The sequence below is a fragment of the Pseudomonas sp. NPDC086581 genome (assembly GCF_044746165.1).
In the GTDB taxonomy this organism is placed as follows: Bacteria; Pseudomonadota; Gammaproteobacteria; order Pseudomonadales; family Pseudomonadaceae; genus Pseudomonas.
The window spans coordinates 1-344,268 of sequence record NZ_JBIVBR010000008.1 but is presented as its reverse complement, the minus strand read 5'-3'; the positions used below and the strand labels follow the sequence as shown (position 1 = coordinate 344,268).

Here is a 344,268-nt window from a genome sequence, read left to right as displayed (position 1 = left end):
GATCCCGACCGCCCCTACATCGCCCACGCCATCCACGACAGCCAGCACCCCGACCACGTCACCCTGAAGAACTACAAGCGCAACGTCCTGCGCACGCCGGCCAACAACAAGCTGCGTATGGATGACTCGCGCGGAAAAGAGCACATCAAGCTGTCCACCGAACACAGTGGCAAGAGCCAGCTCAACCTCGGGCACGTGGTGGATGCCCAGCGCGAACAGCGTGGTGAAGGCTTCGAGCTACGCACCGATGGCTGGGGCGCAGTAAGGGCCGGCAAAGGGCTGTTCATCAGCGCAGACGCGCAGCCCGGCGCACAGGGTCAAACGCTGGATATGCAGGCCGCCGTTCGCGAGTTGGAGCAGGCCCTGGAACAAGTCCGCAGCATGGCTCGCGACGCCGCCCACGCTGTCGCAATGGAGCCAGACAAGTATGCTCCGGAACAACTCAAGGCTGCCCTGGAGCTGCTCCGGGAACCCGGCATCCTCGCCTCGGCGCCTGACGGCATTGCCGCCACCAGTGGCAGTCACCTGCAACTGGCGGCCGGGCAGAACCTGATCGCCACCGCTGGCGCGAACATGGATATCAGCGTCGCCAAGCGTTTCACCGCAGCAGTCGGCGAAGGCATCGGCCTGTTCGCCGGGAAGCTGGGCATGAAGCTCTTCGCCAACCAGGGGCCGGTGAGCATCCAGGCGCAGAATGATCGGATGGAACTGCTCGCCCGCCACGGCCTGGAAATCACCAGCACCGAGGATGAAATCCGCATCACCGCCAAACGCAAAATCACCCTCAACGCAGGCGGCACGTACATCACCCTCGACCCACATCGTATCGAGTTGGGGACCAAGGGCGATTTCCTCATCAAGGCCGGACATTTTTCCCTGCTCCGGCCGGCCAAACAACCACCAGAGTTTTCCGCACTCCCAGCTCGGCTACCTGCCATGGCTCCCCCCGCCCTGCTCAAACAGGCTGATCTGTTCCGCAGTACCCGCGCCGGAGTATGCGAAATCTGTGAGGCGGCGCGGGATAGCCAAGGGAATGAAGCATGAGGGCCCTCTCGCAGGAAAGCGGCACTCTGCTGTTCGATGGTGCGCACACGCCGGACTCCTTCGCCTGGCTGAAACGCCGTTGGCCCCTGCAGAAGGCCTATCCCCTGCTCGGTGATACAGACTATGACGCCATTGCCGATACCGGCCCCATTCTCCTGGAGGCGCCAGAGGGCGGGGACATACATACGGCGTGGCGGCAAGGCATCGATTTTCCCGATGCCATCTGGTTGCAAACCAGCACGGGGGCGGACGAGCTCTGGCGGCATCTGCAGCGCCGCTTGCGAGTCATCAGTCCGGATGGGCGAGAGCTCTGGCTGCGCCTGGGCGATGCCCTGCCGCTGCGTCATGCCTGGCAGGCCGGCGCAGCATGGCCGGATGGCTTCTGGCATCGAATTTTCCGCGTTTGGGCGCTGCATGAACACCACCCCGTGTGCCTTTGGCACAACCCCACCCCAGCGCAGGATGCCGCACCGAAGGACGAGGGCCTGAGCGCCCAGATCACCCTCGATTGGCCCCTGCTGCGCGCCTTGGGCGCCAACCCAGTTCATCCGGAGTAAGCGCTGTGCCACAACCAGCACCCACCGATCTGAACGTCGCTGCATGTCCCTTGCTGACCGCTATCCTGCCCCTGCGCTATGCCATAGGGCCTAGTGAACAGACCCTGGATGTCAGCGCCTACAACTTGCCAACCCTGCAAGGCAGCTTCCCCGACCTCGGCCCGCGCCTGAAGCCGCAAGTGGAGGAAGACCGCAGCCTCGGCTATACCGCGCGTCTGCTACGCGATGGCTGGCTCTACGTCTGGCACAAGAGCGCCCTGGCCGAATACCGCGTCGAACGCGCCCAGTTGAGCCAGACCGACCGTGGTGGTCGCGCCATCGATACCCGCACCAAACCGTACCTGATCTGCTTTGCCGGGCACCCCGCTAGCCTGGTCTGGTCTCCCATCCAGTGGAGCGACAATCAGTTTCGCAACTCGCGGGAAAAGCCTGAAGTCCGGCAGCGCATCATGCGCGAGATAACACCCGGCGCAGCGCCTTACGGCGGCCAGGTTTCGGGCTTCAAGGAGAGCATTGGCGACTACCGCGAGCCGGAGTACTACGACTGGACCGACGCCGAACACTACCTGCCGGATTGGCCCAGGCTGCTCAAGAACATGCGCGAGTGCGAACAGCAGGCCTACGCCATCATCGACGATCCCTGGGGCGTACAGCTTGACCTCGCCAAGCTGATCCGCCTGAGCCAGCAGGCCTTCCAGGACATTCGCCAGGTTCGCGGAGAAGACTGGCACATCGCCGGGCTGATCCGTTCTCTTGCCGATAACGACGCGAAGACCGCCCGCGATCTGCCAGCGATGACGGACTACCCGCGCCTGGAACGCACCTGGGCCGAGCAGGAGCAGGCCGAGGACCGTCATGAAGCGGCGCTTCGCCACTTGAGCCCGTTGTGGGTGGACTGGTTCACCAGCCTGGCCCGGCAAGGGCCGCAATGCCTCGACAGCGCGTGCAGCCATTTCGACATCGTGCAGGAGGCCGCCCGCGACGATCTGCAAGCGCATTTCGCTACCGCTTGCCTGGGGCCGGCCTCCACCAGCCTGGGCCTCAAGGCCATCGTGCATGAACTGAGCCGCGAAGAAGAAGGGCGCGAGCCCTGGCTGCTCTGGGCCGTTCTGGGGGTAGGGCGGCGACTGGGCATCGGCGAGATCAACAACCTGCTGGGCCTGCTGGATGGCGCCATCGGCGACGGCGCCGAGCTGCTGGCAGACTTGCAGCGTTGGGCCGTTTCCCTCAACCAAGCCGCCGACCAGGTGGAGGCCCGCAGCAGCGACCGGCTGGGTGCCGCTGGCCAGGCGCTGCTCGATGCCCTGGGCACGGTCTTCGCGGTGGGCGCGCCACGTGCCGGCCAAACCGCCGGGGTGGAAACCCGCGCCGCCCAGCGCTACTTCAGCGCCGCCATGGCGCGTAGCGGCCAGCGCCTGGCGGTGGCCAGCGTCAGCGCCCAGCAGTATGGCGAATGGCTAAGCCACACCCTCGGCACCCGCATACCCGGCGCCAAGCTTCATTCTCCAGGCCGCCTGGGCGTCAACGTACCCAGGCCTACGAGCCTGCCGTTTGTCTATCCAATGGCGGCCAGTGTGGCCAAGAGCCTGCCGCCGCTGGCGCAACCTCTGGCGGGTAACCAGCCGCTGAGTCAGCTGCTGAATCTGGACAATCTCAAGAGTGCGCAGTTGAAGATTCTGTTGTTAGCAACGGCAGGTGTGAACTTCAGCTTTGTGGCTACGGAGTTCTTCGACGCACCATCTGCAAAGAAATTTGTAGGACTGCCAGGGAGCGGACTAGGTGTGGCTACCGCCACTTCTGCCGTGTTCCAGAAACTGGCGGAAAGTGATTGGGAAAAGATAACTGCAGCCAGTGGCAAGACATCAACTCCTGCTCAAGGCGCGCTGGGAAAAGCGTTGGGCCGAGGTGCCGCTACAGCCGCACTACAAGCAGCCACTTCCACCTTCGATGTGCTGCTCTATGGCCTGGAAGCTCTAGAGGCCTATCGATCGGGTGATTACGCCAGTGCCGGCGTCAGGGCTGGGCAGTCCGGCGCTTCAGCCCTGCTGGTGCGCAACAGCATGCAGCTGTTCCGCGAGTTGCGCGTAGCCCGCGCGGCGGCGTTGCTGGGTAACCTGGCCACTCTGGAGGCCGGCCTGCGCGTTGCTCCGCACTTGGCCGCCAAGGGCCTGGGATTGACCCTCATGGTCGTCAGCGGCATTTTCCTCGATTGGTACGTGCAGCACACGCCGCTGGAGGCCTGGCTGAAGCAGAACCGCTTCGGTCGCAACCCGGCCGACTGGGCGGCAGATGGCCCTGCCACCCTGGATCGGCTCTACAGCATCCTTTTCCCCATCACTCTCAGCCTGCACCGCCTCAATGAAACCCACCCCTACAGCGGCGACACTATTTCCTCCGTCTACCTGCTGCTCTACAGCGGCGGCAAGTTCCTGCCCGACGATGCCCAAGTGGAATTTTCCGGGGTAGAGGGCTGGGAATACCTGCCCGGCGTCAGCACCTTGGCGCGGCCAGTTATCTGGACCCTGAGCGACTTCAACGCCGTCATCAACAGCGGCATCAACTGGCAGCACCACAAGCCGCTCTATCGCCGTGTTTACCACAAAGAAGATGACCTCACCCTGGCTGCTCTCAAAGGCGTTTTGCACTACAGCCCCCAACCAGGCCTCGTCCTGCCGCCGGTCAATGTGGAGGAACGGCTATGGATCTGAATGCCCTGATGCAGCAAGCCTTGGCCCGCCACGGCAATGCACCGGGTGTGATCCTCAAGGCCAACGAGCCGACCGGGCAGCAGCCCTGGGAAATGTTCGTCACTGAGGAACATACCGAACAGTATCTGGCACTTAAGGCGGGGGGGGAGACCTATCTAGGAATGCCAACCGGGGCGATTGGTGGAGTGATGGTCATGATTTTCGCGGTTTCGATCATCTGGATGGCAGTTATTGGGAAGTGGGATGCTTTTGCCTATGTCATTACCCTTGTCATTCCGTTGCCGACTTTATTTATCTGGGAAATCAGCCAACCCCTTCCCTTACCCATCCTGCTCAATCGCCGTACCCGCGAAATCTATTACGACCATGAGGGCGAGCTGTACCACATGCCCTGGGATGAAGCGCAGGCCGTGGCCTGCCAGTTCATGAGCGTAGGGCCGCACAGCGGCGGCATGGACAACGCCACCCTGGAAACCGTGGTGCGCCGCTTCGGCGATGCCGAACAGGCGCTGTTCATTTCCCTGTCCCCGCCCATGGGCAAGAGTTTGGAAATGCAGTGCGGCTTCTGGGCTTGGCTGCAGGCCTACATGGACAACGGCCCCTGGTTCGATGAAAACGGCCAACACAGCGAATCGGAAGTCTACGTTAAGGAAATGGTCAAAGCCGGCCAGTTACGTCCGCGTGATTGGCATAAAAATACCTTGTGTAGCATCGCTGAAAAGCAGAAAGCCCGGCAGGATCGTCGCTATTTCGAGTGGATGGATATCGCAACTTTGACGGGTGAGATCATCTTCTATCCCATGCATTGGCTGCAGGACTTCACCTATGACGTAGCCAAACGCCGCTCTCGCGGTCAGTGGCCTCAATTGGTGAAAGAGCGCCTGCACCCAGACGGCCCCACCACGCGGCTGGCAGACTTAGAGCGAGCCTCAAGATTTAACTAGTTAAAAGTTTATATTAGGAATTAATTTAAGTTGCGGAGCGAGAGAAGTGCATTCAATTTACTACTCTGCTATTTTTGTATTTTTCTGTTTTTTCTTGATCAAATATCTTGCAGCCAAACTGGATGGCTGGATATGCATCAGTGATTTGCGTAAGCAGGGCGTGCCGATAAGAGAGATATCTGAGGCTGAGAGCGAGGCTGTTTCTTGCTTGATTCATCCTATAACACAGGCTAACGAGGAGCGTGCGCGCTTGATAAGGCCGGAAAGTAACAACGTGTATTTGATTGAAGGAAAATTCAAGGCCTCTCAAATAGCACCGACCAAGGAATTTGAGTCATGCGTGCTAGGTAAGTACCCAGTGAACGTGCACAGATCTTTGTGGATATCACATCAAGAAGAGAACTCTGCAGAAGTGGTGCTTTCCAAAAGGTCTGCGACGATATTGAAGCTCAATGGGAGAGAGATAGGTGATATTTCGGGGTACGCGAAAAGTGAGTCGCCTTGCAGAGCCGACTGGAACATTAAAAAATTCATTAATATCGGGATTTTCTATTCAGTTTTACTTTTGATTTTGTCGATTCACCTCTTGGTGGCAAGCGTTTTCTCTGCAAGACTTCTACCAGGATGGAGCGTTGCCTGTCTAATTATCATGATGGCTGTGGGTATTTTTGCATTGATGTTGGGTGGCGTGATCGAGGAGTGACTGTGAGCTTGGTTGGCGGCGGGGTTAGATACTTTGATAAGGCGACCGGGTATTTCCGAGATGAATATATCCCTGCCGTGGAAATAAAGAGCATTAAAGTGCGCAGAGGCTTGCTGTTTAAAAGCTTAGCAATCAATATAAAAGATTCCAATCAAAGATACTTTCTTTGCAATGCATTGATTGGAAGGGATTTTATACAGGCTGCGAATGATCTTATCCAGACTCATAATTCATAAGAGCGTACAGATAGACAGAATTAGCTGCCCCTATAATAGCGCCAGCCAAAAAACTCGAAAGCCGAAAAGGACTCCGCTATGAATTCTTGCCTCCGCACATAGCCTCGCCTGCTCCAATTCGTGGTCAAAGCAAAGGCTGCTTTTGTGGCACCGCTCGGGCGGCCAAGCCTGCTGCCCATCAGGACGCCAGGCAGTACATGGTGCTAGAGGTGGAGATTGTCGATATATCTCGCGCGTACTTGGGCGAGAACCAGGCCAAGGCGTGGGATGAGCTTTGGAAAGGCGCACGGGCCAGCGGTGGCATGGACGATGCCACACTGGAAACCGTGGTGCGCTGCTATGGCTATGCGGAACAGGCGCTGTTCATTTCCCTGTCCCCACCCATGGGCAAAAACCTGGAGATGCAATGCGGTTTCTGGTCCTGGTTGCAGGCCTATATGAACAACGGCCGCTGGTTTGATGAGGACGGTCAACGCAGCAGATCGGATATCTACGTCAAGGAAACGGTGGCGATAGGTGAGTTTCGCCTTTCCGATAACGTTGCGCGTTATTGGCGGATCGGCCCCACCACACGGCTGGTAGACCTGGAGCGAGCGCAGGGGCTGTACGTCTGACCATGCCATCCACCGTAGGGCGAATAACGCGGTACGCGTTATTCGCCACCACCCTCAATGAAACCCACCCCAACAGCGGAAAAAGGGAGACGAATTTACTCTTCAGATCTCCACCCACTAAAGTTTCTAAATAAATAAATTTTTCCTTTTTCGAGCCATAACCGCAGCCAGCGAGGCGGTGGCGTATCTGGTGACGACTTACGCGGAGCGGTTGGACTGAGCCCGCCCCAGTCACTGAATCCAGGCAATAAAAAAGGCCCGGCGGGTTCCCCCGCCGGGCCTTTCTCGTTTCAGCGCCCTACGATCAGCAGGTGCAGCACATCATGGGCATGCCGTTGCAGCTCATCATCATCGGCATGCCGCATTCCATCATCTTGTTCATCAGCATGCAGCAGTTCTTGAACATCTCCATGTTCATGCCCTGCATCGGCATCATCTTGCACATCATCATGTCGCCCTGCATGGAGCATTCCATCATGCACTTCATGCCGGGCATGCCCATGTTCATACCCATCATCGGCATCTGCATCATCGGGTTCATCATGCCCATCATCGGCATCATGGCCATGGCGGACTGGGACATGCCCATCATCATCATGTTGCCGCAGTGCATCATCATCGGCATGCCGCAGTTCATCATCATCGCCATCATCTCGGCGCTGTTGCGGAACATGGCCATTTCCATGCCCATGGCCGGCTTCATCTTGCACATCATGCCGTCGTCGAGCATCTCGCATTCCATGGTCGCCATCATCATGGGCATGCCCATCATCGGCATCATGGCGTTGGTGTTCATCGGCATCTGCATGGCGTTCATCATGGTGGAGCTCCCTGAATCGATTGGAATGAAGTGCTGCGAATGGGGCCGATTCTAGAAAGTTGCCGCGACGCGACAAGATGGCGGGGGAACGGCAGGTTTCGCAGTGTCGACCCGCGATTCGGATTCGATACCGGCAATGTTGTACGCAATGATTTCGATATGCTCGCTAAAGCGACCACATTCGAACTAAACGAATCCCTTTCAGCGATATGGATATCTCATCTAGTGCTTAGCAAAGAACCGTAGTGAATATTGAATCTAACCACAGCAGCAAATATCTCTCTTCGACTCAGATGCTCGACCTAGAGCGCTCGCGACCCTTTCGATAAAGCGCTGAAACGAGCATATAAGAATGCTTTTTCAGTATTTATGGAAATAACAGGGGCATCCTATAGTGGCGGTTTGGTTCAACTCTTATCACCGCAAGGAAGTCCCATGCTCCGCCATCTACTTGCCGCCAGCCTCGCCCTGGCGCTGTTCGGCTGCGCCACCCCGCCCGCTCCTTCCGTCCATACCACTGACCCCGCGACCTCGACCCTGCAGGGTGATCCGACCCGGCCGGCGCAGGCGCAGTGGTTGCGCACCGAGCTGTACTTCGCGCTGGGCCAGGAGAACGGCAAGGAGAAGATCAGCGAGCAGCGCTGGCGGCAGTTCCTCGACCAGGAGGTGACGCCGCGCTTCCCGGATGGTTTCACCGCCTATGACGCCTACGGCCAGTGGCGTGACCACGGCGCGCCGGAACCGGAGCGGCTGAGTACCAAGGTGATCGTGATCCTGCATGAAGACAGCGCCGCGCGCGGCAAGGACATCGAGGCGATACGCCTGGCGTGGAAGCGCATCACCGGCGACCTCTCCGTGCTGCGGCTGTCGCAACCGGCGCAGGTTTCCTTCTGATGGGCGAATTCCGCGAATCGCTGCATGACGGTTACGCGCAGGCGCTGACCGTTGATGAGCCGATCTACCAGGGCAACACCGGCCAGCAGGAGGTGCAGGTGTTCCGCAACCGCCGCTTCGGCCTCGTGCTGACGCTGGACGGCGTGGTGCAGATCACCGAGGCGGATGAGTTCGTCTACCACGAGATGCTCGCCCATGTGCCGATCCTCGCCCATGGCGCGGTGCGCCGCGTGCTGGTGATCGGCGTGGGCGACGGCGGCATCCTGCGGGAGATCGTCCGTCACGCCGGCATCGAGGAAATCATCGCGGTGGAGATCGATCCGCAGGTGGTCGAACTGTGCCGCGAGCTACTGCCGCAGCATTCGGCCGGCGCCTTGGAAGATTCGCGTCTGAAGCTGATCTACGCCGATGGCCTGGAATACCTTGCCAAAAGCCGCGAGACATTCGACCTGATCCTCTGCGATTCCACCGATCCAGGCGGCCCGGCGGCAAGCCTGTTCACCGACGCCTTCTACCGCAACTGCCAGCAGCGCCTGGGCAGCGGCGGCATCCTCGCCACGCAGAACGGCGTGCCCTTCCTCCAGCCGGAGGAGCTGGGCGGCACGGCGCGGCGGCTGGCAGACAGCTTCGCCGACTGGGGCTTCTTCCACGCCGCGGTGCCGACCTATATCGGCGGCAGCATGGCCTTCGGCTGGGCGTCGAACAGCGAGAAGGTGCGCCGCACCGACCTGGAAACCCTGCGCCAGCGCTTCGCGAAAAGTGGCCTGGTGACCCGCTACTACACCCCCGAGGTGCACCAGGCAGCGTTCGCCCTGCCGCGCTACATGCTCGACCTGATCGAGGCCGGGCTTCAGCGCGACAGCTGAGGGTTGTCCAGGCGCTGCGGCGTCCAGTCCGGGTCGCGGGCGCGAACCGGGCTGCTGACCTGCAGCACCGCCGTGCCGAAGCGCTGCTTGAAGTGCGCGCCGATATCCGTGAGTGCCTGGCGCGTATAGGGGTTGTCGGCGTGGATGAGGATCGGCATCCGCGACGGCAACTTCTCCGGCCCGCCGCTGGGGCCGCGCCACTGGCCGTGCAGGTCGAGCCAGCTCAGGCCATCGGGAAAGCGCGGCGTCACCTCGCGGGCGAGGAAGTCTTCCCACTGCGACAGCTCCACCGCTTCCAGGTACAGCTCGGTGCGCAGCATGCGCCTGGCGCTGGCTGACGGCTCGTTGAGCCACAGGCCGACCAGCGCGGCCAACAGCACAGCCACGGCGCCATTGCGCCAGAGTGCTTTTGCGCGCATCACACGCCCTCCTTCGACCAACCCTGCGCCTGCGCCGCTCGCGGGCGCAGGCGCAGTTGCAGCACCGCGCCCAGCGCCAGCACGGCCACGCCGAGCAACGCCCCCCAGCCGACATAGGCGACGCTGGAATACAGCATGTACAGGCACACCGCGAGGAAACCCAATGGCAGCCACGGATAGAGCGGCACGCGGATCGGCCGCGGCACTTCCGGGTGACGCCGGCGCAGGACGATCAGTGCCACGCTGCTCAGGCTGAGGAACAGCCAGTACACCGGGGTCATGTATTCGACCATGGTGTTGAAGCCGTGGCCGCTCCAGCCGCCGACCAGGATCAGCAGCAGCGCCACCACGCCCTCGGCCAGCAGCGCAGCACGCGGCACGCCGTGACGCACATCCCAGCGACCGAGCACGCCGAGGGCGGGAACGTCCCGTGCGGCGGCGTAGGTGGTGCGGCTGCCGACGATCAGCGTGGAGTTGATGCTGGCGACGGCAGAGACCACCACCACCGCCATGATCAGACCGACGCCCGGCGCGCCAAAGGCCAGCCCGAGCAACTCCAGCGCCGGCGCTCCGCTGGCGGCCAGGCCGTCGAAGCCCAACCCGCGAATGAACGCCCAGTTCAGCGCCAGGTAAATCAGCAGCAAGGCGGCGAGCGCGCCGAGCATGGCGGTGAAGATGCCCCGGCGGTTGTCGCGCAGCTCCGCCGACAGCGTGGCCGCATCGCTCCAGCCACCGAAGGCGAGGAAGACGTAGATCAGCGCAGCGGAGAAACCGGCGACGCCGACCTGCTCCGGTTCTACCGGCACTACTGCAGGCGGCACAAAGCCGCGCCACTCCAGCCACAGCCCGGCGCCGAAGATACCGAGGAAACCCGCCGCCACCAGCGCGACCAACCCGGCCTGGGTGCCGAGGCTGACCCGCCAGCCGATCAGGTTGAGCGCCACCAGCGCGCTGACCAGCCCGCCCGCCAGCAGCACGTTGCCGAGCTGGCCGAGGCCGAGCAAGGCGCTGAAGTGATCGGCGAAGAGGAACGCCATCAGCGCTATCCAGCCGGTGTGCAGGATGGCGAAGCGCGACCAGGCGAACAGGAAACCCACCCGCTGCCCGTAGGCACGTTCGAGGAAGTGGTAGTCGCCGCCGGGATGGGCGAAGGCCGAGGCCATCTCCACGTAGCACAGCGCGCCGACCATGGACAGCACGCCGCCAAGCACCCACACCAGGTAGAAATTTTCCTGGCCGACGTTGAGCGCCACGGTGGGCGCGGTTTTCAGGATGTCGCTGGTGATCACCATGCCCAGCGTCAGCAGCAGCGCATGGATGGCGCCCAGCTGCCGGCGCGGGCCGGCCGGCTTGTCAGCGTCGAAGTTGTCAGCCATGAATCGGCTCCGCAAAAGTAGCCGGGCCGCAAGGCGGCCCGGTCAGAACGACAGCGATTAGAACGAATAGCTCGCGCGGGCGTAGTAGTACGCACCGTTGGAGCCGATCGGCGAGAGCACGTCGTACGGCAGGTTGCCGCCGTAGTTGATCTCGGAGCTTGAGCGTTCCGGGTAGTTGTCGGTGAGGTTGTTGCCGCCCACCGCCAGGCTGAACTGCGGGGTGAACTTGTAGGCCACCTCGGCATCCAGCTGCCACACCGCGCCGTAGGTCTGCTCCGGGTGGTAGCCGTCGCCGAAGTCGAACACGCGGGTGGTTTCGCCCTGCCGGGTCAGGCGACCGAGCAGGTTCCACTGCGCATCGCTCCAGGTGGTGGTGAGGATGAAGCGGTCCTTGGGCGCAGCATCGGTGAGGGTGTTGCGTTCCTCCACACCCACCAGCGCGTCCTCGCCGATACCCAGGTTGGAGAGCTGCTGCGGCGTGCCCTTGGTGCTGCGCACCTTGGTGTGGTTGTAGGTGTAGGCGGTGGTCACGCCCAGTTGCCCGCCGACGAAGGGCTGGTGGTAGTTGAGCACCAGCTCGGCGCCATCGGTGCGGGTGTCGGCGGCGTTGGTGAAGAAGTTCACGTCATGCACGCCGGCCACGCCGAAGTTGTCCTGGATGAACTGCTCCATGGCGTCGCTGCCGATGCGCTGGGACAGGGTGATGCGGTCGTCGACGTCGATGCGGAACACGTCGAAGGACAGGTCGAAGCGATCGTTCAGCTGCGCGGTCAGGCCCAGGCTGAAGTTCTTCGAGGTTTCCGGGTCGAGCTTCTCGGCGCCCAGCGCGCGGGCGATCGGATCGTTCACCGAGAGCACGCGGATGTCGGTGAGCGTGCCGCCGTCGCCGAAGTTGCTGGTGGTGTTCTGGAAGCCCACCTGGGCCAGCGAGGGTGCGCGGAAGTTGGTGGACGCCGCGCCGCGCAGGGCCAGCACCGGAGTCAGCTGGTAGCGCCCGCTGAGCTTGCCGGTGAGCTTGCTGCCGGCGTCGTCGTAGCGCTCCCAGCGCGCGGCGGCATCGACGAAGAACTTGTCGGTGAGGTCGCCCGACAGGTCCACGTAGGTGCCGAAGACGTTGCGGTCGATGTCCACTTCTTCGCTCGGCCGCAGGCCGTTGGCGCCGTCCGCGCCGACGCCGTAGTAGGAGGCTTCGTCGCCGGCGGTGGTGATGTAGTTTTCGTAGCGGTACTCGCCACCGACCGCGAGCACGAAGGGCCGCCCGGCGAGGCTCAGCTCGCGACTGAGGTCGAGGTTGGCGACGCTCTGGCGCAGCTCGTAGTCGCCGGTGTCGAAGCGCGTCGGCGTGTCTTCGCCGAGCGAAGCGTTGAGGGTGCGCCGAGTGGAGGATTCGAAGCGGTTGCGGCCATGGGTGACGCTGGCGTCGTAGTCCCAGGTGTCGGCGATCAGGCCCTTGTAGCCGAGGGTGGCGGAAAGATCGGTGTTGTCGCCCAGGGACTGCGGCAGGTAGCCGTTGGGGTAGATCTCCGGGTGCTCGTCCGGGTAGCGGTAGAACTCCGCGCCAGTGGTGTGGCGCTCGTTGTACAGGCCGAAGGAGTAGAGCTTGCCGCCACCCAGCGCGAGGTCGCCGTTGAACCAGGCGTTGACGTCGCGCGCCAGGCCATCGCCCATCACGTAGTTGCGCTGCCCGGGGGTATCGGCAAAGCCGTCGTAGCCGGCGCGATTGGTTGGCTCACGGTTGATGAACTCGGCGCCGCCACGGACGAAGCCGTCCTCGCCCAGGCGCGTACCGGCCTTGGCGGCGGTATAGGAGTTCTGCCCGTCGGTGGTGGTCTTGTCGATGGCGTCCTGGTGGGTGTGGTACGCGCCATAGCTGGTGGTCACTTCGCCGCCCTCTGGAGCGTCGTCGAGGATGATGTTGATCACCCCGGCGATGGCGTCGGAGCCGTACTGCGCGCCGGCGCCGTCACGCAGCACTTCGATGCGTTTGATCGCGCTGATGGGGATCGAGTTGAAGTCCACCGGCGCGGTGCCGCGGCCAATCTTAGAAGAGTCGTTGACCAGCGCCGAGGTGTGCTGGCGCTTCCCATTGATCAGCACCAGCACCTGGTCCGGGCTCATGCCGCGCAGCTGGGCGGCGCGCACGTGGTCGGCGCCGCCGGAGTTGGACTGGCGCGGGAAGTTGAAGGACGGCAGCAGCGTCGCCAGGGCCTGGCCCAGCTCGCCGCCGACAGCGCCGGTGGATTTGAGATCCTGTGCGGTGAGCACATCCACCGGCACAGGGGAATCCAGCAGGGTACGGTTGTTACCGCGGGTGCCGGTGACCAGCACGGTTTCGAGTTTGGTGGTGGCCTCGGAGGTCGACGGGGTTTCGTCGGCGTGCGCGGCGGACTGGGCGATGACCGAGGCCACCGCAACGGCAATGAGGGAACGGGATAACACGCGAAGTACTCCTGTCTCGCTTAAAGAGCGCCACTCGCCGTTGGCGGCGAGTCCGGAACTCCGCTGATGTGTTTTTCTGATGGGCTCGAGCGGTTGGTGTCGGAAGTCCGGAAACCGCGAGCGACTGTCCTCCTCAGGGTGGAGAAAACAGTGCTCGGGAAAGCGCTCCAGGTGTCGGGGCCGGTCTCTCTTCGTGATGAGCGAAAAGGCACGGCTTTTCGGTATCGCCGGTCATCCCTGACCAGATGGGGAAGGTGTCATCCTAGCTAGTGGCAGAATGCTTTCAAACGAATAAAAAATGCTTTGGTTATAACCAGCTACCAATGTTTCCAGCGCAACAGTGGCTGCTGTTCCTGCAGCAACAGCGCGACACTCAATCGAACGCCTTGCGGGTCCATTCGTCCTCGGGAATAGCCAGCGCCTCGCCGGAAAAACGCTCCTCGCGGAACGGGTCGGCCTCGTTGTGGAAGCCGTTGCGCTCCCAGAATCCGGGGCGGTCGCTGTCGCTGAACTGCAGCTCGCGCAGCCACTTCGCGCTCTTCCAGAAATAGCGCCCGGCAATCACCAGCCGCAGCGGCCAGCCATGCACCGGGGTCAGCGGCTCACCGGCGTAGTGCGTGGCGAGCAGGCTGTCCGGGCGCAGCAGGTCCTGTAGCGGCAGGTTGGTCTCGTAGTCGTGGTCGGCATGGGCCATGACGAACTGCCCGGTGGGCTCCACGCCGTAATGCGCGAGCAGGTCGGACAGGTGCACGCCGCGCCAGGCGGTATCGAACTTCGACCAGCGCGTGACGCAATGGATATCGCAGACCAGCTCGCGCTGCGGCAGCGCCAGCAGGTCGTCCAGGCTCAGCTCCAGCGTTTTGGACAGTGCCCCGGACAGGCGCAGGCGCCAGGTCGCGCGGTCGTATTCGGGTACCTCGCCTTCGTGGAGGATCGGAAAGCGCTCGGTCAGCACCTGCCCCGGCGGCAGGCGTTCGCCATAACGCGGGTCGGCGGCTGGCGAACGCGCCTTCTTCAGGCGCCTGGCCTTGTCTTGCGTGGTCATCGTCAATTCGCCAGCGGGATCCACGGCGCCTGCGCAACCTTCTGCGCCTCGCCGAAGGCCGGCACCTTGCGCGCCAGGTCGCGGACGTTCCTCACGTCGAGGTCGAGCAATTGTTGGCGGGTGATCAGGGTCGGCGGGACCAGCACCTGCTCGCCCGGATTCTGCCCGGCGATGCGCAGCGCCAGGCTGCGCACGCTGATGGCGCCGGCCACTTCCGGATTGACCGCGGCGGTGGCGCTCCAGGCGCTGCCCTCTTCCTTCATGATCTGGATATCGGCCGTGGATATGTCGGCGCTATAGATCTTCACCTGCTTGCCCAGCCCGGCTTCGTCCACGGCGATCTTCACACCCTTGGCAAACTCGTCGAAGGGCGCGAAGAACACGGTGATGCCGGGGTTGGCGCGCAGCACCGCGCTGGCCTGGTCGGCCACCGAGTTGGCGATGGGCGCGTTGAGCGTCCCGAAGCGCGCCTTCTCGACGATGCCGGGATTTTCGGCCTTCACCTGGCGCCAGATTTCATCGCGACGCTCCATGGGGGTGAAGCCGTCGATGTACACGTAGCCAGCGTCGAACTGGTTGCCGTTGTCCTGCAACACCTGCTTGAGCGCCAGGCGCGCCAGCTCACGGTGGTCCTGCTCGACGCGGGTGATGCGCGGGTCGTTCACGTCGACGTCGAAGGTCACCACCTTGATGCCCTTGGCCAGCGCCTTGTCGATGGAGTCCTTGAGCGTTTCGGCAAGTCCGAGTTGGACGATGATGCCGTCCACCCCCAAGTCGATGGCCTGCTCCAGCATCTCGCGCTGGGTAGCCGCCTGCTGGCGGGCATCGAACACGCGCAACTTCACGTCCAGCGCATTGGCCTGCTTTTCCACCCCGCGCAGATAGGCCTCGGGGAAGTCGCCGGAGAACAGGTAACCGACGAGGGCGATCTGCACGCCGCCCTTGTCGAAGGGAGCGGGTGCGCCGGGCAGTCCGGCGGCGACGGCGCTGGCTGCGCCGGACAACAACAGCCCGGCGGCGAACAGCGCGCGCAGGGATTTGGCAGGGGTGAACTTCATCCGTTGAATCTCCGAAAAAGTAGCGATCAGCGCCCGCGCCGGGCCAGACCGAAAGTGAACATCAGGGCCGAGACCAGCACGGCGCCCTTGACGAAATCCTGCGCGTAGTAAGGCGCGTTGAGCATTGTCAGGCCGTTCAACAGGGTCGCTACCAGCACCGCGCCGACCAGGGTTCCGAAAGCGTTGGGCTTCTGCGCACCGAGCACGGCGAAGCCGATCAGCGCAGCGCCAAGGGCATCGAGCACCAGCCCGTTGCCGGAGCTGACGTCGCCACGTCCGAGGCGCGCAGCCAACAGCAATCCACCCAGCGAAGCGAGCAGCGCCGAGAGCACGTAAGCGAGCAGCTTGTAGCGCTCCACCGGCGCACCGGCGAGGCGTGCGGCCTGCTCGTTGCCGCCGATGGCGTAGAACAGCCGGCCCGGCCGCGTGCGCTCGAGGAACAGCCAGACCAGCAACGCGCAGCCGAGCATGATCGCCACCGGCACCGGCACGCGGTCCCACAACTGCGCGCGGCCGAGAGCGAGGAACCAGCTGGCGAAGGCGCCCGGTGCTTCATCGCCATTGGGCAGGGTCATGCCGACGGCGATGGAGCGACCGCCGGTGGGAATCAGTTGCACGCCGACCACCAGGAACATGCTGCCGAGGGTGGCGAGGATGTCCGGCACGCGCATGCGCACGATCAGCCAGCCGTTGAGCAACCCGACCAGGGTGCCGAGGCCGAGACTGATGAGGATCGCCGCGAGCGGGCCCCAGTCCAGTACCACCATCACGTAGCTGGCGGTCATCAGGCTCAGCGCGGCGACCGCGCCGATGGAAAGGTCCAGCCCGCCGACCGCCATACTCAGGGTCACGCTCAGGGCGAGCAGCGCGACGATGGACACCGACTGCAGCACCAGGAACAGGTTGCCGACCCGCAGGAAGGCCGGCTCCAGCAGGGCGAACACCAGCACCAGCAAGGCCAGCAGCAACAGCAGCGCGTAGTGGATGAGGAAGTCGAGCAAACGAGCGACGGGCGAGGTCGCCGGGCTGCCCACGGCAGTTCTAGACACGCACGGCTCCTTTCTAGATTCGCGCAGTTTCCTGGCGTGAAGGGTTGGATGGGGTGAGATGGGCGACGATTTCACTGCGCTGCAGGTCGTGCCGGGGCAACTCGGCAACCACCGCGCCGTCGCGCACGACGAGGATGCGGTCGGCGATTTCCAGGGCCTCGTCCGGGTCGCTGCAGATCACCAGCGTGGCGCGGCCGGCGGCACTGGCGCGCAGGCGCTGGCCGATGTCGCGGCGGGCGCGCACGTCGACGCCCTGGAAGGGTTCGTCGAGGATCAGCACGCGGCCCTGCCCCAGCAGCCAGCGGGCGAGGATGACCTTCTGCTGGTTGCCGCCGGAGAGCAGTTCAAGGGGATGCTCGGGGCCTGGGCCTTTGATGCCGAGCGCCTCGATCTGCTCGGCGACCCTGGCGCGCTCGGCGTTGCGGTCGATGAAGCCGAAACGCGTGAAGCTGCGCAGGAACGGCAAGGTCATGCTGGCTCGCACCGAGAAGCCCGGTACCCGCGAGTTGCGCGCGCGGTCCTCGGCGGCGAAGAACACGCCTGCGGAAATGGCTTCGCGCGGGGTGCGGGGCAACCAGTCGCGGCCATCCAGCCGGATGGTTCCGACGTAATGCCGGCGCAGACCGAACAGTACTTCGGCGATCTCGCTCTTGCCGGCGCCAAGCAGGCCGGTCAGGGCGACCACTTCGCCTTCGTGCAGGTCCAGGTCGAATGCTGCGCTGTGGGCTTCGAGTTGCCAGTCACGCAGGGACAGCACCGTCTCGCCGCGCTCCAGCGGCTGCAACTGCACTTCGCCCAGCGCGGCGCCGAGCATGGACTCGACGGCGGCAGCGAGGTCCAGCGGTGCGGCAAACTCGCCGACCAGACGGCCGTCACGCAGCACCAGCGCACGGTCCGCCACGCGCTGCAGATCGGACAACCGATGGGATATGTAGAGGATCGCCACGCCGCGTTCGCGCAGGTGGTCGATGAGATGGAACAGGCGCTCGGCCTCGACGGTCGACAGCGATGCCGTGGGTTCGTCGAGAATCAGCAGACGCGGTTTCAGCGCCAGCGCGCGGGACAGAATCACCAGTTGCCGTTCGGCGGTACCCAGGTTTTCGATGGGCGCTTGCAGTGGCAGATGCAGCTCCAGGCCGGCGGCGATTTCAGCCGCGCGCCTGAGCGCCTCGCGCGGACGGAAGATCAGGGAGCCGGCGGCGCCGCAGAGCTCGTCCAGCAGGAGGTTTTCGGCGACGCTCAGGCCGGGCACCACACCCTGCTCCACCTGCTGATGCACGGCAACTATGCCGTGGCGGCGGGCGTCGTGGGGCGAGGTGAAACGAACCTCATGGCCGTCGATCAGCAACTGCCCGGCGTCGTGGCCGTGGGAGCCTGCGATGATTTTCACGAGCGTCGATTTGCCTGCGCCGTTGGCGCCAAGCAGGGCGAGGACTTGGCCGGGACGAATCTCCAGGTCGAGATCAATCAGCACGCGATTTTCGGCAAAAGACTTGCCGACGCCTTCGAGGCGGAGAAATGCGGGAGCGGCGGACTGGGTGGACATGGGGCTCTCGAAAAGCGGCAGAGCGAAAGCGCCGTTTCAGAGCTTCGCCGTTGGACTGAGCGGCGATTCTTTTATAATCTCAAAGCATGCATCAACTAATTTTTAATATCGTTTATGCATATGCTAACAACCACCCGAGCAAAGCGTCGCGTACTGTTTGCTCAGCAACAGTGGTGCGTAAAGCGGCTGACGCGACACGAATCGGGCGAGTAGCATCCACAGCATTCAACCCACAAGGTGAGAACTCGAGATGGCGAACGATACCTACACTCCACCCCGTGTCTGGACTTGGGACAAGAGCAACGGCGGCGCCTTCGCCAGCATCAACCGGCCCATCGCCGGCCCGACCCATGACAAGGTACTGCCGCGCGGCAAGCATTCGCTGCAGCTGTATTCGCTGGCGACGCCCAACGGCGTCAAGGTCACCATCCTGCTCGAAGAACTGCTGGAGCTGGGCGTGAGCGCCGCGGAGTACGACGCTTGGCCGATCAGGATCAGCGATGGCGACCAGTTCGGTAGCGGCTTTGTCGACATCAACCCGAACTCGAAGATCCCGGCTCTGCTGGACACCAGCGTCGAACCTGCGCTGCGCATCTTCGAATCCGGCTCGATCCTGGTGTATCTCGCGGAAAAGTTCGGTCACTTCCTGCCAAAGGACCTGGCAAGGCGTACCGAGACGCTGAACTGGCTGTTCTGGCAGATGGGCAGTGCGCCTTTCCTTGGCGGCGGCTTCGGCCACTTCTACGCCTACGCGCCGGAGAAGTACGAGTACCCGATCAACCGCTACGCCATGGAGGTCAAGCGCCAGCTCGACGTGCTCGATCGTCAGCTCGCCGACAACCGCTACATTGCCGGCGACGAATACAGCATCGCCGACATGGCGATCTGGCCCTGGTACGGCGCACTACTGAACAACCAGGCCTATGAGGCGGCGGAGTTCCTCGACGTGGAGAGCTACACCCATGTACGCCGCTGGACCGACGAAATCGGCGCGCGTCCGGCGGTGCAACGTGGCCGCCGGGTCAACCGCACCTGGGGCGACGACGCCCTGCCGGAGCGGCACAGCGCCGACGACTTCAGCAAGTGATTCATTAGCCCTGGGGCGTGAGCTGGATCGCGTCCCGCACTCTGCCGCCCCTCCCGGCGAACGTTCTCGTAGGATGGCGTGGAGCGCAGCGATACCCATCAAATCCGGTGCGCCACCAGCATGGGTATCGCTGCGCTCCACCCATCCTACGGTCGTGCTTCGCCGCGGCCTCGATGTGAATGGAATCTACGGTCACGGAGAGGCTCCGCCTCCGCAGGAGAGCACCGTACGAACGCCAATAAAAAACCGGAGCCCCTTCCAGGGCTCCGGTTTTTCATTTCAGCGCGCGATTACTTGCCAGCAGTCAGGGTGCTGTAGGCAGTGATCAGGTTGCGGTAGTCCGGGATGTGGTTGGAGCACAGCGCGGCGAGGCCTTCAATATCGTTGCGCCAGTCGCGGTGCAGTTCACAGGCCACGCCGAACCAGGTCATCAGCTGCGCACCGGCCGCTTCCATCCGGCGCCAGGCGGCGTCGCGGGTCATCTCGTTGAAGGTGCCCGAAGCATCCGCCACCACGAACACATCGAAACCTTCCGCCAGCGCCGACAGCGCCGGGAACGCCACGCAAACCTCGGTTACCACGCCGGCGATGATCAGTTGCTTCTTGCCGGTGGCCTTCACTGCCTTCACGAAGTCTTCGTTGTCCCAGGCGTTGATCTGGCCGGGACGGGCGATGTACGGCGCGTCCGGGAACTGTGCCTTCAGCTCGGGAACCAGCGGGCCGTTGGGGCCGGTTTCGAAGCTGGTGGTGAGGATGGTCGGCAGGTTGAAGAATTTGGCCAGGTCACCCAGCGCCAGCACGTTGTTCTTGAACTTGTCCGGATCGATGTCGCGGACCAGCGAGAGCAGACCGGCCTGGTGGTCGACCAGCAGTACGGCGGCGTTGTCTTTGTCCAGGCGGTTGTAGGTGGGGTTGGCCATGGTGAAATCCTCGATTTGCTTTCAGTGGGGGCCGGCTGGGCCGGAAGGTTTGGACTCGTCTTGCAGTGCGTCACTGCATGGAACAAAGATTAAATTCGACACCCTTTGCGCACTAGACGGCAAAAATCGCTTCTAGCGTTCCATTATCAGAACGATATTCTACGAAGAAGCGCCGAGTGATCGGCCTAGCCCGCATGTCGCCAGGGGGATTCGCGCTCCACATCGAAAAAGCGCCGCTGCCAGCTCAGGGGCGTGACGCCTTCGATGCGGTAGAAGATCCGGCAGAAATGCGCCTGGTCGCAGAAGCCGCATTGCAGGCCGATTTCCGCCAGCGGGAAGGACGATTCACGCATCAGTTGCTTGGCCTTCTCCACCCGCTGAATCCGCATCCATGCCTGCGGCGAATGCCCGGTGGTGACCTTGAACTTGCGGGTGAAATCGCTGCGCGACAGCGCGCATGCGGCCGCCAGGTCGCTGACCGTGATGCCGCTGTCCAGATGCTTGAGCAGCAGTGCCAGGGCGCGCTCCTTCTGCCACGGGGCCAGGTCGCGCTTGGGGGCATCCACTGGAATCTGGCTGATGAGTCTCTGAAGCATGCTGGTCCCTCCCCTGCGATCTGGGACCCATTCTTTGTGGGCACAGGGGTACCGGCGAGTTAAAGCTGGTTAAACCGCATTAACCCGCAGCGGAGCGAAAGCAGCGCCTGGACGGCCGCGAGCGAAGATTTCCGGAGTCCGCGCGGCCGCTCGCCAATAGGGCGCAAGGGCTTGCAAGCAGCCGCCCTGCCTTACGCAGCGGGGCCTCAAGGGCAAATGACCAGACGACACGATGCAGCGATTTCGTCTCGTTGGGCAGCGCCGCTGCAGGCCCTGCGTTAATCGTTATTAAGCCCGCCGGCAAAACGCTGCACCCGGCGTAGGATGGCTCAACGCTGAGCCGTCGTTTACCCTGAATGTCGTTCACACAAGAAAGGCCAGTCGACCGGAGAGTCGATGGACCTGTGCCATCAGGGCTGACGCCAGGACCGGCACGCAATCTGCCCCCAGCGTGCGAAAGCGACGACCAGACAATGATTCCCGAGCCCGTGGCCACGGTCGAAACCGTGCTTCATTTCGGCCCCTACCAGGTCTACCCCGCATCCCGTGTGATCCTCGAGGCCGGCCGACCGCTGCGCCTGGGGCAACGCGCACTGGACATCCTGCTCGCGTTGCTTGAGCGCGCCGGCCAGGTGGTCAGCAAGCGCGAGCTGCTGGCCCGCGCCTGGCCCGGCCAGGACGTCGACGAAGGCAACCTGCGCGTACACATGACCGCCCTGCGCAAGGCGTTGGGTGACGGCCAGAATGGCCGGCGCTTCATCGTCACCATCGCGCTGCGCGGCTACAGCTTCGTCGAGCCACTGACGGCTTCGGCGCAGACGTCGCCCGCCCCCGATGACAGCCAGTCCGCGGACCACAACCTGCCGCCACGGCGCAATCGCCTGCTGGGCCGCGAGGCCGAGCTGGAACGCCTGATCACCGAATTGCCGAGACGGCGCTGCGTCAGCCTCGTGGGCTGCGGTGGCATCGGCAAGACCAGCCTCGCCCTGCAAGCAGCTGAGCGCTTCATCGGCGAGTATCCCCACGGCATCCGCATGCTCGACCTCACCCCATTGCAGGACGCGCGGCCGCTGAACAGCACGCTCGCCGGCGCGCTGGGCATTCCGGGGCTGGCCGGCGAGTCGCTGGAATACCTCTGCCGCCAGGTCGCCGACCGGCAGATGCTGCTGCTCATCGACAACTGCGAACACCTGATCGAGGCGGCCGCGCATCTGGTGGAATGCCTGCTGCGCCATGCCCCGCAGATCCACATCCTCGCCACCAGCCGCGAAAGCCTGCGCGCCATCGGCGAGTACATCCTGCCGCTGCGGCCGCTTGGTTGCCCGCCGGTGCAGCTCGGCAGCGTCGAGGACGCCCTCGCCTACCCCGCCGTCGCGCTGCTCATCGAGCGGACGAAGGAGACCCACGAGAACTTCGAACTGCTCCCCGAATACCTGCCCCGCGTCAGCGAAATCTGCCGGCGCCTGGAAGGTATTCCGCTGGCGCTGGAACTGGCCGCCGGCCATCTGGGCCAGGCCGACGGCAGCATCGACGCGCTGCTGCAGGGGGGCTACCTGGACTTGCCACTGCACTCGGAGGAATCGCCCAAACGCCACGAACACCTGCGCGCCATGCTCGACTGGAGCTACACGCTCCTGCGCCCGGCGGAGCAATCCTGCCTGCGTCGCCTGAGCGTGTTCCGCGGCAGCTTCACGCTGGGCTCCATCGCTGCCGTTCTGGGCCAGCCGGCGGACCTGGGCGCGGCCTTCGTGCTGGTGAACCAGCTGACCGCCAAATCGCTGCTGACCACCGATATTCGCAGCGATGAAGTCACCTACCGACTGCTCGAACCGACCCGCCTGCATGCGCTGGAGAAACTCCAGGGCGCCGGCGAACTTTACGAAGCCCGCGAACGCCATCTGCTGCTCTGCCAGAGCGCGATGCAGGCCGCGCAGAGCGAATGGGAAAGGTCCGCCTCACTGGGCTGGCTCCAGCAGCATTCGCCGTGGCTCGCGGAGGTTCGCGCAGCCCTCGACTGGGGCCTGCACGCGGACGTTCGGCACACCCAGGCGATCCACCTCGCGGCCTGCTCGGCGCCGCTGTGGCAGGAACTCTCACTGTTGCACGAATACGGTCCCTACGTGGGCGCGGCACTCGGCCTGCTCAGCGCCGAATCCGCTTCTTCGCTGCCCCTGGCCATGCGCCTGGAGCTGGCGCTGGGCAACACGACCTACCACGATGTGCGCAATCGCCAGGCGGATGAAGCCTTCCAGAACGCCCGCTACCTCGCCCAGCAGATCGGCGACCTCAACGGGGAACTCACCGCGCTGTCCGGCGGCCTGGCGGTGCTGCTGTGGGCCGGCCAATACCAGCAGGCGGCCGAGCAGAGCCGGCACTTCGACCGGCTGAGCGAAGGCCAGGGCGATATGCTCGCCATCAGCGCCCTGCGTCTGAAGGTACTGGCGCTGCATTACTCGGGAAACCAGGCAGACGCCCAGGCCGTCGGCGAAGAAGTGCTGCAGCGTCTGGAACAACAGCGCCGGGCCAACCGCTTCGCCCCTTGTCTGGGCGTGCAGTACGACCAGCAGGTCGCTTCCCTTGCCACCCAGGCGCGCACGCTGTGGCTGCGCGGCCTGCCCGAGCAGGCGGAGCGCATGGCGACACGGGCCATCGAGCTGGCCTGCGAGATCGACCACAGCGCCTCCATCGCCTACAGCCTGGCAGTGGCCGGCTGCGTCATCGCCTTCTACAACGGCGAGTTCGACAAGGCACGCAACCGCGTGCGGCAGATGATCGAGGTCGCCGAGCGCCATCGCGTGCCACTGTTCACCGACTGGGCGCGCCACTATGCGTGGGCCATGCAGCTCGACGACATGGCCGGCACCACGGCACCCGCCGTCGGGCTAGTGCGCGACATCGTGCAGACCTTAGGCGGCCGCCCCCTACCCGCCGATCAGGCGCAACTGATGCGCGCACGAACCGGCGCGGCAGGCTGGTGCGCACCGGAAATCCTGCGCAACGAGGCGGTCACTCTGCTCGCGCGCGGCGATCGCGAATCCTTGCTCGGCGGCGAAAACCTGCTGACCCGCGCCCTGACACTGGCGCAGGAGCAAGGCGCACTGGCCTGGGAGCTGCGCTCGGCCACCGCTCTCGCGGAGCTGTGGAGCGCACAAGGCAAGCAGGCGTCGGCGCGGCAGTTGCTGGCACCGGTATATCGACGCTTCACCGAGGGCTTCGATTCGCCGGACCAGCAGCGGGCACGGCGTTGCCTGGAGACCTGCGGCCACTGACAGCAGTACCGGCGCTCACCCCCGAATGATAGGGCCGCTCCTACCGGATAGTTCTGCGCTCGAGCCTGCCCTCACCCTAACCCTCTCCCTGAGGGAGAGGGAACCGTTCGGTGCAGGATGAAACTACAGCGTCAGCCGGCACTATCTGCTCCCTCTGAACGAGAGCTGGGGTGAGGGGGAAATGTCGGCACAAACATGCCGGAAAGAAGACCAGACCGTAGGGTGCATAACCCGGAACGGCTTATCCGCCGATGACCTCACGGCGGATAACGCTGACGCTCTGAGGGGCGAGGGAGCTATCCGTGCCGGCTGACACTGTGGTTTCAGCCGGCACGGAACCAGTCCCCTCTCCCTTCAGGGAGAGGGTGCCCGGCACGAACGTTCAGATGAGGACAATTGCTCCCCTGCTCCCCTGCGGGAGCGCTGGCCCTGAGAGGCGCAGGCGGCCGCGCTACTGCGGCTGAACGCTGACGGCGACGGCGGAGGTCACCCGCATCACCAGCTGGCGACCGACGTACTCGGGCTTCATCACCACGTCCGGGCGGACCTTGACCGTGTGCTGGCTGCCGTCGGCGAACTGCAAGGTGGCGGTACGCTTGGCGGTGTCGAGGGATTTGACGATGGCGGTGATCTCCACCGTGTCGGCCGCGAGCATGCCCGGCTTGTTGCCCGGCTGCGCTGTCGCCAGTAGCCCGGCGCCGCCGCTGCCGGTTTCCTGGCCCGGCTCGCGCAGGAAGACGAGGCGCTCCAGCGCGACGATGGCACGGACCTTGTCCCCCACCTTGAGCTGGTCGAAGTTGCGCATCTCCGGCGGCGCCTGGAGGGTGCGGCTGTTGCCGTGATCGTCCTTGAGGGTGAAGGTCCGCTTGCTCCGGTCGATGGCAGTGACGCTGGCCTGCATTTCCTCCGTTTCGGTCATCGCTCCGCCCGGCACACCTTTGGCGACCGACTCGGTGCTGTCGTACTGGTAACTCAGTTCATCGTTCTTCTGGCTCTGGCAGCCGACCAGCACGCCAGCGGCGAGGGACAGGCAGATCCAACGGGACACACTCATCAGGCGACTCCTTGCATCAGGGTGTTTGCGTTCGGGGTTTGCGGACAAGTACCGGGGCCCGCATGCCGCTCTTTCATGGCTGCGTGATTACAGCGAGCGTAGCAGCCGCCCGGCCATCCACCGTGCGGCACGTCGCGCTCTGGCGCTTTCAGTACTTGATGTCCCGCGCTGTCTCGCGCCCCTGCTGCTTGGTCTGGCGCTTGTTCTGCCGGCACTGGGCGTTGTACTGCTGGTCGGCGGCACGGCAATTCTGCTTGGTCTGGCGTGCGTCCTGGCGGGTTTCCTGGCGCACATCCCGCGCCTGGCGGCGCTGGTTGCCCTGCTCCGTGGCCCAGGCGCTACCGACCGAGGCAACGAGGAAGGTCGCCGCCACCAAAGCAGCGAACAGGGAACGGGTCATAACGTCACCTCCTGCAGCACAGGGATAGAGACTCTCCAGTACAGCCGATTTCCCGCGGGCTTGCCGAGGGCGGCGCAGGGTTCGCCGCACTCTTCGACGAAAGGCAGCCCCGGCCGCGACGACGGGCGCAAACAGCGCCCTGCGGCCGGCTGCGCAAACTCAGTGATCGCGTACCAGCAGCACCGGACGCTTGCTCGACTGCAACACGCCTTCGGCCACGCTGCCGAGCATCAGGCGGTGCACGCCACGGCGGCTATGGGTGCCCATGACGATGGCGTCGGCCTTGACTGCATCGGCCTCGGCTTCGATGCGGTCGGCGACTTCCTCACCGGCGGTTTCCATCGTGACGCGCTGGTAACTGGCGGCCACGGCGTACTCCTCGACCACCTCCCGCGCCTTGCTCAGGATGTCGTCGGCAGCCTTGAGCGCGGCGGCCTGCAGCGCCTCGGCGTCATAGTACTTGGCGTAATAAGGCAGATGTCCCAGCGGACGGTCGACGATGGTGATGACGTGCAGTTCACCGCCACTCATGCGGACCAGCCGTGCGCCTTCGGCCAGGGCTCGGAACGAAACGGGGCTGCCGTCGACGGCGGCCAGTACGTGCTCGTACATGCTGTGCTCCTCGTTGTTTGGGCAGTTCGACCTTAACTGCCCGGGCCAGGAACGCCCTTGTGCCGTGTCAATGTAATCGCCCCATGGCGCATCAGTGCGCCGGAGCGGCCTCTTCACGGCAGGCAGACGGGCTCAGCCCGGTCCAGCGCTTGAAAGCGCGGCGGAAACCGCGTACGTCACTGTAGCCAAGCGCCTCGGCAATGCGCTCGATGGGCATTTCCGGGTTGTTCAGCAGGCTCATGGCGCGGGCGTGGCGTACCTGATCCTGCAACGCATCGAAGGTGATGCCGTGCTCGCTCAGGCGACGGCGCAGCGTCCGGCTACTCATGTTCAGCTCGCTGGCGACCTTGTCGATCGGGCTGCCTTGGGCCAGGTCGCGGGCGATGGCGCGTTCCACCGTTTCCAGCAGGCCAGTCTTCTGCTGCACCGGGGCGGACTCTGCTTCCAGCAGGCTGAGCGCCTGGCGCAACGCGACGGGATGATGGCTGGGCAGTTGCACGTCCAGCCAGTGACTGGCAATGGTCACGCGATTGTGCAGGCAGCCGAACTGCAGGTCCGGCCCGAGCAGGCGGTGGTACTCGGCTTCATAGACCGGCGCGGCGTGGGTGAACTCGAAGCGCAGGGGCTGGAACTGGGAGCCGATCAGGGTGCGGTTGTAGACCAGCAGGCTGGCGAAGAACTCCTCCACGGCGAACACCTGGATGTCGACATAGGGCAACCGGCATTCGACCTCGATGAAACTCTCCTCCGGCCCCTCCACCAGGTTGCACAGCGCGATGCCACCGGTGGTGTGCTGGAAGCGCCGGCCCACCTCGAAAGCGTCGCGCAGGGTCTTGCACAGCGACAGCACGTGGCCGAGCAGTCCAAGAGTGCCAAGCACATTGCGATGCCCGACCCAAAGCCCCAGGCCGCGCTCGGGAAGCACCGCAAGGGCACGCTGGATCATCGCTACCGTCTGCCGGTAGCTGATGCGCTGCGCCGGGTCCTGCAGCTCCTCGGCGGTAAAACCAAGGCCACGGCACAGGCGTTCGCCGCTTACGCCCTGGTCGCTGACGACCTCGGCAAGCGTCTGCAGCATGAAGGGCGAAACCAGGGCCAGGTCCAATTGCGCATCGATACTGGGGCTGGGCATAGGGACTGCTCTCGAGCGAGGGCGCCGGCGATTCTTGTTATGGGGGGCGGCGCGCGATGGCCGCATCATAGCGCGTTCGCGGGCCTGCCAAGAGCTGGCGTAACAGAATATTACAGGGTGCTCACCGAAGCCTCCGATGGTGAGACGGCAAGGCCCTGCTCAGAACGATCTGCTATTCGTGCTCTGCTCAACTTGAAGAAACGTCAGCAATAACGGCCCTATCGGTTGCGCCAACCGCACAGCCCCACTTTTGCGCTGAGGAGCGATAAATTGCTCGGTTTCCCAGGAGGTTCAAGAGGTCGCCTTTCTCGAACCAGCGGATGATCTCGGTCTTGTCGATATGGTGATCAGAGAGCTGGTACACATGCCGGTAGCTGGCGTGCGACACGGTTGATCGCTGAAGTAAATCTGGAATTCGTCGTCGAGGATAAAGGTTTGCGAGTTAGGTAACGAATCCGCTCCATGGCAGAAAATTTACGGGTATAAATCATGCAATACCGCTCGAATTAATTTAACGAGTGTGACATACCGCTCATGATTCAGCGCAACGGCGTGTCAATTAATTTATTAATCTACTAATCGCGAAATCCCTAAAGTAGAAAGTCCCGACGAGAGCACACATCGGGCGATTTTAATTTTTTCGAATAACTTTACTTTATAAACCTCACCAAGCCCGAAGAAAGGCAATCAGACACATGCCACTAACTTTCAAGAATAAAAACACGAGCAGATATAGATAGATTATTCAATAATAATATTTTCTCACAACATCACCACTGACGATTATCGCCTCTGCCAGCTCCATATCTGACCCCTTAATACCAACATTCCTCAACAACCTTATCGCCTGCTCCAATAGCGCGCCGCGCAAACCACCGTCACTAGCCACAAAAACAAGCGCATCATCATGAGAAAGAAGAATGACTTTTCGGTCATCACTTGAAATATCGGACGTTTTACGTGAAGACCATTCAACAGACGCTATGGGTGAATAAAAAGTCCCTAGAGTGGAGAGTGTGGCTAAGCTTTTCTCATCCCAATTCCCTGGGCTCCCCAGGGAGAACCCATGATAAAACGCAAAAAACAATGCAACCAGAGCCTGCAAATTAATCTTCCTTGAGCAAACAGAAGAATTCATAACCATGAATAAAATTGACATACCACCTCGCATACTAGAATTAAACACCCGCACCTTTTGCCAACCCTTTGTCACTGAGACATGAAAAACAAGGCATAGCAAGGGGGATCATTGGCACTAATTAACTCTTCTTCCAAGATCAGATTCTTAGCACCGTCTTTTTTTCATAAGCTATACATTCATTGACCAACGGGCGTAATGGAAAGGGAAATCGCTGACCGCAGGCGGATCAGCGATATTCCTCGTCTTGCGGATAAAAGCCACGTTATCCGTGATCTGGGAAAGAGACTCCAGCGGCTCCGTGCGAGCGGCGGAAGTTCCGCCGCAACTGGCCAGCGTCAACGCCAGACCGCGCTTAAGCATCGCCGTGGAAGCTCCATTTCACTGCTTCCTGGGTGTAGGTGGTTTTGTCTCCGAGCGGCCAGGGTCGGGAGATGAAACGCTCCACTTCCCAGGTGGGCATGATGTCGCCCTCCTTGAACTGGCGGATGACTTCGGTTTTGACGACGCGGCGATCAGAGAGCCAAAGCACGCGCCAGTAGCCGGCGCGGGGACACGGCTGGCCGCTGTAGCAAAAATAGAATTCGTCGGCGCGGATAAAGGCTTGCGAGCCGGGCAGCGGTTTACCGGTGGCGGGGTCTAAGCCTTTGGCTTTGGCGAGTCGCTCAATCAGGGCTTCGCTGGGCTTTTGTGGCGAGATATTGGCTTTGCGCTCTTCCAACCATTTTAACTTGCCATCCCATGGTGGAAGTTTCGCTGGCGGTAGTGGAATTATTTCGTTGATTTCTGGAACTTTAGGAGAGGCATAGGAGTAGTTTGCGAGAATACGCCAAATTCTTTTGTAACGACTGACACGCTCCTTATCTTCCAACTGCCCCAAATAATACATCTGATCATCGGATCCTGGGCCATTAAATCCCTTCCACATTCTACCCGCAGCATTTTCATAACCAGCCGCCACTCCCATCTGCAGGGCTTCAAGCGCATCGCTATATTTTTTCTCATCTTGGAGATAAATGGAAAGCATGACGGCAGCCTCACCGTTGCCTTGAGCCGCTAAACAGAGACGCATTTGCCGAGCAATATCCGGCGCCAAGTCGCTTGGCGCTAATTTATCAGCGACATAAGCCTGAGCATTCGCGCTGCCCATATCCGCGGCTTTACGGTAGTAACGCAACGACTTTTCTTTGTCCTGTACCAATCCAGCCGCACCCTGATCGAGAAAAACGGCAACGAAGTAGTAACCGGTAGCTACGCCAGCGTCTATTAAGCGCTGACTGAAGCGCAATTGTTCGTAACTACTCAGCTTGTATTGGCCGCGTATGGCCCCGTTTTGCAAATTAACAGTCGCCTTGGCATGACCGTTCTCGGCGGCGATGCGGTAAAGCCGCTCACTTTGCACATCTACCGTTTTGTCTTGTTTGAGCTGATTATTCTTTTGCAGCCAGCGCGCGTACTTAAACAATATGTCGCTATCGATCGAGGACTCGGGGAATTTTTCGTGCTTACAGGTAAAAGCCAGGTTGGCCTTGATCTGGGCAAGGGAATCCAGCGGCGCCGGGTGGGCGGCGGAAGTGCCGCTGCAACTGGCCAGCGTCAAGCAGAGAGCCCCCGCCAGACCGCGCTTAAGCATCGCCGTAGAAGCTCCATTTCACTGCTTCCTGGGTGTAGGTGGTTTTGTCTCCGAGCGGCCAAGGACGCTCGAAGAAGCGCTCGACCTCCCAGGTGGGCATGATGTCGCCTTCCTTGAACTGGCGGATGACTTCGGTTTTGACGATACGGCGATCAGAGAGCCAGAGCACGCGCCAGTAGCCGGCGCGGGGACACGGTCGGCCGCTGTAGCAAAAATGGAACTCTTCAGCGCGGATAAAGGCCTGCGAGCCGGGCAGCGGTTTGCCAGTTGCGGGATCAAGGCCTTTAGCCTTGGCGAGTTGTTCGATCAGCGCTTCGCTCGGCTTTTGCGGTGGAATATTGGCTTTGCGCTCTTCCAGCCATTTGAGCTTCCCATCCCACGAGGGCAGCTTGGCGGGAGGCAGTGGAATGATGTCGTTTATTTCGGGGACTTTGGGGCTGGCATAAGAGTAATCCGCGAGAATACTCCAGATTCTTTCGTAACGATCAGCGCGTTCCAAGTCTTCCTGCTGCCCAAGATAGTAAAGCGCATTAGTTGATGATGGATTACGAAAAGCACCACTCAATATATTTGCAGAGGTTTCTTCGCCTGCTGCAACTCCTAACTGAAATGCTTCGAGAGACTCTTGAAACTGTTTTGTCAGCTTAAGACTGAAACCCAGATCAACCGCTGCCTCACCATTAGCCTGCTCAGCAGCACAATGACGCATCTGTCGAGCAACGTCTGGTGCCATGTCAGATGGTGCAAGTTTGTTCCCCACATATTGCTGCGCATTGGCATTACCTTCATCAGCTGCTTTGCGGAAGTACCGCAAGGCTTTATCTTTGTCCTGCACGACACCAGCCGAGCCCTGGTTAAGGAAGATACCAATAAAGTAATAACCGGCAGCCACGCCGGCATGCATCAGACGCTGACTGAAGCGCAATTGCTCATCGCCACTGAGTTTATATTGTCCACGCATGGCGCCATTTTGGAGATTGACACTAGCCTTTGCGTGGCCATTTTCAGCAGCGATGCGATACAGCCGCTCACTCTCTGCATCAACTATTTTGTCCTGCTTGAGCTGGTTGTTCTTTTGCAGCCAGCGGGCGTACTTAAATAATATATCGCTGTCTGCCGAAGGCTCGGGGTATCGCTCGTGTTGGCAGGTGAAAACCAGATTGGCCTTGACTTTGGAAAGGGAATCCACGGAAGTATCCTTCTTCGAATGAGCGGTACCGCCTGTGCCACAGGCGACCAATAACAGGCTGGTCATCAGCAGTAACCGGCGCATCAATCAAGGTCGCTCATGCTGGACTTATCGTAGTGAAACTCAATGATGGAAGCATATGGACCTATCAGAGCTTCGTTATTATCTTGTCTTGCTTTATTTTCCTTGAGGATCCCCTGCCAGGCAATAAATGCTTGCTTTGGATTATCCTGCGCCCCTAGCCCCGCCGTATGAATTTCCCACAATTTCCGCCGCATCGGCCGCGTCACTTCATGCCACTCATGGGCGATATTCAATTCGCTGTCCACCCGCATACTGCGGGTATTGATATTGGCCGAGCCATGGATGGTGAAGACATCATTGATGATCATCAACTTGGAGTGGATATAGACCGGCACCCAGTCTTTACCCGGCGGAGAATCCGGGGCGACCAGGGAGCAGATATGAACTTTCAGGCCCGGTATGTCTTGCGGGACCAGGGTTTCATTCTCGATCTCGGCGATCTGTCGATCATGTTCGCGCTGCCATTCTTCCAGTTCACGCCGCCCCTGCCTGTCGTTCGGGCCATCCGGCTGCGGTTTGGCCGGCATGGTTTTTTCTGCCTGATCCACCCGACGCTTCTTGGTCACCTCGGGAATGGTGTTGGCGCGGCCGAGGCATTCCAGCATGCGCTGGGTATTGAGAACGCCCATGCCGATACCGCCATCGGTGACGTTGGTGGTGACGAACAAATGCAAGGGACCGTGCTTTTCGAGGTCGCGCCCCGCGACTATCTGCGCAGCAATCGACTTGTTGATCAGCTCTGCCAGTGGCGGCCAGCGAAAGTACTGGTTTTCGATGTAGATGAATTGCGTGGCGTTATTCGCCGCCTGCAGGTAGGCGGTTTCGATATCGTGAACGCCCACTTGTGGTTGGGTGCGCAGCAATTGCGCGATGAGCTGGGTTCCTCCTTCGCCGCACTGCAGTTGTTTGCCGACCTCCTTGGCTTGGCGTGTGGTCAGCAGGTCCTCTCCGGTTTCCTTTTTCCAGGCATCGGCAAAGTTTCGATGCAGGTATTCCAGAATCGGCCCGGTGACCCGGCTGGAAATGTCCTGGCGGGGTAAGGCACCACGAGGGCCACGGTCGGGGTCATGGATACCCGGAGTGGGGTTGGGGTGCTTGGGGTCAGGGCGTTTATGTGCGGAATGCGCATCGGTGTCCCAATATTCGTCGAGCATGTTGTGCCCCATGACGAAACCAACCGCCTTGCCGGGCAGTTCATAATCGACCAGAACGCTTTTCTGATGATGGCTGGGCGCTGCCATCATGGCTGCCCGGGACTTCTTGCTGAGATCCCTGTCGGGCGCGTTACGTTTGACGTCTTCGCCTATCCGCTCGCGCTCCTCGATGCTGAATCCCCGGCTGACGAACACCGGAATCTTCTCGTGGACGAGCTGGGCGGCTTTGTCATCGGCGGCGCTGAAGCTCTTGAACCACCATTCGTCGTAGTTGTGCTGCACATCCGTGGCGGTTTGTCCGGCCCGGTGTTTCAAGTTGGGCGCCTTGCCCGGCACGTTCGCCTCGCCGGCCATCCCGGCAAGGTTCAGCGGCATTTCCCAACCCAGTACTCGTACCTGCACTCCAAGGCTGGCCTTCTGCTTGAGCAGCGCACCGATGGAAGGATGAGCGCCATCACGAATGAAGTACATCGATGGCTGGAAGCCCCAGCAGACGATATCGATGGATTTTTCGGCGGCTGCGATGGCTTCGTACACAGCCTTGAAAGCAACCTCGCCATTGATCAACGGTTCATAGCTGGCGAGGGTCGGCGAGTACTCCGCGTCCTGCACGAACCAGGGCGATGTGCAGGTACCTTCGTTGGTGTGCTGCAAGGCAATCGGGACGACGATTTCACACTGGCTCATGATGCATTTCCTTCATCCGGTTTCGCTCCCTGTAGCAAGGATGCATAGAGCCGGCGGAGTTCGTTGTGGGCGGCGGGTTGGTTGACCTCGGAATCGGCCTTGAAGGTGTTGTGGTGCAGCCCCTGATTAGCCAAACGTCCTTGCTCGGGGTTGCTGTAATCGCTCGGGATCGGAATCTGGTAGCTGACGCCATTGCTCATCACCAGGCGGTAGCTGCGGGTCACCACCTGATGGTCGAACGTGAGGTAACCGGTCGTGTCCAGCACGCCCTTCTGCAGCACCTGGTCGTCTGCATAGAGGGTGTAGGGCATGCCTGCCCAAGCGAGGTGGGGCGCGTTGGGCGCCTGCGGCACTTGCAGGCGCAGCCGCTGCACGGAATCGAGTTTGGGGTACTGCGGATGGGTCGCCGGCATGCTGGCCGGCCCTTGATAGGCGTAATGCGCTGACTTGATCAGGTAATCGCCCTGGGTGCCGTATTCGATGCTGTGCTGGTCCATACGCAGGTAGCTGCCGCCGGCGTTAATGACGATGCGTTTCTTGGCGGTGATGTGGATTTCGTTCTCGGTGCTGGTGACGTCCACGCCTTTGCGAGCGATCAGCTCCATGCGGTCGTTCTGCGCCTGGATTTGCACGGCGCCCTGGTTGGCGAAGAGCTTCAGGCCCAGCTTGCGCACGAACAAGCTCATTCCCTCACCGACGCCGATGAACAGGCGCTTGACCACGCTGGCGTCCATGTTGCCGCCAGCGTTGAGCATCAGGTTGCGCTCGGCTGCGAGCTGCAGGTGCTGGCCGCTGGTGAAGGCAATGCCCTGCGGCGCGCTGAGCAGGGCGACGGCGCCTCGCAACTGGTTGACCTCTTCATTCATCAGCGCTATCTGCGCCAGGAAGTCGGCCGGATCGGCGTTCGCGGTTTCGGCGTCGGTGGAAAGCTTCTGTATTTCGTCGCCGGCCTGTTGGAGACGAGCGACGGCTTCCTGCATGGCCAGCACCTGGCCTTGCGCGCCCGGCTGCACGTCCGCGCTGATGAACACGCCCTTCCCTGCTCGCACCGAGCCCCAGCCATCGGTACGCAGCTCGAAGCCTTCGCCGCGCTTCTGTCGCTGCGAGTCCACCAGGTGGCCGAGGTTGAGCTGGCTCTTGCCGCTGTACTCGGTGGACAGCTTGATGTGTTCCTGGCCGCGTGAGTCGTCCAGGCGCAGCTTGTTGTTGGCCGGTGTGCGCAGGACGTTGCGTTTGTAGTTCTTCAGCGTGACGTGGTCGGGGTGCTGCGAGTCATGGATGGCGTGGGCGATGTAAGGCCGGTCGGGGTCGCCGTTCTCGAAGGCGATGCGTACTTCGGTGCCCTGGATCAGTGGCAGGTGCAGGCCGTAGGTGTCGCCGGCGTAGGGACGCGCCAGGCGCAGCCACATACTCTCGCGCCCAGCCGGCCATGTGTCGCGGTCGAACAGGAAGTGGCATTTGTAGCGGCCTTCCATGTCGATATGGCCGTACAGATCGTTGGGCTCAGGACTGGTGACGCGGGCCGGGATGCTGCCGGCGATCACCGGCTTGGCGGGCACTTCGGGGCGGAAGCAGACCTGCTCGTCGTAGGGAATCGCCTCGAATTGCACTTCGAAGCTGCGGTCCCGCGCGGCGCTGCTATGGACGCGGACGATCACCGCGCCCGCTGCGAAGTTCCTGTCCACGCCTTCGAGCTTCAACACCTGGCCGGGAAGCAGGACGGGGCTGCTAGTGCTGCCGCTCAGGCGGATGCGGGCGTTGAGGTAGCGCTCGTGGGCGAGTCGTGCATAGAAGTAGCCGCTTTCGCTTTCCTGGTCTTCGTCACGGGCGTAGGCGTCGCCGAGTTTCTGGTGTGGCTCGCCGTAGTGGTAAGCCTCGCCGTAAGTGGTTTTCGGCGAGTTGAGGAGGTCGACATTGGCGTCCAATTGCGCGCCTGCGTCGCGGTATTGGTAAGCGCGGTTGCTGACCTGCTGCACGACGGCCTCGTGGCTGCTTTGCAGCCCCCACACGGCGTCCTGGCCGCTGGATTCCAGTGAGGACAGCGGGCGTAGTGGCAAGGGCGGCGCCGGCAGGTAGTGGCGCTGGTCGTCATGGAACTCCAGCACATCGATGCGCAGCCGCTCATCCATGCTAAAGCGGTACCAGATGCCGACCTCGGCCAGCAGGCGCTGGATGAACACAAGATCGTCCTCGCCGTATTGCATCACCTGTTCGCGCTGCGGGTAGTCGCGGGTCAGTTCGAAGAGGAAGTCCTGCCCTTCAAACTCATTGCGCCGCAGCACCTGCTCGACGATCTCCGGAACGCTCTGGTTCTGGTAAATGCGGTACTGCCGAGCTCGGTCCAGCAGCTTCAGGCGCGGGGCAAGGGTTACTTCGTAGCGCGCTTCATCCCGCGACAGGGACAGCAGGGCGAATTGGCTGATAGCGCCGTACAGCGTGCGCAGTGGTGGAGCGATGGGCGGCGTGTAGCCGGGTATGCCCAACTGCTCGGGCGGCGCGCGCAGGCTGAAGCTGGCGTCCTTCAGGAGGAAGGCATCGGCAGGAAGGTCGCGGTTGGTGCTAGTGAATTCGATGCGGTAGGTGAACGGCTGGCTGAGCGCTTCATCGCCGGTGAAGGCCAGCACATGGAGTGGCGTTTCAACGCCCCTGACCTTGAGGCTATGGCGACTATGATCGAAGAACAGGTGAGCAGCGTTGATGAGCATGGCAGGCGTCCGTTCCAGAGGAACGTCGATCCCACCAGTTAGGCCATGGCCCTGTCATTCAGACTCGTCTGGAAAGACCGTCTGATTGTTCATCAACAGCAACGAGATGCGGAACCGGCCGCACTTGAGCAGGTTGCCGCGACAGGAATGACCGCCGGCAGCCCCTACTCGGCACAATGCGCAAAAAGAAAAACCCCAGACCAAAGTCCTGGGGTTTTCAGTCAGGCGACGCCGCTCAGTTGTACACCGGCCACTGCTCGACAATGCGCCCTCCCCGTACCGCCAGCAGATCGCCGAACTGCAGGAGGATCGACTCGGACTGGGTCGGCCGCAGGAACATCTGGTCGTCCACCTTCAGGCCCACGGCGCTGGAGCCGTTGACCATCTCCTGGTTGGAGCTGCGCCCGTACAGGCCGTTGAATTGCAGGCCACGGGGCGATTCGGGCTCGGCCATCCAGTTGCCGCCGTAGACGAAGAAGGTCTCGCGCTGGTTCGGGTCCCACCAGGAGAACAGCTGCGACTTGTCGTCCAGCGCCGGAATCCGCACCGGGCCGGTGCTCTTGATCACCGGCGTGGCAATGAAGGCGGCGGGCTGGTGGTCCACCAGCGAAGGCAGGTCGTAGTGGGTCGGTTTGACCAGCGCCGAGCCCACCGAGACCTCGGTGCTGGTGCGCTCGTTCTCGTGCATCTTGTAGCTCGGGCTGCCCGCGGTGTTGAGCGTCAGGCCCGGCTTCCACAGCGTCGGGTGCTGGGTGCGGGCGTAGTCGACGAAGCCGTTATAGAGCGTCATCACCTTGGCGAAGAGTTCTTCCGAGGAGCCAAGGACCTCGGGCACGCCCATGCCGACGAAGGGGTCGTAGCCCATGAAGCCGGCGAACTCCAGGTGCTGCGGATTTGCGCCGATGATCGTGAGCATCCTGCCCAGGGTTTCGTGATCGGCCACACCGCCGCGGTGCAGGCCCACATCCAGCTCGATATTGATCCGCAACCGGGTATTGCGTCCCTGTGCCAGCGCCAGGTACTGCTGCAGGCGCTCAGGGGTATCGAGCAGCCATTGCAGCTGGGTGGTCGGGTCGAAGGGGCCGCGCAGGTTGTCGTAGAACTGCTGCGCCGAGCCCACCGGCAGCGGCTTGCCCAGCAGCAGGTCGGAGTCGGGGAAACGCTCGGCGTCGTGGTTGAGGAAGGGCTGGTGGAAGGACATCATCCGCCGGGTGCCGGCGCGCCTGACGATGTAGTCGAGCAGTTGCGGCGACGGCAGGGACTTCTCCACCACGCGCAGGTGCTTGCCGGTGCGGGCTACCGACTGCATTACCACGTCGACATTGTGATCCAACCGGTCGAGGTCGATCAGCATCACCGGGCGCATCGGCCCGTGCTCGCGCAGCTCGCGGTTGAGCCGGGCGAAGTAATCGTCATAGGGCGCGCCGTGGTCGCTCGGTCGCAGCCAGGCGCCCGCACCGGCGAACAGGACGCCCGCGCCCGCTGCGCCGACGATGAAATTGCGTCGCTTCATGGTGATTCTTCCTTGTCAGGCCACGCCCAGGATCGATGACAGGTGGGCATTGAGGAACTTGCCCTGCGGGTCCAGCTCGCGGCGCACCTCGGTGAATTCCTTCCAGCGCGGATACAGCGGTTGCAGCGTGCGCGCATTGAGCGTGTGCAGCTTGCCCCAGTGCGGGCGGCCGGCGTACTTCCAGAAGATCAGCTCGACCGCGGCGAAGAAGTTGTGGTGGTCCATGCTGTAGTGCTGGTGCACGGAGATGGAGCAGCTGTCGCGGCCCTCGAACATGCTCAGCGGGATGTCGTCGGCCTTCACGTAGCGGTACTCGATGGGGAACCAGGTGCGCAGGTCCTTGTCGTTGATCAGCTTGAGAATCTCGCGCAGGCAGGCCGGGCCGTGTTCGGCCGGGACCGAATACTCCATCTCGTTGAAACGCACGTTGCGCACATTGGCAAAGACGTCATAGGAGTCGCCGATGCGGTCGTCGAAGCTGGCGACGTGGCGCAGGCTGTTGAGCAGGAAGCGCCGCGCGGTAGGGAAATCACTGCCGTACTTGTCGAGGCCCTCGATGATGCTCACGTACTCGTTGCCGCCCTCCTTGGCCGGGTCCAGCGGCGGCGTGGCCGGGTCGGTGGTCTCGTTGAGGGCGATGGACAGCGCGTAGTCGGAATGGGTCAGCACCTGCATTTCCCAGTGCTGGTTCTCGCGGGTGTTCTTTTCCACGTCCTCCAGCAGCTCTTCGGTACGGGCGATCCACTGCCGCTCGTGCAGGCGGAAGGCCGCGCGATTCTGCAGACGCACGCGGGTGGCGATGCCGAAGGCGCCGAGGGACACCCGTGCGGCGTTGAACACCTCGGGATGGCGCTGGGCGTCGCAGTCCAGCACCTCGCCGCTGGCGGTCACCAGTTGCAGGCCGGTGACATGGGAGGAATAGGAGCCGAAGCCAACGCCGGTGCCGTGGGTCGAGGTGGAGATCGCCCCGGCCAGGGTCTGGTAGTCGATGTCCGACATGTTCGGCAGCGCCTGGCCGATCTCCTTCAGCGCCTGCCCCATGAGCGACATGGGCGTGCCGGCGGCGAACTCTGCCTGCAACGTATCGGCGTCGTGGCCAAGCAGGCCATTGAAATAGGCCAGCGAGACCAGCGTGCCGTCGGTGGGCACCAGGGCGCTGAAGGAATGCGCCGAGCCCACCGGGCGCACCTTGCCCTGGGCCTGGCGGATGACCTGGACCAGTTCGTCCAGGCTCTGTGGCGCCAGGCGCGCCGCCGGCAGGCAGCTCTGCCCGCCGGACCAGTTACGCCAGGGAATCAGTCGCGGAGCACGGGCCAGTTCGGCCGCCAGCGGGTTGCTCGACAGCGCCATGAATGCGCCGGCAATGCCCGCGTTCTGCAGCAGTTGACGGCGGGTGAGATGAATTGGCATCGAAGGAACCCCGCGCTTATTGGACCGACTGGCCGGACATGAAGGAAATCAGCGCGAGGAACTCCTCTTCCGAGCACTGCATGCACATGCCCATCGGCGGCATGCCCTTGAAGCCGTTGATGCTGTGGTCCAGCAGACTGTCGGCGCCCTGGGCGACGCGCGGCTGCCAGGCCTTCGCGTCACCGGTCTGCGGCGCTCCGGAGGCCGGGTTGGCGTGGCAGAGCTTGCAGCTGCTGTCATAGATCTTTGCCAGCGCGGGGTCAGCGGGCGCCAGGGCGGCGGCATTTCCGGGCGTGCTGGGTGGGGCGTCGTCACCGCAGCCGCCGAGCAGGCCGGTCAGGGCCAGCAGGGCTAGCGGCAGCCAGGGTGTTGCGGGTATTTGCATGGTGCTCCCCTTTTTCTTCCCGCGCGCGGCGACGGCGCGGATTCTTGTTGTCATGGGTAGCTGGCAGGTTAAGTCGGGGAGCGGCCAGGCCTGAGGGCTTTACCGGCCAATTAGGGGGCTCTGAGCGGACAAGTTGGCAGTTTCGGTCCCTTGTCGGTTTCAGGATACGCAGGGTCGTTCGAGTGCTATCCCTAATCCAGAGGGATGGCAATCTTTCCTACTGTCGAAGACCAGGCGCGCGCAGATGCCTGGCCGGACCGCAACACCCCATAAGAACGATGGCGCCCCGCAAAGCCACGCAGACCGTGACGTGGCCGGTACGCCGCCGCCGAAGGATTCCGGGTCGCCGCCCATCGCAGGCGCCCGCGATGTCGAGGTGCGCTGTATGCCTGATGATTCGCTTCACCTGCCCCTGATCCACGATGTGCTGGAACGTCTCAAGGCCACGCCCGGCGCCCTGCTGCCGGTGCTCCACGCCATTCAGGACTGCGTCGGCTACATCCCCGACGGTGCCCTTCCGGAAATCGCCCACGCCCTGAACCTCAGCGTCGCCGAGGTGCGCGGGGTGATCAGCTTCTACCACGACTTCCGCACCGCGCCGCCGGCGCGCCATACGCTGCGCCTGTGCCGCGCCGAGTCGTGCCAGAGCCGGGGCGCCGAAGCCCTGGCCGCGCAGTTGCGCGAGCAGCTCGAACTGGACGACCACGGCACCAGCGCCGACGGCCGCATCGCCTTGCGCCCGGTCTACTGCCTGGGCGCCTGCGCCTGCTCGCCGGCGCTGGAACTGGACGGCCGGGTGCACGCCCGCCTCACCGCCGAACGCCTGCGCGAGCTGGTGAACGGTTGCCGGGAGGACGCCGCATGCTGAAGCTGTTCGTTTCCTGCGATTCGGTGGCCCGCGCGGTGGGCGCCGACGAAGTGACCGACGCCCTGGTCGCCGAGGCCGAGCGCCGCCAGGTGCCGCTGGACATCCAGCGCACCAGCTCTCGCGGTCTCTACTGGCTGGAGCCGCTTTTGGAGCTGGACAGCGACACCGGCCGGTTGGGCTTCGGCCCGCTCACGGTCGACGACGTTCCAACCTTGCTCGATGCGCTTTCCAGCGCCCCGGCCAGCCATCCGCTGGCTCTCGGGTTGGTGGAACAACTGCCCTACCTGAAGAGCCAGCAACGCCTGCTCTTCGCCCGCGCCGGCATCACCCGGCCGCTGTCGCTGGACGATTACCGCGCCCACGGCGGCTTCGAGGGCCTCACCCGCGCCATCGGCATGGACGGCGCCGACGTCGTCGCCGCGGTGCTCGATTCCGGCCTGCGCGGCCGCGGCGGCGCGGCCTTCCCCGCCGGCATCAAGTGGCGCACGGTGCGCGACGCGACCGGTCCCCAGAAGTACGTGGTATGCAACGCCGACGAAGGCGACTCCGGCACCTTCGCCGACCGCATGCTGATGGAGGGCGATCCCTTCCTGCTGATCGAGGGCATGGCCATTGCCGGCCTCGCCGTCGGTGCGAGCGTGGGCTACATCTATGTGCGCTCCGAGTACCCGGATTCCATCACCGCCCTTAACCAGGCCATCCAGATCGCCCGCGACGCCGGCTACCTCGGTGAAGACGTCTGCGGCAACGGCCGCGCCTTCGACCTGGAAGTGCGGGTCGGCGCCGGCGCTTATATCTGCGGCGAGGAAACCGCCCTGCTGGACTCACTCGAAGGCAAGCGCGGCGTGGTCCGCGCCAAGCCGCCGCTGCCCGCGCTGCAAGGCCTGTTCGGTCTGCCGACGCTGGTACACAACGTACTCACCCTGGCCTCGGTGCCGATCATCCTGGCGAAGGGCGCGCAGTTCTACCGCGACTTCGGCATGGGCCGCTCGCTCGGCACCATGCCCTTCCAGCTGGCCGGCAATGTCCGCCACGGCGGCCTGGTGGAACGCGCCTTCGGCCTGACCCTGCGCGAGCTGGTGGAAGGCTACGGCGGCGGCACCGCCAGCGGCCGTCCGCTGAAGGCCGCGCAGGTTGGTGGCCCGCTGGGCGCCTGGGTGCCGCCGGCGCAGTTCGATACCCCGCTGGATTACGAAGCCTTCACCGCAGTCGGCGCCATGCTCGGCCACGGTGGCGTGGTGGTCGCCGACGACAGCCTGGACATGGCGCGCATGGCCCGCTTCGCCCTGCAGTTCTGCGCCGAGGAATCCTGCGGCAAGTGCACACCCTGCCGCATCGGCTCGACCCGCGGCGTGGAGGTGGTGGACCGGCTGATCGCCGCCACCGACATCAGCGCGCGCGAAGAACAGGCGCGACTGCTCACCGACCTCTGCGACACCCTGCAATACGGTTCGCTCTGCGCCCTCGGCGGGATGACCGCCTTCCCCGTGGCCAGCGCCCTCAAGCACTTCCCCGCCGACTTCGGTCTGGCGACTTCGGAGGCCGACCAGTGATCAACTACTTCGATCCCTCCACGTCCGCTGGCAACACCAGCGACATCGACTTCGGCACACCGGCGCGCGACAGCGACGTGCAGGTCAGCCTGAGCATCGACGGCCGCCAGATCAGCGTGCCCGCCGGCACCTCGGTGATGCGTGCCGCCGCCCTGCTCGGCACGACCATCCCGAAACTCTGCGCCACCGACAGCCTGGAGGCCTTCGGCTCGTGCCGCATGTGCCTGGTGGAAATCGATGGCATGCGCGGCTACCCGGCCTCCTGTACCACGCCGGTGAGCGAAGGCATGGTAGTGCGCACGCAGACGTCGAAACTGGCGGACCTGCGGCGCAATGTGATGGAGCTGTATATCTCCGACCACCCGCTGGACTGCCTGACCTGCTCGGCCAACGGCAACTGCGAGCTGCAGACGGTGGCCGGCCAGGTCGGCCTGCGCGAGGTGCGTTACGGCTACGAGGGCGCCAACCACCTGAAGGACCAGAAAGACGTCTCCAACCCCTACTTCGACTATGACCCGAGCAAGTGCATCGTCTGCAACCGCTGCGTGCGCGCCTGCGAGGAAACCCAGGGCACCTTCGCCCTGACCATCGAGGGGCGCGGCTTCGAGTCCCGCGTGGCGGCGGCCGGCGGCGAGAACTTCCTCGATTCTGAATGCGTCTCCTGCGGCGCCTGCGTGCAGGCCTGCCCCACCGCCACGCTGATGGAAAAGAGCGTGGTCGAGATCGGCCAGCCGGAACGCGCCGTCATCACCACCTGTGCCTACTGCGGCGTGGGCTGCTCCTTCCGCGCGGAAATGAAGGGCAACCAGCTGGTGCGCATGGTCCCGGACAAGAACGGCCAGGCCAACCACGGCCACTCCTGCGTCAAGGGCCGCTTCGCCTGGGGCTACGCCACGCACCCGGACCGCATCACCAAGCCGATGATCCGCAAGCACATCAGCGACCCCTGGCAGGAAGTCAGCTGGGACGAGGCCGTCACCTACGCCGCCAGCGAATTCCGCCGCATCCAGACGAAGTACGGACGCGACTCCATCGGCGGCATCACCTCCAGCCGCTGCACCAACGAAGAAACCTATCTGGTGCAGAAACTGGTGCGCGCGGCATTCGGCAACAACAACGTCGATACGTGTGCGCGGGTCTGCCACTCGCCCACCGGCTACGGCCTGAAGCAGACCCTGGGCGAATCCGCCGGCACCCAGAGCTTCGACTCGGTGATGCAGTCCGACGTGGTGCTGGTGATGGGCGCCAACCCCACCGACGCGCACCCGGTGTTCGGCTCGCAGCTCAAGCGCCGCCTGCGCCAGGGCGCGCAGCTGATCGTCATCGACCCGCGGCGCATCGACCTGGTCGACTCGCCCCACGCCCGCGCCGAGCTGCACCTGCAACTGCGTCCCGGCACCAACGTCGCGATGCTCAACGCGCTGGCCCATGTCATCGTCACCGAGGGTCTGGTCAAGCAGGACTTCGTCGACGCGCGCTGCGAGGCCGCTGACTTCGCCCGCTGGCGCGACTTCGTCAGCCTGCCGGAGAACGCCCCGGAAGTGCTCGGCCCGGTGTGCGGCGTACCCGCCGAAGAAATCCGCGCCGCCGCGCGCCTCTACGCCACCGGCGGCAACGCGGCGATCTACTACGGCCTGGGCGTCACCGAGCACAGCCAGGGCAGCACCGCGGTGATGGGCATCGCCAACCTCGCGATGGCCACCGGCAACGTCGGCCGCGAGGGCGTCGGGGTGAACCCGCTGCGCGGCCAGAACAACGTGCAGGGCTCGTGCGACATGGGCTCCTTCCCCCACGAGCTGCCCGGCTACCGGCACATTTCCAACGAGACCGTGCGCAGCCAGTTCGAACAGGCCTGGGGCGTGACCTTGCAGCCCGATCCCGGCCTGCGCATCCCCAACATGTTCGAAGCGGCGCTGGGCGGCACCTTCAAGGCGCTGTACTGCCAGGGCGAGGACATCGCCCAGAGCGACCCCAACACCCAGCACGTCACCGCTGCCCTCTCCGCCATGGAATGCGTGGTGGTGCAGGACATCTTCCTCAACGAAACCGCCAAGTTCGCCCACGTGTTCCTGCCGGGCAGCTCCTTCCTCGAGAAGGACGGCACCTTCACCAACGCCGAGCGGCGCATCTCTCGTGTGCGCAAGGTGATGGAGCCCCTCGGCGGCAAGGCCGACTGGGAAGGCACCGTGGCCCTGGCCAATGCCCTGGGCTACCCGATGAACTACACCCATCCGTCGCAGATCATGGACGAGATCGCCCGCCTGACGCCGACCTTCACCCGCGTCAGCTACGCCGAGCTGGACCGCCACGGCAGCCTGCAATGGCCCTGTAACGACGCCTCGCCGGACGGCACCCCGACCATGCACATCGAGCAGTTCGTGCGCGGCAAGGGGCGCTTCATGCTCACCGGCTACGTGCCCACCGAGGAGAAGGTCAACGCCCGCTACCCGCTGCTGCTCACCACCGGGCGCATCCTCAGCCAGTACAACGTCGGCGCGCAGACCCGGCGCACCGACAACGTCGCCTGGCACGAGGAAGACCGCCTGGAAATCCACCCCAGCGACGCCGAAAGCCGTGGCATCGGCGAGGGCGACTGGGTCGGCGTGGGCAGCCGCGCCGGGCAGACGGTGCTGCGCGCCAGGGTCAGCGAGCGCGTGGCGCCGGGGGTGGTCTACACAACCTTCCACTTCCCCGAATCGGGCGCCAACGTGATCACCACCGACAACTCCGACTGGGCCACCAACTGCCCGGAATACAAGGTCACGGCGGTGGAGGTGGTGCGCGTGTTCCAGCCTTCGGAATGGCAGAAGCGCTACCAGGCGTTCAGTGACGAACAGCGGCGCCTGCTCAAGGAGCGCCGCCACGCCCAAGGCGAGAAAGCCGAGAAAGCCGAGAAAGCCGAGGTCCGTCGATGAGCGTCGAGAACCTGATCAAGATGGCCAACCAGATCGGCCAATACTTCTCCACCGAATCGGACCATGCCCTGGCGGTCCACGGCGTGCAGCAGCACCTGCAGAACTTCTGGACGCCGGCCATGCGCCGCGACCTGAAGGCCTGGCTCGCCGAACACCCAGGCACCGAGCTACATGTACTGGTGCAGGCGGCACTGACGGAACCGGCACAGACCTGACCGACCATCCGCACCCAGCCCGGGCGCCGGGCTGGGTGCGGATGGTCTCAGGCATGCTTGCCCGAAGGTCTCTCGGCCGGCACCGCGTACTGTGGCTTGAGCTTGCCGTCCGTATCGAGCAGCCAGGCATCCATGATCTCGCGCACCACCGGCCCGGCCACACGGCCGCCGGCCTCGCCGTTCTCGATGGTTACCGAGACCACGATGGAAGGCTCAGCCGCCGGGGCGAAGCCGACGAACAGCGCGTTGTCGCGGTGGCGCTCCTTGGTCTTCAAGCGGTTGTAGCGCTCGCCCTGGCGGATGGCGACGATCTGCGCGGTGCCGCTCTTGCCAGCAATGCGGTATTGCGCGCCCTGCCCTGCGGCCCGCGCGCCGCCGCCCGGATCGTGCATCACCAGCTGCATGCCGTAGTTCACCGCCTCCCAGTCGTGGGGATTACTCAAGTGGATGTCGGGCATGGGGTTGGCATCGACGACGTCTTCGCCGCCCACCGACTCGGCCAGCCGCGGCCGGTGCCAGGCGCCCTTGCTGGCGATCAGCGAGGTCGTTTCGGCTAGCTGCAGCGGCGTCACCTGCATGTAGCCCTGGCCGATACCGAGGATCACCGTCTCGCCGGGGAACCAGGCTTGGCGCCGCGTCGCACGTTTCCATTCACGGGACGGCATCAGGCCGGGAGACTCCTCGGCCATGTCGATGGACACCTTGCTGCCCAGCCCGAAGCGAGTCAGGTAGTCGTGCATGCGGTCGATGCCGAGCTTGTGCGCGACGTCGTAGAAGTAGGTGTCGTTGGAGCGCTTGATGGCCGTGTCCAGGTCCACCCAGCCGTCGCCGCTGTGGTTCCAGTTGCGGTACTTATGGTCATAGTTGGGCAGTTGGAAGTAACCCGGATCGAAGACCCGCGTGGCCGGCGTGATGGTGCCGGTATCCAGCCCGGCGATGGCCACCACCGGCTTGATGGTGGAGCCCGGCGAATACAGCCCGCGCAGCGCCCGGTTGAACAACGGCCGGTCGATGGAGTCGCGCAGCTGCGCGTACTGCGCCGAGCTGATGCCGTTGACGAACAGGTTCGGGTCGAAGCTCGGGTTGCTGACCATCGCCAGCACCTGGCCGGTGTTCGGGTCCAGCGCCACCACCGAGCCACGGCGATCGCCCAGGGCCTTTTCGGCGGCGACCTGCAGGTCCACATCCAGGCCCAATACAATGTTCTCGCCGGCCACCGGCGGCACCTTCTTCAGCACGCGCATGACGCGGCCCTGGGCGTTGGTCTCGACTTCCTCGTAGCCGACGTGGCCGTGCAGCTGCGGCTCGTAGAAGTGCTCGATACCGGTCTTGCCGACGTACTCGGTGCCGCGGTACTCGGTGCTTTCGAGCCGCGCCGCCTCGCGCTCGTTGATCCGCCCGACGAAGCCGACCGAATGGGCGAAGTGCTCGCCGTAGGGATAGTGGCGGACGAACTCGGCATCCACATCGATACCCGGCAGCTTGTAGCGATTGACCTCGATGAGGGCGATCTGCTCCTCGCTCAGGTCATGCAGGATGGCGACCGGCTCGAAGGGATGGCGGCTCTTCTTCAGCGCCTTGTCGCACTGCAGGCGCTGCTCGGGGCTCAGGTGGAGGATATCGGTCACCTGGTCCAGCACCGCCTGTGAATTGCCGGCGCGCTCGCGGGTCAGGGTGAGGTTGAAGCTGGGCAGGTTCTCGGCGAGTACCTTGCCGTTGCGGTCGAAGATCAGTCCGCGTTCCGGGGGGATCGGCAGGACGTGGATGCGGTTGTTCTCGGAGACGGTGGCGTTGGTCGCATAGTCGGTGACCTGGAGGAAGTACATCCTTGCCACCAGGGTCACGCTCATCAGAGCCACGAGCGCGCCGCAGGCGATCAGGCGGCGGTTGACCAGCGTCGCCTCCTGCTGGTGGTCCTTGAGTTTGATCGGATCGTGCATCGGGATTCCAGAAGGCCCCATCGACCCTGGGGAAAACGCTGACGCCCTGCCGTGCAGGGGAGCTTTCCGATCGATGCGGCCTATTTGCAGCAGAGTGGGAACGAAAGGAAATCGGCAGCGCCAGGCGCGGGGCGATCACGCATCAACTGGCATACCGGCGCGGCATGGTACCAGACTGACGGGGCGGATTCTGACCGGTAGTCGAGGCGCTCCCCTGCACTCCCTCAGAGCCCGGCGATCCCCGCCTTGGCGACCTGCGCGTCCTGTTCCGCGCGGACGCCAGAAACGCCGACCGCGCCCACCACCTGCCCGCCCACGAGGATCGGCACGCCGCCTTCGAGGGAGGTCAGCAGCGGCGCGCTGAGGAAGGCCGTGCGGCCGCCATTGACCATGTTCTCGTACTCGCGGGTTTCGCGCCGGCCGATCGCCGCGCTGCGCGCCTTCTCGGCGGCGATGTAGGCGCTGGCCTGGGCGCAGCCGTCCAGGCGCACCAGCGCCAGCGGGTGGCCGCCGTCGTCGGCCACGGCGATGCACACCGCCCACCCTTGGCGCCGGGCCTCGTCGGTGGCGGAGGCGACAATGCGGGCGACGTCGGTCTGGTCGAGTACAGCTTTGTGTTGCATGCAATCTCTCTCGTGAAACGGCGCATCGCGCCGGGTGGGAAGCAGGGAAAATCAGACCACCGAGCCCTCCGGCGGCTGCTCCAGCACCGCCACGACCACGGCGCTGCCGACGATCAGCACGATACCGGCCAGCGACAGCAGGCTGAGCACCTCGCCCCAGATCACGTAGCCGAACAGGCTCGCCCAGATGATGCTGGTGTAGGTGTACGGCGCCAGCGTGGCGGCATGGGCGCGGCGCACGGCGATGGTGAACAGCAGCTGGCCGAGGGTCGCGAGCAGGCCGAGGGCGAGCATGAAGCCGAGGTCCGGCAGGCTCGGCGTGCTCCAGGAAAACGGCAGCGTGGCGCCAGTGACCAGGGTGCCGACCACGGTGAAATACAGCACCGTGGTGGTGGAATCGTCGGTCTCGCGGATGCGGCGGATCTGGATCATCGACAGCGCGCCGAAGAAGGCGCTGGCCACCAGCAGGCCCGGCCCGACCAGGCTGGCCTCGGCGTTATCCGGCTTGACCACCATCAGCACGCCGATGAAGCCCAGCACCGCCGCCAGCGCGTTGCGCGGCAGCAGGCGTTCGCCCAGCAGCAGCGGTGCCAGCACAATCACCAGCAACGCTTCGGAATAGGCGATGGAGATGGCCTCGCTCAGCGGCACGTAGGGCAGCCCGGCGAAGAACAGCGCCGAAGAGCCCAGCAGCGTTAGCGCACGAATACTCTGCCCGCGCACATCCAGTTGCCGCCAGCGCTCCGCCAGCGGCCGGCCGCGCAGGCAGAGGAGAAACGCCGGCAGCACGCCGAAGGCCATGCGGAAGAAGGTCACCTCGTTGGCCGGGTACTTCAGCGCCACCACCTTGGCCAGCGCGTCCACCACCGCGAAACAGAACATCGACAACAGCATCAGGCCCACGCTGCGCATGGCATGGCTGCGGGGGGCGACGAGGGTCAGCTGGGGCATGTCGTGATCTCCTGTTGTTCGGCGTGAAAGCCGGAGTGAATGCCAGTGCTTCAGCGAGAGCCGAAGCGGCTGGCGAGGAAGGGCGTCACCGGTACGCTGGTGACGACGTCACTGGCCTGCTCGGCGAGCAACTGGCCGGTGATAGCGCCGAGGGTCAGGCCGATGTGGCCGTGGCCGAAGTTGTAGAAGACCTGCGGCAGGCGCCGGGACGGGCCGAGTACCGGCATGCTGTCCGGCACCGAGGAACGGAAGCCCATCCACTGCGACACCGGCTCGTGCTGCAGGCGCAGGAAGCGCCGCGCGCCACGGGTCAGGTAGCGGTAGCGCGCCGGGCTCGGCAACGCTTCCAGCCCGGCGAATTCCACCGTACCGGCCACGCGCAGGCCCTGCGCCATGGGCGTCATGTAGAAGCCGCCGGCACCCCAGCACACCGGGCGGTTGAGCACCTGCCCGGCGTGACCGAAGAGCACGTGGTAACCGCGCTCGGTGTCCTGCGGCACGCTGTCGCCCAACTGGTCCACCAAAGTCCGCGACCAGGCGCCGGTGCAGAGCGCCACGCGGTCGGCCACCAGCCGCTCGCCGCTCGTCAGTTGCGCCTGCACCGCGTCCCTGCCCTGCCCGGCCGGTTCCAGGCCCAGCAGCTCGCCACGGCGGAACTCGCCGCCCATGGCAAGGAAGCGCTCGAACAGACGCAGGCTCAGCGCATAGGGATCGAGCGTGCGGCTCACGCCGGGCAGCTCAACCGCGCAACTTGCACGGGCGTTGAGCGCCGGTTCCAGCTCGCGCAGTTCGGAGCCCTCGACGAATCGGATCGGCACCTCGAAGCGCCGGTGGTAATCCACCATGGCTTGCGCATCGCTGCGCTCGTGGGCTTCGAAGATGTACAACGAGCCGTCGTGGCGGATCAGTTCATTGGCGCCGGCCTCGTCGAACAGCCCCTGCCACGCACCCATGCAGGGGCGCAGCAGGGTGTTGAGGTCGTGACCGATGGCTTCCACCCGATCACGCCGCGAGGCCGCCAGGAACTGCAGCAGCCAAGGCGCGATGCGCGGCAGGTAGGCCGGGCGGATCGCCAGCGGGCTGTCCGGGCGCAGCAGCATGCCCGGTGCCTTGCGCCAGATGCCGGGCGTGGCTACCGGCTCCACCGAGTAGGTGGCGAAGGTGCAGGCATTGCCGAACGAGGTGGCCAGCCCTGGCGGATTGCGGTCAAGCAGGGTCACGCGCATATCGCGGCGTTGCAGTTGCAGCGCGGTGGCCAGGCCGACCACGCCGGCGCCGACCACCAGGGCGTGGCGGCGCAGGTCGTTGGGCTGGGTCATTTGCCGCTCATCACGCGGGTCCACAGGCGGGTGCTCATGCGCATCCCGGACGGCGACAGGGTCTTGATCGGGAACAGGGTGTCGAGCACCTCCTGCGGCGGGTAGACGGCCGGGTTGTTGCGCAGCTCCGCGTCGACGTACTGGGTCGCGGCGGCGTTGCCGTTGGGGTACTGCACGGCATTACTGATGTTGGCGATCACTTCCGGCTGCAGCAGGTAGTTCATGTAGGCGTAGGCGTTGTCCAGGTGTGGCGCGCCCTTGGGAATGGTCACGGTGTCCACGGCGATGGTGCTGCCTTCGCGCGGCAGGCTGTAGCCGATCTTCACGTTGTTGCCGGCCTGCTTGGCGGTGGTCATGGCCTGCAGCACATCGCCGCTGAAGCCGATGGCGACGCAGATGTTGCCGTTGGCGAGGTCGCTGACGTACTTGGATTGGTGGAAGTAGCGGATCGACGGACGCACCGCCTGCAGCGCAGCCTCGGCGGCCTTGAAGTCGTCCGGGTTCTGGCTCGCCGGGTCGCGGCCGAGCACCTTGAGGGTGATGGGCACCATCTGGGTGGCGTTGTCGATCACCGCGATGCCGCACTGGGCGAGCTTCTCCGCGTTCTTCGGATCGAACAGCAGCTGCCAGCTGTGGGTGACGTCGGTGTTGCCGAAGATGGCCTTGATCTTGTCCTCGTTGTAGCCGATGCCGACGGTCACCCAGAGGTAGGGAATGGCGTAGCGGTTACCCGGATCGTTGGCCTCGAGGATCTTCATCAGCTTGGGGTCGAGGTTCTTCCAGTTGGGCAACTTGCTCTTGTCCAGTTCCTGGATGGCACCGGCCTTGATCAGGCGCGGCAGGAAGTGGTTGGACGGGCTGGCCAGGTCGTAGCCGCTGGCGCCGGTCATCAGCTTGGCTTCGGTGGTCTCGTTGCTGTCGACGAGGTCGTAGGTGGTCTGGATGCCGGTCTGTTTGGTGAAGTTCGCCAGGGTGTCTTCGGCGATGTAGCCGCTCCAGTTGGCGATGGTGACGGTCTGCGCCGCCTGGGCAGTACCAGCGATTGCTGCAAGTGCGAGGCCCGCCAGGGTGGAGCCGGCCAGAGTCTTGGAACGATTGATCATGCTGCCCTCGGATTTTTTGTTCTTGGGGATGGTGTTGGCGGATGGTCTTGATGGATCGCCGTGATGGATCGTTTGCGTGGGTAAACCGTTTATCAGGCCTCGGCGCGCGCGCGGCGCACTTCCCAGGCCATGCGCAAAGAGGCGCCGATATCGAAGAACGGGCTGGGCGGCAGGTAGCCGGGGCTGGCCTGCGCCAGCACGTCGGCCAGCACGGGCGAACTGTCGCCCGCGGCCATCTCCACCAGCAGGCGCCCCCATAGCGTGCCGCGCGCCACACCCGAGCCGTTGCAGCCGGCCACGGCGTGCAGGCCCTGGTCGACGCGGGCGAAGTACGGCTCGCCGGAGCGGGTACCGCTCAGGTGGCCGGTCCAGGTGTAGGCGATATCGGCTTCGACGATGCCGGGGAAGCGCTTCTGCAAACCGGCCAGATGACGGCGGCGGCGCTGGGCCAGCGCATTGTTGTCGAGGTCGCGATGGCGGTATTCGACGGTGTTGCGGATCAGCAGCCGGCGCCCCGGTAGCAAACGCACGGTGCCGCCGCCCGGCAACGGCGCGAGCACGCCCCACTGGCGCTCGCCGAACAGCGACTGCCAGCGCGGCTCGTCCAGCGGGCGGGTAATGCTGGCGCTCAGCTCCAGCGGGAAGGCGCCGCTGTCGTGCAGACCGGCGCGGGCAATGAAGGCGCCAAGGCAGACCAGCACCTGCGGTGCATGGACTTCGCCCTGCTCGGTACGCGCCACCCAGCCCTGGCCGCTACGGCGCAGGTCGGTCACGCCGCTCTGCTCGAAAACCTCCACCGACGCCGGCAGGTTCTCCGCCAGGCCCTTCACATAGCGCCCGGGTTGCAGCAGCGCGTTACCACCGGAGCAATGAATGGCCCGCGCGTAGAAGGCACTGCCGAGCCGCTGCTCCAGCGCTGCGCCTTCGTAGTAGCGTGCGTTGGCGCCGACCGAGGCCAGCGTGGCGAGGATGCCGTCGACATCACCCAGATGCTCGGGCCGGTGTGCAGCGAAGTGATAGCCGTCTTCGAAAAGCTCGCAGTCGATGCTCAGCCCGGCGATGCGCTGGCGGACTTCCTGCGCCGCCGCTATGCCAATGCGCGAGGCGATCTGGTACGCGGGGTGACCGGGTTGCCCGAGGCGTTCGCTGGCGGCAGGCAGCTCATGGGCCACGACGAACCCGGAGTTGCGCGCCGAGGCTCCCTGGGCAATGCGCTGGCGTTCCAGCACCACCACGCGTTGCTGCGGGAAACGCGCCGCCAGCGCATGGGCAGCGGAGAGCCCGGTGATGCCGCCACCGATGATCAGCCAGTCCGCCCGCTGGGTGCCGCTCAACGTCGGCCGCGCGGGCAGCTCGCCCGCCAGGGCGATCCAGCCACAGTGATTGTTCATTGCCCGGCACTCCTTCACAATCCATGCGCCGGGCGTATCCAAGCGATTTCCCCGATGGCGCGTCATGTCCAGAATCTACGGGCAGTTGCGCTGAGCGCACCAACGCTCATTTTTCATCCTGGTATTCCCATTTCGCATAGATTGCGCACGGAAGGGTCATGAACAAACTGCTTCGCGTTCCCTCCCTGCAGGCCCTGCAGGCCCTGGTACAGGTCGCCGACTCCGGTAGCTTCACGGCCGCCGCGAAACAGCTGCACCTGACCCAGAGCGCCATCAGCCGACAGGTGCAACAGCTGGAGGAGTATTACCGCGTGCCGCTGTTCGACCGCACCAGCCGCAAGGTGGCGCTGACCGACGCCGGCCGCGAAGTGCACGCGGTGGCCGAGGGCATGCTCCAGCAACTGCTGCGCCTGGAGGAACGCCTCGCGCCGCCCTCGGCAGAACGGCCCTTCCGCATCCGCATCTTCGTTTCGCTGGCGGTGCGTTGGCTGCTGCCGCGCCTGAGCTCCTTCTACTCGCGGCATCCGGAGCTTTGCCTGTCCATCGAGACGGTTGGCGGCGAAGTGGTGGACGACGGCGGCGACTGCGACGCCTACGTGCTCTACCTGCCCAGCGGCAGCGATCCGCAGGGCCGCACGCTGATGCCGCTGTACGACGAATACCTGATCCCGGTGTGCGCCCCGCGCCTGGATGACGGCCAGGCGCCTCCGCGCTCGCTGGAAGAGCTGGCGCGCCACCCGCTGATCCACGCCTCCAGCGGCGGCCTGGAATGGCCGCAGTGGCTGCGTTCCCAAGCCGCCCCGCCACCCGCGCCGTTCAAGCACATGCTGTTCAACCTCGACGACCTGGCGCTGGACGCCGCTGCCCGTGGCCTGGGAGTGGCCATGACCGACCGCCTGCTGGCCCACGACGCCCTGCTGCGCGGCGACCTCATCGTGCCCTTTGGCGAAGCCCTGAAAACCGGCGGCCGCTATGCCCTCTGGCTGCGCGACAGCGGCGCCGCCCACCCGGCCTGCCAGCCGGTGCTCGACTGGTTCGAGGAGCAGCGCAATCAGCTGGAAGGCTGACTGCGCTCAGCGCAGCGGGGCCGGAATCTCGCTGCACAAACCCTCTACCGCGCGCCAGGCCGCGTCCCGCGCACGAGTCAGTACCGCGTTCTTCCATTCGTCCGTGTCGATGTAGAAGGCATCGCGCAGCTGCTGCTTGATCCGCCGCACCTTGGTCGCCGGCGCATCGGGCGTGCGGTGCAGCCACAGGTCCGCGCGCAGTGCTTCGAGTACCTGCGGGCCAGGCACAGTACCGAACTCCAGGCTCATGGAGACCAGCAGCGCCTGCGGGCATTCATCGAACGCCGCGTGGACCAGCTTGCCGCTGAGCTTCACCGAGACGCTGTTGCCTTCCTCCGTCGAGCGCACGTCTTCGCCCCACCAGGCGCGGGCGCGGACCAGCGCTTCGGGGCGCGGGTCGCCCGAGTAGATGTACTCGCCATAGCCCTTCGGGCCGAGGCCGGTGTGCACATCGATCCAGGCCATTTCACGGCACTGCCGGCCATGCTGGCGCAACATTTCGCGCACGGTGCGGTTGCTCCAGGTCGGCTGCGTGCCGCAGAAGAACAACCCATCGGGATGGCTGGCCTGGCCTGACGAGATAGCCTTCTGCAGCTCCCATCGGCCGTGCCGCAACGCATAGCCGAGCAGCCGCAGGCGCCCCAGTGGGCTGGGCCAGCGACGGGGTGCGAGCACCGGGTCGAGCTGCGCGTAGCCTGGGTTCTGCGGCGCTGCCTGGGTGAAGTCACGGAAGTTGCGGTTGAGGTCAACGTTCTCCTGGGTCCAGCGGCGCCACCAGGAAAATCCGTAGGGGTTGGCGGCATGCAGGTAGAGCACCGCGCAGTCGTTGCGGCGCGCGTGCTCGCGCCAGGCCGTGTCCGCTAGCAGCGCACTCTGCACGCCGGAGCCGCAGAAGCCTTCGACGCCGTGGCAACCGCTGCTGATGATCAGCAGGCGCTTCGCCTCCAGCGGTCCTTCACGGGCGACGTCCACCGCCAATGTCTCGCCATCACGGCCGGTGAGCGGGTGGATGTGGGACTCCACCAGCAGACCGGCGGCCGCACAGGCGTCGAGGAACTTGCTGCGCGCCTGGGCGTAGCTCTGGGAGAAATACGACGATGCATTCATGGGGACTCCGGCCGTTTTCTGGGGCAGATGGCGGCCGGCAGGATGCATCAGGGCGAAAGCACGGAGTAATGATCTCTACACATGAGTATTAAGGCTGGTTATGCCTGCTCGGCACGGAAAGCGGCGACCATTTCCTCGGCCAACAACAGAGCTTCGCGGGTCATCAGCTCCCGCGGCCGGGTGACCAGCGAGATGCTCGCCACCGGCGTGGCCTCGGCGAGCTGCAAAGGCTCCAGTACATGGGCCACCATCGGCAGGCCGAGCATGCGCTGCGACCAGAAGCTCACTGCATCGGTGTTGGCCGCCAGCTCCAGGTAGAGCAGCGACGAGGAGCATTCGGTGATGCGCTTGGGTGGCGCAACCCCACGTTCGCGGAAGAACTGCCCGGCCAGCGCCACTTCCAGCGGGTCGGAGAGCAGCCATTCGAGGCCCAGCAGCTCATGCAGCGATTGCGCGCCTGCGAGGGGATGGCCCTTGCGCACGGCCAGCGCCGAGGGTTGCGGCGCCAGCTCGCACCAGACCTGCCCATCGCCCGCATCCGCCTCGGGCTGGGTGGTCAGCACCAGGTCCAGCCGGCCCTCCTTCAACCCTTCGAACAGCTGCACCGAACGCAGCTCGAATATCTGCAGCTGCACGTTGGGGTACAGCTCGCGGTAGCGCCTGAAGCAGTTGGCGAAGGCTCGATTGGGCGTCACCGGCGACACGCCGATGGCCACGCGGCCGGCCATCTCACCCTTGAGAGTGTCGATCTCGTCGCGCGCGCGGCGCACTTCCTCGGTGACCAGGCGGGCCATGCTGACCAGCCGTTCGCCATAGGCGGTGACCGTCACCCCACGATTGGAGCGCACCAGCAGCGGCACGCCCAACTCGCCCTCCAACTCCTTCACCGCCTTGGACAGCGATGGCTGGGTGACATCGAGCAGCCGCGAGGCTTCCTGGATACTGCCGCTCTCGGCGATGGTACGCAGGGCGCGCAATTGATGCAGTTTCATGGCGAGATCCGACCGGTTCCTCGAAGTCGCGCCACCTTAACCAGTATCGGGCCCGCATGAAAGAAGCCGGGCGATGCCCGGCTCCGCGAAGGCTGATGATCACTCCGCCATGTTCAGGTCCGGCAGCGGCTGCTGGAACATCCGCGTGGCGCTGGCCAGACAAACCAGGCCCAGGCACATCCAGGCGAATCCGATCATGAAGGACATCCCCGACAGGCTCGACCAGAGCCAGATGGTGCTGAGGAAGCCCACTGCCGGCAGTGCGCCGTAGCGCAGGTAGTTGCCCTTGCCGGTGAGGCGCTGGTCGACCAGGTAGTGCTTGATCACCGCCAGGTTCACCGCGGAGAAGGCGAACAGCGCGCCGAAGCTGATCATGTTGGCGACGGTGTCCAGGGAGACGAACAGCGCGATCAACGACAGCAGGCTGATGAGCATGATCGCGGTGGCCGGCACGCGCTTCTTCGTCACCAGCTTGCCGAATACGCGGGGCAGTGCGCCGTCTCGGCCCATGGCGAACAGCACGCGGGAAACGCTGGCCTGGGACACCATCGCCGAGGCGAAGCAACCGGCCACGTAGGTGGCAGTGAAGAAGGTCACCAACCACTCGCCACCAATGCGGCGCAGCACGTCCAGCGACGCCGAGTCGGCATCGGTGAGCGCCTGCCACTCGGGGAATACCAACTGGCCGAAGTAGGCCATGACGATGAACAGCACGCCGCCGATCAGGGTCACCAGCATGATCGCCGCCGGAATCTGCCGGCGCGGTTCGGGGGTCTCCTCGGCCATGGTCGAGACGGCGTCGAAGCCTAGGAACGACAGGCACAGCACCGCTGCGCCGGACATCACCAACGGCAGGCTGAAGTGCTCGTCATAGAAGGGCTGGACCAGGGACACGGGTTCAGCCTGAGCACCCAGGTGGCTCAGCGACAGCGCGATGAATACCACCACGAAGACCATCTGCGCGACGATCAGCACCCAGTTGACGCGGGTGATGGACTCGATGCCAACGAGATTGAGCAGGGTCACCAGCACGATGGAGCCGAGGATCCATACCGATAGCGGCACCGAAGGGAAATAGTCGGTCATGTAGATGCCGATCAGCAGGTAACTCAAGAGCGGCAGGAAAATGTAATCCAGCAGCAGCGTCCAGCCCGCCAGGAAGCCGAATGCCGCGCCGAACGTCTTGCGCGTATAGCTGTACACCGAGCCCGAATACGGATGCGCCTGCACCATCCGCCCGTAGCTGTAGGCGGTCAGCAGCATCGCGGCGAGCGTGAAGAGATAGGCCGTCGGCAGGTGGCCCTTGCTCATGCGGGTGACCAGGCCATAGGTGGTGAACACCGCCAGCGGCACCATGTAGGCCAGGCCGAACAGCACCAGCGCCGGAATGCCCAGCGATTTGCGGAAGGACCGCGTGGACGACTCGTGAGGTTGATGGGCAGGCAAGGAGGTATCAGAGACGTTTGTTGTTTTTTTCATGGCGGACTCTAGGACGGCAGGCGGCGGGCGCCCCATGGACTGGAACGACGTGAAGCACTCCCACGGGCCGCCTCGAAGGACGTTGTTGGTCGAATCGGGCCGCATGGTGCTTCAGCTCGCCGCCGAGGAAAATTAGTAAAAATATCTTCGCGGCCAAGAAAAAAAATGGCCGTCGACGACTGAGCCCCACTCCGGCGGCGCCCTCTTTGGCTGACGACGGGCAGACGCTGCGCCAGTCCGATTTCAGCGGAGAACGCCCCCGGCTGATGTACCATGCCGCGCCGAAACCTCCGGCGAACCTCCTGTCTGGCTGCCTATGTCCTCCAACGCGCTGTACACCGACCTGTCCTCCTACTACGACCTGATGTGCGCCGACATCGACTATCAGGCGCAGAGCCACTGCGTGCGCCGCCTGCACCAGCTGTTCGGCAACCAGGGGCGCCGGCACCTGGACCTCGCCTGCGGGACCGGTCCGCACGTACGTCACTTCCTCGACTTCGGCTACGCGAGCGCCGGCCTGGACATCAACCAGCCGATGCTGGACATCGCCCAGCAGCGCTGCCCAGAGGCAAGCTTCAGCTGCCACGACATGGCGAGTTTCAGCGTCGACGAGTCACTGGACCTGATCACCTGCTTCCTCTACTCGATCCACTACAACCCCGGCGTGGCAGAGCTTCAGGCGTGCCTGGCGAGCGTGCACGAGGCGCTCGCGGACGGCGGCGTGTTCTGCTTCAACAGCGTGGACAAGGCGCTGATCGACAACAGCTCCTTCGTGCGCCACTCGGTCGAACACGAGGGTAGCCAGTTCACCTTCGGCTCGGGCTGGTATTACGGCGGCGCGGGCGAGCGCCAGGCGCTGCGCCTGAGCATCGAGAAGACCAGCGCCGGCGAGACCCAGGCCTGGCAGGACGAGCACGCCATGGTCGCGCTGACCTTCGCCGAGCTGCAGCGCCTGCTGGAGCCGCTCTTCGAGGTGCAGGTCTTTGAGCACGACTACGAGCGAATCACCCCCTGGGCAGGAACCTCGGGCAACGCATTGTTCATCTGCGTGAAGCGCTGAAGCGCCCGCCCTGCTGCGCCGCCCTTCCCCTCAGCGAATCTTGCCCACCGGCGTGAAATTGCCGGTGAGATGCCCACCCACGGTGTTCTTCGGCTTGTACTGGGCGTCGTGCTTGAGGCGCTCCTCCACGCTCGGATCGATCGCCTCCTGGCCGAACGAGGTGTTGCCGATATCCCGGTAATGCGGCTGGGTGAACTGGCTGTAGGCGCCGCCGAGGAACTCCTTGTAGGAGTTGGTGATGGGAAGGGTCGTGGTAGGGAGGCTCAGGGTCTTGCGGGTGTCCACCGCCAGCCCGCACTCGATGGCCTTGTTGATCATCCACACCAGCGCGATATCCGACAGGCTGTTGTCCGCGTAGCCGCCGCCGACATTGGCGTGCGCGCCGGAGAACCACACCTGCTCGACCCGCTGGTTGGGCTTGCTCTTCGGGTCCCAGAGCGTGCACTGGTAATTCTTGCGCCACTCGTCGATGGCCAGTGCATGGAAGGCGTTGTGCACGATCGAGCTGAGTTCGGTGTCGTGGAATTCGTAATAGGCCTTGTTGAACCAGTCGAACGACTCCAGCGGCACGCCCAGCGCACCCACGGTGTCCCAGATACCGAGCATGTGGATGGTGATCTCCCGCGAGAAGCTCCCCCGGAACAGCTTGGCGCGCTCGGAGTCGGCGCCCTCGTCGCGAGTGCGGTAGAGGCCGTAGGCCTCGTTCGTCAGGTCGATGTGCTCAGGCTTGAGCAGCCCGGCATTGCGGATCAGCCCCACCAGGCTTCGGGCCGTGTAGGCGCCCCGGCTGAAGCCGAACACGTAGACCTGATCGCCCGCCTCGTAGGTACTGACCAGTTGCCGGTAGCCGTCGAGGATATTCTCAGAAAGCCCCACGCCGAATGCCCCGCCGGCCAGGCGGTCGTACCACGCAGTGCCGACGCCCTTGTCGTACCACTTGGCCTGCTGGGTGCCGTTGTTGTCCGAGGGAAGGATGGAAGCATGCAGCTTCCAGACATTGGTGCTCTTGCTGCCCTTGACCTCGGACTTCGCGTCCGGCGTATTCCAGGTCCCGTCAAAGGAAATGATGATTTTCTTGGGCATGCCCTTTCTCCAGGGTCAGTGGTTCTGACTACTCGAAAACTCCCGTTCCGTCCCTGCTTGCGCAGGCGAGGATCGAGACCGGAATCACGAGTGGAGGGGCTTTCGCAAGAATGCACAGCCAGAGAGATTCATTCTGAACAAAGGCCCGGATGCCCATCGCCGGTATCGCCCTGCCCAAGCAACTCTAGTTGCCCTTGTGCAGGCGTGCATCGCGGCGGAAAGTCGGGAAGACCTGTAGCCCGGCCATCGGAGAATATCCGTTACCGGCCGATTGCTGTCCCTGACAAGAGGTAGCTATCGACCCATTGCGGGCATCAGGGTATTCAGAAAGTTGAGTAGACTTGGTTCCTACGTCATCCATTTCGAATGCAAATGAACAGCGAGTTTTCCCGAAGCAAGGCATACGTCCGTGCTCAGGCACACGGTGCCGGGACTTTGTCTGTTGATGGCTATCAGCAGACTGTGGAGTTTTGCGGCCGCCTCCCCAATGGCTGGCTGTTCCGCTACCGGATCGTTTGTAGCTTGGACATCCCTGCACATGAGCAGGAGTTGTTTGCCGGCGCTGCAGGTTGCCTGGTCGCTGATGATGGGCAGGTCCATGATCTGTCGGGCCCGATGTTCATGGACGTGCTTCTCTCGCTGGCATAGCTCACGCGTCTGCTGCCAGGCTACTAGAAGATGCCGCGTTGACTCATGCCATCCTGAATGCAGGGCAGCACTAGGCACTAACCGTTATTGGTGCACGGCACCTCGCGATCAATTGTTTTGAATCGCTCCACTGCTCGTTATCGGATTTCCAAATGAGTGAACAGACATCCAAACGCTGGGTTGAGGCAGGAATAACTCTGGCGGGCGACTCAAAAACAAAAGTCAAATGTCCGGTGTGTGTAGCAGGAACGACCATCGAAAAGGCCGCCGTGCGCCTGGGCATGAGCAAGCGTACGCTGCAGCGCCGCCTCAAGGACGAAGGGGAAAGCTTTCGCGCTCTGGTCAATACCACCCGCGAAAGCCTGGCGCGCCACTATCCGGGGAAAACCGGCATGTCGGGTGGGGAGATCGCCTTCCTGCTCGGCTTCGAAGATCCCAATTCCTTCTACCGCGCATTCCAGGACTGGACTGGGCAGACTCCCGACAGCGCCCGACATGCCATGCACACCCGTTGAGGAACCACGAACATGCCCACACCTGAGGTTCAACGCAAAGCGCTGCTGGCCGGCGCAACGGGACTGGTGGGGGGCCAGATGCTCCAGATGCTGCTGGCGGACACGACCGTCTCCCAGGTGCATGCCCTGACTCGCAGGCCGTTGGGTATCAGCCACCCCAAGCTGCAGGTTCACATCGTCGACTTCACCCACCTGCCCGAGCTGCCACAGGTCGACGAGGTCTATCTGGCGCTCGGCACCACGATCAAGGTCGCCGGGAGCCAGGCAGCCTTCCGTGCAGTCGACCTGGACGCCAATCTCGCCGTGGCCGGGGCCGCTTTTGCCGCAGGAGCCCGGCGGGTAGGACTGGTCAGCGCTGTGGGAGCCAAGGCTGAATCCTCCGTGTTCTACAACCGGGTCAAGGGAGAACTGGAAGACGCCCTCAAGGCCATGGAGCTGAAGGCGCTGGTAATCGCGCAACCCTCGCTGTTGCTGGACCACAGGGACGGGCTGCAACAACCTCCTCGCCTGGGAGAGAAGCTGGCGATCCCGATTGCGAAACTGCTGGCGCCACTGATGCCCGGCGTCTATCGACCGGTGCATGCTCGGGCCGTCGCGCAGTCACTGGTCAGGACGCTACCGCAGGCTGAAGGCGTGGTCGTGCTGGCGTCCAATGTGCTCGTCAGGCTGGGGGAAGACTAGTGCGCGGAACGCCGGACAGCCCTGGCAAGCGACTGGCTGCAACGGCCCGGATGCATATCCAGCTGCACATCACTAGTGCAGACACGCGTCGCACAGCAGCGGAAGACTCCTGAGCTCATCGACCCGCTGCTCGTCCAGTCTCGCGGAGCAGGCCCACGTAAACAGCTCCCTCGCGGTGGAAGGGTCGGCAAAGGCTCGGGATCTCAAGGCCCGGAGGGCACATTCGCTGTCCTTGAACGCCAGCCATTTCTGCTGGGCGTCGTCGAACTGCTCAGTGTCTTTCTTCAACTTGTCGCGGACCCGTTTTACCTCTGACTCGAGCGCGCTGCCTGCCTGTTGCCGGAAGTAGTCCACGCAGCGGGCCACTTCCCCGTTGTCATTCAGGTTGAAGCAGTCATCGACGTGGTCGGCCGCGTGCTTGATCCCGCCGTCATCACTGAAATAGCCCGCCTGAACACCCAGCGAAACGCTCAACAGAGCCGACAAGCCGACGAACTTCATGCGCCCTCCTTCCTGGCCAAACCCGCAAGCGGATTCCAACTTATAGACGGGCCGGAAGATTCCAACCAATACTGGGGGACGAAACCTGGCAGCCGGGCATGACAGGCCCCTCTGGGCGCCCGCAGCACTCCACCGGATACGTCGGGCACACCAGAGGTCCGGCCCCTTGCCACGCCGTCACTGACGCGACCCCATGGTCACCACTGTCATCCTCAGCATGCTCTGTGTGCACCTGCGTTGCTTCAGCGTCATGTTCCTGCTGATCAGCACCCGGCTGAACGGCAAGAAAATGGGCATGGAAGTCTTCGCCCTGGGCAATTTCCTGCTGGGGCTCGCCTACATCCTGCAGCTGCTCGGCGGCCCGGCGCACTGGAAGGCGATGAGCGTCGTCAACCACACCATGACCCTCTGCGCCCCCGTCGCCTACGTCCTTGGCGCGCTGCGCTTCTTCGATCGACCGACCGCCGTGTGGCGGCCATTGCTCACGCTGGCGGTGCTCTACACGGCGGTCCTGCAACTGGCCGAACGCGCCCGCGCGGCGACCGAACAGAGCGAAGTACCGGGCGCGACGCCGGACCAGCCGATCCGCTGCACCGCCACCATCGGCGTCTCGGAAGCCTTCACCAGCACGCAGGCGCTCGACGCCTATATGCAGCAGGTCGATGGCGCGCTCTACCGTGGCAAGACGTCCGGGCGCAATCGCGTCGAGGGTGCTTTCGCTTAGCGGCGATCCGCCAGCCGGCAGCACGCAGGTTTGGCCAACCGGGGCGCCGCCGCTTGCGCCCGGACTCCATGCTGACGGTCAGAACCGCTCGTCGCGGATCGCGGGCAAGCTCAGCTCGCGCACGAACGAGGAAGCGGACAGGCGCAACAGCGCGTCGACCAGCGTGACCACGTCGTGCACCGGAATCAGTTGCCCCTCCCCACGGCTGGCGGCCTCGGCCAGCGACATGGCGAGCGGATCGTCGGTGTTGAGGTTGCCCAGTTGCAGCACGGTCACCGCCAGGCGCTGCTCACGAAAGCTTTCGCGCAGCGCATCGGCCATGCCGTTGAGGGCGAACTTGGAGGCGCCGAAGGCCACCTCAGGGCGGCCACTCTGACGCAGCGCGGAGGTCGAGCCGGTGAGGATCAGCTGTGGCCGCGCGGAGCCGAGCAGCCGCGGCACCAGGCGCTTGAGCAGCAGCAGGGTGGCGGTGATGTTGACGTCGACCAGCGTGCCGATGGATTCGTCGCTGTCGCCGAGGAACGAGTACTGATCGCTGAAGGCGTAGTCCTCCCAGATGCCGACGTTGCAGATCAGCACATCGAGTTCGGCCGGCGTTTGCACGTCGATCTGCGCGACCGCTTGCGCCGGCAGCGCGAGGTCCGCTTCGATCCACTGCAGATCGATGCCCGGCGCCAACGCCAAGGTATCCGGCCGCCGACGCGACACGCCGATCAGCGAATCCCCCGGCTGGCCAAGCCCTTCGAGCAGGGCGCGCCCCAGGCCCCGGCCCGCACCCACGATCAGCATTTTCACCGGTTTTCTTCCTGCATGCATGGTGCGTCAACTCCAGCGAAGGTTGAGGACGAGGAAGTTCAGCAGCACCCAGACGACCAGCACCAGGTGCGTCAGCTGCAGCCCTTCCTGGCGGATCCAGTAGCCGAACCAGAGCCCGCCCAGCAGCATGGCGAAGAGGAAGGCCAGTGCCGCGCTGAGGCCGAGGTTCAACCAGGGCCTAGCGGCGTCTAGACCGTCGCCCAGCAACAGCTCGTAGCAGCCGGTCCAGGCAGCCAGCACCGCGACAATCTGCAGCAGAACGACAACGATCAGTGCCAGACGATGCAGGGTCGGCGAGGACCGTGCGCGCCCGAGCAAGGGGAAGTCGATGATGGGCGGCTGGCGCAGCGGCGCCATCGTCATGGTCGCGCCAACCGCCGCGACCGAGCTGGAAAAGGCGTGCAGGTTGTTGATCAGCGCGATGCTCAGCCAGAGGCTGAAACCCAGGAAACAGGTGGCCTGGAAAATCATCAGTGAAGTGTGGGTGTCCATACCAGGTCCTTGTGCGGTCATGTTCCGAAAGTGCCTGCCCGCCGCCCAAGAACAACGGGGCAGGCAGGCTCGGACGGACTCTAGGACCTCAACCTAGGTTGAGGTCAACACGCGGAGCCGGCACTCGTAGCGAGCCGGTGTCAGAAGGAGCCATGCAGGGTGACCATGAAGTTGCGCGGGTCGCCGTAGAAGTTGCCCCAGCCGGGTGCCCCGATGGTCGAGTAGTACTTCTTGTCGAACAGGTTGTTGCCGTTGAGCGCGACGCTCCAGTGCGGATCGATCTGGTACTGCACGCGTCCGCTCCACAGGGTGTAGCCGGGCTGCTCGACGCGGACGCTCCCGGTGTTGCGGTAGTTCTCGCTCTGGCTGTTCACGCCGGCGCCCACCGTCCAGCGCTCCAGCTCGCCAGCCAGCTGGTAGTCGCCCCAGACCTTGAGCATGTGCCGGGGGATGAAGCTGGAGGTGAAGGTCAGCTCGGTCGGGTCGGTCTCGTTGATGGTTTCCAGGTACTTGGTCTGGGTGTAGGTGTAGCCCGCCAGCAGTTGCAGGCGCTCGATGGGCGAGCCGCTGACCTCGGCCTCGAAGCCCTGGGCACGGACCTTGCCGGTATCGGTGTAGCAGTAGCCGTCCCCCGAACCCAGGCAGGTATCGGCGTAGTCGGTTTCCGCGCGGTGCTCCTCGGTGGTGCGGAACAGGTTGAACGAGGTGTTCAGTGCTCCCTCGAACAATTCACCCTTGATGCCGAGTTCGTAGCTGGTGCCGGTCTTGGGCTGCAGCGCCTTGCCCTGGGAGTCCACCAGGTTGCTTTGCGGCTGGAAGATATCGGCGTAGCTGGCGTAGGCGGTCCACTGGTCGTTCAAGTCGTAGAGCACGGCGGCGAACGGGGTAACCTGGCCGTTTTCCTGGCTGCGGTTGTGCACCCAATAGTCGTAGGCCTGGGTGTAGGAGTCGCTGCTGTTGCGATACCAGCTCACGCGGGTGCCCAGCACCAGGGTCAGGGGCTCGGCCAGCTTCAGGCGCAGGTTGGCGTAGGTGCCGTACTGGGTGGTCTTGGAGTCCGTCGGTTCGCCGCCGCCGCGGATTGGGTTAGCCAGGTAATCGGCCTTGGAGGGATGCGGGAAGTTCGAGGAAGGATCGAAGGGGTCCTGGGTGCCGGAGAGTGACATCAGCGCGAAGTAGTCATGGGTCTTCTGCCGACTGGCGTTGGCGCCGACGATGATCTCGTGCTCCAGGCCGAAGGCTTCGAAATGGCCGTCGACGTAGCTGTCGAAGCCATAGTCGTCCTGGTCGTAGTCGAAGCGCCCGGCATAGCGGCGCATGCTGCCACTGCTCGCCCCGACCGGCACGGAACCCTCGGAATAGCCGTACTCGATGTTCTGGTTGTTGTGGGTGTAAATCGAGGCGAAGTTCAGCGACCAGTCCTCGTTGAAGCGGTGCTTTAGGTCGGCGAAGCCGGTGATGCGCTGGCTCTGCAGGTCGTTCCAGCTCGCGCCCAGGCAGGTGGAGCGTGACAGCTTGAGGTCGCTGCCATCGGCGTAGCGCGGCAGGCCGTGGTAACAGGGCGAGGCATCGACATCCTCGTAGGCCAGGCCGAAGCCCAGCGTGGTGTCGGGGGTGACGTCCCAGTCCAGCGCGCCGTAGACGACCTGGTCCTGGCGGTCGGCGTTGTCGTAGAAGTACTGGCGGTCCTGCAGAGTGGCCACGGCGCGGCCGCGCAGCGTGCCGGAGTCATTCAGCGGCCCGCCGACATCGACCTGGCCACGGTAGTTGTCCCATCTGCCGGCGGAGAGCGTCAGCTGGGTGCTGGGCTTGTCCTGGCCGCGCTTGCGCACGAAGTTGACGCCGCCAGCGGAACTGCCGGAGCCCTTGAGCATACCCGCCGCGCCCTTGAGCACCTCGACGCGGTCGTAGAAGGCCATGTCGCTGGAGAAGCTGTTGGCCTGTACGTAGTTGCCGCCTACGTCCAGCGGGACACCGTCGTACTGGTACTGGCCGTCCAGGTTGAAGCCGCGCGAATAGAAGTACTTGCCGCCCATGGGCGAGTCGTAAACGGTGATCCCCGGCGTTTTGTCCAGCACCTGTTCGAGGGTATTGAGATTCTGGTCGTCCATCAGCTTGCGGGTAATGACGGTCACCGACTGCGGCGTTTCGCGCAGAGTGTGCACGCCCTTGCCGATGGTCACCGCGCGGGCGGTATAGGAGTTGGTGCCCTCGGTAGTCGGGTCCAGCAGCTGGCTGGAGACGGTAGTGGCGTCCATCTCCAGCACCGCCTCCGACGGCGTGGGCACCAAGCCGTAGCCGCCGTTGTCCAGGCGCCGCACCGTCAGTTGCGTCCCGGACAGGATGCGGGCGAAGCCGTCGTCAATACCGTATTCACCGCTCAGGCCATCGCTGTGCTTGCCTTCGGTCAGGCCCGCATTCACCGAGATCGGGATGCCGGCGCGGCGGCCGAACTCGCCGAGCACCTGGTCCAGCGGGCCGGCGGGGATGGCGTACTGCAGGGTTCGGGTGGCGGTGAATTCAGCCTGCACCGGCATGGCCGGCAGCAGGGTGAGCATGGAGCAGGACAGCAGGGCGAGTCCAAGCGACTGGCGCAGGGCGCGGGTGATGGGGTGAAGCGTCATGGGCAGAGGGTCCGTTTCTCGTTGTTGGCCCGCGGGTGCGAGCAGGGATTTCTCCCTAGGCCAAGCGAGAAACGAAAACCTGCCGACTTTTCGAGAATTATTTTCATTAGCGCGATCTGGCGGCCTTACACACCTCAGCGCGGGCCCACCGTGACCCAGTAGCGGGTGCGTCGCTGGATGGTCACCGGCAGGCTGTCCTGCAGCAGGGCCAACACCTGGTCGGTGTCGCCCAGCGGGTAGGAACCGCTGAGGCGAAGACTTGCAACAGCGGGGTCGCAGCGCAGCAGGCCGGGGCGGTAGCGATCCAATTCGGTGAGGAAGTCCGCCAGCCGCATGCGCTCGGCCACCAGATAGCCATCGACCCAGGCGCCGTCGTTCACGTTCAGCGCCTGCGGAGCGCTGACGCCGGCCGAGCCGATGCGGGCCTGCGAGCCGGCTTCGATCATCCTCGCCTCGCCGCCAGCCAGCGAACTGGCGGCGACGCGGCCCTGGGTCACCGCCAGCAAGGTCCCGCGCCCGTCGTGCTCGCGGCGGACACGGAAGCGCGTGCCCAGCGGTTGCAGCACGGCGTCGCCGCTGACAACCCGAAGTGGCCGCCCTGCCCCGTCGAGGGCGGTGAGAATCTCCATCTCGCCGTAACGCAGGCGCAGTTCGCGAACGCTGTCGGTGTAGTGCAGGTCGACCGCCGTGGCCGTGTTCAGCCACAGGCGTGTGCCATCTGGCAGCGTGCGCTGCGTGCGCTCGCCGGTGCCGGTTCGGTAGTCGGCCAGGGCGCCCTCCACCCACGAGACATCGCGGCCCTGCCAGGCCAGGCCACCGAGCAGGCCGAAGCCAGCCAGCACCTTGAGCGCCTTGCGCCGGTCCATTTCGTTGTAGTGCCGGCGCCCGGCCAGTTGCCGAACCAGCGGGTCGGCCAACTGGCCGGCGTGGCGCTGCAGGCCGAGCGGGATGCTACTCAGGCGCTGCCAGGCGCGCTCGTGCTCGCTGCTGGCCTCACGCCAGACCAGCAACTGGCGCTGCTCGGCCTCGCTCATGCAGCCTGACTGGGCCAGGGTGAACCAGGCAATCGCCTGGTCGCGGACGACGGCGGAAATCGGCCGGGAATCGCTATCGCGGGACATGGCGCTCACTCGAACCGGCACGCGTAGCAGGCGGTGAACGCCTTGCTCATGGCCTTCTGCACCTGGTTGACGCTCAGTTCCAGGCGCAGCGCGATCTGCGGGTAGGTCAGGCCGTCTAGCTGCGACATCAGGAAGATTTCCCGCACTTGCGGCGTGAGGCCATGCAGGAGTTCGTCGATTTCCACCAGCGCTTCGATCAGCAGCAGGCGCTCTTCCTCCGAAGGCGCCACTGCCTCAGGCCGTGCGGCCAGCGCTTCCAGATAGGCCCGCTCGACCGCCTGGCGGCGCCAGCGGTTGATCAGCAGGCTGTTGGCAATGGTGGCGAGATAAGCCAGCGGCTGGCGCAGATCGGCGATGGCGCTGCGCGAGCGCATCACGCGCACGAAGGTGTCCTGCGCCAGGTCCTCGGCATCGGTGTGCTCGCCCAGGCGGCGGCGCAGCCAACCCTTCAGCCAGCCGTGGTGGGCAATGTAAAGCCGCTCAACATCCCTTTCGAATGCCCGCTCGCTATCCATGAACGTCCAGTTTTGTTAAACATGATAATCGTTCTCAACAATACTGGATTTGCCATGTCCTGCGCAATTGGGCTGAACGCTGCAGGGAATGACCGCGGCCGCAGGCGAAAGATCATTCCCTGCCCCACCTCAGGGCTTGATGGCGATCTTCAGCACGCCGTCGCGCTGGTGAGCGAACAGGTCGTAGGCCTCGACGATGTTGTCCAGGGCGTAGTGGTGCGTGACCAGTGAGCCGAAGTCGGCGCGGTTCGACTCGATGATGCTCATCAGCCGGCGCATGCGCTCCTTGCCGCCGGGGCACAGCGCAGTGTTGATGCGGTGGTCGCCCAGGCCGGCGGCGAAGGCGGAGAGCGGTATCTGCACGTCCTTGGAGTACACGCCCAGGCTGGAGAGGGTCCCACCCGGCTTGAGCACTTTCATCGCCTGCTCGAAGGTGCTCGGCAACCCCAGGCATTCGATGGACGAATCGGCGCCGCGCCCGCCGGTGAGCTTCATCACCTCCTCCACCACGTCGCACTGCGTGAAGTCCAGGGTGACGTCGGCGCCCATGTTGCGGGAGATATCCAGCCGGTGCGCGTTGCCATCCACCGCGATGATGGTCGAGGCGCCCAGCAGGCGTGCGCCGGCCGTCGCGCACAGGCCAATCGGCCCCTGGGCGAAGATGACCACGGTGTCACCAATGCGGATGTTGGCGTTCTCGGCGCCCTTGAAGCCGGTGGACATGATGTCCGGGCACATTAATACCTGCTCGTCGGTGAGGCTGTCGGGGATCGGCGCGAGGTTGCCTTCGGCGTCCGGCACGAGGACGTATTCGGCCTGGGTGCCATCGATCAGATTACCAAAGCGCCAGCCAGCGGTGGCCTTGTAGCCATGGCAGGCGCAACGGCCGCTCTCGATCAGGTAGCTGCCGTCCTGCGAGGGCACGCCGTCCTGCGCGGCATAGGAATTGAAGTTGGGGCAGATCGCGCCGGCGATGACCCGCTGGCCTTCGCGGTAGCCTTTTACCGCACTGCCGAGCTTCTCGATGATCCCCACCGGCTCGTGGCCGACGGTCAGCCCTTTGGCCACCGGGTATTCACCCTTGAGGATGTGCACGTCGGTGCCGCAGATGGTGGTCGTGGTGATACGGATCAGCGCATCGTTGGGGCCGATCTCCGGGATGGGCTTGTCCGCTAGTTCGATGCGGCCCGGCTCCACGAAAATCGCTGCCTTCATCATTGCCATCGTTCTCTCTCCTCGCTTGAAATGCACCATCGGTACAGATGGCCGGGGGCGAAGGTCGAATATTCATCGCGACCTGCCACCCTCGTCCGATTCGAACCAGTGTGCTGGGCCTCGGCGAAATCCCGTTGATGCATATCAACGTCGGGGAAGGCTCGGCTATCGCGCTACTCGCGCTACTCGCGCTCCAGACTGTAGCCCACCCCGTCCACCGAGCTGATCCTGTCGACGACCGGGTGATGGCGGCGAGCTTGCGACGTTCGCCGCAGACGGAGGTTACAATGGTGCCCAGACCAATTCCCCCGCATCGGCCAAGCCCGGAGCCAGCTTCAGATGTTCACCCTCGTATCCCTCGACACCTCGCCTCCCGAATCCCTGAAAAGCCAGGTGCTGCAGATGGTGGTGGACTACTTCAGCGACATCAGCCCGGTGCCGCTCACGCCAAGCAACCCGCTATTCCAGCTGTACCAGTACGTGATCGGCTTCGAGGTGCACCTGTACCTGCAGGCCATGGACGGTTCACCGGCCAGTCCCGCGCGCCTGATCCTCGCCCTGGACGACGAAGACCCGTCGCAGGTGCTCGGCTTCGCCCTCTACCTGCCGAGCCAGGACGACGCCGAGGCCTGCACCCTCGCCTACATTGCCGTCCAGACCAGCCACCGCCGCCACGGCATCGCCCGCGCCCTGCTACAGAAGATGACCGAGCATCGCCCCCACGCCGAACTGGCCTGTGCGGCGGGCAAGGTGCCGGTCTTCGAGACGCTGGGCTTCCAGGTACTGGCCGCTCAGGGGCCACACGTCCTGATGAACACCCGCGACCACCGCTCCGATGGCATGGTCGCCGTGCAGGACCTGGCGCCGATCTACCAGTCCAAGGAAGTGCGGCAGATCCACACCTACCTGGTGAAACAGAACGGCAGCAAGGCCATGCGCGAGGCAGAAAAGAAACGCGACCGCCTGCTCGACCAGATGACCTGGCAGGCGCAGGAGTTGGTGAAGGAGCACTTGCCCACTCTCCACTGAAGATCACTCTGACGGCAGCTATCGGCGCTGATCAGACGCCCACCACAGCGCAGTTTCCAAGCAACCCCACATCCCGTATAGTTGATAACGATTGTCGTTTGCAAACTGTTCTTAGGGGATTGCAATGCAGGGAGATTCGTCGCTGCAGGCGGTAGGGATGCTTTATCGCGACCATCATGGCTGGTTGCGCGGCTGGTTGCGCAAGCGTCTCAATGACTCCGCCGATGCCGCCGACCTGGCGCAGGACACCTTCGTCCGCGTGCTGATGGCCCGGAGCGCCGAGGCGATTCGAGAGCCCCGCCACTATCTGCAGACCATCGCCCGCGGCCTGGTCATCGACCTGTACCGCCGCCGTTCGCTGGAGCGCGCCTACCTGGAAGCGCTGGCGCTGCTTCCCCAGGCGGTTCAACCGTCCCTTGAGGAACAGGCGCTGCTGCTCGAAGCGCTGCTGGAAATCGACCGAATGCTCGATGGCCTGGGGCCGAAAGTCCGGCAGGCCTTCATCCTGTCCCAGCTCGAAGGGTTGACCTACAACCAGATCGCTGAGCGACTGGGTATCTCGCTGCGCACGGTGAACAAGTACATGGCCAAGGCCATGGAGCACTGCTGCCTGGCCATGGCGGGCGTCCTGTGAACGACGCCCTGCCACAAAATGAACGGCAAGCCATCGGCGAAGCGGCCCGCTGGTACGCACGCCTGGCCAACGCGGCACCGGGCGACCGCGACCAGCAGGCCTGGCAGCACTGGCTGGCGGCCGACCCGATCAACCAGCGCGCCTGGCAACGCATCGAATCGGTGAACCTGCAGATGGCGCGCGTGCCGGGTCGCCTGGCCGCTGCCACTCTGACCTCGGCTGGCCAATCGCGGCGCCAAGTGGTGCGCAGCATCGTACTGCTCGCTTCCATTGGCGGACTGGCGACCCTGGGTTGGCGCAGCGACGCACGCCAGCGCTACACAGCCGGCTACAGGACCGCGGTCGGCGAACGTCGCCACTTCACCCTGGCGGACGGCAGCCGGATGCAACTGGGCACGGACAGCGCCGTGGATGTGTTGTTCGATGCGAACCAGCGCCTGATCGTCCTGCGCGCCGGCGAGGTGCTGATCAGCACCGCAACCGATGCACTCGACAGACCCTTCCGCGTACGCAGCACCGACGCCACCGTGCGCGCGCTGGGCACGCGTTTCAGCGTGGGTATCCGGGGCAATGGAACCGAGGTGGCGGTGCTGGAAAAGGCCGTCGAAGTCTCGGTGCCCGGCCAGGGCAACCCGTTGCGCCTGGAAGCCGGCCAGCACACGCGGATCGTCTCCGGCGTCATCCAGCCTGTGCAGGCCAACGACACCTCGGTGGGCGCCTGGGGGCAAGGCAGCCTCATCGCCATCGACCGCCCCCTGGGCGAACTGCTGGAAGAGCTGGGGCGCTACCGCCACGGCTGGCTGAGATGCGACCCGCGCATCAGCGGCCTGCGCATTTCCGGCGCCTTCCCGGTGGATGACACCGATCTCGCACTCAGGGCCCTGGAGCGCAGCTTCCCTGTTACGGCGGTGTATCGCACGGGGTATTGGGTAACCGTGGTTCCGCGCGGCTGAGCCTGCATGAATGCCGGAAAAGATTTTTCCAGACACCGTGCACTTTCTTTGTCCCTGGTTCGGCTACTCCGGCATCAGTGACCCACTGGGTCACCACCACCGGGGAGAGACCATGCTGTATCCGTTCGTTCGCCATCGGCTCGCCATGCACGTGCAGGCCGCCCTCTTCAGTGTCGCCGTCGTCGCCGTGCCCGTCGCCCAGGCCGCAGAGCCGGCAAGCTCCGGCCCCGCGCAGAGCATCCGCCAGTACGACATCGCCGCCGGTTCGCTGACCGAGGTGATCAGCCGCTTCGCCAGCGAAGTCGGGGTTGCGCTCTCGTTCGATGCGAGCAGGACCGCCCATCTCCAGTCGGCCGGCCTGCATGGCAGCTATTCGCCGGAGGCGGGATTCGCCGCCCTCCTCTCCGGCACCGGCCTGCGCGCGGTGGACCAGGGCGGCAGCTATGTGCTGGAGGCAATACCGTCCGCGCTGGAAATGAGCGACACGGTGGTCACCGGCCAGGGTTTGGGGCCGACGACGGAAGACTCCGGCTCCTACACCTCCAGCGAAGCCACCATCGGCAAGTCGGCCCAGCGCCTGAAGGACATCCCCCAGTCGGTCACCGTCATCACCCGCAAGGCGATGGACGACCAGCGCCTCGACACCCTGGACCAGGTGCTGGAAAAAACCACCGGCATCACCACCTACCAGAGCCCGTCCGGCGGCAAGTACATCTACTCGCGCGGCTTCGAGGTGGAGACCATCCAGTACGACGGCGTTCCCCTCGACCGACGCTACTACGCCATCGGCAGCAGCTTCACCTCCGACACGCTGCTCTACGACCGCGTCGAAGTGCTGCGCGGCGCCAACGGCCTGCTGCAGGGCAGCGGCAACCCCGGCGCGGCGATCAACCTCGTGCGCAAGCGCCCGAAGGCCGAACCATCGCTTTCGCTGACCGCCAGCGCCGGCTCCTGGGACACCTACCGGCAGACGATCGATGGCAGCACTCCGCTCACCGCCGACGGCCGGCTGCGCGGCCGCGTAGTGGCCGCCCACGAGGATCGCGACTACTTCTACGACACCGCGGACAGCCGCAAGAACGTGCTCTACGGCATCCTGGAATACGGCCTCACCGACGACACCCGAGTGGCCGCCGGCGCCAGCGTGGAGGACCTGCACTCGACACCGTCCTTCGGCGGTCTACCACGCAACAAGGATGGCAGCGCAGTGCATGCGGGGCGCTCCACCTTCACCGGCGCGGACTGGAACAAGTGGAACAACAAGCAGACCACCTACTTCGCCGACATCACCCATGACTTCAACGATGACTGGCGCCTGAATGCCTCGGGCAGCTACATCCGCGAAACCAACGACATCCTCTACAGCTTCGGCCGTGGCGCGGTCGACCCGGCCAGCGGCGACGGCATGCAGTCGCGCGCCTACCTCTACGACTTCGAGAACATCAACAAAGGCGCCGACATCAACCTTGCCGGCAAGTGGCGTGCCTTCGACCTGGAGCACCAGGTGGTGGTCGGCGCCAACGCCAGCGACCTGAAGACCGACGACCTGCAAGGTGGCTTGCTCAACCTCGGGCCGATCAACATCTACGACCCGGTCTCCCCGCGCGAGCCAACCACGGAGGAGATGCTCAGCACCACCTACGCCGGCACCTCCAAGGGCCATATTCGCCAGAACGGCCTCTACGGCGTGGTGCGCTACAAGCTGGCCGAGCCGCTGACCCTGGTCCTGGGCGGGCGTACCAGCAACTACCAGTACGACTACGAACTCACCCGTTTGACCACCTCCTCGCCCGCCCCGGCCCATTCGAAGGAAACCGGCGAGTTCACTCCCTACGGCGGCCTGATCTACGAGCTGAACAGCCAGTGGTCGGTCTACGCCAGCTACACCGACATCTTCAAGCCGCAGACCGAGCTGACCCAGGACAGCGCTCCGCTCAAGCCCATCGAAGGCTCCAACTACGAGCTGGGCCTGAAAGGCGAGCTGATGGATGGGCGGGTGAACACCAGCTTCGCGATCTTCCGCGTGGACCAGGAGAACCGTGCGCAGTACGACTACGCCTCGGCGTGCGGGCAGAACGGCGAAGACAACTGCTACGTGGCCGGCGGCAAGGTTCGCGCCGAGGGCTTCGACGCGGAGATCAGCGGCGAAGTGCTGCGCGACCTGCAGCTGTTCGCCGGCTACACCTACACCTCGACCAAGTTCCTCAACGATCCGGGCGACGGCACCTCGTCCTCCGGCTCCACCTTCAACAGCTACACGCCGCGCCACCTGCTGCGCTTCTGGGCCGACTACAAGCTGCCGGGCGAGCTGAGCCAGTGGAGCGCCGGGGCCGGCGCCAACATCCAGAGCGAGAACTACAACACCAACTTCGGCGGCACCGGCGGCGTCGGCGATATCAAGCAATCCGGCTACGCCATCTGGAACGCCCGCCTGGGCTACCAGATCAACAAGAACCTCAGCGTCGCCCTGAACGGCAACAACCTGTTCGACAAGAAGTACTACTCCTCCATCGGCTGGCTGAACGCGAGCAACCAGTATGGAGACCCGCGCAACTACACCGTCACCCTGAAGGCTGACTTCTGAGGTGAGCATCCGATAGCACCGGTGAGGCTCATTCCGGGTGAAGTCGCAGTGGGAGGCCGAAGGCCGGGCCTCAGCCGCCCAGTGCGATGATGGCGAACAGCAGCGCCGTGCCCACCACGGCCAGCGCAAGTCCACCGGCAAAGGGCGAACCGCCGGAGTAACGAGCGAGTATCCAGCCGGAAATGAACAGCATCGCCAGCGCCACTGCATTCGAGGCGCGGATGGCCGGGCCGGTCTGGTCGATCAGCAGGAAGGGAATGACCAGCGGGAAGGTCGCCAGCACCACCAGCAGGAAAGTGGCCAGCGCGCCCTTGATGTCTTCCCAGCCAATCCGCGCCGGCCCCGAAGGCCCAGCGGCTTCCCGCAGCAAGTGCAGGCGCAGCATTTCCAGCCCGTCCACCCCTACCGCCGCGGAGAGACGCGGCGGCAGTTCGGCGGCGATCAAGCTTTGCCCATGGCGCGGGTCAGCGCTGCCCTGCAGGTTCTCCAGCAGGGTTCGGCTGCGGGTGCGCTCGGTCCAGGTACGCATCAGGAAGATCACGGCATCGGCCAGGCCCCAGGCGAGGTTGCAGCCCAGCGCGGCGATCAGCATGGTGCGCACCTCCTCCCGCCCCGAGGTCGCCACGCTCAGCGAGCCGATGAAGGTCATGGCCATCAGCAGGCCGAAGATCACTTCGGTGATGCGGTCGATCGGTTCCAGCACCCGCTGCCAGGTGCCCTTCTCGGCTTTGTCCATCGCTTCCCTCCTGATCGGCGAGCACGGCTCGTCGTCCCTCGTTCATGCCATTGACTGAGCGCTTGCAAGTGGTGATCGAAACAACGCGTCCGGCCGGGACTAACCCAGCCGGACGATGTCGACCGAAATCTCCACGGCAGTGACGCTGCCGCGGTTCTCCAGCCAGTGCGTGGTGTTGTGGTCCTCGGGCCAACCGACGCCCGGCCCGTAGTCAGTGGCGATACCGTCTCGATGGTCGGTGATGGTGCCCTGAAGGATGAACACCGTGCCGGGGCGGTCCACGTGGTCATGCACCGGCCCGAACACGCCGCCGGGCGCGATGGTCACCCGCCGCATGCGTAGCTGGCGGCCCGCCATGCCGTCGATCTCGGGGCCGAGGTCGACCGAGGACAGCAGCTCCACCGTCACGCCTCGTGTCTCGGGTGCCACCTCTACGCTGTTCATCACGCCGGCCTCACTGAGCGACAGGTTCTCTGTGCCAGTAAAGACGCTGCATGGCGCCGCCCGAAACGAGGCGACAAAGGGTCGTTCAGCCCCCGGCTGGCAGGCGCTCCAGGTCGCAGAGCGCAGTGGCGTCGAGCAGGCTTTTCTCGAAATCCTCCAGGCCCTCGTAGTGGCTTTGCAGCTCCGCGATGCGCCGGCTAAGTTCCTGCTTCTTCGCCGCAATCGCTTCGCGCACGAGGTCCCAGCGCGACAGCTCGTCGCCGCGCTGGAAGATCTCCTGCATCTCCTTGAGGCGAAAGCCCAACTGCTGGGCGCACTTGATGAACACCAGCAACTCGACCGTCTCCGGCGTGTAGACGCGGTACTTGCCCTCCCGACGCGGCGTGGGCAGCAAGCCGATTTCCTCATAGTGACGAATGCACTTGACCGTGGTGCCGGACAGTTCGGCAACCTTCCCGATATACATGTGAACCACTCCTGCACAGGCGGCGGCCAGCATGCGGCAGGTACGGCGAAAATCCCAGCCTGCGGATCATCCACCAGCGAGCGACTGCACCTGCCGCAGCCAGCCCTCACGGCGCTGCGGCGCCGAGTGGAGGATCGGCCCGAGCAGGAGCGTGCCGGTCGGCCGAATGCCACAGAATTCCAGGGTGGTCCTGCGCATCTGCTGCAGCGCGGGCATGCGCTGGAACCAGCGGAAATACCAGGGCGGCGTGTCCATGGTCGCCAGCAGGTGCGCGGTGCGACCCTTGAGCAGCTTTTCCGGAAAGGCCGAGCCCTTTCGATAACGGAAGGCGAAACCGGGCAGCAACGCCCGGTCAAGAAAGCCCTTGAGCAGCGCGGGCACCCCACCCCACCAGACCGGGAACACCAGCGCCAGGTGATCGGCCCAGGCAATCGCCTGCTGCGCCTGCAGCAGGTCCGGCTCCAGCGGTTGCTCGCGGTTGTAGCCGCTGCGCAACACCGGGTCGAAGTCCAGCTCGCCCAGGCGCAGCAGCCTGACTTCATGGCCGGCGCCGCTGGCGGCTTCCCGGTAGCGCTCGGCGATGGCGCCACAGAAGCTGTCGTCGCTGGGATGCCCGAGGATCAGGAGGATCCGTTTCTGTTGCATGGTGCTCGACTCCTTGTGTAAGCGCGTCGAGCCTAAAGCCTCCCCCTGGGGGGAGAGTCAACGCCAGGCAGTCACTCGAGGATCGCCACGGCGCGCACGAAACCGGCGGAGGCGTGGCGGATCTTGTAGGGGAAGCAGCTGACCAGGAAGCCGTGATCAGGCAATTGCTCGAGGTTGGCGAGCTTCTCCATCTGCCCGTAGCCGATGTCGCGCCCGGCCTTGTGGCCTTCCCAGATGATCGACGCATCGCCCGAGGCGGCGAAGCGCTCGCGGGTGTACTTGAAAGGTGCGTCCCAGCTCCAGGCATCGGTGCCCACCACCCGCACGCCGCGCTCCAGCAGGTAAAGCGTCGCCTCGCGACCCATGCCGACGCCGGCTTCGAGGTAGCCCGGCTGGCCGAACAGGCTGCCGGCGCGGGTGTTAACCAGCACGATGTCCAGCGGCTGCAGCGCATGGCCGATGCGCGCCAGTTCGGCCTCGACCTCGGCGGCAGTCACCACATGGCCGTCCGGGAGGTGACGAAAGTCCAGCTTCACGCCCGGTTGCAGGCACCAGTCCAGCGGCAGTTCGTCGATGCCGAAGGCCGGCTTGCCACCGTCGGTGGTGGACGCGTAGTGCCACGGTGCATCCATATGCGTGCCGCTGTGGGTGGTGATCTGCAGGCGCTCCGCCGCCCAGGATTCGTCGCCGGGCAGGTCCTCCTTGCGCAGGCCGGGGAACATCGCTGCCATTTCCGGCCAGCCCTGCTGGTGGTCCATGTAGTCGATCTTCGGCAGCAGCGGCGGCGGGTCGGTGTAGGGGTTGTTGTCCAGGGTCACGGACAGGTCCAGCAAGCGGCGTTGGTTCAGGCTCATGCGGAGATTCCTTTGCGGGCGGCGCGGCTGCGGCGCGGCGGAAGATCGAGGGCATTGCGCAGCAGCCCGGCCACCGTGCCGTCGTGGCAGAAGCCCAGCTCGCGGGCCTGCGGCGTGCGCAGTGGCGGATAGGCGCCGAACAGCGCTTCCAGTTGCGGATCGGGATCGAAGGCGATGCGCTCGCAGTTGGCTTCGCCGAAAAAGGCGGCGAGCCCGGCGAGCACCTGGGCAATCGACAGCTGCAGCACCGGCAATTGCCACACCCGTTGACTACCGGGCTCCCTGAGTTCGGCGGCGTGCAGCAGGTTGTCCACGCAGCAGCGCGCCGACATCCACCAGGCGCTGGCCTGCGGCGACACCGGGCAGGTGTAGCTGTCCCCCGCTGCACAGGCGTGCAGCAGGTCGCTCATGAAGGCCGAGCGCAAGCCGTTGGGTTCGCGCGGTCGGGCGACTATGCCCGGCAGGCGCAGCGCGCGGCCATCCACTTCGCCGCGCCGGGACAGGTCTTGCAGGGCGATCTCCACCATGCGCTTGTGCGCCGCGTAGGACAGTTGCGGCGCCGCCGGTTGTTCCTCGTCCATCCGCGCCGGCAATTCGCCGCCATAGACCGCCACGCTACTGGCATAAACCAGCACAGGCGGCCGCACGGCATTGCGCAGTTGCTGCAGCAGTTCCAGGCTGGCCTGCAGGTTGACCTGGTAGCCCAGTTCGTACTGCGCCTCAGCGGCGCCGCCGGGCACGCTCACCAGGTGGAACACTACGTCGACGCCATCGGCCAGGACGCGGCGTAGCAGGGCCGGATCGGTGACGCTGCCGTAATGCCGGCGCAGGCGAGAATCGTCGGGCAGGCCTTCGAGTTTCTGGTCCAGCAACAGCAAGGCTTCGATCCGCTTGCCGCGCAGCACGCCGGCTTCCAGCAGGCGCCGCACCAGCAGGCGGCCGACAAATCCATTGGCCCCGCTGACCATCACGCGCATGGCCAGCCCCCTTGAACCACGCACTGGTCGATGGCGCCGAAGAGCACCTCGCCGTCGCTGCCGCGAGCCTCCATACGCACGCGGTCGCCGAAGTGCATGAAAGCAGTGCGTGGCGCGCCGTGGGCGATAGTCTCGATGGCACGGCGCTCGGCAATGCAGGCCGAGCCGACGGAGCGGTCGGCGTTGGACACGGTGCCCGAACCGATCAGCGTGCCGGCGCTCAGGCGCCGGGTCAGGGCGGCATGGGCGATCAGGTCATGGAAGCCGAAGTGCATGGCGCCGCCGTGGGGATGGCCGAACCATTCGCCGTTCCACTCCACCGTCAGCGGCAGGTGCACGCGGCCATCGCGCCAGGCGCCGCCCAACTCGTCCGGGGTCACCGCCACCGGGGCGAAGCTGGACGCCGGCTTGGCCTGGAGGAAGCCGAAGCCGGTCTTCATCTCCCGTGGCGCCAGTGCGCGCAGGCTGACGTCGTTGAGCTGCAGAACCAGGCGCACATGTTTGAGCGCCTGCTCCGCCGGGCAGCCCATGGGCACCGCGTCGAGCAGCACGGCGAACTCGCCTTCGAAGTCGATACCGTGGGCTTCACTGGGCAGCGGGATATCCGCGCGCGGGCCGAGGAAGTCATCGCCAGCACCCTGGTAGATCAACGGAATGCGCTCGACGCCTTCGATGGGCTCCAGGTTGAAGGCCTTCTGCATCAGCTCGCCGTGGCTGAGGAAGCAGGAGCCGTCCAGCCATTGCCAGGCGCGTGGCAACGGCGCGGCGAGTTGCGCCGGATCGAGGTCGAAGGCGCCAGCGACGGCGTTGGCGTTGAGCCGCTGGTACAGCCTCTGCAGGTCGGACTCCAGCAGCTCCCAGTTGTCCAGAGCGGCCTGCAGGGTGGCGGCGATGCCGCTGGCATCCACCGCCCGCGTCAGGTCGCGGGAGACTACCAGCAGGCGGCCATCGCGGCTGCCGTCATCGAGGGTGGCGAGCTTCATGGCAGCAGCTCCTTCAACTCGGCCGCGTAACGGCCATCGAGAAGAATGAAGACCATCCGCGCCATCGCTTCGGTGCGGTTGCTCCACGCGTGGTTGGTACCACGCTGCACCACGATGTCGCCGCGCTTGAGGTGCACTTCGCCGTCGTCCAGCACCAGCCAGACCTCGCCCTCGGTAACGATGCCGTAGTCCAGGGTCTGGGTACGGTGCATCAGCTTGTGCTTCGAGTCGGCCTTGCCGGTGCCGGCGTGGGATTCACCGATTTCGGCGAAGACTGCTGCGGCGTCTTCGTCGCTGACCTGGTTCTGCACGCTGTCCGGCGGGATATCCACCACACGGATGACGCTGCCCTGTAGTCCGGGGCTGAGCTGAAGCGGCTGGGCGGTGGGGTCGTCGCCGTTGTCCAGCGGCGCGGGGCTGCCGAGGCTGTTCCACACCTCGTAGAACAGGGTGCCGGGCACCGCCTTGAGCGGGAAGTTGTTCGGCGTCGGGCCGCAACTGGCGACCACCGCCTGACCCTGAGCGTCGTGGCCGGTGACTACGCGTTTGAAGGTGGGAAGCTGTTGCATGGTGTCTCCTTTCAATTGCCGTCGCCGATGGTCGTGCCACCGTCGACGATAAGGTTCTGTCCGCTGATGAAGGCGCCACCGGGAGCCGCCAGCAGCAATGCCAGGGCCGCGACTTCTTCGGGCCGGCCGACCCGGCGTAACGGAGTGAGCGCCAGGCGGCGCTGCAGTACCTCCGGGTTGTCGGTGAGCGGGCGGGCGAATTCGGTGTGGATCACGCCGGGGCTGATGGCGTTGACGCGGATGTTCGCCGGGCCCCACTCCACCGCCAGGTTGCGCGCCAGCTGCGCCAGTCCGGCCTTGGACAGCCCGTACAGGCCCAGGCCCTTGTTGCCGCGCACGCCGGCGATGCTCGCCATCAGCACTACGCTGCCGCCGCCACCTTCGGCCATGGCCGGGAGCAAGGCGCTTGTCAGCCACAGCGCGCTGCGCAAGTTGACGGTGAAGGTCAGCTCCCAGTCGGCGTCGCTGGCCGTGCCGAGCGGCCCCATGTGTGGCGCGACTCCGGCATTGCAGACCAGTGCATCGAGCCGGCCGAGATGCTCCAGAGCCCGCTGCGCCAGTGCCTGCACGGCGTTCGCGTCACGTAGGTCGGCGGCCACGGCGATCACATCGATGCCCTCGTCCGCCAGCAACTTCACCGCTCGTGCACAGTCATCGGCACTTTCGCTGCTGATCACCAGACGCGCGCCAGCAAGACCGTACTCGCGGGCGATGGCCAGGCCGATGCCGCGGGTGGCGCCGGTGATCAGTGCAGCCTTGCCGGCCAGGGTAAACAGCGCGCTCATAACGCCCCCGCCACCGATGCCACGCGGCGACCGCGCAGCAGCACCAAGCACAGCGGCGCCAGTGCGAGCTGGGCCAGCGCCACCAGCAGCAGGGCATTCGGCAGCTGACTGGCGACGCCGCCGGTGAGCGCCAGCACCAGCAGCGGGCTGACGAATTCGCCGGCGAAGATCGATGCGGTGAAGCCACCGGTGGCGCGGCCGCGCTGGTCGAAGCCGACCTGCTGCATCACCTGGGTGATCAGCGTCGGCAGCAGCAGTCCCACGCCCAGCCCGTTCAACAGCACGGCGAGGACCACGAGCGCATGGCTGGACGACAGCGCCATCAGCCCGCCACCCAGGCCCGCCGTGGCGAAGCCCAGCGCCAGCAGGCGGCGCGCCGGCAACCCGGCAAGCAGGCGGAAGGTCAGCGCGCCGGCCAGCACGCCGAGCTGGTTGGCGCCCATGGTCAGGCCGATCTGCTGCGGGCCGTCGACGTGCAGCAGTTGCAGCAGGTAGCCCGCCTGCACCGGCACGATGAACAGGCTGACGCCGGCCAGCCCCGTGAGCAGGTACAGCGGCGCCAGGGCGGCCCAGGGGAAGCGCGAGGAACTGGCCGGCTCATGCTCGACGCGGCGTGCTTGCGGCTCCCAGAGCAAAGCGGCCATCAGCGGCAGACAGAGCACGCCCACGGCATAGAGCGCGAACGGGGTGCGCCAGCTGTTCTCTCCCAGCGCGCCGCCCAGCCCCATGAACAGCGCGGCGGAGAGCGAGGTGGCGACCATCTGCAGGGCGAACAGGCGCTCGCGGCGCTGGCCGTCGAAGTAGTCGCCCATCAGCGTGGTGCAGCAGGTCATGATCCCGGCTTCCGCCAGGCCGATGCCGGCACGGCTGGCGACGATCAGGCCGAGCGAATCCAGCCACAATGGCAGCAAGCCGCAGAGGCTGTAGAGCAGCATGCTGGCGAGCAGCAGGGAGCGCCGGCCCACGCGGTCGGCCAATACCCCGGCCAGCGGCGCGAGGAAGGCGATCACCAGCGCCGGCAGGGTCAATGCCACCGGCACCAGCACAGCGGCGCCTGGAGTCTCGGCGAAGTGCGCCTGCATGCGCGGCAGTACCGGCGCGATGAGCACCGCGCCAAGCACCGGCAGGCAGCTGCCGAACAACAACAACAGGGCTTGCGCACTACCGGCGGTGCGTTCAGCGCTCATCGCGCACCTCCACCAGCAGGCAATGGGTGGCGCCGTACTGGATCAGGCCGGCGCGCAGTTCGCGCCACAGGGTCTTCAAGCAGGGCATGGAGTCGTCCTCTTGTTGTCGTTGTGCGGACTCAGCGAGCCTGGCCGCAGGCCAGGGGCGTGGCGGCGTGCTGCTGGCAGCAGTCGCGGTCGTGATGGACTTCCTGCAGGTGGTGCGCCGCCACAGTCGGTTGCGCCTCCAGGCGGGCCTGGCGCTGCGGCAAAAGGAAATACGCCAGAGCCGGCAGCAGGATCAGCGCGCCGACCATGTTCCAGACGAACATGAAGGCCAGCAGCACGCCCATGTCGGCCTGGAACTTGATGGGCGAGAAGATCCAGGTGCCGACGCCGATGGCCAGGGTCACGCCGGTGAGCATCACCACCTTGCCGGTGAACAGCAGCGCGCGGTAATACGCCTCGGACAAACTCGCGCCCTGGCGCAGCTGCGCCAGCACGATGCTCATGACGTAGAGCGCGTAGTCCACGCCGATGCCCACGCCCAGAGCGATCACCGGCAGGGTCGCGACCTTCACGCCGATGCCCAGCGCCACCATCAGCGCCTCGCAGAGGATTGAGGTCAGCACCAGCGGCAGCACTGCGCAGAGCACCGCACGCCAAGAGCGGAAGGTCACCAGGCAGAGCAGGATGACCGCGCCGTAGACCCACCAGAGCATGTCACGATTGGCCTGTTTCACCACCTGGTTGGTGGCCGCCTCGATACCCGCGCTGCCGGCGGCGAGGAGGAACTTCGCCTGCTCGCTGTCGTTGTCGTGGGCGAAGGCCTGCACGCTGTCCACGACGCGCGCGAGGGTGTCGGCCTTGTGGTCGGTGAGGTAGGCGTAGAGCGTCAGCAGGCTGCAATCGTCGTTGTACAGGCCACGGGGCGCGTTGGCGGTGACCATGTTCAGGGTCGCCTGGTTGTTCACCAGCTCGTACCACTTCGGGCTGCCTTCGGAGAGGCCCACCAGAACACGGCGGTTGAGCAGCGCCAGCGAGTTGGTCGAGTCCACTCCCAGCAGGCCACGCAGTTGCCAGTCCAGGTCATCCACGCGCTTGAGGGTGTCGTAGGCCGAGCAGGCGCCGGGCGGGGTCTGCACCATCACAGCAAAGACGTCGCTGCTGGCGCCGTAGTGGGCAGTGACGAAGGCATTGTCGCGGTTGTAGCGCGAGTCCGGGCGCAGCTCGGGGGCGCCGGCATCGAGGTCGCCGACCTTCAGGTGCAGGCTCACCGCGTAGCCGCCAGCGGCCATCAGCGCGGCCACGGCGATGCACGCGGCGGCCCAGCGGCGCCGGGTGAACAGGTCGAGGAAGCGCCACATGGCGTGCTTGTCCGCCCCGCTCGCCTCGGCCTCTTCGGCGCGCAGGCTGCGGCGCGCCGCGCGGGCACTGACGCCCACGTAGGAGAGCAGCACCGGCAGCAGGATCAGGTTGGTGAAGATCAGCACCGCCACGCCCAGGCTGGCGATCACCGCCAGGTCCTGGATCACCTGGATACGGATGATCATCAGCACGGCGAAACCCACGGCGTCACAAAGCAGCGCGGTGAGCCCGGCGAGGAACAGCCGGCGGAAGGTGAAGCGCGCCGCCACCAGGCGATGCATGCCGCGGCCGATGTCCTGCATGATGCCGTTCATCTTCTGCGCGCCGTGGCTCATGCCGATGGCGAACACCAGGAACGGCACCAGCACCGAGTACGGGTCCAGCTCGTAACCCAGCAGCGGCAGCAGGCCGAGTTGCCAGACCACCGCCACCAGCGAGCAGATCACCACCAGCGCGGTGCTGCGCACGCAGCGGGTGTACCAGTAGAGCACCGCGGCGGTGATAGCGATGGCGGCGGCGAAGAACAGCAGGATCTGCTTCAGCCCGTCGATCAGGTCGCCCACCACCTTGGCGAAGCCGGTGATGTGGATGTCCACGCCCTGCCCCTGGAAGCGCGCGCGCAGGCTTTCCAGCTCATGGGCAAAGGCCGTGTAGTCCAGCGCCTGACCATCCGGGGTCTTCTCCAGCAACGGCACGTAGACGATGCTCGAGCGCTGGTCGAAGGCCACCAGCTGGCCGATCTCGTTGGAGCGCTCGACGTTGCGCTTGAGTTCTTCAAGTTTCGCGAGGCTGCCATCGTAGCCGTCTGGAATCACCGGGCCGCCTTCCAGGCCGTCCTCGGTCACACCGGTCCAGCGGGTCGAGGGCGTCCACAGCGACTTCATCGCCGCACGGTCGACGCCGGGCAGCAGATACACCGCATCGTTGAGCTGCTGCAGGCTGTGCAGGTAGTCCTTGTCGTAGAGGCTGCCGCGCGGGTTGGCCACGGCGATGCGCACGGCGTTGCCCAGCCCGGCCAGCTCCTGGCGGTGTTCCAGGTAGTTGTGGATGAAGGGGTGCTCGCGCGGGATCATCTTCTCGAAGCTGGCGTTGAGCGTCAGGCGGGTGGCCTGCCAGCCCAGCAGCAGGGTCGCCGCCAGGCACAGCAGCAGGACCAGGGCGCGGTGGTTGAACAGCGCGCGTTCCAGCAGCGAGCCGGAAGCACTGTCGAAGTCGTCGAGGCGGCCGCTGGACGGCTCAGGGGAAGTCGTGGCGTGCATGGCTCAGTCCGCGCGAAGGGGTTGGGAAGAAGGCGCCAGGCGGCGCGCACCGGCCATGCCGACGGCGACGATGGCACCGTCGGCAGCTGTGATCGCCGCGGCCAGCGGCAAGCCGTCGGAGACCGGTAGCGGCTGCGCAGCGAAGGCGTCCAGGCCGCCGCGCAGCAGCATCCCGGCCTGGTTGGCGAGCAGCAGCTGGCCGCCGGCGACGCGGATGCCGTTGATCGATGCGGGGATCGGATTGGCCAGCGGCTGGAAGCTTTCGCCGGCATCGTCGGAAGCGAACAGGGTGCCGCGCAGACCACCAATCAGCAGGCGCCCACTGGGGAGCACGGCGGCGGCGAAGTAGCTGCCGTCGTAGGGGCTCTGCAGGGCGTCGAAGTGCGCGCCGTCATCGCGGGAACGCAGCAGCAGGCCTTGCTCACCGGCGACGTACAGGTCACTGCCGGCGCGGGCCAGGGCGTACAGGTGAAGACCACGCTGGTTCGGCAGCCGGCCCATCGCGGACTGCCAGCTGCGACCGCCATCGGCAGTGCTCAGCGCCACGCCGTAAGCACCGACCACCAGACCGTGGCGGGTATCGGCGAAGCTCAGCGCCAGCAGCGGTTTGTCGGCGCCGTCGGCCACCAACCTTTGCGCGGCAGCGACGCGCGCAGCGTCACCGGAAGCTTCGGCGGCCTGCTGCTCCAGGGCAGCGCCACGCTTGCCATCGAGTTGCAGGGTCCAGTGCTCGCCGCCGTCCTCGCTGTGCAGCACCACGCCGGCGTGGCCGATGGCCCAGCCACTCTGCGCATCGATGAACTGTACGGCAGTCAGGCCGGCGCTCACCGGCACTGCCGTGGCCTGGCGCCAGGTAGTGCCGTTGTCGTCGGAGAGCAGCACCACGCCACGCTCCCCCACTGCCACCAGACGCTCGCCAGCGCGGGCCACATCCTGCAGCACCGCGCGCAGGGCCTGCGGGCCATGCACGGCGGGCTGCGCCAGGACATCCACGCTGCCATCGGCGAACGCCGCAGGCACCGCGCAACAGGCTGCCAGCAGCCAGGCGGAGAGACTCTTCTTCATCGCACGCAACCTTTCTTTTTTCTTGTAATCGCTACAACGGTTTCGCTACACAGCTCGCTGCAGGAGCTGGGCGAGGCCCGAGACGCCGGGCCTGCCCGCGGACGATCAGCGCACGCCCTCACCCGCCATGGCGTCGGCGGTGAACACCGAGTCCTTGTAGGGCGGCACGATGCGGTACTGCTCGCTCTTGCCGGCGAACAGGTCCCCGGCGAACCAGGCCCCGGAGAGCAGGTCGTAGAAGCCGTTGGTGAGGGTCACCACGCCGGGCAGGTCGGGCAGTACCACCGGCGAGGTCCAGACCACCTTGGCCAGCTGGTTGCGCGCGTCGTAGCGCTCGCCGAGCACGGCGGCCCAGGTGTCTTCGTCGAGGTAGTAGGTGCTCTTGGGCATGACGTGGCGCTGGCCGCTCTTCAGGCTCGCTTCCACCACCCAGACGCGGTGCAGCTCCCAGCGAATGGCGTCGGACTTCAGGTGGTGCGCATCGAGCAGCGCCTCGCCGTTTTCGGCGGTGAAGACCTTGTTGACGTTGTAGGGGATGTACATCTCCTTCTTGCCCACCAGCTTCCAGTCGAAGCGGTCGACGCGGCCGTTGAACACGTACAGCTCGTCGAAGCTCATGACCCCGGCAGTAGCCGGCGTCGGGGTGTCGCAGCAGGCGTTGGGCAGGCGACGCACGCGACGCTGACCGGGCAGGTAGGTCCACACCGCAGCCTTGTCGGCGTTGAGGTTTTCCAGGCCGGTGATGGCTTCGCCGGCGCGCAGCGGCGGGCCGTCGTTGGTCATGCGAATCGACCAGAACACGCCCTTCTCGCCGCTGCCGCCCGGCAGGTACCAGGGCATCTGCAGGTCGGCGCGGGAGTCGTTGGTCAGCACATGCTTGCCGTCGGCGGTGGTCAGGTACTGGTTGAAGCTCGCGTGCCAGGAGGCGCCGCGCCAGCGCAGCAGGTGGTTCCACATGGCTTCCACGCCGTTGGCCGGGATCGGGAACGGAATGCCCCCGGCGGCGCCTTCGGGCATCGGCCCGCCGGGGCCGTCCACCAGCTTGCCACTGGTGGCGTTGGCGAAGGTGGCGTCGTACACCGACTGCGGCGCGGCGGCGCTGCGGTGGGTCGGGTAGACCTCCAGTCGGTAGCTGTCCGGGTACTTCTTCAGCATCGCCTGGATGCCGGGGGTCAGCTTGTCGGCATACTGCGCCATGTTCTGCGCGGTGATGGTCAGCTGCGGCTTTTCGCTGGCGAAGGGATCGCCGCGTTTGCCGCCGTCCTTGTAGGCCGGGTCGACCTGGGTGTAGCCACCGGTCCAGGCCGGGATGCTGCCGTCGGCATTGCCGGCACGCTCGCCGCCCAGCGGGGTCAGGGTGGTTCTCAGTTTGCCCGCCTCCTCGGCGGAGACGGCGCCAGAGGCGCCATGGGCGAACAGCAGGGAGGCACTCAAGGCGGTGAGCAGGGAAACGACTTTCTTGTTGTGTTTCATCGGGCAGTCCTCGGTCAGAAGGTGCGGCTGACGGTGAAGGCGATGAAGTCGCGGTCTTTCAGCGACTGTTCGTAGGTGTAGTGATTGTCGGCGTCGAGGAAGGTGTTCTCCGGGCCGTAGTAGTGCGTGTAGGTCAGGCCCAGGTTCCAGGTGTTGAGGTAGTTGCCCTTCAGGCCGATGTTCAGGTCGCCGCCGTGGTCGGTGCCGAAGCCGGTGCCCAGCGCCTCGGAGGCGCCGTTGGTGTAGCTCGCGCCGATGGGTACCGAGAGGTCTAGGCCGGGGTAGATCTGCCGGTACATCGGCTCGAACACCAGGCGCAGGCTGGTGGCGTCGCGGTCGGCGTTGGGGTCGACCGCATCGGCGTTCTGGCTCACGCTCATCACCCGGTTCCAGGCGATCTCGCCGAGGAAGCTCGACTCGGCGGCGACGAAGTTCGGCTCCAGGCTCGCCAGCCAGGAGAAGTTGGCGTGCAGCGTGCGGCCGGTGGCGTAGACCGGGTCGTCGTCGTTGTCGATTGCCTCGCCCGGCGCCAGGGCGTGCTGGCTGGTGGAGGCCAACGGCTGGTTCCAGCGGGTGGACAGCTCGCCCGCCACGTTGAAGTTGCCCAGGGTGGTGGAGAAGCTCGCCCCCAGCGCCTCAATGCCTTCGGGATAGACCCAGTAGTACTCGCCGGCCTTGCCGGTCACCGGGTTGAGGTTGGCGAAGTCCGGGCGCACGTTGAGCTGCGGGCTCTTGTCGTGGAAGCGGATGGCGTAGACGCCCCAGTCCACCGTCTCGGTGCGCCAGCGCAGTTGCACGCCGCCCTGCCCCGAATCCTTGGCCTCCTTGTCGTTGCCGCGGTAGAAGGCCAGCGGCTGGCCGCCGGGCATCACCGGTGTGCCGACGAACATGCGCTCGCCGCCGTCGCCGAAGAAGTCGTCATTGGAGAAGTAACTGCCGGCAGCGGGCAGGCGGTTGGCTTCCCACTCGAACTGGTAATAGGCGCCCAGGGACACGTCCGGGGTCAGCTGCAGCTGGCCGGAGACCTGCTGTACTGGGCGGATCAGTTCCTTGAACTGGGTGTTGGGCACCGACAGGCCCTTGACCACGTCGACCGGTGCCATGCCGCCGGCGATGCCGTTCATGCCGTAGAACAGGCTCTCGCCCCACTGCATGGCGTAGCGGCCCAGGCGGCCGGACACCGGCATCTCGCCGATCTCGGTCTTGCCGAAGACGAAGGCATCCAGCAGCTCGCCCTTGCGCCCGTGGAGAGTGCGGGTGTCGTCGGTGAACTCGTCGTAGTCCACCGAGTAGCTGTTGGCGCGGCCGGGGGCGTTGTTATCGGTGCCGCGGTTGTAGACGTCGTCGTACCAGGCCGCGCCGCTGACCCGCGCACCGACGTTGCCGTAGGTGATGTCCAGCTCGGAGAGCAGGTCCAGGCGGTTGGAGATCAGGCCCTTGTCGAAGTTGCGATCGCCGTCGTCGAGGTTCAGCGCGGTCTGGCCTTCGGTGAGCTTGCTGCTCGCATCCTGTGTGCGCCAGGCGGCGCTGTACTTCAGGGTGTTGTCCCAGCGCGCCCGCAGGTCGGGGTTGCCGGTGTCGAATTCGAAGGCCTGGGCGTGGCTGGCGGCCAGCGCGAGAAGAGCCAGGGTAATGGGCTTGAGCGGCGGCAGCGGCCGCGCGGTTGCACGCGTGCGAGTCAACATCGGGGGTTTCCTCTTTCTTGTTCTTGTGCGTCGGTGTTGGCGGTGGTGAGCCGTGGCGCGCCATCAAGGCAGGGCGCGCCTGGCGCTGGATCAGATGGGGCGCGCGGTGACCTCCAGCATCTGCTTGACAAGGCCGATGCGGTCGAAGGACGGATCGCGCTGGATCTCCTTCTCGCCGGCCAGCAGGGACATCTCGCTGATGAACCTGCAGCGCTCGAAGCGGCGGCCCATGAAGCGCTGAAGCTGGTCTTCCAGATCGCCGCCAGCGGTGAGTTCCTCTGCCAGCACCACGGCGTCCTCGATGGCCATGCCGGCGCCCTGGCCCAGGTGCGGTGTGGTGGCGTGGGCGGCGTCGCCGATCAGCAACACGCGGCCGCGGTACCAGGGTTCGTCGACGAACACCGCTTCCAGCGGCTTGTAGACGACCTCGGCGCTGTCGCCGATCTGCCCGCGCAGCTCGCCGATCAGCCCGCCGAAACCGGCCAGGCGCTGGCGCAGGCCCTCGGCGAGGCTGGCTGGGTCCATCCACGGATTGCCCGGTTCGTGGGAGGTGGTGAAGAGGTACATCAGGTCATCGGCCAGCGGCACCAGGCCGGCGTTGCCCGCCGGGCCCTGGTAGTTGGCCAGGTGATCGATGCCAGCGGCGCGCGGGAAGTTGTGGCGCCACACCGACTGGCCGGTGAAGTGCGGCTGGTACTTATCGCCAAAGAGCAGGCCGCGCACCCTGGAGAACAGGCCGTCGGCACCCACCACCAGCGCGTAGCGCCCCTGGCTGCCATCGCTGAACAGCACGTCGACGCCGCTGGCGTCCTGCTCGAGGCTTTCCACCGAGGTGCCCAGGCGCACCTGGGTGCCCAGCTCGATGGCGGTCTCGCTCAGCACCTTGTGCAGGGCGCGACGGGAGATGCCGACGTTGGCCGGGTACTGCGGGCCGGCCAGGCGCTGGCCGGGAATGCGCGCCAGTTGCTCGCCCTGCGTGGTGTAGATGGCCACGTCCTCGAAGGCGTAGGCCGCATCCAGGTAGGCGTCGAGCAGGCCGAGGCGGTGCATCTCGCGCACCACGTTGCTCTGCTGGATGATGCCGACGCCGTAGACCGTCCATTCGGTCTTCAGCTCGACCAGATCGACCGCGACTCCCTTGCGGCGCAGGGCGATGGCGGCGCACAGCCCACCAATCCCACCACCCACGATCAGCACGTTGCTCACAGTATTCATGGCATCTCTCACGTCTTGTTCTTGTTGTCCGCCACGTCCTGCGCGGCGGCCGTTCTGCGTGCCCGGGGCACAGCTTCCCGGCGGGGCCGGGCTTTGACTAATCGAGTCCGCGGATGCGACCTATCGCGCGGCGCGATACCTCAGGCGTCCAGTTGCGCCAGCGGCAATAGCAGCCAACCGTCCGCCTCGCGGTGTTGCAGCGCCGGCAAAACTTCCCCGCGACAGGGGCCGTGCACGCAGGTGCCGTCCTCCGGGCGGAAGCGCGCGCCGTGGGCGTAGCAGATGACCCACTGGCCATCGGCGCTGAGGAAGCGGTTCTTGCGGTACTCCAGAGGCACCGACAGATGCGGGCAGCGATTGCGGTACACGCGCACCTGACCCTGGTGACGGAGAGCGAACAGGCTGTCCGCTCCCCTGCCCTGCGGGTCGAAGCCGCGCGACTGCCCCTCGCCCAGCTCATCGAGCCGGCACAGCGCCACGCAATCCACGGCTCAGCCCTGCTTGGGCGGCGGGCCGCTGGGCGCCCATTTCTCCCGCGAGGTGAAGAGGAACAGCTGCGAGTTGTCCGCCGACATCGGCGCCTGGCGTGCGGCCCAGGCGTCGTCGTGCTTGTCCATGTCGGCGTCGTACTCGATGTGGCAGCCCAGTGGGCTGTTGAAGTACCAGAACCAGTTGGAGCCCAGCAGGTGGCGGCCTGGCCCCCAGAAGCTGGTCCAGCCCTTCTGCTGGAAGCGCGTACCGGCCAGCAGCACTTCGGTGCCGCTGCCCATATGGAAGGTGAAGTGCTCGCAGCCCTGCATGTGCGGCGGGGTCTGGATCATGAAGAGGCAGTGGTGGTCGTCCATGCCGGCGCTGCGCATGAACGGGCCGACGCCGACGAAGCTGTCGGTGGTGACGAAGCCCAGGCGGTCGCGATAGAACGCCTCGCCCTTGGCGGCGTCGGGCACGAAGTAAACGACATGGGACAACGAGCGCGGCAATGCTGGCATGTCCGGGGTGATGCCCAGCTGGTTGAGTGGACGCTGCGGCGCACTGCCCGGGGCGTTGGTCAGGTCGGCCGGCGCCTCGAAGACGCGACGCCAGGACACCTGGAAGGCAATGGCGAAGCCCAGGTCGTCGACGCTGTGCAGCGCGCCGTTCTCGTCGCGGCGCACCTCGCGGTCACGTCCCAGCTCGTCGGCGATGGCTTCTAGGTCCGCGGTGGACGCCACTCCGTAGACGGTCTCGCGCAATGACGGGGTCGGCCCGAGCGCCGGCGGCAGGCTCGGATCATCGCCACGGCGAATGATGATCGCGGTGCCGTCCAGCGCCTCGAAGCGGCCTCCGTCGGCATCCAGTTGGGCGGCCGTGAGGCCGTAGTCACGCAGGCAATCGGCACAGGCCTGGATATCGTCGACGCCGAATACCAGCGCGTCGAGTCCAAGAATGTTCATGGCTACCACTCCATTGAAATTATGTTCGGCGCCGGGCAGCGGGTCGCCGGTGGTGGGTCGCCGCGGCTCGTCGGCCGCTCGACTGGAGCGCAGGTTGATGGCTCGCCCGGCGCCCTGACCAATCGCGAGTGGGGATGCGAGGCATCGGCAATCGCGATACCTGCCCGGCAGCCCATGACGCGGGGCGTTAGCCGCACAGCGATGGCGAAGTGGTATTGACGTAGCGGGAATGCAGCGGGAAGGTATCGCGAAAATAACTACAAGAACCGTGAGCCATCGCCATGCGTTTTCACCACCTGGACCTGAATCTGCTGGTGGCGCTGGATGTACTGCTCGAAGAGCAGAACATCACCCGCGCCGCCGAACGCCTGCACATGACCCAGTCGGCCACCAGCGGCGTACTGGGGCGCCTGCGCACCTTCTTCGAGGACGAACTGCTGGTGCAGGTCGGGCGCAAGATGCAGCCCACGCCCTACGCCCTGGAGCTGGCCACCCCGGTGCGCGAGGTGCTGCTGACCATCCGTTCCTCGATCACCGCCAAACCGGTGTTCGACCCCTCCACCAGCAAGCGCCACTTCCGCCTGGTGACCTCGGATTACCTGATCAGCGTGCTGTTCGCCCAGGTGATCCAGAAAATCCACCAGGAGGCGCCGCACATCACCTTCGAGATGGTCAGCCCCGGCGACAACAGCGCCGAGCTGCTGATGCGCGGCGAGGTGGACATGATGATCGTGCCCGAGCGCTACATCATCGACGGCCACCCGGCGCAGCTGCTGTTCGAGGAGGACCACGTCTGCGTGGTCTGGCGCGACAACCCCGCGGTCGGCGACTCCCTGACCCTGGAGCAGTACATGCAGATGGGCCACATCTCGGTGGGCTTCGGGCGCAACCGGCACCTGAGCATCGAGGACTGGTTCATGAACCAGTACGGCTTCAACCGTCGCCTGGAAGTGATCACCAACGACTTCAACACCCTGCCGCAACTGCTGGTCGGCACCCAGCGCGTGGCGACCATGCATCGGCGTCTGGCCGAGCTGTACGCGCGCTACCTGCCGCTGCGCATCCTGCCGCCGCCGGTGAAGATCCCAGTGATGCGCGAATTCATGCTCTGGCACCGCAGCATGGAGGGCGACCCCATGCACCGCTGGTTGCGCGAGCGCATCCGCGCGTTCATTCAGAGCGTCGACCAGCAGCCAGACGCCCTGCGCGCCAGCGCCTGACGCCAGTTATCGCCCCGACCGCCGCAACGGCGCCGGGGCATCGCGTTTCACGATACCTCGCATCCCCACTCGCGATTGGCCCCGCGCCACCCCGCCTGCGTACCTTGCCTTCGAACCGCGCCCTGCGTGCCTGCCGCTGTTTCCGGGCGCCGGACTCTACGACCGCAGAAGGACAAGAAGAATGTTCCGTTACTTCCCCACCAATTACGTCTGGAATCTCTCGGTGGACCTGGCCATCGAGATGGGCGCCCGCCTGGGCGAGATCGAGGAGATGTGCGCCCCGCTGCAGGAGGCCGCCAAGCAGCCCGATGCCGCCGGCACCCAGGCCTTCCGCGAGACCTGGGCGAAGATGGCCGACAAGCTCTGTGCCCTGGCCGAGGAAGACGAGGCTGCCGGCCGCCGCCTCTCCGCCGGCGAGAAATACAACCGCGCCGCCACCTACTACCTCACCTGCGAACGCCTGCAGGCCCACGGTGCACCTGGCCGCGAAGCGCTGTACCAGCGCTTCCTGGAAACCTTCGCGCGCGGCATCGACCTGTCGAAGGAGAACTGCGAGCGGGTGGAAATCCCCTATGAGGGCAAGCACCTCTCCGGCCTGCTGGTGCGCGCCGAGGGCGTCGACGGCCCGGCGCCACTGCTGGTGCAGGTCAACGGCCTGGATTCGACCAAGGAAATGAAGTACCGCGTCGGCCTGCCGGCCTGGCTGGCCAGGCGCGGCGTGTCCTCGCTGATCATCGACCAGCCCGGCACTGGCGAGGCACTGCGCCTGCACGGCCTGACCGCGCGCTACGACAGCGAGCACTGGGCGAGCCGCGTGGTGGACTGGCTGGAAACCCGCCCCGAAGTCGACCCGAAGCGCATCGGCCTGGAGGGCGTCTCCCTGGGCGGCTACTACTGCCCGCGCGCAGTGGCCTTCGAGCCGCGCTTCGCCTGCGGTGTGGTGTGGGGCGCCAACCACGACTGGCGCGACGTGCAGAAGCGCCGCCTGGAGAAGGAAGGCAACTTCCCGGTGCCGCACTATTGGGCGCACGTGCAGTGGGTCTGGGGCGCGAAGGACATGGACGAGTTCATGGCGATCGCCGAGAACGTGCACCTGGATGGCGTGCTGGACCGCATCCGCGTGCCCTTCCTGGTCACCCACGGCGAGAAGGACTCGCAGATTCCGCTCAAATGGGCGCACCGCACCTACGAGCAACTGGTGAACAGCCCGAAACGCGAGTTGAAGATCTTCACCGAGCGCGAAGGCGGCGTGCAGCATTCGAGCTTCGACAACAGCATCAACGCCGGCCACTACATCGCCGACTGGGTCGCCGAAACCCTGGGTGGCCGCACTGCCTGAAATCCCTTGCGCCGGTCACCCGGCGCTGCTCCTGCGGGGCGTCGCCCCGCCCTCCACGGCGCCCGTTGGCGCCGTTTTCTTGCTGCTCGCTCCCCGGCAGGAGCGCCCCAAGGGCGCGATCGCGGGCATGGCCCGCTCCTGCAGGTTCGCTACGACGCCGGCGACGGGTGTTCTTCGTAGGTTCAGGTCAGGCCGGCGCGCGGGTGCCATGGAACGACGCGATGCGCCACCCCTCCTCGCTCTTCACCCAGAGCTGCGTGGCAAAACCCTCGGCACGCACCGGCTCGCCGCCGCCGCGCTTCTGCAGCAGGTTGCACTGCGGGCCGCTCATCAGCGCCAGTCCATCGCCGAACAGACGAACCGCCAGCTCGCCACGCTCCACCGCCAGGTAGCGCACGGCGTGGCGGGCATAGTCCAGGTACTGCGCCTTGTCCTGCACCAGCCCGGTGGTGTGCACATACAGCAACTCATCGGCGAACAGTTCGTCCAGCCGCGTGTGGTCCTCCTCGACCAGGGCGCGCTGGCGTTCGGCTTCCAGGTTCAGCAACAGATCACGAATAGCCTTCATGGGATTTTCCCTTGGTGATTGATGGGCGGGCGCATCCTCGCCCTCGCCACGGCCGCAGGAAAAATCGCCGATCGCCATGCCAGGCATCGCCACTCCCGATACCCGTCCTGCAGCATCGCATCCTCCTATGAAGCGCAGGAAACACGTGGCCTGCGCCAGGTATCGACGGCATCGATGGGTGCCCATCGACCATATCTGATGGTGCCGGCCGGCACGCCCGCCCTAGCCTGCCGGCAAACAACAAGACGAGGAGAGTCCGACCATGGGCGCCCTGCACCTGCACTGCTCCACCCTGTTCGATGGCACCGGCCTGGAAACGCGCCAGCAACAGACACTGATCATCGAGAACGGCGTGATCCGCCACGTCGGGCCGACGGCCGAGGCGCCGCGCCCGGCAGCGAGGGACCGCGAAGTCCACGGCGACTTCGTCATGCCGGGGCTGGTCGACGTGCACACCCACCTGGCCTTCGGTAACGCCCAGAGCGAGGAAGACATCGATATCTGGACCAGCGACGAATTCCGCGCCCTGCGCGGGTTGTTCTTCGCCCAGCACGTGCTCGCCGCCGGCGTCACCTCCATGGTCTGTCCCGGCGACAGCGGCCAGCTCAGCATCGCCGTGCGCAACACGGTCAACGCCGGGCTCTTCGAGGGCCCGCGCATCGCCGCCAGCAGCCGCGTGATCACCAACCGGCAGAGCCTCAACGACTGGTTCCCCAGCCGCGTCGGCGCACCGGAATACTTCACCGCCGCACTGGTCACCAGCCGCACCGAGGCCATCGCCCAAATCCGCAAGCAGGCCAAGGACGGCGTCGACCTGATCAAGATCGCCATGGACGGCACGCACCGCCGGCCCAATGGCGAGATCATCGCCGCCTTCACCGCCGACGAAACCCGCGAGATGGTCGAGGAAGCCCATCGCCTGGGCTGCCGCGTGGCGACCCACGCCTACGGTCGCGAAGCGGTCATGTACGCGGCCAAGGCCGGCGTCGACCTGGTCTTCCACGCCTTCTACATGGACGACGCCTGTATCGAGGCGCTGCTCGAAGCCGGCAGCGTGCTCGCGCCGACCATGACCTTCCCGCAGAACACCGTGGACTTCTGCCAGCCCCACGACCCGGCCATCGCCACCGGCTACGCCGGCTACTGTGCGCGCACCCTGGAACTGGGCACGCCGGTACTCAAGCGCGCCAAGGCCGCCGGCGTCCCCTTCGCCTGCGGGAGCGACAGCGGTTTCGCCGTGACACCCTACGGCGAATGGCACGCCCGCGAGCTGGAACTGCTGGTGCGCCGGCTGGACTTCACCCCCGCCGAAGCGCTCTATGCCGCCACCAATGTCGGCTCGCGCCTGATGCCCCGCGGCGAAACCCTCGGCACCCTGGAGACGGGCAAGCAGGCCGACCTGCTGATCCTCGACGGCTCGCCGCTGGAAGACATCCGCATTCTTCAAGACCGTAACCGCCTGCAGGCCGTTTACAAGGCCGGCGAGCCGGTGCGCCTGCAACGCGCCCCCTACAACCCCAAGCAGGTATCGGACTTCAACTCGCTGAAATGGACCGATCTCTATACCCGTGACCGGGTCGCCCAACTGGGTAAATGGAGCCAGTGAACATGACCCATCTCGACTTCGAACTGGCCGCGCGCCTGGCTGCCGCCACCCTGCGTCACGCCCGCGCCGAGGGCGTGCGTCCGCTGGCCGCCGCCGTGCTGGATGCGGCCGGTCACCCGCTGGCCGTGCTGCGTGACGAGCAGGCCAGCTTCCTCCGCCCGCAGATCGCCACCGGCAAGGCGCGCGGCTGCCTGGGCATGGGCTTCGGCGGCCGCGAACTGGCGCGCCGCGCCCAGGCCATGCCGGCGTTCTTCGATGCAATCAACTGTCTCACCGCTGGCGAGGTGATTCCGGCGGCCGGCGGTATTCTCCTGCGCGATGGCGAGGGCCGGCTGTTGGGCGCCATCGGCGTCAGCGGCGATACCTCGGACAACGACGAGCGCTGCGCCCTGTTGGCCATCGACGAACTCGGCCTGCACGGCGAGACGGGCGATACTCAGTGCTGATCGAGTAACCCGGCCTGTTCCGCCAGCACCTGGCGGAGCCAGGCCAGTGCGGGGTCGAAAGCCTGCTGCGGGTGCCATTGCAGCACCTGCGCCGCCGCCGGGAACTCGATGGGCGCCGGCAGGACGCGTAGCGGATAGCGCCGCGCCAGCGCCTCGGCCTGGCGGCGGAACAGCGTGGCGATTCGTGGCGTGCCGACGACGAACTCGGCCATCAGGGCAAAGCTCTGCACCGCCACCGCGACCCGCCGCTCGATACCAATCTCGCGCAGGTGCTGGGTATCCAGCGACAGGTTCTGGCCATCGGTGAACTCGCGCACCACGTGCTCGGCCGCGCAATAACCGCCAAGGCTCAGCAGCTCATCGTGCGCCGAATGAGAGCAGACGATGCAGCACAGCTCATCGCTGAGCAGCGCCTCGTGGGGGTAGCGCGGGTTGATCCGCCGCTGCGGGACTATCACCAGGTCGCTGCGCCGGTACTCCAGCGCCTCGGCCACCACATCGCCGTCGCGCGGCAGCGGCAGGTCACGCAGCACCAGCGAAGCAGCCGGGGCCCGGCGCGCCAATTCACGGCTGACAGCCGGCAACAGGGTCGCAGCCACATAGTCCGAAGCCACCAGGGTGAACCGCCGATCACAGCGTGCGGGGTCGAAGGCGGCGGCAGTCTCCACCACCTCCCCGGCCAGGCTCAGCACCTCGCGCACCTTCGGCGCCAGCTGGCGCGCCAGTGCGGTCAACTCCAGGCCTCGGCCCAGGGGCACCAGCAACGGGTCCTGGAAATGCTCGCGCAGGCGGCCCAGCGCGGCGCTGGTCGCCGACTGGCCGAGGTTGAGACGCTGCGCCGCCCGGCTGACGCTGCCCTCTTCGAGCAGCACATCCAGGGCGACCAGCAGGTTGAGGTCCAGACGTCGGTAGCGCATGGGCGACTTATACCCAAGCGCTGCGCCGGCAAGTGGCGTATTTCGAGCTGGCAGGTATCGCATCGCGCGATACCTGCCAGCTCGGGGCTTACTGCCCCGCCGCCGGTTTCCAGTCCAGCAGGTGGTGGGTGAAGCCGTAGCTCGCCGACTGGTAGTAGCTGATCGCCCGATCCACCAGCGTGTCGCCGGTGTTCGCCGGCACTTCCGTGCTCGCGCCCAGCGCCTGGTTGTGCCGGCGCAGTTCGCCGCACGGGCTGAGGATCGCCAGGTCCTGGCCGTCGAACAGGCCCAGGTGCTGGTAGTTGCCAATCACCACGCGCGGCGGCAGGGCGTTCGGCACCATCAGGTCGCGCCCGTAGAAGGTCGAGGTGTAGCTCAGGTTGAGGATCGACAGCAGGCTCGGCGCCAGGTCCAGCTGGCTCGCCAGTTCGCTGCGCTCGCCAACCGGTAGCAGCTTGGGCGCGTAGATGAACAGCGGAATCTGGTAGTTCGCCACCGGCAGGTCTTCCTTGCCGGCGCTGCCTGCGGTGTGGTCGGCGACGAACACGAACAGGGTATTGTCGAACCAGGGCTTGGCCTTCGCCGCCTTGAGGAACTGGCCGATGGCATAGTCGGTGTACTTCACCGCACCGTCGCGGCCCTCGCCGGATGGAATGTCGATGCGGCCGTCCGGATAGGTGTAGGGGCGGTGGTTGGAGGTGGTCATCAGCTGCAGCAGGAACGGCTGCTGGCGCGCGTGATCTTCGTCCGCCAGCTTGATGGCCTGGGCGTAGAGGTCTTCGTCGCTCATGCCCCAGGCGTTCTTGAAGTGGATATCCGACTCCTGGACGCTGGACTGGTCGACGATGCGGTAGCCGTTGCCGCCGAAGAAGGCGTTCATGTTGTCGAAGTAGCCGCGGCCGCCGTACAGGAACACCGCGTCGTAACCGACGTTCTTCAGTTGCTGGCCGAGGCTGGCGAAGCCGCTCTCGCGGCCGACACGCTTGACGATGGATCGGCCCGGCGTCGGCGGGATCGACAGGGTGATAGCTTCCAGGCCGCGGTCGGTGCGGGTGCCGGTGGCGTAGAAATTGTTGAAGTAGAGGCTGTTGCGACGCAGCTCGTCGAGGTTGGGCGTGAGGTTGCGGCCGTCGCCATTGCTGCCCAGGTACTTGGCGCTCAGGCTTTCGATGGTCACCAGGACGATGTTGTAGCGCTTGGGCGCGCCTTCGCTGGCGATGACGCGGCGGATGTCCATCGGCTCGGTGCCGGTGAAGCGCGCGTTGGGTTCGGCCAGCTCGGCACGAATCTGCTGGCTCACCTGTTCCGCCGGCAGGGTGGCGTAGAACTGCGGGTAGTCCAGCTCGTTGTTACGGAAGGCGGCGAAGAACTGGTACGGACCGTTGCTCGCGAGTTCGCGGGCGTAGGTGTTGCCACCCTGGCCGCGCGGGGAATCCTGGTCCACCAGCAGGCCTGCCACCAGCGCCAGCACCACCAGGCCAACGCAGGCCAGCAGGCGGCGCGGCAGGGACGCCACCTTGGCGTTGCGCAGGCGGCCGACGACCTTGAACAGCGCGAGTGTCACGACCAGCGAAATGGCCGCCAGGATGCTCAACAGCAGGCCGATCGGATAGGACTCGAGGATGTTGTTCAGCACCTCGTCGGAGTAGACCAGGTAGTCGACTGCGATGAAGTTGAAGCGCACCCCGAACTCGTCCCAGAACAGCCATTCGGCCACTGCGGTGAAAAGCATCACGTAGACACTGACGAACAGCGTGGCCGTTAGCAACCAGCGCCAGGTAGCGCTGCGCCAGACCCGCGCGGGCATCAGCAGCAGGACCACGCCCATCGGCAACAGGGCATAGACCAGGAAGCTCAGGTCATAAAGCAGGCCGATGACGAAGACCCCGACATGACCGGCACCCACCTCGGACAGGTGGCTCACCAGAAGGACCAGGCGGGTCAGGAAGAAGACGATCAGCCAGAGCAAGGCAACCAGCGCCAGGAAGCGCGTAGGGGCCGAGCGGAAAAATTGCATGGGGTGTCCCTTGTAGTAGTCCGTTTTTGGGCGATGCAAGGCGGCGCGGGAACGTGCCGGGGCAGGCAGCCGATAGAACTCTACAAAGTGAAAGGAAAAGATTTCGTCAAAGGAGCAGGAAAATTCCGCATTCCGCCCGATAGCCGATAGCCGATAGCCGATAGCCGATAGCAATCACAGCCAGAATTGCCAACAAACGATCGATTAGCGCAACTGCCGCCGTCACAACGTCTTTTTCACAAGCCCTTGACGAGTCCTTGATCGCGCAACTCGACAATGACGGTAACTGACGAGTCCGCGCCCATGAACGACCACCAACGCCTGTTCGCTTCCGCCCCCCAACACAGTCGCGATACCCAGTCCGGCAGCTCGCTCGGCAGCGGTCTTTGCCAGCGGATTCGCCAGTGGCGACACAAGCGCTTGCTGCGTCTGGCCCTGCGCGTGGCGGAAGAGCCGATCCTGATACTGGAGGTATCGCAGTCGCCCGGCGCCGCCTGGCCCGTGCTGCTGGAGCACAGCAATCGCATCATCGTGGCGAGCTGTCCGTCCAGCGAATCGCTGAGCGAAGCCCACCAGCGGCTGCCCGAGGCGATGAAGCGGCGGATCAGGGACCTGCCCACCCCGCAGGAAAACGTCGAACTGCGCAAGGGCTCGGTCGACTGCCTGCTGCTCCCGGAAATCCCGCAAAGTGCATGCAACCGGCAGAACATCCGGCTGCTGAACCAGTGGATTCCCGTCACCCGCGACAGCGCGATCCTGTTCGCCCGCGTTGATCACACCAACGCCGCCGTCACCGCGAACCAGGCCTGCCCCTGCGGCCCCGATCCCCATCCCGGCGGCCCTGACTTTGCCAGCGCCCGCTCCCTGGAGCGCGAGTTCCAGCGCCTGGGTTTCTCGCAGATACGCCACTACAACGTCATCCCTGGCGTGGATGGCGTGCGGGTCTACATCCTGCGCAAGTAACCGTTTCACCATCCGTCGCTGGATCGGTGAACGCCGGGGCGCTCGCTATACTGCTCTTTTGCCATCACTGAAAATTCTCAGGGGGCCTCCCCGATGCAGAACAACACGGTAATGCGCTATTTCTGGTGGCTTGCCATGGCGCTGCTTGTGGGCAGTCTCGCCGGCTGGCAGCTCGGCAATATCATCGGGCTTAACGGTAACCGTTGGTTTGCCGAACCCGAATTCACCTTCGAGATTCTGGTGGCTCTAAGCGGCGCGTTCTGTGGCGCCCTGCTGTCCTACGCCAGCGAGCGGGGGCTGGTATGGCGAGCGCTTGGAGTGCTCGCAGGCACCTGCTTCATCGTCGCTGTCGTGGGTTATTGCCGGCACAGCCTCGGTGTCCCGTCTCCGGACATCGGCCTGATGGCGTATGCCCGGCCATTCATCCTGCAGACCTTCGGCATCTGGATTGCACCGGTATTCGGCGCGGCGCTGGTTTCGCTGCTGCGGGTGATTCTGCGCTGATCCTGCTGCCTTGATCGCGGCGCGGGAAAGCCCTGCGGATTGCTGCACAGCATGCAGCTATGTCCTGCAGCAGCCCCATCTGGTGCATTGCGGTCACATCTCTAGACTGGCGAACACCATTTCCAGTCAGGGGAAAACCATGCCCACTCGCGTATCACTGCCAGTCTTCGGCGGCCCGGAAGTCCTCCGTCTCGAACAGCCCCCGGTGCAACAACCCGGCCCCGGCGAAGTGTGGCTGGAACAGGCCGCCATTGGCGTCAATCCACTGGACCTGAGCCAACGCTCCGGCGCGGTGAAGGTGCCGCTGCCCTCTTCGCTCGGCCTGGAAGGCGCCGGCACCGTGGCCGCCGTGGGCGAAGGTGTGACCAACGTGCAGATCGGCGACCGCGTCGCCTACGCCACCGGGCCGCTAGGTGCCTATGCCAGCGCCCGCCTGTACCCGGCTGAGCGACTGGTGAAGCTGCCGGACTCCATCAGCTTCGAAGACGCCGCCGCCGTGCTGTTCAAGGGCATCACCGCGCAATACCTGCTCAAGACCACCTGGCCAGTCGGTCCCGGTTCCCGCGTGCTGATCTATGGCGCCGCCGGCGCGCTGGGCCAGTTGATGGTGCCCTGGGCCAGGCACCTGGGCGCCTTCGTCATCGGCGTGGTGTCGAAGCCGCAGAGCGTCGAACGCGCCCGTGCCGCAGGCTGCAATGAAGTGCTGGTGTTCGATGCTGCGACGCTGGCCGATCAGGTCCGCGAGATCACCGACGGGCACAAGGTCGACGTGGTCTACGACCCCATTGGCCGCGCCACTTTCGAAGCCTCGCTGGACTGCCTGCGCCCGCGCGGCCTGCTGGTGAGCTTCGGCATGGCCTCCGGCGCGCCGCCGGCCATGGAGGTCGCCACGCTGAACGCCAAGGGCTCGCTGTTCCTCACCCGCCCTTCCCTGGCCGCACACACCGCCACGGTCGAGGAATACCAGCAGCGCGCGCAGGACGTCCTGCAAGCCGTCGCAGGCGGTATCATCCAGCCTCGCGTGTGGCGCCGTTACCCGCTGGCGGAAGTCGCCCAGGCCCACACCGACCTGCAGGAAGGCCGCTCCGAAGGGGCCATCGTGCTCACGCCATGATCTACGCCACAAGCCGCCGTGCGGGTGGATTCGCCGAATTGGGAGCCCTATGGATCTATTCGATAGTCGCCAGGCCGACGAACTCGCCACCCTCCTGGCGCTGGCCGAGCATGGTTCCTTCGCCGCCGCCGGCCGCGCCCTGCAACGCCACCCCTCGGTGCTGTCGAAACGCCTCGGCGCGCTGGAGCAACGCCTGGGCGTGCGGCTGGTGGAACGCACCACCCGACAACTGCGTTTCACCGACGAAGGCCAGCGCCTGGTGGAGCGCCTGCGCCAGGCCGCCAGCCTGATCGCCGAAGCCCAGGACCAAGCCACCCGCAGCGCAGCTCAGGTCCAGGGCCGCCTGAGGCTCGCCGTGCCGGCCGCCATGGGTCGGCTGTGGCTGAGCCCGATCCTCTCGCGCTTCGTCCTGGCGTACCCGCAGGTGACGCTGGAGGTGGAGTACTCGGAGCGCTTCGTCGACATCGTCGCCGAGGGCTTCGACGCCGCCATCCGCATCGGCGAGCTCGCCGACAGCCGCCTGCTGGCCCGCCGGCTCTGCGACCTGCGGCGCATCCTGTGTGCAGCGCCCGACTACCTGGAGCGCCACGGCACTCCACGAACTCCGGCAGAACTTGCCGGCCACAACTGCCTGGGCTTCACCGGCCTACACTCCTGGCCGGACTGGAAGCTGGCCAACGGCAACCGGCAGCAGACCGTTCGTGTCAGCGGCAACCTGCACAGCAACGACAACGAGGCCCTGCTCTCGGCGGCGCGCCTTGGAGTGGGCATCCTCGCCGGCGGCGAATGGCTGATGAAGCACGACCTCGATGCCGGCCGCCTGGTGCGGGTGCTGGCGGGCTGGCAACTGGACGCCTCCGCCGGCATCTACTTCGTGCGTCCCTCGGCGCGCTACAGCTCGGCCACCAGCGAAGTGTTCAAGACCTGGATCGAGGAGCAGTTCGCCGACGGCGCACCTTGGGAGCGGCCACCGCTCTAATCGACCGCGCACAAAAAAGGGCACCGGGCATCGCAATGCCGGGCGCCCGTTTCCTGTCACCCGTCCTCAGACTGTGACGACGATCTTGCCCACCTGCTGGTTGGCTTCGAGGAAGCGGTGCGCGTCCTGGATCTGCTCCAGCGGGAAGGTCCGTGCGATTACCGGGCTCAGCGCGCCGGACTCCAGGCCACTGACGATGAACGCCTTGGCCCGCTGCAGGGCCGCCGGGTCGGCGACGATCTCGGCATAGAGATAGCCTTTCAGCGTCAGGCTCCTGCCCAGCACGGTGAACAGCGGGAATGGCGTCGGCTCCGGGCTCAGTGCGCCGTATTCCAGGAGAATGCCACCCCGCGCCATGGCCTGCGTCAGCACCTCGAAACCGGGCCCACCGATGGGGTCGAACACCACGCGGGCGCCCTGCCCACCGGTCAGCGCCATCACCTTCTCGACGATGTCCTCGTCGTCACTGACGATTACGTGATCGGCACCGGCCTCCAGCAGCGCCTGTTTCTTCGCCTGGGTGCGAGTCACGGCAATCGAGGTGGCGCCCACCATGCGGGCGATCTGGAACACCGCTAGACCGACGCTGCTGGATGCTGCGGTGACCAGCACGAAGTCGCCCCGCGACAACTTCGCCTGCTCCACCAGCGCGCCCCATGCGGTGACGTACTGCATCCAGGACGCGGCGGCCTGCTCGAAGCTGAGGTTCTGCGGGTGCTTCACCACCAGATGCGCCGGCACGTTCGCCACTTCGCCGTAGGTGCCCCAGCGGGCGATATCCAGCGGCGGGATCAGGCTCACCGCATCGCCCACCGCAACGTCCTTCACTGAACTGCCCACCGCGCTGACCAAGCCGGCGGCTTCGTACCCCAGGCGGCTGGGGAACTCGGCTTCCTGCAGGTAGGCATGGTTGCGGAACATCACTTCGGCGCGGTTCAGACCGAAGGCCCTGACCGCGATCTGCACCTCGTCCGCCGCCGGAGCGGGTACGTCCACCACCTCCAGCTTCAAAACGCCGGCGTCACCGTATTCGTGGATTCTGACAATGCGGGCCATGGAAACCTCTTCAAGCGGGACCGGCGCACAGAACGCCGGACGGAATGGGAGTGTAGATAGTCACGCCAGCCCTGCCAGACCGTTCTCGACGTGGGGAATCAGAGGGATTGACCGGGCCGGCGCAGCTTCTTCGACTTCGCCGACTGCACTCGGTCGTCCTGATCTCGGTCGACCGCGCGAGCACGCTGGCCACCCCTGCCAAGGAACGGCAGACTGTCCCGCCAGCATCGAGGATCCCGCCATGGACTGCCAACCCACACCCACCCTGCGCACTGCGCGCCTGTTGCTCACGCCAATCGAGCTGGCCGACGCCGAAGATATCCAGCGCCTTTTCCCGCACTGGGAAGTGGTGCGCTACCTCGACCGCCGCGTGCCCTGGCCCTACCCGGCCGACGGCGCGCTGACCTATGTGCGCGATGTGGTACTGCCGGCCATGGCCCGCGGCGAGGAATGGCACTGGATGATCCGCCTCGCCGGTGAGCCGGACGAAGCCATCGGTAACATCTCGCTGTTCGATCAACCTGGCAATCACCGCGGCTTCTGGCTGGGGCCCGCCTGGCAGGGGCGCGGCTACATGAGCGAGGCCTGCGAGGCGGTCAGCCGCTTCTGGTTCCAAACGCTGGGCCGCCCACTGATGCAGGTGCCCAAGGCCGTCCCCAATGAAGGTTCGCGGCGTGTCTCCGAACGCGAAGGCATGCGCCTGGTGGGCCGCGACGAAGGTCATTTCGTCAGCGGCGTGCTGCCACGGGAAACCTGGGAGCTGACGCGGGACGAGTGGCTGGCACGCCATGCAGACGACTGAGCAAGCCTGGCAGGGAGAGCTGTGGCTCGGCGCGGACTTCTGCCTCGTCGCCGGCACTACTGGCCACGCACGCAGCCACGCCCACTACGCCCACCAGTTGCTGATGGCCCGCGAAGGCGAGGTGAACGCGCTGATCGATGGGCAGCTGCAGCAAGCTGCGCTGCTGGTGATCGCTTCCAACCAGCGCCACGCGATCCTCGATAGCAACCAGCGCGCCGTCACCCTGTTCGCCGAGCCGCTGGCGTTCGAGCTGGCCGATCTCGAGCGGCTTTGCCGGCAGGTCGGACCGGACTTGGAAAGGCTCGCCTCAGGTCTGCGCGAACTGCCACGCCGACAGCTCGACCCGCGCCTGGAGAAAACCCTGCAACGCATCCGCGCACTGGACGACGGCGCCCTGCCCGCCCAGGCGCTGGCCGCGGAAGCCTCGCTCTCGCTGAGCCAGCTGGAACGGCTGTTCAGTGGCACGCTGGGCTTGTCGGTACGCCGTCTGGTGCTCTGGCAACGGCTGCGCCAGGCACTGCGGCTGGCGATGGCTGGCGATAGCCTGACCAGCGCCGCCATCGCCGCGGGCTTTGCCGATTCCGCGCATTTCTCGCGGAGTGTGCGCAGGCAGTTCGGCATCCGCGCCGACCTGACGTTGCGCCAGTTGAGGCTGCGCTTACTCGACTAGCAGGCGGCGCAGCGCTACCGGTAACGGTGCCGGCGGGTACGCGGACTCAAAGCGATGGAACGGCTCGGCAAGCTGATCGACATACGCCAGCGGATAATCCGGCCGGTCACCAATCCCCAGGTCATCTTCCGCCAGCGCGTAGTTCGGCAGGTGCAGCGCGGTGCCCAACAGGCGATCCCAGAAGCTGAAGAACAGGGCGAAGTTCACATCCCCCACCGTGCCGTATTTCAGGTGGTGCAGACGATGCAGTGGCGCCCAGGCGAACAGGTAGCGCAGCGCGCCGATGCGCATGTCGACGTTGCTGTGCTGCAGCAGCAACTGGATGGCGATGGCGAACGCCAGCAGTGCTGCGATTTCCACGGGCATGCCCAGCAACAGCAGCGGCAGCGTACCGCCGAGCGCTTCCAGCATCTGGTGCAGCGGATGCTTCATCAGTCCGTTGAAGCCATACATGCGCGTGACGCTGTGGTGCACCGCATGCAGGCGCCACAACAGCGGCGAACGGTGGCTGGCGTAGTGCACCAGGGTAATTCCGAGGTCGGCGATCAGCAGCGCCGCCAGCAGTTGCAGCGCCAGCGGCCAATCGCTTGGCCACAACCCGAAATGCGGTAGCCACAGGGCCAGCAGAGGAATCGCGGCAATGCCCAGCGCGTTCAGCGTCTCGTTGACCAGCGCATGGATCAGGTCGCGGGCGCCATCGCCGTGGCTCTCGTTCCAGCCCTCTCGATAGGGCCAGAATCGCTCGGCAAGAAAGGCCAGCAGGATCGCCAGTGGCAGCAACGCCGGCAGGCACAACAGCGATACGCCTTCACCGACCAGATACAGGGCGAGGCCGATGAAGCCGAAGAAGAACGCGGGGGCGTAGAGGTGTCGCATGGGGCAGCTCCAGTGCAGGAAGAGCCGCCAGTGTTCCCGCAGCGCCGTCAGTCAGGCTTGAACAATCCGCGCATTCGGCCGCGACATCGAACGCAGATTTCCGTACCCACTCGGGCAGCATCAGCGACTCTTTGAAATCACCCCGACCATGTACTGGTTCAGATCGCGCAGGTCATCGATGCTCCAGGCGTGCGGCGGTATTTTCACGCCGTTCTCGCGCAGGGTCCGGGGGATCAGACTGCCGTTGGGGCGCAGCACCACCGAAGAGACGATGACGCCCGGATAATCATTCAGCCGCTTCTTGAACGCGGGCGTCGTGAGGTCGGGCGTGGGCGGGTTGCTCTTGCGGGCCAGCGGCCCGGTCGCCCTGATGTCCGCGCCGTGGCAAACGGCGCAGCGCTGGGTAAAGAGGTTCTTGCCGTTGAGATTATCCGCGAGGGCTGGCGCTATCTGCGCGAGCGACAGAAATCCGGTCAAACCCATGAACAATGCTTTCACTTGCCTGCTTCCTTGCCATACGAATTAGTCCTGAATCACTCAGCGTCGCCAGGCGCAGCCCAGCGCGCTGAGCGCCAGTATCGCAGCCGCGCCCGCATAGGCCCAGAGCGCCGGCACCTGCGGCAGCAGCGCACCGGCCAGGATCGGCCCGAGCCCCGCGCCGATGTCGCGCCAAACCGCATTGCCCGCCAGCGCCTGGATGCGCGCCTGCGGGTTGCGCTGCGCCACCAGCGTGACCACCAGCGGCAGCTGCAACGCGCGCAGCACCAGCACGAAGAAGGCACCGACGAACAGCCAGTAGCTGCCGAACATCAGCAGCGCCAGCGAGGTGGCCAGCGACAGCACGACCAGCATGCGCAGCGCGCCGAAGCGGTCGGCCAGGCGCCCACCGAAGGGGCTGAAGAGCATCTCGCTGAGATACCGCACCGCCATCAGCACGCCCGCCACCAGCACGCCGGTGCCGCCCAAGTGGGTCTGCGCATAGAGCGACAGGCCGAAGATGAACAGACCGTCCAGGGTCACGCCTTCGATGAACGACCAGGTGGAGATGCTGTCGGGCAGGCGCAGCCGGCGGCCGCTGTTCGTGGGAATGTCGTGCGGCTTGTCAGGCAGCGCGCGGGCACGCCAGAGGCCGCACAGGGCGCTGACGCAGAGGACGAAGAAAACGCTGCGCGGGCCCAGCGCCTGGGCCATCAGCGCGCCCAGCGGGAGAAACAGCATCGGCCCGATGGACAGGGTCGCCCGCGAGCGCCCGGCGCGGCGCGCGGCACCCTGCGCCTCGGCGGTGGCGAGGGTCTGGGTGCTGAGGTTGAACGTGGCGAAGCACAGGCCCCAGACCAGCCTCAGCACCAGCAGCGCGGCGAAGCCGGAAAGGGTTGCGTTGCCCAGCGCACAGGCCGCCGCCGCAAAGGCCGCGAGGCTGCACGCGGCGCGGTCGCCGTGGCGGCCGTAGAAGCGCACCACCCAGCTGTAGCCGACGATTCGCACCAGCCGGTTGGCCGCCAGCAGGATACCCGCTTCTACCAGAGTCACACCGAAATCGGCGGCGTACATCGGCAGCAGCAGGTACAGCAGTACGTCGCTGGGCAGGCACAGGCTGAGCACCTGGGCTGAGTTGCGCGAATCTCGGTCGGCTCGCTGCAGGGCAGGCGCGAAAGCGGACGACATGACAGCCTCGTGACTACGACGAAGGCCGCAGGATAACCCGCGCCCCGCCCCGCACGACAAGCCTTACGCCGGCGCTGGCAGCTGTGCTATTGCGCGAGCGAGCGCAGGAAGGAGGCGATCACCTGGCTGCTGCGGCGCTCGGCGAGGTAGTACAGGTAGGTCTCGGTGCACACCGGGTCGCCGCTGATGCGGATGGTCTTCAGGCGCGGGTCGTCGATGTACTCCGCCTCGGATACCACGCCGATGCCGATGCCACGGATCGCCGCCTCGCGCAGCGCCTCGCGGCTGCCAATCTCCATGGCGATGCGAGGTGTCACGTCGGCCTTGTCCAGCTCGCGCTCCAGCGCCACGCGGGTAGTCGAGCCCTGCTCGCGGCGCAGCAGCGGCTGGCCCTGCAAGGCTTGCAGGCGGACCTCGGTGTTGCGTGCAAACGGATGATCGACGTGAGCAAAGAGGATCACCGGGTGCCGCGCGTACAACTGCGCGACGAACGCCGGATCGTCATGCAGCCCGGCGAGCACGCCGACATCGGTAACGTAGTTCTCCAGGTCGGCGAGCACCGAGGCAGAGTTGCCGATGCGGATCGATACGTCGATCTGCGGGTAGTCGCGACGGTACAGGTCGACCATCTCGATCACATGGAACGGCCCCACCGCGCCGACCTTCAGCTGGCCGCGGTTGAGCTGGCCGGAATCGCGCAGCAGGTTGGTCGCCTCGGATTCAAGCATCGACATCTGCTGGGCGATGGGCAGCAGCGCTCGGCCCACGGCGGTCAGCTCGATGCGCCGGCCACGGCGGTGGAACAGCTCGACGTTGAATTCGCGCTCCAGGCCCTGGATCTGCGTGGTCGCGGTCGGCTGGCTGAGGCCGATGGCCCTGGCCCCGGCGCTGAAGCTGGCGTGGCGGGCCACGGCGAGGAAGGTGCGCAGGCGGGCGGTGGACATCCATAGCTCCTATCAATGGATTAGTGCTTTAACCCATATTGATTTGATGGCGTGACTGTCACATGACAGCCCTAGCTTTGGCGCTACCGAACACAACCTCCGGGTAACGCCATGACTTCGCTGACCAGACTGTTCCGCTTCGCCGTGCTGCCGCTCGTCTTCGCCTCCGCCCTGGCCTCCACTGCCCAGGCGCAGGACGCCCTCACCGTCGGCCTGATTCCCTCCGAGGACTCCCAGGCCATGATCAAGAGCAGTCAGCTGGTGCTCGACCAGTTGCAGGAACGCCTGGGGATGCCGGTGAAGCCCTTCGTCGCCACCGACTACAACGGGGTGATCGAAGCGCTGCGCGCCGGCAAGCTCGACGTCGCCTACCTCGGCCCGTTCTCCTACGTGCTGGCGCACCAGGTCGCCGGCGCCGACGCCTTCGCCGTGGCGGTGACCAAGAAGACCGGCACCAGCGCCTACCACAGCCTGATCATCGCCCGTCAGGACAGCGGTATCCGCAGCCTCGTCGACCTCAAGGGCCACACCTTCGCCTTCGTCGATCCCAGCTCGGCCTCCGGCCACCTGTTCCCCAAGGCCGGCCTCGAGCAGTCCGGCCATGACCCGAAGGCGCTGTTCTCGCGGGTGATCTTCTCCGGTTCCCACGACGCCAGCATCCTCGCCGTGGCGAACCGCAAGGTGGACGCCGCCGCCGTGGCCGACCGCATCCTCGCCGGCGCGATCAGCTCGGGGCAGGTCAAGCAGGACGATATCCAGGTGGTCTGGAAGTCCGACGACATCCCCGAATCGCCCATGGTCTGGCGCAAGGACCTCGACCCGGAACTGCAGCAGAAACTGGTCGCCGCGTTCGCCTCGATCAAGGACGTGCCGTGGGGCGACCAGGGCCTGCTCAATGGCTTCCAGCCCACCAACGACGCCGCCTACAACGTCGTGCGCGACACCGCCAAGGTGCTCGACCTCGACCTGCGGAGCCTGAAATGATCCGCGTCGCCCAGCTGACCAAGGGCTACGGCGACAACCCGGTGCTGCGCGGGATCGACCTGCGCATCGAGGCCGGCGAGTTCGTGGTGATCCTCGGTCAGTCCGGCGCCGGCAAGTCCACCCTGCTGCGCTGCATGAACCGCCTGGCCCAGGCCGACAGCGGCGAATTGCAGGTGGCTGGCGTCGACGCCATGCAGGCGCGCGATACCCGCGAACTGCGGCGGCGCGTGGCGATGATCTTCCAGCACCACAATGTGGTGCCGCGCCTGTCGGTATTGAAGAACGTGCTCACCGGGCGCCTGGGCTGCGTCGGCACCCTCGCCTCGGTGCTGCAGCTGTTCAGCCGCGACGACGTCGCACTGGCCCGCGAATGCCTGCACCGGGTCGAGCTGGAGCACAAGGCCGAGGCCCGCACCGACTCGCTCTCCGGCGGGCAGATGCAGCGCGTCGGTATCGCCCGCGCGCTGGCCCAGCGGCCGCAAGTGATCCTCGCCGATGAACCGGTGGCCAGCCTCGACCCGAAGACCGCGCAACTGGTCATGCACTACCTGCGCGAGGCCACCCGCAAACTGGGCATCACCGTGGTGTGCAACCTGCACCAAGTGGACCTGGCGCGGGAGTTCGGCGACCGCATCGTCGGCCTCGCCAATGGCCGCCTGGTCTTCGACGGCAACCGCGAACAACTGGATGCCGCGGCCCTGCGGCGCATCTACCAGCAACGTCCGAGCAGCGAGGCAACTGCCTACCAGGCGGCCGCCCGCGCGGTCTACGCCAGCGAAACAGGAGCCGGAGCATGAACCTGCGCAGCCACCAGTGGATGGTCGAGACGCCGCACACCAAACGCGGCTGGCTAACCACCGGCGCCGCCGTGCTGGCGGTGCTCTACCTGCTGCACTGGAGCGCCGAGGGCGCACAGCTGAGCTGGAGCGAACTGGCCAGCGGCCTGCCGCAGATCGGCGACTTCCTCAGCCGCTCGCTGCCGCCGGACCTGAGCATCCTGCCGAGCCTCTGGGGCCCGGCGCTGGAGACCCTGCAGATCGCCCTCTGGGGCACCCTGCTGGGCATCGTGCTGGCCGTGCCGCTGGGCTTTCTCGCCGCGCGCAACCTGCACGGCAACCGCTGGCTGTACCTCGCCACGCGGCAGCTGCTCAACGTGATTCGCAGCATCAACGAACTGATCCTCGCCCTGGTGTTCGTCTCCGCCGTGGGCCTTGGGCCCTTCCCCGGCGTGCTGGCCCTGGCGCTGCACGGCGTAGGCATGCTCGGCAAGTTCTTCGCCGAGAGCATCGAGGAGATCGACCAGGGCCCCATCGAGGCGCTGCAGGCCACCGGTGCGCGGCCGTTGCAGGTGATTGTCTTCGGCGTGCTGCCGCAGGTGATCACCGCGTGGATCGCGGTGGTGCTCTACCGCTTCGAGGTCAACCTGCGCTCGGCCACCGTGCTCGGCATGGTCGGTGCCGGCGGTCTGGGCTTCGAACTGGTCAGCAGCCTGAAGCTGTTCAAGTACCAGGAGACCGCCACCTGCATCGTCGTCATCACCATCATGGTGGTGCTTGCCGACCTGCTCTCCAACCGCCTGCGCCACGCCATCCAGGGTGACGGGCGGCACTGACCGCTCACGCCCCAACCCCCTTTCCTTCCGCCTCAACCTCCTGCCACGTGCGCCTTCCGGGCGCGCGCCGGGCAGGCGCACGCCCGGAGTTTGCCCAAGATGCCCGCACCCACCGTTATCGGTCTGGCCGATGCCCACCTGCGATCAATCGATTGGAACGAAACCGACGAGGCCCCGAGCATGGCCGCACGTTCAAACAACAACAAGGAACTGCCCATGCCTGCCCGATTCCATAATCCGGTCGCCACCATTTTCGGCGGCGGCAGCCTGGACCGCATCGCCGAACTGTGCGAAGGCAAGGTCGCCCTGGTGACCTTCCCCGAAGCCGCGCAACTGGGGCTGATCGACCGCGTCCGCAGCCTGCTCGGCGAACGCCTCGCCTACGTCATCGACGACGTACAGCCCAACCCCGACGTGGCCTGGCTGCGCGATGTGCACGAACGCTTCTGGCGTGAAGCAGCCGACTGCAGCACCGTCTTCGCCCTCGGCGGTGGCAGCGCCATCGACACCGCCAAGGCGTTGATCGTCGGCACCGCATCCGGGCACTTCGACGAACTGCTCGACCTGCTGGCCGCCGGCAAGCCCTTCACTCCGGCGCGCAGCAGGACACTGATCGCCGCACCGACCACCGCCGGCACCGGCAGCGAAGTCACGCCCTGGGCGACGATTTGGGACGCGCAGCAGCAGAAGAAGTATTCCCTGCACCTGGACTGCACCTGGCCCAAGGTCGCGCTGATCGACCCGGACCTGATGCTCAGCGTGCCCGCCGGGGTGACGGTTTCCACCGGGCTGGACGCGCTGTCCCACGCGCTGGAATCGATCTGGAACCACAACGCCAACCCGATCTCCGACACCTTCGCCATCTCCGCCATCGAGGACATCCTCGACTGCCTGCCACGCCTGCAGCAGGACCTCTCCAACCGCGAACTGCGCTCGCGCATGGCCCTGGCCGCGCTGAAAGCCGGCATGGCCTTCTCCAACACCAAGACCGCGCTGGCCCACTCCATCTCCTACGAGATGACCCTGCGCCATGGCCTGCCCCACGGCATCGCCTGCTCCTTCACCCTGCCACTGGTGCTGGGCCTGGCCTGGGGCCGCGACGCCGACCGCGACCGCACCCTGCAACGGGTGTTCGGCCACGACCTTGCCGGCGCGCAGAAGCGCCTGCGTGAATTCCTCCATCGCCTCGGGGTCAAGACCGAGTTCGGCGACTACGGCGTGACGGCTGCCGAAGCCGAAGCGATGATCGACTTCGCCATGCAGGGTGCCCGCGGACGCAACTTCATCGGCTCGCAGGCCGCCTGACGCCGCTCTTCACCGGGCGGCCCTGGCGGTCGCCTTTTCCTGTTGCACCGATAAAGAGTGCCGACGCGCCGAGCTTCCAGCCGGCGCAAGCGAACAAGAAGGAAAACTCCATGAACCGTGCCCAAACCCTCTCGGGTCCCGTCACTGCCGTCACCCCGTTCCGCGTCGCCCAGTGGCGCATGCTGCTGGCCGCGATGTTCTGCTACCTGTTCTTCTACACCGGTCGCCAGACCTTCGGCTTCGCCATCCCCGGCATCCAGGCCGAGTTCGGCCTGAGCAAGGAAACCCTCGGCTGGGCCTCCAGCGCCATGCTGTGGATGTACGCCATCGGCCAGGCCATCAACGGCAATCTCGCCGACAAGTTCGGCGGCCGGCGCATCATGAGCCTCGGCGCAGCGCTGTCCTGCGGGGCCAACTGGGTCACCAGCTTCGCCGGCGGCTTCGTCAGCCTGGTGCTGCCCTGGGGCATCAACGGCTACTTCCAGGCCCTGGGCTGGGCGCCGGGCAGCCGCCTGCTGTCGAACTGGTGGAGCGCCGCCGAGCGCGGCAAGGTCTACGGCTTCTATGTGTTCGCCGCCGGCTGCGCGTCGGTGCTGTCCTACGTCACTTCGGTGGTAGTGATCGACGTGATGCACCTGGAGTGGCGCTGGATCTTCCGCCTGCCGGTGCTGCTGATGCTCGCTGGCGGCATCGTGTTCTACCTGGTGGCCCGAGAACGCCCGCAGGACATGGGCTTCGAGCCGCTGGCCGATACCGGCGTGGCGAATGCCGAGGACCGTTCCAGCGAAGCCGCCCACGGCGAGGAAGAAACCTCGACGCAACGTTATCTCGCCGTGCTGAAAAACCCACGCCTGCTGGTGGCAGCGCTGTCGCTGGGCTTCCAGAACGCCGCGCGCTACGGGCTGATCGTCTGGGTGCCGGTGCACTTCCTCGGCGCCGACTGGCAGAAGGGCCAGAGCTTCATCGACCCGAAATGGATCACCATCGCCCTGCCGGTCGGCATGGCCGTCGGCGCACTGAGCAACGGCTGGGTCTCCGACCGCCTGTTCGGCAGCAAGCGCTACCGCGCGATCATGCTCTACATGGTGCTGGGCGCCCTCACCAGCCTGTGGATGTGGAGCCTGCCGGCACACAGCGGCGTCGGCCTGCTAGCGCTGTTCCTCTGCGGCTTCTTCGTCTACGGCCCGGCGTCGAGCTTCTGGGCGCTCTGCCCGGACCTGGTCGGCGCGCGCCGCGCCGGTACCGCCACCGGGATCATGAACTTCTCCTCCTACCTCTTTGCGGGTCTGGCCGAACCCCTGATAGGTCGCATGCTGGATACAACCGGCAATACTTCCCTGATCTTCATCGTGGTCACCACGGCCTGCGTGTGTAGCGCGGTGGTGGCCCTGTTCGTCCGGCGCTGAGGGCACGGCCATGCGGCAAACCCTCGCGCCAGGCGTTCCCAATAAAAAGAGAAGCCATGTATCAGTACCACAAGTGGTTGCGCTCCTTTCATGCCGTGGCTCGCACCGGCAGCTTCACCCAGGCGGCGGCGCTGCTGAGCGTCGGCCAGCCGACCATCAGCGAGCAGGTCAGCGGCCTGGAGAAGCGCTTTTCGGTGGAGCTGTTCCACCGGCGCGGCCGCTTCATCGAGCTGAGCCCGGCCGGGGAGCAGCTCTACGCCATCACCCAGGGCCTGTTCGGCCAGGAGGACGAAGCCTTGCAATTGCTGCAGAGCTTCCAGCAGCGCAAGCAGGGCATGTTGCGCATCGGCGCGGTGTCGCCGCCGATCGCCATGAGCCTGACCTACTCGCTGATGCAGCGTTACCCGCACATCGATCTGGAGACCTCCTTCACCAGCGAGGCCGGCACCCTGGAGCGGCTGTACAACTTCGACATCGACGTGGCGATCCTCGCTCTCTCCGAGTTCGATCAGCGCCTGAGCACTCAGCTGTACCGCACCTGCCCGATCCTCGCGGTGGTACGCGACGACCACCCCTGGGCGCAGCAGGAAACCGTCAGCGTGCAGGAGATCGCCAGGGAGCGCGTGGTATTGCGCGAGCCGGCCTCGCGTACTCGCCAACTGGTCGAGGAAGGCTGCCGCCGGCACGGCGTGAAGCTGGACTGCGCAATGCAGCTGAACAGCCGCGAGGCCATCGTCCATGCGGTGGTGCACGGCATCGGCGTGGGCTTTGTCTCCTCGGTGGAATACGCCGACCGACCGGGCACGCGCTCCATCGCCTTCGCCGAGGACCCGTTCCACATCAGCTACTTCCTGTGCTGCCTGGGCATCCGCCGCAAGCGGCCGATCATCGCCGAGCTGTTCGACTCCACGGCCTGATCCTCACCCCTAACAACCCCTGACACCGCGAGCCTGCCCTCATGCCGGGCGGGCCGAACTCAGCCTCAAGAATCCCCTCACAGGAGCACCACCATGCATTACCAGCAACCCAAGCAACTGCAAGCCGCCATCCTCGACTGGGCCGGCACCGTGGTCGACTTCGGCTCCTTCGCGCCGACGCAGATCTTCGTCGAGGCCTTCGCCGAGTTCGGCGTCCAGGTCAGCCTGGAAGAAGCTCGCGGCCCGATGGGCATGGGCAAGTGGGATCACATCCGCACCCTGTGCGACCTCCCCGCCATCGGCGAACGCTACCGCGCCGCCTTCGGCCACCTGCCTACCGACGACGATGTCACCGCCATCTACGAGCGCTTCATGCCGCTGCAGATCGAGAAGATCGCCGAACACTCGGCGCTGATTCCCGGCGCGTTGGACGCCATCGCCGCACTGCGCAAGCAAGGGCTGAAGATCGGTTCCTGCTCCGGCTACCCGGCTGTCGTCATGGAAAAAGTGGTCGCCCTGGCCAAGACCAACGGCTACGCCGCCGACCACGTGGTGGCGACGGATGAAGTGCCTAACGGCCGCCCGCACCCAGCCCAAGCGCTGGCCAACGTGATCGCCCTGGGGATCAACGACGTAGCGGCCTGCGTGAAGGTCGACGACACCTGGCCGGGCATTCTCGAAGGCCGCAGCGCTGGCATGTGGACTGTGGCGCTGACCTGCTCGGGTAACGCCCTGGGCCTGACCTATGAGCAGTACAAGGCGCTGCCGGCCCAGAAGCTGGAGCAGGAGCGCCAGCGCATCGGCCAGATGTTCGAAGGCTCACGCCCGCACTACCTGATCGACACCATCGCCGAATTGCCGGCAGTGATCGTCGATATCAATGCACGCCTGGCGCGGGGAGAGATGCCGCAAAGCTGCTGATCTTTGGGATTAGCCATGAAAGCCCGCCTTGTGCGGGCTTTTTGCGCTCGAGGTGGATGCTCTCAAATGCCGAAAACCTTCGCCAAACTCCCCTGTAGCAGCGCCCTCGTGCCCCGTCCGGCCCCACCGCGGAAAGTGCAAACTGATATCACCGCAATGGCACTTCAGACCGTTCGTCAGAGCTTGGTAAAAATTCGGAACAAATTTTCCGTCTTTCATCTCGAACCGTCGGAACTGTCATATCCGCGTTACACATCCGAAAGCGGTGTATCAGCGGATTTACAGCGATTTGAACAGATTCACGGTCGGACTCAGGACCAGTCGTCATAATTCGACGAGCTTTTGCAAGATATTTCACAAGGATGCGAAATGGCTTTTCTCTCTTGCCCTAGAGAGCTGCCGGTGGATGCCGGCCCTGCTCCACGAGCCCCATGGATGGGCATCGATCTTCCCCTGCGCAGTGCGCTGCGCTTGGCCATCCTGGCCATGAGTGCCTGCAGCGGCGTCGCCCTCGCCGCCGATCCGTTACCCGCCCAGCAACTGCTGCAGCAGCAGGAACGCGACCGCGCGCTGCGCGAGCAGCTGGAACCGTCGCCGGACGTGCGCCTGAAGCTGCCGCCCAGCGGGCTGGAAGCCAATCGACTGGCGAAGGACGAAGCGCCTTGCTTCCCCATCCGCAAGATCACCCTGGTCGGCGACTCGGCCGAGCGCTTCCAGTGGGCACTGCGCGCCGCCGACCCGAAGGATGACCCGGCTACTGGCCAGTGCCTGGGCGCCAACGGCATCAACCTGACGATGAAGCGCATCCAGAACGCGATCATCGAGCGCGGCTTCGTCACTTCCCGCGTGCTGGCGCAGCCACAGGACCTCAAGAGCGGCACCCTGGAACTGACCCTGGTGCCCGGGCGCATTCGCTCGATCCGCTTTACCGAAGGCACCTCGCACCGCGCCAACGCCTGGAACACCGTACCGGCCAAACCCGGCGACCTGCTCAACCTGCGCGACATCGAACAGGCGCTGGAGAACTTCAAGCGGGTACCCACCGCCGATGCCGATATCCAGATCACCGCGGCCGAGGGCCCCGGCGCACAGCCCGGCGAGAGCGACCTGGTGATCGCCTGGCGGCAGAAATTCCCGATCCGCTTCAGCCTCTCGGTCGACGATTCGGGCACCGACGAGACAGGCAAGTACCTGGGCACCACGTCGGTGTCCTTCGACAATTTCCTGACCCTGAGCGATCTCTTCTACTTCAGCTACAACCACGACCTGGGCGGCGGCGATTCCGGCGATCGCGGCTCGCGCGGCCACACCCTGCACTACTCGGTGCCCTTCGGCTACTGGCTGCTCGGGGTGACCTCCAGCGAGTACGACTACCACCAGACCATCTCCGGGGCGAACCAAGACTACAGCTACAGCGGCGAGAGCAAGAACGACGAGATCACCCTCACCCGCATGCTCTACCGCGACGCCGTGCGCAAGACCACCGCCAGCCTCGGCGGCTGGAGCCGGCGCTCGAAAAACTGGATCGACGACACCGAGATCGAGATCCAGCGTCGGCGAATGGCCGGGTGGTCGTTCGGCCTGACGCACACCGAATTCATCGGTGCCTCCACCCTCTACCTGAGCACCGGCTACCGTCGCGGCACCGGCGCCCGCAACGCCATGGCGGCGCCGGAGGAGCCCTTCGACGAAGGCACCTCGCGCTCCAAGATCATCACCGCCGAAGCCCAGCTCAGCGTGCCCTTCGCCCTGGGCGACCAGCGCCTGCGCTACAGCAGCTCCTGGCGCGCGCAATGGAACCGCACGCCGCTGGTGCCCCAGGACCGTTTCACCATCGGCGGGCGCTACAGCGTGCGTGGCTTCGACGGCGAACAGATCCTCTCCGCCGACCGTGGCTGGCTGACCCGCAACGACCTGGGCCTGGCGCTGGGCCAGACCGGCCAGGAAGCCTACGTGGGCGTGGACTACGGCGAAGTCGGCGGGCAGTCGAGCAAGTACCTGATCGGCACACACCTGGCCGGTTACGTGCTGGGCCTGCGCGGCGGCTATCGCGGCGTCTCCTACGACGTCTTCGTCGGCCAGCCGATCAGCAAGCCCAGCGGCTTCGATACCGCCAATACCACCGGCGGTTTCAACCTGACCTGGTCCTTCTGAGGAGGCGCCATGCATATCGACGGATTCGACATCACCGCGCCGGGCTTCCTCGACGAGCCCTGGAGCGAGGCCGAGGTGCTCGGCTCGGCGGTCTGGCTGTGGCTGCACTCGGCGTCCCACCGCGACATCCCGCTGCACGCGCTCAATGCCCTGCTGCTGCCGGCGATCAGCCATCGCCAGTTCATCCTCGGGCGACAGAACGGCCGGCCGGTGTTCTACGTCGCCTTCAGCAACCTCAGTCTGGAAGCCGAGGCGCGCTACCTGAGCCAACCGGCGATCTGCATGCCGGCCGCCGACTGGAACAGCGGCGAGCGCATCTGGTTCAACGACTGGGTGGCGCCGTTCGGCCACTCCGTACCGGTGTCGCGCGTCCTGCAGCGGCACTTCTTCGCCAACCGCTGCGGCCGGGCGCTGTACCACCGTGGCGAACAACGCGGCCTGAGGATCAAGAAGTTCCAGGGTGTCGCGGTCATGCCCGCCGAAGCGCGCGCATGGTTCTCCGACCACCCGCTGGCCATCCAGCTCTGAGCGCACCCCGCGGCCTGCGCCCTGAACCGACAAAGGGATTTGTATGAACAAGCACCTCTACCGCATCGTTTTCAACAAGGCACGCGGCCAACTGATGGTCGTCGCCGAGAATGTCACCAGCCAGGGCAAGGCGCCGGGCACCACCGACGGCCCGCTGGGCGCGCTGGGCGCCTCGCTGCTGGTCAGCCTGCGCCCGCTGCGCTTCGCGCTGATGGCGACACTGGGGTTGGTCAGCCTGGCCGCCCCGCTGGCCCATGCCGACATCGTCGCCGACCGCGGCGCCCCACAGAACCAGCAGCCGGGCGTGATCAACTCCGCCAACGGCGTGCCTCAGGTGAACATCCAGACGCCCAGCGCCGCTGGCGTCTCGCGCAACACCTACAGCCAGTTCGACGTGAACCAGCAGGGCGCGATCCTCAATAACTCGCGCAACAGCGTACAGACCCAGCTTGGCGGCTGGATCGACGGTAACCAGGCGCTGGCCAACGGCACCGCGCGGGTCATCCTCAACGAGGTCAACGGCAGCAACCCCAGCCAGCTGCGCGGCTACGTCGAAGTCGCTGGCGACCGCGCCCAGGTGGTGATCGCCAACCCGGCGGGCATCGCCTGTGACGGCTGCGGCTTCATCAACGCCAACCGCGCGACCCTCACCACCGGCACCGCGCAGATCGTCGATGGCCAGCTGCAGGGCTACGAAGTCCGCGGCGGCCACATCGCAATCACCGGCAAGGGCCTGGATGCAAGCCAGACCGACTTCACCGACGTGATCGCCCGCTCAGTGGAAGTCAACGCCGGCGTCTGGGCCAAGGACCTGCGCGTCACCGCCGGGGCCAACCAGGTCAACGCCGACAACAACAGCGCACGAGCTATCGAAGGCAATGGCGAGAGGCCCTCGGTGGCCATCGACGTTGCCCAGCTCGGCGGCATGTACGCCGGCAAGATCATGCTGGTGGGCACCGAATCCGGCGTCGGCGTGCGCAATGCCGGGCAGATCGGCGCCAGCGCAGGCGACGTGGTGATCAGCGCCGACGGCCGCATCGGCAACAGCGGCCAGATCAACGCTACCGCCCATGTCCGCCTGGACAGCAATGGCGGCATCGACAACAGCGGCTCTCTGTATGCCAAGGGCGATACCGCGCTGAGCAGCCGCGGCGATATCCATAACAGCGGCATCGCCGCAGCGCAGCAGAACGTCAGCCTGAATGCCAACGGCATCGTCAACGACAGCAAGGCCACTCTCGCGGCCGGCGTGCAGGCCGATGGCAGTGTCGGCAGCGGCGGCCGACTCGACATCAAGGCCGGCCAGCAGGTGAAGAGCCAGGGCACGACCGTTGCCGGCGGCGACCTCGACATCGCCGGCGCCAGCCTCGATCTGAGCCAGGGCCAGGCCGGTGCGCAGAACGTCCGCCTCACCGCCAGCAATGGCAACGCAAACCTCACCGGTGCCCAGGTCGACGCCAGCAACGCGCTGGCGGTGAGCGTCTCGCAGAAGCTCACCAGCGACGCGGCCAAACTTGCCGGCAGCAGCATTCAGCTGCAGGCCCATGACCTGTCCAACCGCAAGGGCGAGATCATCCAGACCGGCAGCGGCGACATGACCCTCGCCCTCCCCGGCACCCTGGACAACAGCGACGGGCGTATCGCCAGCAACGCCACCAACCTGACCCTCGACTCGCTGAACCTGGACAACCGTCGCGGCAAGATCGAGCACGCAGGCAACGGCACCCTGAAAGTCAACGCGAACTCGGTCGATGGCCGCGACGGCTCGCTCGCCAGCAACGGCCAGTTGCAGGCGAAGTTCCACGACGCCCTGCTCGACGGCGCCAGCACCGTGGCCCGGCAGATCAGCATCGACGCCGCTTCGCTCTCCAATCGCCAGGGCGAAATCCTGCAGACCGGCACGGGCACCCTGCGCATCAGCACCAGCGGCCTGCTGGACAACAGCAGCGGCACCCTCGCCGGCAACGGCGGGGTCCAGCTCGATGCCGGCACCCTGCTGAACCAGTCCGGCACCATCCAGGCTGCCGGAGGCGACCTGCAAGCCAAGGTCAAAGGCAAGCTGGACAACAGCTCCGGTACCCTCGCGGCCACCGGAAACTCGCGTCTGGAGGCCGGCGAGCTGGTCAACGCCAAGGGCAAGATCACTGCCAGCGGCACGCTCGACGTCAATGCCGACAAACTGAACAATGACACCGGCACTCTCGCCGCCAAAGGAGCGCTGACCGCCCGTGGCGGTTCGATCAGCAACCAGAGCGGTACCCTCGGCTCGGTGGACGGCACGGTCGCCCTCGACGCCACCCAGGGCCGTCTCGACAACCGCAGTGGCCGCATCGAAGGCCAGCACCAGATCACCCTTTCCGGCCAGGGCGTGCTCAACGGCAACGGTTTGATCAGCGCTGGTAACCTCAAGCTCGACAGCAGCGGCGCCACCCTGGACAACCAGGGTGGCGTGCTGATTGCCACCGATGGCGTGGAATTGCAGAGCGGCGCGCTGAACAACCAGGGCGGCCTGGTCCAGGCCGACGGCCTGCTGCGCATCGACGCTCACGGCCAAGCCATCACCAACACCGACTCCGGCGTCAGTGGCGGCCTGCTCGGCAAGGGCGGGGTGATTCTCGCCAGCGGCAACCTGGACAACAGTGCCGGCTTCATCGGCGGCAAGGGCGACCTCGACCTCACCACTGCGCAAATCAACAACGCCCGTGGCGGGCTGCTGACCAGCGAAGGCAACGTGCGCATCAAGGCCAGCGGCCTGGACAACCGTAGCGGCCAACTGCAGACCCTTGGCGACGCCACACTCGACCTGGCCAGCGGCCGCCTGGACAACGCCGGCAGCCTGCTGCGCGCCGGCGGCAAGCTGGTGATCAGCGCCGGCATCATCGACAACCGCAACACCCAGGGAGCCGACCAGGGCCTCGAAGGCCATTCGCTGACGCTCAACGCCGGCCAGATCGGCAACCAGGCCGGCGCGGTGCGCGCGGACGAGACCCTCACCCTCAACAGCAGTGGCCAGCTGGACAACAGCGGCGGCCTGATCAGCTCCAGCAAAGAGCTGAACATCCTTGATGCCGCGACCAGCAAGTCCCTCGCCATCCTCAACCACGACGGCAAACTGATCGCCGGGCAGAAGCTGAGCATCGACAGCAAGAGCCTGGGCGGCGACGGCAAGACACTGAGCCTGGGCGACATCAGCCTGAAACTGCGTGACAGCTACGTGCACAGCGGACAGTTGCAGGCCAACGGCACCATCGACCTGCAGACCGCCGGCAACCTGGAAAACCAGGCCCGACTGGTCGCCGGGCAGGCACTGAAAGTCCGCGCCGGAGACGTGAACAACAGCGCCAACGGCGAGCTCAGCGCCACCACCCTGACCGTCGACGCCAGCGGCACTCTGAGCAACCGTGGCCTGCTCGACGGCCAGACCACGCGCGTCAACGCCGGCGCCCTGAACAACCTGGGAACCGGGCGCATCTATGGCGACCAACTGTCGGTCTCCGCCGGCACCCTGCGCAACGACGTGGAAGACGGCAAGGCCGCGGTAATTGCCGCGCGCAACCGTCTGGACATCGGTGTCGGCTCGCTGCTCAACCGCGAACATGCCCTGCTCTTCAGCGCCGGCGATCTCTACATCGGCGGTGCGCTGGACGCCAATGGCCACGCCACCGGCAGCGCCGGTGAAATCCGCAACGCCAGCGCCACCATCGAGGCCCTGGGCGAGATGGGCCTGGCCAGCGCCGTGCTGCGCAACACCAACGAGCACTTCAGCACCCAGGAAGTGGAAGTCAGCCGCGAGAGCGTCCTCGAGTACCAGCTCACCGGCTCCACTGCCCGTTACAAGCCGGAGCAGATTTCCATCTACAACTCCGAGGTCGATCACCTGGTCACTCCGGAAGGCATCCGCGACGACTGGAATCTCTACAGCTATACCCGGGTGACCCGCGAAACCCAGATCCTCAGCTCCGATCCAGCGCAGATCCTCGCCGGCGGCAACCTGCGCCTGGACGTCGCCGACGCGCTCAACGACAAGAGCCGGATCATCGCCGGCGGCACAATCAGCGGCAACCTGGGCCGCCTGGAGAACGACGAGGCGCCTGGCGCGCGCACCACCACCGAGAGCGGCATCGTCACCCACTTCTACCGCATCCAGAAAAAAGGCCGGGACAAACAGGGCGCCGACGGCGCGGCCTACAACCCCGCCGCCAGCATCGTCGACATCTTCCTCAAGCCCGGCGCCTACCAGCAGAACACCGCCCATGCCGGCAGCGGCACCCAGGTCGGCGACCTCAACCTGGGCCGCGTCGACCAGCCGGCCTCCGGCGCCAACGGCGCCCAGGTCAATGTCGGCAACGGCCGGGTGATCAGCCCGGTGCTGGAAGTCACCGCGGTGCAGACCAAGAACAACGCCGGCGTCACCGAGAGCATTCGCACCGGCGGCATCGACACCCGCGTGCCGGACAACAGCCTGTTCCACGTCAACCCGCAAGCCACCAGCGGCTACCTGATCGAAAGTGACCCGCGCTTCACCAACTATCGCGCCTGGCTCTCCTCGGATTACATGCTCGACCGCCTGAGCCTGAACCCCGGCCTGACCCTGACGCGCCTGGGCGATGGCTTCTACGAGCAGAAGCTGATCCGCGAACAGATCGCCCAGCTTACCGGCCGGCGCTTCCTCGACGGCTACGGCAACGACGAAATCCAGTACCGCGCCCTGCTGGATAATGGCCTGACCTACGCCAATGCCTGGAACCTGGTACCCGGTATCGCCCTCACCCCCGAGCAGATGGCGCAACTCACCAGCGACATCGTCTGGCTGGTGGCCAAGGACGTCACCCTCCCCGATGGCAGCGTGGCTCAGACACTGGTGCCGCAGGTCTATGTGCGTGTTCGCCAGGGCGACATCGACGGCTCCGGCGCGCTGATGGCCGGGCAGAACGTGGACCTGAACATCCAGAACAACCTCGTCAACAGCGGCACCCTCGCCGGGCGCAACGTGCTGTCGATCACCTCGGAGAATATCCAGAACCTCGGTGGTCGCCTGACCGGCACCGACGTGGCCGTGAAGGCCAGCGGCGACCTGAACAACCTCGGCGGCCTGATCGACGCTAGCCACAGCCTCACCGCCGTGGCAGGCCGCGATATCAACCTGACCTCCAGTACCCAGGACACCCAGAGTGCCCAGGGTAGCGCCACGCGCGTGTCACGGGTCGCCGGGCTGTTCGTCTCCGACCCGGCCGGTGAGCTGATCGCCACTGCCGGCCGCGACCTCAATCTCAACGCCGCGCAGGTGGTCAACAACGGCGAAGGCGGCAAGACCACCCTCGGCGCCGGCAACGATATCAACCTGGGCACCGTGGCCGTCCAGGAACAGCAGAGCATGACCTGGAACTCCAGCAACTGGCGCAACGAGTCCAGCGCCGGCGAAGTGGGCAGCAGCGTGCAGGGCCAAGGCGACGTGCGCCTGATCGCCGGCCACGACCTCAATGCCCGTGGCGCCAGCGTGACCAGCGAAAAAGGCGCGGTGCAGGCCTCCGCCGACCACGATGTCAACCTCACCGCCAGCCAGAACAGCGCCATGGCCGACGAGGCGCACAAGGTCAAGAGCAAGACCGGCTGGTTCTCGTCCAAGACCATCGTGACCCGCGACACGGTCAACGAGACTCTGTCCCAGGGCAGCACCTTCAGTGGCGAGACGACCTACGTCAGCGCCGGCAACGACCTCAAGGTTGAAGGCAGCAATGCAGTCTCCAATGGCGACACCACGCTGGTGGCGGGCCACAACGTCACCATCGCCTCCGCCACCGACCACCTCAACGAAGTGCACAGCCGCGACGAGAAGAAGAGCGGCCTGTTCAGCGGCGGGGGAATCGGCTTCACCATCGGCAGCCAGCAGCAATCGGTGAAGAACACCGACGACGGCGACAGCGCCGCGGCCAGCACCGTCGGCTCGATCAACGGCAACGTCAACATCAAGGCTGGCGAGGCCTACCGCCAGGTCGGCAGCAAGGTCAGCGCACCGAGCGGCGACGTGAACATCGAAGGCCGCACGGTAGAGATCGTCGAGGCGCAGAACGCCCATCTCAGTACCCAGGAGAGCAAGTTCAAGCAGAGCGGCCTCTCCGTCACGCTGACCAACCCGATCATCACCGCCGTGCAGACCGCACAGCAGATGAAGAAGTCCGCCGAACGCACCGACGATAACCGCATGAAGGCGCTGGCCGCGGCCAACGTCGCGCTGGAAGGCGCCGGCGCCGCCTCCGCCGTCATGGCCAACCCGGCCCAGGCCGGCGGCATCAACATCAGCATCTCCATTGGCGCGAGCAAGAACGAGAGCCACAGCGAACAGCGCGGCAGCACCGCGGCCGGCTCCAGCGTGAGCGCCGGGCGTGATGTGAACATCGTCGCCAGCGGCGCCGGCAAAGACAGCGACATCACCGTGCAAGGCAGTCAGATCAGCGCCGGGCGGGATGCCAACCTCAAGGCCGAAGGCGATATCGCCCTGCTCGCAGCGAAGAACACCGTGGAGCAGCACAGCACCAGCAAGGGCAGCAGCGCCAGCATCGGCATCGGCTTCGCCGTGGGCGGCACGCAGAACGGCTTCACCATCAACGCCGGCGCCTCGCAGAGCCGGGGCAACGCCGACGGCAAGGACCTGGTCTGGAGCAACACCCACGTCGACGGCGGCCGCCAGGTCAATCTGCAATCGGGTGGTGATACCCAGCTGCACGGCGCGGTGGTCAGCGGACCGCAGGTCACCGCCAACGTTGGCGGCAACCTGAGCATCGAGAGCCTGCAGGACACCAGCACCTACGACGCCAAGCAGTCGAGCAAGGGCGTGGGCGTCAGCCTGTGTATCCCGCCCTTCTGCTACGGCGCCTCCAGCGGCAGCGTCAGCAGCAACACCGCCAAGCAGAACTCCAACTACGCCAGCGTCACCGAGCAGTCGGGAATCAAGGCCGGCGACGGCGGCTTCGACATCCGCGTGAATGGCAACACCGACCTCAAGGGCGGCCTGATCGCCAGCAGCGACGCTGCTATCGCGGCCGGCCGCAACCAGCTCAGCACCGGCACCCTGACCCAGTCAGACATCCACAACCAGGCCGACGCCAAGGCCACCAGCAGCGGTATCAACCTCAGCACCGACATGGTTACCCAGGGCAAGTACGGCGTCGGCAAGGCCATCGTCGGCAACGCGATGAACTCGGGCAAGGATTCGGGCTCGTCCTCGGGCGATACCCGCAGCGCGATCAGCGCCGGCACCGTGGTCATCACCGACGACGCCCTGCAGCAGGAGCTCACCGGCAAGAACGCGGCTGACACCGTCGCCGGCCTCAATCGCGACACCGCCAATGCCCATACCGCCGCCGAGCGCCAGGACGTCGACGAGATGCGCCGCACCGCCGAAGCCGAGCAGGCAATCAAGAACGAGACCTACCGTCAGGCCGTGCAGTTCACCGACGAGGCCTACCGCAAGATGTTCCTGGAGAAGGCGCGGATGTTCGTCATCCTCACCGACGACCAGGGCAACGTTCTGCGCGACAAGAACGGCGCACCGCTGCGTCGCGAGCTCAACGACACCGAGAAAGCCAACCTGCAGGCCGGCTCCGACGGCCGCGTGCACATCGCCAACAACGGCATCTTCAACGACGAGGACGGCGCGGCCAAATACGCGGCGCAGCACAGCACCTCTGACGGCCCGCAGTACTTCATCTGGTTCCCCGATGCCAGCAACTCCGTCGCCGAGCTGCTCATCGCCGGCTATCAGAAGTACCTGGAGAACGACTTCTGGGGACTGGCCAACGCCACCGTCGAGACCCGCGAAGCCCTGTTGCGCTATGGCGAGACCGGTCTGCACATCGATGGCCATAGCCGCGGCTCGATGACCACCGGCAACGCCATGGAGTCCATCGCCCGCCTGCCCGACCCCAGCGGCAGCCTGAGCAACACGACCCTCAACTTCTACGGCCCGGCCTACAACGCCGCCAAGGCTGACGACCTGCTGGCCATGCTGCAGAATCGCGACGCGATGAGCGACGAGAAGAAGAACGAGATGGTCGTCCAGCTGCAGAACCACAAGACTGACCCGGTGGGCGGCTGGATCGGCTGGAACCCCGCCACCGGAGGCACCATCCCCGCGGACAGCAATGCACTCAAGGAGATCAAGAACGTGGCGGGCGGCAAGTACACCGTGCACAACTGCTATGGCAACGGCGACGCCGCCTGCCAGAAGTTCTGGCAGGACATGCCCGATCAGAAGCCGGTGCTGACGCCCGTGAAAACCTACCCGCAGACGCCATGAGAGCGCTGACATGCTGATGCGCCATGGCGCCCTGGGGCTGCTCCTGCCCTGCCTCCTCCTGGCTGCGTGCAGCCAGGCCCGGCCATTGCAGCCGGCTCCGCCTCTGTACGAGCTGTGGGCCAGGGGCGGCGTCGATCAGCAAGGTGTGCGCAACGCCCTGCTGGACTGCGGTTTCCCGAACGCCGCCTACGTCGACAGCACCACCATCACCAGCAACGACTACGCCCGCGGCGAGCAATGCATGCTCGGCAAGGGGTTCGTCTACCAGGATCGCTACACCCTCTGCGACACCAGCCCGCAACTGCCCGCCTGCCAGGCGGCCGGCGGCAAGCCCGGGACCAATGCCACGCAGCGTCCGCCCGCCTACACGCAGTGGGCGCAAACCGGCACCGACAGCCAGGGCGTGCAGCAGGCCATGAAGAACTGCGGCTACACCACAGTGATCGAGCCCGTCGACGAAATGCTGCTCAACGACATCGCCGCCGCGCAACTGTGCATGCTTGACCGCGGTTTCCACTTCACCCGGCCGGCCAACTTCCTGCTGTGCAAGAACCCGCCCATGCTGCCCGCATGCCGCGGCAAGGTCATCAATACGCGCAACTGCTGCGCGCCGCCCCAGGCCGCCGGACAACGCTGAGACCAGGAATCCCCATGGACGCCACCCTCATCTCCCGCGCCGCCAGCCTCGCGCTGGCCGCGCTGCTGCTCGCCGGCTGCGGCAACCTCGCCAACGTACAGTCCTACTCCACGCCTTACTCCGCGCCCGCGACCGGCGACACCGCGCGGCTACGGGTGATCACCAACGGCATGGCCCGCGGTGTACCCGCCAGCGCCTGCATCGACTGGCGCCGCGCTGGCGCCGGGGTGATCGCCGTGGCGCAATCCGGTTTCGCCAGCCGCAACGGCCAGAACCTCGGCATGCCGACCAGCCGCCAGGCCGAGCAACTGGGCCAGGGCGGCTTCGCCAGCAGCGAGGTGAACATCCCAGCGAACCAGCCGTTCGCCGTCAACTTCCAGAGCAAGGGCATGGTCAGCAGCGGCTACTCGTACAGCTGCCAGCAATCGATGACCTTCACCCCCGAAGCCGGGCAGGACTACGAGCTGCTGCTGATGGAAAGCGGCCAGTGCCTGGCGCGCCTGGTGCGCCTGGGTGATGGTCGAAACCTCAGCGGCAGCCTGCAGGACACCCGGCTGTGCAAGGCGTCCGACGCGCTCTGAGCGCGAGGCCTCACGGGCGCGAATACGGCGGATAGCGGTCCCCCGGAACACGCCGCTGGCCCTGCGGATCGGGGCCGTCCTGAGGAACGTGCGGTGGATGCGGCGGATCGATCTGCGGGTCGGCGAGGTCCGGCGAATCCGGGTCGAAGCCCAGCTCAGGGTCGATATGCCGCGAGCCGCCCGATGGCCCCGGGCGCTGCGGGTAGCCCGGCAGGCCGCGACTGGCGCCAGGACCGGATTGTGCCGGCCAGCGCTCGGGCGCGACCGAGGGACGTTGGCTGATTTCACCGTGGCCTTTCATGTTCACCTCCAGCGATTCGGGCAATGGTATGGCGGTGGACGTGGGCGCGCCGCGAAGGTTTCAGCCGATGGTCGGACGGTACTGTCGGCTGCTATCTCGAAGCGCTGAACCCGCGTTCTAGACCATGGTCGCAAAGACCCGACCACGCATCTGTGACACCTTCGCGCGCTTTTTTAGCGTCCCGGAGTCACCGCATGCCCTCCCCCCTATCCTCCAGCCCGCTCGCCCGCCTGAGCGCCCTCGCCCTGCTCGGTGGCATCGCCGCCCCGGCCAGCGCCGACTTCCTGGAGGACAGCAGCGCGCGCCTGGAATCGCGCACCTTCTACTTCAACCGCGACTTCCGCGACGGCAGCTCGGCCAACCCGCAGGGTGCCTCCAAGCGCGAGGAAACCGCGCAGGGTTTCATTCTCAACCTGCAGTCGGGCTACACCGAAGGCACCGTCGGCTTCGGTGTCGACGCCCTGGCCATGCTCGGCATGAAACTCGACTCCAGCCCCGCCGACAGCAACAGCGGCCTGCTGCCCTCCAGCGGTCACGACCCGCGTCACTCCGAAGACCAGTACGCCAAAGCCGGCGTCACCGGCAAGCTGCGCGTCTCCCACACCCAGTTCAAGTACGGCGCGATGCTGCCGGACATGCCGCTGCTCAAGTACAACGACGGCCGCCTGCTGCCCAACATGTTCCATGGAGCGCAGCTGACCAGCGAGGAAATCGCCCACCTCAAGCTCACTGCCACGCGCCTGGAGCGCTACACCGCGCGCGACTCCACCGATGCCCAGGACGTGCGCCTGAACTGCAAGAACAAGCGCTACGCCTGCGACACCACCGGCAACCGCTTCGACTCCTACCAGGCCGACTACCAGGTTAACGACCAGCTCCTGCTGCAATACGCCCAGGGCGGGCTGGAGAACGTCTACCGCCAGCGCTACGTCGGCATCGTCGGCAAGCAGGCGTTGGGCGCCGGCAAGGTCACGGCCGACCTGCGCTGGTTCGACAGCGACGACGACGGCTCGGCCCGCGCTGGCGAGATCGACAACCGCGCCCTCAGCCTACTGCTGTCCTACGCCCAGAGCGGCCACATCTTCAGCGCCGGCTGGCAGCGCATGAGCGGCGACAGCTCCATGCCCTACCTCGACGGCAGCAACCCCTACCTCGCCAACTACGTGCAGGTGAACGACTTCGCCAACGCCCAGGAGCGCTCCTGGCAACTGCGCTACGACTTCGACCTGCGTAGCGTCGGCGTGCCCGGCCTGAGCTTCATGACCCGCTACGTCAACGGCGACCACATCGCCCTGGCCAACGGCAACGAGGGCAAGGAATGGGAGCGTGACGTGGAGTTCAAGTACGTGCTCCAGACCGGCACGTTCAAGGACCTCAGCCTGCGCCTGCGCAACGCCACCTACCGCACCAACTACGAACAGTCGGCGCGCGACGTGGATGAGGTGCGACTGATCGTCAGCTACAACTTCTCGATTCTCTGATCCAGCCGGGCGCGGGCACTCACCGCGTGATGCTCACCCAGGTATCGGTGACGGCTCCGGCCCGACGCTCCGTCGTGGCCGGGCCAGCATCGGGGGCGCCCAGGGTTTGGTAGAAAAAAGCTGAGGCCTTTTCCCAGCTTTCCCGTCGGTGAACGTAGCCCAGCAACTCGGTAGTCATTGCCCGAGCCATGTCGATGCCAGCCCGGTTGCTCTCGTAGGCCCCATCCTTTTCACAATGTGACTTCTGGTTCTCGGCATCGTACGTATACAGCTGCAGCAGCCTGCCGGTGCCATTCTCGCGCAGCGTGTGGCTCGCGCTGTAACTGTCCTGGATCAGGTGGGCGATCGCCCCTGCAGCCAGCGATCGCAGGTTTTCTTCCTGATCGCCCTGGCGATACATGTGCTTCATGTCGAAAACATCGAGCACCGTGCAGTCGCTGGGATCGGCCAACTGCGGATTGCGAGAGCAGCCGACCTTGCCGAAGAACTCGTGGTAGGGCGTTGACTTGCGAACGGTGTTAGCCGGCACCTTCCCGATCGCGACCCGGTAGGTGTATTCCAGCCACCGATACATCTTTGCTCTGGCTTGCGCGTCGGACTCATCCGCAGCCCGCATCGAATGAAGGAATTGCAGATCGCCATGGTGCACGCGACGGGTCAGCGTATTGGGCCGACCGGCATTTTCCTCATGAGCCTTGAACAGCAAGATATGACTCGCGCCGTTGTAGTGCCAAGCTTTGCGCGTCAGCTCTTCGGGGTCATCGTTCCACTCCACGCCGCCCAGCAACGGCAGGAGCCAGGTCCTGCCCCGAAGGACTTTCGCGTAAGCCGGTTGGTAGGCCTGCCGGGTGATGATCTCGTGGATGGCCTGATTTCGGCTGTCGAGGATGTAGGAACGCAGATGGCACTGAGCGGCGCTCGCATCGGCGCGGAATTCCAACTGAACCGCGCTGGAGTCGTAGTCATTCGCTCCTCCTCTCCAGCTGACGGGATGGATTTCGAACGCCACGGCCTGGCTGATCAGAAGAATGCCCAGTAAGCCCAATGGATTGTGCATGGTCTCTTCCTTGAAATGAGGCGGAGCGGTCAGTGACTGAGCCTGAACTTCCCAGAGGCTCCGGTCATCATTCATATCGATGATGATCGGGGCGTCGACCAGCGCCGAAGACATCGGCAAACCCTATGGCGAACGCACTGCAGCCGCTGCAAGGGCCGCCCGCAAGTGCCGGTTCCAGGTCCCCAATGTGGCTCCAGCTCCTGGCGCCGCGAAGGCCTAACCCAGTCGCGCTGGCGCCAGGACCCGTCCGCCCCGGCGCAGCCTGGCCAGCGTCCGCCTTTGCACCGCATTCACTCCCAGATTTGGGGCGAAAGGATGAGATCCATTTCATCCTGTCGGCGACGTCCCGCCGTCACCAACCGAAAAGCCCCACGAGCCATCAGCCTTGCGGCCCCATCCGCGTCACCGCCCGCTTCGCCTCGGCTTTGGCCCCACTGGCCAGGGAAGCCCGCGCTTTACGAGCTGGCCCTGGAGCGCCCGAGTGCAAGGCAGGGCCGCTGGAAGGATAAGGTCCGCAGCCGGGCCGGCATCGACGCGCCGACCCGGCAGCAGAGCCTCACTTGGCAGTGAGCGTGCTGTAGCTGGTGATCAGGTTGCGGTAATCGGGAATGTGGTTGGAGAACAGCGCAGCAAGGCCTTCGATATCGTTACGCCAGTCGCGGTGCAGCTCACAGGCCACGCCGAACCAGGTCATCATCTGCGCGCCGGCGGCTTCCATGCGACGCCAGGCGGCGTCACGGGTGACCTCGTTGAAAGTACCGGAGGCGTCGGCGACGACGAACACGTCGAAGCCCTCTTCCAGCGCCGACAGCGCCGGGAAGGCCACGCAGACCTCGGTGACCACGCCAGCGATGATCAGCTGTTTCTTGCCGGTGGCCTTCACCGCCTTGACGAAGTCCTCGTTGTCCCAGGCGTTGATGTTGCCCGGGCGGGCGATGTAGGGCGCGTCGGGGAACAGGTCTTTCAGCTCGGGGACCAACGGGCCGTTGGGGCCGTTCTCAAAGCTGGTGGTGAGAATGGTCGGCAGCTTGAAATACTTGGCCAGGTCGGCCAGGGCCAGGACATTGTTCTTGAACTTGTCCGGTTCGATGTCGCGCACCAGCGAGAGCAGACCGGCCTGGTGATCGACCAGCAGTACGGCGGCCTGGGTCTTGTCGAGACGGACGTAGGGCTTGCTCATGGCGTTTCCTCGTTGCAGTGATAGCCCGACCGGAGCCGGGCGGGGTTGGATCAGCGCTGGGAGTCCAGCACCTCGTGTTCGGTCACTACCTGCTGGGCCTTGGTGTAGCTTTCGATCAGCAGACGGTAATGCGGGAAGATCAGGCTGTAGGCCTCCGCCCATTGCGCGGCGTCGGGACGGTTCCAGGTGCGCTGGATTTCCGAGGCGACGGCGGCGGTATCCATGGGCACCACGCCGGCCTGGACGACACGGGCCAGGGTGATTTCCTGCGCGGCCTTGGAGTAGGTGCCGGAAGCATCGATCACGGCGAAGACCTTGTAGCCCGCGTTGACTGCGGCAATCGCCGGGAAGGCCATGCAGACGCTGGTGATAGTGCCGGCGATGACCAGGGTCTTCTTGCCGGTGGCCTCGACGGCGGCGACGAATTCGGGGTTGTCCCAGGCGTTGATCTCGCCCTTGCGCGCCACGTATTGTGCATGCGGCGCGGCCTCGTGGATTTCCGGGATCAGCGGGCCGTTGGGGCCCTGCGGCACCGAGGCGGTGGTGATCACCGGGATTCTTGCCAGCGTGGCGATCCTTGCCAGGGTGATGGCGTTGTTGCGCAGCTCGGTCATGGGCATGTCCTTGACCGTCTGGAACAGCCCACTCTGATGGTCGATGAGGAGCATGGCGGTGTCGTCGGGATCGATCACCGGGCGCTGGCCGTTGAAGTTGGCAATCTGGTTGAAGTGGCTCATTTTGGGGTCTCCACAAAGGGCATCCGGCCCATAAAGCCCGCGCCTCCTGCGCGGGCGTTCATCCAGACTAGGCGACGCCTGAGTCGGGGGTGTGACATCAGCGGGTCATCTGTCCGAAACGTCCGCTCTGGACGTCGGCAATGGCCTGCTGGATTTCGCTTTCGCTGTTCATCACGAAGGGGCCGTAGCCGACGATGGGCTCGTTCAGCGGCTCGCCGCTGAGCAGCAGCACCAGGGCATCGCTCTCGGCTTCCAGCTGCAGGCTGTCGCCGCGCCAGTCGAACAGCGCCAGCTGGCCTTCGCGCAGGGTTTCGCCGCTCCCCAGCCGGACGTTGCCGCGCAGTACCACCAGGGCGGTGTTGCGCTCCGCCTTGACGGCCAGCTCCAGCGGGCAGCCGGGCTGCAGGCGCAGGTCCCAGACATCCAGCGGGCTGAAGGTGTGCGCCGGACCGGCATGGCCGGCGTAGTCACCGGCGATCACCCGCAGGCGGCCAGCGCCGTCGGCCAGTTCGATGCTCGGGACATCGCCGGCCAGCAGCGTCTGGTAAGCCGGCGCGGTGCGCTTGTGGCGGGCCGGCAGGTTCACCCAGAGCTGGACCATGTGCAGGTTGCCGCCGCTGCGGGCGAAATCCGGCGAGTGGTATTCCTCGTGGAGGATGCCGTCACCGGCAGTCATCCACTGCACGTCGCCGGGGCCGATGCGGCCGCCACCACCGCTGGAGTCGCGGTGTTCCAGTTCGCCCTCATAGACCAGGGTCACGGTCTCGAAGCCCCGGTGCGGGTGCTGGCCGACGCCACGGCGCACCGTGGTGGGGCCGAAAGCGTGGGGGCCGGCATGGTCGAGCAGCAGGAAGGGGCTGAGGTGCTCGCCCAGGCTGTCGTAGGAAAACAGCGTGCGAACCGGAAAACCGTCACCGACCCAGTGCGGCCGAGCGGCGCTGTAGATGCCAAGAATCTGTTTCATGGGTACCTCCTGTTGTGCATGTAGGCCACGATACGGATGGAACAATTGCGCCGGTAGACGGCAAAAATTAGTATCAGTGTTCCACTAGAGGAACAATGGAATGGACGATCTAAACGACCTCTATTACTTCGCCCAGGTGGTGGAACATGGCGGCTTCACCCCCGCCGGCCGCGCCCTGGACGAGCCCAAGTCGAAGCTGAGCCGGCGTATCGCCGCGCTGGAAGAGCGCTTGGGCGTGCGGCTGATCCAGCGTTCGACGCGGCACTTCTCGGTGACCGAGATCGGCCAGGTGTTCTACCGGCACTGCGTGGCGATGCTGGTGGAAGCGGCGGCGGCCACCGAGGCCGTCGAGCAGCACCGTTCCGAGCCGCGCGGAGTAGTGAACCTGAGCTGCCCCACGGCGTTGCTGAATTTCTGGGTGGGCCCTATGTTGGCGCGCTTCATGGTGCAGTACCCACTGGTGGAGCTGCATGTACAGAGCACCAACCGCCAGGTGGACCTGATCCAGGAAGGCATCGACATCGCCCTGCGAGTGCGTTTCCCGCCGCTGGAAAGCAGTGATCTGGTGATGAAGGTGCTGGGCGAAAGCCGCCAGCGTGTGGTGGGCGCCCCGGCTTTGCGCGAGCGCTTGCCGGACAGGCCGACGCCCGCCGATGTGGCGGCATTGCCGACGCTGCACTGGGGCGTGGTGCAGCGCGAGTACAGCTGGCAGCTGGACGGCCCCAAGGGCGCCAGCGCGCAGGTGCGCTACCAGCCGCGAATGGTCACCGACGATCTGGTCGCGCTGCGCCAAGCCGCGCTGGCCGGCGCCGGCGCGGTGCACATGCCCGCCGTGGTGGTATGTGAGGACCTGAATGACGGCAAGCTGGTGAATCTACTGCCGGACTGGGCGCCGCGCACCGGGGTGGTCCACGCGGTGTTCCCTTCACGGCGCGGGCTGCTGCCGTCGGTACGAACCTTGCTGGATTTTCTGGGTGAGGAGTTCGAGAAGAGCGATATGTCCTAAGCGGAAGTCCTTTAGGCCTGACAGAAAATTCGCACTTTCGGCCCAAGGCACAGGTCGACTCTGCAGGAAATACAAGTCGGGAATAGGACGGACCTTTCTTAAGAAAGGCCTGACATACCTTTTCAGCGACCAACCCTTACCATTTGTCGAAATAAACGCCGTAACCAGTTCATCTGGTTGGAAATATCTGATTAATGTCTACCTTGAATACTGTTGGAAGATTGTCGAGGAGCAGCCGGTATGGCTAAGAATCTGAAAGAGCGTGCAACGGTCATCTGCCGCCTCGACGACAAGATTCTCTTCGTCCGCAAATCCAAGTCGAAATGGAACCTGCCCGGCGGCCGCATCGAGGCCGACGAACGCCCCGGCCAAGCCGCAATCCGCGAACTGATAGAGGAAACCGGGCTGGCCATCGAGCAGATGAACTATGTCGCGCCGCTGGAGCTGTACCAGACGTTGCACTACGTGTTCGAGACGCCGGTCAACCCGGCGCAGCAGCCCACGCCCCTGAACGAGATCGCCGACTGCCGCTGGTTCGCTCCCGAAGAACTGGAGCGCCGCCGGATCAACAAGTCGGCGCGCCGGTTGCTGCGTACCTGCCTGAAGGCCAGCTGACAGGCTGACGGACGCCGCGTATCAGGGTATCGTCAGCGCCTTCCTATAAGACGCCCGTACAGGATTTACCCCCATGCTTCGCGCTGCCCTGCTTTGCACCCTTGCGCTGTCCTCCGGCCTTGCCTTCGCCCAGGTCGAGGTGAAGCCCGTGCAGCATTCCAAGGTGGGCGAAGTACTGGCAGTACGGATCAGCGAGGAAATCGCTCCGGGCGACTACGAGCGCCTGTTCAAGGGGCTGATGGCCAACCCGGGCAAGTTCGCCCGCAAGGTGGCGCTGCTGGACAGCATCGGGGGCAGCGCCGCCGAATCGATCAAGATGGGCCGCCTGCTGCGCGAGTCCGGCTTCGAGACCCTGGTGCCGACCAACAGCGTCTGTCAGGGCTCCTGCGTCTACCTGCTGGCCGCCGGCAAGCACCGCACGGTGCGCGGCTATGTGGGCCTGCATCGCCCTTACTACCCCGCTGGCGATTCGTCGCAGGCGGCAGGCAGCTACAACGCCCGTACGTATTTCCGCGACATGGATATTCCGCTGGAACTGGCCGATACCATGCAGGCCATCGATCCGCAGCGCATGCGTGTGCTGACATCAGAGGAATTGCAGCGTTACCGACTGGGCGCCACGCCCAGCCAGGTCAGCGCCCGCTGACGTTCAGCGGCCACTGATCGGCCTCCAGATAGCCCAGCAGGCGCGGCGTCTGGTCCTTCTCACTGAGCACGAAGAGCGTCGAGGCGTAATCCGGCGTGGCCGGGTCATTAACGCTCACTGAGTGCTCCAAGTCCTCGATGCACTCACTGTGAGTCACCAGGATCAGGTTGCGGTGCGCGATCTTGTGCTGGAGCGCCTGTTCCAGCATCGAGCCTTCACACTTGTACAGCCAGGACTGCTCCTGCGGCATGCGGCCGAACATCGACGAGGCGGTCTGCACGGCGCGCAGCTGGTCGCTGCTGAGGATGTCGGCGTTGGCCAGGCCGAGGGCGGCGAAGTCCTGGCCGATCTCATGGGCGCTCTGCCCGCCACGCACGGTGATGCCGCTGGCGTCGGCCAGGCACGGCGCGCTTGAGCGGTCGCAGCGTTCGGCATGGCGCACCAGAACGATCAGGTCGCCGTTCTGCCAATGCTCGCGCAACTCGGCCTGGCGCTGGGCATCGCCCACCAGCGGCGTCGGCCGCGAGAAATCCAGCGGCAGAAAACCGCTGAGCAGGGCAATCACCGGAAGAATCGCGAGCAAGGCCAACCAGCCGCGGGACAGTGATCTGATGAATTTCGGGATGGGCATGGTTTGGGCCGCTACAGGGAATGGATCCGCATCCGTTTCCCCCGAAAAAAGGAGGGAGGCCCGACCCTTCCCTGGGATGACCATCGCACTGCGGGGTTGTCAGATGGCGGGCGATCAAACCCTATCCCCGGATTCGTGAAGAACCCGTTATGAATTGCTGAAGAATCCGTCTCTGTGAAAAACGACCGCCTGTCGTCTCGCCGCTTTCCGGGCTACAGCTGGCGAGATTCAACGGTTTTCGCTCATCGCAATGTGATAGAACAAGGCACAGTGCCATCAGAGAGCCGCCGCCATGCCGTACGACGCCTCCCCGGAAAATCCCGTCTACCAGACCCTCCTCGAATCCACCCGCGCCATCCCGTGGAAAATCGACTGGCGATCCATGACGTTCGCCTACATCGGCCCGCAGATCGAAGATCTCCTTGGCTGGAGCCAGGCCAGTTGGGTCAGCGCCAACGACTGGGCTGAGCGCATGCACCCGGAGGATCGCGAGCGCGTGGTGAACTTCTGCGTGTCGCAGTCCCGCGAGGGCACCGACCACGAGGCGGACTACCGCGCCCTCACCTCCTCCGGTGACTACGTGTGGATCCGCGATGTGGTGCACGTGGTGCGCGACGACAACGGCGAGGTGGATTCGCTGGTCGGCTTCATGTTCGACATCAGCGAGCGCAAGCGCGCCGAAGAGCAGCTGATCATGCTGCAGCGCCAGCTGGAGGAGTATTCGTACAAGGACGGCCTGACCGGCGTGGCCAACCGACGCATGTTCGATTCGGTGCTGGACACCGAATGGGGCAGCGCCCAGCGAAGCGGCCAGCCAATTTCGCTGGTGCTGCTGGATATCGACTACTTCAAGCAGTTCAACGATCACTACGGGCACATCCAGGGCGACGACTGCCTGCGCGGCGTCGGCAAGGCGCTGGCCGGCGCTCTGCATCGACCCAGGGACTTCATCGCGCGCTTCGGTGGCGAGGAATTCGTGCTGGTGCTGCCGGAGACCGACAGCGAGGCCGCGCGGCAGATCGCCGAGCGTTGTCGCAGTGTGCTGCGTGAGCAGCGCATAGCCCATGAGAAGTCCGCTGTCTCCGATATGCTCACCATCAGCCTGGGCGTCGGCACCGCCGTGCCCTCTTCCAGTGACCGTCCGCTGGACTTCGTCGCGGCGGTGGATCGCCTGCTCTACCGGGCCAAGCAGGCCGGGCGCGACCGGCTGGTTACCGCACAGTGGAGTCGTGGCGACGACCTGCGGCGTGATGCAGCAAGCAGCAGGCTCTGATTAGTGCGTGCCAAGCTCTGATAAAGAGCCCCCTGCGACGTCCTGACTCGACCAACCGGGCGAGCACTGGCGCCAGAGCTGTCTAAGCTCTATAGCCACACGCGCGTGCCGGCGGCAGCGCGGCGGCCTCACGAGGGTTACCGCCCACTGCGCCAACCCGATGGATCACCTGGCCCGGAGCCGGCATTGCGTAAAGCCGACCCCGTAACCAGGACCCCTGACCATGCACGATATCGACCCCGTCGAAACCCAGGAATGGCTGGACGCGCTGGAATCCGTACTGGAAAAAGAAGGCGAAGAGCGCGCCCACTACCTGATGACTCGCCTAGGCGAGCTGGCCAGCCGAACCGGCACGCAACTGCCCTACGCCATCACCACGCCCTACCGCAACACCATCCCCGTGGGCCATGAGGCCCGCATGCCGGGCGACCTGTTCATGGAGCGGCGCATCCGTTCGCTGGTGCGCTGGAACGCACTGGCCATGGTGATGCGCGCCAACCACAAGGACCCGTCGCTGGGCGGGCACATCTCCACCTTCGCATCCTCGGCGACCCTCTACGACATCGGCTTCAACTACTTCTTCAATGGCCCCACCGAGGAGCACGCCGGCGACCTGATCTACTTCCAGGGCCACGCCTCGCCGGGCTTCTATGCCCGCGCCTACATCGAAGGCCTGCTCACCGACGAGCAACTGGAGAACTTCCGCCAGGAGGTCGACGGCAAGGGCATTTCCTCTTATCCGCACCCGCGCCTGATGCCGAAGTTCTGGCAGTTCCCCACCGTGTCCATGGGCCTGGGGCCGATCCAGGCGATCTACCAGGCGCGCTTCATGAAGTACCTGGAGAGCCGTGGTTTCATTCCCGCCGGCAAGCAGAAGGTCTGGTGCTTCCTGGGTGACGGCGAGACCGACGAGCCGGAATCCCTCGGCGCAATTTCCCTGGCCGGGCGCGAGAAGCTCGACAACCTGATCTTCGTGGTGAACTGCAACCTGCAGCGCCTGGACGGCCCGGTGCGCGGCAACGGCAAGATCATCCAGGAGCTGGAAGGCGTGTTCCGCGGCGCTAACTGGAACGTGATCAAGGTCATCTGGGGGCGTTTCTGGGACCCGCTGTTCGCCAAGGACACCGCCGGACTGCTGCAGGCGCGCATGGACGAGGCGGTGGACGGCGACTACCAGAACTACAAGGCCAAGGACGGTGCCTTCGTCCGCGAGCACTTCTTCGGCGCGCGGCCGGAGCTGCTGGAGATGGTCAAGGATCTCTCCGACGAGGAAATCTGGAAGCTCAACCGCGGCGGCCACGATCCCTACAAGGTCTACGCCGCCTACCACGCGGCGGTGAACCACAAGGGCCAGCCCAGCGTAGTGCTGGCCAAGACCATCAAGGGCTACGGCACCGGCACCGGCGAGGCGAAGAACATCGCCCACAACATCCATGAGATCGACGTGGACAGCCTGCGCGCCTTCCGCGACCGCTTCGACATCCCGATCAAGGACGCGGACCTGGCCAAGCTGCCCTTCTACCGCCCCGACGAGGGCAGCGCCGAAGCGCGCTACCTGAAGGAGCGCCGCGCCGCCCTGGGCGGCTTCATGCCCCATCGCCACGGCAACAGCCAGCGTATCCCGGCGCCGCCGCTGGAAACACTCAGGGCACTGCTGGATGGCTCCGGCGACCGCGAGATTTCCACCACCATGGCCTTCGTGCGGATCATCTCGCAGCTGGTGAAGGACAAGGAGCTGGGCCAGCGCATCGTGCCGATCATTCCCGACGAGGCACGCACCTTCGGTATGGAAGGCATGTTCCGCCAGCTCGGCATCTACTCCTCGGTGGGCCAGCTGTACGAGCCGGTCGACAAGGAACAGCTGATGTTCTATCGCGAGGACAAGAAGGGCCAGATTCTGGAGGAAGGCATTACCGAGGCCGGTGCCATGTCGTCCTTCATCGCCGCCGGCACTGCCTACAGCAACTACCGCCAGCCGATGCTGCCGTTCTACATCTTCTATTCAATGTTCGGCTTCCAGCGCATCGGCGACCTGGCCTGGGCGGCCGGTGACAGCCTGACGCGTGGCTTCCTGCTGGGCGGCACCGCCGGGCGCACCACGCTCAATGGCGAGGGCCTGCAGCACGAGGACGGCCACAGCCATGTGCTGGCCTCGGTCATCCCCAACTGCCGCACCTACGACCCGACCTACTCCTACGAACTGGCGGTGATCATCCATGAAGGCGTGCGGCAGATGATGGAAGAGCAGCAGGAGGTCTTCTACTACATCACCGTGATGAACGAGAACTACCCTCACCCATCGCTGCCCAAGGGCGCCGAGGAAGGCATCATCAAGGGCATGTACCTCCTCGACGAGGACAAGCGTGCCGCCGCGCACCATGTGCAGTTGCTCGGCTCGGGCACCATCCTGCGCGAGGTGGAAGCGGCGGCGAAAATCCTCCGTGACGACTTCGGTATCGGTGCGGACGTCTGGTCGGTGCCCAGCTTCAACGAACTACGTCGCGACGGACTCGCGGTGGAGCGCTGGAACCGCCTGCATCCAGGACAGAAGCCACGGTCCAGCTATGTCGAGCAATGCCTGGGCGGGCGGCGCGGGCCAGTGGTGGCGTCCACCGACTACATGAAGGTCTACGCCGACCAGATTCGCCAGTGGGTGCCGACCAAGGAATACAAGGTGCTCGGCACCGACGGTTTCGGCCGCAGCGACACCCGCGCCAAGCTGCGCCACTTCTTCGAGGTGGATCGCCACTGGGTGGTGCTCGCCGCGCTGGAGGCCCTGGCCGATCGCGGCGACATCGAGCCGAAAGTGGTAGCCGAGGCCATCGCGAAGTTCGGCCTCGACCCGGAAAAAACCAACCCGCTGGACTGCTGAGGAGAGGCACGATGAGCGAGACCATTCGCGTACCCGACATCGGCAACGGCCAGGGCGAAGTCATCGAACTGCTGGTCAAGGTCGGCGACCGCATCGAAGCCGACCAGAGCCTGCTGACGCTGGAGTCCGACAAGGCCAGCATGGAGATCCCCGCGCCGAAAGCGGGCGTGGTGAAGGCGATCAAGGTGAAGATCGGCGATACCCTCAAGGAGGGCGATGAAATCCTCGAATTCGAGGCCGAAGGCGGCGCCGCCGAAGCCAAGGCCGAGGAACCGGCCCAACCTGCCGCCGAGGAACCCCAACCCGCCGCCGGGCCGGCGCCTCAACCTGCGTCTTCCGTTGGCGGCGTGGAAACCATCAAGGTGCCGGACATCGGCAATGGCCAGGGCGAGATCATCGAACTGATGGTCAAGGTCGGCGACCGCATCGAGGCCAACCAGAGCCTCCTGACGCTGGAATCCGACAAGGCCAGCATGGAGATCCCCGCGCCGAAGGCCGGGGTAGTGAAGGCGATCAAGGTGAAGATCGGCGACACCCTCAAGGAAGGCGACGACATCCTCGAACTGGAAACCGAGGGCGGCGCTGCGACGGCGAACACGCCGGCCGCGGCGGCGCCCGCCTCTGCCCCGGCTCCTGCGAAGGAAGAGAAGCCGGCACCCTCGCCGGTTGCCAGTGGCGGCGTGGAGACCATCCGCGTGCCGGATATCGGCAACGGCCAGGGCAACGTCATCGACCTGATGGTCAAGGTCGGCGACCGCATCGAGGCTGACCAGAGCCTCCTGACGCTGGAGTCCGACAAGGCCAGCATGGAGATCCCCGCGCCGAAGGCCGGGGTAGTGAAGGCCATCAAGGTGAAGATCGGCGACACCCTCAAGGAAGGCGACGAGATACTCGACCTGGAAGTGGCGGGCGCAGCGGTGGCTCCCGCAGCCGCCGCAGAAAAACCAGCCGCTGCGCCAGCGGCGAAAGCCGAACCGCCCAGGGCGCCGGACGTCGCCCCGGTGGGCGCGCCCAGCCGCGACGGCACCAAGGTGCACGCGGGCCCCGCCGTGCGCATGGTCGCCCGCGAATTCGGTGTCGACCTGGCGCAAGTCACCGGCACCGGGCCCAAGGGCCGCATTCTCAAGGACGACGTGCAGGCCTTCGTGAAGGAGCAGCTGCAACGCAGCAAGTCCGGCGCGCCCGCCGGCGCAAGCGGCGGCGCGGGCATCCCGCCGATCCCGGAAATCGATTTCAGCAAGTTCGGTGAAACCGAGGAAGTGGCGATGACCCGCCTGATGCAGGTCGCCGCCAGCAACCTGCACCGCAGCTGGCTGAACGTGCCCCACGTGACCCAGTTCGAGTCCGCCGACATCACCGAGGCGGAGGCCTTCCGCATCGATCAGAAAGCAGCAGCGGAAAAGGCCGGAACCAAGCTGACGATCCTGCCGATTCTGCTCAAGGCCTGCGCCCACCTGCTGCGCGAGCTGCCCGACTTCAACAGCTCGCTCGCCCCCAGCGGCAAGGCGCTGATCCGCAAGAAGTACGTGCATATCGGTTTTGCCGTGGACACTCCGGACGGCCTGCTGGTGCCGGTTATCCGCGACGTCGACCAGAAAGGGCTGCTGCAACTCGCCCTCGAAGCGGCCGAACTGGCGGAGAAGGCACGGACCAAGAAACTCTCCGCCGACGCGATGCAGGGTGCCTGCTTCACCATCTCCAGCCTCGGACACATCGGCGGTACCGGGTTCACGCCCATCGTCAACGCGCCGGAAGTGGCAATCCTCGGCGTAAGCAAGGCAGCGATCCAGCCCGTTTGGGACGGCAAGGCCTTCCAGCCCAGGCTGCTGCTGCCGTTGTCGCTATCCTATGACCACCGGGTGATCAACGGCGCGGCGGCGGCCAGGTTCACCCGCCGGCTGGGCGAAGTGCTGGGGGATATTCGGAGTCTGTTGCTGTAGCGCCCTTCCCGGCGTTGTTCGCGGGCAAGCTCGCTCCTACGAAGAGCTGATCGTACATGCCTCCCGTAGGAGCGAGCGGACGCCATCGTTATGGCACGCGAACCCGTTACATCCGGTCCAGCGGAATCCTCAGGTAACGCACCCCGTTTCCCTCCGCCTCCGGCAGCGCCCCACCACGCATGTTCACCTGGATCGACGGCCAGATCAGCGCTGGCGCATGCAGCGTGGCATCGCGCTCGTTACGCATGGCAACGAACGCCTCCTCGCCAATCCCTTGGTGCACATGGACATTCGCCTCACGCTCGCGCGCCACAGTGGTCTCGTGCTGGTGCTCGTTGCGTCCCGGCGCCAGATAGTCGTGGCACATGAACAGCCGCGTCTCGTCCGGCAAGGCGAACAGTCGCTGGATCGAGCGGTACAACTGCCGCGCATCGCCGCCGGGGAAGTCGCAACGGGCGGTGCCGTAGTCGGGCATGAACAGGGTGTCGCCCACGAACGCCGCATCACCGATCAGGTAGGTCATGCAGGCGGGGGTGTGGCCGGGTGTGTGCAATGCCTGGGCCTGCAGTTCACCGATGCAGAAGCGCTCGCCGTCTTCGAACAGGTGGTCGAACTGGCTGCCGTCGCAGGGGAAATCCTCGCCCAGGTTGAGCAGCCCGGCGAAGGTGCGCTGCACCTGGGCGATGCTCGATCCGATGGCCAGTTGGCCGCCCAGCTCGCTCTTGAGCCAGGCCGCCGCCGACAGGTGATCGGCATGCAGATGGGTTTCCAGCAACCACTCCACCGTAAGCGCCTGTTCGCGAACGTACTCGAGTATCTGGCGGGCGCCAGCGTTGCCAACGCGGCCGGCAGCTGCATCGTAGTCCAGCACGGGGTCGATGATGGCGCAGCGCCCGGTGCTGTGATCTGCCACCACATAACTGTAGGTGGACGTGGCCGGATCGAAGAAGTGCTGGATGGTGCCGCTCATACGGGTCTCCTGCTGGTCTCGACTTTCCATTCGTAGCCCGCCATCCCCACCAGCATGGCGAGGCAGAACAATGCACCCTGCCAGTAGCCGGCAGCAAAGGTCACCAGAGCCGGCCCCGGACAGATGCCGGCAATCCCCCAGCCAACCCCGAACAGCAGGCTGCCGCCGACCAGCCGGCCATCCAGGTCGCGGCGCTGCGGCAACTGCATCACGCCGCCCAGCAACGCGTGATCGTGCCGGCGCGCCCAAGTGAAGAACGGTAGACCAACCGTGATGGCGGCGAGCATTACCAGCGCCAGCGACGGGTCCCACTGCCCGGCGAGATCGAGTAAGCCCAGCACCTTGGCCGGGTTGGCCATGCCGGCCAGCAGCAGGCCGAAACCGAACAACAGCCCGGCCAGCAAAGCGACGATGCGGCTCATGCTCCATTCCCCAGCAGATGACGCGCGACAAACACAGTGGCAAAGCCGGTGCCCATGAAACACAGCGTCGCCACCAGCGAGCGACCGGACAGCCGCGACAAACCGCAGACGCCATGCCCGCTGGTGCAGCCGGAACCCAAACGGCTGCCGACACCGACCAGAAGTCCCGCCGCCACCAGCGTCATCCATCCCGCGTCGAAACGGATTTCCGGCAGTGGGCGCTGCACCGTCCACAACAACGGCGCCGCCAGTATTCCGAGCAGGAAGAACAGCCCTTCGCCCTTCCAGCCGGCGCCTTTGAACAACCCGCCGAGCAGGCCGCTGATGCCGGCGACACGACCCTCGAGCACGGCATAGAGCCCGGCCGAAAGACCGATCAGCGCGCCACCGGCCAGGGCGCTCCACAGGGTGAAATGCGTCCAGTCGATCATGTCGGTTGCTCCGCGCAGAACAGCCGGTACAAGGTCTCGATCACCGCCAGCGCCTGCTGGCTGGCAATGCGGTAGTAGACCTGCTTGCCGTCGCGGCGGGTCTCCACCAGCTCCTCGCGGCGCAAGACGGCCAACTGCTGCGACAGGGTGGGCTGGCTGATACCCGTAAGGGCTTCCAGCTCGCCGACGTTCAGCTCGCCCTGGGCCAACTGGCAGAGCAGCATCAAGCGGTCGGTGTTGGCCAGCGCCTTGAGCAACTGGCAGGCGGATTCAGCGGACTGGTGCAGGCGCAGGGCCTCGACGGGTTCGAGCGTGGTGGCGGTCATGGGAACGATCTACCAATAAACAATCTATATTTTTATAGATTGTTTTCCGCGTCATGACCAGCCCCTTGCCGCTTCCTCAGATCAGCGGCTTCTCGTACCGCCAGGCATCGGCGCCGTCTTCGTAGAAACCGGCGATCTGGCCGAAGCGGCGATAGCCACGCCGCTCATAGAGACCAATGGCGACGCTGTTATCGACACGCACCTCGAGCCGCAACGCCCTGCAACCGTGCCGCGCGGTGCTGCGCTCCGCCTGCTCCAGCAAACCACTGCCTAACCCCCGACCACGAGCCTGCTGCGAGGTCGCCAGCGAATACAGACGCGCCACCTTCGTGCCCCGGCGAAACAGCAGCAAGGCATAACCGAGCAACTCGCCACCCTCCTCCGCCACGATCAGCTCGGCGCTCGGCGCCGCGATCAGCTGGCGAAAGCCGCGCGCACTCAGACGGTCCTCGTGAAAAGTGCCTTCCTCCAACGCCACAAGAGCCGGAAAATCGGCACGGTTGGCAAGGCGACATAACAGCGACATGGGTTCTCCGTAAAACTTTCGTAATGGATCGGGACATTTCCGGAAGTTGCTGCTTAATAGACACACGGCAACTTCCAGACAGGTCCGTGAACAATGTCTTCGCTACACACTAACTTCCATGAAAAGTTGAATGCAAGCTCCCTCCAGACTGTCACCGAAGCCTCTGCGGAGCCGCCTTCAGCCCGTTCCAGCCAAGTCCTGATCATCGTCGAGCGCAAGGAAGACTGGGCTTCGTATATTCCCAGCGAAGATATGCTGAGCGCGCGGGAATACCTGGAAGACTCCCGCCAGTTCGAAGCGGGGAAACGCTTCCAGGTGATAAATCTGTGTCGCAACTACAAATACCTGGGCCACGGTTATTATTGTTCCCTGCTCGCCGAGGCGCGCGGGCACAAGGTGATTCCGTCGGTACGCACCATCAGCGAACTGGCGAAGAAATCCCTCTACGGGTTGGCCCTGGATGGCCTGGAAAAGACCCTGGAAAGAGCCCTCGACCAGCATCCCTGCGCCAGCACCGACGGCTTCACCCTGCGCCTGTACTTCGGCCGCACTGACCTCGAGCCGCTGCAGCCCATCGCACGCCAGTTATTCGATGCCTTCCCCTGCCCGATCCTGCTGGTGGACTTCCGCCGCACCGACGCCTGGCACATCGCCGGTGTACGCCCCGGCGCCCTGCACAAGCTGCGGGAGAACCAGGAAGACCAGTTCGCCGATGCCCTCGACCGTTTCAGCCGGCGCGTCTGGCGCCAGCCCAACTCGCGACGCCTGGCGCGCTATGACCTGGCCATCCTGCACAACCCGGCGGAGAGCCTGCCGCCGTCCAACGCCGGCGCGCTGGAGAACTTCGTCCGAGTCGGCCGGCAGCTGGGCGTCGACGTCGAACTGATCGAGAAGAAGGACTACGCGCGCCTGGCCGAGTACGACGCGCTGCTGATCCGCGAGACCACCCGCGTCGACGACCACACCTACCGCTTCGCCAAGAAGGCCGAGCGCGAGGGGCTGATCGTGATGGATGACCCGGCTTCGATCCTGCGCTGTACCAACAAGGTCTACCTGACCGACCTGTTGCGCGGACAGGGCCTGGGCATGCCGGACACGGAAATCCTCTACAAGGACAACCCCCAGGAGCTGGAGCGAGTCGGTGCTCGGCTGGGCTTCCCGCTGGTGTTGAAGATTCCCGACGGCTGCTTCTCCCGCGGCGTCTACAAGGTCGAGGATGCCCTGCAGCTGCGCCGCGTCAGCGCCGAACTGTTCGAGCACTCGGTGCTGCTGCTCGCCCAGGAGTACCTCTACACCGAGTACGACTGGCGCATCGGCATCCTCAACCGCAAGCCAGTGTTCGCCTGCCAATACTTCATGTCCCGCGGGCACTGGCAGATCGTCGAGCACAAGGCAGGCGGCGAGGTGATCGGCGAATGCCGCACGCTGCCGGTGGAAAGCGCGCCACCCGCCGTGGTGGAACTGGCGCTGAAGACCGCCAGCCTGATCGGCGACGGCCTGTATGGCGTGGACCTCAAGCAGGTCGATGGCGAAGTGGTGGTGATCGAGGTGAACGACAACCCCAACCTCGACGCCGGCATCGAAGACGCCTGCCTCAAGGACGACCTCTACCGCCAGGTGCTGGAGGAATTCATCCGCCGCCTGGAACTCAAGCGGCGCGGCCAGGCGCTGTGATCCACCCCCTCAAGGAGAACCCCATGGAAGCCACGCACATCGGTCTGACCATCCTGATCGCCATCGTCGTGTTCGGCACCGCGATCAACTACTTCGACCGCCGCATGAAGCCGCGCGAGGTGCGCGAGCAGGCCAGGCGCAAGGCTCAGCCGAAGCGCACGCAGTAGATCGGCGGCAGGTTCATCGACAGGCACTGCCAGTGATCGCCGCCATTCTCCGATAGCCACAGCCCGCCTGTGGTGGAGCCCATCGCCAGGCAAGCGCCATCGTCGTCCACCGCCAGGCCGTGGCGGTACACCAGGTCGAAGGCCGCGCCCTGCGGCAGGCCGCTGTCGAGCACCTGGAAACTGGCGCCGCCATCGCGGGTGCGGGTGACGACGAAGCGGGCGTCCACCGGAATCCGGCAGACGTCCTTCACGGCAGGAACGAACCAGGCGGTGTCCGGCCGGGTCGGGTGGACGGCGACGGCGAAGCCGAAGCTCGACGGCTTGACCTGCACGTCGCTCCAGCGCGCGCCGCCATCGGTGGAGGTGAAGATGCCGTTGTGGTGCTGCACCCACAGGCGCTGCGGCTGCGCAGGGCAATGCACCAGGCGGTGCGGGTCCTGGATGGCGCCCTCCTCGCGCAGCTCCGGCGGCATGTAATCGGCAAACATGCCGCTGGTGGTGAGGCGCCAGTTGGCGCCGCCATCCTCGCTCTGCCACACGCCGCCGCAGGACACGGCAACGGTCAGGTGCTGGCTGTCGCGCGGGTCGACGCTGATCGAGTGGATGCCCGGCCAGTCGTAGCCGCCGCCCATCCAACGCGATCGCTCGGGGCGGTCCCAGAGCGGGCGATTGAGCTCCCAGCTGTCGCCACTATCATCACTGCGGAACAGGCCGCCGGGAATGGTCCCGGCCCAGAGCACGCCAGGCTCCGCGGCCCCGCCGGTCTCCAGGCACCAGACCTGCTGCAGGATCCAGGGCGCAGGCGGGCCTTCACCCTCTTTAGGCTCGGGTAGCGGATCGGGTTGCGACGGGTAGGTCGGCACGGCGATCTCCTGCCAGTCCTCACTGGCACGCTGACGCCACAGCTTGCAGCCGAAGTGGCCGAGGTTGAGGGCGGCATAGAGGGTTTCATCGCGCGGGTCGGCGAGCACCGTGCTCAGCGGCTCGCCGATGAAGTCCCGGCGGGTTTCCTGCCAGCCGTCCGCGCCACGCTGAAAGGTGAACAGCCCCTTGCGAGTCGCCACCAGCAGTAGATCATCCATCTTGCTCTCCTGAAATGCCGCCTGGTCCTCAGCCACCGCTCAGAGCCTGGACCACGTAGACCTCACTGTCCGCCGCCAGCGCATCGCTGAGGCGCGCGCGGTCGCGCAGACGCAGGCCGTCGATGAAGATCGTCAGGTGCCGGCGCAGCCCGCCCTGGTCGTCGAGCAGATAGCCGCGCAGTTTCGGCGCCTCGACGAATACCGCTTCCAGCGCGCCGGCGAGGGTCACGGCCGGCAACTCGCGCTCCTCGATGGGAACGTGGCGCTGGATCGATGGGGCGAAGACGATGCGGCACATGGGCGGGCCCGTTGCGGACGCTGATTGCCCCAGTCTAGGGCAGACTTGGCGGGCGTTCCGGTCGCTTCGACGGGATGCGCGAAGGGCCACGAAATGGCTCTGGGACGGCCTTCGCGGTGGTCACCCGCGAGCATTCAGTTTCGATTTGGCAAAACCAAACGTCGTGAAAATCACATTTAACAAACCCATACGCCGTGCGAGTCTGCGGGAATCGTCAGCCAAATCCTTCGACATGCACCTGCTCGTTTCGCCCGCACCGCTGGAACCCGTCGCCGCCCGCAAGGCCGGCAGCGTCGTCCGCCTGCCGCGCAAACATGCCCGCTGGCTCGAACTGCAACCGCTGACCCTGCCTCTGGAACTGGCCTTCTGGGCGCTCTGGCATTGCCGCCACGCGCGCCCGCCGGACACCACCTCTCGCTGACCGGGCACCCCGCCCGACTTCGCCCGACGGAGCTACATTCATCGAAGAGCTCGGCTAATCACGGCCAACGCTTTTCATCGAACAAGACGTAGCCCGTTGCATCGCTTGCCTGCCTTCAATCCCGTGTCCTTCGGCGCGGCCCTGGCCTGCAGGTCGTCAGCGCATCCGCGTGGATGCTAACGAGAGCCCCATGAATTTCGCCTCCGTGCAAGAAGCCCAGTATTTCCTGGCCCAGAATCCCGATATCGAGATGGTCGAGCTGTTCATCCTCGACGCCAACGGCGTGCCGCGCGGCAAGCTGCTGCACCGGGAGGAACTGCTCGCCGTGTACCAGTCCGGTCGGCCGTTGCCCAGCACCATCCTCGGACTCACCATGCATGGCGAGGATGTGGAGGATTCCGGGCTGGTCTGGGACGTCGGCGATATCGACTGCCGCGCCTACCCGCTGGCCGGCAGCCTGGTTCGCCTGCCCTGGCGGCAGATTCCCACGGCGGCGGTGCAGGTCAGCATGCACCCCGAGGAAGGCAAGCCGGCCGACATCGCCGACCCGCGCCATGTGCTGATCCACGTAATTGACGACCTCAAGGCCGCCGGCTACCACCCGGTGATGGCCTGCGAGCTGGAGTTCTACCTGCTGGACGCAAAGCGCGACGCCAACGGCCGCCCGCAACCGGCTCTGGATGCCGACGGTGGCCGCCCGCGTGCCACCCAGGTCTACGGCCTGCGCGAACTGGAGCAGATCGAGCCCTTCCTCGCCGACCTTTATGCCGCCTGCAAGGCCCAGGGCATTCCGGCACGCACCGCCATTTCCGAGTACGCGCCGGGCCAGGTGGAAATCACCCTGGAGCACGGCGACGCGCTGGTCGCCATGGACCAGGCCGTGCGCTACAAGCGCCTGGTGAAGGGCGTGGCGCACAAGCACGGCATGCAGGCGTGCTTCATGGCCAAGCCGTTCGACGACCTGGCCGGCACTGGCATGCACATGCACGTTTCCCTGGCCGATGCCGAAGGCAACAACCTCTTCGCCAGTGAAGACCCGGCGGGCACTCCGCTGCTGCGCCAGTCCGTAGGCGGCATGCTGAAAAGCCTGCTCGACTCGCTGCTGCTGTTCTGCCCCAACGCCAACTCCTATCGCCGCTTCCAGGCCAACAGCTACGCGCCGCTGGCGCCGACCTGGGGCTGCGACAACCGCACCGTGAGCCTGCGCGTGCCCGGCGGCCCGGCCAACACCCGGCACGTGGAGCACCGCATCTGCGGCGCCGATGCCAACCCTTATCTCGCTGCGGCGGCCATCCTTGCCGGCATCCATCGCGGCATCCGCGAGCAGATCGATCCGGGCGCGCCGGTGGAAGGCAATGGCTACGCCCAGGCCAAGGAACTGCTGCCCACCGACTGGCTCACCTCGCTGCGCGCGCTGGAGCGCTCCAGCTGGGCACGGGATGCGCTGGGCCACGAATTCCTCGGCGTCTACCTGAAGGTCAAGCAGGCCGAGTACCGCCAGTTCATGGGCGAGGTCGGCGAGCAGGACTGGCGCTGGTATCTGACGCAGGCGTGAGGGCGCTCTGTTGAGTCGTGGACTCACGAGCCCCTCACCCCAGCCCTCTCCCAGGGGGAGAGGGTGCCGACTGTGCCGAGATGAGCTTTCCGCGCACTGATACACCCGGCAAAACCGAATTTACAACCCGCACCAAACTGTCCCCTCTCCCTCTGGGAGAGGGCTAGGGTGAGGGAAAACGAACAACAACAGGAACACCGAAATGAACGCTGCACTGAACCCCGCCACTCCCGCCCCCGAGCGCGCGAAGTCCTACTACTCCGCGAGCCTCAACGAAGAGACCAGCTACCCCACGCTGCAGGGCGAGGTGAACGTCGACATCGCCATCATCGGCGGCGGCTTCACCGGCGTAGCCACCGCCGTGGAGCTCGCCGAGCGCGGCTACAAGGTCGCCATCGTCGAGACCAACAAGGTCGGCTGGGGCGCCAGCGGGCGCAACGGCGGGCAGGTCACCGGCAGCCTCTCGGGCGATTCCGCCATGGAGAAGCAGATGCGCCAATGGCTGGGCGACGACGTCGACGATTTCATCTGGCACCTGCGCTGGCGGGGCCACGAGATCATCAAGAGCCGCGTGGAGAAGTACGGCATCCAGTGCGATCTGAAGTTCGGCCACCTGCACGCGGCGATGAAGCAGTCGCACATGGACGAACTGAAGGCCACCTTCGATGACGCCAAGCGTCGCGGCATGGGCGACGAGATCAGCCTGCTGGACGGCGCCGGCGTGCGCGCACACCTGGAGAGCGACCTCTACTGCGGTGCCATCAAGAACACCCGCAACATGCACCTGCACCCGCTCAACCTGTGCATCGGCGAAGCCAAGGCAGCCGCCAGCCTGGGCGCGCTGATCTTCGAGCACTCCGAAGTGCTGGATATCATCCACGGCCCGCGTCCGGCGGTGGTCACCTCGGGCGGGCGGATCAATGCCGCCCAGGTGATGCTGGCCGGCGACGTCTACCACAAGCTGGAGCGCAAGCAGCTAAAGGGCATGATCTTCCCGGCCATGGGCGGCATCGTCACCACCAAGCCGCTGGGCGAGCTGGCCAAGCGCATCAACCCGCAGGACCTGGCGGTCTACGACTGCCGCTTCGTGCTCGACTACTACCGAATGACCGGCGACGGCCGCCTGCTGTTCGGCGGCGGCGCCAACTATTCCGGCCGTGACTCGCGCGACATCGCCGGCGAGCTCCGCCCGTGCATCGAACGCACCTTCCCGGCACTCAAGGGCGTGGACATCGAGTTCCAGTGGAGCTGCGCCATGGGCATCGTGATGAACCGCATCCCGCAGCTGGGCAAGCTTTCGGAGAACGTCTGGTACTGCCAGGGCTACTCCGGCCACGGCGTGGCGACCACCCACATCATGGGCGAGATCATGGCCACGGCAATGACCGGCGACCTGGAGAAATTCGACACCTTCGCCCAGTGCAAGCACATCCGCGTGCCCATGGGCGACGTGTTCGGCAACCCGATGCTGGCCGCGGGCATGTGGTACTACCAGATGATGGAGAAGCTGCGCTGACAGCAGCTCCCGACATCAACCTGTAGGACCGAGGGGGACGCCTGGTCCTTGCTCGCGAACCACATTCTGCCGGTATAACCGAGGAGCCCGGTCATCGATGGGTATCGCTGCGCTCCACGCCATCCTACGTCCGTGCTTCGCCTTGGTTTCGATGTGGATGGGAGCGCTGATCGCGGACGAAGTCCGCTCCTACGAAGAGCCGAATCTCCCAAAAATCCTCGGCTCTGGCTCTGAAGACTTCCAGGGAAATATCCGCGCACTCCGACTGCCCCGTTCAGGAGGCCTCGTTGAAGCGGAGTTTCAGGGGTTGAGCGACATGGATGTCGCGAGAGCCGCGATGGGCCAGGGATGGCCCTTCGCGGCGGGCCCCTGAAACTTCGCTTCGACGAGGGAATTTTTCGCCTAGGCGAAAAACCGGATGTCCGGGGCAAGACCTTTGCCTACTTTGGGTCGTTTGCCAAAGTAGGTCGCCCGAGGGGGCGAAACACGGACTCTGCGCGCACGCCAAAGCGGCGCGGAAATACGCAAGCTGACGCAGCACGGAGCAAAGGGTAAACGCCGGTCCTGCCGACAGATCGCGGGCATGGCCAGCTCCTACAGGGTTTCGGCGATCAGGGAACGCCCATCCTCCGCCCGTACCCGCAGCCACTCGACACCACCGCCCCGCTCAGGGATAAAGGCTCCACTTCGAAATTGGAGTGAGCCATGCGTTTTCCCTCGATGACCGCCCTGCGCGTGCTGGACGCCGTCGCCCGCCTGGGCAGCCTGTCCGGCGCGGCCAGCGAGCTGAGCCTGACCCGCAGCGCCGTCAGCCACCAGCTGCACAGCCTGGAAGACTGCTTGGGCATCCCGCTCACCGAGCGGGTCGGCCGCGGCATAGCGCTGACCTACCACGGCGAATGCTTCGCCCGCGAAACTCAGCGCGCCCTGGCGATCCTCAACGAGGCGCGGCGCTTCGCCAATGCCGAGGAAGTCTCCGGCCGCCTGTGCGTGAGCTGCACGCCCGGATTCGCCACCTACTGGCTGTGCCACCAGATCGGCAAGTTCCAGCGCGCCCACCCGCAGGTGGAGCTGAACCTGGTCTCGCCGCGGGTGCCCGACGACGTCAGCGACCGCGACGTCGACCTGTTCATCGCCTACGGCGTCGGCGACTGGACCGACCTGCACGTCGACCTGATCGCCACCCTGGACACCTTCCCGGTGTGCAGCCCGTCGCTGATCAACTCCGTCGGCGGCCTCGATTCGCCGGAAGACCTCGCCAGCCTGCCCTTCCTGCACATGGTCGATCACTCCGACTGGCTGCTGTGGACGGCCGCCGCTGGGGTGAAGAACCTCAACGTGCGCAACGGCATCGTCTTCTCCGATGCGCACCTGGTGCAGTCGGCGGCCATCGCCGGGCAAGGCGTGGCCATGGGCGATGCGCTGGTCAGCGGCGACGCCATGGCCAAGGGGCAGCTGGTGCGGTTGTTCAACGTCGCCATAGAACCGCCCAACCGCTACTACTTCGTCACCGACCCGGCCAAGTCCGAACGCCCCGACGTACGTGCCTTCAAGGCCTGGATGAAGGCCGAGCTGCGGATGTCCGAGCAGTTCCGCCACAGCGGCCGCAGCGCGGTGATCGGTGAATGATTTCGAACAATGAGGGCGAAAAAACGCGATTGATGCGGAGAGAGATTTAACAATACTGCATTAAAAAAAGGCCGCCGATCTTTACCCGATCCTCACCCGGCGGCCGCTCGAACAAGAACAAGAAATCGAGGTAAATGCAGTGGAGCGACAGCCCCAACTACGTGCCATCGGCATCGGTAAGAGCTACGGGAGTTTCAACGCGCTGGACAACGTCTCCATCGACATCCAGCAGGGCGAGTTCCTCACCCTCCTCGGCCCTTCGGGCTCCGGCAAGACCACCTTCCTGATGATCCTCGCCGGCTTCCAGAACCCATCCCGCGGCAAGCTCGAAGAGGACGGCGCCGACATCACCCGGCGCCCCGCCGAGAAACGCAACTTCGGCATGGTGTTCCAGGGCTACGCCCTGTTCCCGCACATGAGCATCGAGGACAACGTTGCCTTCCCGCTGAAGATCCGTGGCGTGAAGGCCGAAGAGCGCAACCGCCGCGTGCGCCACATGCTCGACGTGGTCGGCCTCGGCGAGCACCTGGGCAAGCGCCCCGGCGAGCTTTCCGGCGGCCAGCAGCAACGCGTGGCGATTGCCCGCGCCCTGGTATTCGAACCGGACATGCTGCTGCTCGACGAACCCCTCTCGGCGCTGGACAAGAACCTGCGCGAGCAACTTCAGGCCGAGCTGCAGCGCATCCACCGCCAGGTCGGCACCACCTTCGTCTTCGTCACCCACGACCAGAACGAAGCCCTCGCCCTGTCCACCCGCATCGCCATCTTCAACCGCGGCCAACTGGCCCAGGTCGACGACCCGCAGACCATCTACAACCAGCCCAGCAACCGCTTCGTCGCCGAATTCCTCGGCAAGATGAACCTGTTCCCGCTGAGCCAGGTGGGCCGCGCCGGCGAGCTGGCCTGCGGACGCTTCGGCGAGGCCGAGCTGCGCGCCAGCTATTCCAACGCCATGCAGGCCGAGGCGCCGCTGCTGGCGGTGCGCCCGGAACACATGCAGCTGCACAGCGCCCCGCCGCAGGTCAGCGGCCACAACGTGGTGCAGGCGGTGCTCACCGCCAAGACCTACCAGGGCGCCAGCACCGAGCTGTGCCTGGGTGCCGGCAGCGAGGGCAAGCAACCGATGAGCCTGGCCGTGCACGCCGACCACCAGGCCTCGCGCCTGGAACAGGGCGCGAAGGTCTGGCTGAGCTGGCCCATCGAGAAAAGCCTGCTGATCGCCTGAGTCGCCGAACGTGTTCGTCCCTTATTTGCCATCCCACCTGATCGGGAGCCGCCTCCATGTTCAATCCGCACCAGCAAGACTGCATCGAAGTCCTCATCGAAAAGACCCGTCGCGGACAGATCGACCGCCGTACCTTCCTCAAGGGCATGGGCCTGATGGCCGCCCTGCCGCTGGCGCTGCGCAACGGCGTGAGCTTCGCCGCCGGCGACAAGCCGCTGGTGGTGGTGAACTGGGGCGGCGACGCCATCAAGGCGTTCGGCAAGGCCTGGACCGAGGGCTTCTCCAAGGCCACCGGCATCGCCACCAAGATCGACGGCAGCGGCCCGACCGAAGGCGCTATCCGCACCCAGCTGTCCAGCGGCCGGGTGAGCTGGGACGTAGTCGACGCGGAAAGCTCGGTGCTGCAGATCCTGGGCAAGGAAGGGCTGGTCCAGCCCATCGACTACAACGTCGTCTCGAAGGATAAGGTCCTGCCGGGCTTCGCCTATGAATACGGCATCGCCGACTACATGCTCAGCTACGTGATCGCCTACGACAGCGAACGCTTCGGCGACAAGGCGCCCAAGACCTGGGCCGACTTCTGGGACGTGAAGACCTTCCCCGGCAAGCGCACGCTCTACAAGTGGATGAACGGCATGCTCGAGGCTGCGCTGCTGGCCGACGGTGTGACGCCCGACAAGCTCTACCCGCTGGACGTGCCGCGTGCTCTGAAGAAGATCGATGAGCTCAAGCCCCATATCCTGTCTTTCTGGGGCTCGGGCGCAGAGACCCAGCAACTGCTGATCGAGGGTGAAGTGTCCATGGGCGCCATCTGGAACACCCGCGCCCAAGTAATCACCGACGACAGTGAAGGCCGCATCAAATGGACCTTCGACAACGCCCTGCTGGGTTGCAGCAACTGGGGCGTGCTCAAGGGCAACCCGGCCGGCACCGAGGCGGCCATGAAGTTCATCGCCTACGCCCAGGACCCGCAGACCCAGGTGGAGCTTTTCAAGATGTTCGGCAATGGCCCTGCCAACCCCGCCGCCGCTGCGCTGATCCCGGACGACCGCAAGCACCTGAACTGCACCGATCCTGCAAACCTGCCCAAGCAGGTAATGCTCAGCCACGAGTGGTACACCGACCACTATGGGGCAACCCTGGAGCAGTACCTGACCCACATTTCCAAGTGACACGGAGCGCAGGTCATGGCCGATAACGCCCCCTCGCGGCTCAAGCTGGGCGCCCTGCTGCTGCCGCTGCCGGTGGTTCTGATCGTCTTCTACGTACTGCCCTTCCTCGGCGTGCTCGGCTGGAGCGTGACCCTGCCGGAGCCGGGGATCGAGCAGTACCAGCGGATCATGACGGACCCGGCGATCCACGACGTGCTCTGGCGAACCTTCCGCTTGTGCACCACGGTCAGCGTGATCTCCCTGCTGATCGCCTACCTGATGGCTTACTGCTGGGTCTACAGCCCGCCGTTCTGGCAGCGCGTGGTGGAAATCTGCGTGTTCATCCCGTTCTGGCTGTCGGTGCTGGTGCGTGCCTTCGGGTGGCTGATCGCCCTGCGCAGCAACGGCCTGCTCAACGACTGGCTGCAATATCTGGGCATCACCAGCGAGCCGTTGCAGCTCACACGGAACGAAATGGGCGTGGTGATCGGCATGGTGCATTTCATGGTGCCCTTCGCGCTGTTCCCCCTGGTGTCGACCATGCGCCGCCTCGACCCGCGCGTGCTGCTGGCCGCGCGCGGCCTGGGCGCCGGTCAGATGCGCACCTTCTGGAGCATCTTCGTGCCGCAGACCATTCCCGGCATCCTCGGCGCCTTCATCATCGTCTTCGTGTTCTGCCTGGGCTTCTTCATCACCCCGGCGATCCTCGGCGGCGGGCAGACTGTGATGGTGGCCGAGTACGTCTATCTGCAGATGTTCCAGACCAGCAACTGGGGCCTGGGCGCGGCGCTCTCGGTGGTACTGCTGACGCTGGTCAGCGGGATGATCTGGGCGCTGCTGCGCATGACCCGCGTCGACAAGCTGGTCGGTTGAGGACTCAACGATGAACGCACACGAAACCAAAACCCCCAGCCGCCTGCTGGCGACCATGGCGATGATCTTCATGGTCTTCCCGCTGCTGGCGGTGATCCCGGTGTCCTTCACCAGCAAGCGCTTTTTGTCGATGCCCAACGGCAACTGGTCGCTGCGCCACTACCAGGCTCTGCTGGACAGCCCCGAATGGCTCGCGGCCATCGGCCAGAGCCTGATCGTCGCGACCGCCACCTGCATCATCGCGACCGCGCTGGCGGTGAGCTTCAGCCTCGGCATCTGGTACCTGCGCTCGCGCCTGGCGACCCTGCTGATCGGCCTGGTGCTGCTGCCCATGGCGATCCCGCCGATGATCTCGGCGATGGTCCTGTACTTCATGGAAACCAAGGTCAGCCAGTTCGCCCCCGGCCTGGGCTACGACACCCTGTTCGGCCTGACCATCGCGCACATCGTGATGGTCGTGCCCTACGGCGTGGTGACCATGCTGGTGGCGCTGAGCCAACTGGACCGGCGCATCGAACTGGCGGCGCGCAACCTGGGCGCGAGCCTGGGCCAGACCACCTTCATGGTGGTGCTGCCGAACCTCAAGCTGGGCGTGGCGAGCACGGCGCTGCTGTGCTTTGCGCTCTCCTGGGAAGAGATCGCGGTAACCCTGTTCGTCACCAGTACCGAGGTGAACACCCTGCCCCGGCAGATCTGGTCCGGCCTGCGCGACAACATCGACCCGGCCGTGGCGGCCATCTCGGTGGTGCTGATCGCCCTGACCTTCATCGCGCTGGTCGGGCGGATGATCGCCCAGCGCATCGCCACACGCCCGGTCGGCAGCTGACGACTATCTGGAATTTCGGCTCAGCTGATTACCTTCACCCAAACCCTCTCCCAGAGGGTTGAGGTGAAGGTTGCCTCGCAGAGGAGTATCCAGTCCGCTCCTTCGCGCAATCCAGCATCGGCGGAATGATCACTCCGCCTTCTTGCGAATCCAGTACAGGTAGGTCCCCGCCTCCTCCTGCTGCTCCACCAGCTCGTGGCCGAGGAAGACGCAGAACTTGGGGATGTCGCGGCGGGTGGAAGGGTCGGTGGCGATCACCTTGAGCAGGCCGCCGGCCGGCAGGTCGCGCACCTTGTTGTGCAGCATCATGACCGGCTCGGGGCAGTTCAGGCCGGTGGCGTCGAGAATCGCATCGACAGGCTGGGACATCACGTCACTCCAGAAAAACCAATGGCGCATTGTCGCGCAAAGCGCACCGTGCGGTCACCCCGCGTCCGTCCGGGTCACCGAACCTTGGTTGGGGGGTGGGCGCTGCGGGCGCCGGGCATGCTGGCGCATTCGCCCCCACTATGGAAAGTCGATGCGCGCCCTCCTCTGCCTGTGCCTCGTGTTGCTCGCCGGCTGCGCCGCCCGCGACCAGGTCCCCGACTTCAACGCCAGCGCCGGGCAGGACCTGCCGGCTACCTGGTTCGAGGCCGTCATCACCGCCCGCGACGGCACGAAGCTCTCCGCTACCGTGTTCCAACCGGTACTCAAGGCCGGCGAAAGCGCCCCGCTGATCGTCCACACCCACGGTTGGGGCGGCTGGCGGGTGACCGGACCGGACGGTTACTACGGCAAGAACATGATGTCCGGTCGCGCCGCGCTGCGCGCCTGGAAGGCCGGCTTCTGGGTGGTCAGCTACGACCAGCGCGGCTGGGGCGGCAGCGACGGGCGCATCGAGATGATGAACCCGCAGTTCGAAGTGCAGGACGCCAGCGCGGTGATCGACTGGGCCACGGCGCATCTGGCCCGGCTGACTCTGGACGGCCCGAACGATCCGCGCGTCGGCATGCTCGGCGAAAGCTACGGCGGCGCCGTTCAACTGCTGGCCTCGGCAGAAGACCCGCGCATCGACGCCATCGTCCCCATCGCCACCTGGTACGACCTGGCCGACGCCCTGGCGCCGGACGGCCAGCTGAAGATCGGCTGGGGCGGCGTGCTGGTGAGCCTGGGGCTGGCCACCGGCTACGACCTGGGCAAGTTCGTCCAGGCCGATTACCTGCACACCACCGGCGGACGCATGGCCGCGCCGGTGCAGGCCGAACTGCATGCCAACAGCCTCGCCAGTTATTGCGCGGCCGGTCGTCTGCCCCACGCCGACGCCCTGCTGATCCAGGGCCTGCGCGACACACTGTTCCCGCTGGACCAAGGCCTGCAGATCCGACAATGCCTGAAACAGGGCCCCGCGGACGTACGCCTGCTGGGCATGCAGGGCGGGCACATCCTGCCGCCGCCGCTGCAGGCCTGGAGCGGGTTGCCACCGTTCAACAACGAGCCGGTGATCCATTGCGGCTCGCGGGCGATCAACCTCTATACCGGCATCGTCGCCTGGTACGAAGAAAAGCTGCGTAAGCGCCCCGGCGCCGCCGACGGCGTGCCGGACCTGTGCATCAGCCTCGATCTCGACCAGGGCGTGGCGCTGGACGACCTGCCGGCTCCCGGCCCCACCTTCGCATTGCCGGGCACCGCCATCCGCCCGGCGGTGAGCGGTCTGCTGCAACCTTCCCGGTTCATCCCCTTGCAGCGCGTCAGCGAACACAGCGCCCTGCTCGGCAGCGCCGAAGTACGCCTGAACCAGCCGCTGACGGAGCGCCCCGAAGCGCAGCTCTTCGCCGCCCTGGCGATCCGCAGCGCCGATGGCAGCACCCGACGCCTGGACGAACAGGTGAAACCGCTCGCGAACCAGGGCAGCACACGGTTGAACGCCGTCAGCGCCAGCCTCGTGCCGGGGGATGAAATTGGATTACTGGTAAGCGGGTTCAGCGACCAGTACCTGTTCAACAGTTCCTGGCGGATTGCCCCCGTGGAATTGCAAGGTGAAGTGCAACTGCCCGGCCTTGTACCGCTGCAACCGCGCGTCGCCACGAGTCGTTGACTGCTCTGCCATGCTGTTCGCGAGCAAGCTCGCTCCTACGAAAAGCGTGCACCGATGCGAACCTGTAGGAGCGAGCTTGCTCGCGAACCAAGCCGCAATAATTCGTCCAAGCTAAGCGCCTAACGCAACGGCCCGTCCGGCGCCTCGTCCAGCTGCGCCAGCAGCATCGGCTGGCCATCGCCCTCGGCGGGCAGCAGCGCCCACTGCTCCTTCTTGCCCAGGCGACGGTAGACCTGCTTCACCTGGCTACCCAGCGGCAGCGGCGCCTTGAAGTGCGCATCCAGGCGCACGTTCTCGGCCAGGCGACGGCCGGTCAGGCTGCGCGCCAGGCCCCACATGCCGTGGGCGAAGGGTTTGCCGAAGCCATAGTGCGAGGCCATCAGCCGTGACAGGTGCAGCGGGTTGAAGTCGCCGCTCAGCCCGGCGTAGCGCCAACCGACAATCTTCGGCACGCGCCACTGCACGCCCGCATGCACCGGCGCTTCCAGGGTCTGCCACTGGGCGCGCTCGGGCAGTGGATCGGGCTGGCTCCCGTCATCGAGGAAATCACCCCGGCGCAGGTAGGTGGTGATCGACTGCCAGTAGAGCATGTCGTGGTGCCAGGCCTCGGTGACCACGTCCACCTCCAGGCCCAGCTCGCTGCGGCGACTGGTGAGGATGCGGCAGTCGAACTGCAGCGGCTCGTTCTCGTCGAGCATGCGGTAGCGCTGGATATGGCTGCGCAGGTGGATCAGCCCGACCACCGACAGCGGCATGCGCGAGCGGCTGAGCAGGCGCAGGTGCAGCGGCAGGCTGATGACCTGCGGATAGAGCAACGGCACGCCCAGCGTCGGGTCGAGGCCGAAGTGCTGGCGGTACGCGCGCAGGTGGCGCAGGTCGAATTTCAGGGTGCGGCTGTCCATCGCCAGGTAGGGCACACGCTCGCCCTGGCCGAGGCCACGGCGTGGCAGCAGCATGCGGCTGTAACTGCCCAGAAGGGAGGGCAACTTTCGCTTCACGAAGGTCTCCGGAAGATCTCGCGCCGCACAGCATGGGCAATGCCGGGCGGCTCGGCAAGTCACCGAAGGTCGGGTGGCGTGACCGGGTAGTTCCGCGTCGCTAGCGCTCGCCCTTCTCGAGTCGGCGCAGGTGGCAGGTCACTTCCTCGCGGTCATGGTAGAGCTGCTTGCAGCCGATCTGCACCTTCAGCCCGCGCTCGCGGAAGGACTCCTCCAGGCGGTCGAGGATACGCCGCACCTCGGCGTAGCGCTGCTTCATCGGCAACTTGAGGTTGACAATGGCCTCGCGGCACAACCCCTCGCCGATCCAGGTTTCGATCATCGCCCCAGTGCGCGCGGGCTTCTCGACGATGTCGCAGACCATCCAGTCCATGCGCTGGCGCGGACGGAAGGCGTAACCGTCAACGCGCTGGTGCTCGACCAGCCCGGAGTACATCAGGTTCTCCGCCATCGGCCCGTTGTCCACGGCGACCACGCGCATCTCCCGGTTCACCAGCTGCCAGGTCCAGCCGCCGGGCGATGCGCCCAGGTCCACGGCGAGCATGTCCGGCGCCAGGCGGCGGTCCCAGTCGGCGCGCGGAATGAAGTGGTGCCAGGCCTCTTCCAGCTTCAGCGTCGAGCGGCTGGGAGCCTCGCGGGGAAATTTCAGGCGCGGGATACCCATGGGCCACATGGCGCAGTTGCGCGCCTCGGCCAGGCCGATGAAGGCCTCGCGGCCGGAGCGGAAGGTCAGCAGCAGGCGCGGCAGGCTGGGGTCTTCCACCAACTTGCCGGATTTCACCAAGGCGGCGCGCAGGGGCTTCTCGAACTTGCGGCAGAAGGTCGATAGCTCCTTGCCGTCGTTGGTATCGAACACCTCCAGCCAGAGGCTGCCGCATGCCGGAAAGTCGGCCAGGGCCTCGAGGATCGCACCGATGCGGTCCGTTTCCGGCAGCGCGGTGAAGCCATTCCCACGCGCCCACTGGCGCGGGAAGATCAGCTCAGGGAAACGCAACTGGCGCATCAGGCGGCCAGCGCCATCGGCGTCCATGCAGATGAACTCGGCGTAGGCGGAAGACGGCTTGGCTCGGGCGTAGCCGGGGATGTCCAGGCGCGCGGCGTGCTCGGACAGCTCGGCACAGACCTCGTTCTCGAAGCCTGGACGGCAATGCAGTAAGAGGGTATTCATCGGGGTGTCTCCTTGGCCGCGCACTATAGAGGCTGCCCGCACAGGTTTCATGCAGATTCGCAGGAAACTTCCCACGACCATATTCACTTGATCTGAACCCCACTGGGGAACCTGGGGTCCAGAACAGATGGCAATACCCCTTCGGGCGGTCTAGCTTGAGTGGTCTGGCTCAGCCCGCCAGAAGACTACCCGATGATTGCCCTGCCTGGCGAAGATGCCACCGACCGCAGCCTGTCTGAATGGACCAGGCCTGCGATGGATCAGGACGTTAGCGCCCTCCTTCGCCAAGTATCGCCTGTGCGCCGTTGATTCGGCCGCGCCGCCGATCACGAGCAGAATCCAAGCCTGAGGAGAATGTCATGCCCGCAGTGGATAGCCTGAACAGCCTGCGCACCCTTGAGGTCGCCGGCAAGACCTATCACTACTACAGCCTGCCTGAAGCGGCGAAGAGTCTGGGGGATCTGGGCAAGCTGCCCATGTCCCTGAAAGTCCTGCTGGAAAACCTGTTGCGCTGGGAGGACGACAACACCGTCACCGGCGACGACCTCAAAGCCCTGGCCGGCTGGCTGAAGACCCGCAGCTCCGAGCGCGAGATCCAGTACCGCCCCGCCCGCGTGCTGATGCAGGACTTCACCGGCGTACCGGCGGTGGTCGACCTCGCCGCCATGCGCGACGCCATGGCCAAGGCCGGAGGCGACCCGCAGAAGATCAACCCGCTGTCGCCCGTCGACCTGGTCATCGACCACTCGGTGATGGTGGACAAGTTCGCCAGCCAGTCCGCCTTCGCCCAGAACGTCGAGATCGAGATGGAGCGCAACGGCGAGCGCTACGCCTTCCTGCGCTGGGGGCAGAACGCCTTCGACAACTTCCGGGTGGTGCCGCCGGGCACCGGCATCTGTCACCAGGTCAACCTGGAGTACCTGGGGCGCACGGTCTGGACCAAGGATGAGGACGGCCGCACCTACGCCTTCCCCGACACCCTGGTCGGCACCGACTCACATACCACCATGATCAATGGCCTCGGCGTGCTCGGCTGGGGCGTGGGTGGCATCGAGGCGGAAGCGGCCATGCTTGGCCAGCCGGTGTCGATGCTGATCCCCGAGGTGATCGGCTTCAAGCTGACCGGCAAGCTGAAGGAAGGCATCACCGCCACCGACCTGGTGCTGACTGTCACCCAGATGCTGCGCAAGAAAGGCGTCGTCGGAAAATTCGTCGAGTTCTATGGCGATGGCCTCGCCGACCTGCCGCTGGCCGACCGCGCCACCATCGCCAACATGGCACCGGAATACGGCGCCACCTGCGGCTTCTTCCCAGTGGACGAGATCACCCTGGGCTACCTGCGCCTGTCCGGCCGCCCGGATGACGCCGTCAAGCTGGTGGAGGCATACAGCAAGGCCCAGGGTCTGTGGCGCGAGAAAGGCCATGAGCCGGTATTCACCGACACCCTGCAACTGGACATGGGCGACGTCGAAGCCAGCCTCGCCGGGCCCAAGCGCCCGCAGGACCGCGTCGCCCTCGGCCATGTCAGCCAGGCCTTCGATGACTTCCTCGGCCTGCAGATCAAACCCGCTCCCACCGAGGAAGGCCGCCTGCTCAGCGAGGGCGGTGGTGGTGCCGCCGTCGGCTCGGCGGAGTCCACCGGGGAAGCCGACTATCACTACGAAGGCCAGACCCACCGGCTGAAGAACGGCGCCGTGGTGATCGCCGCCATCACCTCCTGCACCAACACGTCCAACCCCAGCGTGATGATGGCCGCCGGCCTGCTGGCGAAGAAGGCACTGGAGAAAGGTCTGCAACGCAAACCCTGGGTGAAGAGCTCGCTGGCGCCCGGCTCCAAGGTGGTCACCGAGTACTTCCAGGCCGCCGGCCTGACCCGTTATCTGGACGAGTTGGGCTTTGACCTGGTGGGCTACGGCTGCACCACCTGCATCGGCAACTCCGGCCCGCTGCTGGAGCCCATCGAGAAGGCCATTCAGCAGGCCGACCTGACCGTCGCCTCGGTGCTGTCCGGCAACCGCAACTTCGAAGGCCGCGTGCATCCGCTGGTGAAGACCAACTGGCTGGCCTCGCCGCCGCTGGTGGTCGCCTACGCCCTGGCCGGCACCGTGCGCACCGACCTGACCAGGGACCCGCTGGGCACCGGCAAGGACGGCAAGCCGGTCTATCTGAAGGACATCTGGCCGACCCAGCAGGAAATCGCCGACGCCGTACAGAAAGTGGGCACGGAAATGTTCCACAAGGAGTACGCAGAAGTCTTCCATGGCGATGAGAAATGGCGCGCGATCCAGGTGCCGGACGCCAAGACCTACACCTGGCAGGACGATTCCACCTACATCCAGCATCCGCCGTTCTTCGAGCACATCGCCGAGGCGCCGCCGAAAGTCGAGGATATCCAGGGCGCCAACATCCTCGCGGTACTGGGCGACTCGGTAACCACCGACCACATTTCCCCCGCCGGCAACATCAAGAAGGACAGCCCCGCGGGCCGTTACCTCAGCGAGCACGGCGTGGCGTACGCCGACTTCAACTCCTACGGCTCGCGCCGCGGGAATCATGAGGTGATGATGCGCGGCACCTTCGCCAACATCCGCATCAAGAACGAAATGCTCGGCGGCGAGGAAGGCGGCAATACCCTCTACGTACCCACTGGCGACAAGCTCGCAATCTACGACGCCGCCATGCGTTACCAGAAGGACGGCACGCCGCTGGTGATAGTCGCCGGCAAGGAATACGGCACCGGTTCTTCCCGCGACTGGGCAGCCAAGGGCACCAACCTGCTGGGGGTGAAAGCCGTGATCGCCGAGAGTTTCGAGCGTATACACCGCTCCAACCTGGTGGGCATGGGCGTGCTGCCACTGCAGTTCAAGGACGGCCAGGACCGCAAGGCGCTGAAGCTGACCGGCAAGGAAGTGCTGAGCATCAGCGGCCTGTCGGGCGAGCTGAAGCCGCACATGAACCTCAAGGTCGCGGTGAAGCGCGAGGACGGCAGCCAGGACAGCTTCGAGGCGCTCTGCCGCATCGATACCCAGAACGAAGTCGAGTACTTCAAGGCCGGCGGCATCCTCCACTACGTGCTGCGCAGCCTGATCTAAAGCGGTGCGGCGGCCTGCAACGGGCCGCCGCCCTCCTTCTTTCGTTTCATTTCCGTGACCAGTGGCGATACGCTATCGTCATTCCCTCGGCGTCACTCTTCTGACATTTTTTTGTGATTGCCATCAAATTTTCGATCCAGCGGCCGATAAGCTGGACAGACGTGCCAATTCGCCTTACTCCGAGATCCCAGCCTGATGCGCAACAACCAGCCGATCACCCAGCGTGAACGCTCCTTCCCCGCCGAACAGCGGCTGATCTCCACCACCAACGCCCGCGGTGTCATCAGTTACGTCAACGATGCCTTCACCGCCATCAGCGGCTTCTCCCGCGAGGATCTGGTGGGCGCGGCGCACAACCTGGTGCGCCATCCGGACGTGCCGCCGGCGGTATTCGCGCACATGTGGACGACCCTGAAGAAAGGCCGCCCGTGGATGGGTATCGTCAAGAACCGCTGCAAGAACGGCGACCATTACTGGGTCAGCGCCTACGTCACGCCGATGTACGAGCACAACGAGATCGTCGGCTACGAATCGGTGCGGGTGAAGCCCACTGCGGAGCAGGTGCGCCGCGCCGAAGCGCTGTACGCGCGGATCAACGCCGGCAAGTCGGCCATTCCCTCCCGCGACCGCTGGTTGCCGGTGCTGCTGGACTGGCTCCCGTTCATCCTGATCGGCCAGATCGGCTTCCTCATCGGCGCCTGGCTGAACTCTCACTGGGGTTTCCTGCTGGCCGCCCTGCTCTCGATCCCGCTGGGCCTCGCCGGCCTGGGCTGGCAGCAACGCGGGCTGAAGCGCCTGCTGCGCCTGGCCGAGCAGACTACCTCCGACCCGCTGATCGCACAGATGTACACCGACAGCCGCGGCGCCCAGGCACGCCTGGAAATGTCGATCCTCAGCCAGGAAGCAAGGCTGAAGACCTGCCTGACCCGTCTGCAGGACACCGCCGAAACCCTCACCGAGCAGGCCCGCGAAGCGGATTCCCTGGCCCACCACAGTTCCGCCGGGCTGGACCGCCAGCGCCAGGAAACCGAGCAGGTGGCCACCGCCGTCAACCAGATGGCCGCCACCACTCAGGAAGTGGCCGACAACGTGCAGCGCACCGCCGATGCCACTCGCCAGGCCAACAACCTGACCACCGAAGGCCGGCAGATCGCCGCCGAGACGCGCGAGGCCATGCAGCGTCTTTCCAGCTCCGTGGGCGAAACCGGTGAAGCCGTCAGCCAACTGGCCCGCGACAGCGAGCAGATCGGTGGCGTGGTGGACGTGATCAAGGGCATCGCCGACCAGACCAACCTGCTGGCGCTCAACGCCGCCATCGAAGCCGCCCGTGCCGGCGAGATGGGCCGCGGTTTCGCCGTGGTCGCCGATGAAGTCCGCTCCCTGGCCCAGCGCACTGCCGAGTCCACCGGGCAGATTCACCAGCTCATCGCCAACCTGCAGAACACCGCCACCGAGGCGGTGCGCGCCATGGACTCCGGCCGCCGCCAGGCCGACGAAGGCGTGGAGCGCGTGCTGCAGGCGGACAACGCGCTGGTGGGGATCAGCGATGCGGTGGCCAACATCACCGAAATGGCCACCCAGATCGCCGCCGCGGCGGAGGAACAGAGCGCCGTCGCCGAGGAGATCAATCGCAACATCAGCACCATCGCCAATCTCGCCGACCAGACTTCCGGCGAGGCGCAGCGCACCGCCCTGCTCAGCGAAGAGCTGACACAGACCGCGCAAAGGCAGTACTCGCTGGTGGAGCGCTTCAACCGCTAGGGCCAAAGCTCACCTAGGACCGTAGGGCGAATAACGCCCCAGGCGTTATCCGCCATTGCGGCGGATAACCCGTTCCGGGTTATGCGCCCTACGCTCTGATCCAGAGACTAGCTGTAGGAGCGAGCTTGCTCGCGATCCCCTCCCCACCGGAACTGCCGGCCCGTTCGTTCGCGAGCAGGCTCGCTCCTACAAGGTCAAGGAACGCAGCGTTCTAGCGAGTCACTTGAAATCCCACTGCATCTGAGCCGGGATGCTGACATCCCGCGAGGAATGCACGCACACGTCCACGTAGTCGGTGAAGCGCGGTGGTGCGGCAATGCCTTCATCCAGCAGACGCTGGTTATCGAACAGGTAGTTGAGGTCGGCGAAGCCGCTGTAAAGGCGTAACGCCCGCAGCACCAGGCGCGGGTTGGCCTTGCCGATGCGGCTCTCGAAGCTGCCGGCCAGTTCGCGCAGATCCTCGCTGCTGACCTTGCGGTAGCGAGCCCCCACGGGTTGCTCGCCACGCGCGTCGGCATAGGCGCGATCAATCTCGCCAAAGGTGCACGCCGAACCGTGGCCGGCGGAGATGTGATAGAGACTGTGGCTCAGCGTCGGCTTGAGCGCCAGAGCCACCAGCGCTTCGGCGCAGTAGTCCACCGGGATCACGTCGATCTGCTCATCCAGGTCGCAGGTGAAGCTCTCCAAGGCGAAGCCCATGCGGAACACCCAGAAAATGCTCCCTGACGCACGGCAGCCCAGTTCGCGGTGCCCAACCACGATGGAGGGGCGCGCGACCACCAGCGGCAACGACGGCAGCTCTTCGCGCATGCGTCGCTCGATCTCGGCCTTGGAGGCGGTGTAGTCCACCAGTTGCTCTTCAGTGTCGGGGAAGTCCCAGGACTCGCGCACCGGCGACTCGCGCTGCGGTCCGCAGCACATGGCCGTGCCCACGTGAAGGAAGCGCTTGAGGTTGCGCGACTGGCTGAGCAGGCGGGCAAACGCGAAGGTGCCCTCGACGTTTACCGGCCAGATGCTCGGGTTCTTCGAGAACGAAGCCACCGCCGCGCAGTTGATCACCTGCTCCACGCGCATCAGGCGGGCGCGCTCGTCCTGCATCCACGCAGTGTCCAGCAGGTCGCCGCAGAGAATCTGGTCCTCTTGAAGGCCCTTCAGCGCAGTCTCCGGCACGCAATGCAGGCGCAGGTTGTCACGCAACCGCTCCAGGCCCTGCTCCGAAGTTTCTGCTCGGACGAGAAACAGCAACGCTGGACCGTGGCCGTCCGCGATCAGGTGGGCAGCAACGGAGCCGCCGAGAAAGCCGGTCGCGCCAGTCAGCAACAGGCTGTGCGCGGCGCCGGGGGCGTATCGGAAGGATTGGGTGGCAATGCGTTCAGCGTAATCGGGGTTCATGGCAGCGTTCAGCCTGTCCTCTGGAAGCGGGGCGTCGACTCCGGGGAGCCGACGCTGGCGAGGATAGGAACGCCTGCATTAAGGACCGATTAGCGCAATAGAAAAGCTTCGATCCTGGCGGCTGTGCTTTCCAGATGTTGCTCGTGGGTCAGCCCGGAGGCCTTGAGCGGCTTGAGGTCGTGGTCGGCGGCGGCCAGCCACTGCAATTGGATCGCTGGCGACAGCGAGTAGCTCTCGACCGTGGGGCGATCTCCCAGCGCATCACGCTCGCCCTGCACGATCAGCGTCGGCGTCTTCAGCTCAGCGAGATGGGCAACGCGCGGCTTCTCAGGCTTGCCGGCGGCATAGAACGGGTAGCCGAGACAGACCAGCGCGTCGGCGCCCAACTCGTCCGCCAGCAGGCTGGCTATCCGCCCGCCCATGGACTTTCCGCCGATGACCAGCTGGCCCGATACCTCAGCGCGGACCTGCGCGTAAACCTGCCGCCAGCACTCGAGCAACTGCTTCTGCGGGTTCGGCGGGCGGCGCTTTCCGTCCTGTCGGCGCATAGCCATATAGGGGAACTCGAAGCGCACCACTGAGATACCCCTTTCGGCCAGGCGCGCAGCGATGTCGTCCATGAACGGACTGTCCATCGGCGCACCCGCTCCGTGCGCCAGAACCAGCGTCGCCGACAGCTCGCCACGTGCCGGGTTCCGGAGCAGCGACAAAGGACCGCAGGCGCCCGCGACAGGGGTCTCAGGTGCCAATTGATCCGAATCAATATTCCGGGAGGTGCCTTTATCCATCCTTCACTCCGCTAATTCCGAATTAGTACCTATCCCAAGGGGGAGGGGCGGCATACGCCGTAAGCCGTAAAAAACCTTGCCGGGATGGGCATAGCCCATAACCGTGGATGGAAGCCCATAAATGAGCACAACCAATCAGACCGCTTATAACTATAAGGTGGTCCGCCAGTTCGCCATTATGACAGTGGTGTGGGGGATCGTCGGCATGGCCGTCGGTGTCCTGATCGCCGCGCAATTGGTGTGGCCGGACCTTAACCTCGGCTTACCGTGGACGAGCTTCGGCCGCCTGCGTCCGCTGCACACCAACGCGGTGATCTTCGCCTTCGGCGGCTGCGCACTGTTCGCCACCAGCTACTACTCGGTGCAGCGTACCTGCCAGACCCGCCTGTTCGCGGGGCCGCTCGCTTCCTTCACCTTCTGGGGTTGGCAGCTGGTGATCCTGTGCGCCGCCATCACCCTGCCGCTGGGCTACACCTCCTCCAAGGAGTACGCCGAGCTGGAATGGCCGATCGACATCCTGATCACCATCGTCTGGGTTTCATACGCCATCGTCTTCTTCGGCACGCTGATGAAGCGCAAGACCAAGCACATCTATGTGGGCAACTGGTTCTTCGGTGCCTTCATCCTGACCGTGGCGATTCTGCACGTGGTCAACAACCTGGAAATCCCGGTCAGCCTGACCAAGTCCTACTCGCTGTACTCGGGCGCCACCGACGCCATGATCCAGTGGTGGTACGGCCACAACGCCGTGGGCTTCTTCCTGACCGCCGGCTTCCTGGGGATGATGTACTACTTCGTTCCGAAGCAGGCCGAGCGCCCGGTCTACTCCTACCGCCTGTCCATCGTGCACTTCTGGGCACTTATCGCCGTCTACATCTGGGCTGGTCCGCACCACCTGCACTACACCGCGCTGCCGGACTGGGCGCAATCGCTGGGCATGGTGATGTCCCTGATCCTCCTGGCTCCGAGCTGGGGCGGCATGATCAACGGCATGATGACCCTCTCCGGCGCCTGGCATAAGCTGCGCACCGACCCGATCCTGCGCTTCCTGGTGGTTTCCCTGGCCTTCTACGGCATGTCCACCTTCGAAGGCCCGATGATGGCAATCAAGACCGTCAACGCCCTCTCCCACTACACCGACTGGACCATTGGCCACGTACACGCTGGCGCTCTGGGCTGGGTAGCCATGGTCTCAATCGGCTCGCTGTATCACCTGATCCCGAAGGTCTTCGGCCGCGAGCAGATGCACAGTGTGGGCCTGATCAACACCCACTTCTGGCTGGCCACCATCGGCACCGTTCTCTACATCGCTTCGATGTGGGTCAACGGCATCACCCAGGGCCTGATGTGGCGCGCAGTGAACTCCGACGGCACCCTCACCTACTCCTTCGTCGAAGCCCTGGCCGCCGGCCACCCCGGCTTCATCGTGCGGATGATCGGTGGTGCCATCTTCCTGCTGGGCATGCTGGTCATGGCCTACAACGTCTGGCGCACCGTCGCCGCCGCCAAGCCGGCTGAAATGCAAGCCGCGGCGCAGATGGCCTGAGGAGACCGACATGAAACACGAAGTACTTGAGAAAAACGTCGGCCTGCTGGCCCTGTGCATGGCCGTGGCCGTCAGCATCGGCGGCCTGACCCAGATCGTCCCGCTGTTCTTCCAGGACGTCACCAACACCCCGGTGGAAGGCATGAAGCCCTACACCGCCCTGCAACTGGAAGGCCGTGACGTGTACATCCGCGAAGGCTGCGTGGGCTGCCACTCGCAGATGATCCGTCCGTTCCGCGCCGAGACCGAGCGCTACGGCCACTACTCCGTCGCCGGCGAAAGCGTCTGGGACCACCCGTTCCTGTGGGGCTCCAAGCGTACCGGCCCGGACCTGGCCCGCGTCGGCGGCCGCTACTCGGACGACTGGCACCGCGCGCACCTCTACAACCCGCGCAACGTGGTGCCGGAATCGAAGATGCCCGCCTACCCCTGGCTGGTCGAGAACAAGCTCGACGGCAAGGACACAGCAAAGAAACTGGAAGTGATGCGTGTCATGGGCGTGCCCTACACGGACGACGACATCGCTGGCGCCAGCGATTCCGTCAAGGGCAAGACCGAAATGGACGCGGTAGTCGCGTACCTGCAGGTCCTCGGCACCTCCATCAAGAACAAGCGGTGACAGCATGGATATCGGGACCATTCGCGGCCTCGGCACCGTCATCGTGATGGTGGCCTTCGTCGGCGTACTGCTCTGGGCTTACGGCGGCAAACGCAAGGAGCGCTTCGACGAAGACGCGCTACTGCCCTTCGCGGATGACCCGGCAGCCAAGCGTCACGCTGAGCAAGAGCAAGCTTCTAGGAGCAACAACGCATGACTACCTTCTGGAGTCTGTACATCACCGTTCTAACAGTCGGCTCGCTGATCGCCCTGCTGTGGCTGGTATTCGCCACCCGCAGCGGGCAGTCCTCGAACACCACCGACCAGACCATGGGCCATGCCTTCGATGGCATCGAGGAATACGACAACCCGCTGCCCAAGTGGTGGTTCCTGCTGTTCGTCGGCACCATCGTGTTCGCCGCCGGCTACCTGGTGCTCTACCCGGGCCTGGGGAACTGGAAAGGCGTCCTGCCGGGCTATGACGGCGGCTGGACCCAGGACAAGCAGTGGGAACGCGAAGAAGCGCTGGCCAAGGAAAAATACGGCCCGATCTTCGCCAAATACGCTGCCATGCCCGTGGAAGAAGTCGCGAAAGATCCGCAAGCCATGAAAATGGGCGAGCGCCTCTTCGCCACCTACTGCTCCATCTGCCACGGCTCGGACGCCAAGGGCGCCCAGGGCTTCCCGAACCTGACCGACAGCGACTGGCGCTGGGGCGGCACCGCCCAGGACATCGAGACCACCATCATGGGTGGCCGTCACGCTGCCATGCCGGCCTGGGGCGAAGTGCTGGGCGAGAAAGGCGTGCAGGACGTAGCTGCCTTCGTCACCGCTCAACTGGACGGCCGCAAGCTGCCCGAGGGCGTGACCGCCGAGAATGTCGACAACGGCGGCAAGCTGTTCGCCACCACCTGCGTCGCCTGCCACGGTCCAGAAGGCAAGGGCAACCCGATCATGGGCGCGCCTGACCTGACCCACCCGGGCGCCTTCATCTACGGTTCCAGCTACGCGCAACTGCAGCAGACCATCCGTCACGGCCGCCAGGGCCAGATGCCGGCGCAGGAGCAATACCTGGGCAAAGACAAAGTGCACATTCTCGCCGGTTACATCTACAACATTTCCGGCCAGGCGAAGTAAACTCCTCGCCCCCAACTCGCGCCCCTTAAAACGGGCGCGAGTTTCTTACCTCCGCAATATCGCGACGAAGTGTCGCACCCTCTCTATCTCCTTTCTTCACACCCTTCCGGTTCACGTCTAAGCTGGATTCCATTCGCAAACCTGCAATACGACTAACCTGACCCACTTTCCAGGTTGGTACGTGCGACCCGAAACAGGCGCAAACAGCGGCGCAAAGCGCTTCGGAGCAGGCGTCGAACCGGCACCGCGCCAAGGCTTGGCGCGTTGCAATGGCCACCTGCTTTCTCCATACTTGCCGCCGTTTTTTTGTCCATAAAATCCAAAAACCGTGGAACCTTAGAATGAGCACAGCAATCAGTCCGACTGCTTATAACTATAAGGTCGTCCGCCAGTTCGCCATCATGACGGTGGTCTGGGGGATACTTGGAATGGGGGTGGGTGTTTACATCGCCTCACAGTTGGTTTGGCCCCAGTTGAACCTGGACCTTCCCTGGACCAGTTTCGGGCGCCTGCGTCCGCTGCACACCAACCTGGTGATCTTCGCCTTCGGCGGCTGTGCTCTCTTCGCAACTTCCTACTACGTCGTACAGCGCACCTGTCAGACCCGCCTGGTCTCTGACAGCCTCGCAGCCTTCACCTTCTGGGGTTGGCAAGCGGTAATCGTGCTGGCCGGCATCACCCTGCCGCTGGGCTACACCTCCTCCAAGGAGTACGCCGAGCTGGAATGGCCGATCGACATCCTGCTGGCCATCGTCTGGGTCACCTACGCACTGGTGTTCTTCGGCACTGTGATGAAGCGCAAGACCAAGCACATCTACGTGGGCAACTGGTTCTACGGCGCGTTCATCCTCGTCACCGCCATGCTGCACATCGTCAACAGCGCGGAACTGCCGGTCACCTGGTTCAAGTCCTACTCGGTCTACGCCGGCGCCACCGACGCGATGATCCAGTGGTGGTACGGCCACAACGCCGTCGGCTTCTTCCTGACCACTGGCTTCCTCGGCATGATGTATTACTTCGTTCCGAAGCAGGCCGAGCGTCCGATCTACTCCTATCGCCTGTCCATCGTGCACTTCTGGGCGCTGATCACCCTGTACATCTGGGCCGGTCCGCACCACCTGCACTACACCGCCCTGCCGGACTGGGCCCAGTCCCTGGGCATGGTGATGTCCCTGATCCTGCTGGCTCCTAGCTGGGGTGGCATGATCAACGGCATGATGACCCTGTCCGGCGCCTGGCATAAGCTGCGCACCGACCCGATCCTGCGCTTCCTGGTGGTTTCCCTGGCCTTCTACGGCATGTCCACCTTCGAAGGCCCGATGATGGCCATCAAGACCGTCAACTCCCTGTCGCACTACACCGACTGGACCATCGGCCACGTACACGCCGGCGCTCTGGGCTGGGTTGCGATGATCTCCATCGGCTCCCTGTACCACCTGATTCCGAAGGTCTTCGGCCGCGAGCAGATGCAGAGTGTTGGTCTGATCAACGCCCACTTCTGGCTGGCTACCATCGGTACTGTGCTGTACATCGCCTCGATGTGGGTCAACGGCATCACCCAGGGCCTGATGTGGCGCGCGATCAACGCCGACGGCACCCTCACCTACTCCTTCGTGGAAGCCCTGCAGGCCAGCCACCCGGGCTTCATCGTCCGTGCTCTGGGCGGCGCCTTCTTCGCCTCCGGCATGCTGCTGATGGCCTACAACACCTTCCGTACTGTGCGCGGTTTCAAACAGGCTGACGCCGATGCCGCTGCCCAGATCCCCGCTGTAGGAGCTCACTGATGAAGCACGAAGTAGTCGAGAAGAACATCGGCCTTCTGGCCTTCTTCATGGTCATTGCGGTGAGCATCGGCGGTCTGACCCAGATCGTTCCGCTGTTCTTCCAGGACGTGACCAACAAGCCGGTCGAAGGCATGAAGCCGCGCACCGCGCTGGAACTCGAAGGCCGTGACATCTACATCCGCGAAGGCTGCGTAGGCTGCCACTCGCAGATGGTCCGTCCGTTCCGCGCCGAAACCGAGCGCTACGGCCATTACTCCGTCGCCGGCGAAAGCGTCTGGGATCACCCGTTCCTGTGGGGTTCCAAGCGTACCGGCCCGGACCTGGCCCGCGTCGGCGGCCGCTACTCGGACGACTGGCACCGCGCGCACCTGTACAACCCGCGCAACGTAGTGCCGGAATCGAAGATGCCCTCCTACCCCTGGCTGGTGGAGAACAAGCTCGACGGCAAGGACACGGCGAAGAAAATGGAAGCCCTGCGCACCCTGGGCGTGCCTTACACCGACGAAGACATCGCCGGTGCCCGTGATGCCGTCAAAGGCAAGACCGAGATGGACGCTGTCGTCGCCTACCTGCAAGGCCTCGGCACCATCATCAAGAGCAAACGGTGACAGTGATGGATATCGGGACCATTCGCGGTATCGGCACTGTAGTAGTGATGGTCGCCTTCGTCGGCGTCCTGCTCTGGGCCTATGGCGGCAAACGCAAGGAGCGCTTCGACGAAGACGCCCTGCTGCCCTTCGCGGATGACCCGGTCGCCAAAAAGCACGTCGAGCAAGAGCAAGCTTCTAGGAGCAACAAAGAATGACAACCTTCTGGAGTCTGTACGTCACCGTACTTACCCTGGGCACCATCTTCGCCCTGGCGTGGCTGCTGTTCGCCACCCGTCGCGGTCAGCGCAACGAAGCCACCGATGAAACCGTCGGCCATGCCTTCGATGGCATCGAGGAGTACGACAACCCGCTGCCGAAATGGTGGTTCATGCTGTTCGTGGCCACCTTCATCTTCGCCCTCGGCTACCTGGTCCTGTACCCGGGGCTGGGCAACTGGAAGGGCCTGCTCCCGGGCTACCAGGACAAGGCCGAATTCGCCAACGGCGAACAAGGCTGGACCGGTGTACACCAGTGGGAAAAGGAAATGGCCAAGGCCGATGAGAAGTACGGCCCGCTGTACGCCAAGTTCGGCGCCATGCCGATCGAGGAAGTGGCCAAGGACGAGCAGGCCCTGAAAATGGGTAACCGCCTGTTCGCTTCCAACTGCTCCGTCTGCCACGGTTCCGACGCCAAGGGTGCCCACGGCTTCCCGAACCTCACCGACGCCGACTGGCGTTGGGGCGGCGAGCCGAAGGACATCATCGCCACCATCGAAGGCGGTCGCCACGCGGCCATGCCGGCCTGGGGCGAAGTCATCGGCGACCAGGGTGTCCACGACGTCGCTGCCTTCGTCACCACCAAGCTGGACGGCCGCAAGCTGCCCGAAGGCGTGACTGACGAACAGGTCGCCAATGGCCAGAAGATCTTCTCTACCAACTGCGTGGCTTGCCACGGCGCCGAAGGCAAAGGCACCGCCGCCATGGGCGCGCCGAACCTGACCCACCCGGCTGCGTTCATCTACGGCTCGAGCTTCGCTCAGCTGCAGCAGACCATCCGCTACGGCCGTCAGGGCCAGATGCCGGCTCAGCTGGAGCGTCTGGGCAAAGACCAGGTTCACCTGCTCGCTGCCTACGTGTACAGCCTGTCCCATGGCGAAGGTGAGAAGAGCGCCGAATAAGCCTCTCTTTCCTACACCCATTGCGACACCCCGCGGCGCCGGTTTCTACACCGGCGCCGCTCTATTTCTGGGTCCATAATTCCTTGCGCGACCAACTGTCGCACGGTTGCAACACCCACCACGCCGTATCATTGTTAGGCGTGCAAGCATATTTCTGACCCTCTCGGCATGTATCGACAGGGCGCCCTCCCGCTGCCGTGGAATGCACTGATGAGCAAACAGATTCCGGTCCAGGACGTCACCCCGCCCACCAAGGGCAAGGGTGAAAGCGTCGACCTTTATGCCTCCCGGGAAAAGATCTACACCCGAGCCTTTACCGGGTTCTTCCGCAACCTCCGCATGGCCGGGGGCGCCCTCCTCTTCCTCCTCTATTTCGGCACCGTGTGGCTGACTTGGAACGGTCGCCAGGCGGTTCTCTGGGACCTGCCCGAGCGCAAGTTCTACATCTTCGGCGCGACCTTCTGGCCGCAGGACTTCATCCTTCTCTCGGGCCTGTTGATCATCAGCGCCTTCGGCCTGTTCTTCATCACCGTGTTCGCCGGCCGCGTCTGGTGCGGCTACACCTGCCCGCAGAGCGTATGGACCTGGATCTTCATGTGGTGCGAGAAAGTCACCGAGGGTGACCGCAACCAGCGCATGAAGCTCGACAAGGCGGGCTTCAGCAGCAATAAGCTGCTGCGCAAGATCGCCAAGCACAGCCTCTGGCTGCTGATCGGCCTGGTGACCGGCCTGACCTTCGTAGGCTACTTCGCCCCAATGCGCGAGCTGTTGAGCGATCTGGTCACCGGCCAGGCAGACGGCTGGGCCTACTTCTGGGTCGGCTTCTTCACCCTCGCCACCTACGGCAACGCCGGCTGGCTGCGTGAGCAGGTGTGCATCTACATGTGCCCCTACGCGCGCTTCCAGAGCGTGATGTTCGACAAGGACACCCTGATCGTCTCCTACGACCCGCGTCGTGGCGAGAAACGCGGCCCGCGCAAGAAAACCGTCGACTACAAGGCCCAGGGCCTGGGCGACTGCATCGACTGCACCATGTGCGTACAGGTGTGCCCGACCGGCATCGATATCCGCGACGGCCTGCAGATCGAGTGCATCGGCTGCGCTGCGTGCATCGACGCCTGCGACAGCATCATGGACAAGATGAACTATCCGCGCGGCCTGATCAGCTACACCACCGAACACAACCTGTCCGGGCAGAAGACCCATCTGGTGCGCCCGCGCCTGATCGGTTACGCCATCGCCCTGTGCATCATGATCGGCCTGCTGATCACGGCCATCATCCTGCGCCCGCTGGTCGGCTTCGACGTCAGCAAGGACCGCGTGCTCTACCGCGAGAACGCAGAAGGCCGCATCGAGAACGTGTACAGCCTGAAGGTCATGAACAAGGACCAGAAGGACCATACCTACGTGCTCAGCGCCAAGGGCATGGACGGCCTGATCCTGGAAGGCAAGAAGGAAATCTCGGTTGCCGCCGGGGACATCTTCACCATGCCGGTGGAACTGTCCATCGATCCGGAGAAGCTGCCCTCCACCACCAACGAGATCAGCTTCACCATCCAGTCGGTGGACGCCCCTTCCATCAGCAAGGAATCCACCAGCCGCTTCATCGGCCCGCGCGTTCGTTGAACCAACGCTGAACGAATTGGCACCCCATGTTGCGCATGGGGTGCCAGTACCGAACGAAGCACGTAGAATTTCGCCCGCCCCTTCACCGGGCAGCGCCCCTGCGGCACTGCCAGCGAGAGAAAAAAGACCATGCAATCGGCCATGAAAACGCCCGTGGAACCCTGGTACAAGCACCTCTGGCCGTGGATCATCATCGCCATGCTGGCTACCTCTATCGCCCTCAGCCTGACGATGGTCAACATCGCCGTGAATAATCAGGACTCCCTGGTCAGCGACAACTATTACGAGGCCGGCAAGGGCATCAACCGCTCCCTCGACCGCGAGCACCTGGCCCAGGAACTCAAGCTGCGCGCCAAGCTCAGCTTCGACGAGCTGACCGGCGAAGTGGACCTGCGCCTAACCGGCGACAGCCGTCCGACCACGCTCACCCTGAACCTGCTCTCCCCCACCCTGGAATCGCAGGACAAGCACCTCGTGCTGCGCGCCAGCCCCGCCGAGCCGGGCCGCTACACCGCCAGCCTCGACTCCGCCGTAAAAGGTCGCCGTTTCGTCGAGCTGCTCGGCGAAGAGAACGGCAAGACCTGGCGTCTGTTCGAGGAAGAGAAAGTCGCCCCCGGCGGCTCCTTCGACCTCGGCGACGAGCCCCTCAGCGGAGATGAAGCCGAGCGCCCATGAGCGCCGCGCTGCTCTGTTACCACTGCGCGCTGCCGGTTCCACCCGGCAGCCGTTTCGTTGCGCCCGTCCTGGGCGAGCCCCGCGAATTCTGCTGCCCCGGCTGCCAGGCCGTGGCCGAGGCCATCGTCGCCGGCGGCCTGGAAGGCTATTACCGCCACCGCACTGAAGCCGCGCCCAACCCTGATGCCCTACCCGAACAGCTCGCCGATGAGCTGAAGCTGTTCGACCGCCCCGACGTGCAGCAGCCCTTCGTCCAGCACATGGGCGAACTGGCCGAGACCACCTTGATCATGGAAGGCATCAGCTGCGCCGCCTGCGGCTGGCTGATCGAAAAGCACCTCAAGGGCCTGCCTGCCGTCGCCGAGGCCGGCCTCAACCTGTCCAACCATCGCCTGCATGTGCGCTGGTCCGACAGCGAGCTTCCGCTGAGCGAACTGCTCGCCGAACTGCGCAAGATCGGCTACGCCGCCCACCCGTTCCAACCGGACCGCGCCGCCGAGCAGTTGCACCAGGAAAACCGCAAGTCCCTGCGCCAACTGGGCGTCGCCGGCCTGCTGTGGTTCCAGGCAATGATGGCGACCATGGCCACCTGGCCGGAATTCAACATCGACCTGAGCCCCGAGTTGCACGAAATCCTGCGCTGGGTGGCGATGTTCCTCACCACGCCCATCGTCTTCTACTCCTGCCAGCCGTTCTTCCGCGGTGCCGTACGCGACCTGCGCACCCGCCACCTGACCATGGATGTCTCAGTGTCCCTGGCCATCGGCGGCGCCTACCTGGCTGGCATCTGGACCGCCGTCACCGGCCATGGCGACCTGTACTTCGATGCCGTCGGCATGTTCGCTCTGTTCCTGCTCGCCGGCCGCTACCTCGAACGTCGTGCCCGCGAGCGCACCGCGGCAGCCACCGCGCAGCTGGTCAACCTGCTGCCGGCGTCCTGCCTGCGCCTGGATGACAGCGGCCAGAGCAGCCGCGTACTGCTCAGCGAATTGAAAATCGACGACCGCGTTCTGGTGCAACCCGGCGCGGTGATCCCTGCCGACGGCCTGATCCTCGAGGGCCAGTCCAGCGTCGATGAATCCCTGCTCACCGGCGAATACCTGCCGCAGGCGCGCCAGAGCGGCGACAGCGTCACCGGCGGCACCCTCAACGTCGAAGGTCCGCTGACCGTGCAGGTCAAGGCACTGGGTGGCGACAGCCGGCTGTCCGCCATCGTCCGCCTGCTGGAACGCGCCCAGTCGGACAAACCGCGCCTCGCCGAGCTGGCCGACAAGGCCGCGCAATGGTTCCTCATCGCCCTGCTGGTGCTCGCCGCCGTCGTCGGCCTGTTCTGGTGGCAGCACGACGCTTCCCGCGCCTTCTGGGTGGTCCTGGCGATGCTGGTAGCGACCTGCCCCTGCGCACTGTCCCTGGCCACGCCGACCGCGCTGACCGCCGCCACCGGCAGCCTGCACAAGCTCGGCCTGCTGGTGACCCGCGGCCACGTGCTGGAAGGGCTGAACCACATCGACACGGTGATCTTCGACAAGACCGGCACCCTCACCGAAGGCCGCCTGACGCTCCGCGCGGTCCGGCCACTGGGCGCACTGAACAGTGATGCCTGCCTGGCCCTGGCCGCCGCGCTGGAGAACCGCTCCGAACACCCCATCGCCCGCGCCTTCGGCCGCGCACCGCAGCCTGCCGAGAATGTCGAGAGCCATCCCGGCCTGGGCCTGGAAGGCCTTGTGGGCGAGCACCACCTACGCATCGGCGAGCCCTCGTTCGTCTGCGCCCTGAGCAACAGCGAAGCGCTACTGCACCCGCAAGAGCCCGGTCAGTGGCTGCTGCTGGGCGATGAAAGGGGAGCATTGGCCTGGCTGGTGCTGGACGACCGCATCCGCGACGACGCCGCCGACCTGCTCGAAGCCTGCCGCGCCCGCGGCTGGCGCACCCTGCTGTTGTCCGGCGACAGTTCGCCCATGGTCGGCCGCGTGGCCGCGGAACTGCGCATCGACGACTGCCGCGGCGGCCTGCGCCCGGACGACAAGCTCGAAGTGCTGCGGCAGCTGCATCAGGAAGGTCGCCGCGTACTGATGCTGGGCGACGGCGTGAACGACGTGCCGGTCCTGGCCGCCGCCGACATCAGCGTCGCCATGGGCTCGGCAACTGATCTCGCCAAAACCAGCGCCGACGCTGTGCTGCTGTCCAACCGCCTGGACAGCGTGGTGCAGGCATTCGCCCTGGCCCGCCGCACGCGCCGGGTCATCATCGAGAACCTGGTCTGGGCGGGGCTGTACAATGGGCTCATGTTGCCCTTCGCCGCTCTCGGCTGGATCACGCCCGTGTGGGCTGCGGTGGGCATGTCGATCAGTTCGCTGACCGTGGTGCTCAACGCCCTGCGCCTGACCCGGCTGCCCAAGGGCGCCGGCGCCCCGCCAGCGACCACCGCCCTGCCCGCGACATCACCGGCGGTGCAGGCGCTGCCACGGAGTTGAAATGCCCGCTCTCTACATCATGATTCCAGTCGCCGTGGTAATCGTCGGCATCTGCATCGCGATCTTCTTCTGGGCAGTGAACAGCGGCCAGTATGACGACATGGACGGGCCCGCCCACAGCATCCTGTTCGACGACGAAGACCCCAAGCACCAGGCCGGCATCGACGAAGCCGAGGGTGACGACTCGCACGCCAGCCACAAGCAGGACAAGCGCGATGCCTGAGCTGACGCCTCTGCTGGCGTCCGCCCTGATCCTGGGCCTGCTCGGAGGCGGCCACTGCCTGGGCATGTGCGGCGGCCTGATGGGCGCGCTGACCATGGCCATACCGCCGGAGCAGCGCGGCCGACGCCTGCGCCTACTACTGGCCTACAACCTCGGGCGCATCCTCAGTTACGCTTGCGCCGGCCTACTGCTCGGCCTCGCGGGCTGGGCCGTGGCGCGTACGCCGTTCGCCTCGGCACTGCGGGTGATCGCCGGCCTGCTGCTGATCGCCATGGGCCTGTACCTGGCTGGCTGGTGGAGCGGCCTGACCCGCATCGAAGCCCTGGGACGCGGCCTGTGGAAACACATCCAGCCCTTTGCTAGCCGCCTACTGCCGGTCGCTACGCTGCCGCGCGCGCTGCTGCTCGGCGCACTCTGGGGCTGGCTGCCCTGCGGCCTGGTCTACAGCACCCTTCTCTGGGCCACCAGCCAGGGCTCGGCGGTGGACAGCGCGTTACTGATGCTCGCCTTCGGCCTGGGCACCTGGCCAGTACTGCTCGCCACTGGGCTCGCCGCCGAACGCATCACCGCCGTGCTGCGCAAGCGCAGCGTGCGCATGGCTGGCGGTATCCTGGTGATCCTCTTCGGCCTGTGGACCCTCCCCGGCCCTCACCAGGCCTGGATCATGGGCCACGACATGCACGCCAGCGCCGATCTTCCCCACCATAAAGCCGCTTGATACAGGTCAACAGGCCTCTGTCGGACTCTCCCTAGACTGCGCAGGAAAAGCTCGCCACCGGGGAACATCGGCATGCTAGACAATATTCGCTGGGACGCAGATCTGATACGCCGATACGATCTGTCCGGCCCGCGCTACACCTCCTATCCCACAGCCGTGCAGTTCCACGAAGGAGTCGGACCCTTCGACCTGCTGCACGCGCTGCGTGATAGCCAAAAGGCCCAGCGCCCGCTCTCGCTCTACGTGCACGTCCCGTTCTGCGCGAACATCTGCTACTACTGCGCCTGCAACAAGGTCATCACCAAGGATCGTGGCCGCAGCGCCCCCTACCTCGCCCGTCTGATCCACGAAATCGAAATCGTCAGCCGTCACCTGGGTCGCCAGCAGCAAGTCGAGCAGTTGCACTTCGGCGGAGGTACCCCGACCTTCCTGAGCCCCGGCCAACTGCGGGAACTGATGGCGCAATTGCGCACCCACTTCCACTTCGTCGAGGGCGACTTCGGCGACTACGGCATCGAGATTGACCCGCGCGAGGCTGACTGGTCGACCATGGGCCTGCTCCGCGAACTGGGCTTCAACCGCGCCAGCATCGGCGTGCAGGACTTCAATCTGGACGTGCAGCAGGCTATCAACCGCCTGCAGAGCCTCGACGAGACCCGCGCCATCATCGATGCGGCGCGCACGCTGCAATTCCGCTCGATCAACATCGACCTGATCTACGGGCTGCCCCGGCAGACCCCGGATACCTTCGCACGCACTGTCGAGCAGGTTATCGCCCTGCAGCCCAACCGATTGTCCGTGTTCAACTACGCGCACCTCCCTGAGCGCTTCCCGCCGCAGCGGCGGATCAAGGCCGAGGACCTGCCCTCCCCCGGGCAGAAGCTGGAGATGCTGCAGCGCACCACCGAGCAACTGGAAGCCGCCGGCTACCGCTACATCGGAATGGACCACTTCGCACTGCCGGACGACGAACTGGCGATGGCCCAGGAAGACGGCACCCTGCAGCGCAACTTCCAGGGCTACACCACCCACGGGCACTGCGACCTGGTGGGCCTCGGGGTTTCCTCGATCAGTCAGATCGGCGATCTCTACTGCCAGAACAGTAACGATATCGTCGACTACCAGAACACCCTCGACCAGGGCCAGCTCGCCACCCGCCGCGGCCTGCACTGCAACAAGGACGACCTGATCCGTCGCGCGGTGATCCAGCAGCTGATCTGCCATTTCCAGCTGGACTTCGAGGACATCGAGGACCTCTACAACATCGACTTCCGCGGCTACTTCGCGGAAATCTGGGGCGACCTCGAACGCTTCGCCCGCGACGGCCTGATCACCCTCGGCCCGCGCGGTATCGATGTGAACGCTTCCGGCCGGTTGCTGGTGCGCTCGCTGTGCATGCTGTTCGATCGCTACCTGCCGATGCAGAACCTGCAACGCTTCTCGCGGGTCATCTGACCCGCGGGTTCCCTTCTGCGCGACCGACGGTACGGGGCCAACTGTCGCACCCATTGCTACAGGATATGTCTGTAGTCCTAATCTGTAGGAACAGCCCTGAACCGGCACTTTTCGAAAGGATTCGAGACCACTCCAACCCCTACGAAACCCTGATCCCCATCGCTGGAACCAGCGATTCAGACAGGTCGCCAGCTGGCGCGCGACTTGCGGTCTGCGGTACCCTTGGTTTTTGTGTGCCATCCCATTCAAGGAACACTCATGGCCGAAACCATCAAAGTGCGCGCCCTGCCCCAGGCGCACTGCAAGGATTGCAGCCTGGCTCCCCTCTGCCTGCCACTTTCGCTGAACCACAGCGACATGGACGCCCTCGATGAAATCGTCAAACGCGGTCGTCCGCTGAAGAAAGGCGAATTTCTGTTCCGCCAGGGCGATACCTTCGGCTCCGTCTTCGCGGTGCGCTCCGGCGCGCTGAAGACCTTCAGCATCACCGATGGCGGTGAAGAGCAGATCACCGGCTTCCACCTGCCCAGCGAGCTGGTCGGCCTGTCCGGCATGGACACCGAGAGCTACCCGGTATCGGCCCAGGCCCTGGAAACCACTTCGGTCTGCGAGATTCCCTTCGAACGTCTGGACGAGTTGTCCGAGCAACTGCCGCAGCTGCGCCGCCAGTTGCTGCGCGTGATGAGCCGCGAGATCCGCGACGACCAGCAGATGATGATGCTGCTGTCGAAGAAGACCGCCGACGAGCGCATCGCCACCTTCCTGGTGAACCTCTCTGCGCGCTTTCGCGCCCGTGGTTTCTCAGCCCAGCAGTTCCGCCTGGCCATGTCGCGCAACGAGATCGGCAACTACCTGGGCCTGGCGGTGGAAACCGTCTCCCGCGTGTTCACCCGCTTCCAGCAGAACGGCCTGATCGCCGCCGAAGGCAAGGAAGTTCACATCCTCGACTCTATCGAGCTGTGCGCACTGGCCGGCGGCCAGCTGGAAAGCTGAACCCACACGAAAGCTGACCTATTGGTTGACTTTCCGGTCATCGAAAACGGGCTCGCCGACTGGCGGGCCCGTTATACTTTGGCCTCTGCAAAAACCGCATCAGGTGCACATCCAGCATGATCCTCAATCAACTCGACCTGAAGTCCGTGATACGTGCCGTTCCCGACTTTCCCAAGCCCGGCGTCATGTTCCGCGACATCACCCCGCTGTTCCAGTCGCCGCGAGCCCTACGCTTCGTTGCCGACAGCTTCATCCAGCGCTACGTCGAGGCCGACTTCACCCACATCGGCGCGATGGATGCGCGCGGCTTCCTGATCGGCTCGATCATCGCCTACGAGCTGAACAAGCCTCTGGTGCTGTTCCGCAAGCGCGGCAAGCTGCCGGCCGACGTGCTGGCCCAATCCTACGAGACCGAGTACGGCGAAGCCCTGCTGGAAGTCCATGCCGACAGCCTGTGCGAAGGTGACAGCGTGCTGATCTTCGATGACCTGATCGCCACCGGCGGCACGCTGCTGGCCGCCGCCCAACTGGTACGCCGCATGGGCGCCAGCGTGTTCGAGGCCGCTGCAATCATCGACCTGCCGGAGCTGGGCGGTTCGACCAAGCTCAATGACGCGCAGATCCCCACTTACAGCCTGACTGCCTTTGCCCTCGACGAGCAGTAACAGACCTCTGTGGTAAAGAACGGGCGCTTCTGCGCCCGTTTTCATTTCCACCCTGCCCCGCACGCGCCCATCCGCAGACGCCCCATCCAATGGCTGGTCGTAGCCCGTTTGGCCTGATTCGACCCGGCCACGGCCACATATGACCTTTCGATTGTCCGACAAGACTCCGAACATGACATCAACCGATGACACATTCCCAGGTGACATCGCGAACTAACGACAGGGCTTGCCCGGGTCGCCGCAGTTGCCACTTGCCGCGCTCCCGTCGTCCAGGCGCCCGCACAACAACAAGGAGTTAGTCATGAACGCCAGTACCACGCCGATCCGCGCCAATTTCCCGGTCCGCCGCATGGATTTCACCTTCAGTGAGACGCCGAAATACTGGTGGGACGGGCAGCCCTTCATGACCCACTTCATGAACAACCTGTCCTCGTTGTTCCCCTATGGCGAGAAGTTCTTCGTCGATAGCGTGCGCGCCGTGCGCGAGCGCATCCAGGATCCGCAGCTGCAGAAGGACGTCAGCGCCTTCATCGGCCAGGAAGCCATGCACTCCAAGGAGCACGCGGCCTACAACGAGTATGCCGACGAGCACGGCATCGACCTGGAAACCCTGGAGCTGCGCATCAAGGTGCTACTCGAATCCATCAGCAAGGTCACCACCAAGAAGCACCAGCTGGCGATCACCTGCGCCCTGGAACACTTCACCGCGACCATGGCCGAGCAGTTGCTCAAGCGTGAAGACCTGAGCAGCCAGATGAAGTCGGACAAGATGTACAAGCTGTGGATGTGGCACGCCGTCGAGGAGAACGAGCACAAAGCGGTGGCCTACGACGTCTACCAGCAGGTCTACGGCGGCTACTTCACCCGTACCGCTGTAATGCTGCTGACCACCGGGATATTCCTCGGCGTCATCGCCGGCTTCCAGATCAACCTGCTGCGCCGCGATGGCCAGCTGTTCAACTGGCGCAGCTGGAAGCACGGCCTGGGCGTGCTGCTGCACCCGCGCCGCGGTTACTTCGTCAACCTGATCCGCCCGTGGCTGGACTATTTCCGCCCCGGTTTCCACCCCTTCGACCATGACACCAAGGCGCTGGAAACCCGCTGGAAGGAAACACTGGACTTCGCCGGCTGATCTTCATGCACGAACGAAAACGCCAGGCATTGCCTGGCGTTTTCATTTCACACTTTCAGGGGCTGGCGTCAGCCTTCCTGGCGGCGCGGCAGATCATCCACCGTGTCGAACCATGACAGCTGCGACGAACACCAGACATGACACTGCGGCTGAATCAGCTCCGGCTCGTCCAAGGTCACAGTGTTGAGCCCTACCGTCTCGCCGTCGCGCACGCGGAACTCCATCGGTGTGCCGCACGTCACGCAGAAGCGCCGCTCGCCGTCCGAGCTTGAGCGCCACATCCCCAGTTCGCCGGCAGTATAGGCAAAGCCCGTCAGTGGGATCACCGCCCAGGGCACCGCGGGCGCGGCATTGGATTTCTGGCAGATGCGGCAATGGCAGTAACCGGTCTCTTCCGGCTCGGCATCCACCCGGTAGCGCACCGCGCCGCAGGCGCAGCCGCCGAACAGGGGCAAAGGCAACATGCTGACGCTCCCGCTATGACCCAAGAAGACTTACAGCCTAGCGAGCATGCCGAAAGTCTGCAGCACCGCGACACCGGTGAAGAGCAACAGGATTTGTCGTTCGGCCAGGGCGCAGACTTCCCCGCGCAGCTCCGGCGGGCGCTCGAGATAGTCCAGCGACTGCTGGAACAATTGCCGGCTGATCAGCCGCGACAGCTGGTTCAACTCGTTCTCGTCGATGTCCGGCAGCAGGTGGAACTGGCGGATGTCCTCGGCCATGTCCTCACCGAACTCGTCCATCACTCGCGCCAACGCCTCGCGCAGCACCGGCGACGGCCCATGCAGCTCGCGCACACCAATGATGAAGGCCTGCGGGTTGCCTTCCACGAAGTCGAAGAACAACCGCACGGTCTCCCGCGTCACCCGCTGGCCACGCTCCAGGTCCAGTCCGAAAGGCACGCTGGCCGCGCCCTCCCCCGGCTGCGCGCGCTCGGCGGCCTCGCGGCGCAGGTCGCGCAATGGCTGGCGCAGTTGAGTGGCGATGTCGCGAATGATCGCCAGGCCCAGATCATCCACGTCACCGAAGTGCCGGTAGAAGGTATTCGGGTTCAGCCCCGCTTCACGCGCCAGCTCGCGCAGTCCGAGGCTGCTCAGGCTGCGCCGGCTGGCAGCCAGGCGCAGCGCCGCGTCGATCAGCGCGCGCTTGCCGGCAGCTTCCGCTGGCCGTTCTTCCTGTCCGATTTCCATGTGTCTGGCGCCCGACCCCATCTAAGGTTGGTTGTTCCTGAAGTATACAAATGTCTACATTTCATCACGTAGACAGTTGTATACGCCAGCAATAATCATAACAGGAGCGTGGCCATGAGTACGGTTGTGAGTACCCAACCAAAGACTGCCCCCAGACACTGCAAGGTCGCCATCATCGGCACCGGGTTTTCCGGGCTGGGCATGGCAATACGCCTGAAGCAGGAAGGCGAGAATGACTTCCTGCTGTTCGAAAAGGATGCCGGCGTCGGTGGCACCTGGCGGGTCAACAACTACCCGGGCTGCGCCTGCGACGTGCAATCCCACGTCTACTCCTTCTCCTTCGAGCCGAACCCGGACTGGACGCGCATGTTCGCCCGCCAGCCGGAAATCCGCGCGTACCTGGAGAAGTGCTGGGCGAAGTACCGCCTGGAAGACAAGACGCTGCTCAACACCGAGATGGCGCGCTTTGAGTGGAACGAGGAACAGCAGCTCTGGCACCTGTTCGACGCCGCCGGCAACCACTACACCGCCAAGGCCGTGGTCTCCGGCATGGGCGCCCTGTCGATTCCCTCGATACCCGCGCTCAAGGGCCTGGAGAACTTCCGGGGCAAGGCATTCCACTCCCAGCAGTGGGACCATGACTACGACCTCAAGGGCAAGCGCGTCGCGGTGATTGGCACCGGCGCCTCGGCCATCCAGTTCGTCCCGGAAATCCAGCCGCTGGTGGCCAAGCTCGATCTCTACCAGCGCACCGCGCCATGGATCCTGCCCAAGCCCGACCGCGCCATCAGCGAGAAGGAGCGCGCGCGCTTCCGCCACTTCCCGGCCGTGCAGAAACTCTGGCGCGGCGCCCTCTACAGCATGCTCGAAGGCCGCGTACTGGGCTTCTCCTTCGCGCCCTGGACGATGAAGCTGGTGGGCAAGCTGGCCGAGCGCTTCATCCGCCAGCAGGTCAAGGACCCGGACCTGCGCCGCAAGCTGACCCCGGACTACACCATCGGCTGCAAGCGCGTGCTCATGTCGCACAACTACTACCCGGCGCTGGCTGCGTCGAACTCCTCGGTGATCGTCGACGGCATCCGCGAGATCAAGGCCGGCAGCATCATCACCAGCGACGGCCGCGAGCGTCAGGTGGACGCCATCATCTTCGGCACCGGCTTCACCGCCAACGATCCGATCCCGCGCGGGGTGGTGTTCGGCCGGGACGGCGTGGACCTGCTGGATACCTGGAAAAACGGCCCGGAAGCCTACAAGGGCACCATGACCTGCGGCTTCCCCAACCTGTTCTTCCTCATGGGCCCGAACACCGGCCTGGGCCACAACTCGATGGTCTACATGATCGAGTCGCAGATCGCCTACGTGCTGGGCGCCATCAAACTGATGGATCGCCGCGAGCTACAGAGCGTCGAAGTCAAGGAAGAGGTACAGGAACGCTGGAACGAGAAGCTGCAGCGCGGCCTCAACCACAGCGTGTGGAACACCGGTGGCTGCAAGAGCTGGTACCTGCACCCGGTGAGCGGGCGCAACTGCACGCTGTGGCCGGGCTTCACCTGGCGCTTCCGCGCGCTGACCAGCCAGTTCGACCCCGGCGCCTATCATCTGAAGGCCAAGCCGCTGTCTAACCCTGTCGTACAACCGCAACGCCACGCAGAAGAGGTGCCGGCATGAAGAACTTCGAGAACAAGGTCGCCGCCATCACCGGCGCAGGTTCCGGCATCGGCCGTGCCCTGGCCGTGGAACTGGCCGCCCGTGGTTGCCACCTGGCCCTGGCGGACGTGAATGCCGCAGGCCTGGAGGAAACCCGCCAACTGCTCTCTTCAACCGGCGTGCGCGTGTCCATCGACACGGTGAACGTCGCCGACCGCGACCAGGTGCACGCCTGGGCCGACAAGGCCGCCCGCGAGCACGGCAAGGTCAACCTGGTGTTCAACAACGCCGGCGTCGCCCATGCCGGTACCGTGGAAGCCAGCGACTACGAAGAGTACGAGTGGATCACCAACATCAACTTCTGGGGCGTGGTCTACGGCACCAAGGCCTTCCTGCCGCACCTGAAGGCTTCCGGTGACGGCCACATCGTCAACGTCTCCAGCGTGTTCGGCCTGTTCTCACAGCCGGGCATGAGCGCCTACAACGCCACCAAGTTCGCTGTTCGCGGCTTCACCGAGTCACTGCGCCAGGAACTGGACATGGAGCGTGGCGGTGTCTCCGCCAGCTGCGTGCACCCCGGCGGGATCAAGACCAACATCGCCAAGACCGCGCGCATGAACGACAGCATGGTCAAGGTCACCGGGCAGAACGCGGAAGCAGCGCGCACCCAGTTCAACGACCAGTTGCTGCGCACCACTCCGCAGAAGGCCGCGCTGGTGATCATTCGCGGCGTGGAGCGCGATTCGCGGCGCATCTTGATCGGCCCGGATGCCCACGCCATCGACGTGATGCTGCGCCTGCTGCCGGTCTGGTACCAGAAAGTGGTCACCGGCAGCATGAAGCTGGCCAAGCGCTTCGCACCCAAGCCCAAGCGCAAGTCCCCCGCCGAGGGCTACGAGGCCAAGTAACGCTTCACTCCCAAGCGTCCCTTTTTCCCTGTCGGGCCGGCGTCCATCCCCCTTACCCCCGGATGGGCGCCGTTTTTTCCAGCACTCATGGCGCTGCGTATACTGGCCCTGTACCAGGACATACGCCCAAGGACGACGACCATGAGCCAGACGCTCCCAGCCTTCCGCTATCATCCCGCCCCACTGGCCACCGGCAGCGTGGTCGCATCTGATGCGACCTGCCTGCGCTGCGGGCAGGCACGCGGCTTCATCTACTCCGCCTCCGTCTATACCCGCCACGACCTGCCGGAAAACTGCCTGTGCCCCTGGTGCATCGCGGACGGCAGTGCGGCCGAACGCTTCGAGGCGAGCTTCGTCGATGACTATCCGTTACTCGATACCGGCGTGCCCGATGCCGTGGTGCGCGAAGTCTGCGAGCGCACTCCCGGGTTCGCATCCTGGCAGCAGGAGCACTGGCTCAGCTGCTGCGGTGACGCCTGCGCCTTTCATGGCGATGCAAAGCGCGAAGACATCATCGCCCTCGGCGCCGCAGGGCTGGCCAGGCAATTCCCCCACCTGGGCTGGCCGGAGAAGGCCTGGCTACAGGTCGTCGAGCACTACCAGCCGGCGGGCAACCCGGCGATCTACCACTTCCGCTGCCTGCACTGCAGCAAGACGCACTTCGGCATGGATTTCACCTGAGTCCGAAGAGACTCAGAGCCCCATCTGCTTGGCGATGATCTCGTTCATGATCTCCCGCGTGCCGCCGCCGATGGAGAGGATGCGGTTGTCGCGGTAGAGCCGCTCCACCAGGCTCTCGCGCATGTAGCCCATGCCGCCCAGCACCTGTACCGCGTCGTAGGTCACCCGGTCAGCCACGTCGGTGGCAAAATTCTTGGCCATGGAGATTTCCTTGATCACGCTCTTGCCCACGGCCATCTTCGCTGCCTGGCGGTAGGTGAACTCGCGGGACACTTCGACTTGCGTGGCCATCTCCGCCAGCCGGTGCTTGAGCACCTGGAACTTGCCGACCGGCTTGCCGAACGCCTCGCGCTCGCGGCTCCAGGCCAGCGCCTCGTTCAGCGCCAGCTGCGCGGTCATGTTGGCCATGATCGCCAACGCCAGGCGCTCGCTCTGGAAGTTCGCCATGATGCAGGCGAAGCCCATGTTCTCCGCACCGATGAGATTCTCCACCGGCACCTTGCAGTCGTCGAAGAACAACTCGGCGGTGTCCGACGCCCACCAGCCCATCTTCTTCAGCCTGCGGCTGACGGTGAAGCCCGGCGTACCCTTCTCCACCAGCAGCAGACTGACGCCGCCGAAGCCATCGCCGCCAGTGCGTACGGCCACGGTGTAGTAATCGGCGCGCACGCCGCTGGTGATGAAGGTCTTGCTGCCGCTGACGCGGTAGTGATCACCGTCACGCACGGCGCGGGTCTTCAGGCTGGCGACATCGGAGCCGCCGGACGGCTCGGTGACCGCCAGCGCCATGATCTTCTCGCCGGCCAGCACCTGCGGCGCGATGCGCTCGCGCAGATCCGGGCGGCCCCACTTGATCAGCGGCGGCAGGCCGATATCCAGCGAGCCCAGCCCCGCCACCAGCCCCCCGGAACCACAGCGCATCAGCTCCTCGCTGGCCGCCACCTTGGCAAACAGGTCGCCTTCATGGCTACCGCCGAGCGCCTCGGGATAGCCAATGCCAAGGATGCCGGCCTCGCCCGCCTTGCGGTATAGCTCGCGGGGAAACTCCTCGGCCTCCTCCCAGTCGGCGACGTGGGGCAGGATTTCACGCTCGACGAAGCGCCGAACGCTGTCACGGACCAGGCGGTGGCTGTCATCGAAGTATTCGGCGAACACGGACATGGCAAGGCTCCAGACGGTTTGACTGAAACTTACCGAGCGCTTGCTTGGTTTTCAAGGCGAGACACCCGCCATCGGCTAGGACAGATGCGCCGTCCCGAATCGCTCGCGGTAAGCCGATGGCGCTACGCCCGCCGCACCACGGAAGGCATTGCGGAAGCTTTCCACGGTGCCGAAGCCGCATTGCTCGGCTATCCGCTCGACGCTGTCGGCGCTGCTTTCGAGCAATTCACGGGCGCGCAGCATGCGCTCGTGCTGCAGCCAGGCCTTGGGCGTCATCCCCGTGGCTTCGCTGAAACGGCGCAGAAAGGTGCGCTCACTCATGGCCACACGGCTCGCCAGTTCGCCGACGCTGATCGACCGGTCCAGCCGCTGCCGGGCCCAGTCCAGCAGCCCGGCGAGGTCATGCCGGGGCGCCTGCGCTACCGGCGCGGGGATGAACTGCGCCTGACCGCCGCCGCGCTGCGGCGACATCACCAGGCGCCGCGCGACGGTATTGGCAACCTGCGCACCGAAGTCCCGCGCCACCAGGTGCAGGCAGGCATCGATGCCCGCCGCGCTGCCGGCTGAGGTGATCAGCTGACCGGCATCCACATAGAGCACCTGGGCATCGACCTCGATGGCAGGGAAGCGCGCCGCCAACTCCTCGGCGTAGCGCCAGTGCGTGGTGGCGCGCTGGCCGTCCAGCAACCCGGTGGCGGCCAGGACGAAGACTCCGGAGCAGATCGACAGCAGCCGCGCACCTTCGTCATGAGCCTTGCGCAGCGCCCGCACCAACTTGGCGGACGGCGCCTCGGCACGATCACGCCAGCCCGGCACGATGACGGTCCCCGCCGTGTCGAGCGACTCCAGCCCACCGTCGGCTAGCACGCGGATTCCACCCAATGCCCGCATTGGCCCTTCGTCGACGGCTACGACCCGGTGGCTGTACCAGGGAAAGTCGAACTCGGGACGCGGCAGGCCAAAGATCTCCACGGCGATGCCGAATTCGAAGGTACACAGGCCGTCGTAGGCGAGCACAGCGACTTCCAGGGGATTGCGCAGCATTTGGCGGAAAACTTCCGATCACTGTCCAGTCCGCCACTGTAGCTGATCCGAAGGGCCGCATACAGTGCTCCCACTATCCACAGGAGCCTTGCCATGCCCAGCCTCGTCAGCCAGTTCCCCGCCGCCTTGCCCGCCGACGCCCTTGCCCACTTCAGCCACCGCCTGGCCTTCGAGACCGACTGCTCGGACGTCAATCACGCCCTGCAGAACGGCGAGCAGGATTTCGTCCTGCTCGATGTACGCAATACCGCCGCGTTCGCCCGCGGGCACGTGCCCGGAGCGCTGAACCTGCCGACCCGCGAGATCGATGCGCGACGCATGGCACAGTTCGCACCGGGCACCCTGTTCGTCGTCTATTGCGCCGGGCCGCACTGCAACGGCGTGCACCGCGCCGCCGCGAAGCTCGCCGCGCTGGGCTTGCCAGTGAAGGAGATGATCGGCGGAGTAACCGGCTGGCTGGACGAAGGCTTGGCGCTGGTCAGTGCCGATGGCCACGGGCAACGCAGCCAGACAGAAAGCATCTCGTGCGCCTGCTGAGCATTCGCGAGGCACGGCCGAACGATTTTCCAGCCGTGCTCGAGCTGATGCGCGCGCTGGCGGAGTACGAAGGCTATCTTGACGACTTCGCGGTGGACGCCGACGCCCTGCTCACACGCGCCTTCGGACCGGCGGCGCAGTGCCAGGTGTTCATCGCCGAGACCGACACGATCTGCGGCTACGCCGTCGTGCAGAGCCTTGCCTTCACCTTCGATCTACGCCCGAGCGTTCGACTCAAGGAGCTGTATGTCGTCCAGGGACAGCGCGGCTGCGGCGCAGGCGGGCAATTGATGCGGCGCGTTGCCCAATGGGCGCTGGAACAAGGTGCGGGCCGCCTGCTCTGGGATGTGCTGGCCGGCAATCACGCCGCCGAACGCTTTTACTCGCACCTGGGCGGCCGGCGAGAAAGCCAGTGGATTGCCTATCGAATGGATGATCGCGAGCTGTTGCGCCTTGCCGGCGGTTAGCTGCTGATCGGCCGGCGCCCTGCCAGGGCATGAGCCAGGGTGCCGCCATCGACCAGCTCCAGCTCGCCACCCAGCGGTACGCCGTGAGCGATGCGCGAAAGCACCAGGTCACCGCCGCCGAGCAGTTGGGCGATGTAGTGGGCGGTCGCCTCGCCTTCCACCGTGGGGTTGGTGGCGAGGATGATCTCGCTGAAGCTGCCGGCCTTGATCCGCGCTTGCAGTTCGGGAATGCCGATGGCTTCCGGGCCGAGGCCATCCAGCGGCGACAAGTGCCCCTTGAGTACGAAATAGCGGCCACGGTATCCGGTCTGTTCGACAGCGAACACGTCCAACGGACCTTCCACCACGCACAACAGGCTGTCGTCACGGCGTGGGTCCGTGCACTGCGGGCAGAACTCGTCCTCGGACAGGGTGCGGCATTGCTTGCAGTGGCCGACGCCCTCCATTGCCTGGGTCAGGGCCTGGGCCAGGCGCAGGCCGCCGGTGCGGTCACGCTCCAGCAGCTGCAGTGCCATGCGCTGGGCACTTTTCTGCCCCACTCCGGGCAGGGTGCGCAGGGCATCGATCAGTTGGCGGATCAGCGGCGTGAAGCTCATGGGGCGGTCTCAGGATACTTTTCGGTGTGTAGAACGACTGTAGGAGCGAGCTTGCTCGCGAACCCTGCCGGCCGTGAAGGGCCGGTAGAGCGTTCGCGAGCAAGCTCGCCCCTACAGGGGAAGAGCCTGGATCAGAAAGGCATCTTGAAGCCGGGCGGCAATTGCATGCCGGCGGTCATGCCGGACATCTTGTCCTGGTTGTTCTGCTCGATCTTGCGCACGGCGTCGTTCACCGCGGCGGCGATCAGGTCTTCAAGGATTTCCTTATCTTCCTGCATCAGGCTGTCATCCAGGGAGACGCGCTTGACGTCGTGGCGACCGGTCATCACCACGCTCACCAGGCCGGCGCCGGATTGACCGGTCACTTCGGCGTTGGCCAGCTCTTCCTGCATCTTCTGCATCTTTTCCTGCATCTGCTGGGCCTGCTTCATCAGGCCGGCCATGCCACCTTTCATCATGTCGAGTTCCTCGATTCGTTCAGTCGTCGGCTAAGGCTCAAACCTTGGCCTCCAGGGGTTCGATAGTACCGTCGCGGACCACCGCGGCGAACTGTTGCTTCATCTGTAGCACATAGGGGTCAGCCGCAATCGATGCCTCGGCCTGGCGCTGACGCTCGGCACGCTTGCGTGCGGCGGCCTGGGCCGGAGTTTCCTGCTCGGGCTTCTGCTGGGTGACCTGCAGTGTCAGGGTACGCCCGTGGAACTGGTTCAGCGCATCGTTCAGGCGGCGCTGCTGGGTCGCGTTGAACAGCGCGCTCTGGCCCGGGTCCAGGTGCAGGTGCCAGTTGTCGCCGTCCACGGCCACCAGGGTGCAGTTGGCGCCGATGCTGGCGGTCAGGCCGGCCAGGCCCAGGCGCGGGAAGAGGTCCAGCCACTCGGCGGCGAGTCCGGTCGCGGGCATGGCGGCGGGCTCGGGTTCCGGCTCGGCCTGCTCCTGCGGCGCCTCGCTCTCGAGATAGCCGTAGGACTCCATGTCGACTTCGTAGTAGTCCTCGACGGGCGGCGGCTCATCGTCGCGATCATCCTCGTCGGCCGGAGCTTCAGCCGCGACGGGTGCGGGTGCTTCCACCGGGACGGGGGCAGCCGCAGGCACAGGAGCCGGCGCTGCCGCTACAGGTGCAGGTGCAGGTGCAGGTGCAGGTGCAGGTGCAGGTGCAGGTGTGACAGGCTCTGGAGACGCGGGAGCGGCCGCAACCGGTGCCGAGGGTTCATCCCACGGCAGATCGACCGGCGCTTCGGCCACCGACGGCTGCGGCTCGACAGCCGGAGCAACAGGCTCTGCAGCGACGACGACTTGCGGTGGCACTTCGACCGGCGCTGGAGTCGCTTCGACAACCGGCGCGGGTGCAGCGACAGGCGCCGCCTCCACCACCGGAGCCGGAGCCGGAGCCGGAGCCGGAGCCGGAGCCACCTGAGGCTGCGGCGTGGCAACAGCCGGGGCAACCTCCGGCGTTACAGGAGCGACCGGCGCTGGCGCAGCAGGCGGCGGAGCAATGGAGGCAACCGGCGCTGCAACGGCGGCGCCGGCCACTGGGTTCGGGTTGGAATCAGCCGTGGCCTTGCTGATCCCCAAGTCCTTTAGTGGCGACCTGGGCGCGCCGTCGGCATCGGCCGGACGGAACGCCAGCATGCGCAGCAGCACCATCTCGAAGCCGCCACGGGGATCGGGCGCCAGCGGCAGGTCGCGGCGGCCGATCAGACCCATCTGGTAGTAGAACTGCACGTCCTCGGCCGGCAGTGCCTGGGCCAGTGCCAGCACCCGGTCACGGTCGCCCTGGCCGTTGTCCACGGCCTCGGGCAGCGCCTGGGCGATGGCCACGCGGTGCAGCACGTTGAGCATTTCGGCCAGCACGCCGCCCCAGTCCGGGCCTTGCTCGGCCAGGTGGCGAACGGCTTCCAGCAGAGCGCGGGCATCGCCTTCCAGCAGTGCATGGAGTACACCGTAGACCTGACCGTGATCCAAGGTACCGAGCATGGCGCGCACATCGGCGGCCAGCACCTTGCCTTCGCCGAAAGCGATAGCCTGGTCGGTGAGGCTCATGGCGTCACGCATGGAGCCATCGGCCGCGCGACCGAGCAGCCACAGCGCATCGTCCTCGAACGGCACGTTCTCGGCGCCCAGGACGTGGGTGAGGTGCTCCACCACGCGCTCCGGCGGCATGTTCTTCAGCGAGAACTGCAGGCAGCGCGAGAGGATGGTCACCGGCAGTTTCTGCGGGTCCGTGGTCGCCAGCAGGAACTTCACGTGGGGCGGTGGCTCCTCCAGAGTCTTCAACAGGGCGTTGAAGCTGTGACTGGAGAGCATGTGCACTTCGTCGATCAGGTAGACCTTGTAGCGCCCACGGCTCGGCGAATACTGCACGTTGTCGAGCAGCTCGCGGGTGTCTTCGACCTTGGTGCGGCTGGCGGCGTCCACTTCGATGAGGTCGACGAAGCGGCCTTCATCGATCTCGCGGCACACCGAGCACTGCCCGCAGGGAGTCGAGCTGACGCCGGTCTCGCAGTTCAGGCATTTGGCCAGGATGCGCGCGATGGTGGTCTTGCCCACGCCACGGGTACCGGTGAACAGGTAGGCGTGGTGCAGGCGCTGGTTGTCCAGCGCGTTGATCAGGGCCTTGAGCACATGGGTCTGGCCGACCATTTCGCGGAACGAGCGCGGACGCCATTTGCGGGCAAGAACCTGATAACTCATTGAAATCCATCGCGACAGGTGAGCAGAAGTGCGCTAATCCTAGCGAAGCGGACCGTAAATTGCACCCGATGTCCGCACCGGTCGCTGTCACATCTTGGCAAGGGCCGGGCTACACGGCATTGTGTCGTCGTTCTGCCATCAACGGAGCCTTGATGCGCTTCCTTGCCACCACCCTGCTGCTGACCGCCACCCTCGCCCAGGCTGACGACCGCCCCCTGCGCTTCTCGGTGGTCGACAGTTGGGCTATGCCGCTGGCGCAGATCGAGAATGGCGAACTGACCGGCGGCATCATGTTTGAGCTGTTCAACGAAACGGCACGCGAACTGGGCCGCCCGGCAGCCTTCCACATCGTGCCCCGCGCACGTATCGAGCAAGCCGTACTGAGCCACTCCGTCGATGTACGCTGCTACGTGTCGCGCACCTGGACCGAGCATGAATTCAACGACTACCGATGGACTGCACCGCTGATGGTGCAACGCGACCTGCTGGTAGTCCGGGATGCCCCCGCCGACAAGCTGGAAACCCTGCCCAGCCAATCTGTCGGCACCGTGCTGGGCTATCACTACCCGCGCCTGCAGCCGCTGCTGGACAGCCACTGGCTGACGCGCGACGACGCGCGCAACCAGGAACTGGTGCTGAAGAAGCTGCGTATCGGCCGCTATCAGTACGCGATCAGCAGCGAGTTCGCGCTGAACTGGTTCAACCGTGAATTGCCCGAGGCGGAGCGACTGAGAATCGCCAGCGTAATCGAGGAAACGCCGCTGTCGTGCATGGTGCTGGATGCACCTGAAGTCCACGCCGACGAAGTGCTCTCGGTGCTGGCGAAGATCAAGGCGTCGGGAAAGATAGAGGAAATCCTGAGTCACTATCGCTGAGGCGACGCGTGCATCGACAGGATGGGGCGGATTTTACCGACCCCGAAATGGAGGCGGCCCCGCCAGCCACACCCCGGCACACAATGTCCCCGCCTTGGCTGCTTCCTTCCGGACCTGACCAGGTAAGCGAGTAATCGTTGCGGGGGGACCGACAGGGCCACCATCACGAGAAGCTCGCCAGATCAGCGAGCCGCGCCATTGTAGCGGCTTGAGCGCAACTTACAAGCACTTCAAGCACTTAGCGACGTCACACATGCAATTCCCGATATTCATCACGAATCTCCCTTTTGATTAGGGGAATCGCCCTATAGCCGATTCAGAAAATTCAGACGGTGCCGATGCTATAGGAAGAACCCGTCGCTGAGAGGCGGGCCATGACCGAGCGAGGAATGTCAGCATGTCCGTTGCACTGCGATCCACCACTCTCGTTGCCCTGCTCTTCTGCGCCCCGCTCATGGCCTACGATGGCGTCATCCATTTCAGTGGCGCCGTGGTCGAGCCGACCTGCCAGGTCGGGCTGAGCGAAGTCACTGCGAAAAGCGCGCGGGTAAGTCTGAGCGAGTGCAACCAGGCCATGACAATGATGCTGAACGAGCCGCGCGGCGCGATACCCAGCGTCAGCTACCGGCTGACCGACACGCACGGCAAGGCGCTGGTGGAAGGCATCGTGGCCACCGGAGACACCGACAGCGTCATCCGCGAGATCGCCAAGGGTGGGGTGGCCGCGGACCAGCGCAACGTGGTGCTGGTGGCCGAGTACCTGTAAAGGGCGTTACTGCCCCTGGAGCAGCCCTTCGGGCCGAGGCTGGGTGGAGACCTCCAGGTTCGGCCCGATGAACAGATCCATCTTGCTGTAGCCCGGCCGGGTACTGAAGGTGGAGTAGCGCTCCGCCCCCTGGTGGAACTGGAAGGCGACGCGGTATTCGCCCGAACGCAGCAGGCGCAGCGGGAAGGCGCGCGCCTCGCCCGGCTTGATCTCGCCCGCGAGGGTTTCCTCGCCGTTTTCCTTGAAGCTGTAGCTCACCGCCGGCCCGCCCACGCCTTCGTAATGCAGGACGATCTGCGGGCGCTCGGTCCAGGCCACGTAGGCCCCAAACAGCACTACCAGTGCCCCGACGCCGAGCAGGCGCTGCTTTCTTGCCTTGTCCATCTCGCTCTCCGTCAATCGTTGGCCCGCCCTGCGCCGCAATGTAGAGGCCGGAGCGGGCCGGCCGATCAGTTCAGGCTGTCGACCAGGGCCTTTGCGGGCACCAGGCGTACCACCTTCTTCGCGGCGATCTCGATGGTCTTGCCAGTCTGCGGATTGCGACCGGTGCGGGCAGCGCGTTCGCTGACCTTAAGCTTGCCGATACCCGGCAGGGTCAGCTCACCGTCGTTTTCCAGGGCGTCCTGGGCGATCTGCGCCAGCTGCTCGAACACGCCGCGCACGGCAGCCTGGGTCAGGTCGAGGGATTCGGCGATATCGCGAACCAGTTGGTCCTTGGTCATGGGCATGGATTGTCTCCTTGATGCGTTTATCTTGATTCTTTGATCGGAAGAAAGGCGTGTCAGGCGCCGAGACCGTGGTCGGCCAGCAGCTTGATCAGCTGCTCTTCGTCCATTACGGCGACGCCAAGTTCCTGGGCCTTGGCCAACTTTGAACCCGCTCCCGGCCCTGCAACGACGCAGTGGGTCTTGGCCGAGACGGAGCCGGCCACCTTCGCGCCCAGGCTTTCGAGCTTTTCCTTGGCGACGTCGCGGCTCATGGCCTCCAGGGTGCCGGTCAGCACCCAGGTCTGGCCGGCCAGAGGCAGGCCTTCGACGACCTTGCGCTCGCTGCGCCAGTGCATGCCGAACTCCGCCAACTGCGCTTCGACCGCCTTCGCGCGCTCGACGCGGGCGGCATCGGCGAAGTACTCGCGCACCGACTGCTTGGCCTTCTCGTTCACCCCTTTTAGGGTGCTGAGATCCAGCCAGTCCTGGCTGAGGGTAATGAGCGCGTCGAGGCTGCCCGTGCGGTCGGCCAGCTTCTCGGCGCCGGTGGCGGCGATGAAGGGGATGTTCAGCTTGTCGATGAAGCCCGCCAGCGTGGCGACGGCAGCGAACTCGGCGGAGACCTCGCCTTCGTCCTGCAGCTCGATGCCGCGCTCCAGCAATTGCCGGATCACGCCGCGGTTGTGCTCGTCATCGAAGAAGTTATGGATCTCGTAGGCTACCTCGCCGCCGACATCCGGCAGGTAGGTCAGCACTTCCGGCAGCGCCTTCTGGATGCGCGCCAGGGAGCCCAAGGAGCGCGCCAGCAGCTTGGCGGTCTCTTCGCCCACGTCCGGAATGCCCAGGGCGAAGACGAAGCGCGCCAGTGCGGGCTTGCGGCTGTCGGCGATGGATGCGAGCAGGTTGCGCGTGGAGACTTCGGCGAAACCCTCCAGCTCGATGACCTGCTCGAAGGTCAGGGTGTAGAGGTCAGCCGGGGATTTCACCAAGCCCTTGTCCACCAGCTGCTCGACGATCTTGTCGCCAAGGCCGTCGATGTCCATGGCGCGGCGCGAGACGAAGTGGATGATCGCCTGCTTGAGCTGCGCCTGGCAGAACAGCCGGCCGACACAGCGATAGATGGCGCCTTCGCTGACCGACTCCTTGCCCTTGCTGCGCTTGACCAGCTGGGTGCGCTCGACCTGCGAGCCGCATACCGGGCACTGGGTGGGGATCGCCACCGGGCGAGCATCCGCTGGACGGCGCTCGGTGACGACCTGCATGACCTGCGGAATCACATCGCCAGCACGGCGGATGACCACGGTGTCGCCGATCATCAGGCCCAGGCGGGCGACTTCGTCCATGTTGTGCAGCGTGGCGTTGGACACGGTCACGCCGGCCACCTGCACCGGCTTCAGGCGTGCCACGGGCGTCACGGCGCCAGTACGGCCGACCTGGAATTCCACGTCGAGCAGTTCGGTGAGCTCTTCGCGCGCCGGGAACTTATGGGCAATGGCCCAGCGCGGCTCGCGGGCTCGGAAGCCCAGCTCACGCTGGAAGTCGATGCGGTTGACCTTGAACACCACGCCGTCGATCTCGTAGGCGAGGCTGTCGCGGCGGGCACCGATATCCTCATAATAGGCGCGGCAACCTTCGACGCCCTTGGCCAGTTTCAGCTCGCGACTGATCGGGATGCCCCAGCCCTTGAGGGCTTCGAGGATATCGACCTGGGTACCGGGCAGCGCACCGCCCTCGACCCTGCCGAAGCCGTAGCAGCAGAACTCCAGCGGGCGGCTGGCGGTGATTTTCGAATCCAGCTGGCGCAGGCTGCCGGCTGCGGCGTTGCGCGGGTTGGCGAAGGTCTTGCCGCCGGCTTCCATCTGCCGCTCGTTGAGCGCGTCGAAACCTGCCTTGGACATGAAGACTTCGCCACGCACTTCCAGCACCGCCGGCCAGCCCTCGCCCTTCAGGCGCAGCGGCACATTGCGGATGGTGCGCACGTTGACGCTGATGTCCTCGCCGGTGGTGCCGTCGCCACGGGTGGCGCCGCGGGTCAGCACACCGCTCTCGTACAGCAGGCTGACCGCCAGGCCGTCGAGCTTGGGCTCGCAGCTGTACTCCACTTCGGCGCCGCCGCCGAACAGGTCGGAAGACGGCAGCTGGTCCGCCAGGCCTTCACGCACGCGGCGGTCGAAGTCGTTGAGATCCTGCTCCTCGAAGGCGTTGCCCAGACTGAGCATCGGCACTTCATGGCGCACCTCGCCGAACGCCGAGGCGGCCGCACCGCCGACGCGCTGGGTCGGTGACTCGGGAGTGATCAGTTCGGGATGTTCGGCTTCCAGCGCCTTCAGCTCGCGGAACAGGCGGTCGTACTCAGCGTCCGGCACGCTCGGCTCGTCGAGCACGTAGTAGCGGTAGTTGTGGTCGTCGAGTTCGCTGCGCAGCTGGGCGATGCGTTCGGCAGCGGTCTGGGAGTCGGTCATGCGGGAATCTCGGGCGGCAAGAGGTTGCGGCTAGAAATGCGAAGCCCCAAGGGTCGCTTGGGGCTTTTTGTGCAGCGTGCGGAAAGCTTAGCGCTTCTGGGTCAGCGCGCGTCGCTCGAAGTCGATGATGCGCTGACGGTAGTGCTCGATGGTCTGCGCGGTCATCACGCTGCGCTGCTCGTCCTTCAGCTCGCCATTGAGCTCCTGAGCCAGCTTGCGGGCGGCGGCAATCATCACATCGAACGCCTGCTTGGGATGTCGCGGGCCCGGCAAGCCAAGGAAGAAGCTCACCGCGCGGGTGCTGAACTGGTCGATGTTGTCCAGATCGAAGGTGCCCGGCTTGACCGCGTTGGCCATGGAGAACAGCACTTCACCGTTGCCGGCCATGCTCTCGTGACGGTGGAAGATGTCCATCTCGCCGTAGCGCAGGCCGCTTTCGAGGATGTTCTGCAGCAGCGCCGGGCCCTTGAAGCCGTTCTCGTCGCGGCTGATCACGTTGATGATCAGCACTTCGTCGACCGGCGCCTGCGGCGCCGACGGAGCAGCAGCTGCAGGAGCTGTGCGCTCCTTGTCCTTCTTGCGGTCTTTCTTCGGCTTGTCCTTCTCTGCCGGCACTTCGTCCAGCGGATTGGGGAAATCCTCTTCGTCCAGCGGGCCGAGCAGGTTCGGCGCCGGGTCGTCCAGGTTCAGGTCACCCTGGCGCGGCTCGCCGCGGCGCTTGCCGCGAGATTCCTTGGCGCTGACCTTGGGCAGGTCTTCCTCGTCCAGCCCCGGCTCTAGGTGTTCGACTACCCGGGAAGGCCCGAGCAGTTCCGGGTTGGTTTCGTCCCCGTCATCGGGCTGGTTGGCAAACTGGCGATCCAGCTTGAAACGCAACTTGCCCTTGCCACCCCGCATGCGACGCCAACCGTCGAACAGAATGCCGGCGATGACGATAAGCCCAATGACGATCAGCCATTCGCGCAGACCGATATCCATCTAATCCCGTAGCCCCTGAACAAAAAATGATGATGAAAAAAAGGACATCCTATCCCTTGAAAACGTGGAGCCAACTTCATGTTCTGACTGATGTTTTCCACGCGATACAAAAGTGGGGGTTAAGCTAACACGCTCTCACATAACTTTACACTGTCTGAGGCGACACTCCGCCGCACTCTTTGCAACTTTTCATAGCGGTCGCCAGTTGCGCACCCGAAGTGAACCCTACCCCAATCAAATCAATGCGTTAGGCTGGAAACAAAGCATCTTGCCAGCATAGCTCAAGTTCGCCTGGACGATCACGCTTCGGCGAGCGCAACAGCCTCTTCCACATCCACTGCCACCAGACGCGAACAACCCGGTTCATGCATGGTCACGCCCATCAACTGATCGGCCATCTCCATGGCGATCTTGTTGTGGGTGATATAGATGAACTGCACTTTCTCCGACATCTCCTTCACCAGCCGCGCATAACGGCCGACGTTGGCATCGTCCAGCGGCGCATCGACTTCGTCGAGCATGCAGAACGGTGCCGGGTTCAGCTGGAAGATCGCAAACACCAGCGCCAGAGCGGTCAGGGCCTTTTCGCCACCGGACAGAAGATGGATGGTGCTGTTCTTCTTGCCCGGCGGCCGCGCCATGATCGCCACCCCGGTATCGAGTAGATCCTCGCCGGTAAGTTCCAGATAGGCATGACCACCGCCGAAAACCTTGGGGAACAATGCCTGAAGGCCAGCATTGATCTGGTCAAAGGTTTCCTTGAAGCGATTGCGAGTTTCCTTGTCGATCTTGCGGATGACGTTTTCCAGGGTATCCAGCGCTTCCACCAGGTCGTCGTTCTGGTCGTCCAGATAGCGTTTGCGCTCGGATTGCTGCTGGTATTCCTCGATCGCCGCAAGGTTGATCGGGCCTAGGCGACCGATGCGCGCGGCCAGTTCTTCCAGGCGGGTTTCCCAGACCTTCTCGGCGGCGTCGTGGGGCAAGGTGGCCAACACGCCGTGCAGGTCGTAGCCATCCTCGTGGAGCTGTTCCTGCAGCGACTTGCGCCGCACGTTCAGGGCCTGCCACTCCATGCGCTGCTGCTCCAGCTGGCCGCGCAGCAGTTGCGACTGCTGCTCGGCCTGGGTGCGGCGCTTCTCGGCGTCACGCAGCTGGCGGTCGGCGTCTTCCAGCGCCAAGCGCGCGTGCTTGAGTTCGTCTTCCACCGCCATGCGCCGGTCGAGCAGCTCTTCCAGGCGCATGCGCAGCTCTTCCAGCGGCGCGGCGCCCTCCTCCAGATTGAGATTAAGCTGCTCGCAACGCTCGACCAGGCGCACGGCCTGGCCGTCCAGTCGCTCCAGCGCCTGGCGGGTGGATTCGTGCTGGGCGCGCAGGGAGCCCACGCGCACAGCCAATTGATGGGCGTGATCCTTGTGCTGGCGGGACTCCTGGCGGATGCGGTCGAGCTTCTCGCGCATGCCGTCGCGCTCGGCAAGCAGCGATTCGCGGCGCTCGGTGTCCACGGCCATGGCGTCCAGCGCTTCCTGCAGGCTCAGGCGGGCCTCGCCCAGTTGTTCCTGCTCCATAGCGTGCTGCTCGGCCAGCTCGGCCAGCTCTTCGTCCAGACGGCGACGGCGCAGGGTCAGCTGCTCGACCTTGGCCTGCTGCGCGGACAGCTGCGCCTTTAGCTCGCCCTGGCGGCGGCCTTCGTCCTGCAGGCGGCGACGCACCTGGTCGCGACCTTCCTCGGCCTGGCGCTGCTCATCGCGCAGGCGCACCAGTTGTTCATCGATCTCGGCAAGGCGCTGCTCCAGCATCTCGCGCTCGCCGTACAGGCGCTCCAGTTCCTGGCCGCGCGCCAGCACGCCGCCGTCGGCGGATTCGCCCCGGCGCACGCGCAGGAAGTTGCGGCCAACCCAGTAGCCGTCGCGGCTGATCAGGCTTTCTCCGTCACCCAGCGAGGCACGCTGGACCAACGCCAGTTCCAGGGTTTCCACCGGGCGTACGCGGCCCAGCCAGTAGCTCAGGTCGACGTTGGTCTCGACCTTGTCCAGCAGGCTGCCGGGACGGGAAACGGCACCAGCGGCCAGATCGAGAAGGCGCAGCTCGCCTTTCTCCAGCGCGTCGAACGGCAGCCCCTTCACGTCATCCAGCAGCACGCCGTGCAGGTCGGCGCCGAGCACGGTTTCCACCGCCAGCTCCCAACCTGCCTCTACGCGCAGGCCTTCAGCGAGACGCGGGCGCTGCTCCAGCCCTTGCTGGCGCAACCATTGCGCGGTGCCGTCGCCCGGATCGAGCGCTGCCTGCTGCAGAGCCTCCAGCGAGGCGATGCGGCCGTTCAGACGTTGCAGCTCGCCTTGCGCCTGGTGTTGCGCGGCGGTGCTTTCCTGCAGGGACTGGCGTACGCGCTCCAGGCGCTCGGCCAGTTCCTGTTCCTCGATCTGCGACTCTTCCAGCAACAATTCAATGGCGGCGACCTGCTCGCCCAGTTCGAGGATCGCGGCGTCTTCCGGGTCGGCGGCCAGTTGCGTGCGCTCGTCATTCAGGCGGCGCTGGCGCTCGCCCTGGCGCTCCAGGCTCTGTTCCAGGTGCTGAATGCGCGACTGCTGCACTTCCGCCTCACGGCGCGGTTCGGCGCTTTGCTGGTTGAAAGCGTCCCAGCGCTGCTGCCAGTCGTGCATGCGCTGCTCGGCGTCTTCCAGGCCGACACTGGCCTCTTCGGCGGCGGCGGCGCTGATTTCCTGCTCCGGGGCCAGGCGCTCCAGTTCCTCGCCCAGAGTGGCGAGCAGGGTACGGTCGTGACCCAGGTGGGATTCGGTTTCCTGGCGGGTCTTTTCTGCCTCGCGCAGATCGTCCTGCAACTGGCGCAGGCGCTGCTGGCCGTGCTGGATGCTCTGCTCGACGCGGGCGATGTCGCCGCCCACGGAATAGAAGCGGCCCTGCACCTGATTGAAGGTTTCCGACAGCTCGTGGTGGCCGTCACGCAGGCGCTCGATGCTGGCGTCGGCGCTGCGCTGCTCGGCCACCAGCGCCTCGAAGGCCACTTCCTGGTCGCCGATGACCTTTTCCTTCTGCCCGACCTGCTCGTTCAGGTCGCGCCAGCGCAGGGCGCCAAGTTGGGCCTTGAGGGTGCGTTCCTCGGCCTTGAATTCCTGGTACTTCTCCGCCGACTGGGCCTGGCGGTGCAGGCGTTCGAGCTGTCGCTCGAGCTCTTCGCGCAGGTCGGTGAGGCGCGCGAGGTTTTCCTGGGTACGACGGATGCGGTTCTCGGTCTCGCGGCGGCGCTCCTTGTACTTGGAGATGCCGGCGGCTTCCTCGATGAAGTTGCGCAGATCCTCGGGCTTGGCCTCGATCAGCTTGGAGATCATGCCTTGTTCGATGATCGAGTAGCTGCGCGGGCCCAGGCCGGTGCCGAGGAAGATGTCGGTGATGTCGCGGCGCCGGCACTTGGTGCCGTTGAGGAAATAGGTGTTCTGGCCGTCGCGGGTCACGCGGCGGCGGATGGAAATCTCGGCGTAGCTGGCGTATTCGCCCAGCAGGGTCTGGTCGGAGTTGTCGAACACCAGTTCGATCGACGCCTGGGTCACCGGCTTGCGCGTGTTGGAGCCGTTGAAGATGACGTCGGTCATCGACTCGCCGCGGAGGTTCTTCGCCGAACTCTCGCCCATCACCCAGCGAACGGCGTCGATGATGTTGGACTTGCCGCAGCCGTTGGGGCCGACCACGGCCGCCATATTGCTCGGGAAATTGACCGTCGTCGGGTCGACGAAGGACTTGAAGCCCGCCAGCTTGATGCACTTGAGCCGCATGCGCCCTCTTCCCCCTTTCCGTCTCTTATTGAGAGCTTATCGTTCAGCCAGTGCGGCCAGGACCAGTTGGCTGTTGTGCCTACCGTAGTCGAGCAGGACCTCGCGGATGCCCGCCTCGTCGCGGCCCACCACCGCGCGCAGCAGGTTTTCGAAGCTGCCAATGAACTGACTCATCTCGCCTTTGCGGCGTTCCAGGGCCAGATGATAGGTGCGACTGATGGCCGGCAGGAGATTTTCCACGGTTTCCTGCAGGTAGGGGTTGGCGGCGAACGGGAAGGCGGCGCGCATGATGTCGAAGCTGGATTCGACGAAGGCGTTGATGTCTCCGCGCTCGAGTTCGTCCAGCAGGCGCTGCTGGATCGCCATGAACGGCGCCAGGTCGGCTTCTTCGCGCCAAGTCCGCGCCACGCTGCTGGCGAGCATGATGTAGAGCTCCATCACCAGCGAATAGAGGCTTTCGACGTGCGCGGCGGACAGTTCGGAAACCTGCGCACCGCGCCGCGGCAGGATGACGACCAGATGGCGGCGCTCGAGGATCAGCAGCGCTTCGCGGACCGAGCCGCGGCTGACATTGAGGGTCTGAGTGACCTTCTGCTCCTGGATACGCTCGCGTTCCTTGAGTTCGCCCCGGATGATGCGTTCGGCAAGGTGATGCGCGATCTGCTCAGCCAGGCTGTCCGGGGCCTTGAACGTCATGGTTGTCCTTAAGAATCGGGGCGCTTTCGAGGGGGTATTGCGGACGCGAAGTGTAACACAGGGTGTTACCGCGCCATCCCCCGCCCAAGGGGGACGACAGAACAAAGGTTGGTGCGTGCTTCCGATGGATCAGGCGCAGGATTGTCTGACAATCCTACATAAAAGACGTATCGGGAGTCGTCCATGTTCGCCTTGTTTCTTTCCCCTGCCTGGATGTTGCGTCTTAAAAAAGCCGGCTACTGGATCTGGCTGGTTCCCGTATTCGGTATTCCCGTCAGCTACTGGTGGTCCTATGGCAGTCAATACCCCAACGCCTGGCCCTGGCTGGTTATCACCGTGGTATTCGGGGTGATCCCATTGCTGGACTTCGTGGTCGGCCGCGACCCGGCCAACCCCGACGAGGTCGAAGAAGTCCCGCCCATGGAGCGCGAGGGTTACTACCGCTTCCTCAGCCTGCTGACCGTGCCGCTGCTGCTGGGCATGCTGGTCTACGGCGGCTGGGTGCTGGCCACGTATGACGCCTGGAACTGGGTCGGTCAGCTCGGCTGGATTCTGTCGGTCGGCACGGTCATGGGCGCCATCGGCATCACCGTCTCCCACGAACTGATCCACAAGGACCCGGAACTTGAGCAGAACGCCGGAGGCCTGCTGCTGGCGGCGGTTTGCTACGCGGGCTTCAAGGTGGAGCACGTGCGCGGCCACCACGTGCATGTCTCCACACCGGAAGACGCCTCGTCCTCGCGCTACGGCCAGAGCCTGTACGCCTTCCTGCCCCACGCCTACAAGCACAACTTCCTCAATGCCTGGCGGCTGGAGACCGAACGTCTCAAGCGCAAGGGCCTGCCGGCGCTGCACTGGCGCAACGAACTGATCTGGTGGTACGTGATCAGCGCGCTGTTCCTGGTCGGCTTCAGCGTCGCCTTTGGCTGGATCGGCGCGGTGTACTTCATCGGCCAGTCGGTGATGGCCTTCACACTGCTGGAGATCGTCAACTACGTCGAGCACTACGGCCTGCACCGCCGCCGCCTGGACACCGGGCGCTACGAGCGAACCACCCATGAGCACTCCTGGAACAGCAACTTCCTGCTGACCAACCTGTTCCTCTTCCACCTGCAGCGCCATTCCGACCACCACGCCAACGCCAAGCGCCGCTACCAGGTGCTGCGGCACTTCGACGAGAGCCCGCAGTTGCCCAACGGTTACGCCGGGATGATCGTCCTCGCGCTGTTCCCACCGCTCTGGCGGGCGGTGATGGACCGCCGCGTGCGCGCCTACTACGCCGGCGAGGAATACCAGCTGAGCGCTACCCAGCAGGCCTGATCGACGAGTTCCACGCCTTGGCGGCAAGCCCTACCCCGGCTTGCCGCCTTTTTTCTTTCTGCCTTCTTGAATCCGCCGCTCTACGCAGGATGGCGTGGAGCGCAGGATGTAAGGCGCATAACCCGGGACGGGTTATCCGCCGTTGCCCCGCGGCGGAGAACGCTGGCGCGTTATGCGCCCTACGGAGCGGCAGGAGCGCCCGCCTATCTGCCCCCATCACACCATTCATCACCCGCCGAAAAACTTTCTGACCATTGAGACAGAAATTTTATTGACTCAAAAGTCAGCTTTCCATAGATTCGCCTCCAGTGCCCTACCAAAAACAAGAATCAGCCTGGAGGCAAGCCTTGATCAGGTTCCTGCTCAATCGCGAGCTGCGTGTCGAAGACCGCCTCGATCCCAATCTCACCGTGCTCAACTACCTGCGCCAGAACCTGGGCAAGACAGGCACCAAGGAGGGCTGCGCCTCCGGTGACTGCGGTGCCTGCACGGTGGTCGTCGGTGAACTGGTCGGCGCAGAAGGTGCCGAGCGCATCCGCTACCGCACCCTCAACTCCTGCCTGACCTTCGTCTCCTCGCTACACGGCAAGCAGCTGATCAGCGTCGATGACTTGAAGCACCGCGGCGAACTGCACGGCGTGCAGCAGGCCATGGTCGACTGCCACGGCTCGCAGTGCGGTTTCTGCACCCCCGGCTTCGTCATGTCGCTGTTCGCCCTGCAGAAGAACACCGCGGGCGAGACCGCCGACGAGCGCAAGGCCGAGGCCCATGAAGCGCTCGCCGGCAACCTCTGCCGCTGCACCGGCTACCGCCCGATCCTGGATGCCGCCGAGCAATCCTGCTGCCAGAAGCAACCTGACCAGTTCGACGTCGCCCAGCCCGAGATCATCGCCCAGCTGAAAGCCATCGCCCCGCGCGAGACCGCCGAACTGAACAGCGGCGACAAGCGCTGCCTGCTGCCGCTGACCATCGCCGACCTCGCCGACATCTACACCGCCAACCCGCAGGCGCGCCTGCTCGCCGGCGGCACCGACCTGGCCCTGGAAGTCACCCAGTTCCACCGTGAACTGCCAGTGATGATCTACGTCGGCCACGTCGAGGAAATGAAGCGCGTCGAAGTCTTCGACGACCGCATCGAGATCGGCGCCGCGACTCCGCTGACCGACTGCTACGAAACCCTGGCCCGCGACTACCCGGACTTCGGCGAGTTGCTGCACCGCTTCGCCTCGCTGCAGATCCGCAACCAGGGCACCCTGGGCGGCAACATCGGCAACGCCTCGCCCATCGGCGACTCGCCGCCGCTGCTGATCGCACTGGGCGCGCGCCTGGTACTGCGCAAGGGCAACGAACGTCGCGAACTGCCGATCGACGAATACTTCATCGACTACAAGGTCACCGCGCGCCAGGAAGGCGAGTTCATCGAGCAGGTGATCATCCCGCGCCCGCAGGCCAGCCAGGCGTTCCGCGCCTACAAGGTCTCCAAGCGCCTGGACGACGACATCTCCGCCGTTTGCGCTGCCTTCAACCTGACCGTGGAGAACTGCCGGATCACCGCCGTGCGCACCGGCTTCGGCGGTATGGCCGCCATCCCGAAACGCGCCGCCGCCTGCGAAGCCGCACTGCTCGGCCAGACCTTCAACAGCGCCACCTTCGAGCGTGCCGCGCAGGCACTGAGCGAGGACTTCGCTCCGCTCACCGACTTCCGTGCGAGCAAGGAATACCGCCTGCTCACCGCGCAGAACCTGCTGCGCAAGTGCTTCCTGGAACTGGAAGCCCCTCAGGCCGTGACCCGGGTGACCCACTATGCATAAGCACCAGAAGAGCCAGGAAGAACTCACTGCCCTGTTCCGCGCCGACCTCACCACCGGCGTGGGCCGCAGCGTCAAGCACGAGAGTGCGCCCAAGCACGTCAGCGGCGAGGCGATCTACATCGACGACCGCCTGGAGTTCCCCAACCAGTTGCACGTCTATGCCCGCATGAGCGACCGCGCCCATGCGCGCATCACCAAGCTGGACGTCAGCCCCTGCTACCAGTTCCCCGGCGTCGCCATCGCCATCACCAAGGATGACGTCCCCGGCCAGCTGGACATCGGCCCGGTCGTCGCCGGCGACCCGCTGCTGGCGGATGGCAAGGTCGAGTACGTCGGCCAGATGGTCATCGCCGTCGCCGCCGACAGCCTGGAAACCGCACGCAAGGCCGCCATGGCCGCGATCATCGAGTACGAAGACCTGGAGCCGGTGCTCGACGTGGTCGAAGCGCTGCACAAGAAGCACTTCGTGCTCGACAGCCACCAGCACAAGATCGGTGATTCCGAAGCCAAGCTCGCCACCGCGCCGAACCGCATTCAGGGCACCCTGCACATCGGCGGCCAGGAACACTTCTACCTGGAGACACAGATTTCCTCGGTGATGCCTACCGAAGACGGCGGCGTGATCGTCTACACCTCGACGCAGAACCCCACCGAAGTGCAGAAGCTGGTCGCCGAAGTGCTGGGCATCTCCTTCAACAAGGTCGTCATCGATATGCGCCGCATGGGCGGCGGCTTCGGTGGCAAGGAAACCCAGGCTGCCGCACCGGCGTGCCTGTGCGCGGTGATCGCGCGCCTCACCGGTCGCCCGGCGAAGATGCGCCTGCCGCGCGTCGAAGACATGCAGATGACCGGCAAGCGCCACCCCTTCTACGTCGAATACGACGTGGGCTTCGAGGACGACGGCTTGCTGCACGGCATCCACATCGAGCTGGCCGGCAACTGCGGCTACTCGCCGGACCTCTCCGGCTCCATCGTCGACCGCGCGATGTTCCACTCCGACAACGCCTACTTCCTCGGCAACGCCACGGTGAACGGTCACCGCTGCAAGACCAACACCGCGTCGAACACCGCCTACCGCGGCTTCGGCGGCCCGCAGGGCATGGTCGCCATCGAGGAGATCATGGACGCGGTCGCGCGCCACCTCGGCAAGGACCCGCTGGAAGTGCGCAAGCGCAACTACTATGGCAAGGACGAGCGCAACGTCACCCACTACTACCAGCAGGTGGAACACAACCTGCTGCAGGAAATGACCGAGGAACTGGAAGCCAGCTCCGAGTACGCCAAGCGCCGCGCCGAAATCCGCGAATTCAACGCCAATAGCCCGGTGCTGAAGAAAGGCCTGTCGCTGACCCCGGTGAAATTCGGCATCAGCTTCACCGCCACCTTCCTCAACCAGGCTGGCGCGCTGATCCACATCTACACCGACGGCAGCATCCACCTGAACCACGGCGGCACCGAGATGGGCCAGGGCCTGAACACCAAGGTCGCCCAGGTGGTGGCCGAGGTCTTCCAGGTCGACATCGACCGCGTGCAGATCACCGCGACCAACACCGACAAGGTGCCCAACACCTCACCAACCGCCGCCTCGTCGGGCGCCGACCTGAACGGCAAGGCCGCGCAGAACGCCGCCGAGACCCTCAAGCAGCGCCTGGTGGAGTTCGCCGCCAAGCACTGGAAGGTGACCGAGGAAGACGTCGAGTTCCGCAACAACCAGGTGCGCGTGCGCGACCAGATCCTGCCTTTCGAGGAACTCGTGCAACAGGCCTATTTCAGCCAGGTATCGCTCTCCTCCACCGGTTTCTACCGCACGCCGAAGATCTTCTACGATCGCAGCCAGGCGCGCGGCCGGCCGTTCTACTACTTCGCCTACGGCGTGTCCTGCTCGGAAGTGATCGTCGACACCCTCACCGGCGAGTACAAGATGCTGCGCAGCGACATCCTCCATGATGTCGGCGCCTCGCTGAACCCGGCCATCGACATCGGCCAGGTGGAAGGCGGCTTCGTCCAGGGCATGGGCTGGCTGACCATGGAAGAGCTGGTCTGGAACGCCAAGGGCAAGCTGATGACCAACGGCCCGGCGAGCTACAAGATCCCGGCCATCGCCGACATGCCCATCGACCTGCGGGTGAAGCTGGTGGAGAACCGCAAGAACCCCGAGCAGACGGTGTTCCACTCCAAGGCCGTCGGCGAGCCGCCGTTCATGCTGGGCATCTCGGTGTTCTGCGCGATCAAGGATGCCGTGGCGAGCCTGGCCGACTACCGCGCCCAGCCGCAGATCGACGCCCCGGCCACCCCCGAGCGCGTGCTCTGGGGCGTGGAGCAGATGCGCAAGCTCAAAGCTGCCCAGGCCGAGAAGGCACCGGCTCAGGTCGAGCCGGCGTGATGTGACCATGGGGCACCACTGGCCGGGAGAGGCGTCCCCACTTCCGTCTTCCGCCCTGCCCGTGGCGCCCCACCCTTTCAGGAACCTGTGGGAGCGAGCTTGCTCGCGAACCGCCCAGTGCCGTAGCCGCCGGGAAATCCATTCGCGAGCAAGCTCGCTCCTACGAGAAGCCCAGCCTCAGAGGTTGAAGCCATGAACTGGATCAGTGCCCTCGCCGACCTGCAACAGCGCGCCGAAGCCAGCGTGCTGGTGACCATCATCGAAGAGCGCGGCTCGACCCCACGCAACGCCGGCTCGAAGATGGTCGTCAGCGCCGACAAGGCCTACGACACCATCGGCGGCGGCCACCTCGAATTCAAGGCCATGGCTATCGCCCGCGAGATGCTCCAGAACCATGAGCGCGAACCGAAGCTGGAGCGCTTCAGCCTCGGCGCCAGCCTCGGCCAGTGCTGCGGCGGCGCGACCGTGCTGCTGTTCGAACCCATGGGCCAGCCGCAGGCACACATCGCCGTGTTCGGCGCCGGCCACGTCGGCCGCGCGCTGGTACCGCTGCTCGCCAGCCTGCCGTGCAAAGTGCGCTGGATCGACTCGCGGGAGGCCGAATTTCCCGGCTACATCCCCGAGGGCGTGACCCGCGTGATCAACGAGGAAGTGATCGACGAGATCGACGAGATGCCCGCCGGCAGCTACTTCATCGTCATGACCCACAACCACGCGCTGGACCTGGAGCTGACCGCGAAGATTCTTGAGCGCAACGACTTCACCTATTTCGGCCTGATCGGCTCCGACACCAAGCGCGCCAAGTTCGAACACCGCCTGCGCGACCGTGGCTTCACCGCCGACACCGTGCAACGCATGCGCTGCCCCATGGGCATCAGCGAGGTGAAGGGCAAGCTGCCGGTGGAGATCGCCGTGTCCATCGCCGGCGAGGTGATCGCCACCTACAACGCCACCTTCGGTCAGGAGACCGGCAAAGGCGAGAACACCGTGGCCAAACTGTTACCCACCAGCCGCCGCGCCCGCACGGCCGAAAGCGGCGCCTGAAATTTCCGTAGCATGGGCGCATGCCCATCTCGCCCCGGCGCCTGCGCGCGCCCCGGCCCCGAAACACGACTGAAGAGAGATCGATGAGCACTCAAGCCAAAGCCTACCGCGCCAGCATCCTGCACAGCGTCGCCGACCCGGCCGAAGTCGGCGTGGAGAAGTCCTACCAGTACTTCGAGGACGGCATCCTGCTGGTGGAAGACGGCAAGGTCGCCCGCCTCGGCCACGCTGCCGACCTGCTGCCGCAACTGGGCAGCGTCGAAGTGGTGGAATACCGTGACGCGCTGATCACCCCCGGCTTCATCGACACCCACATCCACTATCCGCAGACCGGCATGATCGCCTCCTACGGCGAGCAACTGCTGGACTGGCTGAACACCTACACCTTCCCCACGGAAAAGCAGTTCGCCGACCCGGCCCACGCCGCCGACGTCGCCGGCATCTTCCTCAAGGAACTGCTGCGCGCCGGCACCACCACCGCGCTGGTATTCGGCACCGTGCACCCGCAGTCGGTGGACGCGCTGTTCGGCGCCGCGCAGAAGCTCGACCTGCGCCTGATCGCCGGCAAGGTGATGATGGACCGCAACGCGCCGGACTACCTTACCGACACCGCCGAAACCAGCTACACCGACAGCAAGGCGCTGATCGAGCGCTGGCACGGCAAGGGCCGCCTGCTCTACGCAGTGACCCCGCGCTTCGCGCCCACAAGTACCCCGGAACAGCTGGACGCCGCCGGCCGTCTGCTCAAGGAGCATCCGGGCGTGTACCTGCACACGCACCTGTCGGAAAACCTCAAGGAAATCGAGTGGGTCAAGGAACTGTTCCCGGAGCGCAAGGGCTACCTGGACGTCTATGACCACCACGGCCTGCTCGGCCCGCGCTCGGTGTTTGCCCACGGCGTGCACCTGTGCGACGGCGAATGCCAGCGCCTGGCGGAAACCGGCTCGGCTGTGGCCTTCTGCCCGACCTCCAACCTGTTCCTGGGTAGCGGCCTGTTTGACCTGGCGAAGCTGGAGAAGCACAAGGTCAAGGTCGGCCTGGGCACCGACGTCGGCGCCGGCACCAGCTTCTCCCAGCTGCAATCGCTGAACGAGGCCTACAAGGTCATGCAGCTGCAGGGCATCAAGCTCGACCCGTTCAAGTCGCTGTACCTGGCCACCCTCGGCGGCGCCCGCGCGCTGGAGCTGGACGACAAGGTCGGCAGCTTCGCCCAGGGCAACGAGGCCGACTTCGTGGTCCTCGACTACAAAGCCACCCCGCTGCTGGACTATCGCCTGCAACAGGCGAAGACCCTGGAGGAGAAACTCTTCGCACTGGTCATCCTCGGCGACGACCGTACCGTGAAGGAGACCTTCGCGCACGGCCGCAACGTGCATCGCCGCGGTTGACCCCTTACGGCTCCGGCGCCGGGTCCTCGCTCAGGACCAACCCGGCGCCGGGGCCGCTTTTCTTTCCGGCACCTTTGCGCGGCAACCCGCGTAAATCCACCCAGGTAGGAGCGCGCCAAGCGCGCGATCGCGGGCATGGCCGGCTCCTGCAAGGAGCCTCGGCGTTAGCCGGCAATATCGGAATCCGGTAGGGTTCGCGAGCAAGCTCGCTCCTACGAAGAGCACGCCGGCGTTGACCTGTAGGACCGAGGGGGACGCCTAGTCCTTGCTCGCGAACCGCACCGCACGGCACGGAGCCAACAGGCGCTCCTACTCCCGCACCTCGACCAGCACCGGACACGGCGCCCGCTCGATCACCCGCTGCCCCACAGAGGGGTCCAGCAGCCGTTCGATGCGTCCCAGGTGCCGGTGACCGATCACGATCAGGTCGCACTCCAGCCTCTCGGCCTCGCGCAGGATAGCCCGTGCCGGATCACCCGCCACCACGGCGCCCGACGCAACACAGGGCTGCAACTGCGCCACCGCCTCGTCCACCAGCGCCTGCGCCTCGTGTTGTTCCTGTTCGGCCGGCGGGTACTCCAGGGCGTCCTGCCGCGGCATGGCGAAGGCACGGTCCACCGCGCAAACCACATGTACCTGCGCCCCGTTGCAACGTGCCAGCTCACCAGCTGTCGCGATAATGCGCGGTGACTGCGGTGCGCCGTCGATGGCCAGAAGAACCCGTTTGAACATGCCTTTCTCCTTGGTGAAACGAAATCCGCCACCATTCTTCGGGCCACCGCGCGGAGCGTAAAGGCACGCAAAACGTAAAGGACCATTGCATGAAACGCACGCTTGCCCATCGGGCCCGTCGCAATGGAACATGAATGACATTGCGCCAACCCTCCGGAGTCGCCATGGCCCTGCCCGATCTCAACCTGCTGGTCGCCCTCAATATTCTGCTCGAAGAGGGCAGCGTGGTCGGCGCTGCGCGGCGCATGCACCTCAGCCCACCGGCGATGAGCCGTACCCTGTCGCGCATTCGCGAGGCGGTGGGCGATCCGATCATGGTTCGCGCCGGGCGCAGCCTGGTGCCCACGCCGCGAGCGCTGCAATTACGCGAAGAAGTCAGCGACCTGGTGGAACACGCCATGCGCCTGTTCAACGCCAAGGAAAACCTGCGCATGGACCAGCTCGAACGCTGTTTCGTGCTGCGTTCCAACAACGTGCTGGTGGGCGGTTTCGCCTCGCGCATGCTCGCGGTGATGAAGGAAGAAGCGCCGCGCTGCAGCCTGCGCATCGCACCGGAAGCCGACTTCGACGATGAAGCCCTGCGGCAGAACCGCATCGACCTGTATATCGGTGGCGCCTCCACGCTCGAGCCGGAAATCCGCACGCAAACGCTGTTCACCACCAACTTCGTCGGCCTGGCGCGGCGCGACCACCCCATCTTCAACGACGAAATTACCGCAGAGCGCTTCGCCTCCTTCCCTCAGGTCAGCGTGTCGCGGCGCGGCAAATCCCGCGGACCGATTGACGAAGAACTGGCCAACCTTGGGCTGCAACGGGAAATACGCCTGACCGCCCCGACCTTCCATTCTTCGATCTTCGCGCTGCTGGAGTCCGACCTGGTGCTGCCCATTCCGGAGCACTCGCTATGGCGCCTGGACCGCCTGGGCTTCGCCCTGCGCCAGTTCGACATTCCGTTGCCGCTCAAATCGGTGGTGATCATCCAGGCCTGGCACCCACGCTTCGACAATGACCCCGCGCACAGTTGGCTGCGGCAAACGGTGAAGCGCGTCTGCATCGAATTGCGCGAGAGCTCCGGGCTGCTGGGCTGACCGCACATAAAGTGCACCCAGCGCACTAATTAGCTGCAATCATTTCAATTTCCACAGCTATCGCCCTTCCCTAGACTCGGTCGCAAATACCCGAGTTGATTCCTATGCCTTGCACAGCACCGCCCCAGGGCGGCGGTATCGGCCATCCCCGTGGAGGCCGGCCATGACCGCGCTCGCCCCGATTTCCGCCACCAGCCCGCAACCCGCGAAGCCTGCCGCCCCTGTTGCCCAGCCATTCGGTCTGCGCATCGTGGTCGGCATGATCGGCGTGCTGATCGCCTCCCTCAGCGCCGGCCTCAACGAAAAAGTCACCGACCTGGCCATGACCGACGTGCGTGGCGCGCTGTCCATCGGCCACGACGAAGGCACCTGGCTGATCGCCCTGTACTCGGCGGCGCAAGTTGCCGCCATGGCCTTCGCGCCCTGGTTCTCGGTCACCGTGTCGCTGCGCCGCTTCACCCTCGGCGCCATCGCCTGCTTCGCCCTGCTCGCGCTGCTCTGCCCGTTCGCGCCGAACGTCGAGACGCTCTACCTGCTGCGCCTGCTGCAGGGATTCGCCGGCGGCTGTATGCCGCCGATGCTGATGACCGTGGCACTGCGCTTCCTGCCGCCGGGGATCAAGCTCTACGGCCTGGGCGCCTACGCACTGACTGCCACCTTTGCGCCGAACCTGGGTATGCCGCTGGCAGCGCTGTGGACAGAGTTCGTCGGCTGGCAGTGGGTGTTCTGGCAGGTCATCCCGCTTTGCGCGGTCGCGCTGGCCGCCGTCGCCTGGGGCATCCCGCAGGACCCGCTGCGCCTGGAGCGCCTGCGCCAGTTCGATTACCTCGGCCTTGCCCTCGGCCTGCCGGGCATCCTGATGCTGGTGATGGGCCTGCTGCAGGGCGAGCGGCTGGACTGGTTCGAATCCGATCTGGTCGTCCTGCTGGTCATCGGCGGCGCCGGACTGCTGGCAGCCTTTTTCATCAACGAATGGACGCACCCGCTGCCCTTCTTCCGCCTGGACATCCTCAAGCGGCGCAATTTCACCCACGCACTGATCACCCTGGCCGGCGTGCTGGTGGTGCTCGGCGCATGCTCCGGCGTGCCGGCGTCCTACCTCGCCTCGGCGCACGGCTATCGGCCGCTGCAATCGGCACCCATGGCACTGCTGGTAGCGCTGCCGCAACTGCTCTCGCTGCCGCTGGTGGCCGCGCTGTGCAACATCCCTAGGGTCGACTGCCGCTGGGTGCTGGCCATCGGCATCTGCCTCTGCGGGCTTTCGGCCTTCGGCATGAGCCAGCTCACCAGCGAGTGGACGCGGGAGAACTTCTACTGGCTTCTGGCGTTGCAGATTATCGGCCAGCCGATGGCCATCGTGCCGCTACTGATGTCCGCCACCAGCGTCGTCGCCCCCATCGAAGGACCGTTCGCCTCGGCCTGGTTCAACAGCGTGCGCGGTTTCTCGGCGGTAATGGGCAGCGCCATCGTCTCGTTCCTCATGACCTGGCGCGAGCACTACCACTCCAACCGCCTGGTCGATCATCTGGGCAACGCCTCCCAAGCTCTCGGCCTGCGCCTGGAGCAACTGGGCGGCGCCGAGAACATCGGTCGCCTGGCCGGCCAGGTGCGTGGCCAGGCCGGCGTGCTCGCCGCCTCCGACACACTGCTGGCGATGTCGTGGCTGGCCGCCGCCCTGCTCGTGCTGATTCCCCTGATGCCGCTGCGGGTCTATCCGCCGCGCCCTGTCGTCCCTAATCAATGAAAGGTCTGCCCATGTCGAAACTGAGCTCCCGTCGCGGCAGTCTGGCCCTGGTTGCCGTGCTGCTTCTCGCCCTCGTCGTCTACCTGCTGCTGCGCCTGCTGGGCCCCACCCGCGAGCAGAGCACCGACGACGCCTATATCCACGCCGACTTCACCCTGGTGGCGCCGAAAGTCGCCGGTTTCATCGAGGAAGTGCTGGTGGAAGACAACCAGTCGGTGAAGGCGGGGCAGGTCCTGGCGCGCATCGATGCCCGTGACTACCACGCCGCGCTGGAAGCCGCCGAGGCCGACGTGCTGGCCGCCGAGGCGCGTCATCACCACGTCGCCGCCGACCTCGAACGCCAGCAGGCGGTGATCGCCCAGAGTGCCGCCCAGGTGCAGGCCGATCAGGCTGCGCTGACCTTTGCCACGCAGGAACTGGACCGCTACCAGCACCTCGCGACCCAGGGCGCCGGCACGCTGCAGAATGCCCAGCAGGCGCGCTCGCGCGTCGACTCGGCGAAGGCCGTGCTGGACAAGGACAAGGCTGCCGCCCTCGCCGCCCGCAAGCAGCTCGACGTGTTGCTGGCTCAGCAGGCCGAAGCCCTCGGCGCATTGAAGCGTGGTCAAGCGCAACTGCGGCAGGCGCAATTGAACCTGTCGTACACCGAGATCCGTGCGCCCTTCGACGGCATGGTCGGCCGCCGCGCCGTGCGCGTCGGCGCCTACACCACGCCGGGCAATGCGCTGCTGGCGGTGGTGCCGCTGCAGAACGCCTACGTGGTCGGCAACTTCCAGGAAACCCAGCTGACCGAGGTGCAACCCGGCCAGGCCGTGGAAATCAGCATCGACACCTTCCCCGGCGAGACGCTGCGCGGCCACGTCGACAGCATCGCCCCGGCCACCGGCCTGAGCTTCGCCCCCATCGCCCCGGACAACGCCACCGGCAACTTCACCAAGATCGTCCAGCGCATCCCGGTGAAGATTGTCCTCGACGCCGACCAGCCGCTGCGCGACCGGCTGCGCGTGGGCATGTCGGTGATTGCGCGGATAGATACCGAAAAGCAAACCGGCCAGACCGTCGAAAAAGAACAGAAGGTGGCTGCGCAATGATCGCCGCCCGCACGCCTCTGCTGCTTGCCCTGCTGGCACTCGGCGCTTGTAGCGTCGGCCCGGACTTCCAGCGCCCAGGCGATGCCGACGCGGTGGACTGGTCCGCCCGGCGCGGAGACACGCCTAGCCAGGCGCTCAATGCGCCGCTGGAAGCGCAGTGGTGGACGCTGCTGGGCGACCCGCAGCTCAACGACCTGCAACGCCGCGTGGCAGAAGCCAACCTCGACCTGCGCGAAGCCGACGCGCGCCTGCAGCAGAGCCGGGCGATCCGCGAGGCGCTGGGCGGCGATGCCGTGCCCAACGTCGGCGCGGACCTGGGCTACCAGCGCAAGCGCAATAGCGCGGTCGGCCTGAGCGACCCGTCCGGCCAATCCGGCAAGGACAATTTCAATCAGCTCGACGGCGGTTTCGACCTGTCCTGGGAGCTTGATTTCTGGGGCCGCGTGCGCCGCGAACTGGAAGCCGCTGACGCCAACGTCCAGGCCACTGCGGAAAGCCGCCGCGACGTGCTGGTCTCGGTGCTCGCAGAAACCGCTCGCAACTACCTGCAACTGCGCGCCGAGCAGGACCTGGAAGCCATCATCCGCAGCAACCTGAAGATCGCCCAGCGCAGTCTGGAGCTGACCCGCCTGCGTCGCGCCGATGGAGTCGCCACCGAACTCGACGTGGCAGAAGCGCTGACCCAGGTCGCCAGCATCGAAGCGCGCCTGCCCGACAGCCAGAAGCGCCAGGCGCGGCTGATCAACGCCCTGGGCTACCTGCTCGGCGAAGCACCCGGCGCGCTACAGGCCTCACTCGCCCAGGCCAAGCCTCTACCGCAGCCACCGCATGGCGTACCAGTCGGCCTGCCTTCGGAGCTGGCCCAGCGCCGCCCGGACATCCGCCGCGCCGAAGCCGCGCTGCACGCCGCCACCGCCAGCATCGGCGTGGCCAAGGCGGACTTCTATCCGCGCATCAGCCTCAACGGCAACTTCGGCTTCCAGGCGCTGCAACTGTCCAACTTCGGCGACTGGAACAGCCGCACCTTCGGCATCGGCCCGAGCCTGTCGCTACCGATCTTCGAAGGCGGTCGCCTGAAGGGCACGCTCGCCCTGCGCGAGGCGCAACAGCAGGAGTCGGCCATCGCTTACCGCCGTACCGTACTCAACGCCTGGCGCGAAGTGGACGACGCGCTCACCGACTACGCTGCAGACCAGCGCCGCCTGGCGAGCCTTGATACGGCCGCCGAGCATGGCCGCACCGCCCTGGCCAACGCCCGCGAGCAGTACAAGGCCGGCGCCGTGGACTTCCTCAATGTGCTCAGCGCCCAGCGCGAACTGCTGGCCACAGAGGAACAGCAGGTGCGCAGCCGCGAGGCCGTGGCGACCACGCTGGTGTTGCTCTACAAGTCCCTCGGCGGCGGCTGGCAGCAGGCCGAGGAGAACGCCAAAAGTCTGTAGGAGCGCAGTGCCAGTACGAAGACGAGAAGCGGTTCTTGCTCCAACAAAAAAGCCCCGCATCCGCGGGGCTTTTTTTCTGGCTCGGCGATCAGGCCGCCGAGTCGGCGTCGGCCTTGCTGCGGCGCGGCTTCTTCTTGCCGGCCAGCAGATGCGAGAACACCGCGTGCAGGTCGCCGGAGGCTCCGTCCACGTCCAGGTTCAGTTTGTCGTCGATGTGCGCCATGTGGTGCATCATCAGGGTCACGGCCTTTTCTTTGTCGCCTTTCTCGATGGCATCGAGGATTTCGTTGTGCTCGTCGAACGAGCAGTGCGAGCGGCCGCCACTTTCGTACTGGGCGATGATCAGTGAGGTCTGCGACACCAGGCTGCGCTGAAACACCACCAGCGGCGCGTTCTTGGCCATCTCGGCGAGCTTGAGGTGGAATTCGCCGGAGAGGCGGATGCCGGCGCCGCGGTCGCCGCGGGCGAAGCTGGATTGCTCCTGTTTCACCATGTCGCGCAGCTCAGCGAGGGTATCGCTGCTGGCATTGTCCACGGCCAGTTCGGTGATCGCGCGCTCGACGGTGCGGCGGGCGAAGAGAATCTGCCGGGCTTCGTCGATGCTCGGGCTGGCCACCACGGCGCCACGGTTCGGACGCAGCAGCACGACCTGCTCGTGGGCCAGGCGCGACAGGGCGCGACGGATGATGGTGCGGCTGACGCCGAAGATTTCACCGAGGGCCTCTTCGCTCAGCTTGGTGCCGGGCGCCAGGCGCTGTTCGAGGATGGCGTCGAAGATGTGCGCGTAGACGATCTCGTCCTGAGTGCCGCTGCGCGCCTTGCCATTGCGCGGCTGCTTCCTGATCTGTTGCAACTGGTCGGTCATCGGAGTCGAACCCTGCTCAGCCGGGTTGAACCGGCGCGAAATCCGTGGGGGCGTGAGTGAAGCTGGCCGCGGGCCAGGCATGGGGCACAGTGTACACAAAGTGGCCACTATCGTGCAGCCGTCGCGAGCGACTCCCAATCCGCTCCAATGCCGCGCGGCGCAGGATCTTGGCGAAGGTCAGCGTGCGACCATTCCGATGCTTTGCTTGTAAAAATCTTTCCGCCAGACACTAAACATTATTTGAACTTTTTGTACACAACTGCATAATCGCGGCGTGACTTCCTGACCCAAAGGTCAACATTCACACCCTCACAACTCTTTCCGTTAGCGCAAGGGACGCAGGTGAACCAGCCGACGGCAAGGGACCAACAACAAGAGCGTTGAGGAGTACCGCTGTGGAAAGCACCAAACAAGAACAACAAGCCTTTGCAACCAGCCCGCCTGCCACCGGCCTGCTCGAACGCCTGTTCAAGCTCAGCCAGCACGGCACCACCGTGAAGACCGAACTCGCCGCAGGTCTCACGACCTTCATCACCATGGCGTACATCATCTTCGTCAACCCCAACATCATGGCCGACGCCGGCATCGACCACGGCGCCGCCTTCGTCGCGACTTGCCTTGCCGCGGCGCTCGGTTGCTTCTTGATGGGCCTCTATGCCAACTGGCCCGTGGGCCTGGCGCCGGGCATGGGCCTCAACGCCTTCTTCACTTACACCGTGGTCAAGACCATGAACTACAGCTGGGAGATCGCGCTGGGCGCGGTATTCATCTCCGGCATCGCCTTCATGATCCTGACTTTCTCGCGCATCCGCGAATGGCTGCTCAACAGCATCCCGGTCAGCCTGCGCTTCGCCATGGGCGCCGGCGTCGGCCTGTTCCTTGGGCTGATCGGTCTGAAGACCGCCGGTATCGTGGTCGCCAGCCCCGCCACCTTGGTCCACCTGGGCGACCTGACCAGCCCGGGCCCGCTGCTCGCCGCCATCTGTTTCCTGATGATCGCGGTACTGGAATACCGCCGCGTGTTCGGCGGCATTCTGATCAGCATCCTCACCGTGACCGTAGCCGGTATCGCGCTGGGCATCGTCCAGTTCGGCGGCGTGTTCTCGATGCCACCGAGCCTGGCGCCGACCTTCATGGCGATGGATATTTCCGGCGCGTTCAACGTGACCATGATCAGCGTGATCCTGGCCTTCCTGTTCGTGCACATGTTCGACACCGCCGGCACCCTGATGGGCGTCGCCCAGCGCGCGCACCTGGTGCGTGAAGACGGTCGCATCGAGAACCTGTCGAAAGCCATGAAGGCCGACAGCACCTCCAGCGCCTTCGGCGCGGTGCTCGGCGTGCCGCCGGTGACCAGCTACGTGGAAAGCGCCGCGGGCGTCGCCGCCGGTGGCCGCACCGGCCTCACCGCGGTGGTGGTGGGCGTGCTGTTTGTAGCCGCGATGTTCTTCGCCCCGCTGGCCGGCATGATCCCCGCCTACGCCACCGCCGGCGCGCTGATCTACGTCGCTATGCTGATGATGGGCGGCATGGCCCATATCGACTGGAACGAACACACCGAGACCATCCCGGCCATCGTCACCGTGATCATGATGCCGTTGACCTTCTCGGTCGCCGACGGCATCGCCCTGGGCTTCGTGACCTATGTGGCGATGAAGGTCTTCACCGGCCGCCACAAGGACGTGACCATCAGCCTTTATGCGCTGTGCGCGATATTCGTGGCCAAGTTCATCTTCCTCTGAATCTCTCCCCTCGTGATGCAGAAGGCCCCGGCAATTGCCGGGGCCTTCTGCTTTCCAGCGGTCATATGGGCTGGTGAGCGCTGCCTAACAGGGCCATCTCGGCGCGGGAGATCGAGCACTGGCACGGGCAAGTACCGCGCAGCAGGGCCGGTCCGGCGTTGATCAGGCGGCCCGCATCACGCCCCCGATGCCATCTGCCAAGCCAGGGAGACCTACACAAACGACAGGCAAAAAAAAGCCCGCAGTGTGGGCGGGCTGAGGAAGACTCCACGAAGAGTCCGGGGGAAGACCTACGGGCGGGAACTAACTGCCGCGATAGGTGGAATAGCTGTAGGGGGAGATCAGCAGCGGCACATGGTAATGGTCGCTTTCCGAGGCGATGCCGAAGCGCAGCACAACCTGGTCGAGGAAGGCTGGCTGGGGCAGCTCGACGCCACGGGCACGGTAGTAGTCGCCGGCATTGAACAGCAGCTGGTAGACGCCGGCGCGGAAGTCCTCGCCCTGCAGCAGCGGCTCGTCGCAACGGCCATCGTCGTTGGTCACGCGGGTCGCGATCAGCTCCAGCTGCTGGCCTTCGACGCGGAACAGCTCGATCTTGATGCCATGGCCGGGGCAGCCGTGGGCGGAATCCAGTACGTGAGTGGTCAGGCGTCCCATGGGCTTATCGGTGTCCTGCGGCGAGGCCGGCCGACACCTTCCTCCTCTGTCTTGTTGATACGAAATAGCGGGCCGCCATCAAAGCGGCCCGCGGGTGCGTTTGGTGAAGCGAATATACCCAGCGATTCCACTTATTGTATACAAAAAACTGATTCAATCTGCCAAAAATGCCCCACCGCGTCGTCCCGCTGCCTGCAACAGGAGTGCTCGAAATACCATCTGAGCCCGCGTCACAGCAGGGCAGAAGAGGCATCCGGAGTCCTTCGAGCACTGATGAACAGAATCAAACGACCGTTGCGCAGATTGTATTTACAGACCGCTCCACATTTTGTATACAATGCACCCATCAACGGCAGCGCACAGTCCACCGACCCGGCGCCGACCGCCAACCACAAGAAGGAACACTGCAGTGAGCGCTGACTACCCACGCGACCTGATCGGTTACGGCAACAACATCCCCCATCCGCACTGGCCGAACGATGCGCGCATCGCCCTGTCCTTCGTCCTCAACTATGAAGAAGGCGGCGAACGCAACATCCTGCACGGCGACGCCGAATCCGAAGCCTTCCTCTCCGAAATGGTTGCCGCCCAGCCGCTGAAGGGCGAGCGCAACATGTGCATGGAATCGCTCTACGAATACGGCAGCCGTGCCGGCGTTTGGCGCCTGCTCAAGCTGTTCAAGAAGTACGACCTGCCGCTGACCGTGTTCGCCGTGGCCATGGCCGCCCAGCGCCATCCCGAGGCGATCCGCCAGATGGTCGCCGACGGCCACGAGATCTGCAGCCACGGCTACCGCTGGATCGACTACCAGTACATGGACGAAGCACAGGAGCGCGAGCACATGTTCGAGGCCGTGCGCATCCTCACCGAACTGACCGGCCAACGCCCGCAGGGCTGGTACACCGGCCGCCTGGGCCCGAACACCCGGCGCATCGTCCGCGAAGACGGCAACTTCCTCTACGACTCCGACACCTACGACGACGACCTGCCCTACTGGGACCCGGCCAGCACCGCCGAGAAGCCGCACCTGGTGATCCCCTATACCCTGGACACCAACGACATGCGCTTCACTCAGGTGCAGGGCTTCAACAAGGGCGACGACTTCTTCGAATACCTGAAAGACGCCTTCGACGTGCTCTACGCCGAAGGTGCCGAGGGCGCACCGAAGATGCTGTCCATCGGCATGCACTGCCGCCTGCTCGGCCGTCCGGCGCGTATGGCCTCGCTGGAGCGTTTCATCCAGTACGTTAAGGGTCACGAGAAGGTGTGGATCACCCGCCGCGTCGACATCGCCAAGCACTGGCACGAGAACCACCCGTTCAAAGCGCAGGAGAACAAGGCATGAGCCGCTTCCAGACCCTGACCCCGGCCAGCCTCGACCGCGCGGCTTTCGTTTCCGCCTTCGCCGATATCTACGAACACTCCCCGTGGGTCGCCGAGCAAGCCTACGACCTGGGCGTCGACGACAGCCTGAACGACATCGAACTGCTGCAGCAGCGCATGGCCGACATTCTCTTGTCCGCCAGCCATGAAGCCCAGCTGGCACTGATCAATGCGCACCCGGACCTGGCCGGCAAGGCCGCCGTCCGTGGCGAGCTGACCGCCTCCAGCACCGCCGAACAGGCCGGCGCCGGCATCCAGGACTGCACGGCCGAAGAATTTGCCCGCTTCACCGAACTCAACGACGCCTACAAGGCCAAGTTCGGCTTCCCCTTCATCAAGGCGGTGAAGGGCAGTAACCGCCACCAGATCCTGGCCGCGTTCGAAGAGCGCATCCACAACACGCCGGAGCAGGAGTTCCAGACCGCCCTGGCGGAGATCAACAAGATCGCGATGTTCCGCCTGCAGCAGCTCTGAGCGAGCGGACCTTCACTCCCCTTCCCAGCGAAGGGGCCAATGCGAACAACGAAAAAGAAGACCAGCCATGCGTACCCTGAAGATCGAGCCGTTGACCAAGGAAGCCTTCGCACCGTTCGGTGATGTCATCGAAACCGAAGGCAGTGACTTCTTCATGATCAACAACGGCTCCACTCGCCGATATCACAAGCTCGCCACCGTCGAAACGGCGCAGCCCGATGACAAGGCGATCATCAGCATCTTCAGCGCCGAATCCCTGGAGATGCCCTTGCGCATCCGCATGCTGGAACGTCACCCGCAGGGCAGCCAGGCGTTCATTCCGCTGCTCGGCAATCAATTTCTGATCGTGGTCGCGCCAGTTGGCGATGTACCTGTATCGGGTCTCGTCCGCGCTTTCCTGTCCAACGGCAAGCAGGGCGTCAATTACCACCGCGGCGTCTGGCACCACCCGGTGCTGACGATCGAAAAGCGGGATGACTTCCTGGTGGTCGATCGCAGCGGTTCTGGCAACAACTGCGACGAGCATTTCTTCACCGAGGACGAACAGCTCCTCCTCGACCCCCAAGCAAACTAATAAGAGAGGCCCGCGCAGCGCGACGGCGATGCCCGGGCAAGAGGTAAAAAACTGTGGAAGCACATCTCATCGAATGGCTGAACCTGCTGGTCCGCTGGATCCACATGATCGTGGGTATCGCGTGGATCGGCGCCTCGTTCTACTTCGTCTGGCTGGAAAACAACCTCAACCGCGCCAACCCGCGCGAGGGGCTTTCCGGTGACCTCTGGGCGATCCATGGTGGCGGCATCTACCACCTGGAGAAGTACAAGCTCGCCCCGCCGAAAATGCCGGACAACCTGCACTGGTTCAAATGGGAGGCCTACTCCACCTGGATGTCGGGTGTCTGCCTGCTGACCATCGTGTTCTACCTGAACCCGACCCTGTACCTGATCGCCCCGGGCAGCGACCTGTCTCCGGCCGCCGCCGTGGCCATCGGCATCGGCTCGCTGATCGCCGGCTGGTTCGTCTACAGCACCCTGTGCGACTCCCCGCTGGGCAAGAAACCCGCCCTGCTGGGCGCCATCCTGTTCGGCCTGCTTGTCCTCGCCGCCTACCTGCTCAGCCAGGTGTTCAGCGGTCGCGGTGCGTACCTGCACGTGGGCGCCATCATCGGCACCATCATGGTGGGCAACGTGTTCCGCGTGATCATGCCGGCCCAGCGCGCGCTGGTTAAGGCCATCGAAGAAGGCCGCGAGCCCGACCCGGTGCTGCCGGCCAAAGGCCTGCTGCGTTCGCGCCACAACAACTACTTCACCCTGCCGGTGCTGTTCATCATGATCAGCAACCACTTCCCGAGCACTTACGGCAGCCACTACAACTGGCTGATCCTGACCTGCATCGCGGCGCTGGCGGTGATCGTGCGTCACTACTTCAACACCCGCCACAATGGCAACGGCATGGCCTGGGCGCTGCCCGCCGGCGCCGTCGGCATGATTGCCCTGGCCTTCGTCACCGGCCCGAACTTCCCCAGCAACGACAACACTGCCAGCACCCAGCCGGCGAAGGTCGAGTACCAGCCGCTGCCGGAGACTGCCATCGGCGGCAAGACCCCGGCCGAGCGCGCCAAGGACGAGGAAGCCGCCAAGGCTGCCGCCGCCCAGCAGGCTCAGGCTGCTCCGGCGCAGGCATCTGCCGCGGGTTCGACCGATGGATTCGACAAGGTCCACCACGTCATCCAGGAACGCTGCGCCGTGTGCCACTCGGCCAAGCCGACCAGCAACCTGTTCAGCACTGCGCCGGCTGGCGTGATGTTCGACACCCCGCAGCAGATCCAGCAGCTCGCCCCGCGCATCCAGGCGCAGGCCGTGGCCTCGCAGGTGATGCCGCTGGGTAACATCACCCAGATGACCCCGGAAGAGCGCAAGCTCGTCGGAGACTGGATCTCCAGGGGCGCCCAGGTTAATTGAGCCTGCGGCACGGCCAGAGAAACCGCACCTTCGGGTGCGGTTTTTTTATGCCCGTGCGATACCGGATCTGTAGGAGCGAGCACTGAAACAAAAAATGTAGTCCACTCGACCAATGGCTACAGAAATATCGAAGCCAGGAAACACGCGGCCTAGAGCCATGCAGCACCACGGAGACAAAACGTGACCGATGAGTTGTATACAAAAATCGATTGAACGTAATACACATCGCGTTTATAAAGTCCCGCACCGCTTCACCCGCTCGGCCCCGGGGGTGAGATCGGCCAGTACTTCCCGGTTGTCGTGCCCGTCCGGCAACCAGCGACTGACAACAATAAAAACCGAGGTGTTGCATGTCCGTGGTAACTGAGCGCTCCCATACCGGCTCGCCCGTCGACCAGCGTTTGCCCTTGCTGCAGCTGCTGCTGGTCGGCTTCCAGCACGTTCTCCTGATGTACGGCGGCGCCGTCGCCGTCCCGCTGATCGTCGGCCAGGCCGCCGGCCTCTCCCGCGAAGAAATCGCCTTCCTGATCAACGCCGACCTGCTGGTCGCCGGCATCGCCACGCTCGTGCAATCGCTGGGCATCGGCCCGGTGGGTATCCGCATGCCGGTGATGATGGGCGCCAGTTTCGCCGCCGTCGGCAGCATGGTTGCCATGGCCGGGATGCCCGGCGTGGGCATGACCGGCATCTTCGGTGCCACCATCGCTGCGGGTTTCTTCGGCATGGTCATCGCGCCGTTCATGAGCCGCATCGTGCGCTTCTTCCCGCCGCTGGTGACCGGCACCGTGATCACCTCCATCGGCATGTGCCTGTTCCCGGTGGCGATCAACTGGGCCGGTGGCGGCAAGGCCGCCGCCAACTTCGGCGCCATCGAATACCTCGCCCTGTCGTCCTTCGTGCTGGCGGTGATCCTGCTGATCAACCGTTTCATGAAAGGCTTCTGGGTCAACGTCTCGGTACTGATCGGCATGCTACTGGGCTACATCATCGGCGCCAGCATGGGCATGGTCAGCCTGGACGGCATCGAGCAGCGCCCGTGGTTCGACGTGGTCACCCCGCTGCATTTCGGCGCGCCGGAATTCCACCTCGCGCCGGTGCTGTCAATGTGTCTGGTGGTGGTGATCATCTTCGTCGAGTCCACCGGCATGTTCCTCGCACTGGGCAAGATCACCGAGACCGAGATCTGCCCCAACCGCCTGCGCCGCGGCCTGCTTTGCGATGCCAGCGCCTCGTTCATCGCCGGCTTCATGAACACCTTCACCCACTCCTCGTTCGCCCAGAACATCGGTCTGGTACAGATGACCGGCGTGCGCAGCCGCTACGTCACCGCTGCCGCCGCACTGTTCCTGATCGCCCTGTCGCTGCTGCCCAAGGCCGCCTTCCTGGTCGCCTCGATCCCGCCGGCGGTGTTGGGTGGTGCCGGTATCGCCATGTTCGGCATGGTCGCCGCCAGCGGCATTCGCATCCTCCACGAAGCGGACATCGTCGACCGCCGCAACCAGCTGCTGGTCGCGGTGAGCATTGGCATGGGAATGGTGCCGGTGGTGCGCCCGGACTTCTTCGCCGCCCTGCCCCAGTGGATGGAGCCGATCACCCACAGCGGCATCGCGATGACCGCGATCTGGGCCGTGGTGCTGAACATCCTGTTCAACATCCTCGGCGAGCATGGCCGCGACGCCCTCTGCGGGCATCACTGAGCCCCTTTCGCGAGCGTCTCCCGGACGCCCGCACCAAGCCGCGTCCAACTCCTTCGCGGCTTTTTTTACTACTGCAGCTCTCTCCTACGGTATGGCTTTCCTACGGACCTCCGGGCTCAGACTTCCGGACGGTAGCCCAGCCGCAGCCCACCCCACTGGCGACCGCGTACAAAGATGGGCACCGAAAGGTCATGCATCAGCTCGCCAGTATCGCGGCAGTAGGTCTGCAGCAGCATCGGCTGGTTGTGACTGCCGCAGCGCACCCCGGTGCGGTCGTTGAACAGGCGCTTGCTGCGGCTCTTGAGCATGTCCACCTGCAGGTCGCCACTTGGCGGATGGCTGAACGCCTGGTTGTGCGTCGGCACATAACCCTCGGCGGTACAGGCGATGGCGAAGACCAATCCCTCATGGCGTTGCAACAGGTCTTCCTGGATGCGCGGTAGCACCTCGTCGGTGTAACGGTCGAAGCGCGTGCGGAACTTCTGCGGGCGGGTGCCGGGCATCGGCTGGTAATCGCGGTCGAACAGGTCGTCGAAGCCGATCCGGCCGTTCTCCACGTCCGTCTCGAACTTCGCGCCGATGGCCTGGGCGCCGGCACGGGCGAGGTCGTAGGCGCGCTGGTGATAATCATCCAGCGCCACCTCGGCGAGGCGCTCGCTGATGGTCTCCGCCTGGCTTTCCAGCTGCATCGCGGCATCGGCCAGGCGGTGGGTCTGCTCATCGCTGGCGCGCAGGTCGCCGCGCACCTGCTCGACAGCGGCGAACAGACTGTCCAACTGGTTGCGGTTGATCTCCGCACCCTCGGCGATCTCGGTGATCTGGGTTTCCACGGTGGCGGCCAGCCGGGCGATATCCTGCAACTGGCGGCCGGTGTTCTCCACCTGGCTGACGCCCAGGCCCAGGTCGTCGGTGAGCTGGCGAATCTGCTCCACCACCTCGCCGGTCTGGCACTGGATATCCTCGATCATCTGCCCCACCTCGTCGGTGGCCTCGGCAGTACGCCCGGCGAGCCCGCGAACCTCCTCGGCCACCACGGCGAAGCCACGGCCGTGCTCCCCTGCCCGCGCCGCCTCAATGGCCGCGTTGAGGGCCAGCAGGTTGGTCTGACTGGCAATCGACTGGATCACCTGGGTAACGCGCTGAATATCTTCGCTGCGGGCGTTCAGCGTCTCGATCAATGCGCGGCTGGCACTGGCGCGCTGGCTCAACTGGTGCATGCATTCGATGGCAGCCTGCAGCTCACTGCGCCCGCTATCGCTGCCTGCGCGAGCAAGCGTGGCAGCCTCCTTCGCCTGACGCGCCAGGTTCGAAGTCGCCCGTTCGGTATGGATCATCACCTCGGCGCTACCGACGATCTGCTCGGCGGCAACCACCTGGGACTCCAGCTTCTCCACCAGTCGCTGCACCGAGAAGGACACCCCGGCAGCGGACAGCGCATTGCGGCTGGTGCCCTGGGACAACTCGCGGGTCAGCTCGGCGACGTCCGGCAACACCGCCAGCGCTCCGGCCGGCGCCGCCCGCTCGGGGACGAACCACGGCCCCCAGAGCAGTATCGCGGCAAGCAGCAGGCACACAGACAACGGCCAGCCGCCCAGCGCCTGGGCGATGAACAGCAGCACCAGGCCGCAAGTCTGCAGGGTAAGGATGAGGACGATACGCGGACGCGTGATATCCATGGCAACAGCTCTCTTCTGGCGAGCCCTGCCGCTGCGCAGCGCGGGCGCGCTGCCGGGAGCCCGATTATTCTTGTCAGAGCCATTAGGCCGCCTGCTGCATGCGGCGGCTATCGTTCCTTAGTGGTAGACGAGGCGCTGCTTGAGTCGCTACAGGCAGCTACGCGCCGCCAGGGTGAGCGCATCGTCCGGGCTCGGAGCATCGCGGCGATAGAGCACCACATCGCTGCCCTTGTCAGACGCCGTTGCTTCCAGCAGCACCTCGGCGGTATCGCCGGCGGCGACTGGCACCAGCAACCGGTAACCAAGACGAATTTCCTTCACCGCCGCCGAAGGGCGCGTGGCCTGCCATTTCGGCAGCAGGCAGCTCATGTAGACCGAAGGCGACCTGCCGCTCTCCAGCCGCAACGCCGGGGCGTCCTCCTTCAGCTTGCTCGGCGAGGAACAGGCGACCAGCAGGATCAGCGGGAGCGTCAGCAATAGGGGGTTCATCGAGTGAGATCCTTCTGTCAGGAACCCAGAGGGTAGCAGTTGCGACGAAGCGGACCGCCCGACCAGGTCAGGTCAGTCCGTCGGCAGACCGCCTGCCGGATTCCGTGCGCTGCGCCGGCAACCTCGGTAAAATCTTTGCCCTTTCCGTCGGCGCGAGCGGTTTCGCGCCCCTTGCAAAGCCAGATTCGACGTAACCATGACCACTGCCGCACCGACCGCCACCTCCCATCCCGAGCCTTCCCGCCGGTTCAGCGTTGCACCCATGATGGATTGGACTGACAGACATTGTCGGTTCTTCCTGCGCCAACTTTCCAGCCACGCGTTGCTTTATACGGAAATGGTCACCACCGGCGCCGTACTGCACGGCGATACCGCGCGCTTCCTGCGCCACGACGAGTGCGAGCATCCGCTTGCTCTGCAACTGGGCGGCAGCAACCCCGCAGACCTGGCGGCCGCGGCGAAGCTGGCGGAGGAAGCAGGCTACGACGAGGTCAACCTGAACGTCGGCTGCCCTAGCGATCGCGTGCAGAACAATATGATCGGCGCTTGCCTCATGGCTCATCCGGCGCTGGTAGCGGATTGCGTGAAGGCCATGCGCGACGCGGTGTCGATCCCAGTGACGGTCAAGCACCGCATCGGCATCAACGGCCGCGACAGCTACGAGGAGCTCTGCGACTTCGTTGGCCAGGTGCGCGACGCCGGCTGCCGCAGCTTCACCGTGCACGCCCGCATCGCCATTCTCGAAGGCCTGTCGCCCAAGGAAAACCGCGAGATCCCGCCGCTGCGCTACGACATCGCCGCGCAGCTCAAGCGCGATTTTCCGGAGCTGGAGATCGTCCTCAACGGCGGCATCAAGACCCTGGAGGAATGCCGCGAGCACCTGCAGGTGTTCGACGGCGTAATGCTCGGCCGCGAGGCGTACCACAACCCCTATCTGCTGGCCCAGATGGATGCCGCGCTGTACGGTTCCCAGGAACCGGCCATCACCCGCGCCGAGGCCCTGGCGCGGATGCGTCCTTACATCGAGCGGCACATCGCCGAGGGTGGCGCGATGCATCACGTGACCCGCCATGTCCTGGGACTGGCCCAGGGATTCCCGGGCGCGCGCCGCTTCCGCCAGCTGCTCTCGGTGGACGTTCACAAGACCAAAGATTCCCTCGGACTGCTCGATCAGGCCGGAGAACTTCTCGCCGGTCACTGAGTCCCGTTGAGTGGCGCATCTGCCTCGGGTAAGGTCGATGCACTCTCTACGGAAGACGCGCCATGACCTCCAAGCTGGAACAACTCAAGCAGTACACCACGGTTGTCGCCGATACCGGCGATTTCGACGCCATAGCCCGCCTGAAGCCGGTGGATGCCACCACCAACCCGTCTTTGCTGCTGAAGGCCGCGGCCCTGCCACGCTACACCGAGCACCTGGCCCGCGCCACCGAAGGCGCGCATGGTGACGCAGGCCTCGCCTGCGACCGCTTCGCCGTCGCCGTGGGCAAGGACATCCTGGGAGTGATTCCGGGGCGCATCTCCACCGAAGTGGACGCGCGCCTGTCCTTCGATACCGAAGCCACACTGCAGCGCGCCCATCGCCTGATCGAGCTTTACGACCAGCAAGGCATCGGCCGCGACCGAGTGCTGATCAAGATCGCCTCCACTTGGGAAGGCATCCGCGCCGCCGAGCAACTGGAGCGCGAAGGTATTCAGACCAACCTGACCCTACTGTTCTCCTTCGCCCAGGCCGCTGCCTGCGCCGACGCCGGCGTGTTCCTCATTTCGCCCTTCGTCGGGCGCATCTACGACTGGTACAAGAAGGCCAACAACCGCGAATACGTGGGTGCGGAAGATCCGGGCGTGCAGTCCGTCTCGCGTATTTATCGCTACTACAAGGCCAACGGCTACGAGACCGTGGTGATGGGCGCCAGCTTCCGCAACCTCGGACAGATCGAGCAGCTCGCGGGCTGCGACCGCCTGACCATCAGCCCGGATCTGCTGCAACAGCTGGCCGATGCCGAAGGCGACCTGCCGCGCGCTCTGCAGCCGGGCGGCGGCGAAGCCCGCCAGGTGCTGGACGAGAGTGCCTTCCGTTGGCAGATGAACGATGACGCCATGGGCACCGAGAAGCTGGCCGAAGGCATCCGCCTGTTCGCCCGCGACCAGGAGAGGCTCGAGGCACTGCTCGCCGGCCGCTGATCGCGGCAGTAAGCTGTAGACGAGCAAATGCAAACCGGCGCCCCAGGGCGCCGGTTTGCATTGGGTCTCATCGAATCAGTGGCGCTCGAGCGCGCTCACCAGATCGTGGAAGGCCTCGCGGTTAGTCTCATTCAGTCCCATCAGGATACGGTGGGCTTCGAGCACCTTGCCGCGCACCACATCCTCAGACTGGTCCTGGGGAGGCAGATCGGTCAGGCAATCCGAGCACGGAATGGGGCGATCAACGATGTTGAACACCTGGTCGAAGCCCATCGACTGCAGCAGCCGGGTGATGTCCGCGTTGGTGGTGACCAGCGTGGGCAACAGACCGATCTTCTGCCGCGAGAGAATGGACAGCTTCGCCAGGAGGCCCAGCGTGGTGCTGTCGATACTCTGGGTTTCCGTGAGATCGATGATAATCGCCGAGAAATTCAACGCGGCGAAGATTTTTTCAATGGTGGCATCCAGCGCCGAACACAGGGTCAGTCGGACTTCGCCCACGAACTTCAGGACAAACGAGCCATCCTGCTCGGCGAACTGGATTTTACCGGTACTCATGCAAGGTTCCTGCTCAACACCAGCAAGGCAATATCATCCGGCATCTCGGACAACTTGGCCAGTCCGAAGACTTGGCGCAGGCCATCCAGGGTCCCGCCGGCGGCGACGACCTGCTCGGGCAGGGCCGTCTCTTTTTCCTTAAGCGTAGCTCCCGGAAGGACGTCGAGAATTCCGTCCGAGAACAGGGAAAGGCTGAAGGACTTGGGAAGATCGAGGACATGATCCTCGTAGGTCGCTTCGTCGAACAACCCCACCGGCAGACCACGGCCTTCCAGGTAGCGGGCTTCGCCGTCGACATAAAGCACAGGCAGCGGCAGGTGGCCGCCGATGCTGTAGGTCAGGCGGTCGGTATCCAGGTCGATCACGCCACCGAGCATGGTCACGTGCTTGCCCAGGTTGCAGTTGATCAACCCGCGGTTGATATGACCGAGAACGTCCGACGGCTTGAATTCCGGCAACATGTCGTTGCGCTTGGATTCATACAGCAGCCGCGTGGTCATGAACTTCAGCAGCACGGTGACGAAGGCGGACGAAGCGCCATGGCCGGAAACGTCGGCCAGGTAGAAGCCGATGCGACGCGCGTCCACGCGGAAGTAATCGACGAAGTCACCCGACAGGTACAGCGATGGGATGATCTGGTGGGAAAAGGCCAGGCCTTCTGATTCCCAGGGCGTCTCCGGCAGCATGTTCATCTGCACCTGGCGACCGGCGTTCTGGTCTTCCTGGAGCAGGTTCAGGCTGGCCTGCAGCTCGCGGTTTGCAGTTTCCAGCTTCTCGCGGTAGCGGCGGTTTTCCGAGCGCAGGAAGGCGCGATCCAGGGCACGGCGTACCGAATGCTCCAGGACAGCGAGGTCTTCCAGCGGCTTGATCAGGTAGTCGGCGGCGCCAAGGCGCAAGGCCTCGACGGCGTCGCTCATGACGCCGGCACCGGAGAGCACGATCACCGGGGTTTCCACCGCCATTTCGGTGACGCGACGGATCAGCTCGAGGCCGTCCATCTGCGGCATGCGCAGATCGCAGATCACCAGATCGGGGAGTTCGTGCTCGAAGACTTTCAGGCCTTCCAGGCCGTTGGTGGCCTGTGTGACCTTGAATCCGCTGTCTTCCAGGTAGGCGGCGAGGCTTTCGCGGACGACGTCGTCGTCATCGATAATCAGCAGCGAGGCACTGGCTTTGTGCATGGGTCATCCAGGCAAACGGCGCCGGGGTTGTGGTTTGGCGCTCATTCTAGGGAACAGCGGCGCGGGTCGGTCGCGACAAGGCGCAGACACTACTCCCATCCGCTCAAGGGTTCAAGCAGGCACCGCCCGCGCCACGAATGGCGCGGGCTGGAGGACAGGAAAGGTATTCGCGCAGGGCCGATCAGAAGTCGTCTTCGACTTCGCCGTCCTTGACCTTGAACTCGCGGTTCTGCAGGTAGGCGTTGCGGATGAAGGTGTACTTGTCACCGCTGATCAGCTTCTCGGACTTGAGCAGGTCGGCACGGGTGTCGACCACGTCCACGGCACGCATGCTGTTACGAACCGGCACGTTGTCGATATACGGATACGGTCCGGTGTAGGAGTCCGGGATCAGCGAAGGCGCATCGCGCAGCGTGCTCGGGCCGAGCAGCGGCAGCATCACGTAGGGGCCGCTGCCCACGCCGTAATGGCCGAGGGTCTGGCCGAAGTCTTCGTCGTTGCGGCGCAGGCCCATGTGGGTGGCCACGTCGATGAAACCGGCCAGGCCGAAAGTGGTGTTGAACAGCAGGCGGCTGGTGTCGACGCCGGCATCGCGGAACTTCAACTGCAGCAGGTCGTTGACCAGGTTCTTCACGTCACCGATGTTGCCGAAGAAGTTGTGCACGCCATCCTGCACGACGTTCGGGGTGACGTACTGGTAACCCTGGGCCAGCGGCTTGAGGGCGTAGGTGTCCAGGGTGTCGTTGAAGGTGAAGATCGGACGGTTGATGCTTTCCCACGGGTCGTCTTCGCTGGCAGCCTGCGCCAGGAAGGGGATGGTGGCCAGGCCGGCGGCGGCGAGCAGGCTGAAGCAGCGTTTCGTCCATTGGACGCCAAGTGGGCGCATCGGGAATTCTCCAGTGAATGTGAATCGGGCCAGCCATGGCGGCCCCGCTATGCGGGCAGATTATATAGAGGCGCAACGGTTTTGCAGACCCGGACCGATCTCGCAGGATTTCGATTCACGGGCGCTGGATGCCGTTTCGCTTGCTTCCAGTTGAAAGCATAGTGCCACTTCAGTCGGGATACCGTGCGTCGATGACAATTTCCAACGCATCGGAGCGCCAGAACTCCTGGTCCCACTCCACCAGCCGGCCGTCCTCGATATAGCTGGCACGTTCCACGTAGAGCCCCGGCGAGCCCGGCGTCAGTTGCAGCGGCGTCGCCCGCGCCTCCACCAGCGCCGTGGAGTGCATGGCCAGCTCGGAGCGCGACAAGCTCAATCCCAGCTCCTCGCGCAGCACGCGGGTGAGCGAGGTATCCAACCCGTGATCGAGCAGGCCGGGACACCAGCTGGCATCCAGGGTGATTTCCTCGAGCATCACCGGCCGCTCGTCAACCCAGCGGCGGCGCAGTACGTGGAATACCCCGGCCTCTTCGTCCAGCCCCATGCGGCGCGCCAGTGCAGGTCCGGCGGCGCGGCGCTCGGCAGCCAGGACCTCGGTACGCGGCACGCGGCCCTGGGCCTCGACGTAATCCATGAAGCCCGTGGTGCGAGTCGGGTTGTAGCGGATGCGCGGCGGCGAGACGAACCAGCCGCGGCGGTTCTCGCGGTACAGCACGCCCTCGGTCTCCAGTTGCTGCAGCGCCTCGCGCAGGGTCACGCGGGTGCAACCGAAGCGCTCGGCCAACTCGCGCTCGGCGGGCAGGCGCTGGCTCAGGGTGGCATTGGCGATGTCCTGCGCCAGCTGGTCACGGATGCGCAGGTAATGAGGCGTGGGTTCGACCGGCATGGGCGTCTTCCGCAAAAAGGCGCGGCGATTATAGCGACATGGCGGCGGACTTCATCGGACCGTCACATTGGCCCGCTAGTCTGGCCTAGACCAATTATCAGAAAAGCCCACCATGCCTGCGACCGCCGACTTTCCGCGCTTCACGTCCCTGCTGTTCGGACTGTCGGGCGACCTGGTGGACTTTGGCGCAAGGACGCTGCCGGTTGCCCTGCAACGCACCTGCCCCGATTGTCCGCCGGAACGCCTGACCAGCGCCCTCGCCCTACCCCCGCAGGATGCGCTGGACCTTGCCCTGGGCCGCTGCGCCGAGCCGCAGGAGCGCAACCGCTTCCAGGCCGCCCTGGACGAAGCCGCCCAGGCCCACGCCGAGGCCACTCCCGGCGCCCTGGACGCCCTGCAGGCGTTGCACCAGCGCGGCGTACCCTGCGCCTGGCTCGATGAGCTGCCCAACGCCACCACGCTGCACCTGGCCGCTGCCCTGGACGATCGCCTCGCCACCGGCCTGGACATCGCCGGTCGCCAATGGCCTGCACCGGACTCCTGCTGGCAGGCGCTGATGCAGCTGGACAGCCCGCACCTGGACGGCTGCGTGCTGGTCAGCGGCCAGCCGCGCCTGCTCCAGGCGGGTCTCAACGCCGGCCTGTGGACCATCGGCCTGGCCGCCAGCGGGCCCCTTTGCGGCCACGCACCGGGGGACTGGGACGCCCTCGGCAATCTCGACCGCGACCGCCTGCGCGCCCAGGCAACGCTGGGCCTGTACCGCCTCGGCGTGCACTCGGTCATCGATCATCTGGGCGAGCTGGATTCCTGCCTGCAGGACATCGCCGGCCGCCGCCTGAAAGGAGAAAAGCCATGAAGCACGCACGCCACCGTTTCCTCGACGAGCTGGCCGAGCGCTTCGCCAGCCACGGCGCCGAGCCTTATGGCGAAGCTGTCAGCCAGGCCGAGCACGCACTCCAGTGCGCCACCCTGGCCGAGCGCGCGGGTTGTTCCGACAGCCTGGTGATCGCCGCCCTGCTCCACGACATCGGCCACCTCTATGAAGACCCGCAGATGATCGAGGATAAGGACCAGCGCCACGAGGAGCTCGGCGCCAACCTGCTGCGCGAGCTGCTGCCCGAATCCGTCTGGCAGCCGATCCGCCTGCACGTGGCCGCCAAGCGCTACCTCTGCGCGGTCGACCCTGCCTACCACGCCGGCCTGTCCTGGGCTTCGCGGCAGAGCCTGGCGCTGCAGGGTGGACCGTTCGATGAGCGCGGCTCCAGCGCCTTCCTCAACGCGCCTTTCTCCCAGGACGCGCTGACCCTGCGCCGGCTGGATGACCTGGGCAAGGACCCGGCCATGCGCACACCGGAGCTGGAGCACTTCTTCCCGTTGCTAGAACGCCTCCTGCGAATTGATCGGCATCAGGCAAGGGTGCGCGCAGCGAGTTAAGCTCAAAGGCATGGCGATGGACCTTTTCCCCGTCGGGCGAGGTCCATCTTTGGGTACGTACCGCAGAAGGACACCACCATGCCGACACAACGCCTCCAGGAAGAGCTCCAGGCCCTGCGCGACCAGCTGCAACACCAGCCGCCGCTGAACGCGGATGAGCGCGAATCGCTGCAAGCCCTGATCAAGGACATCGAATTGCAGTTGGCCAACGAAGAGGCGCTGGCCGACGAGACCCTGATGGACAACGTCAACCTGGCCGTGGAGCGCTTCGAGGCGAGCCATCCGACGCTGGCCGGCACGCTGCGCTCCATCGTGCAGAGCCTGGCGAACATGGGGATCTGATTGCCCCTGACAGACGCTCCCGACATGAAAAACCCGGCTTCGGCCGGGTTTTTCGTATCCGCGTTTTGCAGGCGTGCTGAGAGTTACTGGCGCACCAGCCGGCGATTGTCGGGCTGCACCGCCTCGCTGCTGCGGTAGGGGTTGATGTCCAGACCGCCACGGCGCACGTAGCGCGCGTAAACGGTCAGCCGGGTCGGCTGCAGCAGGCGCTGGAGGTCGAGGTAGATGCGTTCGACGCACTGCTCGTGGAAATCCTGGTGCTGGCGGAACGACACGACATAGGCCAGCAGGCTCGCGGGGTCCAGCGCCGGACCGCTGTACTCCACGACAAGCGTGCCCCAGTCCGGCTGGCCGGTGACCGGGCAGTTGGATTTGAGCAGATGGCTGTAGAGCACTTCGTCGACGCGGCGGGTGTCGTCACAACGCAGCAGTTCCGGGCGCGGATGGTCGTAGCTCTCCACCGCGACGTCCAGGTCATCGACGCAGGTGCCTTCGATGACGGCCACGCCCTCGCTCGCCACTTCATCCAGGCCACGCACACGCACGCTCACCGGCGCGCCAGCGGCGGCGGACAGATCGCGCTCCATCACCACGCACACGGCTTCGGCGCTGTCGAAAGCGGTCTGGTTCAGCGAGTTGAGGTAGAGCTTGAAGGACTTGGATTCGATGATGTTCGGCGACTGCGCCGGAATCGCGAACTCGCCGATGGCCACCACCGGCTTGCCCGATGCGGTCAGCCAGGACAGCTCGTAGCAGTTCCACAGGTCCACGCCCTGATACTGCAGGGTATCTGCGGTCAGGCCCAGCTCCGCCCACTTGGTGGTGCGGGAGATCGGGAACAGCAGCTCCGGCGCGTAGGTGGAGACGTATTCGCTGGATTTGCCCAGGGGCGAGTGTTCGGCGGGATGCTGCATGAGGGATGACCTGCTGGATCGGCGATGCGGACGGTGGCGCGAGGCGGCGAGTGTATACAAATCCGCCATTCCTTTCAGCAATGGGCGGACGAGCCGAATGCCGAGACGCCGGCCCTTGTAGGAACGAGCTTGCTCGCTCCTACCAAGAGCAGCCGAAGCGTCAGAACCACATGCGCACACCCGCAACCCAGTAGCCTTCCTCATCGTCCTCGCCCTCCGCGCGGGCGAGGTCGCCGCTGCGGCCATAGGTCTTGCTCCAGACGTAGCCGAAATACGGCGCGAACTCCCGACGCACTTCGTAGCGCAGGCGCAGCCCCGCCTCCAGTTCGCTGCCTCCGGCACCCACCCCGATGTCGCGGTCGTCGGCCAGCGCCAGGTTGTATTCCAACGAGGGTTCAAGGATCAGCCGCTGGGTCAGCAGCAGCTCGTACTCGGTTTCCAGCCGCAGGGACGGATCACCTCGCTCGCTGAGGAACAGGTTGGCGTCCACCTCGAACCACTGCGGCGCCAGGCCCTGGATACCGAGCACCGCATAGCTTCGCGACGGGCCCGGCTGGTCGTCGTGGCGCACGCCCACCTGCCAGTCCCAGAAGTCCGCGACCATGCGCTGGTAGAGCAGCTGCACTTCGTTGTCAGTGGTGGGGCCACCGGCGTCGCGCTCGCCTTCCAGCTTCAGGCGCAGCTTCTGGTAGTCGGTGCCGTACCAGCCCTGGGCTTCCCAGCCCAGCGCCTGGTCGTTGCCGTGGAAGCGGCTTTCCAGGCGCTGGATCAGCAGCGAGCCCATGGGCATGTCATCCATCTCGGCACTTTCAGCGGGTAAGGCGAGGCTCAGGGTCGCCGCGCAGGCCACCGTTGCTATGCGTTTCATGGCGGTTCCTCAGAGACTGGCGCTGGCGGGAGCCGGCTCGACTATGACCTTGCGCATCATGCCGGCGGCCATGTGGTAGATCAGGTGGCAGTGGAAGGCCCATTCACCCAGCGCATCGGCGGGCACGTCGACGTCCAGGGTGCTGCCCGGCGCCACGCTGACCACATGCTTGAGCGGGTTGAAGCGGCCGTTGCCCTTGTCCAGCTGCATCCACATGCCGTGCAGGTGCATGGGGTGGGTCATCATGGTGTCGTTGACGAAGCGGATGCGCACTCGCTCGCCGTAGGTCAGGCGGATCGGATCGGCCTCGGAGTACTTCTTGCCGTCGATGGACCAGAAGTAGCGCTCCATGTTGCCGGTCAGGCGGAACTCGATGGTACGGTCCGGCGCGCGGTAGTCGGCATAGGGGCGCATGGCCTTGAGGTCCGCGTAGACCAGCAGGCGGTTGCCCGGCTCGGTCGGCTGCGGCGTCAGCCCGCTGCCCGGTGCGTAGTCGGACTTCGGCGCAGCCATGGCCGAGTGATCCATGCCGGCCATCTGCGAGTGGTCCATGCCGGCCATGCTGGAATGATCCATGCCGGACATATCCGCGGCCTCAAGTCCAGCCATCGCCATCCCGCCATGGTCCATGCCCTCGTGGTTCATGCCCATGTCGGCCATGGTCAGCAGCGGCCGTTCACGCAGCGCCGGCACCTCGGCCTGCAACCCGGCGCGCGGGGTCAGGGTGGCGCGGGCGTAGCCGCTGCGGTCCATGGCTTCGGCGAAGAAGGTGTAGGCGCGGTCTTCCTGCGGCTGGACTATCACGTCGTAGGTCTCGGCCACGGCGATGCGCAGTTCGTCCACCGTCACCGGCTGCACGTCGTTGCCGTCGGCCTGCACCACGGTCATCTTCAGGCCGGGAATGCGCAGGTCGAAGTAGCTCATGCCCGAGCCGTTGATGATGCGCAGGCGCACTCGCTCGCCTGGCTTGAACAGGCCGGTCCAGTTCTGCTCGCTGTCCTGGCCGTTGACCAGGAAACGGAAGCCGGCGATGTCGGCGATGTCCGTCGGCGTCATGCGCATCCCACCCCAGTCCAGGCGGTCGCGCACGGTCGCCATGAAGCCATTGGCGCTGGAGTCGGCGATGAAGTCGCCCAGGGTGCGCTGGTTGCGGTTGTAGTAGTCGCTCTGCTTCTTCAGGTTGGCGAACACGGTTTCCGGCCGGGTGTCGTGCCAGTCGGCCAGCAGCAGGGTGTACTCGCGGTCGTAGCGGTACGGCTCGCGCGCCTTCGGTTCGATCACCAGCGGGCCGTAGAGCCCCTCGATCTCCTGGAAGTCGCTGTGGGCGTGGTACCAGTAGGTGCCGGACTGTTTCACCGTGAAGCGGTAGGTGAAGGTCTCGCCGGGCTTGATGCCGGGGAAGCTGATGCCCGGCACGCCGTCCTGAGTGTACGGCAGGATCAGCCCGTGCCAGTGCAGCGAGGTGTCGCGGTCGAGGGTGTTGGTGACGCGCAACTCGACGTCTTCGCCCTCCTTGAAGCGCAGCTCCGGCGCGGGCGTGCGGCCATTCACCGTGAGCGCCTTGCGGGCGCCGTCGGACAGCTTCAGCTCGCCCTCGCCAATCGTCAGGTCATACACGCCCGCCTGCACCGCCAACGGTGCCAGCAGCAGCGCCCCCAGAGCCCATTCCCTTGCGCGGATCATCACGGCGCTCCCGCTCAGGGCTTGACGGTCAGTTTGCCGACCATGCCGGCCTGGTAGTGGCCCGGAATGTTGCAGGCAAATTCCAGGCTGGTGGCCTTGCTGAAGGTCCAGGTCAGCTCGGCGGTCTTGCCCGGTTCCACCAGCACACTGTTGGGGTCGTCGTGCTTCATCATCTGGCCCATCGGCTGGTCGCCATGGCCCATTTTCGAATGGTCCATCTGGCTCATGTCGTGCTGCATGCCGGTGGGGGTTAGCATCCCGGAGTCCATCATCTGCTGCATTTCCTTCTGGTGGCCGGCGTGCATGGCGGCGCTGCCCAGGTTGAATTCATGCAGCAGGCTGCCCGTGTTGTGGATGACGAAACGCACAGTCTCGCCCGGCTTCACGTCGATGCTTTCGGGCTCGAAGAACATCTCGCCCAGCTTGATATCGACGGTGCGGGTGGCTTGGGCGGCCTTGGCCGGCTTGCCGAAGTCGTAGGCGTGCCCGGCGTCGGCCAGGGCCGGCAGGCTGATGGCGGCGGCGAGGCCGAGGACGGAGGCTTGGAGCAGATGACGCAGGGACATGGCGACTCTCCTTTAAGGTCTGTGGCCATGGTCGCTGCCGGCGGCTGAGGGTTACCTGTCGGGAAGATTACAACTCTGTCAGCTTGGCGCTCTCCCGCGCCGCGCAGGGTATAAGGAAGGCGAAAAAAAGCCCGCCAGAGGGCGGGCAAGGGGCAGCACGATGAATCGGATTCAGCAGGCCTGGCGCACCGTGGCGGCCTGTTCCTGCATGCGCTGGAAGGTGATGTCCCCTCCCCCGTCAGCCCAGGCTGGCGTGGCGGGGAAGAACAGCACGGCAAACAGCGTGGAGATGATCAGGTGCATGGCAGGTTCCTCGATGTCACTGGAAAATGAACACATCGCCAGTCTGCAATACCCACACTGTCAGTTCGCTGACCGCCCCATTACCCTGATGACAGCTGCGCCCCGAGCGCCTGAATGGATACCCGGATGAAACTCCTGATCGTCGAAGACGAACCGCGCATCGGCCAGTACCTGCAGCAGGGCCTGAGCGAGGCCGGCTTCGCCGTCGACCTGACCGCCGACGGCGATGAAGGCCTGCAACTGGCCCTGGCTGGCGAACACGACCTGCTGATCCTCGATGTGATGCTGCCCGGCCGCGATGGCTGGCAGATTCTCCAGGCGCTGCGCCAGACCGGCAGCGCCGTGCCGGTGCTGTTCCTCACCGCCCGCGATGCCGTGGAGGACCGCGTGCGCGGCCTGGAACTGGGCGCCGACGACTATTTGGTGAAGCCCTTCGCCTTCGTCGAACTACTGGCCCGCGTGCGCACGCTGCTGCGTCGTGGCGGCCAGCAAATCCAGGAAACCACCCTGCAACTGGCGGACCTCGAACTGGACCTGCTGCGTCGTCGCGTGCAGCGTGCCGGCAAGCGCATCGACCTGACCGCCAAGGAGTTCGCCCTGCTGGAACTGCTGCTGCGCCGCAGCGGCGAGGTGCTGCCCAAGTCGCTGATCGCCTCCCAGGTATGGGACATGAACTTCGACAGTGACACCAATGTCATCGAAGTCGCCATCCGCCGTCTGCGTGCCAAGGTCGACGACGACTTCCCGCAGCGCCTGATCCACACCGTGCGCGGCATGGGCTACGTGCTGGAAGAGCGCGAAGCATGAGCGCGCGCCTCTCCCTCGGCCTGCGTCTGAGCCTGCTGTTTGCCGCGTGCACCGCCGCCGTGTCGCTGCTGGCCGGGATCGTCTTCAGCCGCGCCAGCGAAGCGCACTTCATCGAACTGGATCACCAGTTGATGGCCGGCAAGCTGACGATCTTCCGCGACCTGCTGGACGATGTTCGCGGCCCGGAACAGCTGGCGCCGCACACCGCCGAACTGCGCCGCGAGCTGCGCCGCCACCCCGACCTCGGCCTGCGCCTGCAGGGGCCTGATGGCCAGTCCTGGTTCTGGCAGTTGCCGGCGATGAACATGAGCAGCAACGAAGCCCCAGCCTACCGCGAGCTGCAAGCCCCACTGGAGGCTGGCCAGCCCAAGGGGCCCCAGCTGACTCTGATCCTCGACATCACCCACCACCAGCACTTCCTGCAGCGCATGCAGCGGCTGATCTGGATGACCATGGGCCTCTCCGCCCTGGCCACCGCCCTGCTCGGCGCCTGGGCCGCCCGCGCCAGCCTGCGCCCGCTGCGGCGCATGAGCGAGGTGGCGGCGCAGGTCAGCGCGCACTCGCTGACCACTCGCCTGGATGCCGGGCAAATGCCGCAGGAACTGCGCGGCCTGGCCGGCGAGCTGAACGCCATGCTGGCGCGCCTGGAAGAGGCCTTCCAGCGCCTCTCGGCGTTCTCCGCTGACATCGCCCACGAGCTGCGCACGCCTCTCACCGGGCTGCTGACCCAGACCCAGGTGGTGCTGTCGCGCTCGCGCAGCCTGGAGGACTACCGCGAGGCGCTGCACGGCAACCTGGAAGAGCTGGAGCGGCTCACCGCGATGGTCAACGACATGCTGTTCCTGGCCAAGGCCGACCACGGCCTGCTCACGCCCAACAGCCAGCCCCTGGCGCTGGCCGGCGAGGTGGACGAGTTGCTGGAGTTCTACGGACCGCTGGCCGAGGAAAAATCCATTCGCCTGGAGCGCGATGGCGAGCTGTCAGTGCAGGGCGACCGCGCACTGCTGCGCCGGGTCCTGGCCAACCTGCTGGACAACGCCCTGCGCTTCACCCCGGACGGCGGGCAGATTCGCGTACGCCTGGAACCGGACCGCCTGAGCGTGGAGAACCCGGGACGGGAGATTCCCGCTGAGCGCCTGCCGCGCTTGTTCGACCGTTTCTACCGCGCCGACCCGGCTCGCCGCGAAGGCCAGGGCGAACATGCCGGGTTGGGGCTGGCGATCTGCCGCTCCATCGTCCGCGCCCATGGCGGGGAGATTCGCTGCGAGTCGGCGCAGGGGTGGACGCGGTTCGTCATCGAGTTCCCGCAGTAGCGCCTTTCGTAGGAGCGAGCTTGCTCGCGAACGGACTTGCCGACAGCTCCCGCGTTGGGCGAGTTCGCGAGCAAGCTCGCTCCTACAAGATCAAGAGCCTTCGCGGCAACGCACCGAATGCTCCGAAAAAGAAAAGGCCCCGATTGGGGCCTTTTCCATCAGCGCAACGAAGCGCTCACTGGCGCATGCCGCGCCCACTCACCAGCAGGCGCACGCAGAAGATACACAGCAGCACCGTCGCCACCAGCATGAAGACCACCGCCGTCCCAATGCGGATGTCGGACACGCCGAGGATGCCGTAGCGGAAGGCGTTGACCATGTGCAGGATCGGGTTGGCCAGCGACACGGTCTGCCAGAACGGCGGCAGCAGCGTGATCGAGTAGAACACCCCGCCCAGGTAGGTCAGCGGCGTCAGCACAAAGGTCGGGACGATGGAGATGTCGTCGAAGTTGCGCGCGAACACGGCGTTGACGAAGCCGCCCATGGAGAAAATCCCGGCCGTCAGCACCACCACCAGCACGGTGATCCCCAGGTGGTGGATCTGCAGGTCGGTGAAGAACAGCGACAGGAGGGTGACGATCACGCCCACCGCCAGCCCGCGCAGCACACCGCCGCAAACGAAGCCGAGGAGAATGGTGTGCGGCGACACCGGCGAGACCAGCAGTTCCTCGATGTTGCGCTGGAACTTGCTGCCGAAGAAGCTCGACACCACGTTGCCGTAGGAGTTGGTGATCACCGACATCATGATCAGCCCCGGCACGATGTACTGCATGTAGGTGAAGCCGCCCATGTCGCCGATCTGCCGGCCAATCAGGTTGCCGAAGATGACGAAGTACAGAACCATGGTGATAGCCGGCGGCAGCAGGGTCTGCGGCCAGATGCGCAGGAAGCGGCGGACTTCGCGGTAGACGATGGTGTTGAGGGCGACCCAGTTGGCGCGCAGTTCGTGACTCATACCGCCACCTTCGACAGATTCTTCTCCACCAGCGACACGAACAGTTCCTCCAGGCGGTTGCTCTTGTTGCGCAGGCTCAGCACCTGGTGGCCCTGGGCGTTGAGCTGGACGAACAGCCCGTTGATGCCCAGCGACTTGTCCACCTGCACCTCCAGCGTGTGGTCATCCACCAGCCGCACCGGGTAGCCGTCCAGCTTCGGCGCCTCGCTCAGGGTGCCTTGCAGGTCGAGGTAGAAGGTCTCCACATGCAGCTTGTTCAGCAGCTTGCGCATGCTGGTGTTCTCCACGATGGTGCCGTGGTCGATGATCGCGATGTTGCGGCACAGCTGCTCGGCCTCCTCCAGGTAGTGCGTGGTGAGGATGATGCTGATGCCCTCCTGGTTGAGTTCGGTGAGGAAATTCCACATCGAGCGGCGCAGTTCGATGTCCACGCCGGCGGTGGGTTCGTCGAGGATCAGCAGGCGCGGCTCGTGCACCAGCGCGCGGGCGATCATCAGGCGGCGCTTCATGCCACCGGAGAGCTCGCGCGAGGCGGAGTTGCGCTTGTCCCACAGGCCCAGCTGGGTCAGGTACTTCTCGGCGCGGCCCTTGGCCACGCTCATCGGGATGCCGTAGTAGCCGGCCTGGGTGACGACGATGTCGAACACCTTCTCGAACTGGTTGAAGTTGAACTCCTGGGGCACCACGCCCAGGCAGCGCTTGAGGCCATACGGGTCCTTGTCCAGATCATGGCCGAACACGTTGACCGTGCCGCTGGTCTTGTTCACCAGGGTGGAGAGGATGCCGATGGTGGTGGATTTGCCGGCGCCGTTGGGGCCCAGCAAGGCAAAGAAATCGCCCTCGGCGACGTCCAGATCGATGCCCTTGAGGGCCTGGAAGCCGTTGCCGTAGGTCTTCGTCAGTTGACGGATGGACAGCGCGGAACTCATGGGTTTTCCCGTTGCAAGTCGGTGGAAAGACGCATGTCTTTGGAAAAAGGCCTGTTTGATAAGGCTACGCCGCGCGGATTGCAACCCTGGCGGTGCGCGCAGTCGTTCAGGTCAGGGCGGTCATCACCGCATCACGGTAGGCCGGGCGCGCCTTCAGGCGTTCGTACCAGGCCGCCAGGTGCGGCTGGGCCGGGCGCTCGATGGGCATTTCGAACCAAGCATAGATGAAGCAGCCCAGCGGAATGTCGCCAATGCCGAATTGTTCGCCGGTGAGGTAGGGCTGCTGCGCCAGGGTCGCCTCGGGAATGGCCAGCAGGTTGGCGCAGATGTCGATCGCGGCCTGAATGGCGTCCACGTCGCGCTGCTCAGGCGGTGTGCGCACGGTTCCCCAGAACACGGTGCGGAATGGCGTCGCCAGGGACGAGGTGGTCCAGTCCATCCATTTCTCGGCGCTTGCGCGTTGCTGCAGGTCCTGCGGGTAGAACTGCGGCGCGTAGCGCGCGGCGAGGTAGCGGACGATGGTATTGGATTCCCAGAGGACGAAGCCCTCGTCCTCCAGGGTTGGCACCACGCCATTGGGGTTCAGCGCACGGTATGGCGGGTCGTTGACCACGCCGAAGGCGCCGCCGGCGTCGATCCGCTCGTAGGCCAGGCCCGCCTCTTCCGCGCACCAGAGCGCCTTGCGCACATTGGAGGAGTTCTTCCGGCCCCAGATCTTGAGCATGCTGCGCCTCTCTTGTCGTCGTCATCGGATGAAGGCACGAGCTGAAGGCGTGACTTCGGATGACGGCACCCTACCGACAACGGCGCCAGGAAAAAAGACTCATCTACTGATGGTCACTATCGATTGCGTTCATGGGGGCGCTTGCGTTCATGTTTGAGCCGCTTCGCTGCGCAGGTCACCTGCAGGCAGCGCGTCGTCGCCGGCGAACAAGTGCGGGTAGCACTGCTTGAGGTAGCCGAAGAAGAACTCCTCGGGCACATCGGGGAACTGGCCGTGATCGCGCAGGTATTCCATGTGCCGCTCCCCTTCGCGATTGAACGGGTGGAAGACGCTGTCGTTACGCCCGTCGAACTCCAGCGGCAGCACGCCGAAGGCCTCGCACAGACCGATGTCGAAGGCCGGCGTGGCCTTGACCCAGCTGCCCTCGAGGAACAGCTCGGTGTAGCCGTGCATGGCGAACACTTCGCTGCGCAGCAGTTCCAGCAGGCGCGGCGTGGCCAGGTGGTTCTTCACATCAGCCAGACCGATGCGCGCGGGGATGCCGCAATGCCGGGCACAGGCCGCCAGCAACGTAGCCTTGGGCACGCAGTAGGACTGCCCCGCCTCAAGCGCATGGCTAGCCTTGAGCGTCTGCGGGTCGCGGCTGAACACGTAGGGGTTGTAGCGAATCTGGTCGCGTACCGCGTAATACAGGGCCACAGCCTGCTCCAGCGGGGTACCGCCATCGCCCCGGTGATTTAGAGCGAACTCGATTACCCGAGGGTGGTCACTATCAACGAAGCGGCTGGGCTTGAGGTATTGCTGCATGGCGCTGTCTCCGGGCTTTCATCCTTGATGGCGGCACCAGTCTAACCAGCGCAAGCGCCAGCCCGACAAGGCGATCCGGCCAAGCTGTCCGGCCATGCGGCCATCGGTCCGATTCGGCCAGCTAAGCTTCCGGTGCATTGTGAAGGGGCTCCTACAGGGAATACCTGCCGCTGTGCTCGCGCACTCTCGTTACCAAGCCCGCTACGGCCTGCTGTTGCCGCGTTGGGCTGTCATGGAGGAATCCGCATGCTGCTCGTCTGGTTACTGGTTCTGATCCTCGGCGTTGCCTGGCTCGCGCATCGCCGCGCCGCGCCTCTGAAAGCACTCGGCATCGTCGCCGTGTACCTGGCTCTGATGAGCCTGTTCAGCCATGCCCATGGCTGGATGGTGCTGTTGTGGCTGCTCTGGGCGGTGGTCGCGGTAACCCTGCTCGCCACCGACCTGCGCCGCAGCCTGTTCACTTCGCGACTGTTCGCCTGGTTCAAGAAGACCCTGCCGCCGATGTCCGAGACCGAGCGCGAGGCCATCGAGGCCGGCACCGTGTGGTGGGATGGCCAGCTGTTCAGCGGCCGTCCGGACTGGCACACCCTGCTGGGCTACCCCAAGGCACAACTGACCGAAGAAGAGCAGGCCTTCGTCGACGGCCCCACCGAGCAGCTGTGCGCGATGATCAACGACTACCAGGTCGGCAAGGACATGGACCTGCCGCCCGAGGCCTGGACCTACATCAAGAGCCAGGGCTTCTTCGGCCTGATCATTCCGAAGGAATTCGGCGGCAAGGGCTTCTCCGCCTTCGCCCACTCCCAGGTGGTGATGAAGCTGGCCACCCGCAGCGGTGACCTCGCCTCCACCGTGATGGTGCCCAACTCCCTCGGCCCGGCCGAGCTGCTGCTGCACTACGGCACCGATGCCCAGCGCCAGCGCTACCTGCCGCGCCTGGCGACCGGCGAGGAAATTCCCTGCTTCGCCCTGACCAGCCCGCAGGCCGGCTCCGATGCCGGCGGCATGACCGACGTCGGGGTAGTCTGCAAGGGCCAGTGGGAAGGCGAGGAAGTCATCGGCCTGCGCCTGACCTGGGAGAAGCGCTACATCACCCTCGGCCCGGTAGCCACCCTCCTCGGGCTGGCCTTCAAGTGCCATGACCCGGACCACCTGCTGGGCGAGCAAGAGGACCTCGGCATCACCCTGGCGCTGATTCCCACCAGCACCCCCGGCGTGCAGATCGGCCGCCGCCACGTGCCGCTGGGCGCCGCCTTCATGAACGGCCCCAACTCCGGCAAGGACGTGTTCGTGCCGCTGGAGTACATCATCGGCGGCCAGGAAATGATCGGCAAAGGCTGGATGATGCTGATGAACTGCCTGTCAGTGGGCCGCTCGATCTCCCTGCCGGCGGTGGGCACCAGCGCCGCCAAAGCCGGCAGCTATGTCAGCGGCCGCTACGCCCAGGTGCGCGAGCAGTTCAACGTGCCGCTGTCGGCCTTCGAAGGCATCCAGGAAGCCCTCGCCCGCATCGGCGGCAACGCCTGGATGATGGACAGCGCGCGCATCCTCACCGCCAACGCAGTGGACCTGGGCGAGAAACCCTCGGTGCTCTCGGCCATCCTCAAGTACCACCTTACCGAACGCGGCCGCGAGTGCATCGCCCACGCCATGGATATCCACGGCGGCAAGGGCATCATCATGGGCCCGAACAACTACCTGGGCCGTTCCTGGCAGGCCGCGCCGATCTTCATCACCGTCGAGGGCGCCAACATCCTCTCGCGCAACCTGATGATCTTTGGCCAGGGCGCCATCCGCTGCCATCCGTACGTGCTCAAGGAGATGGAACTGGCCCGCCGCGAGGACCAGGACCAGGCCGAGCGAGAGTTCGACGAGCTGCTGCTCAGCCACATCGGCTTCGCCGTCAGCAACGCCGCCAGCAGCCTGCTGCTGGGCTTGGGCTTCGGCAGCTTTGACCAGGTGCCGGGCGACCGCATCAGCCGTCCTTACTACCGCGCACTGAACCGCCTGGCGGCGTCCTTCGCCCTGCTCGCCGACTTCAGCATGATGATGCTCGGCGGCGAGCTGAAGCGCCGCGAACGCCTCTCCGCGCGCCTGGGCGATGCGCTGAGCCACCTCTACCTGGGCTCCGCCGCGCTCAAGCGTTACCACGACCTGGACAACCCGGACTACCTGCATCCGCTGCTGCACTGGGCCATGGAGGAAAACCTGGAGAAGGCCGAAGCCGCGCTGGCCGACCTGATCGACAACTTCCCCAACCGCGCCTTCGGCTGCCTGCTGCGCGTGCTGGTGCTGCCGCTGGGCCGTCGCCACCGTGGCCCGAGCGACGCGCTGGATGCCGAGATCGCCCACATCCTCGGCCGCCCGCTGAGCGACCCGGCGCTGCAGGCAATCCTCGCCGGTGCACATCTACCCAGTGGCCCCGATGATCCGGTCGCCAAGCTCACCTTCGCTTACGACCAGCTAGCTGCCGCAGCGCCCTTGCAGAAGAAGCTGCACAAGGCGCTCAAGGAGCACGGCGTCAATCCCAAGCCAGGGCAGTCGCCCATCGATGCCGCCGCCGAGGCGGGCGTGCTGGAAGCCGCGGAAGCGGAAACCCTGCACGCCGCCGAACGCGCTCGCCGCGCGGTGATCGACGTGGACGACTTCTCCAAGGAAGAACTGGCCGGCAAGGCCGATTGACCAACGTCATCCACCCCCGGGGCGCCTTCGGGCGCCCTTCTTTTTGTCCGACGCAAAGCAATGCCAGTTCGAGCTATCGGGTGCACACTCAAACAATCACCGCAATGGAGAACCGCACCATGCGTCGATCCCTTCCCCTCCTACTGCTGGCAATGCTGCTGGCCGGTAGCGCCCACGCCGATCCCTGGCTCTACCCCAGCCGCCCGCGCCCGGCACCCGCGCCCAGCCCGGTCATCGACCCGATCCAGCAACAGCAGGACAGCCTGCGCCGTCAGCAGCAGCTGCGGCAGAACCAGCTCGACAGCCAACGCCTGAACTACGAGGACCAGCGCCTGCAGATGCAGCAGCAGGACCTGCAGCGCCAGCAGGACAACCAGCAGCGCTGGAATGAGCAGCGCAGGCAGAGCGACCAGATGATCCAGCGCCAGAAGAACGAGCTGCAGCAACAGCAGTTGCAACAGCAGCAGCGGATACTCGACCAGCAACGCCAGCAGATCGACAACCAACGCCGGCAAATCCAGATGCGCCCGCTCCGCTGATCGCTCCGGCGGCAGCGACAGCGAAACCCGATATACTCCTCGGCCGTTTGCACACAGCTCCAGAGGAATCCCATGGCCAGCGCCTATCTCGACCACCACATCGCCCTGCTCAACCACCTGCGCATGATCCTTGGCGCCCTGGGCGAAGCCGAGCAGGTTCCCGAGGACAACCACGGCCTGTTTCTCGAACGCTTCGACGAGCTGCTGGTGGAATTGCCGCGCGATCCGGAAGGCGCCCAGTACCTGGGCCAGGACCTGATCAGCCAGATCTTCCACCGCTACCCGCAGATCGCCCACCTGATCCCGCGCGACCTGCTGTGGTTCTTCGGCGGCGATTGCCTGCACTACATGCCCGACGAAGAGCTGCAGATGTACCAGCAGCTCGACGAGCGTCGCTTCGAAGCCGAAGAAAACGGCGAGCCCTTTGACTGGAACCGCGAGAAGCAGGTGCTGGCCTTGCCGGATGACGCGCCGAAGCACTGACGGTCCGCTGGTGCGACGCGCCAGCCGCTGCGACGTAGCGCCAAACGCCAGAAACGAAAAAGCCCGCTATATACGGGCTTTTTCATGGGCGTTGTTTCTCTGCACAAACGAAAACGCCGCCCAACTGGGCGGCGTTTCGATTCTGGAGCGGGAAACGAGACTCGAACTCGCGACCCCGACCTTGGCAAGGTCGTGCTCTACCAACTGAGCTATTCCCGCATCAACTTGCTGTAACCTTCAGCGTTCGCCGGTGGTTAACGAAAACGCCGTCCTGATGGACGGCGTTTCGATTTTGGAGCGGGAAACGAGACTCGAACTCGCGACCCCGACCTTGGCAAGGTCGTGCTCTACCAACTGAGCTATTCCCGCAGCAACTTGTTGCAACCTTCAGCTTTCGCCGAAGGGTAACGCCATTTCATCTTTCGGTCACTGCCTTGGCGATGATCGAGAATCTGGAGCGGGAAACGAGACTCGAACTCGCGACCCCGACCTTGGCAAGGTCGTGCTCTACCAACTGAGCTATTCCCGCAATGGCGTCCCCTAGGGGACTCGAACCCCTGTTACCGCCGTGAAAGGGCGGTGTCCTAGGCCACTAGACGAAGGGGACGCGGCCCGGAACTTAACATCTTTCCGACTTCGCCGTTCCAGCATGTTCTGCGTTTCGCGTCGAAGTGGCGCGCATTCTAGGGACGCTTTGTAAGGTCGTCAACCCTCCAAAGAAATATTTTTTAAATCAAAGACTTCTGAGTAAAAACTGAGCTGCCGCTATCAGCAGTATCACTAAGACATTACACTCGGGAAAAACATCCGGAGCACTCCACGGTGTCGCCAATCGTCATTACGGTCCTGGTTCTCGTCGGTATCGCCCTGCTGGTCGCCATCGGCTACATCAATCATCTGGTGGAAAACCGCAAGCTGGAGCAGGCGCGCCTGAAAGCTGATCTGTCAGACCGCTGCCGGCGCTGCGCCGATGTGTCCGAGTCACTGCCCGGCCAGTTCATGTCGCCGGCGCTAAAGCTGCTGCTCAGCGGCTTCGAGCTCAACCTCAGCGAGCGCCTCCTCACTGTCGATAAACAGAATGCCGCGCTGAAGCAGCGCATCGAAGAGCTGCGTGGCCTGCTCGCCAAGGGCGAGACCATCCCGGTCAAGAATGCGCCGCAGCCGATTCTCACCGAGGCCAAGGCCAAGGACGTGCGATTCCTCTTTGAAGCGCTGCATGCCCAGCTCACGCGCTGCGCTCAGGACAACATGCTACCGCGCGCCGAAGCACAGAAGTGGGTGAAGGAAATCCGCCACCTGCTCACCCTCCTCCATATAGAGTTCTTCGGTAACCTCGGCCAGCAGGCACTCCAGCAAGGCCAGCCGCGCCAGGCACGCCTGGCCTTCGAACGCGGCGCGCAATACCTGCAGAAGCAGCCGGAGATCGGCCGCTACCAGGCGCAGCTCAAGCAGATGGAAGCCCAGCTAGCCCACGCCAACGCCCTGGTGCTGGAAACCTCGCAGCCCGCCCCGGACGAACCGAGCGAGCTGGGCGACGGCCTCAAGGCGCTGGACGAAGACGATATCTGGAAGAAGAAGAACCTTTACGACTGATTCGTCGTCGAATCAAAAACCCGGCCACCTTCGCCCCAGGAGCCTTGCATGAGCCTCGTCGTCTTCGGCGCCCCGCTTTCCCCATTCGTCCGCAAAGTCCGCCTGTTCGCGGCCGAAAAAGGCTTCGACTACCAACTGGAGAACGTCAACCCGTTCAACCAGCCGGACTGGTACCGCGAACTGAACCCGCTGCGCCGCGTGCCGGCCATCCGTGATGGTGACTTCACCCTCGCCGACTCCAGCGTCATCTGCCATTACCTCGAAGACCGTGACCCGCAGCGCGACCCGCTGTGCGGCACAGGAGCCGAGTCCCGCGCGCGGATCAACTGGCTGGAAAAGTACGCCGACTACGAGTTGGCGCCGTTGACCACCTTCACCGTGTTCCGCAACCGTCTGCTCAAGCCGCTGATGGGCAAGGTCTGCGATGAAGTGGCGGTAAAAGGTGCCATGCAGGAGAAGCTCCCGGAGCACTTCGATTACCTGGAGAAATGCCTGGGCGAGCAGCAGTGGTTCATCGATGACCGCTTCAGCCTCGCTGACATCGCCATCGCCTGCCAACTGGTAAACCTGCGCCACGGCGAGGAAGAGCTGGATGCCGAGCGCTGGCCGAAGCTGGCCGCACACTTCGAGCGCACCCTGGCCCGCCCTGCCCTGGCCGAGATCGTCCAGGGCGAGCTGCAGATTATTGCCAAGATCCTGGCCAAGCGCTGACCTGCCACCCTCTGTGGGAGCGGGCCATGCCCGCGAAGCGCGGACAAAAGTTCGCGCCTACGAAAAAGCCCCGCCTAGGCGGGGCTTTTTGTTGCCAGCGAACGATCAGCAGTCAGAGAGACGCAGGAAAATCTCCACCAGGCGCTCGATACCGGCCTGGTCTTCTGCGCTGAAGCGACCGACCGATGGGCTGTCGAGATCCAATACGCCGATCAGGCGCCCCTCCTTCACCAGCGGCACCACCAGCTCGCTGTTGGAGGCGCTGTCGCAAGCAATGTGGCCGGGGAAAGCGTGCACATCTTCCACACGCTGGGTTTCAAGAGTACGTGCCGCGGCGCCGCACACACCCTTGCTGAAGGGGATGCGCACGCAAGCGACCTTGCCCTGGAACGGGCCGAGCACCAGCTCTTCGTTGCGGTTCAGGTAGAAGCCGGCCCAGTTCAGGTCCGGCAACTCATTGAACAGGAACGCGGAAAACTGCGAGGCGTTGGCGATGAAGTCGCGCTCGTCGGCGAATAGCGACTCCGCCTGGGCGGCCAGCAGCGCATAACCGCCAAGGCCGGCACCGGCCTGTTGCAGATCGATCATGGGGTGTCTCCTTCCAGCAATTGTCGACCCACCCAATAGCGGGCGAATTGATAGGCACAGCGGCCATTACGGTTGCCGCGGCCGAGTGCCCAGCGGATGGCTTCCTTCTCCAGTTCCTCGTCCCAGGTCCAGGCGGCGAGCCCGGACTTCTGCGCGAGCGACTCGACCCAGTGGCGCACCACGCTCAGGAAGTGCTCCTGGGTAAAGGGGTAGAAGGACAGCCAAAGGCCGAAGCGGTCGGACAGGGCGATCTTGTCTTCGACGGCTTCGTTGGGATGCAACTCGCCGTCGACCATCTTCCAGTTCTCGTTGTCGCTCTGTTTTTCCGAAACCAGATGGCGCCGGTTCGAAGTGGCGTAGAGCAGCACGTTGTCCGGAGCCTGCTCCAGCGAGCCGTCGAGCACGCTCTTGAGGACGCGGAAATCGCCCTCGCCCGCATCGAACGACAGGTCGTCACAGAACAGCACGAAACGCTGCGGCAGCCCCTGAATCAGTTCGACCACACGCGGCAAGTCGGCTAGGTGGTCGCGTTCGATCTCGATCAGACGCAGCCCCTCACCGGCCAGCTCCGCCAGCAGCGCGCGCACCAGCGAGGATTTGCCGGTGCCTCGGGCGCCCCACAGCAACGCATGATTGGCCGGCTGGCCAGCCACGAACTGCCGTGTGTTGCGGGCAAGTTGCTCGCGCTGCCGGTCGACGCCCAGCAGGTCGTCCAGGCGCAGGTCGAGGCAGACCTTCAGCGGCTGCAGGTAGCCGCTGCGGCCGTCACGGTACCAGCGCGCCGCCAGACTGTGCTGCCAATCAACCGTTTCACGGACGGCGGGAAGCAAAGGGTCCAGGCGCGCCATCAGCACTTCGGCGCGGGCGAGAAAGTCGTTCAGACGGGAATCCACGCTTGTCTCCATATTCTCAAGGCGTAGTTTCGAGGGCAGACCCCGGAATTTCATCGCCTTCGGACTATCCCGACAGACGGTTCCGATGGGCTATGCTACGCCGCAGGAAAGCTTCTGCGAGGCGACGCTCCGCAACCATGGATATTGCGCTTACACATCGCCTCTCGTTCAAGCAGGCCAGCCTGACGGTGCTGGTGGCGTTCATCCTGGGCACCCTGCTCAGCCTCATCCAGGTAGGCGTCGATTATGCCAGCCAGGACGCCTCCATCAACCGCGAAGTGCGCGCCCTGCTGGACGTCAGCCATAACCCCGCCGCGCGCATCGCCTACAACATCGACGCCGAACTGGCCCAGGAGCTGGTCGTGGGCCTGCTGCGCTCGCCCGCGGTGATTCGCGCCGAGATCATCGACAACGCCAACGTGCCCCTGGCCAGCGCCGACCGGCCGCCGGCGGAAAGCCACCTGCGCGGCCTCAGCGACTTCCTCTTCGGCGAGCAGCGCTCTTACGAGGAACCGCTGTTCGTCGAGCATGCACCGGCCGAGTCCCTTGGCGTCCTGCGCCTTGAGATCGACACCTTCGTCTTTGGCAACGATTTCCTGCGCCGTGCCGGGATGACCTTCATCTCCGGCTTCGTCCGCAGCCTGCTGCTCTCGCTGATCCTGCTGGTGCTCTTCTATGCCCTGCTGACCAAGCCGCTGGTGAGCCTGATCGACGCCCTCTCCCGCCATGACCCGCGCTCACCCTCGCGCCTGCGCCTGCCTTGCCCGCGCGGCCATGAGCGCGACGAAATCGGCGTGCTGGTGGAGGTCACCAACCGCCAGCTCAATCGCATCTCGGTGGAGATGGAACAGCGCCGCGATGCCGAAGACCGCCTGACCCAATACCTGGAAGAACTGGAAAGCATCGTCGCCGCGCGCACCGCCGAACTGAAGGCGGCCAACGCACGCCTGACACTGTCCAACCAGGAGCTGGAACAGGCGCGGCAGACCGCCCTGGCCATGGCCCAGGCGCGTGGCAACTTCCTGGCCAACATGAGCCACGAGATCCGCACCCCGCTCAATGGCCTATTGGGCATGCTCGGCCTGGCGCTGGACGGCCCGCTGACCGCCGAACAGCACCAGCAGCTATCCATTGCCCACGACTCGGGCAAAGTGCTGGTGGAATTGCTCAACGATGTGCTCGACCTATCCAAGTTCGAAGCCGGCCAACTGGAGCTGGAGCAGATTCCCTTCGACCTCGGCACTCTGGTGGAAGACACCGCCAGCCTGTTGTCGCAGAACGCCGGCCCTGCCGTGGAGCTCACTTGCCTGATCAGCCCACAACTGCCGGCGCAACTCTCCGGCGACCCGACGCGGGTGCGCCAGGTGGTCAGCAACCTGCTGTCCAACGCCCTCAAGTTCACACGCCTCGGCCGTGTGGACGTGCGTGTCGAGCCGCTGGGCATCGGAACCAGGAATGAAGGCGTGCGCATCAGCGTACGCGACACCGGCATCGGCGTGGCACCCGAGGCCCTGCAGAAGATCTTCCAGCCCTTCACCCAGGCCGACGCCGGCATCGCCCGCCAGTACGGCGGCACCGGGCTTGGCCTGGCGCTGACGCGCAAGCTTTGCGAGGCGATGAAGGGCGAGCTGAGCGTCACTTCCGAGCCCGGCATTGGCAGCGAATTCATCGTCACCCTCCCCCTGCAGGCGCTGGAGCCGCCGCAGCCGCTGGCGAAGCTGAACGGCAAGCTCATCGTGCAATGCGCAGCCAGCAGCGGGCTGGCTGCGCTGCTGCAGAACTGGCTGCCGGAATGGGGGGTGGACTATCAACGCCTGGACATCGATGAAAGCCTCGCCAACGTAGAGCTGGACGCACTGCTCTCAGACTGCCCGGATTGCCTGGTCGTGCTGCGCCAGAACGTCACCAGGCCGGTGCTGTTGGTCACCGCTTACGGCAACTTCCTCGAACCCGAGCTGGCCCAGCGCCTCGCCCCGCTGCGACAACTGGCGCGGCCGTTGTCCCGCGCAGTGCTCTACCAGGCGCTGAAGCAGGCCTTCGAGCACCAGCCGCTGCCCTCATCGAAGACAGTTGGCGCCACCTCGCCAGAGCAGTTCTCCGCCCGCGTGCTGCTGGTGGAAGACAATCCCGTCAACCAGTTGGTCGCGCGCGGCCTTCTGCAAAAACTGGGCTGTCAGGTGGGCATTGCCATCAACGGGGAGGAGGCGCTGAAGCAACTCGACAGCGCCGACTTCGACCTGGTGCTGATGGACTGCAACATGCCGGTAATGGACGGCTACCAGGCCACCCGTGAAATCCGCGAAAGCGGCCGCTGGCCGGACCTGCCGGTGGTTGCCCTGACCGCCAACGCCCTGCCGGAGGAGCGTGAGCGGTGCCGCGCCGCCGGCATGGACGATTACTTGGCCAAGCCCTTCCACCGCGACGAGCTGGCGGCCATCCTCGAACGCTGGACCGGACCACAGCCGCGCAGCTGAGTCAGGCGTCCAGCTTCGACAACTGCAGCAGCAGGCTATCCAGCTGTTCGCGCAGGCCGCCGGTGACGCTCAGATCGATGCCGCTGCGGCACAGCAATTCTTCACGCAGCGGTAGTACCTTCTCGCGCAGTACAACTCCTTCGGCCGTCAGCCCCAAGTGCACTTCACGCTCGTCATGCTGCGCACGGCGGCGCTGCACCAGGCCCAACTGCTCCAGACGCTTGAGCAACGGAGTGAGGGTGCCCGAGTCGAGCATCAGGCGCTCGCCGAGCGCCTTCACCGACGGCTGCTGCGGCGGCTCGGCCTGCCACTCCCAGAGCACCAGCATGGCCAGGTACTGCGGGTAGGTCAGACCGAGCGCCTCGAGCATCGGCCGGTAGCCACGGATCACCGCGCGGGACACGGCGTACAGGCGGAAACACAGCTGGTTGTCCAGCTGCAGTTCAGCCGGCAGGGATACAGCGTCTTTCATCACAGCAGCGCTTCGATCTCGGCGGACAGTTGCTCAGGCTTGGTGGTCGGGGCGAAACGCTTGACCAGCTGCCCGTCCCGGCCGATCAGGAACTTGGTGAAGTTCCACTTGATGCCCTGGCTGCCCAGCAGGCCGGGAGCGCGCTTCTTCAGCTGCACATAGAGCGGGTGGGCTTCGGCGCCGTTGACATCGATCTTCTTGAACAGCGGGAAGCTCACGCCGAAGTTGAGCTCGCAGAACTGGGTGATCTCGCCTTCGTTGCCCGGCTCCTGCTTGCCGAACTGATTGCAGGGGAAGCCAAGCACCACCAGGCCCTTGTCCTTGTACTGCTTCCAGAGCTTTTCCAGCCCCTTATACTGCGGGGTGAAGCCGCACTGGCTGGCGGTGTTCACCACCAGCAGGGCCTTGCCGCCGAAGTCTGCGAGGGTTTTCTGTTCGCCCTTGATGGTGGTCACGGGAATGTTCAGCAGTGCATCGCTCATCGGACATGGCTCCTGGGAAGTGGGAAACCCAAGAATAGTGATCAATTAAATTGCACGCAATTCAATTGATCGCGAATCACCCGATGAATACGGCAACATCAGCATTCCTGTAGGAGCGAGCTTGCTCGCGAACAAGGTTACCGAGGGATAACGGAGCCGGGCTGTTCGCGAGCAAGCTCGCTCCTACGAAGAGCCCCAAAGAAAAGGCCCGCTCGTGGCGGGCCTTGAGGTCACTCTTTCGGCACCAGCTTCAGCGATGCCGAGTTGATGCAGTAGCGCAGCCCAGTCGGCCGCGGGCCGTCAGGGAAGACGTGCCCCAGGTGCGCATCGCACTTGCCGCAGCGTACTTCGATGCGATGCATGCCGTGGCTGAAGTCTTCCAGTTCCTTGACCACCTCGCCATTCACCGGCTGGAAGTAGCTCGGCCAGCCGCTGCCCGAGTCGTACTTGGCGTCGGAGTCGAACAGCGCAGTGCCGCAGCACACGCAGTGGTAGATACCGGGAGTCTTGGTGTCGTGGTATTCGCCGGTGAAGGCACGCTCGGTGCCGCCCAGACGGCAGACATGGAACTGCTCGTCGGTGAGTTCGTCACGCCAGGAATCCAGGGGCTTTTCCAGCTTTTCCATCGATCTGCCTCCATTAATGGAAAAAATGCCCGATGCCTCCTTTTCCGGGAATCGGGCCGCACGTATGATGCGCGTGGTTAACGTCATGTTCAGAATCTGCCGCACAGAGACGTTCTCGCGATAGAAAAGCCTTAAAAACTCTACTTTTTCGAGAATTCCACTGTTTTCCTGTCGATTTTCAGGGTCGATACCAGGGAAAAGCACTTCCGAACCCATCATTTGACGCCAGTCTGTCACCCGCGTTACAGCCTGCCAAGTCGCCGGCCGCGGACAATTTCGGAATCCCAGATCATGCAGGTCACCAAATCGAACAAGCTCGCCAACGTCTGCTACGACATTCGCGGGCCCGTGCTCAAGCACGCTAAACGCCTGGAAGAGGAAGGCCACCGCATCCTCAAGCTGAACATCGGCAACCCGGCGCCGTTCGGTTTTGAGGCGCCGGATGAAATCCTCCAGGACGTCATCCGCAACCTGCCGACCGCCCAAGGCTACAGCGACTCCAAGGGTCTGTTCAGTGCGCGCAAAGCAGTGATGCAGTACTACCAGCAGAAGCAGGTGGAAGGCGTCGGCATCGAGGACATCTACCTGGGCAACGGCGTGTCCGAGCTGATCGTCATGGCCCTGCAGGCGCTGCTCAACAACGGTGACGAGGTGCTGATCCCAGCGCCCGATTATCCGCTGTGGACCGCATCCGTCGCCCTCTCTGGCGGCAAACCAGTGCACTACCTGTGCGACGAGCAGGCCGGCTGGTTCCCCGACGTCGCCGACATGAAGGCAAAGATCACCAGCAACACCAAGGCCCTGGTGCTGATCAACCCGAACAACCCCACCGGCGCGGTCTACTCGAAGGAAGTGCTGCTGGACATCGTCGAACTGGCGCGCCAGCACAACCTGGTGATCTTCTCCGATGAGATCTACGACAAGATCCTCTACGACGAGGCCCAGCACATTTCCACCGCGTCGCTGGCGCCGGACGTGCTCTGCCTGACCTTCAACGGCCTGTCCAAGTCCTACCGCGTGGCGGGCTTCCGCTCCGGCTGGATCGCCATTTCCGGGCCGAAACACAAGGCGCAGAGCTACATCGAAGGCCTGGATATCCTGGCCAACATGCGCCTGTGCGCCAACGTGCCGAGCCAGCATGCGATCCAGACCGCCCTGGGCGGCTACCAGAGCATCAACGACCTGGTGCTGCCGGGTGGGCGCCTGCTGGAACAGCGCAACCGCGCCTGGGAGCTGCTCAACGACATTCCCGGTGTCAGCTGCGTGAAGCCCATGGGCGCGCTCTATGCCTTCCCGCGCATCGATCCGAAGGTCTGCCCGATCCACAACGACGAGAAATTCGTCCTCGACCTGCTGCTTTCCGAGAAGCTGCTCATCGTTCAGGGCACCGCTTTCAACTGGCCCTGGCCGGATCACTTCAGGGTGGTTACCCTGCCGCGTGTCGATGACCTGGAGCAGGCCATCGGACGCATCAGCAGCTTCCTGAAAAGCTACCGCCAATAACTCATCGCCAGTGAATCCCAGCGCATAAATGGACCTGCAGATCGACGACTTCTACAAGGATGCCGCTTCCGGCCTGCTGACCCTCTACCAGGCCTTCCCGCGCAAGATCGCCCTCTATGTCGAGGACCTGATCGGGCGGGAAGAGCCCGACGAGTTCGGCCTGCCCAGTACCCGTCACCAGTGTTGCCTGGGCGCGCTGCTGTGGCTGGCCGATGAAGGCTATCTGCGCTTCGAGGCAACCATTCGTTACGAAGCGCTGGATCAGGCGGTGCTCAGCGAAAAGGCCTTCATGCGCCTGACCCGCGTAGTCCTCCATGCGGTGCGCGACGGCGAGGAACTGCCGCCCAGCGTGCGCCGCGACCAGGCCACGCTGGCCAACCAGTTGCGCGAGGCACTGGCCGCCCGGCACGGTGAACGCATCGCGCGGCTGACCCGTCTACTCTTCGAGAGCGATCCGGGGCGCCCGTAATACGGGCAGGCGACACAAGTTGAAATAGTCCCCGAGTTGAATCGCCTGGGGGCCAACCGTATATACCCCGCATACTATTCAGCGATCCCGTGCCTGCCTGTGCCCGGCGATCCGGAAAGCCGCGACCCACTGCGGTTTTCGCCAATGTCACCGTGAGGAGAAGCTTTACGCCATGATGCGCATCCTGTTGTTCCTGGCCACCAACCTGGCTGTTCTGGTGATCGCCAGCATCACCCTGAAACTGCTCGGCGTGGACCGTTTCACCGGCCAGAATTACGGTAGCCTTCTGATTTTCTGTGCCGTCTTCGGCTTCGCCGGCTCCCTGGTTTCGCTATTCATCTCCAAGTGGATGGCGAAGATGAGCACCGGCACCGAGATCATCAGCCAGCCGCGCACCCGCCACGAGCAGTGGCTGCTGCAGACCGTGGAAGAACTGTCCCGCGAGGCCGGCATCAAGATGCCGGAAGTCGGTATCTTCCCTGCCTACGAGGCCAACGCCTTCGCCACCGGCTGGAACCGCAACGACGCTCTGGTCGCGGTCAGTCAAGGCCTGCTCGAGCGCTTCTCCCCCGAAGAGGTGAAAGCCGTGCTGGCCCACGAGATCGGCCACGTGGCCAACGGCGACATGGTCACCCTGGCACTGATCCAGGGCGTGGTGAACACCTTCGTGATGTTCTTCGCACGCATCTTCGGCAACTTCGTCGACAAGGCGATCCTGAAGAACGAAGACGGCCCGGGTATCGGCTACTTCGTCGCGACCATCTTCGCCGAGCTGGTCCTGGGCATCCTCGCCAGCATCATCGTCATGTGGTTCTCGCGTAAACGCGAATACCGCGCGGACGAGGCCGGCGCCCGCCTGGCCAGCACTGGCGCGATGATCGCTGCCCTGCAGCGCCTGCGCGCCGAACAGGGCGTGCCGGTGCAGATGCCCGACACGCTGCAGGCCTTTGGCATCAATGGGAACCTCAAGCACGGCCTCGCCGGCCTGTTCATGAGCCACCCGCCGCTGGAAGACCGCATCGAAGCCCTGCGCGCCGCTGGCCGCTAAGCTTCAAGGCAATCCAAAAAGGGCGACCCTCGGGTCGCCCTTTTTCATGCCTGCAACTCAACCTCGACGCAGCGCGAACACCACTTCGTCCAGGTGGCTGACGCCACGCTTGAGGAACTTCGGGTTTTCCACCAGCACGTCCACACGCTCAACCTCCTCCACTTCCCAGTCCTCGGCGAAGAGCCCGCTCACTTCCTCCGCCAGAACGGCAAACGGCGGGCCATCCATCTCGGCCTGGGGGTATTCCAGGCTGACCACCAGCCCACGAGCCTGATACGGGAGGATACGCTGCAGGTGCGCCGCATAGTCGGCACGCAGGTCCAGCGGCAGAGCGATCAGCGCCGCGCGGTCGTAAAGGCCACTGCACCCGGCCACCTGCCCGGCCGTGACGTCGAAGAAATCCCCCTGGAGAATCTCCAGGCGCTCGTAGCTGTAACGCCGCAAAGCGCCGTCGTCAGTGGTCTGCGGGGTGACACCCAACTCAGCGAAGAAGTCGACGGCGGCCCGCTCGGCCAGTTCGACACCCAGCACGCGATAACCCCATTGCGCTAGCCAGAGCATGTCCAGGCTCTTGCCGCACAGCGGCACCAGCACCTGCGATTCCTCGGGCAGCTCCAGGTTCGGCCAGTGCCGTTGCAAGCCGGGGTTCACCGATTGCTGGTGGAAGCCGATTTCATTGCGCGCCCAGCGCGACTGCCAGAATTCATGCTGCATACGTCACCTGTTCAAACACTGCGCATCGCACACGGCATCAGCCAGCGCCACCAGGCGCCACGCCGCTCGCGCTGACTATCTCCGGCTTCTAGGATCTTCAGCCGCACCTGGTCACCACGGACCCTCTGCACACATATCTCGGTGCCGTCCTCCAGGCGGAGGCAGTCGCCGATCTCGAGCATTAGGACTTGTTCAACTTGCTGCATAGCCGAATTCGCCATTCGCTTCGGAAATTTCCGCAAACTCTAACGCATCATCCGACTGACATCCTGCCAAAGCGCTCTATGGCGACTGCCTCCATGACTCTGCAACCGAGTTGGCACTCCCACGACGATGCGCTTCAAGGGTGAGCGCGGCCATAACAATCGACATAAACGATTATTTCGGTCAAAAACCTATACTGGATTTCGATCTTTACTCGCGTAAACATAGAGGCATTCAAGTAGCGAGGTTCGCCATGCTCCCTGCCCTGTTCATCTCTCACGGCTCCCCCATGCTGGCCCTGGAGCCCGGCGCCAGCGATGCGCCCCTGAAGCGCCTGGCCCGCGAGCTGCCACGCCCGAAGGCCATCCTGGTTGTCTCAGCCCACTGGGAAACCGCGGATCTGCGCGTGACCGCATCGCCCAAGCCGGACACCTGGCACGATTTCTACGGCTTCCCGCCCGAACTCTATGCCGTGCAGTATCCGGCCGCCGGCTCGCCGGACCTGGCCCGGCGTGTGGTCGAGTTGCTGGCCGAGGACGGCCTGACAGCCACCCTTGACCCCGAACGCCCGCTGGACCATGGCGCATGGGTGCCGCTGAGCCTGATGTATCCGGACGCCGATATCCCCGTCGTCCAGCTGTCCCTCCCCAGCCGTCTCGGCGCGCCCATGCAGCACCGAATTGGCGCGGCCCTGCGTGCGCTGCGCGAGGAAGGCATCCTGCTGATCGGTTCGGGCAGCATCACCCACAACCTGGGCGAACTGGACTGGCACGCCGGCCCGGAAGTCATCACGCCCTGGGCGAAGGCCTTCCGCGACTGGATGGTGGAGCACCTGGAAGCCGACGACGAAACCGCCCTGCTCGACTACCGCCAGCAAGCGCCGCATGCGGTGCGCAACCACCCGCGCGATGAGCACCTGCTGCCGCTGTACTTCGCCCGTAGCGCAGGCGGTTCGACGATGACGGTGGAGCACGCCGGCTTCACCCTCGGCGCGCTGGGGATGGATATCTATCGCTTCGGCTGAATACGCCCCCCCCCTACAGGGGAGGCCATCCAAGACCGGAAACGAAAAAGCCCCGCCAATGGCGGGGCTTTTTCATGCGCTGTGACTGACGAATCAGTCTTCGCGGTAACGACGCAGGCGCAGAGCCTTGCCAGCAACGCGGGTGTCCTTGAGCTTGGTCAGCAGACGGTCGAGGTTCTCTTCCGGCAGCTCGATCAGGCTGAAGGTCTCGCGGATCTGGATGCGGCCAATGGCCTCGCGAGACAGGCCGCCCTCGTTGAGGATGGCGCCCAGCAGGTTCTTCGCCTGCACGCCATCACGAGCGCCCAGGGCGGTACGGCAACGGGCCTTGCCTTCGGACGGCGGAGCCATGGTGCGCGGCGCGCCGCTGCGCTCCGGACGGTCGCCGCGCTCAGGGCGATCGCCACGCTCACTGCGCTCGTAACGGTCGCTGCGCTCACGCGGGGCGGCCGGGGTCAGCGGCTGTTCGCGGCGGACCGATTCCAGGTCCAGCGCCTTGCCTTCGGTCAGCTTGGCCAGCAGCACGGCGGCCAGGGTGTCCATGTCGGTACCCAGGCGACGGCACAGCTCGTCACGCACGGCGCCACGGCTGGCAACAGCGTTGGCCAGCAGCGGTTGCAGGCCGGTGGCCAGACGGTTCAGGCGCGCTTCGAGGACGGTTTCGGCGTCCGGCAGGCGAACTTCGCCAACCTTCTGCCCGGTCACGCGCTCGATCACCTGCAGCATGCGGCGCTCACGCGGAGTCACCAGCAGCAGGGCGCGGCCTTCACGACCGGCGCGGCCGGTACGGCCGATACGGTGTACGTAGGATTCCGGATCGTAGGGCATGTCCACGTTCAGTACGTGGGTGATACGCGCTACGTCGAGGCCGCGGGCAGCAACGTCGGTAGCGATGACGATATCCAGCGAGCCGTCTTTCAGCGACTCGATCACGCGCTCACGCTGGGCCTGCGGCATGTCGCCGTTCAGCGCGGCGGCACGGTAGCCTTGACGCTCGAGCAGTTCGGCGATGTCCAGGGTGGCCTGCTTGGTGCGGACGAAACCGATCAGCGCGTCGAATTGCTCGACTTCCAGCAGGCGCAGGATCGAGGCCGGCTTCTGGTCGGCGTGAACCATCAGATGCACCTGCTCGATGCGGGCGACGGTCTGGGTCTTGGCGGCGATGCGGACGTGCTTGGGTTCTTTCAGGTGGCGTTCGGCGATGCTGCGGATCGAGGCCGGCAGGGTCGCGGAGAACAGCACGCTCTGGCGGCTGGACGGCATGGCTTCGAAGATCACTTCGAGGTCATCCATGAAGCCGAGCTTGAGCATCTCGTCCGCTTCGTCGAGCACCAGGCTCTTAACGGTGGACAGCAGGTTTTCGTCGCGGCGCAGGTGGTCGCACAGGCGGCCCGGCGTGGCGACCACGACCTGGGCGCCCTGGCGCAGGGCTTTGAGCTGCGGGCCCATGGGCGCGCCGCCGTAGACGGCAATGACGCCGACGCCCGGCATCTGCTTGGAATAGGTTTCGAAAGCGGTAGCAACCTGCAGGGCCAGCTCGCGGGTCGGTACCAGTACCAGCACCTGCGGGACGCGACGGCTCGGCTCGATCTGCGACAGCATCGGCAGCGCAAAGGCAGCGGTCTTGCCGGTACCGGTCTGGGCCTGGCCGATCATGTCGTGGCCTTCGAGGATCACCGGGATCGACTGGGCCTGGATCGGCGACGGCTCTTCATAACCGACAGCGGCAATGGCAGCGAGAACATTGGGGTGAAGACCGAGCGCGGCGAAGCCGGCGGTTTCCTGGGTCATGGGTTTTGCCTCTAAGTACATCCGCAAAGACCCAATAGCCGAGCTGCGCATGCCCTGTACGACAGTGAAGTCACCCAGGCAGCTGGAAGCGGGGATTTGCGAAATGAAGATTGGAAGAATGCGTCAAGGAAGTCCGCACTGCGGACACATAGCCCGAGTGTGAAACTGCGGGAGAATGCGGGATCCGAAACGAGGCCAGCGTTTGGCCGGCGCGTATCATACCGGAAAAACCTGACCAATGTGTTTCTTTTCGGAACATGGCCGGCGAACGGTCGTTCCGTGGACAACCCCGTGCCTGCCGGCTATACCGTGCAAGCCACCCGACCGGAGCCCGCCAATGACCGCCAGCAGCGCACCGCGCATCACCGTCGAACGCCATGACCACATCCTGCTGCTCGGCCTGAACCGGGTCGACAAGCGCAACGCCTTCGACCTGGAGATGCTCACCCAGTTGGTGCTGGCCTTCGGCGAGTACGAGAGCGACGACGACCTGCGCTGCGCCCTGGTTTTCGCCCATGGTGATCACTTTACTGCCGGCCTGGACCTGGCCAACATCGGCGAGACCTTTCGCACCGGCTGGACCATGCCCGAAGGCTCGGCCGATCCCTGGGGCACCTTCGGCGGCCGGCGCCTGACCAAGCCGCTGCTGGTGGCTGCACAGGGCTACTGCTTCACCCTGGGCATCGAATTGATGCTCGCCGCCGATATCAACCTGTGCGCCAGTAATGCGCGCTTTGCCCAGCTCGAAGTGCAACGCGGCATCTTTCCCTTCGGCGGCGCCACCCTGCGCATGCATCAGGTGGCCGGCTGGGGCAACGCGATGCGCTGGCTGCTCACCGGCGATCCCTTCGACGCCCACGAGGCGTATCGCATAGGCCTGGTGCAAGAAGTCACCGCGCCGGAAGAGCTGATGCCCCGCGCACTCTGGCTGGCCCAGCGAGTTGCCTCCCAGGCGCCGCTGGGCATCCGCGCAACCCTGGCCTCCGCGCGCCGCAGCCTCGATGAAGGCGAGGAGGCAGCGGCGCGACTGTTGCCGGAGATGGCCAGCGAACTGCTGTCCACCGAGGATGCGCAGGAGGGTTTGAATGCCATGCTGGAGCGACGGGAAGGCCAATTCCGAGGCAAATGAGCGCAGCACGAAATTGCAAAACGGAACCATCGTGCGAAAAGCACTATATCCAAGGTATTAAAAACGCCTGGCAAGTCGCCATAATCCTTTAGTTTTCCCTTTTGATTCAATGACCTGCCAAACACAAAACGGCTATATACAAGTTCCAATTTCGCGCCTGAAAACAAACCTCTAGAACTGACTCCAGAGCAGCGCAGCGACTCGCCGGGATACCGAACCGGGCAGCCAGCTGACTGACGTTCTCATGGAGGAATTCGCTATGTCAGGTCCGATTCGTGTTTTCGCACTTTCCCTTCTCGTCGTTGCGCTCTCCCTGCAAGGTTGCAGCAGCCACGGCGGCAGCAGTCATCACCGCGCTTCCGATAGCAGCACTACCGATGACGGTTCCGGTTCCGGTTCCGGCGGAGATGGCAGCGGCGGCAGTGGCGGCACCGGGGGAACCGGTGGTGGCACAGGCGGCACGGGCGAAACCGGTGGCACCGGTGGCACCGGTGGTACGGGTGGCACAGGTGGCACAGGTGGCGGCGACAATGGAGGCACCGACGGCGGCACCACCACTCCCCCGCCGGCGAGCACCACCGGCAATATCCTGACCAATACCGGCGAAGCGGTCTCCAATGTCGGCGACACGGTGGGCACCGTCGGCGCCGTAGTGAAGACAGTCGACCTGCCGCTATTGGGCAACGGAGTCACGCAGAACGCCGGCACCCTGGTCCAGGAAGTCGGCGCCGGGGTAGACAGCGTCGGCACCGGCGTCACCAACGGCCTCGGCCAACTGGGCAACAACCCCAATGCCATCGGGACTACCGTCGCTGGCGCCACAGGTCTGGTCAGCCACACAGGCGGAGCAGTCAGCAGCCTGGGCGATACCGTGGCGGCCATCGGCGATGCGCCGGTGCTGGCCAATACTCCGCTCAACGGCCTGACCGGCCAGGTCGGCGGCCTGGTGGATGGCGTCGGCGGCAAGATCACCATGCTCGGCGATTCCCTCAGTGGCGCGGTCACCACCGGCCCACTGAGCCAACTGACCACCCAGCTGAGCGGAACCACCGCCGGTCTGGTCGGCACGGTCGAAGGAACCACTCGCGGCGTCGGCGCCGCCACCGGACTGGGAACGCCGGTGAACAACCTGTTGACCACCGTCGGCGGCGTTGTGACCCAGACAGGCAACCAGGTGGCCAGTGCGAATCCTGCTCTGGCGCCGGTCGGCGGAGTCGTCAGCAATGTGGGTCAGGCAGTCAGCGCTTCCGGCGGCTTGGTCAATGGCAGCAACCCCGGCGGCGGACTGCTGGGCAGCGTCACCGGGTCGCTGGGCGGCGCTGCCGGTGGCAGTAATCCGGTGGGGGGTGTAGTCAGCGGCGTGACCGGAGCAGTGGGCGGCCTTACCGGCTCCCTGGGCGGCGCCACCGGCGGGAGCAACCCGGTGGGCGGCTTGGTCAGCGGTGTGACCGGCGCAGTGGGCGGCCTTACCGGCTCTCTGGGTGGAGCCACTGGCAGCAGCAACCCGGTGGGTGGTCTGGTCAACGGTGTCGCCGGCACTCTCGGCGGCGTGACCAGCAGCCTCACCGGTGGCGGCGGCCTGATCGCCGGGGCAGGCGTAGGCATCGGCAGCAACACCCAGAGTTCGGGCGTGGCGGTCGGCGCAGGCGCCGGTACGACTGGCGGTACCAGCGGTCAGGGAGGCCTGCTGGGCAATACGCTGGGCGCCGTGGGTGGCGCGCTGGGTGGTGTGACCGGCGGACTGGGTGGTGGATTGGCGATCGGTACGCCCAAGCAATAATCCGAATTACACCCATACTGTGGTTACCAGGAGCCGCCCACGGCTCCTGGTCCTTTATCGAAGTCGGTCTCATGGAGGAGCCAGATGCGCAAACTTGCTGTCCTGCCCCTGTTGTTGGCTGCACCTTTCGCCTGGGCCGAGCGCCCCATCCAGCTCCCCGGCTCCGATATCGAACAGACACTGCCCCGCCCCAACCTTCCTGGCGGCGACATTCGCCCCAGCGCCCCCAAGGTCACCGCGCCGGAACCTTCGGCCACCCAGCCCGCCCAGATCCTCCAGCAGCGCATCCGCATCAAGCGCATCGAACTGGCCGGCGGCAAGCACTACCCCGTCGCAACCTGGAAACCCCTGCTGGAGCCCCTGACCAAGCGCACCATCGCAGTCAGCGAACTGGTGGCCGCGGCCAAGGCCATCACCCAGCGTTACCAGGACGACGGTTACTTCATCTCCTTCGCCTACGTGCCCAACCAGGACTTCCGCAGCGGTGTCGCGCGCATCGTGCTGGTCGAGGGCCATATCAGCCAGGTCCGCGCTGCGGGCGACCTGGGCGTACACCAGATGCGCGTGGACCGCTGGATCGAAAAACTGAAGGCGGAAAAACCCCTGACCCGCGAGAGCTTCGAGCGCTTCAGCGTGCTGATGAGCCGGGTGCCCGGCATGCAGATGGCCATGGCGCTCAATCCGCCCACCACCAGCGACGGCGGCGCCGTACTGGAACTGGCCGGCAAGCAGAAGCGCTTCGACACCGGGATGAACCTCGACTCGCGCCGCGGCGAGCAGCGCGGCCTGTTCAACGCCGAGGTGATGTCGATGCTCGGCTGGGGCGAGCAGCTGCAGTTCAGCTACCTCTACCCGCCCGGCGACGACCACGAGTATTACCGCGCCTGGAACTACAGCCAGTTGCTGGGTGACAACGGCCTGCAGCTGCTGGCCGGCTACAGCAAGTACAACTCGCGCCCCGGCGAGAACCTGCGCCTGGCCAGCGGCCTGGAGTTCGAGCGCAAGCGGCAGAACGAGCGAGTCAGCGCCGGCCTGGGCATCCCGCTGGTACTGCGCCGCGACCTGACCTGGGACCTCAACCTGCGCGGCTACACGGTCAACGACACCAGCACCTACGACCTGGTCTACCCGGCCATCCCCTTCCGCATCGAACAGAAGAGCAAACTTCGCGTAGTGGGCATTGAAACCGTCGTCCAGCAGTTCGCCGAGAAGCGCGTGCGCGCCGGCAGCGTGGCGGTTTACCAGGGCCTTAACGGCATGGGTGCGGAAGCGCCGGAGCCGATCAAGAAGAACTTCACCCGCCTGCTCGGCTTTGGCGCGCAGCAGGACCAGTTCGGCTCCAACTGGCAGGGCGTAGTCAGCGCTGCCTTCCAGTGGAGCGACGACGTGCTGCCCGACTCCGAGCAGGTCACCTATGGCGGCGGCAACTTCGGCCGCGGCTATCCGGACGACCAGGCCAGCGGCGACAAGGGCTGGGGCGCCTCCTACGAGGTGAACTATTCCTTCCTGCGGCAGAGCGTGGTGCTCAACCAGATCCAGCCCTACTTCGTCGTCGACACCGCGCGCACCCGCTACAACCAGGACGGTCTGAGCGAAGGCAAGCTCGGCTCGGCGGCGCTGGGCGTGCGTTTTTCCAACCGCAAGCACTACCTGGTGTCGATGGAAGTCGCCAAGCCATTCGGTGACCGTGCGCTGGATAACAACGAGCGCAGCCCGCGGCTGAACTTCACCTTCAGCTACCAGATCCCCTGAGGGATGCGGAGAGTCACTGCGCCGGGCGCAGTGACTCGATGTAGGTGCGCAGCGAATAGCCCAGCTTCGGCTCCAGCTGGCCGACGCGTTTCTTCAGGCCGCGCAGGTTCAGATCCTGGTCCAGTTCGGCAGGGACGAAGACGATCACGTTGCCCTCCGGCACCGGGCATTCCCAGTAGTGCCGGTTGAAGCGCCCCCGCAGCAACGCAGCGCCCAGAGGCCGGCCATCATCGGTGGTCCACTGGTTGATCACCAGCCAGCCGCCGGGCTTCAAGCGCTCGCGACAGGCTCCGAGGAAATCCCAGCCGATGTGCGCCGGCGCCGGCCCAGTATCGGTGTAGAGATCGAGGAAGATCAGGTCCGCCGGCTCGCACTCGGCCAGCTCCTGCACGGCGTCGCCGATGCGCAGGTTCAGGCGCTCATCCTCCACCAGCCCGAGGTGCTCGCGGGCCAGGCGCGGGATGGACGGGCGCAGCTCGATGGCCTCCACCTCTTCCAGCGGCAGGTACTTCAGGCAGGCCTGGGTCAGGCTACCCGCGCCGAAACCGAGGAACAGCGCCCGGCGCGGGCGCGCATGGCACAACGCACCGACCAGCATGGCGCGCGAGTAGTCATACTCCAGCCAGCTCGGATCGCCCATCAGCACGCAGCTCTGCTCGACCTCGTCGCCGAACTCCAGGTAGCGGAAGGCGCCGCTCTCCACGACGCGGATCACGCCGAAGTCATCGCGCTCCTCGACGATCAGCAACTCTTCGCTCAGCAGCTCCTCGCTCATGGCCGGTTCCCGACAGAAACGGCCGTGACAATGCGGTCCGCCAGGAGCAGCGAACGGCACGGATTGCCATTGAAATACAGGGGCTCGCGCACGCAATAATCCTTCGAATCAAGACGGCCAGCCACGACCGCCCGGTCGGCAAAGGCGCAAGAATAACAGCCCAAGAGGCACAACCGAGCATGCTCCAGCGCAACGCCCTTCGCGATCCCGCCCAACGACACCCTTTCCCGCCGACACTTCCACAGCGGCGCTCACCCGCGTGCTGCGCAGGCAGCTGATCGCGCCAACGAGTCGCGAAGACCCGTGTTCCCCTGGACAAGGATGTCCCCCTCTTCCTCACGCGCCAGCGACCACGCGCGGGGCAAAAGCCGAGCTGATACCATGGGCGGATACCGTCCACAGCCGCGAAGACCCCGCCGATGAGCCTGCCCTGGAGCCCCGATAGCTGGAGAAGCAAGCCGATCCAGCAACAGCCCGCCTACCCCGACGCCAACCGCGTGAGCGAAGTCGAGCGCACCCTGGCCAGCTTCCCGCCGCTGGTGTTCGCCGGCGAGGCACGCGAGCTGCGCCGGCAATTCGCCGAGGTCACCGCCGGCCGTGCGTTCCTGCTGCAGGGCGGTGACTGCGCAGAAAGCTTCGCCGAGTTCTCCGCGGCGAAGATCCGCGACACCTTCAAGGTGCTGCTGCAGATGGCCGTGGTGATGACCTTTGCCGCCGGCTGTCCGGTGGTGAAGGTCGGGCGCATGGCCGGGCAGTTCGCCAAGCCGCGCTCAGCCAACGATGAAACCATCGGTGGCGTGACCCTGCCCGCCTACCGTGGGGACATCGTCAACGGCATCGGCTTCGACGAGAAGAGCCGCGTGCCAGACCCGGAACGCCTGCTGCAGGCCTACCATCAGTCCACCGCGTCGCTGAACCTTCTGCGCGCCTTCGCCGGCGGCGGCTTCGCCGACCTGCACCAGGTACACCAGTGGAACCTGGACTTCATCGCCAACTCGGCGCTGTCCGAGCGCTACCAGCAACTGGCCGACCGCATCGACGAGACCCTCGCCTTCATGCGCGCCTGCGGCCTGGATACCGCGCCGCAACTGCGCGAGACCAGCTTCTTCACCGCCCACGAAGCGCTGCTGCTGAACTACGAGGAAGCCTTCATCCGTCGCGACAGCCTCACCGGCGGTTGGTACGACTGCTCGGCGCACATGCTGTGGATCGGCGACCGAACCCGCCAGCTCGATGGCGCCCACGTGGAGATGCTGCGCGGCGTTGGCAACCCCATCGGCGTGAAGGTCGGCCCAAGCATGGACAGCGAGGAGTTGATCCGCCTGATCGACATCCTCAACCCGGACAACGACCCCGGCCGCCTCAACCTCATCGTGCGCATGGGCGCGGACAAGGTCGGCGACGGCCTGCCGCGCCTGATCCAGACCGTGCAGCGCGAAGGCAAGCAGGTGCTGTGGAGTTCCGACCCCATGCACGGCAACACCATCAAGGCCTCCAGCGGCTACAAGACCCGCGACTTCGCGCGCATCCTCACCGAGGTCCGGCAGTTCTTCGAAGTGCATCAGGCCGAGGGCAGCTACGCCGGCGGCATCCACATCGAGATGACCGGGCAGAACGTCACCGAGTGCATCGGCGGCGCGCGGCCGATCACCGAGGATGGCCTGAGCGATCGCTACCATACCCATTGCGATCCGCGCCTGAACGCGGATCAGTCGCTGGAGCTGGCCTTCCTCATCGCGGAAACCCTGAAACAGGTTCGCCGCTGAATCCGACACAGGTCTCGGAGCAGCCCTAAAACCACTTCTGCAATTGACGATGCCGGGGCGCCTACCTAGAGTGGCGCCCCGCGCGGCAGTCGCCGCGCCATGGAAACCGTCAACCAAGGAAGATACCGATGCAACTGCACCGCTCCCTGCTCGCGCTCCTCATCGGCGCCACCGCCGCGCTCTCCGGCTGCCAGAACATGAACACCGACAGCCTCGTGCAGTCCGGCATGATGGCGATGAAAGCCGCCACCCTGAGCGACGCCGAAATCAAGCAGGTCGCCGATGAAGCCTGCGCCAAGCAGGACGCCGAAGCGCAGATCGCCCCGGCCAACAGCCCCTACACCCAGCGCCTGGACAAGATCGCTGCCGCTCTGGGCAACCCGCTCAACGGCACCGCGGTCAACTACAAGGTCTACCTCACCGACGACGTCAACGCCTTCGCCATGGCCAACGGCTGCGTGCGCGTTTACTCCGGCCTGATGGACCTGATGAACGACAACGAGGTGGAAGGCGTGCTCGGCCACGAGATCGGCCACGTCGCCCTGGGCCACATCAAGAAGGCCACCCAGACCGCCTACGCAGCCGCTGCCGCCCGCAACGCCGCTGCCGCCTCGGGCAATGCCACCGTATCCGCGTTGTCGCAGTCGCAGTTGGGTGAGATCGGCGAAGCACTGGTCAATGCGCAATTCTCCCAGTCCCAGGAATCGGCTGCCGACGACTACTCCTTCGACCTGCTGAAGAAGCGCGGCATCCCGCTTGAAGGCCTGGCCACCGCCTTCGACAAATTGGCCAAGTTGAGCGGCGGCAAGGAGAGCAGCATGTTCGACTCGCACCCCGGCTCGCAGCAGCGCGCGGACCATATCCGCCAGCGCATCGCCAGCGGCAAGTGATCCCAGACGGGCCTCTGCGGAGGCCCGTTTCTTTTCAGGCCCGCGCCAGCAGTTCTTGCAGGCGTTCGCCGGACGGCCGCCGGCAATTCACCGCCACCCGCTCCAGGCCGAGCCAACCCGCCATCTCGCCCAATTGCTGCGCCAGCGCGACGTGTCCCTCTTCGCTCAGCCCCTTTTCTTCCTCATGGACGGCATGCACCACCAGCTTCCCGGAGGCGCGATCGGAGCGCAGATCGACCCGCGCGGCCAGGTGCTCGTCGAACAGGAACGGCAACACGTAGTAGCCGTACACCCGCTTGTGCTGAGGCGTGTAGATCTCCAGGCGATAGCGGAAGTCGAACAGCCGCTCGGTGCGGGCGCGCTCCCATACCAGTGAATCGAACGGCGAGAGCAAGGCACTGGCGCGCACCTTGCGCGGAATCACCGGGTTCGCCAGACAGTAGGCTGGCGCCTGCCAACCCTGGACCTGCACCGGCAACAACTCACCCTCCTCCACCAGCTCGGCCAGCCGCGCTTTGCTGTCGGCAGGGTCCAGGCGGAAGTAATCGCGCAGATCTTTCTCGGTAGCCACGCCCAGCGCCTGTGCCGAATGCAGCAGCAGTTGGCGCTGAGCCTCGTCTTCATGCAGTTCGGGTTGCTGCAGCAGGTCGGTCGGGAGGACGCGCTCCGGCAAGTCGTACAGACGCTCGAAACCGCGCCGCCCGGCGACCGTCACCTCACCCGCGGCGAACAACCACTCCAGCGCGTGCTTCTCGTCGCTCCAGTCCCACCAGGGGCCGGCACGCTCCTCGCGGGTGGTCAGGCTGCCGGCCCCCAGCGCGCCCTGTTCGCGCACGGCACTGAGTACCCGCTGGATCACCGGTTGCTGCTCGCGCCCGAAGCGCGCCAGTTGCTGGTAGATGCCACGTCCCTCGGCCGCGCGACGCATGCGCCAGCGCATAAGGGGATAGAGCTCCAGCGGCAGCAACGAAGCTTCATGCCCCCAGTATTCGAACAACCGGCGATGCCGTCCGCCGCTCCAGGCAGCCTCTTCCAGCAGCGTGGGAGAGTAATGGCCCAGCCGCGAGAACAACGGCAGATAGTGCGAGCGCACCAGCGCGTTCACCGAGTCGATCTGCAGGACGCCCAGTCGTTCCAGCAGGCTTCGCACATGGCGGCGCTGCACCTCGCCGCCAGGCTTGCGCAGGGTGAAGCCCTGGGCAGCCAGGGCGAGGCGGCGGGCCTGCTTGAGGGACAGGGATTCGACGGTCGGCATCGTGGACTCCGGGTCTGGGCGAGCCCTAGAGCCTAACGCCAATCGCAGCGCCTGACTGCATCAGGCGGGTTCCCCGAGCGACGTGGGTACCGGGAAGGGACGTGCGAAGGTGAAGACCTCCGCCGAGGGGCCCTCCAGCCGCAGACGCTCCAGGCGGTCGCGGGCCATCGCCACATCCGGCAGCTCGCCTTCGGGCAGCCACCACAGCGCGAGGCTCGGCGAAGGCAGGCGCTCCATCCAGTCGCGTTTGCTGCGCAGTACCTGCAGATGCTCGCCGGTGTAGACGTAATCCTTGAGCGCCTCGACCGACTCCCACAGCGACAGGTTGACGATGATCAGCGGGTCGTCGTAGACGCGAATCGAGGTGGCATCGCCCTCCTCCGTCTGCAGGCGCCAGACGAAACCGGGGCTGCGCTCGGCGAGGGAATTGATGTGATCGAGCTGGTCGACGAAGCCTTTCATCAGGGGATGATCCAACGGGGCACGGGCCTTGGCGATGTTGACCTGAGCGAGGTGATACGGCGTGGACATGGGCTTCCTTGTCATGGTTCTGCAGTCATGGACGCGGGCGACACGGCGAGGGCCATGCCACCCGGTCAGTTCAAATGGAGCAACTCAACGGCGGACATAATCCATCCAGAACGGGCGCTCGACTTCCTGCTGGATGTCCGCGCGGCTCAGGCCGATATCCTTGAGCGCCTCATCACTCATGGTCGCCAGCTCACGACGCTGGCGGGCCAGTTCGTGCCAATGCAGGACACGTTGCATGGCGCGCTTCCAAAGCGGAACGGGGGAGACTTTGTGGACATGGTAGGACGCTGCTACGAAACCAAGTTGACCTTTCATCATGCTTTCCTCCCTGTGGGGTTGGATGCAGTTTCCCGCTCGCGCTAAGATCAATCCAACGAATCATTCTTATGCGACCCATCTCGGAGATTGATGAATGAGCAGCTTCCCCAGCATCGATAGCGAACTGCTGCGCACCTTCGTCGCCATCGCCGACCACGGCGGCTTCACCCGCGCAGCCGAGATGGTCAACCGCACCCAGTCGGCGGTAAGCATGCAGATGAAACGCCTGGAAGAAGACGTGCTGGAACGCAGCCTGTTCGAGCGCGACGGCCGCCAAGTCCGACTGACGCCGGAGGGACAAATCCTGCTGGGCTACGCGCGGCGCATCCTGCGGCTGCAAGGCGAGGTGTTCAACACCTTCCGCCAGCCACACATGGTCGGCTCGGTGAAGATCGGCACACCCGACGACTATGTAATGCGTTTCCTGCCCAGTATTCTCTCGCGCTTCGCCGAGGCCTACCCGCTGGTGCAGGTCGAAGTGCACTGCGAGTCGTCCGCGCAGTTGCTGATGCGCAACGACCTGGACCTTTCCATCGTCACCCGCGAGCCGGGTACCGAGATCGGCCAGTTGCTGCGCCAGGAGTCCTTCGTCTGGATGGCGGCCGAGAGCTTCTGCCCGCAGGAGCAGCGCCCACTGCCGCTGGCGATGTTCAACACCGCCTGCTTCTGCCGCGCCTGGGCCTGCAATGCGCTGGAGGCGATGGAAGTGGACTACCGCATCGCCTACAGCAGCCCGAGCCTGTCGGCGCTGTTCGCCGTGGCCAGCGCGGGGCTGGCGGTCACGGCTCAACTGCAGAGTCTGCTCACTGGCAATCTGCGCATCATCGGCGAGGACGAGGGCCTGCCAATGCTCCCCAACGCCAGCATCGTGCTGCTACGCGGGCAGAAGATGACCCCGGTGACCGACAAGCTGGCCGAGTACATCGTCGAAGGCTTCCGTTCGTAACACGGCTCAACGAACTGCCAGCAGCACTGCGCAGACGATCAGGAAAGCGCTGAAGGCCAGACGCAGCTGACGCTCGGGCAGCGCATGGGCCAGGCGCACGCCCCAGGAAATGCTCACCAGCCCGCCCAGCGCCAGCGCGCTGCCCATGCGCCAGTCCACGTGGCCATGCGCTGCATAGGTCGCCAACGCTACCCCCGTGCTGGGCGCCGCCAGCGCCAGCGCCAGACCCTGGGCAATCACCTGGGTCAGGCCGAAGACGGAGGTCAGCACCGGTGTCGCCAGCACACCACCGCCCACGCCGAACAGCCCGCCGAGAGAACCAGCACCCAGCCCCAGCACGCCGATCCACGGCAAGCCGTAGCGCGGCGTGCTGCCGCCCAGGGGAACGCGCTGGAACAGACGCACCAGCAGATACAGCGCCAGCAGCACGAGGAAGACCACAAAGGCGGCACGCATGCTGCGAGCATCCAGGTTCACCGCAATGCTGGACGCAAAGAACGCGCAGACCAGGCCGGTCAGCGCCAGGACGCCGGCCGGAGCGAAATCGATTCGATTGCGCTGGTGATAGCGCCAGATCGCCAGCAGCACGTTCGGCACCACCATCACCAGCGCGGTGCCCTGCGCCAGCTGCTGATCCAGCCCGAACAGCACGCCCAGCGCCGGAATCGCCAGCAGCCCGCCGCCGATACCAAAAAGTCCACCCAGGCTGCCCAGTAAGACGCCGAGCAGAAAGTCCAAGACCAGATCCCACATGACGCACCTCCACAACGAGGCGTCCATGCTAGAAAACTCCGGCTGGATGGGAAACGCAAAGCGCAGCACAATGGCTTTGTCTTTTTCGCAAAACCACAACGCACCATGACTCCTTCCAGCCTCGAAGACCAGCTCGACCTCTACCTGGACGTGCTCGACAACGGCAGCTTCTCCGCCGCCGGCCGCCTGCGCCAACTCACCCCTTCCGCTGTGGCACGGCGCATGGACGCACTGGAGCAGGGATTGGGTTCCACCCTGCTGGTGCGCAGCACCCACAACGTGCGCGCCACGCCGGCAGGCCTGGCGTTCGCCGAGCGGGCGCGGCGGATAGTCAATGAGCTGCGCCAGGCGCGAGCGGAAGCGGTGTCCCTGAGCACCGCGCCGGAAGGCCTGATCCGCATCGACGCGCCGGTGCCCTTCGGTCGCCGCCACCTGGCACCGGCGCTGGCGGACTTCCTCACCGCCAACCCCGGCCTGGACGTGCAACTGCGGCTGATCGACAGCTTCACCGACACCCGCGGGGAAAACCTCGGCCAGGTCGACCTGGTGCTGCGCATCGGCACCCTGCCCGACAGCCGCCTGGTTGCCACGCGTCTGGCGCCCATGCGGCGTATCGTCTGCGCCAGCCCCGCCTACCTGCAGCAGCACGGCAGACCGGCCTCACCATTGGAGCTATCGGAGCATATCGGCCTCGATTGGGAAGGCCTGGCGCCGCCGCTGGCCTGGCGTTTTCTCATCGAAGGCAAGCTGCAGCACCTGCGTCCACGCCGACTGCGCATGACCGCCAACAATGCCGAAACGCTGGTGGAAGGTGCACTGCAAGGCATCGGCCTCGCTCACCTGCCCACCTGGCTGTGCAGCGAGTACCTGATCAGCGGCCAGTTGCTGCCGCTGTTCTGCGAGAACGGCCTTCCCGAACCAGAGCCCGGCGTTATCCACGCATTGCGCCTGGAGCGCGGCACCCACCCACGCAGTGAGCGCCTGCTGGGCTTCCTGCTGGAGCGTTTCGGCTTCCCGCCGCCCTGGGATGCGGCACTTGCAGAAGCGCTGTTCAAGAATTAACCATCGCGCTAAATTAATGCGCAATCACCTCTTCGCTTCGAGCGCCCCGGCCAGGAGCACGCCATGACCCAGCAAGACCCGACCTGCGAAGCCCTCAAGCTGGATAACCAGCTGTGCTTCGCCCTCTACTCCACCTCCCTGCAGATGACCAAGGTCTACAAACCCCTGCTGCAGGAGCTGGGCCTCACCTACCCGCAGTACATCGCCATGCTGGTGCTGTGGGAAGAAGACGGCATCACCGTGGGCGAAATCAGCTCGCGCATGCTCACCGACCCCGGCTCACTCACGCCCCTTCTCAAGCGCCTGGAAGCCGAAGGCCTGATCACCCGTACCCGTAGCCAGGCGGACGAACGCGTAGTGCAGCTGCGCCTGACCGAAAAGGGCCGTGATCTGCGCCGACGGGCGGAGAGCATTCCGGCCTGCATCCTGGCCAGCAGCGGTCTAACGTTGGACAGTCTGAAGCGCCTTCAGGAGGAGCTCGTGGACCTGCGCGGACATCTGCAAGCCCCGTAATCCGGGGCTTATGCCAAAGCTGCAGGTTCCTTAGTCAGAAATCTTCCAATAATTATCTTGCGCGCTAAATTAAATTGAACTAACTTTCATCTCACGAACTGATTAGCGCACAAGATATTAAGCAGCAAGACATTCCCGACCAGACACACCTGACAGCGAACCGGAGACCACCATGCAAACCATCAAAGCCCTCTACATCGCCACCGCTACCGCCACCGGAGGCCGTGATGGCCGCGCCGTTTCCTCGGACGGCATCCTCGACGTGAAACTGTCCACCCCGCGTGAACTGGGCGGCGCGGGCGGCGAAGCGACCAACCCGGAACAGCTGTTCGCTGCCGGCTACTCGGCCTGCTTCATCGGCGCCATCAAGTTCGTTGCCAGCCAGAGCAAGAAGCAGATCCCGGCGGACGCCTCGATCACCGGCAAGGTCGGCATCGGCCAGATCCCCGGCGGCTTCGGTCTGGAAGTGGAGCTGAACATCAACCTGCCGGGCCTGGACCAGGCCGAGGCCGAAGAGCTGGTCGCCAAGGCCCACCAGGTCTGCCCCTACTCCAACGCTACTCGCGGCAATATCGACGTGCGCCTGAACGTCAGCGTCTGATACAGCGCTCACGATCCCAAACCGCAGAAACGAAAAAGCCCGGCATAAGCCGGGCTTTTTTCTGTCTCGGATCAGGCTCAGGCCTTGACGCGGGACTTGTACTCGCCAGTGCGGGTATCGATTTCGATCGAGTCGCCGATTTCGCAGAAGGCGGAAACCTGGACTTCAGCACCGTTCTTCAGGCGGGCGGTCTTCATCACTTTACCGGAGGTGTCACCACGGACAGACGGCTCGGTGTAGACGATTTCGCGAACGATGGTGGTCGGCAGTTCAACGGAAATGACTTTCTCGTTGTAGAAAACGGCTTCGCAGACGTCGGTCATGCCGTCTTCGATGAAGGTCAGCACGCCTTCCAGGTCGCCCTTTTCGATCTCGTACTGGTTGAACTCGGTGTCCATGAAGACATACAGCGGGTCCGCGAAGTAGGAGTAGGTCACTTCCTTGCGATCGAGGATGATCGGCTCCAGCTTGTCGTCGGCCTTGAACACGGTCTCGGTGCCGGCGCCGGTCAGCAGGTTCTTCAGCTTCATCTTGACGACCGCAGAGTTACGGCCGGATTTGTTGAACTCGGCCTTCTGGATTACCCAGGGGGTGCCATTGATGTTGGCAACCTGGCCAGCGCGGAACTCTTGTGCGGTTTTCATACGATTATCCGATTGGATTGGAGACAAAAATCAGGGGCCATATCATAGCCAATTTGTATAAAAACGCACCAGCCCCGCAGCAAGATCGGTTTGTTCGGTCAATCGGCGCTGCCAATCGCCAATCCACGTCGCCCACTCCGGCAGCCGGTTTTCCAGCTTTTGCCAGGCATCGCCGACGTCACCTTGGCCATTCCAGGCCATCCAGAACGACTGCAGCTCCACCCGCAGCGTTTCGTCCATTCCTTCGCCAAACAGGGCCAGGAAAGCTTCCAGCTTCTCCAGGTGGACATCCTCGTCCTGCTGGTAGATGTGCCAGACGAATGGCCGCGCTGCCCACTGCGCCCGCACGAACGAATCCTCGCCGCGCACCGCATTGAAATCGCAACTCCACAGCAGCGAGTCGTAGTCTTCCTGACGCACGAACGGCAGCACCTGCACCCGCAGCGCCTCCCTACGGTACTGCTCCCCAACTCCCAGAGCCTGCCCCGCCCAGCGCTCGACATCAGCAAGCACCCTGCCCTCTGGCACCAACAACAAGGTGGCGGTAGTACTTCCAGCCAACGCATCCAGCCAGCCAGCCAGCGCGGCATTCTCATAAGCGAACAGGGAAACGCGCCGCTCGTAGTCCTGCGGGTGCACACCGAGACCTTCAAGGAAACGCAGGCTGGCCGCTGGATCGGCCTGGAAGGCATTGCGCCGGGCAATCAGGTCGCGCTCGCGCAGCAGCCCGCCGGTCGCAGCAGTGAAGCCAGGGAAATAGAAGTACTTCTGCAGCCCGTTGGCCTGCATCGACGGCAAGCCATGGCAAGACTCCACCCAGGACTCGGCACTGAGGTATTCCAGGTTCAGCCATAGGGAAGGCCTCTGTCGCTCGCGCATCGTCTCTATATAGGCAGCCGGCATTTCGCAGGCGAAGGCCTCGACCACCACGTCCGCCGCGGGAGAGTCCTGCCAGGGTTTCGGCCACAGCCGAACTTCCACACCCGATTGCTGTTGCGAAGCAGCCGCGCCATCGGCTGTCGGACAGATGCGCAGGAAGGCCGCCAGGTCGTCGACCCACAGGCGCACCTGTTGGCGATGATCTCCGGCCAGTTGGCGGGCCAACCGCCAGGTGACGCCGATATCGCCATAGTTGTCGACTACGCTGCAGAAGATGTCCCAGCTGGCCATGCGCTTTCCTACGTACCTGAGCATGTCTCAGAAGGCGCCAGTATACCCGCGATCCCGATCATGCTCCTTAAGCCGATGAATCCCTTGGAAAAAATTTTCAAAAAAGATTTGCCAAGGAGGAAACCTTTGAGTAAAGTGCGCGCCTCGACAGACACAGCGCTGTCGAGAAATCTGGTGAGGTGTCCGAGCGGTTGAAGGAGCACGCCTGGAAAGTGTGTATACGAGAAATCGTATCGAGGGTTCGAATCCCTCCCTCACCGCCAGATTCATGAAAAAGCCCGGCTAAGCAATTAGCCGGGCTTTTTCGTTTTTCCCTTCACACTATCTTCACCTGTTGCGACCTAATTGCAAGTTGTCAGAAGGACAAATGCGCAACGGCGATTAAACAGTTGTTCGACCATTGTCGACAGTCTTCTGACAGCATGGTTCCGCAGCCCGGAAACTCGCCCCAGGCCCCGCTTGACACCTGTTAGCAACACTCCTTTGCCAGATTGGACAGTTTTTGCCCAAATCGGCCTCGCACAACTGCTAACAGCACCCGTAACATGAAAAAAAAGTGCCGTACTTGCGCTTGGTCAGTTTACTTACTACAAGTAATGGGTACTATGTAGTCCGGCTAATTTCCCAGTCATGGGAGATTGCTTTTAATGGAAATGTCCACCTTAAGGGGAACACGATGAACAACGTTCTGAAATTCTCTGCTCTGGCTCTGGCTGCTGTTCTGGCCACCGGTTGCAGCAGCCACTCGAAAGAAACCGAAGCACGTCTGACCGCTACTGAAGACGCCGCTGCTCGCGCTCAAGCCCGTGCCGATGAAGCCTATCGCAAGGCTGACGAAGCTCTGGCCGCTGCTCAGAAAGCCCAGCAGACCGCTGACGAGGCTAACGAGCGCGCCCTGCGTATGCTGGACAAAGCCAGCCGCAAGTAATAGATCTTCGGATCTGTTCGAAAAAACCGACCCCTCGGGGTCGGTTTTTTTATGCCCGCAGTTTGTCTCCGCGACAAACAGGCGGGCAACAAAAAGCCCGCTCGACCGATAACGGTCGGCGGGCTTCTTAGTGCACGCTGCGAGTTACTGCAGCGGCACGGCATCCTGGTCAACAGTGGCAGCAACCGAGCCACCCTGCTGCACTTGCTGCGGTTGGGCAATGGCGACCGGCAGGCCATCTTCGGCGGCAACTACTTCACGCACCACGTTCCAGTCCATCTGCATCTGGCTGGCGATGTCTTCGCGCTTGAGCAGGGCGTTGATCACCGCGGTGTGCTTGTCGACCACGGACGGGTCGCCGTTGTCATCGATGGGCGCATGGGCTTCAAGGTAGATCTTTCCTTCGCTGCGACCGAACTTGTACGGCTCGTTGATGATGCGCACCTTGGTGCCCACCGGAATCATCGAGAACAGCTGGGTCACGTCCCAGTTGTACATGCGGAAGCAACCGTGGCTGGTGCGGGTACCGATGCCGAACTTCTTGTTCGAACCGTGGATCAGGTAGCCGTGGAAGCCCAGGCTCATCTTGTACGGCCCCAGCGGGTTGTCCGGGCCGGGCGGCACAACGGTCGGCAGCGGGTCGCCATCGGCGGCGTGTTCGGCGCGGATCGACGCCGGCGGGTACCAGGCCGGGTCCTTGGTCTTGGCGATCACGCTGGTACTGCCCACCGGCGAACCCCAACCTTCACGACCGATACCCAGGGCGTAGGTGTAGACGACGTTCTTGTCCTTGGGGAAGTAGTACAGGCGGTACTCGGCGAGGTTGATCACCACGCCTTCGCGCGGACCGGCCGGCAGGACGAAACGGGTCGGAATGATGACCTCGGTGCCCACGCCCGGCAGCCAGGCATCGACGCCCGGGTTGGCGGCGATCATCTCGGAGTAGCCGAGGCCGTATTTCTCGCCCAGGTCGGCGAAGGTGTCTTCGTACTTGGCCTTGATCACCTGGACTTGGCCGACGATATCGTCGCCCGGCGCCGGCAGCGGCAATTCAATGGCGGAAACGGGGCCGGCCGAGAGCAGCGCGGCGAGGGACAGCGAGCAGGCGGCAATGACGCGCGACAACATCCGAGGATCCTTGACGTGGGCAATGAGCAAAGGGTGACCAGTTTACCACCGCAAGCCCCGTCAACGGGAGATATCAGACGAGCCAGGAACTGCGGGCGCCGCGCTTTTCCTCTTCGAGTTGTTTCAGGCAGGCCGCGCAGATGCGCCGATCGCGCAGCAGAGGCTTCTCGGCTCCGCGCCACATCGGCTGCGCCGGCAGCAGGCTGCCGCACAGCGTGCGGTCTGCAGGGGTTCCCAGCTCCAGCTGGCGTGCGACCAGATGAACCCGGACCTCGCGGCAGGCGAACAGGTCCAGCTGCTCATCGGGCTCGATCAGCTGGTAGGCGAAGAGGGTCCAGGCGGGGCGCGACATAGGGGGTTCCAGAAGGGTGCGCAAACATAGCCGAAAGGCCGGGCGCGGGGAAGCCTCGATTCTGTGGTTTCTCGCGCTCCAAGCTATTACAGCAAAGGCTTGAGCGTCGGCCACACGTTGTCGAGCAGCTTAGGCTGCGCCGCCACCGCCGGATGGATGCCGTCGGCCTGCATCATGTCCTGCACACCCCCTACCCCTTCAAGGAAGAACGGCACCAGCGCAATCTTCTGCTCACTCGCCACGCTGTCGAAGACCTTGGCGAACGCGTCGGTGTAACGCTGCCCGTAGTTGGGCGGCAGGCGCATGCCGAGCAGGATTACCTTGGCGCCCGACTTCTGCGACTGCTCCACCATGCCGCTAAGATTCTGTTGCAATTGCGCCGGCGCCATTCCGCGCAGGCCATCGTTACCGCCCAACTCGATCACCACCAGCTTCGGCTTCTGCTCCGAAAGCAGCGCCGGCAGCCGCGCCAGGCCTCCTGCGGTGGTGTCGCCGGAGATCGACGCATTCACCACCTGGTAGTCGAAACCCTGCTCCTTCAGGCGCTTGTCCAGCAGGTTGACCCATCCCAGGCTGGTATCCAGTCCCAAACCGGCGCTGATACTATCGCCGACGACCAACAGCGTCTGCGCCGCGGCCTGCTGCGTGATCAGAAGCAACGCCAGGCAGCCGCCCTTTAGCCATGCACGCATCGGATTCTCCATGAGCGAAAGCATTCTCACCGCGCGGAACCTTAGCAAGGTTGTTTCCAGCGCGGAAGGCAAGCTGACCATCCTTCACGACCTCTCCCTCGACCTCGTCCGCGGTGACAGTCTCGCCATCGTCGGCAGCTCCGGCTCGGGCAAATCCACCCTGCTCGGCCTGCTCGCCGGGCTGGATCTACCCAGCGGCGGCGAGATCGTCCTGCTCGGCCACACCCTCGGCAGCCTCGATGAAGACCAGCGCGCGCGCGTACGCGCCGCCCACGTAGGCTTCGTCTTCCAATCCTTCCAGTTGCTCGACAGCCTCAATGCGCTGGAGAACGTCATGCTGCCGCTGGAGCTGGACGGCCGGAAAGACGCCGAGCAGCGCGCCCGCGAATTGCTGGAACGCGTCGGCCTCGGCCAGCGCCTGACCCACTACCCGCGCCAGCTCTCCGGTGGCGAACAACAGCGGGTCGCCATCGCCCGTGCCTTCGCCGCCGAACCGGACGTACTGTTCGCCGACGAACCGACCGGCAACCTCGACACCCACACCGGCGAGCGCATCAGCGACCTGCTCTTCGAACTGAACCGCGAGCGCGGCACCACCCTTGTCCTGGTGACCCACGACGAACGCCTCGCCCACCGCTGCCAGCGCCATATCCGCCTGGAAAGCGGCCACCTGATCGACCACGTCGAACCCTGACGGACGAGAGCCGATGAAGCCACTGTCGCTGCCCAACCTGTTCCGCCTGTCCCTGCGCCAGCTATGGCGCGAGGGGCGCAGCGGCGAGCTGCGCGTGCTGTTCTTCGCCCTGCTGGTCGCGGTGGCGGCCAGCTCCGCCATCGGCTATTTCAGCGCGCGCCTGAACGGCGCCATGCTGGTGCGCGCCGCCGAATTCCTCGGCGCGGACCTGGTACTCACCGGCACCCAGCCGGCGCAGCGGGAACAGATCGACCGCGGCCTCAAGCTCGGCCTGCAGCACGCGCAGAGCGTGGAATTCTCCAGCGTGGTGGCCACCGACAACGGTATCCAGCTGAGCAGCGTGAAGGCCGTCGGCGACAGCTATCCCTTGCGTGGCGAACTGAAGAGTTCACCCGCGCCGTTGCAGCCGGAGGTCGAAGGCGGCCGCCCGGCGCCGGGTGACATCTGGGTCGAGTCGCGCCTGCTGGCCAGCCTCGATCTGAAGATCGGCGACAGCGTCGACATCGGCCGCAAGTCCCTGCGCATCGCCCGCGTGCTGACCTACGAGCCGGACCGCGCCGGCGACTTCTACAGCCTCACCCCGCGGGTGATGATGAGCCTGCACGACCTGGATTCCACCGGAGTGGTGCAGCCCGGTAGCCGGGTACGCTACCGCGATCTCTGGGGCGGCGCGCACGAAGCGCTGCAAATCTACCGGCAGTCGACCCAGAGCAACCTGGCCGCCAACCAGGAGTTGCAGGACGCCCACCACGGCAATCGCCAGATCGGCGATGCCCTGGGTCGCGCCGAACGCTACCTGAACCTCGCCAGCCTCGCCGCTGTACTGCTTGCTGGCGTGGCCGTGGCGCTGTCGGCCAACCGCTTCGCCACCCGCCGCTTCGACGCCAGCGCACTGCTGCGCTGCCTGGGCCTGTCGCGCCGCGAAGCCCTTCTGCTGTATGGCAGCCAACTGCTCACGCTGGGACTGGCCGCCAGTGTTTGCGGCGCCTTCCTCGGCTGGCTCGCGCAACTCGGCCTGATGCACTTGTTAGGCAACCTGCTGCCGCCGGAAATCCCCGAGGCCGGCATTGTTCCCGCACTGGCGGGCATGGCGACCGGCCTGGTCGCGCTCGCCGGCTTCGCCCTGCCGCCGCTCGCCGCCCTCGGCCGCGTACCGCCACTGCGAGTGCTGCGCAGTGACCTGCTGCCCGTACCGATGCGCACCTGGGCCGCCTATGGCTGCGCGCTGCTCGCCCTCGGCCTGATCATGTGGCGCCTGAGCCTGGACCTGAAACTCACCCTCGCCCTCCTCGGCGGCGGAGCCATCGCCGCAGTGATCCTCGGTTTCATCCTGCTGCTAGCCTTGCGTGGCCTGCGCCGCGCCCTCCAGGGCGCGAGCCTGCCGTGGCGCCTGGGCCTGGGCCAGCTGCTGCGCTACCCGCTGGCCGCCGCCGGACAGAGCCTCGCCTTCGGCCTGATCCTGCTGGCCATGGCGCTGATCGCCCTGCTGCGCGGCGAATTGCTGGACACCTGGCATTCCCAGTTGCCGCCCAATGCGCCGAACCACTTCGCACTGAACATCCTGCCGGCTGAGAAAGACAGTTTCGAGCAACGGGTGAAGGTCCTGTCGCCCAACGCCGAAGACCTCTATCCAATGGTGCCGGGCCGGCTGGTGGCGGTGAACGGCAAGCCCGTCCAGACATTGAAGGAAGACGTGCGCAGCGAACGCGCCCTGCACCGCGACCTCGGCCTCACCTGGTCAGAACGCCTGCCGGCGGGCAACCAGATTGTTGCCGGGGAATGGTGGAAGACTGGCGAGAACAGCGAAATGCCGGGCGTCTCGGTGGAAGAGAAGCTCGCCGGCAACCTCGGCCTGAAGGTCGGCGACCACCTGAGCTTCACCGTCGCGGGGCAGACTCGCGAAGCGCAGATCCGCAGCCTGCGCTCAGTGAAATGGGACAACTTCCAGCCCAACTTCTTCATGGTCTTCGAGCCCGGAACTCTGACCGACCTGCCGGTAACCTACCTGACCAGCTTCTACCTGCCGGAGAGCCAGGAGCGCCAGCTGATCGAACTGGCCCGCGCCTACCCCACCGTCACCCTGCTGCCGGTGGACGCACTGCTGGCGCAGCTTCGCAGCATCCTCGACCAGGTGACGCTGGCTGTGGAGTACGTGCTTGTGTTCGTCCTCGCCGCCGGCTTCGTGGTGTTGTTCGCCGGCCTGCAGGCGACCCTCGACGAACGCCTGCGCCAGGGCGCGCTGCTGCGCGCCCTGGGTGCCGAACGCGGCCTGCTGATGCGCACGCGGCGCAGCGAATTCGCCCTCCTCGGCGCGGTCAGCGGCCTGCTGGCGGCGCTGGGCTGCGAGCTGATCAGCTACCTGCTCTACCGGCTGGTGTTCGACCTGCCGTGGAGTCCGCATCCCTGGCTGCTGGGGTTGCCGGTGCTGGGTGCGCTGCTGGTGGGAGGCGCCGGTCTGCTCGGTACCCGTCGCGCGCTCAACGTGAGCCCATTACGCCTGCTGCGCGAGAGCTGATCGGGTAGACTCCCCCGATCACTCTCGCCGCACTGGATGTCATGAGCCGCTATCGTCCGCCCCGCCCTGCCGGTACCCCGCTGATCACTCCCGAAGGCGAAGCGCGCCTGCGCGCCGAACTGCATGAACTGTGGAACGTGCGTCGGCCACAGGTGACCCAGTCAGTCAGCGAGGCCGCCGCGCAAGGCGACCGCTCGGAGAACGCCGAATACACCTACGGCAAGAAGATGCTGCGCGAGATAGACAGCCGCGTGCGCTTCCTGCGCAAGCGCCTGGAGAACTGCAAAGTGGTCAGCGAGCGCCCAGCGGATCCGAACAAGGTCTACTTCGGCGCCTGGGTCACCCTGGAAGACGAGGATGGCGAACAGGCCCGCTACCGCATCGTCGGCCCGGACGAGCTGGACCTGCGCAACAACCACATCAGCATCGACTCGCCCCTGGCCCGAGCCCTCGTGGGCAAGGAGCTCGACGCCGAGGTGATGGTGCGCAGCCCATCGGGTGAGAAGATGTGGTTCGTGGTGGAAATCGAGTATCCCTGAACGCCAGATTTTCCCCTGTAGGAGCGAGCTTGCTCGCTCCTACAACGTCAAAGCGGCTGCGGGCGCCGGGTAATCAGCCCCTGACGAGCCACGCGGGTGAGTTCGTGAACCGCCGATTCCAATTGCTCGGCCACCGGCGACTGCACCACCGCGAAGTCGAAACTGTCGGACGGGAAGCGCGCGAGATCGGCAAAGGTTTCGGCGAACTGGATCAGGAAGGTGCGCGAGCCGTTCCAGCGCTTGGGCCAGCCATCGAGGTAACGGACGAGTGTGGGCTGGTGATTGCCGCCCAGGAGAATCTTCGGATTGCGGCGCAGCAGGCCAGTGGTGATCGGGGCCAGGCGCACATGCGGGTTGGGACAGGTCATGGTGTCACGTCTCCGCCTCAGGGGTCCTGCTGGACGCGGCGAGAGGCACACCGAACCAGCGCTTTAGCGGTATTTCGATGTCAGCCATCGCTGCATCCGCGCCCCGCAAGTTGCTACTTAAATCGGCGCTGTGCGGCATCCTAGAGAAGCCCCGGCAAAGCTGTCAAGGAGACTTCAGTCGATGACCACACCCCCCATGCGGCTGTTCTTCGCCCTGCCCTGCCCGGCGGAACTGGCGGCGCGCATCTGCGCCTGGCGTGACAGCCTGCAGCACGACGGCCAGCCCGTAGCCCAGGCCAACCTGCACCTGACCCTGGCCTTTCTCGGCTCCGTGCCGCGCGGTCGCAAGACGGAATTGCGCGCCATCGGCGAACGCCTGCCGCGCCAGGGCTTCAACCTGGAACTGGACCACATCGCGCGGTGGAACAACGGCATTCTGCACCTGGCGCCGAGCAACGCACCGGCTGCCTTGCACGAACTTGTGCACGTCCTGCGCGAGGAGCTGCATGCAGGTGGATTCGAGGTCGAGCATCGCCCGTTCCATCCGCATATCACGCTCGCTCGCCATGCCCACCACACGCCGATCGTACAAGCCTCCTTTCTGCTGCCAGCCCAGGCCGTGACGCTGTTCAGCTCGGAGAACAGCCCCGCCGGCGTTCGCTACCGCGCCATCGGCGAGTGGCCGCTAGACAGCATCTGATCGCGCCGCCCAGTCCTGGGCGTAATCGAGAAAACGACGCAGGCCCGCCGTGGGGTACTTGTCGATATGCAGCGCCCGGAAGAAGGTGCGCCGCAGCGGCCCCAGCGGATTGTCCAGGCGCACCAGCTCGCCGCGCGCCAGCTCCGCCTGCACCACGCGCTGCGACAGGCAGCCGATGCCGAAACCGCTACCCACCAGATGCTTGATCGCCTCGGCGTTGCTCACCTCCAATGGCGCGTTGACACTGCCCAGGCGCGGCAGCACCTGCTCCTCGAAAGTCACCCGCGTGCCCGAGCCCGCCTCGCGCAGCACCCAGCGCGCCGCCGCCAGATCCTTCAGGCTGACACGTTCGGCCAGTGTCAGTGGATGGTCCGGCGACACCACCAGCAGCAGTTCATCCGCCATCCAGGGCGTGAGCTGGATCTGCGGATGCTGGATCGGCGCCTCGATGAAGGCCACGTCCAACCTGAACTCGGCCAGCGCCTCGATCACCCCGCCGCTATTGGCAACCTGCAGTTCCAGGCGGCTTTCGGGCAGCTCGCCGAGAAAACCGGCCATCACCTGCGGCAGCAGGTAGCCGCCGATGCTGCGACTGGCGCCGAGGCTCAACTGCACTGGCGCAGATTGGAACAGGCTCTCCAGCTCCGCGCTCTGCGCCAGCAATGCGCTGGCCTTGGGGTAGAAGGCGCGGCCATTGTCGTTCAACGCCAGTCGCTTGCCGCTGCGGTCGAACAGACGTGTGCCCAGGGTGCGCTCCAGCTCCTGCAACGCCTGGCTAGCGGCGGACTGCGACAGCGCGATGCGCGCGGCTGCCTGGGTCACGTTGCCCAGTTCGGCGATGGCAGTGAAGGTCGCCAACTGGCGAAGGGTGATGCGCGGGGCCATATCGATAAAACCGGTCAACCTAATAAGAACAATCCGTTTTTACACTAAGCAACGCGGCGGCACCATGGCTTCACCTTACACAAGGAGCCTGTAATGAACGCCCTTCGCCGCCTGCCCTACTTCGTCCCCGGCGCCCTGCTCTGCCTGGCCATCGCCTTCGGCTCCCGCCAGCTCATGGAGATCCCCGTGCTGCAGCACCTGGGGCTCGGCAGCCTGACCCTGGCGATCCTCATCGGCCTGCTGGCCGGCAACCTCGGCCTCGCCCGCTTCGGCAGCATCCGCCCCGGCATCGACCTGTCGCGCCAGCAACTGCTGCGCCTGGGTGTGGTGCTCTACGGCCTGCGCCTGACCTTCCAGGACATCGCTGCCCTCGGCCCGGCCGCGCTGATCATCGACGTGCTGATGGTCGCCAGCACCCTGACCGTCGCTTGGTGGATTGGCGAACGCTGGCTCAAGCTGCCGCGTGAAAGCGCCCTGCTGATCGGCGCCGGCAGCGCCATCTGCGGCGCGGCGGCGGTGATGGCGAGCAGCCCGGTGCTTAAAGCGCGCGCCGAGCACACCGCCGTCGCGGTGGCCACCGTTGTCCTGTTCGGCACCCTGGCGATGCTGCTGCACCCACTGATCTACGCTGCGCTGCCCAACCTGTTCGGCAGTGAGCAGGCCTTCGGCGTGTTCACCGGCTCGACCATCCACGAAGTCGCCCAAGTAGTTGCCGCCGGCCGGGCAATGGACCCGACCGCCGCCGACGCCGCGCTGATCAGCAAGATGCTGCGCGTCCTGCTGCTGGCTCCAGCCCTGTTGATCCTCGGACGTGTGGGCTGCGCCGAAGCCGCCGAGCCAGGCACGCGCCGCAAGCTGCACATTCCGGGCTTCGCCGTGTTCTTCCTGCTGGTGACCGGCCTGCGCTCGCTGGGCTGGGTGCCGGAAAGCTGGCTGGCGCCGTTGCAGCAGCTGGACGACGTGATGCTCGGCATGGCAATGGCCGCCCTGGGTCTGGCCACCCGCCTCGGCGACCTGCGCAAGGAAGGCCCCAAGCCGCTGCTGCTGGGCGCCGGGCTGTTCGTCTTCCTGCTGGTGGGCGGTGGTCTGATCAATGGCGGCGTGCAATTTCTCTTCCACTGAATCGCGCTCAACTGATTCAGGGACAAACAAAAAGGGCGGACACCTTGGGTGTCCGCCCTTTTTCGTTACCGGCTTTCTGCCAGGCCTTGGCGATCAGCTGGACAGCTTGCGGTCCAGGGAGAACGGGCCGGCGCCGCTGATCAGCAGCGCGACGCTGATCATGATCAGGGTGAAGGCGTATTCGAAGCCGTTGGCGGTGATGAAGAAGCCGTTGGCCAGGTGCACGCTGAACACGGCAACCAGCATGGCAACGATCAGCGGGATGCTCGCCAGGCGCACCAGCAGGCCAAGGACGAGGGCCAGGCCGCCAAAGAACTCGGCGCTGCCGGCCAGCGCGGCCATCAGGTAGCCAGGGGTCACGCCGAGGGATTCCAGCCAGCCCGCCATGCCTTGCAGACCCGGGCCACCAAAGGCACCGAAGAGTTTCTGCGAGCCGTGCGCCATGAAGGTCAGGCCGGTGGTGATACGCAGTACAGCGATGCCGGCGCCGGCGTTGGTGGTCAGGATGGATTTGATCAGCGAGTTCATGGTGCGTCCTTATGGAAGCTCGAGTGGGAGCGAAGGGTTGCGTAGGAAGTTGGTGACAACCGTGGTTGCTTGGCGACCAATATATCCAGTTTTTCCGATATCAAAAGCGCAAAATCGCGCTAACAACTATCGAATAAACCGATTACTTCTTGATTGCCGCCACGCTTTCACGTGGCTCGAGGCCATCACGTTCCCGCTGATATGCAAGATAGTACTTGTTGACGCTACTGACGTAATTCACAACGCCCATGCCCAGTTGCTCGGCGGCCACCCGCTCGACTTGGAAGAACCACTGATTGGGGTTCAGGCCCTGGCGCTTGGCCTCCGCTCGCAGGCTTTGCACCCGCTCCGGACCGGCGTTGTAGGCAGCAAGAACGAAGGCCATGCGGTCCCGTTCATTGATGCGCGGGCTGGAGAAGAAGCGCTTGCGCAGCATTGCCATGTAACGGCTGGCGGCCTGCACATTGCTGTCCTTCTGGTGCACGGTATCCACGCCCACGGCGCGGGCCGCTGCCGGGGTGATCTGCATCAGCCCGGTGGCGCCGCCAGCGCCGCGCGCGCTGGCATTGAGATTGGATTCCTTGAAGCCCACGGCAGCCAGCGCCAGCCAGTCGACCTTGCTCTGCTCGCCATAGCGCTGCAGGGTCGGGCGCACCGCTTCGAGGCGCTTGCGGTCAGGCACCTGCAGTGGATTACGCACTTGGTAGGCACGACGATAGAGGCGCTGGAAGGCCACGTCCTGGTCCGCCGGCGCGCGGTAGTCCTTGAGGAAGCGGTTGACGCTGGCACGCAGCATCGGCGCGTCGCGGCGCACGTACCAGGCCATCGGCTCGCTGTTGTCCAGCACCAGATGACGGTCGACGCGCAGCTTGGTGAAGACCTTGCTCCAGCGCTCGGCGATGGGTTGCTCGACCACGGTGTAGTTGAAGATACCGGCCTGGACCATCTCCAGCACATCTTCCACGGCCAGGGACGAATCGGTCCACTCCAGCACCAGCGGCGCCATCCGCTTCTGTGCCAGGCGCTCGTTGACCTTGCGCACGGCCTCGCCAGCGGCGCTGCCCGCCGGGAGGGTGATGGTGCGGCCGGCGAGCTGCTCCAGGCGCACGAACTTGCGGTTGCCCTGCTTGGTTACCAGCACCAGCGGTACGTCGGCCTTCCACGGGAGGCTGGGACTGACGTTCTGGCCGTCACGGGCCAGCAGGACTTCCCCAGGCGCGACCAGATCGCCTTCGCCGCGCTGCAGCGCGCCGAGCAATTGATCCTTGGCCTTGGGAATGAATTTGATGGTGAGCGGCTTGCGCCCCGGGGCGCTGTCGTTCAGGTACTGCTCGAAGGCGCGCAGGCGGCGGTACTCGATGCCGATGGGTTCGCCCTTGATTTCGCCGGAGCTGTTGCGACTCTGGTTGACCAGAACCCGCAGGGTGCCGCCGGAGCGGATGGTGGCCAGGTCGCGGGCGTCGCTGCTTTCCTGCTCCCAGTTTTCCGGCTGGGCCGTCAGGCGCGCGGCCGCCGGCAGTGGCGTCAGGGCCACGAGGCACAGCAGTAGCAGCAACAGTCGGGTCATCCAGCTCTCCGGGGGCTCGCACTCGGCGGTGGGCCGATTTGAGTGCGGTTTCGACCGGTAGTTCCCGGTCGCCAAGGGCGCGCAAGACTCTCACAGGAGGGGATAAACACCAACCCGAAACTTCCGATAGATCTTCGGAATACTCCTCAACCTGTTGTTTTTGAAGAATTTTCGTCAAAAAAGCGGCTTTTGCTATGCTCCGCTTCCGAACAAAGGGAACAAAAATGCAACTGATCGACATCGGCGTCAACCTCACCCACCCTAGCTTCACCCCGGAACGTGAAGCGGTCCTCGCCCGTGCGGTGGAAGCGGGCGTCGTGCAGATGGTGCTGACCGGAACCAGCCTGGACGACAGCGAACAGGCCCTGGAGCTGTGCCGGCAACTGGACAAAGAACAGCGTCTTTACTGCACTGCCGGTGTCCACCCACACGAAGCCAGCCACTGGGACAGCGGCAGCGCCAAGGATCTTCGCGGCCTGCTCGCCGAGTACCGGGTCAAGGCGGTCGGCGAATGCGGGCTGGACTTCAATCGCGACTTTTCGCCGCGCCCGCAGCAGGAGAAAGCTTTCGAAGAACAGTTGGGCCTCGCCGTGGAGCTGCAGTTGCCGGTGTTCATCCACGAGCGCGACGCCGGCGAACGCCTGCTGGCGATCCTCAAGGACTTCCGCGACAAGCTGCCGGCTGCCGTGGTGCATTGCTTCACCGGCGAGCGCCGCACACTTTACTCGTACCTCGACCTCGACCTGCACATCGGCATCACCGGCTGGATCTGCGACGAACGCCGGGGAACCCACCTACAGGAATTGGTGCGGGAAATTCCCGAAGGCAGGCTGATGCTGGAAAGCGACGCGCCTTATCTATTGCCGCGCACCCTGCGGCCGAAGCCAAAAAATGGCCGCAACCAGCCGGCCTACCTGCCCGAAGTGCTGACCTGCGTGGCCGAGCACCGGGGCGAGAGCGCAGAGCGGGTTGCGGCCCATACGACCGAGTGCGCACGGCGCTTCTTTGACCTGCCGGAGATTTGAACCGGCTCTCAAGATTGCCCTTCGTCGGCCGATAAGTCGGGAGCGAAAGGTGGCTTGATTCCCATCAATAGCCACTTTCATCCTTTTCACGACAATAATGGCGCCTCGCCACTATTCGACCGACAAGAAGAGATTTATGGCCGCCTGGATCCGCGATATTTCCCTCAAGTACAAGTTCTGGGCCGTCAACGCGGTCGCCTTCGTCACCACTTTGCTTCTGGTCATGTTCGCCATGCACCAGGAGCTCGATGGACGCAACCAGCAGGCACGCCAGGGTGCCGAAGCCCAGGCCCAGTTGCTGAAGAACTGGCCGGCAGGCTCGGCACTGCCGACCTCGCCGAACCTCGTCGCCTTTGCCAGCGGCAGCGCGCCGCAGATCACTGGCATCGACAGCTCCGCCCTCGCCCGTGCCAATGGGTGGGTTGACCTGCAGGGGGCGCAGACCCGCAATGGCACCCTGGCAGGCGCCTACGTGCAGGACATCGGCAACGGCCAGCGCGTCGCGGTGCTCGCACCCGGCGCCGACTTCTGGAGCGTCTTCGAGGATCGCGCCCTGCCCTTCGCCGGCGCCGTGCTGGTGTTGATGCTGGCCCTGCTGGCCGCCTCCCAGTTGCTGATCCGCTTCATCCTCACCCACCTGCTGACCCTGCGCGATGTGATGCTCCATGTCGAGAAGAGCGGCGACCTGTCCGCCCGCGTGCCGCTGGAAAGCCGCGACGAAGTCGGCCAGATGGCAACCGCCTTCAACGCCATGCAGGCCGGCTACCAGCGCGTGGTCGGCACCGTCGCCCAGGCCGCCGGGCGCCTCGACGAAGGTGCGCGCAGCCTCGCCAGCAGCATGGGCCAGGTGCGCCAGGGCATGCTTGGCCAGCAGAGCGAGACCGACCAGGCCGCGACCGCCATCAACGAGATGTCCACCACGGTCCACCACATTGCCCAGCACGCCGCCGATACTCGCGACCAGTCGCAGGAAGCGGACCGCCTCGCCGGCAACGGCCAGCAAGTCGTCGGCCGCGTTGGCCAGTCCATTGCCGGCTTGTCCCAGGGCGTGCAGCAGACCGCCGAGATGATTCAGCAACTGGCCCAGGACAGCCACAAGATCAGCAGCGTGGTCAGCGTCATCCACGGCATCGCCGAACAGACCAACCTGCTCGCCCTCAACGCCGCCATCGAGGCCGCCCGCGCCGGCGAGATGGGCCGTGGCTTCGCCGTGGTCGCCGATGAAGTGCGCAACCTCGCCAAACGCGTGCAGGACTCCACCGACGAGATCACCCAGATGATCAACGCGCTGCAGTCCGGCACCCGCGACGCCGTGGAGTTCATGCAGGAAAGTTCGATCAAGGCCGACGGTTGCGTCGAGGAGGCCCGTGAGGCCGGCGAAGCGCTGGCGGCTATCGCCTCGGCCGTGGCGCTGATGCGCGAGAGCAACACGCAGATCGCCGTGGCCGCCGAGCAACAGAGCCAGGTGGCCGAGGAAATGACCCGCTCGGTCGTGGGCATCCGCGACGTCACTGAGCATACCGTGCAGCAAACCGTCGATTCGGCCGGTACCAGCCACCAACTGGCGGACCTCGCCGGCGAACTCAGTCGCGCCATCCGCCAGTTGCGCCTGTAATCCCTATCGCCCGCATAGCCTGCGCCCATTGGCGCAGGCTCCGGGGCAGCACCTAGACTGCTGGCATTCCGCCCGCCTGCGCACAGGCGGGCTTCTCAGTCTCGGGAGCAGCACCATGGGCAAACGTCACCCCAACCTCCTCGCCTGGCAGTGGCAGGGCTACGCCGCCAACCACCGCAACCCGACCAACCTCGCGCTGCACATCATCGCCGTGCCGCTGTTCATCCTCGGCGCCCTGACGCTGCTCAGCGGGCTGTTCGGCCTGAGCCTGACGGCGATACTGCTGGGCGTGATCGGCATGGTCGCCTCGCTGGCCATCCAGGGCCGCGGGCACAAGCTCGAGGAGCAGGCGCCCGAGCCCTTCAGCGACCGCACGGACGCCATCGGTCGGCTATTGGTCGAGCAGTTCGTCACCTTCCCGCGCTTCGTCCTGAGCGGCAAATGGTGGCGCGCCTGGCGCAATCGCGACCACTGAGCCGGCCATAACAGCAGGGCGCGGCATTTCGGCCATTCAAGTACCTGCCAGGTTCGCCGATATAATCGTCGAGATTTCGTCACGAGCTGTTGAGATGTCGGCTTTTCGTCATTTTATTGGCATTCTAGTCTGCCTGTTTATTGTCATGCATGCGCACTCGGCCCCTGAACCGGCGGCAGGGCGCACCGTGCTGACTATCGCAGTGAAGGACCAGCCGCAGCTCCAGCGCCATTACAGCCTGCGCGACCTCGAAGCGCTGCCGCAGACCGAGCGGCGCTCCACGCTTCCTGAAGAAACCCAGGTCTACGGCTGGCAGGGCGTGCGCCTGAGCACCCTGCTCGCCAGCTTCGGACGTGCCGATGTCCAGCGCCTGCGAGTCGAGGCATTGAACGACTATTCCGCACTGATTCCTCTGAGCGACCTCGACGACTTTGACCCCATCCTCGCCTACCGTCGCGACGGCCAAGCCATCGGCATCGCCGAGCGCGGCCCGCTGTTCGTCATCTATCCGATGGTCGATCACCCGGAGTTGCGGACCCAGGTCTACTTCAACCGCACCGTCTGGCAGGTTAGCCGCATTACCCTGGAGTGATCGCCGTGCCCCCGCAGCCATCCAGGCGGCGCTATCGCCGCCTGACCGTCATCATACTCAGCGGCCTGATCGGCGCGCTGACCGCCGGCGCCGGCGCGGCGTTGCTGATGGTGCACCAGCACGTCCGCCAGTTGGCCCATCCCGACGCCCACAGCGAGCTGTGGCAGGCTTACCAGTTGCGCGCCGAACTGGAACGCTCGTTGAACAGCGCCCGCCAGGTGCTCGCCGGAAAGAGTGACAGCGATGCCCTGGCAATCCGCGTCGAAGTGCTCGCCAGCCTCCTGCCGCCGCTGCGCACCACCCCCGTCTACAACTACCTCGTCGTGCCGCGTCCGGAAGTACAGGCAACGCTGGAGACGATCCAGCAGCTGAGCGAGGCCTGGCTCCAGCGCGCCCCCTGGGGCCAGCCGGCTGCGGCGAAGGTGCTGGCCGGCGAGATGCTGCGCGAACTGCCGCCCCTGCTCGAACCCACTCATGAACTGATGGTGGTCACCAACATCGCGCTGACCAACTACATGGACGCCGAACGACTCGACCTGCAGCGCGCCTTCAACCTGCTGGCCTGGGTGCTCTTCGGCCTCGGCCTGTGCAGCGTGCTGCTGGCCCTGCGGGTGATCGCCAACTCGCGGCGCAAGCTGCAGCTCACCCAGCGCCTGCACGACCTCAACCAGTCGCTTGAGCAACGCGTCGAACAGCGCACCCAGGAGCTGAGCGAGCGCAAGGCACTGCTGCGCTACATCCTCGACACCAGCCCCAGCGATGTGGCGCTGCTCAGTGACGAAGACTCCCGCGCGCACTATGTCAGCCCCCGCCTGCTGCAGCGCACCGGGATCCACCCGGACGAACCCTTCACCCTGCACCGCCTGTTCGATGACCCGGACGAGGAAGCGCGCTTCCGCCAGTCGCTGGCCGACAATGGCCAGTTGGACAGCTGGGAAACCCGGCTGGCGGGCAACCCCGCTTACTGGGCGATCGTCTGGGCGCGCAAGATGGAAGTAGAGGGCCGTCCCGCCTCGCTGGTGTGGAGCTTCGACATCAACCAGCGCAAGGCCATGGAACAGGAGCTGCGCCTGCTCGCCACCACCGACCCGCTGACCGGCCTGCAGAACCGCCATGCCTTCGTCAAACGCGGCGTCGCCCTGCTCAAGAGCGCGCAGCGCTATGACCGCCAGTGCGCGGCGCTGATGCTGGACATCGACTTCTTCAAGCCGATCAACGACAGCCACGGCCACGCCTTCGGTGATGCGGTGCTGCAGGCCGTAGCCAAGGAGCTGACGCAAGGGTTGCGCGAAGTCGACCTGCTCGGCCGCCTGGGTGGCGAGGAGTTCGCCGCGATCCTCCCGGAAACCGACCTGCAGCAGGCGCTGCAAGTCGCCGAGCGAGTACGCAACAGCGTGCAGGCGCTGTCCTTCACCAGCGAGGACGGCAGCCGCGTGCGCCTGACCCTGAGCATTGGCGTGGCCGCACGCCGCGAAGGTGAACTGCGCCTGGAAGACCTGCTGGCCCGCGCCGACCGCGCGCTCTACCGGGCCAAGGCCGGCGGGCGCAATCGTACCGAGACTGCGCCCGGCCTCTAGCTGAAGGCTCTTTAGCTGAAGAGCGACTAGCCGAAGATGGTCACCGTTTGCCGGCCGATCGCCAGGAGCTGGCCATCCGCCGACCAGGTCTGCGCCGCAATATGGCCGTAGCCATCGCGGGCATGCTCGATGGTCGCCAGGTACTGGCACCAACCATTGGCCGGCATCGACGGCAGCGGCTGGACGAACTCCACGGTCCAGGTCAGCGAACTGGAGGGCGCCGGCGATTTCAAGTGCGGCAGGTTGGCCGGCGGCCAGGCGTCGATCAGCGCCAGCAGGTGGCTGATCTCCATCGGTTCGTCACCCACGTCATCACCACGGAAACGCATCCAGCCGCCCATCTCGCGCTCGCGACTGGCCGAGAACGGCATGTGCCCGACGGCCCAGCGCATGGCGATGTTCTGGGTGAAGGCCGGCATGATCTTGCGGATGTAGGGCAGCTCCTGGCAGTCCTCGATGGCCTTGAACGCCGGCGGCGGCAGGCCCTCCATCTGCACGCTGGATTCGCGCGCCACACCGAAGCTGCCCTGAGCCAGCAGCACCACCTGGCCGTTCTGCACGGCGCGGCAGAATACCTGGCTGACCGACTTGCCCTCGCGCAGCACTTCGGCCTCGAAGCTCACCGGCACTTCCACCTCGATGGGGCCGACGAAGGTGATCGCCAGCGAACGCACCGGCCGCCCGGCCTCGGCCACCGATGCCATGGACTCGTAGGCCAGCGCCGCCACCAACCCGCCGAAACTGGCGCGGCCCTGGGCCCAGGCTGCGGGAATGACGATGGACAACGGCGCAGTACGCACCGCCCGGAGCATTTCGCTGAAGGACATGTCGGACTTCCCTGAGACGTCTGGAGAATAAAAGCTGGATGCGATCTTAGGGGCATCGGCAACCACGGCAAACCATCCAAAGCCTTGTCTCTTGCAGGAAATGCCCTGTTATCAATGGCCTCTATGCAGGGCCTTCTCCAAGGTCCCCAGGCTCTCATCGGCAAGACGCTCGGCGAGGTCGTGGCGGGCGTTCCAGTGCGGTTGCAGCGGCATCAGGTCCAGCTCGCGCTCGCTGCGGATCAGCCACTGCTCGTAGTCATGCCAGTCGCCCAATGCCGATTGCGCTTCCTTCAGCGGCGCCAGAAGGCGCTGCGGCACGGCGGATTCCTCTGGATAGGCCTCCAGTGAATAGCGCACACGCTTGATCAGCAGGCGCAGGCGATGGCGGTCATGGGCCGGGTCTTTCAGCGCATCACGCAGCTTCTGCCATTCCTTGGCTAGGCGTTTTTCCACCTTGCGGTGCAGGCCCTTGAGCACGCCGTGACGCTGGGAGGTGCGCCACAGCTGCGGCCAGCCGTCCAGGCGCATCATCAGGCGCTCCCACTGCGGGCTGGCGAGCAGCGTGGCGTAGCCAGAGATCAACGCAGGCCGGCGCAGCGCGGCGGCACGTTCGTAGCCTTCGGCCTCCAGCACCGGCAGCAACACCTCCAGATCGCGCAGCGGCCCACTGAGCCGGCCCATATCGCCCAGCGCCTGTTCCAGTTCGTCGATACCGGGCATGCCACGCACCGGGTGCAGCAGGCTGCGCAACCGGCGGACGGCAATGCGCAGGTCGTGCAACGCTTCCGGGTCGGACCCGGCCTTCAGGCGGGAAGACGCGGAGAACAGCGCAACCTCCTGCTCGATCAGGTGACTTACCAGGTAATCGCAGAAGGAGGTCACGGCGGGCTCCACTCAGAGGATGAAATATCAGGTTAGCCCCGGCCGACGCAGCGGCAAGGGGCGCAGTGTCACGTTCCTTTTCCGCGGGACAGCCGCAGGCGCCAGGGCAGCTCGCGGCGCAGGCATGCCAGGTGCCCGCGCAGCTCGGCTGGCGACGCAGCCGCGCCGCCGTAACGCTGCTTCTCGAAGGCATCCAGGTAGCTGCGGATTGCCTGTGCGTGGGCCGGCAAGACCTTGATGGCGCGGCGACAGAAATCCCGCGCGCCCTCGCCCGGTTCGCGGCGTATGCCCAGCGGCGCGAGCATCTGCTCGAAGCGATGAAAGCTACGTAGCTGGACATCGGAGGTATGCCGCCAGGGCTTGAACAACACCAGTGCCAGCAATCCCAGCAACAACGCGCCGCCGCCGATCAGCAGGGCGCCAATCCATTGCTGGTCGAGTCCGCCGAACCAGCGTTTGAGCATGTCGCCCTGCTGCTCGGCCTGGTAGCCCAGCACCCAGCGTTGCCAGCCATAGTTGGCGTCGTCCCACGCCATGCGCAGCTGGTTGAGCAGCGCGAAATGGCGGTAGCGCAGGGGCGAAAACGGATCGGACTCCAGGAAGCTGCCTTCCTGGCTCAGCGCCGCCTCCAGCCCCTGCTCGATGCGTTCGGGCGCCACGGCGCCCGTCGGGTCGACCCGCGTCCAGCCCCGCCCCGCCTGCCAGTACTCGACCCAGGCATGGGCGTCGAACTGGCGGATCACCAGGTAGTTGCCCGAGGTACTCGCCTCGCCGCCCTGGTAGCCGGTGACCACGCGGGCCGGAATACCGGCAGCGCGCAGGACGAAGGTCATGGCGCCGGCGTAGTGCTCGCAGAAGCCGGCGCGGGTGTCGAAGAGAAAGCCGTCGATGCGTTCCGGGCCGGCATCCGGCGGCCGGAGTGTGTAGCGGAACGGCTGCTCGCGCAGATGCTGGAGCATCGCCTGCACCAGCGCTGCCGGCTGCGGGTAGCGTTCGCGCAGTTGCTGCGCCCAGGCGCGGGCCCGTGGGTTGCCGCCCTGTGGCATGGCAAGGTTGATCCGTTGCGCGCGGGCGGCGTCATCCGGCTCCAACTGTGCGTCCGGCCAGGAGGTGGCACGGTACATCAGCCCCTGGCGCACCGGCAGGCGTCGCTCCAGGTGGAAGTCGCTCATCATTCGCGCATCGCCCAGGCTGGTCTGCGCCACGTCGAGGGCGAACAGCCAGGGCCGGCCGTTGGGCTCCATGATCACCTGGTACTGCAACGGCTGGCCCCGCTGCTGCCATTGCGGCGGACGATCGCCACGCTGGAACGCGGTACTCCAGCGCACACCGTCGAAGCGCTCCAGGGTCAGCGCCCGCCAGTACAGCTGCGAACGCGGCGGCGGCTGACCGTCAAAACTCACCCGGAAAGCCAACGCGGGTGACTGGCTCAACTCGACCATGTCTCCTGGCGCCATGCTGTCGCTCAGCCCGGTCATGGCCTGGTCGCCCGGCATCGGCAGCGACCACAGCGGCCCCATCCGCGGGAACAGCAGGAACATCAGCAGCATCAGCGGCAGCGCCTGCAACAGCAGGCCGCCGGCCAGGCGCAGGGTCGGCATCGGGCGCGCGGCGAAGCTGCTCTGCTGCAGGCCGATGGCCGCCGCCAACAGGGCCAGCACCGGCAGCAGGCTGAATGCGGCAGCGATGATGTCGTCCTGGAACAGGTAGCTGGTGGTCACGGCGAAGAATCCCAGCAGGATCAGCACCCAGGCGTCGCGGCGGGTCTTGAGCTCCACCAGCTTGACCACGAAGGCGGCGATCAGCAGCACCACGCCAGCATCCAGCCCGATCACCGAGCCACGGGAGAACCACACTCCTACCCCGGCCGCCGCCACCAGCGCCAGCTTGGCGACGCCGCTGGGGTAGTTGGTGCGCATGCGGAACACCTGGATGCGCCAGGCCGCACAGCCCAGCCAAATCGCGACGATCCACAGTGGCAGGTGCTCCAGGTGCGGGATGATCACCACCGCCTGGGCTACCAGCAGCCAGGTGAGCGCGACCCGTGGAATCGGTTGGGTGGAAGCGGCGGCAGCGCTGCTCATCGCTTCGTCCCGTGCAGCGCCAGGGCGCGAAGGCAGGCATCGCGATGGGTATCGTCCAGGCCGACCGCCAGTTGCGCATCCGGCAAGCGCAGACCGAAGGGTTGCTGGCGCAGCGACAGCTGCAGAACCCAGAAACACAGGCGTGAAAGGCGCCCCTCGGTGTCGCCGCCCAGGCTGTTGAACTCCAGCCAGACGTTGCGCCCCGCCAGCGCCGAGAAGTCCTTCACCAGCAGGCCCTGGCCGCGCGAATAGGCCTTCCAGTGCAGACGCCGGCGCGAGTCGCCCGGCTGGTAGGGCCGCAGCCCCTGGTAATCGTCGACTCCGCGGCCGCTGGGACGCACACCCTCTTCGTCATTCTCTGCTGGCCCGCCTTCGAGCGGCAGATCGCCGGGCTGCGGATGCGGGTAGACCAGTACCGACTGGTCCAGGTCCACCCAGCTCCAGGCCACCAGCAGCCCCAGCGGGAATCGGCTTTCCACGCGCAGGCGACCGGGACGCAGCCAGCCGCGTCGCTGCGCCGTCATCGTCAGCAGCACTTCTTCGGCCTGCTCTGCCGTGACATCGGCGAACTGCATGCGCTCGGTTTCCCAGCCCAGGCCGATGGCCTGTCGGGCCCGCCCCTCGCCCTCCAGGCGCACGCGGAAAGCTGCCTGTTCGCCAACGAACACCGGCTGCGCGCCGAGCGCCGTCAGACGCAGGCCGCCGAGGTTCCGGTAGGTGTGCAGGATGGCGACGATGAACAGCGACAACAGCAGGAAGGTCAGGCCGTACGCCAGGCTGTTCTGGTAATTGATTGCCGTGAGCAGCATCAGCAGCAGGGCGACGCCGAACGCCATGCCCTGCCGCGTAGGGATGATGAAGATGCGTCGCTGGTTGAGCTGCAGCGACGGCGCAGGCGGTATGCGCCGGGCTATCCAGCTCTGCCACAGCGGCCTGACCCTGACGAGCATGGCAAGCCCCTCAGAGAGCCGGGACTTCGCGCAGCAACCACTGCACCAGTGCGCCGCCACCATGACCCGCCGGGTCCGCCTGGTCACGCAGGCGGTGGCCTGCCACCGAGGGCAGAACGGCCTGCACGTCTTCAGGGATCACATAGTCGCGCCCGCCCAGCAGCGCCCAGGCACGGGCCGCCGCCAGCAACGCCAGGCTGCCGCGCGGCGACAGGCCAAGGGCGAAGGCCGGCTGGGTGCGAGTGGCCTCCACCAGGCGCAGCACGTAATCCACCAGGGCATCGCTGGCACGCACTTCCAGCACTTCGCCCTGCAGCGCCTGCAGTTCCTGCGGATCGAGCATCGGCTCCATGCGCGGCAGCAGGTCGCGGCGCGCCTCGCCCAGCAGCAGCGCCTTCTCGGCGGCGCGGCCAGGGTAGCCCAGGGACAGGCGCATGAGGAAGCGGTCCAGCTGAGATTCGGGCAGCGCGAAGGTGCCACCCTGGGTCACCGGGTTCTGCGTGGCGATGACGAAGAAGGGCTCGGGCAGCGGACGGGTCGCGCCCTCGATGGTCACCTGCCCCTCCTCCATCGCCTCGAGCAGCGCGCTCTGGCTCTTGGGCGTGGCACGGTTGATCTCGTCGGCCAGCACCAGCTCGGAAAAGATCGGCCCGGCGTGGAAGACGAACTGCCCGGTGTCCTTGTCGAACACCGAGGTGCCCAGCACATCGCCGGGTAACAGGTCGGAGGTGAACTGGATGCGCTGGAAGCTCAGCCCGAGCACCCGCGCCAGCGCATGACTAAGGGTGGTCTTGCCCATGCCGGGCAGGTCTTCGATGAGCAGATGCCCACGCGCCAGCAGGCAGGTCAGCGCCAGTCTTACCTGCACTTCCTTGCCCAGCAGCACCTGATCGACTGCCTTCAGACAATTCTCCAGCTTGGCGTGCATCCCGTCCCTTCCTTACGCGGAAAACTCCGATCCTACTGGTCCACGACGGAGCATCAAAGGCTCCGACACATTTAGTCCGCAATCTGTGATCTAGAGCCGTGATCCAGAGCGCCTAGCGCCCCAGCAGGCGCTCCGCCAACCAACTCGCGGCGGGGCCCAGCCGCCGTTGCCGCGACCAGATCACGTCCACCGCCACCCGGCGTGGCCAGCCAGCGACCTTCAGTTCCTGCATACGCCCACTGGCGAAACGTCCTACCATCCAGCTGGGCAATTCGATCCAGCCGAAGCCCAGTACCGCCATGTCCAGCAATAGCAGGTAGTTGGGCGCGCTCCAGCAGCGGCCGCCGAGCATCGGGGCGGCGTCATCCAGGTAGGTGTTCAGGCGCAGCGCCCGGTACGCCAGCAGGTCCTCGCGCTCTACCTGGGCGCGGCCGGCCAGCGGATGATCGCGGCTGACGAAGAGGCCGAACTCGGCCTGTTCGCTCAGCGTCGCCGAGCTGACGTCCGGTGGGTAATCCTTCTGTGCCGCCAGCAAACCAAGGCTGGCGCGGCCCTGGACGACCAGGTCGAGCACGTCGCTGTCCTCGGCGATCAGCCATTCGAACTCCAGGTCCGGATAACGCGCATCGATCTCCGCCAGCCGGGCCTCGAATTCGGCCGACTGGTAGGTGTCCGACATCGCCAGGGTCACCCGCGACTCCAGTCCTCCGACGAGCTGATGGGCGAGCTGGCCGAGGCGGTCGTTGGCCATCAGCACTTCCTCCACCCGCCCGAGCAGCGCGTGGCCGGCCTCGGTCAGCTGCGGCTGGCGACTGCTGCGGTCGAACAGGGTCAGGCCGAGGTCGATCTCCAGGCGGGCGATGGCCTCGCTGACGGTGGACTGGCTCTTGCCCAGCTTGCGCGCGGCGGCGCTGAACGAGCCCAGGCAGGCGGCCTCGGCGAAGGCCTGCAGGGATTCGGGGGAGTATTGCATGGTGGCAGCCTCTTCCATCGGTTAAGCCGATGGTATCCAACTTAGATCCAGCCGGTCGACCGATGATAATGGCGCCGGACCGACGGAGTCGGCCTTCTCGTGAATTGAGAGCTTTATGCCTGGAGATACCCCATGACTCCCACTAAAACCCTGAAAGAGCGGATGTTCCACGCCGGCCTTTTCGAACTGCTGGCGGTGGTGATCTGCGCACCGACCCTGGCCTGGCTGATGGATAAACCGCTGGGCCACATGGGCGCCATGACCCTGATGTTCTCGGCCATCGCCACCGTATGGAACATGCTGTTCAACGCCGCCTTCGACCGCGCGCAGCGCCGCATGGGCTTCAGCCGCACCCTGGCCGTGCGCGTGCTGCATGCCTCGCTGTTCGAGCTGGGCCTGATCATCCTGCTGGTGCCGCTGGCCGCCTGGTGGCTGTCGGTGAGCCTGCTGGAGGCGTTCATCCTCGACATCGGCCTGGTGCTGTTCTTCCTGCCCTACGCGCTGGTGTTCAACTGGGTGTACGACGTGCTGCGCGAGCGTTGGGTTGGTCGGGCTCAAGCGACCGCTGAAGCACACGGCTAACACTTGTCTCTTCGTAGGAGCGAGCTTGCTCGCTCCTACGAAGAGACACAACAAAAAGCCCGCAGCGATGCGGGCTTTTTGTTGTCCGAAAAAAGCGTCAGGCGAGGCTGGCAGCGATCTCGGCCAGGGCCTTGGCTGGGTCGGCGGCCTGGCTGATCGGGCGGCCGATCACCAGGTAGTCGGAGCCGTTGTCCAGCGCCTGGCGCGGGGTGAGGATGCGGCGCTGGTCGTCCTGGGCGCTGCCGGCCGGACGGATGCCGGGGGTGACCAGTTGCAGCGCCGGGTGCGCGGCCTTCAGCGCGGGCGCTTCCTGGGCGGAGCACACCAGGCCGTCCATGCCAGCCTTTTGGGCGAGACTAGCAAGCCGCAGCACCTGCTCCTGGGGCTCGACGTCCAGGCCGATGCCGGCCAGGTCCTCGCGCTCCATGCTGGTCAGCACGGTCACGCCGATCAGCAGTGGCGACGGGCCATTGAAGGCGTCCAGGGTCTCACGGCAGGCGCTCATCATGCGCAGGCCGCCGGAGCAGTGCACATTGACCATCCACACGCCCATCTCGGCGGCGGCGCGCACGGCCATCGCGGTGGTGTTGGGGATATCGTGGAATTTCAGGTCCAGGAAGACTTCGAAGCCGCGGTTGTTCAGGGTCTCGACGATACCGGCGGCGCAGCTGGTGAACAGCTCCTTGCCCACTTTCACCCGGCACAGTTTCGGGTCCAGCTGGTCGGCCAGCGCCAGCGCGGCTTCGCGGGTGGGGAAATCCAGGGCGACGATGATCGGGGTCTGGCAGGCGGACATGGGCTCTCTCGCGGGTATCGAAAAAATCGGCGCGCATTGTCGCAGAAACGCGCCGACTTCCGTAGCCCGCCCGGCAGGAATGCTGCGTCGCCGACGGCGATCAGGCACTCAGCCGCTCGCGCAGGCGGCCGAGCATGCCCAGCAGGCTGCCGACCTTCTCGCGCTCGCGCTCCTCGCGCGGCACCTCGGCGATGCGGGCGACCTTCTGCTCTGGCTGCGCGCGCCACAGCAGCGCCTGCTCGGCGGCGGCCTTCAGGCCCTTCTCGAACAGCCCGCGACGGATCGGCTTGGGCAGGTAGCGAAAAATCTGCGCCTGGTTGATCAGCGCCAGCAGGTCCTGGGTGTCGCGGAACGGCGTGACGACGATGCTCAGCAGGCGTGGGTGGGCCTGGGCCAGGGACTTGAGCAGCGGCGCGGTGTCCTCGCCGGCAAGCTTGAGGTCGCTGACGAGGATGTCGATCGGCTCGCTGTTCAGCCGCAGGATGGCCTCGGCCAGGTTGCGCGCGCGGTGCAACTGGTGGGTGCCGGCGCTGCAGAACTCGCCGACGCTGGCCAGGGTCTCGGGGTCCTCGTCCAGCAGCAGCACATTGAGCGGCGCTACCACACGGCTGATGGCCTTGGTGTCGATGGGCTCGACCGGCGCCTGGCGCAGGGCGATCTCGGCCGCCTGACGCAGGGTGAAGGCCATTTCCTGCGGGTCCCAGGGCTTGGTCAGGTAGCGGAAGATGCCGCCGCTGTTTAGCGCGTCCACCGCCGCATCGAGGTCGGAGTAGCCGGTCAGCAGGATGCGCAGGGTATCCGGGGCGATCTCCTGGGCCTGGGCCAGCAGCTCGGCGCCGGTCATCTGCGGCATCCGCTGGTCGCTGACGAGGATGTCGATGCGCTCCTCGCGCAGGCGCTGCAGGGCCTTGTGCGGGTCGGTCTCCACCAGCACGTCGTAGTGACGGCGGAACTGCATCGCGAGGCTGCGCAGGATGCGTTCCTCGTCGTCGACGAAGAGGATGCGGACAGGCTGCTGGCTCATGTTCAGGCGCTCCGTTTCAGTTCGCTGACCTGCGCAAGCGGCAGGCTGATGAGGAATCGCGTGCCGCGTCCGGGTTCGGACGCCACGCGGATGCGGCCGCCGTGGTCCTGGACGATCTTGTAGCTGATCGACAGGCCCAGGCCCGTGCCCTGCCCCACCGGCTTGGTGGTGAAGAAGGGGTCGAAGATGCGCGCACGCACCTCCTCGTTCATGCCCTTGCCATTGTCCTGCACCGAGAGGTGCACGTGGGTTTCATCGGCCCAGGATTTCACCTGGATCAGGCCGAACTTCTCCATGGCCTGGGCGGCGTTGGTCAGCAGGTTGAGCAGCACCTGGTTGATCTGGCTGGCGGCGCAGGCGACCTTGGGCAGTGCGCCGAGCTGGGTGGCGACCTCGGCCTTTTCCTTGATGCTGTTGCGGGCGATCAGCAGCGCACTGCGCACGCAGTCGTTGAGGTCGACTTCCTCGCTGCGGGCGCGGTCCAGGCGGGCGAAGTCCTTCAGCCCGCCGACCAGTTCGCCGATCTGCGCCAAGCCGAAGTCGGTATCGCCGAACAGCTGGTCGAGATCGCCCACCAGTTGCTCCAGCGCGACTTCGTCACGGGCCTGCTCGAAGGCGACGCGGGCACGGGTGAGTTGCTCGGGATCGCAGGCAGGATCATCCAGGCACTCGTTGAGTAGGCTCTGCGCCTCGGTCAGGCCCAGCAACGGGATCAGCAGCTCGCGCAGCAGCGCGACATTGTTCTTCACGTAGCCCAGCGGGGTGTTCAGCTCGTGGGCGACGCCGGCGACCATCTGCCCGAGGGAGGCCATCTTCTCCGACTGCACCAGCTGCGCCTGGGATTCGCGCAGGTCCTGCAGGGTCTGGTGGAGCACGCGGTTGCGCTGGGCGACGCGCTGCTCCATGGCCTTGAGCAGGTCGAGCACGGTGCCCAGGCCGAGGTAGCGGCCCTGCTCGTCGATCAGCACGAAGTCCTCGGTGATCGGGTAGCTCAGCTGCGCGGTGACCTGCTGCGAGGCTTCTTCGAGGCTGAGGTCGGCACGCACCTTGAGCGGCTGCGCGTTCATCACGTCGCTGGCCGGGCGGCGGCCCCAGAGGTCGCGGCCGAAGCGCTGCATGAAGATGTCCTGCAGGCCGTTGCGGCTGACCAGCCCCAGCGGCAGGCCGGCGGCGTCCACCACCGGCAGCGAGAGGAAGGAACGGTGCTCGGCGTCGAGGAAGCGCTCAGCCACGTCGCTGATGCTCAGTTCCGGGGCCAAGGGCGCTACCTGGCGCAACAGCTCGTGCAGGGCGCGGGTGGTCATCGGCGAATCTCCGGTCGCTGGGATGGGCGCCAGTAGACCAGCGGCAGATTGCCATCCTGTGACAGCCGTCGCGTGCTCGGGAAGCTTCACGGCGCGGTCATCGCCCTGCAACAAGCGCCGCTGCGGCGCACCCGAACGGGACGCGCGAAACACCTCCGCACCGCTTCGAAGCAGGCGAACAGGTGGCGAATGTTCGCGAAACGACGCGATCAGGCAGTTTGCGACCGGGCTCCGGGGAATGGCACGGCCACTGCACGAACGCACGGGTCGTGTCTTTCATCCTCTGTCCTGGAGACCTCGCATGAGCACGCAACTCAAACCCACCCTCGGCACCCTGCACCTGTGGGGCATTGCCGTGGGCCTGGTGATTTCCGGTGAATATTTCGGCTGGAGCTATGGCTGGGGCGTGGCCGGCACCCTCGGCTTCCTGGTCACCACCCTGCTGGTGGCGACCATGTACACCTGCTTTATCTTCAGCTTCACCGAGCTGACCACCGCCATTCCCCACGCCGGCGGGCCCTTCGCCTACAGCCGCCGCGCCTTCGGCGAGAAAGGCGGGCTGGTGGCCGGGCTCGCCACGCTGATCGAGTTCGTCTTCGCCCCGCCGGCCATTGCCATGGCCATTGGCGCCTACCTCAACGTGCAGTTTCCGTCGCTGGATCCGAAGCACGCGGCAGTCGGCGCGTACCTGATCTTCATGACCCTGAACATCCTCGGCGTCAGCATCGCCGCCACCTTCGAGCTGATCGTCACGATCCTCGCAGTGGCCGAGTTGCTGGTGTTCATGGGCGTAGTGGCGCCGGGCTTCAGCTTCAGCAACTTCGTGCTCAATGGCTGGGCCGGCTCCGACAGCTTCGGCGGCGCAGCGATTGGCGGGATCTTCGCGGCGATCCCCTTCGCCATCTGGTTCTTCCTCGCCATCGAAGGCGCGGCCATGGCGGCCGAGGAAGCCAAAGACCCGAAACGCACCATTCCCAAGGCCTACGTCAGCGGCATCCTGACCCTGGTGGTGCTGGCCCTCGGGGTGATGCTGTTCGCCGGCGGCGCGGGCGACTGGAAGGCCCTCTCGGGAATCAACGACCCACTGCCGCAGGCCATGAAGATGGTGGTCGGCGAGAACTCCGGCTGGCTGCACATGCTGGTGTGGATCGGCCTGTTCGGCCTGGTCGCCAGCTTCCACGGCATCATCCTGGGCTACTCGCGGCAGTTCTTTGCGCTGGCCCGCGCCGGCTACCTGCCGCGCGGCCTGGCCAAGCTGTCGCGCTTCCAGACGCCGCACCGGGCGATCATCGCCGGCGGCCTGGTGGGCATCGCGGCGATCTACAGCGACGGCCTGATCGCCCTGCAGGGCATGAGCCTGACCGCCGCGATGATCACCATGAGCGTGTTCGGCGCCATCGTCATGTACATCATGAGCATGCTCAGCCTGTTCAAGCTGCGCCGCAGCGAACCGGACCTCGAGCGCAGCTTCCGCGCGCCGGGCTTCCCCGTGGTGCCGGGCATCGCCCTGGCGCTGGCCGTGCTGTGCCTGGTGGCGATGATCTGGTTCAACCTGCAGATCGCCGGAATATTCCTGGCCTTCATGGCGGCCGGCTTCGTCTACTTCCAGCTCACCGCCGCCCATCGCGCCAGCGCCCCGGCGGACGCCATGCTCACCGGCGCCTGATAGCTCCGCGAAAGTGAAGAACCCCGGCAACCGCCGGGGTTCTTCTTTGTGGTCGCTCTTACCTGACGCTGGCGGGCTCCGAAGCAATTGGTCTGAACCGGTCCACGCCTGACAAGGTCTGAATCACAGCGTATCGTGACCTTCTATTAATACTGTCGGAGACGGGACCATGCCCTGGTATGCCTGGTTGATCATCGCCCTAGCCTTGGGCTCAATCGTCGGCGCGCTGATGATGCTCCGCGACACCGCGAAGAAGCTCCCGCTCACCGAGGAACAGCTCAAGCGCATTCACGAGCGCAACGCCGAGATGGATGCCAAGGAAGCCGACGACAAGCGGTGAGAGTCGCCTAACTGACTGACGTTTCAGTTAAAAACTGGCCATGGCGATGGCCAGCGGCAATCGAAATTGCCTAGACTGCGCCTCCCTGGATGGAGGAAAGAATGCTCAGGAAACTCCTGCCGCTGCTGCCAATCGTGTTGTTGCTCTGCGGAGTCACGCTGGGTTTCGTCCAGCCGGTGGGGTTGCTGATCGGCGCCGTTTACATCGCCTGGACCCTCTATGGCGAGCATCGCTTGCCGCGCCTGATCTGGTGGCTGGTGTGCCTCGTGCTCAGCATCGCCCTGGCCGCACACCTGCTGCCGGGCACTACCTCCTGGACCCTCTGGCCGGTGCGCCAGCTCAGCCCGGACGCTCCTGTCTATGCGCTGCACCTGTCCTGGGACAAGGCGCTGGTCGGCGCGACCCTGCTCGCCTGGTGGCTGCGCCGCGACTCCGTGCCGACGGAGAAGCGCTCGCCGGACTTCGCCGCCATCGTCATCGTCACCACTCTTTTCGCCGTGCCGCTGGTGGCCGTCGCTGGTGGCCTGGTGGTATGGAACCCGAAATGGCCGCCCGGCTTCTGGCTATGGATGCTGGTCAATGTCTGCGTAATCTCGCTGACCGAGGAAGCCTTCTTCCGCGGTCTGCTGCAGACTGAGTTGGTGCGCCGCCTGGGCGCCGTCGCCGGGGTGGCGGTCGCCAGCGTGCTGTTCGGCATGGTGCACTGGCCGATCAATCCGCTGTTCGCCGTGGTCGCAGGCATCGCCGGCCTGGGCTACGGCCTGGCCTTCCACTTCAGCGGGCGCCTGGCGGTGCCGGTGCTGCTGCATGCGGCGGTGAACTGCCTGCATCTGCTGCTGTTCAGCTATCCGTTGCGGATTATCTGAGAGGGGCAGCGGCAGGCTTCAGGCTTTAGGCCACAGGCGGCGTCAATGCGCTCTTGCCTGCAGCCTGTAGCCTGCCGCTTGTAGCTAATCCCGAATCACCAATAACAACGCCTGCTCGGCCAGCTCGTCGAGGGTCAGGCTGCCTTCGGGGCGGAACCAGGTGATGGACCAGGACAGCGCCCCGGTCAGGAAGCGCCGCAGGATGAACGGGTCGCCCTGGCTGAAGCCGGCCGCGCGGGCCTCTTCCAGCACCTCCAGCCACATCTGCTCGTAGATGTCGCGCAGGCTGAGGATGTAGGCCTGGCCCTCTTCCGATAGCGAGCGCCATTCATAGACCAGCACCGCCATCGCCTCGCCGGTGCCGCCGGTGATCGACTGCAGCTCGCAGCGGATCAGCGCCAGCAAGCGCTCGCGCAAGGTCGTCGCATCGGCAAGCGCGGCACGCATCAGGGCGGTGTTGTAGAGGATGGTTTCCTCCATCACCGAGCGGAGGATTTCGTCCTTGCTCTTGAAGTGATGAAAGATGCTGCCGGACTGGATGCCCACCGCGCCGGCCAGGTCGCGCACCGTGGTGCGCTCGTAGCCCTTGCTGCGGAACAGGTGCGCGGCTGTGTGCAACAGCTTGCCGCGGGCGCTCTCCGGGTCGGTGATCTGCCCGGTCTTGACCAGCTCCAGCATCACTTCGCGGGCTTTGCGGTCATCCACGCTGTTCTCTCCCCATCAGGCCCATCGGCCGATCTGCTCAGGGCGATTCATCGAAACGCCCTGCAAGTGCTTGTGTTGTCTGACGAAATGTAAGCCCCCGAAGCCCAACCAAGCAAGCGCTTGGCCATCCATTGGTTGGGGTTGTCGTACTTTCGGGGCTTTTCAACCAAGCGCTTGCTTGGTAATGTCGATCCATCACTCAGCGTCACGGGCAGAACAATGACTAGAACCGTACGTATCGGCTGCGCCTCCGCCTTCTGGGGCGACACCTCCACTGCCGCCGCACAATTGGTGCGCGGCGCGGAAATGGATTACCTGGTATTCGACTACCTCGCCGAAATCACCATGTCGATCATGGCCGGCGCCCGCCTGAAGAATCCCGAGGCAGGCTACGCCACCGACTTCGTCGAAGTGATGACACCCCTGCTGGGTGACATCGCGGCGAAGCAGGTGCGCGTGATCAGCAACGCCGGCGGGGTGAATCCCGCAGCCTGCGCCAGCGCCCTCGCCGCCGCCTGCGAGAAGGCTGGTGTGGCGCTGAAGATCGCCGTGGTGCACGGCGACAACCTGCAGCCGCGCCTGGGCGAACTGGCCAAGGCCGGCATCCGCGAGATGTTCTCGGGCGCACCGATGCCGCCGATGTGCGTCTCGGTCAACGCCTACCTCGGCGCCCCCGGCATCGTCGAAGCGCTGAAGGCCGGCGCCGATATCGTCATCACCGGCCGCGTGGTGGACAGCGCGGTGGTCAGCGCCGCCCTGGTACACGAATTCGGCTGGGCCTGGAACGACTACGACAAGCTGGCCCAGGCCGCGCTGGCCGGGCACATCATCGAATGCGGCGCGCAGTGCACCGGCGGCAACTTCACCGACTGGGAAAGCGTGCCGGACTACGAGCACATTGGCTTCCCGCTCGTCGAAGTACAGGCCAGCGGCGACTTCGTGGTGACCAAGCCGCAAGGCACCGGCGGGCTGGTGACGCCGCTGTCGGTGGGCGAGCAGATGCTCTACGAGATCGGCGACCCGCGCGCCTACCTGCTGCCCGACGTGGTCTGCGATTTCACCCAGGTCGAACTCGCCCAAGTGGGTGACAACCGCGTGGCCGTCAGCGGCGCACGCGGTCTGCCGCCGACCGGGCAATACAAGGTCAGCGCCACCTATCCGGACGGATTCCGCTGCACCGCCAGCTGCCTGATCGCCGGCATCGACGCGGTGAAGAAGGCCGAGCGAGTCAGCCAGGCGATCATCACCAAGACTGAGGAAATCCTCATGGAACGCGGTTGGGGTCCTTACCGCGAGGTCAGCGTGGAACTGCTCGGCAGCGAAGCCACCTACGGCCCGCACGGGCGCCGCAGCGACAACCGCGAGATCGTCGTGAAGCTTGCCGTGCGGCACAGCCGCAAGGAAGCGCTGGTGCTGTTCTCCCGCGAGATCGCCCAGGCCGCCACCGGCATGGCGCCGGGCCTGACCGGCATCGTCGGCGGCCGACCGACCGTGTACCCGGTGATCCGCCTGTTCTCCTTCCTGATCGACAAGGACCGCTGCGAGCTGGCTGTGGACATCGACGGTGAGCGCCACGGCGCCGCCCTGCCCGCCCTCGGCACCTTCGACCCGACCGCACTGGCCGACGACTTTCCCGTACCGGCCGCCAGCGGCCCGGCCCAGGCCAGCGTACCGCTGGTGAAGCTGGCCGTGGCGCGCTCCGGCGACAAGGGCAACCACAGCAATATCGGCGTCATGGCCCGCAAGGCCGAATACCTGCCGTGGATCGCCGAGGCGCTGAGCGAAGGCGCCGTGGCCGAGTGGATGCAGCACGTGCTCGACCCGCAGCTTGGCCGCGTCAGCCGCTGGCACCTGCCCGGCACCCACAGCCTGAACTTCCTGCTGGAGAACGCCCTGGGCGGCGGCGGCGTCGCGAGCCTGCGCATCGACCCGCAGGGCAAGGCTTTCGCCCAGCAGTTGCTGGAATTCCCGGTGGCGGTGCCGCAGCACATCGCCGATGAAGTGAACGCGCGCCAATGAAATGAACGTAGGGCGGATAACGCCACCAGCGTTATCCGCCAATCACCAACGGCGAATGAAGCGTGCCGCTTCATTCGCCCTACGGGATACCTCGGAGTCAGAACAACAATGAGCTACGACTCGATCTTCAAGCCCGGCCTGTTCGACGGCCAGACCATCATCGTCACCGGCGGCGGCAGCGGCATCGGCCGTTGCACCGCCCATGAGCTGGCGGCCCTCGGCGCCCACGTGGTGCTGGTCGGACGCAAAGCCGAGAAGCTGGAGAAGACCGCTGGTGAAATCATCGAGGACGGCGGCAGCGCCAGCTGGCACAGCTGCGACATCCGCGACGAAGAAGCGGTGAAGGCGCTGGTGGCGCAGGTCCTCGCCGAGCGCGGGCCGATCCATCACCTGGTCAACAACGCCGGCGGCCAGTACCCCGCGCCGCTGGCCTCGATCAACCTGAAGGGCTTCGAGGCCGTGGTGCGCACCAACCTGGTGGGCGGCTTCCTGATGGCCCGCGAAGTGTTCAACCAGAGCCTGAGCAAGACTGGCGGCAGCATCGTCAACATGCTCGCCGACATGTGGGGCGGCATGCCTGGCATGGGCCACTCCGGCGCCGCCCGCGCCGGCATGGAGAACTTCACCAAGACCGCTGCCATCGAGTGGGGCCACGCCGGGGTGCGGGTCAACGCCGTGGCGCCCGGTTGGGTCGCTTCCAGCGGCATGGACACCTACGAGGGAGCGTTCAAGGCGGTGATCCCGACCCTGCGCGAGCACGTGCCGCTCAAGCGCATCGGTACCGAGTCGGAAGTCTCCGCCGCCATCGTCTTCCTGCTCTCTCCCGGCGCCGCCTTCATCAGCGGCAACACCATTCGCATCGACGGCGCCGCCAGCCAGGGCAGCCGCGCCTTCCCGTTGGTGAAGGGCAAGCCGGGGCAGAGCCGTTCCTACAACGGTTTCCACCGCGCCTACCTGCCCGACGTGCTGAAGGATCAGGAGTAAGCGATGCCCGTCATCCAATCCGAACTCGACCCTCAGGGCGAAGAATTCGCCCGCAACCGCGAGGCCATGCTGGCCGCCGTGGCGAGCTTCCGCGAGGTAGAACAGAAGGTGCTGGACAAGGCCGCCGAGGCCAAGCCCAAGTTCGACAAGCGCGGTCAATTGCTGCCCCGCGAACGCCTGAACCTGCTGCTGGACCCTGGCGCGCCGTTCCTCGAAATCTCCTCGCTGGCAGGCTACAAGCTGCATGACGACAAGGACGGCACCCAGGCCGGCGGCGGCATCATCTCCGGCATCGGCTACATCGCCGGGGTGCGCTGCCTGGTGACCGCCAGCAACAGCGCAATCAAGGGCGGCACCATCTCCCCCACCGGGCTGAAGAAGACCCTGCGCCTGCAGCAGATCGCCTTCGAGAACAAGCTGCCGGTGGTGGCGCTGACCGAGAGCGGCGGCGCCAACCTGAACTACGCGGCGGACATCTTCGTAGAGGGTGCGCGCGGTTTCGCCAACCAGGCACGCATGTCGGCGATGGGCATTCCGCAAATCACCGTGGTCCACGGCTCGTCCACCGCCGGCGGCGCGTACCAGCCGGGACTGTCGGACTACGTGGTGGTGGTGCGCGGCAAGGCCAAGATGTTCCTCGCCGGGCCGCCACTGCTCAAGGCCGCCACCGGCGAAATCGCCACCGATGAGGAACTGGGCGGCGCCGAGTTGCACGCCCAGGTCGCCGGCACCGCCGAGTACCTCGCGGAGAACGACGCCGACGGCGTGCGCCTCGCCCGCGAGATCCTCGCTTCGCTGCCGTGGAATGCGCAGTTGCCGGCTCGCCCGAAAAAAGAATGGGAAGCACCGTTGTACCCGGCCGAGGAACTGCTCGGCGTGGTCCCGGCGGACGCGAAGAAGCCCTATGACGTGCGCGAGATCATCGCGCGCATCGCCGACGGCTCGCGCTTCCTCGACTTCAAGAACGAGTTCGACTGCCAGACCGTCTGCGGCCATCTGCACATCGAAGGCCACGCCTGCGGTCTGATCGGCAACAACGGCCCGATCACCCCGCAGGGCGCGGCCAAGGCGGCACAGTTCATCCAGCTGTGCGAGCAGAGCAACACGCCGATCCTGTTCCTGCACAACACCACCGGCTTCATGGTCGGTACCGAATCCGAGCGCCTGGGGGTGATCAAGCACGGTTCGAAGATGATCCAGGCAGTGGCCAACGCCACGGTGCCCAAGCTCACCCTGGTCGTCGGCGGCTCCTACGGTGCCGGCAACTACGCCATGTGCGGCCGCGGGCTGGACCCACGCTTCATCTTCGCCTGGCCCAATAGCCGCACCGCCGTGATGGGCGGCGCCCAGGCCGGCAAGGTGCTACGCATCGTCACCGAGGAGAAGCACGCCAAGGAGGGCAAGGAGCCCGACCCGAAGATGCTCGACATGCTCGAACAGATGACTGCGCAGAAACTCGACGCCCAGTCCACCGCGCTCTATGGCACCGCCAGCCTGTGGGACGACGGCTTGATCGACCCGCGCGACACGCGCCAGTTGCTCGGCTATCTGCTGGACATCTGCGCGGAGGCGGCCGTACGGCCGCTCAAGGGTAATAGTTTTGGGGTAGCGAGGTTCTGACGGGAGTGCGGGCAAAAGCCCCTCTCCCCCCGCCCTCTCCCTGAAGGGAGAGGGAGCCAAAGCGACCCGGCGTAAAGCGAACTTCCAGCCCGCTCCGAACAGCCCCCTCTCCCTTCAGGGAGAGGGTTGGGGAGAGGGCAAGGGAACAACTCAGGCTAAAGGAGAACAACAACAATGATCTTCACCCAGGAACACGAAGAGCTCCGCCGCACCGTCCGCAACTTCGTCGAGAAGGAGATCAATCCCTACGTTGACGAATGGGAAAAGGCCGGTCGCTTCCCGATCCACGAGGTCTTCAAGAAGGCCGGCGACCTGGGCCTGCTGGGTATCTCCAAGCCGGAGAAATTCGGCGGCATGGGCCTGGACTACAGCTACTCGGTGGTCGCCGCCGAAGAGTTCGGCACCATCCATTGTGGCGGCGTGCCGATGGCCCTGGGCGTGCAGACCGACATGTGCACCCCGGCCCTGGCGCGCTTCGGCTCCGATGAGCTGCGCGAGGAATTCCTCCGCCCGGCCATCGCCGGCGAAATGGTCGGCTGCATCGGCGTCTCGGAAGTGGGTGCCGGTTCCGACGTCGCCGGGCTGAAGACCACCGCGCGCAAGGATGGCGACGACTACGTCATCAACGGCAGCAAGATGTGGATCACCAACTCGCCCTCCGCCGACTTCATCTGCCTGCTGGCCAATACCTCCGACGACAAGCCCCACGTCAACAAGTCGCTGATCATGGTGCCGATGAAGTCCAAGGGCATCAGCGTCAGCCCGCACCTGGACAAGCTCGGCATGCGCAGCTCGGAGACCGCCCAGGTGTTCTTCGATGACGTGCGCGTCCCGCAGCGCAACCGCATCGGCGCCGAGGGCGCGGGCTTCATGATGCAGATGCTGCAGTTCCAGGAAGAACGCCTGTTCGGCGCCGCCAGCGGGATCAAGGGCCTGGAGTACTGCGTCAACGCCACCATCGACTACTGCAAGGAGCGCAAGACCTTCGGCCAGGCGCTGATCGACAACCAGGTCATCCACTTCCGCATGGCCGAGCTGATGACCGAGATCGAGTGCCTGCGCGCCCTCACCTACCAGGCCACCGAACAGTACATCCGCGGCAAGGATGTGACCCGCCTGGCCTCCATGGCCAAGCTCAAGGTCGGCCGCCTGGCCCGCGAAGTCACCGACGCCTGCCTGCAGTACTGGGGCGGCCAGGGCTTCATGTGGGAAAACCCCGTCTCCCGCGCCTACCGCGACACCCGCCTGGTATCCATTGGCGGCGGCGCGGACGAAATCATGCTGGGCATCATCTGCAAGATGATGGGCACCCTTCCGGGCAAGAAGAAGGGCTGACGCCATGACCCTGCCGAACTGCGAAACCCTGCTGCTGGAACGTGACGGCGGCGTGCTGCACGTCACCCTGAATCGCCCGGACAGCCGCAACGCCATGAGCCTGGCGATGGTCAGCGAACTGAGCGCGGTGCTCGCCGCCGTGCGCGACGACCGCGCGGTGCGCGCCATCGTCCTGCGCGGCGCCGACGGGCACTTCTGCGCCGGTGGCGACATCAAGGACATGGCTGGCGCCCGCGCTGCCGGGCCAGACGCCTATGCAACACTGAACCGTGCCTTCGGCGGCCTGCTGGAGGAAGCCCAGGCGCAACCCCAGGTGCTGGTCGCGGTGCTGGAAGGCGCGGTGCTCGGCGGCGGCTTCGGCCTCGCCTGCGTCTCGGACATCGCCCTGGCGGCGGCGGACGCGCAGTTCGGCCTGCCGGAAACCAGCCTCGGCATCCTGCCGGCGCAGATCGCGCCCTTCGTGGTGAAGCGCATCGGCTTGACCCACGCGCGCCGCCTGGCGCTCACCGCCGCCCGCTTCGACGGCCGCGAGGCGCTGCGCCTGGGCCTGGTGCATGCCTGCGCGGACAGCGCCGAAAGCCTCGGCGAACAGCTTGCCCAGACGCTCGACCAGATCCGCCGCTGTGCCCCCGGTGCCAACGCCGCCACCAAGGCGCTGCTGCTGGCCACCGAGACCCAGGCCCTCGGCCCGCTGCTGGACGATGCCGCCCGCCAGTTCGCCGCTGCGGTGACCGGTGCGGAAGGCGCCGAAGGCACCCTGGCCTTCGTGCAGAAACGCAAACCGAACTGGGCGCAGTAGCCCCGAGGAAACCGTCATGCCCAGCTTCGACAAGATCCTCATCGCCAACCGTGGCGAGATCGCCTGCCGGGTGATCCGCACCGCCCACGACCTGGGCTACCGCACCGTGGCCGTGTACAGCGAGGCCGACGCCAACGCCCGCCATGTGCAACTGGCCGACGAAGCCGTGTGCATCGGCCCGGCGCCCGTGGGCCAGTCCTACCTGAAGCCGGAAGCGATTCTCGACGCGGCGCAGCGCACCGGCGCCGGCGCCGTCCACCCCGGCTACGGCTTCCTCTCGGAGAACGCCGACTTCGCCCGCGCCTGCGAGGCCGCTGGCATCGTCTTCATCGGCCCTGGCGTGGAAGCCATCCACCTGATGGGCAGCAAGCGCCTGTCGAAGATCGCCATGCTCGAAGCCGGCGTGCCCTGCATCCCCGGCTACGAAGGCGCGGAACAGGACGACGCCACCCTCACCCGCGAAGCGCAGCGCATCGGTTACCCGCTGATGATCAAGGCCAGCGCCGGCGGTGGCGGACGCGGCATGCGTCTGGTGACCCGCAGCGAAGACCTCGCCGAACAGCTGCGCACCGCGCGCTCGGAAGCGCAGAACGCCTTCGGTAGCGGCGAGCTGATCCTGGAAAAGGCTGTGGTGCAGCCGCGCCACGTGGAAATCCAGGTATTCGGCGACAGCCACGGCCACATCGTTTATCTGGGCGAGCGCGACTGCTCGGTGCAGCGCCGCCACCAGAAAGTCATCGAGGAAGCGCCCTGCCCCGTACTCAGCGAGGAACTGCGCGCGGCCATGGGCGAGGCCGCGGTAAAGGCCGCCGCGTCGGTCAACTATCTGGGCGCCGGCACCGTGGAGTTCCTGCTGGACCCCAGCGGCGCCTTCTACTTCCTGGAAATGAACACCCGCCTGCAGGTGGAGCACCCGGTCACCGAGTTGGTCACCGGCCAGGACCTGGTGGCCTGGCAGATCCGCGTCGCCGAAGGCCATCCGCTGCCGCTGACGCAGGAGCAGATCCAGCTCAAGGGCCACGCCATCGAAGTGCGTCTGTATGCCGAAGACGCTGGCCACGGTTTCCTCCCGCAGACCGGCCAGATACTGCGCTGGACGCCGCCGCAGCTGGGCGGCATCCGCATCGACCACGGCCTGCGCGAAGGCCAGCCAGTGACGCCGTTCTATGACCCGATGCTGGCCAAGGTCATCGCCCACGGCGCCACCCGAGACGAGGCCCGGCGCAAGTTGGTGCGCGCCGTCGAGGATTGCGTGCTGCTGGGCGTGACCGGCAACCAGCGCTTCCTCGCCAACCTGCTCAAGCACCCGGAGTTCGCCGCCGGCAAGGCCACCACCGCGTTCATCGGCGAGCAGTTTGCCGGCGATCCGAGCCTGGCCCCGCGCCAGCCGCAGGTACTGGAACTGGCCTGCGCCGCCGCCCTGCTCTACCAGGCCTCTGCCAGCGATCGCGCGCACCAGCCCGGCCTTTCCGGCTGGCGCAGTGCGGGCAGCGCGCCGTGGCGCTTTGCGCTCAAGCATGGCGAGGAAAAGTTCGTCGTCGAGCTGGAGGTGCGCGAGCACGGTCCCCAGCCGACGCTGCTGGCGCGCATCGGTGACAGCGAGATCAACCTGCGCCTGCTCGGCGAAGAGAACGGCGACGCCATACTTGAAGCCGACGGCGTGCGCCGCCTCCTGCCTTTCCACCGCGATGGGGCACGCCTGTGGCTGTATGGCGCGGACGGCAACCTGGAACTGCAGGACGTCACCCATGAACCAGCCGGCGCTTCCGCAGGCGCGGGCTCCGGCACAGTGAAGGCGCCGATGGATGGCGCCATCGTCGACGTGCTGGTGGCCGAGGGCACGCGGGTCAGCAAGGGCCAACTGCTGCTGGTGCTCGAAGCGATGAAGATGGAGCACCCGCTCAAGGCCGGCGTCGACGGCGTGATCCGCCGCGTGCAGGTGATCAAGGGCGAACAGGTGAAATCCCGGCAATTGCTGGTGGAGGTCGAGGCGCTGGAGTCTGCCTGAACCGCTTTTCGTAGGAGCGAGCTTGCTCGCGAACAATCCCCCGCAGCGAGGGCGCGTTCGCGAGCAAGCTCGCTCCTACAGATCCTGCGATCACCCTTTCCGTCAGAACAAGACAACAAGAACACGGAGCACACAATATGTCCCTTTCCGGCAAAACCCTCTTCATCACCGGCGCCAGCCGTGGCATCGGCCGCGAGATCGCCCTGCGCGCCGCCCGCGATGGCGCCAACATCGTCATCGCCGCCAAGAGCGCCGAGCCCCACCCGAAACTCGATGGCACCATCTTCAGCGTCGCCGAGGAAGTCGAGGCCGCCGGCGGCAAGGCGCTGGCCCTGCAACTGGACGTGCGCGACGAGAATGCCGTGCGCGACGCCATGGCCAAGGCCGCCGAACACTTCGGCGGGATCGACGCGGTGGTGAACAACGCCGGTGCCATCAAGCTGGTCGGCGTGGAGCGCCTGGAGCCTAAGCGCTTCGACCTGATGTACCAGATCAACACCCGCGCCGTGATGGTTTGCAGCCAGGCCGCGCTGCCCTACCTCAAGCAGAGCAAGGGCCACATCCTCAGCCTGTCGCCGCCGATCAACCTGGCCGGCAAGTGGTTCGCCCAGCACGGTCCCTACACCGTCACCAAATACGGCATGAGCATGCTCACCCTGGGGATGCACGAGGAGTTCAAGAAGTACGGCATCAGCGTCAACGCCCTGTGGCCGAAGACCATGATCGCTACCGCCGCCATCGAGTTCGAACTGGGCAGTCGCGACGCCTTCAAGCGCGCGCGTACCCCAGCGATCATGGCCGACGCCGCCTACGCCATCCTCTCCAGCAGCGAACGCGCCATCAGTGGACGCCTGCTGATCGACGAGGACATCCTCCGCGAACAGGGCCAGAGCGACTTCGAGCAGTACCGCTTCGACCCGAACGGCGGCAGCCTGGTACCCGACCTGTTCCTCGACTGACCGCCGCGCCATATCTGCCTTCCGTCGCAACACGGCCAACGGCGGATAACCGCAAGCGGTTATTCGCCCTACGCCCCCCACGCACTGCCCCCGTAGGGCGCATAACGCGGCACGCGTTATCCGCCGTCCATCGCACCGCGGCCAACGGTGGATAACCCAATACGTCCTCTTCACCCAATAGCCGTCAAACAGTCCGCCCCGTGGCGTTTACCAATCGACACAAACCCGCCCTGGCCGTCCAGCCATGCCCTCCTAGACTGCGATGAACGCTCTGCCGGCCGGTTTGCCGATCTGCCCGGCCGCGCGCGCGCCTGGGCCATAGCCTCCCGCCAGGGGCCGACCTAGAGTCGCGCTGGAGCGTCTGCACGCCAGACAACAATGACAATAAGGGCACGCGTCAATGAGCCAAGCCGACATCATCACCCCGACTCGCTTCCTCGCCCATCTGCCGGCCACCCTGGGCCGCGTGCCACGCATGCTGCGCGGGCTGTACTACACCGGCATCCGCAACCGCGAGAAGAACCTCTCCCTGGGCTGGGCGCTGGAGCGCGCTGCGCGCCTCTACCCGGACAGCCCGGCGCTGATCGACGAACGCCGGCGCCTGTCCTACGCCCTTTTCAACGGCTGGGCCAACCGCCTGGCGCGGGCCTTCCAGGCCGAGGGTGTGGGCCACGCCAGCGTGGTGGCGGTGATGCTGGAGAACCGTGCCGAACTCATGGTGGTGCTCGCCGCCCTGGCCAAGCTCGGCGCCATCGGCGCACTGGTGAATACCACCCAGCGCGGCCAGGTGCTCAGCCACAGCCTTAACCTGGTCAAGCCCAGCCACTTCGTGGTCGGCGAAGAACTGCGCGAGGCTTTCGAGGACGTCCGCCCGGCCCTGGAGAACAGCGGTGGTCGCTGCTACTGGATCGCCGACGGTGAAGACGCGGCACAGGCACCGACCGGCTGGCAGAGCCTGATGCGCCTGGCCCAGGAGCAGGATTCGAACAACCTTGCCGAGACTGCGCGGGTGCGTCTGAAGGACGCCTGTTTCTACATCTACACCTCCGGCACCACTGGTCTACCGAAGGCTTCGATCATGAGCCACGGCAAGTGGATCAAGGCCTACGGCGGCTTCGGCCACTCCGGGCTCGGGCTGACTAACAGCGACGTGCTCTACCTGACCCTGCCCTGCTACCACAACAACGCCGTGACCGTGTGCTGGAGCGCCGTGCTCGCCGGTGGCGCGGCCATCGCCCTGCGCCGCAAGTTCTCCGCCAGCGCCTTCTGGAAGGACGTGCAGACCTACCAGGCAACCTGTTTCGGCTACATCGGCGAACTCTGCCGCTACCTGCTCAACCAGCCGCAGTGCGCGGAAGAGCGCGGCAACACGCTGACCTCCATGATTGGCAACGGCCTGCGCCCGTCGATCTGGAACGAGTTCAAGGAGCGCTTTGGCATTGAGCGGATCACCGAGTTCTATGCCTCCAGCGAGGGCAATATCGGCTTCACCAACGTGTTCAACTTCGACAATACGGTAGGTTTCTCGCCGGCAACCTACGCGATCGTGCGGTATGACCTGGAAAACGACCAGCCCGTTCGCGGCGCCAAGGGGTTCATGGAAAAGGTCGACAAGGGCGAAGCTGGCCTGCTGATCAGCGAGATCAGCGACAAATGGCCCTTCGACGGCTACACCGACCCGGCCAAGAGCGAGGCAGTGATCTACCGCAACGTGTTCAAGGAAGGCGATACCTGGTTCAACACCGGCGACCTGATGCGCGACATTGGTTTCAAGCACACGCAGTTCGTCGATCGCCTGGGCGACACCTTCCGCTGGAAGGGCGAGAACGTCTCCACCACCGAAGTGGAAAACGCCCTGGGCGCCTTCCCCGGCGTGGAGGATGCGGTGGTCTACGGCGTGGAAATTCCCGGTACCAATGGCCGCTGCGGCATGGCCGCACTGCGCCTGGCCGATGGCGCAAGCCTGGACACCGCTCAGTTGGCGGCGCACCTGGACCGTGAGCTGCCGGCCTATGCCGTCCCGCTGTTCTTGCGCCTGCTGGCCCAGGTGGAGACCACCGGAACCTTCAAGTACAAGAAGACCGACCTCAAGCGCAACGCCTACGACCCTTCAGCCGTGGCCGAGGCGCTGTTCGTGAGGCTACCTGGCGAGGCGGCCTACCGCGCGCTGGATGGGGCGATGTTCGAAGCAATTCGCAGCGGCGTGCACCGCTTCTAAGCGGTTCTTGGTAGGACCGAGGGAACCCCCAGTTCTTGCTCGCGAAGCTTTGCCCCGAGCTCCAGGCGCGGCGATGTTCGCGAGCAAGCTCGCTCCTATAGGGAAACCAGGAAATCAGTTGCGGAACTTGAACTGCAACTCGGCGCCGCGGATATCCGAGTGCCAACTGTCATCGTTGGTTTCGCGCTCATTCGGCTCACGCGAGATCAGCCGCCCCCCCACCTGGAACGGGCTTTGCCCGGTTTTCTCGCCGAACATCTGCGGTAGTAGCGGCTTGTCCTCCAACTCGACCACCGGCTTGTCGGGGTCGAGCTCGTGGATCATGTCCTTGGGCAGGCGCAGGTCGAGCTTCACCGGCGGCAGCGGATGCTTGACGACAGGGTCGACCGGCTTCTTCACCTGTGCAGGAGTTTTTGACGGCGCCTTGGCCTCGGGCTTGATAGCCGCTTCGACCGCCGGCGCCTTGGGCGAGGCCACGGCCTTGGCCGCGGCGGGCTTGGCTTCCGACTCCCGCGGTTGCTCGGCGGCCGGTTCGGGGGCAGGTACGGGCGCGTTGGCCGCAGGGGCAGTGGCCGGTGCAGGCGCTGGGACCGGAGCGACAGCCTTGTCCTTGTGCTCATCGCCACAGGCAGCGAGGAGCAGGGACAAACTGGCGACAATAAGAATTCGGGACTTCTTCATGGAGCGGACCGTCAGAAAAACCGCGCAATGCTGGCGCGAGTTGCGAGGCAGAGCAAGAACCTTACCAAGACAAAGCGTTACTAGGATCAGTCTGACAGACGTGGTCTGAACCCTGCCTGTCATTGATCAAGGGTTGTCAGGCAAATCCTTCAGGGCCTGATCGATATCGAGGCCCGGAAAGCGTTGCCGCAAGGTTTCGCGCACACGATCAGCCTCCTCCTTCTGCCCCTTGCCCTGCAAGTCGCGCAGATGCAGCAGACTACTGCGCGGCTCGTCGGCCTCCTCCGCGAGCGACTGCAACCCCCCCTCTACCTGCACGCCTGGGCGCGCCTGGGCGTCAGACAGTTCGCGAGCTTCTACCTGAGCTTTCGCTTTCGCGCTGTCCACAGCCATTTTCTTACTCATTGGCGCAGGCTGGGCGAGCGCGTCCATAGAAGCACCGGCAGCCACGCTATCCCTCTGCGGCGCAGCCATGCTCGGCTCCGCCATATAGGGCGCAGCGGCCGGCGCCGCTGGCGGCGCCATGGCCGGAGCAGGAGCCGGCGCGCGCATCATTGCCGGCGCGACCGGCGCGTCGTAGCGGTTCGGCGACTCCTCATAGGTGCGCAAGGTCAGGCTCAGGCCGATGCCCAGCGTCGCCAGTCCCGCAACGGCGACGCTCCAGCGCTGCCGGCTGCCGGAGCCCAACAGCCAGTGGTGCAGGCGCTGGCCGAGACTCGGTTTTTTCTCCTGAACGGCAGCTCGAGCGGTGGCCAGGATGCGCGCGTCCAGCTGTGCCGACGGCTGTTCCTCGCTGTGCCGGCGGTAGTGCTCGAGCATGTCCTGCTCGTGCGGATCGCGGTTCATGGGTTCACCTCCTCGGTCACCGACGGGTCGGACAACAACCGACGCAATTTCTGCATGGCATAGCGAAGCCGGCTCTTCACCGTTTCGGCCGGAGTTTTCGTCAGTTCGGCAATTTCGTTCAGCTCAAGGTCGCCATGGGTGCGCAGCAGGAATACTTCGCGCTGTTCCTCCGGCAGCGACTCCAGCGCTCCCTGCAGGCGCCGTTGGTCGCGGCTCAGGCTTAGCTCGCGCTCGGGATCGATGCTTTCGCCGGCCAGTGCGTCGCCGTGCAGTTGCTCGTCGAAGCTTTCCTGGCGGCCTTGGTGACGGCCCAGCTTGCGCCAATGGTCGATCAGGCGGTTGCGACCGATCTGGTACAGCCAGGTCTTGAAGCTGGCCGCGCCCAGCGGCTGGCTGTCGCTACGGATCAGGCTCATCCAGGTTTCCTGGAACACTTCCTCAGCCTGGCCGTGATCACCACAAAGGCCGCAGAGGAAGCGGAACAGGCCGAGGCGATGGCGAGCGTAGAGCTCGGCGAAGGCCTCGGCGTCGCCTTGTCGGTAGCGTCGCAGCAGTGCCGCGTCACTTTCGTCCTTGGGGGATATCTTCAACTCTCTCGATCCGTAACAGGGCAGGTTTTGGCTGGCGTCTCGCCAACGGCCGAGTAGCGCCGATGGCGCGGTACCCGGTGTAGCGCCGAGGCTATCGGGCAGAAGGTTTGGCGTGGCAAGCGGCACGGTGGCGGCCCAGTCGAAGGATCATTTTCCTTGGACGGGACGGCGCAGATAAACGGGTTAACCGTCGATAAGCATTCCGGTAGGAGTGGACTCCGCCCCGATGGGATCCGGCGCGCTGCGGACCTATCGCGGACGGACTCCGCACCTACGCAATCCGGGCAATTACGCGGCGATCAGCTCTTCCTGGCAGAGCTGGCAGGCCAGCATGCCGAGGGTCATGATCGCCCGCTCCGCCTCGCGGTCCCACGGGATGCCGCAGGTCAGGCGCAGGCAGTTGTTGAATTGCTCGGTATTACTGAAGATCAGCCCCGGCGCGATGCTGATGCCCTGCTCCAGCGCTCGCACGTGCAGCTCCTTGGTGTTCACCTTGGCCGGCAGACTGACCCAGAGGATGAAGCCCCCCTTGGGCCGGGTCATCTGCGTACCTTCGGGGAAGTACTGCTGCACCGCGAGTTGGTACGCGGTCATGTTCTTGCGGTACTCCTGGCGGATGTAGCGCAGGTGCCGGTCGTAGCCACCGTTCTCCAGGTACGCCGCCACGCCCATCTGGGTGACGGTGCACGCCGAGTGCGTGGTGAAGGTTTGCAGACGGCGGATTTCCTCCTGGTAGCGCTCGGTGATGATCCAGCCGATGCGCACGCCCGGGGAAATGGTCTTGGAGAAGCTCGAGCAGTACACCACGCGGCCGTCACGGTCGTGGGCCTTGAGCGCCTTGGTCTGGCCCTGGTCGAACATCAGCTCGCCGTAGATATCGTCTTCGATCACGCCGATGTTGTGCTCGGCGGTGAGCTTGAGCAGCGCTTTCTGGCGGTCTTCCGGAATAGTGCCGCCCAGCGGGTTGCTCAGACGCGCGGTCAGCACCAGCGCCTTGATCGGCCACTGGTTGGCCGCCAGTTGCAGAGCCTCCAGGCTGATGCCGGTGAGCGGGTCGCTGGGGATCTCGATGACCTTGAGGCCGAGGATGTCGGCCAACTGCAGCAAGCCGTAGTAACTCGGCGACTCGGTGGCGATCAGGTCGCCCGGACGGGTCATCACGCGCAAGGCCATATGGATGGCGTCCACGCAGCCATGGGTGATGGTCACCTGGGTCGGGTCGACCACCACGCCAGCATCGCGCATGCGGATCGCCACCTGGCGGCGCAGCGGCTCGTAGCCGGGGCTGAACATGTAGCTGAAGGCGCGCGGGCTGGAAAAGCGCGTGACCTTGGCCAATTGCTGGTGCAGCGCGCGAACCGGAAGGTAATCCACGTGCGGCACGGCAGCGCCCAGCGGAAACACGCCTTCGCGGCGCGCTTCGGCGAGCACCTGGTTGATGATGCTGCTGCGGGTGACTAGGCCGGGCCGCTCGACTCGGGCGATATCCGGTGTGGATGCGGTCAGCGCCGGCGTGCGGTGCACGTAGAAGCCGGACTGCGGGCGCGCGCGGATCAGCCCCTGGTCTTCGAGGGTGGCGTAGGCCTGGAGCACCGTGGCATGGCTGACGTTGAGCTGGGTGCTCAACTTGCGCACGGACGGCACGCGCTCGCCCGGCTGGTAGACACCACGACGGATGTCTTCCGCCAGTTGCTGGGCGATGCGCTGGTACAGCAGCAGATTGGACATGACGGCCATCCCTCGGTCATTGAACCGAAACAGTAGCCAAAAAGTGCAAACTGTTCCAGAACAGTCGAAAGCATTCCGTCCGATACAGTTGCGCCGCCCTGCCCGCTCAGATCTCCCCGAGCCAGTCCAGCAGGCCCGCCACCACCAGTTGCGCGTCGGTGGTCAGGCCGAGCTTCTGCATGGCGTTTCGCTTGTGGGTGCTGATAGTGGAGACGCTGCGGTTGGTCCGCTCGGCGATCTCACCCACCGTGGCGCCATGGGCCAGGCGACGGATGATATCGATCTCGGTCGGGCTCAGCGGCTTGCCGGTGTGGCGCGGCGGCCGCAGCATCGGGTCGATGTAGGTCTCGCCCTTGCGGATGCGGGTGATGGCGTCGTCCAGCAGGCTCAACGGGTTGCGCTTGCAGACATAGCCTACGGCGCCGCACTTGACCGCCGCGGTCGCCAACAGCGGCGCGCCCATGACCGAGTAGACCAATACAGGCACTTCCGGATGGTGGCGCTGCAGCCATTCGATCAGGTGTACGCCGTCACGCCCACGGGCGCCGGGCAGCGCCAGCTCGACGATAGCCAGGTCGACCTCGGGATGGGCATCAAGCACATCCAGCAGGCTGTCGGTATCGCTGACGAAGGCTTTCACCTGCGCCAGCTCGCGCTCCAGCAGATAGCGTTCCAGGCCCCAACCGATCATCGGCTGCGGGTCCGCCACGATTACATTGAAAAGCTTCTTTTCCGATGACATCTCTTTCTCTCGTCTACAGCTCCCCTGAGGGGATTAGTCGCACTTGGCTATTTTCGCCAAGCTGCCACTCGAAAGATTTCGAGATCCCCCTGAAGAAAAACCCCGGAGCCGAGGCTTCCGGGGTTTTCCTGTGACGGGATATTGCGAAGAGATCAGCGTTCGGCGCCGAGCTGGCCCTTCTCATCGGAAAAGACGATCTCCACCCGGCGATTCTGCGCGCGCCCCAGGGAAGAGGCGTTGTCCGAGATCGGAAAGGCCTCGCCATAGCCCTGCACCTGCACGCGCTTCTCGTCCACACCCAGGTCGGTCAGCGCGTCAGCCACGGCCTGTGCACGGTCCTTGGACAGCTGCAGATTCTGCTCGCGGTCGCCTTCGCCGTCGGTGTAACCCTCGATGCGGATCACCCGGCGCGGATTGAGCTGGAGGAACTGAACGACCTTGAGCACCGTGCGGTTGGCCGCAGGCTTGAGGTCCGCTTCACCGCTGTCGAACAGTACGTCGCCGAGGGTCAGCACCAGGCCACGCTCGGTTTCATTGGTGGCCAGGCTGACCATCTGCTGTTCCAGCCACTTGCTCTGCTCCTGCACGTTGAGCAGGCGCGCTTCGCGCATAGCCAGTTGCAGACGTTCACGCTCCATCTGCTGCTTGGCCAGGCGCTCCTGGTTCAGCGCCAGGTTGCTGTGCTCGCGAGCAATCTCGCTGTAGCGCTGGCTGAGGTAGGAGTACTGCAGTACGTCGTCATTGCTGCCCCAGTAGTTGGACAGGCGCTCGGCACGGGCCAGCGACTCGCCGGCGCGGATCACGTCCTTGGGCGCACTGCGCAGCACCGAGGAGTCTTCCTTAACGGCCTGGAACTGCAGGCGGGCCTGCTCCAGGGATTTCTCGCTGAGCTGGCTGTTGGCGCAGCCGGCCAGCAGCGCTATGGCGCCCATTGCGCTCATCCACGAGACGCCACGACGCAACAGTTGCGAGGGAGTCATTGCACTTCTCCCAACTGTTTGCGCAGACGATTGATGCTTTTGCTTTGCTCAGCCAGTTGCTCGGCGCTCTTGCGAGTGAGCTCCTTGGCCTCGGCCAGGCGGGCGTCGAGCTCGGCCTGCTCGGCGAGTTGCCGCGCCTTCTTGTTCGAACCGACTGCCAGGGCGCCCTTGGCGGCCTGGTACTTGTCCTCGGCGAGCTTGAGCTCGGCCACGTCATCGGTCGCACCCACGGCCTTGGCCTGTTCCAGAGCCTGCTCGGTGAGGCGCATCTGTTCGTTGGGTGCCGGGTCGTTCGTCGCACAGCCGGCCAACGCAAACAAAGCCAGGCCGGCGACCATCATCCGTCGATTAATCACGAAATCTATTGTCCTACTCGGTGGGAGTGCTGGCAGGCTGAAGCTGCTGGGCCTTCCAGCGGGCCAGGTTGTCCTGCAGCAGGCGCTGCGGGACTCCGGCGGCCGTCAATTCTGTCATTTTTTTCGCCAGTTGTCCGCGCAGCCACGGGTCGTTGCAGGCCGAGTTGTGCGCCACGGTCAGGTAAAGACCTTCGCTGGAGATCGGCGGTTCCAGTGGCTGCAGGTCGTCGGCCATGCCGAGGGTATCGGCGACCGCCAGGCCGGGGTAGTGCTCGTAGATCACATAATCCGAGCGCTTGAGCAGGAGTTTCTGGAAGGCCTGGGTCAGGCTGGGCACCTCTTCCAGGGTCAGCTCCTGCTTGGCGAAGGTGTCGAAGTCCGGGCCGAAGCTGTTGTTCACCAGAGTGCCGCCCTTCAGGCCACGCAGGTCGTCGCGCCCGGTGTAGTGCGTGGTGGCGTCCTTGCGCATCCACACCACGTTGTCGGTGGTGAGGAAGGCCGGATGGATGTAGTCCATGGTCTCCAGGCGCGGCGGTGTGAGGAAGGCGCCGGCGATCAGGTCGACCCGACCCAACCGCGCCTCTTCTTGCGCGCGCGCCCAGGAACCGGTGTAGATGACCCGGATATTCACCCCGACTGCCTTGCCGATCTGCTCCAGCAGGTCGGCATTGGCGCCGATCAGGCGTTCCGGCTGCGCCTGGTCGCGCCAGAGGTAAGGCGGGTACTCCGGGTTGCCGGTGGCCACCAGGCGCTCGCACTTGCCGGCAGCAGAACCGGCCAGGGGAATGGAGAAAGTCACCAGCAACAGCGCCGCACGGATCAGCGTGGAGCAATCAGGCATCGGTAGTCTCGCTCACCAGAAGAAAGAACGGCCATGCTTAGAGCCGCAAAATGCTAGCGTAAAGCACACCGACCCGATTTGGTAATAAGGACTTCTCATGAAGAAAGCCCTTCTGGCCCTTCTCCTGGCGATAGCCGTCGCCGCCGGCGTGCTCTACGCCTTCCCCTCCACCTTGCTGGCGACCGCGCAGTACGTCGAAAGCGCCCGCGCCCGGCTGTCCACCAACAGCCTGCAGGTCGACAACCTCGACATCACCTACTACGAGGGCGGCCCGGAAAAGGCCCAGACCATCCTGCTGATCCACGGCTTCGGCGCCGACAAGAGCAACTGGCCGCGCTTCGCCCGCTTCCTGACCAAGGATTACCACGTCATCGCCGTAGACCTGCCGGGCTTCGGCGACAGCAGCAAACCGCAGAATGTCAGCTACGACGTCGGCACTCAGGCCGAGCGCCTGGCGGATTTCATGCACGAACAGGGCATCGGCCGCTTCCATGTGGTCGGCAATTCCATGGGCGGGCACATCGCCGCATTGCTCGCCGCGCGGCATCCGCAGGAAGTGCTGTCGGTCGGCCTATTCGACAATGCCGGAGTTACGGCGCCGCACCCGAGCGAGCTGTTCGAGCGCCTCAAGGCCGGAGAAAATCCGCTGGTGCTGCGCTCGGTGGACGACTTCCCGGCCCTGCTCGACTTCGTCTTCGTGCAGAAGCCGCCGCTGCCGTCACGGCTGCGGGATTACCTGGCGGAGCGCTCGCTGGAGCGCAGCGCGTTCAACGCCATGGTCTTCCAGCAGCTACGTGAACGCTACATCCCGCTGGAGCCCGAGCTGCCGAAGATCACCGCGCCGACCCTGCTGCTGTGGGGCGACCGCGATCGCGTGCTGGACGTCTCCAGCATCGACGTGATGAAGCCGCTGCTGAAGAAACCCAGCATCGCCATCCTGCGCGATTGCGGCCACGTGCCGATGATCGAGCGCCCAGAGGAAACCGCCCGTCTCTACCTGGACTTCCTCCAGCGCAACCACGCGCCCGTGACCGCGTCGAACTGAACCAGGCTGGAAAACAAAACGGCGCCCGAAGGCGCCGTTTCTGTTGGGGCAAACTCAGAGCTGGATCAGATTCGGAATCTGCACGTCCGGATTGACGTCCTGCTCGTAGTCCACGCCAGCGATCTCGAAACCGAAGAGGCGCAGGAACTCGGACTTGTAGCCAGTGAAGTCGGTCAGCTGGTACAGGTTCTCGTTGGTCACCTTGTCCCACAGGTCCTTCACGGTGTCCTGCACATCCGGCTGCAGTTCCTTGTAGTCGGCGCGCAGGCGTCCATCGGCGTCCAGGTGCGGCTCGGCGCCGTACAGGCTTTCACGGAACAGGCCGTCGACCTGCTCGATGCATCCTTCGTGGATACCCTTCTCCTTCATCACCTTGAACAGCAGCGACAAGTACAGCGGCATCATCGGGATGGCCGAGCTGGCCTGGGTGACCACGGCCTTCAGCACGGAAACGCGAGCGTCGCCACCGGTGGCAGCCAGCTTCTCGCGAATACCCAGGACCTTCTGGTCCAGGTCCTTCTTGGCGGCGCCGATGGAGCCGTTCCAGTACAGGTCGTGGGTGATCTCTTCGCCCAGGTAGGTGAAGGCGGTGGTCTTGGCGCCGTCGGCCAGCACACCGGCTTCCTGCAGGGCGTCGATCCACATCTGCCAGTCTTCACCGCCCATGACCGCGACGGTGTTGGCGATTTCCTCGGGCGTCGCCGGCTCCATCACGCTTTCCTTGATCACTTCCTTGTCGGTGTCCAGACCACGGAAGTTGACGGCCTTGCCGACCGGCTTGAGCACGGAGTTGAAGACCTCGCCGGTCTTCGGGTGGGTACGGCGCGGAGCGGCCAGGCTGTAGACCACCAGGTCGACCTTGCCCAGGTCCTGCTTGATGGTTTCGATGGTGACTTTCTTCACTTCATCGGAGAAGGCATCGCCGTTGATGCTGCGCGCGTACAGGCCCTTGGCCTTGGCAAACTTCTCGAAGGCAGCGGAGTTGTACCAGCCGGCGGTGCCCGCCTTGGTCTCGCTGCCGGGGCGCTCGAAGAACACGCCCAGGGTGTCGGCGCTGGCGCCAAAGGCGGCACTGATGCGCGCGGCCAGACCGTAGCCGGTGGAGGAGCCGATGACCAGGACCTTCTTCGGACCGTTGGCGATGGGGCCGTGCGCCTCGACGTACTCGATCTGTTCCTTGACGTTGGCTTCACAGCCGGTCGGGTGGGTAGTGACGCAGATGAAGCCACGCACGCGCGGTTTGATGATCATGAAAACCTCGGTAGCCAGGTGTCGATTGAACACATTCAGGAACTGGAGACGTCGCGCATTGTAGATGAGACACCTTCGCCGGTGGACTTCTCGGCAAAGATTCGTGACCAATGGGTCATGGGCGCGCAGAAGTTGCCATTTCCCAGGAAATTCAGGGACCTGAAATGAAAGAACCCGCCACGAGGGCGGGTTCCTTCAACAAGCGGATCGGGCTCAGACGGCCTTTTCCAGCTCCGGTACGGCTTCGAACAGATCGGCGACCAGGCCGTAGTCGGCGACCTGGAAGATCGGCGCCTCTTCGTCCTTGTTGATCGCAACGATCACTTTCGAATCCTTCATGCCCGCCAGGTGCTGGATGGCGCCGGAGATGCCGACGGCCACGTACAGCTGCGGAGCGACGATCTTGCCGGTCTGGCCGACCTGCATGTCGTTCGGCACGAAGCCGGCGTCAACGGCAGCGCGGGAAGCGCCGACGGCAGCGCCCAGCTTGTCGGCCAGGGAGTAGAGGATGCTGAAGTTGTCGCCATTGCCCATGCCACGGCCGCCGGAAACGACGATCTTGGCAGCGGTCAGTTCCGGACGGTCGGACTTGGCCAGTTCTTCGCCCACGAAGGCGGACTTGCCAGCATCGGCCGGGCCGGAAACGGCTTCAACAGCGGCGGAGCCACCTTCGGCAGCGACGGCATCGAAGCCGGTGCCACGCACGGTGATGACCTTGACGGCAGCCGAGGACTGCACGGTAGCAATGGCGTTACCGGCATAGATCGGACGCTTGAAGGTATCGGCGCTGACCACTTCGATGATTTCGGAGATCTGGTCGACGTCCAGCAGGGCGGCAACGCGCGGCAGGAAGTTCTTGCCGTTGGTGGTGGCGGCAGCCAGCACGTGGCTGTAACCCTTGCCGAGCTCAGCGATCAGCGGAGCGACGTTCTCCGGCAGCTGGTGAGCGTAGGCGGCGTTGTCGGCGACCAGCACCTTAGAAACACCGGCGATCTTGGCAGCGGCTTCGGCCACGCCACCGACGTTCTGGCCAGCGACCAGGACAGCGATGTCACCACCGATCTTCTGCGCGGCAGCGACAGTGTTCAGAGTGGCAGCGCCCAGTGCGCCGTTGTTGTGCTCAGCGATTACCAGGATAGCCATCAGATTACTTTCGCCTCGTTCTTCAGTTTCTCGACCAGTTCGGCAACGGACTTGACCTTGATGCCAGCGCTACGGGCAGCCGGAGCTTCGACTTTCACGGTCTTCACGGTGGAAGCGGTGGAAACGCCCAGGGCGTCCGGGGTCACCACGTCCAGCGGTTTCTTCTTCGCCTTCATGATGTTGGGCAGCGACGCGTAGCGCGGCTCGTTCAGGCGCAGGTCGGTGGTGACGATTGCCGGCAGGTTCAGGGCAACAGTCTGCAGGCCGCCGTCGATTTCACGGGTGACATTGACCTTGTCGCCAGCGACTTCGACCTTGGAGGCGAAGGTGCCCTGGGCGTAGCCGGTCAGCGCAGCCAGCATCTGGCCGGTCTGGTTGTTGTCGCTGTCGATGGCCTGCTTGCCGAGGATGACCAGCTGCGGCTGCTCTTTGTCGACGAGGGCTTTGAGCGACTTGGCGATGGCCAGGGAGCTCAGTTCTTCGTTGGTTTCAACGAGGATGGCGCGATCAGCACCCAGAGCCAGCGCGGTACGCAGTTGCTCCTGGGCAGCGGTCGGGCCGACGGAGACCGCAACGATCTCGGTGACGACGCCTTTCTCTTTCAGGCGAACGGCCTCTTCCACGGCGATTTCGCAGAAGGGGTTCATGGACATTTTGACGTTGGCGAGATCGACGCCGGAGTTGTCCGCCTTGACGCGGACCTTGACGTTATAGTCAACCACTCGTTTGACAGCTACAAGAACCTTCATGGATTCCTCGTTTTTCTCCGGTGAATAGGAATGTCGCCAGACAGGCCTGGCCGGTAGTGCACGCCATCTGCGACTACATCCAGCGCAACGCGACCGCAAAACCGCAGGTATCTTGACCGCATCGACCGGGCGGGTCAATACACGAAAATACCCCTTCATAAGCCGCGGACCCCGATTCTATCAGGGTTACACGCGATTCAAACAAACGTTTGTATTGCGTTCGATAAAGGGTTTAGATATAGCAACAGGTCTAGCTATAATGCGCCCCGCTCTTACTGGGTGGGGGCACGCCCATCCCAATACCTACAAAATGCCCAGAGCCTTGATTCAGGAGAGATCGATAGTGGAACGCGAATTTATGGAATTCGACGTCGTCATCGTCGGCGCCGGCCCTGCCGGTCTGTCCGCCGCATGCCGACTGAAACAGAAGGCCGCCGACGCCGGTCAGGAAATCAGCGTCTGTGTGGTCGAGAAGGGTTCCGAAGTGGGCGCCCACATCCTCTCGGGCGCCGTGTTCGAGCCCCGCGCGCTGAACGAGCTGTTCCCCAACTGGAAAGAACTCGAAGCGCCGCTCAACACCCCCGTCAAGCGCGACGACATCTATGTGCTGAAGAGCCCGGAAGCAGCGGCCAAGGTGCCGAACTTCTTCGTGCCCAAGACCATGCACAACGAAGGCAACTACATCATCTCCCTGGGCAACCTGTGCCGCTGGCTGGCCCAGCAGGCCGAAGGCCTGGGCGTCGAGATCTACCCGGGCTTCGCCGCCCAGGAAGCGCTGATCGACGAAAATGGCGTGGTGCGCGGCATTGTCACCGGTGACCTGGGCGTCGACCGCGAAGGCAATCCGAAAGAGGGTTACTACACCCCGGGCATGGAACTGCGCGCCAAATACACCCTGTTCGCCGAAGGCTGCCGTGGCCACATCGGCAAACAACTGATCAAGAAGTACAAGCTCGACAGCGAAGCCGACGCCCAGCACTACGGCATCGGCATCAAGGAAATCTGGGACATCGACCCGTCCAAGCACGAGCAGGGCCTGGTGGTACACACTGCCGGCTGGCCGCTGAACGACGACAACCCGGGCGGCTCTTTCCTTTATCACCTGGAGAACAACCAGGTGGTAGTCGGCCTGATCATCGACCTGTCCTACACCAACCCGCACCTGTCGCCGTTCGACGAATTCCAGCGCTACAAGCACCACCCGGTGATCAAGCAGTACCTGGAAGGCGGCAAGCGCGTGGCTTACGGCGCTCGCGCCATCTGCAAGGGCGGCTTGAACTCGCTGCCGAAGATGGTCTTCCCGGGCGGCGCGCTGATCGGTTGCGACCTGGGCACCCTGAACTTCGCCAAGATCAAGGGCAGCCACACCGCCATGAAGTCCGGCATGCTGGCCGCCGACTCCGTGGCCGAAGCCCTGTTCGCCGGCCGCGAAGGCGGCGACGTGCTGAACAACTACGTCGATGCCTTCAAGGGCAGCTGGCTGTACGACGAACTGTTCCGAAGCCGTAACTTCGGCGCGGCGATGCACAAGTTCGGCGCCATCGGTGGCGGTGCGTTCAACTTCATCGACCAGAACATCTTCGGCGGCAAGCTTCCGTTCACCCTGCACGATACGACGCCGGACTACGCGACCCTGAAGAAGGCCAGCGAAGCACCGAAGATCGACTATCCGAAGCCGGACGGCAAACTCAGCTTCGACAAGCTCTCCTCGGTGTTCCTGTCCAACACCAACCACGAGGAAGACCAGCCGATCCACCTGAAGCTGACCGACCCGAGCACCCCGATCGCGAAGAACCTGCCGCTCTACGACGAGCCTGCGCAGCGTTACTGCCCGGCCGGCGTGTACGAAGTGGTGAGCAACGACGACGGCAGCAAGCGCTTCCAGATCAACGCCCAGAACTGCGTGCACTGCAAGACCTGCGATATCAAGGACCCGGCCCAGAACATCACCTGGGTTGCCCCCGAGGGCACCGGTGGTCCGAACTACCCCAACATGTAATTGCGTTGGCGGTAACGAAAAAGGCTCCCTCGGGAGCCTTTTTTGCAAGTTCGAAAAAGTTGTAGCGAAGCTGGAATCTAACTACCGGCCGCGTTCAGACCACCAGGTCACGGCTGCGGCGCAATGGGGAAGAACTCCCCGCAACTCCAGACACCCAGCCAATCAACGCCGTCGATCTCACGGGGAACAGCCAGTTCCACCAACTGGTAGAACACGTTGCGGTGGATCAGCGCTTCCAGGTTCACCCGCACCAGCACGTAGGGCGACGGCTCCTGAGTCTGCGGATCCAGCTCGACACGGATCGGGTGAGCCGCGTCGGCTACCACTTCGTCCTCGACGTTAGTGGTGAAGCGCAGCACCTGCTGCTCGCCCTCCCCCTCAACCGCCAGGGTGACCGCGACGAAAGGCGCGTCATCGACGGTGATCCCGCACTTCTCCACCGGAGTGACGAGGAAATAGTCGTCGCCATCGCGGCGGATGATGGTGGAGAACAGCCGCACCATCGGTTTGCGGCCGATCGGCGTGCCCAGGTAGTACCAGGTGCCGTCGCGGGCGATGCGCATGTCGATATCGCCGCAGCAATCGGGGTTCCACAGATGTACCGGCGGCAGCCCCTTGTCCTTGCTGGCGGGAATCTGCGCCAGCAGGTTGCCGGCCCGGTCCGATTGAGTCTGTGGATCTGTCATTGGTACTCCTCTCGCGTCTTCACCCCCAGCAGGCTGCGGGCATAGTCTTCCAGCGGTCGCCCGATCAGGTCCTCGGGGCTGGCGTCATAGAATGTCAGAAAACCGCCGCGGCTGCGGATAGTCGCGCTATCTACCAGGTAGCGGTTGTCGGTCTCGATCAGCATCACCTGGATCACGCTGCGGTCGCGGCCCACGGCGTTATCGGTGTCTTCGTACTGCTCGTAGGTCCCGGTATTGTCCTCCCCACGGGCGAAGCGCGTATACAGCAGATAATTGGCGCCCGCCGCGCGCGCCTCCTGCATGGCGCCCTCAAGTCCCAGCGGGCTCTTGGCTCGGCGCACCAGCGGGAAGTATTGGACGAAGCCCTTGAACGCTTCCTCCGCCACCACATTGGGCCGTGCATAAGGATGGCCCGGCGGCACGAACGGCCCTTGGGCGATATAGATGAAGGAGTCCTGCTGCAGGCGCCAGTTCGAGGTGCGGCGGGTCTGGCTGTGATCGAGGAAGCCCGCGTCGCGCAGGTAGTAATCGGTGCCGTCGGCCAGGTCGTTGGGGCTCATGCAGCCGCCCAGGGCGGCGAAGGCAAGGATCAGTATCAGTTGGCGCATGCAAAGTCTCCGGAGCCGGCGACGAAAAACCGGCACTCGGACTGGCAAAGCAGCTTCCATGCCATTAAAAGGCGCCTTACCCATCCTGATCCAACGATGAACCCCGTGTCTGCCGAACGCCATTTCGTCTCAGCAATCCATGCAGCTTCGCCTGCACTATCGGGCGTTGACGTTGTTGTTATCAACAAACCACGCCATTGATCTGCGGCACCGACGCCAGCCGTCTTGAGTGACACCGCACAGGCCATGCCCTGCAGGCAGAAGACCCCGACTCAGCATGCCGCATCCGGGAAGACCAGGTTCACGCGAATGACCGTTCCAACTCCCAAGTCACTGTCCGCCGAGACGGTCCCCCCCATCAACGTCACCAGGCTCTTGCACAGGGCCAGCCCCAGACTCGACCTGCCTTCACCGATGCGCCTGCCGTCCAGGTCATAGGCAAAGGGCTCGAACAGATTGCGTTGATCCGACTCGGCTATGCCGACGCCCGTATCCGCCACCTCGAACTGCACCCCCACCAGCCCCTTGCCCTTCCCAATGGCACTGAGCCGGACCAGAACCGAACCTTCATCGGTGTACTTGATCGCATTATCCAGCAGCATCTGCAGTACCTGCTGCAGACGCAGCGGGTCGCACCACACTATCGGCTGGAGCGCCAGGTTCAAGTCGGATTTCAACTCCAGCCCTTGCGATCGGGCCTGCTCGCCAAAGGCCTCCAATTGCTGGGCGACCAACTCCCGCAAATCCACCTCCTGCTTGAGGAGCTGAACACGGCCCTCCTTGACGCGGCACAGCAGTTGCACGTCCTCCAGCACGCGCAGCAGGTTCGCGCTTACCGAGCGCGCCACCAGCAACGGCTTAGTGGGTGACTCGGACTGGCTCACCTGCAAGTTGATCATGGCAAGAATACTCTGCAGCGGCCCCTGGATTTCCTCCGCGATGCCCCGCAGGTATTCCGTCTTGCCTCGGCTAATGACTTCAATTCGCGCATTGGTGCTGCGCAAACTTCGCACTGCGTCATCTTGATCGGTGATGTCGATTGATCCGCAGACCGCGCCAATCAAAAAACCGTTCTTGTCCCGATAGGGTTTGCCCCAGTGGCGGAACACGCGCCGCCCACGCTTCAAACGCACCTCCAAATCCAGTTCGTACGGCTCCTCCCCCTGGATGGCTGCGATCACAGTATTCCTCAGTAACTCCGCCTCATGCGGGTCCAGCACCTCTCCCAACTCCCCGATCTTCTTGCCGACAAGTTCCTCCATGGGCAAAGCTACGAAATCCAGCGCGGCCTGATTACAGAAAAGAATACGAGTATCGGGCGCACGAAGGAGAATCGGATAAGGCACGCCATCAATGATGGATCGGAGCTGCGCCAACTCCTTCTGCTGCTCCTCGTCGAACTCGATCTGTGCCGCTTCAGCCTTACTGCTCTCTCCTTCGATCAAGCCATGCTGCCGCGCAATATCAACCAGTTCCACCAACGACTTGGCCTGCATCTTCTCCATCAAGCGGGTCTTGTAGGTACTGACGGTCTTGTCGCTGATCGCCAACTGATCGGCGATGGCAATGTTGCTCATTCCTTTGGCCAGCAATTGCAGCACGCTGAGCTCGCGCACCGACAACTTGTCCAGCCGGACCTGCTCCGCCGCATTGACCGACCCCAGCCGGCCAGAAGGGAAGTAACTCATGCCCTTGACCAGGGCACGCACCGCCTGCAGCACCTCCTCGGAATCGACCTGCTTACTGACGAAGCCCGTCGCCCCGGCGGCCAGGCACCGGCTGGCAAAGTATTCGGAATCCTGCGAGGTGAGCACCAGCGTCTTGACCGGGGAGCGCTGTGTGGCCAGGCGCTGGATAACCTCCAGCCCGCCCAGGCGCGGGATGGACAACTCCAGGATCATGATGTCTGGCTCGCAGTGACGTACTTGCTGGAGCGCCGCGAAACCATTGTCGGCCTCGCCCACCACCTCGTGTCGATCGCTCTCCAATAACAGGCGCAGCGCTTCCCGCGTCAGGGGTTGCTCATCGACGATCAGAATCTTGCTCATGGTTCTCTCTTGGCATGACTTTTATCTCCTTCTAGCCTAAGTTGCCCGGGCGTGCATGCAAGGAGAGAAAACTTCCACGTCGTTATGCACAACAACATGCGACCTGCCAGACGTCTGCCCACAACCTAGCAGTGCCATCAGGCGCATGAACACAGAGAGTGGGACCGGCACCGAGGAAAGGGGAAACACCTTCGTCGGCCCGTTTGAAAGGGCCAGAAGCACAGCTGGTACCTCTGGATGCGGGGGGTATTACGGATCGCCGAATGGAGGGGGATATCGCCAGGCCCCTCGGCGACAGAGGGGCGCTAAGAAAGAAGAGAAAGGGAAACGCAGCGATGGCCGGCGCACCGGCCATCGCAGCGGTCAACGTCAGACCAGGTTGACAGTCACGCCCTGCTGAACCAGCAACTCGGCGTCCATCGTCGAATACTGATAGCTGACGTACGTTACGCCACTGATATTCACAGTGCCGGCACTGGCCCAATTGCCCGGGTCAATTCCGTTGAGCAGAATGTCGTCCAGCTTGACCACATCGCCGGCATTGCCCTTCACCTACATCTGCACATCGCTATTTGTTCGGAACAGATCCTTGCCGCCCAGCTCCAGCACATCGCCCAGGGACAGCTTGAGCGTGTTGTTGCCGGTGCCGGTGATGTCAAGCACCTCTACCCCACTCAGCTTGCCCGCTGCGGTCAACGTCGAGACATCGAGGGTCTGGCCGGCGCCCGTCAGTTTGAGGGTGTCGATGCCGCTATTGCCGTGGACGGCGATGGAGGCGGAACTCAACACCGAGACATCCTTCAGCGTGAAGGTATTGTCCGACGCATCGCCGTAATAGGCGCTTGAACCGGCCACAACATTCAGCGAGGGCGGAGCCAGTGTCGTCATTTTCAGGCGCAGGTTGTCCATCACAATCCAGTCCGTCCCGGCATCGAATTCGAAGCGAGTGAGGGTCACCCCAGCCGGCATATCGATGGTGATGTCTGAATCGCCCCTAGTTTCGTAGACACCTCCAAGCCTCATAATGAGGCCCATCAGGAGGTGCCATGAGCAACCAGCGTTACCCCGAAGAATTCAAAATCGAAG

Annotated in this window: 312 protein-coding genes, 5 tRNA genes, 1 other RNA gene and 5 pseudogenes; 157 read left to right on the top strand and 166 right to left on the bottom strand. The window is 65.1% G+C overall.

The genetic code is table 11. The annotated features are described in order from the left end of the window. From ACIPK7_RS18275 to ACIPK7_RS18250, 6 genes are all read left to right on the top strand, one after another. A partial coding sequence (locus tag ACIPK7_RS18275) for a DUF2345 domain-containing protein (protein WP_401089378.1) occupies window positions 1–1,044 on the top strand: 1,044 nt, incomplete at its 5' end. After that, a complete protein-coding gene (locus ACIPK7_RS18270) occupies window positions 1,041–1,601 on the top strand; it encodes a DUF4123 domain-containing protein (protein ID WP_401089376.1) in 561 nt (186 codons plus the stop codon). The genes ACIPK7_RS18275 and ACIPK7_RS18270, both read left to right, overlap by 4 nt. 5 nt (window positions 1,602–1,606) lie before the next feature. Further along, window positions 1,607–4,309 carry a toxin VasX gene (locus ACIPK7_RS18265; RefSeq protein WP_401089375.1) on the top strand — a complete coding sequence of 901 codons (2,703 nt, stop codon included), beginning with the start codon at window positions 1,607–1,609 and terminating at the stop codon, window positions 4,307–4,309. Beyond that, window positions 4,300–5,253: a hypothetical protein gene (locus ACIPK7_RS18260; protein WP_401089373.1), complete on the top strand. Its 954-nt coding sequence runs from the start codon at window positions 4,300–4,302 to the stop codon at window positions 5,251–5,253. The genes ACIPK7_RS18265 and ACIPK7_RS18260 overlap by 10 nt, the downstream gene beginning before the upstream one ends. Window positions 5,254–5,299: 46 nt before the next feature. Further along, entirely contained in the window at window positions 5,300–5,956 is a 657-nt protein-coding gene (locus tag ACIPK7_RS18255) for a hypothetical protein (RefSeq protein ID WP_401089371.1), read from the top strand. A gap of 445 nt (window positions 5,957–6,401) precedes the next feature. Beyond that, the gene (locus ACIPK7_RS18250; protein WP_401089369.1) at window positions 6,402–6,806 is read left to right on the top strand and encodes a hypothetical protein; all 405 of its coding nucleotides are present in this window, start codon (window positions 6,402–6,404) and stop codon (window positions 6,804–6,806) included. A gap of 304 nt (window positions 6,807–7,110) precedes the next feature. Here ACIPK7_RS18250 and ACIPK7_RS18245 read toward each other — a convergent pair whose 3' ends face one another. Then, window positions 7,111–7,626: a hypothetical protein gene (locus ACIPK7_RS18245; protein ID WP_401089368.1), complete on the bottom strand. Its 516-nt coding sequence runs from the start codon at window positions 7,624–7,626 to the stop codon at window positions 7,111–7,113. A gap of 435 nt (window positions 7,627–8,061) precedes the next feature. Here ACIPK7_RS18245 and ACIPK7_RS18240 point away from each other — a divergent pair, with 435 nt between their 5' ends. Next, window positions 8,062–8,520, top strand: coding sequence for a DUF3574 domain-containing protein (locus ACIPK7_RS18240; protein WP_401089366.1), 459 nt, complete (start codon window positions 8,062–8,064; stop codon window positions 8,518–8,520). Beyond that, window positions 8,520–9,386, top strand: coding sequence for a polyamine aminopropyltransferase (speE, locus tag ACIPK7_RS18235; RefSeq protein ID WP_401089364.1), 867 nt, complete (start codon window positions 8,520–8,522; stop codon window positions 9,384–9,386). Before ACIPK7_RS18240 ends, speE begins: the two co-directional genes overlap by 1 nt. On the opposite strand, the gene ACIPK7_RS18230 is transcribed toward speE, so the two are convergent. The 7 genes from ACIPK7_RS18230 to ACIPK7_RS18200 form a co-directional block, all read right to left on the bottom strand. Beyond that, window positions 9,371–9,805 (bottom strand): DUF3574 domain-containing protein, encoded by a 435-nt coding sequence (locus ACIPK7_RS18230; protein ID WP_401089362.1) that lies wholly within the window; start codon window positions 9,803–9,805, stop codon window positions 9,371–9,373. The genes speE and ACIPK7_RS18230 overlap by 16 nt on opposite strands. Next, window positions 9,805–11,181 carry an APC family permease gene (locus ACIPK7_RS18225; protein WP_401089360.1) on the bottom strand — a complete coding sequence of 459 codons (1,377 nt, stop codon included), beginning with the start codon at window positions 11,179–11,181 and terminating at the stop codon, window positions 9,805–9,807. Before ACIPK7_RS18225 ends, ACIPK7_RS18230 begins: the two co-directional genes overlap by 1 nt. 57 nt (window positions 11,182–11,238) lie before the next feature. Further along, window positions 11,239–13,620: a TonB-dependent receptor plug domain-containing protein gene (locus tag ACIPK7_RS18220; protein ID WP_401089358.1), complete on the bottom strand. Its 2,382-nt coding sequence runs from the start codon at window positions 13,618–13,620 to the stop codon at window positions 11,239–11,241. 373 nt (window positions 13,621–13,993) lie between these two features. Next, the gene (locus tag ACIPK7_RS18215) at window positions 13,994–14,665 is read right to left on the bottom strand and encodes a sulfite oxidase-like oxidoreductase (RefSeq protein WP_401089356.1); all 672 of its coding nucleotides are present in this window, start codon (window positions 14,663–14,665) and stop codon (window positions 13,994–13,996) included. 2 nt (window positions 14,666–14,667) lie between these two features. Beyond that, entirely contained in the window at window positions 14,668–15,723 is a 1,056-nt protein-coding gene (locus ACIPK7_RS18210) for a substrate-binding domain-containing protein (RefSeq protein WP_192435819.1), read from the bottom strand. Between the two features lie 26 nt (window positions 15,724–15,749). Beyond that, on the bottom strand, window positions 15,750–16,772 hold the full coding sequence (locus ACIPK7_RS18205; RefSeq protein ID WP_401089354.1) for an ABC transporter permease: 1,023 nt from the start codon (window positions 16,770–16,772) through the stop codon (window positions 15,750–15,752). A gap of 13 nt (window positions 16,773–16,785) precedes the next feature. Next, on the bottom strand, window positions 16,786–18,318 hold the full coding sequence (locus ACIPK7_RS18200; protein WP_192435821.1) for a sugar ABC transporter ATP-binding protein: 1,533 nt from the start codon (window positions 18,316–18,318) through the stop codon (window positions 16,786–16,788). A gap of 250 nt (window positions 18,319–18,568) precedes the next feature. On the opposite strand from ACIPK7_RS18200, the gene yghU reads away from it, so the two are divergent. Continuing rightward, window positions 18,569–19,405 carry a glutathione-dependent disulfide-bond oxidoreductase gene (yghU, locus tag ACIPK7_RS18195; RefSeq protein WP_192435822.1) on the top strand — a complete coding sequence of 279 codons (837 nt, stop codon included), beginning with the start codon at window positions 18,569–18,571 and terminating at the stop codon, window positions 19,403–19,405. Window positions 19,406–19,695: 290 nt separating this feature from the next. Here yghU and ycaC (ACIPK7_RS18190) read toward each other — a convergent pair whose 3' ends face one another. Both ycaC (ACIPK7_RS18190) and ACIPK7_RS18185 read right to left on the bottom strand, forming a co-directional pair. After that, the gene (gene ycaC / locus ACIPK7_RS18190) at window positions 19,696–20,325 is read right to left on the bottom strand and encodes an isochorismate family cysteine hydrolase YcaC (protein WP_192319086.1); all 630 of its coding nucleotides are present in this window, start codon (window positions 20,323–20,325) and stop codon (window positions 19,696–19,698) included. A 185-nt stretch (window positions 20,326–20,510) separates the two neighbouring features. Beyond that, the gene (locus tag ACIPK7_RS18185; RefSeq protein WP_192435824.1) at window positions 20,511–20,921 is read right to left on the bottom strand and encodes a helix-turn-helix domain-containing protein; all 411 of its coding nucleotides are present in this window, start codon (window positions 20,919–20,921) and stop codon (window positions 20,511–20,513) included. A gap of 473 nt (window positions 20,922–21,394) precedes the next feature. On the opposite strand from ACIPK7_RS18185, the gene ACIPK7_RS18180 reads away from it, so the two are divergent. Next, a complete protein-coding gene (locus ACIPK7_RS18180) occupies window positions 21,395–24,190 on the top strand; it encodes an ATP-binding protein (RefSeq protein ID WP_401089351.1) in 2,796 nt (931 codons plus the stop codon). 451 nt (window positions 24,191–24,641) lie between these two features. Here the strand turns inward: ACIPK7_RS18180 and ACIPK7_RS18175 are convergent, their stop codons facing one another. The 12 genes from ACIPK7_RS18175 to ACIPK7_RS18120 all read right to left on the bottom strand — a co-directional run bounded on the left by ACIPK7_RS18175 (window position 24,642) and on the right by ACIPK7_RS18120 (window position 39,286). Next, window positions 24,642–25,244 carry a hypothetical protein gene (locus tag ACIPK7_RS18175; RefSeq protein ID WP_192433050.1) on the bottom strand — a complete coding sequence of 201 codons (603 nt, stop codon included), beginning with the start codon at window positions 25,242–25,244 and terminating at the stop codon, window positions 24,642–24,644. A 148-nt stretch (window positions 25,245–25,392) separates the two neighbouring features. After that, a complete protein-coding gene (locus tag ACIPK7_RS18170) occupies window positions 25,393–25,644 on the bottom strand; it encodes a hypothetical protein (RefSeq protein ID WP_401089349.1) in 252 nt (83 codons plus the stop codon). A 159-nt stretch (window positions 25,645–25,803) separates the two neighbouring features. Continuing rightward, a complete protein-coding gene (locus ACIPK7_RS18165) occupies window positions 25,804–26,256 on the bottom strand; it encodes a universal stress protein (RefSeq protein ID WP_401089347.1) in 453 nt (150 codons plus the stop codon). Between the two features lie 91 nt (window positions 26,257–26,347). Further along, window positions 26,348–27,388 (bottom strand): AraC family transcriptional regulator ligand-binding domain-containing protein, encoded by a 1,041-nt coding sequence (locus ACIPK7_RS18160; RefSeq protein ID WP_401089345.1) that lies wholly within the window; start codon window positions 27,386–27,388, stop codon window positions 26,348–26,350. 745 nt (window positions 27,389–28,133) lie between these two features. Beyond that, the gene (locus tag ACIPK7_RS18155; RefSeq protein WP_225614890.1) at window positions 28,134–28,547 is read right to left on the bottom strand and encodes a DUF2388 domain-containing protein; all 414 of its coding nucleotides are present in this window, start codon (window positions 28,545–28,547) and stop codon (window positions 28,134–28,136) included. Window positions 28,548–28,881: 334 nt separating this feature from the next. Continuing rightward, the gene (locus ACIPK7_RS18150) at window positions 28,882–30,159 is read right to left on the bottom strand and encodes a sel1 repeat family protein (protein ID WP_401089343.1); all 1,278 of its coding nucleotides are present in this window, start codon (window positions 30,157–30,159) and stop codon (window positions 28,882–28,884) included. Beyond that, on the bottom strand, window positions 30,152–31,414 hold the full coding sequence (locus ACIPK7_RS18145; protein WP_401089341.1) for a sel1 repeat family protein: 1,263 nt from the start codon (window positions 31,412–31,414) through the stop codon (window positions 30,152–30,154). Before ACIPK7_RS18145 ends, ACIPK7_RS18150 begins: the two co-directional genes overlap by 8 nt. Before the next feature lie 17 nt (window positions 31,415–31,431). Further along, entirely contained in the window at window positions 31,432–33,273 is a 1,842-nt protein-coding gene (locus ACIPK7_RS18140) for a phosphatidylserine/phosphatidylglycerophosphate/cardiolipin synthase family protein (RefSeq protein ID WP_401089339.1), read from the bottom strand. Further along, window positions 33,270–35,978 carry a type VI secretion system Vgr family protein gene (locus ACIPK7_RS18135; protein ID WP_401089338.1) on the bottom strand — a complete coding sequence of 903 codons (2,709 nt, stop codon included), beginning with the start codon at window positions 35,976–35,978 and terminating at the stop codon, window positions 33,270–33,272. The genes ACIPK7_RS18140 and ACIPK7_RS18135 overlap by 4 nt, the downstream gene beginning before the upstream one ends. A 235-nt stretch (window positions 35,979–36,213) precedes the next feature. Then, window positions 36,214–37,491, bottom strand: a complete 1,278-nt coding sequence (locus tag ACIPK7_RS18130) for a DSD1 family PLP-dependent enzyme (RefSeq protein ID WP_401089336.1) — start codon at window positions 37,489–37,491, stop codon at window positions 36,214–36,216. Between the two features lie 15 nt (window positions 37,492–37,506). Then, window positions 37,507–38,841 carry a D-arabinono-1,4-lactone oxidase gene (locus ACIPK7_RS18125; RefSeq protein WP_401089388.1) on the bottom strand — a complete coding sequence of 445 codons (1,335 nt, stop codon included), beginning with the start codon at window positions 38,839–38,841 and terminating at the stop codon, window positions 37,507–37,509. 76 nt (window positions 38,842–38,917) lie between these two features. Further along, window positions 38,918–39,286, bottom strand: a complete 369-nt coding sequence (locus ACIPK7_RS18120) for a c-type cytochrome (protein WP_401089334.1) — start codon at window positions 39,284–39,286, stop codon at window positions 38,918–38,920. A gap of 385 nt (window positions 39,287–39,671) precedes the next feature. Here ACIPK7_RS18120 and ACIPK7_RS18115 point away from each other — a divergent pair, with 385 nt between their 5' ends. From ACIPK7_RS18115 to ACIPK7_RS18100, 4 genes are read left to right on the top strand one after another with little or no spacing between them, the layout of a single operon-like run. After that, window positions 39,672–40,154 (top strand): formate dehydrogenase subunit gamma, encoded by a 483-nt coding sequence (locus ACIPK7_RS18115; RefSeq protein WP_401089332.1) that lies wholly within the window; start codon window positions 39,672–39,674, stop codon window positions 40,152–40,154. Continuing rightward, window positions 40,148–41,707: a formate dehydrogenase beta subunit gene (locus ACIPK7_RS18110; RefSeq protein WP_401089330.1), complete on the top strand. Its 1,560-nt coding sequence runs from the start codon at window positions 40,148–40,150 to the stop codon at window positions 41,705–41,707. Before ACIPK7_RS18115 ends, ACIPK7_RS18110 begins: the two co-directional genes overlap by 7 nt. Beyond that, window positions 41,704–44,622 (top strand): formate dehydrogenase subunit alpha, encoded by a 2,919-nt coding sequence (gene fdhF / locus ACIPK7_RS18105; RefSeq protein ID WP_401089328.1) that lies wholly within the window; start codon window positions 41,704–41,706, stop codon window positions 44,620–44,622. The genes ACIPK7_RS18110 and fdhF overlap by 4 nt, the downstream gene beginning before the upstream one ends. Continuing rightward, entirely contained in the window at window positions 44,619–44,837 is a 219-nt protein-coding gene (locus ACIPK7_RS18100; RefSeq protein ID WP_401089326.1) for a formate dehydrogenase subunit delta, read from the top strand. Before fdhF ends, ACIPK7_RS18100 begins: the two co-directional genes overlap by 4 nt. 47 nt (window positions 44,838–44,884) lie before the next feature. Here ACIPK7_RS18100 and mrdA read toward each other — a convergent pair whose 3' ends face one another. The 6 genes from mrdA to ACIPK7_RS18070 all read right to left on the bottom strand — a co-directional run bounded on the left by mrdA (window position 44,885) and on the right by ACIPK7_RS18070 (window position 52,164). Next, the gene (mrdA, locus tag ACIPK7_RS18095; protein ID WP_401089324.1) at window positions 44,885–46,777 is read right to left on the bottom strand and encodes a penicillin-binding protein 2; all 1,893 of its coding nucleotides are present in this window, start codon (window positions 46,775–46,777) and stop codon (window positions 44,885–44,887) included. Between the two features lie 224 nt (window positions 46,778–47,001). Further along, window positions 47,002–47,400, bottom strand: a complete 399-nt coding sequence (locus tag ACIPK7_RS18090; RefSeq protein WP_401089322.1) for a heme-binding protein — start codon at window positions 47,398–47,400, stop codon at window positions 47,002–47,004. A gap of 51 nt (window positions 47,401–47,451) precedes the next feature. Next, window positions 47,452–48,351 (bottom strand): DMT family transporter, encoded by a 900-nt coding sequence (locus ACIPK7_RS18085; RefSeq protein WP_401089320.1) that lies wholly within the window; start codon window positions 48,349–48,351, stop codon window positions 47,452–47,454. A gap of 50 nt (window positions 48,352–48,401) precedes the next feature. Further along, complete coding sequence (locus ACIPK7_RS18080) at window positions 48,402–49,670, bottom strand: NAD(P)/FAD-dependent oxidoreductase (protein ID WP_401089318.1); 1,269 nt, start codon at window positions 49,668–49,670, stop codon at window positions 48,402–48,404. After that, window positions 49,667–50,773: a polyamine ABC transporter substrate-binding protein gene (locus ACIPK7_RS18075; protein WP_401089316.1), complete on the bottom strand. Its 1,107-nt coding sequence runs from the start codon at window positions 50,771–50,773 to the stop codon at window positions 49,667–49,669. The genes ACIPK7_RS18080 and ACIPK7_RS18075 overlap by 4 nt, the downstream gene beginning before the upstream one ends. A gap of 92 nt (window positions 50,774–50,865) precedes the next feature. Then, window positions 50,866–52,164 (bottom strand): NAD(P)/FAD-dependent oxidoreductase, encoded by a 1,299-nt coding sequence (locus tag ACIPK7_RS18070; RefSeq protein ID WP_401089314.1) that lies wholly within the window; start codon window positions 52,162–52,164, stop codon window positions 50,866–50,868. 158 nt (window positions 52,165–52,322) lie between these two features. Between ACIPK7_RS18070 and ACIPK7_RS18065 the strand changes: the two genes are divergently transcribed. Then, entirely contained in the window at window positions 52,323–53,231 is a 909-nt protein-coding gene (locus ACIPK7_RS18065) for a LysR substrate-binding domain-containing protein (RefSeq protein ID WP_192433032.1), read from the top strand. 6 nt (window positions 53,232–53,237) lie between these two features. Here the strand turns inward: ACIPK7_RS18065 and ACIPK7_RS18060 are convergent, their stop codons facing one another. The 3 genes from ACIPK7_RS18060 to ACIPK7_RS18050 all read right to left on the bottom strand — a co-directional run bounded on the left by ACIPK7_RS18060 (window position 53,238) and on the right by ACIPK7_RS18050 (window position 56,809). Continuing rightward, the gene (locus ACIPK7_RS18060) at window positions 53,238–54,338 is read right to left on the bottom strand and encodes a M14 family metallopeptidase (RefSeq protein WP_401089311.1); all 1,101 of its coding nucleotides are present in this window, start codon (window positions 54,336–54,338) and stop codon (window positions 53,238–53,240) included. 98 nt (window positions 54,339–54,436) lie between these two features. Further along, on the bottom strand, window positions 54,437–55,330 hold the full coding sequence (locus ACIPK7_RS18055) for a LysR family transcriptional regulator (RefSeq protein WP_401089308.1): 894 nt from the start codon (window positions 55,328–55,330) through the stop codon (window positions 54,437–54,439). A gap of 99 nt (window positions 55,331–55,429) precedes the next feature. Further along, window positions 55,430–56,809: an APC family permease gene (locus tag ACIPK7_RS18050; protein WP_401089306.1), complete on the bottom strand. Its 1,380-nt coding sequence runs from the start codon at window positions 56,807–56,809 to the stop codon at window positions 55,430–55,432. Between the two features lie 316 nt (window positions 56,810–57,125). Here ACIPK7_RS18050 and ACIPK7_RS18045 point away from each other — a divergent pair, with 316 nt between their 5' ends. After that, complete coding sequence (locus tag ACIPK7_RS18045; RefSeq protein ID WP_401089303.1) at window positions 57,126–57,869, top strand: class I SAM-dependent DNA methyltransferase; 744 nt, start codon at window positions 57,126–57,128, stop codon at window positions 57,867–57,869. 30 nt (window positions 57,870–57,899) lie between these two features. Here ACIPK7_RS18045 and ACIPK7_RS18040 read toward each other — a convergent pair whose 3' ends face one another. Continuing rightward, on the bottom strand, window positions 57,900–58,952 hold the full coding sequence (locus ACIPK7_RS18040; protein ID WP_401089301.1) for a DUF2235 domain-containing protein: 1,053 nt from the start codon (window positions 58,950–58,952) through the stop codon (window positions 57,900–57,902). Between the two features lie 372 nt (window positions 58,953–59,324). On the opposite strand from ACIPK7_RS18040, the gene ACIPK7_RS18035 reads away from it, so the two are divergent. From ACIPK7_RS18035 to ACIPK7_RS18025, 3 genes are all read left to right on the top strand, one after another. After that, window positions 59,325–59,600, top strand: coding sequence for a hypothetical protein (locus ACIPK7_RS18035; RefSeq protein WP_401089299.1), 276 nt, complete (start codon window positions 59,325–59,327; stop codon window positions 59,598–59,600). A 152-nt stretch (window positions 59,601–59,752) separates the two neighbouring features. Continuing rightward, on the top strand, window positions 59,753–60,115 hold the full coding sequence (locus ACIPK7_RS18030) for an AraC family transcriptional regulator (RefSeq protein ID WP_192433025.1): 363 nt from the start codon (window positions 59,753–59,755) through the stop codon (window positions 60,113–60,115). Between the two features lie 12 nt (window positions 60,116–60,127). Then, window positions 60,128–60,796 carry an NAD(P)H-binding protein gene (locus ACIPK7_RS18025; RefSeq protein WP_192433024.1) on the top strand — a complete coding sequence of 223 codons (669 nt, stop codon included), beginning with the start codon at window positions 60,128–60,130 and terminating at the stop codon, window positions 60,794–60,796. Window positions 60,797–60,868: 72 nt separating this feature from the next. On the opposite strand, the gene ACIPK7_RS18020 is transcribed toward ACIPK7_RS18025, so the two are convergent. After that, window positions 60,869–61,297, bottom strand: a complete 429-nt coding sequence (locus ACIPK7_RS18020; RefSeq protein ID WP_192433023.1) for a lysozyme inhibitor LprI family protein — start codon at window positions 61,295–61,297, stop codon at window positions 60,869–60,871. Window positions 61,298–61,490: 193 nt separating this feature from the next. Between ACIPK7_RS18020 and ACIPK7_RS18015 the strand changes: the two genes are divergently transcribed. Further along, complete coding sequence (locus ACIPK7_RS18015; protein WP_401089296.1) at window positions 61,491–62,021, top strand: GGDEF domain-containing protein; 531 nt, start codon at window positions 61,491–61,493, stop codon at window positions 62,019–62,021. Between the two features lie 78 nt (window positions 62,022–62,099). Here the strand turns inward: ACIPK7_RS18015 and ACIPK7_RS18010 are convergent, their stop codons facing one another. The 6 genes from ACIPK7_RS18010 to ACIPK7_RS17985 form a co-directional block, all read right to left on the bottom strand. Then, window positions 62,100–62,816, bottom strand: a complete 717-nt coding sequence (locus ACIPK7_RS18010) for an SDR family oxidoreductase (protein ID WP_192433021.1) — start codon at window positions 62,814–62,816, stop codon at window positions 62,100–62,102. Window positions 62,817–62,843: 27 nt separating this feature from the next. After that, window positions 62,844–63,329, bottom strand: a complete 486-nt coding sequence (locus tag ACIPK7_RS18005) for a DUF2165 family protein (protein WP_401089295.1) — start codon at window positions 63,327–63,329, stop codon at window positions 62,844–62,846. A 140-nt stretch (window positions 63,330–63,469) separates the two neighbouring features. Further along, entirely contained in the window at window positions 63,470–65,953 is a 2,484-nt protein-coding gene (locus ACIPK7_RS18000) for a TonB-dependent siderophore receptor (RefSeq protein ID WP_401089294.1), read from the bottom strand. A 134-nt stretch (window positions 65,954–66,087) separates the two neighbouring features. Continuing rightward, entirely contained in the window at window positions 66,088–67,074 is a 987-nt protein-coding gene (locus tag ACIPK7_RS17995) for a FecR domain-containing protein (protein WP_401089291.1), read from the bottom strand. Window positions 67,075–67,079: 5 nt separating this feature from the next. Then, window positions 67,080–67,589, bottom strand: a complete 510-nt coding sequence (locus ACIPK7_RS17990; protein ID WP_192433017.1) for a sigma-70 family RNA polymerase sigma factor — start codon at window positions 67,587–67,589, stop codon at window positions 67,080–67,082. A gap of 129 nt (window positions 67,590–67,718) precedes the next feature. After that, window positions 67,719–68,813, bottom strand: a complete 1,095-nt coding sequence (locus ACIPK7_RS17985) for an NAD(P)-dependent alcohol dehydrogenase (RefSeq protein ID WP_081518434.1) — start codon at window positions 68,811–68,813, stop codon at window positions 67,719–67,721. 330 nt (window positions 68,814–69,143) lie between these two features. Here ACIPK7_RS17985 and ACIPK7_RS17980 point away from each other — a divergent pair, with 330 nt between their 5' ends. The 4 genes from ACIPK7_RS17980 (at window position 69,144) to ACIPK7_RS17965 (ending at window position 74,004) form a co-directional block, all read left to right on the top strand. After that, complete coding sequence (locus ACIPK7_RS17980; protein ID WP_192433016.1) at window positions 69,144–69,833, top strand: GNAT family N-acetyltransferase; 690 nt, start codon at window positions 69,144–69,146, stop codon at window positions 69,831–69,833. 124 nt (window positions 69,834–69,957) lie between these two features. Further along, a complete protein-coding gene (locus ACIPK7_RS17975; protein ID WP_401089289.1) occupies window positions 69,958–70,467 on the top strand; it encodes a sigma-70 family RNA polymerase sigma factor in 510 nt (169 codons plus the stop codon). After that, a complete protein-coding gene (locus ACIPK7_RS17970; protein WP_401089287.1) occupies window positions 70,464–71,420 on the top strand; it encodes a FecR domain-containing protein in 957 nt (318 codons plus the stop codon). The genes ACIPK7_RS17975 and ACIPK7_RS17970 overlap by 4 nt, the downstream gene beginning before the upstream one ends. Window positions 71,421–71,532: 112 nt before the next feature. Next, window positions 71,533–74,004: a TonB-dependent siderophore receptor gene (locus tag ACIPK7_RS17965; protein ID WP_401089285.1), complete on the top strand. Its 2,472-nt coding sequence runs from the start codon at window positions 71,533–71,535 to the stop codon at window positions 74,002–74,004. A 70-nt stretch (window positions 74,005–74,074) separates the two neighbouring features. On the opposite strand, the gene ACIPK7_RS17960 is transcribed toward ACIPK7_RS17965, so the two are convergent. The 17 genes from ACIPK7_RS17960 to ACIPK7_RS17880 all read right to left on the bottom strand — a co-directional run bounded on the left by ACIPK7_RS17960 (window position 74,075) and on the right by ACIPK7_RS17880 (window position 91,127). Then, on the bottom strand, window positions 74,075–74,740 hold the full coding sequence (locus ACIPK7_RS17960; protein WP_401089283.1) for a VIT1/CCC1 transporter family protein: 666 nt from the start codon (window positions 74,738–74,740) through the stop codon (window positions 74,075–74,077). A 99-nt stretch (window positions 74,741–74,839) separates the two neighbouring features. Continuing rightward, window positions 74,840–75,184 carry a cupin domain-containing protein gene (locus tag ACIPK7_RS17955; protein ID WP_401089281.1) on the bottom strand — a complete coding sequence of 115 codons (345 nt, stop codon included), beginning with the start codon at window positions 75,182–75,184 and terminating at the stop codon, window positions 74,840–74,842. Window positions 75,185–75,269: 85 nt separating this feature from the next. Then, window positions 75,270–75,650 carry a MerR family transcriptional regulator gene (locus tag ACIPK7_RS17950; protein WP_401089279.1) on the bottom strand — a complete coding sequence of 127 codons (381 nt, stop codon included), beginning with the start codon at window positions 75,648–75,650 and terminating at the stop codon, window positions 75,270–75,272. A gap of 66 nt (window positions 75,651–75,716) precedes the next feature. Further along, a complete protein-coding gene (locus ACIPK7_RS17945) occupies window positions 75,717–76,295 on the bottom strand; it encodes an NAD(P)H-dependent oxidoreductase (protein WP_401089277.1) in 579 nt (192 codons plus the stop codon). A 71-nt stretch (window positions 76,296–76,366) separates the two neighbouring features. After that, window positions 76,367–77,149: a cyclase family protein gene (locus ACIPK7_RS17940; RefSeq protein ID WP_192433008.1), complete on the bottom strand. Its 783-nt coding sequence runs from the start codon at window positions 77,147–77,149 to the stop codon at window positions 76,367–76,369. Beyond that, on the bottom strand, window positions 77,146–78,126 hold the full coding sequence (locus ACIPK7_RS17935) for an NAD-dependent epimerase/dehydratase family protein (RefSeq protein WP_401089275.1): 981 nt from the start codon (window positions 78,124–78,126) through the stop codon (window positions 77,146–77,148). The genes ACIPK7_RS17940 and ACIPK7_RS17935 overlap by 4 nt, the downstream gene beginning before the upstream one ends. Then, window positions 78,117–79,109 (bottom strand): fumarylacetoacetate hydrolase family protein, encoded by a 993-nt coding sequence (locus tag ACIPK7_RS17930; protein ID WP_401089273.1) that lies wholly within the window; start codon window positions 79,107–79,109, stop codon window positions 78,117–78,119. The genes ACIPK7_RS17935 and ACIPK7_RS17930 overlap by 10 nt, the downstream gene beginning before the upstream one ends. Then, window positions 79,106–79,678: a cupin domain-containing protein gene (locus ACIPK7_RS17925; RefSeq protein WP_192433005.1), complete on the bottom strand. Its 573-nt coding sequence runs from the start codon at window positions 79,676–79,678 to the stop codon at window positions 79,106–79,108. The genes ACIPK7_RS17930 and ACIPK7_RS17925 overlap by 4 nt, the downstream gene beginning before the upstream one ends. 11 nt (window positions 79,679–79,689) lie before the next feature. Next, entirely contained in the window at window positions 79,690–80,463 is a 774-nt protein-coding gene (locus ACIPK7_RS17920; protein WP_192433004.1) for an SDR family NAD(P)-dependent oxidoreductase, read from the bottom strand. Then, window positions 80,460–81,650 carry an MFS transporter gene (locus ACIPK7_RS17915; RefSeq protein WP_192433003.1) on the bottom strand — a complete coding sequence of 397 codons (1,191 nt, stop codon included), beginning with the start codon at window positions 81,648–81,650 and terminating at the stop codon, window positions 80,460–80,462. The genes ACIPK7_RS17920 and ACIPK7_RS17915 overlap by 4 nt, the downstream gene beginning before the upstream one ends. A gap of 119 nt (window positions 81,651–81,769) precedes the next feature. Further along, window positions 81,770–84,256 carry an RND family transporter gene (locus tag ACIPK7_RS17910; protein ID WP_401089270.1) on the bottom strand — a complete coding sequence of 829 codons (2,487 nt, stop codon included), beginning with the start codon at window positions 84,254–84,256 and terminating at the stop codon, window positions 81,770–81,772. Window positions 84,257–84,259: 3 nt separating this feature from the next. Beyond that, window positions 84,260–85,321 carry a WD40/YVTN/BNR-like repeat-containing protein gene (locus tag ACIPK7_RS17905; RefSeq protein WP_401089268.1) on the bottom strand — a complete coding sequence of 354 codons (1,062 nt, stop codon included), beginning with the start codon at window positions 85,319–85,321 and terminating at the stop codon, window positions 84,260–84,262. Between the two features lie 105 nt (window positions 85,322–85,426). Then, the gene (locus tag ACIPK7_RS17900; protein ID WP_192433000.1) at window positions 85,427–86,794 is read right to left on the bottom strand and encodes a DUF1329 domain-containing protein; all 1,368 of its coding nucleotides are present in this window, start codon (window positions 86,792–86,794) and stop codon (window positions 85,427–85,429) included. 14 nt (window positions 86,795–86,808) lie between these two features. Beyond that, window positions 86,809–88,479 (bottom strand): DUF1302 domain-containing protein, encoded by a 1,671-nt coding sequence (locus ACIPK7_RS17895; RefSeq protein ID WP_401089266.1) that lies wholly within the window; start codon window positions 88,477–88,479, stop codon window positions 86,809–86,811. Window positions 88,480–88,569: 90 nt separating this feature from the next. Beyond that, window positions 88,570–89,694, bottom strand: coding sequence for an FAD-dependent oxidoreductase (locus ACIPK7_RS17890; RefSeq protein ID WP_192432998.1), 1,125 nt, complete (start codon window positions 89,692–89,694; stop codon window positions 88,570–88,572). Window positions 89,695–89,834: 140 nt separating this feature from the next. Beyond that, a complete protein-coding gene (locus ACIPK7_RS17885; protein WP_192432997.1) occupies window positions 89,835–90,182 on the bottom strand; it encodes a Rieske (2Fe-2S) protein in 348 nt (115 codons plus the stop codon). A 3-nt stretch (window positions 90,183–90,185) separates the two neighbouring features. Continuing rightward, window positions 90,186–91,127, bottom strand: coding sequence for a VOC family protein (locus tag ACIPK7_RS17880; protein WP_401089264.1), 942 nt, complete (start codon window positions 91,125–91,127; stop codon window positions 90,186–90,188). A gap of 281 nt (window positions 91,128–91,408) precedes the next feature. Between ACIPK7_RS17880 and ACIPK7_RS17875 the strand changes: the two genes are divergently transcribed. Together ACIPK7_RS17875 and ACIPK7_RS17870 are read left to right on the top strand one after the other, a co-directional pair. Continuing rightward, window positions 91,409–92,347 carry a LysR family transcriptional regulator gene (locus tag ACIPK7_RS17875; RefSeq protein ID WP_401089262.1) on the top strand — a complete coding sequence of 313 codons (939 nt, stop codon included), beginning with the start codon at window positions 91,409–91,411 and terminating at the stop codon, window positions 92,345–92,347. Window positions 92,348–92,528: 181 nt separating this feature from the next. Next, window positions 92,529–93,686 carry an alpha/beta hydrolase family protein gene (locus ACIPK7_RS17870; RefSeq protein ID WP_401089259.1) on the top strand — a complete coding sequence of 386 codons (1,158 nt, stop codon included), beginning with the start codon at window positions 92,529–92,531 and terminating at the stop codon, window positions 93,684–93,686. Window positions 93,687–93,873: 187 nt separating this feature from the next. Here the strand turns inward: ACIPK7_RS17870 and ACIPK7_RS17865 are convergent, their stop codons facing one another. Next, window positions 93,874–94,254 carry a nuclear transport factor 2 family protein gene (locus ACIPK7_RS17865; RefSeq protein WP_192432993.1) on the bottom strand — a complete coding sequence of 127 codons (381 nt, stop codon included), beginning with the start codon at window positions 94,252–94,254 and terminating at the stop codon, window positions 93,874–93,876. Window positions 94,255–94,516: 262 nt separating this feature from the next. On the opposite strand from ACIPK7_RS17865, the gene ACIPK7_RS17860 reads away from it, so the two are divergent. Both ACIPK7_RS17860 and ACIPK7_RS17855 read left to right on the top strand, forming a co-directional pair. Further along, a complete protein-coding gene (locus tag ACIPK7_RS17860; protein WP_401089257.1) occupies window positions 94,517–95,860 on the top strand; it encodes an amidohydrolase family protein in 1,344 nt (447 codons plus the stop codon). 2 nt (window positions 95,861–95,862) lie between these two features. After that, window positions 95,863–96,306: a heme-binding protein gene (locus ACIPK7_RS17855; protein WP_401089255.1), complete on the top strand. Its 444-nt coding sequence runs from the start codon at window positions 95,863–95,865 to the stop codon at window positions 96,304–96,306. Here the strand turns inward: ACIPK7_RS17855 and ACIPK7_RS17850 are convergent. Together ACIPK7_RS17850 and ACIPK7_RS17845 are read right to left on the bottom strand one after the other, a co-directional pair. Further along, window positions 96,297–97,223 (bottom strand): LysR family transcriptional regulator, encoded by a 927-nt coding sequence (locus ACIPK7_RS17850; protein ID WP_401089253.1) that lies wholly within the window; start codon window positions 97,221–97,223, stop codon window positions 96,297–96,299. The two genes, ACIPK7_RS17855 and ACIPK7_RS17850, sit on opposite strands and share 10 nt — an antisense overlap. Window positions 97,224–97,311: 88 nt before the next feature. After that, window positions 97,312–99,240: an LTA synthase family protein gene (locus ACIPK7_RS17845; protein ID WP_401089251.1), complete on the bottom strand. Its 1,929-nt coding sequence runs from the start codon at window positions 99,238–99,240 to the stop codon at window positions 97,312–97,314. A 303-nt stretch (window positions 99,241–99,543) separates the two neighbouring features. Here ACIPK7_RS17845 and ACIPK7_RS17840 point away from each other — a divergent pair, with 303 nt between their 5' ends. From ACIPK7_RS17840 to ACIPK7_RS17825, 4 genes are all read left to right on the top strand, one after another. Then, window positions 99,544–100,203: a hypothetical protein gene (locus ACIPK7_RS17840; protein WP_401089249.1), complete on the top strand. Its 660-nt coding sequence runs from the start codon at window positions 99,544–99,546 to the stop codon at window positions 100,201–100,203. Between the two features lie 93 nt (window positions 100,204–100,296). Next, complete coding sequence (locus tag ACIPK7_RS17835) at window positions 100,297–100,707, top strand: hypothetical protein (RefSeq protein WP_192432987.1); 411 nt, start codon at window positions 100,297–100,299, stop codon at window positions 100,705–100,707. A 139-nt stretch (window positions 100,708–100,846) separates the two neighbouring features. Beyond that, on the top strand, window positions 100,847–101,821 hold the full coding sequence (locus tag ACIPK7_RS17830) for a quinone oxidoreductase (RefSeq protein ID WP_192432986.1): 975 nt from the start codon (window positions 100,847–100,849) through the stop codon (window positions 101,819–101,821). Window positions 101,822–101,870: 49 nt separating this feature from the next. Next, a complete protein-coding gene (locus ACIPK7_RS17825; protein WP_401089247.1) occupies window positions 101,871–102,800 on the top strand; it encodes a LysR family transcriptional regulator in 930 nt (309 codons plus the stop codon). Between the two features lie 66 nt (window positions 102,801–102,866). On the opposite strand, the gene ACIPK7_RS17820 is transcribed toward ACIPK7_RS17825, so the two are convergent. Then, window positions 102,867–103,856 (bottom strand): zinc-dependent alcohol dehydrogenase family protein, encoded by a 990-nt coding sequence (locus ACIPK7_RS17820; RefSeq protein WP_401089246.1) that lies wholly within the window; start codon window positions 103,854–103,856, stop codon window positions 102,867–102,869. A gap of 241 nt (window positions 103,857–104,097) precedes the next feature. Here ACIPK7_RS17820 and ACIPK7_RS17815 point away from each other — a divergent pair, with 241 nt between their 5' ends. After that, window positions 104,098–104,658, top strand: coding sequence for a GNAT family N-acetyltransferase (locus ACIPK7_RS17815; RefSeq protein ID WP_401089244.1), 561 nt, complete (start codon window positions 104,098–104,100; stop codon window positions 104,656–104,658). Continuing rightward, window positions 104,645–105,328 (top strand): helix-turn-helix transcriptional regulator, encoded by a 684-nt coding sequence (locus tag ACIPK7_RS17810; RefSeq protein ID WP_401089242.1) that lies wholly within the window; start codon window positions 104,645–104,647, stop codon window positions 105,326–105,328. The genes ACIPK7_RS17815 and ACIPK7_RS17810 overlap by 14 nt, the downstream gene beginning before the upstream one ends. On the opposite strand, the gene ACIPK7_RS17805 is transcribed toward ACIPK7_RS17810, so the two are convergent. The 4 genes from ACIPK7_RS17805 to ACIPK7_RS17790 form a co-directional block, all read right to left on the bottom strand. Next, window positions 105,317–106,204, bottom strand: a complete 888-nt coding sequence (locus ACIPK7_RS17805; RefSeq protein ID WP_401089240.1) for a sterol desaturase family protein — start codon at window positions 106,202–106,204, stop codon at window positions 105,317–105,319. The genes ACIPK7_RS17810 and ACIPK7_RS17805 overlap by 12 nt on opposite strands. A gap of 120 nt (window positions 106,205–106,324) precedes the next feature. Further along, window positions 106,325–106,687, bottom strand: coding sequence for a c-type cytochrome (locus ACIPK7_RS17800; RefSeq protein WP_401089386.1), 363 nt, complete (start codon window positions 106,685–106,687; stop codon window positions 106,325–106,327). Window positions 106,688–106,741: 54 nt separating this feature from the next. Next, window positions 106,742–107,869 (bottom strand): MFS transporter, encoded by a 1,128-nt coding sequence (locus ACIPK7_RS17795; RefSeq protein WP_401089238.1) that lies wholly within the window; start codon window positions 107,867–107,869, stop codon window positions 106,742–106,744. An 86-nt stretch (window positions 107,870–107,955) separates the two neighbouring features. Then, window positions 107,956–108,813, bottom strand: coding sequence for a LysR substrate-binding domain-containing protein (locus ACIPK7_RS17790; RefSeq protein WP_401089236.1), 858 nt, complete (start codon window positions 108,811–108,813; stop codon window positions 107,956–107,958). Between the two features lie 111 nt (window positions 108,814–108,924). Here ACIPK7_RS17790 and phnD point away from each other — a divergent pair, with 111 nt between their 5' ends. From phnD to ACIPK7_RS17730, 12 genes are all read left to right on the top strand, one after another. Then, window positions 108,925–109,797, top strand: coding sequence for a phosphonate ABC transporter substrate-binding protein (gene phnD, locus ACIPK7_RS17785; RefSeq protein ID WP_401089234.1), 873 nt, complete (start codon window positions 108,925–108,927; stop codon window positions 109,795–109,797). Continuing rightward, complete coding sequence (gene phnC, locus ACIPK7_RS17780) at window positions 109,794–110,594, top strand: phosphonate ABC transporter ATP-binding protein (protein WP_401089232.1); 801 nt, start codon at window positions 109,794–109,796, stop codon at window positions 110,592–110,594. The genes phnD and phnC overlap by 4 nt, the downstream gene beginning before the upstream one ends. Then, a complete protein-coding gene (phnE, locus tag ACIPK7_RS17775) occupies window positions 110,591–111,409 on the top strand; it encodes a phosphonate ABC transporter, permease protein PhnE (protein WP_192432977.1) in 819 nt (272 codons plus the stop codon). Before phnC ends, phnE begins: the two co-directional genes overlap by 4 nt. 216 nt (window positions 111,410–111,625) lie before the next feature. After that, the gene (gene psrA, locus ACIPK7_RS17770) at window positions 111,626–112,714 is read left to right on the top strand and encodes an iron-containing alcohol dehydrogenase PsrA (RefSeq protein ID WP_192432976.1); all 1,089 of its coding nucleotides are present in this window, start codon (window positions 111,626–111,628) and stop codon (window positions 112,712–112,714) included. A gap of 110 nt (window positions 112,715–112,824) precedes the next feature. After that, window positions 112,825–114,120 carry an MFS transporter gene (locus ACIPK7_RS17765; RefSeq protein WP_401089230.1) on the top strand — a complete coding sequence of 432 codons (1,296 nt, stop codon included), beginning with the start codon at window positions 112,825–112,827 and terminating at the stop codon, window positions 114,118–114,120. A 56-nt stretch (window positions 114,121–114,176) separates the two neighbouring features. Beyond that, window positions 114,177–115,037, top strand: coding sequence for a LysR substrate-binding domain-containing protein (locus ACIPK7_RS17760; RefSeq protein WP_401089227.1), 861 nt, complete (start codon window positions 114,177–114,179; stop codon window positions 115,035–115,037). Between the two features lie 93 nt (window positions 115,038–115,130). Continuing rightward, complete coding sequence (phnX, locus tag ACIPK7_RS17755; RefSeq protein ID WP_401089226.1) at window positions 115,131–115,958, top strand: phosphonoacetaldehyde hydrolase; 828 nt, start codon at window positions 115,131–115,133, stop codon at window positions 115,956–115,958. Window positions 115,959–116,393: 435 nt separating this feature from the next. Beyond that, window positions 116,394–118,112, top strand: coding sequence for a ShlB/FhaC/HecB family hemolysin secretion/activation protein (locus ACIPK7_RS17750; protein WP_401089224.1), 1,719 nt, complete (start codon window positions 116,394–116,396; stop codon window positions 118,110–118,112). A 9-nt stretch (window positions 118,113–118,121) separates the two neighbouring features. Beyond that, window positions 118,122–118,640, top strand: coding sequence for a toxin-activating lysine-acyltransferase (locus ACIPK7_RS17745; protein ID WP_401089222.1), 519 nt, complete (start codon window positions 118,122–118,124; stop codon window positions 118,638–118,640). 43 nt (window positions 118,641–118,683) lie between these two features. Continuing rightward, the gene (locus ACIPK7_RS17740) at window positions 118,684–126,936 is read left to right on the top strand and encodes a hemagglutinin repeat-containing protein (protein WP_401089220.1); all 8,253 of its coding nucleotides are present in this window, start codon (window positions 118,684–118,686) and stop codon (window positions 126,934–126,936) included. Between the two features lie 10 nt (window positions 126,937–126,946). Next, window positions 126,947–127,573, top strand: a complete 627-nt coding sequence (locus ACIPK7_RS17735) for a hypothetical protein (RefSeq protein ID WP_401089218.1) — start codon at window positions 126,947–126,949, stop codon at window positions 127,571–127,573. Between the two features lie 14 nt (window positions 127,574–127,587). Then, complete coding sequence (locus ACIPK7_RS17730; protein WP_401089216.1) at window positions 127,588–128,154, top strand: hypothetical protein; 567 nt, start codon at window positions 127,588–127,590, stop codon at window positions 128,152–128,154. A 10-nt stretch (window positions 128,155–128,164) separates the two neighbouring features. On the opposite strand, the gene ACIPK7_RS17725 is transcribed toward ACIPK7_RS17730, so the two are convergent. Next, window positions 128,165–128,455 carry a DUF6021 family protein gene (locus tag ACIPK7_RS17725; protein WP_401089214.1) on the bottom strand — a complete coding sequence of 97 codons (291 nt, stop codon included), beginning with the start codon at window positions 128,453–128,455 and terminating at the stop codon, window positions 128,165–128,167. 194 nt (window positions 128,456–128,649) lie between these two features. On the opposite strand from ACIPK7_RS17725, the gene ACIPK7_RS17720 reads away from it, so the two are divergent. Then, the gene (locus ACIPK7_RS17720; protein ID WP_192432968.1) at window positions 128,650–129,936 is read left to right on the top strand and encodes an OprD family porin; all 1,287 of its coding nucleotides are present in this window, start codon (window positions 128,650–128,652) and stop codon (window positions 129,934–129,936) included. A 19-nt stretch (window positions 129,937–129,955) separates the two neighbouring features. Here ACIPK7_RS17720 and ACIPK7_RS17715 read toward each other — a convergent pair whose 3' ends face one another. The 4 genes from ACIPK7_RS17715 to ACIPK7_RS17700 form a co-directional block, all read right to left on the bottom strand. Beyond that, entirely contained in the window at window positions 129,956–131,107 is a 1,152-nt protein-coding gene (locus ACIPK7_RS17715) for a hypothetical protein (RefSeq protein ID WP_401089212.1), read from the bottom strand. Window positions 131,108–131,549: 442 nt separating this feature from the next. Then, entirely contained in the window at window positions 131,550–132,173 is a 624-nt protein-coding gene (ycaC, locus tag ACIPK7_RS17710) for an isochorismate family cysteine hydrolase YcaC (protein ID WP_401089210.1), read from the bottom strand. A 50-nt stretch (window positions 132,174–132,223) separates the two neighbouring features. After that, entirely contained in the window at window positions 132,224–132,910 is a 687-nt protein-coding gene (locus tag ACIPK7_RS17705; protein WP_192432966.1) for a hydrolase, read from the bottom strand. 97 nt (window positions 132,911–133,007) lie between these two features. After that, window positions 133,008–133,874, bottom strand: a complete 867-nt coding sequence (locus tag ACIPK7_RS17700) for a pirin family protein (RefSeq protein ID WP_401089208.1) — start codon at window positions 133,872–133,874, stop codon at window positions 133,008–133,010. A gap of 100 nt (window positions 133,875–133,974) precedes the next feature. On the opposite strand from ACIPK7_RS17700, the gene ACIPK7_RS17695 reads away from it, so the two are divergent. The 3 genes from ACIPK7_RS17695 (at window position 133,975) to ACIPK7_RS17685 (ending at window position 136,141) form a co-directional block, all read left to right on the top strand. Next, window positions 133,975–134,880: a LysR family transcriptional regulator gene (locus tag ACIPK7_RS17695; RefSeq protein ID WP_401089206.1), complete on the top strand. Its 906-nt coding sequence runs from the start codon at window positions 133,975–133,977 to the stop codon at window positions 134,878–134,880. 240 nt (window positions 134,881–135,120) lie between these two features. Further along, window positions 135,121–135,495, top strand: a complete 375-nt coding sequence (locus ACIPK7_RS17690; protein ID WP_401089204.1) for an NUDIX hydrolase — start codon at window positions 135,121–135,123, stop codon at window positions 135,493–135,495. Window positions 135,496–135,568: 73 nt separating this feature from the next. Beyond that, entirely contained in the window at window positions 135,569–136,141 is a 573-nt protein-coding gene (locus ACIPK7_RS17685) for a hypothetical protein (protein ID WP_192432962.1), read from the top strand. Here ACIPK7_RS17685 and ACIPK7_RS17680 read toward each other — a convergent pair. Further along, complete coding sequence (locus tag ACIPK7_RS17680) at window positions 136,128–136,772, bottom strand: histidine phosphatase family protein (RefSeq protein WP_401089202.1); 645 nt, start codon at window positions 136,770–136,772, stop codon at window positions 136,128–136,130. The genes ACIPK7_RS17685 and ACIPK7_RS17680 overlap by 14 nt on opposite strands. 292 nt (window positions 136,773–137,064) lie before the next feature. Here ACIPK7_RS17680 and ACIPK7_RS17675 point away from each other — a divergent pair, with 292 nt between their 5' ends. The 3 genes from ACIPK7_RS17675 to aceF all read left to right on the top strand — a co-directional run bounded on the left by ACIPK7_RS17675 (window position 137,065) and on the right by aceF (window position 142,857). Next, entirely contained in the window at window positions 137,065–138,045 is a 981-nt protein-coding gene (locus tag ACIPK7_RS17675; RefSeq protein ID WP_401089200.1) for a diguanylate cyclase domain-containing protein, read from the top strand. 223 nt (window positions 138,046–138,268) lie between these two features. Then, entirely contained in the window at window positions 138,269–140,917 is a 2,649-nt protein-coding gene (aceE, locus tag ACIPK7_RS17670) for a pyruvate dehydrogenase (acetyl-transferring), homodimeric type (RefSeq protein ID WP_401089199.1), read from the top strand. 11 nt (window positions 140,918–140,928) lie between these two features. Then, window positions 140,929–142,857, top strand: coding sequence for a dihydrolipoyllysine-residue acetyltransferase (aceF, locus tag ACIPK7_RS17665; RefSeq protein ID WP_401089197.1), 1,929 nt, complete (start codon window positions 140,929–140,931; stop codon window positions 142,855–142,857). A 106-nt stretch (window positions 142,858–142,963) separates the two neighbouring features. Here aceF and ACIPK7_RS17660 read toward each other — a convergent pair whose 3' ends face one another. The 5 genes from ACIPK7_RS17660 to ACIPK7_RS17640 form a co-directional block, all read right to left on the bottom strand. Then, entirely contained in the window at window positions 142,964–143,827 is an 864-nt protein-coding gene (locus ACIPK7_RS17660) for an MBL fold metallo-hydrolase (protein WP_401089195.1), read from the bottom strand. Beyond that, window positions 143,824–144,249, bottom strand: a complete 426-nt coding sequence (locus ACIPK7_RS17655; protein ID WP_401089193.1) for a DUF6691 family protein — start codon at window positions 144,247–144,249, stop codon at window positions 143,824–143,826. The genes ACIPK7_RS17660 and ACIPK7_RS17655 overlap by 4 nt, the downstream gene beginning before the upstream one ends. Further along, window positions 144,246–144,680, bottom strand: a complete 435-nt coding sequence (locus ACIPK7_RS17650; RefSeq protein WP_401089191.1) for a YeeE/YedE family protein — start codon at window positions 144,678–144,680, stop codon at window positions 144,246–144,248. Before ACIPK7_RS17650 ends, ACIPK7_RS17655 begins: the two co-directional genes overlap by 4 nt. Further along, window positions 144,677–145,006 (bottom strand): helix-turn-helix transcriptional regulator, encoded by a 330-nt coding sequence (locus ACIPK7_RS17645; RefSeq protein ID WP_192432954.1) that lies wholly within the window; start codon window positions 145,004–145,006, stop codon window positions 144,677–144,679. The genes ACIPK7_RS17650 and ACIPK7_RS17645 overlap by 4 nt, the downstream gene beginning before the upstream one ends. Before the next feature lie 76 nt (window positions 145,007–145,082). After that, complete coding sequence (locus tag ACIPK7_RS17640) at window positions 145,083–145,532, bottom strand: GNAT family N-acetyltransferase (protein WP_401089189.1); 450 nt, start codon at window positions 145,530–145,532, stop codon at window positions 145,083–145,085. A 180-nt stretch (window positions 145,533–145,712) separates the two neighbouring features. Between ACIPK7_RS17640 and ACIPK7_RS17635 the strand changes: the two are divergent. Both ACIPK7_RS17635 and ACIPK7_RS17630 read left to right on the top strand, forming a co-directional pair. Beyond that, window positions 145,713–147,206, top strand: a pseudogene (locus tag ACIPK7_RS17635) (RimK family protein); the annotation flags it as partial. A gap of 23 nt (window positions 147,207–147,229) precedes the next feature. Beyond that, entirely contained in the window at window positions 147,230–147,373 is a 144-nt protein-coding gene (locus ACIPK7_RS17630; protein ID WP_167523213.1) for a hypothetical protein, read from the top strand. On the opposite strand, the gene ACIPK7_RS17625 is transcribed toward ACIPK7_RS17630, so the two are convergent. Continuing rightward, complete coding sequence (locus tag ACIPK7_RS17625; RefSeq protein ID WP_401089187.1) at window positions 147,352–148,455, bottom strand: WD40/YVTN/BNR-like repeat-containing protein; 1,104 nt, start codon at window positions 148,453–148,455, stop codon at window positions 147,352–147,354. The two genes, ACIPK7_RS17630 and ACIPK7_RS17625, sit on opposite strands and share 22 nt — an antisense overlap. Before the next feature lie 28 nt (window positions 148,456–148,483). After that, window positions 148,484–148,753 carry a MoaD/ThiS family protein gene (locus tag ACIPK7_RS17620; RefSeq protein ID WP_192404720.1) on the bottom strand — a complete coding sequence of 90 codons (270 nt, stop codon included), beginning with the start codon at window positions 148,751–148,753 and terminating at the stop codon, window positions 148,484–148,486. 232 nt (window positions 148,754–148,985) lie between these two features. Between ACIPK7_RS17620 and ACIPK7_RS17615 the strand changes: the two genes are divergently transcribed. The 8 genes from ACIPK7_RS17615 to ACIPK7_RS17580 all read left to right on the top strand — a co-directional run bounded on the left by ACIPK7_RS17615 (window position 148,986) and on the right by ACIPK7_RS17580 (window position 157,949). Beyond that, the gene (locus tag ACIPK7_RS17615) at window positions 148,986–149,174 is read left to right on the top strand and encodes a hypothetical protein (protein WP_192432950.1); all 189 of its coding nucleotides are present in this window, start codon (window positions 148,986–148,988) and stop codon (window positions 149,172–149,174) included. Window positions 149,175–149,364: 190 nt separating this feature from the next. After that, window positions 149,365–150,729, top strand: coding sequence for a glutamine synthetase family protein (locus ACIPK7_RS17610; RefSeq protein ID WP_192432949.1), 1,365 nt, complete (start codon window positions 149,365–149,367; stop codon window positions 150,727–150,729). Between the two features lie 202 nt (window positions 150,730–150,931). Then, complete coding sequence (locus tag ACIPK7_RS17605; protein ID WP_401032150.1) at window positions 150,932–152,245, top strand: NAD(P)/FAD-dependent oxidoreductase; 1,314 nt, start codon at window positions 150,932–150,934, stop codon at window positions 152,243–152,245. Window positions 152,246–152,950: 705 nt separating this feature from the next. After that, window positions 152,951–153,874, top strand: coding sequence for a LysR substrate-binding domain-containing protein (locus ACIPK7_RS17600; protein ID WP_081518536.1), 924 nt, complete (start codon window positions 152,951–152,953; stop codon window positions 153,872–153,874). Between the two features lie 139 nt (window positions 153,875–154,013). Continuing rightward, complete coding sequence (locus ACIPK7_RS17595) at window positions 154,014–155,099, top strand: ABC transporter ATP-binding protein (RefSeq protein ID WP_401089184.1); 1,086 nt, start codon at window positions 154,014–154,016, stop codon at window positions 155,097–155,099. Window positions 155,100–155,155: 56 nt separating this feature from the next. Continuing rightward, window positions 155,156–156,271, top strand: coding sequence for an ABC transporter substrate-binding protein (locus ACIPK7_RS17590; RefSeq protein WP_192432946.1), 1,116 nt, complete (start codon window positions 155,156–155,158; stop codon window positions 156,269–156,271). A gap of 15 nt (window positions 156,272–156,286) precedes the next feature. Next, on the top strand, window positions 156,287–157,123 hold the full coding sequence (locus ACIPK7_RS17585) for an ABC transporter permease (protein WP_401089182.1): 837 nt from the start codon (window positions 156,287–156,289) through the stop codon (window positions 157,121–157,123). 10 nt (window positions 157,124–157,133) lie between these two features. Continuing rightward, window positions 157,134–157,949 carry an ABC transporter permease gene (locus tag ACIPK7_RS17580; protein WP_401089180.1) on the top strand — a complete coding sequence of 272 codons (816 nt, stop codon included), beginning with the start codon at window positions 157,134–157,136 and terminating at the stop codon, window positions 157,947–157,949. 129 nt (window positions 157,950–158,078) lie between these two features. Here the strand turns inward: ACIPK7_RS17580 and tusA are convergent, their stop codons facing one another. After that, window positions 158,079–158,318, bottom strand: coding sequence for a sulfurtransferase TusA (gene tusA / locus ACIPK7_RS17575; RefSeq protein ID WP_015477744.1), 240 nt, complete (start codon window positions 158,316–158,318; stop codon window positions 158,079–158,081). A 151-nt stretch (window positions 158,319–158,469) separates the two neighbouring features. Between tusA and ACIPK7_RS17570 the strand changes: the two genes are divergently transcribed. Beyond that, complete coding sequence (locus ACIPK7_RS17570; RefSeq protein ID WP_401089178.1) at window positions 158,470–160,026, top strand: alpha/beta fold hydrolase; 1,557 nt, start codon at window positions 158,470–158,472, stop codon at window positions 160,024–160,026. Window positions 160,027–160,145: 119 nt separating this feature from the next. On the opposite strand, the gene ACIPK7_RS17565 is transcribed toward ACIPK7_RS17570, so the two are convergent. After that, window positions 160,146–161,024 carry a MaoC family dehydratase gene (locus ACIPK7_RS17565; protein ID WP_192432942.1) on the bottom strand — a complete coding sequence of 293 codons (879 nt, stop codon included), beginning with the start codon at window positions 161,022–161,024 and terminating at the stop codon, window positions 160,146–160,148. A 100-nt stretch (window positions 161,025–161,124) separates the two neighbouring features. Next, window positions 161,125–162,192, bottom strand: a complete 1,068-nt coding sequence (rlmM, locus tag ACIPK7_RS17560) for a 23S rRNA (cytidine(2498)-2'-O)-methyltransferase RlmM (RefSeq protein WP_401089176.1) — start codon at window positions 162,190–162,192, stop codon at window positions 161,125–161,127. A gap of 359 nt (window positions 162,193–162,551) precedes the next feature. Between rlmM and acnA the strand changes: the two genes are divergently transcribed. Next, on the top strand, window positions 162,552–165,284 hold the full coding sequence (acnA, locus tag ACIPK7_RS17555; protein ID WP_401089174.1) for an aconitate hydratase AcnA: 2,733 nt from the start codon (window positions 162,552–162,554) through the stop codon (window positions 165,282–165,284). Window positions 165,285–165,479: 195 nt separating this feature from the next. Then, the gene (locus ACIPK7_RS17550; protein ID WP_401089172.1) at window positions 165,480–167,045 is read left to right on the top strand and encodes a methyl-accepting chemotaxis protein; all 1,566 of its coding nucleotides are present in this window, start codon (window positions 165,480–165,482) and stop codon (window positions 167,043–167,045) included. Window positions 167,046–167,264: 219 nt separating this feature from the next. On the opposite strand, the gene cprA is transcribed toward ACIPK7_RS17550, so the two are convergent. Together cprA and ACIPK7_RS17540 are read right to left on the bottom strand one after the other, a co-directional pair. Further along, on the bottom strand, window positions 167,265–168,437 hold the full coding sequence (gene cprA, locus ACIPK7_RS17545; protein ID WP_225614883.1) for a cationic peptide resistance protein CprA: 1,173 nt from the start codon (window positions 168,435–168,437) through the stop codon (window positions 167,265–167,267). Between the two features lie 89 nt (window positions 168,438–168,526). Then, window positions 168,527–169,225, bottom strand: a complete 699-nt coding sequence (locus ACIPK7_RS17540; protein WP_401089170.1) for an alpha/beta fold hydrolase — start codon at window positions 169,223–169,225, stop codon at window positions 168,527–168,529. Window positions 169,226–169,346: 121 nt separating this feature from the next. On the opposite strand from ACIPK7_RS17540, the gene ccoN (ACIPK7_RS17535) reads away from it, so the two are divergent. From ccoN (ACIPK7_RS17535) to ACIPK7_RS17455, 17 genes are all read left to right on the top strand, one after another. Further along, on the top strand, window positions 169,347–170,771 hold the full coding sequence (gene ccoN, locus ACIPK7_RS17535) for a cytochrome-c oxidase, cbb3-type subunit I (RefSeq protein WP_192432938.1): 1,425 nt from the start codon (window positions 169,347–169,349) through the stop codon (window positions 170,769–170,771). A gap of 10 nt (window positions 170,772–170,781) precedes the next feature. After that, the gene (gene ccoO / locus ACIPK7_RS17530; protein ID WP_017516306.1) at window positions 170,782–171,390 is read left to right on the top strand and encodes a cytochrome-c oxidase, cbb3-type subunit II; all 609 of its coding nucleotides are present in this window, start codon (window positions 170,782–170,784) and stop codon (window positions 171,388–171,390) included. A gap of 4 nt (window positions 171,391–171,394) precedes the next feature. Beyond that, window positions 171,395–171,586, top strand: a complete 192-nt coding sequence (locus ACIPK7_RS17525; RefSeq protein ID WP_017516305.1) for a CcoQ/FixQ family Cbb3-type cytochrome c oxidase assembly chaperone — start codon at window positions 171,395–171,397, stop codon at window positions 171,584–171,586. Next, entirely contained in the window at window positions 171,583–172,506 is a 924-nt protein-coding gene (gene ccoP, locus ACIPK7_RS17520; RefSeq protein WP_401089167.1) for a cytochrome-c oxidase, cbb3-type subunit III, read from the top strand. The genes ACIPK7_RS17525 and ccoP (ACIPK7_RS17520) overlap by 4 nt, the downstream gene beginning before the upstream one ends. A gap of 341 nt (window positions 172,507–172,847) precedes the next feature. Further along, the gene (ccoN, locus tag ACIPK7_RS17515) at window positions 172,848–174,290 is read left to right on the top strand and encodes a cytochrome-c oxidase, cbb3-type subunit I (RefSeq protein ID WP_401089165.1); all 1,443 of its coding nucleotides are present in this window, start codon (window positions 172,848–172,850) and stop codon (window positions 174,288–174,290) included. After that, a complete protein-coding gene (gene ccoO, locus ACIPK7_RS17510) occupies window positions 174,290–174,898 on the top strand; it encodes a cytochrome-c oxidase, cbb3-type subunit II (protein WP_017516817.1) in 609 nt (202 codons plus the stop codon). The genes ccoN (ACIPK7_RS17515) and ccoO (ACIPK7_RS17510) overlap by 1 nt, the downstream gene beginning before the upstream one ends. Before the next feature lie 5 nt (window positions 174,899–174,903). Continuing rightward, on the top strand, window positions 174,904–175,095 hold the full coding sequence (locus ACIPK7_RS17505) for a CcoQ/FixQ family Cbb3-type cytochrome c oxidase assembly chaperone (RefSeq protein ID WP_024763940.1): 192 nt from the start codon (window positions 174,904–174,906) through the stop codon (window positions 175,093–175,095). After that, window positions 175,092–176,057, top strand: a complete 966-nt coding sequence (ccoP, locus tag ACIPK7_RS17500; RefSeq protein ID WP_081518549.1) for a cytochrome-c oxidase, cbb3-type subunit III — start codon at window positions 175,092–175,094, stop codon at window positions 176,055–176,057. The genes ACIPK7_RS17505 and ccoP (ACIPK7_RS17500) overlap by 4 nt, the downstream gene beginning before the upstream one ends. A 210-nt stretch (window positions 176,058–176,267) precedes the next feature. Then, complete coding sequence (ccoG, locus tag ACIPK7_RS17495; protein WP_401089163.1) at window positions 176,268–177,683, top strand: cytochrome c oxidase accessory protein CcoG; 1,416 nt, start codon at window positions 176,268–176,270, stop codon at window positions 177,681–177,683. Between the two features lie 129 nt (window positions 177,684–177,812). After that, the gene (locus tag ACIPK7_RS17490) at window positions 177,813–178,358 is read left to right on the top strand and encodes a FixH family protein (RefSeq protein ID WP_192432935.1); all 546 of its coding nucleotides are present in this window, start codon (window positions 177,813–177,815) and stop codon (window positions 178,356–178,358) included. Next, a complete protein-coding gene (locus tag ACIPK7_RS17485) occupies window positions 178,355–180,832 on the top strand; it encodes a heavy metal translocating P-type ATPase (RefSeq protein WP_401089161.1) in 2,478 nt (825 codons plus the stop codon). The genes ACIPK7_RS17490 and ACIPK7_RS17485 overlap by 4 nt, the downstream gene beginning before the upstream one ends. Before the next feature lies 1 nt (window position 180,833). Continuing rightward, entirely contained in the window at window positions 180,834–181,055 is a 222-nt protein-coding gene (gene ccoS / locus ACIPK7_RS17480) for a cbb3-type cytochrome oxidase assembly protein CcoS (RefSeq protein WP_192432933.1), read from the top strand. After that, complete coding sequence (locus ACIPK7_RS17475) at window positions 181,048–181,773, top strand: sulfite exporter TauE/SafE family protein (protein ID WP_401089159.1); 726 nt, start codon at window positions 181,048–181,050, stop codon at window positions 181,771–181,773. Before ccoS ends, ACIPK7_RS17475 begins: the two co-directional genes overlap by 8 nt. Before the next feature lie 72 nt (window positions 181,774–181,845). Then, window positions 181,846–183,228: an oxygen-independent coproporphyrinogen III oxidase gene (gene hemN / locus ACIPK7_RS17470; protein ID WP_192432931.1), complete on the top strand. Its 1,383-nt coding sequence runs from the start codon at window positions 181,846–181,848 to the stop codon at window positions 183,226–183,228. Between the two features lie 258 nt (window positions 183,229–183,486). Beyond that, window positions 183,487–184,221, top strand: a complete 735-nt coding sequence (gene anr, locus ACIPK7_RS17465; RefSeq protein ID WP_017516826.1) for a transcriptional regulator Anr — start codon at window positions 183,487–183,489, stop codon at window positions 184,219–184,221. Between the two features lie 116 nt (window positions 184,222–184,337). Continuing rightward, entirely contained in the window at window positions 184,338–184,886 is a 549-nt protein-coding gene (locus ACIPK7_RS17460; RefSeq protein WP_192432930.1) for an adenine phosphoribosyltransferase, read from the top strand. A 301-nt stretch (window positions 184,887–185,187) separates the two neighbouring features. Then, complete coding sequence (locus ACIPK7_RS17455; protein ID WP_192432929.1) at window positions 185,188–186,018, top strand: metal-dependent hydrolase; 831 nt, start codon at window positions 185,188–185,190, stop codon at window positions 186,016–186,018. A 68-nt stretch (window positions 186,019–186,086) separates the two neighbouring features. On the opposite strand, the gene ACIPK7_RS17450 is transcribed toward ACIPK7_RS17455, so the two are convergent. Together ACIPK7_RS17450 and ACIPK7_RS17445 are read right to left on the bottom strand one after the other, a co-directional pair. Continuing rightward, on the bottom strand, window positions 186,087–186,482 hold the full coding sequence (locus ACIPK7_RS17450) for a GFA family protein (protein ID WP_192432928.1): 396 nt from the start codon (window positions 186,480–186,482) through the stop codon (window positions 186,087–186,089). 30 nt (window positions 186,483–186,512) lie between these two features. After that, window positions 186,513–187,208, bottom strand: coding sequence for a TetR family transcriptional regulator (locus tag ACIPK7_RS17445; protein WP_401089155.1), 696 nt, complete (start codon window positions 187,206–187,208; stop codon window positions 186,513–186,515). Between the two features lie 76 nt (window positions 187,209–187,284). On the opposite strand from ACIPK7_RS17445, the pseudogene ACIPK7_RS17440 reads away from it, so the two are divergent. From ACIPK7_RS17440 to ACIPK7_RS17430, 3 genes and pseudogenes are all read left to right on the top strand, one after another. Beyond that, window positions 187,285–188,876: pseudogene (locus tag ACIPK7_RS17440) on the top strand (flavin-containing monooxygenase). Further along, window positions 188,873–189,763, top strand: a complete 891-nt coding sequence (locus ACIPK7_RS17435) for an SDR family oxidoreductase (RefSeq protein ID WP_192432925.1) — start codon at window positions 188,873–188,875, stop codon at window positions 189,761–189,763. The pseudogene ACIPK7_RS17440 and the gene ACIPK7_RS17435 overlap by 4 nt, the downstream one beginning before the upstream one ends. Window positions 189,764–189,904: 141 nt before the next feature. Continuing rightward, entirely contained in the window at window positions 189,905–190,444 is a 540-nt protein-coding gene (locus tag ACIPK7_RS17430; RefSeq protein ID WP_401089153.1) for a CbrC family protein, read from the top strand. A 12-nt stretch (window positions 190,445–190,456) separates the two neighbouring features. Here the strand turns inward: ACIPK7_RS17430 and ACIPK7_RS17425 are convergent, their stop codons facing one another. Continuing rightward, window positions 190,457–191,605 (bottom strand): acyl-CoA dehydrogenase family protein, encoded by a 1,149-nt coding sequence (locus tag ACIPK7_RS17425; protein WP_401089151.1) that lies wholly within the window; start codon window positions 191,603–191,605, stop codon window positions 190,457–190,459. Between the two features lie 75 nt (window positions 191,606–191,680). Beyond that, window positions 191,681–192,649 carry a transcriptional regulator FtrA gene (ftrA, locus tag ACIPK7_RS17420; protein ID WP_401089150.1) on the bottom strand — a complete coding sequence of 323 codons (969 nt, stop codon included), beginning with the start codon at window positions 192,647–192,649 and terminating at the stop codon, window positions 191,681–191,683. A 93-nt stretch (window positions 192,650–192,742) separates the two neighbouring features. On the opposite strand from ftrA, the gene ACIPK7_RS17415 reads away from it, so the two are divergent. Both ACIPK7_RS17415 and ACIPK7_RS17410 read left to right on the top strand, forming a co-directional pair. Further along, complete coding sequence (locus ACIPK7_RS17415; protein ID WP_192432921.1) at window positions 192,743–193,186, top strand: rhodanese-like domain-containing protein; 444 nt, start codon at window positions 192,743–192,745, stop codon at window positions 193,184–193,186. Then, window positions 193,174–193,653 (top strand): GNAT family N-acetyltransferase, encoded by a 480-nt coding sequence (locus ACIPK7_RS17410; RefSeq protein ID WP_401089148.1) that lies wholly within the window; start codon window positions 193,174–193,176, stop codon window positions 193,651–193,653. Before ACIPK7_RS17415 ends, ACIPK7_RS17410 begins: the two co-directional genes overlap by 13 nt. Here the strand turns inward: ACIPK7_RS17410 and recR are convergent. From recR to dnaX, 3 genes are all read right to left on the bottom strand, one after another. After that, window positions 193,650–194,249, bottom strand: a complete 600-nt coding sequence (gene recR / locus ACIPK7_RS17405) for a recombination mediator RecR (protein ID WP_192432919.1) — start codon at window positions 194,247–194,249, stop codon at window positions 193,650–193,652. The genes ACIPK7_RS17410 and recR overlap by 4 nt on opposite strands. A 131-nt stretch (window positions 194,250–194,380) precedes the next feature. After that, complete coding sequence (locus ACIPK7_RS17400; protein ID WP_045209089.1) at window positions 194,381–194,707, bottom strand: YbaB/EbfC family nucleoid-associated protein; 327 nt, start codon at window positions 194,705–194,707, stop codon at window positions 194,381–194,383. A 37-nt stretch (window positions 194,708–194,744) separates the two neighbouring features. Continuing rightward, window positions 194,745–196,940 carry a DNA polymerase III subunit gamma/tau gene (gene dnaX, locus ACIPK7_RS17395; protein WP_401089145.1) on the bottom strand — a complete coding sequence of 732 codons (2,196 nt, stop codon included), beginning with the start codon at window positions 196,938–196,940 and terminating at the stop codon, window positions 194,745–194,747. A gap of 152 nt (window positions 196,941–197,092) precedes the next feature. On the opposite strand from dnaX, the gene ACIPK7_RS17390 reads away from it, so the two are divergent. Further along, on the top strand, window positions 197,093–197,815 hold the full coding sequence (locus tag ACIPK7_RS17390; RefSeq protein WP_192432917.1) for an ABC transporter substrate-binding protein: 723 nt from the start codon (window positions 197,093–197,095) through the stop codon (window positions 197,813–197,815). A 57-nt stretch (window positions 197,816–197,872) separates the two neighbouring features. Here the strand turns inward: ACIPK7_RS17390 and ffs are convergent. Continuing rightward, window positions 197,873–197,969: signal recognition particle sRNA small type (ffs, locus tag ACIPK7_RS17385), an RNA gene on the bottom strand. A 243-nt stretch (window positions 197,970–198,212) separates the two neighbouring features. Between ffs and ACIPK7_RS17380 the strand changes: the two genes are divergently transcribed. Then, on the top strand, window positions 198,213–198,581 hold the full coding sequence (locus ACIPK7_RS17380) for a hypothetical protein (RefSeq protein WP_401089143.1): 369 nt from the start codon (window positions 198,213–198,215) through the stop codon (window positions 198,579–198,581). Between the two features lie 6 nt (window positions 198,582–198,587). Here the strand turns inward: ACIPK7_RS17380 and ACIPK7_RS17375 are convergent, their stop codons facing one another. The 6 genes from ACIPK7_RS17375 to ACIPK7_RS17350 form a co-directional block, all read right to left on the bottom strand. Next, a complete protein-coding gene (locus tag ACIPK7_RS17375; protein ID WP_081518571.1) occupies window positions 198,588–198,965 on the bottom strand; it encodes a hypothetical protein in 378 nt (125 codons plus the stop codon). A gap of 65 nt (window positions 198,966–199,030) precedes the next feature. Continuing rightward, entirely contained in the window at window positions 199,031–199,333 is a 303-nt protein-coding gene (locus tag ACIPK7_RS17370; protein ID WP_318652887.1) for an HU family DNA-binding protein, read from the bottom strand. Window positions 199,334–199,362: 29 nt separating this feature from the next. Continuing rightward, on the bottom strand, window positions 199,363–201,750 hold the full coding sequence (gene ligA / locus ACIPK7_RS17365; RefSeq protein WP_401089141.1) for an NAD-dependent DNA ligase LigA: 2,388 nt from the start codon (window positions 201,748–201,750) through the stop codon (window positions 199,363–199,365). A gap of 87 nt (window positions 201,751–201,837) precedes the next feature. Then, window positions 201,838–202,728, bottom strand: a complete 891-nt coding sequence (gene zipA, locus ACIPK7_RS17360) for a cell division protein ZipA (protein WP_401089139.1) — start codon at window positions 202,726–202,728, stop codon at window positions 201,838–201,840. Between the two features lie 299 nt (window positions 202,729–203,027). Further along, window positions 203,028–206,516 (bottom strand): chromosome segregation protein SMC, encoded by a 3,489-nt coding sequence (smc, locus tag ACIPK7_RS17355; protein ID WP_192432912.1) that lies wholly within the window; start codon window positions 206,514–206,516, stop codon window positions 203,028–203,030. 36 nt (window positions 206,517–206,552) lie between these two features. Continuing rightward, window positions 206,553–207,212: a GntR family transcriptional regulator gene (locus ACIPK7_RS17350; RefSeq protein ID WP_081518575.1), complete on the bottom strand. Its 660-nt coding sequence runs from the start codon at window positions 207,210–207,212 to the stop codon at window positions 206,553–206,555. Window positions 207,213–207,395: 183 nt separating this feature from the next. Between ACIPK7_RS17350 and ACIPK7_RS17345 the strand changes: the two genes are divergently transcribed. The 5 genes from ACIPK7_RS17345 to guaD all read left to right on the top strand — a co-directional run bounded on the left by ACIPK7_RS17345 (window position 207,396) and on the right by guaD (window position 215,158). Further along, the gene (locus tag ACIPK7_RS17345; protein WP_192432911.1) at window positions 207,396–208,532 is read left to right on the top strand and encodes an alkane 1-monooxygenase; all 1,137 of its coding nucleotides are present in this window, start codon (window positions 207,396–207,398) and stop codon (window positions 208,530–208,532) included. A 347-nt stretch (window positions 208,533–208,879) separates the two neighbouring features. After that, window positions 208,880–210,343: a xanthine dehydrogenase small subunit gene (gene xdhA, locus ACIPK7_RS17340; protein WP_401089136.1), complete on the top strand. Its 1,464-nt coding sequence runs from the start codon at window positions 208,880–208,882 to the stop codon at window positions 210,341–210,343. Continuing rightward, window positions 210,336–212,726 (top strand): xanthine dehydrogenase molybdopterin binding subunit, encoded by a 2,391-nt coding sequence (gene xdhB, locus ACIPK7_RS17335; RefSeq protein ID WP_401089134.1) that lies wholly within the window; start codon window positions 210,336–210,338, stop codon window positions 212,724–212,726. Before xdhA ends, xdhB begins: the two co-directional genes overlap by 8 nt. Window positions 212,727–212,918: 192 nt before the next feature. Then, window positions 212,919–213,770 carry a xanthine dehydrogenase accessory protein XdhC gene (gene xdhC / locus ACIPK7_RS17330; protein WP_401089132.1) on the top strand — a complete coding sequence of 284 codons (852 nt, stop codon included), beginning with the start codon at window positions 212,919–212,921 and terminating at the stop codon, window positions 213,768–213,770. Window positions 213,771–213,853: 83 nt separating this feature from the next. Further along, complete coding sequence (guaD, locus tag ACIPK7_RS17325) at window positions 213,854–215,158, top strand: guanine deaminase (RefSeq protein ID WP_401089130.1); 1,305 nt, start codon at window positions 213,854–213,856, stop codon at window positions 215,156–215,158. Window positions 215,159–215,467: 309 nt separating this feature from the next. Here the strand turns inward: guaD and ACIPK7_RS17320 are convergent, their stop codons facing one another. Further along, window positions 215,468–215,890 (bottom strand): universal stress protein, encoded by a 423-nt coding sequence (locus ACIPK7_RS17320; protein ID WP_192432906.1) that lies wholly within the window; start codon window positions 215,888–215,890, stop codon window positions 215,468–215,470. A gap of 164 nt (window positions 215,891–216,054) precedes the next feature. Between ACIPK7_RS17320 and ACIPK7_RS17315 the strand changes: the two genes are divergently transcribed. From ACIPK7_RS17315 to ACIPK7_RS17300, 4 genes are all read left to right on the top strand, one after another. Next, window positions 216,055–216,978, top strand: a complete 924-nt coding sequence (locus ACIPK7_RS17315; protein ID WP_192432905.1) for a LysR family transcriptional regulator — start codon at window positions 216,055–216,057, stop codon at window positions 216,976–216,978. Between the two features lie 163 nt (window positions 216,979–217,141). Then, on the top strand, window positions 217,142–218,722 hold the full coding sequence (locus ACIPK7_RS17310; RefSeq protein WP_192432904.1) for an MFS transporter: 1,581 nt from the start codon (window positions 217,142–217,144) through the stop codon (window positions 218,720–218,722). 11 nt (window positions 218,723–218,733) lie between these two features. Then, window positions 218,734–219,813: an HlyD family secretion protein gene (locus ACIPK7_RS17305; RefSeq protein ID WP_401089127.1), complete on the top strand. Its 1,080-nt coding sequence runs from the start codon at window positions 218,734–218,736 to the stop codon at window positions 219,811–219,813. Beyond that, entirely contained in the window at window positions 219,810–221,252 is a 1,443-nt protein-coding gene (locus tag ACIPK7_RS17300) for an efflux transporter outer membrane subunit (RefSeq protein WP_401089125.1), read from the top strand. The genes ACIPK7_RS17305 and ACIPK7_RS17300 overlap by 4 nt, the downstream gene beginning before the upstream one ends. Window positions 221,253–221,340: 88 nt before the next feature. Here ACIPK7_RS17300 and ACIPK7_RS17295 read toward each other — a convergent pair whose 3' ends face one another. Then, entirely contained in the window at window positions 221,341–222,117 is a 777-nt protein-coding gene (locus tag ACIPK7_RS17295) for a GntR family transcriptional regulator (RefSeq protein ID WP_017517526.1), read from the bottom strand. A 395-nt stretch (window positions 222,118–222,512) separates the two neighbouring features. Between ACIPK7_RS17295 and ACIPK7_RS17290 the strand changes: the two genes are divergently transcribed. Then, window positions 222,513–223,859, top strand: a complete 1,347-nt coding sequence (locus tag ACIPK7_RS17290; RefSeq protein ID WP_151187671.1) for an NCS2 family permease — start codon at window positions 222,513–222,515, stop codon at window positions 223,857–223,859. Window positions 223,860–224,162: 303 nt separating this feature from the next. Here the strand turns inward: ACIPK7_RS17290 and uraH are convergent, their stop codons facing one another. Further along, window positions 224,163–224,516 (bottom strand): hydroxyisourate hydrolase, encoded by a 354-nt coding sequence (gene uraH / locus ACIPK7_RS17285; protein WP_024763899.1) that lies wholly within the window; start codon window positions 224,514–224,516, stop codon window positions 224,163–224,165. 409 nt (window positions 224,517–224,925) lie between these two features. On the opposite strand from uraH, the gene puuE reads away from it, so the two are divergent. The 5 genes from puuE (at window position 224,926) to ACIPK7_RS17260 (ending at window position 230,032) form a co-directional block, all read left to right on the top strand. After that, window positions 224,926–225,861 (top strand): allantoinase PuuE, encoded by a 936-nt coding sequence (gene puuE / locus ACIPK7_RS17280; protein ID WP_024763898.1) that lies wholly within the window; start codon window positions 224,926–224,928, stop codon window positions 225,859–225,861. After that, window positions 225,858–226,373, top strand: coding sequence for a 2-oxo-4-hydroxy-4-carboxy-5-ureidoimidazoline decarboxylase (gene uraD / locus ACIPK7_RS17275; RefSeq protein WP_192432899.1), 516 nt, complete (start codon window positions 225,858–225,860; stop codon window positions 226,371–226,373). The genes puuE and uraD overlap by 4 nt, the downstream gene beginning before the upstream one ends. Before the next feature lie 67 nt (window positions 226,374–226,440). After that, entirely contained in the window at window positions 226,441–226,947 is a 507-nt protein-coding gene (locus tag ACIPK7_RS17270) for an ureidoglycolate lyase (protein WP_192432898.1), read from the top strand. A gap of 53 nt (window positions 226,948–227,000) precedes the next feature. Continuing rightward, a complete protein-coding gene (locus ACIPK7_RS17265; RefSeq protein WP_401089122.1) occupies window positions 227,001–228,335 on the top strand; it encodes a urate hydroxylase PuuD in 1,335 nt (444 codons plus the stop codon). A gap of 350 nt (window positions 228,336–228,685) precedes the next feature. After that, entirely contained in the window at window positions 228,686–230,032 is a 1,347-nt protein-coding gene (locus ACIPK7_RS17260; RefSeq protein WP_401089120.1) for a nucleobase:cation symporter-2 family protein, read from the top strand. A gap of 116 nt (window positions 230,033–230,148) precedes the next feature. On the opposite strand, the gene ACIPK7_RS17255 is transcribed toward ACIPK7_RS17260, so the two are convergent. Together ACIPK7_RS17255 and ACIPK7_RS17250 are read right to left on the bottom strand one after the other, a co-directional pair. Further along, complete coding sequence (locus ACIPK7_RS17255; RefSeq protein ID WP_401089384.1) at window positions 230,149–231,366, bottom strand: methyl-accepting chemotaxis protein; 1,218 nt, start codon at window positions 231,364–231,366, stop codon at window positions 230,149–230,151. 489 nt (window positions 231,367–231,855) lie between these two features. Beyond that, complete coding sequence (locus ACIPK7_RS17250) at window positions 231,856–232,197, bottom strand: hypothetical protein (RefSeq protein WP_401089118.1); 342 nt, start codon at window positions 232,195–232,197, stop codon at window positions 231,856–231,858. 196 nt (window positions 232,198–232,393) lie between these two features. On the opposite strand from ACIPK7_RS17250, the gene dusA reads away from it, so the two are divergent. Together dusA and tal are read left to right on the top strand one after the other, a co-directional pair. Then, window positions 232,394–233,398 (top strand): tRNA dihydrouridine(20/20a) synthase DusA, encoded by a 1,005-nt coding sequence (gene dusA, locus ACIPK7_RS17245; protein ID WP_401089116.1) that lies wholly within the window; start codon window positions 232,394–232,396, stop codon window positions 233,396–233,398. A 62-nt stretch (window positions 233,399–233,460) separates the two neighbouring features. Continuing rightward, window positions 233,461–234,381, top strand: coding sequence for a transaldolase (tal, locus tag ACIPK7_RS17240; protein ID WP_401089114.1), 921 nt, complete (start codon window positions 233,461–233,463; stop codon window positions 234,379–234,381). A gap of 75 nt (window positions 234,382–234,456) precedes the next feature. Here tal and rssC read toward each other — a convergent pair whose 3' ends face one another. The 4 genes from rssC to ACIPK7_RS17220 form a co-directional block, all read right to left on the bottom strand. Continuing rightward, a complete protein-coding gene (rssC, locus tag ACIPK7_RS17235) occupies window positions 234,457–234,939 on the bottom strand; it encodes an anti-sigma factor antagonist RssC (RefSeq protein ID WP_192432891.1) in 483 nt (160 codons plus the stop codon). Then, a complete protein-coding gene (gene rssB, locus ACIPK7_RS17230) occupies window positions 234,936–236,120 on the bottom strand; it encodes a two-component system response regulator RssB (protein ID WP_192432890.1) in 1,185 nt (394 codons plus the stop codon). The genes rssC and rssB overlap by 4 nt, the downstream gene beginning before the upstream one ends. 181 nt (window positions 236,121–236,301) lie before the next feature. After that, window positions 236,302–237,006, bottom strand: coding sequence for a VacJ family lipoprotein (locus ACIPK7_RS17225; protein WP_081518597.1), 705 nt, complete (start codon window positions 237,004–237,006; stop codon window positions 236,302–236,304). A 169-nt stretch (window positions 237,007–237,175) separates the two neighbouring features. Further along, window positions 237,176–237,892, bottom strand: coding sequence for a UTRA domain-containing protein (locus ACIPK7_RS17220; protein ID WP_401089111.1), 717 nt, complete (start codon window positions 237,890–237,892; stop codon window positions 237,176–237,178). A 112-nt stretch (window positions 237,893–238,004) separates the two neighbouring features. Between ACIPK7_RS17220 and ACIPK7_RS17215 the strand changes: the two genes are divergently transcribed. From ACIPK7_RS17215 to ACIPK7_RS17205, 3 genes are all read left to right on the top strand, one after another. After that, window positions 238,005–238,748, top strand: a complete 744-nt coding sequence (locus tag ACIPK7_RS17215) for an HAD family phosphatase (protein WP_401089109.1) — start codon at window positions 238,005–238,007, stop codon at window positions 238,746–238,748. Continuing rightward, on the top strand, window positions 238,745–239,326 hold the full coding sequence (locus tag ACIPK7_RS17210; protein ID WP_401089107.1) for a phosphonate degradation HD-domain oxygenase: 582 nt from the start codon (window positions 238,745–238,747) through the stop codon (window positions 239,324–239,326). Before ACIPK7_RS17215 ends, ACIPK7_RS17210 begins: the two co-directional genes overlap by 4 nt. Before the next feature lie 78 nt (window positions 239,327–239,404). Next, on the top strand, window positions 239,405–239,668 hold the full coding sequence (locus ACIPK7_RS17205) for a DUF4404 family protein (protein WP_192432886.1): 264 nt from the start codon (window positions 239,405–239,407) through the stop codon (window positions 239,666–239,668). A gap of 83 nt (window positions 239,669–239,751) precedes the next feature. On the opposite strand, the gene queF is transcribed toward ACIPK7_RS17205, so the two are convergent. The 5 genes from queF to ACIPK7_RS17180 all read right to left on the bottom strand — a co-directional run bounded on the left by queF (window position 239,752) and on the right by ACIPK7_RS17180 (window position 244,002). Further along, the gene (queF, locus tag ACIPK7_RS17200) at window positions 239,752–240,582 is read right to left on the bottom strand and encodes an NADPH-dependent 7-cyano-7-deazaguanine reductase QueF (protein WP_401089105.1); all 831 of its coding nucleotides are present in this window, start codon (window positions 240,580–240,582) and stop codon (window positions 239,752–239,754) included. A 160-nt stretch (window positions 240,583–240,742) separates the two neighbouring features. After that, window positions 240,743–241,450: a copper resistance protein B gene (locus tag ACIPK7_RS17195; RefSeq protein ID WP_401089103.1), complete on the bottom strand. Its 708-nt coding sequence runs from the start codon at window positions 241,448–241,450 to the stop codon at window positions 240,743–240,745. Between the two features lie 9 nt (window positions 241,451–241,459). Further along, window positions 241,460–243,133, bottom strand: a complete 1,674-nt coding sequence (locus ACIPK7_RS17190; RefSeq protein ID WP_401089101.1) for a copper resistance system multicopper oxidase — start codon at window positions 243,131–243,133, stop codon at window positions 241,460–241,462. A gap of 14 nt (window positions 243,134–243,147) precedes the next feature. Further along, window positions 243,148–243,699 carry a plastocyanin/azurin family copper-binding protein gene (locus ACIPK7_RS17185; RefSeq protein ID WP_401089099.1) on the bottom strand — a complete coding sequence of 184 codons (552 nt, stop codon included), beginning with the start codon at window positions 243,697–243,699 and terminating at the stop codon, window positions 243,148–243,150. A 171-nt stretch (window positions 243,700–243,870) separates the two neighbouring features. Beyond that, window positions 243,871–244,002: a co-regulatory protein PtrA N-terminal domain-containing protein gene (locus ACIPK7_RS17180; RefSeq protein ID WP_263866059.1), complete on the bottom strand. Its 132-nt coding sequence runs from the start codon at window positions 244,000–244,002 to the stop codon at window positions 243,871–243,873. Window positions 244,003–244,128: 126 nt separating this feature from the next. Here ACIPK7_RS17180 and ACIPK7_RS17175 point away from each other — a divergent pair, with 126 nt between their 5' ends. Then, window positions 244,129–244,809 carry a heavy metal response regulator transcription factor gene (locus tag ACIPK7_RS17175; RefSeq protein WP_081518606.1) on the top strand — a complete coding sequence of 227 codons (681 nt, stop codon included), beginning with the start codon at window positions 244,129–244,131 and terminating at the stop codon, window positions 244,807–244,809. Beyond that, on the top strand, window positions 244,806–246,122 hold the full coding sequence (locus ACIPK7_RS17170; protein WP_192432881.1) for a heavy metal sensor histidine kinase: 1,317 nt from the start codon (window positions 244,806–244,808) through the stop codon (window positions 246,120–246,122). The genes ACIPK7_RS17175 and ACIPK7_RS17170 overlap by 4 nt, the downstream gene beginning before the upstream one ends. A 175-nt stretch (window positions 246,123–246,297) precedes the next feature. Here ACIPK7_RS17170 and ACIPK7_RS17165 read toward each other — a convergent pair whose 3' ends face one another. The 4 genes from ACIPK7_RS17165 to ACIPK7_RS17150 form a co-directional block, all read right to left on the bottom strand. After that, on the bottom strand, window positions 246,298–247,077 hold the full coding sequence (locus tag ACIPK7_RS17165; RefSeq protein WP_401089096.1) for an ABC transporter permease: 780 nt from the start codon (window positions 247,075–247,077) through the stop codon (window positions 246,298–246,300). Beyond that, on the bottom strand, window positions 247,074–248,006 hold the full coding sequence (locus ACIPK7_RS17160; protein ID WP_138214796.1) for an ABC transporter ATP-binding protein: 933 nt from the start codon (window positions 248,004–248,006) through the stop codon (window positions 247,074–247,076). Before ACIPK7_RS17160 ends, ACIPK7_RS17165 begins: the two co-directional genes overlap by 4 nt. 106 nt (window positions 248,007–248,112) lie before the next feature. Then, the gene (locus ACIPK7_RS17155) at window positions 248,113–248,730 is read right to left on the bottom strand and encodes a glutathione S-transferase (protein ID WP_192432878.1); all 618 of its coding nucleotides are present in this window, start codon (window positions 248,728–248,730) and stop codon (window positions 248,113–248,115) included. 147 nt (window positions 248,731–248,877) lie between these two features. Next, window positions 248,878–249,537 (bottom strand): transglutaminase family protein, encoded by a 660-nt coding sequence (locus ACIPK7_RS17150; protein ID WP_401089094.1) that lies wholly within the window; start codon window positions 249,535–249,537, stop codon window positions 248,878–248,880. A 246-nt stretch (window positions 249,538–249,783) separates the two neighbouring features. Here ACIPK7_RS17150 and ACIPK7_RS17145 point away from each other — a divergent pair, with 246 nt between their 5' ends. From ACIPK7_RS17145 to ACIPK7_RS17135, 3 genes are all read left to right on the top strand, one after another. Then, the gene (locus ACIPK7_RS17145; RefSeq protein WP_401089092.1) at window positions 249,784–252,219 is read left to right on the top strand and encodes an acyl-CoA dehydrogenase; all 2,436 of its coding nucleotides are present in this window, start codon (window positions 249,784–249,786) and stop codon (window positions 252,217–252,219) included. Window positions 252,220–252,338: 119 nt separating this feature from the next. After that, window positions 252,339–252,758, top strand: a complete 420-nt coding sequence (locus ACIPK7_RS17140; RefSeq protein ID WP_401089090.1) for a PA2816 family glutamine-rich protein — start codon at window positions 252,339–252,341, stop codon at window positions 252,756–252,758. Window positions 252,759–252,830: 72 nt separating this feature from the next. Further along, window positions 252,831–253,241 carry a PA2817 family protein gene (locus ACIPK7_RS17135; RefSeq protein ID WP_192432874.1) on the top strand — a complete coding sequence of 137 codons (411 nt, stop codon included), beginning with the start codon at window positions 252,831–252,833 and terminating at the stop codon, window positions 253,239–253,241. Between the two features lie 143 nt (window positions 253,242–253,384). Here the strand turns inward: ACIPK7_RS17135 and ACIPK7_RS17130 are convergent. From ACIPK7_RS17130 to ACIPK7_RS17115, 4 genes are all read right to left on the bottom strand, one after another. Beyond that, a tRNA-Gly gene (locus ACIPK7_RS17130) sits at window positions 253,385–253,460 on the bottom strand. 74 nt (window positions 253,461–253,534) lie between these two features. Continuing rightward, a tRNA-Gly gene (locus tag ACIPK7_RS17125) sits at window positions 253,535–253,610 on the bottom strand. An 84-nt stretch (window positions 253,611–253,694) separates the two neighbouring features. Continuing rightward, window positions 253,695–253,770: transfer RNA gene (locus tag ACIPK7_RS17120), tRNA-Gly, on the bottom strand. A 2-nt stretch (window positions 253,771–253,772) separates the two neighbouring features. Beyond that, window positions 253,773–253,848: transfer RNA gene (locus ACIPK7_RS17115), tRNA-Glu, on the bottom strand. Window positions 253,849–254,063: 215 nt separating this feature from the next. Between ACIPK7_RS17115 and ACIPK7_RS17110 the strand changes: the two genes are divergently transcribed. Further along, window positions 254,064–254,834 (top strand): hypothetical protein, encoded by a 771-nt coding sequence (locus ACIPK7_RS17110; protein WP_192432873.1) that lies wholly within the window; start codon window positions 254,064–254,066, stop codon window positions 254,832–254,834. A gap of 48 nt (window positions 254,835–254,882) precedes the next feature. Then, window positions 254,883–255,545, top strand: coding sequence for a glutathione S-transferase family protein (locus ACIPK7_RS17105; protein WP_192432872.1), 663 nt, complete (start codon window positions 254,883–254,885; stop codon window positions 255,543–255,545). 105 nt (window positions 255,546–255,650) lie between these two features. Here ACIPK7_RS17105 and ACIPK7_RS17100 read toward each other — a convergent pair whose 3' ends face one another. Next, window positions 255,651–256,133, bottom strand: coding sequence for a GAF domain-containing protein (locus tag ACIPK7_RS17100; RefSeq protein WP_192432871.1), 483 nt, complete (start codon window positions 256,131–256,133; stop codon window positions 255,651–255,653). Beyond that, a complete protein-coding gene (locus ACIPK7_RS17095; protein WP_192432870.1) occupies window positions 256,130–257,026 on the bottom strand; it encodes an ATP-binding protein in 897 nt (298 codons plus the stop codon). Before ACIPK7_RS17095 ends, ACIPK7_RS17100 begins: the two co-directional genes overlap by 4 nt. 92 nt (window positions 257,027–257,118) lie before the next feature. Here ACIPK7_RS17095 and ACIPK7_RS17090 point away from each other — a divergent pair, with 92 nt between their 5' ends. Continuing rightward, window positions 257,119–259,500, top strand: a complete 2,382-nt coding sequence (locus tag ACIPK7_RS17090) for an ATP-binding protein (RefSeq protein ID WP_401089087.1) — start codon at window positions 257,119–257,121, stop codon at window positions 259,498–259,500. A 1-nt stretch (window position 259,501) separates the two neighbouring features. Here ACIPK7_RS17090 and ACIPK7_RS17085 read toward each other — a convergent pair whose 3' ends face one another. The 3 genes from ACIPK7_RS17085 to msrB form a co-directional block, all read right to left on the bottom strand. Next, complete coding sequence (locus ACIPK7_RS17085) at window positions 259,502–259,972, bottom strand: MarR family winged helix-turn-helix transcriptional regulator (RefSeq protein WP_192432868.1); 471 nt, start codon at window positions 259,970–259,972, stop codon at window positions 259,502–259,504. Further along, entirely contained in the window at window positions 259,972–260,454 is a 483-nt protein-coding gene (locus ACIPK7_RS17080) for a glutathione peroxidase (RefSeq protein ID WP_192432867.1), read from the bottom strand. Before ACIPK7_RS17080 ends, ACIPK7_RS17085 begins: the two co-directional genes overlap by 1 nt. Before the next feature lie 230 nt (window positions 260,455–260,684). Then, the gene (gene msrB / locus ACIPK7_RS17075) at window positions 260,685–261,080 is read right to left on the bottom strand and encodes a peptide-methionine (R)-S-oxide reductase MsrB (protein ID WP_081518626.1); all 396 of its coding nucleotides are present in this window, start codon (window positions 261,078–261,080) and stop codon (window positions 260,685–260,687) included. A 291-nt stretch (window positions 261,081–261,371) separates the two neighbouring features. Here msrB and ACIPK7_RS17070 point away from each other — a divergent pair, with 291 nt between their 5' ends. From ACIPK7_RS17070 to htpX, 3 genes are all read left to right on the top strand, one after another. After that, window positions 261,372–262,583 carry a pyridoxal phosphate-dependent aminotransferase gene (locus ACIPK7_RS17070; RefSeq protein WP_401089084.1) on the top strand — a complete coding sequence of 404 codons (1,212 nt, stop codon included), beginning with the start codon at window positions 261,372–261,374 and terminating at the stop codon, window positions 262,581–262,583. A 28-nt stretch (window positions 262,584–262,611) separates the two neighbouring features. Next, a complete protein-coding gene (locus tag ACIPK7_RS17065) occupies window positions 262,612–263,052 on the top strand; it encodes a hypothetical protein (protein ID WP_401089082.1) in 441 nt (146 codons plus the stop codon). Between the two features lie 172 nt (window positions 263,053–263,224). Further along, complete coding sequence (htpX, locus tag ACIPK7_RS17060; protein ID WP_081518629.1) at window positions 263,225–264,100, top strand: protease HtpX; 876 nt, start codon at window positions 263,225–263,227, stop codon at window positions 264,098–264,100. Between the two features lie 57 nt (window positions 264,101–264,157). On the opposite strand, the gene ACIPK7_RS17055 is transcribed toward htpX, so the two are convergent. After that, the gene (locus tag ACIPK7_RS17055) at window positions 264,158–264,814 is read right to left on the bottom strand and encodes a thiopurine S-methyltransferase (RefSeq protein WP_401089080.1); all 657 of its coding nucleotides are present in this window, start codon (window positions 264,812–264,814) and stop codon (window positions 264,158–264,160) included. Window positions 264,815–265,271: 457 nt separating this feature from the next. Between ACIPK7_RS17055 and ACIPK7_RS17050 the strand changes: the two genes are divergently transcribed. Beyond that, window positions 265,272–266,042 (top strand): DODA-type extradiol aromatic ring-opening family dioxygenase, encoded by a 771-nt coding sequence (locus ACIPK7_RS17050; protein ID WP_401089078.1) that lies wholly within the window; start codon window positions 265,272–265,274, stop codon window positions 266,040–266,042. Between the two features lie 93 nt (window positions 266,043–266,135). On the opposite strand, the pseudogene ACIPK7_RS17045 reads toward ACIPK7_RS17050, so the two are convergent. After that, a pseudogene (locus ACIPK7_RS17045) lies at window positions 266,136–267,868 on the bottom strand (DEAD/DEAH box helicase). Between the two features lie 302 nt (window positions 267,869–268,170). On the opposite strand from ACIPK7_RS17045, the gene ACIPK7_RS17040 reads away from it, so the two are divergent. The 3 genes from ACIPK7_RS17040 to ACIPK7_RS17030 all read left to right on the top strand — a co-directional run bounded on the left by ACIPK7_RS17040 (window position 268,171) and on the right by ACIPK7_RS17030 (window position 272,494). Continuing rightward, entirely contained in the window at window positions 268,171–268,962 is a 792-nt protein-coding gene (locus tag ACIPK7_RS17040) for a crotonase/enoyl-CoA hydratase family protein (RefSeq protein ID WP_401089076.1), read from the top strand. Between the two features lie 259 nt (window positions 268,963–269,221). After that, window positions 269,222–270,742 (top strand): collagen-like triple helix repeat-containing protein, encoded by a 1,521-nt coding sequence (locus ACIPK7_RS17035; protein ID WP_401089074.1) that lies wholly within the window; start codon window positions 269,222–269,224, stop codon window positions 270,740–270,742. Window positions 270,743–270,826: 84 nt separating this feature from the next. Then, entirely contained in the window at window positions 270,827–272,494 is a 1,668-nt protein-coding gene (locus tag ACIPK7_RS17030) for a ShlB/FhaC/HecB family hemolysin secretion/activation protein (protein WP_401089073.1), read from the top strand. A gap of 13 nt (window positions 272,495–272,507) precedes the next feature. Here ACIPK7_RS17030 and ACIPK7_RS17025 read toward each other — a convergent pair whose 3' ends face one another. Then, entirely contained in the window at window positions 272,508–273,269 is a 762-nt protein-coding gene (locus tag ACIPK7_RS17025; RefSeq protein WP_401089072.1) for a spermidine synthase, read from the bottom strand. A 419-nt stretch (window positions 273,270–273,688) separates the two neighbouring features. On the opposite strand from ACIPK7_RS17025, the gene ACIPK7_RS17020 reads away from it, so the two are divergent. Both ACIPK7_RS17020 and ACIPK7_RS17015 read left to right on the top strand, forming a co-directional pair. Further along, the gene (locus ACIPK7_RS17020) at window positions 273,689–275,035 is read left to right on the top strand and encodes a class II 3-deoxy-7-phosphoheptulonate synthase (RefSeq protein ID WP_138214821.1); all 1,347 of its coding nucleotides are present in this window, start codon (window positions 273,689–273,691) and stop codon (window positions 275,033–275,035) included. A gap of 128 nt (window positions 275,036–275,163) precedes the next feature. Beyond that, window positions 275,164–275,925 (top strand): M48 family metalloprotease, encoded by a 762-nt coding sequence (locus ACIPK7_RS17015; RefSeq protein ID WP_401089070.1) that lies wholly within the window; start codon window positions 275,164–275,166, stop codon window positions 275,923–275,925. Window positions 275,926–275,959: 34 nt separating this feature from the next. Here the strand turns inward: ACIPK7_RS17015 and ACIPK7_RS17010 are convergent, their stop codons facing one another. From ACIPK7_RS17010 to ACIPK7_RS17000, 3 genes are all read right to left on the bottom strand, one after another. Continuing rightward, window positions 275,960–277,180 carry a winged helix-turn-helix domain-containing protein gene (locus tag ACIPK7_RS17010; protein ID WP_401089068.1) on the bottom strand — a complete coding sequence of 407 codons (1,221 nt, stop codon included), beginning with the start codon at window positions 277,178–277,180 and terminating at the stop codon, window positions 275,960–275,962. A 60-nt stretch (window positions 277,181–277,240) separates the two neighbouring features. Next, the gene (locus ACIPK7_RS17005; RefSeq protein WP_401089066.1) at window positions 277,241–277,711 is read right to left on the bottom strand and encodes a DUF3291 domain-containing protein; all 471 of its coding nucleotides are present in this window, start codon (window positions 277,709–277,711) and stop codon (window positions 277,241–277,243) included. 84 nt (window positions 277,712–277,795) lie between these two features. After that, window positions 277,796–278,029: a DUF1127 domain-containing protein gene (locus ACIPK7_RS17000; protein WP_401089064.1), complete on the bottom strand. Its 234-nt coding sequence runs from the start codon at window positions 278,027–278,029 to the stop codon at window positions 277,796–277,798. Between the two features lie 94 nt (window positions 278,030–278,123). Between ACIPK7_RS17000 and ACIPK7_RS16995 the strand changes: the two genes are divergently transcribed. Further along, a complete protein-coding gene (locus tag ACIPK7_RS16995) occupies window positions 278,124–278,975 on the top strand; it encodes a LysR family transcriptional regulator (RefSeq protein ID WP_192432855.1) in 852 nt (283 codons plus the stop codon). 6 nt (window positions 278,976–278,981) lie between these two features. Here the strand turns inward: ACIPK7_RS16995 and ACIPK7_RS16990 are convergent, their stop codons facing one another. Then, window positions 278,982–279,728, bottom strand: coding sequence for a sulfite exporter TauE/SafE family protein (locus ACIPK7_RS16990; RefSeq protein WP_192432854.1), 747 nt, complete (start codon window positions 279,726–279,728; stop codon window positions 278,982–278,984). Window positions 279,729–279,833: 105 nt separating this feature from the next. Between ACIPK7_RS16990 and ACIPK7_RS16985 the strand changes: the two genes are divergently transcribed. From ACIPK7_RS16985 to ACIPK7_RS16975, 3 genes are all read left to right on the top strand, one after another. Continuing rightward, on the top strand, window positions 279,834–280,790 hold the full coding sequence (locus ACIPK7_RS16985; protein ID WP_401089062.1) for a LysR family transcriptional regulator: 957 nt from the start codon (window positions 279,834–279,836) through the stop codon (window positions 280,788–280,790). 63 nt (window positions 280,791–280,853) lie between these two features. Then, complete coding sequence (locus ACIPK7_RS16980; RefSeq protein ID WP_401089060.1) at window positions 280,854–281,303, top strand: MarR family winged helix-turn-helix transcriptional regulator; 450 nt, start codon at window positions 280,854–280,856, stop codon at window positions 281,301–281,303. 172 nt (window positions 281,304–281,475) lie between these two features. Further along, window positions 281,476–281,904: an organic hydroperoxide resistance protein gene (locus ACIPK7_RS16975; protein WP_401089058.1), complete on the top strand. Its 429-nt coding sequence runs from the start codon at window positions 281,476–281,478 to the stop codon at window positions 281,902–281,904. Between the two features lie 77 nt (window positions 281,905–281,981). Here ACIPK7_RS16975 and efp read toward each other — a convergent pair whose 3' ends face one another. Next, complete coding sequence (efp, locus tag ACIPK7_RS16970; RefSeq protein ID WP_138521874.1) at window positions 281,982–282,548, bottom strand: elongation factor P; 567 nt, start codon at window positions 282,546–282,548, stop codon at window positions 281,982–281,984. A gap of 42 nt (window positions 282,549–282,590) precedes the next feature. Continuing rightward, window positions 282,591–283,718: an elongation factor P maturation arginine rhamnosyltransferase EarP gene (gene earP, locus ACIPK7_RS16965; RefSeq protein ID WP_192432851.1), complete on the bottom strand. Its 1,128-nt coding sequence runs from the start codon at window positions 283,716–283,718 to the stop codon at window positions 282,591–282,593. 173 nt (window positions 283,719–283,891) lie between these two features. On the opposite strand from earP, the gene ACIPK7_RS16960 reads away from it, so the two are divergent. Beyond that, window positions 283,892–283,981: transfer RNA gene (locus ACIPK7_RS16960), tRNA-Ser, on the top strand. A gap of 413 nt (window positions 283,982–284,394) precedes the next feature. Beyond that, complete coding sequence (oprI, locus tag ACIPK7_RS16955; RefSeq protein ID WP_017517003.1) at window positions 284,395–284,646, top strand: outer membrane lipoprotei OprI; 252 nt, start codon at window positions 284,395–284,397, stop codon at window positions 284,644–284,646. 144 nt (window positions 284,647–284,790) lie between these two features. On the opposite strand, the gene ACIPK7_RS16950 is transcribed toward oprI, so the two are convergent. The 3 genes from ACIPK7_RS16950 to ACIPK7_RS16940 form a co-directional block, all read right to left on the bottom strand. Further along, entirely contained in the window at window positions 284,791–285,774 is a 984-nt protein-coding gene (locus ACIPK7_RS16950) for a L,D-transpeptidase family protein (protein ID WP_045211466.1), read from the bottom strand. A gap of 73 nt (window positions 285,775–285,847) precedes the next feature. Continuing rightward, window positions 285,848–286,126, bottom strand: a complete 279-nt coding sequence (locus tag ACIPK7_RS16945; RefSeq protein ID WP_017517005.1) for a hypothetical protein — start codon at window positions 286,124–286,126, stop codon at window positions 285,848–285,850. Window positions 286,127–286,212: 86 nt separating this feature from the next. After that, entirely contained in the window at window positions 286,213–286,818 is a 606-nt protein-coding gene (locus ACIPK7_RS16940; protein ID WP_192432850.1) for an arylesterase, read from the bottom strand. A gap of 10 nt (window positions 286,819–286,828) precedes the next feature. Between ACIPK7_RS16940 and ACIPK7_RS16935 the strand changes: the two genes are divergently transcribed. Genes ACIPK7_RS16935 through greB form a run of 3 tightly spaced genes read left to right on the top strand, consistent with a single transcriptional unit; the run spans window position 286,829 to window position 290,566 of the window. Further along, complete coding sequence (locus tag ACIPK7_RS16935; RefSeq protein WP_192432849.1) at window positions 286,829–287,512, top strand: ABC transporter ATP-binding protein; 684 nt, start codon at window positions 286,829–286,831, stop codon at window positions 287,510–287,512. Window positions 287,513–287,525: 13 nt separating this feature from the next. After that, window positions 287,526–290,027, top strand: a complete 2,502-nt coding sequence (locus ACIPK7_RS16930; RefSeq protein WP_401089055.1) for an ABC transporter permease — start codon at window positions 287,526–287,528, stop codon at window positions 290,025–290,027. Window positions 290,028–290,068: 41 nt separating this feature from the next. After that, complete coding sequence (gene greB, locus ACIPK7_RS16925; protein WP_017517009.1) at window positions 290,069–290,566, top strand: transcription elongation factor GreB; 498 nt, start codon at window positions 290,069–290,071, stop codon at window positions 290,564–290,566. A 47-nt stretch (window positions 290,567–290,613) separates the two neighbouring features. Here the strand turns inward: greB and ACIPK7_RS16920 are convergent, their stop codons facing one another. Further along, a complete protein-coding gene (locus ACIPK7_RS16920; RefSeq protein WP_192432847.1) occupies window positions 290,614–290,934 on the bottom strand; it encodes a hypothetical protein in 321 nt (106 codons plus the stop codon). A gap of 181 nt (window positions 290,935–291,115) precedes the next feature. Here ACIPK7_RS16920 and thpR point away from each other — a divergent pair, with 181 nt between their 5' ends. Then, entirely contained in the window at window positions 291,116–291,634 is a 519-nt protein-coding gene (gene thpR / locus ACIPK7_RS16915) for an RNA 2',3'-cyclic phosphodiesterase (protein WP_401089053.1), read from the top strand. Here the strand turns inward: thpR and ACIPK7_RS16910 are convergent. Continuing rightward, complete coding sequence (locus ACIPK7_RS16910) at window positions 291,620–292,519, bottom strand: LysR family transcriptional regulator (protein ID WP_192432845.1); 900 nt, start codon at window positions 292,517–292,519, stop codon at window positions 291,620–291,622. The two genes, thpR and ACIPK7_RS16910, sit on opposite strands and share 15 nt — an antisense overlap. 93 nt (window positions 292,520–292,612) lie before the next feature. Between ACIPK7_RS16910 and ACIPK7_RS16905 the strand changes: the two genes are divergently transcribed. Further along, complete coding sequence (locus ACIPK7_RS16905) at window positions 292,613–293,641, top strand: YeiH family protein (RefSeq protein WP_192432844.1); 1,029 nt, start codon at window positions 292,613–292,615, stop codon at window positions 293,639–293,641. 93 nt (window positions 293,642–293,734) lie between these two features. Here ACIPK7_RS16905 and ACIPK7_RS16900 read toward each other — a convergent pair whose 3' ends face one another. Both ACIPK7_RS16900 and ACIPK7_RS16895 read right to left on the bottom strand, forming a co-directional pair. Then, the gene (locus ACIPK7_RS16900) at window positions 293,735–294,169 is read right to left on the bottom strand and encodes a DoxX family protein (protein WP_017517576.1); all 435 of its coding nucleotides are present in this window, start codon (window positions 294,167–294,169) and stop codon (window positions 293,735–293,737) included. 142 nt (window positions 294,170–294,311) lie between these two features. Beyond that, on the bottom strand, window positions 294,312–295,736 hold the full coding sequence (locus tag ACIPK7_RS16895; RefSeq protein ID WP_192432843.1) for a transglycosylase SLT domain-containing protein: 1,425 nt from the start codon (window positions 295,734–295,736) through the stop codon (window positions 294,312–294,314). Window positions 295,737–295,960: 224 nt separating this feature from the next. Between ACIPK7_RS16895 and ACIPK7_RS16890 the strand changes: the two genes are divergently transcribed. The 5 genes from ACIPK7_RS16890 (at window position 295,961) to ACIPK7_RS16870 (ending at window position 301,020) form a co-directional block, all read left to right on the top strand. Then, window positions 295,961–296,761: a TatD family hydrolase gene (locus ACIPK7_RS16890; RefSeq protein ID WP_192432842.1), complete on the top strand. Its 801-nt coding sequence runs from the start codon at window positions 295,961–295,963 to the stop codon at window positions 296,759–296,761. Between the two features lie 136 nt (window positions 296,762–296,897). Next, window positions 296,898–298,376: a methyl-accepting chemotaxis protein gene (locus tag ACIPK7_RS16885; protein ID WP_401089050.1), complete on the top strand. Its 1,479-nt coding sequence runs from the start codon at window positions 296,898–296,900 to the stop codon at window positions 298,374–298,376. 115 nt (window positions 298,377–298,491) lie between these two features. Next, window positions 298,492–298,851 carry an Mpo1-like protein gene (locus ACIPK7_RS16880; protein WP_192432840.1) on the top strand — a complete coding sequence of 120 codons (360 nt, stop codon included), beginning with the start codon at window positions 298,492–298,494 and terminating at the stop codon, window positions 298,849–298,851. Between the two features lie 187 nt (window positions 298,852–299,038). Beyond that, a complete protein-coding gene (locus tag ACIPK7_RS16875; RefSeq protein WP_318652882.1) occupies window positions 299,039–299,443 on the top strand; it encodes a molybdopterin-dependent oxidoreductase in 405 nt (134 codons plus the stop codon). Beyond that, on the top strand, window positions 299,443–301,020 hold the full coding sequence (locus ACIPK7_RS16870; RefSeq protein ID WP_401089382.1) for a diguanylate cyclase: 1,578 nt from the start codon (window positions 299,443–299,445) through the stop codon (window positions 301,018–301,020). The genes ACIPK7_RS16875 and ACIPK7_RS16870 overlap by 1 nt, the downstream gene beginning before the upstream one ends. 26 nt (window positions 301,021–301,046) lie before the next feature. On the opposite strand, the gene ACIPK7_RS16865 is transcribed toward ACIPK7_RS16870, so the two are convergent. From ACIPK7_RS16865 to ACIPK7_RS16840, 6 genes are all read right to left on the bottom strand, one after another. After that, window positions 301,047–301,847, bottom strand: coding sequence for an acyl-CoA thioesterase II (locus tag ACIPK7_RS16865; RefSeq protein ID WP_192432837.1), 801 nt, complete (start codon window positions 301,845–301,847; stop codon window positions 301,047–301,049). Between the two features lie 111 nt (window positions 301,848–301,958). Next, a complete protein-coding gene (locus ACIPK7_RS16860; protein ID WP_401089048.1) occupies window positions 301,959–302,729 on the bottom strand; it encodes a CHAD domain-containing protein in 771 nt (256 codons plus the stop codon). Window positions 302,730–302,797: 68 nt separating this feature from the next. After that, window positions 302,798–304,813, bottom strand: coding sequence for a DUF3488 and DUF4129 domain-containing transglutaminase family protein (locus ACIPK7_RS16855; RefSeq protein ID WP_401089046.1), 2,016 nt, complete (start codon window positions 304,811–304,813; stop codon window positions 302,798–302,800). Beyond that, on the bottom strand, window positions 304,810–305,763 hold the full coding sequence (locus tag ACIPK7_RS16850) for a DUF58 domain-containing protein (RefSeq protein ID WP_401089044.1): 954 nt from the start codon (window positions 305,761–305,763) through the stop codon (window positions 304,810–304,812). Before ACIPK7_RS16850 ends, ACIPK7_RS16855 begins: the two co-directional genes overlap by 4 nt. Window positions 305,764–305,773: 10 nt before the next feature. Continuing rightward, a complete protein-coding gene (locus ACIPK7_RS16845; RefSeq protein WP_401089042.1) occupies window positions 305,774–306,691 on the bottom strand; it encodes an AAA family ATPase in 918 nt (305 codons plus the stop codon). A gap of 112 nt (window positions 306,692–306,803) precedes the next feature. Next, on the bottom strand, window positions 306,804–307,664 hold the full coding sequence (locus ACIPK7_RS16840; protein WP_192432832.1) for a LysR family transcriptional regulator: 861 nt from the start codon (window positions 307,662–307,664) through the stop codon (window positions 306,804–306,806). A gap of 132 nt (window positions 307,665–307,796) precedes the next feature. Between ACIPK7_RS16840 and ACIPK7_RS16835 the strand changes: the two genes are divergently transcribed. Beyond that, a complete protein-coding gene (locus ACIPK7_RS16835; protein WP_401089040.1) occupies window positions 307,797–308,246 on the top strand; it encodes a multidrug/biocide efflux PACE transporter in 450 nt (149 codons plus the stop codon). 97 nt (window positions 308,247–308,343) lie between these two features. Here the strand turns inward: ACIPK7_RS16835 and pyrF are convergent, their stop codons facing one another. The 3 genes from pyrF to ACIPK7_RS16820 form a co-directional block, all read right to left on the bottom strand. Next, the gene (gene pyrF / locus ACIPK7_RS16830) at window positions 308,344–309,042 is read right to left on the bottom strand and encodes an orotidine-5'-phosphate decarboxylase (RefSeq protein WP_192432830.1); all 699 of its coding nucleotides are present in this window, start codon (window positions 309,040–309,042) and stop codon (window positions 308,344–308,346) included. Between the two features lie 100 nt (window positions 309,043–309,142). Then, on the bottom strand, window positions 309,143–310,066 hold the full coding sequence (locus ACIPK7_RS16825) for a response regulator (RefSeq protein WP_401089038.1): 924 nt from the start codon (window positions 310,064–310,066) through the stop codon (window positions 309,143–309,145). A gap of 2 nt (window positions 310,067–310,068) precedes the next feature. Then, window positions 310,069–311,370, bottom strand: coding sequence for a sensor histidine kinase (locus ACIPK7_RS16820; protein WP_401089036.1), 1,302 nt, complete (start codon window positions 311,368–311,370; stop codon window positions 310,069–310,071). Window positions 311,371–311,671: 301 nt separating this feature from the next. Here ACIPK7_RS16820 and eat point away from each other — a divergent pair, with 301 nt between their 5' ends. The 3 genes from eat to ACIPK7_RS16805 all read left to right on the top strand — a co-directional run bounded on the left by eat (window position 311,672) and on the right by ACIPK7_RS16805 (window position 314,242). Then, a complete protein-coding gene (gene eat, locus ACIPK7_RS16815) occupies window positions 311,672–313,036 on the top strand; it encodes an ethanolamine permease (protein ID WP_401089035.1) in 1,365 nt (454 codons plus the stop codon). A 169-nt stretch (window positions 313,037–313,205) separates the two neighbouring features. Continuing rightward, window positions 313,206–313,376 (top strand): DUF2897 family protein, encoded by a 171-nt coding sequence (locus ACIPK7_RS16810; protein WP_081518671.1) that lies wholly within the window; start codon window positions 313,206–313,208, stop codon window positions 313,374–313,376. A gap of 101 nt (window positions 313,377–313,477) precedes the next feature. Further along, complete coding sequence (locus ACIPK7_RS16805) at window positions 313,478–314,242, top strand: lysostaphin resistance A-like protein (RefSeq protein ID WP_401089033.1); 765 nt, start codon at window positions 313,478–313,480, stop codon at window positions 314,240–314,242. Between the two features lie 84 nt (window positions 314,243–314,326). Here ACIPK7_RS16805 and ACIPK7_RS16800 read toward each other — a convergent pair whose 3' ends face one another. After that, window positions 314,327–314,947: a TetR/AcrR family transcriptional regulator gene (locus ACIPK7_RS16800; protein ID WP_192211008.1), complete on the bottom strand. Its 621-nt coding sequence runs from the start codon at window positions 314,945–314,947 to the stop codon at window positions 314,327–314,329. A gap of 219 nt (window positions 314,948–315,166) precedes the next feature. Here ACIPK7_RS16800 and ACIPK7_RS16795 point away from each other — a divergent pair, with 219 nt between their 5' ends. The 8 genes from ACIPK7_RS16795 (at window position 315,167) to ACIPK7_RS16760 (ending at window position 326,889) form a co-directional block, all read left to right on the top strand. Then, on the top strand, window positions 315,167–316,966 hold the full coding sequence (locus ACIPK7_RS16795) for an acyclic terpene utilization AtuA family protein (protein ID WP_401089031.1): 1,800 nt from the start codon (window positions 315,167–315,169) through the stop codon (window positions 316,964–316,966). A gap of 108 nt (window positions 316,967–317,074) precedes the next feature. Further along, on the top strand, window positions 317,075–317,950 hold the full coding sequence (locus ACIPK7_RS16790; RefSeq protein ID WP_401089029.1) for an SDR family oxidoreductase: 876 nt from the start codon (window positions 317,075–317,077) through the stop codon (window positions 317,948–317,950). 3 nt (window positions 317,951–317,953) lie between these two features. After that, entirely contained in the window at window positions 317,954–319,570 is a 1,617-nt protein-coding gene (gene atuC / locus ACIPK7_RS16785) for a geranyl-CoA carboxylase subunit beta (protein WP_401089028.1), read from the top strand. Between the two features lie 174 nt (window positions 319,571–319,744). Continuing rightward, window positions 319,745–320,905, top strand: a complete 1,161-nt coding sequence (atuD, locus tag ACIPK7_RS16780; protein WP_401089026.1) for a citronellyl-CoA dehydrogenase — start codon at window positions 319,745–319,747, stop codon at window positions 320,903–320,905. Window positions 320,906–320,909: 4 nt separating this feature from the next. Beyond that, on the top strand, window positions 320,910–321,704 hold the full coding sequence (atuE, locus tag ACIPK7_RS16775) for an isohexenylglutaconyl-CoA hydratase (RefSeq protein WP_401089024.1): 795 nt from the start codon (window positions 320,910–320,912) through the stop codon (window positions 321,702–321,704). A 16-nt stretch (window positions 321,705–321,720) separates the two neighbouring features. Continuing rightward, window positions 321,721–323,712, top strand: a complete 1,992-nt coding sequence (atuF, locus tag ACIPK7_RS16770; protein WP_192432819.1) for a geranyl-CoA carboxylase subunit apha — start codon at window positions 321,721–321,723, stop codon at window positions 323,710–323,712. Between the two features lie 137 nt (window positions 323,713–323,849). Next, entirely contained in the window at window positions 323,850–324,671 is an 822-nt protein-coding gene (locus ACIPK7_RS16765) for an SDR family oxidoreductase (protein WP_401089022.1), read from the top strand. Window positions 324,672–325,071: 400 nt separating this feature from the next. After that, window positions 325,072–326,889 (top strand): long-chain-acyl-CoA synthetase, encoded by a 1,818-nt coding sequence (locus tag ACIPK7_RS16760; RefSeq protein ID WP_401089020.1) that lies wholly within the window; start codon window positions 325,072–325,074, stop codon window positions 326,887–326,889. 114 nt (window positions 326,890–327,003) lie between these two features. Here ACIPK7_RS16760 and ACIPK7_RS16755 read toward each other — a convergent pair whose 3' ends face one another. From ACIPK7_RS16755 to ACIPK7_RS16720, 8 genes are all read right to left on the bottom strand, one after another. After that, the gene (locus tag ACIPK7_RS16755; protein WP_401089018.1) at window positions 327,004–327,570 is read right to left on the bottom strand and encodes a translation initiation factor 2; all 567 of its coding nucleotides are present in this window, start codon (window positions 327,568–327,570) and stop codon (window positions 327,004–327,006) included. Window positions 327,571–327,696: 126 nt separating this feature from the next. Beyond that, window positions 327,697–328,416, bottom strand: coding sequence for a hypothetical protein (locus ACIPK7_RS16750; protein ID WP_401089016.1), 720 nt, complete (start codon window positions 328,414–328,416; stop codon window positions 327,697–327,699). Then, a complete protein-coding gene (locus tag ACIPK7_RS16745; protein ID WP_192432814.1) occupies window positions 328,413–329,006 on the bottom strand; it encodes an RNA polymerase sigma factor in 594 nt (197 codons plus the stop codon). Before ACIPK7_RS16745 ends, ACIPK7_RS16750 begins: the two co-directional genes overlap by 4 nt. Window positions 329,007–329,294: 288 nt before the next feature. Beyond that, window positions 329,295–330,734, bottom strand: a complete 1,440-nt coding sequence (locus tag ACIPK7_RS16740) for a PLP-dependent aminotransferase family protein (protein ID WP_045212506.1) — start codon at window positions 330,732–330,734, stop codon at window positions 329,295–329,297. Window positions 330,735–330,840: 106 nt separating this feature from the next. Then, window positions 330,841–331,476: a response regulator gene (locus ACIPK7_RS16735; protein WP_401089014.1), complete on the bottom strand. Its 636-nt coding sequence runs from the start codon at window positions 331,474–331,476 to the stop codon at window positions 330,841–330,843. 152 nt (window positions 331,477–331,628) lie between these two features. Beyond that, window positions 331,629–332,417, bottom strand: a complete 789-nt coding sequence (locus ACIPK7_RS16730) for an OmpA family protein (protein ID WP_401089380.1) — start codon at window positions 332,415–332,417, stop codon at window positions 331,629–331,631. A gap of 35 nt (window positions 332,418–332,452) precedes the next feature. Continuing rightward, on the bottom strand, window positions 332,453–332,797 hold the full coding sequence (locus ACIPK7_RS16725; RefSeq protein ID WP_138214905.1) for a DUF4398 domain-containing protein: 345 nt from the start codon (window positions 332,795–332,797) through the stop codon (window positions 332,453–332,455). 28 nt (window positions 332,798–332,825) lie between these two features. Continuing rightward, window positions 332,826–333,653 (bottom strand): ABC transporter substrate-binding protein, encoded by an 828-nt coding sequence (locus tag ACIPK7_RS16720; protein WP_192432811.1) that lies wholly within the window; start codon window positions 333,651–333,653, stop codon window positions 332,826–332,828. Between the two features lie 97 nt (window positions 333,654–333,750). Between ACIPK7_RS16720 and ACIPK7_RS16715 the strand changes: the two genes are divergently transcribed. Next, entirely contained in the window at window positions 333,751–334,698 is a 948-nt protein-coding gene (locus ACIPK7_RS16715; RefSeq protein ID WP_401089011.1) for an alpha/beta fold hydrolase, read from the top strand. A 54-nt stretch (window positions 334,699–334,752) separates the two neighbouring features. Here the strand turns inward: ACIPK7_RS16715 and fabV are convergent, their stop codons facing one another. The 3 genes from fabV to ACIPK7_RS16700 form a co-directional block, all read right to left on the bottom strand. Then, a complete protein-coding gene (gene fabV, locus ACIPK7_RS16710; protein WP_401089009.1) occupies window positions 334,753–335,949 on the bottom strand; it encodes an enoyl-ACP reductase FabV in 1,197 nt (398 codons plus the stop codon). Window positions 335,950–336,162: 213 nt separating this feature from the next. Further along, window positions 336,163–337,092 (bottom strand): electron transfer flavoprotein subunit alpha/FixB family protein, encoded by a 930-nt coding sequence (locus ACIPK7_RS16705; RefSeq protein ID WP_192432808.1) that lies wholly within the window; start codon window positions 337,090–337,092, stop codon window positions 336,163–336,165. After that, window positions 337,092–337,841, bottom strand: a complete 750-nt coding sequence (locus ACIPK7_RS16700; protein WP_026078867.1) for an electron transfer flavoprotein subunit beta/FixA family protein — start codon at window positions 337,839–337,841, stop codon at window positions 337,092–337,094. The genes ACIPK7_RS16705 and ACIPK7_RS16700 overlap by 1 nt, the downstream gene beginning before the upstream one ends. 310 nt (window positions 337,842–338,151) lie before the next feature. Between ACIPK7_RS16700 and ACIPK7_RS16695 the strand changes: the two genes are divergently transcribed. Continuing rightward, entirely contained in the window at window positions 338,152–339,840 is a 1,689-nt protein-coding gene (locus ACIPK7_RS16695) for an electron transfer flavoprotein-ubiquinone oxidoreductase (RefSeq protein WP_192432807.1), read from the top strand. A gap of 107 nt (window positions 339,841–339,947) precedes the next feature. Here the strand turns inward: ACIPK7_RS16695 and ACIPK7_RS16690 are convergent, their stop codons facing one another. The 6 genes and pseudogenes from ACIPK7_RS16690 to ACIPK7_RS16665 all read right to left on the bottom strand — a co-directional run bounded on the left by ACIPK7_RS16690 (window position 339,948) and on the right by ACIPK7_RS16665 (window position 344,217). After that, window positions 339,948–340,526 (bottom strand): DUF1285 domain-containing protein, encoded by a 579-nt coding sequence (locus ACIPK7_RS16690; RefSeq protein ID WP_401089006.1) that lies wholly within the window; start codon window positions 340,524–340,526, stop codon window positions 339,948–339,950. Then, complete coding sequence (locus ACIPK7_RS16685; protein ID WP_192432805.1) at window positions 340,523–341,134, bottom strand: DUF4823 domain-containing protein; 612 nt, start codon at window positions 341,132–341,134, stop codon at window positions 340,523–340,525. The genes ACIPK7_RS16690 and ACIPK7_RS16685 overlap by 4 nt, the downstream gene beginning before the upstream one ends. A 272-nt stretch (window positions 341,135–341,406) precedes the next feature. Next, window positions 341,407–342,504: pseudogene (locus tag ACIPK7_RS16680) on the bottom strand (ATP-binding protein); the annotation flags it as partial. 69 nt (window positions 342,505–342,573) lie between these two features. Beyond that, a pseudogene (locus tag ACIPK7_RS16675) lies at window positions 342,574–343,182 on the bottom strand (response regulator); the annotation flags it as partial. 369 nt (window positions 343,183–343,551) lie between these two features. Then, a complete protein-coding gene (locus ACIPK7_RS16670; RefSeq protein WP_192432803.1) occupies window positions 343,552–343,734 on the bottom strand; it encodes a hypothetical protein in 183 nt (60 codons plus the stop codon). After that, window positions 343,735–344,217, bottom strand: coding sequence for a hypothetical protein (locus ACIPK7_RS16665; protein WP_401089004.1), 483 nt, complete (start codon window positions 344,215–344,217; stop codon window positions 343,735–343,737). Between the last annotated feature and the right edge of the window lie 51 nt (window positions 344,218–344,268).

Bases quoted from the DNA above. Each gene is read 5' to 3' on its own strand.
- ACIPK7_RS18270 (WP_401089376.1), top strand. From the start codon at position 1,041: ATGAGGGCCCTCTCGCAGGAAAGCGGCACTCTGCTGTTCGATGGTGCG.
- ACIPK7_RS18260 (WP_401089373.1), top strand. From the start codon at position 4,300: ATGGATCTGAATGCCCTGATGCAGCAAGCCTTGGCCCGCCACGGCAAT.
- ACIPK7_RS18245 (WP_401089368.1), bottom strand. From the start codon at position 7,626: ATGATGAACGCCATGCAGATGCCGATGAACACCAACGCCATGATGCCG.
- ACIPK7_RS18240 (WP_401089366.1), top strand. From the start codon at position 8,062: ATGCTCCGCCATCTACTTGCCGCCAGCCTCGCCCTGGCGCTGTTCGGC.
- speE (WP_401089364.1), top strand. From the start codon at position 8,520: ATGGGCGAATTCCGCGAATCGCTGCATGACGGTTACGCGCAGGCGCTG.
- ACIPK7_RS18230 (WP_401089362.1), bottom strand. From the start codon at position 9,805: ATGCGCGCAAAAGCACTCTGGCGCAATGGCGCCGTGGCTGTGCTGTTG.
- ACIPK7_RS18225 (WP_401089360.1), bottom strand. From the start codon at position 11,181: ATGGCTGACAACTTCGACGCTGACAAGCCGGCCGGCCCGCGCCGGCAG.
- ACIPK7_RS18215 (WP_401089356.1), bottom strand. From the start codon at position 14,665: ATGACCACGCAAGACAAGGCCAGGCGCCTGAAGAAGGCGCGTTCGCCA.
- ACIPK7_RS18210 (WP_192435819.1), bottom strand. From the start codon at position 15,723: ATGAAGTTCACCCCTGCCAAATCCCTGCGCGCGCTGTTCGCCGCCGGG.
- ACIPK7_RS18200 (WP_192435821.1), bottom strand. From the start codon at position 18,318: ATGTCCACCCAGTCCGCCGCTCCCGCATTTCTCCGCCTCGAAGGCGTC.
- yghU (WP_192435822.1), top strand. From the start codon at position 18,569: ATGGCGAACGATACCTACACTCCACCCCGTGTCTGGACTTGGGACAAG.
- ycaC (WP_192319086.1), bottom strand. From the start codon at position 20,325: ATGGCCAACCCCACCTACAACCGCCTGGACAAAGACAACGCCGCCGTA.
- ACIPK7_RS18185 (WP_192435824.1), bottom strand. From the start codon at position 20,921: ATGCTTCAGAGACTCATCAGCCAGATTCCAGTGGATGCCCCCAAGCGC.
- ACIPK7_RS18180 (WP_401089351.1), top strand. From the start codon at position 21,395: ATGATTCCCGAGCCCGTGGCCACGGTCGAAACCGTGCTTCATTTCGGC.
- ACIPK7_RS18175 (WP_192433050.1), bottom strand. From the start codon at position 25,244: ATGAGTGTGTCCCGTTGGATCTGCCTGTCCCTCGCCGCTGGCGTGCTG.
- ACIPK7_RS18170 (WP_401089349.1), bottom strand. From the start codon at position 25,644: ATGACCCGTTCCCTGTTCGCTGCTTTGGTGGCGGCGACCTTCCTCGTT.
- ACIPK7_RS18165 (WP_401089347.1), bottom strand. From the start codon at position 26,256: ATGTACGAGCACGTACTGGCCGCCGTCGACGGCAGCCCCGTTTCGTTC.
- ACIPK7_RS18160 (WP_401089345.1), bottom strand. From the start codon at position 27,388: ATGCCCAGCCCCAGTATCGATGCGCAATTGGACCTGGCCCTGGTTTCG.
- ACIPK7_RS18155 (WP_225614890.1), bottom strand. From the start codon at position 28,547: ATGTCAATTTTATTCATGGTTATGAATTCTTCTGTTTGCTCAAGGAAG.
- ACIPK7_RS18150 (WP_401089343.1), bottom strand. From the start codon at position 30,159: ATGCTTAAGCGCGGTCTGGCGGGGGCTCTCTGCTTGACGCTGGCCAGT.
- ACIPK7_RS18145 (WP_401089341.1), bottom strand. From the start codon at position 31,414: ATGACCAGCCTGTTATTGGTCGCCTGTGGCACAGGCGGTACCGCTCAT.
- ACIPK7_RS18140 (WP_401089339.1), bottom strand. From the start codon at position 33,273: ATGAGCCAGTGTGAAATCGTCGTCCCGATTGCCTTGCAGCACACCAAC.
- ACIPK7_RS18135 (WP_401089338.1), bottom strand. From the start codon at position 35,978: ATGCTCATCAACGCTGCTCACCTGTTCTTCGATCATAGTCGCCATAGC.
- ACIPK7_RS18130 (WP_401089336.1), bottom strand. From the start codon at position 37,491: ATGAAGCGACGCAATTTCATCGTCGGCGCAGCGGGCGCGGGCGTCCTG.
- ACIPK7_RS18125 (WP_401089388.1), bottom strand. From the start codon at position 38,841: ATGGCGCTGTCGAGCAACCCGCTGGCGGCCGAACTGGCCCGTGCTCCG.
- ACIPK7_RS18120 (WP_401089334.1), bottom strand. From the start codon at position 39,286: ATGCAAATACCCGCAACACCCTGGCTGCCGCTAGCCCTGCTGGCCCTG.
- ACIPK7_RS18115 (WP_401089332.1), top strand. From the start codon at position 39,672: ATGCCTGATGATTCGCTTCACCTGCCCCTGATCCACGATGTGCTGGAA.
- ACIPK7_RS18110 (WP_401089330.1), top strand. From the start codon at position 40,148: ATGCTGAAGCTGTTCGTTTCCTGCGATTCGGTGGCCCGCGCGGTGGGC.
- ACIPK7_RS18100 (WP_401089326.1), top strand. From the start codon at position 44,619: ATGAGCGTCGAGAACCTGATCAAGATGGCCAACCAGATCGGCCAATAC.
- mrdA (WP_401089324.1), bottom strand. From the start codon at position 46,777: ATGCACGATCCGATCAAACTCAAGGACCACCAGCAGGAGGCGACGCTG.
- ACIPK7_RS18090 (WP_401089322.1), bottom strand. From the start codon at position 47,400: ATGCAACACAAAGCTGTACTCGACCAGACCGACGTCGCCCGCATTGTC.
- ACIPK7_RS18085 (WP_401089320.1), bottom strand. From the start codon at position 48,351: ATGCCCCAGCTGACCCTCGTCGCCCCCCGCAGCCATGCCATGCGCAGC.
- ACIPK7_RS18080 (WP_401089318.1), bottom strand. From the start codon at position 49,670: ATGACCCAGCCCAACGACCTGCGCCGCCACGCCCTGGTGGTCGGCGCC.
- ACIPK7_RS18075 (WP_401089316.1), bottom strand. From the start codon at position 50,773: ATGATCAATCGTTCCAAGACTCTGGCCGGCTCCACCCTGGCGGGCCTC.
- ACIPK7_RS18070 (WP_401089314.1), bottom strand. From the start codon at position 52,164: ATGAACAATCACTGTGGCTGGATCGCCCTGGCGGGCGAGCTGCCCGCG.
- ACIPK7_RS18065 (WP_192433032.1), top strand. From the start codon at position 52,323: ATGAACAAACTGCTTCGCGTTCCCTCCCTGCAGGCCCTGCAGGCCCTG.
- ACIPK7_RS18060 (WP_401089311.1), bottom strand. From the start codon at position 54,338: ATGAATGCATCGTCGTATTTCTCCCAGAGCTACGCCCAGGCGCGCAGC.
- ACIPK7_RS18055 (WP_401089308.1), bottom strand. From the start codon at position 55,330: ATGAAACTGCATCAATTGCGCGCCCTGCGTACCATCGCCGAGAGCGGC.
- ACIPK7_RS18050 (WP_401089306.1), bottom strand. From the start codon at position 56,809: ATGAAAAAAACAACAAACGTCTCTGATACCTCCTTGCCTGCCCATCAA.
- ACIPK7_RS18045 (WP_401089303.1), top strand. From the start codon at position 57,126: ATGTCCTCCAACGCGCTGTACACCGACCTGTCCTCCTACTACGACCTG.
- ACIPK7_RS18040 (WP_401089301.1), bottom strand. From the start codon at position 58,952: ATGCCCAAGAAAATCATCATTTCCTTTGACGGGACCTGGAATACGCCG.
- ACIPK7_RS18035 (WP_401089299.1), top strand. From the start codon at position 59,325: ATGAACAGCGAGTTTTCCCGAAGCAAGGCATACGTCCGTGCTCAGGCA.
- ACIPK7_RS18030 (WP_192433025.1), top strand. From the start codon at position 59,753: ATGAGTGAACAGACATCCAAACGCTGGGTTGAGGCAGGAATAACTCTG.
- ACIPK7_RS18025 (WP_192433024.1), top strand. From the start codon at position 60,128: ATGCCCACACCTGAGGTTCAACGCAAAGCGCTGCTGGCCGGCGCAACG.
- ACIPK7_RS18020 (WP_192433023.1), bottom strand. From the start codon at position 61,297: ATGAAGTTCGTCGGCTTGTCGGCTCTGTTGAGCGTTTCGCTGGGTGTT.
- ACIPK7_RS18015 (WP_401089296.1), top strand. From the start codon at position 61,491: ATGGTCACCACTGTCATCCTCAGCATGCTCTGTGTGCACCTGCGTTGC.
- ACIPK7_RS18005 (WP_401089295.1), bottom strand. From the start codon at position 63,329: ATGGACACCCACACTTCACTGATGATTTTCCAGGCCACCTGTTTCCTG.
- ACIPK7_RS18000 (WP_401089294.1), bottom strand. From the start codon at position 65,953: ATGACGCTTCACCCCATCACCCGCGCCCTGCGCCAGTCGCTTGGACTC.
- ACIPK7_RS17995 (WP_401089291.1), bottom strand. From the start codon at position 67,074: ATGTCCCGCGATAGCGATTCCCGGCCGATTTCCGCCGTCGTCCGCGAC.
- ACIPK7_RS17990 (WP_192433017.1), bottom strand. From the start codon at position 67,589: ATGGATAGCGAGCGGGCATTCGAAAGGGATGTTGAGCGGCTTTACATT.
- ACIPK7_RS17985 (WP_081518434.1), bottom strand. From the start codon at position 68,813: ATGGCAATGATGAAGGCAGCGATTTTCGTGGAGCCGGGCCGCATCGAA.
- ACIPK7_RS17980 (WP_192433016.1), top strand. From the start codon at position 69,144: ATGTTCACCCTCGTATCCCTCGACACCTCGCCTCCCGAATCCCTGAAA.
- ACIPK7_RS17975 (WP_401089289.1), top strand. From the start codon at position 69,958: ATGCAGGGAGATTCGTCGCTGCAGGCGGTAGGGATGCTTTATCGCGAC.
- ACIPK7_RS17965 (WP_401089285.1), top strand. From the start codon at position 71,533: ATGCTGTATCCGTTCGTTCGCCATCGGCTCGCCATGCACGTGCAGGCC.
- ACIPK7_RS17960 (WP_401089283.1), bottom strand. From the start codon at position 74,740: ATGGACAAAGCCGAGAAGGGCACCTGGCAGCGGGTGCTGGAACCGATC.
- ACIPK7_RS17955 (WP_401089281.1), bottom strand. From the start codon at position 75,184: ATGAACAGCGTAGAGGTGGCACCCGAGACACGAGGCGTGACGGTGGAG.
- ACIPK7_RS17950 (WP_401089279.1), bottom strand. From the start codon at position 75,650: ATGTATATCGGGAAGGTTGCCGAACTGTCCGGCACCACGGTCAAGTGC.
- ACIPK7_RS17945 (WP_401089277.1), bottom strand. From the start codon at position 76,295: ATGCAACAGAAACGGATCCTCCTGATCCTCGGGCATCCCAGCGACGAC.
- ACIPK7_RS17940 (WP_192433008.1), bottom strand. From the start codon at position 77,149: ATGAGCCTGAACCAACGCCGCTTGCTGGACCTGTCCGTGACCCTGGAC.
- ACIPK7_RS17935 (WP_401089275.1), bottom strand. From the start codon at position 78,126: ATGCGCGTGATGGTCAGCGGGGCCAATGGATTTGTCGGCCGCCTGCTG.
- ACIPK7_RS17930 (WP_401089273.1), bottom strand. From the start codon at position 79,109: ATGAAGCTCGCCACCCTCGATGACGGCAGCCGCGATGGCCGCCTGCTG.
- ACIPK7_RS17925 (WP_192433005.1), bottom strand. From the start codon at position 79,678: ATGCAACAGCTTCCCACCTTCAAACGCGTAGTCACCGGCCACGACGCT.
- ACIPK7_RS17920 (WP_192433004.1), bottom strand. From the start codon at position 80,463: ATGAGCGCGCTGTTTACCCTGGCCGGCAAGGCTGCACTGATCACCGGC.
- ACIPK7_RS17915 (WP_192433003.1), bottom strand. From the start codon at position 81,650: ATGAGCGCTGAACGCACCGCCGGTAGTGCGCAAGCCCTGTTGTTGTTG.
- ACIPK7_RS17910 (WP_401089270.1), bottom strand. From the start codon at position 84,256: ATGCACGCCACGACTTCCCCTGAGCCGTCCAGCGGCCGCCTCGACGAC.
- ACIPK7_RS17905 (WP_401089268.1), bottom strand. From the start codon at position 85,321: ATGAAGAAGAGTCTCTCCGCCTGGCTGCTGGCAGCCTGTTGCGCGGTG.
- ACIPK7_RS17900 (WP_192433000.1), bottom strand. From the start codon at position 86,794: ATGAAACACAACAAGAAAGTCGTTTCCCTGCTCACCGCCTTGAGTGCC.
- ACIPK7_RS17895 (WP_401089266.1), bottom strand. From the start codon at position 88,479: ATGTTGACTCGCACGCGTGCAACCGCGCGGCCGCTGCCGCCGCTCAAG.
- ACIPK7_RS17890 (WP_192432998.1), bottom strand. From the start codon at position 89,694: ATGAATACTGTGAGCAACGTGCTGATCGTGGGTGGTGGGATTGGTGGG.
- ACIPK7_RS17880 (WP_401089264.1), bottom strand. From the start codon at position 91,127: ATGAACATTCTTGGACTCGACGCGCTGGTATTCGGCGTCGACGATATC.
- ACIPK7_RS17875 (WP_401089262.1), top strand. From the start codon at position 91,409: ATGCGTTTTCACCACCTGGACCTGAATCTGCTGGTGGCGCTGGATGTA.
- ACIPK7_RS17870 (WP_401089259.1), top strand. From the start codon at position 92,529: ATGTTCCGTTACTTCCCCACCAATTACGTCTGGAATCTCTCGGTGGAC.
- ACIPK7_RS17865 (WP_192432993.1), bottom strand. From the start codon at position 94,254: ATGAAGGCTATTCGTGATCTGTTGCTGAACCTGGAAGCCGAACGCCAG.
- ACIPK7_RS17860 (WP_401089257.1), top strand. From the start codon at position 94,517: ATGGGCGCCCTGCACCTGCACTGCTCCACCCTGTTCGATGGCACCGGC.
- ACIPK7_RS17855 (WP_401089255.1), top strand. From the start codon at position 95,863: ATGACCCATCTCGACTTCGAACTGGCCGCGCGCCTGGCTGCCGCCACC.
- ACIPK7_RS17850 (WP_401089253.1), bottom strand. From the start codon at position 97,223: ATGCGCTACCGACGTCTGGACCTCAACCTGCTGGTCGCCCTGGATGTG.
- ACIPK7_RS17845 (WP_401089251.1), bottom strand. From the start codon at position 99,240: ATGCAATTTTTCCGCTCGGCCCCTACGCGCTTCCTGGCGCTGGTTGCC.
- ACIPK7_RS17840 (WP_401089249.1), top strand. From the start codon at position 99,544: ATGAACGACCACCAACGCCTGTTCGCTTCCGCCCCCCAACACAGTCGC.
- ACIPK7_RS17835 (WP_192432987.1), top strand. From the start codon at position 100,297: ATGCAGAACAACACGGTAATGCGCTATTTCTGGTGGCTTGCCATGGCG.
- ACIPK7_RS17830 (WP_192432986.1), top strand. From the start codon at position 100,847: ATGCCCACTCGCGTATCACTGCCAGTCTTCGGCGGCCCGGAAGTCCTC.
- ACIPK7_RS17825 (WP_401089247.1), top strand. From the start codon at position 101,871: ATGGATCTATTCGATAGTCGCCAGGCCGACGAACTCGCCACCCTCCTG.
- ACIPK7_RS17820 (WP_401089246.1), bottom strand. From the start codon at position 103,856: ATGGCCCGCATTGTCAGAATCCACGAATACGGTGACGCCGGCGTTTTG.
- ACIPK7_RS17815 (WP_401089244.1), top strand. From the start codon at position 104,098: ATGGACTGCCAACCCACACCCACCCTGCGCACTGCGCGCCTGTTGCTC.
- ACIPK7_RS17810 (WP_401089242.1), top strand. From the start codon at position 104,645: ATGCAGACGACTGAGCAAGCCTGGCAGGGAGAGCTGTGGCTCGGCGCG.
- ACIPK7_RS17805 (WP_401089240.1), bottom strand. From the start codon at position 106,204: ATGCGACACCTCTACGCCCCCGCGTTCTTCTTCGGCTTCATCGGCCTC.
- ACIPK7_RS17800 (WP_401089386.1), bottom strand. From the start codon at position 106,687: ATGGGTTTGACCGGATTTCTGTCGCTCGCGCAGATAGCGCCAGCCCTC.
- ACIPK7_RS17795 (WP_401089238.1), bottom strand. From the start codon at position 107,869: ATGTCGTCCGCTTTCGCGCCTGCCCTGCAGCGAGCCGACCGAGATTCG.
- ACIPK7_RS17790 (WP_401089236.1), bottom strand. From the start codon at position 108,813: ATGTCCACCGCCCGCCTGCGCACCTTCCTCGCCGTGGCCCGCCACGCC.
- phnD (WP_401089234.1), top strand. From the start codon at position 108,925: ATGACTTCGCTGACCAGACTGTTCCGCTTCGCCGTGCTGCCGCTCGTC.
- phnC (WP_401089232.1), top strand. From the start codon at position 109,794: ATGATCCGCGTCGCCCAGCTGACCAAGGGCTACGGCGACAACCCGGTG.
- phnE (WP_192432977.1), top strand. From the start codon at position 110,591: ATGAACCTGCGCAGCCACCAGTGGATGGTCGAGACGCCGCACACCAAA.
- psrA (WP_192432976.1), top strand. From the start codon at position 111,626: ATGCCTGCCCGATTCCATAATCCGGTCGCCACCATTTTCGGCGGCGGC.
- ACIPK7_RS17765 (WP_401089230.1), top strand. From the start codon at position 112,825: ATGAACCGTGCCCAAACCCTCTCGGGTCCCGTCACTGCCGTCACCCCG.
- ACIPK7_RS17760 (WP_401089227.1), top strand. From the start codon at position 114,177: ATGTATCAGTACCACAAGTGGTTGCGCTCCTTTCATGCCGTGGCTCGC.
- phnX (WP_401089226.1), top strand. From the start codon at position 115,131: ATGCATTACCAGCAACCCAAGCAACTGCAAGCCGCCATCCTCGACTGG.
- ACIPK7_RS17750 (WP_401089224.1), top strand. From the start codon at position 116,394: ATGGGCATCGATCTTCCCCTGCGCAGTGCGCTGCGCTTGGCCATCCTG.
- ACIPK7_RS17745 (WP_401089222.1), top strand. From the start codon at position 118,122: ATGCATATCGACGGATTCGACATCACCGCGCCGGGCTTCCTCGACGAG.
- ACIPK7_RS17740 (WP_401089220.1), top strand. From the start codon at position 118,684: ATGAACAAGCACCTCTACCGCATCGTTTTCAACAAGGCACGCGGCCAA.
- ACIPK7_RS17735 (WP_401089218.1), top strand. From the start codon at position 126,947: ATGCTGATGCGCCATGGCGCCCTGGGGCTGCTCCTGCCCTGCCTCCTC.
- ACIPK7_RS17730 (WP_401089216.1), top strand. From the start codon at position 127,588: ATGGACGCCACCCTCATCTCCCGCGCCGCCAGCCTCGCGCTGGCCGCG.
- ACIPK7_RS17725 (WP_401089214.1), bottom strand. From the start codon at position 128,455: ATGAAAGGCCACGGTGAAATCAGCCAACGTCCCTCGGTCGCGCCCGAG.
- ACIPK7_RS17720 (WP_192432968.1), top strand. From the start codon at position 128,650: ATGCCCTCCCCCCTATCCTCCAGCCCGCTCGCCCGCCTGAGCGCCCTC.
- ACIPK7_RS17715 (WP_401089212.1), bottom strand. From the start codon at position 131,107: ATGTCTTCGGCGCTGGTCGACGCCCCGATCATCATCGATATGAATGAT.
- ycaC (WP_401089210.1), bottom strand. From the start codon at position 132,173: ATGAGCAAGCCCTACGTCCGTCTCGACAAGACCCAGGCCGCCGTACTG.
- ACIPK7_RS17705 (WP_192432966.1), bottom strand. From the start codon at position 132,910: ATGAGCCACTTCAACCAGATTGCCAACTTCAACGGCCAGCGCCCGGTG.
- ACIPK7_RS17700 (WP_401089208.1), bottom strand. From the start codon at position 133,874: ATGAAACAGATTCTTGGCATCTACAGCGCCGCTCGGCCGCACTGGGTC.
- ACIPK7_RS17695 (WP_401089206.1), top strand. From the start codon at position 133,975: ATGGACGATCTAAACGACCTCTATTACTTCGCCCAGGTGGTGGAACAT.
- ACIPK7_RS17690 (WP_401089204.1), top strand. From the start codon at position 135,121: ATGGCTAAGAATCTGAAAGAGCGTGCAACGGTCATCTGCCGCCTCGAC.
- ACIPK7_RS17685 (WP_192432962.1), top strand. From the start codon at position 135,569: ATGCTTCGCGCTGCCCTGCTTTGCACCCTTGCGCTGTCCTCCGGCCTT.
- ACIPK7_RS17680 (WP_401089202.1), bottom strand. From the start codon at position 136,772: ATGCCCATCCCGAAATTCATCAGATCACTGTCCCGCGGCTGGTTGGCC.
- ACIPK7_RS17675 (WP_401089200.1), top strand. From the start codon at position 137,065: ATGCCGTACGACGCCTCCCCGGAAAATCCCGTCTACCAGACCCTCCTC.
- aceE (WP_401089199.1), top strand. From the start codon at position 138,269: ATGCACGATATCGACCCCGTCGAAACCCAGGAATGGCTGGACGCGCTG.
- aceF (WP_401089197.1), top strand. From the start codon at position 140,929: ATGAGCGAGACCATTCGCGTACCCGACATCGGCAACGGCCAGGGCGAA.
- ACIPK7_RS17660 (WP_401089195.1), bottom strand. From the start codon at position 143,827: ATGAGCGGCACCATCCAGCACTTCTTCGATCCGGCCACGTCCACCTAC.
- ACIPK7_RS17655 (WP_401089193.1), bottom strand. From the start codon at position 144,249: ATGAGCCGCATCGTCGCTTTGCTGGCCGGGCTGTTGTTCGGTTTCGGC.
- ACIPK7_RS17650 (WP_401089191.1), bottom strand. From the start codon at position 144,680: ATGATCGACTGGACGCATTTCACCCTGTGGAGCGCCCTGGCCGGTGGC.
- ACIPK7_RS17645 (WP_192432954.1), bottom strand. From the start codon at position 145,006: ATGACCGCCACCACGCTCGAACCCGTCGAGGCCCTGCGCCTGCACCAG.
- ACIPK7_RS17640 (WP_401089189.1), bottom strand. From the start codon at position 145,532: ATGTCGCTGTTATGTCGCCTTGCCAACCGTGCCGATTTTCCGGCTCTT.
- ACIPK7_RS17630 (WP_167523213.1), top strand. From the start codon at position 147,230: ATGGAAGCCACGCACATCGGTCTGACCATCCTGATCGCCATCGTCGTG.
- ACIPK7_RS17625 (WP_401089187.1), bottom strand. From the start codon at position 148,455: ATGGATGATCTACTGCTGGTGGCGACTCGCAAGGGGCTGTTCACCTTT.
- ACIPK7_RS17620 (WP_192404720.1), bottom strand. From the start codon at position 148,753: ATGTGCCGCATCGTCTTCGCCCCATCGATCCAGCGCCACGTTCCCATC.
- ACIPK7_RS17615 (WP_192432950.1), top strand. From the start codon at position 148,986: ATGCACCTGCTCGTTTCGCCCGCACCGCTGGAACCCGTCGCCGCCCGC.
- ACIPK7_RS17610 (WP_192432949.1), top strand. From the start codon at position 149,365: ATGAATTTCGCCTCCGTGCAAGAAGCCCAGTATTTCCTGGCCCAGAAT.
- ACIPK7_RS17605 (WP_401032150.1), top strand. From the start codon at position 150,932: ATGAACGCTGCACTGAACCCCGCCACTCCCGCCCCCGAGCGCGCGAAG.
- ACIPK7_RS17600 (WP_081518536.1), top strand. From the start codon at position 152,951: ATGCGTTTTCCCTCGATGACCGCCCTGCGCGTGCTGGACGCCGTCGCC.
- ACIPK7_RS17590 (WP_192432946.1), top strand. From the start codon at position 155,156: ATGTTCAATCCGCACCAGCAAGACTGCATCGAAGTCCTCATCGAAAAG.
- ACIPK7_RS17585 (WP_401089182.1), top strand. From the start codon at position 156,287: ATGGCCGATAACGCCCCCTCGCGGCTCAAGCTGGGCGCCCTGCTGCTG.
- ACIPK7_RS17580 (WP_401089180.1), top strand. From the start codon at position 157,134: ATGAACGCACACGAAACCAAAACCCCCAGCCGCCTGCTGGCGACCATG.
- tusA (WP_015477744.1), bottom strand. From the start codon at position 158,318: ATGTCCCAGCCTGTCGATGCGATTCTCGACGCCACCGGCCTGAACTGC.
- ACIPK7_RS17570 (WP_401089178.1), top strand. From the start codon at position 158,470: ATGCGCGCCCTCCTCTGCCTGTGCCTCGTGTTGCTCGCCGGCTGCGCC.
- rlmM (WP_401089176.1), bottom strand. From the start codon at position 162,192: ATGAATACCCTCTTACTGCATTGCCGTCCAGGCTTCGAGAACGAGGTC.
- acnA (WP_401089174.1), top strand. From the start codon at position 162,552: ATGCCCGCAGTGGATAGCCTGAACAGCCTGCGCACCCTTGAGGTCGCC.
- ACIPK7_RS17550 (WP_401089172.1), top strand. From the start codon at position 165,480: ATGCGCAACAACCAGCCGATCACCCAGCGTGAACGCTCCTTCCCCGCC.
- cprA (WP_225614883.1), bottom strand. From the start codon at position 168,437: ATGAACCCCGATTACGCTGAACGCATTGCCACCCAATCCTTCCGATAC.
- ACIPK7_RS17540 (WP_401089170.1), bottom strand. From the start codon at position 169,225: ATGGATAAAGGCACCTCCCGGAATATTGATTCGGATCAATTGGCACCT.
- ccoN (WP_192432938.1), top strand. From the start codon at position 169,347: ATGAGCACAACCAATCAGACCGCTTATAACTATAAGGTGGTCCGCCAG.
- ccoO (WP_017516306.1), top strand. From the start codon at position 170,782: ATGAAACACGAAGTACTTGAGAAAAACGTCGGCCTGCTGGCCCTGTGC.
- ACIPK7_RS17525 (WP_017516305.1), top strand. From the start codon at position 171,395: ATGGATATCGGGACCATTCGCGGCCTCGGCACCGTCATCGTGATGGTG.
- ccoP (WP_401089167.1), top strand. From the start codon at position 171,583: ATGACTACCTTCTGGAGTCTGTACATCACCGTTCTAACAGTCGGCTCG.
- ccoN (WP_401089165.1), top strand. From the start codon at position 172,848: ATGAGCACAGCAATCAGTCCGACTGCTTATAACTATAAGGTCGTCCGC.
- ccoO (WP_017516817.1), top strand. From the start codon at position 174,290: ATGAAGCACGAAGTAGTCGAGAAGAACATCGGCCTTCTGGCCTTCTTC.
- ACIPK7_RS17505 (WP_024763940.1), top strand. From the start codon at position 174,904: ATGGATATCGGGACCATTCGCGGTATCGGCACTGTAGTAGTGATGGTC.
- ccoP (WP_081518549.1), top strand. From the start codon at position 175,092: ATGACAACCTTCTGGAGTCTGTACGTCACCGTACTTACCCTGGGCACC.
- ccoG (WP_401089163.1), top strand. From the start codon at position 176,268: ATGAGCAAACAGATTCCGGTCCAGGACGTCACCCCGCCCACCAAGGGC.
- ACIPK7_RS17490 (WP_192432935.1), top strand. From the start codon at position 177,813: ATGCAATCGGCCATGAAAACGCCCGTGGAACCCTGGTACAAGCACCTC.
- ACIPK7_RS17485 (WP_401089161.1), top strand. From the start codon at position 178,355: ATGAGCGCCGCGCTGCTCTGTTACCACTGCGCGCTGCCGGTTCCACCC.
- ccoS (WP_192432933.1), top strand. From the start codon at position 180,834: ATGCCCGCTCTCTACATCATGATTCCAGTCGCCGTGGTAATCGTCGGC.
- ACIPK7_RS17475 (WP_401089159.1), top strand. From the start codon at position 181,048: ATGCCTGAGCTGACGCCTCTGCTGGCGTCCGCCCTGATCCTGGGCCTG.
- hemN (WP_192432931.1), top strand. From the start codon at position 181,846: ATGCTAGACAATATTCGCTGGGACGCAGATCTGATACGCCGATACGAT.
- anr (WP_017516826.1), top strand. From the start codon at position 183,487: ATGGCCGAAACCATCAAAGTGCGCGCCCTGCCCCAGGCGCACTGCAAG.
- ACIPK7_RS17460 (WP_192432930.1), top strand. From the start codon at position 184,338: ATGATCCTCAATCAACTCGACCTGAAGTCCGTGATACGTGCCGTTCCC.
- ACIPK7_RS17455 (WP_192432929.1), top strand. From the start codon at position 185,188: ATGAACGCCAGTACCACGCCGATCCGCGCCAATTTCCCGGTCCGCCGC.
- ACIPK7_RS17450 (WP_192432928.1), bottom strand. From the start codon at position 186,482: ATGTTGCCTTTGCCCCTGTTCGGCGGCTGCGCCTGCGGCGCGGTGCGC.
- ACIPK7_RS17445 (WP_401089155.1), bottom strand. From the start codon at position 187,208: ATGGAAATCGGACAGGAAGAACGGCCAGCGGAAGCTGCCGGCAAGCGC.
- ACIPK7_RS17435 (WP_192432925.1), top strand. From the start codon at position 188,873: ATGAAGAACTTCGAGAACAAGGTCGCCGCCATCACCGGCGCAGGTTCC.
- ACIPK7_RS17430 (WP_401089153.1), top strand. From the start codon at position 189,905: ATGAGCCAGACGCTCCCAGCCTTCCGCTATCATCCCGCCCCACTGGCC.
- ACIPK7_RS17425 (WP_401089151.1), bottom strand. From the start codon at position 191,605: ATGTCCGTGTTCGCCGAATACTTCGATGACAGCCACCGCCTGGTCCGT.
- ftrA (WP_401089150.1), bottom strand. From the start codon at position 192,649: ATGCTGCGCAATCCCCTGGAAGTCGCTGTGCTCGCCTACGACGGCCTG.
- ACIPK7_RS17415 (WP_192432921.1), top strand. From the start codon at position 192,743: ATGCCCAGCCTCGTCAGCCAGTTCCCCGCCGCCTTGCCCGCCGACGCC.
- recR (WP_192432919.1), bottom strand. From the start codon at position 194,249: ATGAGCTTCACGCCGCTGATCCGCCAACTGATCGATGCCCTGCGCACC.
- ACIPK7_RS17400 (WP_045209089.1), bottom strand. From the start codon at position 194,707: ATGATGAAAGGTGGCATGGCCGGCCTGATGAAGCAGGCCCAGCAGATG.
- dnaX (WP_401089145.1), bottom strand. From the start codon at position 196,940: ATGAGTTATCAGGTTCTTGCCCGCAAATGGCGTCCGCGCTCGTTCCGC.
- ACIPK7_RS17390 (WP_192432917.1), top strand. From the start codon at position 197,093: ATGCGCTTCCTTGCCACCACCCTGCTGCTGACCGCCACCCTCGCCCAG.
- ACIPK7_RS17380 (WP_401089143.1), top strand. From the start codon at position 198,213: ATGTCCGTTGCACTGCGATCCACCACTCTCGTTGCCCTGCTCTTCTGC.
- ACIPK7_RS17375 (WP_081518571.1), bottom strand. From the start codon at position 198,965: ATGGACAAGGCAAGAAAGCAGCGCCTGCTCGGCGTCGGGGCACTGGTA.
- ligA (WP_401089141.1), bottom strand. From the start codon at position 201,750: ATGACCGACTCCCAGACCGCTGCCGAACGCATCGCCCAGCTGCGCAGC.
- zipA (WP_401089139.1), bottom strand. From the start codon at position 202,728: ATGGATATCGGTCTGCGCGAATGGCTGATCGTCATTGGGCTTATCGTC.
- smc (WP_192432912.1), bottom strand. From the start codon at position 206,516: ATGCGGCTCAAGTGCATCAAGCTGGCGGGCTTCAAGTCCTTCGTCGAC.
- ACIPK7_RS17350 (WP_081518575.1), bottom strand. From the start codon at position 207,212: ATGACGTTCAAGGCCCCGGACAGCCTGGCTGAGCAGATCGCGCATCAC.
- ACIPK7_RS17345 (WP_192432911.1), top strand. From the start codon at position 207,396: ATGTTCGCCTTGTTTCTTTCCCCTGCCTGGATGTTGCGTCTTAAAAAA.
- xdhB (WP_401089134.1), top strand. From the start codon at position 210,336: ATGCATAAGCACCAGAAGAGCCAGGAAGAACTCACTGCCCTGTTCCGC.
- xdhC (WP_401089132.1), top strand. From the start codon at position 212,919: ATGAACTGGATCAGTGCCCTCGCCGACCTGCAACAGCGCGCCGAAGCC.
- guaD (WP_401089130.1), top strand. From the start codon at position 213,854: ATGAGCACTCAAGCCAAAGCCTACCGCGCCAGCATCCTGCACAGCGTC.
- ACIPK7_RS17320 (WP_192432906.1), bottom strand. From the start codon at position 215,890: ATGTTCAAACGGGTTCTTCTGGCCATCGACGGCGCACCGCAGTCACCG.
- ACIPK7_RS17315 (WP_192432905.1), top strand. From the start codon at position 216,055: ATGGCCCTGCCCGATCTCAACCTGCTGGTCGCCCTCAATATTCTGCTC.
- ACIPK7_RS17310 (WP_192432904.1), top strand. From the start codon at position 217,142: ATGACCGCGCTCGCCCCGATTTCCGCCACCAGCCCGCAACCCGCGAAG.
- ACIPK7_RS17305 (WP_401089127.1), top strand. From the start codon at position 218,734: ATGTCGAAACTGAGCTCCCGTCGCGGCAGTCTGGCCCTGGTTGCCGTG.
- ACIPK7_RS17300 (WP_401089125.1), top strand. From the start codon at position 219,810: ATGATCGCCGCCCGCACGCCTCTGCTGCTTGCCCTGCTGGCACTCGGC.
- ACIPK7_RS17295 (WP_017517526.1), bottom strand. From the start codon at position 222,117: ATGACCGACCAGTTGCAACAGATCAGGAAGCAGCCGCGCAATGGCAAG.
- uraH (WP_024763899.1), bottom strand. From the start codon at position 224,516: ATGGGACGCCTGACCACTCACGTACTGGATTCCGCCCACGGCTGCCCC.
- uraD (WP_192432899.1), top strand. From the start codon at position 225,858: ATGAGCCGCTTCCAGACCCTGACCCCGGCCAGCCTCGACCGCGCGGCT.
- ACIPK7_RS17270 (WP_192432898.1), top strand. From the start codon at position 226,441: ATGCGTACCCTGAAGATCGAGCCGTTGACCAAGGAAGCCTTCGCACCG.
- ACIPK7_RS17260 (WP_401089120.1), top strand. From the start codon at position 228,686: ATGTCCGTGGTAACTGAGCGCTCCCATACCGGCTCGCCCGTCGACCAG.
- ACIPK7_RS17255 (WP_401089384.1), bottom strand. From the start codon at position 231,366: ATGATCCATACCGAACGGGCGACTTCGAACCTGGCGCGTCAGGCGAAG.
- ACIPK7_RS17250 (WP_401089118.1), bottom strand. From the start codon at position 232,197: ATGAACCCCCTATTGCTGACGCTCCCGCTGATCCTGCTGGTCGCCTGT.
- dusA (WP_401089116.1), top strand. From the start codon at position 232,394: ATGACCACTGCCGCACCGACCGCCACCTCCCATCCCGAGCCTTCCCGC.
- tal (WP_401089114.1), top strand. From the start codon at position 233,461: ATGACCTCCAAGCTGGAACAACTCAAGCAGTACACCACGGTTGTCGCC.
- rssC (WP_192432891.1), bottom strand. From the start codon at position 234,939: ATGAGTACCGGTAAAATCCAGTTCGCCGAGCAGGATGGCTCGTTTGTC.
- rssB (WP_192432890.1), bottom strand. From the start codon at position 236,120: ATGCACAAAGCCAGTGCCTCGCTGCTGATTATCGATGACGACGACGTC.
- ACIPK7_RS17225 (WP_081518597.1), bottom strand. From the start codon at position 237,006: ATGCGCCCACTTGGCGTCCAATGGACGAAACGCTGCTTCAGCCTGCTC.
- ACIPK7_RS17220 (WP_401089111.1), bottom strand. From the start codon at position 237,892: ATGCCGGTCGAACCCACGCCTCATTACCTGCGCATCCGTGACCAGCTG.
- ACIPK7_RS17215 (WP_401089109.1), top strand. From the start codon at position 238,005: ATGCCTGCGACCGCCGACTTTCCGCGCTTCACGTCCCTGCTGTTCGGA.
- ACIPK7_RS17210 (WP_401089107.1), top strand. From the start codon at position 238,745: ATGAAGCACGCACGCCACCGTTTCCTCGACGAGCTGGCCGAGCGCTTC.
- ACIPK7_RS17205 (WP_192432886.1), top strand. From the start codon at position 239,405: ATGCCGACACAACGCCTCCAGGAAGAGCTCCAGGCCCTGCGCGACCAG.
- queF (WP_401089105.1), bottom strand. From the start codon at position 240,582: ATGCAGCATCCCGCCGAACACTCGCCCCTGGGCAAATCCAGCGAATAC.
- ACIPK7_RS17195 (WP_401089103.1), bottom strand. From the start codon at position 241,450: ATGAAACGCATAGCAACGGTGGCCTGCGCGGCGACCCTGAGCCTCGCC.
- ACIPK7_RS17190 (WP_401089101.1), bottom strand. From the start codon at position 243,133: ATGATCCGCGCAAGGGAATGGGCTCTGGGGGCGCTGCTGCTGGCACCG.
- ACIPK7_RS17185 (WP_401089099.1), bottom strand. From the start codon at position 243,699: ATGTCCCTGCGTCATCTGCTCCAAGCCTCCGTCCTCGGCCTCGCCGCC.
- ACIPK7_RS17180 (WP_263866059.1), bottom strand. From the start codon at position 244,002: ATGCACCTGATCATCTCCACGCTGTTTGCCGTGCTGTTCTTCCCCGCC.
- ACIPK7_RS17175 (WP_081518606.1), top strand. From the start codon at position 244,129: ATGAAACTCCTGATCGTCGAAGACGAACCGCGCATCGGCCAGTACCTG.
- ACIPK7_RS17170 (WP_192432881.1), top strand. From the start codon at position 244,806: ATGAGCGCGCGCCTCTCCCTCGGCCTGCGTCTGAGCCTGCTGTTTGCC.
- ACIPK7_RS17165 (WP_401089096.1), bottom strand. From the start codon at position 247,077: ATGAGTCACGAACTGCGCGCCAACTGGGTCGCCCTCAACACCATCGTC.
- ACIPK7_RS17160 (WP_138214796.1), bottom strand. From the start codon at position 248,006: ATGAGTTCCGCGCTGTCCATCCGTCAACTGACGAAGACCTACGGCAAC.
- ACIPK7_RS17155 (WP_192432878.1), bottom strand. From the start codon at position 248,730: ATGCTCAAGATCTGGGGCCGGAAGAACTCCTCCAATGTGCGCAAGGCG.
- ACIPK7_RS17150 (WP_401089094.1), bottom strand. From the start codon at position 249,537: ATGCAGCAATACCTCAAGCCCAGCCGCTTCGTTGATAGTGACCACCCT.
- ACIPK7_RS17145 (WP_401089092.1), top strand. From the start codon at position 249,784: ATGCTGCTCGTCTGGTTACTGGTTCTGATCCTCGGCGTTGCCTGGCTC.
- ACIPK7_RS17140 (WP_401089090.1), top strand. From the start codon at position 252,339: ATGCGTCGATCCCTTCCCCTCCTACTGCTGGCAATGCTGCTGGCCGGT.
- ACIPK7_RS17135 (WP_192432874.1), top strand. From the start codon at position 252,831: ATGGCCAGCGCCTATCTCGACCACCACATCGCCCTGCTCAACCACCTG.
- ACIPK7_RS17105 (WP_192432872.1), top strand. From the start codon at position 254,883: ATGAGCCTCGTCGTCTTCGGCGCCCCGCTTTCCCCATTCGTCCGCAAA.
- ACIPK7_RS17100 (WP_192432871.1), bottom strand. From the start codon at position 256,133: ATGATCGATCTGCAACAGGCCGGTGCCGGCCTTGGCGGTTATGCGCTG.
- ACIPK7_RS17090 (WP_401089087.1), top strand. From the start codon at position 257,119: ATGCTACGCCGCAGGAAAGCTTCTGCGAGGCGACGCTCCGCAACCATG.
- ACIPK7_RS17085 (WP_192432868.1), bottom strand. From the start codon at position 259,972: ATGAAAGACGCTGTATCCCTGCCGGCTGAACTGCAGCTGGACAACCAG.
- ACIPK7_RS17080 (WP_192432867.1), bottom strand. From the start codon at position 260,454: ATGAGCGATGCACTGCTGAACATTCCCGTGACCACCATCAAGGGCGAA.
- msrB (WP_081518626.1), bottom strand. From the start codon at position 261,080: ATGGAAAAGCTGGAAAAGCCCCTGGATTCCTGGCGTGACGAACTCACC.
- ACIPK7_RS17070 (WP_401089084.1), top strand. From the start codon at position 261,372: ATGCAGGTCACCAAATCGAACAAGCTCGCCAACGTCTGCTACGACATT.
- ACIPK7_RS17065 (WP_401089082.1), top strand. From the start codon at position 262,612: ATGGACCTGCAGATCGACGACTTCTACAAGGATGCCGCTTCCGGCCTG.
- htpX (WP_081518629.1), top strand. From the start codon at position 263,225: ATGATGCGCATCCTGTTGTTCCTGGCCACCAACCTGGCTGTTCTGGTG.
- ACIPK7_RS17055 (WP_401089080.1), bottom strand. From the start codon at position 264,814: ATGCAGCATGAATTCTGGCAGTCGCGCTGGGCGCGCAATGAAATCGGC.
- ACIPK7_RS17050 (WP_401089078.1), top strand. From the start codon at position 265,272: ATGCTCCCTGCCCTGTTCATCTCTCACGGCTCCCCCATGCTGGCCCTG.
- ACIPK7_RS17040 (WP_401089076.1), top strand. From the start codon at position 268,171: ATGACCGCCAGCAGCGCACCGCGCATCACCGTCGAACGCCATGACCAC.
- ACIPK7_RS17035 (WP_401089074.1), top strand. From the start codon at position 269,222: ATGTCAGGTCCGATTCGTGTTTTCGCACTTTCCCTTCTCGTCGTTGCG.
- ACIPK7_RS17030 (WP_401089073.1), top strand. From the start codon at position 270,827: ATGCGCAAACTTGCTGTCCTGCCCCTGTTGTTGGCTGCACCTTTCGCC.
- ACIPK7_RS17025 (WP_401089072.1), bottom strand. From the start codon at position 273,269: ATGAGCGAGGAGCTGCTGAGCGAAGAGTTGCTGATCGTCGAGGAGCGC.
- ACIPK7_RS17020 (WP_138214821.1), top strand. From the start codon at position 273,689: ATGAGCCTGCCCTGGAGCCCCGATAGCTGGAGAAGCAAGCCGATCCAG.
- ACIPK7_RS17015 (WP_401089070.1), top strand. From the start codon at position 275,164: ATGCAACTGCACCGCTCCCTGCTCGCGCTCCTCATCGGCGCCACCGCC.
- ACIPK7_RS17010 (WP_401089068.1), bottom strand. From the start codon at position 277,180: ATGCCGACCGTCGAATCCCTGTCCCTCAAGCAGGCCCGCCGCCTCGCC.
- ACIPK7_RS17005 (WP_401089066.1), bottom strand. From the start codon at position 277,711: ATGTCCACGCCGTATCACCTCGCTCAGGTCAACATCGCCAAGGCCCGT.
- ACIPK7_RS17000 (WP_401089064.1), bottom strand. From the start codon at position 278,029: ATGATGAAAGGTCAACTTGGTTTCGTAGCAGCGTCCTACCATGTCCAC.
- ACIPK7_RS16995 (WP_192432855.1), top strand. From the start codon at position 278,124: ATGAGCAGCTTCCCCAGCATCGATAGCGAACTGCTGCGCACCTTCGTC.
- ACIPK7_RS16990 (WP_192432854.1), bottom strand. From the start codon at position 279,728: ATGTGGGATCTGGTCTTGGACTTTCTGCTCGGCGTCTTACTGGGCAGC.
- ACIPK7_RS16985 (WP_401089062.1), top strand. From the start codon at position 279,834: ATGACTCCTTCCAGCCTCGAAGACCAGCTCGACCTCTACCTGGACGTG.
- ACIPK7_RS16980 (WP_401089060.1), top strand. From the start codon at position 280,854: ATGACCCAGCAAGACCCGACCTGCGAAGCCCTCAAGCTGGATAACCAG.
- ACIPK7_RS16975 (WP_401089058.1), top strand. From the start codon at position 281,476: ATGCAAACCATCAAAGCCCTCTACATCGCCACCGCTACCGCCACCGGA.
- efp (WP_138521874.1), bottom strand. From the start codon at position 282,548: ATGAAAACCGCACAAGAGTTCCGCGCTGGCCAGGTTGCCAACATCAAT.
- earP (WP_192432851.1), bottom strand. From the start codon at position 283,718: ATGGCCAGCTGGGACATCTTCTGCAGCGTAGTCGACAACTATGGCGAT.
- oprI (WP_017517003.1), top strand. From the start codon at position 284,395: ATGAACAACGTTCTGAAATTCTCTGCTCTGGCTCTGGCTGCTGTTCTG.
- ACIPK7_RS16950 (WP_045211466.1), bottom strand. From the start codon at position 285,774: ATGTTGTCGCGCGTCATTGCCGCCTGCTCGCTGTCCCTCGCCGCGCTG.
- ACIPK7_RS16945 (WP_017517005.1), bottom strand. From the start codon at position 286,126: ATGTCGCGCCCCGCCTGGACCCTCTTCGCCTACCAGCTGATCGAGCCC.
- ACIPK7_RS16940 (WP_192432850.1), bottom strand. From the start codon at position 286,818: ATGCGTGCATGGCTAAAGGGCGGCTGCCTGGCGTTGCTTCTGATCACG.
- ACIPK7_RS16935 (WP_192432849.1), top strand. From the start codon at position 286,829: ATGAGCGAAAGCATTCTCACCGCGCGGAACCTTAGCAAGGTTGTTTCC.
- ACIPK7_RS16930 (WP_401089055.1), top strand. From the start codon at position 287,526: ATGAAGCCACTGTCGCTGCCCAACCTGTTCCGCCTGTCCCTGCGCCAG.
- greB (WP_017517009.1), top strand. From the start codon at position 290,069: ATGAGCCGCTATCGTCCGCCCCGCCCTGCCGGTACCCCGCTGATCACT.
- ACIPK7_RS16920 (WP_192432847.1), bottom strand. From the start codon at position 290,934: ATGACCTGTCCCAACCCGCATGTGCGCCTGGCCCCGATCACCACTGGC.
- thpR (WP_401089053.1), top strand. From the start codon at position 291,116: ATGACCACACCCCCCATGCGGCTGTTCTTCGCCCTGCCCTGCCCGGCG.
- ACIPK7_RS16910 (WP_192432845.1), bottom strand. From the start codon at position 292,519: ATGGCCCCGCGCATCACCCTTCGCCAGTTGGCGACCTTCACTGCCATC.
- ACIPK7_RS16905 (WP_192432844.1), top strand. From the start codon at position 292,613: ATGAACGCCCTTCGCCGCCTGCCCTACTTCGTCCCCGGCGCCCTGCTC.
- ACIPK7_RS16900 (WP_017517576.1), bottom strand. From the start codon at position 294,169: ATGAACTCGCTGATCAAATCCATCCTGACCACCAACGCCGGCGCCGGC.
- ACIPK7_RS16895 (WP_192432843.1), bottom strand. From the start codon at position 295,736: ATGACCCGACTGTTGCTGCTACTGCTGTGCCTCGTGGCCCTGACGCCA.
- ACIPK7_RS16890 (WP_192432842.1), top strand. From the start codon at position 295,961: ATGCAACTGATCGACATCGGCGTCAACCTCACCCACCCTAGCTTCACC.
- ACIPK7_RS16885 (WP_401089050.1), top strand. From the start codon at position 296,898: ATGGCCGCCTGGATCCGCGATATTTCCCTCAAGTACAAGTTCTGGGCC.
- ACIPK7_RS16880 (WP_192432840.1), top strand. From the start codon at position 298,492: ATGGGCAAACGTCACCCCAACCTCCTCGCCTGGCAGTGGCAGGGCTAC.
- ACIPK7_RS16865 (WP_192432837.1), bottom strand. From the start codon at position 301,847: ATGTCCTTCAGCGAAATGCTCCGGGCGGTGCGTACTGCGCCGTTGTCC.
- ACIPK7_RS16855 (WP_401089046.1), bottom strand. From the start codon at position 304,813: ATGAGCAGCGCTGCCGCCGCTTCCACCCAACCGATTCCACGGGTCGCG.
- ACIPK7_RS16850 (WP_401089044.1), bottom strand. From the start codon at position 305,763: ATGCTCGTCAGGGTCAGGCCGCTGTGGCAGAGCTGGATAGCCCGGCGC.
- ACIPK7_RS16845 (WP_401089042.1), bottom strand. From the start codon at position 306,691: ATGCACGCCAAGCTGGAGAATTGTCTGAAGGCAGTCGATCAGGTGCTG.
- ACIPK7_RS16840 (WP_192432832.1), bottom strand. From the start codon at position 307,664: ATGCAATACTCCCCCGAATCCCTGCAGGCCTTCGCCGAGGCCGCCTGC.
- ACIPK7_RS16835 (WP_401089040.1), top strand. From the start codon at position 307,797: ATGACTCCCACTAAAACCCTGAAAGAGCGGATGTTCCACGCCGGCCTT.
- pyrF (WP_192432830.1), bottom strand. From the start codon at position 309,042: ATGTCCGCCTGCCAGACCCCGATCATCGTCGCCCTGGATTTCCCCACC.
- ACIPK7_RS16825 (WP_401089038.1), bottom strand. From the start codon at position 310,066: ATGAGCCAGCAGCCTGTCCGCATCCTCTTCGTCGACGACGAGGAACGC.
- ACIPK7_RS16820 (WP_401089036.1), bottom strand. From the start codon at position 311,370: ATGACCACCCGCGCCCTGCACGAGCTGTTGCGCCAGGTAGCGCCCTTG.
- eat (WP_401089035.1), top strand. From the start codon at position 311,672: ATGAGCACGCAACTCAAACCCACCCTCGGCACCCTGCACCTGTGGGGC.
- ACIPK7_RS16810 (WP_081518671.1), top strand. From the start codon at position 313,206: ATGCCCTGGTATGCCTGGTTGATCATCGCCCTAGCCTTGGGCTCAATC.
- ACIPK7_RS16805 (WP_401089033.1), top strand. From the start codon at position 313,478: ATGCTCAGGAAACTCCTGCCGCTGCTGCCAATCGTGTTGTTGCTCTGC.
- ACIPK7_RS16795 (WP_401089031.1), top strand. From the start codon at position 315,167: ATGACTAGAACCGTACGTATCGGCTGCGCCTCCGCCTTCTGGGGCGAC.
- ACIPK7_RS16790 (WP_401089029.1), top strand. From the start codon at position 317,075: ATGAGCTACGACTCGATCTTCAAGCCCGGCCTGTTCGACGGCCAGACC.
- atuC (WP_401089028.1), top strand. From the start codon at position 317,954: ATGCCCGTCATCCAATCCGAACTCGACCCTCAGGGCGAAGAATTCGCC.
- atuD (WP_401089026.1), top strand. From the start codon at position 319,745: ATGATCTTCACCCAGGAACACGAAGAGCTCCGCCGCACCGTCCGCAAC.
- atuE (WP_401089024.1), top strand. From the start codon at position 320,910: ATGACCCTGCCGAACTGCGAAACCCTGCTGCTGGAACGTGACGGCGGC.
- atuF (WP_192432819.1), top strand. From the start codon at position 321,721: ATGCCCAGCTTCGACAAGATCCTCATCGCCAACCGTGGCGAGATCGCC.
- ACIPK7_RS16765 (WP_401089022.1), top strand. From the start codon at position 323,850: ATGTCCCTTTCCGGCAAAACCCTCTTCATCACCGGCGCCAGCCGTGGC.
- ACIPK7_RS16760 (WP_401089020.1), top strand. From the start codon at position 325,072: ATGAGCCAAGCCGACATCATCACCCCGACTCGCTTCCTCGCCCATCTG.
- ACIPK7_RS16755 (WP_401089018.1), bottom strand. From the start codon at position 327,570: ATGAAGAAGTCCCGAATTCTTATTGTCGCCAGTTTGTCCCTGCTCCTC.
- ACIPK7_RS16750 (WP_401089016.1), bottom strand. From the start codon at position 328,416: ATGAACCGCGATCCGCACGAGCAGGACATGCTCGAGCACTACCGCCGG.
- ACIPK7_RS16740 (WP_045212506.1), bottom strand. From the start codon at position 330,734: ATGTCCAATCTGCTGCTGTACCAGCGCATCGCCCAGCAACTGGCGGAA.
- ACIPK7_RS16735 (WP_401089014.1), bottom strand. From the start codon at position 331,476: ATGTCATCGGAAAAGAAGCTTTTCAATGTAATCGTGGCGGACCCGCAG.
- ACIPK7_RS16730 (WP_401089380.1), bottom strand. From the start codon at position 332,417: ATGAGCGCAATGGGCGCCATAGCGCTGCTGGCCGGCTGCGCCAACAGC.
- ACIPK7_RS16725 (WP_138214905.1), bottom strand. From the start codon at position 332,797: ATGATGGTCGCCGGCCTGGCTTTGTTTGCGTTGGCCGGCTGTGCGACG.
- ACIPK7_RS16720 (WP_192432811.1), bottom strand. From the start codon at position 333,653: ATGCCTGATTGCTCCACGCTGATCCGTGCGGCGCTGTTGCTGGTGACT.
- ACIPK7_RS16715 (WP_401089011.1), top strand. From the start codon at position 333,751: ATGAAGAAAGCCCTTCTGGCCCTTCTCCTGGCGATAGCCGTCGCCGCC.
- fabV (WP_401089009.1), bottom strand. From the start codon at position 335,949: ATGATCATCAAACCGCGCGTGCGTGGCTTCATCTGCGTCACTACCCAC.
- ACIPK7_RS16705 (WP_192432808.1), bottom strand. From the start codon at position 337,092: ATGGCTATCCTGGTAATCGCTGAGCACAACAACGGCGCACTGGGCGCT.
- ACIPK7_RS16700 (WP_026078867.1), bottom strand. From the start codon at position 337,841: ATGAAGGTTCTTGTAGCTGTCAAACGAGTGGTTGACTATAACGTCAAG.
- ACIPK7_RS16695 (WP_192432807.1), top strand. From the start codon at position 338,152: ATGCCCAGAGCCTTGATTCAGGAGAGATCGATAGTGGAACGCGAATTT.
- ACIPK7_RS16690 (WP_401089006.1), bottom strand. From the start codon at position 340,526: ATGACAGATCCACAGACTCAATCGGACCGGGCCGGCAACCTGCTGGCG.
- ACIPK7_RS16685 (WP_192432805.1), bottom strand. From the start codon at position 341,134: ATGCGCCAACTGATACTGATCCTTGCCTTCGCCGCCCTGGGCGGCTGC.
- ACIPK7_RS16665 (WP_401089004.1), bottom strand. From the start codon at position 344,217: ATGGGCCTCATTATGAGGCTTGGAGGTGTCTACGAAACTAGGGGCGAT.